Origin of the sequence: Actinacidiphila alni (assembly GCF_900112845.1) — a bacterium.
Lineage (GTDB): Bacteria > Actinomycetota > Actinomycetes > Streptomycetales > Streptomycetaceae > Actinacidiphila > Actinacidiphila alni.
The window spans coordinates 57,672-421,153 of the sequence record NZ_FONG01000004.1; the positions used below are offsets into that span (position 1 = coordinate 57,672).

Annotated in this window: 307 protein-coding genes, 8 tRNA genes, 4 pseudogenes and 2 riboswitches (1 of these 321 only partly in view); of the genes and pseudogenes, 113 read left to right on the forward strand and 206 right to left on the reverse strand. The window is 72.5% G+C overall.

Annotated elements, in window-relative coordinates; all coding sequences use genetic code 11:
- On the forward strand, window positions 1-305 hold the 3' portion of the coding sequence (locus tag BM076_RS08165) for an ATP-dependent DNA ligase (protein ID WP_093712754.1). 1,237 nt of this gene lie to the left of the window's left edge; 305 of the gene's 1,542 nt are visible here — the last part of the coding sequence; its start codon lies off the left edge, out of view; the stop codon is at window positions 303-305.
- A 13-nt stretch (window positions 306-318) separates the two neighbouring features.
- On the opposite strand, the gene BM076_RS08170 is transcribed toward BM076_RS08165, so the two are convergent.
- Window positions 319-696, reverse strand: a complete 378-nt coding sequence (locus BM076_RS08170; protein ID WP_093712755.1) for a hypothetical protein — start codon at window positions 694-696, stop codon at window positions 319-321.
- 123 nt (window positions 697-819) lie between these two features.
- Between BM076_RS08170 and BM076_RS08175 the strand changes: the two genes are divergently transcribed.
- The gene (locus tag BM076_RS08175) at window positions 820-1,197 is read left to right on the forward strand and encodes a YchJ family protein (protein WP_093712756.1); all 378 of its coding nucleotides are present in this window, start codon (window positions 820-822) and stop codon (window positions 1,195-1,197) included.
- A 394-nt stretch (window positions 1,198-1,591) separates the two neighbouring features.
- Here the strand turns inward: BM076_RS08175 and BM076_RS08180 are convergent, their stop codons facing one another.
- Window positions 1,592-2,818, reverse strand: a complete 1,227-nt coding sequence (locus tag BM076_RS08180) for an MFS transporter (protein WP_245795907.1) — start codon at window positions 2,816-2,818, stop codon at window positions 1,592-1,594.
- A gap of 517 nt (window positions 2,819-3,335) precedes the next feature.
- On the opposite strand from BM076_RS08180, the gene BM076_RS36515 reads away from it, so the two are divergent.
- From BM076_RS36515 to BM076_RS08190, 3 genes are all read left to right on the forward strand, one after another.
- The gene (locus BM076_RS36515; RefSeq protein WP_177246377.1) at window positions 3,336-3,509 is read left to right on the forward strand and encodes a hypothetical protein; all 174 of its coding nucleotides are present in this window, start codon (window positions 3,336-3,338) and stop codon (window positions 3,507-3,509) included.
- A gap of 296 nt (window positions 3,510-3,805) precedes the next feature.
- Window positions 3,806-4,030 carry a DUF5133 domain-containing protein gene (locus BM076_RS08185; protein WP_093712758.1) on the forward strand — a complete coding sequence of 75 codons (225 nt, stop codon included), beginning with the start codon at window positions 3,806-3,808 and terminating at the stop codon, window positions 4,028-4,030.
- Between the two features lie 302 nt (window positions 4,031-4,332).
- Entirely contained in the window at window positions 4,333-5,061 is a 729-nt protein-coding gene (locus tag BM076_RS08190) for a chaplin (protein ID WP_093712759.1), read from the forward strand.
- Here BM076_RS08190 and BM076_RS08195 read toward each other — a convergent pair.
- Window positions 5,031-6,035, reverse strand: a complete 1,005-nt coding sequence (locus BM076_RS08195) for a YihY/virulence factor BrkB family protein (protein WP_093712760.1) — start codon at window positions 6,033-6,035, stop codon at window positions 5,031-5,033. The genes BM076_RS08190 and BM076_RS08195 overlap by 31 nt on opposite strands.
- Before the next feature lie 184 nt (window positions 6,036-6,219).
- On the opposite strand from BM076_RS08195, the gene BM076_RS08200 reads away from it, so the two are divergent.
- Together BM076_RS08200 and BM076_RS08205 are read left to right on the forward strand one after the other, a co-directional pair.
- Window positions 6,220-7,305, forward strand: coding sequence for an S-(hydroxymethyl)mycothiol dehydrogenase (locus BM076_RS08200; protein WP_093712761.1), 1,086 nt, complete (start codon window positions 6,220-6,222; stop codon window positions 7,303-7,305).
- Between the two features lie 84 nt (window positions 7,306-7,389).
- Window positions 7,390-9,156: an ABC transporter ATP-binding protein gene (locus tag BM076_RS08205; protein WP_093712762.1), complete on the forward strand. Its 1,767-nt coding sequence runs from the start codon at window positions 7,390-7,392 to the stop codon at window positions 9,154-9,156.
- Window positions 9,157-9,210: 54 nt separating this feature from the next.
- Here the strand turns inward: BM076_RS08205 and pgm are convergent, their stop codons facing one another.
- Complete coding sequence (gene pgm, locus BM076_RS08210) at window positions 9,211-10,851, reverse strand: phosphoglucomutase (alpha-D-glucose-1,6-bisphosphate-dependent) (RefSeq protein ID WP_093712763.1); 1,641 nt, start codon at window positions 10,849-10,851, stop codon at window positions 9,211-9,213.
- A gap of 73 nt (window positions 10,852-10,924) precedes the next feature.
- Here pgm and BM076_RS08215 point away from each other — a divergent pair, with 73 nt between their 5' ends.
- Window positions 10,925-12,454, forward strand: a complete 1,530-nt coding sequence (locus BM076_RS08215) for an MFS transporter (protein WP_093712764.1) — start codon at window positions 10,925-10,927, stop codon at window positions 12,452-12,454.
- A 4-nt stretch (window positions 12,455-12,458) separates the two neighbouring features.
- Here BM076_RS08215 and BM076_RS08220 read toward each other — a convergent pair whose 3' ends face one another.
- The 6 genes from BM076_RS08220 to BM076_RS08245 form a co-directional block, all read right to left on the reverse strand.
- Window positions 12,459-12,917 carry a MarR family winged helix-turn-helix transcriptional regulator gene (locus tag BM076_RS08220; protein WP_093712765.1) on the reverse strand — a complete coding sequence of 153 codons (459 nt, stop codon included), beginning with the start codon at window positions 12,915-12,917 and terminating at the stop codon, window positions 12,459-12,461.
- A gap of 33 nt (window positions 12,918-12,950) precedes the next feature.
- On the reverse strand, window positions 12,951-14,561 hold the full coding sequence (locus BM076_RS08225) for an MFS transporter (protein WP_093713017.1): 1,611 nt from the start codon (window positions 14,559-14,561) through the stop codon (window positions 12,951-12,953).
- A 228-nt stretch (window positions 14,562-14,789) separates the two neighbouring features.
- The gene (locus BM076_RS08230; protein WP_093712766.1) at window positions 14,790-15,302 is read right to left on the reverse strand and encodes a mycothiol transferase; all 513 of its coding nucleotides are present in this window, start codon (window positions 15,300-15,302) and stop codon (window positions 14,790-14,792) included.
- Window positions 15,303-15,499: 197 nt separating this feature from the next.
- Complete coding sequence (locus BM076_RS08235; protein WP_093712767.1) at window positions 15,500-19,786, reverse strand: galactose-binding domain-containing protein; 4,287 nt, start codon at window positions 19,784-19,786, stop codon at window positions 15,500-15,502.
- Window positions 19,787-20,162: 376 nt separating this feature from the next.
- The gene (locus BM076_RS08240; RefSeq protein WP_093712768.1) at window positions 20,163-20,534 is read right to left on the reverse strand and encodes an STAS domain-containing protein; all 372 of its coding nucleotides are present in this window, start codon (window positions 20,532-20,534) and stop codon (window positions 20,163-20,165) included.
- Between the two features lie 406 nt (window positions 20,535-20,940).
- On the reverse strand, window positions 20,941-21,456 hold the full coding sequence (locus BM076_RS08245; RefSeq protein WP_093712769.1) for a MarR family transcriptional regulator: 516 nt from the start codon (window positions 21,454-21,456) through the stop codon (window positions 20,941-20,943).
- Between the two features lie 176 nt (window positions 21,457-21,632).
- On the opposite strand from BM076_RS08245, the gene BM076_RS08250 reads away from it, so the two are divergent.
- A complete protein-coding gene (locus BM076_RS08250) occupies window positions 21,633-22,811 on the forward strand; it encodes a PP2C family protein-serine/threonine phosphatase (protein ID WP_093712770.1) in 1,179 nt (392 codons plus the stop codon).
- Window positions 22,812-22,912: 101 nt separating this feature from the next.
- Here the strand turns inward: BM076_RS08250 and BM076_RS08255 are convergent, their stop codons facing one another.
- On the reverse strand, window positions 22,913-24,127 hold the full coding sequence (locus tag BM076_RS08255) for an FUSC family protein (RefSeq protein WP_093712771.1): 1,215 nt from the start codon (window positions 24,125-24,127) through the stop codon (window positions 22,913-22,915).
- 224 nt (window positions 24,128-24,351) lie between these two features.
- Here BM076_RS08255 and BM076_RS08260 point away from each other — a divergent pair, with 224 nt between their 5' ends.
- The 6 genes from BM076_RS08260 to BM076_RS08285 all read left to right on the forward strand — a co-directional run bounded on the left by BM076_RS08260 (window position 24,352) and on the right by BM076_RS08285 (window position 35,005).
- Window positions 24,352-26,517 (forward strand): NPCBM/NEW2 domain-containing protein, encoded by a 2,166-nt coding sequence (locus BM076_RS08260; protein ID WP_093712772.1) that lies wholly within the window; start codon window positions 24,352-24,354, stop codon window positions 26,515-26,517.
- Between the two features lie 334 nt (window positions 26,518-26,851).
- Complete coding sequence (locus BM076_RS08265; RefSeq protein ID WP_093712773.1) at window positions 26,852-28,978, forward strand: discoidin domain-containing protein; 2,127 nt, start codon at window positions 26,852-26,854, stop codon at window positions 28,976-28,978.
- A gap of 176 nt (window positions 28,979-29,154) precedes the next feature.
- Complete coding sequence (locus BM076_RS08270) at window positions 29,155-32,439, forward strand: glycoside hydrolase family 3 C-terminal domain-containing protein (protein ID WP_456151206.1); 3,285 nt, start codon at window positions 29,155-29,157, stop codon at window positions 32,437-32,439.
- Between the two features lie 204 nt (window positions 32,440-32,643).
- Complete coding sequence (locus tag BM076_RS08275; protein WP_218160058.1) at window positions 32,644-32,958, forward strand: hypothetical protein; 315 nt, start codon at window positions 32,644-32,646, stop codon at window positions 32,956-32,958.
- Window positions 32,959-33,014: 56 nt separating this feature from the next.
- Window positions 33,015-33,308, forward strand: a complete 294-nt coding sequence (locus BM076_RS08280) for a hypothetical protein (protein WP_093712775.1) — start codon at window positions 33,015-33,017, stop codon at window positions 33,306-33,308.
- A 209-nt stretch (window positions 33,309-33,517) separates the two neighbouring features.
- The gene (locus BM076_RS08285; RefSeq protein ID WP_093712776.1) at window positions 33,518-35,005 is read left to right on the forward strand and encodes a M6 family metallopeptidase; all 1,488 of its coding nucleotides are present in this window, start codon (window positions 33,518-33,520) and stop codon (window positions 35,003-35,005) included.
- Window positions 35,006-35,009: 4 nt separating this feature from the next.
- Here BM076_RS08285 and BM076_RS08290 read toward each other — a convergent pair whose 3' ends face one another.
- The 3 genes from BM076_RS08290 to BM076_RS08300 all read right to left on the reverse strand — a co-directional run bounded on the left by BM076_RS08290 (window position 35,010) and on the right by BM076_RS08300 (window position 38,533).
- Window positions 35,010-37,160: a SpoIIE family protein phosphatase gene (locus tag BM076_RS08290; RefSeq protein ID WP_093712777.1), complete on the reverse strand. Its 2,151-nt coding sequence runs from the start codon at window positions 37,158-37,160 to the stop codon at window positions 35,010-35,012.
- A gap of 209 nt (window positions 37,161-37,369) precedes the next feature.
- Window positions 37,370-37,969: a class F sortase gene (locus tag BM076_RS08295; RefSeq protein ID WP_245795912.1), complete on the reverse strand. Its 600-nt coding sequence runs from the start codon at window positions 37,967-37,969 to the stop codon at window positions 37,370-37,372.
- A 75-nt stretch (window positions 37,970-38,044) separates the two neighbouring features.
- Window positions 38,045-38,533, reverse strand: coding sequence for a COG1361 family protein (locus BM076_RS08300; RefSeq protein ID WP_093712779.1), 489 nt, complete (start codon window positions 38,531-38,533; stop codon window positions 38,045-38,047).
- Window positions 38,534-39,625: 1,092 nt separating this feature from the next.
- On the opposite strand from BM076_RS08300, the gene BM076_RS08310 reads away from it, so the two are divergent.
- From BM076_RS08310 to BM076_RS08355, 10 genes are all read left to right on the forward strand, one after another.
- On the forward strand, window positions 39,626-39,859 hold the full coding sequence (locus BM076_RS08310) for a hypothetical protein (protein ID WP_177246378.1): 234 nt from the start codon (window positions 39,626-39,628) through the stop codon (window positions 39,857-39,859).
- 183 nt (window positions 39,860-40,042) lie between these two features.
- A complete protein-coding gene (locus BM076_RS08315; RefSeq protein ID WP_143120541.1) occupies window positions 40,043-40,810 on the forward strand; it encodes a peptidoglycan-binding domain-containing protein in 768 nt (255 codons plus the stop codon).
- A 391-nt stretch (window positions 40,811-41,201) separates the two neighbouring features.
- Entirely contained in the window at window positions 41,202-43,382 is a 2,181-nt protein-coding gene (locus BM076_RS08320; protein WP_093712782.1) for a hypothetical protein, read from the forward strand.
- A gap of 105 nt (window positions 43,383-43,487) precedes the next feature.
- On the forward strand, window positions 43,488-45,122 hold the full coding sequence (gene pelF / locus BM076_RS08325) for a GT4 family glycosyltransferase PelF (protein WP_093712783.1): 1,635 nt from the start codon (window positions 43,488-43,490) through the stop codon (window positions 45,120-45,122).
- Between the two features lie 8 nt (window positions 45,123-45,130).
- The gene (locus BM076_RS08330; RefSeq protein ID WP_093712784.1) at window positions 45,131-46,708 is read left to right on the forward strand and encodes a hypothetical protein; all 1,578 of its coding nucleotides are present in this window, start codon (window positions 45,131-45,133) and stop codon (window positions 46,706-46,708) included.
- A 117-nt stretch (window positions 46,709-46,825) separates the two neighbouring features.
- A complete protein-coding gene (locus BM076_RS08335; protein ID WP_093712785.1) occupies window positions 46,826-47,827 on the forward strand; it encodes a GDP-mannose 4,6-dehydratase in 1,002 nt (333 codons plus the stop codon).
- Window positions 47,828-47,935: 108 nt separating this feature from the next.
- Window positions 47,936-48,649 (forward strand): sugar phosphate nucleotidyltransferase, encoded by a 714-nt coding sequence (locus tag BM076_RS08340; RefSeq protein ID WP_093712786.1) that lies wholly within the window; start codon window positions 47,936-47,938, stop codon window positions 48,647-48,649.
- Window positions 48,650-48,655: 6 nt separating this feature from the next.
- Complete coding sequence (locus BM076_RS08345; protein ID WP_093712787.1) at window positions 48,656-49,570, forward strand: NAD-dependent epimerase/dehydratase family protein; 915 nt, start codon at window positions 48,656-48,658, stop codon at window positions 49,568-49,570.
- Window positions 49,567-50,280 (forward strand): spherulation-specific family 4 protein, encoded by a 714-nt coding sequence (locus tag BM076_RS08350; RefSeq protein WP_093712788.1) that lies wholly within the window; start codon window positions 49,567-49,569, stop codon window positions 50,278-50,280. The genes BM076_RS08345 and BM076_RS08350 overlap by 4 nt, the downstream gene beginning before the upstream one ends.
- Complete coding sequence (locus BM076_RS08355) at window positions 50,277-51,218, forward strand: endo alpha-1,4 polygalactosaminidase (RefSeq protein WP_245795856.1); 942 nt, start codon at window positions 50,277-50,279, stop codon at window positions 51,216-51,218. The genes BM076_RS08350 and BM076_RS08355 overlap by 4 nt, the downstream gene beginning before the upstream one ends.
- 22 nt (window positions 51,219-51,240) lie before the next feature.
- On the opposite strand, the gene BM076_RS08360 is transcribed toward BM076_RS08355, so the two are convergent.
- Together BM076_RS08360 and BM076_RS08365 are read right to left on the reverse strand one after the other, a co-directional pair.
- Window positions 51,241-53,841 carry a glutaminase domain-containing protein gene (locus BM076_RS08360; protein WP_218160059.1) on the reverse strand — a complete coding sequence of 867 codons (2,601 nt, stop codon included), beginning with the start codon at window positions 53,839-53,841 and terminating at the stop codon, window positions 51,241-51,243.
- 74 nt (window positions 53,842-53,915) lie between these two features.
- The gene (locus tag BM076_RS08365; RefSeq protein WP_093712790.1) at window positions 53,916-56,360 is read right to left on the reverse strand and encodes an RICIN domain-containing protein; all 2,445 of its coding nucleotides are present in this window, start codon (window positions 56,358-56,360) and stop codon (window positions 53,916-53,918) included.
- 480 nt (window positions 56,361-56,840) lie between these two features.
- Between BM076_RS08365 and BM076_RS08370 the strand changes: the two genes are divergently transcribed.
- The 8 genes from BM076_RS08370 (at window position 56,841) to BM076_RS08405 (ending at window position 66,272) form a co-directional block, all read left to right on the forward strand.
- Window positions 56,841-57,941: an ABC transporter substrate-binding protein gene (locus tag BM076_RS08370; RefSeq protein WP_093712791.1), complete on the forward strand. Its 1,101-nt coding sequence runs from the start codon at window positions 56,841-56,843 to the stop codon at window positions 57,939-57,941.
- 131 nt (window positions 57,942-58,072) lie between these two features.
- Window positions 58,073-59,923, forward strand: coding sequence for a sugar ABC transporter ATP-binding protein (locus BM076_RS08375; protein ID WP_093712792.1), 1,851 nt, complete (start codon window positions 58,073-58,075; stop codon window positions 59,921-59,923).
- A complete protein-coding gene (locus tag BM076_RS08380) occupies window positions 59,920-60,888 on the forward strand; it encodes an ABC transporter permease (protein ID WP_093712793.1) in 969 nt (322 codons plus the stop codon). Before BM076_RS08375 ends, BM076_RS08380 begins: the two co-directional genes overlap by 4 nt.
- A complete protein-coding gene (locus tag BM076_RS08385) occupies window positions 60,885-61,931 on the forward strand; it encodes an ABC transporter permease (protein ID WP_093712794.1) in 1,047 nt (348 codons plus the stop codon). The genes BM076_RS08380 and BM076_RS08385 overlap by 4 nt, the downstream gene beginning before the upstream one ends.
- 103 nt (window positions 61,932-62,034) lie before the next feature.
- The gene (locus BM076_RS08390; RefSeq protein WP_093712795.1) at window positions 62,035-63,051 is read left to right on the forward strand and encodes a LacI family DNA-binding transcriptional regulator; all 1,017 of its coding nucleotides are present in this window, start codon (window positions 62,035-62,037) and stop codon (window positions 63,049-63,051) included.
- Window positions 63,052-63,200: 149 nt separating this feature from the next.
- Window positions 63,201-64,373, forward strand: coding sequence for an aldose epimerase family protein (locus BM076_RS08395; protein WP_093712796.1), 1,173 nt, complete (start codon window positions 63,201-63,203; stop codon window positions 64,371-64,373).
- A complete protein-coding gene (locus tag BM076_RS08400; protein WP_093712797.1) occupies window positions 64,370-64,795 on the forward strand; it encodes a PIN domain-containing protein in 426 nt (141 codons plus the stop codon). The genes BM076_RS08395 and BM076_RS08400 overlap by 4 nt, the downstream gene beginning before the upstream one ends.
- Window positions 64,796-64,874: 79 nt before the next feature.
- The gene (locus BM076_RS08405) at window positions 64,875-66,272 is read left to right on the forward strand and encodes a bifunctional transcriptional activator/DNA repair enzyme AdaA (protein ID WP_093712798.1); all 1,398 of its coding nucleotides are present in this window, start codon (window positions 64,875-64,877) and stop codon (window positions 66,270-66,272) included.
- Between the two features lie 12 nt (window positions 66,273-66,284).
- Here the strand turns inward: BM076_RS08405 and BM076_RS08410 are convergent, their stop codons facing one another.
- Both BM076_RS08410 and BM076_RS08415 read right to left on the reverse strand, forming a co-directional pair.
- Window positions 66,285-67,397, reverse strand: a complete 1,113-nt coding sequence (locus BM076_RS08410; RefSeq protein ID WP_093712799.1) for a DUF5954 family protein — start codon at window positions 67,395-67,397, stop codon at window positions 66,285-66,287.
- A gap of 115 nt (window positions 67,398-67,512) precedes the next feature.
- Complete coding sequence (locus BM076_RS08415) at window positions 67,513-68,694, reverse strand: ROK family protein (RefSeq protein ID WP_093712800.1); 1,182 nt, start codon at window positions 68,692-68,694, stop codon at window positions 67,513-67,515.
- Between the two features lie 136 nt (window positions 68,695-68,830).
- Here BM076_RS08415 and BM076_RS08420 point away from each other — a divergent pair, with 136 nt between their 5' ends.
- From BM076_RS08420 to BM076_RS08435, 4 genes are all read left to right on the forward strand, one after another.
- On the forward strand, window positions 68,831-69,970 hold the full coding sequence (locus BM076_RS08420) for a Gfo/Idh/MocA family protein (RefSeq protein WP_245795858.1): 1,140 nt from the start codon (window positions 68,831-68,833) through the stop codon (window positions 69,968-69,970).
- Window position 69,971: 1 nt separating this feature from the next.
- Window positions 69,972-70,892: a sugar phosphate isomerase/epimerase family protein gene (locus BM076_RS08425; RefSeq protein WP_093712802.1), complete on the forward strand. Its 921-nt coding sequence runs from the start codon at window positions 69,972-69,974 to the stop codon at window positions 70,890-70,892.
- Between the two features lie 78 nt (window positions 70,893-70,970).
- Complete coding sequence (locus BM076_RS08430; protein ID WP_093712803.1) at window positions 70,971-71,714, forward strand: sugar phosphate isomerase/epimerase family protein; 744 nt, start codon at window positions 70,971-70,973, stop codon at window positions 71,712-71,714.
- A complete protein-coding gene (locus tag BM076_RS08435) occupies window positions 71,711-72,814 on the forward strand; it encodes a Gfo/Idh/MocA family protein (protein ID WP_093712804.1) in 1,104 nt (367 codons plus the stop codon). Before BM076_RS08430 ends, BM076_RS08435 begins: the two co-directional genes overlap by 4 nt.
- A gap of 297 nt (window positions 72,815-73,111) precedes the next feature.
- On the opposite strand, the gene BM076_RS08440 is transcribed toward BM076_RS08435, so the two are convergent.
- The 8 genes from BM076_RS08440 to BM076_RS08475 form a co-directional block, all read right to left on the reverse strand.
- On the reverse strand, window positions 73,112-74,650 hold the full coding sequence (locus tag BM076_RS08440; protein ID WP_093712805.1) for an aldehyde dehydrogenase family protein: 1,539 nt from the start codon (window positions 74,648-74,650) through the stop codon (window positions 73,112-73,114).
- Window positions 74,651-74,923: 273 nt separating this feature from the next.
- Complete coding sequence (locus tag BM076_RS08445) at window positions 74,924-77,185, reverse strand: RICIN domain-containing protein (protein ID WP_456151207.1); 2,262 nt, start codon at window positions 77,183-77,185, stop codon at window positions 74,924-74,926.
- Between the two features lie 176 nt (window positions 77,186-77,361).
- A complete protein-coding gene (locus tag BM076_RS08450) occupies window positions 77,362-78,198 on the reverse strand; it encodes an undecaprenyl-diphosphate phosphatase (RefSeq protein ID WP_093712806.1) in 837 nt (278 codons plus the stop codon).
- Window positions 78,199-78,332: 134 nt separating this feature from the next.
- The gene (locus BM076_RS08455; protein WP_093712807.1) at window positions 78,333-79,886 is read right to left on the reverse strand and encodes a glycosyl hydrolase family 18 protein; all 1,554 of its coding nucleotides are present in this window, start codon (window positions 79,884-79,886) and stop codon (window positions 78,333-78,335) included.
- A gap of 168 nt (window positions 79,887-80,054) precedes the next feature.
- Entirely contained in the window at window positions 80,055-81,437 is a 1,383-nt protein-coding gene (locus BM076_RS08460; protein ID WP_093712808.1) for a S53 family peptidase, read from the reverse strand.
- 155 nt (window positions 81,438-81,592) lie between these two features.
- Complete coding sequence (locus BM076_RS08465; RefSeq protein ID WP_245795915.1) at window positions 81,593-82,402, reverse strand: ABC transporter permease; 810 nt, start codon at window positions 82,400-82,402, stop codon at window positions 81,593-81,595.
- Window positions 82,403-82,494: 92 nt separating this feature from the next.
- The gene (locus tag BM076_RS08470; protein WP_093712810.1) at window positions 82,495-85,206 is read right to left on the reverse strand and encodes an alpha/beta fold hydrolase; all 2,712 of its coding nucleotides are present in this window, start codon (window positions 85,204-85,206) and stop codon (window positions 82,495-82,497) included.
- Window positions 85,207-85,566: 360 nt separating this feature from the next.
- Entirely contained in the window at window positions 85,567-86,208 is a 642-nt protein-coding gene (locus tag BM076_RS08475) for an LAETG motif-containing sortase-dependent surface protein (protein WP_177246379.1), read from the reverse strand.
- 402 nt (window positions 86,209-86,610) lie between these two features.
- Between BM076_RS08475 and BM076_RS08480 the strand changes: the two genes are divergently transcribed.
- The 4 genes from BM076_RS08480 (at window position 86,611) to BM076_RS08495 (ending at window position 92,198) form a co-directional block, all read left to right on the forward strand.
- Window positions 86,611-87,291, forward strand: a complete 681-nt coding sequence (locus BM076_RS08480) for a hypothetical protein (RefSeq protein ID WP_093712811.1) — start codon at window positions 86,611-86,613, stop codon at window positions 87,289-87,291.
- 594 nt (window positions 87,292-87,885) lie between these two features.
- Entirely contained in the window at window positions 87,886-90,276 is a 2,391-nt protein-coding gene (locus tag BM076_RS08485; RefSeq protein WP_245795860.1) for a discoidin domain-containing protein, read from the forward strand.
- Window positions 90,277-90,357: 81 nt separating this feature from the next.
- The gene (locus BM076_RS08490; protein WP_093712813.1) at window positions 90,358-91,362 is read left to right on the forward strand and encodes an aldo/keto reductase family protein; all 1,005 of its coding nucleotides are present in this window, start codon (window positions 90,358-90,360) and stop codon (window positions 91,360-91,362) included.
- A gap of 83 nt (window positions 91,363-91,445) precedes the next feature.
- Window positions 91,446-92,198 carry a phosphatase PAP2 family protein gene (locus tag BM076_RS08495; RefSeq protein WP_245795861.1) on the forward strand — a complete coding sequence of 251 codons (753 nt, stop codon included), beginning with the start codon at window positions 91,446-91,448 and terminating at the stop codon, window positions 92,196-92,198.
- Here the strand turns inward: BM076_RS08495 and BM076_RS08500 are convergent.
- Entirely contained in the window at window positions 92,195-93,499 is a 1,305-nt protein-coding gene (locus BM076_RS08500; protein ID WP_093712814.1) for a transglycosylase family protein, read from the reverse strand. The genes BM076_RS08495 and BM076_RS08500 overlap by 4 nt on opposite strands.
- Before the next feature lie 186 nt (window positions 93,500-93,685).
- On the opposite strand from BM076_RS08500, the gene BM076_RS08505 reads away from it, so the two are divergent.
- From BM076_RS08505 to BM076_RS08535, 7 genes are all read left to right on the forward strand, one after another.
- Window positions 93,686-94,726, forward strand: coding sequence for an LLM class flavin-dependent oxidoreductase (locus BM076_RS08505; protein WP_093712815.1), 1,041 nt, complete (start codon window positions 93,686-93,688; stop codon window positions 94,724-94,726).
- 9 nt (window positions 94,727-94,735) lie between these two features.
- On the forward strand, window positions 94,736-95,614 hold the full coding sequence (locus BM076_RS08510) for an MBL fold metallo-hydrolase (RefSeq protein ID WP_093712816.1): 879 nt from the start codon (window positions 94,736-94,738) through the stop codon (window positions 95,612-95,614).
- 95 nt (window positions 95,615-95,709) lie between these two features.
- Complete coding sequence (locus BM076_RS08515; protein WP_245795863.1) at window positions 95,710-97,038, forward strand: D-alanyl-D-alanine carboxypeptidase family protein; 1,329 nt, start codon at window positions 95,710-95,712, stop codon at window positions 97,036-97,038.
- Window positions 97,039-97,245: 207 nt separating this feature from the next.
- Window positions 97,246-99,375 (forward strand): restriction endonuclease, encoded by a 2,130-nt coding sequence (locus BM076_RS08520; protein ID WP_093712818.1) that lies wholly within the window; start codon window positions 97,246-97,248, stop codon window positions 99,373-99,375.
- Window positions 99,376-99,762: 387 nt separating this feature from the next.
- Entirely contained in the window at window positions 99,763-100,917 is a 1,155-nt protein-coding gene (gene rho, locus BM076_RS08525) for a transcription termination factor Rho (RefSeq protein WP_218160060.1), read from the forward strand.
- A 215-nt stretch (window positions 100,918-101,132) separates the two neighbouring features.
- Entirely contained in the window at window positions 101,133-101,942 is an 810-nt protein-coding gene (locus tag BM076_RS08530; RefSeq protein ID WP_093712820.1) for a phytanoyl-CoA dioxygenase family protein, read from the forward strand.
- 10 nt (window positions 101,943-101,952) lie between these two features.
- On the forward strand, window positions 101,953-104,886 hold the full coding sequence (locus tag BM076_RS08535; RefSeq protein ID WP_177246380.1) for a helix-turn-helix transcriptional regulator: 2,934 nt from the start codon (window positions 101,953-101,955) through the stop codon (window positions 104,884-104,886).
- A gap of 74 nt (window positions 104,887-104,960) precedes the next feature.
- Here BM076_RS08535 and BM076_RS08540 read toward each other — a convergent pair whose 3' ends face one another.
- The 3 genes from BM076_RS08540 to BM076_RS08550 all read right to left on the reverse strand — a co-directional run bounded on the left by BM076_RS08540 (window position 104,961) and on the right by BM076_RS08550 (window position 108,193).
- Window positions 104,961-105,926 (reverse strand): M23 family metallopeptidase, encoded by a 966-nt coding sequence (locus BM076_RS08540; protein ID WP_093712822.1) that lies wholly within the window; start codon window positions 105,924-105,926, stop codon window positions 104,961-104,963.
- 3 nt (window positions 105,927-105,929) lie between these two features.
- Window positions 105,930-106,130, reverse strand: a riboswitch (cyclic di-AMP (ydaO/yuaA leader).
- Window positions 106,131-106,470: 340 nt separating this feature from the next.
- Window positions 106,471-107,487, reverse strand: coding sequence for a GNAT family N-acetyltransferase (locus BM076_RS08545; RefSeq protein WP_093712823.1), 1,017 nt, complete (start codon window positions 107,485-107,487; stop codon window positions 106,471-106,473).
- Window positions 107,488-107,572: 85 nt separating this feature from the next.
- The gene (locus tag BM076_RS08550; protein WP_093713022.1) at window positions 107,573-108,193 is read right to left on the reverse strand and encodes a nucleoside/nucleotide kinase family protein; all 621 of its coding nucleotides are present in this window, start codon (window positions 108,191-108,193) and stop codon (window positions 107,573-107,575) included.
- A 245-nt stretch (window positions 108,194-108,438) separates the two neighbouring features.
- Here BM076_RS08550 and BM076_RS08555 point away from each other — a divergent pair, with 245 nt between their 5' ends.
- Together BM076_RS08555 and BM076_RS08560 are read left to right on the forward strand one after the other, a co-directional pair.
- The gene (locus BM076_RS08555) at window positions 108,439-108,633 is read left to right on the forward strand and encodes a hypothetical protein (protein WP_093712824.1); all 195 of its coding nucleotides are present in this window, start codon (window positions 108,439-108,441) and stop codon (window positions 108,631-108,633) included.
- Window positions 108,634-108,814: 181 nt separating this feature from the next.
- Window positions 108,815-110,446, forward strand: coding sequence for a hypothetical protein (locus tag BM076_RS08560; protein ID WP_093712825.1), 1,632 nt, complete (start codon window positions 108,815-108,817; stop codon window positions 110,444-110,446).
- A gap of 306 nt (window positions 110,447-110,752) precedes the next feature.
- Here BM076_RS08560 and yczR read toward each other — a convergent pair whose 3' ends face one another.
- On the reverse strand, window positions 110,753-112,264 hold the full coding sequence (gene yczR / locus BM076_RS08565) for a MocR-like transcription factor YczR (protein WP_093712826.1): 1,512 nt from the start codon (window positions 112,262-112,264) through the stop codon (window positions 110,753-110,755).
- A gap of 99 nt (window positions 112,265-112,363) precedes the next feature.
- On the opposite strand from yczR, the gene yczE reads away from it, so the two are divergent.
- A complete protein-coding gene (yczE, locus tag BM076_RS08570; protein ID WP_245795865.1) occupies window positions 112,364-113,104 on the forward strand; it encodes a membrane protein YczE in 741 nt (246 codons plus the stop codon).
- Between the two features lie 256 nt (window positions 113,105-113,360).
- Window positions 113,361-113,735 (forward strand): RNA polymerase-binding protein RbpA, encoded by a 375-nt coding sequence (locus BM076_RS08575; RefSeq protein ID WP_093713023.1) that lies wholly within the window; start codon window positions 113,361-113,363, stop codon window positions 113,733-113,735.
- A gap of 197 nt (window positions 113,736-113,932) precedes the next feature.
- Here BM076_RS08575 and fxsA read toward each other — a convergent pair whose 3' ends face one another.
- On the reverse strand, window positions 113,933-114,526 hold the full coding sequence (fxsA, locus tag BM076_RS08580) for an FxsA family membrane protein (RefSeq protein WP_245795866.1): 594 nt from the start codon (window positions 114,524-114,526) through the stop codon (window positions 113,933-113,935).
- Window positions 114,527-114,618: 92 nt separating this feature from the next.
- Between fxsA and BM076_RS08585 the strand changes: the two genes are divergently transcribed.
- Window positions 114,619-115,491: a DUF1345 domain-containing protein gene (locus BM076_RS08585; protein ID WP_093713024.1), complete on the forward strand. Its 873-nt coding sequence runs from the start codon at window positions 114,619-114,621 to the stop codon at window positions 115,489-115,491.
- 46 nt (window positions 115,492-115,537) lie between these two features.
- On the opposite strand, the gene BM076_RS08590 is transcribed toward BM076_RS08585, so the two are convergent.
- The 5 genes from BM076_RS08590 to BM076_RS08610 all read right to left on the reverse strand — a co-directional run bounded on the left by BM076_RS08590 (window position 115,538) and on the right by BM076_RS08610 (window position 122,176).
- Entirely contained in the window at window positions 115,538-116,302 is a 765-nt protein-coding gene (locus BM076_RS08590) for a polyprenol monophosphomannose synthase (RefSeq protein WP_093712828.1), read from the reverse strand.
- Window positions 116,302-117,975 carry an apolipoprotein N-acyltransferase gene (gene lnt / locus BM076_RS08595; protein WP_093712829.1) on the reverse strand — a complete coding sequence of 558 codons (1,674 nt, stop codon included), beginning with the start codon at window positions 117,973-117,975 and terminating at the stop codon, window positions 116,302-116,304. Before lnt ends, BM076_RS08590 begins: the two co-directional genes overlap by 1 nt.
- A 668-nt stretch (window positions 117,976-118,643) precedes the next feature.
- Entirely contained in the window at window positions 118,644-120,308 is a 1,665-nt protein-coding gene (locus BM076_RS08600) for an amidohydrolase (protein WP_093712830.1), read from the reverse strand.
- A gap of 84 nt (window positions 120,309-120,392) precedes the next feature.
- Complete coding sequence (locus BM076_RS08605) at window positions 120,393-120,833, reverse strand: Lrp/AsnC family transcriptional regulator (RefSeq protein ID WP_093712831.1); 441 nt, start codon at window positions 120,831-120,833, stop codon at window positions 120,393-120,395.
- An 80-nt stretch (window positions 120,834-120,913) separates the two neighbouring features.
- Window positions 120,914-122,176 (reverse strand): D-arabinono-1,4-lactone oxidase, encoded by a 1,263-nt coding sequence (locus tag BM076_RS08610; RefSeq protein WP_093713025.1) that lies wholly within the window; start codon window positions 122,174-122,176, stop codon window positions 120,914-120,916.
- Window positions 122,177-122,499: 323 nt separating this feature from the next.
- Between BM076_RS08610 and BM076_RS08615 the strand changes: the two genes are divergently transcribed.
- Window positions 122,500-122,937 carry a hypothetical protein gene (locus BM076_RS08615; RefSeq protein WP_093712832.1) on the forward strand — a complete coding sequence of 146 codons (438 nt, stop codon included), beginning with the start codon at window positions 122,500-122,502 and terminating at the stop codon, window positions 122,935-122,937.
- A 127-nt stretch (window positions 122,938-123,064) separates the two neighbouring features.
- Here BM076_RS08615 and BM076_RS08620 read toward each other — a convergent pair whose 3' ends face one another.
- Window positions 123,065-124,240, reverse strand: a complete 1,176-nt coding sequence (locus BM076_RS08620) for an acyl-CoA dehydrogenase family protein (RefSeq protein WP_093712833.1) — start codon at window positions 124,238-124,240, stop codon at window positions 123,065-123,067.
- A 294-nt stretch (window positions 124,241-124,534) separates the two neighbouring features.
- Here BM076_RS08620 and BM076_RS08625 point away from each other — a divergent pair, with 294 nt between their 5' ends.
- The gene (locus BM076_RS08625) at window positions 124,535-126,187 is read left to right on the forward strand and encodes a serine/threonine-protein kinase (protein WP_093712834.1); all 1,653 of its coding nucleotides are present in this window, start codon (window positions 124,535-124,537) and stop codon (window positions 126,185-126,187) included.
- Between the two features lie 36 nt (window positions 126,188-126,223).
- On the opposite strand, the gene BM076_RS08630 is transcribed toward BM076_RS08625, so the two are convergent.
- From BM076_RS08630 to BM076_RS08655, 6 genes are all read right to left on the reverse strand, one after another.
- Window positions 126,224-127,480: an SLC13 family permease gene (locus BM076_RS08630; protein WP_093712835.1), complete on the reverse strand. Its 1,257-nt coding sequence runs from the start codon at window positions 127,478-127,480 to the stop codon at window positions 126,224-126,226.
- Between the two features lie 321 nt (window positions 127,481-127,801).
- Window positions 127,802-129,979, reverse strand: a complete 2,178-nt coding sequence (locus tag BM076_RS08635) for a putative bifunctional diguanylate cyclase/phosphodiesterase (RefSeq protein WP_407640636.1) — start codon at window positions 129,977-129,979, stop codon at window positions 127,802-127,804.
- Window positions 129,976-130,800, reverse strand: a complete 825-nt coding sequence (locus BM076_RS08640; RefSeq protein ID WP_093712836.1) for an SAM-dependent methyltransferase — start codon at window positions 130,798-130,800, stop codon at window positions 129,976-129,978. The genes BM076_RS08635 and BM076_RS08640 overlap by 4 nt, the downstream gene beginning before the upstream one ends.
- Window positions 130,801-131,122: 322 nt before the next feature.
- Window positions 131,123-132,367 (reverse strand): chitinase, encoded by a 1,245-nt coding sequence (locus BM076_RS08645; protein WP_093712837.1) that lies wholly within the window; start codon window positions 132,365-132,367, stop codon window positions 131,123-131,125.
- A gap of 184 nt (window positions 132,368-132,551) precedes the next feature.
- The gene (locus BM076_RS08650; RefSeq protein ID WP_093712838.1) at window positions 132,552-133,964 is read right to left on the reverse strand and encodes a C39 family peptidase; all 1,413 of its coding nucleotides are present in this window, start codon (window positions 133,962-133,964) and stop codon (window positions 132,552-132,554) included.
- Between the two features lie 148 nt (window positions 133,965-134,112).
- On the reverse strand, window positions 134,113-135,246 hold the full coding sequence (locus tag BM076_RS08655; protein WP_245795868.1) for a M24 family metallopeptidase: 1,134 nt from the start codon (window positions 135,244-135,246) through the stop codon (window positions 134,113-134,115).
- A 75-nt stretch (window positions 135,247-135,321) separates the two neighbouring features.
- Here BM076_RS08655 and BM076_RS08660 point away from each other — a divergent pair, with 75 nt between their 5' ends.
- Complete coding sequence (locus BM076_RS08660) at window positions 135,322-135,921, forward strand: uridine kinase family protein (protein WP_407640637.1); 600 nt, start codon at window positions 135,322-135,324, stop codon at window positions 135,919-135,921.
- Window positions 135,922-136,392: 471 nt separating this feature from the next.
- Window positions 136,393-138,285 (forward strand): AAA family ATPase, encoded by a 1,893-nt coding sequence (locus BM076_RS08665; protein WP_093712840.1) that lies wholly within the window; start codon window positions 136,393-136,395, stop codon window positions 138,283-138,285.
- Between the two features lie 36 nt (window positions 138,286-138,321).
- Here the strand turns inward: BM076_RS08665 and BM076_RS08670 are convergent, their stop codons facing one another.
- The 11 genes from BM076_RS08670 to BM076_RS08720 form a co-directional block, all read right to left on the reverse strand.
- The gene (locus BM076_RS08670) at window positions 138,322-139,458 is read right to left on the reverse strand and encodes a hemolysin family protein (protein ID WP_093712841.1); all 1,137 of its coding nucleotides are present in this window, start codon (window positions 139,456-139,458) and stop codon (window positions 138,322-138,324) included.
- Complete coding sequence (locus tag BM076_RS08675) at window positions 139,458-140,798, reverse strand: hemolysin family protein (RefSeq protein WP_093712842.1); 1,341 nt, start codon at window positions 140,796-140,798, stop codon at window positions 139,458-139,460. The genes BM076_RS08670 and BM076_RS08675 overlap by 1 nt, the downstream gene beginning before the upstream one ends.
- A 269-nt stretch (window positions 140,799-141,067) precedes the next feature.
- The gene (locus BM076_RS08680) at window positions 141,068-141,565 is read right to left on the reverse strand and encodes a PH domain-containing protein (protein ID WP_245795869.1); all 498 of its coding nucleotides are present in this window, start codon (window positions 141,563-141,565) and stop codon (window positions 141,068-141,070) included.
- Window positions 141,562-142,410, reverse strand: coding sequence for an ATP phosphoribosyltransferase (hisG, locus tag BM076_RS08685; RefSeq protein ID WP_093712843.1), 849 nt, complete (start codon window positions 142,408-142,410; stop codon window positions 141,562-141,564). The genes BM076_RS08680 and hisG overlap by 4 nt, the downstream gene beginning before the upstream one ends.
- Before the next feature lie 121 nt (window positions 142,411-142,531).
- Entirely contained in the window at window positions 142,532-142,804 is a 273-nt protein-coding gene (locus tag BM076_RS08690) for a phosphoribosyl-ATP diphosphatase (protein WP_093712844.1), read from the reverse strand.
- A 34-nt stretch (window positions 142,805-142,838) separates the two neighbouring features.
- A complete protein-coding gene (gene ribH, locus BM076_RS08695; RefSeq protein ID WP_093712845.1) occupies window positions 142,839-143,324 on the reverse strand; it encodes a 6,7-dimethyl-8-ribityllumazine synthase in 486 nt (161 codons plus the stop codon).
- A gap of 64 nt (window positions 143,325-143,388) precedes the next feature.
- Window positions 143,389-144,681: a bifunctional 3,4-dihydroxy-2-butanone-4-phosphate synthase/GTP cyclohydrolase II gene (locus tag BM076_RS08700; protein ID WP_093712846.1), complete on the reverse strand. Its 1,293-nt coding sequence runs from the start codon at window positions 144,679-144,681 to the stop codon at window positions 143,389-143,391.
- Window positions 144,678-145,361 carry a nicotinamide mononucleotide transporter family protein gene (locus tag BM076_RS08705; protein WP_093712847.1) on the reverse strand — a complete coding sequence of 228 codons (684 nt, stop codon included), beginning with the start codon at window positions 145,359-145,361 and terminating at the stop codon, window positions 144,678-144,680. The genes BM076_RS08700 and BM076_RS08705 overlap by 4 nt, the downstream gene beginning before the upstream one ends.
- A complete protein-coding gene (locus BM076_RS08710; RefSeq protein WP_093712848.1) occupies window positions 145,358-145,978 on the reverse strand; it encodes a riboflavin synthase in 621 nt (206 codons plus the stop codon). Before BM076_RS08710 ends, BM076_RS08705 begins: the two co-directional genes overlap by 4 nt.
- Window position 145,979: 1 nt before the next feature.
- Entirely contained in the window at window positions 145,980-147,110 is a 1,131-nt protein-coding gene (ribD, locus tag BM076_RS08715; protein ID WP_093712849.1) for a bifunctional diaminohydroxyphosphoribosylaminopyrimidine deaminase/5-amino-6-(5-phosphoribosylamino)uracil reductase RibD, read from the reverse strand.
- A 150-nt stretch (window positions 147,111-147,260) separates the two neighbouring features.
- Window positions 147,261-147,391: riboswitch (FMN riboswitch) on the reverse strand.
- A gap of 219 nt (window positions 147,392-147,610) precedes the next feature.
- Window positions 147,611-148,810 carry an ROK family transcriptional regulator gene (locus BM076_RS08720; protein ID WP_093712850.1) on the reverse strand — a complete coding sequence of 400 codons (1,200 nt, stop codon included), beginning with the start codon at window positions 148,808-148,810 and terminating at the stop codon, window positions 147,611-147,613.
- Between the two features lie 157 nt (window positions 148,811-148,967).
- Between BM076_RS08720 and BM076_RS08725 the strand changes: the two genes are divergently transcribed.
- Complete coding sequence (locus BM076_RS08725; protein ID WP_093712851.1) at window positions 148,968-150,233, forward strand: MFS transporter; 1,266 nt, start codon at window positions 148,968-148,970, stop codon at window positions 150,231-150,233.
- 309 nt (window positions 150,234-150,542) lie between these two features.
- On the opposite strand, the gene BM076_RS08730 is transcribed toward BM076_RS08725, so the two are convergent.
- Window positions 150,543-151,385: a helix-turn-helix transcriptional regulator gene (locus tag BM076_RS08730; protein WP_093712852.1), complete on the reverse strand. Its 843-nt coding sequence runs from the start codon at window positions 151,383-151,385 to the stop codon at window positions 150,543-150,545.
- Window positions 151,386-151,585: 200 nt separating this feature from the next.
- Between BM076_RS08730 and BM076_RS08735 the strand changes: the two are divergent.
- Window positions 151,586-152,269 (forward strand): annotated as a pseudogene (locus tag BM076_RS08735) (DUF5995 family protein); the annotation flags it as partial.
- A gap of 119 nt (window positions 152,270-152,388) precedes the next feature.
- Here BM076_RS08735 and BM076_RS08740 read toward each other — a convergent pair.
- The 10 genes from BM076_RS08740 to rpe all read right to left on the reverse strand — a co-directional run bounded on the left by BM076_RS08740 (window position 152,389) and on the right by rpe (window position 162,299).
- Entirely contained in the window at window positions 152,389-154,101 is a 1,713-nt protein-coding gene (locus tag BM076_RS08740; protein WP_093712853.1) for a flavin monoamine oxidase family protein, read from the reverse strand.
- Window positions 154,098-154,919 carry a carbon-nitrogen hydrolase family protein gene (locus tag BM076_RS08745; protein ID WP_093712854.1) on the reverse strand — a complete coding sequence of 274 codons (822 nt, stop codon included), beginning with the start codon at window positions 154,917-154,919 and terminating at the stop codon, window positions 154,098-154,100. The genes BM076_RS08740 and BM076_RS08745 overlap by 4 nt, the downstream gene beginning before the upstream one ends.
- Before the next feature lie 309 nt (window positions 154,920-155,228).
- Complete coding sequence (locus tag BM076_RS08750) at window positions 155,229-156,308, reverse strand: DUF2382 domain-containing protein (RefSeq protein WP_093712855.1); 1,080 nt, start codon at window positions 156,306-156,308, stop codon at window positions 155,229-155,231.
- Window positions 156,309-156,441: 133 nt separating this feature from the next.
- A complete protein-coding gene (locus BM076_RS08755; RefSeq protein ID WP_245795871.1) occupies window positions 156,442-156,900 on the reverse strand; it encodes an Lrp/AsnC family transcriptional regulator in 459 nt (152 codons plus the stop codon).
- A gap of 79 nt (window positions 156,901-156,979) precedes the next feature.
- A complete protein-coding gene (locus BM076_RS08760; RefSeq protein ID WP_093712856.1) occupies window positions 156,980-157,924 on the reverse strand; it encodes an SDR family NAD(P)-dependent oxidoreductase in 945 nt (314 codons plus the stop codon).
- Between the two features lie 120 nt (window positions 157,925-158,044).
- Complete coding sequence (locus BM076_RS08765; protein WP_093712857.1) at window positions 158,045-159,493, reverse strand: GuaB1 family IMP dehydrogenase-related protein; 1,449 nt, start codon at window positions 159,491-159,493, stop codon at window positions 158,045-158,047.
- 25 nt (window positions 159,494-159,518) lie between these two features.
- Window positions 159,519-159,920, reverse strand: a complete 402-nt coding sequence (locus tag BM076_RS08770; RefSeq protein WP_093712858.1) for a barstar family protein — start codon at window positions 159,918-159,920, stop codon at window positions 159,519-159,521.
- Window positions 159,917-160,381, reverse strand: a complete 465-nt coding sequence (locus tag BM076_RS08775) for a ribonuclease domain-containing protein (protein ID WP_093713030.1) — start codon at window positions 160,379-160,381, stop codon at window positions 159,917-159,919. Before BM076_RS08775 ends, BM076_RS08770 begins: the two co-directional genes overlap by 4 nt.
- 95 nt (window positions 160,382-160,476) lie before the next feature.
- The gene (locus BM076_RS08780; RefSeq protein ID WP_177246391.1) at window positions 160,477-161,460 is read right to left on the reverse strand and encodes a sugar-binding transcriptional regulator; all 984 of its coding nucleotides are present in this window, start codon (window positions 161,458-161,460) and stop codon (window positions 160,477-160,479) included.
- Between the two features lie 164 nt (window positions 161,461-161,624).
- The gene (rpe, locus tag BM076_RS08785) at window positions 161,625-162,299 is read right to left on the reverse strand and encodes a ribulose-phosphate 3-epimerase (protein WP_093712860.1); all 675 of its coding nucleotides are present in this window, start codon (window positions 162,297-162,299) and stop codon (window positions 161,625-161,627) included.
- Between the two features lie 163 nt (window positions 162,300-162,462).
- On the opposite strand from rpe, the gene BM076_RS08790 reads away from it, so the two are divergent.
- Window positions 162,463-164,613 carry an MMPL family transporter gene (locus tag BM076_RS08790; RefSeq protein ID WP_093712861.1) on the forward strand — a complete coding sequence of 717 codons (2,151 nt, stop codon included), beginning with the start codon at window positions 162,463-162,465 and terminating at the stop codon, window positions 164,611-164,613.
- Between the two features lie 27 nt (window positions 164,614-164,640).
- Here the strand turns inward: BM076_RS08790 and BM076_RS08795 are convergent, their stop codons facing one another.
- Window positions 164,641-166,140, reverse strand: a complete 1,500-nt coding sequence (locus BM076_RS08795) for an RsmB/NOP family class I SAM-dependent RNA methyltransferase (protein WP_093712862.1) — start codon at window positions 166,138-166,140, stop codon at window positions 164,641-164,643.
- A 109-nt stretch (window positions 166,141-166,249) separates the two neighbouring features.
- Between BM076_RS08795 and BM076_RS08800 the strand changes: the two genes are divergently transcribed.
- The 4 genes from BM076_RS08800 (at window position 166,250) to BM076_RS08815 (ending at window position 170,155) form a co-directional block, all read left to right on the forward strand.
- The gene (locus tag BM076_RS08800; protein ID WP_093712863.1) at window positions 166,250-167,965 is read left to right on the forward strand and encodes a cation:proton antiporter; all 1,716 of its coding nucleotides are present in this window, start codon (window positions 166,250-166,252) and stop codon (window positions 167,963-167,965) included.
- A 183-nt stretch (window positions 167,966-168,148) separates the two neighbouring features.
- Complete coding sequence (locus BM076_RS08805; RefSeq protein ID WP_093712864.1) at window positions 168,149-168,349, forward strand: CsbD family protein; 201 nt, start codon at window positions 168,149-168,151, stop codon at window positions 168,347-168,349.
- A 322-nt stretch (window positions 168,350-168,671) separates the two neighbouring features.
- The gene (locus BM076_RS08810; protein WP_093712865.1) at window positions 168,672-169,904 is read left to right on the forward strand and encodes a cytochrome P450; all 1,233 of its coding nucleotides are present in this window, start codon (window positions 168,672-168,674) and stop codon (window positions 169,902-169,904) included.
- Window positions 169,905-169,957: 53 nt separating this feature from the next.
- Complete coding sequence (locus BM076_RS08815) at window positions 169,958-170,155, forward strand: ferredoxin (protein WP_093713031.1); 198 nt, start codon at window positions 169,958-169,960, stop codon at window positions 170,153-170,155.
- Window positions 170,156-170,285: 130 nt separating this feature from the next.
- On the opposite strand, the gene fmt is transcribed toward BM076_RS08815, so the two are convergent.
- Window positions 170,286-171,218: a methionyl-tRNA formyltransferase gene (gene fmt / locus BM076_RS08820; RefSeq protein WP_093712866.1), complete on the reverse strand. Its 933-nt coding sequence runs from the start codon at window positions 171,216-171,218 to the stop codon at window positions 170,286-170,288.
- 113 nt (window positions 171,219-171,331) lie between these two features.
- On the reverse strand, window positions 171,332-171,904 hold the full coding sequence (gene def / locus BM076_RS08825) for a peptide deformylase (RefSeq protein ID WP_093712867.1): 573 nt from the start codon (window positions 171,902-171,904) through the stop codon (window positions 171,332-171,334).
- A 235-nt stretch (window positions 171,905-172,139) separates the two neighbouring features.
- Here def and BM076_RS08830 point away from each other — a divergent pair, with 235 nt between their 5' ends.
- Window positions 172,140-172,640 (forward strand): hypothetical protein, encoded by a 501-nt coding sequence (locus BM076_RS08830; RefSeq protein WP_093712868.1) that lies wholly within the window; start codon window positions 172,140-172,142, stop codon window positions 172,638-172,640.
- Between the two features lie 410 nt (window positions 172,641-173,050).
- Here BM076_RS08830 and BM076_RS08835 read toward each other — a convergent pair whose 3' ends face one another.
- From BM076_RS08835 to pyrR, 14 genes are all read right to left on the reverse strand, one after another.
- The gene (locus tag BM076_RS08835) at window positions 173,051-175,204 is read right to left on the reverse strand and encodes a primosomal protein N' (protein WP_245795872.1); all 2,154 of its coding nucleotides are present in this window, start codon (window positions 175,202-175,204) and stop codon (window positions 173,051-173,053) included.
- Between the two features lie 414 nt (window positions 175,205-175,618).
- Window positions 175,619-176,836, reverse strand: coding sequence for a methionine adenosyltransferase (gene metK, locus BM076_RS08840; RefSeq protein WP_093712870.1), 1,218 nt, complete (start codon window positions 176,834-176,836; stop codon window positions 175,619-175,621).
- A 142-nt stretch (window positions 176,837-176,978) separates the two neighbouring features.
- The gene (coaBC, locus tag BM076_RS08845) at window positions 176,979-178,208 is read right to left on the reverse strand and encodes a bifunctional phosphopantothenoylcysteine decarboxylase/phosphopantothenate--cysteine ligase CoaBC (protein WP_093712871.1); all 1,230 of its coding nucleotides are present in this window, start codon (window positions 178,206-178,208) and stop codon (window positions 176,979-176,981) included.
- A gap of 98 nt (window positions 178,209-178,306) precedes the next feature.
- Window positions 178,307-178,579, reverse strand: a complete 273-nt coding sequence (gene rpoZ / locus BM076_RS08850; protein WP_031515417.1) for a DNA-directed RNA polymerase subunit omega — start codon at window positions 178,577-178,579, stop codon at window positions 178,307-178,309.
- Window positions 178,580-178,648: 69 nt separating this feature from the next.
- Window positions 178,649-179,272: a guanylate kinase gene (gene gmk, locus BM076_RS08855; protein ID WP_093712872.1), complete on the reverse strand. Its 624-nt coding sequence runs from the start codon at window positions 179,270-179,272 to the stop codon at window positions 178,649-178,651.
- A gap of 38 nt (window positions 179,273-179,310) precedes the next feature.
- Window positions 179,311-179,634 carry an integration host factor gene (locus tag BM076_RS08860; protein WP_093712873.1) on the reverse strand — a complete coding sequence of 108 codons (324 nt, stop codon included), beginning with the start codon at window positions 179,632-179,634 and terminating at the stop codon, window positions 179,311-179,313.
- Window positions 179,635-180,007: 373 nt separating this feature from the next.
- Window positions 180,008-180,874 carry an orotidine-5'-phosphate decarboxylase gene (pyrF, locus tag BM076_RS08865; RefSeq protein ID WP_093712874.1) on the reverse strand — a complete coding sequence of 289 codons (867 nt, stop codon included), beginning with the start codon at window positions 180,872-180,874 and terminating at the stop codon, window positions 180,008-180,010.
- Window positions 180,871-181,980: a quinone-dependent dihydroorotate dehydrogenase gene (locus BM076_RS08870; protein ID WP_093712875.1), complete on the reverse strand. Its 1,110-nt coding sequence runs from the start codon at window positions 181,978-181,980 to the stop codon at window positions 180,871-180,873. The genes pyrF and BM076_RS08870 overlap by 4 nt, the downstream gene beginning before the upstream one ends.
- A 9-nt stretch (window positions 181,981-181,989) precedes the next feature.
- Entirely contained in the window at window positions 181,990-185,307 is a 3,318-nt protein-coding gene (gene carB, locus BM076_RS08875) for a carbamoyl-phosphate synthase large subunit (protein ID WP_093712876.1), read from the reverse strand.
- Window positions 185,300-186,433, reverse strand: coding sequence for a glutamine-hydrolyzing carbamoyl-phosphate synthase small subunit (carA, locus tag BM076_RS08880; RefSeq protein ID WP_093712877.1), 1,134 nt, complete (start codon window positions 186,431-186,433; stop codon window positions 185,300-185,302). Before carA ends, carB begins: the two co-directional genes overlap by 8 nt.
- Window positions 186,430-187,044: a PH-like domain-containing protein gene (locus BM076_RS08885; RefSeq protein ID WP_177246381.1), complete on the reverse strand. Its 615-nt coding sequence runs from the start codon at window positions 187,042-187,044 to the stop codon at window positions 186,430-186,432. The genes carA and BM076_RS08885 overlap by 4 nt, the downstream gene beginning before the upstream one ends.
- Window positions 187,041-188,360 carry a dihydroorotase gene (locus BM076_RS08890; protein WP_093712878.1) on the reverse strand — a complete coding sequence of 440 codons (1,320 nt, stop codon included), beginning with the start codon at window positions 188,358-188,360 and terminating at the stop codon, window positions 187,041-187,043. The genes BM076_RS08885 and BM076_RS08890 overlap by 4 nt, the downstream gene beginning before the upstream one ends.
- 2 nt (window positions 188,361-188,362) lie before the next feature.
- Complete coding sequence (locus BM076_RS08895) at window positions 188,363-189,388, reverse strand: aspartate carbamoyltransferase catalytic subunit (protein WP_093712879.1); 1,026 nt, start codon at window positions 189,386-189,388, stop codon at window positions 188,363-188,365.
- Between the two features lie 81 nt (window positions 189,389-189,469).
- Entirely contained in the window at window positions 189,470-190,159 is a 690-nt protein-coding gene (gene pyrR, locus BM076_RS08900; RefSeq protein WP_245795874.1) for a bifunctional pyr operon transcriptional regulator/uracil phosphoribosyltransferase PyrR, read from the reverse strand.
- 185 nt (window positions 190,160-190,344) lie between these two features.
- On the opposite strand from pyrR, the gene bldD reads away from it, so the two are divergent.
- Complete coding sequence (gene bldD, locus BM076_RS08905; protein ID WP_033174517.1) at window positions 190,345-190,845, forward strand: transcriptional regulator BldD; 501 nt, start codon at window positions 190,345-190,347, stop codon at window positions 190,843-190,845.
- A gap of 147 nt (window positions 190,846-190,992) precedes the next feature.
- Here the strand turns inward: bldD and fusA are convergent.
- The 16 genes and pseudogenes from fusA to BM076_RS08990 form a co-directional block, all read right to left on the reverse strand.
- Window positions 190,993-191,426: pseudogene (gene fusA / locus BM076_RS08910) on the reverse strand (elongation factor G); the annotation flags it as partial.
- Between the two features lie 109 nt (window positions 191,427-191,535).
- Window positions 191,536-193,029: a pyridoxal phosphate-dependent decarboxylase family protein gene (locus BM076_RS08915; protein WP_093712880.1), complete on the reverse strand. Its 1,494-nt coding sequence runs from the start codon at window positions 193,027-193,029 to the stop codon at window positions 191,536-191,538.
- Between the two features lie 125 nt (window positions 193,030-193,154).
- Window positions 193,155-193,580 carry a transcription antitermination factor NusB gene (gene nusB / locus BM076_RS08920; protein ID WP_093712881.1) on the reverse strand — a complete coding sequence of 142 codons (426 nt, stop codon included), beginning with the start codon at window positions 193,578-193,580 and terminating at the stop codon, window positions 193,155-193,157.
- A gap of 2 nt (window positions 193,581-193,582) precedes the next feature.
- Window positions 193,583-194,149, reverse strand: coding sequence for an elongation factor P (gene efp / locus BM076_RS08925; protein WP_093712882.1), 567 nt, complete (start codon window positions 194,147-194,149; stop codon window positions 193,583-193,585).
- Between the two features lie 56 nt (window positions 194,150-194,205).
- Window positions 194,206-195,324 (reverse strand): M24 family metallopeptidase, encoded by a 1,119-nt coding sequence (locus BM076_RS08930; RefSeq protein ID WP_093712883.1) that lies wholly within the window; start codon window positions 195,322-195,324, stop codon window positions 194,206-194,208.
- A gap of 85 nt (window positions 195,325-195,409) precedes the next feature.
- Complete coding sequence (locus BM076_RS08935) at window positions 195,410-196,117, reverse strand: AAA family ATPase (protein WP_093713033.1); 708 nt, start codon at window positions 196,115-196,117, stop codon at window positions 195,410-195,412.
- A 165-nt stretch (window positions 196,118-196,282) separates the two neighbouring features.
- A complete protein-coding gene (aroQ, locus tag BM076_RS08940; RefSeq protein ID WP_093712884.1) occupies window positions 196,283-196,723 on the reverse strand; it encodes a type II 3-dehydroquinate dehydratase in 441 nt (146 codons plus the stop codon).
- The gene (gene aroB, locus BM076_RS08945) at window positions 196,720-197,820 is read right to left on the reverse strand and encodes a 3-dehydroquinate synthase (RefSeq protein ID WP_093712885.1); all 1,101 of its coding nucleotides are present in this window, start codon (window positions 197,818-197,820) and stop codon (window positions 196,720-196,722) included. The genes aroQ and aroB overlap by 4 nt, the downstream gene beginning before the upstream one ends.
- The gene (locus BM076_RS08950; protein ID WP_093712886.1) at window positions 197,817-198,332 is read right to left on the reverse strand and encodes a shikimate kinase; all 516 of its coding nucleotides are present in this window, start codon (window positions 198,330-198,332) and stop codon (window positions 197,817-197,819) included. Before BM076_RS08950 ends, aroB begins: the two co-directional genes overlap by 4 nt.
- The gene (gene aroC, locus BM076_RS08955) at window positions 198,329-199,513 is read right to left on the reverse strand and encodes a chorismate synthase (RefSeq protein WP_093712887.1); all 1,185 of its coding nucleotides are present in this window, start codon (window positions 199,511-199,513) and stop codon (window positions 198,329-198,331) included. Before aroC ends, BM076_RS08950 begins: the two co-directional genes overlap by 4 nt.
- A 133-nt stretch (window positions 199,514-199,646) precedes the next feature.
- Window positions 199,647-200,492: a shikimate dehydrogenase gene (locus tag BM076_RS08960; RefSeq protein ID WP_245795876.1), complete on the reverse strand. Its 846-nt coding sequence runs from the start codon at window positions 200,490-200,492 to the stop codon at window positions 199,647-199,649.
- A 13-nt stretch (window positions 200,493-200,505) separates the two neighbouring features.
- On the reverse strand, window positions 200,506-202,386 hold the full coding sequence (gene mltG, locus BM076_RS08965; protein ID WP_093712889.1) for an endolytic transglycosylase MltG: 1,881 nt from the start codon (window positions 202,384-202,386) through the stop codon (window positions 200,506-200,508).
- Window positions 202,387-202,488: 102 nt separating this feature from the next.
- Window positions 202,489-202,935, reverse strand: coding sequence for a Holliday junction resolvase RuvX (ruvX, locus tag BM076_RS08975; RefSeq protein WP_245795878.1), 447 nt, complete (start codon window positions 202,933-202,935; stop codon window positions 202,489-202,491).
- A gap of 59 nt (window positions 202,936-202,994) precedes the next feature.
- On the reverse strand, window positions 202,995-205,664 hold the full coding sequence (gene alaS, locus BM076_RS08980) for an alanine--tRNA ligase (RefSeq protein ID WP_093712891.1): 2,670 nt from the start codon (window positions 205,662-205,664) through the stop codon (window positions 202,995-202,997).
- Complete coding sequence (locus BM076_RS08985) at window positions 205,664-205,969, reverse strand: DUF6167 family protein (RefSeq protein ID WP_093712892.1); 306 nt, start codon at window positions 205,967-205,969, stop codon at window positions 205,664-205,666. Before BM076_RS08985 ends, alaS begins: the two co-directional genes overlap by 1 nt.
- A gap of 7 nt (window positions 205,970-205,976) precedes the next feature.
- Window positions 205,977-206,432 carry a DUF948 domain-containing protein gene (locus BM076_RS08990; protein WP_177246382.1) on the reverse strand — a complete coding sequence of 152 codons (456 nt, stop codon included), beginning with the start codon at window positions 206,430-206,432 and terminating at the stop codon, window positions 205,977-205,979.
- Between the two features lie 218 nt (window positions 206,433-206,650).
- On the opposite strand from BM076_RS08990, the gene BM076_RS08995 reads away from it, so the two are divergent.
- The gene (locus tag BM076_RS08995; protein WP_143120542.1) at window positions 206,651-208,756 is read left to right on the forward strand and encodes an ATP-binding protein; all 2,106 of its coding nucleotides are present in this window, start codon (window positions 206,651-206,653) and stop codon (window positions 208,754-208,756) included.
- 64 nt (window positions 208,757-208,820) lie between these two features.
- Here the strand turns inward: BM076_RS08995 and rpsD are convergent, their stop codons facing one another.
- Window positions 208,821-209,435, reverse strand: a complete 615-nt coding sequence (gene rpsD / locus BM076_RS09000; RefSeq protein WP_093712895.1) for a 30S ribosomal protein S4 — start codon at window positions 209,433-209,435, stop codon at window positions 208,821-208,823.
- Between the two features lie 133 nt (window positions 209,436-209,568).
- Between rpsD and BM076_RS09005 the strand changes: the two genes are divergently transcribed.
- On the forward strand, window positions 209,569-210,279 hold the full coding sequence (locus BM076_RS09005) for a DUF2470 domain-containing protein (protein WP_093713034.1): 711 nt from the start codon (window positions 209,569-209,571) through the stop codon (window positions 210,277-210,279).
- A gap of 96 nt (window positions 210,280-210,375) precedes the next feature.
- On the opposite strand, the gene BM076_RS09010 is transcribed toward BM076_RS09005, so the two are convergent.
- From BM076_RS09010 to BM076_RS09020, 3 genes are all read right to left on the reverse strand, one after another.
- Entirely contained in the window at window positions 210,376-211,740 is a 1,365-nt protein-coding gene (locus tag BM076_RS09010; protein ID WP_093712896.1) for a replication-associated recombination protein A, read from the reverse strand.
- A 10-nt stretch (window positions 211,741-211,750) separates the two neighbouring features.
- Window positions 211,751-212,464 carry a gamma-glutamyl-gamma-aminobutyrate hydrolase family protein gene (locus BM076_RS09015; RefSeq protein ID WP_322934715.1) on the reverse strand — a complete coding sequence of 238 codons (714 nt, stop codon included), beginning with the start codon at window positions 212,462-212,464 and terminating at the stop codon, window positions 211,751-211,753.
- 302 nt (window positions 212,465-212,766) lie between these two features.
- Entirely contained in the window at window positions 212,767-213,498 is a 732-nt protein-coding gene (locus tag BM076_RS09020; RefSeq protein ID WP_093712898.1) for a FadR/GntR family transcriptional regulator, read from the reverse strand.
- Window positions 213,499-213,570: 72 nt separating this feature from the next.
- On the opposite strand from BM076_RS09020, the gene BM076_RS09025 reads away from it, so the two are divergent.
- From BM076_RS09025 to BM076_RS09035, 3 genes are read left to right on the forward strand one after another with little or no spacing between them, the layout of a single operon-like run.
- A complete protein-coding gene (locus BM076_RS09025) occupies window positions 213,571-214,962 on the forward strand; it encodes a glutamine synthetase family protein (RefSeq protein ID WP_093712899.1) in 1,392 nt (463 codons plus the stop codon).
- Window positions 214,963-214,975: 13 nt separating this feature from the next.
- On the forward strand, window positions 214,976-216,337 hold the full coding sequence (locus BM076_RS09030) for an aldehyde dehydrogenase family protein (RefSeq protein ID WP_093712900.1): 1,362 nt from the start codon (window positions 214,976-214,978) through the stop codon (window positions 216,335-216,337).
- A 6-nt stretch (window positions 216,338-216,343) separates the two neighbouring features.
- On the forward strand, window positions 216,344-217,171 hold the full coding sequence (locus BM076_RS09035; RefSeq protein ID WP_093712901.1) for a 3-oxoacyl-ACP reductase: 828 nt from the start codon (window positions 216,344-216,346) through the stop codon (window positions 217,169-217,171).
- Window positions 217,172-217,293: 122 nt separating this feature from the next.
- Here BM076_RS09035 and BM076_RS09040 read toward each other — a convergent pair whose 3' ends face one another.
- The 3 genes from BM076_RS09040 to BM076_RS09050 all read right to left on the reverse strand — a co-directional run bounded on the left by BM076_RS09040 (window position 217,294) and on the right by BM076_RS09050 (window position 220,049).
- Window positions 217,294-217,941 (reverse strand): vitamin K epoxide reductase family protein, encoded by a 648-nt coding sequence (locus BM076_RS09040; RefSeq protein WP_093712902.1) that lies wholly within the window; start codon window positions 217,939-217,941, stop codon window positions 217,294-217,296.
- 123 nt (window positions 217,942-218,064) lie between these two features.
- The gene (gene hisS, locus BM076_RS09045; RefSeq protein ID WP_093712903.1) at window positions 218,065-219,327 is read right to left on the reverse strand and encodes a histidine--tRNA ligase; all 1,263 of its coding nucleotides are present in this window, start codon (window positions 219,325-219,327) and stop codon (window positions 218,065-218,067) included.
- A gap of 11 nt (window positions 219,328-219,338) precedes the next feature.
- On the reverse strand, window positions 219,339-220,049 hold the full coding sequence (locus BM076_RS09050; RefSeq protein ID WP_093712904.1) for an MBL fold metallo-hydrolase: 711 nt from the start codon (window positions 220,047-220,049) through the stop codon (window positions 219,339-219,341).
- Window positions 220,050-220,320: 271 nt separating this feature from the next.
- On the opposite strand from BM076_RS09050, the gene BM076_RS09055 reads away from it, so the two are divergent.
- Window positions 220,321-221,178, forward strand: coding sequence for a peptidylprolyl isomerase (locus BM076_RS09055; protein WP_093712905.1), 858 nt, complete (start codon window positions 220,321-220,323; stop codon window positions 221,176-221,178).
- Between the two features lie 146 nt (window positions 221,179-221,324).
- Window positions 221,325-222,554 (forward strand): DUF349 domain-containing protein, encoded by a 1,230-nt coding sequence (locus BM076_RS09060; protein ID WP_093712906.1) that lies wholly within the window; start codon window positions 221,325-221,327, stop codon window positions 222,552-222,554.
- A 112-nt stretch (window positions 222,555-222,666) separates the two neighbouring features.
- Here the strand turns inward: BM076_RS09060 and BM076_RS09065 are convergent, their stop codons facing one another.
- From BM076_RS09065 to pgsA, 15 genes and pseudogenes are all read right to left on the reverse strand, one after another.
- On the reverse strand, window positions 222,667-225,006 hold the full coding sequence (locus BM076_RS09065; protein WP_245795920.1) for a RelA/SpoT family protein: 2,340 nt from the start codon (window positions 225,004-225,006) through the stop codon (window positions 222,667-222,669).
- Window positions 225,007-225,409: 403 nt separating this feature from the next.
- Complete coding sequence (locus BM076_RS09070; RefSeq protein ID WP_093712908.1) at window positions 225,410-225,970, reverse strand: adenine phosphoribosyltransferase; 561 nt, start codon at window positions 225,968-225,970, stop codon at window positions 225,410-225,412.
- Between the two features lie 103 nt (window positions 225,971-226,073).
- Window positions 226,074-227,276, reverse strand: coding sequence for a protein translocase subunit SecF (gene secF, locus BM076_RS09075; protein ID WP_093712909.1), 1,203 nt, complete (start codon window positions 227,274-227,276; stop codon window positions 226,074-226,076).
- A complete protein-coding gene (gene secD, locus BM076_RS09080) occupies window positions 227,276-229,072 on the reverse strand; it encodes a protein translocase subunit SecD (protein ID WP_093712910.1) in 1,797 nt (598 codons plus the stop codon). The genes secF and secD overlap by 1 nt, the downstream gene beginning before the upstream one ends.
- Window positions 229,073-229,153: 81 nt before the next feature.
- Window positions 229,154-229,621 carry a preprotein translocase subunit YajC gene (gene yajC / locus BM076_RS09085; RefSeq protein ID WP_093712911.1) on the reverse strand — a complete coding sequence of 156 codons (468 nt, stop codon included), beginning with the start codon at window positions 229,619-229,621 and terminating at the stop codon, window positions 229,154-229,156.
- A 161-nt stretch (window positions 229,622-229,782) separates the two neighbouring features.
- Window positions 229,783-230,847, reverse strand: coding sequence for a Holliday junction branch migration DNA helicase RuvB (gene ruvB, locus BM076_RS09090; RefSeq protein WP_093712912.1), 1,065 nt, complete (start codon window positions 230,845-230,847; stop codon window positions 229,783-229,785).
- Between the two features lie 106 nt (window positions 230,848-230,953).
- Entirely contained in the window at window positions 230,954-231,565 is a 612-nt protein-coding gene (ruvA, locus tag BM076_RS09095) for a Holliday junction branch migration protein RuvA (protein ID WP_093712913.1), read from the reverse strand.
- Complete coding sequence (gene ruvC, locus BM076_RS09100; protein WP_093712914.1) at window positions 231,562-232,134, reverse strand: crossover junction endodeoxyribonuclease RuvC; 573 nt, start codon at window positions 232,132-232,134, stop codon at window positions 231,562-231,564. The genes ruvA and ruvC overlap by 4 nt, the downstream gene beginning before the upstream one ends.
- Window positions 232,135-232,318: 184 nt before the next feature.
- Window positions 232,319-233,071 (reverse strand): YebC/PmpR family DNA-binding transcriptional regulator, encoded by a 753-nt coding sequence (locus BM076_RS09105; RefSeq protein ID WP_073499865.1) that lies wholly within the window; start codon window positions 233,069-233,071, stop codon window positions 232,319-232,321.
- A gap of 66 nt (window positions 233,072-233,137) precedes the next feature.
- Window positions 233,138-233,731 carry a pyridoxal 5'-phosphate synthase glutaminase subunit PdxT gene (gene pdxT / locus BM076_RS09110; protein WP_093712915.1) on the reverse strand — a complete coding sequence of 198 codons (594 nt, stop codon included), beginning with the start codon at window positions 233,729-233,731 and terminating at the stop codon, window positions 233,138-233,140.
- A gap of 7 nt (window positions 233,732-233,738) precedes the next feature.
- Complete coding sequence (pdxS, locus tag BM076_RS09115) at window positions 233,739-234,647, reverse strand: pyridoxal 5'-phosphate synthase lyase subunit PdxS (RefSeq protein WP_093712916.1); 909 nt, start codon at window positions 234,645-234,647, stop codon at window positions 233,739-233,741.
- Between the two features lie 147 nt (window positions 234,648-234,794).
- A complete protein-coding gene (locus tag BM076_RS09120; RefSeq protein WP_093712917.1) occupies window positions 234,795-235,352 on the reverse strand; it encodes a LemA family protein in 558 nt (185 codons plus the stop codon).
- A gap of 14 nt (window positions 235,353-235,366) precedes the next feature.
- Window positions 235,367-236,527 carry a glycosyltransferase family 4 protein gene (locus tag BM076_RS09125; protein WP_093712918.1) on the reverse strand — a complete coding sequence of 387 codons (1,161 nt, stop codon included), beginning with the start codon at window positions 236,525-236,527 and terminating at the stop codon, window positions 235,367-235,369.
- A gap of 263 nt (window positions 236,528-236,790) precedes the next feature.
- Window positions 236,791-237,693: pseudogene (locus BM076_RS09130) on the reverse strand (phosphatidylinositol mannoside acyltransferase); the annotation flags it as partial.
- On the reverse strand, window positions 237,690-238,367 hold the full coding sequence (gene pgsA / locus BM076_RS09135) for a phosphatidylinositol phosphate synthase (protein WP_093712919.1): 678 nt from the start codon (window positions 238,365-238,367) through the stop codon (window positions 237,690-237,692). The pseudogene BM076_RS09130 and the gene pgsA, both read right to left, overlap by 4 nt.
- 327 nt (window positions 238,368-238,694) lie before the next feature.
- On the opposite strand from pgsA, the gene BM076_RS09140 reads away from it, so the two are divergent.
- Together BM076_RS09140 and BM076_RS09145 are read left to right on the forward strand one after the other, a co-directional pair.
- Window positions 238,695-240,887, forward strand: a complete 2,193-nt coding sequence (locus BM076_RS09140; protein WP_245795880.1) for an elongation factor G-like protein EF-G2 — start codon at window positions 238,695-238,697, stop codon at window positions 240,885-240,887.
- 228 nt (window positions 240,888-241,115) lie between these two features.
- Window positions 241,116-242,771: a hypothetical protein gene (locus BM076_RS09145; protein WP_093713035.1), complete on the forward strand. Its 1,656-nt coding sequence runs from the start codon at window positions 241,116-241,118 to the stop codon at window positions 242,769-242,771.
- 39 nt (window positions 242,772-242,810) lie between these two features.
- On the opposite strand, the gene BM076_RS09150 is transcribed toward BM076_RS09145, so the two are convergent.
- From BM076_RS09150 to BM076_RS09175, 6 genes are all read right to left on the reverse strand, one after another.
- A complete protein-coding gene (locus BM076_RS09150; protein ID WP_177246383.1) occupies window positions 242,811-243,371 on the reverse strand; it encodes an HIT family protein in 561 nt (186 codons plus the stop codon).
- Between the two features lie 54 nt (window positions 243,372-243,425).
- On the reverse strand, window positions 243,426-245,408 hold the full coding sequence (gene thrS, locus BM076_RS09155; protein WP_093712921.1) for a threonine--tRNA ligase: 1,983 nt from the start codon (window positions 245,406-245,408) through the stop codon (window positions 243,426-243,428).
- 298 nt (window positions 245,409-245,706) lie between these two features.
- Window positions 245,707-245,778 (reverse strand) — tRNA-Val (locus BM076_RS09160).
- A gap of 37 nt (window positions 245,779-245,815) precedes the next feature.
- Window positions 245,816-246,283: an SRPBCC family protein gene (locus BM076_RS09165; protein ID WP_093712922.1), complete on the reverse strand. Its 468-nt coding sequence runs from the start codon at window positions 246,281-246,283 to the stop codon at window positions 245,816-245,818.
- Between the two features lie 103 nt (window positions 246,284-246,386).
- Window positions 246,387-246,458 (reverse strand) — tRNA-Val (locus BM076_RS09170).
- A 90-nt stretch (window positions 246,459-246,548) separates the two neighbouring features.
- A complete protein-coding gene (locus tag BM076_RS09175) occupies window positions 246,549-246,962 on the reverse strand; it encodes a TIGR02611 family protein (RefSeq protein ID WP_093712923.1) in 414 nt (137 codons plus the stop codon).
- A gap of 189 nt (window positions 246,963-247,151) precedes the next feature.
- On the opposite strand from BM076_RS09175, the gene BM076_RS09180 reads away from it, so the two are divergent.
- Together BM076_RS09180 and BM076_RS09185 are read left to right on the forward strand one after the other, a co-directional pair.
- Window positions 247,152-247,565: an SsgA family sporulation/cell division regulator gene (locus tag BM076_RS09180; protein ID WP_003959770.1), complete on the forward strand. Its 414-nt coding sequence runs from the start codon at window positions 247,152-247,154 to the stop codon at window positions 247,563-247,565.
- Between the two features lie 259 nt (window positions 247,566-247,824).
- Window positions 247,825-248,382, forward strand: a complete 558-nt coding sequence (locus BM076_RS09185) for a CGNR zinc finger domain-containing protein (RefSeq protein ID WP_093712924.1) — start codon at window positions 247,825-247,827, stop codon at window positions 248,380-248,382.
- Window positions 248,383-248,419: 37 nt separating this feature from the next.
- Here BM076_RS09185 and BM076_RS36520 read toward each other — a convergent pair whose 3' ends face one another.
- Both BM076_RS36520 and BM076_RS09195 read right to left on the reverse strand, forming a co-directional pair.
- The gene (locus BM076_RS36520) at window positions 248,420-248,578 is read right to left on the reverse strand and encodes a hypothetical protein (protein WP_177246373.1); all 159 of its coding nucleotides are present in this window, start codon (window positions 248,576-248,578) and stop codon (window positions 248,420-248,422) included.
- 327 nt (window positions 248,579-248,905) lie between these two features.
- A complete protein-coding gene (locus BM076_RS09195) occupies window positions 248,906-249,358 on the reverse strand; it encodes a hypothetical protein (RefSeq protein ID WP_093712926.1) in 453 nt (150 codons plus the stop codon).
- A 166-nt stretch (window positions 249,359-249,524) separates the two neighbouring features.
- Between BM076_RS09195 and BM076_RS09200 the strand changes: the two genes are divergently transcribed.
- Entirely contained in the window at window positions 249,525-250,109 is a 585-nt protein-coding gene (locus BM076_RS09200; RefSeq protein WP_093712927.1) for a DsbA family protein, read from the forward strand.
- Between the two features lie 53 nt (window positions 250,110-250,162).
- Here the strand turns inward: BM076_RS09200 and BM076_RS09205 are convergent, their stop codons facing one another.
- The 3 genes from BM076_RS09205 to BM076_RS09215 all read right to left on the reverse strand — a co-directional run bounded on the left by BM076_RS09205 (window position 250,163) and on the right by BM076_RS09215 (window position 253,140).
- The gene (locus BM076_RS09205; RefSeq protein ID WP_093712928.1) at window positions 250,163-251,017 is read right to left on the reverse strand and encodes a GNAT family N-acetyltransferase; all 855 of its coding nucleotides are present in this window, start codon (window positions 251,015-251,017) and stop codon (window positions 250,163-250,165) included.
- Window positions 251,018-251,147: 130 nt separating this feature from the next.
- Window positions 251,148-251,969 (reverse strand): aminotransferase class IV, encoded by an 822-nt coding sequence (locus tag BM076_RS09210; protein ID WP_093712929.1) that lies wholly within the window; start codon window positions 251,967-251,969, stop codon window positions 251,148-251,150.
- Window positions 251,970-251,985: 16 nt separating this feature from the next.
- Window positions 251,986-253,140 carry a chorismate-binding protein gene (locus BM076_RS09215; RefSeq protein WP_093712930.1) on the reverse strand — a complete coding sequence of 385 codons (1,155 nt, stop codon included), beginning with the start codon at window positions 253,138-253,140 and terminating at the stop codon, window positions 251,986-251,988.
- A gap of 187 nt (window positions 253,141-253,327) precedes the next feature.
- Here BM076_RS09215 and BM076_RS09220 point away from each other — a divergent pair.
- From BM076_RS09220 to BM076_RS09240, 5 genes are all read left to right on the forward strand, one after another.
- Window positions 253,328-253,400 (forward strand) — tRNA-Gly (locus tag BM076_RS09220).
- A gap of 35 nt (window positions 253,401-253,435) precedes the next feature.
- Window positions 253,436-253,509: transfer RNA gene (locus BM076_RS09225), tRNA-Cys, on the forward strand.
- 1 nt (window position 253,510) lies between these two features.
- A tRNA-Val gene (locus BM076_RS09230) sits at window positions 253,511-253,582 on the forward strand.
- Window positions 253,583-253,615: 33 nt separating this feature from the next.
- A tRNA-Val gene (locus BM076_RS09235) sits at window positions 253,616-253,687 on the forward strand.
- Window positions 253,688-253,707: 20 nt separating this feature from the next.
- A tRNA-Val gene (locus tag BM076_RS09240) sits at window positions 253,708-253,779 on the forward strand.
- An 83-nt stretch (window positions 253,780-253,862) separates the two neighbouring features.
- Here the strand turns inward: BM076_RS09240 and BM076_RS09245 are convergent.
- The 4 genes from BM076_RS09245 to BM076_RS09260 all read right to left on the reverse strand — a co-directional run bounded on the left by BM076_RS09245 (window position 253,863) and on the right by BM076_RS09260 (window position 256,156).
- Entirely contained in the window at window positions 253,863-254,165 is a 303-nt protein-coding gene (locus tag BM076_RS09245; RefSeq protein ID WP_093712931.1) for a TFIIB-type zinc ribbon-containing protein, read from the reverse strand.
- Window positions 254,166-254,198: 33 nt separating this feature from the next.
- Complete coding sequence (locus BM076_RS09250; protein ID WP_093712932.1) at window positions 254,199-255,197, reverse strand: phosphotransferase; 999 nt, start codon at window positions 255,195-255,197, stop codon at window positions 254,199-254,201.
- 207 nt (window positions 255,198-255,404) lie between these two features.
- Window positions 255,405-255,605, reverse strand: coding sequence for a hypothetical protein (locus BM076_RS09255; protein ID WP_093712933.1), 201 nt, complete (start codon window positions 255,603-255,605; stop codon window positions 255,405-255,407).
- Window positions 255,606-255,922: 317 nt separating this feature from the next.
- On the reverse strand, window positions 255,923-256,156 hold the full coding sequence (locus BM076_RS09260) for a hypothetical protein (RefSeq protein ID WP_093712934.1): 234 nt from the start codon (window positions 256,154-256,156) through the stop codon (window positions 255,923-255,925).
- Window positions 256,157-256,397: 241 nt separating this feature from the next.
- Here BM076_RS09260 and BM076_RS09265 point away from each other — a divergent pair, with 241 nt between their 5' ends.
- The 3 genes from BM076_RS09265 (at window position 256,398) to BM076_RS09275 (ending at window position 260,478) form a co-directional block, all read left to right on the forward strand.
- Complete coding sequence (locus BM076_RS09265; protein ID WP_093712935.1) at window positions 256,398-257,810, forward strand: serine/threonine-protein kinase; 1,413 nt, start codon at window positions 256,398-256,400, stop codon at window positions 257,808-257,810.
- Window positions 257,811-258,172: 362 nt separating this feature from the next.
- The gene (locus BM076_RS09270; protein ID WP_093712936.1) at window positions 258,173-259,357 is read left to right on the forward strand and encodes an acyl-CoA dehydrogenase family protein; all 1,185 of its coding nucleotides are present in this window, start codon (window positions 258,173-258,175) and stop codon (window positions 259,355-259,357) included.
- Window positions 259,354-260,478: an acyl-CoA dehydrogenase family protein gene (locus BM076_RS09275; RefSeq protein ID WP_093712937.1), complete on the forward strand. Its 1,125-nt coding sequence runs from the start codon at window positions 259,354-259,356 to the stop codon at window positions 260,476-260,478. The genes BM076_RS09270 and BM076_RS09275 overlap by 4 nt, the downstream gene beginning before the upstream one ends.
- A gap of 287 nt (window positions 260,479-260,765) precedes the next feature.
- On the opposite strand, the gene BM076_RS09280 is transcribed toward BM076_RS09275, so the two are convergent.
- From BM076_RS09280 to BM076_RS09300, 5 genes are all read right to left on the reverse strand, one after another.
- Window positions 260,766-261,587, reverse strand: coding sequence for a TrmH family RNA methyltransferase (locus BM076_RS09280; protein ID WP_093712938.1), 822 nt, complete (start codon window positions 261,585-261,587; stop codon window positions 260,766-260,768).
- Window positions 261,580-262,818, reverse strand: coding sequence for a uroporphyrinogen-III C-methyltransferase (cobA, locus tag BM076_RS09285; protein ID WP_093712939.1), 1,239 nt, complete (start codon window positions 262,816-262,818; stop codon window positions 261,580-261,582). Before cobA ends, BM076_RS09280 begins: the two co-directional genes overlap by 8 nt.
- 266 nt (window positions 262,819-263,084) lie before the next feature.
- The gene (cobT, locus tag BM076_RS09290; RefSeq protein WP_093712940.1) at window positions 263,085-266,456 is read right to left on the reverse strand and encodes a nicotinate-nucleotide--dimethylbenzimidazole phosphoribosyltransferase; all 3,372 of its coding nucleotides are present in this window, start codon (window positions 266,454-266,456) and stop codon (window positions 263,085-263,087) included.
- A 289-nt stretch (window positions 266,457-266,745) separates the two neighbouring features.
- Window positions 266,746-267,972, reverse strand: a complete 1,227-nt coding sequence (cbiE, locus tag BM076_RS09295; protein WP_093712941.1) for a precorrin-6y C5,15-methyltransferase (decarboxylating) subunit CbiE — start codon at window positions 267,970-267,972, stop codon at window positions 266,746-266,748.
- Between the two features lie 188 nt (window positions 267,973-268,160).
- On the reverse strand, window positions 268,161-268,817 hold the full coding sequence (locus BM076_RS09300) for a GNAT family N-acetyltransferase (protein WP_093712942.1): 657 nt from the start codon (window positions 268,815-268,817) through the stop codon (window positions 268,161-268,163).
- Between the two features lie 185 nt (window positions 268,818-269,002).
- Between BM076_RS09300 and BM076_RS09305 the strand changes: the two genes are divergently transcribed.
- The gene (locus BM076_RS09305) at window positions 269,003-269,794 is read left to right on the forward strand and encodes a class I SAM-dependent methyltransferase (RefSeq protein WP_177246385.1); all 792 of its coding nucleotides are present in this window, start codon (window positions 269,003-269,005) and stop codon (window positions 269,792-269,794) included.
- A gap of 92 nt (window positions 269,795-269,886) precedes the next feature.
- Here BM076_RS09305 and BM076_RS09310 read toward each other — a convergent pair whose 3' ends face one another.
- The 3 genes from BM076_RS09310 to BM076_RS09320 form a co-directional block, all read right to left on the reverse strand.
- Window positions 269,887-270,744 carry a MetQ/NlpA family ABC transporter substrate-binding protein gene (locus BM076_RS09310; RefSeq protein WP_093712944.1) on the reverse strand — a complete coding sequence of 286 codons (858 nt, stop codon included), beginning with the start codon at window positions 270,742-270,744 and terminating at the stop codon, window positions 269,887-269,889.
- A 94-nt stretch (window positions 270,745-270,838) separates the two neighbouring features.
- Entirely contained in the window at window positions 270,839-271,549 is a 711-nt protein-coding gene (locus BM076_RS09315; RefSeq protein ID WP_093712945.1) for a methionine ABC transporter permease, read from the reverse strand.
- Window positions 271,546-272,655: a methionine ABC transporter ATP-binding protein gene (locus tag BM076_RS09320; protein WP_177246386.1), complete on the reverse strand. Its 1,110-nt coding sequence runs from the start codon at window positions 272,653-272,655 to the stop codon at window positions 271,546-271,548. The genes BM076_RS09315 and BM076_RS09320 overlap by 4 nt, the downstream gene beginning before the upstream one ends.
- 402 nt (window positions 272,656-273,057) lie before the next feature.
- Here BM076_RS09320 and BM076_RS09325 point away from each other — a divergent pair, with 402 nt between their 5' ends.
- Window positions 273,058-273,426 (forward strand): hypothetical protein, encoded by a 369-nt coding sequence (locus BM076_RS09325; RefSeq protein WP_093712947.1) that lies wholly within the window; start codon window positions 273,058-273,060, stop codon window positions 273,424-273,426.
- 37 nt (window positions 273,427-273,463) lie between these two features.
- A complete protein-coding gene (locus BM076_RS09330) occupies window positions 273,464-273,949 on the forward strand; it encodes a hypothetical protein (protein ID WP_093712948.1) in 486 nt (161 codons plus the stop codon).
- A 33-nt stretch (window positions 273,950-273,982) separates the two neighbouring features.
- Here the strand turns inward: BM076_RS09330 and BM076_RS09335 are convergent, their stop codons facing one another.
- The 3 genes from BM076_RS09335 to BM076_RS09345 all read right to left on the reverse strand — a co-directional run bounded on the left by BM076_RS09335 (window position 273,983) and on the right by BM076_RS09345 (window position 276,539).
- Entirely contained in the window at window positions 273,983-274,489 is a 507-nt protein-coding gene (locus BM076_RS09335; protein WP_093712949.1) for a GNAT family N-acetyltransferase, read from the reverse strand.
- Window positions 274,490-274,695: 206 nt separating this feature from the next.
- A complete protein-coding gene (locus tag BM076_RS09340; protein WP_093713037.1) occupies window positions 274,696-275,238 on the reverse strand; it encodes an RNA polymerase sigma factor in 543 nt (180 codons plus the stop codon).
- A 122-nt stretch (window positions 275,239-275,360) separates the two neighbouring features.
- The gene (locus BM076_RS09345) at window positions 275,361-276,539 is read right to left on the reverse strand and encodes a glycerophosphodiester phosphodiesterase (RefSeq protein WP_093712950.1); all 1,179 of its coding nucleotides are present in this window, start codon (window positions 276,537-276,539) and stop codon (window positions 275,361-275,363) included.
- A gap of 232 nt (window positions 276,540-276,771) precedes the next feature.
- On the opposite strand from BM076_RS09345, the gene BM076_RS09350 reads away from it, so the two are divergent.
- Both BM076_RS09350 and BM076_RS09355 read left to right on the forward strand, forming a co-directional pair.
- Window positions 276,772-277,440, forward strand: a complete 669-nt coding sequence (locus BM076_RS09350; protein ID WP_093712951.1) for a lysophospholipid acyltransferase family protein — start codon at window positions 276,772-276,774, stop codon at window positions 277,438-277,440.
- 148 nt (window positions 277,441-277,588) lie between these two features.
- Window positions 277,589-278,578 carry a glutamate ABC transporter substrate-binding protein gene (locus tag BM076_RS09355; protein ID WP_245795881.1) on the forward strand — a complete coding sequence of 330 codons (990 nt, stop codon included), beginning with the start codon at window positions 277,589-277,591 and terminating at the stop codon, window positions 278,576-278,578.
- A 19-nt stretch (window positions 278,579-278,597) separates the two neighbouring features.
- Here BM076_RS09355 and argH read toward each other — a convergent pair whose 3' ends face one another.
- The 11 genes and pseudogenes from argH to BM076_RS09410 all read right to left on the reverse strand — a co-directional run bounded on the left by argH (window position 278,598) and on the right by BM076_RS09410 (window position 289,611).
- A complete protein-coding gene (argH, locus tag BM076_RS09360) occupies window positions 278,598-280,013 on the reverse strand; it encodes an argininosuccinate lyase (protein WP_093713039.1) in 1,416 nt (471 codons plus the stop codon).
- A gap of 68 nt (window positions 280,014-280,081) precedes the next feature.
- Window positions 280,082-281,278, reverse strand: coding sequence for an argininosuccinate synthase (locus BM076_RS09365; protein ID WP_093712952.1), 1,197 nt, complete (start codon window positions 281,276-281,278; stop codon window positions 280,082-280,084).
- Window positions 281,279-281,408: 130 nt separating this feature from the next.
- Window positions 281,409-281,939, reverse strand: a complete 531-nt coding sequence (locus BM076_RS09370) for an arginine repressor (protein ID WP_093712953.1) — start codon at window positions 281,937-281,939, stop codon at window positions 281,409-281,411.
- Window positions 281,940-281,955: 16 nt separating this feature from the next.
- Window positions 281,956-283,128, reverse strand: coding sequence for an acetylornithine transaminase (locus tag BM076_RS09375; RefSeq protein WP_245795922.1), 1,173 nt, complete (start codon window positions 283,126-283,128; stop codon window positions 281,956-281,958).
- A 41-nt stretch (window positions 283,129-283,169) separates the two neighbouring features.
- Window positions 283,170-284,153: an acetylglutamate kinase gene (gene argB, locus BM076_RS09380; protein WP_245795883.1), complete on the reverse strand. Its 984-nt coding sequence runs from the start codon at window positions 284,151-284,153 to the stop codon at window positions 283,170-283,172.
- Window positions 284,150-285,307, reverse strand: coding sequence for a bifunctional glutamate N-acetyltransferase/amino-acid acetyltransferase ArgJ (argJ, locus tag BM076_RS09385; protein WP_093712955.1), 1,158 nt, complete (start codon window positions 285,305-285,307; stop codon window positions 284,150-284,152). Before argJ ends, argB begins: the two co-directional genes overlap by 4 nt.
- Before the next feature lie 88 nt (window positions 285,308-285,395).
- Window positions 285,396-286,424, reverse strand: a complete 1,029-nt coding sequence (argC, locus tag BM076_RS09390; RefSeq protein ID WP_093712956.1) for an N-acetyl-gamma-glutamyl-phosphate reductase — start codon at window positions 286,422-286,424, stop codon at window positions 285,396-285,398.
- An 89-nt stretch (window positions 286,425-286,513) separates the two neighbouring features.
- Window positions 286,514-287,737, reverse strand: coding sequence for a methyltransferase (locus BM076_RS09395; protein ID WP_093712957.1), 1,224 nt, complete (start codon window positions 287,735-287,737; stop codon window positions 286,514-286,516).
- 50 nt (window positions 287,738-287,787) lie between these two features.
- A pseudogene (locus tag BM076_RS09400) lies at window positions 287,788-288,285 on the reverse strand (GlxA family transcriptional regulator); the annotation flags it as partial.
- 331 nt (window positions 288,286-288,616) lie between these two features.
- Window positions 288,617-288,752: transfer RNA gene (locus BM076_RS36525), tRNA-OTHER, on the reverse strand.
- 124 nt (window positions 288,753-288,876) lie between these two features.
- Window positions 288,877-289,611, reverse strand: a complete 735-nt coding sequence (locus BM076_RS09410; protein ID WP_093712958.1) for a DUF7873 family protein — start codon at window positions 289,609-289,611, stop codon at window positions 288,877-288,879.
- Window positions 289,612-289,858: 247 nt separating this feature from the next.
- On the opposite strand from BM076_RS09410, the gene BM076_RS09415 reads away from it, so the two are divergent.
- Complete coding sequence (locus BM076_RS09415) at window positions 289,859-290,113, forward strand: acyl-CoA carboxylase epsilon subunit (RefSeq protein WP_093712959.1); 255 nt, start codon at window positions 289,859-289,861, stop codon at window positions 290,111-290,113.
- Between the two features lie 69 nt (window positions 290,114-290,182).
- On the opposite strand, the gene BM076_RS09420 is transcribed toward BM076_RS09415, so the two are convergent.
- The 3 genes from BM076_RS09420 to BM076_RS09430 all read right to left on the reverse strand — a co-directional run bounded on the left by BM076_RS09420 (window position 290,183) and on the right by BM076_RS09430 (window position 293,371).
- Window positions 290,183-290,854 carry a hypothetical protein gene (locus tag BM076_RS09420; protein WP_093712960.1) on the reverse strand — a complete coding sequence of 224 codons (672 nt, stop codon included), beginning with the start codon at window positions 290,852-290,854 and terminating at the stop codon, window positions 290,183-290,185.
- 160 nt (window positions 290,855-291,014) lie between these two features.
- Window positions 291,015-291,872 (reverse strand): SDR family NAD(P)-dependent oxidoreductase, encoded by an 858-nt coding sequence (locus tag BM076_RS09425; RefSeq protein ID WP_093712961.1) that lies wholly within the window; start codon window positions 291,870-291,872, stop codon window positions 291,015-291,017.
- On the reverse strand, window positions 291,869-293,371 hold the full coding sequence (locus BM076_RS09430; protein WP_093712962.1) for an MDR family MFS transporter: 1,503 nt from the start codon (window positions 293,369-293,371) through the stop codon (window positions 291,869-291,871). The genes BM076_RS09425 and BM076_RS09430 overlap by 4 nt, the downstream gene beginning before the upstream one ends.
- A 235-nt stretch (window positions 293,372-293,606) precedes the next feature.
- Here BM076_RS09430 and BM076_RS09435 point away from each other — a divergent pair, with 235 nt between their 5' ends.
- Together BM076_RS09435 and BM076_RS09440 are read left to right on the forward strand one after the other, a co-directional pair.
- Window positions 293,607-294,335, forward strand: a complete 729-nt coding sequence (locus BM076_RS09435) for a TetR/AcrR family transcriptional regulator (RefSeq protein WP_265737087.1) — start codon at window positions 293,607-293,609, stop codon at window positions 294,333-294,335.
- A gap of 280 nt (window positions 294,336-294,615) precedes the next feature.
- Entirely contained in the window at window positions 294,616-295,299 is a 684-nt protein-coding gene (locus tag BM076_RS09440; protein WP_245795886.1) for a response regulator transcription factor, read from the forward strand.
- A gap of 78 nt (window positions 295,300-295,377) precedes the next feature.
- Here BM076_RS09440 and BM076_RS09445 read toward each other — a convergent pair whose 3' ends face one another.
- From BM076_RS09445 to BM076_RS09510, 15 genes are all read right to left on the reverse strand, one after another.
- A complete protein-coding gene (locus BM076_RS09445; protein WP_093712965.1) occupies window positions 295,378-296,586 on the reverse strand; it encodes an acyl-CoA dehydrogenase family protein in 1,209 nt (402 codons plus the stop codon).
- Between the two features lie 35 nt (window positions 296,587-296,621).
- Window positions 296,622-297,278 (reverse strand): antibiotic biosynthesis monooxygenase, encoded by a 657-nt coding sequence (locus tag BM076_RS09450; protein ID WP_093712966.1) that lies wholly within the window; start codon window positions 297,276-297,278, stop codon window positions 296,622-296,624.
- A gap of 47 nt (window positions 297,279-297,325) precedes the next feature.
- A complete protein-coding gene (locus BM076_RS09455) occupies window positions 297,326-297,919 on the reverse strand; it encodes an NADPH-dependent FMN reductase (RefSeq protein ID WP_093712967.1) in 594 nt (197 codons plus the stop codon).
- The gene (locus tag BM076_RS09460; RefSeq protein WP_093712968.1) at window positions 297,909-299,219 is read right to left on the reverse strand and encodes an MFS transporter; all 1,311 of its coding nucleotides are present in this window, start codon (window positions 299,217-299,219) and stop codon (window positions 297,909-297,911) included. Before BM076_RS09460 ends, BM076_RS09455 begins: the two co-directional genes overlap by 11 nt.
- Window positions 299,216-300,184 (reverse strand): LLM class flavin-dependent oxidoreductase, encoded by a 969-nt coding sequence (locus BM076_RS09465; RefSeq protein ID WP_093712969.1) that lies wholly within the window; start codon window positions 300,182-300,184, stop codon window positions 299,216-299,218. Before BM076_RS09465 ends, BM076_RS09460 begins: the two co-directional genes overlap by 4 nt.
- 73 nt (window positions 300,185-300,257) lie before the next feature.
- Window positions 300,258-301,826, reverse strand: a complete 1,569-nt coding sequence (locus BM076_RS09470; RefSeq protein ID WP_093712970.1) for an acyl-CoA carboxylase subunit beta — start codon at window positions 301,824-301,826, stop codon at window positions 300,258-300,260.
- 83 nt (window positions 301,827-301,909) lie between these two features.
- Entirely contained in the window at window positions 301,910-302,677 is a 768-nt protein-coding gene (locus BM076_RS36005) for an SDR family NAD(P)-dependent oxidoreductase (protein ID WP_143120543.1), read from the reverse strand.
- Window positions 302,674-303,972 carry an FAD-dependent monooxygenase gene (locus tag BM076_RS36010; protein ID WP_143120544.1) on the reverse strand — a complete coding sequence of 433 codons (1,299 nt, stop codon included), beginning with the start codon at window positions 303,970-303,972 and terminating at the stop codon, window positions 302,674-302,676. Before BM076_RS36010 ends, BM076_RS36005 begins: the two co-directional genes overlap by 4 nt.
- A 2-nt stretch (window positions 303,973-303,974) precedes the next feature.
- A complete protein-coding gene (locus BM076_RS09480) occupies window positions 303,975-304,913 on the reverse strand; it encodes an aromatase/cyclase (RefSeq protein WP_093712971.1) in 939 nt (312 codons plus the stop codon).
- Window positions 304,914-304,968: 55 nt separating this feature from the next.
- Window positions 304,969-305,763: a 3-oxoacyl-ACP reductase FabG gene (fabG, locus tag BM076_RS09485; RefSeq protein WP_093712972.1), complete on the reverse strand. Its 795-nt coding sequence runs from the start codon at window positions 305,761-305,763 to the stop codon at window positions 304,969-304,971.
- 11 nt (window positions 305,764-305,774) lie between these two features.
- Complete coding sequence (locus BM076_RS09490) at window positions 305,775-306,047, reverse strand: acyl carrier protein (RefSeq protein WP_093712973.1); 273 nt, start codon at window positions 306,045-306,047, stop codon at window positions 305,775-305,777.
- Window positions 306,048-306,126: 79 nt separating this feature from the next.
- Window positions 306,127-307,347, reverse strand: coding sequence for a ketosynthase chain-length factor (locus BM076_RS09495; RefSeq protein WP_093712974.1), 1,221 nt, complete (start codon window positions 307,345-307,347; stop codon window positions 306,127-306,129).
- Window positions 307,344-308,624 (reverse strand): beta-ketoacyl-[acyl-carrier-protein] synthase family protein, encoded by a 1,281-nt coding sequence (locus BM076_RS09500; protein ID WP_093712975.1) that lies wholly within the window; start codon window positions 308,622-308,624, stop codon window positions 307,344-307,346. Before BM076_RS09500 ends, BM076_RS09495 begins: the two co-directional genes overlap by 4 nt.
- Window positions 308,621-308,947: a TcmI family type II polyketide cyclase gene (locus tag BM076_RS09505; RefSeq protein WP_093712976.1), complete on the reverse strand. Its 327-nt coding sequence runs from the start codon at window positions 308,945-308,947 to the stop codon at window positions 308,621-308,623. The genes BM076_RS09500 and BM076_RS09505 overlap by 4 nt, the downstream gene beginning before the upstream one ends.
- A gap of 2 nt (window positions 308,948-308,949) precedes the next feature.
- Window positions 308,950-310,434 carry an FAD-dependent monooxygenase gene (locus BM076_RS09510; RefSeq protein ID WP_093712977.1) on the reverse strand — a complete coding sequence of 495 codons (1,485 nt, stop codon included), beginning with the start codon at window positions 310,432-310,434 and terminating at the stop codon, window positions 308,950-308,952.
- A 471-nt stretch (window positions 310,435-310,905) separates the two neighbouring features.
- On the opposite strand from BM076_RS09510, the gene BM076_RS09515 reads away from it, so the two are divergent.
- The 6 genes from BM076_RS09515 (at window position 310,906) to BM076_RS09540 (ending at window position 317,457) form a co-directional block, all read left to right on the forward strand.
- Entirely contained in the window at window positions 310,906-311,592 is a 687-nt protein-coding gene (locus tag BM076_RS09515) for a response regulator transcription factor (RefSeq protein WP_093712978.1), read from the forward strand.
- 173 nt (window positions 311,593-311,765) lie between these two features.
- Window positions 311,766-313,394 (forward strand): ABC transporter substrate-binding protein, encoded by a 1,629-nt coding sequence (locus BM076_RS09520; RefSeq protein ID WP_093712979.1) that lies wholly within the window; start codon window positions 311,766-311,768, stop codon window positions 313,392-313,394.
- A 39-nt stretch (window positions 313,395-313,433) separates the two neighbouring features.
- On the forward strand, window positions 313,434-314,390 hold the full coding sequence (locus BM076_RS09525) for an ABC transporter permease (RefSeq protein WP_093713040.1): 957 nt from the start codon (window positions 313,434-313,436) through the stop codon (window positions 314,388-314,390).
- Window positions 314,387-315,307, forward strand: a complete 921-nt coding sequence (locus tag BM076_RS09530; protein ID WP_093712980.1) for an ABC transporter permease — start codon at window positions 314,387-314,389, stop codon at window positions 315,305-315,307. The genes BM076_RS09525 and BM076_RS09530 overlap by 4 nt, the downstream gene beginning before the upstream one ends.
- Window positions 315,304-317,103 carry a dipeptide ABC transporter ATP-binding protein gene (locus tag BM076_RS09535; protein WP_093712981.1) on the forward strand — a complete coding sequence of 600 codons (1,800 nt, stop codon included), beginning with the start codon at window positions 315,304-315,306 and terminating at the stop codon, window positions 317,101-317,103. The genes BM076_RS09530 and BM076_RS09535 overlap by 4 nt, the downstream gene beginning before the upstream one ends.
- A gap of 165 nt (window positions 317,104-317,268) precedes the next feature.
- Window positions 317,269-317,457: a hypothetical protein gene (locus BM076_RS09540; RefSeq protein WP_093713041.1), complete on the forward strand. Its 189-nt coding sequence runs from the start codon at window positions 317,269-317,271 to the stop codon at window positions 317,455-317,457.
- A gap of 18 nt (window positions 317,458-317,475) precedes the next feature.
- On the opposite strand, the gene BM076_RS35605 is transcribed toward BM076_RS09540, so the two are convergent.
- The 5 genes from BM076_RS35605 to BM076_RS09565 form a co-directional block, all read right to left on the reverse strand.
- Window positions 317,476-317,877 carry a Fur family transcriptional regulator gene (locus tag BM076_RS35605; RefSeq protein ID WP_265737089.1) on the reverse strand — a complete coding sequence of 134 codons (402 nt, stop codon included), beginning with the start codon at window positions 317,875-317,877 and terminating at the stop codon, window positions 317,476-317,478.
- A gap of 195 nt (window positions 317,878-318,072) precedes the next feature.
- Window positions 318,073-318,936 (reverse strand): metal ABC transporter permease, encoded by an 864-nt coding sequence (locus BM076_RS09550; protein ID WP_093712983.1) that lies wholly within the window; start codon window positions 318,934-318,936, stop codon window positions 318,073-318,075.
- Window positions 318,933-319,853 carry a metal ABC transporter permease gene (locus tag BM076_RS09555; RefSeq protein ID WP_245795888.1) on the reverse strand — a complete coding sequence of 307 codons (921 nt, stop codon included), beginning with the start codon at window positions 319,851-319,853 and terminating at the stop codon, window positions 318,933-318,935. The genes BM076_RS09550 and BM076_RS09555 overlap by 4 nt, the downstream gene beginning before the upstream one ends.
- Window positions 319,840-320,679: a metal ABC transporter ATP-binding protein gene (locus BM076_RS09560; RefSeq protein WP_245795890.1), complete on the reverse strand. Its 840-nt coding sequence runs from the start codon at window positions 320,677-320,679 to the stop codon at window positions 319,840-319,842. Before BM076_RS09560 ends, BM076_RS09555 begins: the two co-directional genes overlap by 14 nt.
- Before the next feature lie 2 nt (window positions 320,680-320,681).
- A complete protein-coding gene (locus BM076_RS09565) occupies window positions 320,682-321,692 on the reverse strand; it encodes a metal ABC transporter solute-binding protein, Zn/Mn family (protein ID WP_093712984.1) in 1,011 nt (336 codons plus the stop codon).
- Window positions 321,693-321,918: 226 nt separating this feature from the next.
- Here BM076_RS09565 and rpsN point away from each other — a divergent pair, with 226 nt between their 5' ends.
- The 3 genes from rpsN (at window position 321,919) to BM076_RS09580 (ending at window position 323,719) form a co-directional block, all read left to right on the forward strand.
- Window positions 321,919-322,224, forward strand: a complete 306-nt coding sequence (rpsN, locus tag BM076_RS09570) for a 30S ribosomal protein S14 (protein WP_093712985.1) — start codon at window positions 321,919-321,921, stop codon at window positions 322,222-322,224.
- Between the two features lie 89 nt (window positions 322,225-322,313).
- Window positions 322,314-322,565: a type B 50S ribosomal protein L31 gene (locus BM076_RS09575; RefSeq protein ID WP_093712986.1), complete on the forward strand. Its 252-nt coding sequence runs from the start codon at window positions 322,314-322,316 to the stop codon at window positions 322,563-322,565.
- A complete protein-coding gene (locus BM076_RS09580; protein ID WP_093712987.1) occupies window positions 322,565-323,719 on the forward strand; it encodes a GTP-binding protein in 1,155 nt (384 codons plus the stop codon). The genes BM076_RS09575 and BM076_RS09580 overlap by 1 nt, the downstream gene beginning before the upstream one ends.
- Window positions 323,720-323,794: 75 nt before the next feature.
- Here the strand turns inward: BM076_RS09580 and BM076_RS09585 are convergent, their stop codons facing one another.
- Window positions 323,795-325,069 (reverse strand): glycoside hydrolase family 10 protein, encoded by a 1,275-nt coding sequence (locus BM076_RS09585; RefSeq protein ID WP_093712988.1) that lies wholly within the window; start codon window positions 325,067-325,069, stop codon window positions 323,795-323,797.
- Between the two features lie 336 nt (window positions 325,070-325,405).
- On the opposite strand from BM076_RS09585, the gene BM076_RS09590 reads away from it, so the two are divergent.
- Complete coding sequence (locus BM076_RS09590) at window positions 325,406-326,263, forward strand: 3-hydroxybutyryl-CoA dehydrogenase (RefSeq protein WP_093712989.1); 858 nt, start codon at window positions 325,406-325,408, stop codon at window positions 326,261-326,263.
- Window positions 326,264-326,274: 11 nt separating this feature from the next.
- Here the strand turns inward: BM076_RS09590 and BM076_RS09595 are convergent, their stop codons facing one another.
- Together BM076_RS09595 and BM076_RS09600 are read right to left on the reverse strand one after the other, a co-directional pair.
- On the reverse strand, window positions 326,275-327,072 hold the full coding sequence (locus BM076_RS09595) for an ABC transporter ATP-binding protein (RefSeq protein ID WP_245795924.1): 798 nt from the start codon (window positions 327,070-327,072) through the stop codon (window positions 326,275-326,277).
- An 88-nt stretch (window positions 327,073-327,160) separates the two neighbouring features.
- On the reverse strand, window positions 327,161-328,093 hold the full coding sequence (locus tag BM076_RS09600) for an ABC transporter permease (protein WP_093712990.1): 933 nt from the start codon (window positions 328,091-328,093) through the stop codon (window positions 327,161-327,163).
- Window positions 328,094-328,238: 145 nt separating this feature from the next.
- Here BM076_RS09600 and BM076_RS09605 point away from each other — a divergent pair, with 145 nt between their 5' ends.
- Window positions 328,239-328,868, forward strand: a complete 630-nt coding sequence (locus tag BM076_RS09605) for a TetR/AcrR family transcriptional regulator (RefSeq protein WP_245795892.1) — start codon at window positions 328,239-328,241, stop codon at window positions 328,866-328,868.
- Between the two features lie 12 nt (window positions 328,869-328,880).
- Here the strand turns inward: BM076_RS09605 and BM076_RS36015 are convergent, their stop codons facing one another.
- From BM076_RS36015 to infC, 10 genes are all read right to left on the reverse strand, one after another.
- The gene (locus BM076_RS36015; RefSeq protein ID WP_093712992.1) at window positions 328,881-329,078 is read right to left on the reverse strand and encodes a hypothetical protein; all 198 of its coding nucleotides are present in this window, start codon (window positions 329,076-329,078) and stop codon (window positions 328,881-328,883) included.
- Between the two features lie 65 nt (window positions 329,079-329,143).
- A complete protein-coding gene (locus BM076_RS36530) occupies window positions 329,144-329,800 on the reverse strand; it encodes a hypothetical protein (RefSeq protein ID WP_093712993.1) in 657 nt (218 codons plus the stop codon).
- Between the two features lie 124 nt (window positions 329,801-329,924).
- Entirely contained in the window at window positions 329,925-331,115 is a 1,191-nt protein-coding gene (locus BM076_RS09620; protein WP_093712994.1) for a PP2C family protein-serine/threonine phosphatase, read from the reverse strand.
- 656 nt (window positions 331,116-331,771) lie between these two features.
- Window positions 331,772-334,300, reverse strand: coding sequence for a phenylalanine--tRNA ligase subunit beta (gene pheT, locus BM076_RS09625; RefSeq protein WP_093712995.1), 2,529 nt, complete (start codon window positions 334,298-334,300; stop codon window positions 331,772-331,774).
- The gene (gene pheS / locus BM076_RS09630; RefSeq protein WP_093712996.1) at window positions 334,300-335,421 is read right to left on the reverse strand and encodes a phenylalanine--tRNA ligase subunit alpha; all 1,122 of its coding nucleotides are present in this window, start codon (window positions 335,419-335,421) and stop codon (window positions 334,300-334,302) included. Before pheS ends, pheT begins: the two co-directional genes overlap by 1 nt.
- A 249-nt stretch (window positions 335,422-335,670) precedes the next feature.
- On the reverse strand, window positions 335,671-336,897 hold the full coding sequence (locus tag BM076_RS09635) for a sensor histidine kinase (RefSeq protein WP_177246388.1): 1,227 nt from the start codon (window positions 336,895-336,897) through the stop codon (window positions 335,671-335,673).
- Window positions 336,898-336,938: 41 nt separating this feature from the next.
- Window positions 336,939-337,796, reverse strand: a complete 858-nt coding sequence (locus BM076_RS09640) for a TrmH family RNA methyltransferase (protein WP_093712997.1) — start codon at window positions 337,794-337,796, stop codon at window positions 336,939-336,941.
- 142 nt (window positions 337,797-337,938) lie between these two features.
- Complete coding sequence (gene rplT, locus BM076_RS09645) at window positions 337,939-338,322, reverse strand: 50S ribosomal protein L20 (RefSeq protein WP_018564305.1); 384 nt, start codon at window positions 338,320-338,322, stop codon at window positions 337,939-337,941.
- Window positions 338,323-338,420: 98 nt separating this feature from the next.
- Entirely contained in the window at window positions 338,421-338,615 is a 195-nt protein-coding gene (gene rpmI, locus BM076_RS09650; RefSeq protein ID WP_093712998.1) for a 50S ribosomal protein L35, read from the reverse strand.
- Window positions 338,616-338,723: 108 nt separating this feature from the next.
- Window positions 338,724-339,389: a translation initiation factor IF-3 gene (infC, locus tag BM076_RS09655; protein WP_093712999.1), complete on the reverse strand. Its 666-nt coding sequence runs from the start codon at window positions 339,387-339,389 to the stop codon at window positions 338,724-338,726.
- A 391-nt stretch (window positions 339,390-339,780) separates the two neighbouring features.
- On the opposite strand from infC, the gene BM076_RS09660 reads away from it, so the two are divergent.
- The gene (locus BM076_RS09660) at window positions 339,781-340,164 is read left to right on the forward strand and encodes a DUF1844 domain-containing protein (RefSeq protein ID WP_093713000.1); all 384 of its coding nucleotides are present in this window, start codon (window positions 339,781-339,783) and stop codon (window positions 340,162-340,164) included.
- 84 nt (window positions 340,165-340,248) lie between these two features.
- On the opposite strand, the gene BM076_RS09665 is transcribed toward BM076_RS09660, so the two are convergent.
- From BM076_RS09665 to BM076_RS09680, 4 genes are all read right to left on the reverse strand, one after another.
- The gene (locus BM076_RS09665) at window positions 340,249-341,004 is read right to left on the reverse strand and encodes an MIP family channel protein (RefSeq protein WP_093713001.1); all 756 of its coding nucleotides are present in this window, start codon (window positions 341,002-341,004) and stop codon (window positions 340,249-340,251) included.
- 142 nt (window positions 341,005-341,146) lie between these two features.
- Entirely contained in the window at window positions 341,147-341,881 is a 735-nt protein-coding gene (locus BM076_RS09670) for an SseB family protein (protein WP_093713002.1), read from the reverse strand.
- 9 nt (window positions 341,882-341,890) lie between these two features.
- On the reverse strand, window positions 341,891-343,084 hold the full coding sequence (gene mycP, locus BM076_RS09675) for a type VII secretion-associated serine protease mycosin (RefSeq protein ID WP_245795894.1): 1,194 nt from the start codon (window positions 343,082-343,084) through the stop codon (window positions 341,891-341,893).
- A gap of 179 nt (window positions 343,085-343,263) precedes the next feature.
- Window positions 343,264-344,196, reverse strand: coding sequence for a hypothetical protein (locus BM076_RS09680; RefSeq protein WP_245795896.1), 933 nt, complete (start codon window positions 344,194-344,196; stop codon window positions 343,264-343,266).
- Between the two features lie 379 nt (window positions 344,197-344,575).
- Here BM076_RS09680 and BM076_RS09685 point away from each other — a divergent pair, with 379 nt between their 5' ends.
- Window positions 344,576-345,778: an amino acid deaminase/aldolase gene (locus BM076_RS09685; RefSeq protein WP_093713005.1), complete on the forward strand. Its 1,203-nt coding sequence runs from the start codon at window positions 344,576-344,578 to the stop codon at window positions 345,776-345,778.
- A 75-nt stretch (window positions 345,779-345,853) separates the two neighbouring features.
- On the opposite strand, the gene BM076_RS09690 is transcribed toward BM076_RS09685, so the two are convergent.
- Complete coding sequence (locus BM076_RS09690; protein WP_093713046.1) at window positions 345,854-346,846, reverse strand: DUF2510 domain-containing protein; 993 nt, start codon at window positions 346,844-346,846, stop codon at window positions 345,854-345,856.
- A gap of 58 nt (window positions 346,847-346,904) precedes the next feature.
- The gene (locus BM076_RS09695; protein WP_245795926.1) at window positions 346,905-347,819 is read right to left on the reverse strand and encodes a LysR family transcriptional regulator; all 915 of its coding nucleotides are present in this window, start codon (window positions 347,817-347,819) and stop codon (window positions 346,905-346,907) included.
- 184 nt (window positions 347,820-348,003) lie between these two features.
- On the opposite strand from BM076_RS09695, the gene BM076_RS09700 reads away from it, so the two are divergent.
- Window positions 348,004-349,125, forward strand: a complete 1,122-nt coding sequence (locus BM076_RS09700) for a TDT family transporter (RefSeq protein ID WP_245795897.1) — start codon at window positions 348,004-348,006, stop codon at window positions 349,123-349,125.
- Between the two features lie 35 nt (window positions 349,126-349,160).
- Here BM076_RS09700 and BM076_RS09705 read toward each other — a convergent pair whose 3' ends face one another.
- Complete coding sequence (locus BM076_RS09705) at window positions 349,161-349,904, reverse strand: helical backbone metal receptor (protein ID WP_245795899.1); 744 nt, start codon at window positions 349,902-349,904, stop codon at window positions 349,161-349,163.
- Between the two features lie 71 nt (window positions 349,905-349,975).
- Here BM076_RS09705 and BM076_RS09710 point away from each other — a divergent pair, with 71 nt between their 5' ends.
- On the forward strand, window positions 349,976-350,914 hold the full coding sequence (locus BM076_RS09710; protein WP_093713007.1) for a 5'-3' exonuclease: 939 nt from the start codon (window positions 349,976-349,978) through the stop codon (window positions 350,912-350,914).
- A gap of 9 nt (window positions 350,915-350,923) precedes the next feature.
- On the opposite strand, the gene BM076_RS09715 is transcribed toward BM076_RS09710, so the two are convergent.
- Window positions 350,924-352,381 carry an MFS transporter gene (locus BM076_RS09715; RefSeq protein ID WP_093713008.1) on the reverse strand — a complete coding sequence of 486 codons (1,458 nt, stop codon included), beginning with the start codon at window positions 352,379-352,381 and terminating at the stop codon, window positions 350,924-350,926.
- Between the two features lie 123 nt (window positions 352,382-352,504).
- On the opposite strand from BM076_RS09715, the gene BM076_RS09720 reads away from it, so the two are divergent.
- From BM076_RS09720 to BM076_RS09735, 4 genes are all read left to right on the forward strand, one after another.
- Window positions 352,505-353,029: a winged helix-turn-helix transcriptional regulator gene (locus BM076_RS09720; RefSeq protein ID WP_245795901.1), complete on the forward strand. Its 525-nt coding sequence runs from the start codon at window positions 352,505-352,507 to the stop codon at window positions 353,027-353,029.
- 143 nt (window positions 353,030-353,172) lie between these two features.
- On the forward strand, window positions 353,173-353,967 hold the full coding sequence (locus BM076_RS09725; RefSeq protein WP_093713009.1) for a polysaccharide deacetylase family protein: 795 nt from the start codon (window positions 353,173-353,175) through the stop codon (window positions 353,965-353,967).
- Window positions 353,968-354,082: 115 nt separating this feature from the next.
- Window positions 354,083-354,847, forward strand: a complete 765-nt coding sequence (locus BM076_RS09730; RefSeq protein ID WP_093713010.1) for a FadR/GntR family transcriptional regulator — start codon at window positions 354,083-354,085, stop codon at window positions 354,845-354,847.
- Window positions 354,844-355,503 (forward strand): alpha-ketoglutarate-dependent dioxygenase AlkB family protein, encoded by a 660-nt coding sequence (locus BM076_RS09735; RefSeq protein ID WP_093713011.1) that lies wholly within the window; start codon window positions 354,844-354,846, stop codon window positions 355,501-355,503. The genes BM076_RS09730 and BM076_RS09735 overlap by 4 nt, the downstream gene beginning before the upstream one ends.
- Window positions 355,504-355,579: 76 nt before the next feature.
- On the opposite strand, the gene BM076_RS38160 is transcribed toward BM076_RS09735, so the two are convergent.
- The 4 genes from BM076_RS38160 to BM076_RS09755 all read right to left on the reverse strand — a co-directional run.
- Complete coding sequence (locus BM076_RS38160; protein ID WP_456151208.1) at window positions 355,580-359,680, reverse strand: carboxypeptidase regulatory-like domain-containing protein; 4,101 nt, start codon at window positions 359,678-359,680, stop codon at window positions 355,580-355,582.
- 240 nt (window positions 359,681-359,920) lie between these two features.
- Entirely contained in the window at window positions 359,921-360,988 is a 1,068-nt protein-coding gene (locus BM076_RS09745) for a helix-turn-helix transcriptional regulator (RefSeq protein ID WP_143120545.1), read from the reverse strand.
- 184 nt (window positions 360,989-361,172) lie between these two features.
- On the reverse strand, window positions 361,173-362,879 hold the full coding sequence (locus tag BM076_RS09750) for an MFS transporter (RefSeq protein ID WP_093713014.1): 1,707 nt from the start codon (window positions 362,877-362,879) through the stop codon (window positions 361,173-361,175).
- A gap of 273 nt (window positions 362,880-363,152) precedes the next feature.
- On the reverse strand, window positions 363,153-363,482 hold a 330-nt coding region (locus BM076_RS09755; RefSeq protein ID WP_177246390.1), incomplete at its 5' end, for a cellulose binding domain-containing protein.

Genomic DNA, 363,482 nt, shown 5'->3' on the forward strand with positions numbered 1-363,482 from the left:
TGGGCGCGCGCGACGGCGACGGCTTCGCCATGCTCGGCAAGACCTTCAAGGGCCTGACGGACGCGCTGCTCGACTGGCAGACCGAGCGGCTGCTCGCGCTGGCCACCGGCCCCACCGACGGGTACGTGGTCGCCGTGCGGCCCGAACTCGTCGTGGAGATCGCCTACGACGGCCTCCAGACCTCCACCCGCTACCCGGCGGGCGTCACCCTGCGCTTCGCCCGCGTCGTCCGCTACCGCGAGGACAAGACGGCGGCCGAGGCCGACACGCTGGAGACCGTACGGGCGGCGCACGGCGCCGGCTGACCGTCGGCCTTCGTCAGACCTGGCCCTGGTTCTCCAGCCGGAAGCGGGTCTCCTGCTCCTGGTCGCCCGCCGCGGAGCCGGTCACCCGTACGGTGAACGCCTCCGCCAGGCTCTCCCGCAGCCGGTCCACCGCGCGGTAGCCGCCCTGGGCGGTCAGCGTCACCGGCTCCCCCAGCCGGGTCGGCCCCGGCACCCCGAGGGTGCGGGACACGTCGAAGGTCGCGCTCCAGATCATCGGCCGCCCGTCCGGTGAATCCTGCGGGGTGTCGTCGGGTTCGCGGTCCGAGGCGAAGCTGGTGCTCAGCACGTCGAGGACGATCCTCGCGTCCTCCTTCGCGCTGCCGTCGAACGTGACCGCGACCTTGGCCGAGTCGTCTTGCGCCGTGCTCACGGGGGTATTCCTTTCGGAGGGGGTGGCGCGCGCTGCCGGGCGCCACGCCGATCCCTTTTCCGCTGCGCGGCGGGCAAAACCCTCGATTCACGCGACTCCCGCGAATGGCGCCACAATCGTGGCATGGCGAAAGGGTGCCCTTGCGGGCGGGACGCGACGTACGACGAGTGCTGTGGTGCGGTGCACCGGGGGGTGAAGGCGGCGGCGACCGCGGAGGCGCTCATGCGGTCGCGCTACAGCGCCTTCGCGGTGGGCGACACCGCTTATCTCCTTCGGAGCTGGCACTCGCGGACGCGGCCGGCCGAGGTGTCGCTCGACCGCGGGGTGCGCTGGACCCGACTCGATGTCCTCTCCACCACCGGTGGCAACGCTTTTCACTCCGAGGGGACCGTCGAATTCCGGGCTTTTTTCCGTGCCGGAGGGCACGTCGGTGAACAGTACGAGCTGAGCCGTTTCTGCCGTGAGGACGGCGCCTGGGTCTACCTCGACGGCACCGTCTAGTCCCCGGGGCGCCCCCGGCCCCCCACGGAGGAGGGTGCCCCTCCTGCGGAGTGCGGTGCCTGATGTCTTTTAGGGGCGCGGGGAACTGCGCGCTGGGGGCACCCCCGGCCGAAGGTTGGGGGACCGCGCGGGGCTGCGGGTGAAAGACCGCCCCCAGTGGGGCAGACGCTGTTGTTTTTGCGACCACCGGGCCGGTGGGGGCTGGTCGCGCAGTTCCCCGCGCCTCTTAAAAGACCTGACTCACCGCACTCCGCAGGAGACCTCAGGCACCCAAGGGGCAGGGGATCACACACCGCCCCCCCCCGCAGGGGAAGCGCACCGGGGCCGCGCCCCCGAAGACCTCGCTCGCCGTCAGGCGGAAAGGGCCCCGCAGGGGGCGCCGGCGCGCGGAGGGCTAGGCGATGGGGTGGCGGGAGTCGTAGCGGGGGAAGCTGCGTTGGAAGAGGCCGATCAGAGTGATGGCGGCGATACAGGCGAGCCCGCCACCGATCACCGCGGCCCTCGGAGAGAAGAGATCCGAGGCCGAGCCGGCGAGAAAGTCGCCGAGGCGGGGCCCGCCGACCACGACGACGAGAAAGACGCCTTGCAGGCGTCCCCGCATGTCGTCCGGCGCCGCCGACTGAAGCATGGTGTTGCGGAACACCATGGAAACGGTGTCGGCGCACCCCGCGAAAGCGAGGAAGAGCAGGCCGAGCCAGAGGTTGCGGGTGAGGCCGAAGACGGCGACGGCGGCGCCCCAGGAGCCGACGGCGAGCAGAACGGCGAACCCCTGCCGGTGGACGCGGCCGAGCCAGCCGGAGAAGACGCTGCCGAGCAGGGCGCCGACGGCGGGCGCGGCGGCGAGCAGCCCGACAGTGCGGGTGTCTCCGCCGTACCAGAGCCCGGCGACCGCCGGGAAGAGCACGCGCGGCTGCGCGAGCACCATGGCGGCGAGGTCGGAGACGAAGGTGGTGCGCAGATTGGGCCGGGAGGCCAGATAGCGCAGCCCCTCCATGACGGAGGGCCGGCGGCGCACCGCCCCGTCGCCCTCGCCGGGCAGCATCGCCGGCAGCCGCCACATCGCGTAGAGGGAGGCGGTGAAGGCGGCGACGTCCACGAGATACGCGGCCTGGTAGCCCCACGCGCCGACCAGCACGGCGCCGAGCATGGGCCCGGCCATCTGGCCGACGCCGCCGGCCAGCGAGGCGAGCGCGTTGGCGGCCGGCAGCCGCTCGGGCGGCAGCAGCCGCGGGATCATCGAGGAGCGGGCGGGCGAGTTCATCGCGAAGCAGACCGCCTGGAGCGCGACGACGGCGTAGAGCAGTCCGACGTACTTCAGGTGCCCGATGGCCGCCGCGGCGAGGACGGCGGAGCAGACGGTGGCGCCGGTGGCGGTGACCAGGCCGAGCCTGCGCCGATCGACCGCGTCGGCGACGGCACCGCCGTACAGGCCGAAGACGATCAGCGGGACGAGCGAGCAGAGGCCGACCAGGCCGACGTAGAAGCTGGAGCCGGTGATCGCGTAGACCTGGAGCGAGACGGCCATGGCGGTCATCTGCTGGCCGATGTACGAGATCGTGTTGCCGAACCAGAGCCGGCGGAAGTCGGGGTGCTCGCGCAGCGGGCTGATGTCGGCGAGCAGCCGGCGGCGGGGCTTGGCGAGCGGCGTCGCCGACCGGTCGCGCGCGGCGGCGGCCGCCGCCGACTTCCCGGACTTTTCGGTCCCTTCGGGCTTTTCGGGCTTTTCGGGCGCGAGTGCCCCGGATGGCGCAGCCCCCCGGTCCCGTTCGTCTTCGCTGTTGAGCACGAGGAACGGTAACAACCGTGCCGCCGGATACCGCGGCCAGGCCGGATTTCATACCGATGCCGAAGAATCGACACAGGGCGTAGCGTCCCGGAAACCGGCTGGTGACGGTTGGGTGGCAGGCTTACGCTGTGCGGGACGAACCGGTTCCCGGGGAAGTACCGAACCCCAGGAACCCGTCCCGGAACGAGTCGCCCACCTCGGCCGCGCTCCGGTCCTCCCCCTAGCCCCCGGGCGCCGGGGGCCCGAGGCGCCACCGCGTCCGCACCGCCCGAAGGACATCCCACCGGGCGCCAGGCGCAGTCGGACGGCCGCGTCGGGTGTCGCCGGTCCACGCGACGCAAAGGAGTGCGCGGTGTCACCTGAGAAGCTCAAGCTCAAGGAGTCGGCAGTCGAACGGGGCGGCGACGGCGCCTCACTGCTGGCCGAGGAACGCCCCCTGGACACCTGGTCGAGGTGCGCCCCGATCCGTCTCGCCGGTTACGAGGACGACCTGTCGGAGACCCACATCCTGCGCGGCATCGACTAGTCCGCCCGCGGCCGTACCCGACCGGCCCCGAACCGACGTGCCGTCGCCGTCTCCTGACGGCACGTCGGCCCGGACGAGTCGAACGTCACGTTCCCCGGCGCCCATTGGGGCCATGACTGTCATGTACGGTAAAAGCATTAACACTTCGCACCCCTCGACCCCTACCGGGGCCATGCGCAATGAAGCGATACGACGTGGGTGCGGCCCGGTCGTGAGATTTCCGTCGCTTCCGACACATGAAGCAGCGAGAACCGGGCAGGCGCGTCCCGACTTCGCCGACATCGAGGAGTACGACGATGCTGATGGCCCACCCGACTGTTCTGCGGAACCTGGTGGATCGCTACGAAACCCTGACCGCGGCGGCGGAGACGGCGGAGTCCGTCGACCCGCGTATCCGGCAGCAGCTCCAGGACACGGCGTACACCCTGTGCGTCTCGACCGGCACCCGTGAGATCGCGGCGGCGCTGACCGCCGCCCGCGTGCACATGGAACGCGACACCCTCAAGGCGTCGGCCGCCTGATCCGGTTGGCCACAGCACGGAACACGTCGGAAGAACGGCGGCGGCACCTCACGGTGCCGCCGCCGTCGGCGTTTCCGACGACCGCGCGGCTCATGGGAATTTCATAGGTATTGCGCATCCGATTGCCGCGATATCCGGCAAACCCCCTGGCCGGACGCCATATCCGCCCGTCAGGCGCGGGTACAGAGCACGGTCACTCGTTGGGGTGATTCATCGGCTGGCCATGACCTGATTGGCCCTGCACGCGTTGTCCCCGGTGCGGGCAGGACGCCCGCGAGGATTTCCGGAAGGCAGGAAAGCGTATGAACAGGGTTGCCCAGAAGGGACTTGTCACCGCCATGGTCGCCGGCGGTCTGCTGGCGGCGGGTGCCGGGTACGCCCAGGCCGATTCGGCGGCCGAGGGCGACACCGCCGGTTCACCCGGTGTCCTGTCGGGCAATTCGGTGCAGGTGCCGATCGACATTCCGGTGAATGTCTGCGGCAATACGATCAATGTGATCGGTCTGCTGAATCCCGCCCTGGGCAACTCCTGCAGCAACGCGTCGGCCCCCGCGGCCGGGCACTCCTCCCCCGGTGCCCGGCCGGGCCGGCACGCGGGCGCGCCGGCCGACGAGCGGGCGGCCGGCGCGACCACCAGGGCCGGCTCGGACTCCACCTCGGGCGGCGGCGCCCACGCGGCGGGCAGCAGCCGCAATTCGCCGGGGCTGCTGTCCGGCAACAGCATCCAACTGCCCATCGACGTGCCGGTCAACATCTCGGGCAACAGCGTGAACGTGGTCGGGATCGGCAACGCGGCGAGCGGCAACACCGCCACGAACGGCAGCACCCCACCGGCGCCGACGACCGATCCGACGCCCGCCCCGCCGGCCCACACCCCGGTCCCGGCCCCGCCGAACCCGGTCCGGGACACCTCCGCGCCGACGCTGGCGCACACCGGCGCCGACGGCCTGCCGTACGCGGCGGGCGGCAGCGCGGCCATGCTGCTGGGCGGCGCCCTGCTCTACCGCCGTTTCCGGCCCGGCCGCGGCTGAGCCCGCGACGGCCCGGGGACCAGTGCCTTCGCCGCCCCGGGCTCCGGCGCCGCCGGTGACGGCTCGTCGGTACGCTCCGCCGCCCGCCTGACGTCGATCGCCCGCTGCGCGTTGAAGTGGGCGCCGATGAGCAGGGCGAGGTTGGAGAACCACAGCCACACCAGGAAGACGACGGTGCCGGCCAACGGCCCGTACAGCCGGTTGTACGTGCCGGCCCGCGCGGTCCAGGCGGCGAATCCCGCCGAGCTGAGCAGCCACAGTACGACGGCGACGGCGCCGCCCGGGGCCATCGCCCGCAAGCCCCGGGTGCCGCGGGGCCCGGAGCGGAAGAGCACCAGCACCAGGACGGCGACCAGTATCAGCATCAGCGGCCAGCGCAGCACCCGCCAGGCCGCGACCACGGGCGTGCTCATGTGCAGCAGCGTGCCGACCCGGTGGGCGATCTCCCCGCTGACGACCAGGCTGGTGGCGCTGGCCACCAGCAGTGCCAGCAGGGTGACCGAGGTGAACACGATGCGCGGCGCGGTGCGCCAGGCGGGGCGGTGGTCGGTCGCCCGGTGCATCGCGTGCAGGGCGCGCCGGAAGACGCTGGAGTAGCTGCACGCCGACCAGACGGCGCCCGCGCTCCCGATCACCACCAGGGAGAGGGTCGCCGACTTGTCGTCGGCCATGTCCTGGAGGGCGGAGGCGACGACCGGGCGGGACGCGGTCGGCATGAGCGCGGTGATCTCCGCGGCGAGGTCGCCGTCGGACGCGCCGCCGGTGAGGCCGAGCACCGACACGGTGACCAGCAGGGCGGGGAAGAGCGCGAGGACGGCGTAGTAGGTGAGCGCCGCCGCGCGCTCGGTGGCGTCCTCTTCCCAGGCGGCGCCGATGGCGCGGCCGAGCGCGCGCAGCGCCCGGAATGTGGCGAGCGTCTTGGCGAACCGTCGTGGCCGCGCCGGTCCGGCGCCGCGGACCGCGGTCTCATCCATCGTCAATGCTGCCCCTCGAAGCGTCAGGCGGTAGGCGGCCGGTGGCCCGCAGTGACGTATGCCCGGGGCCGGTCCACCCATGTGCGCCGTGACGGGTACTTGCCCCGTACGGGGTGGCGGCACCTATCGTCGGCAGCGAACAGCGGCCGAACGCCGGGCAGCCGGCGAAGGGAAGGACCGGGACATGGCACAGGAAGTCCGCGCGGTGATCGCACCGGGCAAGGGCGCGCCGGTACGGGTGGACACGGTGGTGGTACCGGACCCGGGGCCGGGCGAGGCCGTGGTGCGGGTGCAGGCGTGCGGGGTCTGCCACACCGATCTGCACTACCGCGAGGGCGCCATCAACGACGACTTCCCCTTCCTCCTCGGGCACGAGGCGGCCGGCGTGGTGGAGGCCGTCGGCCCGGACGTCACCGAGGTCGCGCCGGGCGACTTCGTGATCCTCAACTGGCGTGCGGTGTGCGGCCGCTGCCGGGCGTGTCTGCGCGGGCGTCCCTGGTACTGCTTCGACACGCACAATGCGACGCAGAAGATGACGCTGAAGGACGGTACGGAGCTGTCGCCGGCGCTGGGCATCGGTGCCTTCGCCGAGAAGACGCTGGTGGCCGCCGGGCAGTGCACCAAGGTCGACCCGTCGGTGTCGGCGTCGGTGGCCGGGCTGCTCGGCTGCGGGGTGATGGCGGGCATCGGCGCGGCGATCAACACCGGCGGTGTGGGCCGCGGCGATTCGGTCGCGGTGATCGGCTGCGGCGGGGTCGGTGACGCGGCGGTCGTCGGGTCGCGTCTGGCCGGCGCGGCGCGGATCATCGCCGTCGACATCGACGACCGCAAGCTCGCCACCGCGTCGGCGATGGGCGCCACTCACACCGTCAACTCCCGGGACCGGGACCCGGTGGAGGCGATCCGCGAACTGACCGGCGGGCACGGCGCCGATGTGGTGATCGAGGCGGTCGGCCGCCCGGAGACGTACAAGCAGGCGTTCTACGCCCGCGATCTGGCCGGGACCGTGGTGCTGGTGGGGGTGCCGAGCCCGGAGATGACGCTGGAGCTGCCGCTGCTGGACGTGTTCGGCCGCGGCGGGTCCCTCAAGTCGTCCTGGTACGGGGACTGTCTGCCGTCCCGGGACTTCCCGATGCTGATCGACCTGCACCTGCAAGGACGGCTCGACCTGGGCGCCTTCGTCACCGAGACCATCGCGCTGGACGAGGTGGAGGCGGCGTTCGCGCGGATGAGCGAGGGCGACGTATTGCGTTCGGTCGTGGTCATGTAGCGGCCATAAGGTGTATGCGCACGCATGGGCGATGATGCGCATGCGTGCGCCTGTACCGCGAAGACGTGATTCGAGGAGCCTTCAATGGCGCTGCCGCAAGGCACGCTCAGCCACCGCTACCGCGGCGAGCACCCCGTCCGTACCCTCCTCTACCTCTTCGAACCCGACCGTCGCCGGGTCGGGTTCGCCGTGGCGGCCTTCTTCGGCAAGCACACCCCGGTCTGGCTGCTGCCGCTCATCACGGCCAATGTGGTCGACGTCGTCGTGCAGCACCGCCCGATATCCGTGCTGTGGTGGAATTCCGCGATCCTGCTGGTGATGCTCAGCCTCAATCTGCCGCTGCACCTGGCGTACGTCCGCAATATGCAGGGCTCGATCCGCAGGACCGGCACCCGGCTGCGCACCGCGCTGTGCCACCGGATGCAGCAGCTGTCCATCGGCTACCACTCCCGGGTCAGCGCCGGGGTGCTCCAGGCCAAGGTGATCAGGGACGTCGAGACGATCGAGACGGCGGCCCAGCAGACCGCCGACAACGGTCTGGCGGCCATCGCCACGCTGACCGGCGGCCTGGTCGTGATCGGGATCCAGGCGCCGGCCTTCCTGCCGGTGTTCCTGGTCATCGTGCCGGCGTCCGCGACCCTGGTGGTACGGCTGCGGCGCCGGCTGCGCGACCACAACGAGTCCTTCCGCCAGCAGGTCGAACAACTGTCCTCACGGGTCAGCGAGATGACGACGCTGATCCCGATCACCCGCGCGCACGGCCTGGAGGACACCGCGCTCAACCGGGTGGACCGCACGCTCGGCGAGGTGCTGCACGCGGGGCTGCGGCTCGACCGGCTCAACGGCTGGTTCGGCTCGCTGGCCTGGATCCTGCTCAACGCGATCGGGGTGGCGTGCCTGTCGGGTTCGGCGCTGATCGCGTACTACGGCTGGCTCAATGTGACGCCCGGCACCGTGGTGATGCTCAGCGCGTACTTCTCCAGCCTCACCACCTCCGTCACCACCCTGCTCACCCTCACCCCGCAGATCGGCAAGGGCCTGGAGTCGGTCCGCTCGATCGGCGAGGTGCTCCAGGCGCCGGACCTGGAACAGAACGACGGCAAGGCGCCGGTCGAGGGCGTGGTGGGCCGGTTCGAATTCCGCGGGGTGGGCCACACCTACCCCGAGACCGACCGGGCCTCGCTGGCCGACTTCGACCTGGACGTACGGCCCGGCGAGACGATCGCGCTCGTCGGCGGTTCGGGCGCGGGCAAGTCCACGGTGCTCAATCTGGTGATCGGCTTCCTGCGGCCGACGCGCGGGCGGATCCTGCTCGACGGGGTCGACATGGAGACCATGGACCTGCGCGACTACCGCAACTGGCTGTCGGTGGTGCCGCAGGACTCGATCCTGTTCGAGGGCAGTGTCCGTGACAATGTCACCTACGGCATGACCGATGTGCCGGAGGAGACGGTACGGGCGGCGCTGCGGGACGCCAACGCGCTGGAGTTCATCGACCGGATGCCGCAGGGCCTGGACACCGTCGTCGGTGAGCGGGGCGCCCGGCTGTCGGGCGGTCAGAAGCAGCGGCTGGCGATCGCCCGGGCGCTGATCCGCGACCCGCGGGTGCTGATCCTGGACGAGGCGACCTCGGCGCTCGACTCGCGCTCCGAGGCGCTGGTGCAGCAGGCGCTGACCCGGCTGGTGCGCGGCCGTACGGTCTTCGTGGTGGCGCACCGGCTGTCCACGATCCGGGGCGCGGACCGCATCGTCGTCATGGACGAGGGGCGGATCGTCGAGATCGGTTCGCACGCCGAACTGATCCGCAGCGGTGGCGCCTACTCCGGGCTGCAGGCCGCCCAACTGGCCTGAGCCGGTGCGGGAGGGCGCCCGCGAGACGCCCTCCCGCACCGGGTGTACGGAGTGTCAGTCCGACAGCGCCTGCGAGACGATGTCCCGGGCCTCCTCCTGGACCCGGGCCAGGTGGTCGTCGCCGAGGAAGGACTCGGCGTAGATCTTGTAGACGTCCTCGGTGCCGGACGGCCGCGCCGCGAACCAGGCGTTCTCGGTGCTGACCTTGATGCCGCCGAGCGCGGCCCCGTTGCCGGGCGCCTCGGTGAGCACGGAGGTGACCCGCTCCCCCGCCAGGTCGGCCGCGGGCACCTGCTTGGGCGACAGCTTGGCGAGGACGGCCTTCTCCTCGGGGGTCGCGGGCGCGTCGATCCGGGCGTAGGAGGGGGCGCCGAACTTCGCGGTGAGGTCCGCGTAGTGCTCGGAGGGGGTGCGGCCGGTGACTGCGGTGATCTCGGCGGCCAGCAGGGCCAGCAGGATGCCGTCCTTGTCGGTGGTCCACGCCGCGCCGTCGCGGCGCAGGAAGGACGCTCCCGCCGACTCCTCGCCGCCGAAGGCCAGGGTGCCGCCGAGCAGTCCGTCCACGAACCACTTGAAGCCGACCGGCACTTCGGTCAGCGGACGGCCGAGGTCCGCCACCACCTTGTCGATCATCGACGACGACACCAGGGTCTTGCCGATCGCCAGGTCCGGCGCCCACTGCTCGCGGTGCCGCGACAGGTAGGAGATGGCGACGGCCAGGTAGTGGTTGGGGTTCATCAGGCCGCCGTCGGGCGTGACGATGCCGTGCCGGTCGGCGTCCGCGTCATTGCCGGTGGCGATGCGGTACTCGTCCTTGCGGGCGATCAGCGACGCCATCGCGTACGGCGACGAGCAGTCCATCCGGATCTTCCCGTCCCAGTCCAGCGTCATGAAGCGCCAGGTGGGGTCGGCGACCGGATTGACCACCGTCAGGTCGAGGCCGTGCCATTCGGCGATCCGGCCCCAGTACGCGACGGACGCGCCGCCGAGCGGGTCCGCGCCGATCCGTACGCCCTCGCGCCGTACGGTCTCCAGGTCGAGCACTGCCGGCAGGTCGTCGACGTAACGGCCGAGGAAGTCGTAGCGGCCCGTGGTGTCGGCGGCGAGCGCGCGGGCGTACGGGATGCGGCGCACGCCCTTGAGGCCGTCGGCGATCAGCTCGTTGGCCCGGTCCTGGATCCAGCCGGTGGCGTCGGAGGCGGCCGGCCCGCCGCTGGGCGGGTTGTACTTGAAGCCGCCGTCGGCGGGCGGATTGTGCGAGGGGGTGACGACGACGCCGTCCGCGACATGGTCGGTACGGCCCCTGTTGTACGCGAGGATCGCGTGCGAGACGGCCGGCGTCGGGGTCCAGCCGTCGTGCTCGTCGATCAGCACCGTCACCTCGTTGGCGGCGAACACCTCGAGGGCGGTGACCCGGGCGGGTTCCGACAGGGCGTGGGTGTCGGCGCCGAGGAACAGCGGTCCTGTGGTGCCCTGCCGGGTCCTGTAGTCGCAGATCGCCTGGCTGGTGGCGGCGATGTGGTCCTCGTTGAAGGCGGTCCGCAGCGACGAGCCGCGGTGTCCCGAGGTGCCGAACGCCACCCGCTGGCCGGTCTCGCCGGGGTCCGGGTGCAGCGCGTAGTAGGCCGTGATCAGGCGGGGCACGTCCACCAGATCGTCCGGCCGTGCCGGTGTTCCGGCGCGCTCGTGCGGCATCCGCGTCTCCTTCGCTCTCGCTGCGTCATCGGGTCGGGCCTGCCTGACCATTCTTAGCAATACAGTGGCGCCCATGACAGCAGTGGAGTCCCCCGCCGACGGTGTGCCGCTCGCTTCGGCGACCGGCCGCTGGGTGCTTGCCTGTTCGGTGCTGGGGTCGGGCATGGCCATGCTGGACGGCACCATCGTCACCATCGCGCTGCCCAGGCTCGGCGAGGACCTCGGCGCGTCGCTGGCCGCACTCCAGTGGACGGTCAACGGCTATCTGCTGACGCTGGCCGGGCTGATCCTGCTCGGCGGCGGGCTCGGCGACCGGTACGGGCGCAGGAAGGTCTTCGTCGTCGGGGTGGTGTGGTTCGCGCTCGCCTCCGCGCTGTGCGGCGCGGCGCCGAACAGCGGGGTGCTGATCGCCGCGCGCGCCCTGCAGGGTGTGGGCGGCGCGCTGCTGACACCCGGTTCGCTCGCGCTGGTGCAGTCCACCTTCCGGCAGCAGGACCGGGCGAAGGCGGTCGGCGCCTGGTCGGGTCTCGGCGGTGTGGCGGGCGCGATCGGGCCGTTCCTCGGCGGCTATCTGGTGGACGGCCCCGGCTGGCGGTGGATCTTCCTGGTCAATCTGCCGCTGGCGGCGGTCGTGGTGGCGATCGCGGTGCGGCACGTGCCGGAGAGCCGGGACCGTACGGCGAGCGGCGGTTTCGACGTGCTCGGCGCGGTGCTGGCCGCGCTGGCGCTGGCGGGTATCACCTATGCGCTGATCAGCGCGTCGGGCGATCCGTCGGCGCTGGAGATCGCGCTGCCCGCGGTCGCGGGCGTGGTGTGCGGCTGGGCGTTCCTGCGCACCGAGCGGCGCCGGACGTCGCCGATGCTGCCGCTGTCGGTGTTCTCCTCGAAGCTGTTCACCTCGACGAATCTGGTGACGCTGTGTCTGTACGCGGCGATCGGCGGGGTGTTCTTCGTCGTGCCGGTACAGTTGCAGATCGCGGCCGGGTACAGCGCGCTGCGGGCCGGTCTTGCGACGCTGCCGGTGACCGTGCTGATGCTGCTGCTGTCCGCGCCGGCCGGCGCGCTGGCCCAGCGGATCGGCCCCCGGTGGCCGCTGACGGTGGGTCCGCTGGTCACCGCCTGCGGCATGCTGCTGCTGACCCGGATCTCGCCCGGCTCCTCGTCGTACGTCCTCGATGTGCTGCCCGCGGTGGTGGTGCAGGGCCTTGGCATGTGTCTTTTCGTGGCGCCGCTGACCGCGACGGTGCTCGCGTCGGTCGAGGTCGATCACGCCGGGGTGGCCAGCGGGGTCAACAACGCGGCGGCGCGGGTCGCCCAGTTGCTGGTGGTCGCCGCGCTGCCGCTGGCGATCGGCCTGTCCGACCAGGCGTACCGCTCCCCGCACGCGGTGGACACCGCCTTCGGCAAGGCGATGGTGATCTGCGCCTGCCTGTGCGTCGCCGCCTCGGTGCTGGCCTTCCTCCTCGTGCCGTCCGGCGCCCTGGACAAGGCCGCCGACGAGGGGGCCCCGGTCCGGCCGGAGTGCACCGCGCACTGCGGTGTGACCGCTCCCCCGCTGGAGCCGGGCAGCCCGAGCACACAGGGAACGCCGGGCACGGGCTGAGGGCTCAGGGGCCTTCCGGCTCCGGCGGTTCGGTCAGCAGCTGTTCGAGTACGGGCAGGGCCGCGTCCAGGGTGCGGCGCTGGTCCTGGGTGAGCCAGGCCATCCGGCGGGTGAGCAGTTCGGCGCGCTCGCGGCGGATACGGTCAAGCAGCGCGCTGCCCTCGGGCGTGATGCTGACCAGCCAGGAGCGGCCGTCGGAGGGGTCGGCCTCCTTGCCGATCAGGCCGGCCTCGGACAGCGGCCGGACCGTACGGGTCAGGGAGGGAGCGGCGACCTGTTCGCGGGCCGCGAGTTCACCGAGCCTGATCGGCCCGAACTGGCCGATGCGGGCGAGCGCGGACAACTGGGCGTAGGTGAGGTTGAGGTCGTCGGCCGATGCCTGGGCGAGCTGCCGGTAGAGCCGGGCCACGATCAGCGCGACCGCGGCCGGGGTGGCGCCCCCGCGCCCGTCGGTGTCGTTCATGGCGGGGGGCGCCTCCTGGTTCGTCAGCGGTGTCTACTCCTGGGGCGCACGCGCCGCGCGGCCGCGGATCAATGATGCGGCAGCCGCGACCAAGGACATCACGATGGCCAGTGCGAACACCACCACCAGGCCGTCGTGGAAGGGACCCGAGATCAGGTGCGGGAAGAACTCCCGGCCGGTGAGCGTGTGCTGGTTGGCCGCCGGCAGCTTGCCGAGCAGGTCGGGGCCGAGCAGTTGCTGGATCGGGTTGTAGCCGAGGAAGGCCGCGAAGAGCGTGCCGACCGGCGGCAGGTGGGCGATGTCGTGCGCGTTGGCGGCGGGCACGCCCTGGGCGACCAGGCCCGAGCTGAGGGTGTCGGGCAGCGACCGGGCGAGCCCGGCCACCATCAGCGAGAAGAACACGCCGATGGAGAGCACCATGCCGGCGTTCTGGAAGGTGGCCCGCATGCCGGAGGCGGCGCCGCGGGCCTCGGCGGGCACGCTCGCCATGATGATCGAGGTGTTGGGCGCCGCGAACAGTCCGCCGCCCACGCCGTTGAGGAAGATCAGGAAGGCGAAGCCGAGGTAGTTGAAGTCGGTGGGGAGCAGCAGCAGTCCCGCGAAGGACGCCGCCATCACCACGAAGCCCGCGGCGGCGAACAGCCGGGCGCCGTACCGGTCGGACAGCAGGCCCGCGATCGGCCCGGAGAGCAGAAAGCCGACGGTGAGCGGCAGCAGGAAGATACCGGCCCACAGCGGGGTGTCGGCGTAGTCGTAGCCGTGCAGCGGCAGCCAGATGCCCTGCAGCCAGATGATCAGCATGAACTGGAGGCCGCCGCGGGCGATGGAGCCGAGCAGGGTGGCCGCGTTGCCGCCCGCGAAGGCCATGTTGCGGAACAGGGCGAGCGGGAACATCGGTTCGCTGACCTTGGACTCCACCAGGCAGAAGAGCGCCAGGACCAGGGCGCCGCCGATCAGGCCCGCGAGCACCCACGGGTTGGTCCAGCCCATGGTGTGGCCGCCGTAGGGCTGGATGCCGTAGGTGATGCCGGCCAGCAGGGCGGTCAGGCCGACCGCGAAGGTGATGTTGCCCCACCAGTCGACCTTGGCCTTGCGGCGGGTGCCGGTCTCGTGCAGCGAGCGGTACGCCCAGACGGTGCCGATCAGGCCGATCGGCACGTTGACCCAGAAGATGGAGCGCCAGTTCCACTCGGAGAGCAGTCCGCCGAGGACCAGGCCGATGAAGGATCCGGCGATGCCGGCGACCATGTTGACGCCGAGCGCCATGCCGCGCTGCCGGGCCGGGAAGGCGTCGGTGATGATCGCCGCGGAGTTGGCCATCAGCATGGAGCCGCCGACGGCCTGGGCGACGCGCCAGCCGATCAGCCAGAGCGCGCCGCCGCCGCCGTGCATCGGGTCGACCGAGAGGATCACCGAGGTGACGGTGAAGATCAGGAAGCCCGAGTTGTAGATCTTGACCCGGCCGAGGATGTCCCCGAGCCGGCCGAGCGTCACCACCAGGACCGCGGTGACCAGCATGTAGCCCATCAGCATCCACAGCAGATAGCTGACGTTGCCGGGCTGGAGCGGGTCGAGGTGGATGCCGGTGAAGATCGCGGGCAACGAGATCAGCACGATCGAGGAGTTGATCGTGGCGATCAGCATCCCGAGCGTGGTGTTCGACAGCGCCACCCATTTGTAGTGCGGATGGTCGGCCGCGATACGCGGCGTCCTCCGCGGTATTCGACCTGTTGAATCGGTCGTCTCGTCGGCCGTCTTCTCGGTCGCCAACCTTCACACCCCACCGGTCGCACGGGTACTTAACTTAGGTTAAGTAACTCTAACACCGACGGGTGAACGGCCGACACCGCCTCCGTTACCGACACCGCCCCCTCACCGCCGGCGCAACAGCACCCCGCGCAGGAAGGCGGCCTGACCCGCGTGCTGGAGGTCGTCGGAGACCACGCTGACCAGCCGTACGCCGAGCGTGACCGGCGGGTCCCAGCGCTTGTCGACGACCCGGTCCAGGTCGGCGTCGGTCAGGCCGCGCACATAGCGCAGCGTGCTCTCGTGCACGGCGTCGTAGTAGCCGGTGAGCAGGTCGGCGGAGGCCACGCGGACCGCGGCCACGTCCTGCGGGCTGTCGCCGTAGCCGGTGGCTCCGGCCGGGAAGGGCAGGTCGAAGCGGGTGTCCCAGCCCTGGGCGGTCCAGGTCTGCTCGGTTCCCGCGACCTCGGCGACGTGGTCGTCCTGGACGCGGGTGAGGTGCCAGACCAGCCAGGCGACGGTGTTCGCGCCGTCGTCCAGCTGCTGGGACAGCTCCTCCGGCCGCAGGCCGTCGACCGCCTCGTGGACGACTTCCTTGATCCGGCCGAAGGCGTCGGCCAGCAGTTCCGTGCTGTTCATCGGGGCTCCTCGCAAAGAGATCGCAAAGTCGTGCTTCGGGCCACCGGTGACAACCGGCGGCCCCCGTCCGCTCCTTCCCACTCTCCGCTCGAAGCCGCCGCATGCGCACGCGGAGGTGCCCGCGTCCGGGATCCGGACGCGGGCACCTCCCCCGGAGGGACTCCGGGCTTTCTCACCTGCCGGAGCAGGGGCAGGGGTCAGTTGTTGACGTTGATGGTGAAGCTCGTGGTGGTGTTCTGGATGTCCACCGCGTTGTCGCTCTCGTGCAGGCCGTTGATGGTCACCGAACCCACCGCGGGACCCTGTCCGGGTTCCGGCTGCGGGTTGGCCCACAGACCGAAGCCGGACTTGGCGTCGAAGGCGTCACCGCTCTTGTGGGCACCGGTCACCGACAGGTTGGTGAAGACGGTGTCGGCGATCGGGTTGAGCGAGGTGCTGCCGTTCCACTTGGTCTGGAACATCACGCCCTGGTAGGTCGGGTCGCTGATGTCGATGTCGCTCAGCCGCAGGCCCTGGAGCTTGAACTCCGCGGAGAAGATCCACAGTGCCGGGAAGGCCTGCTGTCCCCAGAAGTGACCGCCGTCCCGCACCAGCGAGATGTTGGAGAAGGTGGTCTGCGGAGAGGACTCGAAGCCGAGCGCCTGGATGCCGCCGAACTGCAGCGAGCCGATGGTGATGCCCGGGTAGGTGAGCGAGTCGGCGATGTAGAGGTTGCTGAAGGTGTTGCCGCCACCGCCGTAGACCGCCAGACCCGCCGCGCGCCACACCGTCTGCACGCTGAGGTTCTGGAACTTGTTGCCGGTCTCCTGCTCGTTGTGGTTGTCGATGGCCGGGAACAGCGCGAAGCTGTCGTCGCCGGTCGACCGGGCCTCGGTGTTGGTGACCGTGTTGCCGGTCGAGCCGTTGGTGAGGTTCACACCGTCGGCGAAGGTGTCGCGGATCCGCAGGTTGCTGATGGTGGAGTCGTCGACGTTGGTCGCCCACACACCGCAGATCGTGTGCTCGATCCACAGGTTGTCGATCGTCAGGTTCGCGACGCCGGTGAGGTCGAAGACCTTGCCGGGACCGTCGATACGGCTGGTGTAGTTGCCGAAGAAGCCGAATCCGGTGAAGGACGAACCGCCGGAGCCGGACTGCAGCGAGAAGCCGCCGTCGGTGTTCTCCTGGGTCTGCGGCGTGAAGAACCTGGTGAACCAGGGGCCCGCGCCGACGACCTTGATCGCGCGGCCGTAGACGGTGAACTTGTTCGCCGTCTGGTAGTCACCGGCGGGCAGGTAGACACCGAGCTTGCTGGTGTCCTGCCGCGCGGTGTCCAGCGCGTTCTGCACGTCCTGCTGGGTGAAGCCGGCCGGCACGACGTACTTCGTCGGGTCCGGGTTCGGCGTCGCCGTGACCTGCTCGGTGTTGATGTAGTCGATGTTGTAGTAGGAGGCGGTGTTGGCCGCGTCCTTCTCCAGCCGGATCTTGTGGCCGGCCGGCACCGTGGTGCCGAGCAGCACATTGGCCTCGTCGTAGATGTGCCGCGGGGCGCCGGAGCCGGGCGAGTTGTTGGGGCTCGCCTCGTCGCCGTACAGCCACTCGAACTTCGAGGTCAGCGAGATCGTCTTGAGGAAGGTGCCGTCCACGTACACGTTGAGCGTCGTGGAGTCGGTGCCGTCGGGGATGTTGAAGCGGGTGACCAGGGTGTTGGTCGAGGTCCGGGTGGTCCACTCGACGTACTGGCCGTTGCCCGCCAGGTGCACCGCCTTGCGGCCGGACGCCTCACCGGCCGGGTCGCCGATGGTGCGGTTGGGGCCGAGTACGGTCGCGCCGCCGCCGGTGACACCGTCCTCCGCCTCGTAGACGTCGTACGGCATGTTGGCGCCGCGGCCGACGAACAGCGACTGGGTGCTGGTGTTGTTGGCCTGCTTGGTCGCCACCTCGTTGGAGTCGACCGCGATGACCGTCTTGACGTTGTACTTGCCGTTGGCCGCCGTCCAACTGCCCAGGTTGACCGGGGCGGTGGTGGCCCCCGGTGCGATGGCGCCGCTGTAGGAGCCGGTGAGCGTCTTGACCACGTTGCCGGAGGCGGCGTCCGCGATCGTCAGGGTGACGTTGTGGGCGCCGGACGCGGCGGCCACGGTGCCCTGGTTCTTGATGGCGACCGAGAAGTTGACGTTATTGCCCGCCGACGGGTTGTTCGGCGACCAGGCGACCGGCGAGGCCACCAGGTCGGAGGTGTCGACCGGCTTGACGACCAGTGCGCTCGGGCTGGTGTAGCTGTTGTTGGTCTCGTTCTGCTCGACGACGGTGTTGGCCTCGTCGACCTTGGCGGTGAGCTGGTAACTGCCCGCGTCCTTGGCGCCGACATTGGCGGACACGGTGCTGCTCGCGCCCGCGGCCAGGGCGCCGACGTTGGCGGTGCCGACCTTGGTGGTGCCGAGGTAGAAGTTGACGTTGGTGGCCGCCGACGCGTTGGTGCCGATGTTCTTCACCGTCGCGTTGAGCGTGATCGGGTCGGTCTCGACCGGCGCGGCGGGCGAGGCCGTCAAGGCGTTCACCGTCAGGTCCGGGTTGGGTCCTGGCACGCCGATGACCTGGAATTCGGCCGCCTGGCCGCCGCCGGCACCGGTGTTGCCGCTGAAGGTGAGGCGGACGTCCGCGACCCGGCCGGTGACCGGGATCGTCACCGAATTGCCGGTGGACGGGCTGAAGTTGTACGCCGTCGCGGGCGAGAGCTGGGTGAAGGCGGTCGCGTTCTGCTCACGGCCGGAGACCGCGATGGTCTGGGTGCGCGGACCCCACGAGGAGTCGGGGTTGAGCTTGACCACCACGGAGCTGGTGTCCACGTTGGCGCCGAGCGACACGGTCAGCGTGCTGGTGCCGGTGCCCTCCCAGTACGTGGTCAGGCTGTCGTCGTTGGCGTTGGCCGCCACGAAGTTCTGGACGGTGGAGGAGGCGACGATCGGCTTGCCGACCGCCTGGTTGGTGCCCCCGGTGGGCGGCGTGGTGCCGTTGCGGGTCACCGTGTTGCTGTTCGCCGACTCGTTGCCCGCCGCGTCCTTGGCCTTGACGAAGTACGAGACGGTGGCGCTGTCCGGCTGGCTGTCGGTGTAGGTCAGCACATTGGCGGCGGTGGTGCCGATCTGGGCGCCGTTGCGGAAGACCTCGTAGCCGGTGACCGCGACATTGTCGCTGGCCGCGTTCCAGGTGAGCTTGATCTGGCCGGACGCGGGCTGGGTGTAGGCAAGACCGCTCGGCGCGGACGGCGCCGTGGTGTCACCGGAGGAACCGGTGCGCGTCACGGTGTTGCTGTGCGCGGACTGGTTGCCCGCGGCGTCCTTGGCGACCACGTAGTAGGCCACGGTCGCGGAGTCGGGCTGGCTGTCGGTGTAGGTCAGCACATTGCCCGCCACCGAGGTGCGCAGCACACCGTTGGCGTAGACGTCGTAGCCGGTGACGCCGACATTGTCGCTGGCCGCGTTCCAGGTGAGCTTGATCTGGCCGGACGCGGGCTGGGTGTAGGCAAGACCGCTCGGCGCGGACGGCGCCGTGGTGTCACCGGTGGTCGGCCCGTACACCTCGAACTCGGATATCTGGCCGGCCGGCCAGCCGGTGTTGCCGGTGACGTTCAGCCGGACGTAGCGCGTCGTGGCCGAGTTGAAGTTGATGGTCACGCTGTTGCCGGTCGCCGGGTTGAAGGTGTAGCCCGCCGACGCGACGATGTCGCTGAAGGTGCTGCCGTCCGTGCTGCCCTGGACGGACAGCGTCTCGGTGCGCGTGGCCCACGCGGTGGCCGGCGGCAGCTTCAGCACGACCTGGTTGACCGCGACCGCGGAGCCGAGGTCGACCCGCAGCCACTGCGGGAAGGCGTTGTTGGTGCTCTCCCAGTACGAATTGGCGTTGCCGTCGACGGCGTTGCCCGATCCGTAGACGTCCGCGTGCCCGGACTCCGCCGTTGGCTTGCCCGCGGCCAGGTTGACGGTGGACGCGGCGGCGGCCAGCGGGGTGATCTCGGACAACTGCGCCGCGGAACCCGCGGTGTTGCCGGTCACCTCGGCGCGGACGTAGCGCGCCATGGAGGCCGGGAAGGAGACCGTGACGGTGTTGTCGGCGGACGGCTTGAAGGTGTACTTCGCCGAACCGACCAGGGTGCTGAAGAGCTTGCCGTCCTCGCTCGACTGGAGCGCGAGCGTCTCGGTCCTGGTCTTCCAGGAGGCCGGCACCTTCAGCCGCACCTTTCCGATGCGCTGCGAGCTGCCGAGGTCGATCTGCGCCCACTGCGGGCCCGCGCCGTCCTTGCTCTGCCAATAGGTGTTCTGGTCGCCGTCGTTGAGGTGCGCGGCGGAGTGGCCGCCGCTGGTGCTGCTCGCCGCGACCGCCTTGCCGGTCACCGGACTTGGCCCGCCCGAGGCCACGGCGGGAAGTGCCGACCCGCCCAGCACCAGCAGGCTCGTCGCGGTCACCCCCGCCAGCAGCCGCGGGATGGAGCGCTTCGTTCTCATAGCGTCCCTCTATGTCGTGCCCGGCGCTGCGTCGTCGCGGCCCGGGGCGGTGGGAGGTTCAGGAGACGGAGTATCCGAAACGTGCGGGTTGAGCCAGTGAAGTTGCGCTCTTCCCATGCAGATTCATCGTTGTTCTGCTCATATTTTGCGTACGTGTTGGCAGAGTGTTACAGACGCGCTACGGCGGCGTCTACGCCTCGGAAGGCACCGATTCACAGGGCGGTACGGGGAACGGGCGGACCTGCGCGTTTCCGGCCACGGGCCGGCGGCAGTCGGCCGCGGTTGGCGGCGGCGCTTGGCCGCGGTTGGCGACAGCGCTACGGGGAAGGCGCGAAAAAGGCGCGGGCCGTGGCCCGCGCCTTCGGCAACGGTGGAGCTACGCGAGGTCCTCGGAGCCCGCGAGCGCTTCCTCGACGGTGTCCCGCAGGGGCAGCACCATCTGCAGGCCGACCAGGCCGAAGAGCCGGGCGACAAAGGGAGAGGGCGCGGCGATCCGGAGCCGGCCCGGGCCGAGGTCCGCATCGGCCCGCAACAGCACGTTCATCGTGGAGGAATCACAGAAGGTCACCTGCGACATGTCGACCACCACCAGGGACGCGTCCTGCCGCACGGCCTCGCTCAGGGCCGCGCGCAGCGGCTCGAAGCTGTCCAGGTCCAGCTCGCCGCGCACCGCGAGCACCATCGCACCACCGGACCGGCGGACGGCAACCTCCACCGGCCGCGCGGAGTCGTCCCCGCCGCGTCCCATGCCGCCACCGCTCACAGTGCAACCTTCGCTCTCCGCCGCGCTGTGCGGCCGTACGCGACGACCCGCTGCAAAACGCGGTGTCACCCGTGCCACCCTAGTAAGATCGTTGCCACTTGACAACATTATCCATCGGGCAAGAGTCTGTGCCGACAGACGCGAGGGTGGGGAATACGTGCGCGGGCGAGGCGGGGAGCGGAACGGGATGCCAGGGCCTGTGCTGTGCTGCGGGCCGGGGCCGGGAGAGCTAGGGCGTGTCTTGTGGATCGGGCCGGATCAGGGAGCGGGGTCTGGTGCGTGTGATCGCAAGGCGGAGGAGGGAGGCGACGCGGAGCGTCGTCGACCGACGACAACGCGGCGAGCGCGCGTGCCAGGGCTCGCGAGCCCGGCAAGATCCACAAGACACGCCCTAGGCGGAGTCCGCCGCGCGGCCGGATTCGGCGGTCGTCGGCACGGCGCCGGGGACGCCGGCCACGGCCGCGGCCGCGGCGCGCCGGAAGGCCGTCAGCCCTTCGGCCAGTGCCGCCAGTTCCGCGGGTGCCATCCGGCCCAGCACGGCCTTCACCTCGCGGGCCCGGAAGTCCCGGAATTCGGCCAGTGCCGCATGGCCCCGGCGGGTCAGCCGCAGCTCCACCTCGCGGCGGCTCACCGGGCTCGGCTGCCGGTCCACCAGCCCGACCGCTTCCAGCCGGTCGCACAGCCTGCTCACGGACGAGGGCAGCGACCCCAGCGCGTCACCGAGCGTGCGCAGATTGGCACCCTCGTACTGTTCGATCGCGAACAGCGCCCGCACCTGCGACGGTGAGAGGGGACCGGTGGGCGCGGCCTCCTGGCCCCGCCCCCACAGCACCTCCAGCAGTTCCGACACAGCACTCGCGTCGTGAGCGACCTGCTCACGGCGGTGGGGCGGAACGATGTGGGGCACCCGGCCACTGTGCCACTCGTGACAGCCTTTTGTCAGCCCGCGCCGCGGCGCACCCGGTCCGGCACCACCACCGGCCACCCCGTATCCGCCGATGTATCCGCCGTCCTCACCGACGGGTCCACCGACCGGCCCGACCACTCCTACCGACCCGACCGACCGAAGAGGCAGCACCGACCGTGACGAATTTCCTGGCCGTCGAACGCGCCCTGCGCGCCGCGGCTCCCTACGCCCTGCTCGACACCGCGCGCGTCGTGCTGGCCGAGCACTACGGCACCGTCTCGGTGGACCTGCTGATGGCCGATTACAGCACCACGGTGCTCAGGTCGGTGGACACCCCGGCGTCGTCCGCGCCGACGCTCCCCGTGCACAGCACCCCGCAGGGCCGGGCCTTCGGCAGCCAGCAGCCGGTGGAGCAGCGCGCGCCGCACGGCGGCGAGGTGACGGTGCACCTGCCGGTGACCGTACGCGGCGACCGGCTGGGCATCCTCACCGTCGTCCTGCCCGCCGACCGGCACGCGGCCCAGGGCATCGGCGAGCTGGCGGACGTCGCGGGACTGCTCGGCCATGAACTGGTGGTCGCCGAGCGGGACACCGACCACTATCTGGTGGCCCGCAGGGCCGCCCGGCTCACCCTGGCCGCCGAGATGCAGTGGGAGCTGCTGCCCGGCCGCGCCTTCGCCCGCCCGGAATACGCGCTCGGCGCCCAGTTGGAGCCCGCCTACGCCATACACGGCGACAATTTCGACTGGTCGGCGACCGCCGACACCCTCTCGCTGGCCATCACCAACGGCATGGGCGAGGGCATCGAGGCGTCCTTGCTGACCAGCCTCGCGGTCAACGCGCTGCGCAACGCGCGGCGGGCGGGCATCGGCATCGCCGACCAGGCGGCGCTCGCCGACCAGGCGCTGTGGGCGCGCTACCGCGGCGCGGCGCATGTCGCCACCCTGCTGCTCTCCTTCGATCTGGCGCGCGGTGTCGTGCAGGTGGTGGACGCGGGCTCGCCGCGGCTGTGGCGGCAGCGCGGCAAGAGTGTGGAGCGGGTGGAATTCGACGAGCAGCTGCCGCTCGGCATGTTCGAGGAGACCCCGTACATGGCCGAGGAGTTCGAGGTGCTGCCCGGCGACCGGCTGCTGTTCGCCAGCGACGGGGTCTACGCCACGCACTCCCCCGAGGGCGACGCCTACGGCGACCGGGCGCTGGCCCGCGCGCTGGCCGCCACCGCGCTGCTGCCCGCCGCGGACGTGCCGGGCGCGGTGCTGCGGGAGCTGCCCGACTACCGCGGGCACGACGCGGACGACGACGCGCTGGTGGTGTGCCTCGACTGGTTCGGCCGGGGGGACGGTCCGGCGGCCTGAACCGTACGCCCGTCGCGTCCCGGCACCCGGCGTCGCACCTCAGCGCGTCCCGTCCCGTCGCGTCCCGGCACCGCGCGCAACGGAGCGGGCCCCGGCGCTCCTCAGCGCAGGGCGTCGCGGGCCGCGCCCAGCCGGTTCTTGATCATGTGCAGCCGTGGGTGCCGGTCGCTCTGCTCGCGCGAGTAGCGGTCCAGCTCCTCCACCAGGCGTTCCGAGCGCTTCTCCACGGCCAGCTCGTCCAGGATCCGGTCGACCTCGGCGAGCAGCGCGCCGTGCAGCTGCCACTGCCGCGGGTGCTCGCGGACCGTGGTCAGCAGCAGGTCCGCGGTCCGGTCCCGGCTGGCGCGGCTGTCGACGAGGGCCTGCCCGAGCTGTTCCTCCGCCGACTGCGCGTTGGCCGCGACCTGTGTGGTGATCAGTACGGCGAAGCTCTCGATCGCGTGCGCGACGTGGTCGAGCAGATCCTCCAGTTCGGCCGCGACCTCGTCGTCGAAGAGCGACTCCTCGGTGCGGTGCTTGGCCAGGTCGGTGAGGGTCCTGGACAGCACGCGCATGACGACCGCGCAGATCTCCAGGGTGTCGAGGCCGGTGCGCAGCACGATCCGGGAGAGCGCTCCCTCGCGCACCCGCGGATTCCACCGCAGGCTGTCCTCGGCCTGCCGCAGCCAGGCGTCCACCTCCACGATGTCGTGGTCCACCCGGCGCGCCTCGTGCAGCCGACCGGCGGCGCGCTCGACCGTGAGATGGCCGGCCACCTCGCCGCCCATGTCGCGGAAGAGCGCTCCTATCCGGCGGGCCAGCGAATCGATGGAGTCGCCCGCGGACTGCACCCACACCGGCGGTGCGAACAGCAGGTTGAACAGCAGGCCGACGCCGGCGCCGATGAGCGTCTCCAGCACCCGGTCCCAGGCGGTGTCCGCGACCCGGGTGACGCCGAGCACGAGCATCGCGCTGATCGCGACCTCGGGCACGAACTCGCCGACCCGCACCACCCGTCCGATCAGCAGTGAGCTGAAGATCGTCAGGCCCAGGCTCCACCAGCTCAGGCCCACCAGGGCGCTGAAGCCGATCGCGATCAGCACGCCGACCACGACCGAGTTCACCCGGCGGATTCCGGTGGTGAGGGTGGAGTAGAGGGTGACCTGGACGACGAGGAGCGCGGTGAGCGGCGCGGTCAGCGGCGCCGGCTGCGGCAGCAGCCAGACGGCGGCGACATAGGCGATGACGGCGGCTGCGGTGGACCTGAGGGTCTGGGTCGCGGCCGGTTCCGTGGTCCACCGGACCAGCTTGACCATGGGTTCTGGTACGTCGGGCATCCCGTGCACTTTCCCGCTCGCGGTGATCTCAGTGGTCCGGATCGAGGATCCGGGGCCAAAGCCTAGAGTCGATCTCCGCCGGAACGGCCGGTGGCGCGCCTCGGAGGGTCATCCGGGTTCAGCTCTCCGTAGTCATTGACATGCTCACGTTCCACCGCTGAAATGTGGTTGTTTTCGTTCGACCCCGTTGGATTGTGCGCCATTTACCTGACTCGGAGCCGCACATGCCCCACGAACGATCGCTCACGCCGCACCGCTTCCGGCAGCGCCTCGCGGCCTCGGCGGCATCGCTCACCCTGGTCGCCGGCGCGGGCGCGGGACTCGCCGCGCTCGCCGCGACCGCCGCCGTCTCCGTCCAGCTCGCCACCGCCCCGCCGGCCGCGGCACTGGACAACGGCCTGGCCCTCACCCCGCAGATGGGCTTCAACAACTGGAATTCCACCGGCTGCGGCACGCAGTTCAACGAGGCGATGGTCAAGGGCATCGCCGACCTGTTCGTCTCGGAGGGCCTCAAGGCGGCGGGCTACACCTACGTCAATCTGGACGACTGCTGGGCACTGCCCAACCGGGACGCGTCCGGCAATCTCGTCGCCGACCCCGTCCGCTTCCCCGACGGCATCAAGGCGGTCGCCGACTACGTGCACTCCAAGGGGCTGAAATTCGGCCTCTACTCCTCGGCCGGCACCAAGACCTGCAACAGCGCGGGTTTCCCCGGCGGCCTCGGCCACGAGCAGCAGGACGCGAATCTGTGGGCGTCGTGGGGCGTGGACTACCTCAAGTACGACAACTGCAACAACAACGGTGTCGACGCGCAGCAGCGCTACAAGGCGATGGGCGACGCGCTGAAGGCCACCGGCCGGCCGATCCTCTACAGCATCTGCGAGTGGGGCTCGAACCAGCCGTGGAACTGGGCCCCGGCGATCGGCAACTCCTGGCGCACCACCGGTGACATCAGCGACTCCTGGTCCAGCATGATCGGCATCGCGCACCAGAACCAGCAGCTCGCGCCGTACGCGAAGCCGGGCGCCTGGAACGACCCGGACATGCTGGAGGTCGGCAACGGCGGCATGACCGACACCGAGTACCGCACGCACTTCAGCCTCTGGTCGGAGATGGCCGCGCCGCTGCTGATCGGCAGCGACATCCGCAGCGCGTCCGCCGCGACCCTCACGATCCTGAAGAACACCGATGTGATCGCGGTCGACCAGGACCCGCTCGGCAAGCAGGGCACCGTGGTCTCCTCCTCCGGCGGCAAGGTCGTGATGTCCAAGCCGCTGGCCGACGGCGGCCGGGCGGTCACCCTCACCAACGAGAACGCGTCCGCCCAGACCGTCTCCACCACCGCGCAGGACATCGGCGTCGGCGGCACGACCTCGTACGCCCTCAAGGACCTGTGGTCCAAGGCCACGTCCAGCACCAGCGGCACGATCAGCGCCTCGGTGCCCGCGCACGGCACCGTGATGTTCCGGGTCACCCCGGGCAGCCCGGTGCCGCCGCCGACCGGACTGAACCAGCTGAGCGACCTGCCGTGGACCTCGGCGGTCAGCGCCTGGGGCCCGGTCGAGCGCGACCACAGCAATGGCGAGCAGGCCGCGGGCGACGGCAAGACCCTCACGATCGGCGGCACCACCTACGCCAAGGGCCTTGGCGCGCACGCGCCGAGCGACATCTCCTACTACCTCGGCAAGCTCTGCAAGAAGCTGACCGTGGACGTCGGGGTGGACGACGAGGTGGGCGGCAACGGTTCGGTGGACTTCCAGGTCTACAAGGACGGCGCGCTGGCGGCCGACAGCGGCACACGGACCGGCAATGACGCGGCCGCGCATCTGACCGCCGACCTCACCGGGGCGACGACGCTGCGGCTGGTGGCGACCGACGCGGGCGACGGCATGAATTACGACCACGCCGACTGGGCGGACGCCAAGGTCTCCTGCGGCAACGGCCCCTCGGCCGGGACACACGCCCTCAGCGACCTGAACTGGACCTCGGCGGTGAGCGGTTGGGGCCCGGTGGAGAAGGACCGCAGCAATGGCGAGCAGGCCGCGGGCGACGGCCGGACGCTGACCATCGGCGGCGCCACGTACAGCAAGGGCCTGGGGGTGCACGCGGCCAGCACCGTCACCTACTACCTGGGCGGCGGGTGTTCGTCGATCGCGACCGATGTGGGGGTGGACGACGAGGTGAGCAGCAACGGCTCGGTGGACTTCCGGATCTACCGCGACGACACCCTGGTCGCGGACAGCGGTGTGGTGACCACCAGTGACACCGCGCGGCATCTGACGGCCGCTCTGAACGGCGGTACGGAGCTGCGGTTGGTCGTCACCGACGGCGGCAACGGCAACAACTCCGACCATGCCGACTGGGCGGGGCCGGTACTGACCTGCGGCTGAGTCCTCCGAGCTCTGCTCGGGGGCCCTTATCGGGTGGACCAATGATGGCGGCGGAGAGCCCTCTCCGCCGCCATCGCCATGTCGCGCGCGGTGGCCCCGCGTCAAGCTCTTGCACACAGCGAGAAGCCGCACAACTCCCTTATCGGGACAAGGGGTTCACAGATCCTTCGGATGTCGACACCAAGGTGTGCGCGGGTGAATTGCCGGGGCCAATCTCGTTCACTTTCTTGACGTGTCAGCAACAGCGCCGTAATCATCACTGCAATCAGAGAGCGCTCTCTCGTTCGGCGACCAATCAGGAGACGCCGTGACCGGCACCCCCACATCCCCCACCATGAGCCCACCCCCCACCTCTCGATTCCCCCGATCATTGATCTTCGCGTTCGTCGCGGCCCTCATCGCCGGACTGGCGCTGACGGTCGCGCAGACCCCGGCCAAGGCCGCGGGCACCCTGCTCTCCCAGGCGAAGCCGGTCACGGCCTCGTCCACGGAGAACGCGGGCACCCCGGCCACCGCGGCCGTGGACGGCGACCTCGGCACCCGATGGTCGAGCGCCGCCGCCGATCCCCAGTGGCTCCAGGTCGACCTCGGCACCAGTTCGGCGGTCACCCAGGTCGCGCTCAACTGGGAGACCGCGTACGCCAAGGCGTTCCAGATCCAGACCTCGGCGAACGGCACCACCTGGACGAACATCTACAGCACCACCACCGGAACCGGCGGCAACCAGACCCTCGACGTCACCGGCACCGGCCGCTACGTCCGCCTCTACACCACCGCGCGCGCCACCCAATACGGCGTCTCCCTCTGGGAGTTCAAGGTCTACGGCTCCACCGGCACCGGCCCCGCCGCGTGCGGTACGGCCAACGCCGCGCTGAACCGGCCCGCCACGGCCTCCTCGACCGAGAACGCGGGCACGCCGGCCTCGGCCGCGGTCGACGGCAACACCGGCACCCGCTGGTCGAGCGCCGCCGCCGACCCGCAGTGGCTCCAGGTCGACCTCGGCAGCTCGCAGGCGGTCTGCGGGGTGCAACTCGCGTGGGAGACCGCGTACGCGAAGGCGTACCAGATCCAGGTCTCGGACAACGGCACCAACTGGACCACCGCGTACAGCACCACGACCGGACCGGGCGCGACCGAACTGATCACGCTGTCCGGCACCGGCCGCTACGTCCGCGTCTACACCACCGCGCGCGCCACCCAATACGGCGTCTCGCTCTGGGAGTTCCAGGTCTTCACCGGCGGCGACGGCACGACACCGCCCACCAGCCCGCCGCCGAGCGGCGGCGCGAAGCTGCTGTCGTACAACAAGCCGGCGACCGCCTCGACATACCAGGACGCCAACAGCTGCGTCGGCTGCACCGCGTCCAAGGCGTTCGACGAGGACCCGGCGACCCGCTGGGCGACCAGTGACTCCAACGGCTGGGTCGACCCGGGCTGGATCAGCGTCGACCTCGGCGCGACCGCGCACATCACCCAGGTCGTCCTCCAGTGGGACCCGGCCTACGCGGTCTCGTACCAGATCCAGGTCTCGCCCGACAACACCAACTGGACGAGCATCTACTCCACCACGACCGGCAAGGGCTTCAAGGAGACCCTGAACGTCGACGGCACGGGCCGCTACGTGCGGATGTACGGCACGCAGCGCAGCAACGGATACGGCTACTCGCTGTGGACCTTCGATGTCTACGGCACCGGCGGCAACCCCACCGCGCCGCCGGCCACCCCGCCGAACCCGGGCAACCCCGAACACCTCGTGTGGAGCGACGAGTTCAACGGCGCCGCGGGCACCAAGCCGGACACGAGCAAGTGGACGCAGGACACCGGCGGCGGCCAGAACGGCGAGCTGGAGTACTACACCAACGGCAACAACACGGCCATGGACGGCAACGGCAACCTCGTCATCGAGGCGCGGAAGGAGAACGTCGAGGGCCATCAGTACACCTCCGGCCGGATCAACACCTCGGACCACTTCAACTTCACCTACGGCCACGTCGAGGCGCGGATCAAGGTGAGCGGTACACAGGGTCTGTGGCCCGCCTTCTGGATGCTCGGGTCGAACTTCAAGACCGGTACGCCATGGCCGAATTCCGGCGAGATCGACATCATGGAGCACGTCGGCAAGGTCGCGGACTCGGTCTACTCCACGCTGCACGCCCCGGCCTACAACGGCGGAAACGGTTACGGGCAGCCGTACACCGTGGCGGGCAGCGACTTCGCCTCGGACTTCCACACCTACGCCGTGGACTGGGACTCCAGCCACATGACGTTCTCGGTGGACGGGCACGCCTTCTTCACCGCCGACAAGGCGACGATCGAGTCGACCCGCGGTCCCTGGGTGTACGACCACCCGTTCTACATCATCCTCAACAACGCGGTGGGCGGTGACTGGCCGGGAGCGCCCGACGCCAGCACCGTCTTCCCGCAGCGCATGCTGATCGACTACGTGCGCGTCTCGCAGTAGGACGTGCGCGTCCCGCAGTAACCCCGGCAGCGAGAACGCCGGACAGGACCACCACCGGCTGCCGCCCCACCGGCAGCAATCGCCGGATGCCCGGGCCCTCACCGCGAGGGCCCGGGCATCCGCCCCCCACCACCACCTCTGTCGGCAGAACCGCCGTACGAGAGAGGCGATGTCCCGTGCCCCACGCATGGCTCAGCACTCCCCCACGCCCCCTTCCCCCGCCACGGCGGCGCGCCGCCGCCCGCTCCCGGCTGGCCGCGCTGATCGGCTTCGTGCTGATCGCCGCGCTCGCCCTGGTGGCCACACCGCGGCTCGCGGGCGCCGCCGATCCGGTGCTGCTCTCGCAGGGCCGGCCCGCGACCGCGTCCTCGGCCGAGAACGCCGGCACCCCGGCGTCCGCCGCGGTCGACGGCGACACCGGCACCCGCTGGTCCAGTGCCTTCTCCGACCCGCAGTGGCTCCAGGTCGACCTCGGCTCCAGCCGGCCGGTCAGCCGTGTCGTCCTCAACTGGGAGACGGCCGCCGCCAAGGCCTTCAAGCTCCAGGTCTCCGACAACGGCACCACCTGGACGGACATCTACTCCACCGGCACGGCGACCGGCGGCGTCCAGACGCTCGACGTGAGCGGCACCGGCCGTTATGTGCGGATGTACGGCACCGCCCGCACCACCGCCTACGGCTACTCGCTGTGGGAGTTCCAGGTGTACGGCGGCGGCACCGCACCGGCGGTCTGCGGCAATACGACGGCGGCGCTCGGCAGGCCCGCGACCGCGTCGTCCACCGAGAACGACGGCACCCCGGCCTCGGCGGCCTTCGACGGCAACGCGGGCACCCGCTGGTCCAGCGCCGCAGCCGACCCGCAGTGGATCCAGGTCGACCTCGGTTCCTCGCAGGACATCTGCGGCGCCCAGCTGACGTGGGAGACCGCGTACGGCACGGCCTACCAGATCCAGGTCTCCGCCAACGGCTCGACCTGGACCACCGCCTACTCCACGACGACCGGCCACGGCGGCACCGAGAATCTCTCGTTCACCGCGACCGGCCGCTACGTGCGGCTGTACGGCACCGCCCGCGCCACCCAATGGGGCTACTCCCTCTGGGAGTTCACCGTCCTGACCCCCGGCGGCAGCACGACGCCGCCCGGCGGCGGCAACGGCGACTGCCCGTGGGTCGGTTCGACCGCACCGGTCGCCGACCGGGTCGCACAGGTGCTGGCGCAGATGACGCAGGCGCAGAAGATCCAGATGCTGCACGGCAACGGCGGAACCCAGCCGTACATCGGCGACATGTCCGCGATTCCGTCGCTGTGCATTCCGGCGATGGGCTTCCAGGACGGCCCCAGCGGGGTCGGCGACGGACTCGGCGGCGTCACCCAGCTGCCGTCCGCGGTCTCCTCGGCGGCGACCTGGGACACCGCGCTGCAGAAGCAGTACGGCACGGTGGCCGGCAATGAATTCGCGGGCAAGGGCGCGGACGTGGCGCTCGGCCCGACGATGAACATCGTGCGCGACCCGCGCTGGGGCCGGGCCTTCGAGACCTACAGCGAGGACCCGTACCTGAGCGCGCAGATGGCCACCGCGAGCATCCAGGGCATCCAGAGCCAGGGCGTGATGGCGCAGGCCAAGCACGTCGCGGTCTACAACCAGGAGACCAACCGCAACGGGCCCGCGGACAACGCGATCGTCGACAACCGCACGCTCCAGGAGATCTATCTGCCCGCCTTCCAGGCGGCGGTGAGCAAGGGCGCCTCGGCGTCGGTGATGTGCGCGTACAGCACGGTCAACGGCGTCTACGCCTGCCAGAACGCGTATCTGCTGAACAACGCGCTCTACCAGCAGGCCGGTTTCGGCGGCTTCGTCACCAGCGACTGGGGCGGGGCGCACTCCACTGTGGACTCGGCGAACAACGGCATGACGATCGAGATGCCGGGCGGTTACTTCTACGCCGACTTCCTCGCGCAGGCGCTCGCCAACGGCCAGGTCAGCCAGGCGACGCTGAACACGATGGTGAGCCGGGTGCTGACGCAGATGTTCGCCTTCGGGCTCTTCGACAAGACCAGGACCGGCTCCACCTCGGCGGTGGTGACCACGCCCGAGCACAAGGCGACGGCCCGTCAGGTCGCCGAGCAGGGAAGTGTGTTGCTCAAGAACAGCGGGATCCTGCCGCTGTCGACGGCCACCACGCACTCCATCGCGGTGATCGGCCCGGACGGCGGTGCCGGGGTGCGCAGCGTCGGCGGCGGCAGCGCCACGGCGACCAGTTCCGGTACGGTCGCGCCGCTGAACGCCCTCCAGACCCGGATGGGCAGCACCAGCGCGGTGACGTACAACGACGGCACCGATGTGGGCGCGGCGGTCAACGCGGCGCGCGCCGCCGATGTGGCCGTGGTGTGCGTCGGCTACGGCGAGAACGAGGGCACCGACCTCACCGGCATCGACCTGCCGAACAACCAGAACCAGCTGATCCAGCAGGTCGCGGCGGCCAACCCGAACACGATCGTGGTGCTCAACACCGGTTCCGCGGTGGCCATGCCGTGGCTCGGCCAGGTCAAGGGCGTGCTGGAGGAGTGGTACGCGGGCCAGGAGGTCGGCAATTCGGTGGCGGCGCTGCTGTTCGGCGACGTCAACCCATCCGGCAAGCTGCCGGTGACCTTCCCGCAGAGTCTCGCGGACGTGCCCGCGCACACCGCGGCGCAGTGGCCGGGCGACAGTTCGGGCGTGCAGTACAGCGAGGGGCTGAAGGTCGGCTACCGGTGGTACGACGCGCAGAACATCACGCCGCTGTTCCCGTTCGGCTTCGGCCTGTCCTACACCACCTTCTCCTTCTCCGGTCTCCAGGTGGGCGCGCTCGACGGGTCGGGCAACGCCACGGTGTCCGCGACGGTCACCAACACCGGCACCCGTGCGGGCGCCGAGATCGCCCAGCTCTACATCGGCGATCCGGCGAGCACCGGCGAGCCCGCCAAGCAGCTCAAGGGCTTCCAGCGGGTGGACCTCCAGCCGGGCGCCAGCGCCAAGGTCACCTTCCCGGTGACCGCGCACGATCTGGCGTACTGGAACACCGCCGGTGGCAACTGGACGACGGCCGCGGGGAGTTACCAGATCATGGTCGGTGACTCCTCGCGGAATCTGCCGCTGACCGGGACGCTGAACGTGCCGACGGCGATGACCGCGAAGACGGTCGGGGCGGCGGCCACCCAGGCGTCCGCCGTCACCGTGGACAATCCGCACGGCATGAGCAGCCCGGCGCACCGCGCGGTGTCGCTGCCGGTGACGGCGAAGGCGTCGGCGGGCCGCTCGCTCACCTTCACCGCGACCGGGCTGCCCGCGGGGCTGTCGATCAGCCCGTCCGGGGTGATCTCGGGCACCGCCTCGCGAGCCGGCTCCAGCACGGTCAGCGTGACCGCGTCCGACGGGCACGGCGCGTCCGACACGGTGAGTTTCGTGTGGACGGTGACGTGACCCGATGAGCGGGGCGCGCGGGCCGAACCGCCCGCGCGCCGCCCGTGCGACCGCCTCCCCGTATGTGATGACGGCTCATGACGGGGAGGCGGTCGTGCGTCCGGGGCACAGCCGCCTTGACCCGCGCATTGTTGTCAGGGCCGCGTCAGTCGCCCTAGAGTGACGCGCGTAGCATTCCGGCACCCCCACACTCCGGGACGTGACATGAGACGCCGACGTACCCTCCTTGCCGTCTGCGCGCTGACCCTCCCCGCCCTCACCGCGCTGGTCCCCTCCGCCGGGGCGGCCGTGCCGCCCGAGCACGCGATCGTGGTCTGTCAGAGCGCCAGTTTCTACGCCAACTACGACAGTGCGAACGGCCCCAGCGGCCTCAAGCGCACCCTCGGCTACGGCGACAAGATCGGCCACACCCCGGGCTCGCACCCGGTCTACAACGGCTGGGCCGCGTCCTTCGACTACGGGCCCAACGACTGGGGCTATCTGCGGATCGAGTGCATCGGCGGCTACGACTCCTGGTGAGCCGCTCCCCGCACCGCCCCGAACCCTCAACCCCCCACCCCCGAACGGGAGTCCGCATGCCGCGCACCACCCGTACCGCACTGACCGCCGCCGCGACCGCGGTCCTCGCCGCCGGCGCGCTCGTCGCCGTCTCCTCCCCCGCGCAGGCCGCGGACGGCAGAGTCGGCGTCCGCGAGACCGTCTGCGCCCAGGACCTCTACGTCCGCACCGCGCCGCTCGGCGCCTGGACCGGCACCCTCTTCCAGGGCCAGACCTTCCTCGTCGAGCAGCTGGACGGCGACTGGGTCTACGGCTTCGCCTACGGGGACATCAACCGGCACGGCTGGGTCCAGGACGGCTGGTTCTGCTGACCGTCCGGTTCCGCGATCGTCCGGCTCCGCCGGCCGTCCGGTTCCGCCGACCCACCGTCAACTCCCCGCCCGGCGCACCCCCGGCCGGGCGGCGGAGCCGTCCCGCAGCATTCACCCGCCCGTAACGCCCGGCACACCAGCCCCAGGTTCTACGCGCGCAGAATCGTCTCCCGCCCCTCACTGACCACCCCCCACCCGGAGGTTGACGGATGCCCGTATCCCGAGTGCCCCGCCGCGCCCTGACCGGCGCGGCCGCCGCGTTGGGCGTGCTCGCGCTCGCCGCGGCCGGTATCGGCGGCGGCGCCGCGCTGGCCGCGTCCAGCTCGCAGGCCGCTCCCGCCGCCGCGGCCACCCACCGCGTGCTCTTCGACAACACCAAGGCCGAGACCGCGGGCAACGCCGACTGGATCATCAGCACCAGCCAGCCCGACCCGCTCGGCCAGGACTCCACGCCCAACGCGGAGACCGACTGGACCGGGGCGCTGTCCTCCTGGGGCGTCGCGCTCCAGAAGGCCGGCGGCTACTCGCTCAACACCCTGCCGTCCGGCCGGACCATCACCTACGGCAACTCCTCCAACGCGCAGGACCTGAGCAACTTCGACACCTTCGTGCTGCCCGAGCCCAATGTGAAGCTCAGCGCGGCGGAGAAGACCGCCGTCATGAAATTCGTGCAGAACGGCGGCGGTCTGTTCCTGATCTCCGACCACAACAACAGCGACCGCAACAACGACGGCTGCGACTCGCCCTGCGTGATCAACGACCTGCTGACCAACAACGGCGTGGACAACACCGACCCGTTCGGCTTCTCCGTCGACCTCCTCGACATCAGCACCGACAATCCGCGGGCCATCAGCGACTCGTCCAACCCCGTGCTGCACGGCCCGTTCGGCAATGTCACCGGCAGCATCCTGCGCGACGGCACCACCTTCACCCTCAAGCCGGGCGACAACGCGAACGTCAAGGGCCTGCTCTACAAGGCCGGCGCGTCCGGCAACACCGGCGCCTTCTTCGCCACCAGCACCTTCGGCAGCGGCCGCGTCGCCATCTGGGGCGACTCCTCGCCGGTCGACGACGGCACCGGCCAGTCGGGCAACACCCTCTACGACGGCTGGAACGACCCGGCGGGCACCGACGCGGCGCTCGCGCTGAACGCCACCGCCTGGCTGGCGGGCAACGGCACCACGACGCCGCCCACCACCCCGCCGACCACCCCGCCCGGCGGCGGCACCTGCACCGCCGCGCAGTTGCTGGCCAACCCGGGCTTCGAGTCGGGCGCCTCGTCCTGGTCCGCGAGCAGCGGCGTCATCACCACCAGCTCGTCCGAGGCCGCGCACAGCGGCTCGTACAAGGCGTGGCTCGACGGCTACGGCACCGCCACCACCGACACCCTCTCCCAGTCGGTGGCGATCCCGGCGGGCTGCGCGGCGCGGCTGACCTTCTGGCTGCACATCGACACCGCGGAGACCGGCTCCACCGCCTACGACACCCTCAAGGCGCAGGTGCTCAACTCCTCGGGGAGCGTGCTGTCCACCCTGGCCACGTACTCCAACGTCAACGCGGCCTCCGGCTACCAGCAGCGCGGCTTCGACCTGAGCGCGTACGCGGGGCAGACGGTGACGGTGAAGTTCACCGGGACCGAGGGGTCCAAGCTCCAGACGTCCTTCGTCATCGACGACACGGCGCTGTCCGTGAGCTGACGTCTCAGGAGGACGTTCCGGCCGGTGCGCCGCCGCCGGCCGGGAGGTCCTCGTCGCCGACGGCGAATTCGCACCACACGGCCTTGCCGTCGCCGCGCGGTTCCACGCCCCAGCGGGCGGCGAGCGCGTCGATCATCAGCAGACCGCGCCCCGAGGTGGCGGCCTCGCCCGGCGACCTGCGGCGCGGCCAGACACTGGAGCGGTCCTGGACCGACAGCCGCACCCTGCGCACCGGATCTGGCAGCACTTCGAGGGTGAGGACGGCGCCGCCGTCGGTGTGCAGCAGCACATTGACCAGCAGTTCACCGGCGGCCAGCTCCACGTCGTCGGCCAGGCGCGCCAGTCCCCAGCCGCCGAGCGCCTGCCGCAGCGCGCAGCGCGCCTCGGCCAGGCCCTCCGGGTCGGCCTGGTGCACATAGCTGTGCATGCGCGGGGCGCGCGAAGTGCCGGTGTCGGGGGCGCGGCGCAGGATCAGCAGCGCCACGTCGTCGCCCGAGCCCCAGCGCTCCCAGAGATTCTCCGCGAGGTGGTCGGCGAGCGCCTCGGCGGCCTGCGGGCCGACGTGCACCGCTTCGGCGAGCGCCTCCATGCCGATCGTGATGTCCTGGCCGCGCTCCTCGACCAGGCCGTCGGTGCAGAACACCAGGGTCTCGCCGGGCACCAGATCGAGCCGGGTCTCGGGGAATTCGTGCAGGTCGAGCGCGGTGGCCAGGCCCAACGGCAGGCCGCCGCGCACATTCGGCCAGCCCGTCCTGCCGTCGGTGTGCCGGACCAGCGGGCCGAGGTGGCCGGCGCGGGCCGCCGAGACCGATCCGGTGGTCAGGTCGACCTGGGCGTAACCGCAGGTCGCGAAGCGCTCGGTGTCCAGCTCCGCCAGGAAGCGGGAGGCCCGGGCCAGCACCGTGGACGGCGGGTGGCCCTCGGCCGCGTACGCCCGCAGCGCGATCCTGAGCTGGCCCATCACGGCGGCGGCGTGCGTGTCATGGCCCTGGACGTCGCCGACGACCAGGCCGACGCGATTCTGCGGCAGCGCGATCACGTCGTACCAGTCGCCGCCGACCTCCCGGCCGCTGCGGGCGGCGTGGTAGCGGACGGCGACCTCGGCGCCCTCGAAGCGCGGGATGTGCCGGGGCAGCATCGACGCCTGGAGACCGGTGGCGAACTCCCGCTCCTGGTCGAAGAGGATCGCACGCTGCAACGACTGCGCCAGGATGCCCGCGAGCGCCCCGCACAGCTCCCGGTCCTCCCGGCTGAATTCACGGCGGTGGCGGTAGAACAGCGCGAGGCCGCCGATCGAGCGGGCCTGCGCGACCAGCGGCAGGAAGGCCGCCGCGAAACCGCTGCCGGTATCTATGTGCGGGCGCAGCAGCGGGAAGCGCTCGGCCAGCTCCACGAAGGAGGTCGCGAACCGCGGCTGCTGGGTCACCACGGCCTGGGTGAGCGGCAGGCTCTCGTCAAGACGCCGCAGCCGCAGCCCCTCGTAGAAGGACATCTCCTGGCCGCTGAAGGCGATCACCTTGAGATTGCCCGCCTCCGAGAGCCCGAGGGTCAGGCCGTCGGCGCCGAAGCGCTCCAGGCCGCCCGCGCCGGTGAGCACCGCGATGACGTCGTCCACGGTGACCGCGGTGGACAGCGCCTCGGTCGTCCGGCGGACGATCGAGGACGGGCTGCGGCGCTCGTACCGCGGCGGCGGGGCGCTCGCCACGGGGAGCTCCGTCAGCTCCGCGGTGGCGTCCCTGACGATGCCCAGTACGCGGTAGGCGTTGCCGCGCTCGTCGCGCAGGATCGTGCCCTGGGTGTGCGTCCACTGCTTGACGCCGTCGCGGCGGGTGACCTGGAAGTAGCCGCCGTAGCTGCGGCGGCCCGCCTGGAGGGCGCGGCGCAGCGCGATGTCGAGCCGCGCGCTCTCCTCGGGGGACACCCGCAGCACCAGCGAGTCGGGGCGGCCGTCGAATTCCTCCGGCCGCAGGTCGAAGATGTCGAGTCCCGCCTCGTCCAGGTCGAAGGTGCCCTGGTCGAGGTCCCAGTCGAAGCTGCCCATGCCGTTCATGGCGAGCCGCTCCCCCGGGCCGATCTCCGGATCGGCCCGGCCCGCCGGGAACGGGCCCACGCGGGGGTCGTAACCGCCGCCTGCGGGTCGCTTGCGTGCCGTCATGCGCCTGCTCCGGGGTCGGGCGGCGGTCATCGGACCACATCCGCGGGACGGGCCGTACGGCCCGCCGTTGTCGGTTTGGCAGGATTTATCGCCATGAGGGACATTATCCACCGTATCGGGCGCTTCTCCTGAGCCGATTTTCCGTGCCGGTCGCGGGGGCCTCGCGGGGGCCGGTCCCGCGGGCGGGCGCGGTGGCCGCCGGGCCGCTGTCAGGCGGGGCGCGGGCGGGTCAGGTGGGCGTAGACCACGACATTGCCGGAGTAGCCGGTGGCCGCGTGATACGTGCCGCCGCAGGTGATCAGGCGCAGCTCGGGGCGGTCCGCGGGGCCGTAGACCCGGCGGTCGGGAAAGGCCGAGCGGTCGTAGACCTCGACCGCGTCCACGGTGAAGACCGCGGTCGAGTGGTCGGCCCGGTCCACGTCCACGTGCTCACCACGGCGCAGGGCGCCGAGCGCGTAGAAGACGGCGGGCCCGTCGGCGTTGTCCACGTGACCCGCCACGATCGCGGTGCCGCGCTCCCCCGGGGTGATCCCGCCCGCGTACCAGCCGGCGATCCGCGGCCGGTCGGCGGGCGGCGGTACGAGGTGGCCGTCGGCGCCGAGCGCGAGCGGGACCAGTGGCGCGGTCACCGACAGCTCCGGTATCCGCACCAGTACGGGCAGCGCCCGCGGCATCGGTTCCGCGGGCACCTCGGCCGGTTCCACGGCGCCGCCCGCCGCCGCTGCCTGGGCCGCGGACGGCTGCGGCGGCGAGCTGGTGCGGTTGCCGTCCTGGATCAGCCAGGCACCGATCAGCAGGGTGGCCACCAGGAGGAGCGTGCCCTTCTGGCGCCGCCCCGCGGCGTCCTCCTCTGCCTCCCGCGCCTCCCGCGCCATCGCCGGCCGTCAGCCGCGCGAGGCGCGCCTGCGGCGGACCACCATCACGCCCGCGGCGCCGACCAGGACCGCGCCCGCGAGGATCTCGGCCGCGTTGGGGCCGGAGACACCGCCGCCGACGCCGGTCTTGACGGTGCCGATCGGCGTGGTGCGGCCGGTGCTGATGGTCAGCGGGGTGGTGCCGCGCTCGCTGCCGCAGGTGAAGGTGACGTCGTACTGGGCGCCCGGCTTGGCGTCGGAGTCGACGGTGACCGTCGCGGTCTGGCCGGGTCCGTCGCCCTTGCCGAGCGTGACGTCGTCGAAGAGGGCGGGCGCCGAGGCCGTCGCCTGGCTCGCGCAGTCGGTGGCGGTCAGCGTCACCTTCGCACCGGGCGCCACCGTCGTCGGCGAGACGCTGAAGCCGAAGGAAGTGATGTTGGAGTCGGCGAGCGCCGCGGGCGCCGTGACGGCGAGGATCGCTGCCGCGAGGAGAAGGGGGGTCGTGCGTCCAGCGCGCATGGGTCTCTCCGGGGGCCGGGGCGGCCCGGGGGGCCGCGCTCCTTGCATCCCACCGGCTGCCGCCGCTCCGCGCTTGCGCGCGGTTGTTGCCCGGCCTCTCCCCCGGGCGCCCGATTCCCGGCTCTGCCCTGGCCGTTGGCCCCCCGGCCCGGCCCGCCCCCAGCACCCCCATCCGGGTGAACCTCCCTCCCGCGGAGTGCGGCGCCCCTCCGGGGGGAGTGGGGTGCCTGAGGTCTTCCGCGGAGGACGGTGCCCCTCCGGGGGTGGGGTGCCTGAGGTCTCCCGCGGAGGGCGGTGCGCTTCTCCTGCGGAGGGACGGCAACCATCAGGGGCGCGGGGAACTGCGCGGCCCACCCCCACCGGCCCGGTGGTCGCAAAAACAACAGCGTCTGCCCCGCTGGGGGCGGTTTTTGTCCGAAGGCGCGCTGCGGCTGGGCGCGCAGTTCCCCGCGCCCCTGATGGGGCACCCTCCTCCGCAAGCGCCGCGTCCCCGCGCCCCTATCGGGCACCCACTTCCGCCGGCGCAGCGCCGCGTCCCCGCGCCCCTGAAAGGGGCACCCCCTTCCGCAGAGGTGCGGGGACCGGGGCCCGCGGCCCCTATCGGGCGCCCTCGCCCGGAGGGGAGCCGCGCCCCGGAGGGGGGTCGGTGGGGGTGCGGACGGTGAGGACGACAAGACCGGAGAGGGGATCCGGGGCACCCCCGGGCGGCCCGGTGCGAGGAAACCGGTCGACCAACGCGTCAAAGACGCGATAAGCACTGGACTCGTCCCACGACGTGATCACCACCTGCACCAGCCCCGGCTCCCGCAGCTCTTCCCAGTCCTCCGCCATCACCGGCTCCTTCCGCCACGGTCGCTTCGACCGGACAGACACGCGCCGCTGGCGCGCAGTTCCGGGCGCCGGCGCGGTTCACTCCCACGGGAGCGCGCGCGGGGGTGTGCGACCGGGGCGCGCAGGATGACCGCGCAGAACGAGCCCACAGGGCAACCGCACAGGATGGGCACCGGCATGCCTCGGCCCGGACCGGGTACGTGTGGTGTCCAGCCGCGGGACTCGACCGAAGGGCCCCGCACCGATGGCAGGGAGCCCGAGATGACCAGCCCAGTCCCCGACCCGTTCCCCGCGCCTCCGCCGCCCGGCCGGCCCGATCCGGCGCCGGGTCCCGATCCGTTCCCGTCGCCGGTGCCGGGGCCGACTCCGGGTCCCGCGCCCGATCCGGTGCCGACGCCGCCGGGGCCCGAGCCGGTGCCGCCCGGTCCCGCGCCCGACCCGGTGCCGCCGACACCGGAGCCGAATCCGGTGCCGCCACCGCCGCCGACGTACTGACCGCCGGGCGGTTTGCCGCACCCCGCCGCGCCGGGCCCTCAGCAGAAACGGTTATTCTGCCGCCTCGGGCCCGGCCGCGGGCGACAACCGCGGATCACGCACGGTGCCACTGCGACTGCTGATACCACATAGGTGACGCGGTAGGACGGCTCGGCAGCGGCGTGAGTGGAACCGGTGATGACCATGGACGATCACACAACGGGTCGGCGGCGAGCGGGTGATGACCGCCCGCAGCGGCCGGACGGTGCGGGAACGGCGGTCGCCGCGCCCGTGTCGCGGGACGCGGGCGAGCAGCCGCCGGACGTGATCGATGTGGTGTTCCCCGCCGCCGCGGACACCGGCGGGACGGCGGCCGGCCCGGACCGGCGCGAACGGCTGCGCGACCGCCCGCTGTTGCTGGGTTCGCTGGCCATCGCGGCGGTGGGCCTGGCCGCGGTGATCGCCTGGCAGGTGTGGCCGCAGCCGCCGGGGCCGACGGCGCCCGAACAGCCCGAGCCGCGGCCGACAAGCAGTCGGCCGGTGGGCGACGACGGCATATCCGGCCGCGCCGCCCCGCCCCTGCCGTCCTCGGAGCGGCCGCGCACCAGCAGGTCGCCCGCGGCCGACGAGCGCCCGAGCCGTACGCCGTCGGCCTCCGTCAGCCCGACGGCCGGCGCCGGGACGCCCTCCCCCGCGCTCCCCGCCGGGCCCCCGACCGCCACCGCCGGCACCACCACCGCGCCGACGTCCGCACCGCCAACTCCCCGCACCCTGCGATCGGGTGACTCCGGATCGGATGTGACCGACCTTCAGCGGCTGTTGTTCGCGCAGGGGTTCACCTATGTAGCACTCACGGGGTTGTACGACGACGCTACTGTGCGTGGTGTGACGCAGGTGCAGAAGGACCGCGGCCTCACCTGCGATCCGTACGGCGTCTACGGACCCTGTACGCGCGCAGCGCTGACCTCGTAATTCACGGCCGCGATACGCCCCGCATACCCGTGGCGTATTCCTGGCGTTTCCCGGGAATTCCATTCGATCAGCATCCGCTCATTTTCCATCATCCGGCCGGACTTTTGCGACCGTAGTCGAGAAGTTCGAAAATCCGAGCGATGATTCACCAATCAGGTCGATGATATCGGCGCATCGTGCTCATGACATGAATGGAATGCGCAGGTCAGCGCCGTGCGCGTACCGGATCACGGCGTTCCGTGTGCCATGCGTTCCAGCCACCTCCGCAGAATGGTCACAAGACCTCCGCACCGTGCCGCACGATGGTCCCCGTAATTGCGGCCGGGGTTCGGCCGCTGCCAGTGGGAAGGCGCAACGCCGACGTGCGGCCGCCTTCCGGGGGAGGAAAACTATGGGCAGAGCATTGCGTGCTGCCGCTTTGGGTTCTGCGGCGGTACTGGTGGCCCTGGGGGTGGCGCCGTCCGGGGCGCACGCCGCGGTGACACCCCGTGTCGATCTGCGGGTGCTGGTCGTCGACGACGGAGGTCCGGCGACGGAGGCCATCACCGCGGAACTGGACGGGGCGGGGACCCCGTACACCACGATCGACCTCTATCAGGCGGGCCGGCCGACCATCGACGCCGGGTATCTCAGTGACACCGTGAACGGACGGCCGCGCGCCAAGTTCCAGGCGGTGGTGCTGCCCAACGACAACCCGTTCGGAGCGGGTTCGTCGGAGATGGCCGCGCTGGTGGCGTACGAGACGACCTTCGGCATCCGACAGGTCGACGCGTACACCTACGCACAGCCCACCGTGGGTCTGAACTACGCGACGAGTCCCGGCTACATCGGCCAGCTCGACGGCGTACAGGGCCACGTGACCGCGCAGGGCACCGCCGGTGACTTCGGCTATCTCAAGGGCGCGGTGCCCTTCGAGGACAACGACCCGTACCAGTCGGAGAGTTACGGCTATCTCGCGACACCGCTGGCCACCCAGGCGCCGGGTGCCGCCTTCACCACGCTGGTGGACGCGCCGATCCCGGACAGCTCCGCGCGCGGCGTCCTGGTCGGGCAGTACAGCCACGACGGCCGCGACGAACTGGTCATCCCGTTCGTCTACAACCAGTACCAGCAGCAGTTCCGGCTGCTGGCCCGCGGCATCGTGGAGTGGATGACCCGGGGCATCCACCTCGGCGCCGACCGCAACTACTTCGAGGTCCAGGTCGACGACGTCTTCCTCGCCGACGACCGCTGGAATTCGACCCTCAACTGCACGCCGGGCGACGTCGACTGCCCGATCGGGACCGGCGAGGACACCAATCCGATCCGGATGACCGCCGCGGACGCGCAGTACGCCAAGCAGTGGTCGCAGGACCACGGTTTCACCCTCGACTTCGTCTTCAACGGCGGCGGCAGCGAGGACTGGAAGTCCGACCACGACACCACCGTCGACCCGCTCGCCGATCAGCTCGTCGCCGACAAGAACACCTACCGCTGGGTCAACCACACCTATCTGCACCCCTTCCTGGGCTGCGTCCAGGACGTCAGCGTGGTGCCGTGGGTGTGCGAGACCGACGCATCGGGCAACACCACCTGGGTCAGCAAGTCCGAGATCACCTCGCAGGTGCAGGACAACCGCACCTGGGCGAGCCAGCACGGACTGTCGCTGAACAACCAGGAGTTGGTGACCGGTGAGCACTCCGGTCTGAAGGTGCTCCCGCAGCAGCCGGTGGACAATCCCAACCTCGCGCCCGCGCTGAGCCAGTTGGGCGTGAAGTACCTGGCGAGCGACAACTCCCGCGACCCGGGCCAGCGCCAGGTCGGACCCGCGGTCACCGTGCCGCGCTTCCCGATGAACGTCTTCTACAACGCCGGTACGGCGCAGGAGGAGACCGACGAGTACAACTGGATCTACACCAACCTCGCCCAGGGCGGCAGCGGCGCCTGCGCGACCTCCGGCAACTCCACCTGCCTGCTCGCGCCGCTGGACACCAGCACCGGCTACGCGTCGTACATCGTGCCGCTCGAGGCCAAGATCGACCTCGGGCACGTCCTGGCCAACAATCCGCGGCCGCACTTCATGCACCAGTCCAACCTCGCCGAGGACCGGATCGCCTATCCGGTGCTGGAGCGCATCCTCGGCGACTACGCCAACCTCTTCGCCGCGAACACGCCCACCGTCAATCTGCGGACGTCGGACATCGCCGTCGAACTGCAGCGCAGGGCGGCGTGGGACACGGCGTGGAAGGGCGGTCATGTCACCGGCTACCGGATCGGCGACACGGTCACCGTGAGCGCGCCGAGCGGGGTCCAGATCAGCGCCACGATGCCGGCCGGCACCCGGCAGGCCCAACTGCTCGGCACCACCGCCTTCGGCGGGGCGTACGCGGGCAAGGTGTCCGGCTGGACGCTGCCCGGAGCGTTGCAGAGCAATGTGTCGCTCACGCTGCCGTCCGGCACCGCGCCGGCGCCGCTGCGGCTGAACGTCTCGCTCGGCACGGTCAGGATCAAGGCGTCGGTGGGCCACCTGCCGGTGCCCAAGGGCGTGAAGGACGCGGTGCCCCCGGGGCCCGGGGCCACGGCGGCCAGGTGAACGACCCGCGGGCGGGGCGGCCTTCGCCCCGCCCGCGGCACCGGGGCGCCGCCCGGTCAACGGCGCACCCGCGGTACGCACACGTCCAGGGGGGACACCATTTCCATGCACGCAATCCTCGGCGGGCGGCCGGCGCGCACCACGCGCGTGACGCTGCTGACCGAGGGAACGTATCCGCACAGCCCGGGTGGGGTGAGCGTGTGGTGCGACCAGTTGGTCCAGGGGATGCCGGACATCGAATTCTCGGTCGTCGCGGTCACCGGCACCGGCCGTGAGCCGCTCGCCTGGTCACTGCCGGCCCAGGTCACGGCGGTCGAGACGGTGCCGCTGTGGGGGCCCGCGCCGGACGGCAGGGCGCCGCGCGGCCGGGACCGCAGGGCCTTCCTCGCCTCGTGGGAACGCTTCCTGCGCGCGCTGCTGCACGAAGACGGCACCGACGGAGGCGACGGCGCCCGCCACGGTTCCGACGCCGCCTTCGGGCCCGAGCTGTACGCGCTCGCCGGATGGGCGGCGCACGGCGCGCTGTCCGCGGGGCTGCGGTCGGAGGACGCGGTCCGTACGCTGATCCGGCTGTGGGGCAGGCCCGGTACGACGGTGGCGGCGGCCGTACCCACCCAGGCCGACGCGCTGGCCGCCGTCGATCTGCTGGAGCACGCGCTGCGCCCGCTGGCCGCCGTACCGCCGCCGGGTCCTGTCGCCCACGCCGTCAGCGGCGGGCTGGCCACGCTGCCCGGGCTGGTCGCGCACGAACGCCACGACACACCGCTGCTGCTCACCGAGCACGGCGTCTACCAGCGCGAGCGCTATCTCGGCTACCGCACGGGACCGTACCGGTGGCCGGTGAAGGCGCTGCTGCTCAACTTCTTCCGGCTGCTGGCCCGCGAGACCTACCGCAGCAGCGCCCTGATCACCCCGGGCAACCGCTACAACCGGCGGTGGGAGGAGCACGGCGGCGCCGCGCCCGACCGGATCAGGACCGTCTACAACGGGGTCGATCCGGGCGCCTTCCCGATGGCCGGGCCCGAGCCCGAGGTGCCGACGCTCAGCTGGGCCGGGCGGATCGACCCGATCAAGGACCTGGAGACGCTGATCCGCGCCTTCGTGCTGGTCCGCGGCGAGATACCCGCGGCCCGGCTGCGGATCTTCGGCGGCACTCCGCGCGGCGGCGAGGCGTACCGCGAGCGCTGCGAGGCGCTGGCCGCGGAACTGGGCGCGGCCGGGGCGGTGACCTTCGAGGGCCGGGTGGACGACATCAGGACCGCGTACGCCGCCGGGCAGGTCGTGATGCTCTCCAGCATCAGCGAGGGCTTTCCCTTCACTCTGATCGAGGCCATGTCCTGCGGGCGCTGCACGGTGTCCACCGATGTCGGCGGGGTGCGGGAGGCGGTCGGCGACACCGGTCTGGTGGTGCCGCCGCGCGATCCGCGGGCGATGGCCGACGCGGCCCTGGAGCTGCTGCGCGATCCGGCGCGGCGCGCCTCGATGGGCTGGGAGGCCCGGCTGCGGGTGATCGACCAGTTCACGCTGCGGCAGACGATCGACGCCTTCCGCGGCATCTACACCGGTCTGAGCAGTACCGAGCACCGCACCGCGCGGATCTACGGCGGCGTCACCTGGATGTCGCGGATCTGGCGCCAGGAAGCGGGATTTGACGATACGTCAGCCATGGCAGGGGCGGGGAGCGCGGCGGACGACGGCGGGCTCGCGCTCGGCGTACGGGCCGCGGGCGGCGCCCGGTGAGCGGGCCGATGTCCCTGATCAGCCGGCTGGGCGGCGGGGGCGAGGCGGGCGCGCTGCCCGAACCGCCCCGGCCGCGCCGGGTGCCGTCCTGGGCGGTCGGCGATCCGGTCGCGGAGCTGGCGGAGCGGCTGTCGGCGGCGTGTTCCGCGGCCGTGCACCCCGACGAGATCGCGGCGGTACTGGAGTCCGAGGGGCTCACCGACGAGCAGATCACCGGCCGTTACGGGCACCCCGATCTGTTCTCGCTGGCGCGCGAGCTGTTCGAGACGGTGCCGCGCCGCTTCCCGGAGCCGGAGCCCGGCGCCGACCCGTGGCAGGTGGACGTGTGGCGGTGCGTCCTGCGCGGCCTCACCTTCACACTGCCGGGCGTCGCCTACGTCCTCGGCGGGCGCTGGGCCGGTGACGACGACGGCCCGTTCGGGGTGTCGCGTGCGGTCGCCGCGTGGGGTGCGGCGGCGCTGTGCGGCTGGGGCTGGAACCAGGCGCTCGCCCACCGGGCGCACCTGTACCTGATGACGGGCCGGTCGCGGGCCGCCGCGCGGTGCGTGGTCACCGGCGCGGCGGCCGGCGCCACGCTCGCCACGCTGGCCGCGGCGGCCGTCGCGGGCCCGGGCCGGCTGCCCGCGCTGGCCTTCGCCGCCGGTCAGTCGGTGTATGTCGCGGCCGCGACCGCCCTGCTGGTGCTGGGCCGCGAACGCTCACTGCTGTACGTACTGACGCCGCTGGCCGTCGCGGTGGCGTGCGGTGCGAGCGGCCTGTCGTCGGCCGCGGTCGCCGCCGTACTGATCGCCACCGCGACGGGCGCCGCCGCCGCTGCCCTCGGCACGGCGCTGCGCACCGCCCTGACCGGCCGGGCTCCGCAACCGGCGACCGGCCCCCGCGTCCCCTTGCGGGCGAGGCTGCGGGCCCGGGCCGCCGAGGGGAAGGCCGCACCCGGTAGCGGCGCCGGTGCGGGTCCGGCGTTCGGCTGGCGTCAACTGCCGCGGGCAGCACGGCACTTGTGGCGCGCCGACGACGGCGAGACGGAGGCGAAGCCGCTGTCGCCGTATCTGTCCCTGCCGCACGGTGTGGCCGGGCTCGCGGGCGGGACGCTGGTGGTCACGGCCGCCCTGACCGGTGAGTTCGTGGCCGCGCTGACGGTGAGCATGGGCGTGGCGGAATGGCTGCTGTTCCGCTTCCGCGGCCGGTGCCTGGCGGCGCTGCGCGCGACGACCGTGCACCAGCGGCTGCTCGCCACCTGCTGGCGGGTGCTGGCCGGCTGTCTCGCGCTGTACGTCGTCGCGCTCGTGGCGCTGGCCGCCGCCGAGGCCGCGGCGGTGCCGGGCGGGGCCGCGTGGAATCCGGCGCGTCTGTCGGTGCTGCTGGCCCTCGGCGGCACCCTCTGGCTGTCGCTGCTGCTCCAGTCCTGCGGCCGTGAATGGACCGGGAGTTATGTGCTCGCCGGCGCCGCGCTGACCGCGCTCGTCCTGCTGGCGGCGCGGGTCGCGGGCACCGGCGCCGTCCTCGGCCTGGTGTGCGCGGGCGCCGCCGCCGTGCTGCTCGCCGTGGCCGTCACCATGACCGGCCGTGTCACGACCCACCGCTGACCGGCGCCGCCGGCCGCCCGACCGATCGACCCGGAACACCCACCGACCGGAACACCCGGCGGCCGGAACACAACCGACCGAACCACCAACCGACCTTCCGCAGAAGGAGATCCATCCGTGTCCACTGAGACACCCGTCGCCGTCACCGGCGCCGAGGGCTTCATCGGCTCGCACCTGGTGGAGGCGCTGGTCGCCTCGGGCCGTCGCGTCCGCGCGATGGTGCAGTACAACTCGTTCGCCTCGCACGGCTGGCTGGAACTGCTCGCGCCCGACGTGCTGGACCGCGTCGAGGTGGTGCTCGGCGACGTCCGCGACTCCGGTTCCGTCCGTGACCTGGTGGCGGGCAGTGACACCGTCTACCACCTGGCCGCGCTGATCGCGATCCCGTACTCGTACCGCGCGCCGCGCAGCTACGTCGACACCAATGTGTCCGGCACCCTCAACGTGCTGGAGGCCGTACGGGAGTTGGGCATCCCGCGGCTGGTGCACACCTCGACCAGCGAGACCTACGGCACGGCGCAGACCGTACCGATCACCGAGGACCACCCGATCGTCACGCAGTCGCCGTACGCGGCGTCCAAGGCGGGCGGCGACCGGCTTGCGGACAGCTACCACGCCAGCTTCGGCACACCCGTGGTGACGCTGCGGCCGTTCAACACCTTCGGACCGCGCCAGTCGATGCGCGCCGTCATCCCGACGGTGATCGGCCAAGTGGCGGCGGGCGAGCGCGAGGTGACGCTCGGCGACCTCCGCCCGACCCGGGACTTCATGTACGTCGGCGACACCGCCTCGGCCTTCGTCGCGGTCGGCACCGCGCCCGCCGAGAAGGTCGTCGGCCGGACCTTCAACGCCGGTACCGGCGGCGAGATCTCGATCGGCGACCTGGTCCGGCTGATCGGCAAGCTCATGGACACCGAACTGCTGGTCCGGGAGGACGCCCAGCGGCTGCGGCCGGCCGCCTCCGAGGTGATGCGGCTGGTCTGCGACGCGACCCGGCTGCGCGAGGCCACCGGCTGGCGCCCCGCGCACAGCCTGGAGGACGGCCTGAGCCACACCATCGACTTCTTCCGCGACCCGGCGCACCTGGCCCGGTACAAGACCGGCACCTACAACGTCTGACGGTCCATCAGCACGCCGCGCACAGCACGTCACCCGCATCACCCGCGTCACCCGCACACCACCACGTCACCCGTACACCCGCTACACCCGACCGCAGGGGGGACCACCATGCACGCTGTCATTCTCGCCGGGGGCAAGGGCGTCCGGCTCCGGCCGTACACCACCGCGCTGCCCAAACCACTGGTGCCGATCGGCGACAGCCACGCGATCCTGGAGATCGTGCTGCGGCAGCTCGCCGGGTCCGGCTTCCGGCGCTGCACCATCGCCATCGGCCATCTCGGCAACATCATCCGCGCGTACGTCGGCGACGGCTCCCAGTGGGGCCTGGAGGTCGACTACGTCACCGAGGACAGCCCGCTGGGCACGATGGGGCCGCTGCTCACCATGCTCGACCAACTCCCCGAGCACTTCCTGGTGATGAACGGCGATGTGCTCACCGACCTGGACTTCGGGGCGGTGCTCGGACAGCACCGCGAATCCGGCGCGCCGCTGACCATCGCCACCTACGCCCGTACCGTCAGCATCGACTTCGGGGTGCTCAGCACCGACGACGGGCGGGTGGTGGCCTTCACCGAGAAGCCGAGCATGGACTACCGGGTGTCGATGGGCGTGTACGGGGTGTCCCGCTCCACGCTGCACCGCTTCACCCCGGGACTGCCGCTGGGCTTCGACGAGGTGGTGCTCGCGCTGCTGGCGGCCGGTGAGGAGCCGCGCGCCTTCGACTTCGACGGCTACTGGCTCGATATCGGACGCCCCGACGACTACGACCGGGCCAACGCCGAATTCAGCAGCCGTCGCGGCCTGTTGCTCAAGGGGGCGTGAGCGGCCATGACACGGACGAGGATCCTCGTACTGGGTGCGGGCGGCTTCCTGGGCTCCCGGGTCGTCGCACGGCTCGGACGGATCTCCGGTGCGCGGATCCTGCGCGGCGGGCGCGGGGCAGGACTCGATCTCACCGCCGATCTGGCGACGGTGCCGGTCGATGTCCTGGCCCGGCGGCTCGCCGCGCTGGCCCCCGACGCGGTGGTGTGCTGCGCGGGGGTGGCGGCGGGCTCCGCCGCCGCGCTGTGCGCGACCAACGCGCGGGGGGCCGCCGTCCTGTGCGAGGCGATGGCGCTGGGGGCGCCGTCGGCGCGGCTGGTGCATCTGGGCTCGGCGGCGGAGTACGGGCCCGCCGCGCCCGGCAGCGCGCTCGCCGAGTCGGCGCCCGCCCGGCCGGAGGGCGTGTACGGCGCGGCCAAGCTCGCGGGCACCCTCGCCGTGACGGGCTCCGGGCTCGACGCGGTGGTGCTGCGGGTGTTCAACCCGGTCGGCGCGGGCTCGCCGGTCTCCGGTCTGCCCGGCCGGCTGGCCGCCGCCTTCCGGGAGGCGCCGCGCGGCGGTGTGGTGCGCACCGGCAGCCTGGCCGCATACCGCGATTTCGTGGCCGCCGACGATGTGGCGGACGCGGTGGCGCTCGCGGTGGCCGCGCCCGGCAGCCTGCCGCCGGTGGTCAACATCGGCTCCGGCCGGGCCACTCAAGTACGTTCACTGGCGGAGGAGTTGGCGGCGGTCAGCGGCTTCGCGGGGAGGCTGGAGGAGTCGGGCCGGGGCTCGGAGCGGTCGGCGGGGGTGTCCTGGCACCAGGCGGACATCACGCTGGCGGCGTACGCGCTGGGCTGGCAGCCGGCCCGCACGCTGCGGGACGCGCTGACCGCCCTGTGGGAAGCCGTACCGGGAGAACTGGCAGGATCGTCGCCGTGAGCAGTGCGTTCCATGGTTTTCCCGCCGGTCCCCCGGCGCCGCCGTCCGGCCGGGGCTCGCTGCTCGTGCCGTTGTACGTCCACCCGGTGGTGGACCCGTCGGCGTGGCGGGCCCTGGAGGACGCCGCGCCCGGGCTGTACGGGGCGGTGCTCAATGCCGCCGACGGGCCGGGCGAGCGGCCGGACCCGGTGTACGCGGCGGCCGCGGCGCGGCTGCGGCGGGCCGGGGTGCGGCTGCTCGGCTATGTCGACACCGACTACGCCGACCGCCCGACGCACGCCGTCTACCGGGATCTGCGCAGGCACCGGGCCTGGTACGCCACCGACGGGGTGTTCTTCGACCGGGTCGCGTCGGGCGCGCGGCAGGTGGCGTACTACCGGTGGCTCGCCAGGACGGCGCGGCTCTGCGGGGCGCGCACCGTGGTGTTCAATCCAGGGGTGCACCCCGATCCCGGATACGCCCGCATCGCCGATCTGCTCGTCACCTTCGAGGGGAGCTGGGACGACTACCAGCACCTGACGGTCCCGCACTGGACGGCCGGCCACCCGGCGGCCCGCTTCTGCCACCTCGTGCACGGGGTGCCGGACGGTCTCGCCGTACGGGCGGGCCGGATGGCGGCCGTACGCGGTGCGGGCGTGCACTGCGCGGTGCCCGGTGTGCCGCCGAATCCGTGGCAGAGCGTGCCCGTGCCGGCCGGGGGCGCCGTATGAGCCGCGCACGCCGTACGACAGGCCGCCACGCCGTCATGGTGGCGGTGGCCCTGCTGCTGGTGCTCGCGGGCTGCTCCTCGTCCGGCGGCGACAGCGGTGGCGGCGACCGGACCGACGACGGGGGTACGCCGTCGAGCGGGCCATCGGCGACGCGGACGACCGGGCCAGCGACGAGCGCGCCCGGCCGTGCGCCCGGCGGCACTCCGGCCTCCCCGTCGGGCGGCGCGAAGTCGGCGCCCGCCTACTGGCACCCGAAGGCCGGGACACCCTGGCAGTGGCAGCTCAGCGGAACCGTGGACACCTCGGTGGACGTGCCGGTCTACGACATCGACGGCTTCGAGAACGGCGCGGACGTGGTGCGGCGGCTGCACGCGGCCGGGCGCAAGGTGATCTGCTACATCAATGTCGGCGCGTGGGAGTCCTTCAGGCCCGACGCCAAGGACTTCCCGGCCTCGGTGCGCGGCGACGGCGACGGCTGGGACGGCGAGCGCTGGCTCGACATCCGCCGGATCGACGTGCTGCGCCCGCTGATGGCCGCCCGCTTCGACATGTGCGTGAAGAAGGGCTTCGACGCGGTGGAGCCCGATCTGCTGGACGGCTACGCCAACACCACCGGCTTTCCGCTGACGGGCGGTCAGCAGCTCGCGTACAACCGGATGATCGCCTCCCTCGCGCACGAGCGCGGGCTCGCGGTGGGGCTGAAGAACGACGTCGACCAGGTGACCACGCTGGTGAAGGACTTCGACTTCGCGGTCAACGAGGAGTGCGCGCAGTACGACGAGTGCGCGCGGATGACGCCGTTCATCGCGGCGGGCAAACCGGTCTTCCATGTGGAGTACAAACTGAAGACCGGTCAGTTCTGCCCGCAGGCACGGCGGTTGGGGCTCAGCTCGATGGTGAAGCACCTGTCGCTGGACGCGTGGCGCGACCCCTGCTGAGCCCCTGCGAATCGCCCCTCGCTCAGATCATCCGCCACAGATGGTCGGCGCTGCCGTTGTCGGACCACTGCGTGACCTGCGCGCTGTCGGCCTGCGACATGCCGTCGACCGCGAGCACCTTGCCGGAGCGGACGTTGACGATCTTCGACCAGCCGTCGCCGTTGTCCACGATCCGCCACAGGTGGTCGGGCGTGCCGTTGTCCTGGTACTGCTGGACGTGGGCGCCGTCGTCGGTGCTCTGGTCGTGGACGGCGAGCGCCTTGCCGCTGTTGCGGTTGATGATCCGCACCGTGCCGTCGCCGTTGTCGACGACGGTCCACACATGGTCAGGGGTGCCGTTGTCGGTGTACTGCGTGACCTCGGCGGTGTCGGCGCGGGACATGTTGGAGACGGCCAGCACCTTGCCGGAGTTGCGGTTCTGGATCCGGCACCACACGACGGTGGACACGGCCGGTTCCAGCAGCAGCGCCAGCGCGCCGCCCACCACCGGGCGGGACTGGAAGCCGCGCTGCGCGGCGCTGGCGACCACGTACCAGTCGCTGAACGGCACACGCTGGCCTGTGGTGTTGGCGTAGTTGTAGACGCCGTTGATCAGCAGGTCGCGGGCGTTCGGGCGGTCGGCGAGCCAGGCCGCGGTCCACAGCTCCCAGTCGGCCTTGGTGTAGTCGTTGCGCGGGTCCAGTTCGATGCCGTACGTCCCGGCGTGCGAGGCGTACCAGTTGGCCTCCTGTTCGGCGAAGCCGACCGGGACTAGGTCGAGGCCGAGCAGGCGGTCGGGGAAGCCGTTGTACTTCAGGCTCCAGGTGCCGTCCTGGTCGTAGGCGAGCTTGAGGTGGGTGCCGGAAGGATCCTGGGCGAGCGTCGTCCACTGGCTCAGATAGCCGCGGGAGACCGAGCGGTAGCGGGCGGCGTCGGCGGTGTTGCCGGTGGCGGCGGCGATGACGCCCATCGCGCCGATGCCGACCATGCCCTTGAGCGCGAGGTTGGCGCTGTGCGCGATGAAGCCGGTGAAGTCGTCGGTCTGGTTCTGGTAGCCGGGGTCGAGGGTGTTGGCGACCAGATACTCCGCCCAGCGGCGCAGCACCGCGTAGTGGGCGCCCGCGTAGGCCGCGCCGTCGGCGGCGGGCAGCCGCTGGACGACGGCCGCGACCATGATGAGCATGTTGGCCGACTCCTCGACCGGCATGCTCTCCTCGTTGCCGTCGGCGCGGCCGAAGGCGTTGGGGTAGGTGCCGAGGTCGTGCGGCGCGAAGTCCTGGGTCCAGCCGCCGTGTTCGACGTAGTCGAAGAGCGGTTCGAGGATCAGCCGCAGATAGGCCGGGGAGAGGTAGAGATAGGCGGGGAAGGCGGGGTAGATCACATCCACCGTGGACATGTCGCCGTTGGAGGAGATCTCCTTCAGATACGCCCAGGGGCTGCCGTTCCGGTCGACCAGTTCGGTGCCGGCGACGGCCTGGCGGAGCGCGAGGGCGCACACGGCCGCGTAGTGGTCGCCGGTGGTGCCGCCGACGACGGCCGCCACGGCCTCGTCGTGGATCTTCTGGTCGAGCGCGGTCGCGGCGGTCTGCGCGGCGGCGCGGTCGGCGTCGAACCAGTCGACCATCGCGGTCCAGGAGCTCCACTGCCGGGTCCACCAGGGCTGGAGCTGTGTGCCCAGGTGGGTGACGGCCGGGGTGCGGACATGACCGAGGACGACGGTGAATTCGGGTGACGGCGTCCCGGAGGCGACGGTGCCGAAGTCCCGGTTGAGGCCGAGCACCGGCCAGCGGTCGTTGATGGCGCGCGGTTCGGCGGTGTCCACCGAGCCGTCCAGCCGCCCCGTGCCGGCCGAGGCGGCGCGCACCACCGTGTCCTGCCCGATCTGGCTGGTGACCGCGCTGTTGGTGGCGGTGGCCAGTACCAGCCGGCCCCAGGACGCCTGGTCGCCGGTCTCGGCGAGCACGCCGGGCGAGGCGGGCTCGGCGCTGAGTACGGTCATCCGGCCGGTGGTCGTCCGGTCCCAGGTGATGGGCGTCGCGGTGTCGCCGTGCACCCATTCGCCGGAGGCGTCGAGGTGGACGTCCACGGTGTGCGAGCGGCCGTCGTTGCTCGCGGCCTGCACGGTGACGTAGCTGAGCGGTACGCACTGCCGCTGGAGGTTGCCGGGGTCGACCGGTGAGAAGAAGGTGACGGTCAGTGTCACCCCGCCGCCGCTGAGCCGGTAGACCGAGCGGGTGGCGGTCAGTTGGAGGGAGTCCTGCTGCATCGTGGTCAGGGACGGCCCGCCGGGCAGCGCGGGCGCGCCGAGGAAGACGTACGCGGCGCCGTCGATCCGGGCGAGGCCGCAGAGCGCGGTGATGTGGCCGGTCCAGAAAGTCGGCCAGGTCCCGGCGAGGCTGTCGGCGGGCAGCCAGGTCGACAGGTACGGCGAACGGACGGCCAGCGGGACGGCGGGCGGGCGCAGCGGGCTGAAGGTCGAGGCCGACGGTGCGGCCGGGGGCGCCGCGGCCCGCGCGGGAGCGGTGGTGAGCCAGCCGCCGCCGGCCGCGGCGGCGGTCAGTACGGCGCTCCAGCGCAGGACGTCACGCCGGCCGGGGCCGGCGCCGGCTGCGGGGCGCGCGGTTCTGGGGTCGTCGGGGGTCACTCGGAGTCCGTCCTTGTGAAGTGGGGGGATGGAGACGGCGTTTCGGAGCGGGAGGCGGTGAACCGGCCAGCAGCTCAGAGCAGTTGCCACAGGTGGTCGGCGGTGCCGTTGTCGTCGTACTGCACGACGGGCGCGCTGTTGGCGGTGGACATCAGGTCGACGCCCAGCACCTTCCCCGAGTTCAGGTTCCGGATGCGGTACCAGCCGTCGCCGTTGTCGATCAGCTGCCACAGGTGGTCGGCGGTCCCGTTGTCGTCGAACTGCACCACATGGGCGCTGTTGGCGGTGGACATCAGGTCGACGCCCAGCACCTTCTGCGAGTTGAGGTTGCGGATGCGGTACCAGCCGTCGCCGTTGTCGATCAGCTGCCACAGGTGGTCGGCGGTCCCGTTGTCGTCGAACTGCACCACATGGGCGCTGTTGGCGGTGGACATCAGGTCGACGCCCATGAGCTTGCCGGAGTTCTTGTTGCGGATCCTGCGGTAGTCGCCGGTCGGCGACCACTGGTGGCCGTCGGGGGTGGCGGTGGGGAAGGCGGAGATCCGCAGCCGGGCGGCGCCCATCGGGATCAGCGTGACGGTCTCGACGGCGTTGGTGCTGCGGGCCGGGCTGGTCTGGAGCGGGTTGACGACCTGTTGCCCGTCGGCCTTCCACTCGTCGATCTTCCTGGCGGGCACGGTGATCCGTACCGGGGTGCCGTCGTGCGTGAAGGGGTCGGCGGGCAGCGAGCCGCCGGACCGGCTGAAGGCGGGCGCGCCGGAGTCCAGGGCGAGACCGTAGTTCCACGGCGTGGTGGCGTGCACCTCGTACTCGGGGAATTCGGCGTTGCCGCCGTACTGCACGTAGTTCTCGCCGATGCTCAGCGCGTAGGTGAGCGGGCCGTGGTCGACGGAGACGGCGCCGCCGTTGGCGGACCAGGTGCGGACGGTGGTGGACTGCGGGAGCTGGACGGTGACGGTGTCGCCGTTCTTCCAGGTGCGGCTGATCTTCGTGAAGGCCGGTCCCGAAGGGGCGCTCACCGCCTGGCCGTTGACGGTGATCCGCGGGGCGGAGCACCAGCCGGGGACCCGCAGATAGAGCGGGAATTGCAGCGCCTTCGGCGCGCCGATCTTCAGGGTGATCGTGTCGGCGAAGGGGTAGTCGGTGGTCTCGGTGACGGTGACGGCGGTGCCGTCGGCGACCTTCGCGGTGACGCTGCTGGGCGCGTACATCGCGGCGGCCAGGCCCTTGTCGGGGGTGGCGAGCCACAGCTCCTCGGTGAAGTACGGCCAGCCCATGCCGTAGTTGTGCGGGCAGCAGCGGTACTGGTCCACGCCGGGCTGGAAGGACTGCATGGCGAAGCCGTTCTGGAACTGCCCCTGGGTCTTGGGCGTGTTGTTCAGATCGACGCTGTTGGCGCTGGTGATGTAGTGCACGCCCTTGCCCGACGGGTCCAGGGCGGCGGGCAGCGAGTTGAAGGCCAGGTCCTCGCAGCGGTCGGCCCACACCGGATCGCCGGTGATCCGGGCGAGCAGCTGGTGGCTGGCCATGAATTCGACGATGCCGCAGGTCTCGAAGCCCTGCCGGGGGTCGCCGAACCCGGGCCGCGCGTTCTCGTCGCCGGCGAACCCGCCGCCGGGGAACTGGCCGTAGGCGGACATCACGGCGGTGTAGTTCTGGTACGCGGCCTGGGTGAGCGCGGTGGACGGCGAGCGGAGCGCGTACTGCGCCGGCTCCCGGAAGCCCTGGGCGATGTTGACGTTGTGCAGCGTCGGCAGGTTGTTGACCCAGTTGGCGCCGCCGGCGTGGATCTTGTCGGCGAGGTCGAGCAGGAAGCTGTCGCCGGTGCGGTTGTAGAGCCAGAAGACGCTGTCCAGGCCGTCGCCCCAGCGCACCGACACCCAGCTCTGGTTGAAGGCGCCGGGGCCCTGGGCGTTCATGTAGCGGAAGAAGGCGGACAGCAGCGGGATGATCCGGGTGTCGCCGCTGTACTCCTGCCAGTTGCGCAGCGCCCAGGTCAGCGGCAGGAACGGCCAGAAGTCGGGGCCGCCGCCGAGCGAGGTGCGCAGCGCGGTCGGCCCGAAGAAGCCGTCGGACTGCCGGGTCGCCACGATCGCGTCGATCCAGCGGCGTACGGCGGCCAGCGCGGTGGCGTCCTGGGTGAGCACAGCGAGGTCGACGTAGCCGCGCAGCCAGTACGGCACTTCCTCCCAGCCGACCCGGTCCGGGTGCGCCCAGCCGCTGGTGTCCATGGCGAGGAAGTGCGAGATGTCGGCGTACCGGCCGCACAGGCCCGCCAGTTGCTGGCGGAGCCGGCCGTCCAGCCAGCCGCGCGCGGTGACGGCGCCGGGCGGCAGCCGCAGAAAGGCGGTGGGGGCCAGCGGCGCGGCATTGGGCGAGTAGAGCCCGCCGCGGGCGGGGGCGACCTTGGCGGTGGCCGGTGTGGGGGCGGCCTGTGCGCCGCCGGCCAGCCGCAGTTGGAGACCTGCGGTGCCGGCGGCGAGTGCGGTGAGCGCGAACTGACGGCGGTTCAGGGGCATGGGGGGCGGCTCCTGCTGACGGCGGCCGGGGCGCGGCGGGGGCGTGCCTGCGGACCTCGGCCGTGACTGGCCCTGACGGGGTGATCACCTTCCAACGTTAGAAATTTCCCACGTTGGAAAGGGCGGTGCCATCCGGAATGACAGCACGCGTGGTTGGTCATGTCCAGACCATCGACAGAAGTTGTGCCGCGCAGTCGCACCCGTGGTCCGGGGAGGGCATGCGACCGCCGGAAGCATTTTGGAAACATCGCGGACGACGGGTTGTCGACCTGCCGCCGCGCGTATATAACGTTGTAAAGCCGAGCGAGGGAACGGGCGTTCCCGCCTCGGAGTGCCGCCATCTCCGCACGTCATACCGCCTCGTCGGGGAGCCCTACCGGGCCCCGGAAGCGCACCCGCCCGTAGCCTCCCGGCCCCGCGGCGCCGGATCCACGTACGACCCGACGGCCGCTGCCGTCGCGACCAAGGAGTGTCGTGAGCATGACGAACCACAGAACCCGCGTACTGGCCGCCACCTGCATGCTGCTGGCCACCGTCGGCGTTGCCGCCACCGGCTGCTCCAAGTCGGAGTCCAGCGACAACAAGGCCGACGCCTCCTCCAGCGCGTCGGACCAGGCGGCCCAGCAGCAGGTCACCACGGACCCGACGGCGTCCTCCGGCGCGGGCTGCACCCTGACGGCGTACGGCGCGCCCAAGCTCGACCTGAAGAACGCGGTGGTGGGCTTCTCCCAGTCGGAGAAGGAGGACAACCCCTTCCGTATCGCCGAGACCAAGTCCATCAAGGACGAGGCCGCCAAGCTCGGCGTGAAGAAGCTGCTCACCACCGACGCGCAGTCCCAACTGCCCAAGCAGATCAGCGACATCCAGGACATGCTGGCGCAGGGCGCGCAGCTGCTGATCGTCGCGCCGCTGAACTCCGACGGCCTGGACCCGGCGCTGAAGGCCGCCGCCGCCAAGCACGTGCCGGTGATCACCATCGACCGGAAGATCAACGCCACGTCCTGCAAGGACTATGTGACCTTCCTCGGCTCGGACTTCGTCAAGCAGGGCCAGCGCGCCGCGGACGCCATGATCAAGGCGACCGGCGGCAAGGGCCAGGTCGCGATCCTGCTCGGCTCGTCCGGCAACAACGTGACCACCGACCGCACCAAGGGCTTCCTCGACGAGATCGCCGCGAAGGCGCCCGGACTGAAGGTCGTAGCCCAGCAGACCGGCGACTTCACCCGGGACAAGGGCCAGCAGGTGATGGAGCAGCTCATCCAGTCCAAGCCCGGCATCACCGCGGTCTACGCGGAGAACGACGAGATGGGCCTCGGCGCCGTCACCGCGCTCAAGAGCGCCGGCAAGAACCCGGGCAAGGACGTCAAGATCGTCTCGGTGGACGGCACCCGCAACGCCGTCCAGGCGATCGTCAACGGCACGTACAACGCGGTCATCGAGTCCAACCCGCGCTTCGGCCCGCTGGCCTTCGCCACCGCGCAGAAGTTCTACGGCGGCGAGGCGATCCCGGAGGACGTGATCATCTCCGACCGCGCCTACGACGAGGCCAACGCCAAGTCCTCGGTCGGCGGCGCGTTCTGACCCTCCCTCAGGAGGGCGCGGCGGCGCGGCCGGTCCGCGCCGCCCCCTGAAAGCAGGCGTACGGCGGGGTGCCTCCCCGCCGTACGCCGCACCACTCGCCCGATCCACCGCGACCCCGGAAGGCCACGACCATGGCACCACCCGAAGCCGCAGCGGCCCAGTCCGCGCCACCCGGCCCGCCGAGCCCGCCGCCGGCGCCCGGGGCCGTCCTGGAGGCCGTCGGCGTCAGCAAACGCTTCCCGGGCGTGGTGGCGCTCGACGATGTCTCCTTCACCCTGCGCCAGGGCGAGATCCACGCGCTGGTCGGGGAGAACGGGGCGGGCAAGTCGACCCTGATCAAGCTGCTCACCGGGGTCTACCGGCCGGACGACGGCGAACTGCGGCTGGCCGGCGAGCCGGGCGCCTTCCACCACCCGCACGAGGCCCAGCGGGCCGGTATCTCCACCATCTACCAGGAGGTGAACCTGGTCCCGCTGATGAGCGTCGCCCGCAACATCTTCCTGGGCCGGGAGCCGAAGAACCGTTTCGGCCTGATCGACTTCCCCCGGATGCACCGGGAGACCGCCGAACTCCTCGGCGGCTTCGGCATCACCGCCGACCCGCGCCGCCCGCTGCACACCCTGGGCATCGGCACCCAGCAGATGGTCGCGCTGGCCCGCGCGGTCTCCGTACAGGCCCGGGTGGTCGTGATGGACGAGCCCACCTCGTCGCTGGAGCCGCGCGAGGTCGAAACGCTGTTCCGGGTGATCGGCGAACTGCACGAGCGCGGTATCTCGATCCTGTACGTCAGCCACCGGATGGACGAGCTGTACCGGATCTGCGACCGCGTCACCGTGCTGCGCGACGGGCGCCTGGTGCACAGCGGCGACCTGGCCGACACCGACCGGGTGCGGCTGGTCTCGCTGATGCTCGGCCGGGAGATCGCCGAGGTGCGCAGGCACGGCGCCACGAGTTTCGGGGAGGGGCACACGGCCGACCGCCAACCGGTGCTCACCGCAAGCGGCCTGACCCGCCGTCACCAGCTCCAGGACATCGCACTGGAGCTGCACCCCGGTGAAGTGCTGGGCCTGGGCGGCCTGTTGGGCTCGGGCCGCAGCGAGACCGCCAAGGCGCTGTCCGGGGCGCTGCCGCTGGACGGCGGCGAGATCAGCGTCGGCGGACGCGCCCTGCGCCGGCTCACCCCGTCCGCCGCGATCAGGGCCGGCATCAGCATGCTGCCCGAGGACCGCAAGGCCGAGGGCATCGTGCCGGGCCTGTCGGTGCGGGAGAACATCGTGCTGGCCGCGATGCCGCGGCTGTCCCGCGCCGGGATCGTCTCCCGGCAGAAGCAGGACAGGATCGTCGAGATCTTCATGAAGCGGCTGCGGATCAAGGCCGCGGGCCCCGAGCAGAAGGTCGGCGAACTCTCCGGCGGCAACCAGCAGAAGGTGCTGCTGGCGCGCTGGCTGTGCCTGGAGCCCAAGGTGCTGCTGCTGGACGAGCCGACCCGCGGCATCGACGTCGGCGCCAAGGCGGAGGTGCAGTCGCTGATCGACGACCTCGCGGGCGAGGGCCTCGCCGTCCTGCTGATCTCCTCCGACATCGAGGAACTGGTCGAGGGCGCGGACCGGATCGTGGTGCTGCGCGCCGGAGCGGTCGCCGGTGAACTGACCGGCGACGACGTGGAGGAGAACGCGCTGCTCGCCGTCCTGGCCGAGACCGGGGACAGCGACGACGGGGACAGCCACAGCGACTTCGGCGACAGTACCGACGACGCCGGCGAAGCGCCGGAAGCCGAGGCCGAGGCCGCGGCCGGGCCGCAGGACGCCGCGCCCGGCCCGCTGACGAAGACCACGGCGCCCGACGCGCCGCCGGAATCCGCCGCCGGCACCGGAACCGGAACCGCCGCCGCGCCGGCGCCGCCTGCCGACGGCGAGCCGCAGTCCACGCCCGACACCCCCGGCGGAGCCGGAAGCGCCACCGCGAAGGAGGATCCGCGATGACCGCGGCCCCGTACTCACTGCCCCGCGGCATCGACCGGCCGCGCGTGGCGGACTGGCTGCAGCGCTACGGCGTGTACGCCGCGGTCGCCGCGCTGCTGATCTTCAACTGGATCTTCACCGACCACTTCATGACCACCGACAATCTGCGCACGCAGCTCGTCCAGGTCTCCCCCGTCGTCATCGTCGCGCTCGGCATGGCGCTGGTGATCGGCACCGAGGGCGTCGACCTGTCGGTCGGCTCCACGATGGCGCTGGCCAGCTCGGTGCTGCCGCTCTACCTCGGGTACGGGCTGCTGCCCTCGCTGCTGGTGGCGCTGCTCGCGGGCATCCTGGTCGGCCTGGTCAACGGCTCGCTGGTGGCCCTGGTCGGACTGCAACCGATCGTCGCCACCCTCGCCCTGTTCGTCGGCGGCCGCGGCCTGGCCCTGGTGATCGCCGACGGACAGCTCAAGCAGATCGAGAACCAGAATCTGCTGGACCTCGGCACCAACAGCGTCATCGGCATCCCCATCGTCGTACTGATCGCGGGCGTGCTCGCACTGCTGGTCGCCTTCCTCGTCCAACGCACCACCTTCGGACGCCAGTTGGTCGCCATCGGCGGCAATCGCGCCGCCGCCACACTGGCCGGTCTCCCCGTCAAACGGGTGCTGATCGGGGTGTACGTGCTGTGCGGCGTGCTGGCCTCGCTCGCCGGCGTGCTCGCCACCGCGCGGCTGACCGCGAGCGACCCGTCGTCGCTGGGCAATCTGATGGAGCTGTCGGCGATCACCGCCGTCGTGGTCGGCGGCACCCCGCTGACCGGCGGCTCGGTCCGGGTCCTCGGCACGGTCTTCGGCGCGCTGCTGATGCAACTGCTGCACGCCACCCTGGTCACCCACAATCTGCACGACTCCACCGCCCAGATGGTCCAGGCGGGCATCATCCTCGTCGCCGTCTACGTCGCCCGGGAGCGTCGATCCCGATGAAAGCCCTCGTGAAAGCAACCGCCCCCGCGCCCGCGCCCGCCGTGGCCGGCGACGCGCCGCTGCCGGTGACCGCCGACCCGCGCCCGTCCGGCCGCCAGCGCGCCGCCGAACTCCTCCAGCGCCAGGGCGTACTGGCCGTGCTGGTCCTGCTCTGCGTGATCTCGTCCTTCGTCTTCGACTCCTTCGCCACCCTCGACAACACCCGCGGCATCACGATCCAGGCGTCGTTCCTGTCGATCGTGGCGCTGGGCATGACGATGGTGATCGTCACCGGCGGCATCGACCTGTCGGTCGGCTCGGTGTTCGCGCTCGGCGGTGTGCTCGCCGCCTGGGCCTCGCAGTACGGCTTCCTGCCGGCGCTGCTGGTACCGCTCGCGGTGTGCGGGGCGATCGGCGCCTTCAACGGGTTCCTGGTCGCCAAGGCCGGGATGGCGCCCTTCATCGTGACGCTCGCGTCACTGCTCGGCGCGCGCGGCCTGCTGCTCGCGCTCACCCACGAGGGCGCCACCACGTATCTGGTGCCGCGCGGCTCGGCCTTCAAGGAACTGGGCAGCGGCGCGGTGTGGGGCTTCGGCTACCCGGTGCTGATCGCGCTGGCGCTGTTCGCGGTCGGCGGCCTGGTGCTGCAACGCACTTCGTTCGGCCAGGCGCTGTTCGCGGTCGGCGGCAGCGGCGACGCGGCCCTGCTGATGGGGCTGCCGGTGGCCCGTACGAAGGTGCTGGTCTACACGCTCAGCGGGCTGCTGGCGGGGCTGGCCGGCGCGCTCAACGCGGCCCGGCTGTCGTCCGGTGTGACCATCATCGGTGTGGGCATGGAGCTGGACGCGATCTCCGCAGTGGTGATCGGCGGCACGCTGCTGGTCGGCGGCGCCGGCTCGGTGTCGGGCACGCTGTGGGGCGTGCTGCTGCTCGGCGTGATCCAGAATCTGATCAATCAGATCGGCTCGCTCAACTCCTCGTACCAGTCGGTGGTCAGCGGCGGCTTCCTCATCGTGGTGGTCGTCGCCCAGCGGTATCTGTCGGCCGCACGGCGCGGCACCTGACGGGGCGGGAGGGGCCCGTCGTGATGTCGGCGGACGGGCTCCAGCACACTGAGGCCGGAACCGCCGCGCCTTGGGTACGAGGTCGGCAGAGGGAAGGAACTCCGTGGGCGCCAGCCTGAAGGACGTCGCACGACTGGCGGGCGTGTCCGTCAAGACCGTGTCGAATGTGGTGAACAACTATCCGCATGTCACGCCCGGCATGCGCGAGCGCGTGCAGCGGGCGATCGACGAGCTGGGCTACCGCCCGAATCTCACCGCCCGGCACCTGCGCAAGGGCCGTACCGGCATCATCGCGCTCGCCGTACCGGAACTGGGCAACCCGTACTTCGCGGAGCTGGCAGGCGCCGTCATCGACGCCGCCGCCCGGCACGACTACACGGTGCTGCTCGACCACACCGCGGGCCAGCGCGAGAAGGAGGTGCTGGTCTCGCAGGGCTTCCGGGCCCATGTCATCGACGGCCTGATCCTCAGCCCGATCGAGCTGGAGGCCGCGGATCTGCTCGGCCGGATCGACGACGCGCCGCTGGTGCTGCTCGGCGAGCGCGAGTACGACGCGCCGTACGACCAGATCGCCATCGACAACGTGGCCGCCGCCCGCAGCGCGGTACGCCATCTGACCGGGCTCGGCCACCGCCGGATCGCCTTTCTCGGCGCCCGCAGGGAGAGCGCGCGGCAACCCGCCCACCTGCGGCTGCGCGGCTGGCGCGAGGAGCTGGCGGCGGCCGGCCTGCCCGGCGACGACTCGCTGGTGGCCGCCACCGACGGCTACGGCCGCTGGGACGGCGCCGCCGCGATGAACGCGCTGCTGGACCGCGGCACCCGGCCCGACGCGGTGTTCGCGTACAACGACCTGATGGCGCTCGGCGCGATGCGGGCCCTGGTGGAGCGCGGACTGCGGGTGCCGCAGGACGTGTCGGTGGTCGGCTTCGACGACGTCGAGGAGGGCCGTTTCTCGACCATCGCGCTCACCACGGTGTCGCCGGACAAGCAGGCCATCGCGCGGCTCGCCGTCGAGCGGGTGGTGGCGCGGCTGACCGGCACGCCGCAGATCAACGCGGAGCGGATCACGCCCGGGTACACACTCGTGGCCAGGGAGTCGACCGCGCCCCGGTCGGGGTGAGGCCGCCGCCGGCGCCGGACCCTTCCCGCGAGGACCCGCCCGGCCGCGGCCGTACGCCGCCCAGCAGTGCCCGCCCCGCCCATGTGCCGGAGTTCCGGAGCCCCGGAGCTTCGGACGTCCCGGAATCCCGGAGTCCCGGAGGACAGCCGATGCCCCGTCCCGCCCCGCTCAGCGAACCCTTCGGCACCACTCCCGACGGGTGGCAGGTGGAGCGCTGGCGGCTCACCTCGGCCGCCGGGGTCAGTGCCGAGATCCTCACCTACGGCGGCATCCTGCACACGCTGGACGTGCCCGACCGTGCCGGTCGGCGCGGCAATGTGGTGCTGTCGCTGCCCGACGCCGCCTCGTACGCCACCGACAGCCCGTACTTCGGCGCGCTCGTCGGGCGCTACGCCAACCGGATCGGCGAGGGGCGCTTCACCCTCGACGGGCGGGTGCACCGGCTGCCCGCCAACGACCGCGGCCACACCTTGCACGGCGGGCCCGACGGTTTCCACCGCAGGCTGTGGCGCGCCGAGCCGCTGCCCGGCGCGCTGCGGCTGACCCTGCACAGCCCGGACGGCGACATGGGCTTTCCCGGCGCGCTGGACGTCACGGCCACGTACACGCTGGACGACGCGGGGACGCTGGCGCTGGACTTCGAGGCGCGCGGCGACCGGCCGACGGTCGTCAACCTCACCAATCACGCGTACTTCAATCTCGCCGGGAGCGGCCAGGGGTCCGCGGCGGACGGTGAGCCGGGCGGCATCGAGCGGCACACGCTGTACGTCGCCGCCGACGGTTTCCTGCCGGTCACGCCCGAGGCCATTCCGTGGGGTCCCGAGCAGGCGGTCGCGGGCACGCCCTTCGATTTCACCGTCCCGCGCGCCATCGGCGACGGCATCGACGATCCGGACCCGCAGCTGAAGGCCGCCGAGGGGTACGACCACTGCTGGGTACTGAGGCCGGCGGACCCGGACGGCGCGCCGCGGGTCGCGGCGGTGCTCACCGATCCGGACAGCGGCCGGGTGATGGAGGTACGGACCACCGAGCCGGGCATCCAGGTCTATACCGCCAATCAGCTCGACGGCTCCCTGACCGGCCCCGACGGGCGCCCGCACCGGGCCCGCGCCGCGGTGTGCCTGGAGACCCAGCACCTGCCGGACTCGCCGAACCGGCCCGAGTACCCGTCCACGGTGCTGCGGCCCGGCGCCGTGTTCCGCAGCCGCACCGAATTCCGCTTTCCGCATCTCGCGGAGGACGAGGACCGGGCCGCGGGCGGGCAGGGGGGCGTCGTCGACCCGCCCGCGCCCATCGGTTCGGACCCGGCGGACGGCCGGTGACGGGCGCGGCGGCGGACGCGCCGCTGCTCGTCGTGGACGGTGCGAATGTCGTCGGCTCGGTGCCTGACGGCTGGTGGCGCGACCGGCGCGGGGCCGCCGAGCGGCTGCGCGACGCCCTGGCTCCCCTGGCCGCCACCGGTCTTGCCGCCGACAGCGGCGCACCGCCGTGGGCCTGCGGGCAGCCGCTCGACATCGTCCTCGTCGTGGAGGGCGCCGCCCGCGGCGTCGACCCGGTCCCCGGCGTCCGCGTCGAATCCGCCCCCGGCAGCGGCGACGACACCATTACCGAGGTCGCCGCCCACTCCCGCATCACCCACCCCGACCGCCCCTGCCTGGTCATCACCGCCGACCGCGAACTCCGCACCCGCGTCACCGAGGTCGGCGCGGCGGTCATCGGCCCCCGCGCCGTCCGCCCCCGGTGACGAACGGACCCGGGGCGGTCCCAGCGTCGGGTCCGAAATCCGCCAGCCCGGGTGGCGGGCGGCTCGCATACTGGGGGGCATGACGGTCGAGGACAGCAGGTACGAGGCGGTGAGCAGCCGGGACGCCCGGTTCGACGGGGTGTTCTTCTTCGCGGTGGCCACCACCGGGATCTACTGCCGGCCGAGCTGCCCGGCGATCACACCGAAGCGCGGGAATGTCTCCTTCTACGCCACGGCCGCCGCCGCGCAGGCGGCCGGCTTCCGGGCGTGCCGGCGGTGCCGGCCGGACGCGGTGCCCGGGTCGGCGGACTGGAACGCGCGGGCCGATGTCGTCGGGCGGGCGATGCGGCTGATCGGTGACGGGGTCGTGGACCGCGAGGGCGTGGCGGGCCTGGCGACCCGGCTGGGCTACAGCGCCCGCCAGGTGCAGCGGCAGCTCAACGCGGAGGTGGGCGCCGGACCCATCGCACTGGCCAGGGCGCAGCGCGGCCACACCGCCCGGGTGCTGCTCCAGACCACGTCGATGCAGGCCGCCGACATCGCCTTCGCGTCGGGCTTCGCGAGCGTGCGGCAGTTCAACGAGACGATCCGCGAGATCTACGCGGCCACCCCGACCCAGCTGCGGGCCGCCCGGCCCGCGAGGGACGCGCGGTCCGGACCGGTCGGCGGCGCGGCGGGCGTACCGCTGCGGCTCGCCTACCGCGGGGCGTACGCCGCCGGACAGGTCTTCGACTTCCTGGCCGCGCGGGCGGTGCGCGGTGTGGAGGAGGTCGTCGGCGCGCCGGGCGCCCGCACCTACCGCCGTACGCTGCGGCTCCCGCACGGCTCGGGCATCGCCGAGGTGTCCGAGCGGACCGGCGGCGGCAGCAGAAGCGGCGGCCAGTGGCTCGACTGCAGGCTGCACCTCGGCGACCTGCGCGACCTCACCACCGCGACGCAGCGCGTCCGCCGCCTCTTCGACCTCGACGCCGATCCGTACGCCGTCGCCGAACGCCTGGGCGCCGACACCGAGTTGGCCCCGCTGGTCGCCCGCGTCCCCGGCCTGCGCTCCCCCGGCACACCGGACCCCGACGAATTCGCCGTCCGGGCGCTGCTCGGCGAGGCCGCCGCGCCCCGGCCGCCGTCCGGCGCCGACGCGCTCGTCACGCGGTACGGCACCCCACTCGCCGCCCCGGACGGCGCCCTCACCCATCTCTTCCCGCGGCCCGCGGACCTGATCGCGGCGGACGTCCCCGGTCTCGACGGCCTGTGCCGCGCCCTCACCGACGGCGCCCTGCACCTCGACCCCGGCGCCGACCGCGACGCGACCGAACGCGCGCTGGCCGCGCTGCCGGGGGTCGGCGCCATGACCGCGTCCTTCATCCGGATGCGGGGCCTGGGCGACCCGGACGTCCTGCCGGGCGGCGCGGCCGGCGAGGACGCCTGGCGGCCGTGGCGCTCGTACGCGGCGCACTACAGGTGGTGGGCGCAGGCGTGACGCGCGCCGGCGTCAGGGCTTGTCGCGGAGATTGTCCCGGCGGAGCCGCTCCTCCTCGAAGAGGGCGATGAATTTACGGGTGCGCTCATCGGGTTCGGGATCGGGCTCGTCCTCGTCGTCGTGGAGCAGGCCCTGTTCGCGCAGTTGCTGGTCCTGGACCATGACCGGCGGGATCGGGTCGGGGTCGGAGGGGCGCGGTCCTTCGGGGCCGTCGGGGCCGATCCTGACCAGGCGTTCGACCCGGACGATACGGAAGTGCCGGTCGCCGACGTCGAGTTCGTCGCCGCGCCGGGCGTCGAGGTCGTCGGCGGCGCGTGAGTAGATCTCGCGCTCGGCAGGGCCGAGGTCCTTCTGCCAGGGGAGCATGACGCGCAGTTGCATGGCGAGGCCGTCGCGCGCGGCCTGCGGGGTGGTGGCGGTGCCGGCGGAATCCGGGCGCCAGCGGGAGCCGTCGCGCTCGGCGGTCATGAAGGTGGCGGGCAGCAGCACACCGCCGGGGTGGGTGACGGCGGCGGCGCGAGAGTCGTCGCGCACATCGGCGGGCACGGTGCCCTTCTTCCGCAGCGCGGCCAGCAGTTCGACCTTGAGGATGCCCTCGGACAGTCCGGTGGCGTTGACCGGGTCGATGACCAGGCCGTCGGCGGGGTCGTAGTCGCCGCCGGTGGCGCCGGGCGGGCTCGGGTCCGGGTCGGTGTCGCGCGGCGGTTCCGGTCCGTCGGGCCCCATCCGGATGAAGCGTTCGGCGCGGACGATGCGGTAGCGGCTGCCGCGTACCGTCATCTCGTCCAGGGCCTCCCATTCGAGGCGTTCGCCCGCGGCGAGGTACTCCGCCTCGGCCTCCGCGTCGCCCTCCTGCCCGGCGGCCTGCGAGAGCCGGCGGAAGTGCGAGCCGAGGGTGTCGCGGGCGTCCTGCGGCGCGCGACCGCTGAAGTAGGGCTGCAACTTCCAGCCGCCCGACTCCAGTTCGCGGGCGATGCCGAAGACCGGGCCGCCCGCGAAGAGCATGGACGGATAGGTCTTTCTCGCCTTCCACGCCTCGATGTCGGCGAGCGCGGCGACCGGGGACTCAGGCGTGGTCACCCGGATCGTCTGGTAGGCAGGAACATCGTCGCCGTGCGCATCCATGGATCCAGCATGCCCATACGGCGGGCCCGTACGCGACCGATACGCGAAAGCCCGTCACTCTCGGATGAGTTGACGTGACGCGCGTCCACCGGGGGAAATGCGGGGCAAGGGTGTTTCAGGCGACGGGTGCGGCGAGCACGTGACCGATCCCTTCGGGTGACAGCAGGTGCTCGACGGCGAGCCTGCGGGCGCCTTCGATACCGGCCCGGCGGCCGAGCACGGTGGTCTCGATGGCGACGGTTCTGGTGGCCAGCGGGAGGGCGCGGCGGTAGACGGCGGCGCGGATGTCAGCGAGCAGATCGTCGTGCAGGCTGGCGATGCTGCCGCCGAGGACGATGGTGTCCGGGTTGTAGAAGCTGACCAGGGACGCGAGGACGTCGCCGAGCCGCTGGGCGGCGAGCCGCACCTGGCGGCGGGCCACCGGGTCGCCGGCCGCGACCAACCGGACGACGTCGGCGGCGTGTTCGGCCGCGAGCCCGGCCTCGCGGAGCTTGGCGGCGATCGCGGCGCCGGAGGCGACGGCCTCGACGCAGCCGGTGTTGCCGCAGTGGCAGAGCACGTCGTCGTGGCCGGGGACCCGGATGTGGCCGATGTCGCCGGCCGCTCCGGTGGCGCCGCGGTGCACGACGCCGCCGGAGACGATGCCGCAGCCGATGCCGGTGCCGACCTTGACGTACAGCAGGTGGTCGGCGGCGGGCCGGTGGCCGTACTCGCCGAGCGCCATCATGTTGACGTCGTTGTCGACGAGGACGGGGGCGTCGTAGCGGCCGGCGAAGAAGCCGGGGACGCGGTAGCCGTCCCAGCCGCGCATGATGGGCGGCCGGATCACGGTGCCGGTACGGGCCTCGACGGGTCCGGGGACGCCGATGCTGATGGCGCGTACGTGGGCGGCGGGGTGGCCGGCGTCGGCGAGCAGCCGGCCGATCTGCTCGTGCACGCCGGTGAGTACGGGTTCGGGTCCTGCGTTGATGTCGAGGTCCTCGGTGGCCTCGGCGAGGACCCGGCCGCCGAGTTCGGCGACGGCGACCGTGCGGTGGGTGGCGCCGAGGTCGACGGCGACCACGACGGCGCTGTCCGAGGCGAGTTGCAGGGTGAGCGGCGGGCGGCCGCGCTCGGTGGCCTCGGTGCCGGTCTCGACCAGCAGCCCCTTGGTGATCAGCAGGTCGACGCGCTGGGCGACGGCGGCCCTGGACAGGCCGGTGGCGGTGGCGAGTTGGCTGCGCCGGGTGGCGCCGCCGGCGACGAGCCCGGCCAGTTCGCTGAGCGCGGTCAACTGCCGGTCGGTCGGTACGGTCATCGGTCCCCTACCCTCCCTCCGCCGGTCGTTGCTGATCTCCGGCGCTGATTTATGACAGAAGTTAGCCTAAATATTGCCATTGTCAACCGAAACAGCGGTGGCTAGCGTTCTCGGCGAGCGGAAAGGGAGGGCATTCGTGGGCCGGACAACCTCGGTTGCAGCAGGTTCCTCACTGCGTACGGCCATCGCCGGCGTGGGCATGATCGGGCAGGTGCATCTGGACGCGGTGCGCAGGAACGGCGCCCCTGTGGTCGGGGTCAGCGCGTCGACTCCCGCGCGGGCCAAGGAGGCCGCCGCGGCGCTCGGGGTGGAGCGGGCCTTCGACTCCTCGCAGGCGCTGGTCACCAGCGACGACGTCGATGTGGTGCACATCTGCACGCCCAACGGCGCGCACGCGGAGCTGGCGGAGCTGGCGCTGCGAGCGGGCAAGCACGTGGTGTGCGAGAAGCCGCTGACGACCTCGGGGGCGACGGCGGACGCGCTCGCGGCGCTCGCCGCTGAGACCGGTCTGGTCGCGGCGGTGCCGTTCGTCTACCGCTACCACCCCATGGCCGCCGAGGCGCGGGCCCGGGTGCGGGACGGCCGGGCCGGCGACGTACGCCTGGTGCACGGCCACTACCTCCAGGACTGGCTCTCTGAGCCGGACGACACCAACTGGCGGGTGGACACGGTTGCGGGCGGCCCGTCCCGGGCGTTCGCCGACATCGGCTCGCACTGGTGCGACCTGGTCGAGTGGGTGACCGGGCACCGGATCGCGGAGCTGACGGCGGTCAGCCAGACCGTGGACCGTACGGCGGAGGGCGCTGCGGTCCGGCCGGACACCGAGGACGTGGTGCAGCTGCTGTTCCGCACCGACCGCGGCGCGACCGGCACGGTGACGGTCTCGCAGATCTCGCCCGGCCGGAAGAACCGGCTGTGGTTCGAGGTCGACGGCACACGTACGTCGCTCGCCTTCGACCAGGAGAACCCCGAGTCGCTCTTCGTCGGCAGCCGCGGCGAGAACGCGGCGGTGCTGCGCGACCCCGCGGTGCTCTCGCCCGTCGCGGCCCGGCTGTCCGTGGTGCCCGGCGGGCACCCGATGGGCTATCTCGACTGCTTCGCCGCCTTCGTCCGCGAGGTGCACGCCGCGATCCGCGCCCCGCGCGCGGCGGACGGGCCCGCGGCCGACACCACCTGGGGCACGTACCCCACCTTCGACGACGCCGCCCGCATGGTGCGCCTGACCGAGGCCGTACTGGGCTCGGCGGCGGACCGGTCCTGGAAAGAGGTCTCCTGAGATGAAGCTGGGCTTCCTGACCGCCTGCCTTCCGCAGCTCCCGCTGGGCGACATCGCCGCCTGGGCGGCGGCGCACGACTACCAGGCGCTGGAGGTGGCCACCTGGCCGTCCACCGGCTCCCGGGAGTTCGAGGCCAGCCACATCGATGTGACCGGCTTCGACAAGCGACGGGCCGACGAGGTGAGCGCCCTGTTCGACCGGCACGGGCTCACGCTGTCGGCACTGGCGTACTACGAGAACAATCTGCACCCGGACGAGAGCCGCAGGGCGGAGATCGCCGCCCATGTCCGCGCCAATGTGGACGCCGCCCGGCTGCTGGGCGTGGACCACGTGGGCACCTTCGTCGGCCGCCACCCGGGGCTGACCGTCAAGGAGAACATCGCGCTGGCCGAACGGGAGCTGCCGCCCCTGGTGGAGTACGCGGGCGAGCGCGGCGTGAAGATCATCATCGAGAACTGTGTGATGGAGGGCTGGCACCCGGACGGCTACCCGGGGAATCTGGCCTACTCCCCCGAGCTGTGGGAGTGGATGTTCGACCTCGGCCTCTACCTCAACTACGACCCCTCGCACCTGATGTGGCTCGGCATCGACCCGGTCGAGGCGCTCAAGCCGTACATCGACCGGATCCCGCACGCCCAGGCCAAGGACGCGCAGCTCGACCCGCGCGCCAGGAACCGCTACGGCTTCTTCGGCCGGACCGTGGAGCGCGCCGACGGCTGGGACAGCGGCTGGTGGCGCTACCGGGTGCCGGGCCTCGGCGACGTGGACTGGCGCCGGATCGTCGACACCCTCTACGAGGGCGGCTTCACCGGCACCCTGTCCGTCGAGCACGAGGATCCCGTCTGGAGCGGCGACGTCCGACGGATCACCCAGGGCCTGGAGATCGCCCACCGCACGCTGCGCCCGCTCATCGTCGGCTGACCCGCGGCACCACGCGACGCCAACCGTCCCCCGCACCCGCCGTACCACCCCGCCGTACTTCCAGGAGGCATCGTCACGATGGCCACACCCCTGAGCATCCAGCTCTACACCCTCCGGGACCAGATCGCCGCCGACCGCGACGGCACGCTGTCCCGGCTCGCCGGCATCGGATACACCGCCGTCGAGGCGTACGACCCGACCGCCGACCCGACCGGTTTCCGCAAGGTCGTGGACGACCTGGGGATCAGCGTCAACAGCACGCACGCCTACGCCCTGTTCGACAAGGAGGCGGCGGAGGTCTTCGACGCGATCGCCACCGTCGGCACCGACCTGGTGATCATCCCCGGCGGGATCGCGCACGAGGAGTTCACCACCGCCGAGGGCCTGGACCGCACCGCGGCCACCCTCAACGGTTTCGCGGAGAAGGCCGCGGAGCGCGGTATGCGGATCGGCTACCACAACCACTGGTGGGAGATCGAGCCGCGCTTCGACGGCAGGACCGCGCTGGAGGAGCTGGCGGACCGGCTGGCCCCCGAAGTGTTCCTGGAGGTCGACACGTACTGGGCCGCGGTCGGCGGCGCCGATGTGCCGGCGCTGCTGCGCACCCTGGGCGACCGGGTGCTGGCGCTCCACGTCAAGGACGGGCCCGGGGTGAAGGACCAGCCGCACACCGCCGTCGGCAAGGGCACCATCGACGTGCCGTCGATCCTGGCCGCCGCGCCGCACGCGCAGCGGATCGTCGAACTGGACACCTGCGCGGGCGACATCTTCGAGGCGGTCGCGGACAGCCTCGCCTACCTCACAGAGCTGGAGCGTTCATGAGCGGCGGTCCGGTCGGCGTCGCCGTCGTCGGCGCCGGGGTGATCAGCACCCAGTACCTCGACCATCTGACCGTCTTCCCCGACCTGAAGGTGCTCGCGGTCGCCGACCTCGACACCGAGCGGGCCCGCGCGGCGGCCGGCGCCTACGGGGTGCCGGTGGCGGGCGACCTCGCGTCGGTGCTCGCGATCCCCGAGGTGGAGATCGTCGTCAATCTGACGATCCCGGCGGCGCACGCCGAGGTCGCCACCGCCGCGCTCCGCGCGGGCAAGCACGTCTACGGCGAGAAGCCGCTGGCGCTCGCGCCGTCCGACGGGGCGAAGATCCTGGCGGAGGCGCAGTCGCGGGACCTGCGGGTCGGGAGCGCTCCCGACACCTTCCTCGGCGCGGGCCTGCAGTCCGCGGCGCGGGCGCTCGCCGCGGGCGCCATCGGCGAGCCGGTCAGCGCCACCGCCGTCACGCAGGGTCCGGGGCCGGAGAAGTGGCACCCCAACCCGGAATTCCTCTACCAGTACGGCGCCGGGCCGCTGTTCGACATCGGCCCGTACTATCTGACGGCCCTGGTCGCGCTGTTCGGCCCCGTCGCCCGGGTCGCCGCCTCCGCGCGGCAGGCGCACGGGCACCGGGTGATCGGCTCCGGACCCAAGGAGGGCACCTCCTTCGCCGTCGAAGTGCCCACCCACGTCCACGCGTTGCTGGACTTCGCCGGCGGCCCCAGCGCCTCGGCGACCTTCAGCTTCGACTCCTCGGTGCCGCGCCGCATGATCGAGGTCACCGGTACCGAGGGGACGCTCTCGCTGCCCGACCCCAACACCTTCGAAGGGCCCCTTCAGGTCCGGGGGTTCGACGACGAGGACTGGCGCGACCTGCCCGTCACGGGCACCGTCGCCGGGCGCGGCCTCGGCGTGCTCGACATGGCCCGCGCCATCCGGGGCGGCGCCGAGCACCGCGCCTCCGGCGAACTCGCCCAGCACGTCCTGGACTTGATGGCCACCATCACGGACGCCGCGGAACACCGCACCGTCCGCACCCTGGAGACCAGCGCTCCGGCGGTCGCACCACTGCCGGACGCCTGGGATCCGGCGGCTTCGACGCTGACCTGACCAGCACCGAAGCCGCCGGCCCGCCGGCCGGCCCACCCGTGGGGGGATGGGCCGACCGGCTCCTCTTTTTGCCGCCCTCTCGCCTCCGGCGGCTTAGATCCGGTGTCGACGGTCTCCCCCAGACTTCGTCCGGGAGGTGCCCCCACTTCGACGGTCGCTCGTTCCTCGCTCCCTGCTCATCGTCTCTTTCGACACCGGCGCCGCCTTTGGCTCGCTGGCTACACCGGCTCACCGCACTCCGTAGAGGTGCCGTTCCTGGGGCGCCCAGGGGACGTGTGCGGCTGATTGGTGCGGGTATTACGCCGCAGGCAGCTGGTAATCCGGGAAGTTGCCCGGGAGGCGGTCAGGGGTCGGGCCCTCGGTGACGGCGTGGACGAGGAGTTCGCCGCCGACGAAGGCGCCGCGCCAGGAGGCGCCGAGGCCGCCGAAGAGTTCGTCGCGGTCGCCGCGCGAGCGGGGCGCGCCGTGGCCGACCTTGAAGGCCCGGACCTGGGCGGCGAGCCGCTGGGTGGTGCGCGGGTCGTCGCAGGACAGGGCGGCGACCAGGGCGCCGTTGGAGGCGTTCATGGCCGCGAGCAGTTCCGCCTCGGTGTCGACGAGGACGATGGTGTCGACCGGGCCGAACGGCTCGGTGTGGTGCAGCGGCGAGGAAGGCGGCGGCCCGAGCAGGGTGACCGGGGCGAGGTAGGCCGAGGTGTCCTGGCCGGGCAGGAAGAGCCCGGGGTCGAGGGCGCCGTGGTGCAGCGGCACCGCGCCGCGGTCGACGGCCTCGGCGACCAGGTCGGCCAGTTCCTTGGCCTTGGCCGCGTTGATCAGCGGCCCGAAGTCGAGGGCGGGCAGCGGGTCGTCGGGCGCGGCGACGGCCAGCGGGTGGCCGGTGCGTACGGACTTCACGGCCGGCAGGTAGGCGGCCAGGAAGTCGGCGAAGCGGGACCGCTGCACGACGAACCGCGGGTAGGCGGTGCACCGCTGCTTGGCGTAGTCGAAGAGCTTGGGGATCTGCGCGCCGAAGGCGTCCCAGTCGCTGTACTCCCACAGGCCCCAGCAGTTGAGGCCCTCCTGTTCGAGGATGTGCCGCTTGCCGACGTCGGCGACGGCGGTCGCGATCCGGGCGCCGGTGTCCCGGCCGCCGACGAAGGAGACGCAGCCGATCTCGGCGGACTGCACCAGCGCCTCGGACAGTTCACCGCCGCTGCCGCTGACCAGGGTGAGGGGGATGCCCTCGCGCCGGGCGAGCGCGGCGGCCAGGGTGAGGCAGGCGAGCCCGCCGTCGGTGGGCGTCTTGGCGATCACCGCGTTGCCGGCCAGCGCCTGGACGAGCACGGCGTGCACCAGCACGCTCATCGGGTAGTTCCAGCTGGCGATGTTGGAGACGGGGCCGCCGAGCGCGGTGCGGCCGGCGAGCATCGGCTCGATGCCGTCGACGTACCAGCGCACCCCGTCGATCGCCCGGTCGACGTCGGCGCACGCGAGCCGCCACGGTTTGCCGATCTCCCAGACCAGCAGCAGGGCCAGCAGGTCGCGGTGTTCGGTGAGGGCGTCCAGGGTCGCGGTGACCCGGGCCCTGCGCTCGGGCAGCGGCACGTGCCGCCATGCGCGGTGTTCGTCGAGCGCGGCGCGTACGGCCTGCCGCGCGGTGGCCGCGTCGAGCCGCGGCGGTCCGGCGATCGGGCTGCCGTCGACCGGTGAGACGGCGGGCAGCACCCGCCCGTCGGCCTGCCATTGACCGGCCCACAGGTTCAGGACGCGGTCGTCGCGGAACGCCTCGGGCGCCGCCTGGAGGGCGCGCCGCCACGCGTCGTTCCAGGCCGCTGCGGGCTTGAGGATGAGGGTCATGAGAACTCCGCTCTCGTATGGGGGGCGGATCTCGCGCGGCGCACCACCGCGCGTGCGTGCGGGTCGCGGCCCACGTCGTCGTGGTGCGGCCCGTCATGACCATAGCGACCGGCCCCGTCACGGTGCCGTCACCGGCCTCAAATGTGGTGAAGAGTACGGGTGTTGGGGCGTCACGACGGGTACGGGTGAGGGGCCGGCCGGCGGGATGCGCCCCCTTGGGCCGGCCGGCCCCTCGGCTTCTCGGTCGTCGCGCGGGTGCGGACCCGCGCTCGGTTACGGGTAGGTGGTCCAGGTGTCGTGCGAGTGGCTCGCCGTCACCGCGGGTCCCGTCTGGTCGATGACGTGGTTGATGTTGCCCGCGCCGCCGAGGACGGTGGTGACCATGTCGTGGAATTTCACGCCCGCCGAGGTGGGCGTCTCGATGGCGTGCCCGAGCACCAGGTTGGGGTGGTCGCGCAGATAGGCGTAGATGCCGAGTCCCCATGCCTCGTGCGAGGTGACGGAGTTGGCGACCTTGTACGAGGCGTAGCCGAGGTCACCGCCGCTGGTGGTCCAGCTGCCCTGGTCGGGTACGTCGTAGGGGGTCTCGCTCTGGTAGAAGTACGTGCGCCCGCCGTTGCCGTTCCAGGTGGTCTGGTACTTCTCGTAGTGCTCAACGAACAGGCCGTACATGGTGACGTCGGCGCCGTTGACGATCAGGCCCTGGGCGGCCGGATTGGTGTTCCAGCCGACGCCGTTGGAGTGGTCGCCGCGCCACAGCCACAGGTGGTCGCCGATGACATTGGCGCTGTTGACCACCAGGCTGGTGGTGGCCTTGCCCGCGATGTCGCCGCCGACGCGGAAGAACACGTCCTGCAGCGTGGTCGGGTTGGCGGCGTGGCTCGCGGTGGAGCCGGCCGGGCCGACCTGCATCAAGGTCGCCGAGTTGGTGGTGTTGGCGCTGATCAGCAGTCCGGCGATGTCGATGCCGTCGACGTCGGCGGTGGTGATCGCGGTGACGCCGTTGTCCGGCACCAGGGTGGCCATGCCGAGGCCGAGCACGACGGTGTTGGCCCGGGTGATGTTCAGCGGTGCGGACAGGTGGTAGACGCCGGGGGTGACGATCAGGTTCTTGCCGGAGCTGAGCGCGGCGTTGATCGTGGTGGCGGTGTCACCGGGCTTGACGATGTAGAACTGGTCGATCGGGATGGACGTGCCGGGCGAGGTGCCGTTGACCCAGTCCGGGCCCTGGACGTTGGTGCGCAGCGCCGGGTTGAACACCTGCCAGTTGCCGGAGCCGTCGACGTAGATGAACGGCTTCTCCTTGGAGACCGGGCTCTGGCCGACCGTGGTGTAGGGCGGGCTGGGGAAGGTGTTGCCGGGGGCGCCCTGGTCGCCGACGAAGACCATGTTCCAGTTGGAGCCGTTCCAGCTGCCCATCGAGCTGTTCTTGGTGAGGAACTGCTGCTGGGTGCCGGAGGTGATCTGGCCGGTGATCCGGGAGTTGCCGATGTAGCCGCCGCTGGACCAGTTGCCGGAGCTGCCGTGCGTGTTGTCGTACAGCAGCATGCCGCCGTGCACGTCCATCCGGCGGAAGGGGTCGGCCTGCGAGATCGCCCACATGGTGCTGCCGGAGCTGGGGCTCAGCGACATGTTCTCCACGTCGCGCCAGAAGTTCTGGGTCGCGTTGCCGTCGCTGGTGTGGCCCGCCACATGGATGCCGCCGCCGGTGATGTTGACCTGGTCGGGCGACAGGCCGAGGCCGGAGACCTGGGTGTAGTAGCCGACGGGGATGTCGACGTTGTACGTGCCGGGGGTGAACAGCAGTGCCTGGCGCTGGGTGCCGAATTCGTTGTTGACCTGCTGGTTGTAGACCGAGGTGACCTTGGACTGGATGCTGGACGCCGACATCGACGGGTCGAACACCGTGACGTTGGGACCGAAATCGGGGGTCCCGGCGGGCGGGTCGGTGGGGCCGCCGCCGTCGCTGCCGCTGACGTTGAAGGACTGCGCCGCGGTGCCGTTGCAGGTGTACTGCTGGAGCTGGACGCTGTCGGCCACCGAGGCGCCGGGGACGTCCAGGCACTTGCCGCTGTTGCGGTTGACGAAGTGGAAGGCGCCGCTCGCCTCCTGGACCGGCAGCCACTGCTGGTTGGCGCCGCCGCCGTACAGCCAGAGCTGGGTGAGCGCGCTGTCGGCGGTGGAGACGTTGGTGACGTCCCAGACCTGGGCGGGGGCGGAGCCGGCGCCGATCCGGTAGTAGCCGCTGTCGGTGGCGGTGAACTGCCACTGCTGGGCGCTGCTTCCGTTGCAGGTGTACTGCTGCACGGCGGTGCCGTTGCCGGTGGCGGCGGCCCGGGCGTCCACGCACTTGCCGCTGCCCACGCCGGTGACCGTGGCCGGGGCGGTGGGCAGGGTCGCGGCGCCGGCGCCGGGTGCGGTGACCAGGGCGAGGCCGGCCGAGGCCGGCAGCACAAGTGCCGCCACCAGGGCGGATGTTCGTCTGCGGGTGCGGGAGGTGCGGGTGCGCGTGCCGGGCACGGCGGGGACCTGGATCACACGTGTCTCCTCGGTCGCGTTGTGGGGTCGCGATGCGGTGTGGACGCTAAGCGCCGCCCGACTGCGAGTCAATACACATCAAAAAATAAGTCGTGAACTATCCGGTCGGAAAAAGGCCCGGCCGTCCGGCCGGGCCCTTCACGAGCGTGCCGCGGGCTGGGCCGCGCCGCGGGTCAGGAGTCGATGGTGTTCGTCATGAGCAGGCCGATCAGCACGAAACCGATCACGATCCGGTAGATCACGAAGGAGTTGAAGGAGTGCTTGGCGACGAACTTCAGCAGCCAGGCGATGGAGGCGTAGGCGATCACGAAGGACACCAGGGTGCCGACCGCGAGCGCGGGCACGCCGACTCCCCCGCTGGTGGCGTCCTTGAGTTCGTACAGTCCGGCGCCGGTGAGGGCGGGCAGGCCGAGGAAGAACGACAGGCGGGTGGCGGCGACCCGGTCCAGATCGCGGATGAGCGCGGTGGAGATGGTGGCGCCGGACCGGGAGAAGCCGGGGAAGAGCAGCGCGAGGATCTGCGAGCAGCCGACGATCATCGCGTCCTTGAAGGTGACCTGGTCCTCGCCGCGCTTGAATCGCGCCATCTGCTCGGCGCACCACATGACGACGCTGCCGCCGATCAGCGACAGGGCGACGACCCACAGCGAGCCGAGCGGCCCGTCGATCAGCGGCTTGGCGGCCAGGCCGACCACGACGATCGGGATGGTCGCGTAGATCACCCACCAGGTGAACTTGTAGTCGTGGTTGTCCCGCTCCCTCTTGTCCGTCACGCCCCTGAACCAGGCGCTGACGAACCGCTTGATGTCCGTGAAGAAGTAGACGAAGACGGCGGCGATGGCGCCGGTCTGGATCACCGCGGTGAATCCGACGACCGCGTTGTCGTCCACCGGGATGTTCATCAGGCCCTCGGCCATCTTCAGGTGTCCGGTGGAGGAGACCGGCAGGAATTCGGTCACTCCTTCCACGACGCCGAGAATGACGGCCTGGCCGACGCCGATGACGCTCATTTTGGGTGGTCCCGTCCCTGGTCTGCGGGCGGTGCGCACCCCGGCCCGTTCCGACTACATGTTCGTAGACAACGGGTCAGACTGTAGAGGATCGGCGGCCGGACCCCGAATCCGGGGCCCGGCCGCCGAAGGGGTCAGCAGGCGCCGAGATCCTGCCAGACGCCCCACTCACCGGTGGTGCCGGGCGTCTCGCCCGTCGTCCACCACTTGGCCTTCCAGGTGTGGCCGTTGTAGGAGACGGTGTTGCCGCCGACGTAGACCGCGCTGCTGCTCCACGGGGTGGCGGTGCAGCCGCTGCTGGTGCCGGTGACGGTCAGCGTGTAGGCGGCGGTGTGGGTCGTGGTGCCCGCCTTGCCGGTGACGGTCAGGGTGTACGTGCCGGGGGCCGCGGACGCCGTGGTGGCGACCGACAAGGTGGCGTTGCCGCCGGCCGTGACCGAGCCGGGGCTGACGGTCGCGGTGACGCCGGACGGGGCGCCGGAGACGGTCAGGGCGACCGACTGGGCGGTGCCGGAGGCGACGGCGGTGTGCACGCTGGAGGTGGTGGAGCTGCCGTGCACGACCGAGCCGGACGACGGGGTCAGCGAGACGCTGAAGTCGTTGGCCGGGGGCGGGGTGGTGGTGCCGCCGCCGGTGAACGGCTCGAAGATGTGGCTGAACTGCCAGGTGCTCTGCGTGGTGCCGGAGCAGGAGTCGGAGCCGCCCTGGCCGGGGCAGCCGCCGTTGTCGCGCTGCAGCGCCCAGAAGGACAGCGTGTTGATGCCCTTGCTCACCGCCCAGTTGTAGACGGTGGTGGCGTTGTCGGTGGTGAAGGTCTCCGCCGGGCCGAAGTCGTCGATGCCGGGCATCTCGGTGACGCCGACCATGCCCCAGATCTGCGCGTCGGTCTTCGACGGGTACAGGCCCTTGAGCTGGTCGTGCAGACCGGTGGCGGCGGTCTGGGTGTCGGTGGCCATGTTGTGCGTGGCGTTGTCGTAGTAGTCGAACGTCATCAGATTCACGACGTCGACCTTGACCCCGTTGGAGATCGCGTTCTGGATCACCGACAGACCCGAGCCGTCGCCGGCGGTGCCGGTGGTCAGGCCGTGGGTGGTGGTCGGCAGGGTGTACGAGAACTGCACGGTGCGGCCGTTGCTCGCGGCCCAGTCCTGGACCATCTTGACGGCCTTGTTGCGGCGGTCGATGCCGCCGGCGTTGGTCAGCGAGTTGTCCTCGATGTCGAGGTCGATGCGGCTGATGTCGTAGGTCGTGATGACCTTCTCGTAGGCCGCGGCTATGGAGCTGACGTTGGTGCAGCTGTCGGCGATCTCGGTGCCGCTGTTGTCGGCCGCGTAGCCGCCGAAGGACGGGATGACGTCGCCGCCGGCGGCCTGGAGCGAGTCGATGTCGGCGCCGAAGTTGGCCTGGCTGATGGGCATCCCGCTGTCGCCGTTCCAGTACGGGGTGCAGGAGCCGACGGACGGCGTCTGGATGAACGCCATGGTGAGGTACTTGTTCCCGGAGGCGTTGGCGAGTCCGGAGAGGCTGTCGCCGTTGTACGCCTCGAAGTACGGGGCGAAGACGTGGGCGGGCAGCGGGGTGGCGGCGTGCGCGGTGCCGCCGCCGGTCAGGGCGAGGCCGGCCGCGGCGGTTGCGGTGACGAGTCCGGTGAGCAGCGCGCGGAGGGGTCTGCGAACGGGTCCGGTCATGGACCGCGCTCCCTTCAGGGGGGATTGTGGGGGCCGACAGCACAACGAGCGTGCTGGTCTGGACCAATAATGCTGGTCCAGACCAGCTGACTGTCAAGAGTCCTAACAAACACTGTCAGGACTCCTAACAGATCATCGCGTCGGGCTCCGCCCCCGCCCGGTCCGCCCTCAGGGCCGCCAACTGGCCACGGCCAGCGCGGGAACGAACCGCGCGGCGTCCAGCGTGCCGACTCCGGTCGCCATGTCGTACCCCTTCACGGCGGTGTAACCGGTGACCCCGTCATAGGAGTTGTTCGTGCCGTCCTTGACGTCCACGATCCCGGTGAACCGGCTGTTGCCGCGGTAGAGCGCGTACAGCGCGCGGTGGATGTCGCCCACCCGGTGGCCCGCGAACTGGTCGGCCAGCGCGACGATCCCGGAGAACAGCGGGCTGGCCTCGCTGGTGCCGCCGTAGACGTCCCAGCCGACCGCCGTCGGGTCGTAGGAGGAGTACACCCACGCGCCGCCGTCGACGGCCGCGGTCATCGAGATGTCCGGGGTGCCGCGCCGGGAGCCGACGACATTCTTGACCGCGTTCTGGTACGAGGGCCGGGCGAAGACGTGCGACTGGCCGCCGCCGCCCGCGCCGTAGTCGTTGTACACACTGTCGGGCGCCGTGCGGTTGCCCGCGTCGTCCAGGTGCAGTTGGGTACCGCCGATCGAGGTGACCAGCGGGTCGGCCGACGGCCAGGAGTTCACCGGGTACGGGTAGTCGGTGCTGCCGTCCGCCATGGCGTCGGTGGCGCCGCCGTCGCCGGACGAGGCGAGCACCGTCACACCGCGCCGGGCCGCGGCCTCGAACGCGTACCGCAGCTTCTTGATGCTGGAGAAGTCGCCCTTGTCGAAGCCCGGGAAGGTGTTCTCGGTGGCGCCGAAGCTCTGGGTGATGACGTCGCCGACGCCGTGGTCGATCATCGACTTCTCGGCGTCCATCATCTCCGGCAGGCCGGTGACGCCCTCGGTCTCGGCGACGCCGGTTTCGACCAGCACGATGTGCGCGTCGGGGGCGACGGCGTGCGCCATCTCCACGTCCAGCGTGCTCTCCCCCGCCCAGCCGGTATGGTCCGGGTTGGTCGGGTCGAACGGCGGCACGTCGCCCCACTTGACGACCTGGACGTGCGAGCTGGGAATGCCGAACTGCTTGCTGTACACGTCGAGGTCGTGCTGGATCGTCGGCGAGCCGAACGAGTCCACGATCACGATCGTCCGGCCCCGGCCGGTGATGCCGGCCCGGTAGAGCGGCTTGAGGTCGTACGCCTGGCGGTACTGCTGCGGGGTGTAGCAGTTGATGCCCCACTTCGCCTGGCACTGCGCGTTGCTGAGCGGGCTGCTCACCCCGCTGATCAGGTGGTGTCCGGTGACCGCGGGCACGGGCTTCACCGACGGCGCGGTACGGGCCGGGGCGGCGAGCGCCGAACCGGCGGCGGGGGCGGCGGTCAGAGCGGCGGCGACCAGGGCGGTGACCCCGGCCGCCGCGACCGCGGCACGGGGCCGCGGGCGGAATCTGCGCATGGACTCTCCTTGTGTGGAGTGCGACCGCACGAGACGGATGCCGCGATCACACCCACAGATCATGCCCAGGACAAGTCGTTCCGCCGTTTGCTGCCGACCGCTTTACCCCGGATGGCCGTCGCTTTGCCCTTTCATGGGCATGCCATGACGGCAGGTCAGGACACGATGTCCTTGGTGCGGAAGCCGCGGAAGGCCAGCGCGGTCAGCACGATGGCGTACGACAGCGACACCGAGGTGCCCTGCACCATGCCGGACCACTCCATCGTCGGCTGGAGCGCGTCCGCCCACGAGAACTGCCAGTGCGCGGGCAGCACGTCCCGCCACGAGCCGAGCGCGGTCACCGCGTCCAGCACATTGCCGACGATCGTCAGGCCGACCGCGCCGCCGACCGCGCCCAGCGGCGCGTCGGTGACGGTGGACAGCCAGAAGGCCAGCGCGGCCGTGACCAGTTGGCTGATGAAGATGTAGACCACCGCGACCGCCAGCCGCGGCAGCGCGTCGCCGGAGGCCAGCGCCCCGCCGGTCGGCAGCTCCAGGTCGCCCCAGCCGTACGCGACGGTGCCCGCGAGCAGCGCGACCGCGGGCAGCAGCACGAGCGCGACCGCGCTGAAGCCGAGCGCCACGGTGAGCTTGACCGTCAGCAGCCGGGCCCGGGGCACGGGCGCGGCCAGCAGATAGCGCAGCGAGGACCAGCCCGCCTCCGACGCCACGGTGTCGCCGCAGAACAGCGCGACCGGCACCACCAGGACGAAGCCCGCCGAGACGAACAGGCACGTCGCGCAGAAGTTGGCGCCCGAGACGGTGGCGACGTCGATCAGCGTGGGGCCGTTGCTGCCCTCGCCGCTCGGGGTGCCGCCGATCGCGAAGGCCGCGATCAGGATGAAGGGCAGCGCCACCAGCAGGGCCGCCACGATCATCGTGCGGCGCCTGCGCACCTGCCGCCGGGCCTCGACGCGCAGCCGCAGCGTACGGCCCGGCCGGTAGCCGGGTGCGGTGGCTCGGCCGGGGGCGTCGCCCGGCGCTCCCGGGGCGGGTACGGGCGTGGCGGGTGCGGCGCTCACGAGGAGCCTCCGATCAGGGTCAGGAAGGCGTCCTCCAGGCGGCGGTGCGGGCCCACCCGGTCCACCGGCACGTCGAGACGGACGAGTTCGGCCACGAATTGCGCGGCGGTCAGGCCGTCGAGCACGGCCAGCAGACCGTCCTCCTCGCGGACCGCGGTGGCGACACCGGGCAGCGCGGCGACCTTCTCCACCACGCTCTGCGGCACCTCGCCCCCGACGCCGACCAGCACGGTGTCCGCCGAGCCGACGATGTCGGCGACGGGGCCCGCGGTGACCAGCCGTCCGCGGTCCATGACCACCAGATGCGAACAGCTCTGCTCGACCTCGGCGAGCAGATGGCTGGAGACGATGACGGTACGGCCGCCCTCGGCGTACCGGATCAGCACCTCGCGCATCTCGCGGATCTGCGGCGGGTCGAGGCCGTTGGTCGGTTCGTCGAGGATCAGCAGATCGGGCAGGCCGAGCATGGCCTGCGCGATGGCCAGCCGCTGCCGCATGCCCTGGGAGTAGGTGCGCACCGCGCGTTGCAGCGCGTCGCCGAGCCCGGCGATCTCCAGCGCCTCCTCCAGATGGGCGTCCTCGGCGGGGCGCCCGGTGGCCTGCCAGTACAGGTCGAGGTTGGCGCGGCCGGACAGATGCGGTAGGAAGCCGGCGCCCTCCACGAAGGCGCCGACCCTGGACAGCACCGGCGCCCCGGGCCGCACCGCCTCGCCGAACACCCGGATCTCGCCCTCGTCGGGGCGGATCAGGCCCATCAGCATCCGCAAGGTGGTGGTCTTGCCGGCGCCGTTCGGCCCGAGCAGACCGAGCACCTGGCCCCGCTCAACACGGAAGGACAGGTCCCGCACCGCGTACTGGTCGGCGGATTTCGCGTACCGCTTGCTGAGGCCGGTGATCTGCAACGGGACGGCGGCGAGCGCCGGGTCGGCGGGACGCGGGCGGACCCGGCGGCGGCCGGTGAGCAGCAGGGCGGCGGCCACCGCGAGCGCCAGCAGCGGCAGCAGCCACGCCCAGCGGGCGATCGCGGCGGCGTCGGCGCTCAGCCCCGCGTCGGTGGGCAGGGTGAGCGTCGGCGACGCCAGCGAGACGGTCAGGGCCGCGGGCGCGGCCGGTGAGGCGTAGCCGAGGTCCGTGGTGGACAGCACCACCCGCAGCCGGTGCCCGGAGGCGAATTCGTGGTCGACGGCGGGCAGTTGGACCCGGACGGTGGTGCCCCGCGGTGAACCGGCGATCCGCACGGGCGCGGCCAGCGAGGCGGGCAGCGTCTGTTTGCCGCCGGGCGTCACGTCGTAGAGCTTCGCGAAGAGCACCGCGTCGGGCGCGTCGGTGGCGACCTTCACCTCGACCGACGGGGCGCCGGTGAGCTGGGTGCCGCCCTTCAGCGGCGCGGACTGGAAGACGGCGATCTGGCCGGGGAAGTCCAGCGCCAGGCTCGCGCCGACCGACGAGAGCTGGGTGAGCGAGCCGAGTCCCGGCACCGCGGAGATCGCCGGCGGGGCGCCGCCGGCCGGATTGCTGATCCGCTGCGGCGGCCCGGCCAGCGCGACCTTGCGGCTGCCGGAACCGTCGAGTCCCGGATAGGCCGGGCCGCTCGCGCCGCGCAGGGTGACGCTGCCGTCGGTGGAGTTGAGGCCGCCGGTACGGGTGACCCGGAAGGCGGGTCCGGTGCTCTTGGACGTCTGCTTCTTCAGATAGTGGTCGAACCAGGCCGTCACGCGCTTGTCGATCCGGCCGTCCTCGGTCGGGCCGCCGTCGTGGCCGCCGGCGATCCAGTCGACGGCGACGGGCGCGCCGTTGGCCTTGATGGCCTTGGCCATGGCGTCGGACTGGGCGAGCGTGAACAGCGAGTCGGTCTGGCCCTGCACGATCAGCGCGGGGACCTTGATCCGGGACGCCACCGCGGACGGGCTGAGCGCGGTGAGCGTCGCGCGGGCCGCCGCGTCCGGCTTCCCGGCCTGCGCCACGCGCTGGTAGAGGGCGCAGACGGACGGTTCGAAACGCCCGCACAGCGGGTCGCCCGCCGACTTCCCCGCGCCCGGCGGCAGTTCACCGGCCGACGTGCCGCCATCGCCCGTCTCGGCGCCCAGCGGGGCCGAGCCGCTGGAGAAGAAGATCCCGGACCACAGCTTCTTGTACACATCGCTCGGGAAGAGCGCGTCGCTCAGATTCCAGTACGTCATCCGCGGTGCGATCGCGTCGATCCGCGGGTCGTATCCGGCGGCGAGCAGTGAGATCGCGCCGCCGTACGAAACGCCGCTGATGCCGACCCGCGGGTCGCCGGGCGCGTCCAGCAGCACTTCGGGCCGCCGCGCCAGCCAGTCGACGAGCCCGCGCACGTCGGCGACCTCGCCGTCCGGCGCGTTCAGCCCAATGCGGCCGGTGGAGTGGCCGAAGCCGCGCGCGGACCAGGTCAGGACGGCATAGCCGCGCCGGGCCAGCGCCTCGGCCTGGCCGCGCACATCGTCCTTGCTGCCGCCGAAGCCGTGGCCGAGCAGCACCGCGGGCCGACGTCCCGGTCCCCCGGCGGTGAAGTACGAGGTGTCCAGGCGTACGCCGCCGGCTCCGTCGAGCATCGCGTCACTGCGGCGCACCGTGCCGCCGCCACCGGCCGCCGTCGCCGTACCGACCGCGACACCGCCCGCCACCAGCACCGCGAGCGCGCCCGCTGCGGCGAACCACCGTCTGCGCCGCGGCCATCGAAGATCCATCCTTCGATCCTAGGCGGGCCGGCGGCCGGGCCGGGGCAGGGGCGGCGCTTTCTCCGGGATTTCCCATAATCCGGGCCTGTCACGCGTCTTGACTTCCGCGATTGTGCGTGCGTCGCATTCGGCGCTCGTGCGGCTGCGCGGGTGCGGGCCGGAGAATTTCCCGCGGGCTTCATGCCGCGTTCTCCCGGATATCGGCATTTGCTCGGCAATAGCGTGGTCCGGCGGGGCGGGGACTGTGCGAGAGCCCGTACGGGGTGCCTCGATCCGCCGGCGGCCGGCGGCGGCAGGAGATGCCGTGGAAATACCGCGCCCGGGTCCGCGCGGACGTGATCCGCGCGGACCCGGGCGGGTGAGCCGGGCTCAGCGGTGCGTGCCGCGCCTGCGGTTGAGGAGGAGCAGGCCGGCGCCCGCCGCGACGACGGCCGCGGCGATGCCCGCGATCATCGGCGTGGCGCTGGAGCTGCCGGTCTCGGCCAGGTCGCCGGAGGCCGGTGACGTACTGGCCTGCACCACCGGGGCGTTGGTGGTGGGCGTCGTCGCCGGGGTGGTGGGCGGCGTGGTGGTGGGGGCCGAGGTGGTCGGCGTGGCCGGGGTGGTCGGCGGCGGCGTGGAAGGCGTCGTCGGCGGCGTGGTCGGCGGCTTCTCGCACGGCTCGGACGTCTTGTACTCGTCCCGGCTGTACTGCTTGCCGTCGCCCGCGGTCACGACCAGGTGCACCTTGATCGCCGCGGTGTGCTCGGGCAGCGCGCCCGTGAAGTCGAAGTGGTCGCCGAACGAGTTCTGCTGGGTCAGCACCGCTCCGCCGTCGACCGAGAGGGTCACCGAGTTGGTGACGCGGCCGTTGTACGCGGTGAGGTGCACGGAGACCGAGGAGCAGGTCACCGACCAGTCGCTGTTGTGCGCCGACGCGGGAGCGGCCAGTACGGCCGACCCGATGAGGGCCGCCATTCCGGCCCCCGCTATGACACCCGAGCGCCTGCGGCCCTGGCGCGTCATCTGCATGAATCCTCCTTGAATTTCCCCGTGTTCGTGAGTCCGTGGCAACGCCCCCCGACCGCCAATAGCGCGGGACCGGGACCTTACACCCCACCGAATTCCGGCCCGGCACCGGCCCCCGCCATTACGGCGGCCGTATCAATTCACCTGCAATTCCCGGGAGTCGATCACCGGAATCGATCTTCCGGGCTCTGGCGGACCGGGATGCGGGTGCCGTCCGGTGGCACGGCGCGGCGCCGGACGGCGGTGTCGCGGCCCCCAGCGGGTCCTCGTGCCGTACGGCGGCTCGGGCGCCCGGGCCGCGCCGGGCGCGCGGGTGTGTCGGTGGCGGGCGGTACGGTGCGGGAAGCACGAGGTGAACGGTCCGGAGGACCGGCGACGGGCGGACCGCGGAAGGAGGCCGGGCGCATGACGAGGACGTTGACCGCCGCTCAGCGCAAGGCCGTCACCGGTTCCGATCCGGCGACCGGGCGGCTGTCGGCCCGCGCGGACGTCTGCGCCGCGCTGGCCACGGCCGGGCTCGCGGTGCGGCACGGCCGCAGTGGCCATCACGGCTACTACCTGTCCGAGGAAGGGCTGCGGCAGCGGGCCGCGCTCGCGGCGGCCGGGGCGGCCCGGCAGGCGGCGGACGAAGCGTCACCGCCCGCCGCTCCCGCCGCCCCTGGCGGGGCCTTCACCGCCGACGACGGTACGGGTACGGCGGCGGCCGACCGCGGACCCGGGCGTACGGCCGAGGTGGCCGCCGCGTGGGAGGGGCTGATCGGGATCCGGGCGGTGCTGCTCGACGGGGTGACGGACGTGCCCGCGCCGTGGGAGCGGGAACGGCTGGTGCACGCGGTGGCGCTGGCCCTGGAGGCGGCGGGCTGTCCGCCGGGCGGCGGCCCGGACGCGAGCGGATACGCCGTCGCCCTGTCCGGTCAGCAGGGCGCCGCCGAAGTGTCCTGGCGCGGCGCGGAATCGGCCGGGGCCGCGGCCGGGTCGCTCGCGCGGTGCGCAGTCCTGCTGGAGGCGCGCGGCTGGCAGTGCACCAGGCACCGCGACCGCGCCGGCCGCCCTTTCCTCCTGGTCTCGCCGCGCAGAAAAGCCTGACCGGCCACCGGCCGGGTCAGGATCAGCCGACTTACCCTCCACCTCCGCCCCGGCGCACCGTGCGCCCAACGGCGCCCCATAGGGGCGCGGGGAACTGCGCGCTCAGCCCACGCACGCGTTCAGACAAAGAACCGCCCCCAGCGGGGCAGACGCTGTTGTTTTGCGACCACCGGCCGGTGGGGGCGGGCCGCGCAGTTCCCCGCGCCCCTGAGGGTTACCGCACTCCGCAGGAGACATCAGGCACCCCCGACAGGGGATCACGTACCGCACTCCGCAGGAGAAGGGCACCGCACTCCGCGGGAGAGGGGCCGTACTCCGGGAGGGCACCCGGGGGAAGCTGAGCGCAGCGGGAATTGCGGGGATCGGGTGCCCCGATGACGAGGAGGTGTCGTGAATATTGCGAACCCCCATCGTTTTTTTGCACCGACTCATGGACTTACTGCAACCCTCCTCGTAGTCTCTCCACGCCTGGCCAGGCGTCCCCCTCCCCCCGACCCGCAAGGACGAGTGCCTGTGTCACCCTCACCCGCATCGCAGAGTCATCAGCCAAGACCCCTACGAAGCCCCGGATTCGGCCGGCGCGGAGCCGCCGCGGTGCTGTCGTTCGCCGTGGCCGCGGCGGCCGCGCTGACCGCCGTGACCCTGGCGGGCGCACCCGCCGCGCACGCGGCGGGCGTGCCCGCGCCGTCGCCGGTCGGCATAGCGGGCCGCGGCGCGAACGTGCCGTTCAAGGAGCTGGAGGCCGAGTACGCGAACACCAACGGCTCGCTGATCGGCCCCGACCGCTACTACGGCCACCTGCCGTCCGAGGCGTCCGGCCGCCAGGCCGTCACGCTCAACTCGGTCGGCCAGTACGTGGAGTTCACGCTGACCGCGCCCGCGAACGCGATGTCGCTGCGGTACAGCCTGCCGGACACCTCCGACGGCAAGGGCCGGGACGCGTCGCTTGACGTCCAGGTCAACGGCTCGTCGGTGAAGACGCTGCCGGTGACGTCGAAGTACAGCTGGTACTACGGCGGTTACCCGTTCAACAACAACCCGGGCGACAGCAACCCGCACCACTTCTACGACGAGGCCCGGACGATGTTCCCGGCCACGTACCCGATCGGCACCAAGATCCGGGTGCAGGTCACCTCGACCGCGCAGTCCCCGTCGTTCACCATCGACCTGGCGGACTTCGAGCAGGTGGCGGGGGCGATCGGTCAGCCCTCGGGCTCGATCAACGCGGTGACCGACTACGGCGTGGACCCGACCGGCGCGACCGACTCCACGGCCAAGATGCAGGCGGCCGTCAACGCCGGTCAGGCGCAGCACAAGGTCGTATACGTTCCGCAGGGCACGTACACGCTCTACGACCATGTGATCGTGGACGGCGTGACCGTCCAGGGCGCGGGCCCCTGGTACACCGTCTTCGGCGGGCGCGACCCCGTGCAGCGCAACCGGGCGGCCGGCTTCTACGGCAAGTACGTGGCGGGCGGCGGCTACGGCGGCGCGATCCGGCCGCAGGAGGCCGGCGGGCCGAGCCAGAATGTCACGCTCAAGGACTTCGCGATCATCGGCGACATCCAGGAGCGGGTGGACGACGACCAGGTCAACGGCATCGGCGGCGCCATGTCGAACTCGACCATCGACGACCTGTGGATCCAGCACGTCAAGGTCGGCGCCTGGATGGACGGTCCGATGGACCACTTCACCATCAAGAACAGCCGCATCCTGGACACCACCGCAGACGGCGTGAACTTCCACTCCGGTGTCACCAACTCCACGGTCACCAACACCTTTGTGCGCAATGTCGGTGACGACGGTCTGGCGTCCTGGCCGGAGAAGGCGCCGAACGTGAGCGACAGCTTCGACCACAACACGGTGGTGCTGCCGATCCTGGCGAACAACATCGTCACGTACGGCGGCAAGGACTTCAATCTGTCCGACAACGTCATGGCGGACACCATCACCAACGGCGGCGGTCTGCACATCGCCAACCGGTACCCGGGCGTCAACGGCGGTGGCCCCAACGGGGTTTCCGGCACGATCACGGCGGCCCGCAACACCCTGATCAGAACCGGGAACAGCGACTACAACTGGCAGTTCGGCGTCGGCGCGATCTGGTTCGACGGGCTCCAGGGCAAGGTCGACGCCAACATCCAGATCAGTGACACCGACATCCTGGACAGCTCCTACGAGGCGATCCAGTCCATCGAGTCCGGTGTCACCGGCGCCACCTTCAAGAACATCAACATCGACGGCGCGGGCACGTACGCCATCCAGGCGCAGGCTGCGGCCGATCTGACCTTCATCAATGTGAAGGCGAAGAACATCGCGCAGTCCGCGACGCCGATCCACAACTGCGTCGGCACCGCGCTGAACATCATCGACGGCGGCGGCAACTCCGGCCTCACCGGCCAGACCTGCACCGGCACCTGGCCGACTCCGGTGTGGACCAACGGCGGTGTGCCCACCGGCGGTGGCGGCAGCACCACGACCCCGCCGACCACGCCTCCCACCACGCCGCCGACGACTCCGCCCACCACTCCCCCGACGACCCCGCCGACCACACCTCCCACGACGCCGCCGGCCAACCCGAACCTCGCCCAGGGACACGCGGCCTCGGACACCGGTCACGCCGATGTCTACGTCGCGGGCAACACCGTGGACGGCAATGTCAACACCTACTGGGAGAGCACCAACAGCGCCTTCCCGCAGTCCCTGACCGTCGACCTCGGCGCGGCCAAGACCGTCGGCCGGCTGGTGCTGAAGCTGCCGACGAACTGGGGCACCCGTACCGAGACGCTGAGTGTCCTCGGCTCCACCGACAACAGCTCGTACAGCACACTCAAGGCGTCCGCGGGGTACACCTTCACCCTCGGCACCGACACCGCGACCGTCACCTTCACCCCGACCACCGCCCGCTATCTGCGGCTCACCTTCACCGGCAACACCGGCTGGCCGGCCGGCCAGCTCTCGGAGCTGGAGGCATACGCCTCCTGAGCGCCTCCTGAGCGCCGACCGATTACCCCGTTGCCCCGGGCCCGGACACCGGACCCGGGGCAACGGATCTACAGTCGTCCCATGGAATACCGTCATCTCGGCCGCAGCGGCCTGGTCATCAGCGAAATCGCTTACGGAAACTGGCTCACCCACGGTTCCCAGGTGGAGGAGGACGCGGCCACCGCCTGTGTGCGGGCCGCCCTGGACGCCGGGATCACCACCTTCGACACCGCCGACGTGTACGCGGGCACGCGTGCCGAGTCGGTGCTCGGCCGGGCGCTGAAGGGCGAGCGCCGCGAGGGCCTGGAGATCCTGACGAAGGTGTACTGGCCGACCGGCCCCGGCCGCAACGACCGCGGACTGTCGCGCAAGCACATCATGGAGTCGATCGACGGCTCGCTGCGGCGGCTGCAGACCGACTACGTCGACCTCTACCAGGCTCACCGCTACGACACGCAGACGCCGCTGGAGGAGACGATGGAGGCGTTCGCCGATGTCGTGCACTCGGGCAAGGCGCACTACATCGGCGTCTCGGAGTGGACCGCGGACCAGATCCGGCGCGGTCACGCGCTGGCCCGCGAGCTGCGGGTGCCGCTGGTCTCCAGCCAGCCGCAGTATTCGGCGCTCTACCGTGTCATCGAGGCCCAAGTGGTGCCCGCGTGCGAGGAGTTGGGCATCGGGCAGATCGTCTTCTCGCCGATCGCGCAGGGTGTGCTGACCGGCAAGTACGTACCGGGGCAGCAACCGCCCGCCGGTTCGCGCGCCACCGACGACAAGGGCGGTGCGGACATGATCGGCCGCTGGATGAGCGACGAGGTGCTGGAGCGCGTCCAGCAGCTCCACCCGCTGGCCGCCGACGCCGGTCTGACGCTGGCTCAGCTCGCCGTCGCCTGGGTGCTGCAGAATCCGAACGTGTCCGCGGCGATCGTCGGCGCGTCCCGCCCCGAGCAGGTCGCGGAGAACGTCCGGGCGGCGGGTGTGACGCTCGACGCCGGCCTGCTGGCGAAGATGAACGCGATCCTGGAGCCGGTCGCCGTGACCGACCCGCTGAAGACCGCGCAGAACGCGCCCGCCAAGCGGCCGTAACGCGCGCCTCGGGTCCGCCTCCCCGGTCGCGGACACCGCGGCGTCACCCGGGCCCGCCCGGCCACCGCGTACAGTATGTCTACGTGCCTGTAGACGAATCCGACGCGACCGGCCCGGCGGGCCCTTCGCGCGGCCCCGCGCCGAGCCCGGCACGGTGGCTCGCGCTCCCCGCCGGATGCGCCGTCGCCTTCGCGCTGCTCGCCTGGCTGGTGCTGGCCCGGCACGGCACACCGTACGGACCGGACACCGGGCCGCACCGCTGGTCGGTCGCGCACCGCCCGCACACCATGGCAACCGCGGCCCGTACCGTCACCGCGCTCGGCACCGGGCCCTTCCCGTATCTCGCCGCCGTACTGGGCGGCTGGCTCGCGGGCGGCGGCAGCACGGCACGCGGCGCGCTGCGCACCGGGCGCGGCCTGCCCACCGCGCTGCTCGCACTCGTGGTCCTGCTGGCCGGCCAGGCGGTACGCACCGGGCTGATGGCGGCCTTCCGCCGCGCCAGGCCGCCCGCCGCGGACTGGGCGACCCATGTCTCGGGGCATTCCTTCCCGTCCGGGCACACCGCGTCCAGCGCCATGGCCGCCGGGCTGCTGGCCTGGGGTCTGCTGCGGTGGCGGCCGGGCCGCACCGGGCGACTGCTCGCCGCCGGGTGCGCGCTCGTCGCCCTCGCGGTCGGCTGTACCCGGGTCTATCTGGGCGTGCACTGGCCGACCGACGTGCTCGGCGGCTGGCTGCTCGCCGCCTGCTGGCTCGGAGCGGCACTGCCGCCGCTCACGGCGTTCGCGGCCGGCCGGGGCCCCGCCGCATCCGGCCCGCCGGATGATTCCGCCGGCTAGACGGACACGCCGTGCGCCCGCAGGTAGTGCAGCGGGTCGATGTCGTCGCCGTAGTCGGGGCCGGTCCTGATCTCGAAGTGCAGATGCGGCCCGGTGGCGTTCCCGGTCGAGCCCGAACGGCCGATCCGCTGGCCGGAGTTGACCTTCTGCCCGGCCTTGACGGAGATCTGCGACAGATGGCCGTACTGGCTGTAGTCGCCGTCGGCGTGCCGGATCACGACCTGGTAGCCGTACGAGCCGCCCCAGCCGGCCGTCACCACAGTGCCGTCCGCGACCGACTTCACGCTCGTACCGGTGCCGACCAGGAAGTCCACACCCGTGTGGTAACCGCTGGCCCAGCTGGAGCCCGAGGCGTGGTACGGCGTACCGATCGGCGCGTGCACCGGCAGCGTGTACGAGGAGCTGTGGTGCACCGGGGCCGTGGTGTGGTGCGGCGTCGAGGTGTGCTTGACCGTACGGTCCAGCGTCTTGGTGCCCGCGGGCGCCGCCGACTTCTTCGGCGCGGCCTTGGGCGCCGCCTTCGGCTGCGCCTTGGGGTGCGTGGTCGCGCGGGCCCCGGGCCCGGTCTTGTGCTGCGGCTCCGCGACCGGGGTGTGCAGGTCGAGCCGCTGGCCGGGGAAGATCAAGTCCGGGTCGTCGCCGACGACCGAGCGGTTGTCGGCGTACAGCCGGGGCCAGCCGCCGCCGACGTGGTGCTCGTCGGCGATACCGGAGAGCGTGTCGCCCGACACCACCGTGTAACGGTCCTTGCCCGGGGCCTGCTTGGGGTGCGACTGCGCCGGCCGCACCGTCTTCCGCGCGGTCTGCGACGCGGCCTTCGCCTGCGTCTTCGCGGGGGCCTTCGCCGGGGTCTTCTTCGCGTGGTCGGAGACGGTCCGCACCTTGGCAGGCGGCACCTCCACCTTGTGCGACGCGGACGCCGCCGTACGCGTCAGCCCGGCGCGTACCGAGCAGACCGGCCAGGCGCCGGGGCCCTGGCTGCGCAGCACCTTCTCGGCCACGGCGATCTGCTGGTTCTTCGTCGCCAGGTCGGCGCGCGAGGCGTACGCGGTACCGCCGAAGGACTTCCAGGTGCTGGAGGTGAACTGCAGCCCGCCGTAGTACCCGTTGCCCGTGTTGATCTGCCAGTTGCCGGAGGACTCGCAGTTGGCGACCTTGTCCCAGGTGCTCTCGGAGGCCGCGTGCGCGCTGCTCAGCCCGATCAACGGCAGGGCGAGACCGGCGCCGCCCGCGGTGACGGTGAGGGATGCCTGCGACACCCGGCTGGGGCGGTAACGGCGGTGACGTCCGCGTAAGGGCATAGCGCGAGTCCTCTCCAGGACCGGCCCGTGGGGCCTGGGCTGCCGTACGCCCGAATTGCCGGGCGGGCCAAACATAGGGCCCGCACATACTCGGCCACAAGGGGTGACGACAAGTGTTCGGTTCGTCGCCGTCGCGGGCGTACGTCGTACCGGGAATGACCACGCGCGGTGAGCGTTGGAACGGGTGTGAGTTCCGTACTGCGCGACACGCCCTTCTCGGTCCTGGACCGCTCCCGCACCCGGGCCGGCGAGGACCGTCCGCGGGCGCTGCGGGACACGGTCGCCTTCGCGCGGCGGGCCGAGGAGCTGGGCTACCACCGTTTCTGGGTCTCGGAGCACCACAGCGTGCCCGGTGTCGCCGGGTCCGCGCCGACCGTGCTCGCCGCCGCCGTCGCCTCGGCCACCTCCCGGATCCGCGTCGGCACCGGCGGCGTGATGCTGCCCAACCACCAACCCCTGGTCGTCGCCGAGCAGTTCGGCGTCCTCGAAGCGCTCTTCCCCGGGCGGATCGACATGGGTCTGGGCCGGTCCGTCGGCTTCACCGACGGCATCCGCAAGGCGCTGGGCCGCGGCAAGGACGCCGCCGGGGAGTTCGGCACGCAGCTCGACGAACTCCTCGGCTGGTTCACCGGCACCCAGCGCGTCCATCCCCAGGTGCACGCCTGGCCCGCCGAGGGTCTGCGCCCGGCGCCCTTCCTGCTGGCCGTCGGCAGCGGCGCCGATCTCGCCGCCGCGCACGGCCTGCCCCTGGTCATCGGCGGGGTGCGCGGCGAGGACACGATGCTGCGCGCCGTCGACCGCTACCGCGCCGCCTTCCGTCCCTCCCCCTGGGCGGCCGAGCCGTACGTGGTGCTGTCCGGCACCGTCGCCGTCGCCGACAGCGGCGAGCACGCCCGCCGGCTGCTGATCCCCGAGGCGTGGTCCACCGCCTGGTCGCGCACCCACGGCGTCTTCCCCGCTCTGGAACCGTACGGGCAGACGCTCGCCCGCACGATGACGGGGCCCGAGCGCGACCGCTTCGACGAGGCGATGAGCGGGCAGCTGCACGGCACTCCCGAGGATGTCGCCACGTCCCTGGAGTCGCTGCTCCGGCGCAGCACCGCCGATGAATTCCTGGTCACCACCAGCACCTACGACCGCGCCGAGCTGCTGGAGTCCTACCGGCTGCTCGCCGAGGTGACCGGCATCGCCCGGGGGCCGGAGACCTCCGGAGAACGGCCCGGATAGGGTCGCCGGATGAGCGACCCGATCCCCGCGCCCCTCCCCGGCGGCCTCGATGTGCGCTGGCACGCGGGGTGGCCGTCCGCCAAGCACGACCCCGCACCGGAGATCCAGGTGCACACGTACGACGAGAGCACCCTGATCCTGCGGCAGAACATGTCCGTGCACTTCGAGGCGCCCTTCGTCTTCCTGCTGCTCGGCGCCGAGCGCGCCCTCCTGCTCGACACCGGCGCCACCGCCGATCCCCGGCACTTCCCGCTGCGCCGCACCGTGGACGCCGCGATCGACGCCTGGCTCGCCCGGCACCCCCGCGAGGGCTACGGCCTGGTCGTCGCCCACACCCACGGGCACGGCGACCACATCGCGGGCGACCCGCAGTTCGCCGACCGGCCGCACACCACCGTCGTCGGTCCCGACCTCGCGTCCGTCACCGCCTTCTACGGCCTGCCCGACTGGCCGGACGGCGCCGCCACCCTCGACCTCGGCGACCGCGTCCTCGATGTGCTGCCGGGCCCGGGCCACGAACCGGCCGCCGTCCTCCTGCACGACCGCCGCACCGGTCTGCTGTTCACCGGCGACACCCTCTATCCGGGCCATCTCTACGTCCGCGACCTCGCCGCCTTCACCGCCACCGTCGACCGGCTCCTCGCCTTCTGCGAACGGCACCCGGTCACCCATGTGCTGGGCTGCCACATCGAGATGACGACCACCGCGGGCGAGTCCTATCCGCGGGGCACCACCCATCAGCCCGACGAACCGCCGCTCCAGATGTCGGTCGCGCAGGTCCGCGCGCTGCGGGCGGCGCTGCGCGAGATCGGCGGCCGGCCGGGCGCGCATCCATACGGGGAGTTCGTGGTGCATGTCGAGGACGTGGCGGGCCCGGTCCCTGACTGATCGTCACCCCCGCGTCACGCCCATGGCGGTGCGCCCTCATCCTTATGGGTCAGGTTGCCGGGCGCGGCGCCGCCGGGCGTTCCTACGGTGACGGCATGAACGTCTCCCGTGCCTCGTCGTCCTGCCACGACCACCCGCGCCCGACCGCCGCCGGCGCCGCCGCCAGAGGGCTGGCGGCCGGCTGCTGCCTGGCCGCCGCGGCGGCGCTGACCGTCACCCCCGCCCTGGCCGCCGCGCCGCCCGGGGACAGTGGCCACAGCTCGGCCGCCCCGGGGCCCGAGGCCGCGGGCGGCTCGATGATGGCCGGGCACGGGGTGCTGGTGCGGCCCAAGGACGGGGTGCCGCGGCTGCCGTCGGGCCTGTCGGCGCTGTCCTGGACGGTGTCGGACGCGCGCACCGGGCAGGTGCTGGCGGCGAAGGACCCGCACCGGAAGCTGCCGCCGGCCAGCACCCTGAAGACGCTGTTCGCGGTGACGGTGCTGCCGCGCTTCCCGTCGACCGAGAAGCACCGGGTGACGGACGCGGACCTCGCGGGGATCGGCGCGGGCAGCAGCCTGGTCGGGGTGCAGGCGCGGCAGACGTACACGGTGGCGGATCTGTGGCGGGGCGTCTTCCTGAGTTCGGGCAACGACGCGGTGCACGTACTGGCGCACATGAACGGCTCGGTGCCGCTGACGGTCAGTCAGATGCAGGCCAAGGCACGGATGCTGGGCGCGAACGACACCCATGTGGTGTCGCCGGACGGCTACGACATGCCGGGCCAGGTGTCGTCGGCGTACGACCTGGCGGTCTTCGCGCGGGCGGGGTTGGCGATGCCGGACTTCGCGGGGTACGTCTCGACCGCGCAGGCGCAGTTCCCCGGCGGTTACGACGCGCACGGCAAATTCGTGAAGTCGTTCGGCATCCAGAACACCAACCGGCTGCTGACCGGGGCGGACGGGGTGACCCGCTACCCCGGGGTGATCGGGGTGAAGAACGGCTACACGACGAACGCCGGCAATACGCTGATCGCCGCGGCCAGGCGCGGTGACCGGACGCTGATCGCGACCGTGATGAATCCGCAGTCGGGGCTGCCGCAGGCGGTCTACCGGGAGGCGGGCGAGCTGCTGGACTGGGGTTTCGCGGCGGCGGGGCGCACCTCGTCGGTGGGGACGCTGAACGCGGCGACGACGGCGTACCGCGCCACCTCCGCGCACGCCCCGGCCCGTACCCAGCAGCAGGCACAGGGCGGTCAGCAGGCGCGGGCACAGTCCGGGGAGCACGCGCAGCAGGACCCGAAGCCGGCGGCGGGGCCGCGCGAATCGAGCACGGCGGAGGCGGGTTCGTCCTCGACGCTGGCCTGGTCCGTGGGCGGCGCGCTGGCGCTGGGCGCGGCGGGCTCGGTGGTGCTGCTGCGCCGCCGGGCGGCGGCCAAGTCCCGCTGAGCGCGCGGCGGTTCGAGCCGGCCGCGCCCCGGGCCCGCTGAGGCGGTCCGGGGCGTGGCCGGATCGCGTCGGGGGCGGTTCGGTCCCCGTCCTCCTGTGGGCGGGAAGCGCTGACGATGTGCTGGCCAGGGGCGTACTCTCGGTGGCCGGGGCAGGGGGGGCACGCACGGTGTCCGCAGCGCCGCGCCGAGAGGGAGCCGTACCCGCATGAGCCGCCGTACTTCCGGTCCTGTGTCCACCTGGGCCGAAGTCCAGCGGCAACGGCAGCGGCAGCAAGAGGCCCAGCAGCGCGCGTGGTTGCAGGCGCAGCGCGAGACCGAGCGGCAGCAGCGCGCGGCGGAACGGGCGGCGGCCCGCAGGAGCCGCGAGCAGCAGGCGGCGTACCGCGCGCAGCGGGAGGCCGACGCGCGGCAGCGGACCGAGGAACTGGAGCGGCGGTTCGCCGAACTGCGGGACCTGTTGGCCGCCGGATGCGCGGCGCCGCTGTTCACGCCGGCCTCGCTCCGGACACCGGAGACGATCGAGCCCTTCGCGCCGGGGCGGCTCGTCGATCCGGTACCGATGCCTGAGCCGAACGCGTACGCGCCCGCGCAGGGCGGCGGTTGGGGCTTCGGCCCCGGCCGCCAGGAGCGCGAGCAGGCGCGGGCGCGGTACGAGGCGGACCTGCGGGCGGCGCGGGCCGCCGAGGACCTGAGGCAGCGTCAACTCGCCGATTACCAGCGGCGGTACCAGGAGTGGGCGGACGACCGCCGGGCGGAGATCCGGCGGCACAACGCCGGGGTCGAGACGCTGGTGACCGCGCTGCGCGATCGGGAGCCGGCCGCGGTCGTCGACTATCTGACGGCGGCGCTCTACGCGTCCACCGCCTGGCCGCAGGGGCTGCCGCGCCAGGTCGCCGCCTCCTACGACCGGGACGACCGCCGACTGGTGCTCGACTGGGAGCTGCCCGCCTTCGCCGTGGTGCCGGAGACGTCCCTGGTGCGGTACATGCCGGGCGCCGACCGGGACAAGGAGGTGGCGCGGCCGGCCGCCGAGCGGCGGACGGCCTACCGCGACCTGCTGGCGCAGTGCCTGCTGCTGGTGCTGCGGGAGCTGTTCGGCGCCGACACGTTCGGGGCGCTGGACTCGGTGGTGCTCAACGGCTTCGTGGACGACACCGACCCGGCGACCGGGCACCGTACGCAAACGGTCGTGGCCACGGCACTGGTGGCGGCAGGTGTCTTCGCCGGGGTGAATCCGGCCCGGGTCAACGCGGTGGATTGCTTCACCGACGCGCTCGGCGGGCAGCTGTCGGCGCGGCCGGACCGCAGGACCGCCGTGGAACCGCTGCGGCGGCCGGGCGAGGCGGGCCGCCCCGTGGTGTCGCACGGCGGCGAGGAGGAGCCGGATCTGCTGGCGATGGACCCGCTGGAGTTCGAGGAGCTGGTCGCCGAGCTGTTCCGGGCGATGGGGATGCGGGCGGTGACCACGGTGCGCTCGGGCGACGGCGGTGTGGACGTGGACGCCCTGGACCCGGACCCGATACGCGGCGGCAAGATCGTGGTGCAGGTCAAGCGCTACCGCAACACCGTCTCGCCGAGCGCCGTACGCGACCTGTACGGCACGGTGCAGAGCGTCGGCGCGAACAAGGGCGTGCTGATCACCACGTCCGGCTTCGGCCCGACCTCGCACACCTTCGCCAACGGCAAACCTTTGACGCTGGTGTCGGGCACCGATCTGGTGGCGCTGCTGCACGACAACGGGCTCGGCGGCCGGCTCGGCCCCGCCCCTGAAGCCGCACAGCGCACCCCGACCCTGGTGGGGACCACGCTGCCGGGCCTCGACGCGGACGCCGAGGCCGATTCCGAGGCCAGTGTGCTCGGGATGTGGTGGGAGGGCGCGGTGCGCCTGGACGTGTGCGCGCTGGTGTGCCGCGGCGGCCGGGTGCTGGACGACGACCACTTCGTCTTCTTCAACAATCCGCGGACGCCCGACGGCAGTGTGCGGATGATGCCCGCGCTCGGCGGGGACAAGGCCGCGATCTGGGTGAGCTTCGACCGGCTGCCGGCCCGCGCGGACCGGGTGGTGCTGGTCGCGGCCGTCGACCCGGAGGCCGATCCGGACGGTGACCTGGCCGGTTTCACCCAGGCCAGGATCCGGCTCACCGACCCCAGCGGCGCCGAGGCGGACCGGCTGGAGGTCTCCGACGGCAGGCCGGGCGAGACGGCGCTGGTGCTCGGCTCCTTCCGCAGGACCGGTACGGGCGCGGACTGGCGCTTCGTCGCGGGCGGCAAGGGCTACCCGGGCGCGGGCGGTCTTGTGGCGCTGGTCGGCGAGCACGGCATCGAGGTGGACTGAGGGCGGACGGCCGTACGAGGGCCGCGGCCCCGCGTCGACGTGGCGCCTTCGTGGATGTTCCCGGTCCGGGAACATCCACCGGACCACCCGTGTTACAGTCTGCGTAGCACATGTCCGCGCCCCTTCTGACGGCGCCGGTGCTCATTGCGATCCACCGCCCCTTCGCGGCGACACACTCCGAAGCGCTACGGCGCCGGTGATCATCCCGCCGAGGCTCTCGCACCATCCGGATCATCCGCATCACCCACCAGGTCCCGTACGACGCGTACGCCGACCGGTGGTGATCTTCGCGGTATGCGGAGCGTGTTGTGTCCGCTCCTGCCGAATCCCCCTTTCCCGCATGCCCTTTTGGCGCATCCGAAGCTCGTCCGAGAAAGGACGAATCCCATGACTGACATCCTTGAACGCCCTCCCGTCCGGCAGGAATCGCCGGTACGGGTGGCGGGCGTACTCGACATCCACGGCGGCACCGGCCGCCTCCGTAATCCCGGGCTGCTCACCGCGCCCGACGACGTCCAGGTCTCGCAGGCGCAGATCCGCCAGGCCGGACTCAGAAAGGGCGACCTCGTCGAGGGCGTCCTCGGCACCAGGCCCGGCGCGCTCGCCCGGGTCGACCTCGTCAACGGCGTCCCCGTCCAAGAACTGCGCGGGCGACCGCGGTTCGGCGATCTGACGCCCCTTCACCCGCGCGAGCGGCTGCGCCTGGAGAGCCCCGCCGCGGCCGGGACCGGCGCGCTCGCCGGGCGCGTGATGGACCTGGTGTCCCCGGTCGGCAAGGGCCAGCGCGGCCTGATCGTGGCACCGCCCAAGGCCGGCAAGACCATGCTGCTGCAGAGCATCGCGGCGGCGGTCGCCGGGAACCACCCGGAGTGCCATCTGATGGTGGTGCTGCTCGACGAGCGGCCCGAGGAGGTCACTGAGATGCGCCGCGGTGTGCGCGGCGAGGTGATCGCCTCGACCTTCGACCGGCCCGCCAAGCAGCACATCGCGGTCGCGGAACTCGCGATCGAGCGGGCGAAGCGGCTGGTGGAGCAGGGGCAGGACGTGGTCGTCCTGCTCGACTCGCTGACCCGGCTCTGCCGGGCGCACAACACCGCCGTGTCGGCCGGCGGCCGTACCCTCACCGGCGGTGTGGACGCCGCCGCGCTGATCGGGCCGAAGCAGTTCTTCGGCGCGGCCCGGCTGGCCGAGGAGGGCGGTTCGCTGACCATCCTGGCCACCGCGCTGGTCGACACCGGCTCGCGCGCCGACGACTTCTACTACGAGGAGCTGAAGAGCACCGGCAACATGGAGCTGCACCTGGACCGTTCCCTCGCCGAGCGGCGGATCTTCCCCGCCGTGGACGTCGGCATCTCGGGCACCCGCCGCGAGGAACTGCTGCTGCCCGGCCCCGAACTGTCGGTCGTACGCGGCCTGCGCCGGGTGCTGCACGGCCGCGGCTCCCAGTCCGGCCTCGAAGTGCTGCTGGACAAGATCCGGCAGACCCCGGACAACGCCGCCTTCCTGCGGCAGATCAGCGGCACCGTGCCCGGCGAGGCGTGAGCCCCCGCCGGCCCGCGCGCCCCGTCCGCGTACCCGCGGAAATCCGGTGGCCACCACGCGCCGCCCGGCGTGATGATCGGGGGATGAGCGAGGACGCGCAGGACGCCGCCGACACCATGGCAGCTCCTTGTCGGGCGGACGCCACTGATCCGGCTGACGCTCCCGGCCCGGCGGACGCCACTGATCCGGCGGACACTCCCGGTTTTCCGGACGCGATGGAGCGGGACTTCCTGCGGGACGGCTTCGTGAAGATCGAGGGCGCCTTCCCGGCCGGCACGGCCCGCGCCTGCGCCGAACTGCTGTGGCGGCAGACCGGCTGCGGCCCGGACGACCCGGCCACCTGGACCCAACCGGTCCACTGGGTGGGCGGCATGGCCCAGCCGCCCTTCGCCGAGGCCGCCAACACCCCTGTGCTGCATGCCGCGTTCGACCGGCTGGTCGGCGCCGGACGCTGGGTGCCCCGCGATTCCCTCGGCTCCTTCCCGCTGCGCTTCCCGCACCCGGACGAGCCCGACGACGCGGGCTGGCACATCGAGGGCAGCTACGACGTACCCGGCGAGAATTGGCACTTCGCCAATGTCCGCTCGCGCGACCGCGCGCTGCTCATGCTGTTCCTCTTCACCGACGTGGACGAGGAGAACGCGCCGACCCGGATCCGCGTCGGCTCCCACCTGGACGTGCCCGCGGTCCTCGCCCCGTACGGCGAGGCCGGCGCCTCGATCCTGACCGTGGCCGCGCCGGTCGAGCGGGCCACCGCCCACCGGCCGCTCGCACTGGCCACCGGTGCGCCGGGCGATGTGTATCTGTGCCACCCGTTCCTGGTGCACGCGGCCCAGCCGCGCCACGGCAGCCGGCCCCGGTTCATGGCCCAGCCGCCCCTGCACCCGGCGGTGCCGTACGAACTGGAGCGCGCCGACGGCGACTACTCGCCGGTGGAGATCGCGATCCGGCACGGCCTCGGCAAGGACACCGCGGCAGCCGGTACCGGGGCGGCGGGCGCGGGACCCGGGTCCGTGATCGGTTAGCGTGCCGGGCATGTTGCACGGACGGGACACGGAGACGGCCGCGCTCGACGAGCTGCTGGCCGGGGCGCGGGCGGGCCGCAGCGGGGTGCTGGTGCTGCGCGGCGAGGCCGGGATCGGCAAGACCGCGCTGCTGGAGCACGCCGTGGCGGCCGCGGGCGGCCTGCCGGTCCTGCGCGGCACGGGTGTCGAATTCGAGGCCGAATTGCCGTACGCCGGGCTGCAGTTGCTGCTGCGCAGGGCGATGGGCTCGCTGGCCGCGCTGCCGGTGCCGCAACGCCGGGCGCTGCGTGCCGCGTTCGGCCTCGACGCGGAGGCGGCGAGCGAGCCGATGTTCGTGGGACTCGCCGTACTGTCGCTGCTGTCGGACCACGCGGGCGACGGCGGGCTGCTGTGCGTCGTGGACGACGCGCAATGGCTGGACCGGGCGTCGACCGACGCGCTGGTCTTCGCGGCGCGGCGGCTCGACGCGGAGGGCGTGGCGCTGGTGTTCGCCGCGCGCGACGGCGAGGGGTCGTTCGCCGCGCCGGGCCTGCCCGAACTGCGGCTCGGGCCGCTCGCCGAGGACGCGGCGCTGGCCCTGCTCGCGGAGCGCGGCGGCGCGCGGGCGGACGCCGTACGCGCCCAGGTGCTGGCACAGGCGCGCGGCAATCCGCTGGCGCTGCTGGAACTCCCGCTGGCCCAGGCCGCCGGGGCGTACGGCGCCGCGGCGGCCGCGGGCGCGCTGCCGCTCACGACACGGCTCCAGATGGCCTTCCACGGCCAGGTCAGCCACCTTCCGCCCGGGACGCAGACGCTGCTGCTGGTGGCCGCGGCCGACCACACCGGCGACCCGGACATCCTGGTACGGGCCGCCGGTGTGCTGGGGGTCGGCGTCGAGGATCTGCCGCCCGCGCAGGAGGCGGGCCTGGTGTACGTGGACGACGAGGACCGGCTGCGGTTCCGGCATCCGCTGATGCGGGCCGCGATCCACCAGCGGGCCGCGCTCCCGGACCGGCTCGCCGCGCATCGGGCGCTCGCCGAGGCCGCCGACCCGGTACGCGACCCCGACCACCGCGCCTGGCACCTCGCCGCCGCGGCGACCGGCCCGGACGAGGCGGTGGCGGCGGCACTCCAGCGCACCGCGGGCCGGGCCCGCGAACGCAGCGGCCACGCCGCCGCCTCGGCCGCCTACGAACGCGCCGCGCGGCTGAGCACCGATCCCGCCGCCCGCGTCGAACGCCTGCTGTTGGCCGCCGAGTCCGCCTCGGAAGCGGGCGGGATCGCCCGCGCCCGCGCCTTCGCGGCCGAGGCCGCCAAGGCGGCGGCCCTGGCCGCGGACGGCGGCCCGGCCTCGGGGACGTCCGGCACCGGGCACGCGGAGCCCGAACCCACGGAGTCCGTCGCGGACGCCCTCGGGGGCGCGAGCACCGGACCGACCGCACACACCGGCGGCACGAAGGGCGCGGGGCCCGGCCGTACGGTGCCGGCGGGCGGCTCGGCCCGTGCCGCTCTGGACCGGGTCCGCGGCCGCACCGCGTACGTCCGGGGGCTGGCGGACTTCTGGGAGGGGGACTTCGCGGCGGCGCATCAACTGCTGCTGCGGGGAGCGGCGTCGGCGGCGCGGGAGGACCCGGTCGCGGCGGCCCGGATGCTGGTGCAGGCGACGCATACGGCCTGGTATCTGGGCGACGCCGAAGTGTCGGGGACGATGGAGCGGCTGGCGGCGCTGGAGCTGCCGCGGGACGCGCCCGTTCGGGCGGTGACGGACTTCCTGGTGCGGGCGCTCGGTCCGGGCAGCGCGGCCGGTGATCCGCCGGACGTGGGCGAGGCCGCCGCGGCGGCGCGGGCCGCGCGCGGCGGCCGGGTCGATCCGCGCGACCTCGTGATGCTGTGCGGGGTCGGCCTGGCGCTCGGCCAGGACGCGGCGGCGCACGATCTGGCCGTCGCGCTGGCCGAGGAGAGCCGGGAGAACGGCGGTGTCGGCCGGCTGACCACGATCCTGTTCTTCCGGGCGGAGGCGGAGCTCTTCGACGGCCGCTGCGACGAGGCGTTCGCGACCGCGTCGGAGGGCCTGCGGATCTCCCGGGACAGCGGCCAGCGGCAGTGGGTGAGCCAGCTCAGCAGCGCGCTGGCCCATGTCGCGGCGGTCCGCGGGGACGAGGACGCCTGCCGTGAACTCGCCGACGAGGCACTGGCGTCAGGGACGGGTACGTCGATGGCACCGGGCGCGCCGTGGGCGTACTGGTCGCAGGGACTGCTCGAACTGGGCCTGGGGCGGACGCAGTTCGCCCTCGACCGGCTGTCGCTGCTGACCGGCCCCTCCGTACGGCACCACATCAGCGCGATGCGCAGCGTCCCCGATCTGGTGGAGGCGGCGGTGCGGCTCGGTGTGCCGGAGCGGGCGGACGAGCCGCTGGCGCGGTTCGAGGCGTGGGCGGCGCGGTCGGGTCAGGGCTGGGCGCGGGCGCTGGTGGCGCGCTGCCGTGCACTGCGGGCGCGGGACGCGGAGGCGGAGGCGTACTTCACGCAGGCGCTCGACGAACACGAGCCGCACCGGCGGGCGTTGGAGTCTGCCCGCACCGAGCTGCTGTACGGCGAATGGCTGCGCCGGGCGCGGCGCAAGAGCGAGGCGCGCGGGCACCTCAAGGCCGCGCTCGACACCTTCGAACGGCTGGGCGCGCGGCCGTGGGCCGACCGGGCCCGTACCGAACTGGGCGCGTCGGGCGCCTCGGTGACGACGGGTCAGGAAGCGGCGGGCGGCGGCAGGTCGGTCGCCGAGGAGGCCGGACTGACCCCGCAGGAGTCGCAGATCGTCCGGCTGGCGGCGCGCGGCCTGTCCAACCGGGACATCGCCGCGCAGCTCTTTCTCAGTCCGCGCACGGTCGGCCACCACCTCTACAAGGCGTATCCGAAACTCGGTGTGGTCTCGCGCGGCGAGCTGGCACCGCTGTTCCCCGCGGACTGACGCGGCCGTGCCCGCCCGGTCGCGGGGACCGGGCGGACACGGCAGGCGGGGGTGCGCCGGGGTGTTCCCGCGGCTCAGACGTTGACGCCGTGCGAGGCCAGGTAGGCGACCGGGTCGATGTCGGAGCCGTAGTTCGGGGTCGTGCGGACCTCGAAGTGCAGGTGCGGTCCGGTCACATTGCCGGTCGCGCCCGAGATGCCGATCTGCTGGCCCTCGCTGACGCTCTGACCAGCGGAGACCAGCGCCTGCGTCAGGTGGCCGTACAGCGTGTACTTGCCGTCGGCGTGCTTGATGATCACGTCGTTGCCGTACGCGCCGTCCCAGCCGGCCGAGACGACGGTGCCGGCGGCCACGGCGTGCACGTCGGTGCCGGAGCCGACCAGGAAGTCGACGCCGGTGTGGTAACCGCTGGACCAGTTGGCGCCGGACGCGTGGTACTGCGTACCGATCGCCGCGTTGCCGACCGGCTTGGTGTAGCCGGAGGCGCTGGAGGACGAGGACGACGAAGACGAGGAGGCCGACGAAGACGACGAAGACGACGACTTCTTGGTGCTGGTCGTGTGCTCGGAGGACTGCGAGGTCGACGGCTGCGAGGACCGGGTCGAGGCGGACGGCGCCGACTTCTTCTGCGGGGCCGGGGCGGCGGGCTTCTCGGTGGAGTGGCCGCCCAGCGTGAGGTGCTGGCCGGGGTAGATCAGGTCAGGGTTGCCGCCGATGACCGACTTGTTGTCGGAGTAGAGGCGCTGCCAGCCGCCGTTCACATGGTGGCTGTCTGCGATCTTCGACAGCGAGTCGCCGCTGACGACGTCGTACTTCGTGGTGGCGGCGGCCTTGGCGGCGCTGCTGTGTGCGGCGACGGTCGCGGCCTTGACGGCGGCGGTGTGCGGGGCGGCGGCGGGAGCCTTGGCGGGCTCGGCGGCCGAAGCGATGCCAGCGCCGACCAGCGGCAGGGCGAGGGCGACACCGCCGGTGCCCGCGGCGACGCAGATGCGGGTGAGGCGGCTCATACGGGTCTTGCGGTGCTGTCCCTTTGCGGGCATGGGGGATTTCCTCTCCTACGCCTGCGAGGTGAGCTGTCGGGTTCGGGCAGGAGATGCCCGGTCACGTGGTCGTGCCGATGCGTGTGCGCACGGCGCCGCGACTTCACCCCGAGCCGTCCCTGACTGCGAGACGGCGACTTACCTGGGTCCCCCGCTCCTGCCGTGTGTGATCAAAAGGTCCAGGAGATCGGGCGGCGGCAGGATTCGGCGTTCCGCCCGACGGACATTCGCTTTCGCGGGCATCCGGCCCGCAGGAGGCGAAGCTAAGCGGTTGCCCGATCCGCGGGCAACCAACCGTGATCCACTCCGTCCGTCGGCGGCGTGCACCGGTCACTGCGGGTCGCCCGTCGTCACCGCAGCGCGTACGGACCGGTCACGGTGCGCGCTCCCCCGCCGTACGGTCGGTGACATGCCGCCTTGATCCGGAACAGCGGGTGAAACCCGGACATCGGACCGTATTCGCGGCGTGATGCCGCTCACGGCGGGGCCGCCGAGTGACCCCGGTCACGCCCAAATGTCCGGTTGGATACGCTACTTGGCGATTTCAGTAGGTACCGGGCGGGCCGCCGATCCGGCCGTCCAGCGTGCGGCTGAGCCGGTACGCCACCGGCCGGAAGCCGACCGCCGGCCAGTGCCCGGCCGACAGCGGCGAGGCGGAGTACCACCGGGCGGACATGTAGCGGTGGCCGTTGTCGTACGCCCAGGCCAGCGCGGTGGCGAGCAGGATGCGGCTGATGCCCTCGCCGCGCGCGGAAGGCTCGACGTACGCCTCGGCCAGCTCGACGCAGAACTCCGGGATCACCGGGTCGGGCGTGGCCGGGACCAGCAGCACCATGCCGATCTCCTCGCCCCGGCGGGAGGCGATCCACGCGGCGCTTCGCGGGTCGCCGAGCGCGTCGGCGTAGTACATCCGCAGCGCGGCGAGCGCGCGTTCCGGCTGCGGCTGGAAGACGGCGGATTCGCGCTGCCTGCGCGAGGACTCGGCGGCCATCCGGCCGATCTGCGGCAGGTCACCGACGCCCGCGCGCCGGATGGCGAGCCCCTCGACGCCGCGCGGCTGGCGTCCGCGGGCCTTGACCGCCATCAGGCCGTGCACCAGTTCGCGGCCGAAGCCGAGGTCGGCCCACGGCAGTCCGGCCGATTCGCCGGCCGGTACGTCCACGTAGTGCACCAGCCGCCGCTCCGCGACCAGCCGGGCCGAGACCCGGGCGTACAGCGCGCGCAGCACCTCGGACTCGCGGCCGCCCGGCAGCGCGTGGCCGCCGTGCGGGATCAGCGCGGAGTGCGGGTGATTGCGCAGCCCCGCCGGGTCGTCGGGGAGCAGGTCGACCGGCACCGCGGCGAGGTGTCCGGTGAGGCCGCCGTCGCCGTCGAGCGCGCGGCACGCCTCGAGTCCGGGGACGCCGATCAGCTTGCCGAGCAGCTCCTCACCGCGTACGGGGCCGTCGGCGAGCCAGGAGCGTTGCGACGGAGGACGGCGGGCCCGCGCGAACCAGCGGTCGTACCGCTGCGCGGCCAGGGGTATGTGCTCGGCGGTCAGCGGCGCGATGGCGACAGTCATGGTGGTCGGTGACGCTAGCGGGGCGCGCCACCCCACGGCAAGGCGGGGCGGGACCGGTCCCGACGGGCGTGCCGCGGGCCGGAGTTCAGCCGGTCCAGGCGGGCCGCCGGGGGTCGTCGGCACGTACCAGGACATCGGCGGTCTGTTCCGGCAGCGCCTCCCGGTCGTACCGGTCGAATGCGGGCAGCGTCCACCGGTCGGCCTCCGGCGTACGCCGTTCCAGCGCGGCCGGGGACAGCCGCAGATGGACCGTCAGATCGAACGGCAGGCCCTGGCCGAGCAGCAGCGGGCCGTCGAGCACCAGCACGCCGCCGGGTGGCAGTCGGACGTACGCGGCGCGGGTGGCGCGGTCGGCCTCGGCGTCCCACAACGACGGCAGGACCCGGCCGGAGCCGTCGGGCGCGAGCGGGTCGAGGACTTCGCGGCGCAGCGCCCCGGTGTCGAGCCAGAGCTGGTAGTACGCGTCGGCGTCCTCGTGGCCGTACTCGTAGCGCAACGACGCGGGCCGCAGGAAGTCAGCGGCGCGCACCCGCAGCGCCCGGTGGCCGAGGGCGGGCAGCGCGGCGGCGACGGCGTCGGCGAGGTCGCCGGGCCGGGCGGCGTCGGCGCCGTCCACGGCCACCCGCCACCAGGGCCCCGGAGTCCGCGCGATCCGCTCCGCGAGGCCGTCGGCCAGCCGCGTCCAGGTGATCGGGGTGAGCTGCACACCGGCCATCCTGCACCGCCGTCACCCGTTCGGGCGACTTCACCGTGCCGAAAGCGGGACAGCGGCGCGATGGCCGGATGGACCGGCCCGTACGGGCAATGCTCGCGCCGGGCACCGCTCCACCCGTCCCCCACCTGGTGGAAATCCCCTACAAATCACCCATTTGCCACCGAGCGCGATCTATTACTTGTTGTGAGCCTGGAAGAACTCATGGTGACCGTCCCCATCACCCAGGAGAAAGCCCAATGATCCTGTCCATCTCCGGCGTCGTCCTGCTCGGCGTCATCTGCTTCCTGTTCTTCCGCAAGGACGGGCTGAAGGTGTCCCACGGCATCGTCTGCGCCCTGTTCGGCTTCTACCTCGCGGGCACCGCCATCGCCCCGAGCATCAAGGCGGGCGGCGCGAGCCTGGCCAGCCTGCTGGGCGGGATCAAGGTCTAGGCCCAGGCCCGGGCCCGGGCCGCCCCGACGGGCGGCCACTCCCCACGGGCCCGGCGCGGCCAGCCGCTCCGGGCCCGTACCCCGATCCCTCCGCGCGCGCCTCCCCCACGGCGCGCACCGGCATAAGCACGGCACTCGACGCCCGAAGCACGACACGCACCGAAACACCCATGGAGTACCCGTGGCCAGGCGACCCCTTCCCAGCATCCTCACCAGCCGGCCCGCGCTCGTCCGCGGCCGGGACCTGGCGCGCAGCGCCGCCGACAGCGCCACCGACGTGCTCCATCCGGTGATCACCATCGCCCGCGGCATGCGCAAGCAGGTCGCGTGGGCGGGCAGCTGGTGGGGCCGCACTCCCAAGGACCGCCGCGGCCCCGCGCTGCTGCTGGCCGCCGCCGGTGTGGTCGTCGTCGTGATGATGCCGTACGGCCCGCTGCTGGCGATCGCCGCCGTCATGGCGTCCGCGGCCTGGATGGGCCGCGACCGCACCCCGCCGACGCCGACCGGGCCGAGCGAGGCCGAGACCGGGCGGCTCCAGTCGCTGTACGAGGCCCTCGTGCCGTATCTGTCGGACGCCGGCGACCCGGCGCCGCTGTACGCGCACGACGGCAGCTGGGACAAGGCGTTCAGCGAGTACGAGTTCCAGGACGGCAGGCTGGCGCGGCTGCATCTGCGCTACCCCGCGTACTTCACCGACGGCGAGGCCGAGTCGCGCACCCGGGTGGAGCAGCTGCTGCACGCGAAGGCGGGCCGCGGCCGGGAGTACCGCTTCGACTGGAACGAGGAGGAGAACCACCTCACCCTCACCGCGCTGGCGCCGCTGCCCACCGACATCGTCGCGCAGCGGTTCATCACCGCCCCCGGTGAGACGGTGCTCGGCTTCACCGACGACGCCGCCGTCCAGCGGACCGTGCCGGTCACCGACGGTGACGGCACCCGGGACGCGCCGCCGGTCGTGTGGCGCACCGGCACCCGCTCCACCGAGCCGCATCTGCTGGCCCTCGGGCAGCCCGGCACCGGCACCACGAGCCTATTGCGGTCGATCGCGCTCCAGGCGCTGGTCTACGGTGACGTGGTCGTCGTGGACGGCAGCGGCACCGGCGAATACGCGTGCCTGATCGGGCGGCCCGGCGTCCTCGCCGTCGAGGGCGGGCTGTCCGGCGCGTCCGCCACGCTGGAATGGGCCGCGCACGAGACCGAGCGGCGGCTGATCGCGGTCAACAGGGCGCGGCAGTCCGGTGATCCGGTCGCCGACGACGTACGCCGTCCGCTGTGGATCCTGGTCGACCGGCCGACCGCGCTCTCGCAGCTCGCGCTGGCCGAGGGGCGGCCCGACCCGCAGACCCTGCTGGACGTGCCGCTGCGGCACGGGCGCGCGGCCAATGTCGCGGTGGCCGTCGCCGACCAACTCGACGCCACGGAGGGGCTGGCGCCCGTCGTCATCGCGCAGACCCGCGCCCGCGTGGTGCTCGGGCCGCTCGCGCCCGAACACGTCGAGGCCGTCCTCGGGGCGCCGCAGCGGACGACTCCGGCGGCGGAGGTGCCGCCCGGGCGCGGGTACGCCCGGCTCGGCACCGGGCCCGTGCTGCGGCTCCAGGTGCCGTCGACGCCGGACCCCTACGACGAGGAGTGTGCTCAGGCGCACCGCGACGCCGTTCTCTCGCTTCTGCCGGGGGCGGCCCCCGCTGACCTCCCCCTCCACGAGGAGGCCCCGGCCTCCGCCTCTTCGGCTCCCGCCGAGCCCGAGCCCGTGCCCGTCGCCCTCCGCAAGGACGCGGTCGTCCGGGCCGTCGCCGACCTCGAGCTGAGCTAGCCCTCCCACGGAGTGGGGCGCCTCTTCGGCAGGCGGTGCCTGAGGTCTCCTGCGGAGTGCGGTGCCCCTTCGGGGGGCGGGATGCGTGAGGTCTCCTGCGGAGTGCGGGAGTCATGCTTTTAGGGGCGCGGGGAACTGCGCGGCCCGCCCCCACCGGCCCGGTGGTCGCAAAACAAACAGCGTCTGCCCCGCTGGGGCGGTCTTTCACCCGCAGCCCCGCGCGGCCTGAGCGCGCAGTTCCTCCCCCAGCTACCGCTGGGAGGTGCCCCCAGCGCCCCTGACGAACCGCACTCCGCAGGAGACGGGTCAGGCGACGAAGAGGCTGGTGGGGTCGCCGTCGGCGGCGCCGCCGGAACGGACGACGTGGGCCGCCTGCGCGAGGCGAGCGGCCGCCTCGGAGGCGGCGGGACCACTGACGGTGAACGGCAACCGGATGTAGGGCTCAAAAGCACCGTCGACCCCGAAGCGCGGCCCGGAGGGAACGCGGACGCCGAGGCGTTCCCCGGCGACGGCCAGGCGCGAGCCGGACACGTCCCCCGTACGCACCCACATGGTCATGCCGCCGCGCGGCACCGCGAATTCCCAGCCTGTGGTGTGCTCGCGCAACCCGGCGACGATGTCGTCGCGGCACTCGCGCGCCCGGGCGCGCCGCGCGGCCAGCGCCAGGTCCCAGCCACCGTCGCGCAGCAGCCAGGCGACGGCGAGCTGGTCCACGACGGGCGAGCCGAGGTCGAGGTAGGCCCGGGCGGAGACCAGCCGGCGTACGACGTCGGGGGTGGTGCGGACCCAGCCGATCCGCAGCCCCGCCCAGACCGCCTTGCTGGCCGAGCCGACCGTCATCACGGTGCCGCCGCGGTCGAAGGCGGCCATCGGCCGCGCGCCCGACTCCTCGCCGTCCAGGACGAGTTCGGCCATGGTCTCGTCGGCCACCACGACGGTCCCGGCCGCCCGCGCGGCCTCCACGAGGTCGCGCCGCTGCTCGTCGGCGATGAGCGTGCCCGTCGGATTGTGGAAGTCCGGCATCACGTACGCCATGCGCGGCGAGGCGTCCCGCAGGACGCGCCGCCAGGCGTCCATGTCCCAGCCGGCGAGTCCCTCTCGCAGCGTCACCGGCACCAGCCGGGAGCCGGTCTCGCGGAACAGCTCCAGCACATTGGCGTAACTGGGCGACTCCACGGCGACCCGCTCGCCGAAGGCGACCAGCCGCCGGGCCGCGGCGGCGATCGCGCCCATCGCCCCGGTGGTGACCATGATCTGCTCGGGCATGGTGGGCACACCGCGCAGCGTGTAGCGGTCGGCGATGGCCTCCCGCAGCACCGGCAGCCCGGCCGGGAAGTCGCCGTGGGTGGCGGCGTACGCGGGCAGTTCGGCGAGCGCGCCCTGCATGGCGCGGCTGAGCCACGGCTCGGTTGCGGGCAGCGAGGCGGTGCCGAGGTCGATGACGGTGCCCGCGGCCTCCGGCGGCAGCGGCTCCAGGCTGCGCGAGGGCAGCACATGCCCCTCGGGGATCGCGGTCCAGCTGCCGGCGCCGCGCCGGGACCGCGCGAAGCCCTCGGCACGCAGCGCCTCGTAGGCGGCGGCGACGGTGGTGCGGCTGACACCGAGGGCCACCGCGAGTTCGCGCTCGGCGGGCAGCCGCGCGGCCACCTGGACGCGGCCTTCGAGGACCAGCAGCCGGATGCCGTCGGCCAGGCCCCGGTACGCGGGCAGCTTGCGGCCGTGCCCGTTGCCGTGTGCGGCGGCCCGGCCACCGCGCGGGCGGGGTTCGAGCAGCCGGGCGAGGTGGGACGCACTGACCGCCGCAGTCCACTGGGGCACCGAAATCAGTCCACCTCTCGTCGATTGGCCGTGGAACGAAAGCACTTCCAGGCCACAGAGTGGCACGTGCGTCAGCACGTCCGCCAATGGGGGGTTCCATTGATCTCGCCGTTCCCGTACCGCCGCCTCGTCCGTCTCTATGTCGGCCTCGCGCTGTACGGCGCGTCCTCGGCGCTGATGATCCGCGCCGCGCTGGGCCTTGACCCGTGGGACGTCTTCCACCAGGGGCTGTCCCGGCTGACCGGAATGAGCATCGGCGTCGTCTCCATTGTCGTCGGCGCGGCCGTGCTGCTGCTGTGGTGGCCGATCCGGCAGCGGCCGGGGCTCGGTACGGTCTCCAATGTGTTCGTCGTCGGGCTGGCGATCGACGCCACCTGCCGCCTGGTGCCGTACCACGCGGCACTGGCCGTACGGATACCGCTGCTGGTCGCGGGGGTGCTGCTGAACGGCGTGGCGACCGGTCTCTACATCACCGCGCGTTTCGGTCCCGGTCCGCGCGACGGGCTGATGACGGGCCTGCACCGCAGGACCGGCCGCTCGGTGCGGCTGGTGCGCACCGGCATCGAGGTGACCGTCCTGGCGGCCGGCTTCGCGCTGGGCGGCGGCGTGGGCGCGGGCACCGTGCTGTACGCGCTGGCGATCGGGCCACTCGCGCAGTTCTTCCTGCGGGTCTTCGCCGATCCGGCGGAAAACGCGCCGGGCGATGGCGCGAAAAGCCCGCAGGCCCAGGTCACGGCGGGTACGCCGGGCACGGTGCGGGACATCGCCGTGGACGTGATGCCCGCATCTGCGGTGATTCGCCGGGACGCGCCCGAACGCGCTGCGGTCGATCCGATTTAGCCGGAGGGCGTGCGGACCGGTAGTGTACGCGGTTGGCCCAGCAGCTTGACCGTTACTGCACGCAAAAGATATGACGACACCGGGTGACATCTCCGCTCAGATGTGACAAACCGGGCACCGGTGGGTACAAACAGGGGCGGCACGACGGGCGACGCATCTCCCTAAACGGGAATCTTCACCGCCGACCGGACGTTGACCGGATGACGACGACAGCGACACCTGTCCTGTGGGCGACCAAGCCCGGGAGGCACGATTCATGAGTGAGCGAGCTCTCCGCGGCACGCGACTCGGGGCCACCAGCTACGAGACCGACCGCGGTATCGATCTGGCCCCGCGCCAGACCGTTGAGTACGCATGCCGGAACGGACATCGATTCGAGATGCCGTTCTCGGTTGAGGCCGAGATTCCGCCGGAGTGGGAGTGCCGCGCCTGCGGCCAGACCGCCCTGCTGGTGGACGGAGAGGGCCCGGAGGAGAAGACGACCAAGCCCGCGCGCACGCACTGGGACATGCTCATGGAGCGGCGCACGCTGGAGGAGCTGGAGGAGGTGCTGGCCGAACGGCTGGCGGTCCTCCGTTCCGGAGCGATGAATATCGCGGTGCACCCGCGGGACAATCGCAAGAGCGCGTAGCGCGTCCCAGGGACGCGGGCTCGACCAGGTTCGACCTAGGGGGGCACCCCGGGGATCATCCCGGGGACCCATGCCCCCGGACACTTCCCGCTGGCGGCGGAGCGCAGCTCCCCCGCCGGCGGTTTTTTTTGCGTCCGGGCCGGGGCTCCGCCCCGGCGCCGACGGGGAAGCCTCAGTGAGTGCCGGCGGGTCCCGCGTCAGTCGCGGTCGACGACCTCGCCCTGGATGACCTTGCCGTCCGGGCGGTGGATGCGGAACTGTTCGTTGGCGTCGCGCGCCTGCTGGAAGAGGTCGCCGACCGAGCCGGGGTCGGCCGGTGCGGCGGGCCGGGCCGCCAGCGCCCGCGAGGTGAGACGGTCGAGCGCCTTGCCGATGAGCTTGCGGGTCGGCGGCAGGAGCAGCAGCAGACCGACGGCGTCGGAGATGAAGCCCGGGATGATCAGCAGCAGGCCGCCGAGCATCGCCAGCCCGTTGCGCCCGGTGCCCGCCGCGGGCGGCGTGGTGTCCTCCGGGCGCTGACCGGCCTGGGCCTGCGCGGCCTGCACCTGGGCGGTCAGATTGCGCCACGCGCTGCGCCCGGCACGCTTGACCGCGCTGGCGCCCAGCACCATCCCGCCGATGATCAGCAGGAACACCGTCAGGCCGCTGGTCGCGCCGGCCACCACGATCAGCAGCCAGATCTCCAGCACCGCCCACGCCGCGATCGCCAGCGGCACGATGGTGCGGGCACGCGACCGCCGCCGCTGCGGGGCGCGCTGCGGACGGACACGGGGCGGAGGGGTCATCGTCATAGCTCAAGTGTGCCAAAGACCGGGTAAAGACCGGATGTGAGCGGCCGGTCGCCGGTGGACCGGGGCGGCACCGGGACGCGACGATGATCCGCGTGACACAGACCCCGGGCCAGGACGCCCACGACGGCCCGTCCGGCCCCGCCGGCTCCGCGGACCCGGACGGCGGCGCCCCCGGCCACGACGACGACGCTCTGGCGGACCGCCTCGCCCGCGTCGAGGCGCTGCTGACCGCCCACCATGCCGCGACCAGTACCGCACCCCATGCCGCGCCCCACAGCGGTGGCGGCCTGGCCGAGGCCGAGCGGCTGCTGACGCCCGCCTGGCGGCGGGTGACCCGCGGCGAGCCGCGCTGGGCGTCGGCGGCGGCCGTGCTCGCGGTGGTGGCGATCCAGTTCACCCTGCCGCAGCGGCTCGCGGTGCACCCCCGGTGGCTGATGCCGGTGGTGGAACTGGCCCTGCTGGTGGCCCTCACGGTCAGCGACCCGGTCAGGATCGAGAGCCGCTCACGCGGCTACCGGGCGCTCGGCTTCGCCCTCATGGCGGCGATCGGCTCCGCCAATGTGTACGCGATGCTGCGGCTGCTGCGCGGGCTGATCCGCGGCACCGAGGGCGCGTCCGCCGGGACGCTGCTGTTGACCGGCGGCGCGATCTGGCTCACCAATGTGATCGTGTTCGGGCTGCTGTACTGGGAGCTGGACCGCGGCGGGCCGGGGGCGCGCGCCCAGGGCGTCCGCCAGGTGCCCGACTTCCTCTTCGTACAGATGCAGTCCCCCGACCTGGCACCGCCGCACTGGGAGCCGACGTTCCTGGACTACTTCTACCTGTCCTTCACCAACTCCACGGCCTTCAGCCCCACCGATGTCATGCCGGTGACGCGGTGGGCGAAGATGCTGATGCTGACGCAGTCCGCGGTGTCGCTGCTCACCGTGGTCCTGGTGGTGGCCAGGGCTGTGAACATCCTCTAGGACGGCCCGCCCCGCGGGAGCGGACGGGCCCGTCCTCGGACGGCGCTCAGGGCTTGCGGCCGACGGCCTTGCCCGCGCGGGAGCCGACGCCCCACACCGTGACCCGCCACAGCGCCTCGACCACGATGTTGCGGCTCATCTTGCTGTCGCCGCGCTCGCGTTCGACGAAGGTGATCGGCACCTCCACGACGTGGAAGCCGTTCCTGACCGCCCGCCAGGCGAGGTCCACCTGGAAGCAGTAGCCGGCCGAGGCGACCTCGGCCATGCCCAGGCCCTCCAGGGTCTCGCGGCGGAAGGCGCGGTAGCCGCCGGTCACGTCGCGGATCGGCACGTCGAGCAGCAGCCGGGAGTACGTGCTGCCGCCGCGGGAGAGGAATTCGCGGGACTTCGGCCAGTTCACCACCCGGCCGCCGGGGATCCAGCGCGAGCCGAGCACCAGGTCGGCGCCCTTGAGCGCGGTGAGCAGCCGGGGCAGTTCCTCGGGCTGGTGGGAGCCGTCGGCGTCCATCTCGACCAGGACGCCGAAGTCGTGGTCCATGCCCCACTGGAAACCGGCCAGGTAGGCCGCGCCCAGGCCCTCCTTGCCGTGCCGGTGCAGGACGTGCACCTGCTCGTCGGCGCCGGCCAGTTCGTCGGCCAGCTTGCCGGTGCCGTCGGGGCTGTTGTCGTCGGCGACCAGGATGTGGGCTTCGGGGACCGAGGCGCGGACCCGCCGCACGATCGGCTTGATGTTCTCGGCCTCGTTGTAGGTCGGGATGATGACCAGGACCTTGCCGAGCGGCCCGAAGCTCCGCTGCTCGCCGTCGTTCACTACTGCCCCTTCGCCATGCCTGTGCGGTCGCGCCTGCCGAGCGCGTAGGCGGCCGCACAGGACAGGAGGCCAACAATAGCGAGTGACCACTCCGGAAATGTGCCGACGCGGTCCGCGACGGTGATCTCGTCGCGCAGCGGGATGTCGGCACTCAGCACTTGCTGGGTGAATTCCGCGCTGCGCTGTTCGATCTTGCCATCAGGAGCGACGATCGCACTGATTCCGCTGGTCGCGGCGGTGACGATGGCGCGGCCGTGCTCGATGGCGCGCAGCCGGGACATGGCGAGCTGCTGCTCGGGCTGTCCGGTGCGGCCGTAGGTCGCGTTGTTGGTCTGGACGACCAGGGCGCGGGCGCCGGCGTTGACCGTGTCGCGGACGATGCCGTCGTAGGCGACCTCGAAGCAGATCACGTCGCCGAGGCGGGCCGGACCGATCCGCAGGACGCCGGTGTCCTTGCCCGGGTAGAAGTCCCGGGGGATCTCGTTGAGCATCGGGACGACCTTGGTCAGTGCCTTGCGGAAGGGCACGTATTCGCCGAAGGGCACCGGGTGCTGCTTGGTGTAGTGGGCGCCGGGTCCGGTGACCGGGTCCCACACGATGCCCTCGTTCTGCACGTGGTCCTTGTCCGGGCCGTCGACCAGGGCGCCGACCAGCACCGGGACACCGACGGCCTGGACGGCCTGGCTGATCTTGTCGTACGCCGCGGGGTTGCTGAACGGGTCGAGGTCGGAGGAATTCTCCGGCCACAGCACGATGTCGGGCTTGGGCACCGTGCCCGCCTCGATGTCGGCGGCGAGCTTGAGGGTGGCCTTGACGTGATTGTCGAGGATCTGCATCGGGCGGCCGAGGAAGTGCATGCCGGGCTGCTGGACATTGCCCTGCACGACGGCGACGCGGACGTGTCCGACGGCGTTGGTGTGCACCGGCACGAGCAGTCCCGACAGCAGGACGGCCGCGGACAGCACGAGGGCGGTGGCGCCGGGCAGCGCGGCGGCCAGTGCCCGCGGGGCGGCGGCGCGGCGGGCCGCGTAGGCCCGGTGGCCGGCCAGCGCGGCGGCGGCCAGCAGGGTGCCGCTCAGGGCCACCGCGAAGGTCACCAGCGGGGCGCCGCCGAGCGCCGCGAGCGGGGTGTACGGGGAGCCGGTGTTGGCGAAGGCGAGGCGGCCCCAGGGGAAGCCGCCGAACGGCAGCCGGTCCCTGACCAGTTCCTGGGCGACCCATAGGCAGGCGGTCCACAGCGGCCACCACGGCAGCCGCCGGGCCAGCACGATCAGGGCGGCCATCAGCACGAAATACGCGGCTTCGACGGCGGACAGCAGCGGGACCGCGAGCCAGATCACCGAGCGGAGCCACACCAGGAGCCACAGGAAGAAGGGGAACGCGAAGGCGAAGCCGAGCCAGGCGGCCTGGCGGACCGTACGGCCCTCGAGCACCAGGGCCAGGCCCGCCACCGCCACCACGGACAGCGGCCACACGCCGTACGGCGGGAAGGCCAGTGCCAGCGCGCACCCGCTGACCGCCGCGACCGCCGAACTCGGAGCGGCCCGCCGCGCCGTCGCCGCCCACCGCTCGCGCCGCGGCGCCTTCCCCGGCTTCGCGGTGACCCCGACGGAAGGCTCCGTCGACGGCTCGACCGCGGTCGCCGCGGATACGGTGTCGGGTCGCGGGCGCACGTCGCGGCCTTCCTGCAGGTGACGGGGTGATGAAGCTGACGGTACCCCGAGCCGCCCACCATGTGGATCCCAGGTCGGCAAACATTCCCCTGCGGGGCGCTCACGAGGAAGAGAGCGCGCGATTCATGGCCGCTCACGGCCGCACAAACTCCTGGAGGAGGGACCGGACGCCCTTCGGGCCGACCTGGGACTCTCCCCCAGACTCCGTCCGGGGGTGCCCCCAGGCTGCGAGTCAAAGCGACGGACACCAGCGTGAGCGGAAACTCCTGGAGGAGGGACCGGACGCCCTTCGGGCCGACCTGGGACTCGCTGGCTGCGAGTCAGTACCGAGGCCGTTGTCTACTGGGCGTCCGGGCCCTTCCCGGGTCACACCTGCCGACCGGGGGGTGGTCCCGTTCCGGCGCCGCTGACGCTGGACCTGGCTGCCAGTGGCGGCGTGCCCGTACGGCGCGGCGCCCCATGGCCCAGCGGCGGTCGACAGAACCGCGGCGGGCCCCCGGTCCGACGTCCTGTGGTGGACCTGGCCGAACCTACTCGCCTTCGACCGTCGCCTGTCAACACCCCTTTGACCTGCGGGGTTTCGCCAAATCAGCAGGTCAGTGCGGGGCCGTGCGACACGCCGCGACAGGCCGAGGGCACACCGTTCGGCCGCATGTGCGCGGCGATGCTCACCCGTTCGGCCGCGCGAAGACCGTACGGCCGCCGACGACGGTGCGCACAGCGGTCGGAAGCGGGCGTCCGGGCGTGAGATCGGGCAGGCCGGGGGTGCCGGAGCGGGGGTCGGTGGACCAGTTGGCGACGCGTTCGTCGGGGGCCTGGACGACGAGGTCGCCGCTGTCCCAGACGGCGTAGTCGGCGGGCGCGCCGGGGACGAGGACGCCGGCGTCGTCGCGGCCGATGGCCCGCCAGCCGCCGCGGGTGTGGGCGTTGAAGGCGGCGCGGGCCGAGATGCGGTGCTCGGGGGTGCGGTGGAAGGCGGCGGCGCGGACGGCGCCCCAGGGGTCGAGCGGGGTGACGGGGCTGTCGGAGCCGAGGACCAGCGGCACCCCGGCGCGGGTGAGCGCGGCGAAGGGGTTGAGGTCGCGGGCCCGCTGGGCGCCGAGCCGTTCGGCGTACATGCCGTCGGCGCCGCCCCACGCGGCGTCGAAGGCGGGCTGTACGGACGCGACGAGGCCGAATTCGGCGAAGGCCGCGATGGTGGCGGGCGTCATGAATTCGGCGTGCTCGACGCGGTGCCGCAGCGCCCGGACCCGCTCCAGGCCGACGGCCGCGGCGGCGGCCCGTACGCCGTCCACGACCGCGCTGATCGCCGCGTCGCCGATGGCGTGGAAGCCGGCCTGTACGCCCGCCTCGGTGCACAGCGTGAGGTGGCGGGCGATGGTGTCGGCGTCGAGATAGGCGGTGCCGGTGTGCGGCGCGTCGGCGTACGGCGTGTGCAGGCAGGCGGTGTGCGAGCCGAGGGAGCCGTCCACGAAGAGGTCGCCGCCCGCGCCGACGGCGCCGAGGTCGCGGATCCGGTCGAGGTCGGCGGGGGTGGCGGCGGCCTCGGCCCAGTAGCCGAAGACCTGCGGGCCCGTCTCGGCGGCGGCGAGCGCGAGCAGCCCGGTGAGGTCGTCCTCGGCGGAGATGTCGGGGCCCGCGCACTCGTGGAGCGCGCCGATGCCCCGGGAAGCGGCGTGCCGCAGCGCGGCCCGCTGGGCGGCGGTCCGCTGCGCGGGGGTGACGGCGGCGTACGCGGCGCGGCGTACGGCGTGGTGGGCGTCGCGGGTGACGGGCGCCTGCGGGTCGAAACCGGGCAGGCCCGCGACGCCGGGCACGAGGTCGAGCAGGGCGGAGCTGACGGCGGCGGAGTGCACATCGGTACGGGTCAGGTAGAGCGGCCGACCGCCGGCCGCCTCGTCCAGTTCCGCGCGGGTCGGCGGGCGCCGCTCGGGCCAGCGGATCTCGTCCCAGCCGTGGCCGAGCAGGACCCGGTCGGCGGGGTGCCCGGCGGCGTGCGCGGCCGTACGGGCCAGGGCGTCGGCGAGGGTGGCGGCGGCGCTCAGGTCGAGGCCGGTGAGGGCGATCCCGGTCGCGGTGGTGTGCACATGGGCGTCGGTGAAGGCGGGGGTGACCAGCGCCCCGTCGAGCCGCACCACGGCGTCCACCCCGTCGGCGAAGGAGTCCGCGGCCCCTTCCGAGCCGACCCAGGCGACGGTGCCGCCGTCGACGACCATCGCGGTGGCGAAGGGGTCGGCCGGGCTGTAGACGGCGCCGCCGCGCAGCAGGACGGTACCGGTGGGTGCGGGTTCTTCGGGGGACGCGGCCTGCCGCGCGGTGGAGGTGTGGTGCATGCGCCCAGTGTCCTCCGGGCGGGGCACCCGTCCGACCTCGGGGTCCGTGCCCGCGGCGGTCCCGGCCGGGCCGGGGTCACCGGGTCAGATGCGCGGCGGTCGGGACTCGTACGCCGTGGACAGCACCACGGTGGTGCGGGTGGAGACGCCCGCGAGGGTGCGGATGCGGGTCAGCAGGTGTTCCAGCTCGATCGGGGTCGCGACCCGGACCTTGAGGATGTAGTTCTCGTCGCCCGCGACGCTGTGGCACGCCTCGATCTCGGGGACCTCGGCGAGCCGGTCGGCGATGTCGTCCGGCGCGCTGGGGTCGAAGGGCTTGACGGAGATGAAGGCCGTCAGCGACAGGCCGACCGATTCGGGGTCGACGATGGCCGCGTACCCCCGGATCACACCGCGCTGCTCCAGCCTGCGCACGCGCTGGTGCACCGCCGAGGTGGACAGGCCCGTGGCCTTGCCCAGGTCGGTGTAGCTCATGCGCCCGTCGGCGACGAGAAGTTCCACGATGTGCCGGTCAAGCTCCTCCACAGCCGATGACCTTACCCGCAGCGACCACGCCGTGTTGCGTACGGATGTGCACGGTTCGATCACGGTGGCGGGCGCCGCCGTCAGGACGGATCGCGGGCGGGCAGCAGCCGGTCGAGGTAGGCGTTGCGGAAGGTGCGGGCGGGGTCCAGCTCGGCGGCGAGCGCGTCGAAGTCGGCCATCCGGGGGTAGCGGGCCCGCAGGCCGGCGGCGTCCTCGGTGAAGACCTTGCCCCAGTGCGGGCGCGGCTCGTACGGCGCGAGCCGCTGTTCCATCAGGGTGAGGACACGCAGTACGGCCGGGGTGTCCGGCACCCAGGTGAAGTGCAGGGCGACGGTGTCGCGGCCGTAGGCGGGGCTGAGCCACTGCCGGTCGGCGGCGACCGTGCGCACCTCGCAGATCTGCAGCAGCGGCGCGATCTCGGCGGCGATCGCCGCGAGCGCGTGCAGGGCGGGCAGCGCGTGCTCGCGCGGCAGCAGGTACTCCGACTGGAGTTCGGCGCCGCTGCTGGGGGTGAAGCCGGGCCTGAAGTGCGGCAGCCGTTCGTGCCAGGGTCCCGGCACGCCCTGCTGGACGGTGCAGTGCACGGGGTCGGCGCCGGGGACGGGGTGCGCGGGCCCGGTGGCGGGCGCCGCCCACGGGACGTCGGGCGGCGGCTGGTCGGCGAGCTGCTTGAGCCAGACCTGCCGGAAGCGGGGCGCGCGCCAGTCGGTGAAGAGGCTGACGCTGTACGCGGCGCCGGTGATCGCGTCGAACCGGCCGTCGAGGTCGGCCAGTTCGAGGCCGGTGAAGACGTACTGGCGGACGGCGAAGTCGGGCACCACGTCGAGGGTGAGGGCGGTGACGACGCCGAGCGCGCCCAGGGCGACGACGGCGCCGTCGAAGCGGTCGCCGTCCTTGTCGCGGCTGAGTTCGGCGGTGCCGCCGTCGCCCGTGACGAGTTCCACGGCGCTGACGCAGGTGCCGAGGCCGCCGTTGCGGTCGCCCGAGCCGTGGGTGCCGGTGGCGACGGAGCCGGCCACCGAAATGTGCGGCAGGGAGGCCATGTTGGGCAGGGCGAGGCCGTTGTCGTGCAGGCGCTGGGCGAGTTCGGCGTAGCGCACCCCGCCGCCGACGCGGACGGTGCGGGCGGCGGTGTCGATGTCGATCTCGGGCGGCAGGCCGGTGAGTTCGACGAGGGTGCCGTCGGTGTCGGCGATGTCGTTGAAGGAGTGGCCGCTGCCGAGTACCCGTACGCGGCGGCTCGCGGCGATCAGTGACCGCAGTTCGGCGACGGTCGCGGGCCGGTGCACCCGTTGCGCCGAGAAGGTGATGTTCCCCGCCCAGTTGGTCCGCGTGGTCCGCATGGTCCGCATCTCGCCGATCCGCTTGCCCGTCGGCGCCGCACCGGCCGGCCGCGCCCGTCCGCACCTTATCCGCAGCCGTGACAGGGCGCGGCACCGGCCGCAAGGCGCCGCGCGGGGGCACGAGGGGAGCGCGGGGGCACGGCGAGGGCGCACGGACCACCTCCCGGCCGAGTGTGACGAAGGCCACACTCACGATGCATCCTTATGACATCCATGGCGTGATTACCCGCGTAGCGCGGCGGGAAGTGCTCGCTATGGCCGCGGGATTGATGCCGGGCCCGGCCCGATCGAGGGCACTGTCGTCCGATGGGGGAGACGCGATTATGCGTAACCATGTGCGCCACAACCGCAATGAGCGGAATCAGCCGGCGCCCGAGGAGGGGCACGAACGCGACGTCGCGCTCGCGCTGCTGCCGGGGCTGCCGGACACCGATGAGGCGGAGGACACGTTCGAGGACGAGCTGGACATGGTGCGGGTGGACTGCCCCGCCTGCGCCCGGCCCATCGCCGTCTTCAGCGACGAGGACCGGCTGCCGGTGCACGCCCTGTGCCCCACGCCGTGGAATCCGTTCGGCCTGACCGTCTGTGCCGGCTCCGGCCGTCCGATGACCGAGGCACGTCCGGCCGGCGTGGACGGCCTCGCCGTCCCGCAGGAGCTGGGCCTGCTCGCCCTCCCCGACACCCTGGACTGGCGCACCCAGCCGTTCTCGCACGTCGGCGGACCGGGCTCGCGCCCCTTCCCCACGCCGCGCGCGGCCTGACGCCGCCCGCTGCCGCGGACTTTCGCGGGGCGCGTGCGCCGCGCCCCCCGAACAGCACTCCCCCGTCGTCCTCCGGCCGCCCCGCCCTGCCCGGCGCCCGGCCGGCGCCCGCGGACCCGGATACGGGTCAGCCCCGGGACTCCGGACCCGCCACATGGCGCGCGATCACCATGCGCTGGATCTGGTTGGTGCCCTCCACAATCTGCAGCACCTTCGCCTCGCGCATGTACCGCTCGACGGGGAAGTCCGCCGTGTAGCCGTATCCGCCCAGGAGTTGGACCGCGTCCGTGGTGACCTGCATCGCGGCGTCGGTGCAGAACAGCTTGGCCATCGCCGCCTGCCGGGAGAAGTCCTCGCCCGCGTCCCGGGTCCTGGCCGCGGCCAGGTACAGGGCGCGGCCGGCCTCGATCCTGGTCGCCATGTCGGCGATCATGAAGCGCAGGCCCTGGAAGTCCGCCAGCGGCCGGCCGAACTGCCGCCGCTCCCGCACGTACGCGACCCCGGCGTCCAGCGCGGCCTGGGCCACGCCGATCGCGCACGCGGCGATGCCGAGCCGCCCGGCGTCCAGCGCGGCGAGCGCGATGGTGAAGCCCTGGCCCTCGTCCCCGATCCGCCGGGCGTCCGGGACGGTGACGCCGTCGAAGTGCAGCTGTGCGGTCGGCGAGCCCTTCATGCCCATCTTCCGCTCGGGCGCGGCGGCGCTCAGCCCCGGCGCGTCGCCCGGCACCAGATACGCGGAGATGCCGCGCGCCCCCTCGCCGCCGCTGCGGGCCAGCACGGTGTAGAAGTCGGCGTGGCCGCCGTGCGTGATCCACGCCTTGGTGCCGTCGATCGTCCAGGTGTCGCCGTCGCGCACGGCGCGGGTGCGCAGATTCGCGGCGTCGGAGCCCGAGGCGGGTTCCGACAGGCAGTAGGCGCCGAGCATGCCGCCGCCGAGCATGGCGGGCAGGTGTTCGGCGCGCTGTTCCTTGGTGCCGAAGTGCGCGAGCGCGTGGCTGGCGAGGGTGTGGACACTGACGCCGAGGCCGATGGTCAGGCGGGCGGCGGCCAGTTCCTCCAGCACCTGGAGATACACCTCGTACGGCTGTCCCCCGCCGCCGTACTCCTCCGCGTACGGCAGGCCGAGCAGGCCGGCCTCACCGATCAGGGCGAAGGTCTCGCGCGGGAAGGTCCCCGCGTCCTCCTCCGCGCCGGCCGCGGGCGCGATCTCGCGCTGGGCAAGGTCGCGGGTGAGCGCGAGCAAGTCCCTGGCCTCTTGCGTGGGCAGGTGGCGGACAACCGGCTGTGGGCCGTGCTGCGGCATCGCGGCACACTCCTCCCTGTCGGGGGCGTCGGCGGCACGCCGTGGGTGTGGCGGCGCCGTCGGTGGGCAGTGCCCATGAACCGATGGTCCCCTGCCGGGTCTCGGCGCGGTGTGATCAGCGGTTCTGGCGCGTTGGAGTATGCCTGATCGGACGCGTCACGTCACGGGTGCGCAGCGACGTACGCGGTGCGTGGGGCGTGTGCGGTGCGTGCGGCGCGGCTGAGTACGGCGGCGGTCGGCGTATGAGTACGATCACGCACCCGCGCGCCCGCGGCCGGCCCTACGCTGCTGCCCATGGAGAGCTTGGACGCCACGGATCCGCGGACGGTCGGCGGGTATCCGCTGTTCGCGCGGCTCGGCGCGGGGGGAATGGGACAGGTCTACCTGGCGCGTACGCCGGCCGGACGGGCGCTCGCGCTGAAGACCGTACGGTCGGAGTTCGGACTCGACCCGGGCTTCGGCGAACGGTTCGCGCGGGAGATCCGGCACGCGGACCGGGTGCGCTCGCCGTGGACGGTCGCGGTGGTGGACTTCAGCCCGCCGGGCACCCGGCCGCCGTGGCTGGCCACCGAGTACGTGGCCGCGCCGTCGCTGGCCGACTGGGTCGCCGCGCACGGGCCGCTGCCGGAGGCGGCGCTGATGTCGCTGGCCGCAGAACTGTGCGAGGCGCTGCGCGCGGTGCACACCGCGGGGCTCGCGCACCGTGACGTGAAGCCGTCGAACGTCCTGCTCGGCCCGGACCGGCCGCTGCTGATCGACTTCGGCATCGCGCGGGCCGCGGAGGACTCCCGGCACACCAGGACCGGCGGGGTGATCGGCTCCCCCGGCTACATGGCGCCCGAGCAGGCCACCGCGGGCGCCTCCGCCGAGCCCGGCGACCTGTTCGCGCTGGCCGCGGTGCTGGTCTACGCGGCGACCGGGCACGGCCCGTTCAGCAAGCCGGGCGAGGAACCGTCCACGCCCGCGCTGATGTACCGGATCGTGCACGAGGACGCGGATCTGAGCGGGCTGCCGGAAGCGGTCGGGCCGCTGGTGCGGGCCTGCCTGGTCAAGGAGCCGGAGGAGCGCCCCACCGCCGACGGTGCTCTGGCGCTGCTGGCCGCCGACGGCCACCGGGCGGGCGGCTGGCGCGACGCCCTGCCGCCCGGTCTCGCCGACGAGCTGAGTGCCCGGCAGGCCCGGGTCCGTACGCTGCTCGCGGACCCGACGGCCGTCGCCGGGCCTTCGCCGTACGCGCCCACCGCGCCGCTGACCGCGGCGGGGACCGGGTCGCTGCCGGGCGGCACCACCGCTCCCCCGCATGCCGCCTATCTGCAACGGCCGGTGCCGGGACCGGTCTCGGGCCCCTCGGCGCCGGTGCCGCCGTCCGCGCCCTGGAATCCGCCGCGCACGCCCGGTAGGCGTCCGGGCGGCCGGGTGGCCCTGGCCGTCGCCGCCGTGGTGGCGCTGCTGGTGGTGATCGGGATCATCGTCGACCAGCAGCGCGGCTCCGACGACAACGCCAAGAATCCCGACCCCAGCGGCAGTACGGGGACGAGTACGAGCGCCACCGCGCCGTCGGACGCGCTGCCTGCCGCGTGGGTCGGCACCTGGGCCGGTACGGGGCCCGGCGATCCGAACGGCGAGCTGCCGTCGGACGATTTCAAGGTCACCCTCACCCTGCACGCGGGTGTGCGCGGCGACACCATCGGTCAGGACGTCAGCAACATCCGCGGTACGGCGAGCGGCAGCGAACTGGGCTGCACGGAGGCGCTGCAGCTGTCGCAGGTGCAGGGCAACACCGTGCTGCTGCGGGTCACCTCGGCGCGGCCCACCGACCGGAGTTCCCCGCTGACCTGCCGTACGGGGCACGCGTACACCGTGTCGATGACGGACACGCGCACCCTGCACCTGGACCCGGGCCCGCAGGCCGTGGGCGCCCCGAGCACGCTCACCAAGCAGGGCTGAGGCGCCGGGCGTACGGCCTGGACGGGATGGGCGGGGTCAGCCGCCGGTGACGCGCAGGCCCGCCCACAGGGCGACGGTGGAGGCGATGAGCGTCGGCGGCACGGTGAGCAGGCCGAGCCGGGTGAAGGTGCGCAGCGAGGCGTCGGTGCCGTGGTCGTGCAGCACCCGCCGCCACAGCAGGGTCGCGAGCGAACCGGCGTAGGTGAGGTTGGGGCCGAGGTTGACGCCGATCAGTACGGCGAGGACAGGACCCGCGCCGCCCGTCTCGGCCAGTGGGAGCAGCGCGAGGACGGCGGGCAGATTGTTGATCAGATTGGCCAGTACGGCGGAGAGGGCGGCCACGCCGAGCAGCGCAATCAGGCCGTCGCCATCCGGCAGCACATGGTCGGCGGCGTCCGACAGGCCGTTGTCGACGACGGCCTTGACCACGACGCCGAGGGCGAGCACGAACAGGCAGAACAGCGGTCCGGCCGCCGCGACCAGCCCGCGGACCGTCGCCCGCCGGCGGCGCAGCGCCCGTACGCCCAGCACCAGCGCCCCGGCGAGCGCCGCCCACGCCGGATTGACGCCGCCGAGCGAGGTGACGGCGAAGCCGATCAGGGTCAGGCCGAGCACGACGAGCGTGAACACCGGTACGGACGGCGGTTCGTTCGCCTCCGGCGGGTGCTCGCGGACGGCGAGGTCGGCGGCGAAGTAGCGGCGGAAGACGGCGTATTCGATGCCGACGGACAGCAGCCACGGCAGCGCCATCAGCGCGGCGAAGCGGGTGAAGGACACTCCGGCGGCGGTGAACGCCAGCAGATTGGTGAGGTTGGACACCGGCAGCAGCAGGGAGCCCGAATTCGCCAGGTGCGCGGTGGCGTACAGATGCGGGCGGGCCTTCGCGCCCGCGCGGGCGGCGGTCGCGATGATCACCGGGGTGAGCAGGACGACGGTGGCGTCCAGGCTCAGCACCGCGGTGACCAGCGCGGCGACCGCGAACACCCCGGCGAGCAGCCGCTGCGGCTCGCCCCGGCAGGCTCGCGCGACCGCGTCGCCCGCGGCGGTGAACAGACCGTCGTCCGCGCACAGCTCCGCCAGGACCAGCACGGCGGCCAGGAAGCCGACGACCGGGAGCAGCTCCCGGACCTCGTGCCAGGCCGGCGCCGGGTCGACGGCGCCCACCGCGATCAGCAGTCCTGCCGCGGGTACGGCGGCCGCGGCTTCCGGCCAGCCGCGGGGCCGCAGCACGGCGAAGCCGAGGGTTGCGAGGAGGGCGGCGACCGAGAGTGTCTCCGCGACGGCGCTGTTCAGTGCGGCTCCACTCGTGTGACGTTGCTTTTTACGATTTGACCACGCCTGACGCCACCTTTCCCCACCGGGGCACCGCCCCGGACCCGCAAGTGGACGACGTCCACCCTCAGGGGCGCGGGGAACTGCGCGCTCAGCCCGCGCGGGGCTGCTGCTGACAAACCGCCCCCAGCGGGGCAGACGCTGTTGTTTTCGCGACCACCGGGCCGGTGGGGGCTGGGCGCGCAGTTCCCCGCGCCCCTAAAGGGGCACGTCTTCCGCACGCGCGGGTACAGGGGCCGCGCCCCTGACGGGGCATCCCTCCTCCGCAGAGGTGCAGACCAATTAGCCGGCGTCGGCGAGACGCAAGGTGTGGAGGCGGTCCGGGGGGCCGGGGCGGGCGTAGTACCAGCCTTGGCCGGTGTCGCAGCCGAGGGCGCGGAGGTGGTCGGCCTGGGTGCGGGTCTCGACGCCCTCGACGGTGACCGTGAGACCGAGGGCGTGGGCGAGGGAGACGATGCCGCCGACGATCTTGAGGTCGACGGGATCGGCGGCGTGCCCGCGCATCCCGTGGGTGAAGGACCGGTCGAGCTTGAGCACGCTCACCGGCAGCCAGCGCAGTGAGGAGAGGTTGGAGTAGCCGGTACCGAAGTCGTCCAGGGCGATGCTCACCCCGAGGTCCGCGATCTGCCGCAGCGGCTTGAGCGTGTCCTCGTCGGCGCCGATGAGCGCGCTCTCGGTGACTTCGAGGCAGAGCGAGGCCGGGCTGAGCCCGGTGTCCTCCAGGACCCGGGCGACCTCGTGGACGAGTTCGGGGTGCTGCAGCTGGATCGGCGAGAGATTGACGTTCACACGCGGCGGCGGCCCACTGCCGAGGTGCTCGGTCTGCCACACGTACGCCTGCCGGGCGGCCCGTTCCAGGACCCAGCGGCCGAGTCCGACGATGTGGCCGGTGCTCTCGGCGAGCGGGATGAACTGGTCGGGCCCGAGTATGCCGTGCGTGGGGTGGCACCAGCGGACCAACGCCTCCGCGCCGTGCACGGTGCCGTCGTCCAGTCCGACCAGCGGCTGGTACTCGATGAAGAACTCGTCGTGCTCCAGCGCGCTCGGCAGCTGATTGGTGAGCCCGTGCCGGGTGATGGCGCGGGCGTCGGCGACCGGGTCGGCGACCTCGTACCGGTTGCCGCCCTGTTCCTTGGCCCGGTACATGGTGATGTCGGCGCTGCGCAGGACGTCGGCGGCGATCCGCGACTCGACGGGGCCGTGCACGATGCCGATGCTGCCGTGCACGGTCAGTTCGCGTCCGACCAGCGGGAAGGGGGCGGACAGCGCGTCCAGGATGCGTTCGGCGAGCGCGGTGACGTCGGCCGGGGCCTTCGGGTCGGTGTGCAGCGCGACGAATTCGTCGCCGCCGATCCTGGCCACGAGCTGGTCGGGCGAGGTGACGCAGGTCTGGAGGCGCTCGGCGACGGCCACCAGCAGTTGGTCGCCCACCGCGTGGCCGAGGCTGTCGTTGACGGCCTTGAAGCCGTCGAGGTCCAGGTAGCACACGCCGATCCGGCGGGTCGGGGTGTCGTCGGCGAGGGCCGCGTCGAGGCGTTCGAAGAACAGGGCGCGGTTGGGCAGCCCGGTGAGCGCGTCATGGGTGGCCTGGTGGCGGAGCCTGCGCAGCAGTCCGCGCCGCTCGGTGACGTCCTCGATCAGCGCGAGCTGGTACTGCGGGCGGCCGGCGGCGTCGCGCAGCAGGGAGGCCCGTACGTTGGCCCACAGCATGCTGCCGTCGACCCGCTGGTAGGCGCGCTCGACGTCGTAGCGGTCGCGTTCGCCGCGCACCAGTTCGCCGTTGAGGCCGCGGGCGCAGTTGGTGTCGGCGCTCTTGACCCATTCGGTGACATTGCGCCGCATGGCCAGCGACTCGCTGCCGAACATCCGGGTCATCGCCTCGTTGACCTCCAGGACCTGGCCGTCGAGGTCGGCGATGCCGATGCCGACGGCCGCGCCCTCGAAGACCGCGCGGAAGCGGGCCTCGCTGGCGGCGAGCGCGCCTTCGGCGTCGTTCTGCGCCTCCAGCGCGGCCCGGATGATCGACTCCTGTTCGCGCAGGGTGCGTTCGCGCAGCGCGCGGGAGAAGCCGACGGCCACGGCGTGCTGGAGGCGCGAGCAGCGGACCCGGCACTCGTCGTTGTCCAGGCCGGGCCCCGGCGGGCAGTACAGCACGAGGTAGGCGTCGATGACGCCGAGGATGCTGGGCAGCGCCTCGGGGTCGGTGCAGTGCGCGGCGACCAGCGCGGTGCCGACCTCGGAGGCCGGGCGCGGGTCGAAGGGCCGGGCCTTGAGGGTGTCGCCGAGGACCCGGGTCAGCGGCAGCAGATAGTCCTCGAATTCGGCGCGGCTCATCGAGGTGGCGGTGAGCGGGTAGATCGCGCGCGCCCAGATCGCGGCGAACCTGCGCAGCTTGTCGCCGGGGCGCCCCCGGGGCACCTCGTCTCCCCCGCTGACGGCCGCGGCAGGCCCGGCGGTCACGCCTTCAGCCCCACACCGGCGAGGCCGTGCAGCACCGCGGGGTCGTCGTCGTCGCTGAGCGGGACCTCGGGGCGCCAGTGCGGCAGCGGCACGACGCCGGGTTCGACCAGCTCGAAGCCGTCGAAGAAGAGTTCCACCTCTTCTTTGGTGCGCATGATCAGCGGCGTGGTGGTGCGCTGGTAGACCTCCTGCACACCGCGCTGCGCGGACGGGGTGGGTCCGAACTGCAAGGTGGCGTGCGTGACGACCAGGACGCTGCCGGGGGCGAGCACGTCGCGCAGGGCGGCGACGACCTCGCGCGGCTTGTCGGCGTCGGACAGCAGGTGGAGGACCGCGACCAGCAGCAGCGCGACGGGGCGGTCGAAGTCGAGCAGCCGCTTGACCTCGGGGTTGTCCAGTACGGTCCGCGGGTCGCGGAGGTCGGCGGCGGCGATGGCCGCCTTGTCGGTGTTCCCGGCCTCGTTGAGGACGGCGCGGCTGTGGGCGACGGCGACCGGGTCGTTGTCGACGTAGACGACGTGGGCGCCGGGATTGGTGCGGTGCACGACCTCGTGCACGTTTCCGAAGGTGGGGATGCCGGAGCCGATGTCGAGGAACTGGTCGATGCCGCGGTCCATCGCGAAGCGCACGGCGCGGTGCATGACCGCGCGGTTGGCCTGGCTGATCTTGGTCACCCCCGGCATGGCCCGGATGACCAGCCGTGCCGCTTCCCGGTCCACCTCGAAGTTGTGCGAGCCGCCGAGGAAGTAGTCGTAGATCCGGGACACGCTGGGCACCGTCAGGTCGATTCCCTGCGGGGCCCAGGAAGGACGGTCGGTCACGGTTGCTGTCTCCAGGTCTTCGGGCTCAACGGGCGCGTCGCACGCGGGGGTTCAGCCGGCTCGGCACACGCCTGTCTACCCTGTGAGGCTACTGATCACGTGTTCGGAGTGAAACACGCGACCGGGGATCGAGGGTCCGTTTTCGGTCAACAAACACCGGCATGTGCATATGCGAGTACGCGCAGATGCGGACTCGCGCACACACCAGCGCGGGTCCGCTGCCGGGGAAGGCAGCGGACCCGCGATAGTTTTCGGACAGCCTGGACGGACCGGAAGCGGGCCGTCCGACGGCGGGGGCCGTCGGATCACCAGGCGCCGTCGGTCAGCAGGCGCCCTCGTCCTGCCACACGCCCCACTCACCGGTGGTGCCGGGCTCCTCGTTCTGCGTCCACCACTTGGCCTTCCACTTGTGGCTCTTGTGGGCGACCTCGTTGCCGCCGACGTAGACCGCGGAGGCGCTCCATTCGGCGACCGTGCAGGTGCCGCCGGGCGGGGTCGTCGGCGGGGTGGTCGGCGGCGTGGTGGGCGGGTTGGTGGGCGGCGTGGCACCGGCGAACTTCACCGAGTACTTGGCGAAGTCCCAGGCGTTCTGCGTCACGCTGCTGCACACGCCCGAGGTGGTGCCGTTGTCGGGCGGGCTGCACTGGCGGTCGCGGTTGAGCGACCAGAAGGTGAAGCGGCCCATGCCGTGGCTGGTGGCGTAGTCCAGGACGGTCTGGAAGTCGGCCTGGTAGAAGTACTCGCCGCTGTCGCTGCGGCCGTTCATGCCGGAGAAGCCCTCGTGGGCGTACGCGGTGGCGGTGTCCCAGCCGAAGGTGGTCTTCAGCAGGCCGTTGAAGGCGGTGAGCGCGGAGGTCTGGGAGGCCGCACCGTTGAAGCCGCCGTCGAACGGCATGATGGAGAAGTTGTTGGGCGTGAAGCCCTGCGACTTGGCCTCGTTGAGCATCTGCTGGCCGAACCAGCCGGTGCCGGCCGCGGTGCCCGCGGTGGTCACGGAGATGAACAGGCCGGGGTTGTTCTGCTGGAGGATCTTGGCCGCGCCGATCTCGTGCGCGACGGCCGCGGTGTTCTCGTACTCCGGCTCCTCCAGGTCGAAGTCCATCGCCTTGAGCTGGTACTTGTTGATGACCTGCTGGTAGGCGGCGGCGGTGGACGCCGCGTCGGAACACGCCTGGCCGAGCTTGGTGCCGCCGTAGCCGCCGATGGAGACCGAGACGTCGCCGCCCTTGGCCCTGATCGCGGAGATCACGCTCGCCACCGCGGTGTCGGAGGAAACCGCCTTGGTGCCGTCCCAGGTCGGGCTGCAGCCGCCGCCGTTGGGGGCGAGGATGAAGGCGAGCTGGAACGCCTTCAGACCGGTCGCGTCCATGATGGCGGTCGCGTCCGGCGGGTTGTTGTCGTTGGGCATGAGGTACGGCGCGGCGGCGTACCAGTTGTTGGACAGGGCGTTGGCCGAGACCGTGGCCCCGTTGGCCTGTCCGGTGCCGAGGACGGCGGCGGTGCCGAGTCCGGCCACGGCAAGGGCGGCGGCCGCGACACCGGAGCCGATTGCTTTGAGACGGTTCACGTCGTACCTCCTGTGGGGGAACGTGGCAGTCAGAATCCTGCCGTGACGGGAACCCGTCAATGGTTGGTCCAGACCTTTGGACTAAACCACGAATTGGTCTCTACCACTCAACACCACGCAGGCCGGGCCCCGTCCCCCACGAAAGCGGCGAACGGGGCCCGGACGAGGGCCGGTCCGACCGGACTCAGACGATCCCGACGGCCGCCAGCGCGCGCCGCTGACCCGGGCTCGGGTGCGCCGGGAAGTAGACGTACGCGACACCGCCGGTGCCGCTGCTCACCCCGCCGCTGGCGTTGATCCGCTTGGTGCGCAGCCAAATGGTTTCGAACTGGGCCCGCTTGTAGATGTTGCGGACCGCGTCGTCGCTGGAGCTGGCCGGGTCGTTGGCGACGATGTCGCCGTCCGGTGTGAAGCCCGCGATGCACATCAGGTGGCCCGAGGTGCCGTAACCGGCGCCGTCCAGCTCGCTCGCCAGGAAGGACTGCGAGGTGATCACCGGGATGCCGGCCTTGATCAGCCGCTCCACGTCGTCGAGCGAGTGCAGCCGGGTGATCACGCCCTGCAGGTCGGTGTACGTGGCCGCGTACGCCGCGTTGAACGGCCAGTTGCCGCAGCCCTCGTACTGGTAGTCGTAGGTGTACCGGGCGCCCTGGTCGACCTGCGGGTCGGCGTAGGAGGGGTCCACCCAGGACATCTGCTCGGCGGTCGGACCGCGGCCCCAGTACTCGATGACCATCGTCGAGGAGGTCGGGCTGCACCACGCCTCGCCGCCGTTGTCGTACTCCGGGTACTGGCCCTTGTGGATGTTCTGCGAGTAGCGCGGCACCGGCAGTTCGACGCCCTTGGCGACGCCGGGCACCGAGGCCGGGACGGTGTAGCGGTCCGGGATGTTGGACGCCATCGCGCCGAGCCGCCACACGGTCGGGGTGGCGTGGCTGCCGGGCTTGCGGAAGAGCGTCAGCCGCAGCCGGTACGAGGCCAGCAGCGGGCCGGCCGTGGTGTCGTCGATGGAGAAGGTGTCGGTCCAGATGCTGCTCTTGCCGTCGGTCTGGTCGTCCACCGAGGTGCGGCGGATGTCCTCGGGCCCGTCGCCCGCGGTCCACCGGCCCATGATGTACGCCGGGGTCGCGGTGCCGTCGGTGTACGTGCCGAGGAGTTCGACCTGGATCCAGGTGCCGGCCGGGGTGTGCGCGTTCCAGGACGCGATCAGCTCGCTGGCCGGGTGCGGCACCCGGCGGACCGGCGAGGTCCAGGAGGCCGACTCCCAGGTGGCGGTGGTGCCGGTGTGCGGGTCGGTGTAGTCCAGCGTGCCGGTGGCCCGGCCGATCACCACGCCCGGCCGCCGGCCGGGCAGCGGCAGGGTGCCGTGATGGGTGCCGAACAGCCAGTCCGGCAGCGTGGTCCAGCCGTGGTAGTCGACGGGGGCCTCGTCGGACGCGCCGCCGCCTGCGTGGTGCCGCGCGGCGGCATCGGGACCGGCCGCACCGGAGGGGGCGGCCGGTGCGGCGGAGGCGGACTGCGCGGTCGCGGTCGCGGTGGCCGCGGCCGCCGCGAGTGCGGCGGCCAGTACGGCACGCCGGGGCGCGGGTCTTGTCATGGCGGTGTTCCCCTCGATGTGATCGGGAATTCCTGCCCGCTCCTTGCCAGGGCATGACAGGTGGCCCCAACTATCGTCGTTCACCGCCCGTTTCCACCAGGGTTTTCGGCCGCGCACCGGGATGAATATTGGACTGGACCACTGGCGGTCAACCGGGCAGAACCACCAGGTCACGCCCTGTCAGATTGAGCCGCTCACCGCCGCTTTCCGTGCACACGGCGATATCCTCGATCCGCGCGCCGAAAGTGTCCGGCAGGTAAATGCCCGGCTCGACGGAGAAGGCCATTCCCGGCTCCAGCGGCCGTTTGCTGCCCGCCACGATGTACGGCTCCTCATGGGTGTCGAGCCCGATGCCGTGTCCGGTGCGGTGGATGAAGTGGTCGCCGTATCCGGCGTCGGTGATGATGTCGCGGCCGACCGCGTCCAGTTCCTCCGCGGTGATGCCGGGGCGCACCGCCTCGGTCTGCGCGGTCTGGGCGCGCAGCAGCACGTCGTACAGCTCGCGGAAGGCGGCGGGCGGCTCGCCGACGGCGTAGGTGCGGGTGGAGTCCGAGCAGTAGCCCTCGGCGGTGGTGCCGCCGATGTCGATCACCACCGGGTCGCCGGTCCTGATCACCCGGTCGGACACCTCGTGGTGCGGGCTCGCGCCGTTCGGCCCGGAGCCGACGATCACGAAGTCCATGCGGGCGTGCCCCGCCTCGACGATGGCGTCCGCGATGTCCTTGGCGACCTCCCGCTCGGTACGGCCGGGCCGCAGCCACTCGCCGATCCTGCGGTGCACCCGGTCGATGGCGCCGCCCGCGCGGCGCAGCGCGTCGACCTCGGCCGGCGTCTTGCGCATCCGCAGTTCCGCGAGCACGTCGCCGGCCAGCACCGCCTCGGCGCGCGGCAGCGCGGCCTGGAAGGCGAGCAGCTTCTGCGCCCACATGTGGTCGTCGACGGCGAAGCGCGCGGTGCCCGCGGGCAGCCGCCGGGCGATCAGCCCGTACGCGTCGTCGGTCTCGTCGAAGCCGACGATCTCGATGCCGAGGCCGCCCGCCGGGGACGCCTGCGCCGAGGGCTGTTCGAGGCGCGGCACCACGAGGAAGGGGTCGCCCTCCACCGGCACCACGAGACAGGTCAGCCGCTCCAGCGGCAGCGCCTGGTACCCGGTCAGATACCGCAGATCCGGGCCGGGGCTCACCAGCAGCGCCTGGACGCCTGCCGCCGCGGCTTCGGTACGCGCCTTGGTCAGGCGCTCGGACGTGTACAGCGTCGCCGCGCTGCTCTCGGAGTGGGTCACGCTTGCCACGGTAACCCGCGGGCCGGGGCGGCTGCCTGTTCATTTGCGCGCCGCCGACCGCCCTACAGTGCAGGCATGGACGCGATGACGTTGCGGCAGGTCGGGGCGATCGTCCGGGAGGCCGTGCCCGCCCGCGGGCGGACCCGGCTGATCGCCGTGGACGGCCACGCGGGGGCCGGCAAGAGCACCGTTGCCGCGCGGCTGGCGGCGGAGCTGGGCGGGGCGCCCGTCGTGCACACCGACGACCTGGCGACGCACGAGGAGCCGTTCGGGTGGACCGAACGGCTCGCGGAGCAGGTGCTGGCACCGCTCGCGGAGGGGAAGGCCGCGCGGCACCAGGTGTACGACTGGACGGCGCGGCGCTTCGCGGGCGAGCGCGAGGTCCCGCCGGCGCCGGTGGTACTGATCGAGGGCGTCGGCAGCGGCCGCCGCGCGCTGCGCCCGTATCTGGCGTTGCTGCTGTGGCTGGAGGTGTCGCCGGAGGTCGCGCGGCGGCGCGGACTGCTGCGCGACGGACCGGAGCTGGCGCATTTCTGGACCGGCTGGACCGCGGCGGAGGACGCCCATTTCGCGGACGACCCGTCGCGCCCCTTCGCCGACCTTCTGCTGCGTCAGACCGAGGACGAGCGGGGCTGTCTCGCGGTCCCGGGCCCTGGCCGCGATCACCGGGAGTGACGGCTCGGCGGCAGCGTGCCGCCACCGCTCCGGGGCGCCGGCGCGGGGTCGTCAACTCCGCTTGACCGGCCGGGTATCCAGCAATTACGTTTTCAACAAGCGGTCGGAGACGGCCGTTCAGTAGACGCGGAGCCCCCGGTTGTTCCCCCGTGACCGGGGGCTCCGTCCTGTCCCCGGCCCGGAATCCGCCGCTCCGAACGGCGTTTCCCTCACGCACGGTCACCGCGTGACGGCCGTACGTCGGGGGCGTGTCGTGCCGCCGCCCGCGCCGCGCGCCGCACGCTCCGCCCGATTCCCGCACCCCCCGCAGGTCACGGCACCCTACGGCCCGCACGACATCGCGGGTACGATGCGAAAAGGGCGGACCGGCGGCCGGGGGTGGGCTGTCGCCTGCCTCAACTCCCGCCCGGCACCTGTGGGTTGGGACAGCGGGCGACAGTGCGGCGCGGGGGAACGATTGGTGGGGACTTGATGGACTTCGGCACCGAGCGGCCGGGCGCCCCGGCCGATCTCGCCTGGCTGCGCGGCGTCGACGCCTACACGATGGGCGCCTACGTCCAGGCCGAGGAGGAGTTCAGGACCGCGGTCCGGATCGACCCCGGCATGGCCGACGCCTGGCTCGGCCTGCACGCGCTGCGCGCCGACACCGCCACCGCACTGCTCCAGATGTACCGGCACCGCGACCGCTTCGGCGAGCAGCGCGCCGCCCACCGCAGGACCCTCAACTCCTGGTACTGGCTGGGCTGGTGGGTGCAACCGGTGCTGGAGACCAGCCGCGACCTGCTGCTCGCGCACGCCTCGCACTGGCTGGACGGCCGCCATGTCGCCGAGCTGGACCGGGCGTTGGCCGACTGTCCACCGGTCGACACCGATCCGCAGGTCCGCTTCCTGCACGCCTGCCGGGCGTATCTGGTCAAGGACTGGGAGCGGCTGGTCCGGCACACGGAACCGCTGCTCGGCGATCCCGTACTCGGCATCGAGGCCGGGCTGTTCGGCGGTATGGCCCGGGTCCGTCTGGAGATGTGCGGCCAGGCGGAACCGCTGCTGTCCGCGGCCCTGATGCGCTGCCGCAGCGAGCAGCCGCAGCGCAAGGAGCTGCGCTACTGGCTGGCCCGCGCCTACGAGGGCACCGGGCGCACCGCGGCGGCCGTGCCCCTCTACCGCGCCGTGCACCGGGTCGACCCCGCCTTCATGGACACCTCCGCCCGGCTGGCCGCGATACACGAGACCGACGACGGCCTCGACGAGGGCGCGGGCCTGGCCGCCGTATCGCTGGCCGGGACCGGGCAGGTGATGCCCGAGGGCGGCGCCGACCTGGAGTCCGCGCTGCTGTCCGACCCCGGTCAGGGCGGCGTCCCCGGCCCGGAGCCGGAGGACCCGCTGCTGTCCGGCGGGGCACTGGAGGACGACGTACGCGACCGCTCCGCGTCCCCGCTCGGCGGCCCGCTGCCGGTGCAGCTCCCGATGGGCGGCTCCGACCCCGTACTGCTCACCCAGGCGCTGGCCGAGCTGGACCGGATGGTCGGCCTCGAGCCGGTCAAGCGCCAGGTGAAGGCGCTGTCCGCGCAGTTGCGGATGGCGCGGCTGCGGGCCGGACAGGGGCTGCCGGTGCAGCCCCCGAAGCGGCACTTCGTCTTCTCCGGCCCCTCCGGCACCGGCAAGACCACCGTCGCCCGGATCCTCGGCCGGGTCTTCTACGCGCTCGGGCTGCTCGGCGGCGATCACCTGGTGGAGGCCCAACGCTCCGATCTGGTCGGCGAATTCCTCGGCCAGACCGCGGTCAAGGCCAATGAGCTGATCGATTCGGCGCTCGGCGGTGTGCTGTTCGTGGACGAGGCGTACGCGCTGTCCAACTCCGGCTACAGCAAGGGCGACGCGTACGGCGACGAGGCGCTCCAGGTGCTGCTCAAGCGCGCCGAGGACAACCGCGACCGGCTGGTGGTGATCCTCGCGGGCTACCCGGAGGGCATGGACCGGCTGCTGGCCGCCAACCCCGGTCTCAGTTCCCGCTTCACCACCCGCGTGGACTTCCCCAGCTACCGGCCGCTCGAACTCACCCGGATCGGCGAGGTCCTGGCGGCGGAGAACGGCGACCGCTGGGACGAGGAATCCATCGAGGAACTCAAGGCGATCGCCGGACACGTCGTCGACCAGGGCTGGATCGACGAGCTGGGCAACGGCCGGCTGCTGCGCACCCTGTACGAGAAGAGCTGCGCCTACCGGGACTTGCGTCTTTCGGAGTATCCGGCGACACCGAACCGCGACGAATTGGCGACGCTGCGGCTGCCGGACCTGATGCAGGCGTACGGGGAAGTGCTGTCCGGGCGCGGCCCGGGGGCGACGCCGTCCGACCCGGTCGAGTAGCACCGACCGGGCCGGACGTCCGCTCAAGCGCGGGCGCTACCGGACGAGTTCACCGGAGCCCTCGGCCGACCGCGGATGCGACCGCGGGTGCGCGTGCGGGTGCGGGACCTCCGGGCCCGGTCCCGCGGCACCCGCGGGCTCCTGCGGGGAGCGGTGCGCCGGGTCCCGCACCTCACCGACCAGCATCTCCAGCACGTCCTCCAGCGCGACGAGCCCCAGCGGCCGCCCCGCGGCGTCCGCCACCGCCGCCAGATGCGACGCGGCACGCCGCATCGCGGTGAGGGCGTCGTCCAGCGGCAGGTCGGCCCGCAGCGTGGTGATCGGCCGCCACAGCCGCGGCGGCACCGGCCGGTCCATGTCGTCGACGTCGAGGACGTCCTTGACGTGGAGATAGCCGAGGAAGGCGCCGTCCGCGTCCGCGACCGGGAACCGCGAATACCCGGTGCGCACCGTCAGCTCCTCGACCTGCCGCGGGGTCGCGGCCGGGTCCAGGGTGATCAGTTCGGCCGGGGTGAGCAGCACCTCGGTGACCGGGCGGGTGCCCAACTCCAGCGCGTCCTCAAGGCGTTCCTGCTCGTCGTGGTCGAGCAGCCCGGCCTGCCGGGCGTCCTCGACGAGCACGGTCAGCTCGGCACTGGTGAACACCGCGTCCACCTCGTCCTTCGGCTCCACGCCGAAGGCCCGCAGGATCAGCCGGGCGCAGGTGCCGAGCACCGAGATGACCGGGCGGAAGACCCGGGCGAAGCCGACGAGTCCGGGGCTGAGCCACAGCGCGGTCTTCTCCGGGGCCGCCATCGCCAGGTTCTTCGGCACCATCTCGCCGATCACCAGGTGCAGGAAGACCACGACGGCCAGCGCGAGCGCGTAGCCGATCGGGTGCACGAAGTCCTCGGGGATGTGCACCGCCTCGAAGACCGGCTCCAGCAGGTGGGCGACGGTGGGTTCGGCGACCGCGCCCAGGGTCAGCGAGCAGACGGTGATGCCGAATTGGGCGGCGGCCATCATCTGCGGCAGGTGCTCCAGGCCGTACAGCACCGTACGGGCCCTGCGCTGCTCGGCGGCGAGCGGTTCGATCTGGCTGCGGCGGACCGAGACCAGGGCGAATTCGGCGCCGACGAAGAAGCCGTTGCCGAGCACCAGCAGGACGGCGAAGAGGAGTTGGAGAGCGCTCATCACCGGCTCGCCTCCCCCGCGACGGCCCCGGCATCGGCGGCGGGCACGATCCGTACCCGCTCGGCCCGGTGGTGGGTCACGTCGCAGACCAGCAGCCGCCAGCCGGGCAGTTCGGCCTCGTCCCCCGGTTCCGGGATCCGGGCCAGCAGGTCCGCGACGAGTCCGGCGACGGTCTCGTACGGGCCCTCGGGGGCGTGCAGGCCGATCCTGGCCAGGGTGTCGATCCGGCAGCTGCCGTCGGCGTCCCAGGCGGGTCCGCCCGCCTCCGCGGTCTGCACCTGCACCAGTTCCGGCAGGTCGGCGGCGTCGTGCTCGTCCCGCACCTCGCCGACCAGTTCCTCGACCAGGTCCTCCAGGGTCACGACCCCCGCGGTGCCGCCGTACTCGTCCACGACGACCGCGATCGGCTGCTGGCTGCGCAGCATCTCCAGCAGTTGCTGGCCCGGCAGCGTCTCGGGGACGAGCAGCGGGGCGACCGCGATCGACCCTGCGGGGGTGCGGTTGCGCTGGTCGGCCGGGACGGCGAGGGCGTCCTTGAGATGGACCATGCCGGTGATGTCGTCGAGCCGCTCACGGTAGACCGGGAAGCGGGACAGGCCGGTGGCCCGGGTCAGATTGAGCACGTCGGCGGCGGTCGCGGTGTCCTCCAGCGCGCTGACCCGGACCCGGGGCGTCATCACGTTCTCCGCGATGAGGTCGCCGAGCGACAGGGTGCGCACGAAGAGGTCGGCGGTGTCCTGCTCCAGGGCGCCGGCCTGGGCCGAGTGCCGGGCGAGCGAGACCAGTTCCGTGGGGGTACGGGCCGAGGCGAGTTCGTCGGCGGGCTCCACGCCCAGCATCCGCACCAGCCGGTTGGCCGCCGCGTTGAGCACCTCGATGACGGGCCGGAAGACCCGGGAGAAGGCGCGCTGCGGTCCGGCCACCACACGGGCGACGGCCAGCGGGCGGGAGACCGCCCAGTTCTTGGGGACGAGTTCGCCGATCACCATCTGGACGGCGGAGGCGACCATCATGCCGACGACGACGGCGATGCCGGGTGCCGCGCCGTCCGGGACGCCGACCGAGGCGAGCGGGTCGGTGAGCAGGTCGGCGAGCGCCGGCTCGGCGAGCATGCCGACCACCAGGGAGGTGATGGTGATGCCGAGCTGGGTGCCGGAGAGCTGGAAGGAGAGTTTGCGCAGGGCCGCGACGACGCTGCGGGCCCGCCGGTCGCCGGCTTGCGCGGCGCGTTCGGCCGCGGGCCGTTCCACGGTCACCAGGCCGAATTCGGCGGCGACGAAGAAGCCGTTGGCGAGGATCAGGACGAGGGCTGCCGCGAGCAGCAGCAGTGAGGTGCTCATGAGGCCGCCGCTCCGGATTCCCGGGTGGGAGGGGCGGCGCAGGTACTACCGGACGGTTCGTCCATCGGGGTGTGAGTGTCACTCCTTGGTTGGTCGGGGCCCCGCGGGCGGTGCACCAGCGGTGCGGGGCGAGCGCGGTGGGCGCCGTTCGTCCCCAGAGTAGCCATTGGCGCGGCGCGGGCGAAGGACGGCGGCCGCCGGTTCCGGTCCCGCGGCCGGTCCTTACGGCCGGCGCGGGGCCCGGAAGGGGCCGTACGGGGACGGCGGGGTCAGTGGTCGGCCGCCGCGGCGCCGTGGGCCTCGCCGAGCGTCTCCACCAGCGAGCGCAGCAGCCGGGCGTCACCGAGCGCCTGCTGCTTGGCGATTCCGGGCTGGATGCCCATCGCGGCGAGCGTCGTGCCGTCGGCGAGGTCCAGGTGGACCCAGGCGTCGCCGGGCCGCAGATTGACCCGCAGCACCTCGGCCCAGGCCAGCTGCCGCTTCACCGTGAGATTCACCACGGTGATCCCCTCGGCGGCCACCACCACCTTGGGGCGGCTGAGCAGCGCGAGCGTCGCGGCGATCAGCACGCCGAGCACGATCACCGTGGCCCGGTCGCCGGTGCTCCACGGGCTCGCGCCGTCGTGCGGCATCAGCAGCGCGACGATCGTGAGCGCCACCATCAGCGCGACGCCCAGCGTCAGCAGCACCACCCGGGTGAGCACCGGCCGGAACGTACGCGGCAGTCCGGCCAGTGCGTCCCGGACCCCTTCCCCGGTGCCGGTCACAGGCGTGCGGCGTGGATGCCGGTGGTCAGGATCGCGCGGGCGCCGAGGTCGTACAGCTCGTCCATGATCCGCTGCGCGTCGCTGGTCGGGACCATGGCGCGGACCGCGACCCAGCCCTCGTGGTGCAGCGGCGAGACGGTGGGCGACTCCAGGCCGGGGGTGAGGGCGACGGCCTTCTCGACCTGCTCGACGCGGATGTCGTAGTCCATCATCACGTAGCGCCGGGCGACCAGGACGCCCTGCAGGCGGCGCAGGAACTGCTGCACCTTGGGGTCGTCGGCAGGAGCCCCGGTCCGCCGGACCACCACCGCCTCGGACTCCATGATCGGCTCGCCGAAGGTCTCGAGACCGGCGTTGCGCAGCGAAGTGCCGGTCTCCACCACATCGGCGATGGCGTGCGCGACACCGAGCTGGATGGCGGTCTCGACGGCTCCGTCGAGGTGGACGACGGCGGCCTCGATGCCGTTGTCCGCCAGGTGCTTCTCGACGACGCCCTCGTACGAGGTCGCCACCGTCTTCCCGTTCAGGTCCTGGACGCTCTCGGCGGTGCCGGGCTCGGCGGCGTAGCGGAAGGTGGAGCGGGCGAAGCCGAGCTGCAGGATCTCCTCGGCGCTGGCGCCGGAGTCCAGCAGCAGGTCACGGCCGGTGATGCCGATGTCGAGGCGGCCCGAGCTGACGTAGATCGCGATGTCGCGCGGGCGCAGGTAGAAGAACTCCACGTCATTGGCGCTGTCGACGAGGACGAGTTCCTTGGACTCCTTGCGCTGGCGGTAGCCGGCCTCATGGAGCATGGCCGCCGCGGGTCCGGACAGTGAGCCCTTGTTGGGGACGGCGATGCGCAGCATGAGGACGGCTTCCTTGTCTGGGGAGTCTGGAGTCTGACGTTTCGGGTGTCTGCGTGGTCGTACAGGTGGCGGGGAAACGCCCGGGGCTCCGGCCTCGCGGAGCCCCGAGGGGCCGTACGGCTCAGAGATGGGCGTAGACGTCGTCCAGGGAGATCCCCCGGGCGACCATCATCACCTGAACGTGGTACAGCAGTTGGGAGATCTCCTCGGCGGTGGCGTCGGCGCCCTCGTACTCGGCGGCCATCCACACCTCGGCCGCCTCCTCGACGACCTTCTTGCCGATCGCGTGAACACCCTTGCCGACCAGCTCGGCGGTGCGGGACGTGCTGGGGTCGCCGGTGGCGGCCTTGTGCCGGAGCTCGGTGAAGAGTTCCTCGAATGTCTTGTTGGCCATGGTGATGCCTAGCCTACGGGGAACCGCCGCCTGCTCAGCGCCAGGGTTCGGAGACCGAGCGCAGGATGGTGGCGGTGGCGACGGCCGCGGTGACCGCTTCGTGCCCCTTGTCCTCGTTCGAGCCGGGCAGTCCCGCCCGGTCCAGCGCCTGCTCCTCGGTGTCGCAGGTGAGGATGCCGAAGCCGACGGGCACGCCGCTCTCCACCGCGACCTGGGTCAGGCCGGCGGTGACGCCCTGCGAGACGTACTCGAAGTGCGGGGTGCCGCCGCGGATGATCACGCCGAGCGCGACGATCGCGTCGTAGCCGCGGCCCGCCAGCACCTTGGCGACCACCGGCAGTTCGAAGCTGCCGGGCACGCGCAGCAGCGTCGGCTCCTCGATGCCGAGGTCGTGCAGGGCACGTACGGCCCCGTCGACGAGGCCGTCCATCACCTGGGTGTGCCACTGCGCCGCGATCACGGCGACACGCAGGTCGCCGCAGTTCTTCACGGTCAGCTCGGGGGCGCCCTTACCGCTCACTTCTCTCCTCGGTGCTTGGTGCTTGCTCGGTGCTCAGTGCTAGGTGCTTGGTGCTTGGTCGGTGCTACTGGTTGGCGCAGGTGGTGCTCTGGCCCGCGTCGAGCCAGGGCAGGTCGTGGCCCATCCGGTCCCGCTTGGTGCGCAGATACCGCAGATTGTGCTCCCCCGCGGCGACCGGCATCGGTTCCCGGCCCAGCACGTCGAGTCCGTGCCGCACCAGCGCGCCGGTCTTGGCGGGGTTGTTGGTCATCAGCCGCAGGGAACGGACCCCGAGGTCGGCCAGGATCTGCGCGGCGGCGCCGTAGTCGCGGGCGTCGGCGGGCAGCCCGAGTTCGAGGTTGGCGTCCAGGGTGTCCCGGCCGCGCTCCTGGAGTTCGTAGGCGCGCAGCTTGGACAGCAGGCCGATGCCGCGGCCCTCGTGGCCGCGCAGGTACAGCACCACGCCGCGGCCCTCCTCGGCGACCCTGCGCAGCGCGGTCTGCAACTGCGGGCCGCAGTCGCAGCGCTGCGAGCCGAAGACGTCACCGGTCAGGCACTCGGAGTGCACCCGGACCAGGACGTCCGTCCCGTCGCCGATGTCGCCCGCGACCAGCGCGATGTGCTCCACGCCGTCGGTGGTGGAGCGGTAGCCGAAGGCCCGGAAGTCGCCGAAGGCGGTCGGCAGGGTCGTCTCGGCCTCGCGGCGGACGGTGGGCTCGGAGGAGCGGCGGTAGGCGATCAGGTCCTCGATGGAGATGATCGTCAGGCCGTGCTTGCGGGCGAAGGGCACCAGCTGCGGCAGCCGGGCCATGGTGCCGTCCTCCAGGGCGATCTCGACGATCGCGGCGGCGGGCCGCAGTCCGGCGAGCCGGGCCAGGTCGATGCCGGCCTCGGTGTGACCGTTGCGGACGAGGACGCCGCCGACCCTGGCGCGCAGCGGGAAGACATGGCCGGGCCGGACGAAGTCGGTGGCCGCCGCGGTGGGTTCGGCGAGCAGCCGGATGGTGGTGGCCCGGTCGGCGGCGGAGATGCCGGTGCTGACGCCGTGCTCGGCGCCGGCGTCCACCGAGACGGTGAAGGCGGTGCGCATGGACTCGGTGTTGGCGTCGACCATCTGCGGCAGGTCGAGCCGGTCGAGCGCGGAGCCCTCCATGGGCACGCAGATCAGGCCGCGGCACTCGCTCATCATGAAGGCGACGATCTCGGGGGTGATCTTCTCGGCGGCGACGATCAGGTCGCCCTCGTTCTCCCGGTTCTCGTCGTCGACCACCACGACCGGGCGTCCGGCGGCGATGTCGGCGATGGCGCGTTCGACCGGGTCGAGGACCAGATCGCCGTCGTCGTACCAGTCGTTGTGCAGTGCGGTCACGGCGTTCATGCCGTCACTCCCTCCGGGGCGGTGGTGCTCGGCGAGGTGGTCTGCGGCGTGTCCGAGGTGCTCGGGGCGGTCCTGGTCTGCTGCCACCAGGCGTACATCCCGACGATCACGAGGAAGAAGTAGATGATGTAGACGAGGCCGGAGAACGGCAGCCCGCTGTGGAAGTTCAGCGGCACGCCGACGGCGTCCACGGCCAGCCAGGCGAACCAGAACTCGACCCAGCCGCGGGCCTGCGCGACCATCGCCGCCAGCGTGCCGACGAAGATGTACGCGTCCGGCCAGGGGTTCCAGGACAGCGACGGGTAGGCCAGGAAGAGCGAGGCCACGGCGACGGTGCCGAGGCCCGTGGCGACGACGAGAAGCGCGCGTTCCTTCCAGGTGGCGAAGCGGATCGCGAGCCGTCCGGTGCCGTCCCGGCCGCGCCGCCACTGGTACCAGCCCCAGACGGCGACGGTGATCACCACGAACTGCTTGCCGACGCCGCCGCCGAGGTGCGCCGCCCAGAAGGCGGCCACCAGGACGGCGCCGGACAGCAGTTGGACCGGCCAGGTGAGCATCGCGCGCCGCCAGCCGAGGGCGAGCGCGCCGAGGCCCAGCAGATTGCCGATCATGTCCGACCACATGACGTGCTGGTCGAAGGCGGTGAACGCCTCACTGTTCAGCCAGTGCAGGGCGCTCATGCGGTGGCCCCCGGATCCGGCGCGGCGGCCCGCTCGCCGAGCATCCGCTCGACGTACTTGGCGATCACGTCGACTTCGAGGTTGACCGGGTCGCCGGGCTGCTTGATGCCCAGGGTGGTCAGCGCGAGGGTGGTCGGGATGAGGCTGACGGTGAAGTAGTCGGCGCCGGCGTCCACCACGGTCAGGCTGATGCCGTCGACGGTGATGGAGCCCTTCTCGACCACGTAGCGGGTCAGGTCGGCGGGCAGCGAGATCTTGACGATCTCCCAGTGCTCGGCGGGCTTGCGCTCGACGACCACTCCGGTGCCGTCCACGTGGCCCTGCACGAGGTGGCCGCCGAGCCGTCCGCCGAGCGCCATCGGGCGCTCCAGGTTGACCCGCGAGCCGGGACCGAGGGCGCCGAGGCTGGAGCGGTTGAGCGTCTCGGCCATCACATCGGCGGTGAACTCGCCGTCGCCGAATTCCACCACCGTCAGGCAGACACCGTTGACGGCGATCGAGTCGCCGTGCTTGGCGCCCTCGGTCACCACGGGCCCGCGGACCCGGAAGCGGCTGGCGTCGCCCTGGTCCTCGACGCCGGTGATCTCACCCAGTTCTTCGACGATTCCGGTGAACACTTCAGCTCTCCTGCGTGGGGTGGGGGACGGCGGGTACGGCGGTGACGCGCAGGTCGGGCCCGAGGCGGGCGACGTCGGTCACGTCGAGCCGCAACGCCTGCGCGAGGGTGCTGATTCCGGCGTCGGCCAGTGCGTGGGGGCCGGCGCCGAGAAGGACGGGGGCGAGGTAGGCGGTGACGGTGTCGACGGCTCCGGCGGCGACGAAGGCCCCGGCCAGCGTCGGCCCGCCCTCCAGCAGGACCGAGCGCACCCCGCGGCCGTGCAGTTCGGCGAGCAGCGCGGTCACGTCGAGTCCGGCGCGCTCGCGCCGGCCGTCGGTGTCCGGACCGCCCGTCGCGTACGGCAGCCGTACGACATCGACGTCCGGCAGGTGCGCGGTGTCGGCGTCCTTGCCGACGGCGATCAGGGTCGGCGCCGCGTCGTCCAGGACGCGGGCGTCCACGGTGGTGCGGGCATGGGTGTCGACCACGACGCGCAGCGGCTGGGTGACCCCGTCGATGCCGCGGACCGCCAGGTGCGGGTCGTCGGCCCGCAGGGTGCCGGAGCCGACCACGACCGCGTCGGACTCCGCGCGCAGCCGGTGCACATCGGCGCGGGAGTCGGCGGAGCTGATCCAGCGGCTGGTGCCGTCGGCGGCGGCGATCCGGCCGTCCAGGGTGGCGGCGTACTTCCAGCGCACATACGGGCGGCCGAGGCGTACGGAGGTGAGCCAGGCGATGTTCACGGCCTCGGCCTCGGCCCGCAGCAGGCCGCCCTCGACGTCGACGCCCGCGGCGCGCAGCGTGGCGGCGCCGCCGGAGGCGGACGGGTTGGGGTCGGCGACGGCGTAGACGACGCGGGCGATTCCGGCCTCGATCAGTGCCTGGGCGCAGGGGCCGGTCCTGCCGGTGTGGTTGCAGGGCTCCAGCGTCACCAGGGCGGTGCCGCCCCTGGCCCGCTCCCCGGCGGCGAAGAGCGCGTGCACCTCGGCGTGCGGGCCGCCGGCCCGCTGGTGCCAGCCCTCGCCGACGCGGACGCCTTCGGCATCGAGGATCACACAGCCGACGACCGGATTGGGGGCGGTGTCGCCGAGGGCACGGCCGGACAGCGCGACAGCGCGTCGCATCGCGTCGGTTTCCGTGGCGGTGGCCACCGGGTCCTCCTGCCTCTTCGGGCACGGACTCCGGGGCGTGGGATGCAGAGCGGGAAAGCCGCACAGTCGTGTACGCCGGTGACCGGTTCGCGGACCTCGCGCGCGGAGTGCGCACGGCCGCTGACGGCGGCGTACCCGAGTGAACGCCCGCCGCGCACTGCCTCCCATCCGGACTTTCACCGTCGGTCCAGGAATTTCACCTGGTCAACCGGCCGCTGGCTGCGGACGGGTCGCGGACTGTAACCGCCGGTTCGGAATTACACCGACCCCGGAGTGCGCAAACGTCACTGGTACGAGGTCAAGTGTGCCACGCCCGCACCCGGCGGTTCCAGGCCACTTCTGTGCGCTGCCTCACACCGGAGCGCGGTTTGCCCCGCCGGTGTCGGAGGGACGGCCGCCGACGGCGCGGCACACCCACGAGGAGGCCCGCACCCGGAATCAAACTCGCACGGGTGGTGCGGGTGGAAAAAAACCCGCGCCGCAGGCGCGGGGCGCCGGGGTCACCCCGCGGGAGCGAACACCGCGTCCTGGGCGGCGTCCGTCGCCGTGAGGACGGCGCCGCGCAGGACCGCGCCGCCGGGGACGGCGCTGGCCCGTACCAGGGTCGGCAGCGGCGAGATCCGCCCGAGCCGCTCGGCGACGAGCTCGGCGAGGGCCGCGCCCCCGGCCCGCCCGACCTCCCCGGCGAGCACGATCTGCCCGGGATCGAGCACGGCGCAGATCGCGGCGGCCCCGGCCGCGATCCGGGTGGCCAGTTCGGCGAGAAAACCGTCCGCCCCGGCGGCGAGCGCGGCCCGCACCGCGGCGGCGGCGCCGTCGGCGTCGTCACCCCCGTCGAAAGCGACCCCGTGCTCGCGCGCGAGCACGCACAGCGCGCGGCTGCCGACCAGCCCGTGGTATCCGTTGTCGCAGTCGGTGGCGGTCGGCAGCTCAGGCGTGCCGAGCCGCGGCAGGAAGCCGACCTCGCCCGCACCGCCGGAGGCCCCGCGCCGCAGGCGGCCGTCGAGCACCACGGCGGCGCCGACCCCGCCCCCGATCCAGAGCAGCACGAAGGTGTCGTCGTGCCGTGCGGCCCCGACCCGCTGCTCGGCGACCGCGGCGAGATTGACCTCGTTCTCCAGCAGGACGGGCACCGCGAGCCGGGAGCGCACCTCGTCGACGAGGTGGCCGTGCCAGGCGGGCAGCGCGTCGGAGGCGCGCAGCCGCCCGGTGCCGGGATCGACGAGTCCGGGCGCGCCGACGGCCACGGTGTGCAGCGCCGTGGCGCCCGCGCCGCGGACGGCGCCGCGCAGCAGTTCCAGGCCGTCCTCGACGATCCGCGCCGGGTCGGCGCCGTCCGGCACCGGCAGTTCGGCACGGGCGACGGTACGGCCGAGCAGGTCGGCGATCTCCACCGCGATGCGCTCGATGCGGATATCGAGCCCGGCGACGTACGCGCGGTCGGCGACGATGCCGTACACCCGGGCGTTGGGCCCGCGTCTGGCCTCGCCCGCCTCGCCGACCACCTCGATCAGCCCGGAGTCCTGGAGCCGTTCGACGAGATCGGCGACGCTCGGCCGGGACATCCCGGTGAGTTCCTTCAACTGCCCTGCGGTGAGCGGCCCTTCCTGCTGGAGCAGGCGCAGGGCGAGCCGGTCGTTGATGGCGCGTGCGGTGCGCGGTGACGCGTTGCGGCCCGGGAGCGCGCGGGTGACGGTCATGCGGTGGATCCTTCCAGACCGGGCCGGCGGGCCCGTACGCCGTACGGCCTCGGCGTGGTCGGGCGCGTCCGGGGCGGCGCCCGCTCCGGGCGGGCCGGGGGCGGGCCGCCGGATAACCCCTTAACTTTCAGGGAGCCTTACTGATAGTTTACGCGCCATGAAGAGCGCTGCCGCCGGGGAGGCGGCTTCCTCGGGGGGCGACCGGGCGCGGCGGGTCCGCAGGGCCCATCTGGCGATCGCCGTCGCCTTCGCCGTGCACGGCGCGGCCAGCGGCACCTTCGCCACCCGTATCCCCTGGATCAAGGACCATCTGGATCTCGGCCCCGGCGCGCTCGGCCTGGCGCTGGCCTGCCCGGCCATCGGCTCGTCGCTGATGATGCCGCTCGCGGGCCGGCTGATGCACCGGCTCGGCTCGCGCACCGCGCTGCGCGTGCTGCTCGGTCTGTGGACGGCGGTGCTGGCGCTGCCCGCGCTGGCCCCCGGACTGCCGTGGCTGTGCCTGACGCTGCTCGCCTTCGGCGCCAGTGCCGGCATGGCGGACGTGGTGATGAACGCCCTCGGCATCGAGGTGGAGCAGCGCAAGGGCAAGTCGATCATGTCGGGGCTGCACGGCATGTGGAGCGTCGGCACCCTGATCGGCGCGGCGATCGGTGTGCCGGCGGCGCACGCGGGCCTCGACGGCCGGATCCACCTGGGTGCGATGGCGGCGCTGCTGCTGGTGGCGAGTTATGTGGTCTGCGCCTGGGTGCCGGACGTCCACCCCGAGGCGGGTGAGGACGCGCCGCCGCGGTTCGCGCTGCCGCCGCGCGCCGCGCTGGTGATCGGGGCGATCGGGTTCTGCGGGGTGTTCGCCGAGGGCGGCAGTTCCGACTGGTGCGCGGTCTATCTGCGGGATGTGGCCGGAGCCTCGCCGGGCGTGGCGGCGGTGGCGTACACCGCGTTCTCCTGCACGATGGCGACCGCCCGGCTGCTCGGCGACCTCGCGGTGCGGCGGCTCGGCGCGGTGACCACGCTGCGCTCCGGCGGGGTGCTGGCCACCTGCGGCGGGCTGCTGGTGGTGCTCTCGCACGCGCCCGCCCCGGCCATCGCGGGGTTCGCGCTGCTGGGCATCGGGATATCCGTGGTGGTGCCGCTGTGCTTCGCCGCGGCCGGGCGGAGCGGCCCCAATCCGAGCCAGGCGATCGCGGGCGTCGCCACCGTCACGTACACCTCGGGGCTGGTGGCACCGGCGGCGATCGGCGGTATCGCGGGCGCCAGTTCGCTGACCGTGTCCTTCGCCCTGGTCACCGTGCTCACCCTGGGGCTGGTGCTCGGCGCCGGTGTCGTACGCCCGCGGCCGGTCGCGGGCGGCGGCGAAGTGGCCGGTGCGCAGGGCGCCGCGCGGGGTGTCCCTGCCGCGACCGCGGATGTCACCGCCGACTGACACGCGAACCGGGAGGCGCGGAACGGGAGCGGCGGAACGGTCCGGGCGGACCGTCGGGCTCCTCGGCGCACGATGATCCGGCGGGCACGCACGGGGGATTCGTGCCCGCCGGACCGTGTCTTCACGTTAGCGGGCCTTGACCATCGGTTGGGCCGGCTGAGAGGCAAATGATGCCGCGGGAATACGCCATGGCACAGGCGCGCCGCCATGCCCTTGCGTAGCCGCCATCGCCCGTATGTACGACGGGAGTTGACGCGTGACGGTCACGTTTTCCGGGGCGCCCAACGCGGCCCCGCTCCGGGGCCGCCGTCAGGCCGTGGTGAGGTCCTGGAGGCCCACCACGCGCAGCAGCCGCAGTCGTTCGTACGCGTCGCCGCCCGGCGGCGCGCTGTACACGATCAGCCGCTGGTCGTGCCCGGCGCCGGAGAGTTCCTCGCGGTCCAGGGCCAGTTCGCCGACCACCGGGTGCAGGACGCGTACGGCGTCGGGTCCTTGCTCGGCGCTGCCGGCCTCGTCCCACAGCCGGGTGAACAGCGCGTCCGCCGCCCGCATTTCGGCGGCGAGCGCGGCGGGGCGCGGGTCGTCGGGCCGGTCCGCGAGCGCGGCGCGCAGCCGGGCGACATGGCCGCGCGCCAGCCGCTCCCGGTCCCGCGCGGGGAACAGCGCGCGCGTCGCGTCGTCGGTGAACAGCAGCCGCAGTACGTTGCGCCGCGCGGGCGGCAGTCCGGACAGGTCGCCGAGCAGCGCGTCGGCCATCGTGTTGCGGGCGAGGACGCCGCCGAGGTCGTCGACCACTTGGGCGGGTGTGTCGTGCAGCCGGTCCAGGACCAGCAGCAGCCCAGGCCGGATGTGACCGGAGTCCCGGTGCTCGCGCGGTGGCTCCTCGCCGGACAGCAGGAACAGCCGGTCCCGGTCCGCGGCGGGCAGCCGCAGCGCGCGGGCCAGCGCGGCGAGCATGTGCCGCGACGGCCGCGGCGCACGGCCCTGTTCGAGACGCGCGTAGTAGTCCGCCGACATCCCGGCGAGCCGGGCGACCTCCTCGCGGCGCAGGCCCGGGGTGCGGCGCCTGGCGCCCTCGGCGAGGCCCACGTCGGCGGGGGTGAGGCGGGCACGGCCGCGGCGCAGGAAGGCGGCCAGTTCGGGTCGGTTCACCTCTCCAGCATGCGTCGGCGGGGCGCCGCTATCCAGGCGGTGCCGCTCCCCGTATCGACCAACTCGTATCGCCCGTCCCGCACCGGCCGCTCCCCCACCGATCCGTACCGGCCGCTCCCCTGCCGCCCGCCGGCCTCGTACGGGTGGCCGTGCCCGCGCGCCGCGGGCCGGCCGCCGGAGCACGGGAGGACGCTGGGCGGATGGACTCAGCAGGAGCGGGCACAGCGGCCGTGGGCGCCGTCGCGGACCGCATGCGGCGCCTGACCGCCGGGCTGCCGCCCGGTGACGGGGTGGCGGTGTTCACCTCGGTGTACGTGGAGGTCACCGGCGAGGTGGCGGGCCGGCTGGCGGCCGGGGGCTTCGCGGACAGTGCGATGGCGGCGGAGCTGGCGGTGCGGTTCGCGGGCCGCTATCTGGCCGCCGTGGAGGACGACGCGCGGGGCCGCGAGGTCCCGGCCTGCTGGCGTCCGCTGCTGCGGATGCGCGCCCATCGCGACATCCATCCGGTGCAGTTCGCGCTCGCCGGGATCAACGCCCATGTCGGCCACGACCTGGCGCTTGCCGTGGTCGACACCGCCCGGGCCACGGGCGCGGAACCGGCCGCGCTCGCGGCCGACTTCGACCGTGTCGGGGAGATCCTGACCGATATCGAGATGCGGGTGCGCGAGGCCCTGATGCCGGGCCCCGACCTGCTGGACCTCGCCGATCCGCTGACGCACATCGTCGGCTCGTGGAGTCTGGACCGGGCGCGGGACGCGGCCTGGGCGGCGGCCCGTCTGCTGTGGGCGCTGCGCGGCGCGGACGACGCCTACGCCGAGTGCGTGGTCCGGCTGGACGCGGGCGTCGGCCTGATCGGCCGCTTCCTGCTCACTCCGGTGCGCCGCCGCCGGCCGGCACTGGGAAGGCCGGTGCCGGAAAGCCCGGTGCCGGAAAGGCCGGTGCCGGAAAGGCCGGTGCCGGAAAGGCCGACACCGAAAAGGCGGGTGACGGAAAGGCCGGGGTGTCAGTCCTCCGGCAGCAATACGGGCGCGATCTCGTCGTAGCGGTCGCCGGGGCCTGGATTGAGCGGGTCGGTGGCGCCGCCGAAGTGCCGCATGACGCCCCACACCGCGTTCAGCGCGGTCTGCACGGCGCCCTCGGCCCAGCCCGCGGTCCAGGAGATGTCGTCGCCCGCCAGGAACAGGCCGCGCTTGTCGGCGGGCAGCCGGTCCTGCATGAAGTGGGTGAACAGCCGCCGCTGGTAGCGGTAGTGGCCGGGCAGATTGGCCTTGAAGGCGCCCATGAACCAGGGCTCGTTCTCCCAGGACACCGTCACCGGATTGCCGATGATGTGCTTCCTGATGTCGACACCCGGATAGATCTCGCCGAGCGACTTCAGCATGACCTCCATCCGCTCGTGGGCGCTCAGCGGCAGCCATTTGAGGCTGTCGTCGCACCAGGTGTACGACAGGCAGATCGCGGCGGGCCGGTCGGGGCCGTCGTCCAGCAGGTAGGTGCCGCGGGTCATCCGGTCGGTGAGCGTCATCGACATCGTGTCGCGGCCGGTGCGCGGGTCCTTGTCCAGCCAGAAGGGCCGGTCCACGGGCACGAAGAGCTTGCTGGACTCCATGTAGTGGGTCCGCTCCATCGCCGTCCAGTGGTCGATCGGGAAGAGCGCGTCGTCGCAGGCGATCTTCGACAGCAGCAGCCAGCTCTGGGCGGTGAAGACGGCGGCGCGGTACGTACGGATGTCGCCGGAGACGTCGGTGACGGTGATCCGGTTGCCGGCGGTGCGGTGCAGCCCGGTGACGGCCGGGCGCGGCTCGCCGCCGCGCGCTTCGTGCAGCGAGCGCAGAGAGGTGCCGCGCGGCCAGTGCACGGTCTTGTCCGGCTCGCGTTCCCACAGCCGCAGCGGCAGTTGCTGCGAGCCGCCGACGATGCCGCGGTGGTCGTCGTCCGCGCCGGTGTAGACGACCCGCAGGATCTCCAGGATGGAGTTGGGGAAGTCGGTGTCCCAGCCGCCGGTGCCGAAGCCGACCTGGCCGAAGATCTCCCGGTGCCGGAAGGACCGGAAGGCCGGGGAGTCGCACAGGAAGCCATAGAAGGTCTGGTTGTCGAGCTTCTCGACCAGCGCGGACCAGATGGCCCGGATGGCGGGGATGTCGCGCTCGCGCAGCGCCCGCTGCATCGCGGAGAAGTCGGCGCCGTCCTCCAGGCAGGCGTTCCAGGCGTGCATCACCTGGTGGTAGATCTCCGGCAGGTCGTCCACCGAAGTGGCGTAGTGCGTCTCGCCCTTGAGGTCGACGACGGTCGACGGGGTGCCGGGCGCCAGCGGGTTGGGGAACGGCCGGGTCTCCAGGCCGACGAGGTCCACGTAGTGCTGGAAGGCGGTGGAGGACGGCGGGAAGCGCATCGCGCCCAGTTCGGCGGTGAGTGCGGGGTCGCAGCCGTCGAAGCCGACCGTACGCAGCCGGCCGCCGATCCGGTCGGCCTCGTACACCACGGGCTTCAGGCCCATCTTCATCAGCTCGTACGCGGTGACGATGCCGGACAGGCCACCGCCGATGACCGCGACCTCGGTGCCGTGCTCGGTCGCCGGTATCGCGCCGAGGCCGGCGGGGTGGGCCAGGAAGTCGTCGTAGGCGTAGGGGAAGTCCGGCCCGAACATGGTGATGGGCGGCTGCGCCTGGGCCTGCGCGTGCTGCTCGTCGTGGACGGCGGTGGGCACGGACGTCATGGGGTGGCTCTCCAGTACGGGGTTACGGTTCGGACGAGCGAGCGGTACAGCTCCGGGCGCCGGTCGGTCAGATACGGCGTCTCCGCCCGGGCCGCGGCGATCAGCGCCGGTTCCACGTCGGCGAACAGCAGCTCCTCACCGGTCCCGGCCCGCGCCCGTACGGCCCCGTCGGGCCCGGCCAGACAGCTGAGCCCCGCGAAGTGGTACTCGCCCTCGGCGCCGTGACGGTTGACGTAGGCCAGATGCACCTGGCTCTCGTACGCACGGGCCGGGACGAGGGTCTGGGCGACGAATTCGTACGGCCGCATCAGCGCGGTGGGCACGGCAAGCAGCTGGGTGCCGGCCAGCGCGTGCGCCCGTACCGCTTCCGGGAATTCGACGTCGTAGCAGATCAGCAGGCCGATCCGGAGGCCGTCGAGGTCGGCCTGCACGACGGGGATGTCGCCGGGGGCGAAGGCGGCGCGTTCGAAGTCGCCGAAGAGGTGGGTCTTGCGGTAGTCGGCGAGCGCGGCGCCGTCCGGGCCGGTCAGCCGGACCGCGTTGTGGACGGTGTCGCCGGCCCGCTCGGGGTAGCCGTGGACGACGGCGATGCCGTACCGGGCGGCGATCCCGGCGACACGGCGGGCGGCGGGGCCGTCGGCGGGTTCGGCGAGTGCGGCCGTCCGGTCGCCGACGGCGTAGCCGGTCAGCGAGAGTTCGGGGGTGATCAGCAGGCGGGCGCCCTGCCGGGAGGCGTCGGCGGCGGCCCGCTCCAGGGCGTCGAGGCCGGCTTCCGCGCTTGCGGGCACGCCGCCCATCTGCGCGAGCGCGATCCGCATGGGGCCTCTTTCACCTGGTGGGAGGGGTGTCACCGGTTCAGTCGCCGGTTCGGTCGTCGGCACAGCGGCCGGCCTCCTCGACGGTAGATCGGCCGGTCCTCCGGCGACAAGACGTGATCATTGCGGCGTCCGGTGCGATTCGTTGCGTCTTATGCGGCTGTCCCGGCGATTCGTTGCGCGTCGGCGCTGCGGGACGGCGACGGGCGACGGGCACGGCAGGAATGAGGGGCGGCCCGCGGACAGGCCGCCGCCCGGTCCCCTTGGCGGGGGCCGGGCGGTCGGTCCGGGTTCATGCCACGACGGCCGCGGTCACCGCCGGCGGTCCCCCTCGCGGCCGGTCATCCCGTCCGTGTCCTTGGCCTGCTCCATCTCGGTCTCGATGCGCTCCTTGCGGACCCGGCCGTGCACCTTCTTCTGCTCGGTGTGCTCCTCGACGCGCAGCCGCACCCGCTCCTTGGCGACGACCTCGGTCTCCACCACGGGGCTCTCCTCGTGCAGCGTCACGTACTGGTCGGCCTCGGAGATCTCGGCTCCCGTACGCATCGCCGCGCGGTCGGCGTCGGTGATCGGCACGCGTTCGACGCGGACCTCCTCGTGGCGGATCGGCACGGTCTGCTCGACCTCTTCGACCTCGACGACCTTGTGCAGCCGGGCCTTGCCGGTGGCGTGCCGCTCGACCTTGACGTGCATCTCCTCCTCGGAGCGGGTCATGGCCTCGGCCGTGTCCTCGACGCCGCCGCCGCGCGCCTCGGCCGGTCCGGTGCGTCCGGCCGCGAAGGCCGCGCCCTCGGCCTTGCCCCCGCCGGCCCCGATCTCGGTCTGGGTGCCCCGCGTGGCCTTGTCGTCGCTTCCGGCCATGGCTGCCGCTCCCGTCGTGCCCGCGGCGCCCGCTCCGGCGCCCCTGCCGATGTCGATGCCGATGTCACCGCTGGACTGGGTGGCGGCGGCGTGCCTGCCCCTGCGCCCGCCGTCGGCCCCCGCCGCGCCGGCCGCGCCCGCGGCCCCGGCCGCTCCGGCCGCCGCCGCCTTGTCCTGTGTCTGTGTCTGCGTCCCCGCTGCCGCGCCACCGCGGCGCTCGATGCCGTAGTAGCGGTAGAGGTGCTCCTCCTCCGCGGCCGACAGATGCCCACCCGAGTCGACGTCCACATTCGGGGCGCCCTTGATCTTCTCCTTGGGGTACGGGACCTCCAGGTGATCCTCGACCAGCCGCGCCGAACCGATCGGCACGAACGTCTCGTTGCTCCCGAAGAATCCGGTCTTCACCGTGACCCACTCCGGGGCTCCCGTACCGTCGTCCAGGTACATGTGCTTGGCGTCGCCGACCTTCTTGCCCTCGGCATCGAGGACCGGATGTCCCATCACTTGGGGTATCTGTTCGCGCGTGATCATGCTCGCCTCCTCGGGGCCGCCGTGATCTACGAACGGTCACCTGACCCCTTGCCCGAGAGGACTCCGCAAAACCTCACATGGCGCACTTATTACCTTAAATCTCGAATTTCCCCATGAATCGGACATGCTTCAACTACTCGGGGCTGCCCGCCCCGTACCGCCTGACCAGCGGCGACAGCACCAGGACCGACTTCGTCCGGGTCACGAACGGCTCCCCCGCGATCCGCTCCAGAACCCGTTCGAAATGCCGTACGTCCGCGGCGAAGACCTGGACCACCGCGTCCGCGTCCCCGGTCACCGTGGAGGCGGACGCCACCTCCGGATAGTGCGCCAGACCCCGCCTGATGTCGGCGGGCGAGGTGTTGTGACGGCAGTACAGCTCGACGAACGCCTCGGTCTGCCAGCCGAGCGCCGCCGGGTCCACCCGTACGGTGAAACCGGTGATCGCGCCCTCGGCGAGCAGCCGGTCCACCCGGCGCTTCACCGCGGGCGCCGACAGCCCGACCTGGGCGCCGATGTCCGCGTAGGACCGGCGGGCGTCCTCGGCGAGGGCGTGCACGATGCGTTCGTCGAGATCGCTGAGCAGCTTCACAACTCGCAGGATAGAGACATCTCCGGCACGCGGCGCCGCGGGGCCGGTCCGCCCGCGGGGCACCGCCCGCGGCGCCGGCTCACTCTTCGGCGGCCAGCATCCGCAGCGACGCCTCCCAGAGCCGGTCGGCGCCGTCCGGGTCGAGCGCGTAGGCCGCGACACCGGTGAAGTCGCCGGGCGCGCGCCGTACGACCACCGGCGCCTGCGCGCAGTCCTCGAAGTACCGGCCGCCGACGCCGTCGAGCAGTGGTGAGGCGGCGAGCAGGACGGAGGTGGCCGCGCCCTGTTCGGCGGTCTTGCGCCGCTCCGGCGGGGTGAGCAGCCTGCCGCCGACGTGCCGCTGGAGGTTGGTCGCGATGGCGCCCGGATTGAGGGCGTTGGCAGTGATGTCGTCGGCCGCCCAGCGGGCCGTGGCACCCACCGCGAACAGCACATTGGCGGTCTTGGACTGCCCGTAGGCGAGCGCCGGGTCGTAGGGGCGGATGTGGAAGTGCGGGTCGTCCAGGACGACGGGCGACAGCAGATTGGCGCTGGAGCTGACGGCGACGATCCGGGCGCCGCGCGCGGCGGCCAGGGCGCCGTGCAGCGCCGTCGTCAGCGCGAAGTGGCCGAGGTGGTTGGTGGCGAACTGCCACTCCCAGCCCTCGGGGGTGTGCTGCTCGGGCGTGGCCATCACCCCGGCGTTGTTGACCAGGATGTGCAGCGGACCGTCCCAGCGCGCGGCGAAATCCGCGACCGACGCGCGGTCGGTCAGGTCGAGGCGGGCGACGCGTACGGAGGCGGCGCCGGCGCCGGCGGTGATGTCGGCGGCGGCCTTCTCGCCGGCGGCGGTGTCACGTACGGCGAGCGTGACCTCGGCCCCGGCGCCGGCCAGGGCCCGCGCGGTCTCGACCCCGATCCCCGAGGCGCCGCCGGTGACGACGGCCCGCCGCCCGGTGAGGTCGACGCCGCGGACGACCTCGGCGGCGGTCGAGGCGAAGCCGAAGGGAGTGCTGACAGGTGTGTTCGTGGCGGTGCGTGTCATGGCTCCACCGTCGCGCGCGCCCCCGGGCCGGACCAGACCCCGCTGTTCCGGGTACTCCCGGGGACACCCTCAGGCGGCGGCGACGGCACCGCCCCCCTCACGCACCGGCACCGGCACCGATCATCCCCAGCTGGAGTGGACCGGCTTGCCCTCGGCGTAGCCCGCCGCGCTCTGGATGCCGACGATCGCCTTCTCGGCGAATTCGGCGAGCGAGCCCGCGCCGGCGTAGGTGCAGGAGCTGCGGACACCGGCGATGACGGAGTCGATCAGGTCCTCCACACCGGGCCGCGCCGGGTCGAGGAACATCCGGGAGGTCGAGATGCCCTCCTCGAACAGCGCCTTGCGGGCCCTGTCGTACGCCGATTCCTCGCTGGTGCGGTTGCGGACCGCGCGCGCGGACGCCATGCCGAAGGACTCCTTGTACAGCCGCCCGTCGGCGGCCTGCTGGAGGTCGCCGGGCGACTCGTACGTACCGGCGAACCAGGAGCCGATCATGACGTTGGACGCCCCGGCGGCCAGCGCCATGGCGACGTCGCGCGGGTGCCGGACACCGCCGTCGGCCCAGACGTGCTTGCCGTGCTTGCGGGCCTCGGCGGCGCATTCCAGGACGGCGGAGAACTGCGGCCGGCCGACGCCGGTCATCATCCGCGTGGTGCACATGGCGCCGGGTCCGACACCGACCTTGATGATGTCGGCGCCCGCCTCGATGAGGTCGCGGACGCCCTCGGCGGCCACGATGTTGCCCGCCACGATCGGCACCCGCGGGTCGAGGGCGCGCACGGCGCGCACCGCGGCGAGCATCGACTCCTGGTGGCCGTGCGCGGTGTCCACCACCAGGGTGTCCACACCGGCGTCGAGCAGCTGCTTGGCCTTGCCCGCGACGTCGCCGTTGATGCCCACGGCCGCGGCGATCCGCAGCCGCCCGTCGGCGTCCACGGCGGGCTCGTACAGCGTGGCGCGCAGCGCGGCCTTGCGGGTGAGGATGCCGACCAGCCGTCCGTCGGCGTCCACGGCCGGCGCGAGCTTGCGGTGCGCGTCCTCGAGACGGTTGAACGCCTCGCGCGGGTCGATGTCCTCGGCGAGCAGCAGCAGGTCCCTGGACATGACCTCGGACAGCTGCGTGAAGCGGTCCACCCCGGTCAGGTCGGACTCGGTGACCACGCCGACCGGCCGCCCGTCGGCGACCACGACACCCGCGCCGTGCGCCCGCTTGGGCAGCAGCGACAGCGCGTCGGCGACGGTCTGCGAGGGCGCGAGCGTGATGGGGGTGTCCAGCACCAGATGGCGCTGCTTGACGTAGCGGACCACATCGGTGACCACGTCGATCGGGATGTCCTGCGGGATGACGACCAGGCCGCCGCGGCGGGCCACGGTCTCGGCCATCCGGCGGCCCGCGATGGCCGTCATGTTCGCCACGACGAGCGGGATGGTGGTGCCCGTACCGTCCGGGGACCTGAGGTCCACACCCTGGCGGGAACCGACCGCGCTGCGGCTCGGCACCATGAAGACGTCGTCGTACGTCAGGTCGTACGGGGGCTGAATATCGTTGAGGAAACGCACGTACTTCATATTTGCATGCGGACGCCCGCCGCGCCTACGGACGAACGTCCCGGTCTTCCGGGCCGTCGTTCGTGTCTTCCTCCAAGCCCGCTTCCTCCAAGCCCGGCTCCGCCGGGCCGGCGTCCACCACCAGCACCCGCAGCTCGGTGTCCGTGTCCCGCCAGAAGGTCTCGGCGTCGCGCAGTACGTCCTTCACGATCCGCCACTCGCGCGGCTTGGCCGCCGCGTACTCCTGCCACCCCGTCACCCGCAGCTCGCGTCCCGCGGGCCCGGTCGGCCACCAGGACAGGTCGGTGAGGCAGTCGGCGAGCGCGTCCCAGTTGCGGCCGAACCAGTCCGGCAGGTGCAGCCGCTCGGTGCAACGGTCCATGAAGGTCTGGCGGTCGCCGACACCGGTCAGGTCGAGGACGAGCGTGCCGTCCGGGGCCGTCGTCATCGGAGCACCGCCTCGAAGCTCTGGTAGTGGTCGTCGGTGTAGAAGAGTTCGTCATTGCGGCCGGTGACGATCCGCCGCGCGCCGCGGTCCCGGGAGCCCGGGGTGGGCACGGTGTACTCGTGGTAGTAGCCGCGCGGATGGGAGGGCAGTTCCTTCTCCAGATTGCCGAAGACGATGCCGTCCCTGCGGTACGGGTAAGGACCGCCGCGGTCGATCAGCGCGAGGGTGTCGCGGGCCTGCGCGGGCAGGTCGGCGGCGCGCACCGTGCGATGGCCGTCCGCCCACGCCGGGGCGCTCGCGGTGGCCGAAGAACCGGACGAGTGCCCGGAAGAGTGCCCGGTCGAGTGCGCGGCGGCCGGGCTCGCCGAGGAGTCCGCGCAGCCGCCGAGGAGCGCGCAGAACAGGGCGAGCAGGCAGGTGGCGAGCACGGCGGCGGCCGCGCGCGGAAGGGTCCGCAGCATGCCGCCGATGCTGCCACACATGATCATCGGCGACGTGGAACGGCACTCCGTGCCGTGTACGGCACCGGCGCTACTTCTCCCGGTCCGCCCAGCGGCTACTCGTCCGGGTCCGCCCGGTCCAGCGCGGGCCGCGGCGCGGGGGCGGTCGAGGAGAGCAGTTGCTCGGCCGCCGCGGTGTCCGTCACCAGGCTGGTGACCAGCCCCGAGCGGAGCACCGCGTCGATGGCGCCCGCCTTGCGCCGGCCGCCGGCGATGGCCAGTACCTCGGGGATGCGCCGCAGCCGGTCCGCCTCGATGGTGATGCAGCGCTCGCCGAGGTCGCGGCCGACCCGGCGGCCCTGCGCGTCGAACAGGTGCGAGGACATCTCGGCCGCGACACCGAGGCCCACGTAATGCTCGCGCTCCTTGTCGGTGAGCGCGTCGTGCACGGTCGAGATGCCCGCTTCCCAGGAGCCGATGGAGACCACGGCGACGGTGACCTTCTCGAAGTAGCCCATGGCGGCGGCGATCCCGCTCTGCGCGCGCAGCGCTGCGGCCGTCGCGGGGTCGGCGAGCACCATCGGCGCGTACAGCGGGTGCGCCTCGCCGCCGGAGACGGCGGCCGCGGTGCGGACCGCCTCGACCGAGCCGCGTTCCGTGGTGCCCACGTCGTACACGCCGGTGAGCTGGACGACCGTGCAGGGCGCCAGGCGTTCCAGCGCGTTGGCCATGGTGATGATGGAGCGGCCCCAGGCCAGGCCCAGGACGTCGCCGTCGTCCACCAGTTCGCCGAGCAGTCCGGCGGCGACCGCGCCGAGATTCTCCGGGTCGGGCGCGTCCGCCTGGTCGGGCGGGGTCTCGACGACGACCGCGTGCCGCAGTCCGTAGTGCGCGCGCAGGGCGTCGGAGCGTTCGGCGTCCAGTTCGGCGGGGACGCGGATCTCGATTCTCACCAGGTCGCGTTCGAGGGCGGTCTCCAGGACTCTGGCCACCTTGAAGCGGCTGACTCCGAATTCCTCGGCGATCTGGATTTTGGACTTGCCCTCCAGGTAGAAGCGACGTGCCATCGCCGCTGCCTGGACCATCTCGCCGGGGCCCATGCGCACCTGTGTGCGGCCTGTGCTCACGTCGGTTCTCCCCAGTTGCCCATCTGATCCGCGTTGCCCGTCTGATCCGCTCCGCGCTCATCCTCGCAGATCGCGCTGTGTTACGGGCGCGTAGCGACCATGCTTCCGCCCGTGGTAACCCCTGGTAGGCGCCACCGTCACCGGGGGCGGTCCACGCCCTTCGCAGCGGCCTGCTCGCGCAGCGCCCGCACCGCCATCGCGGGGTCGTCCGCGCCGTAGACCGCGGAGCCCGCGACGAAGACGTCAGCGCCCGCCTCCGCGCACCGCTCGATCGTCTCGGCCGAGACGCCGCCGTCGACCTGGAGCCACAGGTCGAGGCCGTGCCGGTCGATCAGCTGCCGGGTGCGGCGGATCTTCGGCAGCATGATGTCGAGGAACGCCTGGCCGCCGAAGCCCGGCTCCACCGTCATGATCAGCAGCATGTCGAGTTCCGGCAGCAGGTCCTCGTAGGGCTCGATCGCGGTGGCCGGCTTGAGCGCCATCGACGCCCGCGCGCCCTTGGCCCGGATCTCCCTGGCCAGCCGGACCGGGGCCGCCGCGGCCTCCACATGGAAGGTCACCGAGCCCGCGCCGGCCTCCACGTACGCAGGCGCCCAGCGGTCGGGGGCCTCGATCATCAGGTGGCAGTCGAGCGGGGTGTCGGTCGCCCTGCTGAGCGACTCGACGACCGGAACGCCCAGCGTGAGGTTGGGGACGAAGTGGTTGTCCATGACGTCGACATGGAGCCAGTCGGCACCCTGGACCGCCTTCGCCTCCTCGGCGAGCCGCGCGAAGTCCGCGGAAAGAATGCTGGGGTTGATCTGGACGCTCATGGGTCCAGCAAACCAGATCCCGGGGCCCGGTGTTTCCCCCGTGCCACTACGGCGATCCGGCGGGCGTACGGCGAACGTCAGTGCCATGCTGGTGCCGATCACTCCCCGGACCGGCGCGGCGGGGAGCAGGGGGACACCACGAGCGAGGCTGGGGGCGGCTCTCATGGCGGACGGACCCGGACGGACGGCGCAGGTGGTCTGCGGGCGGCGCAGCAAATGGGTCGTGCTCGCCCTGTGGGTCGTCGTGCTGGTGGTGGTCTCGCCGCTGGCCCAGAAGCTCACCGACGCGCAGAAGAACGACTCGGCGAGCTGGCTGCCGAGCAACGCCGAGTCCACCCAAGTGCTGGACCTCCAGAAGGAGTTCGTACCGGAGAGCGCGCCCGCGGTCGTCGTGTACACCCGGCCGGGCGGGCTGACCGACGCCGATGTGACGAAGATCGGCAAGGACGCGGCGTCGATCAGGACGCTCACCGCGCACGGCATCGTCGGCACCCGCTCGGTCGGCCCGCAGCTGGACCGGAAGTCCGCGCCGCGCGCCGCACAGCTCATCGTGCCGATCACCATCGACCCGAGCGGCTGGACCGCGATCTCGGACGCGGTCAAGGAGATCCGGCACACCGCGGAGCGGAACGCCGACGGCCTCCAGGTGCACATCACAGGACCCGGCGGTTTCTCCGCCGACTCCGCCGACGCCTTCGCCGGGATCGACGGCACCCTGCTGTACGCGGCGCTGGCCGTCGTCATCGTGATCCTGCTGATCACCTACCGGAGCCTGAGCCTGCTGTTCCTGCCGGTGGTCTCGGTGGTCGGCGCGCTGTTCAGCGCCGAGGCGGTGATCTATCTGCTCGCGAAGCACGCCGGTCTGGTGGTGAACGCGCAGAGCGCGGGCATCCTGACCGTGCTGGTCTTCGGCGCCGGTACGGACTACGCGCTGCTGCTGGTCGCCCGCTACCGCGAGGAGCTGCGCAATCACGAGGACCGGCACGAGGCGATGGCGCTCGCGCTGCACCGCGCGGGCCCGGCGATCATCGCCAGCGCCGCCACGGTGGCGCTGAGCATGCTGTGCCTGCTGGCCGCCGACATGAACTCGACCTCGGGTCTCGGCCCGGTCGCCGCGATCGGTGTGGCGGTGGCGCTGCTGGCGATGCTGACGCTGTTCCCCGCGCTGCTGGTGATCTTCGGCCGCTGGGTGTTCTGGCCCGCGATCCCGCACGTGGGCACCGCGGAGCCGACCAAGAGCGGGGTGTGGGCGCGGATCGGCACCGCCGTCGGCCGCCGGCCGCGGTCGGTGTGGATCACCACGGTGCTGGTGCTCGGCGCGCTCGCCCTCGGTCTGACCTCGCTGAAGGCGACCGGCCTGTCGAGCGCGGACAGCTTCACCAACACCCCGGATTCGGTGACCGGTCAGAAGGTGCAGGCCCGCTACTTCCCGGCCGGCGGCGGCCAGCCGCTGGTGGTGATCGCCCGCGCGGACGCCGCCGGTCCGGTGCGTACGGCGCTGGTGGGGGTCGAGGGTGTCGTGCCGGCATCGGTGGGCACCCCGCCGGGGGTGGCCGCGCAGAAGAACGGGCGGGTCTATCTGGAGGCGACGCTCACCGATCCCGCCGACAGCAAGGCCGCCCAGCGGACCGTCGAGCGGGCCCGTACGGCGCTGCACCAAGTCCCCGACGCGGATGCCCTGGTGGGCGGCGGCACCGCCGTGCAGAAGGACACCAACAAAGCGGCCACGCACGACAACAAGCTGCTGATCCCGCTCATCCTGCTGGTCGTGCTGCTGATCCTGGCGCTGTTGCTGCGCGCCCTGGTGGCGCCGCTGATCCTGATGGCGACGGTGGTGCTGTCCTTCGCCGCCGCGCTCGGCGTCAGTTCGATGGTCTTCCGGCACGTCTTCGACTACGCGGGCGAGGACACGGCCTTCCCGCTGTTCGTCTTCGTGTTCCTGGTCGCGCTGGGCATCGACTACAACATCTTCCTGATGACCCGGATCCGCGAGGAGACCGTACGCCTCGGCACCCGCGACGGCGTCCGTACCGGCCTCGCGGCGACCGGCGGCGTCATCACCTCGGCGGGTCTGGTGCTCGCGGGCACCTTCGCGGTGCTGGGCACGCTGCCGGTGGTCGGTTTCGCCGAGATCGGCTTCGCGGTGGCCTTCGGTGTCCTGCTGGACACCTTCGTCGTCCGCTCGGTGCTGGTCTCCGCGATCACCCTGGACCTCGGCCACCGGGTCTGGTGGCCGAGCAGGCTGGACGCGCCGGGCCACCGGCCGCCCGCCGCCGCGACGGAGTCCCGGGAGGAACCGGCCGAGCGACGGTAGCCGGGCGGTGGTCCCCGGTCCGGTGCCTCAGGCCGTACGGCGCAGCAGCGCGAGGTACATCGCGTCGGTGCCGTGCAGATGCGGCCAGAGCTGGATGTCCGGGCCGTCGCCGAGCGCCGGGACACCGGGCAGCAGCGGGCGTACGTCGAGCCGCTCGGCGGCCGGGGCGCGGTCGTCGCGCAGCACGTCGTCGACGACCGCGCGGGTCTCGGCCAGGTGCGGCGAGCAGGTGGCGTAGCCGACGACACCGCCGACCCGTACGGCGCGCAGCGCCTCGGTGAGCAGTCCGCGCTGCAGCGGCCCGAAGCCCGGCACGTCCTCGGCGCGGCGCCTCCAGCGGGCCTCGGGGCGGCGGCGCAGCGCGCCCAGTCCGGTGCAGGGCACGTCGACCAGTACCCGGTCGAAGGCGCCCTCGGGCCAGGCCGGGCGGGTGCCGTCGGCGACGACGACCTGGTACGGGCCGGGGTTGCCGGCCAGCGAGCGGGACACCAGCCGGGCCCGGTGCGGCTGCTTCTCGGCGGCGACCAGTTCGGCGCCGCGCCCGGCCGCCAGCGCCGCGAGCAGCGCGGCCTTGCCGCCGGGGCCGGCGCAGGCGTCGAGCCAGCGCTCGTCGCGGCCGTCGAGCGGCGCGGCGGCGAGCGCCGCGGCCACCAACTGGCTGCCCTCGTCCTGCACACCGGCGCGGCCCTCGCGCACGGCGTCCACCGCCGACGGGTCGCCGCCCTCGGCGAGCCGTACGGCGTACGGCGACCAGCGGCCCGGCTCCGTGCTCTCCGGAGGCAGCGAGTCCCGCAACTCCTGTGCCGAGGACCGGCCGGGGCGGGCGACCAGCGTCACCTCGGGCCGTTCGTTGTCGGCGGTCAGCAGGTCCTCGATCCCGGCCCGGCCGCCGCCGAGCGCGTCCCACAGCGCGGAGACGATCCAGCGCGGGTGCGAGTGCACCACCGCCAGATGATCCTCGGGGTCCTCGTCGTAGGGCGGGGCGACCTGATCGAGCCAGGTGTCGAGGTCGTGCGCGGAGATCTTGCGCAGCACCGCGTTGACGAATTTGGCGCGGCCGTCGCCGAGCACCACCCGGGCCAGCTCCACGCTGGACGACACCGCCGCGTGCGTCGGGATGCGCGTACCGAGCAACTGGTGGGCTCCGAGCGCCAGTACGTCGAGCACCGGCGGGTCGACCTCGCGCAGCGGCCGGTCCACGCACGCGGCGATCACCGCGTCGTACGTGCCCTGTCCGCGCAGCGTCCCGTACACCAGCTCGGTGGCGAGCGCCGCGTCCCTGCGGTCGAACTGCCGGCCCTTCTTCGCCGCCTCCGCCTCGGCCGCCCGCAGCAGGCCGGGCAGCACCAGATTCGCGTACGCGTCCCGCTCCCCCACCGCCCGCAGCGCCTCGAAGGCCAGGATCCTGACGGGGTCGCGCTGCGGCCGCCGGTACGGCTTGCCCGGCTTGCCCGAGGCTCCCTGCTTGCCCGTGGTGCCCTGCTTGCCGGGCGGGCCCTGCGGACGGCGGCGCTGCTGGTCGTTCACGTAAAGGTGCTCCGATTTTTACGAAGGTCGGTCCGCGCTCCAGCGTACGGCCTTGCGCGGGGCGCCCGTTCCCGGCCGCCGGGACCGGGTGCGGATAGGCTCTGCGCGCGTGGACCACCAATTCCTCCTCGTCGCGGCGGCAGCCCTCGCGATCATGATCTGCGCGTCGGTCTTCGCCCGCCGCACGGGCGTCGCGACCCCGCTGCTGCTGGTGATACTGGGCATCGGCGCGAGCGCGCTGCCCGGCACCCCGACCGTGCACATCGAGCCCGAACTCGTCCTGGCGGGGGTGCTGCCGACGCTGCTGTACGCGTCGGCGGTGCAGTTGCCGGTGCTCGACGTGAAGCGCAATCTCTCGCTGATCACCTGGCTGTCGGTGGTGCTGGTGATCGTCTCCGCACTGGCGATCGGCGCGGTCGTGCACGCCGTCTTCCCCGGGATCTCCTTCGCGCTGGCCACGGCGCTCGGCGCGGTGGTCAGTCCCACCGACGCGGTCGCCGCGACCGCGATCGGGCACCGGGTCGGGCTGCCGCCCCGGCTGATGTCGGTGCTGGAGGGCGAGAGTCTGGTCAACGACGCGGCGGCGCTGGTGCTGCTGCGGACCGCGGTGGCGGCACTCGCCACCACCTCGCACTTCAGCGCGGTCCACACCGTGCTGGACTTCGGCTGGGCCGTGCTGGGCGCGCTGCTGACCGGCCTGGTGGTGGGCTTCGGCACGGTGCTGCTGCGGCAGCGGCTGGACGATCCGGTGCTCAACACGACGATCTCCTTCGCCGTGCCGTTCCTCGCCTACTTCCCGGCCGAGGAGATCGACGCCTCCGGTGTGCTCGCGGTGGTCGTCGCGGGCCTGGTGACCGGCACCATGGGAAGCAAACGCTTCAGCGCCCGGGACCGCCAGACGCAGGTGACGACGTGGGCCACGGCCAGCTTCGTGCTGGAGAGCGGTGTCTTCCTCGCGATGGGCTACCAGCTCCCGGAACTGGTCGACGCGGCGCGCTCGGAGACCTCGCTCGGCGAGATGACCGGTCTCGTGCTGATCGTCGTGGGCCTGCTGATCGCGCTGCGCTTCCTCGGCCTGGCGTGGCCGGCCCGGCAGCGGCGCGTACGGCACGGCGAGCGCACCGAGGAGTTCAGCGCCAAACTCGACCGTTTCGAGCAGCACCTGGAGACGGTGGAGCCGACCGGCGAGCGGGAGGAGAACCGCCTGGCGTGGGCGCGGCGCCGGCTGGCCCGCGGCCGGGCCGAGGTGGAGTTCGAGAAGCGGGAGCCGCTGACCCGGCGCGGGCTGCTGGTGATCGCCTGGGCCGGGATGCGCGGCGTCGTGACGGTCGCCGCCGCGCAGACCATCCCGGTGGACACCCCGCACCGCTCGACGGTGATCCTGGCGGCCTTCTTCGTCGCGCTGATCACGCTGGCGCTCTTCGGCCTCACCCTGCCGGGGCTGATCGCCGCGATGCGCTTTCCGGGCGAGAGCCGCGAGGACCAGCGGGACGCCACGGGCGCGCTGATGCGCAGGATCGGCGGCGCCGCGATCGACGCGGTCGGCCCGGTGGAGGAGCAGAAGATCGACGGAAAGCCGATCGATCCCGAGGTGGCGACGCTGATGAAGGAGCGCGTGGTGCCCGGCCTGATCGCCGCCACCCGGACCGGCGACCGGCCCCCGGCCGACCACCTGGACCAGATGACCGCGGTGCAGAACCGCTACCTCGACGCCATGCGCGACGCCCTGGTCTCCGAGCGCAGCATCGGCGTCTACAGCTCGGACACCTACCGCCAGGTCGAGGCGCTGCTGGACAGCATCGAGCACCGCGTCCGCCGGGACTGACGCCCCGGGCGCACCGCGCGACCGGGCGCCTCTTCCGATTCGGCGGGCACGGGGACGAATCGGCCGCGCGAAGCCGGGCAGGCGAAGACCGAGCGGGCGCCGGCCGGTACCGGCGCGGGAGCGCGGGACGGTCCGCCTGCTCGTACGTCACCGAAAGCCGGTGGCACTGTGAGGAGGCCAGCGATGAGCGGCAGCGACAAGGCCGAAGCCAAGACGGACGTGGCGGCGGGCAAGATCAAGGAGAAGGTCGGCGACACCGTGGGCAACGAGCGCCTCCAGGCCGAAGGGCGCGGGGACCAGGCCGAGGGCCATATGCGCGAGGCCAAGGAGAAGGCCAAGGACGCGGTGAAGGACGTCTTCCACCGCGACGGCGACGACGACTGACCGCGCGGCGCACGGGAGACACCGGGCGCACGAGGGAGCGCGGGGAGCACAAGAAGCACCGCCGGGGGCGGGCCGACAGGGGACAGTCGGCCCGCCCCCGGCGTGCGTCGTACGGCACACGCCGTCACGTCGGCACCGTGTCGGCGGGTGGCCGGACCTGTGCGGGCCATTCGGCGCGAATCGGTCTGTCGGAGAGTGCGGAGCGCGAACTAGCGTCGACGAAGAGTTAGTTGCCTACGGCATTTAGTGCACGAGGCAATCACCTCTCCCGTCCCAGGCGTCCCCGGTGCCTCGGACATGCCGACCCGACAGGAGCCCTGCCATGACCACTGCCGCCCGCCCACCGGTCTCCCTCGATGTCCCCGCGCCGCGCGGGGCGTGCCCCTTCGCGCCGCCTCCCGCGTACGAGCAGGCCCGCGCGGACGAAGCCCCGGCCCGTGTCCGGTTATGGGACGGATCGGCGTGCTGGATGGTGACCCGGCACGCGGACATCAGGACCGTGCTGCGGGACCGCCGCTTCAGCGCCGACGCCACCCGGCCCGGATTCCCCTTCCTCTCGGCGGGTCTGCGGGCGCTGGGCACGGAACGGCCCACCTTCATCAGGATGGACGATCCGGACCACGCCCGGCTGCGCCGCATGCTCACCGCCGACTTCATGATCCGCAAGGTCGCCGAACTCCGCCCGGCGGTGCGCGAGGTCACCGAGGACCTGCTCGCCCGGCTGACCGCCCGCCCCGGCCGCACCGCGGACCTCGTCGCCGACTTCGCGTTGCCGCTGCCCTCCGTCGTGATCTGCCTGATCCTGGGCGTCCCCTACGACGACCACGCCTTCTTCCAGCGGTGCAGCAGCGTCATGCTGCGGACCGACGCTCCGCCCGGGGAGGTCGCGGCGGCCCAGAACGAGCTGCGCGCGTATCTGGTCGGGCTCGCGCGGGCCAAACGGTCCGTCCCGGACGACAGCATCATCGGCCGCCTCGCCGCCCACAGCGGCCTGGACGACGACGAGATCGCGTCGATGGGCCGGCTCCTGCTGGTCGCGGGACACGAGACCACCGCCAACATGACCTCGCTGTCGGTACTCGCCCTGCTGCGCGAGCCCGAGCAGGCCGCGCTGATGCGGCGGGCGATGCGGAGCGACGAGGCGGGTGACAGCGGTCCGCTCGACACCGCCGTCGAGGAACTGCTGCGCCATCTGACCGTCGTGCACAACGGTCTCGGCCGCATCGCCGTCGAGGACGTCGAGATCGGCGGCACCACGATCCGGGCGGGCGACGGGGTGCTGTGCATGCTGGGCGCCGGCAATCGGGACGAGGACGCCTTCCCGGACGGCGACCGGCTCGACCTCGCGCGACCGGGCGCGCGGCGCCATGTCGCCTTCGGCTTCGGTGTCCACCAATGCCTGGGCCAGCCCCTGGCCCGGCTGGAGCTGAGGATCGCGCTGCCCGCCGTCCTTGACCGGCTGCCCGGCCTGCGGCTGGCCGTCCCCTTCGAGCAGCTCCGCTTCCGTTCCGAGATGGCCGTCTACGGCCTGCACGAACTGCCGGTGGCGTGGTGACGCCCCCGGCGGCGACGGACCGCGACGGCGCCCCCGAGGGAGAGGAAGGCGCCATGCGCGTACGGGTCGACACCGACAAGTGCTGCGGCTCCGGCATGTGCGTCCTCACCGCGCCGGACGTCTTCGACCAGCGCGACGAGGACGGCATCGTCCGACTGCTGGACGAGCGGCCGCCCGAGCATGCCTGGCCCGACGTCCGCGAGGCGGCCGTCGGATGCCCGGCGCAGGCGATCGAGGCGGACGAGGACTAGCCGGGGCGGGGGGCCGGGCGCTCCCGTTCGGGCCGTCCCGCGCATCGGACGGCCCGAACGGGCGGGCGTACGGGATTCAGCCGTCCGGCCGGTCGCGGCCCCAGATGTGACCGAGGCGGGCGGTACGGGCTCAGGCGCCGAGTCGGCTGCCCGAGGCGATGCGGACGCCGCGCGCCCAGTCGGCGGCGGCCATCCGCTTCTTGCCCTGCGGCTGCACCTCGCCGAGCAGTACGGCGTGGCTGCCGGTGCCGACGTGGACGGCGTTCTTGGCGACGCCCAACTCGCCGGGCGCGAGGTCGGTCCGGTCCGGCGCGAGGGTGACCGGGCCGAGCTTGAGGCGCTCGCCGCCGGTCAGCGTCCAGGCGCCGGGCGCCGGGGTGCAGCCCCGGATCAGCCGGTCCACCCGGAGCGCGGGCGCGTTCCAGTCGACGGCCGCGTCCTCGACGGTGATCTTGGGCGCGAGTGTGATGCCGTCGGCGGGCTGCTCGCGCGCGACGAGCCGGCCGTCCTCGATCCCGTCCATGGTGGCCACCAGCAGCCCGGCGCCGCCGACCGCGAGCCGGGTCAGCAGGTCACCGCTGGTGTCGGTGGGGCGGATCTCCTCGGTGAGCACCCCGTAGACCGGCCCGGAGTCGAGCCCCTGCTCGATCAGGAAGGTGGACGCCCCGGTGACCTCGTCGCCGGCCATCACGGCGTGCTGCACCGGTGCGGCACCGCGCCAGGCCGGCAGCAGCGAGAAGTGCAGATTGATCCAGCCGTGCGCCGGCACGTCGAGCGCGACCTTCGGCAGCAGCGCGCCGTACGCGACGACCGGGCAGGCATCCGGGGCGATCTCGCGCAGCCGGGCGAGGAAGTCCTCGTCGCGCGGGCGCGTCGGCTTGAGCACCTCGATCCCGGCCTCGGCGGCCCGCTCGGCGACCGGGCTGGCCAGCATTTTGCGCCCGCGCCCGGCCGTCGCGTCGGGCCGGGTCACGACGGCGACGACCTCGTGCCGGTCGGAGGCCAGCAGGGCGTCGAGTGCGGGTACGGCGACCTCGGGGGTGCCGGCGAAGACGAGCCTCATCGTGCGGGGTGTGCCTCTCGATGGTGGTTCCTGGTCCGAATCCTGAGTCCTGGTCCGTGACGGCGGCCGGACCCGTGGGCGTCGCCGGGGGCGGGCGCGTACGGCGCCTGCCGTCACATGCCCCGGCCGAAGGTGTCGTGCGGCGAGATCTTCACCTTCGGCGGTGCGCTCTCCCCCGGCACCCGCCAGATGCCGTCCGGGCCCTCGGTGGCCTCGCGGATCGCCTTCATCGCGGCCTTGCGCCGCTCCGGGTCGAGCCGGTCGATGAAGATGACGCCGTCGAGGTGGTCGGTCTCGTGCTGGATGCAGCGGGCCAGCCGCCGCGTGCCCTCGATGGTGACCGGCTCGCCGTACATGTCGAAGCCCTTGGCGACGACGCCGTACGCGCGCCGGCAGTCGTACGTCAGGCCCGGCAGCGACAGGCAGCCCTCGGGGCCGTCCTGCTCGTCCTCGCTCAGGCTCAGCTCGGGATTGACCAGGTGGCCCAGTTCGCCGTCCACGAAATAGGTGAACACCCGTAGCGAGAAACCGAGTTGGGGCGCGGCGAGGCCGGCGCCCGGGGCGTCCTTCATGGTGTCGGTCAAGTCCTGCACGAGGGTGCGCAGTTCTTTGTCGAAGGTGGTGACCGGCTGCGCCGTCATGCGCAGCACCGGGTCGCCGAACAGGCGGATGGGCTTGACGGACACGGGGGCGGTCTCCTGGAGCGGGCGGGCGTCGGCGGAACAGGGACTGATTCTAGAGGGGGTTCGGGGCCGGTGGGGCGGGGGTGCGCGGGTGGCCGCGCGCCCCCCACGGGTGGGCTGCGCCCCTTGCTGCGTGACTCCATGGGCGGCTGGCGCGTTGGGCAAGAGAGTTTGCCCGAATTCGGGTCAATGCACACGGCCCATTCCTTACGTAATCGCCGGTTGGAGAGGCTTGTTGATGCCCGACCACGCAACCCCTGACGCCCAGGCACGGGCCAGCCTGCACCTGCTGGTGCGGGACATCGAAAGGGTCCGCCGCCAGGTGGACGCGCTGCGGACCCTGACCGCCCAACTGGGCAACGTCTACCGGCCGCGCCGCAGCGGCCCCACCGCCGGATTCGTCGTGTACGGGCGCGCGCCCGCTCCCACGGTCCGGCTCGCGCAGGAACTGCGCGACAGTGTGGAGACCCTGGTCACGGCGGCGGTCGAGTTCGACCGCTCCCTCGGCTTCTCCTGGGACGCGGTCGGCTCCGCCCTCGGCGTCACCAAGCAGGCCGTCCACCGCCGCTACGGTGGCCGCCGCCCGGCGCCGACCACCGAGGGTACGGGGACCCCCGCGCCTCTCGCCTCCGTGCCGGCGGCCCGTTCCATGCCCGGGGCGCTGCCGCTGGGCTCGCACGACGCTCGTGACGACCGCGAGGAGGCGGTCACCTCGCTTCCGGGGCCCCGGAACGGTTGAGCCGTCCCCATCCGGGGAGGGGGTGCCGTCGCTCGCCACGCCGACCGGTCGAGCGGCGGCCCCTCCGGGGCGGGGGGGGCGGCTACGGTCCGTCGCCACCTGCCGCCCGGTGGGGGGCTTTGCCCTTCGGGTGAGTGCCTCTTCCGGCCGGCGTCATAGTGCGGCTGCGGTGGGGGCTGAGCGCGCAGTTCCCCGCGCCCCTGAAAAGACCTGGCGTACCCTTCGCCGACAACGGCGGATGCGCCCCGCAAGGGGCGCGGGGAACTGCGCGACAAGCCCCCACCGCAGCCGCACTGCGAGGACGACGCACGGTGGCACCCACCCAGGGGCGCGGGGAACTGCGCGGCGAGCCATGACGCGGCCGAGAGGGGCACCCGCAGGGAGATGCCGCACCCCTCCGGCGGAGCCGGCTAGCCGATGTCGGTGGGGTCCATCCGGATATGGACCGGCTCGTTTCCTCCACGCGTCGCGCGAGCGATCTGAGCGGCCTTGAGGGAAGCGGCAAGAGCGGAGCCGGTGCCAGGGGGAACGCGGAGCAGAAGCCGTTCCCACTGTTCGCCGGGCGGCGGCTCACCGTGGCGGCGGGTCCGCCCGGGTCCCGAGGCCGGGACGGGCAGGGGCACCGGCCCGAGCAGATCGGTACCCGGGGGAAGGCGCACCGTCTCGGCGAGGTCGGCGACGGCGGCGGGCGGCCCGGTGACGGAGGCCATCCGGGAGACCGGCGGAAACCGCAGCTCGGCCCGCTCGGCCAGCTCGCGCAGGGCGTGCCCGGCGGGGTCCCAGCGGACCAGGGCCTGGACGGGCCGAAGCGTCGGCTCGCCGAGGACGACGACAGTGCCGCCCTCCCCCGCGGGCCTGACCAGAGCCGCGGCGTGCGCCCAGCGGCGCAGCGCCTCCTCGCCGGCCCGCAGGTCGGGCCGGTTCAGCAGCGCCCAGCCGTCGAGCAGCAGGGCCGCCGCGTATCCGGAGTCGGCGACGGGCTCGGCGCCGGGAGTGGCGATCACCAGCGCGGGCGCGGCGCCGACCGACCCGAGGACGGTGTCCCGGCCCGAGGTACGGACGGGAACCTTCGGGAAGGCCCGCCCCAGTTCCTCCGCGGTGCGCCGGGCCCCGACGATCTGCGCGCGCAGCCGGAAGCCGCCGCATTCGGGGCAGTGCCAGTCGGCGGCGGGCCGCCCGCACCAGCCGCAGTGCGGGGTGCCGCCCTGGTCGCGGAGTTCGAGCGGCCCGGCGCAGGTGGTGCAACGGGCCGGTTCACGGCAGTTGTCGCAGGCCATCCTGGGGACGTAGCCGCGGCGCGGCACCTGTACCAGGACCGGGCCGCGGGTCAGCGCATCGCGGGTGACCTGCCAGGCGATCGACGGCAGCCGGGCGGCCCGCGCGGCCTCGTCCCTGGCCTGGTCGCCGTCGCCGACGGTACGGATCAGCGGTGCGGCGGCCCGTACGGCGTCGCGGCTCGCGGCCAAGGGCAGCGCCCAGCCGCTCTCCACCAGCTGCGCCGCCTCCACGGTGCTGGTCAGGCCGCCGAGCAGGAAGGCCGTACGTTCCTCGGCCGCGCGCAGCAGCAGCACATCGCGGGCGTGCGGCTGCGGCGCGTGGAGTTCGAGGTGGCTGGAGTCGCCGTCGTCCCAGATCGCCACGAGGCCGAGGTCGGCGACGGGCGCGAACATCGCGGCGCGCGTCCCGATGACGGCCCGCACCGCGCCGCGGCTGACCGCCAGCCAGCGGCGGTAGCGCTCCTCGGGGCCCGCGTCGGCGGTGAGCAGGACGTGGCGGCCCTCGCCGAGGATCTCGGTGAGCGCGGCGTCCACCCGTGCGGCGGCCCGGCCGTCGGGCAGGACGGCGAGCGCGCCGCGCCCGGACGCCAGGGTGGTGGCGACGGCCAGTGCCAGTTCCTGCGGCCAGTGCGGGCCGGGCAGGGCCAGCCACACCGCGCGCGGGGTGTCGCCGCGGGCCAGCGCCTGGAGGTACGCGGGGCCGGTCGCGTACCGCTGCCAGCTTCCCGGGTCCGGCACCGCCGGGTGCGGCCGCGGGTCCGGCGACGTGTCGCGCTCGGCGCGGGCCATCCGCGGCGGCACCGCGAGCTGGACGACGTCCGCGAGGGCGCCCGCGTAGCGGTCGGCGACCTGGCGGCACAGCTTCAGCAGGGGCGGGGTCAGGACCTGTTCGGTGGACAGCACCTGGGCGAGGGGGGCCAGCGGGCCCCGGAAGTCGCTTTCGGCGCGGCGCTCCACGATGAAGCCGTCGTGCAGTGAGCCGCCTTCTCTGCGGCCCTTCACGACCCGTGCGCCGAAGCGGACTCTTACGCGGACGCCGGGTTGTGCTTTCTCGTCCATCGCGGCCGGCACCGCGTAGTCGAAGAACTGGTCGAGGTGCAGCAGGCCCTTGTCCACCAGGACCCGGGCCACGGGCAGGCCCTCCGCCAGTGGCGCTCCGCGCCACGTCCGGGGTTTGGCCTTGGGCTCCTTGGACTTCCGCACCGTTTCCCGGATGAGCGCGAGTTGCTCGCCTCCCGCGGGGTTCTCCTCTCGGGGCGGCCCCTTCTCCCCATCCTCGCTGCTCACCCTGGAATTCTCCCAGACCCCTCGGACAATCCCGCTCCACGGAGCAGGGCGCCCCATCCGGGGCGCGGGGACGCGGCGCTGCACCGGCGGAAGTGGGTGCCCCATAGGGGCGCTGGGGGCACCTCCCAGCGGTAGCTGGGGGAGGAACTGCGCGCTCAGCCCGCGCGCGCCTTCAGACAAAAAACCGCCCCCAGCGGGGCAGACGCTGTTTGTTCTGCGACCACCGGCCCGGTGGGGGCGGGCCGCGCAGTTCCCCGCGCCCCTAAAAGACCTGACTCACCGCACTCCGCAGGAGACCTCACGCACCCCACCCCGAAGGGGCGCCCCACCCCCGGAGGGGGCCGTACTCCGGGGAAAAGACGGCGCCCCCGGGCACCCGGGGGGAACCCGGGGCGCGGGGGCGCCGTAGGGGGGCTAGAGGCCCGCGGCCGAGCGAAGAGCGTCGACGCGGTCCGTCCGCTCCCAGGTGAAATCGGGCAGCTCACGCCCGAAGTGACCATAGGCCGCGGTCTGAGCGTAGATCGGCCGGAGCAGATCGAGGTCACGGATGATCGCGGCGGGCCGCAGGTCGAAGACCTGGCTGATGGCCTGCTCGATCTTCTCGACGTCCACATTCTGCGTGCCGAAGGTCTCGACGAAGAGCCCGACGGGCTCCGCCTTGCCAATGGCGTACGCGACCTGGACCTCGCAGCGGGCGGCGAGCCCGGCCGCGACCACGTTCTTGGCGACCCACCGCATCGCGTAGGCGGCGGAACGGTCGACCTTGGACGGGTCCTTGCCGGAGAAGGCGCCACCACCGTGGCGGGCCATGCCACCGTACGTGTCGATGATGATCTTGCGGCCGGTGAGGCCCGCGTCACCCATCGGGCCGCCGATCTCGAACCGGCCGGTGGGGTTGACCAGCAGCTTGTAGCCGTCGGTGTCGAGCTTGATGCCCTCGTCGAGCAGTGCCTTCAGCTCGACGTCGACCACGAATTCGCGGATGTCGGGGGCGAGCAGCGACTCCAGGTCGATGTCGGAGGCGTGCTGCGAGGAGACCACGACGGTGTCGAGCCGGACGGCCTTGTCGCCGTCGTACTCGATGGTGACCTGGGTCTTGCCGTCCGGGCGCAGGTACGGGATCTGGCCGTTCTTGCGGACCTCGGTGAGTCGGCGGGAGAGCCGGTGGGCCAGCGTGATCGGCAGCGGCATCAGCTCGGGCGTCTCGTCGGAGGCGTAGCCGAACATCAGGCCCTGGTCGCCGGCGCCCTGCTTGTTGAGGTCGTCGTCGGTGGCGTCCGCACCCGCGACGCGCTTCTCGTAGGCGGTGTCGACGCCCTGCGCGATGTCGGGGGACTGCGCGCCGATGGACACCGAGACGCCGCAGGAGGCGCCGTCGAAGCCCTTCTTGGACGAGTCGTAGCCGATGTCGAGGATCTTGTTGCGCACCAGGGTCGCGATGTCGGCGTACGCGGTGGTCGTGACCTCACCCGCGATGTGCACCTGACCGGTGGTGATCAGCGTCTCGACGGCGACCCGGGAGTGCGGGTCGGCCCCGAGCAGGGCGTCGAGAATGGTGTCGCTGATCTGGTCAGCGATCTTGTCCGGGTGTCCCTCGGTCACGGACTCCGAGGTGAAAAGGCGGCGGGACACATTGCTCCCTGGGGTTGCAGCGGCTGCTGGCTGAATCTTGGCGGAATGCGCAGGGCTGCGCCCGGCACTCCACCGCTAGCTTATAGTCCGCGCCACCGGACGTGACACGGCATCTCGACCTTTGGATGCGTCGGCCGACCTGTCACTTCGCTTCCACCGGGGCGTCACTTTCCGGCAATCTTTCGCCGACGAGGTCCCAGATCCGGTCGGCGAGATCCTCCTTGGGCCCGTACGGAACGGGCGTCTCGCTGCCGTCCGCGCCCAGTACCACGGCTTCGTTCTCCTCGGTGCCGAATGCCTTGCCGTCACCCACTTCATTCACGACGAGGAGATCGCAACCCTTTCGTGCGAGCTTGGCGCGTCCATTGACGAGGACGTCGTCGGTCTCGGCGGCGAAGCCCACGACGAGCTGTCCCGGCCGTCCCCGGTGGGCGGACAGTTCGGCGAGGATGTCGGGGTTGCGGACCAGTTCGAGCGGCGCGGGCTCCTCGCCGTCCTTCTTCTTGATCTTGCCGGCCGCGTAGTGCGCGGGCCGGAAGTCGGCGACGGCGGCGGCCATCACCACGGCGTCGGCGTCGGCCGCCGCCTTGAGCACCGCCTCCCGCAACTGTTCCGCGGTGCCGACCGTCAGGACATCGGCACCGGCCGGGTCGCTGAGGCCGGTGTTGGCGGCGACGAGGGTGACCCGGGCGCCGCGCGCGACGGCGGTACGGGCCAGCGCGTAGCCCTGCTTCCCGGAGGAGCGGTTGCCGAGGTAGCGGACCGGGTCGAGGGGTTCGCGGGTGCCGCCGGCGCTGATCACCACATGGCGTCCCGCGAGGTCGCGTTCTGCGGGGCCGCGGGACAGCACGCGGCGGCAGACCTCGTAGATCTCCGCGGGGTCGGGCAGCCGGCCCTTGCCGGTGTCGACGCCGGTGAGGCGGCCCACGGCGGGTTCGATGACGACGCTGCCCCGGCGGCGCAGGGTGGCGACGTTCTCCTGGGTGGCGGGGTGCTCCCACATCTCGGTGTGCATGGCGGGCGCGAAGACGACCGGGCAGCGGGCGGTGAGCAGGGTGTTGGTGAGCAGGTCGTCGGCGAGGCCGTGGGCGGCCTTGGCGAGCAGGTCGGCGGTGGCGGGGGCGACCACGACGAGGTCGGCGTGCTGCCCGATCCGTACGTGCGGGACCTCGTGCACGTCGTCCCAGACCCGGGTGGAGACGGGGTTGCCGGACAGCGCCGACCAGGTGGCCTCGCCGACGAAGTGCAGCGCGGACTCGGTGGGCACCACCCGGACGGAGTGTCCCGACTCGGTGAGCCGCCGCAGCAGCTCGCACGCCTTGTAGGCGGCGATGCCGCCGGCGACACCCAGCACGACCTGTGGTTTGCCCATCGTGTCTCCCGACCCGAGATCCGTTGTGCTCACGTCCCATGACACACCACGGGCCCGGCGGTCGCGCCGCCGGGCCCGTGCTGGAATGCGTGCCGCCCTCAGGTGGCGGGCGCCTCGACCGCCTCGGAGGTCAGCAGGCCGGCGTTGATCTCCCGCAGGGCGATGGAGAGCGGCTTCTCGTGCACATGGGTGTCCACGAGCGGGCCGACGTACTCCAGCAGGCCCTCGCCGAGCTGCGAGTAGTACGCGTTGATCTGGCGCGCGCGCTTGGCGGCGTAGATCACCAGGCTGTACTTCGAGTCGGTGGCTTCGAGCAGCTCGTCAATCGGAGGATTGATGATGCCCTCGGGCGTGGTGATGGAAGAGGACACGCTCTACCTACCCCTACTGGTGGAAACGGAGACCGCGCGTCACTCCGCGCGGCAGCAAACACTGCTCATTCAGTCAACTTCCATCAAGGCTAGCAGCTCACGCGCTACAGCCTCGACCGAGGTGTTGACAAGGGTCATGTCGAACTCGGCCTCGGCGGCCAGTTCGACCCGGGCCGCCGCGAGCCGTTCCTCGATCACCTCGGGCGATTCGGTGCCGCGCCCGGTGAGCCGGCGGACCAGCTCCTCCCAGCTCGGCGGGGCCAGGAAGACCAGCCGCGCCTCGGGCATCGACTCGCGGACCAGCCGCGCGCCCTGGAGGTCGATCTCCAGCAGTACGGGCTCGCCCGCGCCCAGCTTGTCGAGCACGGCGGCGCGCGGTGTCCCGTACCGGTTCCCGGCGAATTCGGCCCATTCCAGCAGTTCGCCGTTGGCGACGAGCTTGTCGAACTCGTCGTCGTCCACGAAGTAGTACTGGACGCCGTGCTGCTCGCCCGGCCGCGGCTTGCGCGTGGTGGCCGAGACCGAGAGCCAGACATCGGGGTGCACCGTGCGCAAGTGGGCGACGACCGTGCTCTTGCCGACCCCTGAGGGGCCGGAGAGCACGGTCAGCCGCGGGCGTCTGTCCGGGAGGGCCGGATCGGCCCCCTGCGAGGCGAGGGGGCGGGCCGCCCCCCGGGAGACTGGAGAACTCATGGAGCAATTATCCCTGGTTCCCGAAGGTGCTGGGACCGTCAGGCGGACGCGCCGCCGAACTCGCGCTCCAGGGACGCGATCTGGTTCGACCCCAGACCGCGGACGCGACGGCTCTCGGAGATGCCGAGCCGCTCCATGATCTGCTTGGCGCGGACCTTGCCGACGCCGGGGAGCGACTCGAGAAGGGCGGAGACCTTCATCTTGCCGATGACATCATTCTCCTGGCCCTGCTTGATGACCTCGTGCAGAGAGGCGCCGGAGTGCTTGAGCCGGTTCTTGACCTCGGCGCGCTCCCGGCGAGCCGCGGCGGCCTTTTCGAGCGCGGCAGCGCGCTGTTCAGGGGTAAGGGGCGGAAGAGCCACGCCTACGTCACCTCGGATGTAGAGCAATCGGATATGGACCGTGTGGTGGAGCACACTCCCCCCGCGTTTACGGGGCGAGAAGCGACGCGAGTGAACGGCGTCGCTCCTGTCGGAGACTAGCGGTCCGAACGGCTCAAGTCAGCGAGAACAGACGAAAAGTCCTGGTCAGACTCGATCCAGCGGGATAATTGGGGCAAAGCGGAACAGGTTTTACGGTCAAGAGGCCAGGTGGTTGAATCCGAACCTTCTTTTTGACGTTTAAACGGCGTGCGACCGGCCCCATCAGGGACGCTGCGGGGGCAAGATTTCGTCGCGGCGTGCGCGGGTCCCGGGCCGGACGGCGCACCCGCCGCGGCCCGGACTCCCGTACGTCTCAGCCGAGTTGGACCGCCGCGCGCACCTCGTCGGTGAAGCGCGCCGCCGCCGAGCGCAGCCCGGCGACGTCCGGGCCGTGCCGGAGCACGTCGCGGCTGACGCTCGGCACCACATTGGCCATCACGGAACCGAACAGCGCCGGCAGCCCCGCGGGCATCGCGCCCTGCGCGCCGATGCCGGGGGCCAGCAGCGGCCCGTTGATGTCCAGGTCCGCGTCCGCCTCGGTGAGGGTCGCGCCGACCACCGCGCCGACCGAGCCCAGCGGTGTGACGCCCGCGTTCTCCGCCGCCATGTGGTCGAGCATCACCTGCGCGACCGAGGCCCCGCCGGGCGAGGTCGCCCGCTGCACCTGCGCGCCCTCCGGATTGGAGGTCAGCGCGAGCACGAAGACCCCGGAGCCGGAGACCCGCGCCGCGTCCAGGGCCGGCCGCAGCGACTCGAAGCCCAGGTACGGGCTGACGGTGACCGCGTCGCAGAACAGCGGCGAGTCCTTGTCCAGATAGGTCGCGGCGTACGCGGCCATCGTCGAGCCGATGTCACCGCGCTTGGCGTCCATCAGCACCAGTACGCCCGCCGCCCGCGCCTCCTCGACCGCCCGCTCCAGGACGGCGATGCCGCGCGAGCCGAAGCGCTCGAAGAACGCCGACTGCGGCTTGAAGACCGCGGTGCGGTCCGCGAGCGCCGCGACCACGGTCATCGTGAAGCGTTCGAGACCGGCGACGTCGTCGTTCAGACCCCAGTCGGTGAGCAGCGAGGCGTGCGGGTCGATGCCGACGCAGAGCTGTCCGCGGGTGTCCATGGCCCGCCGCAGCCGGGCGCCGAAGGGTTCGAGGGTGTCCACGGGTTCGGTCGCGGGGTCGGTCATACGGTCACCTTCCGGGTGTCTGCGCCGACGGCCTCGGCGAGGGTGGCGTACGGGCTGGTGGCCAGCCGGGCGGCCAGGCCCTTGTGGACCGACCGCATCCAGAACGGGCCCTGGTAGACGAAGGCGCTGTAGCCCTGGACGAGGGTGGCGCCCGCCAGGATCCGCTGCCAGGCGTCCTCGGCGTCCCGGATGCCGCCGACACCGACCAGTGTGATCCGGTCGCCGACCCGGGTGTAGAGCCTGCGCAGCACTTCCATGGAGCGGTCCCGCAGCGGCGCCCCCGACAGGCCGCCGGTCTCGGCGGTCAGCCGCGGGTCGGACGCCAGGCCCAGGCCGTCGCGGGCGATGGTGGTGTTGGTGGCGATGATGCCGTCCAGGCCCAGTTCCACCGCGAGGTCGGCGACGGCGTCGACGTCCTCGTCCGCCAGATCGGGCGCGATCTTGACCAGGAGCGGTACGCGGCGGCCGGTCACCGTACGGGCGGCGGCCTCGCGGACCGCCGTCAGCAGCGGGCGCAGCGCCTCGGTGGCCTGGAGATTGCGCAGGCCCGGGGTGTTCGGCGAGGACACATTGACCACGAGGTAGTCGGCGTGCGCGGCGAGCCGCTCGGTCGACGTCACGTAGTCGGCGACGGCCTCCGCCTCGGGGACGGTCTTGGTCTTGCCGATGTTGACGCCGACGGTGGTACGGAACACCGGCCGGCGGGCGGCGAGCCGGTCGGCGACGGCGGCCGACCCGTCGTTGTTGAAGCCCATCCGGTTGATCAGCGCGCGGTCGTCGACCAGCCGGAACAGCCGCGGCTGCGGATTGCCCGGCTGGCCCTGCGCGGTGACCGTGCCGATCTCGACATGGTCGAAGCCGAGCATGGCCATGCCGTCGATGGCGACCGCGTTCTTGTCGAAGCCGGCCGCCAGGCCGAACGGGCCGTGCATCCGCAGCCCCAGCGCCTCGGTCCGCAGCGACTCGTAACGCGGTGCCAGCGCGGCGGCCACGAAGGTCCGCAGGACGGGCACCCGCGCGGCCAGCCGGATCCACCGGAAGGCCAGGTGGTGGGCCCGCTCGGCGTCCATGCGGCGGAAGAAGAGCCGGAAGAAGAGCGCGTACATCGGCCGCCCTCAGCTCTCGCGCGCCGCGGTCAGGTGCTCCGCGTGCTCCTGGAGGGAGCGCACCGTGATGGTGCCGCCGTTGAGGGCGTCGATGCCCTGGACGGCCGCGGCGAGCGCCTGGACGGTGGTCAGGCACGGGACGCCGCGGGCGACGGCGGCGGTGCGGATGTCGTAGCCGTCGAGCCGGCCGCCGGTGCCGAACGGGGTGTTGACGATGAGGTCGACCTCGCCCTCGTGGATGAGGGTGACGACGGTGGGTTCGCCGTCAGGGCCGACGCCCTCGCTCTGCTTGCGGACGATCCGCGCCTCGATGCCGTTGCGCCGCAGCACCTCGGCGGTGCCGGAGGTGGCGAGCAGTTCGAAGCCGTGCTCGATGAGCGCGCGGGCCGGGAAGATCAGCGCCCGCTTGTCGCGGTTGGCGACCGACACGAAGGCCCGGCCCTTGGTGGGCAGCGCGCCGTACGCGCCGGCCTGCGACTTGGCGTAGGCGGTGCCGAAGACCGCGTCGATGCCCATGACCTCGCCGGTGGAGCGCATCTCCGGGCCGAGGATGGTGTCGACGCCGCGGCCCTGCACGTCCCGGAAGCGGGACCAGGGCAGCACGGCCTCCTTGACGGAGATCGGCGCGTCCAGCGGCAGGGTGCCGCCGTCGCCGGTGGCCGGCAGCAGGCCCTCGGCGCGCAGCTCGGCGACGGTGGCGCCGAGCGAGATCCGCGCGGCGGCCTTGGCCAGTGGCACCGCGGTCGCCTTGGAGGTGAAGGGGACGGTACGGGAGGCGCGCGGGTTGGCCTCCAGCACGTAGAGGATGTCCCCGGCCAGCGCGAACTGGATGTTGATCAGTCCTTGGACGCCGACGCCGGCCGCGATCGCCTCGGTGGAGGCGCGCAGCCGCTTGATGTCGTGGCCGCCGAGGGTGATCGGCGGCAGCGCGCACGCCGAGTCGCCGGAGTGGATGCCGGCCTCCTCGATGTGCTCCATGACGCCGCCGAGATACAGCTCGTGCCCGTCGTAGAGGGCGTCCACGTCGATCTCGATGGCGTCGTCGAGGAAGCGGTCGACGAGCACCGGGCGGTCGGCGCTGATCTCGGTGGACTCGGCGATGTACGCGGCGAGCCGGGTCTCGTCGTAGACGATCTCCATGCCGCGCCCGCCGAGTACGTAGGAGGGGCGGACCAGTACCGGGTAGCCGATCTCGTCGGCGATGGCCTTGGCGCCGTCGAAGGTGACGGCGGTGCCGTGCTTGGGCGCGGGCAGTCCGGCCTCGGCGAGCACCCGGCCGAAGGCGCCGCGGTCCTCGGCGAGGTGGATGGCCTCGGGCGAGGTGCCGACGACCGGTACCCCGTTGTCCTTGAGCGCCTGGGCCAGGCCCAGCGGGGTCTGGCCGCCGAGCTGGACGACGACGCCCGCGACCGGTCCCGCGGCCTGCTCGGCGTGCACGATCTCCAGGACGTCCTCCAGGGTGAGCGGCTCGAAGTAGAGCCGGTCGGAGGTGTCGTAGTCGGTGGAGACGGTCTCCGGGTTGCAGTTGACCATCACGGTCTCGTACCCGGCGTCGTGCAGCGCGAAGGAGGCGTGCACGCAGGAGTAGTCGAACTCGATGCCCTGGCCGATCCGGTTGGGCCCGGAGCCGAGGATGATCACGGCGGGCTTCTCGCGCGGCGCGACCTCGCTCTCCTCGTCGTAGGAGGAGTAGAAGTACGGCGTGGACGCGGCGAATTCGGCGGCGCAGGTGTCGACGGTCTTGTAGACCGGGCGGATGCCGAGGGTGTGCCGGACCTCGCGGACGACGTCCTCGCGCAAGCCGCGGATGCCGGCGATCTGGGCGTCGGAGAAGCCGTGCCGCTTGGCCTCGGCGAGCAGTTCGGGGTCGAGCCGGTCGGCGGCGGCCAGCTCGACCGCGTATTCGTGGATCAGGAAGAGCTGGTCCACGAACCAGGGGTCGATCCGGGTGGCGTCGAAGACTTCCTGCCGGTTGGCCCCGGCGCGGATCGCGGTCATCACCGTGTTGATCCGGCCGTCGGTGGGGATGCCGGCCTTCGCCAGCAGCGCGGCCTTGTCACCGGCGGAGACGGGCGTGGTGAAGTCGAACTGCGAGCCCTTCTTCTCCAGCGAGCGCAGCGCCTTGTTGAGGGCCTCGGTGAAATTGCGGCCGATGGCCATGGCCTCGCCGACCGACTTCATGGTGGTGGTGAGGGTGGCGTCGGCGGCCGGGAACTTCTCGAAGGCGAAGCGCGGCACCTTCACCACGACGTAGTCCAGCGTCGGCTCGAAGGACGCGGGGGTCTTCTCGGTGATGTCGTTGGGGATCTCGTCCAGCGTGTAGCCGACGGCGAGCCGGGCGGCGATCTTGGCGATCGGGAAGCCGGTGGCCTTGGAGGCGAGCGCGGAGGAGCGGGAGACCCGCGGGTTCATCTCGATGACGATGACCCGGCCGTCCTCGGGGTTGACGGCGAACTGGATGTTGCAGCCGCCGGTGTCGACGCCGACCTCACGGATCACGGCGATGCCGATGTCCCGCAGGATCTGGTACTCGCGGTCGGTGAGCGTCATCGCCGGCGCGACGGTGATGGAGTCGCCCGTGTGCACGCCCATCGGGTCGAAGTTCTCGATGGAGCAGACCACCACGACGTTGTCGTGCTTGTCGCGCATCAGCTCCAGCTCGTACTCCTTCCAGCCGAGGATGGACTCCTCCAGGAGCACCTCGGTGGTCGGCGAGAGCGTCAGGCCCTGGCCGGCGATGCGGCGCAGTTCCTCCTCGTCGTGCGCGAAGCCGGAACCGGCGCCGCCCATGGTGAAGGAGGGGCGGACGACGACGGGGTAGCCGCCGAGGGTGTCGACGCCGGCCAGCACGTCGTCCATGGAGTGGCAGATCACCGAGCGTGCGGACTCGCCGTGGCCGATCTTGGCGTGCACCGCCTCGACGACGCCCTTGAACAGCTCGCGGTCCTCGCCCTTGTTGATGGCCTCGACATTGGCGCCGATCAGTTCGACGCCGTACTTGGCCAGGACGCCGTTCTCGTGCAGGGAGATCGCGGTGTTGAGCGCGGTCTGGCCGCCGAGGGTGGGCAGCAGCGCGTCGGGCCGCTCCTTGGCGATGATCTTCTCGACGAATTCCGGGGTGATCGGCTCGACGTAGGTGGCGTCGGCGATCTCCGGGTCGGTCATGATCGTGGCCGGGTTGGAGTTGACCAGGATCACCCGCAGGCCCTCGGCCTTGAGCACCCGGCACGCCTGGGTGCCGGAGTAGTCGAACTCGGCCGCCTGGCCGATGACGATCGGGCCGGAGCCGATGACCAGGACGGACTGGATATCGGTGCGCTTAGGCACGCTGGCCCTCCATCAGGGAGACGAAACGGTCGAACAGGTAGGCGGCGTCGTGCGGTCCCGCCGCCGCCTCCGGGTGGTACTGGACGCTGAAGGCGGGCCGGTCGAGCAGCCGCAGCCCCTCCACGACGTCGTCGTTGAGGCAGACGTGGCTGACCTCGGCGCGGCCGTACGGGGTGTCGCTGACCCGGTCCAGCGGGGCGTCCACGGCGAAGCCGTGGTTGTGCGCGGTGACCTCGACCTTGCCGGTGGCGCGGTCCTGCACCGGCTGGTTGATGCCGCGGTGGCCGTACTTCAGCTTGTACGTGCCGAAGCCGAGGGCCCGGCCGAGGAGCTGGTTGCCGAAGCAGATGCCGAACAGCGGGGTCCCGCGCTCCAGTACGGCCCGGATGACGGTGAGGTCGGCGGTGGCGGGGTCGCCGGGGCCGTTGGAGAGGAAGACGCCGTCGGGCGCGACGGCGTAGACGTCCTCGACGGTGGCGTTCGCGGGCAGCACGTGCACCTCGATGCCGCGCTCGGCCATCCGGTGCGGGGTCATGCCCTTGATGCCGAGGTCGAGGGCGGCGACGGTGAAGCGCTTGTCGCCGATCGCGGGGACGACGTACGTCTCCTGGGTGGCGACCTCGGCGGACAGGTCGGCGCCGGTCATCTCGGGGGCCTGCCGGACCCGGGCGAGCAGGGTGCCGTCGTCGGCCAGTGCGTTGCCGGAGAAGATGCCGACGCGCATGGCGCCGCGCTCGCGCAGGTGGCGGGTGAGGGCGCGGGTGTCGATGCCGCTGATGCCGACGACGCCCTGGGCGGTCAGCTCCTCGTCGAGCGAGCGCCGGGAGCGCCAGTTGGAGGGGGTGCGGGCGGGGTCGCGCACGACGTAACCGGACACCCAGATGCGGGAGGACTCGGGGTCCTCGTCGTTGACGCCGGTGTTGCCGACGTGCGGGGCGGTCATCACGACGACCTGGCGGTGGTACGACGGGTCGGTGAGGGTTTCCTGGTAGCCGGTCATCCCGGTGGAGAAGACGGCCTCCCCGAAGGTCTCCCCCACCGCCCCGTAGGCACGGCCGCGGAAGGTGCGGCCGTCCTCCAGGACGAGTACGGCGGGTGCGGTGGCCGCCCGGACGGAGGTCGTCATTGTGCGCCTTCCTTTGTCTGTTCCTTGGTGGTGCCGAAGACGACTGCGCTGTCGCCGCTGAGGCGGTTGACTTCCGCGACCCAGGCCGGGTGGTCTGCCGCCCGGTCGGCGCGGAAGCCGGAGTCGATGAGGGTGCCGCCGTGCTCCCAGGTGACGATCAGCAGACCGCCCTCGGTGAGGACCTTGCCCGCGATGCCCTTGTCCAGTCGCGCGCCGCGCAGCGCGGCGGCGGGTACGAAGAAGCCGGGGGCACCGGTCCGGTCGGCGTCCAGGCCCTCCTCGGTGAGGGTGAGCCGGACCTTGCTGCGGACGCCCAGGCCGTGGGCGACGATCCGGTCCAGCCACTGCCCGGCGGTGGTACTGCCGTGGTAGCGGCCCTCGCTCTCCAGCAGCGGCCCGCTCGTCTCCTCGGGCGGCTGCGGCAGGGCGGGCAGGCCGCCCTGGAGGGTACGGCGCCACTGCCAGCCCTGCCGCATCAGCCAGTAGACCAGGCCGACGAACAGGGCCAGGCCGACGATCCAGCCGATCCGGTCGGTCCAGTCGGTGACCTTCGCCGAGTGCTTCTCCGCGGCCTGTGCCGTACCGGCCGCCAGCAGTGTCAGAGGTGTCACGTGAGCTTCCCGTCCATGACCGTCGCCTGGCCCCGCAGGAAGGTGGCGAAGACCCGGCCCGGCAGCTCGCGTCCCTCGTACGGGGTGTTGCGGCTGCGGGAGGCGAAGCCCGCGGGATTGACGACTCCACGGTATGCGGGATCGAGCAGCACGAGGTTGGCGGGCTCGCCCGCGGCGAGCGGGCGGCCGTGTCCGGCGAGGCGGCCGATGACCGCGGGGCGGGCCGACATCCGGTCGGCGACGCCCGCCCAGTCGAGCAGCCCGGTGTCGACCATGGTGTGCTGCACGACGGACAGCGCGGTCTCCAGGCCCACCATGCCCATGGCGGCGGCGGCCCACTCGCAGTCCTTGTCCTCGTGCGGGTGCGGGGCATGGTCGGTGGCCACACAGTCGATGGTGCCGTCGGCGAGCGCCTCGCGCAGCGCGAGCACGTCGGCCTCGGTGCGCAGCGGCGGGTTGACCTTGTAGACCGGGTTGTACGTCCTGACCAGCTCGTCGGTGAGCAGCAGGTGGTGCGGGGTGACCTCGGCGGTGACGTCCCAGCCCTTGGACTTGGCCCAGCGGACCAGTTCGACCGAGCCGGCGGTGGACAGGTGGCAGATGTGGACGCGGGAGCCGACGTGCGCGGCGAGCAGGATGTCGCGGGCGATGATCGACTCCTCGGCGACCGCCGGCCAGCCGGTCAGGCCCAGTTCGCCGGAGACGGTGCCCTCGTTCATCTGGGCGCCCTCGGTGAGCCGCGGCTCCTGGGCGTGCTGGGCGACGACGCCGTCGAACGCCTTCACGTACTCCAGCGCGCGGCGCATGATCACCGCGTCGTCCACGCACTTGCCGTCGTCGGAGAAGACCCGGACCTGGGCGGCGGAATCGGCCATGGCGCCGAGTTCGGCGAGCTGCTTGCCCTCCAGGCCGACGGTGACGGCGCCGACCGGCTGCACGTCGCAGTAGCCGGATTCCTTGCCGAGCCGCCAGACCTGCTCGACGACGCCCGCGGTGTCGGCGACGGGGAAGGTGTTGGCCATGGCGTGCACGGCGGTGTAGCCGCCGACAGCGGCGGCCCGGGTGCCGGTGAGGACGGTCTCGGAGTCCTCGCGGCCGGGCTCGCGCAGGTGGGTGTGGAGGTCGACGAGGCCGGGCAGCAGGACCATCCGGCCCTCGGCGTCGATCACGGTGGCGGGGGCGTCGCCGTCGGCGCCGGGGCCGCCCTCCCCGCCGGACAGGCCGGTGCCGATCGCCGCGATGGTCTCGCCGTCGATGAGGACGTCCTGCGGCTCGCCGCCCAGCACCTTCGCGCCGCGGATCAGGATCTTGCTCATGGTTACTTGCTCTCCTCGGTGCGGGCGGCGGTGGTCGCGCCGTTGGCGGGGGCGGTGGCGACCGGTACGGCCGTGGCCGACGTGGTGGCGATCGCCGGTTCCGAGCCGCCGAGCAGCAGATACAGCACCGCCATCCGGGTGCTGACGCCGTTGGCGACCTGCTCCACGACGGTGCAGCGCGGTGAGTCGGCGACCTCGGCGGTGATCTCCATGCCGCGGTTCATCGGGCCGGGGTGCATGACGATGGCGTGCTCGGGCAGCACCGCCATCCGCAGCCCGTCCAGGCCGTAGCGGCGGGTGTACTCGCGTTCGGTCGGGAAGAAGGCGGCGTTCATCCGCTCGCTCTGCACGCGCAGCATCATCAGCGCGTCGGTGCGGGCGAGCACCGCGTCCAGGTCGTAGCTGACCTCGCAGGGCCACTGCTCGACGCCGATCGGCAGCAGGGTGGGCGGCGCGACGAGGGTGACGTGCGCGCCGAGCGTGTTGAGCAGCAGCACATTGGAGCGGGCGACCCGGCTGTGCAGGATGTCGCCGACGATGGTGATCCGGCGGCCTTCCAGGTCGCGGCCGACGCCGGACAGGTGGCGGCGCATGGTGAAGGCGTCGAGCAGCGCCTGGGTGGGGTGTTCGTGGGTGCCGTCGCCCGCGTTGACCACCGAGCCGTTGATCCAGCCGGAGGTGGCCAGCCGGTGCGGGGCGCCGGAGGAGCCGTGCCGGATGACGACGGCGTCGGCGCCCATCGCCTCCAGGGTCAGCGCGGTGTCCTTGAGCGATTCGCCCTTGGAGACCGAGGACCCCTTGGCGGAGAAGTTGATGACGTCGGCGGACAGCCGCTTGGCGGCGGCCTCGAAGGAGATGCGGGTGCGGGTCGAGTCCTCGAAGAAGAGGTTGACGACGGTCCGGCCGCGCAGGGTGGGCAGCTTCTTGATGGGCCGGTCGGCGACGCGGGCCATTTCCTCGGCGGTGTCGAGGACGAGCAGGGCGTCGTCGCGGCTGAGGTCGGCGGCCGAGATCAGGTGGCGCTTCATGCGGGTCACTCCGGGGGTGCTGGGGCGGGTTCAGGGCGCGCGGCAGCGCAGGACCCCGGTGGGGGCCCTGTCGCGGGTGCGCTAGTCGTCCGCCGGGAGGTCCTCGCGCGGCGCGGTGTGCCGGTCCTGGCCGGCCGGGGTCCGCTCGTCGCCCTGACCGGGCTTCTGGCCGAGCAGTACGGTGTCGCGGCCGTCCTCCTCGGTGAGCTGGACCTTGACGGTCTCGCGCAGCGAGGTGGGCAGGTTCTTGCCCACGTAGTCGGCCCTGATGGGCAGTTCGCGGTGGCCGCGGTCGACCAGCACCGCGAGCTGCACGGCGCGCGGGCGGCCGATGTCGTTGAGCGCGTCGAGCGCGGCACGGATGGTGCGGCCGGAGAAGAGCACGTCGTCGACGAGGATCACCAGCCGGCCGTCGATGCCGGCGCCGGGGATCTCGGTACGGGCCAGCGCGCGGGCCGGGTGCAGCCGCAGGTCGTCGCGGTACATCGTGATGTCGAGCGAGCCGACCGCCGCGGCGCGGCCGGTGATCTCGGCGAGCTTGGCCGCCAGCCGCTGGGCGAGATACACGCCGCGGGTGGGGATGCCGAGCAGGACCACGTCGTCGGCGCCCTTGGCGCGTTCCACGATCTCGTGGGCGATGCGGGTCAGCACCCGCGCGATGTCGGGGGCTTCGAGGACGGCACGGGCGGGCGCCGCGTGCTCGGCGCGCTGTCCGCCGCTCGGGGTGCCGTCGCCGCTGCCGGGCTCAGGGTTACTGCGGTCTTCGACCATGGGTCGGGGACCTCCTTCCCCGCCTCACGGGACGGGCATTAAAGGACGTCAGGGGTACGGATCCACGGTATCAGGTGGTGCAGACCTCCCAGGTCAGCGACCGATCGGCCCTTTCCGGCTTGACGAGCACGGATTACGCTGCGTAACCTCACAGTGAGTCACCGAGTTTCCGTCCGGGGAGCCATATGTCCAGCGATTACGCCAAGCAGCTCGGAGCAAAGCTCCGGGCCATCCGCACGCAGCAGGGCCTGTCCCTGCACGGCGTCGAGGAGAAGTCCCAGGGCCGCTGGAAGGCAGTGGTCGTGGGCTCGTACGAGCGCGGCGACCGTGCCGTGACCGTGCAGCGACTCGCCGAGCTTGCGGACTTCTACGGAGTTCCGGTCCAGGAGCTGCTGCCGGGCACGACGCCCGGCGGAGCGGCCGAGCCGCCGCCGAAGCTCGTGCTCGACCTGGAGCGCCTGTCCCAGGTCCCGCCGGAGAAGGCCGGGCCGCTCCAGCGGTACGCCGCGACGATCCAGAGCCAGCGCGGCGACTACAACGGCAAGGTGCTGTCGATCCGCCAGGACGACCTGCGCACCCTCGCGGTGATCTACGACCAGTCGCCTTCGGTGCTCACCGAGCAGCTCATCGGCTGGGGCGTGCTGGACGCGGACGCGCGGCGCGCGGTGCAGCACGAAGAGGGCTAGCCTCCGGCTCGGTTGCCCGAAAAGCGCAGAAACGTCCCGCCGCCCGGGGCGGCCCTTTTGTGGGCCGCCCCGGGCGGCTTGCGTTCCAGGGCGGTGCGGTCCGCCCCCGGCCGACAGCGCATCGTGGCGTGTCACGCGGTTACTGCCTCACCGGCGCCGGGCGTATCCGGCCGGGCGGGTGGTGACGGCGCCGCGGCCCTGGGTGCGGCTGCGCAGCCGGGTCGCGTAGCCGCACAGCTCCGCCGGGCGGCACCGTCGCCGTGGCGACGGTGCCGCCCGGCTCCGCCACCGAACCGGCCACCCGGCCGCGGCGGGCCGCCAGATCGCCGAGGACGCCGCCCAGGGCGCTGTCCGGCACGGTGGCTGTCACCTCGGTCACCGGTTCCGGCAGCGCCATCGCGGACGCCCGCAGCGCCTCGCACAGCGCGAAGCGACCGGCGGCGCGGAAGGCGAGTTCCGAGGAGAGTCCTTCGGATGGGTCGCCCGTCCGTCGGCGTGACCCGCAGCCCCGTCACCGGGTGCCCGCCCAGCGGGCCCTCCAGCAGCGCGTCGCGGCAGCCGTCCTCGACCGCTTTAGGGAAGCCGCAGCCGGACCCGCACCGGGTTTTCCGCGCGCCACCGGACACGGACCCGCGCCGGGCCCCGCGGCCGCCGGCCCGGGACACACCGCCGGGCCCGCACGCGTACGGCTCAGGCCGGACCGGTCGCGTACAGCCGGGAGACGACCTCGGGCAGCAGGCGTTCGGTCAGGCGGGGCGGGAGGGCCTGGAGGACGGCGAGGACGGGTGCCATGCGGTCGGGCAGGGCGCCGCCGGGGCCGACTCCGGCGAGCTGGAGGGCGAGCGCCACCTCGTCGGGGCCGAGGGTGTCGGGGTCGAGGGCGGCGGCCAGCTCCACCAGGCCGGGGTCGACGGCGGTCGGGCCGTACGCGCGGGCCTTGGCGACCGCGTCGGCCAGGCCCGCGAGCAGTTCGTCGATCCGGGCGGGCTCCGCGACGGCGGCGGTGACCGTGAGGTGCACATTGGCCGGGGAGCCGGCGAAGGCGGGCTGCGGCTGGAGGTACCAGCCGAGCAGCCGCATCTCGTCGGCGACCACGAACGGGTCGAGCGCCGGGTCGGCGGAGGCGACCGCCACCAGCGACGCCTCGGGGCTGCCCAGCACCCGCAGACCGTCGATCCGGCCGATGCCCGCGACCAGCCGCGCGGTCGCCTCGTGCACGCGCCGGGACAGCTCCGTGTAGCCGTCGGTGCCGACCTTGCGCAGCACCGCCCAGGCAGCGGCGAGCGGCGCGGCCGACTTGGTGCCCTGCAAGGTCGCGTTGACCACCGGGTAGCCGGGCCAGGAGGCGTGCGCGAACCAGCCGTGCCTGCGCAGTTCGGCGTCCCGGAAGAGCAGTACGGACGCGCCCTTGGGCGTGTAGCCGTACTTGTGCAGGTCCACCGAGAGCGAGGTGACGCCGGGCACCGCGAGGTCGAAGGCGGGCGGCGGCGCGATGCCGTCGGCCAGCCGCCGGTGCGCGAGGTACCAGCCGCCGATGCAGGCGTCCACATGGCACAGCACACCGCGCTCCGCGGCGGCCCGCGCCACCTCCGCGACCGGGTCGAGCACGCCGTGCGCGTACGAGGGCGCGGAGACCACCACGAGCGCGGTGCGGCCGCCGATCGCCGCCGCCATGTCGGCGGCGCGCACCCGGAAGGTGCCGGGGTCGACGGGAACGCTCACCACGGTGAGGCCGAAGAGCGCCGCCGCCTTGTGGAAGGCGGCGTGCGCGGTCACCGGCAGCACGATCTCGGGCGCGGTGACGCCGCGGACCCGGCGGGCGTGCTCACGGGCGGTGAGGACGGCCAGCAGGCAGCTCTCGGTGCCGCCGCTGGTGAAGGTGCCCGCGGTGTCCTGCCCGCCGCCGAGCAGCGTGGCGGCCTGCCGCACGATGTCGTTCTCCAGCGCGACCACACTGGGGAAGGCGGTCATGTCCAGGCCGTTGACGCCCGCGAAGGCGGCCTGGGCGCGCGCCGCCAGCTCGTCGAGGCCGTCGAGCCCGGCGTCGTAGACGTACGCCATGGTCCGCCCGCCGTGCACGGGCAGGTCGGCGGCGCGCAGGCCGCGCAGGTGGTCGAGGATCGCGCTGTCGTCGTCCCTGAGCGGAATGTCCAGGCGCGGATTGTCCCGGCGCGGAGTGTCCATGCGCGGAATCTAGGTCAGCGGCCCGGACACGCACCAGGCCCGAAGCAGAAGATTGTTCAACTTCTGTTTCGGGCCCGGTGGATTCGCGCCTGGCGATACCGGCGGCGGCTGAATCCCTGACGGCGTCAGCGCTTGAGCGTCGGCTTGAGTTCCATCAGCCGGGCCAGCAGCCCGTTGACGAAGGACGGCGACTCGTCGGTGGAGAACTCCTTCGCGAGCTGCACCGCCTCGTCCAGCACCACCGCGTCCGGGATGTCGTCCTCCCAGAGCAGCTCGTAGGTGCCGAGCCGCAGCACATTGCGGTCCACGACCGGCATCCGGTCGAGCGGCCAGCCGACCGAGTAGCTGGACAGCAGTTCGTCGATCCGCGCCGCGTTGGCCGCGCAGCCCTCGACGAGCTGCATCGTGTACTCGGTGACCGGCGGCTGCCGGTCGTCGGTCCGGGCGAGCCGGATCCAGTCCGCCATGACGGTCTTGGGGTCGGCGCCCCGCTGCTCCGCCTCGAAGAGGATCTGGAAGGCCCGCTTGCGGGCCTTGTTCCGGGCGGCCACGGTTAGCTGTTCACCCGGCCGAGGTAGTCGCCGGTACGGGTGTCGACCTTGACCTTCTCGCCCGTGGTGATGAAGAGCGGGACGCCGATCTCGTAGCCGGTCTCCAGGCGGGCGGGCTTGGAGCCGCCGGTGGAGCGGTCGCCCTGGACGCCGGGCTCGGTGTACTCGATGACCAGCTCGACGGAGGCGGGCAGCTCGACGTAGAGCGCGGAGCCCTCGTACATCGCGACGACGGCCTCGAAGCCCTCGAGCAGGTAGTTGGCGGCGTCGCCGACCGTCTCGGGCGAGATGATGATCTGGTCGTACGTCTCGGTGTCCATGAAGACGAAGTCGGTGCCGTCCTTGTAGGAGAACTGCATGCCGCGCTTGTCGACGTTGGCGGTCTCCACCTTCACACCCGCGTTGAAGGTCTTGTCGACGACCTTCCCCGAGAGCACGTGCTTCAGCTTGGTGCGCACGAAGGCGGGGCCCTTGCCGGGCTTGACGTGCTGGAACTCGACTACGGTCCAGAGCTGGCCGCCGTCGAGCTTGAGCACGAGGCCGTTCTTGAGGTCGTTCGTGGTGGCCACGGTTGCGGAATCTCCTGAAAGTGCTGCTTCGGGACCACGGAGACCCGCGCCCGTACCTACAGGGCGAGGAGTTCCTTGGTCGTGATGGTGAGTAGCTCGGGCCCGCCGTCCGCCACTGGACGTACGACGAGTGTGTCGTCGATGCGGACACCGCCGCGGCCCGGAAGGTGGACCCCCGGTTCGACGGTGACCGGCACGCAAGCGTCCAGTTTACCCATGGCCGCAGGTGACAGCCGAGGGTCCTCGTCGATTTCCAGGCCCACGCCGTGTCCCGACCACTGTGCCAGGCCCTCCTCGTGGCCCGCGGCGGTGAGCGGCTGACGGGTGGCCCGGTCGACGTCCCGGCAGGCCACACCGGGTGCGAGCGCTTCCCGGCCGGCCCGCTGGGCGGCGAAGACCAGGTCGTACAGATCGATCTGCCAGGCGGCCGGAGCGGTCCCGATGACGAACGTACGGCCGACCTCGCAGCGGTAGCCGCGGTAGCGGGCGCCGAGCCGGACGGTGAGGAAGTCGCCCTCCTCGACCCGGCGGTCGGTGGGGACGTGCCGGGGCGCGCCGGAGTGCGGTCCGGTGCCGACGGAGGTGCGGAAGGCGGGGCCCTCGGCGCCGTGGTCGACCAGCCGGCGCTCCAGTTCCAGGGCGAGGTGCCGTTCGGTGCGGCCGACCAGGATCGACTCCAGCAGTTCGCCGAGCGCCTGGTCGGCGATCTCCGCGGCGATCCGCAGATTGGCGATCTCGTGCTCGTCCTTGATCAGCCGGAGCTGTTCGACGGCGCCGCCGAGGTCGACCAGCGGCAGGGTGTCCACGACGGAGGCGATGGCGCGGTGCCGGGTCACCGTCAGGTGGTGCTCCTCGACGGCGAGCGCGTCGGCGTGCCGTTCCCGTGCCAGGTCCGCGGCGGCCACGGCCGCGTCGCCGTCGGGCGCGGGCAGCACCGTCGAGCGCAGGTCGTCGGGTGCCTCGTCGGGGCCGCCGTCCTCGGGCGGCGGGCGCAGCCTGACCAGGGTGGCGTCGGTGTCGTCGTGTCCCGGGCCGATCAGCAGTGCCGCGCCGGCCGGCGCGGTGCCGGTCAGATAGCGGATGTTCGCCGGACGGGTCACCAGCGCGGCGGCCGCGCCGTTCGCCGCGCACCGGTCGCGCAGCCGTGCTCTGCGAGCAGCGTGCACCTCGGACATGTGGCGAGCGTATGCGGGGGCCCGCCGCCCGGCTCCTCGGGCGCGTCCACCCGTGGCACCCGGCCGTCCCGGCGCACCGCGGCGGCTACCAGACGGGCGGCCCCTGCGCGCTGCGGGCCACCACGCGGTCCAGGGCGGCGGCAGCGGCGGGCACGTCGAGCTGGGAATTGTCGATGATCGGCAGTCCCGAGCCGTACCAGCCGGCCATCCGGCCGTGGATACGGGCGACTTCCTCGTCGGACAGCCGCCGGTTGCCGCTCCGCTCGGCGTTGCGGGTCAGCACGATGTCCAGTCCCGGCAGCAGTACGACGGGCAGCAGACCGGGGCCGACGTGCCGTTTCCAGCCGCCGAGGCCGACCGCGGGGCGGTCGGGGAAGACCGCGTCGTCGATGATGCAGGACACTCCGTTGGCCAGGAAATTGCGGGCGGCGAAGCCGCAGGTGCGACGGGCGAGGCGGTACTGCGCCTCGGAGTGCTCGTTCCAGCCGGCCTGGGGGTCGGCGAAGCCGGACCGTACCCATTCGCGGACGTCGTCCAGGCTGATATGCGCGGTCGGCGCGCCGCGGTGGTCGGCCCAGTGCCGGGCGATGGTGGTCTTGCCCGCGCCCGCCGCGCCGATCAGCAGCACGGCTATCGGGCCGTGCGAGGCGCCGGACAGCGAGCCGCCCGCCTGCTGCGCCGGGACCTGGACGGGCGCGGGCGCCGGCAGCGGGAAATGCCCGGTGCTGCCGGTGACCGTCCCGCGCGGCGGGGTGGGGCCACCGGGCTGCGGCGCCCCCACGGCGTGCTGCATCTCGCCCCACTCCATCCCGTACGGAGGATCACTGGTTGACCGGCGGGTAACGGACCCGTTCGACGGAACGGTACAGCCCCCAGGGGCTGTTGTGTGAACGACCCGCACCCGGGTGTGGTGCCCGGTCCGGCCGGGTCCAATCGCGGGGCGGGCACCGGACAGGCGTCAGCTTTCGGCGGCGTCCGCGAGGGCGCGCAGCGCCAGCCGGTAGGAGCCGATGCCGAAGCCCGCCACCGTGCCGCTGGCGACCGCCGCGACGACCGAATTGTGGCGGAATTCCTCACGGGCGTACGGGTTGGAGATGTGCACCTCGATCAGCGGGGCGGTGCGCTGGGCGGCGGCGTCCCGCATCGCGTACGAGTAGTGCGTGAAGGCGCCGGGGTTGAGGACGACCGGGATGCGGCCGTCGGCGGCCTCGTGCAGCCAGCCGATCAGCTCCGCCTCGTCGTTGGTCTCCCGGACCTCGACGTCGAAGCCCAGCTCCGCGCCCGTCTTGGTGCACTCCTCGACCAGTCCGGCGTAGGAGGTGGCGCCGTACACATCGGGTTCGCGGGAGCCGAGGCGGCCGAGGTTGGGGCCGTTGAGGACCAGGACGCGGGTGGTCACGCGGACACCTCCCCGTAGGCGGCGAGCAGGACGGCCGGGTCCGGGCCCTCCATCACGGTGGGCTTGCCGAGGCCGTCCAGGACGATGAAGCGCAGCAGGTCGCCGCGGGACTTCTTGTCGACCTTCATGGTCTCCACCAGCCGCGGCCACTGGTCGCCGCGGTAGGTCAGCGGCAGTCCGACCGATTCCAGGACGGCGCGGTGCCGGTCGGCGGTGGCGTCGTCCAGCCGTCCGGCGAGCCGGCCGAGTTCGGCGGCGAAGACCATGCCGACCGAGACGGCCGCGCCGTGCCGCCAGTTGTAGCGCTCGTTCTTCTCGATCGCGTGGCCCAGGGTGTGGCCGTAGTTGAGGATCTCGCGCAGCCCGGATTCCTTGAGGTCGGCGGAGACGACCTCGGCCTTGACCCGGATGGCGCGCTCGATCAGCTCGCTGGTGTGCGGCCCCTCGGGCGTACGGGCGGCGGCCGGGTCGGCCTCGATCAGGTCGAGGATGCCGGGGTCGGCGATGAAACCGGCCTTGATGATCTCGGCGAGACCGCTGACGTAGTCGTTGACCGGCAGTGACTCCAGCGCGGCGAGGTCGCACAGCACACCGGCCGGCGGGTGGAAGGCGCCGACCAGGTTCTTGCCCTCGGCGGTGTTGATGCCGGTCTTGCCGCCCACGGCCGCGTCGACCATGCCGAGCACCGTGGTGGGCACCGCGATCCAGCGCACACCGCGCAGCCAGGTCGCGGCGACGAAACCGGCCAGGTCGGTGGTGGCGCCGCCGCCGACGCCGACGATCACATCGGTGCGGGTGAAACCGGTCTGGCCGAGCGCCTTCCAGCAGTAGGCGGCGACCTCGGCGGTCTTGGCCTCCTCCGCGTTGGGCAGCTGGATCGCGACGGCCTCCAGTCCCTGCTCGGCGAGGTCCTCGCGGATCGCCTCGCCGGTGCCGGCCAGCGCCTCGGGGTGCAGCACGGCCACCCGGCGGGCCTTGGGCCCGATGAGTCCGGGCAGTTCACCGAGGAGCTGGTGTCCGACGAGCACCTCGTACGGCTCGGTGCCCGCCGTGCCGCCGACCTGGATACGAGTGGGGGGCGGGGCGTTGTCGCTCATGCGTCCTTCAGTTGGAGTGCGTCGAGGACGGCCTCGGCCACGTCCTCGGGGGTGCGGTCGTCGGTGCTGACCACGGCGCGGGCGATCTCCGTGTACAGCGGGCGGCGGGCTTCCATCAGTTCGCGCCACTGCTGGCGCGGGTTGACCGCGAGCAGCGGGCGCGGCGCGTCCAGGCCGACGCGGCGGACGGCCTGGTGCAGGCCGACGTCGAGGAAGACCACCGGCAGTCCGGCGAGCAGCGCGCGGGTGCCGTCGTCCATGACGGCGCCGCCGCCCAGCGACAGCACGCCGTCGTGCCCGGCGACGGCGGCGCGCACCGCGGCCCGTTCCAGCTCGCGGAAGTGCGGCTCGCCCTCGTCGATGAAGATCTCCGGGATGGGCTTGCCCGCGCCGGTCTCGATGTCGGCGTCGGTGTCGCGGTAGGTGGTGCCGAGCCGGGCGGCCAGCGCGCGGCCTACGGTGGTCTTGCCCGCTCCGGGCGGGCCGACGAGGACGATCGCCGGGCCGGTCACTTGATCGCCAGGTTGTCGAGGAAGCCGCGGACGCCGCGCCGGGTCTGCGCGACCGAGTCGCCGCCGAACTTCTCGGCGACCGCGTCGGCCAGCACCAGTGCCACCATCGCCTCGGCGACGATGCCGGCGGCCGGCACCGCGCACACGTCGGAGCGCTGGTGGTGGGCCTGGGCGACCTCGCCGGTCGTGACGTCGATGGTGGCGAGGGCGCGCGGCACGGTCGCGATCGGCTTCATCGCGGCCCGCACCCGCAGCACCTCGCCGGTGCTCATGCCGCCCTCGGTGCCGCCGGAGCGGCCGGACGAGCGCCGGATGCCGTCGGGACCCGGCACGATCTCGTCGTGCGCCTGCGAACCGGGCACCCGCGCCAGGTCGAAGCCGTCGCCGACCTCGACGCCCTTGATCGCCTGGATGCCCATCAGGGCGCCGGCCAGCCGCGCGTCAAGACGCCGGTCCCAGTGCACGTGCGAGCCGAGGCCGACGGGGACGCCGTACGCCAGCACCTCGACGACGCCGCCGAGGGTGTCACCGTCCTTGTGGGCCTGGTCGATCTCGGCGACCATCGCCTTGCTCGCGTCCGCGTCGAGGCAGCGCACGGGGTCGGCGTCGAGCCGCGCCTCGTCGCCGGGCACGGGCACGACGCCGTACGGCGCCTTCGCCTTCGCCAGCTCCACCACGTGCGAGACGATCTCGATGCCCGCGGTCTCCTTGAGGTAGGAGCGGGCGACGGCGCCGAGCGCGACGCGGGCGGCGGTCTCGCGGGCGCTGGCCCGCTCCAGCACCGGCCGGGCCTCGTCCAGGTCGTACTTCTGCATGCCCGCGAGGTCGGCGTGGCCCGGCCGGGGGCGGGTCAGCGGGGCGTTGCGGGCCAGGCCCGCCAGGATCTCCGGGTCCACCGGGTCGGCCGCCATCACCTGTTCCCACTTGGGCCACTCGGTGTTGCCGACCATGATCGCCACCGGGCTGCCCATGGTGAGTCCGTGCCGGACGCCGCCGAGGAAGGTCACCTCGTCGCGCTCGAACTTCATCCGCGCGCCGCGTCCGTAGCCGAGCCGCCGCCGCGCCAGCGCGTCGGCCACCAGGTCCGTGGTGACGGGCACCCCGGACGGCAGCCCCTCCAACGTCGCGACGAGTGCGGGACCGTGCGACTCCCCCGCGGTCAGCCAGCGCAACCTGCTCAACGGTGCTCCCTTGGTATCGCGCCCGTGCCTGTTCGCCCCGATCCTCCCACGATTCGCGGGGGCGTCCTGAACGGCGTCCAGCGTACGGACGCCGGCATCCGGGCTGCGCGCGGCAGGCGCTGGGCGGCGGCCGTCAGTGACCGGCGAGCGCCGCCTCGCCCGCCGCGCGCATCGCGGACAGCGGTACGGGGGTGCGGCCGGTGTACTGCTCGATCTGCAGGACCGCCTGATGAACGAGGAGGTCGAGGCCGCCGATGACGGGGCCGCCGCGGGCGGACCAGGCGGCGGCGAGCGGGGTCGGCCAGGGGTCGTAGAGCACGTCGAAGAGGGCGCCGGGCCGGTCGGGTACGGCGTCGGCGAGGTGGTCGGCGGCGCCGGCCGGGGTGGTGGCGATCACCAGCGGCTCGCCGAGTGCCTTGGCCGCGTCCGCCCACTCCGCGGTCCGTACGGGGACGCCGAGCCGCTCGCCCCACTGCCGCATCTCGGTGGCCCGGGCGGGGCCGCGCACATAGGCGGTGACCTCGCCCGCGCCGAGCCGCGCGAGCGCCGCGAGCGCGGAGGAGGCGGTGGCACCGGCACCGAGGACCGCGGCGGACGGCACCGGGCCGACGCCGCGCTCGCGCAGCGCGGCGAGCATGCCGGGGATGTCGGTGTTGTCGCCCCTGCGGCGGCCGTCCGCGCCGAACACCACGGTGTTGACGGCCTCCACGGAGGCCGCGGCGTCGCTGACCTCGTCCAGCAGCGGAATGACCGCCCGCTTCAGCGGCATCGTCAGCGACAGGCCGCGCCACTGCGCGGTGTCGAGGCCGCCGATGAAGCCGGGCAGCGCGGCCTCGTCCACCTCGAAGCGGTCGTAGCGCCAGGCGTCGAGCCCCATAGCGGCGTACGCGGCCCGGTGCAGCACCGGGGAGAGCGAGTGCGCGATGGGCGACCCGAGCACCGCCGCGCGGCGGATGCCCGGTGATCCGGTGGTGGTCACGGCGGTCGCGGTCCTACTGGTTGTTGTACTGGTCGTAGAGCTTCTGGAACTCGGCATGCGTCTCGGTGAACTTGGTGGTCTTGCCGTCCAGCGAGATGAAGTAGTACCAGTTGCCGCCGTCGGGGTTCATGGCCGCCTTGAGGGCGTCCACCCCCGGGTTGCCGATCGGCCCGGGCGGCAGGCCCTTGTACTTGTACGTGTTGTACGGGTCGTCCAGCGACTTGATCTTGGCGAGGCTGATGTTCGTGGCGCTGGTGTTCTTGATGTAGTTGTAGGTCGAGTCGAACTGGAGCAGCCCGTAGGTCTCCTTGTTCGTGGGGACCATCCGGTTGTAGACGACCTTCGCCATCTTCTTGAAGTCGTCGTCCGTCTTGCCCTCGGCCTGGACGAGGCTGGCGACCGTCAGCAGCTGGTAGGGGCCGCTGAGGCCCTGCTTCTTGGCCTCGCCCGCCAGGTCGAACTGGGCGAACTGCTCCTTGGCCTGGCCGACCATCTGCTTGAGCAGGTCCTGCGGCTTCATGCCCTTGGCGACGCTGTAGCGCGACGGGAAGAGGAAGCCCTCCAGCGGGTCCTTGACCTTGGAGCCGGTGTCCGCCCAGTCCGGCAGGCCGAGGTTCTTGACCTGCTCGCGCGCGACCTTCTTCGTGGTGCCGGCGGACAGCCCGAGCCGCTTGTCGATCGTTTCGTAGATCTGCGCGTCGCGCATGCCCTCGGCGATGATCATCGCGTTCTGCGACTTCGGGTCCAGCATCATCGTGACGGCCGAGGCCGCGGACATCTGCTTGTTCAGGACGTAGACGCCGGCCTGGATGAACTGGCCCTTGGGGTTCTTGCGGGCCGCGGCCGTGAAGGCGTCGACGCTCTTGACCACGCCGTCGGACTTGAGGATGTTGCCCATCGTGGTGATCGTCGAGCCCTTGGGGATCTCGACCTGCACCTGTCCGGAACCGTCGCCCGAGTAGTCCGGCGCCGGGCCGAAACGGTCCTGGTAGAAGTTGTAGCCGAAGTAGCCGACGCCGCCGAGGACACCGCCGAGCACGACCACCACGACGAGGCAGGCGCAGCCGCTGCGGCGCTTCTTGCCGCCCTTGGCCTGGCCCGACTTGCCCGCGCGGCGTCCGCCGGCGGAGGCGGGGAGGTCGTCATCGTCGTCGTCATCGTCGCGGCCCGAGAAGAAGGCGTGCTCGCGCGGATCGGCGTCCGCGTCGTCGTCCGCCGCCCAGTCGCCGGTGTTCGCGGGGGCGGAGCGCAACGGTGTGCTGCCGGGCTCCTGCGGGCGGCCGCCGGGGCCGGGGTTCTGGCCCTGACCCGGCTGACCCTGACCCTGGACCGGCCGGCCCGGACCCTGGCCCTGGACCGGCTGCCCCTGCCCGGGCATCGGCTGCTGCGGGCCGCCCTGCACGGGTTGTTGCGGTTGCTGCCGGTACTGCGGCTGCTGGGGCGGCGGGTAGCCGTTCTGCCCGTAGAAGTCGGGCTGCTGACCGCCGGCCGCGTACGGGTCCTGCGGCTGGTGGCCGCCGTACGGGTCCTGGTGGCCGTAACCGCCGACCTGGTGCGCGCCGGTGTCGTAGCCGTCGTACTGGCCCTGCCCGTACTGCTGCTGCGGGTGCTGGGGCTGCGCCTGGGGCTGGTACTGCTGCTGTTGCGGGTAACCCTGCTGAGGGTGCTGCTGGTACTGCTGCTGCGTCTGCTGGGGGTACTGCTGACCGCCGTCCTGCGGGTACTGCTGCTGGTGCTGGCCGGTCGCATAGGGGTCGGCCCAGCCGCCCTGCTGCTGAGGCTGCGGCGGGTACGGCTGCTGCGCCTGCTCGTAGCCGTCGCCGTAGGCGTCACCGAAGAGCGGGTCCTCGGGATGCCACGGTTCGGAGCCGGAGCCCCGGCCATAGTCAGTCATCGGTCCCCTTGGTACGCGGTCGGCAACCGGCTTGCCGACCCTGCGAAACGGGCGGCGCCCGAGGGGCGCCGCCGTGTCGCGCGAGACGTTACCGTATCGCGATCAGATGACCACTTCGACGCTCTCGCCCGGAGCTTTACCCGACACCCGTTCGGTCTCCAGCGCACTTTGCAGAATAATGACCGCGGCAGCCTGGTCGACTACGGAGCGTCCTTTTTTCGCCTTCACGCCGGAGGCGCGGAGCCCCTGCGCCGCCGTCACCGTACTCATGCGTTCGTCCACCAGGCGCACCGGGACAGGCGAAATGACTTTCGCCACATGCTGGGCGAAGCCCCGGACCTTGGCCGCGGCGGGGCCCTCTCCCCCGTTGAGCGAGCGCGGCAGGCCGATGACGACCTCGACCGGTTCGTACTCGGTGACGATCGCGGCCAGCCGCCGTACCGCGGCGGGCACGTCCCGTCCCGGCACGGTCTCGACGGGGGTGGCGAGGATCCCGTCGGGGTCGCAGGAGGCGACCCCGATCCGGGCGTCCCCGACGTCGATCGCCACCCGGACCCCGCGCCGGAAGGGCGCCGCGGGGTCCTGGCCCTGCCGCGGACCGGTCGCCGTCACGCCTTCTCGCCGACCAGGCGCTGGACGGCCTCGACGGCGTCCGGGACCGCGGCCGGGTTCTGGCCGCCGCCCTGGGCGACGTCGTCCTTGCCGCCGCCTCCGCCGCCGAGGGTCTTGGCGGCGGTGCGGACCAGCTCACCGGCCTTGATGCCGCGCTCGCGCGCGGCCTCATTGGTGGCGACGACGGTCAGCGGGCGGCCGTTGGCCACCGTGAACAGCGCGACGACGGCGGGCCGGCCGCCGCCGATCCGCTGCCGCACGTCGAGGACGAGCTTGCGCAGGTCGTCGGCGCCGGTGCCGTCGGGCACCGAGCCGGTCACCAGGGCGACGCCCTTGATGTCGGCGGCGCTGTCGGCGAGCCCGGCGGCGGCCTGGAGGACCTTCTCCGCGCGGAACCGCTCGATCTCCTTCTCGGCGTCCTTGAGCTTGGCGAGCATCCCGGCGACCTTGTCGGGCAGCTCCTCGGGGCGGCCCTTGACCAGGTCGGTGAGCTGGGCGACGAGAGTGTGCTCGCGGGCCAGGAAGTTGTAGGCGTCCACGCCGACCAGGGCCTCGACGCGGCGCACACCGGAGCCGATGGAGGATTCGCCGAGCAGCTTGACCAGGCCGAGCTGGGCGGTGTTGTGCACATGGGTGCCGCCGCACAGCTCCTTGGAGAAGTCGCCGATGGTGACGACCCGGACCCGCTCGCCGTACTTCTCGCCGAACTCGGCGATGGCGCCCTGGGCCTTGGCCTCGGCGATCGGCAGGATCTCGGCGGTGACGTCCAGTTCGCGGGCGAGCACCTCGTTGATCTTCTGCTCGACGTCGGTGAGGACGGTGCCGGGGACGGCGGCCGGGGAGCCGAAGTCGAAGCGGAAGCGGCCGGGGGCGTTCTCCGAACCGGCCTGGGCGGCGGTCGGGCCGAGGGCGTCGCGCAGCGCCTGGTGGGTGAGGTGGGTGGCGCTGTGGGCGCGGGCGATGGCACGCCGGCGCACCAGGTCGATCTGGGCCAGCACCTGGGCGCCGACGGTGACTTCGCCGACCTGGACGACGCCCTTGTGCACGCTGACGCCGGGCACCGGCTGCTGCACGTCGCGGATCTCGATCACGGCGCCGTTGTCGACCCGGATCCGGCCGGTGTCGGCGAGCTGGCCGCCGCCCTCGGCGTAGAACGGCGTACGGTCGAGCACCACTTCGACCTCGTCGCCCTCGGTGGCGGCGGGCGACGGGAGGCCGTCGACGAGCAGGCCGACGACGGTGGCCTCGTTGTGGTTCTCGGTGTAGCCGGTGAATTCGGTGCTGCCGGAGCGGTCGGCGACCTCGCGGTAGGCGGACAGGTCGGCGTGCCCGGTCTTCTTCGCGCGGGCGTCGGCCTTGGCCTTGTCGCGCTGCTCCTGCATCAGCCGGCGGAAGCCCGCCTCGTCCACCGACAGGCCCTGCTCCGAGGCCATTTCGAGGGTGAGGTCGATCGGGAAGCCCCAGGTGTCGTGGAGCAGGAATGCCTTGTCACCGGCGAGCACGGAGCCGCCGGACTGCTTGGTCTCGGTGATGGCGGTGTCGAGGATGTTGGTGCCGGCCTTCAGCGTCTTGAGGAAGGCGGCCTCCTCGGCGAGGGCGACGGTCTCGATCCGCTTGCGGTCCGAGATCAGCTCCGGATACTGCTCGCCCATCGTCTTGATGACGACGTCGGCCAGTTCGGCGACGACCGGCTCGGTGGCGCCCAGCAGCCGCATATTGCGGATGGCGCGGCGCATGATGCGGCGCAGCACATAGCCGCGGCCCTCGTTGCCGGGGGTGACGCCGTCGCCGATGAGCATCACGGACGTCCGCAGGTGGTCGGCGACGACGCGCAGGGCGACGTCCGTATCGTGCGACCGGCCGTAGGGCACCCCGGTCAGTTCGGTGGCCTTGTCCATGACCACGCGCAGGGTGTCGGTCTCGTACATGTTCTGCACGCCCTGCAGGATCATCGCCAGGCGTTCGAGACCGAGGCCGGTGTCGATGTTCTTGCTGGGCAGGTCGCCGAGGATCGGGAAGCTGTCCTTGCCCTCGCCGGCGCCGCGCACGTACTGCATGAAGACCAGGTTCCAGATCTCCACGTACCGCTCGTCGTTGACGGCCGGGCCGCCCTCGACGCCGAATTCGGGGCCGCGGTCGTAGTTGATCTCCGAGCACGGGCCGCAGGGGCCGGGGACGCCCATGGACCAGAAGTTGGGGCCCATGCCGAGCCGCTGGATGCGCTCGGCGGGCACGCCGATGACGTCGCGCCAGATCTGCTCGGCCTCGTCGTCCTCCTCGTACACGGTGATCCAGAGCCGGTCGGGCTCCAGGCCGTAGCCACCGTCCTCCAGGGAGCCGGTGAGCAGCTCCCAGGCGTACTTGATGGCGCCTTCCTTGAAGTAGTCGCCGAAGGAGAAGTTGCCGCACATCTGGAAGAACGTGCCGTGCCTGGTGGTCTTGCCGACCTCTTCGATGTCCGGGGTGCGCACGCACTTCTGGACGCTGGTGGCGCGGTCGAAGGGCGGTTTGACCTCGCCGAGGAAGTACGGCTTGAACGGAACCATGCCCGCCGGGACCAGCAGCAGTGTGGGGTCGTCGGCGATGAGGGACGCCGACGGCACGACGGTGTGCCCGCGCTCCTCGAAGAAGCGCAGCCAGCGGCGGCGGATTTCTGCCGACTCCATCAGTGTTCGTCCTTCCGGTTGTACGCAATGCTCCGGCGCGGTGCCGGGAGTTCAGAGGGTGCTTCGGTGGTGGCGGCGCTGCCGGTGAGGCCGAGCGCGTCCTGGAGTTCGATCTCGCGCTGCGTCATGCCGGCCCGGACGTCCTGGGCGAACACCCGCAGCCGCGCCCCGGTCTCCAGCGCCCGGTCGGCCGCGCTCGCCGCGAGGCTCTCCGGGGTGAGGCGGCGCAGCACCCGGTTGACCTTGGTGGTGGCCCACACGCCGGTGGCGGCACCGGTGAGGAACCAGAACATACGGCGGAACATACGGGCCTCAGTCCTTCGAGCGGTTGCGACGGCCACCGCGCCGGGCGGCGGGGAGCACCTTGCCGGACGCGGCGGTCCCGCCGCGCCTGCGGGCGCCGCGGGTGTCCGCCGCGTCCGCGGTCCGCAGGCCGACCGCGCGCCGTACGCCGTAGCTGAACGCGGCGACCTTGACCAGCGGGCCGCCGAAGGCGGACGCGACGGTCGAGGAGAGCGCGGACGCGTTGGCCGTCACCTCGGCCACCTCGGCGGTGATGGTGTCGACCCGGTCGAGCTGGCTGTGCGCGGAGCGCAGCGCGTCGGAGGCGTCGCCGAGCAGCGGTACGGCCTGCTCGGTGATCCCGGCCACGAGTTCGCTGGTCCGCCTGAGCGTCTGGGCGAGCCTGACCAGCGCGACGGCCAGGAACGACACCAGGATCGCCCAGAAGACCGCCACGATCAGGCCAGCCACCTCTGCACCGGACACGTTGCTGCGCTCCCTCACGGTCGGCTCTGCACGACGGTTTTCGCGCCACGACATCGGCTTCCGACCTTATCGCGCCGGGCCTGCGCGTCCGTACCGCATTAGGCGCGCGCCGGACCGCGACTCGCGGGCGCCCTGGTCGGTGCCCGCGGGCGCCCTTATACCACCACGCGGCGGCGGGATTGTACGGTCCGCACACCCTCAAGTACGCTCCGTGCACCATGGAGACTGTGGGTAATCTCCCGATCGAGCTGACCAGCTTCGTCGGCCGGACGTCCGAACTCGCCGAGTTGGACGTGCTGTTGGCGCAGTCCAGGCTGAGCACCCTGACCGGCGCGGGCGGGGTCGGCAAGACCCGGCTGGCGCTGCGCGCGGCGCGCCGGGCGCAGGACCGTTTCCCCGACGGGGCCTGGCTGGTCGAGCTGTCCGGGCTCGGCGACGCCTCGCTGCTGGACCACGCGGTCGCCGAGGCGCTGCGGCTGGCCGACCACACCACCCGGTCGCCGCGTGCGGTGCTGACCGAGCGGCTGGCCGACCGCGAGCTGCTGCTGGTGCTGGACGGCTACGACCGGCTGCCGGCCGAAGTGGCCGGTCTCGCCGCGGAGTTGCTGCGCCGGGCGCCGGGCCTGCGGGTGCTGGCGGCAGGGCGCAGGCCGCTGGGGGTCACCGGGGAACGGCTGCTGCCGCTGGAGCCGCTGCCGGCGGCGGACGCGGACAGCGACGCGGTGCGGCTGTTCGCCGAGCGGGCGGCGGCGGTGCTGCCGGGTTTCACGGTGACGGCCGCGAACAGCGGCCCGGTGGTGGAGCTGTGCGCGCGGCTCGACGGTCTGCCGCTGGCACTCGAACTGGCGGCGGTACGGCTGCGGGCGCTGTCGGTGGAGCAGGTGCTCGACCGGCTCGACGACCCTTTCCGGCTGCTGACCGGCGGTGATCCGACGGCGCCCGCGCGGCACCGGGCGCTGCGGACGGCGATCGGCTGGAGCCACGAGCTGTGCACACCGGGCCAGCGGCTGCTGTGGGCGCGCCTGTCGGTCTTCGCCGGGCGCTTCGACCTGGACGCGGCGGAGTACGTGTGCGCGGGTCCCGATCTGGCGGCCGAGGACATCGTGGAGACGGTGTCGGCGCTGGTCGACCAGTCGGTGCTCGGCCGCGAGGAGGGCGCCGACGGTCTGGTGCGCTACCGGATGCTGGACACCGTCCGGGAGTACGGCGCCGGGTGGCTGGCCGCGCTCGGCGACGACGAGCGGATGCGGCGCCGGCACCGCGACTGGTACCTGGGCCTGGCGACCTGGTGCGAGCTGGACTGGTTCAGCCCGCGGCAGTCGGAGGTGGCCGCGCGGGTGGAGGCCGACCTGCCGAATCTGCGGCTCGCGCTGGAGTTCAGTCTCGACGGGACTCCCGACCGGCCGCCGGAGGACCCGGCCGTCGGCCAGTACCTGGCGGCGACCATGTGGTTCTGCTGGGTGGGCTGCGGCCGGCTCGCCGAGGGCAGGCACTGGCTGGAGCGGGCGCTCGACATCGCCGACGGGCGCTCGGAGGCGCGCGCCAAGGTGATGTGGGTGTACGGCTATGTGACGCTGCTCCAGGGCGACTCGGTCGCGGCCCTCGAAGTGCTCCAGCGGTGCCGGGCCGAGGCGGAGGCCGCGGACAACGGGACGGCGCTGGCGTACGCGGTGCACCGGCTCGGCTGCCTCGCGCTGGTCTCCGACGACATGCCGCGGGCCGAGCGGTACATCGGCGACGCGCTGCTGCGCTACCGGCGGATCGGCGAGCTGAACAGCAATGTGCTGATGGCGCAGGTCGAGCTGGCGATGGCGGTGGCCTTCCAGGGCGATCTGGAGCAGGCGGTGGCGCTGGCGACCGAGGCGCGGAACATCTGCCACGACCACGGCGAGCGGTGGACGCTGGCGTACGCGCTCTATGTGCTGGGTTACGCGGCCTGGCTCGGCGGCGACCGGGCGCAGGCGCGGGCGCTGGCCGAGGAGTCACTGGCGATCGACCACGCCTTCCACGACCTGGTCGGCGCCGTGCTCGCGCTGGAGCTGCTGGCCCTGATCACCGAGGACGAGGGCGCGCCGCACGACGCGGCGGTGCTCCAGGGCGCGGCCGGCCGGCTGTGGGCGTCGGTGGGGCTGCGCCTGTTCGGCTCGCGTTATTTCAACGCCCCGCACACCCTGTGCGAGGCCCGGGTCCGGGCGGCGCTGGGCGACGACGCCTACGCCGCCGCGCTGCGCGAGGGCGAACGGCTCGGCCTGGACGAGGCGGTGCGCCGCGCGACCGGGCAGCGGCCGGTCAGGGTACGGGCGCCCGAGGTGCGGGCCCCGTGACGCGCTCAGGGGCGCGGGGAGGTGTCCCCGCGCCCCTGGTCGGCACGCTGCCGCGCTGAAGGGATCAGCGGGCGTAGTACTCGACGACGAGCTGCTCGTCGCAGATGACCGGGATCTCGTTGCGGTTGGGGTCGCGGTCGAGACGGAAGGCCAGCGCCTGGAGATTGGTCTGGAGGTAGCGGGGCGTCTCGCCCTCGCCCGCCCAGCCGCCCTCGCGGGCGACGATGAAGGGCGTCTTCTCGCGGGACCGCTCGCGGACCGTCACGACGTCGTCCGGACGGACCCGGTAGGACGGCTTGTCGACCTTGCGGCCGTTGACCTCGATGTGGCCGTGCACGACCATCTGGCGCGACTGGTAGATCGTACGGGCCAGGCCGGCGCGGAGCACGAGCGCGTCGAGGCGCCGCTCCAGCTCGATGATCAGCGCGTCGCCGGTCCGCAGGCCGGAGACCTTCTTGGCCCGGTCGTACGCGCGCTGCATCTGCCGCTCGCTGATGTCGTACTGCGCGCGCAGCCGCTGCTTCTCCAGCAGCCGGGTCTTGTAGTCGCTGTTCTGCTTGCGACCACGGCCGTGCTCACCGGGCGGGTAGGGGCGGGCCTCGAAGTACTTGACCGCCTTCGGGGTGAGCGCGATGCCCAGCGCCCGGGACTTCTTGACCTTGGGACGCGACTGATTCACGTGCGTCGAACCTCCGTGTAAATTAGGTAAGGCTTACCTTAGCTGAGGAGATCGCATGATTCGACCCGGGAACCCCATGTCTGGCGTACCAGCGCACGGTCAGCCGCGTCCCGAAGCGGAAGAAGCGCCCCGGCTGCCTTCGGCAGCCGAACGCGCGCGAACTCTCGTCGAGAATAACGCGTCCGCGGTGATGACGGTCCCCGGCCTGGTCACGGGCCCGGCCGACGACATGACGCCGCTGCGGCGGTCGGTCTGCCCGACGGGAGACGTGTTCCTGCTGTTCCCGGACGAATCGCCCGTGGTGCGCGTGGTCCTGGCCGCGGACGGCGAGGAGATCGAGGCTGTGCTGGAAATCACGGATGTGGCGCCGGTCGCAGTGCCGCACCGGATCCGCGGCCGGGCCTGGGTCGCCGGCTGGCTGACGGCGGTGCCCGGCGGCACCCCGCAGGCCGGTACGACGCTGGTGCGGCTGGAGACCGGCGAGATCTCGCTCGACGACCTGTGGGGCGCGGCCCTGGTGGAGCCGGACGAGTTCGCGGACGCCGCCGCCGATCCGCTGGCCTGCTGCGAGACGGAGCTGCTCCAGCACCTGGCCGCGGCGCACGGCCCGGACGTCGGGCTGCTGTGCGGCCTGGTCGGCCGCTCCGGGCTGCCGTGCGGCGACGCGGACCCGTCCGCCGTGGCCGCGGTGCCGCTGGCGCTCGACCGCTTCGGGCTGCGGGTCCGCTTCACCGGCGACGACGGCGTCTTCGACGCCCGTTTCGACTTCCCCGAGCCGGTCGAGGACCGGGACGGCCTGCGCCGTTCCATGCTCGTCCTCTTCGAGGCGGCGCGGGACTCGTAGCGGCCCGGGACTCATGACGGTGCGGGGCTCGTAACGGCGCGCGAGTCGTAACGGCACGGAAGTCGTAACGGCGCGGGCGCTGAATTCCGGCGGGTGTCAGTCCTCGGTGGCGCCCGCCGAACCGGACAGCCGCTCCCTGACCCGGTCCAGGACGTCCGCGTAACGGGCCTCGGTGCCGTGCCGGGTGGGTTCGTAGTAGCGGCGGTCGCGCAATTCGTCCGGCGCGTACTGCTGGGCCGCGATACCGCCGGGCACGTCGTGCGGGTACACATAGCCCTGCGCGTGCCCGAGCTTGGCGGCGCCCTTGTAATGGCCGTCGCGCAGATGCGCCGGTACGGGGCCGGCCTTGCCCGCCCGTACGTCCGCGAGCGCCGCGCCGATCGCGGTGGTGGCCGCGTTGGACTTCGGGGCGAGCGCCAGCGCGATGGTCGCGTGGCTCAGCGTCAGGGCGGCCTCGGGAAAGCCGATCATCGCCACGGCCTGCGCGGCGGCGACGGCGGTCGGCAGCGCCGTCGGGTCGGCGAGGCCGATGTCCTCGCTCGCGGAGATCATCAGGCGGCGCGCGATGAAGCGCGGGTCCTCGCCCGCGTCGATCATCCGGGCCAGATAGTGCAGCGCCGCGTCCACGTCGGAGCCGCGGATCGACTTGATCAGGGCGCTGGCGACGTCGTAATGCTGGTCACCGTCCCGGTCGTAGCGGACCGCGGCGCGGTCGACGGACTCCTCCAGGGTGGCCAGCGTCAGGGTGTCCTCGCCCTTGTCGAGCGCCGAGCCGACACCCGCCTCCAGGGCGGTCAGGGCGCGGCGGGCGTCGCCGCCGGCGATCCGCAGCAGGTGTTCCTCGGCGTCCTCGGGCAGCGTCACGGCGCCGCCGAGACCGCGCTCGTCGCTCACCGCGCGGCGCAGCACCCCGCGCAGGTCGTCGTCGGTGAGCGGCTCCAGCGTCAGCAGCAGCGAGCGGGACAGCAGCGGCGAGATCACCGAGAAGTACGGATTCTCGGTGGTGGCCGCGATGAGCGTGACCCAGCGGTTCTCCACGGCGGGCAGCAGGGAGTCCTGCTGGGCCTTGCTGAAGCGGTGGATCTCGTCGAGGAACAGCACCGTCTCGCGCTGGTAGGCGCCGGACTGGCGCTTGGCGCTCTCGATGACCGCGCGGACCTCCTTGACGCCCGCGGTGATCGCCGACAGTTCCACGAAGCGCTTGTCGGTGGCCTTGCTGACCACGTACGCGAGGGTCGTCTTGCCCGTGCCGGGCGGGCCCCACAGGATCACCGAGGAGGCGCCCGCCGGGCCGCCGCCGTCGGCCACCAGGCGGCGCAGCGGTGAGCCGGGGCGCAGCAGGTGCTGCTGCCCGACGACCTCGTCGAGGGTACGGGGCCGCATCCGTACGGCGAGCGGGCTGCTGCCCGGCTCCCGTTCCTGACGGTCCTCTGCGGCTGCGGTGAACAGATCTGGCTCCACGTCCAGCAGCCTAATTCGTGGGTCGGACACTCCGGTCCGCGGCGGCCGCGAGCAGCGCTTCGACCAGGCGCGGGTCGGTGGCGTTCTCCGGGTGCCACTGGACGCCGAGGGCGAAGCGGGCGCCCGGCACCTCGACGGCTTCCACGGTGCCGTCGTCCGCGTGCGCGGCGGCTTCCAGACCGGCGCCGAGGCGGTCCACCGCCTGGTGGTGGTACGTCGGTACGGTCTGCGGTCCCGGCAGGACGCGGGCCAGCAGGGTGCCGGGGACGGGGGTGACGCGGTGCTCGCCGAAGACGCCGGGCGTCGGGGCGTGGGCGTCGTGGCCGACGCGGTCGGGCAGGTGCTGGAGCAGGGTGCCGCCGTGCAGCACGTTCAGCAGTTGCATGCCGCGGCAGATGCCGAGCACAGGGGTGCCGCTGTCCAGCGCGGCGCGCAGCACGGCGGTCTCCCACGTGTCGCGCTCCGGCGCGGGCGGGCCGGTCCGCGGGTGCCGCGGCTGCCCGTAGTGTTCGGGCCCCACATCGGGGCCGCCCGCCACGATGACCGCGTCCATCCGGCCCACGGCCTCACCGGCCGCCTCCGCCACGTCGGGCGGCAGCAGCACCGCGACCCCGCCCGCCTCCCGCACCAGCCGCGGATACCCTGCGGGCAGCAGCACCGCCTCGGTGTCCCACACCCCCCAGCGCGCCCGCTCCAGATACGTGGTGATCCCGACCAAAGCCATGTGCCCTCCGGGCATTGGTTGCTGCGAGGACCTTAGCTCTCCCCTGCCGGGCGCCGCACCCAAAACTCCCGGCACCGCCGGACAACGTCTCGCATCCCGCCGCGGCGGCGGAACCAAGCGCGCCCCCGGGGTACAGACATCACCCGCCGGGCGGAGCCCGTCATGCGGTAGCCGCAGCCCGGCAGCATGCCGATCTTCTGTCCGCCGCGACGGCGGGGTCCGAGACGGCGCAGTCCGGCGGTGCCGTGCCGGGCCCGGCACGCGGTGAGCGCCGAGTCGGCGCGGGCCGGACAAAGCCGGAGTCAGGACAGGAAACCTCGCAGGAGCGAGGCCGTGGCGGAGGTGTGGGCGCGGGCGAGGGCTTCGGCGCGGGGGGCGTCGGGGGTGAGGACGGCGGCGGTCAGGGCGGCGTGCTGGGCCTGGGAGTGCTCGATGTTGCGGATCAGCATGGGGATGCCGTCGAGGAGTTCGTTGAGGCGGGCCCGGACGGCCGCGTACTGGCGGGCCAGGGACGGGGAGCCGGACAGCTCGGCCAGCGCGAGGTGGAAGAGGGTGTCGGCGCGCCGGTAGCCGTCGATGGCGGCGTCCCCGGTGTCCCGTAGCCGCGCCCGCAGCAACGCCGCGTCCGCGCCGGTGAGTCCGGCGCGGGCGCAGAGCCCGGCGGCGCCCACTTCCAGCACCTCGCGGAAGCGCAGCAGGTCCTCAAGACCGGCCGCGTCGACGGGCAGCCCCGCCCCGGGCGGCGGCGCGGCCCGTACGAAGGTGCCGCCCTGCCGCCCCCTGCGGCTCTCGATCAGGCCCTGTTCGTGCAGCACGCGCAGCGCCTCCCGCAGGGTGACCCGGCTGATCGCGAGCCGCCCGGCCAGATCCCGCTCGGCGGGCAGCCGGCCGCCGACCGGCACCAGCCCGAGCCGTACCACTTGGAGCAGCCGCTCCACCGCCTCCTCGAAGCCGTTGCCGCCGCGTACGGGCCGCAGCACCGTGCCGAGCGGATCGGCGGCGACCGCCGGTTCCGCGACCGCGCGCTCCGCCATGGGCGGGCCCCCTTCCCTTCAATGGTCCGTACCCATACCTTAAGTCTTCCGACCGATTCGAGAGGTCCCGCTGTGGCAGAACGCACTCCCCCGCTCACCGTCGACGCCCTGCGGTCGCTGGTGGCGGCGGGCGAGATCCACACCGTCGTGCTGGCCTTCACCGATATGCAGGGGCGCCTCCAGGGCAAGCGCTTCGCCGCCCCGTTCTTCCTCGACGAGGTGCTGGCGCACGGCTCCGAGGGCTGCAACTACCTGCTCGCCGTCGACATCGACCTCAACACCGTGGACGGCTACGCGATGTCGTCCTGGGAGCGGGGCTACGGCGACTTCGCGATGCGCCCCGACCCGTCCACGCTGCGCCGCGTCCCCTGGCAGGACGGCACCGCGCTGCTGCTGGCCGATCTGGCGTGGGAGGACGGCGGTCCGGTGGCCGCGTCGCCGCGGCAGATCCTGCGGCAGCAGCTCGACCGGCTGGCCGAGCGCGGGCTGACCGCCCATGTCGGCACCGAGCTGGAATTCCTGGTCTTCCGTGACACCTACGAGCGGGCCTGGGACAGCGGCTACCGCGGTCTGACCCCGGCCAATCAGTACAACGCCGACTACTCGGTACTGGCCACCGCCCGCGTCGAGCCGCTGCTGCGCCGGCTGCGTACGGAGATGGCGGGCGCCGGGCTGACCCCGGAGTCCGCCAAGGGCGAGTGCAACCTCGGCCAGCACGAGGTGGTGTTCCGCTACGACGAGGCGCTGACCACCTGCGACCAGCACAGCGTCTACAAGACCGGGGCCAAGGAGATCGCCGCCCAGGAGGGCATGGCGGTCACCTTCATGGCGAAGTTCGACGAGCGCGAGGGCAATTCCTGCCATGTCCATCTCTCGCTCCGCGACCGGGACGGCGTCCCGGCGATGGCCGACCCCGCGACCCACGGCTCCGCCCACACCTCCGATCCCGCCGCGATGTCCCCGCTGATGCGGCACTTCCTGGCGGGCCAGCTCGCCGCCCTGCGCGACTTCGCGCTGCTCTACGCGCCCAACATCAACTCCTACAAGCGCTTCCGCCCCGGCTCCTTCGCACCCACCGCCGTCGCCTGGGGCCGCGACAACCGCACCTGCGCGTTGCGCGTGGTCGGGCACGGCGCCTCGCTGCGGCTGGAGAACCGGGTGCCGGGCGGCGACGTCAATCCGTACCTGGCGGTCGCCGCGATGGTCGCGGCCGGACTGCACGGCATCGAGCGGGAGTTGGAGCTGCCCGAGCCCTGCACGGGCAACGCCTACACCGAGGCGTACGCACAAGTGCCCGGCTCGCTGCGGGAGGCCGCCGCGCTGTGGTCGGACAGCGCCTTGGCCGAGGCGGCGTTCGGCGCCGAGGTGGTGGCGCACTACGCGAACATGGCCCGGGTCGAGCAGCAGCAGTTCGACACCGCGGTCACCGACTGGGAGCGGTTCCGCTCCTTCGAGCGGATGTAGGGGGCGACGGCGGATGCGGGAGAGCCACGACGTACTGAATCCGGCGACCGAGGAGGTCATCGCGACGGTCCCGGCGACCTCGCCGGAGGGCGTGGACGCGGCGGTGGCCGCCGCGGTGCGGGCGCAGCACGCCTGGGCGGAACTGGCACCGGGCGAACGCGCCCGGCTGCTGCGGCGGTTCGCCGCCGAGGTCGACGCGCACCTGGAGGAGCTGGCACTGCTGGAGGTGCGGGAGGCCGGCCATACGGTGGGCAACGCCCGCTGGGAGGCGGGCAATGTCCGGGACCTGCTGGAGTACGCGGCCGGCGGCGTCGAACGTTTGACGGGTCGTCAGATCCCGGTCGCGGGCGGTATCGATCTGACCTTCCACGAACCGCTGGGCGTGGTCGGCGTCATCGTGCCGTGGAATTTCCCGATGCCGATCGCCGCCTGGGGCCTCGCCCCGGCCCTGGCCGCGGGCAACGCGGTGCTGCTCAAGCCGGCCGAGACCACCCCGCTGACCGCCCTGCGGCTGGCCGAACTCGCCCTGGCCGCCGGGCTGCCCGAGCATCTGTTCCAGGTGCTGCCGGGCGCGGGCCCGGTCGCCGGGGCGCGGCTGGTCGAGCACCCGGACGTACGGAAGATCGTCTTCACCGGTTCCACGGCGGTCGGCCGGCGGATCATGGAGCAGTGCGCCGCGCGGGTCAAACGGCTCACTCTCGAACTCGGCGGCAAGAGCCCGTCCGTCGTCTTCGCCGACGCCGACCTGGAGCGCGCCGCCGACCCGATGGCCTTCCTGGACAACGCGGGACAGGACTGCTGCGCCCGGACCAGGATCCTGGTGCAGCGGGACGTCCTCGACGAATTCACCGACCGGCTGGCGTCCGCCGTGCGCGCGGTCAAGGTCGGCGACCCGGCCGATCCGCAGACCGCGATGGGGCCGCTGATCTCGGCGGCGCAATTGGAGCGGGTCCGCGGCTACGTACCGGACGACCTGGGCCTGATCGCCCGCGGATCGGTGCCGGAGGGGCCCGGCTTCTGGTACCCGCCGACCGTCCTGCACCCGGCCGCCGCGCCGCTGCCGGCCGCGACCGAGGAGATCTTCGGCCCGGTGGCGATCGTGCTGCCCTTCGACGACGAGGCGGACGCGCTGCGGCTGGCGAACGCCACACCCTACGGCCTGTCCGGTTCGCTGTGGACCCGCGACCTGGGCCGCGCGCTGCGGCTGGCGCGCGGTGTCGCGGCGGGCAATCTGTCGGTCAACTCGCACAGCAGCGTGCGCTACTGGACGCCCTTCGGCGGCTTCAAGCAGTCCGGCCTCGGCCGGGAACTGGGCCCCGACGCGCTTGTCGCCTTCACCGAGACCAAGAACGTCTTCATCAGCACCGAGGAGTAGCAGCGCATGCCGGACACCACGCAGCAATCCGTGCCCGCCGCGGCGGACACCACCACCGGGCAGGCGGTCTGCCGGCGCCTGGTCGGGCGTACCGCCGTCGTGACCGGCGGCGGCAGCGGCATCGGCCTGGCGACCGCCCTGCGGTTCGCCTCCGAGGGTGCCCGGGTCGTCGTCGCCGACATCGACGCCGACAGCGGGCGGGCCGCAGCCGAGCGGACCGGCGGGATCTTCGTCGCCACCGACGTGACGGATCCGGACCAGGTCGAGGCGCTCTTCCGGGCCGCGCACGACACCTACGGCTCGGTCGACATCGCCTTCAACAACGCCGGGATCTCACCGCCCGACGACGACTCGATCCTGACCACCGGGCTGGACGCCTGGCGCAGGGTGCAGGAGGTCAATCTGACCTCGGTCTACCTGTGCTGCAAGGCCGCGCTGCCGTACATGCGCGCGCAGGGCAAGGGGTCGATCATCAACACCGCGTCCTTCGTGGCGGTGATGGGCGCGGCGACGTCGCAGATCTCCTACACCGCGTCCAAGGGCGGGGTGCTGGCGATGACCCGGGAGCTGGGTGTGCAGTTCGCGCGCGAGGGGATCCGGGTGAACGCGCTGTGCCCCGGGCCGGTCGACACCCCACTGCTGCGGGAGCTGTTCGCGAAGGACCCGGAGCGGGCGGCGCGGCGCCTGGTGCACATTCCGCTGGGGCGGTTCGCGGCGGCCGAGGAGATCGCCGCCGCCGTGGCCTTCCTCGCCAGCGACGACGCCGGTTTCGTCACGGCCGCCGAATTCCTGGTGGACGGCGGCATCTCCGGCGCCTACGTCACCCCGCTGTAGCCGCCCGGAACCGCGAACGCCGCCGCCCGGCATCGGGCGGCGGCGTTCCGCGTTCTGCGTTCGGTCTCGGACCGGCGTCCTCGGACCGGCGTCGTCGGACCGGCGTCGTCAGACCAGCGTCGTCAGACCAGCGTCTTCCAGTACGACCACCAGCGGGTCAGGATCAGCAGGATGATCACGCCGTACCAGAGCACGGGGACCACCCAGTGGAACTCCAGCACCGCGCTGCGCGCACCGTCCGGCACTTTGATGATCCGGTGCTTGATGTTGTGCACCAGCGTGTACCAGAAGGCGGCGATGGTCACCGTCCAGGCCAGGCAGCACCACAGGCAGAGCGAGCCGATGCTGTACAGCGACTGGTACTGGAGCCAGGTGACGAATCCGACGCCGAACAGGGTGCCGGCCTGGAGGCCGAGCCAGAACCAGGGGCGGTACCGGGCACCGGCGAAGATGCCCATGGCCACGCACAGCATGATCGGGTAGGCGATCAGACCGATCATCGGGTTCGGGAAGCCGAACGCGTGGGCCTGGTCGCTCTTCATGATGTTGCCGCAGGAGATGATCGGGTTCAGGCTGCACGCGGGCGTGTAATTGGGGTCTTCCAGCAGCTTGAACTTGTCATCGGTGATGACGAACGACGCGACGGTGCCGAGCAGCCCGCAGATCGCCAGCAGCCAGGTGAAGCCGCGGCCCGCTCCGATTTCCTGCACGGCCGGGCGTTCGTCGCCGCCGCCGTCCGTACGCGTCTCGTCCAACGCGGAAGTCGTCATGATCGCCGATCTCTTAGTCGTGGGGAGCGGGCACCCAACATTGTGCACCAGGGCGGTCAGGACTGGATAAGCCCTGCACGCCCCGGTACACGGAAGTGGACCCGACAGCACACGGACGAGGGATCAGGCGAGCCGCTCCTTGACGGTCGTCACGATCTCCTCCAGCCGGACCGGCGCCTGCTCGCCGCTGTCCAGGTCCTTGAGCTGGACGACGCCCTCGGCCAGGTCCCGCTCCCCCGCGACCAGCGCGAACCGCGCGCCGGAGCGGTTGGCGGCCTTCATGGCGGCCTTGAGCCCCTTGCCGCCGTACGCCAGGTCCGCCGCGACCCCGGCCTTGCGCAGCTCGGTGACCGTGCCGAACAGCACCCGCCGGGCCTCGTCGCCGAGCGGCACCCCGAAGACCGCGGTGGTCGCCGGGACGGCGGCCGTGACGCCCTCCGCCTCCAGCGCCAGCACCGTACGGTCCACGCCGAGCGCCCAGCCGACGGACGGCAGCGACGGGCCGCCGATCATCTCGGACAGGCCGTCGTAGCGCCCGCCGCCGCCGACCGCGGACTGCGAGCCGAGGCCGTCGTGGACGAATTCGAAGGTGGTGCGGGTGTAGTAGTCCAAGCCGCGCACCAGCTTCGGGTCGTCCTCGAAGGCCACGCCCTGTGCCCCGAGCAGCTCGCGCACCTCTTCGTGATACGCCTTGCACGCGTCGCACAGGTAGTCGCGCAGCATCGGCGCCCCGACCAGCTGCTTCTGTACGGCGTCGCGCTTGTCGTCCAGCACTCGCAGCGGATTGATCTCGATCCTGCGGCGGGTCTCCTCGTCCAGGTCGAGGCCGCGCAGGAAGCCCTGGAGCGCCTCCCGGTAGACCGGCCGGCACTCCTTGTCGCCCAGGCTGTTGAGCAGGATGCGGAAATTCCGCAGGCCCAGCGAGCGGTACGCCTGGTCGGCCAGCACGATCAGCTCGGCGTCGAGCACCGGGTCCTCGGCGCCGATCGCCTCGGCGCCGACCTGCGAGAAGTGGCGGTAGCGGCCCTTCTGCGGCCGCTCGTAGCGGTAGTACGAGCCGGAGTACCAGAGCTTGACCGGCAGATTGCCCAGCTTGTGGAGGTTGGCCTCCAGGGCCGCGCGCAGCACGGACGCGGTGCCCTCCGGGCGCAACGCCAGCTTGTCGCCGCCCTTGGTCTCGAAGGCGTACATCTCCTTGGAGACGATGTCGGTGGACTCACCGACACCGCGCGAGAACAGCTCCACATTCTCGAAGCCGGGGGTCTCGACGTAGCCGTATCCGGCGTTCCGCAGCGGCGCCGCGATGGCCTCGCGCACCGCGAGGAAGACCGCGGAGTCGGGCGGCAGCAGATCGTAGGTGCCCTTGGGGGCCTGGAACGTGCTCACAGCAGAAGTCGTCACAATCCTCGTCGCGGAGCCGGGTCTTCGGCTCCTTGGCCGCGGGCCGCCTCTCCCAGGAAGGGGTTGGTGGCACGCTCGCGGCCGATGGTCGTCTGGGGGCCGTGGCCGGAGAGCACCACGGTCGAGTCGTCGAGCGGCAGGCACACGCGGGCCAGCGACTCGTACAGCTCGGCCGTGGAGCCGCCGGGCAGGTCGGTGCGTCCGACGGAGCCGGCGAAGAGCAGGTCGCCGGAGAACAGCACCGACGGGATGTCGGCGGTCTCGGGCAGCCTGAACGTCACCGACCCCCTGGTATGGCCGGGCGCGTGCGCGACGGAGAACTCCAGACCTGCCACCGTCAGCGCGGCGCCGTCGGCCAGCTCCTTGACGTCGTCCGGCTCGCCGATGGTCAGCTCGCCCATCAGCGGCTGCCCGATGGCGCGGCCGAGCGCCTTCTCGGGGTCGCTGAGCATGTACCGGTCCTCCGGGTGGATCCAGGCGGGCACGTCGTGCGCGCCGCAGACCGGGACGACGGAGGCGACATGGTCGATGTGGCCGTGGCTCAGGACGACGGCGACGGGCTTGAGTCGGTGCTTGGCGAGTGTCTCCTCGACGCCCTGGACCGCGAGGTGGCCCGGGTCGATGATCACGCACTCCTCACCGGCGGCGGGGGCGACCACATAACAATTGGTGCCCCAGGCCCCGGCGGGGAACCCGGCAATGAGCACGTTCGTCCTTACGTCGTCCGCGGACCGTGGCGGTGTTCGTCGGTGATACGGCGGTGATGGCTCGGTGGTCATCGAGCCTACCGGCCGCGGCACCGCCGCCGCGAACTCGTATTGTGCCCTCATCGGACCGCGTGCGGACTGGACGGGGGACGCGCATACCGCGAAGATCTGCGGCACGCGCATTCACGTTCGAGGTGCCGGAACACAGTCCGCACACAGCATTGCACGGCACCACCCAGACACGACACAGACACGACCGGGAGACGGCGAAGTGGTCACCAAGGATCAGCGGCGGCGGCAGCTCGCCCGTGAGAAGTTCGAGCGGCAGCAGCAGCGACGGGTGCAGATGCGCCGCAAGTCGCGTACGCGCAATTCGGTGATCGCCGCCGTGCTCGCCGTGGTCGTCATCGGCGGCGGTACGGCCTGGGCAGCGGGCGCTTTCGACAGCAGCGACAGCAAGAAGAAGGACGACGCCGCGAATGCGGCGACCCCGTCCGCCTCGGCCTCCGCGTCCACCTCGCCGACGGCGAAGGCGCCGGACCCGTGCAACAAGGCGGCGGCAGGCAAGCCCAGCACCGCGCAGTGGAAGACCGAGCCGAAAATGGCGATCGACAAGAGCGCGAAATACACCTTCACGCTCCAGACCACGTGCGGTTCGATCCCGATCGCGCTGGACGCGGCGAAGGCCCCGGACACCGTGAATTCCTTCAAATTCCTCGCGGACAAGGGCTTCTTCGACCACTCCAAGTGCCACCGGCTGGTCACCAACGGCATTTACGTCCTTCAGTGCGGCGACCCCACGGGACAGGGCAACGGCGGACCCGGCTACACCATCCCGGACGAGAATCTGACCTCGCTGGGCAAGGCGGACGCGCAGGGCACCGTGACGTACCCGGCGGGCACCGTGGCGATGGCCAACACCGGCCAGCCGCACACCGGCGGCAGCCAGTTCTTCCTGGTCTACAAGGACAGTCCGCTGGCCCCGAGCTACACCCCGTTCGGCACGATCGACGCGGCCGGCCTGAAGGTGCTCACCAAGATCGCGGGCGCCGGTGAGTCCACCGGCCAGGGCGACGGAGCGCCGAACGCCACCGTGGTGATCGACAAGGCGACCGTCAGCAAATCCTGATTGGGCCCGCACCGGATGCGGACAGCCGGGGCGCTGGTCGCCTATGTTGGCGTTGGACCGGTCGGGGCGTGCGGCCCGGTCGGTGAAATTCTGTGGACGATGCCCGTGTGCCGCGAGCCGGCCGGGCATCACGTGGAGGAGGCGCTGTGAGCAGCGACCCGTGGGGCCGCGTCGATGAGACGGGGACCGTGTACGTGCGTACGGCCGACGGGGAGAAGGAGGTCGGTTCGTGGCAGGCGGGATCGCCCGATGAGGCGCTCGCGTACTTCGAGCGCAAGTACGAGGGGCTCGTCGTGGAGATCGGCCTCCTCGAACGGCGCGTCCGGACCACCGATCTCGCCCCGAAGGACGCGTTGACCGCGATCGAGCACCTGCGGGTCTCGGTCACCGAGGCGCACGCGGTGGGCGATCTGGCGGCGCTGGGCGAACGGCTGGACGCACTGGTGGCCCTGGTGGACTCCCGGCGCGAGGAGCGCAAGGCGGCCAGGGCCAAGCAGAGCGAAGAGGCCAAGGTCGCCAAGGAGCAGCTGGTCGCCGAGGCCGAGCAGCTCGCCGAGAGCGAGCAGTGGCGGACCGCCGGCGAGCGGCTGCGCGCGCTGGTGGACACCTGGAAGGGTCTGCCGCGTCTTGACCGCAAGGCCGACGACGAGCTGTGGCACCGCTTCAGCCACGCCCGTTCGGTGTTCTCCAAGCGCCGCAAGGCGCACTTCGCGTCGCTGGACGCGCAGCGCGAGGAGGCCAGGCGGACGAAGGAGAAGCTGGTCACCGAGGCGCAGTCGCTGTCGGGTTCCACGGACTGGGGGCCGACCGCAGCCCGCTACCGCGAGCTGATGTCGGACTGGAAGGCGGCCGGGCGCGCGCAGCGCGAGGCCGAGGACGACCTGTGGAACCGCTTCCGCGGCGCCCAGGACGTGTTCTTCGCCGCCCGGGCCGAGGTGTTCGCCGAGCGGGACTCCGAGCAGCGGGACAATCTCGCGCTCAAGGAGGAGCTGGTCGTCGAGGCGGAGAAGCTGCTGCCGGTGACGGACCTGAAGGCGGCGCGCGCGGCCTTCCGCTCGCTCAACGAGCGGTGGGAGGCGATCGGGCACGTGCCGCGGGACGCGCGGCCGCGGATCGAGGCGCGGATGCACGCCGTGGAGCGGGCACTGGCCGACTCCGAGGAAGCCGAGTGGCGGCGCACCAACCCGGAGGTCCGGGCCCGGGCGGCCGGTCTCACCGGTCAGCTCCAGGCGGCGGTCGACAAGCTCCAGTCGCAGATCGACGCGGCGCGTGCGGCCGGGAACACCGCGAAGGCCGACAAGCTCCAGTCCGAGCTGGCGGGCCGCCAGGCCCTGCTGGACGCGGCACTCAAGGGCATGGGCGAGTTCGGCGGCTGAGCCGGACGGACCGCATACGGCGGCCCCGGCGCGGACTTCGCGCCGGGGCCGCCGTATGCCTGCCCGTATATGTGCCCGTGTGCGCCCCCGTGTGTCCGCCTGTGCGCCGCCGTCAGCGCTGGCGGCCCGAGGTGACGCGGTACACGTCGTAGACGCCCTCGACGCCGCGGACGGCCTTCAGGACGTGACCCAGGTGCTTGGGGTCGCCCATCTCGAAGGTGAAGCGGGAGGTGGCGACCCGGTCGCGGGAGGTCTGGACGGCCGCGGACAGGATGTTGACGTGCTGGTCGGACAGCACCCGTGTGACGTCCGAGAGCAGCCGGGACCGGTCGAGCGCCTCGACCTGGATGGCGACCAGGAAGACCGAGGACTGGGTGGGCGCCCATTCGACCTCGATCATCCGCTCGGGCTGCTGCGAGAGGGAGTCCACGTTGACGCAGTCCGCGCGGTGCACCGAGACGCCGTTGCCGCGGGTCACGAAGCCGATGATCGGGTCGCCGGGCACGGGGGTGCAGCAGCGCGAGAGCTTGACCCACACATCGGTGGTGCCCTTGACGATGACGCCAGGATCGGCGTTGGCCCGCCGCTTGGTGCGGCCTTGCGTCGGGGTGGTGATCTCCGCGATGTCCTCGGTGGCGCCCTCCTCGCCGCCGAGCGCGTCGACCAGCTTCTGCACCACGGACTGCGCGGTGATGTGCCCCTCGCCGATCGCCGCGTACAGCGCGGAGATGTCGGGGTAGCGCATCTCGTGCGCGAGGGTGACCAGCGAGTCGCCGGTGAGCACCCGCTGGATCGGCAGATTCTGCTTGCGCATCGCGCGGGCGATGGCTTCCTTGCCCTGTTCGACGGCTTCCTCGCGGCGCTCCTTGGAGAACCAGGCGCGGATCTTGTTGCGGGCGCGCGGCGACTTGACGAAGCCGAGCCAGTCGCGGGACGGTCCTGCGCCCGCCGCCTTGGAGGTGAAGACCTCGACGGTGTCGCCGTTGTCCAGGGTGGACTCCAGCGGTACGAGGCGGCCGTTGACGCGTGCTCCTATCGTCCGGTGGCCGACCTCGGTGTGCACCGCGTAGGCGAAGTCCACCGGGGTGGCGCCGGCCGGCAGCGCTATCACGTCGCCCTTGGGCGTGAAGACGAAGACCTCGTTCTGCGAGAGGTCGAAGCGCAGCGACTCCAGGAATTCGCCGGGGTCCTCGGTCTCCTTCTGCCAGTCCAGCAGCTGGCGCAGCCACGCCATGTCGTTGACCGCGTCGTCCTTCTTGTCCGAACGCGGGCTGTCGGTACGGACCTTGGAGGCGCCGGCCACCGCTTCCTGCTTGTACTTCCAGTGCGCGGCGATGCCGTACTCGGCGCGGCGGTGCATGTCGAAGGTGCGGATCTGGAGTTCGACCGGCTTGCCGCTGGGCCCGATGACCGTCGTGTGCAGCGACTGGTACATGTTGAACTTGGGCATCGCGATGTAGTCCTTGAACCGGCCGGGGACCGGATTCCACCGCGCGTGGATGGTGCCGAGCGCCGCGTAGCAGTCGCGGACGGTGTCGACCAGGACGCGGATGCCCACCAGGTCGTAGATCTCCGCGAAGTCCCGGCCGCGGACGATCATCTTCTGGTAGACGCTGTAGTAGTGCTTGGGCCGGCCGGTGACGGTGGCCTTGATCCGGGCGGCGCGCAGGTCCTGCTGCACCTGGTCGGTGACGACGGCCAGGTACTCGTCGCGCTTGGGGGCGCGCTCGGCGACCAGCCGGACAATCTCGTCGTACATCTTGGGGTAGAGGATCGCGAAGGCGAGATCCTCCAGCTCCCACTTGATGGTGTTCATGCCCAGCCGGTGCGCCAGCGGGGCGTAGATCTCCAGCGTCTCGCGGGCCTTCTTCTCCTGCTTCTCCCGCTTGAGGTAGCGCATCGTGCGCATGTTGTGCAGCCGGTCGGCGAGCTTGATCACCAGGACACGGGGGTCCTTGGCCATCGCGACGACCATCTTGCGCACCGTCTCGGCCTGCGCGGCCTCGCCGAATTTGACCTTGTCCAGCTTGGTGACGCCGTCGACCAGCAGCGCCACCTGGTCGCCGAAGTCGCGGCGCAGCGCGTCCAGGCCGTACTCGGTGTCCTCGACGGTGTCGTGCAGCAGCCCGGCCATCAGCGTGGCCGGGTCCATGCCCAGCTCGGCGAGGATCGTGGTGACGGCCAGCGGATGCGTGATGTACGGGTCGCCGCTCTTGCGCTTCTGCCCGCGGTGCCAGCGCTCGGCGACCTGGTAGGCCCGCTCGATCTGCCGCAGCTGCGCGCTGTCGCCCTTCGGGTCGTTGCCGCGGACGACCCGCAGCAGCGGTTCGAGTACCGGGTTGTACGGGCTGGAGCGCTGGACGCCGAGCCGCGCGAGGCGGGCGCGGACGCGGCTGGAGGAGGCTCCCGGGCGGGTCGGCGCGACGCTGCCGGGCGTGCGGACCGGGCGCACGGCGGGCGCGACGGGCTGCGGCGGGGCGGGCTTCGGGGGCGCCTTCGCGGGGACGGGAGCGGTGTTCCGGCTGTCGGCGGACGTCCCGCTGCCGCCGGCGGACGGTTCGTTGCCGCCCGCGGCGTCGAGTGGCTGGGCCTGGTCTGGCAAGAGCACTCCTCACGCGGGGTAGAGGACCCATGGTATCGACCTGCGGCGAAAGGCGGGCGCCCGGACGTTCCGGGCGCCCGCCTCAGGACGCTGCGAGGGGCCGTACGCGGCCGTGGAAGGGCCCGCCGCGCCCGTACGGCGCACGGGTGTCCAACGGGCGTCCGACCGGCGCCGAGGGGCCGCGAACGGGCCCAGGAGGGCCCAGGAGGGCTCGGACGGGCCTTGGCGGCCCCGGTGAGGGGCTCCGGCGGGGTCAGACGGCGACGAGCGTGTCCAGCGGCGCGCCGTCCAGCGCAGGGGCCAGCCGCTCCCGGCCACCGAGGAAGCCCAGCTCCAGCAGCACGGCGACACCCGCGACGGTCGCGCCGGCCCGCCGGATCAGCTCCAGCGACGCCTCCGCGGTGCCGCCGGTGGCCAGTACGTCGTCGATCACCAGCACCCGGTCGCCCGCGGCGAAGGCGTCGGTCTGCACCTCGATCTCGGCGGTGCCGTACTCCAGCTCGTACGACTGCGCCAGGGTCTTTCCGGGCAGCTTGCCCGCCTTGCGGACGGGGACGAAGCCGATGCCGGCGCGGGCGGCGGCCGGGGCGGCCAGGATGAAGCCGCGGGCTTCGAGGCCGACGACCTTGGTGGCGCCGTGCCGGTCCGCGAGGGCGGCGAGCGCGTCCACCAGCGCGCCGAAGGCGGCCGGGTCGGCCAGCAGCGGGGTGATGTCCTTGAAGACCACCCCGGGCTGCGGGTAGTCGGGGACGTCGCGGATGCGGCCGAGCAGCAGTTCCCGGAGTTCGGCGGAGGCTGCTTCCGTGGTGGTCATCGCACTGCTTTCGTTTTCCGTCGGTGGTCGCTGCACATCATGCCCGACACAAGCCAAGCGCCGCCGCCCCGGTCCGTGGGACCGGGGCGGCGGCGCGGTGCGGTCAGCGGCGCTTGCCCGAGGGGCGGCCGCGCCCGCCGCGGTTGTTGCGGTTCGCGGCCGAGCCGCGGGTGCCGGTGGAGCGGCTGCCGGACGGGGCGCCCTGGGCCCGCTGGCCCACCACGCCCGCACCGGCGGCCGCTGCCTCGGCCTCGTCGTCGGGGTCGGCGCCCTCGCCGTCCTCCGGCGCGTCCGGGTCCTCGCCGCGCTCGGCCGCCTCGGCGGCCTTCGCCGCGTCGGCGGCGCGCCTGGCCAGCACCCGCTTGCGCACCTGCTTCATGGCCGGCTCGCGCTCCTTGAGGTCCGCGACGATCGGGGTCGCGATGAAGATCGAGGAGTACGCACCGGCGCTGAGGCCGACGAACAGCGCGAGCGCGATGTCGTTGAGCATGCCGGCGCCGAGGATGCCGCCACCGATGAAGAGCAGCGCGGCGACCGGCAGCAGCGCGACGACCGTGGTGTTGATGGACCGCACCAGGGTGCCGTTGAGGCTGCGGTTGGCCAGCTCGCTGTAGGTGGACTTGTTCTGCTTGGTGATGTCCTTGGTGGCTTCCTTGAGACCGTCGAAGACGACGACGGTGTCGTAGAGGGAGTAACCGAGGATGGTGAGCAGACCGATCACGGTGCCCGGAGTGACCTCGAAGCCCACGATCGCGTAGACGCCGGTGGTGATCGTGAGGTCGTGGAGCAGGGCGATCAGCGCAGCGATGGCCTTGCGCCACTCGAAGGCGATGGCGAGGTAGGCGACCACCAGGACCAGGAAGATGATCAGACCTTCCAGGGCCTTCTGGGAGATCTCCTTGCCCCAGCTCGGGCCGACGATCTCCGCGTCGATCTTCGCCTTGGGGATCTTCAGCTCGTCGGAGATGTTCTGCTGGACTTCCTTGGACGCGTCCGTGGAGATGTCGCTGACCTGGATCCGCAGGCTGCCGTTGCCGAGCTTCTGGATCGTGGCGTCGTGGCCGCCGGTGTGGCCGTCGATCTTGCTCTGCGCGTCCGAGACCGAGATTCCGACGTTCTTGGGCGTGGTGAAGACCGCGCCGCCGGAGAACTCGATGCCGAGCTTGAGGCCGTTCACCGCGAGACCGACGATCGCGACGACCGTGATCAGGATCGACACGCCGTACCAGATCCTGCGGTGGCCGACGAAGTCGTACGCGATCTCGCCCCGGTGCAGCCGGTGACCGAGATTGCCGAGCTTGGACATCAGGCTTCCTTCGTCTCGGTGGCGGGCCGGTTGTGGCGCACGCTGCGGCGCAGCGGTGCCTTGACGCCGAGCGCCTTGGGGTCGAGACCGGACCACTTGTGGCCTCGGGCGAAGAACGGGCGGCGGGCGAGGATCGTCATCAGCGGCTTGGTGAACAGGAACACCACGACGACGTCGAGCACGGTGGTCAGGCCGAGCGTGAACGCGAAGCCCTGGACCTTGCCGACGGTCACGACGAACAGCACGGCGGCGGCGAGGAAGGACACGAAGTCCGACACCAGGATGGTGCGCCGGGCGCGCGGCCAGCCGCGGGCGACGGCGGGCTGCAGCGAGCGGCCCTCCCGCAGCTCGTCCCTGATCCGTTCGAAGAAGACGATGAAGGAGTCGGCGGTGATACCGATGGCCACGATGGCACCGCAGACCGCCGGCAGGTTCAGCGCGAATCCGATCGCCTCACCGAGCAGACACATGATCGTGTAGGTGAGCGCGGCCGAGACCAGGAGGCTGGCCACCGCGACCATGCTCAGGCCCCGGTAGTAGGCCAGCATGTAGAGCACGACCAGCGCGAGGCCGACGGCGCCGGCGATCAGACCGCCGCGCAGCTGCTCGCCGCCGAGCGCGGCCGAGACCGTGGTCTTGTCGGAGATGTTGAACGCCAGCGGCAGCGAGCCGTACTTCAGCACGTTCGCCAGGTCCTCGGCGGACTTCTGGGTGAAGCTGCCGGAGATCTGGGCGCTGCCGCCGGTCAGGGCGTAGGAGACCGACGGGGCCGAGACGACGTTGCCGTCCAGGTCGATCGCGAACTGGTTGTTCGGCGCGGACTGCGAGGCGAGGTCACCGGTGACCTTGGTGAACTGGCTGGCGCCCTTGGAGTCGAAGTTCAGGTTGACGACCCAGCCGTTGCCCTGCTGCGAGTCGAAGTTGGCGCTGGCGCCGGAGACCCGCTTGCCGTCGATCAGCGTCGGGCCGAGCGCGTACTTGATCCACGTCTTGTCCTGCTGACCGCAGGCGACGACCTTGTCGGTGGCCTTGACGCCCTCGCTGGCGGCGGTGCGCTGCTTGGGGTCGGTGCAGTCCAGCTTGTCGAGCTTCGCCTGGAGGTCGGCGGGGATCGACACGTCGGAGGTGCCGGTGCTCGGCGTGGTGGCCGGGGCGCTGGGCGTCGCGGTGGGCGTCGGCGTCGGCGCCTTGTTCACGTTCGACTTCAGCGCGTCGGTGACGGCGCGGCCCTGCGGGGTGCCCGTTCCGGTCGCCGTGGTGGTCGGCGTGGAGCTGGCCTTGCCTGTGGGCGTGGAACTGGCCTTGCCGCTCGGCGTGGAGCTGGGGCTGCCGGTGGGAGTGCCGGTCGGGCTGGCCGACGGGGTGGGCGTGCCCGCCGCCTTGGGGTCGCCGTTCGCCGCGGTCAGCACCTGGCGGAAGGCGAGCTGGGCGGTGGTGCCGACCTGCTGCTCCGCCTGGTCGGCGTTGGTGCCCTTGGGGATGTTGACGATGATGTTCTTCGATCCCTGGGTCTGCACCTCCGCCTCGGAGACACCGAGTCCGTTGACCCGGCGGTTGATGATGTCCACCGCCGTGTTCATGTTGGACTTGGTGACCGCGCCGCCCTGGTTGTTCTTGGCGGTCAGCGTGATGCTGACACCACCTGCCAGGTCGATGCCCAGCCGGGGAGTGGTGTTGCCGGAGAGGAACATCCCTCCGGTCAGCGCCACCAGGGCGATCAGGATCACGGCCAGAGCGCGCCCCGGGTATCCCTGACTCCCCGGGGACGGCCTGCGGCCCTTCTTGGGTGCTGCCACCTTCTTGTTTCTCCCTGTCCTACCGCCCCCGAGCCTGCGCGCTCCTGGGGTGGCGCCGAAGTTGTGAGAGCCGGACCCTGCCTACTTGGACGTGGAGTCGGAGTCGTCCTGCCCCGGCGCGTCCTCGGTCTTGCTCAGATCGATGCGCTGTTCACCCGAGTCGTCGGCGTCGTCCTTCGGCGCGGCATCCCCGGTAGCCGCGTCCGCCGTGACGTCGCCGTCCTCGCCCTCGATGCCGTCGGACTCGGTCTCGATCTCCTCCGGCTCGATCCCGTGCACGATCCGGTTGAACTCCTCTTCGGCCAGCACCGCGCCGATGGCGTTCTTCGCGAAGTGTGCGTGCACCCCGTCCGTCAGCTCCAGGAGCACCGTCTCGTCGTTCACTTCCTTCACCACGGCGTACATCCCGCCGATGGTGCGGACGCCCGTGCCGGGCTCCATCTGGCTGCGCATCTCGCTGGCCTGGCGCTGCTTGTTCTTGGCCGACCGCGTCATCATGAACATGACGCCGACAATCAGGACCAAGGGGAGGAGAGTGACGATACTCACGGTCTGGACGTTCCTTCGCACGGCCAACGGTGCTGGCCTGGGTTTCGGGATGTGGGTGCCGATCCGGAGGAAGGGCGTCGGCGGAGTCTAAGCGCTGGCTCGCCGCCTGAACAACGCCAAGCATGGCACTGGGGTTCCTGAAGGGGCGAGTCTATCGGCGGTCACGGTCCGAACAACCCGGTCTGTCCCGGTCCCGACCCCTGCTGCGGGGGGACCAGACCGAGGTGCGCCCAGGCCGCCGGGGTGGCCACCCGGCCGCGCGGGGTGCGGGCCAGCAGCCCTTCCCGTACGAGGAACGGCTCGGCGACCTCCTCGACCGTCTCGCGCTCCTCCCCCACCGCGACGGCCAGTGTGGACAGGCCGACGGGTCCGCCGTTGAACAGCTTCAGCAGCGCCTGGAGCACGGCCCGGTCCAGTCGGTCGAGACCGCGCCGGTCCACCTCGTAGACCTCAAGCGCCTGGGCGGCGATCTCCCGGGTGACCACCCCGTCCGCCTTGACCTGGGCGTAGTCGCGGACCCGGCGCAGCAGCCGGTTGGCGATCCGGGGGGTGCCGCGGGAGCGGCCGGCGATCTCGGCGGCGCCGTCGTCGGCGACCTCGACGTCCAGCAGCCCGGCCGAGCGGCGGATCACCTTCTCCAGTTCGGCGGGGGCGTAGAACTCCATGTGGCCCGTGAAGCCGAAGCGGTCGCGCAGCGGCGGGGGCAGCAGTCCGGCCCGGGTGGTGGCGCCGACCAGGGTGAAGGGCGGCAGCTCCAGCGGGATCGCGGTGGCGCCGGGTCCCTTGCCGACGACCACGTCGACCCGGTAGTCCTCCATCGCCATGTAGAGCATCTCCTCGGCGGGCCGCGACATGCGGTGGATCTCGTCGAGGAAGAGCACCTCGCCCTCCTGGAGCGAGGACAGGATGGCGGCGAGGTCGCCCGCGTGCTGGATGGCCGGGCCCGAGGTGATCCGGATGGGCACGCCCATCTCGGCGGCGATGATCATCGAAAGGGTGGTCTTGCCCAGGCCCGGGGCGCCCGAGAGCAGGACGTGGTCGGCGGTGCCCTGCCGCTGCCGGGCGGCCCTGAGTACCAGGTCGAGCTGCTGCCTGACCCGTTCCTGGCCGATGAACTCCCCCAGGTCCCGGGGGCGCAGTGCCGCCTCCACGGCCTGGTCCTCGTGGTCGGCGGCGGCGCCGACCAGTCGCTCCGGCCGCTCGTCGGTGGCGTCGTCCCAGTTCATCGTCGGTCTCTCGGGTCGGGTGCGGTGTCGGGTCGGTGGCTGCGGCCGGTCGGCCGGTCGGCGGGCTTACGGGGCGCGCGGGGGTCGGATACGGGCCGGGGCCGGGTCAGCGGGTGCGGTTCAGGGTCTGCAGGGCCGCGCGCAGCAGCGCGCCCACATTCGGCTCGTCCGCGGCCTCGGCCTGCGGGGTGACGGCGGCGACCGCCTCGTCGGCCTCGCGGGTGGCGTATCCGAGGCCGAGCAGCGCCGCGTGCAACTGCTCGCGCCAGGACGTGCCGACCGGGCTGCCGATCCCCCGGTCCGCGCCGGTCCCGACCGGTTCGCCGAGCCGGTCCTTCAGCTCCAGCAGCAGCCGCTGCGCGCCCTTCTTGCCGATGCCGGGCACGGCCGTCAGCGCCTTCTCGTCCCCGGCCGCCACCGCGCCGCGCAGCGCGTCCGGGCTGTGCACGGCCAGCATGGTCTGGGCGAGCCGCGGGCCGACGCCGCTGACGGTCTGGAGCAGCTCGAACACCTGCCGCTCGTCCTCGTCCGCGAAGCCGTAGAGGGTGAGCGAGTCCTCCCTGACCACCAGCGAGGTGGCGAGCTTGGCGGGCTGCCCGATCCGGAGCGCGGCCAGGGTGCCGGGCGCGCACTGCACGGCCATGCCCACACCGCCGACCTCGATCACCGCGGTGTCGGGGGCGAGCGCGGCGACCTGGCCGCTGACGAAGGCGATCACGTGGCGGACTCCTGGGTGCGTGCGGTTCTCGCGGCGGCGGTGCGTGCCGCCGGTCCGGGGCTGTGGGCGGCGATCGCCTGCTGGAGGCGGTTGGTGGCGGCGCCGCGCCAGATGTGGCAGATGGCCAGGGCCAGGGCGTCGGCGGCGTCGGCCGGTTTCGGCGGCGCGTCCAGCCGCAGCAGCCGGGTCACCATCGCGCCGACCTGTGCCTTGTCGGCGCGTCCGCTGCCGGTGACGGCGGCCTTGACCTCGCTGGGGGTGTGCAGATGGACGGGCAGGCCGCGCCGGGCGGCGCACAGTATGGCGACGGCGCTGGCCTGGGCGGTGCCCATCACCGTACGGACATTGTGCTGGCTGAAAACCCGCTCCACGGCGACCGCCTCGGGGCGGTGCTCGTCGAGCCACTCCTCGATGCCCTGCTCGATCAGCACCAGCCGGCGGCCGGTCTCGGCGTCGGCGGGGGTTCGGACGACACCGACGCCGACCATCGTCAGCGGGCGGCCGGGGACGCCGTCCACCACCCCGACACCGCACCGGGTCAGTCCCGGGTCGACACCCAGTACGCGCACCGCGCTCCCCTCCCTCCCACGATCCCTGCCACGGTCCCTGCGACGGTCCCTCGGGCGATCCCTGTGAACCGTTCGGCCATACGTTCCCGCAGGCTATCGGTTCGGACCGACAACACCGACGACAAAGGCGGGCGCGACGGGTGTGTCCCGTCGGCCCGCCCTCGTACGGCAGGTTGATGGCCCGTCAGGCGTCGACCTTCTCCATGACCTCGTCGGAGACGTCGAAGTTGGCGAAGACGTTCTGCACGTCGTCGCTGTCCTCCAGCGCGTCGATCAGCTTGAAGATCTTGCGCGCGCCGTCCTCGTCCAGCTCGACCTGCATGGTCGGCAGGAAGTTGGCGTCGGCCGAGTCGTAGTCGATCCCGGCCTCCTGGAGGGCCTTGCGGACCGGCACCAGGTCGGTGGCCTCGCTGATCACCTCGTAGGACTCGCCGAGGTCGTTGACCTCCTCGGCGCCCGCGTCGAGCACCGCGCCCAGCACGTCGTCCTCGCCCAGCTCACCCTTGGGGACGATCACCACGCCCTTGCGGTTGAACAGGTACGACACCGAGCCGGGGTCGGCCATCGAGCCGCCGTTGCGGGTCATGGCGACCCGGACGTCGGACGCGGCACGGTTACGGTTGTCGGTGAGGCACTCGATCAGCACCGCGACGCCGTTGGGGCCGTAGCCCTCGTACATGATCGTCTGGTAGTCCGCGCCACCGGCTTCGAGGCCGGCGCCGCGCTTGACGGCGCTGTCGATGTTCTTGTTCGGGACCGAGCTCTTCTTCGCCTTCTGGATGGCGTCGAACAGCGTCGGGTTGCCGTCCGGATCGGCGCCGCCGGTCCGCGCCGCGACCTCGATGTTCTTGATCAGCTTCGCGAAGAGCTTGCCGCGCTTGGCATCGATCACGGCCTTCTTGTGCTTGGTCGTGGCCCATTTAGAGTGGCCGGACATCCGCCTGTCTCCTTCGCGTCACCAAATGCTGTCTTTCGTCGCGCCGCCGATCCTACCGGGATCCGCTCAGCCCGCCGCGCGCACGCCGTCCACGAAGAGTTCATGGACCCGGTGGTCGCCGGTCAGTTCGGGGTGGAACGAGGTCGCGAGCACACGGTGCTGCCGGACCGCGACGACGTGGCCACCGTACTCGGCGAGCACCTCGACGTCCGCACCCACCGACTCGACCCACGGGGCACGGATGAAGACGCCCTCGACGGGACCGCCGTCGATGCCCGTGACGTCGACGACCGCCTCGAAGGACTCGTTCTGCCGGCCGAAGGCGTTGCGGCGCACGATCATGTCGATGCCGCCGAAGGTCTCCTGACCGGAGCGGGGGTCGAGGATCTTGTCGGCGACCATGATCAGGCCGGCGCAGGTGCCGTAGACGGGCAGGCCGTCCGCGATGGCCGCGCGCAGCGGCTCCATCAGGCCGAACAGCGCGGCGAGCTTGGAGATCGTGGTGGACTCGCCGCCGGGTATCACCAGGCCGTCGATCCCGGCCAGTTCCTCCGGGCGCCGGACGGGCCTGGCCGCGGCGTCCGCCGCGGCCAGTGCCGTCAGGTGCTCCCGGACGTCGCCCTGGAGTGCCAGGACGCCGATGGTGGGAGTGCTGGTCATCGTCGCCTTACCAGCCGCGGTTGGCGTAGTGCTCGGACTCCGGGAGGGTGTCGATGTTGATGCCGACCATGGCCTCGCCGAGGTTGCGGGAGGCGTCCGCGATGACCTTCGGGTCGTCGAAGAAGGTGGTGGCGCGGACGATGGCGGCGGCGCGCTTGGCCGGGTCGCCGGACTTGAAGATGCCGGAGCCGACGAAGACGCCCTCGGCGCCGAGCTGGCGCATCAGCGCGGCGTCCGCGGGGGTGGCCACACCGCCGGCGGAGAACAGCACGACGGGCAGCTTGCCCAGCTCGAACACCTCCTTGACCAGCTCGTACGGGGCACGCAGGTCCTTGGCGGCGGCGTACAGCTCGTTGTTGTCCAGGCCCTTGAGGCGGGAGATCTCGCCCTTGATCTGGCGCAGGTGGCGGACCGCCTCGACGACGTTGCCGGTGCCGGCCTCGCCCTTGGAGCGGATCATGGCCGCGCCCTCGGCGATCCGGCGCAGGGCCTCGCCGAGGTTGGTGGCGCCGCACACGAAGGGGGTGGTGAAGGCGAACTTGTCGGAGTGGTTGACCTCGTCGGCCGGGGTGAGGACCTCGGACTCGTCGATGTAGTCGACGCCGAGCGCCTGGAGCACCTGGGCCTCGACGAAGTGGCCGATCCGGGACTTGGCCATCACCGGGATGGACACCGCGTTGATGATGCCCTCGATCATGTCCGGGTCGGACATCCGGGCCACGCCGCCCTGCGCGCGGATGTCGGCGGGCACGCGCTCCAGCGCCATGACGGCGACGGCGCCGGCGTCCTCGGCGATCTTCGCCTGCTCCGGGGTGACGACATCCATGATCACGCCGCCCTTGAGCTGCTCGGCCATGCCGCGCTTGACGCGTGCGGTGCCGGTCTCGGGGGTCGTGGCGGAGGGGCTGGTGGACACGGGGTGACCTCGCTTTGGACGGAAGGGGGCCAAGAGTGGCTTTTCTTCATGGTCCGGCCGGTGTGGGGCCTGGAAAAAGGGCCAATTCCGCGTCGGTGGCTCCCCGCGCGAGGGTGATTTCCGGCCACCGTGTGCGGTGGCCCTCGGCTACCCGGCCGGGTGGCTCCCCGCGCCGTCCGCCGTCAGCGGCACCGGCGGCTCGTCGTCCATCTCGAAGGCCAGCGGGAAGGGCGCGTGGCCGGCGAGCCGGAACCAGCGCACCACCCGGTGCCTGCGGACCGCCCGCGCCGCGCGCACCGCGTCGTTGTGGAAGCGGCGGGCCATCGGGACCCGGCGCACCGACTGGGTCAGCTCGGTGATCGCCGCGCTGCCGCCCGGTGCCTGGGCGACCTCGGCGACCGCGCCCGGTTCGGCGAACACCACCCGCAGCGCCTGGCTCAGCTCGCTCTCGGCGACCTCCCGCTGCTCCGGCTCGGCCTGCCGGGCCGCGTGCGCGGACTCGTACAGCACGATCGACGCCGCCGGGTCCAGCACCCCGGCCGTGGCCAGTTCCTGGGCCACCGAGGCGCGGCGCAGCAGTTGCGCGTCCAGGGCGGCGCGCGCCGCGTCGATCCTGGCGTGCAGCCGGTCGAGCCGGCCGGCCGTCCAGCTCAGGTAGAGGCCGATCGCGACGATCGCGACCGCGACCCAGATGATGGTGGTCACCTTTTCCGTCCCCGTCAGTCTCTGGCCAGGCCGAAGCGGGCGCGCAGGCCGGTGCGTTCGTCGGCGGCGACATGCGCGGCGCCGTCGGCGACGGTCTCGTAGACGGCCAGGATGTCGCCGCCGACCACCGACCAGTCGAAGCGCCGTACGTGGGCGCTGCCGCGGGTGCGCAGTTCGGTGCGGCGGTCCGGGTCGGCGAGCAGCCGCACCGCGGCGGCGGCCAGCGCGTCGGCGTCCTCATTGGCGAACAGTTCGCCCGCGGCGCCCTGGTCGAGGACCTGCGCGAAGGCGTCGAGGTCGCTGGCGAGCACCGCGGCGCCCGCGGACATCGCCTCGACCAGGATGATCCCGAAGGATTCGCCGCCGGTGTTCGGCGCCACGTACAGGTCGACGCTGCGCAGCAGCCGCGCCTTGTCCTCGTCGCTGACCATGCCGAGGAATTCGACCCGCTCGCGCATGGCGGGCGGCAGCGACTCGACGGCCTCCTCCTCGTCGCCGCGGCCGGCCACCAGCAGCCGGGTGCCGGGGCGCTCGGCGAGGATCTTCGGCAGCGCGCGCATCAGCACCGGCAGGCCCTTGCGCGGCTCGTCGATCCGGCCGATGAAGCCGATCGTCCCGCCCTGCCACTCCTTCTTGGGCTCGGCGCGGGCGAAGAAGTCCACGTCGACGCCGTTGGGGATGACCACCGCGTCGCCGCCGAGGTGTTCCACCAGGGTGCGGCGGGCGTACTCGCTGACCGCGATCCGGGCCCTGATCTTCTCCAGCGCGGGCTGCAGGATCGGGTACGCGGCGATCATCGCGCGCGAGCGCGGGTTGGAGGTGTGGAAGGTCGCCACGATCGGGCCCTGCGCCGCCCAGCAGGCGAGCAGGCCGAGCGACGGCGAGCTGGGTTCGTGGATGTGGACGACGTCGAAGGCGCCGTCGTGCAGCCAGCGGCGGACCCGGGCGGCGGACAGGAAGCCGAAGTTGAGCCGGGCCACCGAGCCGTTGTACGGCACCGGCACCGCGCGCCCGGCCGACACCACGTACGGCGGCAGCGGTGTCTCGTCGTCGGCCGGCGCGAGGACGGAGACCTCGTGGCCGAGGCCGATCAGGTGCTCGGCGAGGTCGCGGATGTGGAACTGGACGCCGCCGGGGACGTCCCAGGAGTACGGGCAGACGATCCCGATCCTCACGTTTTCTCCGATCCGGAGGGGTCCGGTGGGCCGCCCGCCGGACCGGCGGCGCCGTCCGTGGAGACGCCGGGGACCGGGTCCCGCGTTGCCTCGGGGAGAGGAGTCGCCGCCGCGCCGGGAGCCGTCTCCGGGCCTGGAGCCGCCTCGGGGCCGGGGCCTGCCTCCGGGCCGGGGGCCGCCTCGGCGATGGGGCCTGCCTCCGGGCGGGCGGCCGTTCCCTGGCCGGGCGTCGCCGCCGGGCCGGGATCTGCCGTGTCACCGCCCGCCGGCGGCTCGGGGCGCGGTTCGAGGTCGGACAGCCACAGCCGTTGCAGCATGTGCCAGTCCTCGGGGTGGTCCGCGATGCCGGAGGCGTACGCGTCGGCCAGCTCCTGCGTCATCGCGGACGTCTTCGCCGCGCGGTCGCCGCTGTCGGGGACCTTGACCGGCGGGTGCACCCGGCCCTGCATGACGGGCGACCCGTCGTACCAGAGGGTCACCGGCAGCAGCAGCGCGCCGGTCTGCTGGGCCAGCATCGCGGGACCTGCGGGCATCCGGGTGCGTTCGCCGAAGAAGTCCACCTCGACGCCGCTCGCCGACAGGTCGCGGTCGGCGACCAGGCAGACCAGGCCGCCGGCCCGCAGCCGCCGGGCGAGGGTGCCGAAGGCGGCGCCGCCGGTGTGCGGCAGCACCTCCATGCCCAGGCTCTCGCGGTAGGCGACGAAGCGGTCGTAGAGCGTCTCGGGCTTGAGGCGTTCGGCGACGGTGGTGAAGGGCGTCTCCAGCTTGGTGGTCACCCAGGCGCCGGCCAGGTCGTAGTTGCCCATATGCGGCAGCGCGAGGATGACGCCGCGGCCGGCGGCCATGCCGTCGGTCAGGTAGTGCACGTCCTTGGGGTCGAAGCCGCCGCGGATGCGGTCCTTGCTCCAGGCCGGCAGCCGGAAGGACTCCATCCAGTAGCGCAGGTAGGAGCGCATCACCGCCCGCGACAGCTCGCGCAGCCGCGCCTGGTCGGCGTCCGGCACCACCCGGACCAGATTGGCCTCCAGGCGCCGCACGCCCTTGCCGCGCTGCCGCCAGGCCACGTCGGCGATGGTGCGCCCGAGAGCGCGGGCGGCGGGTTCCGGCAGCGTTTTGACGGCGCTCCAGCCGAGCCCGTAGAGCCCGTCGACCAGCCGTTCCCTCACGCGCCGCTCCCCTGGCCCGCGGTGGCCGCAGCGGCCGCCGCGGCCGCGTCCGCCTCGGCCGACTCGCGGCGGACGGTGACGACCCGCTGGATCAGGGTGACCAGGCTGCCCGCCGCGACCACCCACAGGGCGACCGGCAGCAGGTACTGGATGCCGGGCACGCCGAATTTGTGGAGTCCGGCGAAGCCGCACAGCGTCAGTGTGATGACCAGCCGCTCGGCGCGCTCGACCAGGCCGTTGACGTTGACGGGCAGGCCGATCGCCTCGCCGCGCGCCTTGGTGTACGACACGACCTGGCCGCTGGCCAGGCAGAAGATCGTCACCGCGCAGAGCACGAGGTCGTCGCCGCGGCCCGCGTACCACATGGCAAGACCGCCGAAGATGCCCGCGTCGGCGACCCGGTCCAGGGTCGAGTCGAGGAACGCGCCCCAGCGGCTGGAGACCCCGGCCTGGCGGGCCATGTTGCCGTCGACCAGGTCGGAGAAGACGAACAGGGTGATGACCACGGTGCCCCAGAAGAACTCGCCCCTGGGGTAGAAGGCCAGTGCGCCCGCCATGACACCCGCGGTGCCGAGCAGGGTCACCGCGTCGGGGCTGACCCCCTTGCGGAGCAGAAATGCGGCGAACGGCGTGAGAACACGCGTGAAGAACGCACGCGCGTACTTGTTCAGCATGGCCTTCCCGACAGGTCGGAGGGTGGTGTCACGGCGGCCGGAGCGGCAACCGGATGGCCCATCGTAGCCAGACCCCGCATGCCCGATGTCCCAGGCACTGCCGTAGCGCCGCCACGGGTCGTGGAGCGACGGCCCGGCGTACGACGTATGGACGCACCGTGACCGTCGTGGGAAGGTCGAAGGACCGCGGGCGTCGTCGAGGCCGCCTGTGCGTGGAGCGGTCTCCCGTGGCGCCCCTCGGGCGCGCCCCCTTCGAGGGCGCGGTCCCCCAGGAAGTTGCGGACCGGGAGGCGAGACCACGTGGGTGGTGCAGCGGACAAACGAGACGTGCAGCCAGGAGCCGCCGGAAGGGCACCGGCGGCCGACCGCCCCGAGAACGTGCGCAATGTGGTGCTGGTCGGCCACAGCGGAGCAGGCAAGACGACGCTGGTGGAGGCGCTGGCGCTGACCACCGGTGCGGTGAACCGGGCGGGCCGGGTGGAGGACGGCGGCTCGGTCTCCGACCACGACGAGATCGAGCAGCGGCAGCAGCGCTCGGTGCAGCTGTCCCTCGTCCCCGTGGAGTGGGGCGGGATCAAGGTCAATGTGCTGGACACCCCCGGATACGCGGATTTCGTCGGGGAGTTGAGGGCCGGTCTGCGCGCCGCGGACGCGGCCCTCTTCGTCGTCTCGGCCGCGCAGGACGGCGAGGGCATCGGCGGCGCGACACGGATGGTGTGGGACGAGTGCGCGGCCGTCGGGATGCCGCGGGCGGTCGTGGTGACGCATCTGGAGTCGGCGCGGGCCGGTTTCGAGGAGATGGCCGCGCAGTGCGCCGCGGAGCTGGGCGGCGACTCCCCCGACTCCGTGCTGCCGCTGTACCTGCCGGTGCACGGCCCGGCGGGCCCGGACGGCCACGCGCCGGTGACGGGCCTGGCGGGGCTGCTGTCCCAGCGGGTGTACGACTACTCCTCCGGCGAGCGGACCGATGCCGCCCCGGACGCGGAGCTGCTCCCGCTGATGGCGGGCGCCCGGGACCGGCTGATCGAGGGGATCATCGCCGAGAGCGAGGACGAGACCTTGATGGACCGCTACCTCGGCGGCGAGGAGCTGGACATCAAGACGCTGATCGAGGACCTGGAACGGGCGGTGGCGCGCGGCACCTTCCACCCGGTGCTGGCGGCGGCGCCCGCCGCGGACGGCGCTCGGCAGGGCCTGGGCACGGTGGAGCTGCTGGAGCTGGTCACCGGCGGCTTCCCGACCCCGCTGGAGCGTACGGTGCCGCCGGTGACCGCCCCGGAGGGCGGCGGCCGCACCGAGCTGGCCTGCGACCCGGACGGGCCGCTGGCCGCCGAGGTGGTCAAGACGTCCTCGGACCCGTACGTCGGGCGGATCAGCATGGTGCGGGTCTTCTCCGGCACGCTGCGCCCGGACGAGACGGTGCATGTGTCGGGGCACGGCATGGAGGACCGCGGGCACGAGGACCACGACGTGGACGAGCGGGTCGGCGCGCTGTCCTCGCCCTTCGGCAAGCACCAGCGGCCGGTGCCGTCCGCGCGCGCCGGTGATCTGGTGTGCGTGGCCAAGCTGACCCGCGCCGAGACCGGCGACACCCTCTCGTCGAAGGAGCGCCCACTGCTGATGGAGCCGTGGGTGATGCCGGACCCGCTGCTGCCGGTCGCCATCGAGGCGCACAGCAAGGCGGACGAGGACAAGCTGTCGCAGGGGCTGGCGCGGCTGGTCGCCGAGGACCCGACGATGCGCCTCGAACACAATCCGGACACCCGGCAGGTGGTGCTGTGGTGCATGGGCGAGGCGCACGCCGATGTCGCGCTGGAGCGGCTGCGCAGCCGGTACGGGGTGCAGGTGGACGCGGTGCCGCACCGGGTGCCGCTGCGCGAGACCTTCGGCGCTCCGGTGGCGGCCCGCGGCCGGCACGTCAAACAGTCCGGCGGGCACGGGCAGTTCGCGATCTGCGAGATCCAGGTGGAGCCGCTGCCGGTCGGCTCCGGCATCGAATTCGTCGACAAGGTGATCGGCGGCGCGGTGCCGCGGCAGTTCATCCCGTCGGTGGAGAAGGGGGTGCGCGCGCAGGCCGAGCGCGGGGTCGCGCTCGGTTTCTCCGTGGTGGACATCCGGGTCACGCTCACCGACGGCAAGGCCCATTCGGTGGACTCCTCGGACGCCGCCTTCCAGACCGCGGGCGCGCTGGCGCTGCGCGAGGCCGCGGCGGGCGCGCCGATCCATCTGCTGGAGCCGGTCGCGGAGGTCGGTGTCATGGTGCCGGACGCGTACGTGGGTCCGGTGATGAGCGATCTGTCCGGGCGGCGCGGGCGGGTGCTGGGCACGGAACCCGCGGGCGCCGGGCGCTCGGTGGTGCGCGCGGAGGTCCCCGAGATCGAGATCGGACGGTACGCGGTGGACCTGCGGTCGCTGTCGCACGGCATGGGCAGATTCAGCAGGCAGTACGCGCGGCACGAACCGATGCCCGCCCAACTCGCCGCGAAACTGCGGCAGGAGGCGGCCGAGCACGCCAGGTAGCGCACCAGGTGGCGCGCACGGCGGCGTACGTCGGCACAGTCGGCAAGTCGCCAAGTGGACATGTCCGCAGGCCAATCGGCGGCTCGCGGCCACGCCGCGGGCCGTCGCGCCGCTAATCTGGAGACTGCTCCGAACGTGTGACGGTCACCCGTGCGGGGAATGGGCCGGTCGGAGCCGTGTGGACCGGTGAACCGGTGGGACGAACTGACTGGCGACTGGGGGCCTGTGGTGACCGACGGTACGGGGTTCGACTTCAGCCCTGGCGCGCAGATCCCGCTGACCGGCAGCGACGGCGAGACGGGCGCGACGCAGGCACTGGCGTCCGCGGCGTACCGCGACACCCCGGTCACCACCCTGGTCGAGGCGAACGAGGCGGCGAGCGTCAAGGCGCCGCGGCTGTCGCTGTTCGCGCCGAATCTGGGTGAGGCGTTCGCCCGCGCGATCCAGGTGCGGATGCTGGGCGCGGCCCGTAACGAACTCGTGCAGTCCTTCGGCGTGGTGCCGCAGACCGTGGTCGAGCACGCCCTCGCGGCCAACCGGATCCGGCAGGAGCGCGACACCCGGCTGACCGTGGTGATGGGCGTGTGCGGGGTGCTCTTCCTGCCGGGTGTGCTGGTCTGGCTCGGTGCCTTCCAGTTGCGCCGGACGCTCGCGCAGCTCAAGGCGAGCGGCAGCCGGGCGGGGGCGTTCGGCGCGGTCGTGCTCGCGGTCACCGTCGCCTTCACCGTGCTGCTGGCCGTGAAGCCGCCGTTCAGCGGCTTCTGGGCGATGTACTTCCGGGTCCTGATGATCGCGCCGATCATCGGCTGGTTCTGGGCGAAGCGGATCTGCGAGGCGACCGCGAAGGACCTGCGCGACCGCTGGGCGGGCCTGGTGGCGGGCAGCGGGGTGGGGGCGAAGATCCCCGAGGCGGTCCCCCGCAACCCCAACCAGACCCGGGCCGAACTGCTGCGGCAGAGCCTGGCCAAGCTCTCCGCCGAGCAGAACAGCAATGTCGTCTTCTACGCCGGGCCCAAGGGAATACTGGGCATGGGCAGCCGGTGGGCGAACTGGCAGATGGCCGAGGAGCTGATCCCGCGCGAGGGGCTGGCCGAGATCCATCCCTTCCGCAGCTGGGACGTGATCCGCGCCATCCACGACCAGCTGCGGATGATCGAGCGCGGTCCGCTGCACACCGGCGGTTTCCCCAAGCCGTCGATAAAGCACTGGGTCGTGGTGCCGGTCGGCGAGGGCGCGGGCAAGATCGCCCGGCCGACCGGTCCCGAGGTCGACTCCTTCTCGGTGAAGGACTTCGAGATCCAGCGGATCTGCAACACCCAGCAGTTCGGCAAGGGCAACCGGCACTATCTGGGCATCCAGTTCACCCTCTGGGACGGCAATCTGGTCATCACGCTGATGATCACGGTGACCGTGCTGGCGCACACGCTGCGCGTGGAGGTCACCGGGCACGCGCTCGGCCCGATCCACCCCATCTTCACCTCGGGCCCGCCGGCCAAGGAGAAGACGATCAGCAAGCCGGTGAAGTTCTGGGAGACCAAGACCGTGCAGCTGCCGTTGATCGGGTCGGACGAGGTGGTACGGCTGGCCGCCCGCGCGCCGCTGACCTGGTTCCCGAGCGTGCTCGACCACCTCGGCGGCACCCTGAAGCTGCCCGAGCCCTTCGGGCTGCGGCACACCTGGGCGGACAAGCCGTGGAAGCACCGCTTCATGGCCGACGACGCGCTGCGCGCCGCGACTCCCGTGCTGCGGGCGGTGCACTCCGCCGCGATCCAGGTGATGACCGAGAACGGCGTGGACACCTCGCACTTCGCCAGCCGCTCGTCGGTCCTCAGCGGCATGGTGCAGAGCGTGGAGCCCGGTCAGGCCGACGTGTACAACGCCTGATCCCGGCCGCGGGCCCGCGCGGGGCCCGCGGCGTCCGGCTCAGGCGGCGGGCCAGGCGTCGGCGAGCATCTTGCGGGTGTCCGCGAGCAGTTGCGGCAGCACCTTCGTGTGGCCGACCACCGGCATGAAATTGACGTCGCCGCCCCAGCGCGGCACCACGTGCTGGTGCAGGTGCGCCGCGATCCCGGCGCCCGCGACATCGCCCTGGTTCATGCCGATGTTGAAGCCCTGCGCGCCGGACGCGGCCCGCAGCGCGGTCATCGCCTGCTTGGTGAGCGCCGCCAGCTCCGCGGTCTCGTCGCCGTCCAGCTCGGTGTAGTCCGCGACGTGCCGGTAGGGCACCACCATGAGGTGCCCGCTGTTGTACGGGTAGAGATTGAGCACCGCGTAGACGTGCTCGCCCCGGGCGATGATCAGCCCGTCCTCGTCGGACTCGGCCGGGACCACGCAGAACGGACATCCGTCACCGGCACCGGGGCCGGTGGGCTTGTTCTCGCCCTGGATGTACGCCATCCGGTGCGGGGTCCACAGGCGCTGGAACGCGTCCGGCACCCCCGCTCCGATCTGCTGTTCCGGCTCACTCGTCATGCCGCTCAGCATAGGACTTCCCCCGGAGCACGCGTGCTTCGGGGGAAGTCCTCGGTCCTGCGGGCGTCAGACCTGGATCCGGCGCTCCACGGCGTCCAGCATCTCGGCGATCGCCTCGTCGCGCGGCACGCCGTTCTTCTGCGCGCCGTCGCGGTAGCGGAAGGAGACCGTGCCGGCCGCCATGTCATCGTCACCGACGATGATCATGTACGGGACCTTCAGCTTCTGCTGATTGCGGATCTTCTTCTGCATCCGGTCCGAGGACGCGTCCACGTCGACCCGCAGCCCCTTGGCGCGGGCCTGCGCCGCGAACTCCTGGAGATACGGCACGTGCGCGTCGCCGATCGGGATGCCGACCGCCTGCACCGGCGCCAGCCACGCGGGGAAGGCGCCCGCGTAGTGCTCAAGCAGCACCGCGAAGAACCGCTCGATGGAGCCGAACAGCGCGCGGTGGATCATCACCGGGCGGTGCTTGGTGCCGTCGGGGCCGGTGTATTCGAGGTCGAAGCGCTCCGGCAGGTTGAAGTCGAGCTGCACGGTCGACATCTGCCACGTACGGCCGATGGCGTCCTTGCACTGCACGGAGATCTTCGGCCCGTAGAAGGCGGCGCCGCCCGGGTCGGGGACCAGCGGCAGGCCCTGCTTCTCGGCCACTTTGCGCAGCGTCTCGGTGGCCTCCTCCCACACCTCGTCGGAGCCGACGAACTTCTCCGGGTCCTTGGTGGACAGCTCCAGGTAGAAGTCGGTGAGGCCGTAGTCGCGCAGCAGGTTCAGGACGAAGGTGAGCGTGGTGTCCAGCTCGTCCGCCATCTGCTCCTTGGTGCAGTAGATGTGCGCGTCGTCCTGGGTGAAGCCGCGGGCCCGGGTCAGGCCGTGCACGACACCGGACTTCTCGTACCGGTACACGGTGCCGAACTCGAAGAGCCGCAGCGGAAGTTCGCGGTAGGACCGGCCGCGGGCGTCGAAGATCAGATTGTGCATCGGGCAGTTCATGGGCTTGAGGTAGTAGTCCGTGCCCTCGTCCAGCTGCATGGGCGGGTACATGCCGTCGGCGTACCAGTCCAGGTGGCCCGAGGTCTCGAACAGGGTGCCCTTGGTGGCGTGCGGGGTGTAGACGAACTCGTACCCCTCCTCCTCGTGCCGCCGGCGCGAGTAGTCCTCCATCGTCCGGCGGATGATGCCGCCGCGGGGGTGGAAGACCGCGAGGCCCGAGCCGATCTGCTCGGGGATGGAGAACAGGTCCAGCTCGCTGCCCAGCTTGCGGTGGTCGCGCTTGGCGGCCTCCTCCAGGAACTCCAGGTGGGCCTTCAGCTCTTCCTTGGTCGGCCAGGCGGTGCCGTAGATCCGCTGGAGCATCGGGTTCTTCTCGCTGCCGCGCCAGTACGCCGCCGCGTTGCGCATCAGCTTGAACGCCGGGATGTTGCGGGTGCTGGGCAGGTGCGGGCCCCGGCAGAGGTCCTTCCAGCACAGCTCGCCGGTCTTCGCGTCCAGATTGTCGTAGATGGTCAGCTCGCCGGCGCCCACCTCGACGTCCGCGCCCTCCTCGGAGGCGGCCGAGGAGCCCTTGAGACCGATCAGCTCCAGCTTGTACGGCTCGTCCGCCAGCTCCTCGCGGGCGGCGTCGTCGGTGACGACGCGGCGCGAGAAGCGCTGGCCGCGCTTCTGGATCTCCTGCATCTTCTTCTCGATGGCCTTGAGGTCATCGGGGGTGAAGGGCCGCTCGACGTCGAAGTCGTAGTAGAAGCCGTCCTTGACCGGCGGGCCGATGCCGAGTTTGGCCTCGGGGTGCAGCTCCTGCACGGCCTGCGCCATCACGTGCGCGGTGGAGTGCCGCAGGATGTTGAGGCCGTCCTCGCTGGTGATGTCCACCGGCTCGACCTCGTCGCCGTCGGCGAGCGCGTACGCGAGGTCCTTCAGCTCGCCGCCGACCCGGGCGGCGATCACCGAGCGCTCGCCCGGGAACAGCTCGGCCGCCGTCGTGCCCGTCGTGACCAGCCGCTCTTCCTGCTCAACGGAATCGCGTTTGATGATCACACGGACATCTGACACCGGTCTGCTCCTGACTGAGGTCCTGCGGGAGTCCTGCTGACGTAGGGCGGCGCACGGCGCCGCACGGCTGAATCGTACCGAGCCGCGGGGGCTGCCCGCGAAGCGATAACGCGATCCGGGCGCGGCGGTCGGTCCTGGTCGCCGCCGCATGCGCCCTCAATGCCGCCGTGCGGCGGACGTCATACGGCGGTTGGAGGAACGCGCCGTTCGATCTCACGGCGCTCGACCGGGAGTTGACGCGGCACCCCGGGAACGGCGAAGGCCGGACGATCGGATGATCGTCCGGCCTTCTTCCCGGTGGGCGATACTGGGATCGAACCAGTGACCCCTTCGGTGTGAACGAAGTGCTCTCCCGCTGAGCTAATCGCCCGGGACGTTGGAACCATACAGGGGGACGGGCCCGGCGTTCAAACCACTTGGGATCCGGCGGGTCCGGCGGCGAGGCGGGCGAGCAGGCCGCGCCGTCCGCCGCGCATCATCAGGGCGTGGTTGGCGAGGAAGAACGGCCGGCAGGGCACGGCCAGCAGCCGCATCAGCGGTTTGCGGACCACGACTTCCTGTTCGTACAGCAGATGCGTGCCGTTGCCGCTGGGGCGGACGGTCCAGCGGAACCAGCCCTCCAGGTCGCCGGTCATCGCGGCCTCCAGCACCCGGCTCCGCGGGTCGTGGCGGACGGATTCGGCGCGGACGACGAGGTCGTACGGCAGGACGGAACGGAAGCGCAGCGTCCCGGTGGTGTCACCGGTCTGCCGCACCTCGCGGACCTGGGGCCACCACGCCGGATAGTGGTCCGGCCGTTCCAGTACGCGGTAGACGGCGTCGGGTTCGGCGTCGAGCCGCCACGCGCTGCGGAAGCGGTACTGACTCCAGTCCATACCGCAAGTGTGCGCGATCGCCCGCGCGTACGGCAGGGATACCGGCCGAACGCGAAGGATCCCGGAGACCGTACGAGGACGGTCTCCGGGATCCTTGATCCGGTGGGCGATACTGGGATCGAACCAGTGACCCCTTCGGTGTGAACGAAGTGCTCTCCCGCTGAGCTAATCGCCCGGACGCGTGGACAACTTTACCGCACGTCGGAGGGTGTTCCGACCGCCCTCCGGGATCGTCGGGAGAGCACGGCCGGCGCGACGGGCACGGTCAGCTGTCGGCCCACGGGGTGTCCAGGCCGTACTGCCACAGGTAGCAGCCGGCGAGGCCGGCGAGCGCGATCACGCCCGCGGCGGTGAGCAGCAGATTCCGCCGCCGCACCCGCGGGTCGAGCGCCGCCCTGGCGGCGTCGGCGACCTTGCGCCGGGTCCAGCGCAGCACGCGCTGCGCCCAGACGAATTCGGTGGCCCAGATCGCCATGCCGCCGAAGATCACCACCCAGCCGGGCCCGGGCAGCGGGAGCAGCAGCACACCGCCCGCGACGACCGCGAGGCCGACGACGAAGACCCCCACCCGCCAGACCTGGTGCAGCGGCGCCGATTTCCTGACGAAGGCCGGGGCGCGCGACCCCAGCCGTGATTCCGTGGCCACGGCCCCGCCCGGCTCGTCACTCTCCGCAGTCATGCGGGCAATTTACCCGACCGTCGGGCGTCACCGAAATGGCCGTTCCGCCGGTCTCGGGACTAGGCCGGACGAGGTACCAGAAGCCTCACAAACCCCTCAGAGGGGTTTACAACGTCCCCGCAGGTGGCATGTCGATTTCGCCGACGTGCGAATCCCCGAGCGCACACTGAGCGAAAGGCCCTGGCGCTTATGAACACCACGGTCAGCTGCGAGCTGCACCTGCGCCTCGTTGTGTCGAGCGAATCCTCACTGCCTGTACCCGCGGGCTTGCGGTACGACACGGCCGATCCGTATGCCGTGCACGCCACCTTCCACACCGGAGCCGAAGAGACGGTCGAATGGGTGTTCGCCCGCGACCTGCTCGCCGAAGGGCTGCACCGCCCGACCGGCACCGGCGACGTCAGAGTCTGGCCGTCCCGCAGCCACGGTCAGGGCGTCGTGTGCATCGCCCTCAGCTCTCCCGAGGGTGAAGCCCTGCTCGAAGCCCCGGCACGGGCCCTGGAGTCCTTCCTGAAGCGGACGGACGCCGCGGTACCGCCGGGCACCGAGCATCGTCACTTCGACCTCGACACCGAGCTCTCCCACATCCTCGCGGAGAGCTGACTCCGAGCCCTCACCCCGCAGTCCGCGGTCGTCCTACTCGGGGGGACGCCCGGACCCGACCCGGCCGAACCGGACTCGTCCGTCCGGACCGGCCGCCGCACGATCACGCGCGCACACGGCGTGTCCCGGTTCCGTCCGGGTCATGTACGCGTCGTGCACGGAAGCCGTCGCCATGGGACCTGCACCCCCACGGCGGCGGCTTTCGGCGCTAGAGTCACCGGAACGCAGCCGACCGATCACGCCGGCAGGGAGCGATTCCGTGCTGATCAACCATGACACCAGGTGCGCCCTCGACAGCGTCGTGGACCTGGTCAACACCGCGCCGCAGATCGAGGGGCGCGAATCGCTCGCCGACGTCGCGGATCTGCGCGGCTTCGTGGAACGCAATCAGGTCAGCGAGGTCGGCAGGCTCGACGCGCACGACATCGCCGCCGTGCACGCGGTCCGCGACCGCTTCACCGCCGTCTTCGGCGCCCGCGACGACGCCACGGCCGCCAGGATGCTCAACGCGATGGTCGCCGAGGCCGGCACCACACCGCGGCTGACCGACCACGACGGCTACGACTGGCACGTGCACTACTTCGCGCCCGGCGCGTCACTGGCCGACCACCTCGCCGCGGACTGCGGCATGGCGCTGGCCTTCCTGATCGTCGCGGGCGAGCGGGACCGGCTGCGGCGCTGCGACGCGCCCGACTGCCGCCGGGCCTTCGTCGACCTGTCCCGCAACCGGTCCCGCCGCTACTGCGACAGCCGCACCTGCGGCAACCGGCTCCATGTGGCCGCCTACCGGGCGCGCCGGCGCGAGGCGAGCGCCTGACCCCGTACGGCGAACCGCCGCCGGGGCCCCGGCGGCCTCACAGCATCAGCAGGTCGTAGATCGCACCCGCGCCGATCAGCCCGCTGATCACGCACAGGAAGAGCATCAGCGGCGGCTGCGAGAGCGCGTAGAGGCAGCCCCGCGGCTCGTCCTCGTCCGCGCCCGCCCGTACGGGTACGGCTGCGGGCACGGACACGGGGACGCGTACGGGGAGCGGCTCGGAGACGGGGACAGGTACGGGGGCCGGCTCGGAGACGGCAACGGTTCTCGGTTCGGGTACGCGTTCGCGTCCGCTGTCGCGATCACGGTCGTGGCTTTCGGTACGGGGGGCGGGGACGCCGTTCGCGACGCCGGTTCCGGTGCGGGATCCGGCACGGTCCGGCCGCGGAGGGGAGAGACGGTCCCCGGAGGTGGGCAGCACAGCCCGATGATCGCGCAGCCGACGATCACTCGTGGCCCAACACGCGAACTCCCAGGGGTGGTTCGCGCCCCCACGCGTGTTCGAACCGGTCGCCGGTCCCGGTCAGATGCCGCGGCGCTTGAGGATCTCCTCGACATCGGCGAAGTCCGACAGGCCGCTGTCGCCGGACCCGGCGGCGCGGCGCTTGGGAGCCGGGCGGGAGGAGACGGGCAGCGCGGGGCTCGACGCGCCGGGCACGGCCGCCGGGGGCTGCTCGCCGTCCGTGCCGCCGCGTGCCGCGATCAGCCGCGTCGCGCCGTACAGCAGCGCGGAGACGCCGATGACGCCGAAGCCGAGCCAGACGGTGGGCTTGAAGATCAGGTCGGCCGCCCAGTCCGCGGACGCCGTGCCGATCTTGCGGCCGAGCGTGACGAGACCCGCCATGGCGAGGCCGACCGGCAGCAGCGCCACGGCGGCGATCCGGGTGGCCCGCAGATAGCGGCGGCGGTAGGCGGTCTGTACGGCGATGGCCAGGCCCGCGGCGGACAGGACGGCGCATAGGGCGGTGGTCAGCATCCCGAGGCTCCTGCGGCAGTTCCGGATGGCCCCGTAAGGTCCGGCCAAGGGCCCCGCGAGGTCGCGTCCTCCCATCGTGCCTCGCCGAGGGCCCGCGAGGCCACGGTGGAGAGCCGGGTTCAGGGGGATCTCAGGGTGCCTCCTCCCCGAGTGGGAGACTTGACCCATGGATCAACCCTCCTCCGCCGCCTCGCGTCCGCCCGTCCTCGAAGTCTGGTGCGAGCTGCAGTGTCCCGACTGCCGCAGCGCCCTGGACGACGTCCGCGCGCTGCGCGAGAAGTACGGCGACGCCCTCGACATCCAGCTCCGGCACTTCCCGCTGCCCAAGCACGCGCACGCGCTGGCCGCGGCGCAGGCGTACGAGGAGGCGTACGCCCAGGGCAGCGGCTGGCCGTACGCGGAGGCCGTGCTGGCGCGGGTCGAGGAGCTGGACCGGCGCGGCGAGGCGGTGCTGGTCGAGGTGGCCCGGGAGCTGGGCCTGGACGCGGACGAGGTGGACACCGCGCTGATCGACGGCCGCCATCTGCTGGTCGTCGACTCCGACGAGGCGGAGGGCAAGGCGATCGGTGTGACGGGCACGCCCACGTATGTGATCGGCGGGGAGCGGCTGGACGGCGGCAAGAGCCAGGAAGGGCTGCGCGAGCGGATCGTCGCGATCGCCGACCGGCTGCTGAGCGGCTCCGGTGCCGCCGCGCCCGCCCCTGTCGGTGACGCCTCCCAGGTCTGCGAGGTCCCGCGCCGCAAGCCCTGAGCCGCGCCACGGCAGGGGGCGTGGTGGGGTCCGGGGATCAGGCGGTCCGGGGGTCAGGTCAGCGTCTTGGTCAGGTGCCGCAGCGTCGTGCGGTAGCCCAGCGACTCGTAGAGCCGCACCGCCGGGGTGTTGTCGGCGAAGACGGTGAGCGCGAGGGCGGTGGACCCGACCTCGCGGCAGGCGTTCTCGGCGGCCAGCATGAGCGTACGGCCGTGCCCGCGGCCGCGGTGCGCCGCGTCGACCTCGACGGACAGCACGTAGGCGGGGACCGCCGGGTCGGCCGGGTCGTACAGCCGCAGCGCGGCCCGGCCGACCGTGCCGCCGTCGTGCACGAGGGCGTACAGCGCGGCGCCCGGGGTGTCGCGGCCCTGTGGCAGGACACGGTCGAAGCCGGTGGCCTCGCGCTGCTCCGCCTGCTCGCGCGGCACGCCGTGGGCGAGCAGCGCGGCGACGTACCGCTCCGCGTCCAGTTGCCGCCAGGGCCCGTACTCCCCCGCGGTGAACGGGCGGACGAGGCTGCCGGCCGGCAGGGCGTGCGGCGGGGCGTCGGGCAGCGGCTTGAGCATGCCGCGGGCGCTCTCGACATAGCCGAGTGCGGCGGCCAGCCGCAGCGCGTACGCGGCGTCGGCCGGGACGGTGACCTCGATCCGGGCGCAGCCCCACAGCCGCAGCACCTCTTCGGCGGCGAGCGCGGCCACGGTGCCGCGCCCGCGCCGCCGGTCGGGCTCGTCGATGGACAGTGCGGCGATCCGGCCGGTCCCGGTCCCGCCGCGGGCGCTCGCGCGCGGGCCGGCGCTCAGTTCGAGGCCGCCGACCGGGCGGCCGTTGACGCAGACGGTGAAGTCGCGGGCGCGGCCCCCGTCGGGCGCGGGCCGTTCCGGGCCCGCGGGCCGCAAGGTGGTCGTCATGGTCGCGCTCCCGGGTGTCGCCGCGCTGGTGGGGTGGCGTCGCGGCGGGGACGGCAGCGCCCGGTGCTGTTCCACCCCGCCGACACCCGCCCCTGCCGCCGAGGGGCACGCCGCCGGTCGGCCGGGTCGCTCATGGATTCACGTCGGCCGCGGCGCGTTCGGCGAAGATCCGCATCGCCTTCGCCGTGACGGGTCCCGGCGCCGCGGCGGGCTCGTGGTCGTCGACACGGTGCACGGCCTGCACATCGCGCAGGGTCGAGGTCAGGAAGATCTCCTCGGCCGCGGAGAGCGCGTCCAGCGGCAGATCGGCCTCGCGCGCGCCGGTCCAGTCGATCACCAGCTCGCGGGTGATCCCGGCGAGGCAGCCGGAGGCCAGCGGCGGGGTGAGCAGCTGCCCGTCGAGGACGACGAAGACGTTGGAGCCGGTGCCCTCGCAGAGCCTGCCCTGCGTGTTGCCGAACAGGGCCTCGCTCGCGCCCTGTTCGTGCGCCCGGGCGAGCGCGACGACGTTCTCGCCGTACGAGGTGGTCTTGAGCCCGGCGAGCGCGCCCTTCTCGTTACGGGTCCACGGCACGGTGACGACGGCGGTGCTGTCCGGGCGGACGGCTGCCTCGCCGAGCGCGACGACCAGGGTCGGGCCCGCGTCGCCGCGGTCGGAGCCCAGCGGCGAGAGGCCGCCGGTGTACGTGATCCGCAGTCGGCCGAGCGGCACCGGATTGGCGGCGAGTACAGCCTCGCAGGCGCGGGTCACCTCGTCCCGGTCGGGTTCCGGCAGGCCGAGGCCGCGGGCGGACCTGGCGAGCCGGTCCAGGTGCCGGGTGACCGCGAAGGCGCGGCCCTCGACGGCCTTGAGGGTCTCGAACACCCCGTCGCCGACGGTCAGTCCGTGGTCGAGCACCGACACGGTGGCGTCCCCGGTGTCCCGCAGTCCGCCGTCCACCCAGATCTTCACCGCTGCATCCCTCCGGTCACCGCTGTGTCCTTCCGCCGGCCCCGCGCGTGTCCGACCGCGCTGCCGGCACGACCTGTTCCGTTCGCGACACGGCCTGTTCCGCACCTGACGCGTCCTGCTGCGTTCCCGACGCTACCGCCAGCAGCCGGGCCGCCTTCAACTCGGTCTCGGCCCACTCCCCCTCCGGGTCCGAGCCCCAGGTGATCCCTGCCCCGGTGCCGAACCGCAGCACAGGGCGGCCGGAATCGGTGCGGTCGATCCAGAACGTCCGGATGCCGACGGCCAGTTCGCCGGTCCGCCGGTCCGCGTCGACCCAGCCGATGCCGCCGCAGTACGGGCCGCGCGGGGCGGTCTCCAGTTCGCCGATGACCCGCAGCGCGCTGGACTTGGGCGCGCCGGTGACCGAGCCGGGCGGGAAGGCGGCGGCGAAGAGCTCGGGCCAGCCGGCGCCGGGGCGCAGTTCGCCGCGGACGGTGGAGACCAGGTGCACCAGGCCCGGGTGCGGTTCGAGGGCGCACAGCGCGGGCACGGTCACCGAGCCGGTGGCGCAGACCCGGCCGAGGTCGTTGCGCACCAGGTCGACGATCATCACGTTCTCGGCGTGGTCCTTGGGCAGCATCTCCTCGGCCGTACGGGCGGTGCCCTTGATCGGCCCGGATTCGACGGTGCTCCCGTCCCGGCGCAGGAACAGCTCGGGCGAGGCGGTGGCGATCTCGACGCCGTGCGCGGGCAGCCGGATCGTTCCCGCGTACGGGGCGGGGTTGCCGCGGGCCAGGACGGCGGCGAGGGCATCGATGTCGGGGCCGCCGTGTCCGTCGTCGGCCGGGAGCGGCGCGGTCAGGACGCGGCAGAGGTTCACCTGGTAGACCTCGCCGGTCGCGATGCGCTCGCGGACGGCGCGCACCCCGGCGACATAGGCGGCGCGGTCCAGGGACGAGGTCCAGGCGGCCGGGTCGGGGCCGCGCCAGGCGCGGGCCGCGGCGGCCGCGCCCGGGCCGGTGCGGCGGTCGGGGCGGACGTCGCCGAAGCGGGCGCAGACCGTACGGCCCTCGAAGTCGGCGGCGACCGCCCAGAAGCCCGAGGAGTCGAGCGCGCTCAGGTCCGCGGTGACATCCCGCAGGTCGGAGGCGACAAGGCCGCCGAAACGGGCCATGGGGGCGAGGTCACGCACGGGGCTTCCCTGGTGGACGGCGAGAGGTGCGGTCGAGTCTAGGCGCGGGGGCGCGTCGGCGCCGTGCCGGTCATCCGCCGGTCATTGGCCCGGCACGCTGCGGAAACCGGTTTTTGAGCTTGACCGGGAATCCGCTAGAGTTCAACACGTCGCCGGGACACGTCAGTGCCCCGGAGCTACGGCGCCTGCGGACGTGGCTCAGTTGGTAGAGCATCACCTTGCCAAGGTGAGGGTCGCGAGTTCGAATCTCGTCGTCCGCTCGACGTGGGGGATCTTCCCGAACCCCCGCTGTGTTGGTGGAGTGGCCGAGAGGCGAGGCAACGGCCTGCAAAGCCGTCTACACGGGTTCAAATCCCGTCTCCACCTCCAAGGACGATTAGCTCAGCGGGAGAGCGCTTCCCTGACACGGAAGAGGTCACTGGTTCAATCCCAGTATCGTCCACTGGACCCGACAGGGTTCTGGAGTAGGAATCCCGCGCGATTAGCTCAGCGGGAGAGCGCTTCCCTGACACGGAAGAGGTCACTGGTTCAATCCCAGTATCGCGCACGCGTCACCCGCACGACCGAGGACGATTAGCTCAGCGGGAGAGCACTTCCCTGACACGGAAGGGGTCACTGGTTCAATCCCAGTATCGTCCACGCGCAGCACACCGAGGGCCGGAAGCCGATGGGCTTCCGGCCCTCGGCCGTTGTGGGCGCCCGCTGTCCGCGGGCGCCTGCCGTCAGGACGAGAAGAGCATGTGCGCGAAACCGCGGTGACCGTGCCCGCCGTAGTGGCCGCCGTGCTGCGGGGCGCCCCAGGCCGGGCCGGGCGGCTGCGGGTACGCCTGCTGCTGCGGATAGGCGGGCGGCGCCGGGTACGCCTGCGGGGGCGGGGCCTGCTGGCTCCACGTGCCCTCCAGTCGCGTCAGCGTCTCCAGTTCGCCGTAGTCGAGGAAGATGCCGCGGCAGTTGCCGCACTGCTCGATCTGGACGCCGTTGCGGTTGTACGTCTGCATGTGGCCATGACACTTGGGGCAGACCATGGTCGATTCAACTCCTCGCGGTGTTCGGTCCGGTCACCCTAGTGCGGCGATCCGGCCGCAGGCGGTGACGAGTTCGGATTCGGCCTCGTCCAACTCCCGGCCGGTCAGGGCGGCTTTGGCGACGGCGAGCGCGGCGGTCTGCACGGCGAGCGCCCTGGCGGGGACGTCCAGCCGCGGCCACGGATCGCCGTCCGCCGGTACGGCGCTGCCGCCCGCGGACCGGTAGGCGGTCAGGAAGCGGTCCCACGCGTCCGGGTCGAGCAGCCCCGCCGCGAACCACATCGCGGGGCGGGCCAGGTCCCAGGCGGGGTCGCCGGTGCCGAGGTCGTCGATGTCGATCAGCAGCCAGCGGCCGTCGGCGGCGGTGTGCCGGACGAGCTGTCCCAGGTGCAGGTCGCCGTGGCAGAGCGCGGCAGGTCCCTCGTGGGGCGCCTCGTCCCGCGCCGGGGCGGGCAGCCGCTCCCACGCGGCCCGTACGGTCCGGCTCGCGGCACTCTCACCGCCCGTCGCCGCCACGGCCTTGTCGAGCCGCGCCATCGCGCGGGCGGCCTTCGCGGGGCCGGCCATCGCCGGCAGCGGCCCGGGCAGCAGCCGCGGGTCCACCGTGTGCAGCCGTGCCAGCAGTACGCCCGCCGCCGCCCAGGGCGCCGCGGCCGGGTCGTCGCGGTCGACGGCCGTACCGTACGGCCAGACCGTGACGGGGCGGCCGGCCAGGGTGCCGAACGGCGCTTCCTGGTCCGAGGAGGTCGCGGTCGGCGGGAGGTACGGCGGCAGGAGGATGCCGCGCAGGAGGGGGTGGGCGGCGACGGCGAGCCGCCGGGCCAGTACGGCCGGGTCGGTGCCGGGCGGGTGCGCCTTGGCGACGGTGTCGGCGACCCGGACGACGGTGCCGTCGGCGCGGTCGGCCACCACGACGACCGTGTCGTCGTCGCTGCCGTCGCTCGCGCCGCGTTCTCCGCCCCGGGCGGCGCGTGCGTGCTCCGCGAGGGCGGCGATCAGCGCGTCGTCGGCGCCGGTGAACGCCTCGGTCATCGTGTGTCCACCCCTGTCACTCCCCCGTGTCCTGCTCCCCGTCCGGCGGGCACCCGCGGGGTGCGGGGCCCGCCGCCGGAAAAGCGCAATGCCCGAGTATCTTGCGATACCCGGGCAAACGCAGTCGTCCGCCGTACCCCCGTCCCCACGGGGTGTTCACCGGTATGTCCCCGGCCCGGACCGCTCTTCCGGGCCTGGAGCGTTGTGTCAGCGCCCCATCAGGCCGGCTACGGACGACGCCTGTGTGACCACCGCGTCCACTCCGCCGAAGAAGTAGGCGAGCAGGGCGGCCAGCGGCAGCACCATCGCCGCCGCCACCAGCGGATGCCGGGGCCCGGTCGGACGGCCGCCGACGCTCTCCCTGCCACCGCGCACGGCACGCGCGGTGCGGATCACCGTGTTCGCCATGGCCCTCTCCGGGGTGTGCTGTGGTCGGATCTTGTGTTGTCGGTTCACTGTTCGGATCTGGGGGCGGCGGACGTTTGACCTCGGGGGACGAGTGCTGCGCCCGCCGCTTGACCTCAACATTAGGGGCGCTGCACGGGCCGGTCGTCACCCCCTCGTACCGCTTTCCTGGCCTCCCGGAGGATGACGGATACCGTCACGGATACTCCCCTGGGTGGAGGAGAGGGCCTACGTCTCCAGGGGGATCCCGGAGGGGTCGGGGCGGCGTCGCCGGTGCGGCGGGCGGCGCGGCCGTAGTGGTCCGTACCGGCCCCGGGCGCTCAGACCGCCTGCTCGTCCTCGCGCGGCACCGGCTGCTCGACCAGCGCCAGGACGCGGGTGGCCATGAAGCGCGCGGTACGTACCACCGCGCCGTTGCGGGTGACTTCACTCACTTCCACGACACCTCTGCGTACCGCCGTTTCCACCCTGCGGCCCGCTCTGGTGGCGATGACCTCATAGGTGCGGGTGGTGTCCCCCGCGTCGACGACTATCTCCACACGATCACCTTTCACGGCGTCATTCCCCCTTGGCAGACGGACCGTTGGCGAGGTGGGAGCGGTACTGACGGCCCGTCGGACGGGCTCCGCTCCCACCTCTCAAGGATCCCACCGGGCACTGACAATTAGCGGCCCCGCGCCTGCGGGGCATCAGCGCACGGGGGGACTTGAGTCCGTAAGCTGTGGGCGGCCGACCAGCGGCCGGTCAGTTCAGCGGAGTGGGGCCTCCCCCACCGGAGGCAGGGGACGGACGGACATGGCGATGATGCGGCTCCGGCGCGAGGATCCGCGGGTCGTCGGCGCGTTCCGGCTGCACCGGCGGCTGGGTGCGGGCGGCATGGGCGTGGTGTATCTGGGCGCGGACAAGCGCGGGCAGCGCGTCGCGCTCAAGGTGATCAGGCCCGAGCTGGCCGAGGACCAGGAATTCCGCTCGCGGTTCGCACGCGAGGTGTCCGCCGCGCGGCGGATCCGCGGCGGCTGCACGGCGCGGCTGGTCGCGGCCGATCTGGAGGCCGAACGCCCCTGGTTCGCCACCCAGTACGTGCCCGGACCCTCGCTGCACGACAAGGTCGCCGAGGGCGGCACGCTGCCCGCCGCCGAGGTCGCCTCGATCGGCGCGGCACTCGCCGAGGGCCTGGTGGCGGTGCACGAGGCCGGGGTGGTACACCGCGACCTCAAGCCGTCCAACATCCTGCTGTCGCCCAAGGGGCCGCGGATCATCGACTTCGGTATCGCGTGGGCGACCGGGGCGAGCACGCTGACGCACGTCGGTACGGCGGTCGGCTCGCCCGGCTTCCTCGCGCCCGAGCAGGTGCGCGGCGCGGCCGTCACGCCGGCCACCGACGTCTTCGCCTTCGGCGCCACTCTCGCGTACGCGGCGACCGCGGACTCGCCCTTCGGGCAGGGCAGTTCCGAGGTGATGCTCTACCGGGTGGTGCACGAGGAGCCCGATCTCGCCGGGGTGCCCGACGCGCTCGCGCCGCTGGTCTACGCGTGTCTGGCCAAGGATCCGGAGGAGCGGCCGAGCACCGTGCAGCTCTCGGAGCGGCTCGCCGAGATCGCCGCGCGCGAGGCGCGAGGGATCGGCGCGCCGCGCCGGGAGGGGCTGCCCAAGGCGGCCGGGCCGCGGCCCGAGCGGCCGACCGGGCGGCGGGCCGAGGAGTACGCGGAGCAGCACACCGAGCGGCGCGTCGGCCCTGCGGGCGGCTCGACCAATGGGCGTTCCGGGCCGGCGGGTGCCGGGCCGGGGCGCGGGGCGGCGCCCTCCGTCGGGGGCCCGAACGGTACGAACGGGGCCGGTGGGGGGCGCGCGACGTCCCGTACGCCGGTGCCGCGTCCGCCGGCGCCCCGGTCCGGGGCGGGGCGGACGCCGACGCGGACGCCTGCCGGGCGGCGGACCGCGGCGGGGGCCGCTGCCACGAAGCAGCGGCTGCGGCGGCAGCGGCTTTTCGTGTTCGTCATCGTGACGCTGCTCGCGGCGGTCGTCATCGCCGCGGCGCAGGGGTGCCATCGGTTGTCCCGCGGGCTCGGGGGGGCGTGGCCTGCGGCCGGCTCTGTGGTGTCGGCCTTCTCCTGGGAGGAGGGGGCTTTCCCGGCTGCGCCGGGGGCTTCTGCTTCTGGGGGTACGGCGGCTCCGTCCGCGGAGGTGGGTGCGCCGGGGGCGCTCTGAGGGTGCCGCCTTTTTTGGGGGGTGCCACTTGCTCTCGGCCTGATGCGTGCGGGCCGTCGTGGTTGCGCGCGCAGTTCCTCGCGCCCCTGGGTGGGTGCCTCTTGCGGATGGCCTGCGCAGTGCCGGTGCGTTGAGGCTGGGCGCGCAGTTCCCCGCGCCCCTGGGTGGGTGCCTCTTGCTCGCGGCCCGATACGTGCAGGCCCGTCGTGGTTCCGCGCGCAGTTCCCCGCGCCCCTGAGGGGTGCCACTTGCGGGTGGCCCGCACGGTGGCGGCTCGGGGGGTGGCGCGGGTGGGGGGTGGTCGGTTAGGTTTCTAAGCGCTTGCTTAGGGGTCTGGTCGGGCGATCGGGAGGATGCGGCGGATGGCGGCGGAGAAGGGGTTGCGGGAACGGGTGCGGGAGTTGCTCGCGGAGCATGGTCCGGGGGCGATGGAGCCGTTGGACTTCCTGCGGGCGCGGTTCGACGCCGGGCTGGCGTGGGTGCACTTCCCCGAGGGCCTCGGTGGGCTCGGCCTGCCGCGGACGGAGCAGGCCGTGGTCGACGCCGAGCTGGCGGCGGCCGGGGCACCGGACAACGACCCGCGCCGGATCGGCATCGGCCTGGGCATGGCCGCCCCGACCATCCTGCGCTACGGCACCGAGGAGCAGAAGAGCCGCTTCCTGCGTCCGCTGTGGACCGGCGAGGAAGTGTGGTGCCAGCTCTTCAGCGAGCCGGGCGCCGGCTCGGACCTGGCGGGGCTGCGCACCCGGGCGGTGCGCGACGGCGACGACTGGGTCGTGGACGGCCAGAAGGTGTGGACCTCCAGCGCCCACAACGCCCGCTGGGCCATCCTCATCGCCCGTACCGACCCGGACGTGCCCAAGCACCGCGGCATCACGTACTTCGTGTGCGACATGACCGACCCCGGCGTCGAGGTGCGGCCGCTGCGGCAGATCACCGGCGAGGCCGAGTTCAACGAGGTGTTCCTCAGCGGCGTGCGGATTCCCGACGCGCACCGCCTCGGCGACGTCGGCGACGGCTGGCGGGTCGCGCAGACCACGCTGATGAACGAGCGGGTCGCGATCGGCAGCGGCCAGGCCGTACCGCGCGAGGGCGGCATGATCGGCACCGTCGCCGCGACCTGGCGCGAACGCCCCGAGCTGCGCACGCCGGAGCTGCACGACCGGCTGATGCGGCTGTGGGTGGAGGCGGAGGTCGCCCGGCTGACCGGCGAGCGGGTACGGCAGCAGCTCGCGCACGGCGCCCCGGGCCCGGAGGGCTCGGGCCTCAAACTGGCCTTCGCGCGGCTCAATCAGCAGATCAGCGGCCTGGAGGTGGAGCTGCTCGGCGAGGACGGGCTGCGCTACGGCGACTGGACGATGGTCCGGCCACAGATCGTCGACTTCTACGGCCGCGACGCGGGCTACCGCTATCTGCGCGCCAAGGGCAATTCGATCGAGGGCGGCACGTCCGAGATCCTGCGCAACATCGTCGCCGAGCGCGTACTCGGCCTGCCCTCGGAGCCCCGTACCGACAAGGACGCCGCCTGGAAGGACCTCCCCCGATGACCACCGCTCCCGATCTGCTCTACTCCGACGTCGAGGACGACCTGCGGGCCGCCGTGCGCGACGTGCTCGCCGACCGCTGCCCGCCGTCCGCCGTCCTGGCCGCCGTCGAGACGGCGACGCCGTACGACCCGGAGCTGTGGCGGGTGCTCGCCGTCGAACTCGGGCTCGCCGGGCTGCTGGTGCCCGAGAAGCTCGGCGGCCAGGGCGCGTCGGCGCGCGAGGCCGCCGTCGTCCTCGAAGTGCTCGGCGGCGGCGCCGTGCCGGTGCCCTTCCTCGGCAGCGCCGTCCTCGCCACGACCGCGCTGCTCGGCTGCGACACCGAGGACGCGGGGGTGGCCGCGCTGCTCGGCCGGCTCGCCGCCGGTACGGCGACGGCCGCCCTCGCCGTCCCGCTGTCCGCGGCCACCGGCGGCGCCTTCCCCACCGCCGTACGGGCGGACGCCGGCGGAGTGCTGACCGGCCGCGTCACCAGCGTCGCGGACGCGCTCGCCGCCGACACGTACGTCGTCCCCGCTGTCGGCCCCGACGGGCCCGGCCTGTACGAGGTCGCCGCGGCCGACGTGCCGGCCGTACGGCCGGTGCCGCTCGACCTCACCCGGCCGCTGTCCGACCTCGATCTGTCCGGTGTCACCGGGCGGCCGCTGCCCTCCGCCGACGCCGCAGCCGCGCTGGACCGCGCCCTCCTCACCGGGGCCGGGCTGCTGGCCTCCGAGCAGTTGGGCGTCGCCCAGTGGTGCCTGGACGAGACCGTTCGCTATCTCGGTGAGCGGCACCAGTTCGGGCGGGTCGTCGGCTCCTTCCAGTCGCTCAAGCACCGGCTCGCCGATCTCTGGCTGGAGGTCGTCTCCGCGCGGTCCGCCGCGCGGGGCGCCGCCGATTCCCTGGCCTCGGGTGCGTCCGACGTGGACGTCGCCGTCTGTGTCGCGCAGGCGTACGTGGCGGCCGTCGCCGTGCGTGCCGCCGAGGAGGCTTTGCAGTTGCACGGTGGCATCGGGATGACCTGGGAGCATCCGCTCCACCTTTTCCTCAAGCGGGCCAAGGCGGACGAAATCGCTTTCGGCACGCCGGGGTTGCACCGCGCCCGCCTGGCCGACCTCGTCGGCCTGCCCCGCCCGACCTAGCCACCCGGCGGTGGGCGCCTGATCGCTCCCGCTGGGGTATCTGAGGTCTCCTGCGGAGGACGGTGCCTCTCCGGGGGTGGGGTGCCTGATGTCTCCTGCGGAGTGCGGTGAGTCAGGTCTTTTAGGGGCGCGGGGAACTGCGCGAGCAACCCACCACCGGCCCGGTGGTCGCAAAACAAACAGCATCTGCCCCGCTGGGGGCGGTTTTTGACCCGCGCCACGGATGTGGCTGAGCGCGCAGTTCCCCGCGCCCCTAAAGGGGCACCCTCCTCCGCCGGGGGGGCGGGTCAGAGGCGGGTGGCGTAGAAGGCTACGGCGGAGGCGGCGGCGACGTTGAGGGAGTCGACGCCGGCGGACATCGGGATGCTGACCCACTCGTCGGCAGCCCGAAGAGCGTCGACGGAGAGCCCGTCCCCCTCGGTGCCGAGCATGAGAGCGAGCCTGCCGTAGCGCCGAGCGGCCAGCTCGGGGAGGGTGATCGCCTTGTCGGCGAGACAGAGAGCGGCGGTGACGAAGCCCTGCCGCCGAAAGCGTTCGATGTCCTTGGGCCAGGATTCGAGGCGGGTCCAGGGCACTTGGAGTACGGCGCCCATGGAGACCTTGACCGCGCGCCGGTAGAGCGGGTCGGCGCAGCGCGGCGAGAGGAAGACGGCGTCCACGCCGAGGGCCGCGGCACTGCGGAAGGCGGCGCCGAGATTGGCGTGGTCGACGATGTCCTCGAAGATCGCCACGCGCCGCCCCTCGTCCCGCGCGGGGGCCGCGTCGAGGAGTTCATCGACGGCGGGGAGCGGTTTGCGCTGCATGGAGGCGAGGGCGCCGCGGTGCACGTGGTAGCCGGTGACCTGCTCGGCGAGGGCCGGCGTGACGGCGTACACGGGCGCGGGCACCTCCTCGATCACGTCGCGCATGACGTCCACCCACTTGGCGGACAGCAGCATCGACCGCATCCGGTAGCCGGCGTCCCGGGCCCGCCTGATCACCTTCTCGCCCTCGGCGATGAACAGGCCCTCTGCGGGCTCGCGGCGGCGCCGCAGCTCCACATCGGTGAGCGAGGTGTAGTCGTGCAGCCGCGGATCGTCCGGGTCGTCGATCGTGATCAGCTCAGCCACGGTCCGTACCCACGTGCTCGCCGCCGACGGTGACCACGTCGCCGATCACGATGACGGCCGGGGGACGTACGCCCTCGGCGGTGACCGTCTCCGCGACGGTCGCGAGTGTGGCGTCCACCCGGCGCTGGGCCGCGGTCGTCCCCTCCTGGACCACGGCGACCGGCGTCCGCTCCGGCCTGCCGCCCGCGACGAGGGCGGCGGCGATCGGGCCGATCCGTTCGACGGCCATCAGCAGTACGAGGGTGCCGCGCAGCCGTGCCAGGGCGGGCCAGTCGACCAGTGAGCGCGGGTCGTCGGGCGCGACATGGCCGCTGACCACGGTGAACTCATGGGCCACGCCGCGGTGCGTGACGGGGATGCCGGCCGCGCCCGGCACGCTGATGGAGCTGGAGATGCCGGGGACGACGGTGACCGCGATACCCGCGGCGGCCAGCGCCTCGGCCTCCTCCATGCCGCGGCCGAAAACGTACGGGTCGCCGCCCTTGAGCCGGACGACGGCCCTGCCCGCCTTCGCGTGCTCGATCAGCGCCGCGTTGATGGCCTCCTGGGCCATCGCCCGGCCGTACGGGATCTTCGCCGCGTCGATCACCTCGACGTGCGGCGGCAGTTCGTCCAGCAGGTCGCGCGGGCCGAGGCGGTCGGCGATCACGACGTCCGCCTCGGCGAGGAGGCGGCGGCCCCTGACCGTGATCAGGTCCGGGTCGCCCGGGCCGCCGCCGACGAGGGCGACGCCCGCCGTACGGGCCCGGTGGCGGGGCGCCACCAAGGTGCCGTCCCGCAGCCCTTCGACGACGGCGTCACGTACCGCCGCCGAGCGGCGTGGGTCGCGGCCGGTCAGCACCGCCACCGTCACGCCGTCGGTGCGGCCGGTCGCCGGGGTCCACGCGGTGGCGGCGTCGGCGTCGTCGCTGCGCACGCACCACACCCGGCGGGACTCCGCCTCGGCGGAGGCGGCGGCGTTCGCCTCGGTGTCCGTGCTCGCGATCAGGGCGTACCAGGCGCCCTCCAGGTCGCCGTCCCGGTAAGCCCGGCGCTCCCAGCGCAGCTCGCCCGTGTCCGCCATCGCCTCCACCGAAGGTGTCGCCGTCGGCGACACCAGGACGATGTCCGCACCCGCCGACACCAGCGCCGGGAGCCGCCGCTGGGCCACCTGGCCGCCGCCGATCACCACGACCCGCCGTCCGGCGAGGCGGAGACCCACGGGGTACGCGGGTGCGTCCTTGCGATCCATTCCGGTACGGCTCCTTCTGCTCGGCGCGCTTCGCGCTGATCCTATGATCCGGGCCGGACCCGCGCCGTTCCTGTCCACCGCGCCATCGTGGCCGGGCGCGCAGTTCCTCCCCCAGCGCCCAAGGGGGTGCCACACGCGGTGGCTCCCTCGGCCGGCGCGCCGTCGTGATCGCGCGCGCAGTTCCTCCCCCAGCTACCGCTGGGGGTGCCCCCAGCGCCCCTTGAGGGCGTGCCCTCTGCCCAGGGGCGCGGGTGCGGCCCGGAGGGCTACTTCTCGGTGACGCCCGCCGCGTCGAAGGTGGCGACCTCGTGCATGACGCGGGCCGCGCTCTGGACCAAGGGCAGCGCCAACAAAGCTCCGGTGCCCTCGCCGAGGCGGAGGTCGAGGTCGACCAGGGGGCGCAGGCCCAGGGTGGTGAGGGCGGCGACGTGGCCGGGTTCGGCGCTGCGGTGGCCCGCGATGCAGGCGGCGAGGACCTCGGGGGCGATGGCGCGGGCCACCAGAGCGGCGGCGCCGGCGCTGACCCCGTCGAGGATGACGGGGGTGCGCAGGGCGGCGGCGCCGAGCAGGAGGCCGACCATGGCAGCGTGTTCGAGCCCGCCGATCGCGGAGAGCACCCCGATGGGGTCACCGGGATCGGGCCGGTGCAGGTCCAGGGCGCGCCGGACCACCTCCACCTTGCGGGAGTGCATCTCGTCGTTGATGCCGGTGCCGCGCCCGGTCACCTCGGCCGGGTCGGCGCCGGTGTAGACGGCGATGAGCGCTGCCGAGGTCGTGGTGTTGGCGATGCCCATCTCCCCGGTGAGCAGCGCCTTGTTGCCGGCCGCGACGAGATCGCGCGCGGTCTCGATGCCGACCTCGATGGCGCGCAGCGCCTCTTCCCTGCTCATCGCGGGGCCCGCGGTGAAGTCCGCGGTGCCGGCCCGGACCTTGCGGGGCAGCAGCCCCGGGGTGCTGGGCAGTTCGGAGGCGACGCCGACGTCCACGACGCACACCTCGGCGCCGACCTGATTGGCGAAGGCGTTGCAGACGGCGCCGCCGCCGAGGAAGTTGGCGACCATCTGGCCGGTGACCTCCTGCGGCCAGGCCGTGACGCCCTGGGCGTGCACACCGTGGTCGCCGGCGAAGATCGCGACCGCCGCGGGCTCCGGGATCGGCGGCGGGCACTGCCGCGAAAGCCCGCTGAGCTGCGCGGAGATGATCTCCAGCATGCCGAGCGCGCCCGCGGGCTTGGTCATCCGCTTCTGCCGCTCCCACGCCTCGCCGAGCGCCTTGGCGTCCAGCGGGCGGATGCCGCGCAGCGTCTCCTCCAGCAGGTCGTGCGGCTGCTCGCCGGGCAGTGCCCGGTTGCCGTACTCCTCCTCGTGCACGACCCAGGACAGCGGGCGCCGCTGCGACCAGCCGGCCTGCATCAGCTCGGGCTCTTCGGGGAATTCGTCGACGTAGCCGACGCAGAGGTAGGCGACGACCTCCAGATGCTCGGGCAGGCCGAGTTCCGCGACCATCTGGCGCTCGTCGAAGAAGGAGACCCAGCCGACGCCGAGCCCCTCGGCCCGGGCGGCGAGCCAGAGATTCTCCACGGCGAGCGCGGAGGAGTACGGCGCCATCTGCGGCTGGGTGTGCCGGCCGAGGGTGTGCCGGCCGCCGCGCGTGGGGTCGGCGGTCACCACGATGTTCACCGGGGTGTCGAGGATCGCCTCGATCTTCAGCTCGCGGAACTGCCGGGCCCGGCCCTTGGGCAGCGACTTGGCGTACGCCTCCCGCTGGTGCATGGCCAGTTCGTGCATCTTCTCGCGGGTCTTCTCGGACCGGATGACGACGAAGTCCCACGGCTGGGAGTGCCCGACGCTGGGCGCGGTGTGCGCCGCCTCCAGGACGCGCAGCAGGACGTCGTGCGGGATCGGGTCGGAGCGGAAGCCGTTGCGGATGTCGCGCCGCTCGCGGATCACGCGGTGCACGGCGTCGCGGACGGCGGGCTCGTACGCCTCCGCGGCGGCCGACTGCCGTGCCGCCGCGGGCTCGGCCGCCGGCGACTCCGCGACGGGCTCGGCGACGGGCTCCGTGACGGCTTCGGCGACGCTTTCGGCGGCGGGCGGCGCCGACTGCCCGGCGGCCGGGGCCGGTTCGGGTCCGGCGACGGCTTCCGGCGCGGCGGGCGCGGGGGTGCCCTGCGGCGGCGTCTGCTGCGGGGCGACGGCCACCGGCACGGCCTCGGGCAGCGGCGCGGCGGCCGTTACGACCTCCACGGGCTCCAACGGCCCCTCCTCAGGGGCGTCTTGGGCCTCGGCTCGGACCTCCACGGGGGCCCCGGCCTGCTCGGCCGGCTCCACGGGCGCCTGCCCCTGGGCCACGTCCTGGAACTGCTCCGACCCCTGCGCCTGGGCGCTCTGGGCGTCCCGCGCCTCCTGGACCGGTACGAAGCCGGGTTCCGCGGCCGGCATGGGAGCCGGTACGGGGGCTGACGCGGCGGCCGGCGCGGGAGTCTGCTCGGGTGCGGCGGTCCCGGCGACCGGCGCGGCCACCGGAGCGGGCGCCTGCGCGGGAATGGCCGCCGCGGGCGCCGCGGGCACGGGCGCCCCGGGTACGGCCTCGGCAGCGGGCGCCGCGGGCGCGGCCGGCTGCTCCGGCAGGTCGTCCGCGAGGAAGGACCGCAGCGGGTCGGCCGACTGCGCCGGGATCGCGCTGTCCGCGTGCGGGATCAGCGACTGCTGCGACGCCTCGGGGGCGGCGGGCGCCGCCGGCCAGGCACCGGCCGGTTCGCCCTCGGCGGCGGCCTGCACCGGGCTCGCGGCGGGCACCCCGGAGGCGGGGGTCCGGTCGGGCTCGCCCGTCTGCTGCGCGGGAATCCCGGAGGTGTCGTCCTGCGGCACGTCCAGGTATTCGGGTCCCGATGTCGGCGGCCCCGAGACCCGTACCGGGGTCGGCACCGGCGGCTGGGCGTGCGCGGGGCCGCGGTCGGCGAGGGAGCGTACGGACACACCGCCGCCGAGGCTGTCCGGCATCGGCGGGCCCATGTGCAGCGGGCGGCGCGGTGCGGCGTTCTGCGCGCCGAGCGGCTGGCCCCCGACCGGCTGCGGCGCGGCCTCCGGTTCGTCCGCGGCGGCGAGCGGGGCGCCGGCGGCGGGCAGGTCGGCGATCGGCACATCGGCGACCTGCGCGGGTGCCGCGGCCGGCTCCGTACCGGTGTCGAGGCCGTAACCGCCCACCGGGGCGTCGGCGGGAGCGGGGGCCGCGCCCTCGAAGTGCGCGCCGGGCACCGGCTGCTGCTCCAGGGCCTGCGGCGGGAGCACCGCGGCGTAGTCGATGGAGCCGGAGTCGCGTCCGCCGACCTCGTGGGCGTCGGCCTGCACCGGTACGGGCGGCTGCGGCGGCACGGGCTGCGGGTCGCTCCACGAGCCCTGCGGCCCGGGCATCAGCAGCACGTCCTCCTCGTCGTCGATGCCCGCGCCGGGGGCGGCGGGCTGGTCGAGGAAGGTGTAGGTCGGCGCGCCCTGGTCGGGAAGCGGTTCCGTCCCCCAGCCCGGCGCGGACGGCTGCGGTACGGCGGTGCCGGGAAGGTCGGGGTGCGGCAGGCGAGCCGCCTCCCCGACTGCGTTCTCCGGCAGCCCCTCGCCGGGGATCCGACCGGTGTCCGTCATGCGTGCCCCTCGCCCATCGGTTTCGCTTCCAGCGCCGCGCCGCGCGGCCCGTGCCCCGCGCGCGGCAGTGACGATCGCGCGGAGCGGCGGGCACGTCGCCGCCGGGCGCCGCAATCCTCGACGACCCGTCAACGCACGACGACGGCACAACGATCCGCCAGCCTACCCCGCTCGGCGCGTCCGGCCGCCCGGTGGTCCGCACCTCGGGACCCACCGCGTACCATGCCCGAACACACCGCTCCGACCGGCGGAAACACCGTCCGCACGGCCCTTTGTGATCATGAACAGGTCAGCGGCGCGTACCGCAAAGAGCGAAGGTCACCGAGCGTTCCCGCTCGACCCACTCGGAATCCAGTTCGACGGATTGCACGAGCGCGCGTTCGACGTCGTAACCGCCCTCCTCCAGCGCCCTGCTGACGGCTTCCGCCTCGTCCCTGGTGTCGGCGTCGGTCACGATCCGTTCCGGCCTGCGGGCCGCACACGCGGCGGTCACCTCGGCGTCGGCGTGGCCGATCCGTACCGCGTCGGGCTCCGGCAGATCGTCCAGCACGGCGGGTGCGGTGCCGTGCACGACCTGGAGTTGGACGCCGCTGCGGCGGCCGGTGGCGGTGATCCAGTCGCAGGCGTCGGCGTCCTTGTCGACGGCGATGACGGCGGCGCCGAAGCGGGCCGCCTCGACGGCGACCGCGCCGTCCGCGGAGCCGATGTCCCACACGAGGTCGCCGGTGCGCGGGCCGAGCCGGGCGAGCTGGAAGGCGCGCAGCTGCGCCGAGGTGTGGCCGCCGTATTCGGTGGAGGGAAGCGCCCAGCCGCGTACGGGACCGGGGAAGTTGGGGTCGCGGCCGGCGATCCAGCCGCCGCCGCGCTCGGAGGACTGGCCGCCGAGGCCGGTGACGCCGGGCGCGGTGGAGGTGGTGCCGCCGACGACGAGCACCACATTGGGGTCGCGCCAGATGTGGTCGGCGACATTGTCGGAGGTGAGAACCGTCACCTCCTCCTGGTCGGTGCCCAGCGCCTCGCAGATGACGAAGGTGCGGTGGACTCCGGTGAGCAGCAGGGAGAGTTCGACCGGGCCCGCGCCGGGCGCGGTGAGGACGGCGACCTTGGGGTAGGCGCGGCAGACGTTGACCGCGCGGCGCAGGGTGCGGCTGTGCGCGACGACCACACGGGCGTCGTCCCACGGCATGCCGGCCCGGGCGAAGGCGGTGGCGACGGCGGAGACGCCGGGGATGACCTCGATCTCCAGACCGTGTTCCGGGGCCCGCAGGGCGCGCACCACACCGAAGAAGCCGGGGTCGCCGTCGGCCAGGACGACGGCGCTGCCGCGGTGCTTGACGATCCGGCGGGCGGCGATCTCGATACTGCCCAGCACGATCCGCTCGGCGTGCTCGGGAACGTCGGGCAGCGCGAGATGGTGCTTGGCGCCCGCCACGAGGGTGGCGGCGTTCAGTGCGGCGCGGGCGGCGTCGGACGGGGGTGAGCCGTCCCATCCGATCACGGTGACCCGGTCGGCCATCGTCGTCTGCCTCCATGGCGTGTGCGGAGCACTGCGGATCACAACGGAACCCGCGACGGCACGGCGGCACGGTCCCGGGGTGAGAGAACACTATCCGGGCGGCGCTCCCCGCGGACGGGGGGTGGGGCGTACGACGAGGGGCGGGGCGTACGCGGACGCCGCCGGCCGGCGGACCCGCCGGGGTGCGGTCAGCGCCAGTCGGCGTACGCGCCGAAGTCCGCCTGGGCGTCGTAGCCGCCGTCGCCCGCGCCGCTGCCCGGCAGGTCCTCCAGGTCCTCCGGGAGCACGCTCCACACCAGCAGGTCGGTGCGGATCTCCGCCCACCGGCCGTCCTCGGTCTGGCTGCGGACGATGCCGGCGTTGCGCAGCACGCCCTCGCTCACGCAGCCGATCTTCTGCGCGACCTGCTGGGAGGCGGTGTTGTCCGCGGCGGTGCGCAGTTCGAGCCGCTCGAAGCGCTGGTCGTCGAAGAGCCAGTGGCAGACCGCCTGCACCGATTCACTCGCGTAGCCCTCGCCGCGGGCCCAGGCGGCGGTGAGATAGCCCACCTCGGTGCCGCGGATCCGCCAGTCGGTGTTCTGCAGGTGGACGGTGCCGACCAGCCGCTGGGTGAGGAATTCGGTGACGGCCAGCACGATGCCGCGCCCGGACGCGCGCTCGGCGGGCGCGGCCCTGGTGATGAAGTCGCGGGCGTCGTCGAGCGAGTACGGCTGCGGCACGCCCGTCCACGCGGTGACCAGCTCGTCGTTCATCATCTCCGCCAGCGCGGGGATGTCCGCCTCCTCGTACGCGCGCAGCACCAGCCGCTCCGTACTGATGGAGATGTCCGGAAAGGTGGGCGTCATTCGCTGCTCCGTAACCAGGGCATGTGTGGATTGCACAGCATGCAGCATCCTGCGCGGCTTCGTCCGAGCAGGGTCGCCGGGGCGGGAGTGGGGTGCGCGGCGGCGAACGCCCTTCCAGAGTAGGGCGAATGCCGGTCAGGGCGGGTATCCGTGAACGTCATCCGATCCTGCTACCGTCAGCCCGCGTGACAGTGCACCACGCAGCAGGAGTCGGCTATCAGCGGGCGGCGGAGGTCTACGAGAGCTCCCGGCCCTCCTATCCGCTCGCCGCGCTCGCCGCGCTCGCGGACGCGTTGCCCCTGGAGGCGGGCCGCACCGTGGTCGATCTCGGCGCGGGCACCGGAAAGTTCACCCGTCTGCTGGCACTGACCGGCGCCGAGGTGCTCGCGGTGGAGCCGGTCAAGGAGATGCGGGAGCGGCTGGCGGAGCTGCTGCCCGCGGTCGCGGTGAACGGCGGTACGGCGGAGGCCACGGGGCTGCCCGACGGCTGCGCGGACGCGGTGGTGGCGGCGCAGTCCTGGCACTGGTTCGAGGAGCCGGCCGCGCTCGCGGAGGTGGAGCGGCTGCTGCGGCCGGGCGGCGCGCTGGCCCTGGTGTGGAACACCTTCGACACCGCGGAGCCCTGGATGCGGGACTTTCAGGACATCTACTTCCGGCTCGCGCCGCGCGATCTGCCGCGCCCGCCGCTGTCGTCGGGGCCGGGCGACCCGAACGCCGGATGGCGGGCGCCCTTCGCGGCGCGGCCCGGCTGGGGCCGGATCGAGGAGCGGCACTGGCCCAATCCGCACTCCACGACGGTCGCGGACATCGTGGACCGGATGATGTCCTCCAGCCACATCGCGGTGCTGGACGGTACGGCGCAGGCCCGGGTGCGCGCCGAACTGGAGGCGGTGCTCGGCGCGCACGACGCGACCCGCAGCAGCGGCGCGATCGAGATGCCGTACGTGACGGACGTGTACTGGGTGCGGCACGGCTGATCCGTCCGGCACCCGCCGGAAGCGACGAAGGGTCCCGCACGGCGTGCGGGGCCCTTCGTGTCGGCCCTTTGCGTCGGCCCTTCGTGCGTGCGTCAGGACGCCGGGGCACCGAAGGCGGGGATCACCGAGCCCTTGAAGGTGTTCTGGATGTACGTCTTCACCTCGGGCGAGTTGAGCAGCTCGGCGAGCTTCTCGACGCGGGGGTCCTTCTCGTTGCCCTTCTTGACGGCCAGGAAGTTGGCGTACGGATTGCCGTCCGCCTTCTCCAGTACGAGCGCGTCCTTGGCGGGGTCGAGGTGGCCCTGGATCGCGAAGTTGCCGTTGATGACACCGGCGTCCACGTCGTCCAGCGAGCGCGGCAGCTGAGCGGCCTCCAGCTCCTTGAACTTCAGGTGCTTGGGGTTGCCGGTGACGTCGGCGGGAGTCGCGGTCTGGTCGGTGCCCGCCTTGAGGGTGATCAGGCCGTTGTCGGCGAGCAGCTTCAGGGCGCGCGCCTCGTTGGTGGTGTCGTTGGGCACCGCGACGCTCGCGCCGTCCTTGAGGTCGCCGATCGCCTTGATCCTGTGCGAGTAGACGCCGAGCGGCTCCAGCTCCACATTGACGACGGGCACGATGTGGGTGCCGTTCTTCTTGTTGAAGTCGTCGAGGTAGGGCTTGTGCTGGAAGAAGTTCGCGCCGACCTCGCCCTGTTCGGTGGCGGTGTTGGGCAGCACGTAGTCGGAGAATTCCTTGACCTGGAGGTCGAGACCGGCCTTCTTGGCCAGGTGGTCGCGGACGTAGTCCAGGATCTGGGCGTGCGGGGTGGGGCTGGCGGCGACGACCAGCGGGCCGCTCGCGTTCTTGCCGCCGGAGCCCGAGCCGGAGCCGGAGTCCGAGCCGCAGGCGGTCAGGCCGACGGTGAGGGCGGTGGCCGCGAGGACGGTGGCGGTGATGGCGGTGTTCCTGCGCACGAAAAGTGCCTCTTTCTCTGGTGTCCCGGGTGTCCCGGGTTCTTCTCCGGGTGGTACGGCCCCGCCACGTCGCGGGGTCAGCGGGAAGGAAGGGTCAGGAGGTCGCGGCGGGGCGCAGCAGCCGCAGCCGGGGCGCGGCGCCGGAGCGGCCCCGGCGGGCGACGGCTCGGGCCGCGAAGTCGCCGGCGAGCTGGACGAGCGTGACGGCCACGGCCAGCACGGCGACGATCACCCACATGAAGCCGGTCTCGAAGCGCTGGTAGCCGTAGCGCAGCGCGAGGTCGCCGAGTCCGCCGCCGCCGACCACGCCCGCCATCGCGGAGTAGCCGATGAGCGCGATGACGGTGGTGGTGACGCCCGCGATCAGTGACGCCAGTGACTCGGGCAGCAGCACCTTGCGGACCACCGTCGACGTACTGCCGCCCATCGCCTGGACGGCTTCGACCAGGCCGTGGTCGACCTCGCGGACGGCGGTCTCGACCAGCCGCGCGAAGAACGGGATGGCGCCGACGGCCAGCGGCACGACGGCGGCCTGCCAGCCGATGGTGGTGCCGACGATCATGCGGGTGAAGGACATCAGCGCGATCATCAGGATGACGAACGGCAGCGACCTGCCGACGTTCACGATGACGCCGAGGATCCGGTTGACCGGCAGACAGCGCAGCAGTCCGCCGCGGTCGGTGAGGACCAGCAGCACGCCGATCGGCAGACCGGCGGCCACGGATATCACCGCGGACCAGGCGACCATGCGCAGCGTCTCGCCGCCGGCCTGGGTGAGCAGCGGGTGCATCTCGGACCAGGTCACTTGGCCGTCTCCTTCACCGTGGAGACCGGTGCCGGCGCCGGTACGGGCGCGGCCACGGGGTCGGTCACGGACACGGGGCCGGTCACGGGCACGGCTTCGGGCGCGTCCGGGACCACCGCGACGTCCAGTCCCTGCTCGCGCAGGTAGCCGATCGGCACCACGTTGTCCTCGAAGCGGCCCGGCAGCTCGATCCGCATCCGGCCGATCTGCCGTCCGTCGTAGGTCTCCATGGCGGCGCCGAGGATGGAGATGTCGACGTTGTACGTCCTGGCCAGTTGCGAGATCACCGGCCGGGTGGCGCTGTCGCCGTGGAAGGTGAGGTCGACCACCGTACGGTCCGGGCCGGATGCCTGACCGCCGACCGGGAAGAGTTCACCGGCCAGCTCCGAGCCGGGGGTGGCCAGCAATTCCGCCACGGTGCCGGATTCCACCACGCGTCCGCCCTTCATCAGTGCCGCCGAGTCGCAGACCTGCTTGACGACGTCCATCTCGTGGGTGATCAGCAGCACGGTCAGGCCGAGCTGCCGGTTGAGGTCGCGCAGCAGCCGCAGCACCGAGCGGGTGGTCTCCGGGTCGAGCGCGGAGGTGGCCTCGTCGGAGAGCAGCACCTTGGGGTCGCCGGCCAGCGCGCGGGCGATGCCGACGCGCTGCTTCTGGCCGCCGGAGAGCTGCGCGGGATAGGCGCGGGCCTTGTCGGACAGCCCCACCAGGTCGAGGAGTTCGCCGGCCTTGCGGGCCCGGGCGCGGCCGGAGACGCCGAGGATCTCCAGCGGGAGTTCCACGTTGTCCTGCACGGTGCGCGAGGAGAGCAGGTTGAAGTGCTGGAAGACCATGCCGATGCCGGCGCGGGCCGCGCGCAGCGCGGCGGGGGCGCGGTCGGAGCGGCCGGCCAGCGCGGTCAGGTCGCGGCCCGCCACCTCGACAGTGCCGGAGGTGGGGCGTTCCAGCAGGTTCACGCAGCGGATCAGGGTGCTCTTGCCGGCGCCGCTGCGGCCGACGACGCCGTAGACCTCGCCTTCGCGCACCCCCAGGTCCACCCCGTCCAGGGCGGTGACCTCACGGTCGCGCGAGCGGTAGACCTTTCTCAGGTCGGTGGTGGTGATCACAGAAGCGTCCATCACTGTCGAGCGCGCGGCGGACGTACCGCCGCACGCGGGGCATTTCGGCTGGGGGGACGCGGCACGCGGCAGCACGCCGGATGACGGCGGCGCTACGGGGTCCGGCGGCGCTCGGGGCGCTGCGCGGTGGCGTGACGCGGGGCACTCGCTTCGGGGCGCGAGGCGCGGGAACGGGCCCTCAGTCAGTCACACATTCGACACGCACGACGAACACCGGGCGTGATCGCCTCGGTCGCGCGGCTGCGGCTGTTCGTCGTGGTCATGCGGTCCAGTAAAGCAGAAGGACGGTCGAGTCCCGAAATCCGGTCCGATTGTTCATTATGCGGACACACACGCGGCCCGCCAGGGGTGGGGAGAAGCGGGGGAAACGCTCCGTAATAGAGTCACCGCATGCTCGACGCGGTCCTCATCACGGTCTCGGTCACGGCGCTGCTGCTCGCGGCGTGGTGCGGCGTCGCGGCGCTGCGTGACCAGCCGACCAATGACTGGCACTTCGTCGCGATGGGCGTGGTGACGGTGGCCGCGCTGGTCCAGCTGGTGATCTCGATCGTGCAGCTCGCGCACGGCGACCGGCCGCAGCACGGGATGGCGGTCTTCCTTCCCTATCTGGTCGGCGCGGCGCTGGTGATTCCCGCGGCGGCCTTCATGTCCCTTGCCGAGCGCACCCGTTGGGGCTCGGCGATCGTCGCGGCGGGCGGGCTGATCCTGGCCGTGCTCGAACTGCGGCTCAACGAGATCTGGGGAGCCGGCCATGGCTGACGGCACGCGCGTATCGACCACGAAGGGCGGGGACGGGATGACGGACGACGCGGGCAGCGGGCACACTCCGGACGACGCCGAGGCGCAGGCGCCGAAGGTGCGGATCGGGCAGGGCCCGGGCAGGCTGCTGCTCTCGCTCTACGCGGTCTTCACCGTCGCGGCGCTGTCCCGGTCGATCGTGCAGATCGCCACCAAGTACCACGACGCGCCGCTGGCCTATGTGCTGTCGGGGGTCGCGGGCGTGGTCTACGCGGTGATCACCGTCGCGCTGTGGAAGGGCGGCGAGCAGGCCCGCCGGGTGGCGCTGGTGTGCTGCTCCGCGGAGCTGGCCGGGGTGATCGCGGTCGGCACCCTGACGCTGGTGGATTCCTCCGCCTTCCCCGACGCGACCGTCTGGTCGGACTTCGGGGTCGGCTATGTCTTCCTGCCGCTGGCCCTCCCGGTGGCCGGTCTGCTGTGGCTGCGGCGTGCCGCGCGCGGGGCGGGGCAGCGGCGGGAACAGCAGACCGGTTCCGAGGCGTAAGGCGTCATACGTCAGGCGCAGGAGGGGACGGGGTCAGGCGGTGGCCGCGTAGCCGGCGGTGACGGCGGCCTTCTCCATGGTCACCAGGCTCAGCCGGCGGCTGACCGGCTCCGCGACGCCCACCTGCTCGTAGCCGAGCTTGCGGTACATCCGCAGATTGACCTGGCTGCGGTGGCCGGTGAAGAGCCGGTAGCGCTTGGCCTCCTCCTCCGCCGCGAGCCGCTCCTCGACGGCGCTGAGCAGCCGTCCGCCGAGCCCGTGCCGCTGGAGCCGCGGGTGGACGATCAGTTTGCCGATCCGGGCGGTGCCGTCCTCGTCGACGGTGCCGCGTACCGAGCCCACGACCTCCTCGCCCAGGCGCGCCACCAGGACGCACCCTTCGGCGAGTTCGGCGCGCAGCCCGTCCAGGGTCTGGGTGAGCGGTTCGATGCTGTAGTCGCCGTACAGCTCCGCCTCGCTCTGGTAGCAGAGGTACTGGAGTTTGAGGATCTTCTCGGCGTCCGAGTGCTCCGCCGTAGAGATGGTCACGCTCATGCCCATGCGCGCAGGCCTCCCCTTCGAATCCGTCCGGGCAGTTTGAGGGTGAGGTGTGCGCCCGGGACGAGTGCCTGAACGGAGGTTGGTGCGGATATGCGCCGCCTCCGTGGCGCCGATGATCGCACAAACCCACCGGTGGGGTACCGCCTGCGCGTCACCCGCTTCAGTCTCGTACGGGCGTGCCAAGGGTGCCCACTGCCGCCGACTGTTTACCGTGCATTACCCCGTCCCACCGGGGATCCAACCCTCGAATTCAGGATCGTCCGAAGACAGCCGAGGCACCGGGAGCGCAGCGGCCCGATGCTGCCCTGTGAGATTCCCAACTCGCGGGAGATTTCCCGGTAAGTGGGGTCGGAGCGGGACATCAGGGCCGTGACGACCTGGGGGCAGCGGCCGGGCAGCCGGCCGACCGCGGCGCGCACGGCGCGGTGCCGCTCGGCGGCCAGCACCAGCTCCTCCACCTCGCTCCCCGCGGTCGGCGGACCTGCGCCCTCCGGGTCGCCGCACTCCTCGTACGGCCGCTCGCTGCGGATCCGCCGGACGTGGCCGCGGACCTCGGCGCGGACGGCGCGGCGCACCCATCGGTCCGGCTCGGGCGGCGGACCGCCCAGCTCCAGCAGCCGCAGCCACACCGCCTGCTCCAGATCGGCGGCCTCGATCCCGCCGGGCAGCGCCTCGGCGGCGGCCTCCGCCGCCAGCAGCGGCCTGATCAGGGTGTACGCGGGGAAGTCGGCGGACTCTGCGGGCGTCATGGGGATCTGCATATCCGTCCGCACGCGACGGCCGCGCCCGGCGGTTGCCGGGCGCGGCCGTTTTCATTCCATGGAGTGGCCGGGCCGTTCCGGTGGACGGCGCGCCCCCAGGGGCTCATGGCTCAGGAGTTCCAGAAGTCCTCGCGGGCCAGGACGGCGGTGTCGGCGTTGTCGGTGAACAGGCCGTCGATGCCGGTCGCGAACCACGTCCTGAAGGCGGCCAGCGCGTCGCCGTAGGCGTTGGGGTCGGTGCCGACCTGGAAGTCCGCGGGCAGGAACTGGTTCTCGTTGCGCGCGGTGAAGGGGTGCAGCACCAGACCGGCCTTGTGCGCGTCCCTGACCACGGCGGTCGGCTTCAGCAGCCTGCCCGAGGCGTCGCGCGGGATGATCACGTCGGTGGTCGGGCCGATGCCCTGCGCGAAGCCGGCGATCCAGCGCAGCCCGGCCGGGGTGACCAGATCGGCCACGGTCCGCTTGTCGCCGGCGACGACGAAGTCCCAGGGCTGCGAGGTGAGGCCGTTGAGCAGGAAGATCTTGGGCGCGGCGCCGCCGAGCCGCCCGAGCCGCTGGAGGCTGTCCGCCTCGAAGGACTGGAGGAACTGCGGGGCGTCCGAGCGGTGCCTGCCGTACCGCTTGAGCAGCGTGATCAGCCGCTCCTCCAGCGGCAGTCCGATGCCGCGGAAGTAGGTGGGGTGCTTGGTCTCGGTGTGCAGCCACACCGCCTTGCCGCGCTTGCGGCCCTCGCGGTCGGCCCAGGCCAGCACCTCTTCGAAGGTGGGGACGGCCCAGCGGCCGTTGTAGATGGTGTTGCGCTGGCGGACCGCGGGCAGCCGCTCGACCGCGCGCAGCCGCTTGAGTTCGGCGAGGGTGAAGTCCTCGGTGAACCAGCCGGTGGTGGGGACGCCGTCGATCGTCTTGGTGGTCCTGCGGCCGGCGAATTCCGGGTGGTCCGCGACGTCGGTGGTGCCGCCGATCTCGGGCTCGTGGCGACAGACGAGGTGGCCGTCCTTGGTGGGCACGACGTCCTGTTCGACGACGTCCGCGCCGATCTCCAGCGCGTACTCGTAGGAGCCGAAGGTGTGCTCGGGCCGGTATCCGGCGGTACCGCGGTGGCCGACGATGGTGGGCCTGGGCAGCGCCGGGGCCCCGCCGTGGCCGGGGCGGCCGTGCTGCGGGGCGGCGGTCCGGTCCTGGGCCTGCGCCGTACCGGCCGTGCCGAGTACCGCGCCGCCCGCGCCGAGTGCCGCCGCGGACAGGACAGCGCGCCTGCCGAGGCCGGTCTTGTGCTGGTCATCCGTCATGCGCGCATCGTGCCGTGAAAAACTGTCGTCCGGTCGACCTCAGCCGTAACACGCACCCAACGGGTGTCAACACTGCGTAGCGGACGTGTGAACCCCGTGTGCGTCCGGTACGGCTGCGGAAGTATCGTCGTAGGGAGCGTCCGTGACGCTCCCGGAAGGTTCGTCAGCCGTCTCGCCGTGCCGGAAACCGTCTCAGGAATCGTGTCAGGAACCGGAGGGTCCGTTGTCCCGCATGTCCCGCAGTCTGCTCAAGGCGATTCTCGGAGTGCTGATGCGCGTCCTGTACCGCCCCCGGGTCGAGGGCGTGGACGGCATCCCCGGTGAGGGCCCGGTGATCCTCGCGGGCAATCACGTCACCTTCGTCGACTCGATGTTCCTGTCGCTGGTGGTGGACCGGCAGGTGTACTTCATCGGCAAGGACGAGTACGTCACGGGCAAGGGGATCAAGGGCCGGCTGATGGCCTGGTTCTTCACCACCTGCGGCATGATCCCGGTGGACCGCGACGGCGGACACGGCGGTGTCGCGGCGCTGATGACCGGCCGCCGGGTGCTGGACGAGGGCAAGATCTTCGGCATCTACCCGGAGGGCACCCGCTCCCCCGACGGCCGCCTCTACCGCGGGCGTACGGGCATCGCCCGGCTGGCGCTGATGACCGGCGCGCCGGTGGTGCCCTTCGCGATGATCGGCACCGACAAGGTGCAGCCCGGCGGCAAGGGCATGCCCAGGATCGCCCCGGTCACCATCCGCTTCGGCGCCCCGCTGACCTTCGCCCGGTACGAGGGCATGGACCGCGACCGCTATGTGCTGCGCGCGCTCACCGACGAGGTGATGAGCGAGGTCATGCGGCTGGGCGGCCAGGAGTACGTCGACATCTACGCCACGAAGGCCAAGGCCGCCTGATATCACGGGTGCCGGGGGCGGTTGGCGCCGCCCCGGCGCGGGAAGTCCCCCCGGGAACCGGTGGCGGGCCGGCTGCGTCACTGGCGGCAGGACACTACGTGAGGGGGCGCGCGTGCGGCGTGCGACAGGACGTGGGCTCGGGGCCGCGGTGACCGGTGGTGTCCTGGCGGCCGCGCTGGCGCTGGGCGGGTGCGCCGCGCCGGACCGGCCCACCGCGGACTCCGCGGGCCGCTTACCGGCGGCGGACGACGCCGGGCGGTTACCGGCCGCCGCTCCCCGGATCGCGCCCGGGCCCCGGGCCGCCCCGGGCAGGGCTCCCGCCGAGAAGTCCTGCAAGAACGACAGCTACCGGCCGAGCGGGCCGCCCCCGGCCGTCGGGCACATGCCGGCCGGTTCGACAATGGCGGCGATCGTCCGGCGCGGGCGGCTGATCGCCGGCGTCGACCAGAATTCGTACCTCTTCGGCTACCGCGACCCGCTGACCGGTCAACTCGACGGCTATGAGATCGAGTTGCTGCGGCGGATCGCCACCGCGCTGTTCGGCAGCCCGGACCGGATCCAGTTCCGCACCATCACCTCGGCGGCCCGTATCCCGGTGCTCACCACCGATCCGAACAAGGTGGACATCGTCGTCGACTCGATGACGATCAACTGCGAGCGCTGGCAGAGCGTCGCCTTCTCCAGCGACTACATGGACGCGGGCCAGCGGGTGCTGGTGCCCAGGCAGTCCACGGCGAGGTCCATCAAGGACCTGGGCGGCAAGAAGATCTGCGCCGCCAGGAAGACCACGTCCATCGACACGCTCGCCTCGCTGCGGAACCCCAGCGTGGTCCCGGTCGGTGTCGACGACTGGACGGACTGCCTGATGCTGATGCAGCTCGGCGAGGTGGACGCGGCCTCGACCGACGACACCATCCTGATCGGGCTGGCGGCGCAGGACCCCAACACCAAGCTGATCGGGCCGCGTTTCACCGACGAGCCGCACGGCATCGCGATGCAGCCGAAGCAGACCGACTTCGTGCGCTTCGTCAATGCCGTGCTCGAACAGATGCGGCAGGACGGCTCGTTGAAGGCGCTGGCCAGGAAGTGGCTCGGCACCGACAATTTCGCGCCGCCCGCCGTCACTTACCGCGACTGACGACCGGTGTGCGTACCGGTCAGGCCAGGCCGTGCCACGCCTGCGCCCAGGTGTGCTGCCGCGTCAGATCGGCCTTCACCTCGGCGAGTTGGACGGCGACGGCCTCGGGGGCCGTACCGCCGCGCCCGTTGCGCGAGGCCAGCGCGCCCGCGACGTCGAGGACTCCACGGACCTCGGGCGTCAGGTGCGCGGAGATCTTCGCGAACTGCTCGTCGGTGAGCTGGTCGAGTTCGATGCCCTCGGCCTCGCAGACCTTGACGCACTCCCCCGCCACCTCGTGCGCGATCCGGAAGGGCACGCCCTGCTTGACCAGCCACTCGGCGATGTCGGTGGCGAGCGAGAAACCGGCCGGGGCGAGCGCTTCCATCCGCTCCCGGTGCACGGTCAGTGTCGCCATCATCCCGGTGAACGCCGGGAGCAGCAGCTCCAGTTGCTCGCAGGAGTCGAAGAGCGGCTCCTTGTCCTCCTGGAGGTCCCGGTTGTACGCAAGCGGCAGCGCCTTGAGCGTGGCCATCAGCCCGGTGAGGTTGCCGATCAGCCGTCCGGACTTGCCGCGCGCCAGCTCCGCGATGTCCGGGTTCTTCTTCTGCGGCATGATCGAGGAGCCGGTGGAGAAGGCGTCGTGCAGGGTCACGAAGGAGAATTCCTTCGTGTTCCACAGGATGACCTCTTCGGCGATCCGGGAGAGGTTGACGCCGATCATCGCGGTGATGAAGGTGAACTCGGCCGCGTAGTCGCGGGACGCGGTGCCGTCGATGGAGTTGCCCACCGAGCCGTGCTGGAAGCCGAGTTCCTTGGCGACGGCCTCCGGGTCCAGGCCCAGCGAGGAGCCGGCGAGCGCGCCGGACCCGTACGGCGAGACGGCCGTACGCTCGTCCCACTGCCGCAGCCGCTCCGCGTCCCGGGACAGCGCCTGGGCGTGCGCCAGCACGTGGTGCGCGAAGAGCACCGGCTGGGCGTGCTGGAGGTGGGTGCGGCCGGGCATCGCGGTGTCCGGGTGGGCCTCGGCGAGGCCGACCAGCGCGCCCTGGAGGTCCACCAGCAGTCCGCCGATGATCCGGGCGTGGTCCCGCAGATACATCCGGAAGAGCGTGGTGACCTGGTCGTTGCGGGAGCGGCCGGCCCGCAGCTTGCCGCCGAGGTCGGGGCCGACCCGCTCCAGCAGGCCGCGTTCCAGTGCGGTGTGCACGTCCTCGTCGGCGATGGTGCCGGTGAAGTCGCCCGCGGCCACGTCCGCTTCGAGGGTGTCGAGACCGGCGATCATCCGGTCCAGTTCGTCGGCGGTCAGCAGCCCGGCCTTGTGCAGCACCCGGGCGTGCGCCCGGGAGCCGGCGATGTCGTACGGAGCGAGCCGGAAGTCGAAGTGCACGGAGGCGGAGAGCTTGGCGAGCGCCTCGGCGGGGCCGTCGGCGAACCGGCCGCCCCACAGCCGCAGGCTGTCGCCGTTCCCCGCGCCGTTGCCGTTGTCGTCGCCCGTGCCGTTGTCCGTGGCGTTGGTGTCCGTCACTGCGCCAGGTCCCGCTTCGCGGCGATCTTGCTGGACATGCCGAAGATCTCGATGAAGCCCTTGGACAGCGACTGGTCGAAGGTGTCGCCGGTGTCGTACGTGGCCAGGTTGAAGTCGTACAGCGACTCCTCGGAGCGCCGGCCGTTGACGACGGCCCGGCCGCCGTGCAGGGTCATCCGGATGTCGCCGGAGACGTGCTCGTTGGCCTCGCTCACGAAGCCGTCGAGCGCCCGCTTGAGCGGCGAGAACCACAGGCCGTCGTAGACCAGTTCGGCCCAGCGCTGCTCGACCTGCCGCTTGTAGCGGGCCAGTTCGCGCTCGACGGTGACGTTCTCCAGCTCCTGGTGCGCGGTGATCAGCGCGATGGCGCCGGGGGCCTCGTAGATCTCCCGGGACTTGATGCCGACCAGCCGGTCCTCGACGATGTCGATCCGGCCGATGCCCTGGGCGCCGGCCCGGACGTTGAGCTGCTGGATGGCCTCCAGCACGCTGACCGGCTTGCCGTCGATGGCCACCGGCACGCCCTGCTTGAAGGTGATGACCACCTCGTCGGCCTCGCGCGGCGTGGCCGGGTTCTGCGTGTACTCGTACACGTCCTCGATCGGCGCGTTCCAGATGTCCTCGAGGAAGCCGGTCTCGACGGCCCGCCCGAAGACGTTCTGGTCGATGGAGTACGGCGACTTCTTGGTGGTCGCGATCGGGAGGTTCTTCTCCTCGCAGAAGGCGATGGCCTTGTCGCGGGTCATCGCGTAGTCCCGGACCGGGGCGATGCACTTCAGGCCGGGGGCCAGCGAGGAGATGCCCGCCTCGAACCGCACCTGGTCGTTGCCCTTGCCGGTGCAGCCGTGCGCGACGGTGGTGGCGCCGTGCTTCTTCGCGGCGGCCACCAGGTGCTTGACGATGGTCGGCCGGGACAGCGCGGAGACCAGCGGATACCGGTCCATGTACAGCGCGTTGGCCTTGATGGCCGGCAGGCAGTACTCGTCGGCGAATTCGTCCTTGGCGTCCGCGACCTCGGCCTCGACCGCACCGCAGGCGAGCGCGCGCTTGCGGATGACGTCCAGGTCCTCGCCGCCCTGGCCGACGTCCACCGCGACGGCGATGACTTCGGCGCCGGTCTCCTCGGCGATCCAGCCGATGGCGACGGAGGTGTCAAGGCCGCCGGAGTAGGCGAGTACGACGCGCTCGGTCACGGGTCTCTCCTTACGATGCATACGCTGACTGGTATAAGTATGCACTCACCCGTATGGTTCGTCAACGCGGCAGGTCAGAGCCGCGTTGACGTCGGTATCGGTGGGAAGTGCGGGGTGCCCGGGGGCGTGCTTATGCCTCGCCCTGGGCGAGGCGGAGGAGGTGGTCGGCGAGCTTCTGGCCGCCGGCCGGGTCGCGGCTGATCAGGACGACGGTGTCGTCGCCCGCGATCGTGCCGAGGATGTCGTGCACCTCGGCCTGGTCCATGGCGGAGGCGAGGAACTGGGCGGCCCCGGGCGGGGTGCGGACCACCACGAGGTTGGCGGAGGCTTCCGCGGAGATCAGGAGCTCGGCGGCCAGCCGCCGCATCCGCTCCTCCTTGACGGACTCGCCGAGCGGCGCCTGCGGGGTGCGGAAGCCGCCCTCGGACGGCACCGCGTAGATCAGCTCCCCGTCGTTGGTGCGGATCTTGACCGCGCCCAGTTCGTCGAGGTCCCGGCTGAGCGTCGCCTGGGTGACGCTCAGCCCGTCGTCGGCGAGCAGCTTGGCGAGCTGGCTCTGCGACCTGACCGGCTGGCGGCCGAGGATGTCCACGATCCTGCGGTGCCGCGCGGTACGGGTCTGCGGTACGGCCTGGCTGCCATTCTGCTGCGCCTCGGTCATCGTCGTGTCAACTCCGTCATTCTCGGGCTCCGTTCGCGGCGCCGTTCGCCCCGGAGGCCCGGTGCACCCGGTCGAGGACGCCGGGCAGTGCCCGGAGGAACGCGTCCGTCTCGTCGTCGCCGACGATCAGCGGGGGCGCGAGCCGTACCGTGCCGGGCACGGCGGCGTTCACCAGGAAACCGGCGTCCTGAGCCGCCTTCTGGATCTGCGCTGAGAGCGGCTCGGTGAGCACGATACCCAGCAGCAGGCCCGTACCGCGCACATGATCGACCAACGGGTGTCGCAGTACCTCCACGCCCTGCCGCAGCTTCTCGCCCTGCCGCTTGACGTGGTCGAGCAGGCCGTCGGCCGCGATGGTGTCGAGCACGGCGAGCGCGGCGGCGCAGGCGACCGGATTGCCGCCGAAGGTGGTGCCGTGCGCGCCGGGCGTCATCAGGTCGGCGGCCGGGCCGAAGGCGAGCGCGGCGCCGATCGGCAGCCCGCCGCCGAGGCCCTTGGCCAGCGTGATCACATCGGGCTCGACGCCCTGTGCCTGGCACTCGAACCAGCTTCCCGTACGGCCGATGCCGGTCTGCACCTCGTCGAGCACCAGCAGGGTGCCGGTGGCCGCGGTGATCTCCCGGGCCGCGGCGAGATAGCCGGGCGGCGGGACGACCACGCCGTTCTCGCCCTGGATCGGCTCGATGATCACCAGCGCGGTGTCGGTGTCCACGGCCGCCCGCAGCGCGTCCGCGTCGCCGTACGGCACGAAGGTGACGTCGCCCGGCAGCGGCACGAACGGCTCGCGCTTCTTCGGCTGCCCGGTGAGGGCGAGCGCGCCCATCGTCCGGCCGTGGAAGCCGCCCTCGGTGGCGACCATCCGGCGCCGGCCGGTCAGCCGGCCGAGCTTGAAGGCCGCCTCATTGGCCTCGGCGCCGGAATTGCCGAAGAAGACCCGCCCGGGGCGACCGGCGAGCTGGAGCAGCCGTTCGGCCAGGGCGACCGGCGGCGGCGCGACGAAGAGGTTGGAGACATGGCCGAGCGCGCCGATCTGCCGCGTCACGGCCTCGACGACCGCGGGGTGCGCGGTGCCCAGCGAGTTGACGGCGATGCCGCCGAGGAAGTCGGTGTACTCCTTGCCGTCGGCGTCCCAGAACTTCGCGCCCGCGCCGCGGGTCAGCGGGACCCGCGGCGTCCCGTAGTTGTCCATCAGCGAGCCCTGCCACCGCCGGGTCAGTTCCTCGTTGCCGCTCACCGGGTCTCCCCCTCCTGCGTCGTGCCGGATACGTCCGTGCCTGCGGTGCTGCCGGGGCCGGCCGGGGCGTCGGGGACGACCATGGTGCCGATGCCCTCGTCGGTGAAGATCTCCAGCAGGATCGAGTGCTGCACCCGGCCGTCGATCACGCGGGCGGTGTGCACACCGTTGCGCACCGCGAACAGGCAGCCCTGCATCTTGGGGACCATGCCGCTGGACAGGTCCGGCAGCAGCTTCTCCAGTTCGGTCGCGGTCAGCTTGCTGATCACGTCGTCGCTGTTCGGCCAGTCCTCGTACAGGCCCTCCACATCGGTGAGGACCATCAGCGTCTCGGCGCCGAGCGCGGCGGCCAGCGCCGCGGCGGCGGTGTCGGCGTTGACGTTGTAGACGTGGTGGTCGTCGGCGGCGCGGGCGATCGAGGAGACCACCGGGATCCGGCCGTCGGCGAGCAGCGCCTCGATCGCGCCGGTGTCGATGGCGGTGATCTCGCCGACCCGGCCGATGTCGACGGACTCGCCCTCGATCCGCGGGAAGTGCTTGACCGCGGTGATGGTGTGCGCGTCCTCGCCGGTCATGCCGACGGCCAGCGGGCCGTGCTGATTGAGCAGTCCGACCAGCTCGCGCTGCACCTGTCCGGCCAGCACCATCCGGACCACGTCCATCGCCTCGGGCGTGGTCACCCGAAGGCCGGCCTTGAACTCGCTGACCAGGCCGTGCCGGTCGAGTTGCGCGCTGATCTGCGGGCCGCCGCCGTGCACGACGACCGGCTTGAGTCCGGCCTGCCGCAGGAAGACCACGTCCTGCGCGAAGGCGGCCTTCAGCTCCTCGTCGACCATGGCGTTGCCGCCGAATTTGATGACGACGACCTTGCCGTTGTGCCGGGTCAGCCAGGGCAGCGCCTCGACGAGGGTCTGTGCCTTGGGCAGCGCGGTGTGCCGGCGCGCGCCCTGCTGCCGCTCGGGGTTCTTCGGGTCGGTCATGAGCTGTACGCGCTGTTCTCGTGGACGTAGTCGGCGGTCAGGTCGTTGGCCCAGATCACCGCCGACTCCGTACCGGCGGCCAGGTCCGCGGTGATCGCGACCTCGCGGAACCGCATGTCGACCAGGTCGCGGTCCTCGCCGACCGAGCCGTTCCTGCACACCCACACGCCGTTGATGGCGACATTGAGCCGGTCGGGCTCGAAGGCGGCGGAGGTGGTGCCGATCGCGGACAGCACCCGGCCCCAGTTGGGGTCCTCGCCGTGGATGGCGCACTTGAGGAGGTTGTTGCGGGCGATGGAGCGGCCCACCTCGACGGCGTCGTCCTCGCTGGCCGCGTTGACGACCTCGATCCTGATGTCCTTGGAGGCGCCCTCGGCGTCGCCGATCAGCTGCCGGGCCAGGTCGCCGCAGACCGCGCGGACCGCGTCGGCGAACTCGCCGTGTTCCGGGGCGATTCCGGACGCGCCCGAGGCCAGCAGCAGCACGGTGTCGTTGGTCGACATGCAGCCGTCGGAGTCGATCCGGTCGAAGGTCAGCCGGGTGGCCTCGCGCAACGCCTTGTCCAGGGCGGGCGCTTCGACGTCGGCGTCGGTGGTCAGCACGACCAGCATCGTGGCCAGGCCCGGGGCGAGCATGCCCGCGCCCTTGGCCATGCCGCCGACGGTCCAGCCCGGCCCTTGCGCGACGGCCGTCTTGTGCACGGTGTCGGTGGTCTTGATCGCGATGGCGGCCTTCTCGCCGCCGTGCTCGGACAGTTCGGCTGCCGCCTTCTCGACTCCCGGCAGCAGCTTGTCCATCGGGAGCAGCAGGCCGATCAGGCCGGTCGAGGCGACCGCGATCTCGCCGGCGCTGTGCTCGGCGCCGAGCACCTGCGCGGCCTTCTCCGCGGTGGCGTGCGTGTCCTGGAAACCCCGCGGGCCCGTACAGGCGTTGGCGCCGCCGGAGTTGAGCACCACCGCGGTGACCGCGCCGCCCCTGACGACCTGTTCCGACCAGAGCACGGGCGCGGCCTTCACGCGGTTGGAGGTGAAGACGCCCGCGGCGGCGCGGCGCGGCCCGGTGTTGACCACGAGGGCCAGATCCGGATTGCCGTTCTCCTTGATCCCGGCGGCGATCCCCGCCGCCGTGAATCCCCTGGCTGCCGTGACGCTCACTGCTTCTCCCCGTTCCCTTCTCCGCCCGCTCGGCACAATGCCGCGGCCATCGTCGTCGTCCGCCTCCCGGCGGCCTCGCGTGCGTCGGTCACGGTGCGACTCCGATCGTGGAAAGTCCCGTGCTCTCAGGGAGTCCGAGAGCGATGTTCATGCTCTGCACCGCGCCGCCCGCGGTGCCCTTCGTGAGGTTGTCGATGGCGCTGATCGCGATCAGGCGGTGGGTGCTCTCGTCGTACGCGATCTGGATCTGTACGGCGTTGGAGCCGTGGACGGCGGCTGTCGCGGGCCACTGCCCCTCGGGCAGCAGGTGGACGAACGGCTCGTCGGCGTACGCCTTTTCGTACGCGGCGCGCAGCTCGGCGGCGGTGACACCGGGTCCTGCCTTGGCGCTGCACGTGGCGAGGATGCCGCGCGGCATCGGCGCGAGGGTGGGCGTGAAGGAGACGCTCACCCGCCGGCCGGCCGCCGCGCTCAGGTTCTGGATCATCTCCGGGGTGTGCCGGTGTCCGCCGCCGACGCCGTACGGGCTCATCGAACCCATCACCTCGGAGCCCAGCAGATGCGGCTTGGCCGCCTTGCCGGCGCCCGAGGTACCGGACGCCGCGGTGATCACGGCCTCCGGCTCGACCAGGCCCGCCGCGTACGCCGGGAACAGCGCGAGCGAGACGGCCGTCGGGTAGCAGCCGGGCACCGCGATCCGCTTGGCCCCGGCCAACGCGGCACGCGCGCCCGGGAGTTCGGGCAGCCCGTACGGCCAGGTGCCGGCGTGCGGCGAACCGTAGAACTTCTCCCAGTCCGCGGCGTCCGCCAGCCGGAAGTCGGCCCCCATGTCCACGATCAGCGCCTCGTCGCCGAGCTGTGCCGCGACCGCGGCGGACTGCCCGTGCGGCAGCGCGAGGAACACCACGTCGTGTCCGGCGAGCACCTCCGCCGTGGTGGGTTCGAGCACCCGCCCGGCCAGCGGCAGCAGATGCGGTTGCAGCGCGCCGAGCAGCTGCCCGGCGTTGGAGTTCCCGGTCACCGCGCCGATCTCCACCTCGGGGTGCCCCACCAGCAGCCGCAGCACCTCCCCGCCCGCGTATCCACTCGCCCCGGCCACCGCTGCGCGCACCACCATCGAACCCTCCTCGTCGATGGCATGACTATACGGTTCTTTGTAGAGTTATGCAACGCAGTTCCGCCGGGACGGGCCCCGGACCTGCGGATTCAGCGCTTGATCGCGCGGAGGATGACGAATTTGGGGTCGGAGGCGACCGTTTCGCAGGAGCCGAAGAGGCGGCGGAGGCGGACGTGGTAGCCGAGGTGGCGGTTGCCGACGACCCAGAGTTCGCCGCCGGGGCGCAGGGCGGCGCGGGCGGCGGCGAACATGCGGCGGGCGGTGGCGTCGGTGGTCGCCTGGTGGGAGTGGAAGGGCGGGTTGTTCAGGACGAGGTCGGCGCTGTCCGGGGGGACGCCGGTCAGGCCGTCGGCGACCAGGAAGTCGGCCTTGGTGGCGGGGTCGGCGTTGGCCCGGAAGGTCGCCTCGGCGGAGGCGACGGCCTGGTGGGACTCGTCGGTGAAGAGCACCGAGGACTCCGGGTTGGCCAGCGCCGCCGCCGTACCGACGACGCCGTTGCCGCAGCCGAGGTCGATCACCCGGTCCGGGCCGTGCCGGGCCGGGAGGTGCTGGAGCAGGAAGCGGGTGCCGATGTCCAGCCGCTCGGCGCAGAAGACGCCGGCGTGATTGGTGACGGTACGGCCGGAGGCGGCGCCGATGCCGTCCGGCAGCGCGTAGCGGATCGGCCAGGGGCTGGGGGTGCGGGTCCGGCCGGGGGCCGGGGTGCAGAAGATCAGCCGGGCCTTCTTCTCCGCCAGTGACGTACGGGTCGGGCCGAGGATCCGCTCGAAGAGGTGGAGGGTGGAGGTGTGGATCTCGGTGGTCATGCCGGTGCCGACCACCACGGTGCCCTCGTGGACGGCGGGCGCGAGCCGGTGCAGCTGGTCCTCCAGCAGCGCGAGGCTCTTGGGGACCCGCACCAGCAGGACGTCGATCCGGTCGGGCGGGGTGTCACGGGTCGACAGCAGCCGGACCCCGTCGGCGGCCTCCGGAGCGTTGCGGCGCAGATTGGCCCGGGTCGCCTGCTGTGCGAGGAAGGAGTCCGAGATCTGCGTCGGGGCGTACGCGGCCAGCGCCGTGCTCAGCGCGCCCCAGCGGTCGCCGACGATCACGACCGTGCCCGACAGGTCCACGGCGCCGCCCGCCGCCGTACCTGATTCGGCCGCGGTACGTGTCACCGCGGCGCGCGCCTCCGGCCGGGTGTCGGCGCGGGTGTCCACGAGGTGCCGCAGCAGGTAGGTGTCGGCGGCGTCCCACGCCCGCAGCTGCTCGCGCGGGTCGTGCGGGAAGCGCGTGAGTTCGAGGTCACCCCAGGGCGTCGTGCATCGGATCATGGTGCTGACAGGCTAACCTCTGCGCGCCCCGTGAGGATGTGCGCGCCTGCTCAGGATGTGCCCGCCTGCCGTGCGCGGCCGTGGAAGGCGGCGCGGTACGACTGCGGTGTGGTGCCGACGATCCGCCGGAAGCGCTCGCGGAAGGCGGTCGGTGACCCGAAGCCGGACTGTTCGGCGATCCGCTCGACGGTGTGCTCGGTGGTCTCCAGCAGATACTGCGCCCGCCGGATCCGGGCCCGAAGCAGCCATTGCAGGGGTGTGGTGCCGGTCTGCTCGCGGAAGCGGCGGCTGAAGGTGCGCTGGCTCATCCCGCAGCGGGCGGCCATCGCGTCAAGCGTGACGTCCTTGTCGGCGTTGTCCGCCAGCCACGCCAGCACCTCTTCCAGGGCCGAGCCGCGCGGCGCCGGCGGCTGGTCGTGCACGACGAACTGGGCCTGGCCGCCCTCCCGTTCGAGCGGCATGACCGAAAGCCGGGCCGTGTCGGCGGCCACCGCGGAGCCGAGGTCGCGGCGGATCATGTGCAGGCACAGGTCGAGTCCGGCCGCCGCAGACCGAGGCGATCCGGGTGCCGCGCGCCGCGGCGGCGCGCAGCGCGTCCAGCACGTCGTCGCCGGGCGGTCCCGCGCGAGGTGACCGTACGGCTGGCGATGTACACCGGCCTGTTCAATCTGCTGTGGGCGACGGTGACGGTGCTGATGATCAGCCGGCCCGGCTCGACGACCGGCGTCTGAGCCGCCACCGCGGACAAGGAGCGGGACCCGGAGGCATGTCCAGCCTCCGGGCCCCTCGGTCGCCGCCCTGTGCACACACCGGCACGCTTGAGGCCGCGGGTCAGTCTGATGTCGTCACGTTCTACCGTTGAACTACCGGCCCCCGAAGAGGGCCGGGCAGGATTTGAACCTGCACCTGACGACCGGGCCCGCGGCCGGTCGATCCGGCGATCGGCGGCAGCTGCTGAGTCTGGAGCGAGAGTCTGAGATTGATCGCGGTCTGCCTCTGCCGGTTGGGCCACCCCCGCACGTGGTGCGGGGGGAGGGATTCGAACCCCCACTGGAACCGCGTCTTTCACGACGAACTTCAGCGTCAGCTTTGCGCTCCTCGCGCACCCTCCGCGCTCCCGCGGAGGGGATCTTGGGGGGTCACTGCGCGAACAGGTACCCGAATACGGCGTCGCCGACCCGCTGGTCGGTGACCTCCGCGCCGTTCGCCTCCTCGCGGGCGAACTTCACCGCCTGCTGCAACGTCTCGACCCGGTCCAGCAGTTCGTTGACCCGGCGGGCGGGCAGCGCGCCGGAGAACTTCACCGTGGTCCAGTAACCGACCGCCACGTCCTCGTAGTAGACCTCGACCTGTGCCGGGTGCTTCTCGGTCGCCTCGGCCTTCACGTGATTGCGCGGGACCTTGCGGGTGCGGATCGTACGGACCGGCTCGGTCTTCCAGGCGTCGGTGGACGCGTCGAGATTCCAGCCCTCGGCCGCGTCCAGCACCGGCAGCTTGCGGACGAAGGTGTTGAGGTCGGTGAGCTGCTTCTCCAGGAAGAGCAGATAGGACACGGGCACGTCGGCGACCAGCGTCCGGCCGTCGACCTTCACGTCGGCGCGCGCCTCGCAGTTGGCCCAGTCCTTGGTGGCGGTCACGTCGAAGAGCCGGGTGAGCGCCGCCGCGGTGTCGCGCAGCACGGTCTCGGCCTTGATCTGCACCCGGGTCGACTCGGGCGGCAGCTGCTCGCCCTCCTCATCCTTCGGCTGATAGGTCCGCGAGATACCGGACAGCAACGCGGGCTTCTGCAGGTCGTGATGAGCGGTCGTCAGTTCCTGCTGCGCCTTGGACTTGACGCCCTTCTCCACTGCGATGATCTGATTGAGTTTCGCCACCCGCAGACGGTAACAGCGGCCCGGCCGCGCGTTCGACCGGTTTTCCGGGGCGGCTCACACCCCCGCTCCGCTCCCCCGGCGGCCGCCGACGCCCGCCGGGACGAGCCGCGTTGACGTTTTCCTGAGAGTGGTCACCAAAGGTTGACCGAGCCTGACGGACTTCTGATCCGTACCGCCTTGAAGGCGGGCCGGAATCCCTGGAACCCTGAATTGCGGACCCGATTCCCAGGCGCAAAGGACTATTGCGATGACCGACCCGACCGATTCCCGCCCGACCGATTCCCGTACCGCCGAATTCGGCGCGGTGCGCGTGGAGCGGGGCCGTGCGACGCCGGAGGAACTGGCGGCGCTGCTGGCCGTTCTGTACGCCCGCGCGGGCGCCGCGGCCGAACCGTCGCCCGCGGCCGGGGTCGTGAGCATGGCGCGGTGGCGGCGCCCGGAGCGGGCGTCCCTCTTCCACGCGCCGCGCGTCTGGCACCCGTACGGGCGCGCCGCCGCCTGAGTCCCGCGCGCCGTCGCGGTCCCGGCCGGCCCCCTGTCCACCGCGGACGGGGGCCGGCCGGACCCGTACTCAGGCCACCGGGTACAGGCTGCCGAAGTGCCGGTAGAGCAGGCCGGTGCCGCCGAGGTGCTTCAGCAGCGGCTCCCAGACGGCCTCGATGTGGGCGACGGCGTTGGCCTCGGTCACCCACTCCGAGAAGCTGAGCACACTCGTGCCGTCCACGCTGATGTGCATGTTCGCCGAGATCCCGCCCGGGTAGTCGCGGTCGTCGCCCTCGGTGGCCTCCTCGGCGGCGAAGAGCCCGTCCACGAATTCACGGGCGGCCCGGTCGTTCTCCGCGCCGAAGAAGGCGACGGGGAAGGACTCGGCGACGGGCGCGGGGTCGGGGATGCCGTTGCCGCGGACGGCGCGGTAGAGCCGGTAGGGCACGGGGGCGGGGGCGGGCCCGGCGGTTTCCGGGACGGCCGGGCCCGCGTACGCGATGCCGCCCTCCTCCTTCAGCGCCCGCAACAGCGCCTCTTCAGACGCCCATTGGCCGTACGTCAGCACCGATTCGCCGTCGCTGCTGGTGTACGCCGTCAGCGACAGCAGCTCCGGCGGCCACTGCGCGGCCTGCCAGTGCGCGACGACGGCTTCCGCGGTCGCGGTCTGCCGTTCACTGGTGGTGGGCACGGTCGTGACGAGCACGATGTCGCTTCGCGGATTCTCGATGACGGGCCGCACGGTGGACGCGTGGGACATTCTCCGGCTCCTCGGGAAGGGGGGGCGGCCCCGCCGGAAAAGGCGCGGGCCACGGCGTGGTACGGAACATTCTCCGACCGGCCGTGACCCGCGCCCAGGAATCCCGGCTCAGGGTTGTGAAAAGAACATCAATTCCTGCTGGGCAAAACTGTGCGCCGCGTCAATTCGCCTCCGCGGCGGCGGACTTGCCGCGCCGGCCGAGCAGGATGCGCGCGGTGTCCGCGTCCAGCCGCCGGGCGGCGGCGGGGTCGAAGGACCGGTCGGTGACCCCGATCCGTACGCCTTCCACGAAGGCGCTCAGCGGCTCTGCCGGCGGGGCGTCCACGGCCGCGAGGATCGGCGGCAGTGCCGCCTCGACCGGCTTGGCGAAGGACTGCATCGAGCGGATCTGCTGGAGCGTCGGCTCGTCGTAGGAGCCGGAGAAGCTCGTGGCGGTGACGCCGGGGTGGATGAGGACGTAGCGGATGCCCAGTTCGCCGTACCGCTCGGCGAAGGCCACGCCCAGCAGGTCGTTGAGCTTGCCGCCCTGGCCGAGGGCGGCGCCGCCGTGGTAGCCGTGGCGCAGCTCCAGGTCGTCCCAGCGCACCACGTTCAGACTGGCGCCGGGCCCCGCCACGTTCACCACCACCGGGTGCTCCGCCGCGGACAGCGCGTCCACGAGCGCGTGCCCGAGCAGATAGCGGCTGAGGTAGAAGAGCGCGAAATTCTCCTCGATGCCGTCGGCCGTCTCGGCGCGCCGGGTCCGGTAGTGCCGGGCGCAGAAGATCAGCGCGTCCAGCGTCGGGAAGCGGGCGCGCAGTTCGTCGGCGATCCGCTCGTTCTCCTCGATCAGGCTGAGGTCGGCGGGCAGGAAGACGGCACGGTCGGCGGCGCCGAGCGCGGCGGCGGTGTCAAGGAACGCCTTGCCCTTGGTCTCGCTGCGGCCGACGACCACGACGGTGTCGCCGGCGCCGAGCCGTACCTCGGCCAGCGCCTTGCCGATGCCGTCGGTGCCACCGGCGATCACGATCGTTTTCACAGCACGTCCCCTTGGGCGGCCAGGGAGGCCGGGGCCTCCGCGGATTTGTCGGGTGCTCGGACGTCCTCGGGCACCGCGCCCTCGTCGGGCGCGGCGGGCTCCTGCGGGCGGGCGCGGCCCGGCAGTTGGGTCGCGGCGACCGCGGCGAGCGCGAGCGCCGCGGTCACGCCCCAGTAGGCGTGCCGGAAGCCGCCGAGCGCGTCACCGTCGCCCGCGCTCTGCACCAGCAGCGCGACGAGCGCGATGCCGATCGCGGCGCCGAGCTGATTGAGCATGTACAGCACCGTGCTGCCCTGCGGCACCTTCTGCGGGGGCAGCGTCCGGTAGAGCGAGGCGATGGTGGGCGCGCCGACGCTGCCGAGGCCGATACCGATGGTGAACGCCACCACCGCCGTCCAGACCTGCGAGGTGCCCGCGTCGAGCTGGGTGAAGGCCAGGGCGCTGAGCCCGGCGAGCACACTGCCGCCGAGCACCAGATTGCGCGAGCCCAGCTTGTCCGACAGCCGCCCGGTCAGCGGCATGGACAGGGCGGAGCCGACGCCGAGCGGGGCGAGCAGCAGCGCGGACTCGAAGGTGTCGTGGCCGCGGACCTGCTGGTAGTAGAGCGGGAGCGCGAACAGGCTGGCGAAGGTCGCCAGTCCCACGAGGGCGCTCAGGACGACGCTGGCGGAGAAGCTGCGCGAGGTGAACAGCCGCAGGTCGATCAGCGGGGGTGTGCCGCGCTCGCGCAGCGCGTGGACGGCGTAGGCGGCGAGCAGGACGACGGCGGCGGCCAGCGGCACCAGGACCTGCCAGGTGGCGAATTCGGTCCGCTCGGCGTACTGCGACAGAGTCAGTACGGCGGCGGCGACGCCGGGGCCGATCAGCGCGACGCCGACGGTGTCGAGCCGGCCCGCGGTGTGCTCGCCGGGGGCCGGCCGGTCGTCGGGGATCACCCGCAGCGCGAGCACCAGGGCGAGCAGGCCGATCGGCACGTTCACCAGGAACATCCAGCGCCAGCTGACCCCTTGCAGGATGAAGCCGCCGACGATCGGTCCGAACACCGGGCCGCTGGAGCCGACGACGCCCATCAGACCCATGACCTGGCCGATCCTGGCGGGTCCCGCCGAGCGGGCCAGCAGGGTCAGCATCAGCGGGTCGAGCAGCCCCGCGCCGAGTCCCTGGAGGACCCGGAAGACGATCAGGCTGCCGATGTTCCACGCGAGCCCGGAGCTGATGGAGCCCGCCAGGAAGACCACGAGGCCGAGCAGCCAGAGCCGCCGGCCGCCGAACCTGTCGACGGCCCAGGTGGTGACCGGGATGCTCACCGTCAGCGCGAGCAGATAGGCGGTGGACACCCAACTCACCGCGCTGAGCGAGGTGTCGAAGTCCTTGACCAGGGTGTCCGCGGCGACGGCGATCATCGAGCCGTCGAGGATGCCCATGATCCCGCCTAACAGGATCACTCCGATCAGTCGTCGCAGCGCGGGATCCAGGCCCTCGTTCGACGGGTGCGCCATGAGTCTCTCCGATGGCATGAGGTGGCGTCACATCACGTGCCGCCAGGCGAATTTGCACTCGTCAGTGCAGATTAGAGCACCGTACAGACTCTTGACAACGCGGTCGGGCAACCGAATGCACTCATGGGTGCAACTCAACGCCCGTACCGGGTACACTCGTTGCGTGGGCGGATCTGCGACTTCGACGACTGCGACGACAGCGACGGCTTCTGCGACGGCAGCCGCGGCGACTTCCGTGACGGCGGCGGCACCGGCCCCCCGTGGCCGGGCGGCCTCGCGGGGCCGTATCGACAAGCGGCAGGCGATTCTCGACGCCGCTTTCACCGTGTTCGCGAACCGGGGGTACGCCGGTGCGTGCATGGAGGAGATCGCCGAGGTCGCGGGCGTCGCCAAGCACACTGTGTACAACCATCTCGGCGACAAGGAAAGCCTGTTCCACGCCGCGATGGAGGCGGCGGGGAGCGCGGTGATGGCCGAGAATCTGGCGCTCGCGGAGCAGCTCACGGTCGATCAGTCCGCCGTGGCGTCGACCGCCGGGGGGCAGGCCGATCCGGTGCGCACCCGGCTGGAGGACGTCGGCCGCCTCCTGCTGCACCAGTGTTGCGACCCCCGCTCCTGGGCGCTGCGCCGGCTGCTGCACGCGGAGATCACTCGCTTCCCCGATCTCCTGGAGGCCGTCTGGGGCCGCGGCGCCGACCGGTTGCGGCAGACCCTCGCCGACCGGATGGCGCGGCTGTCGCTGGCCGGTCTGCTGCGCCCCTGCGATCCCGTCGAGGCCGCCGAGCAGTTCCTCGCGCTGCTCACCGGCCCCATGGAGGCCCGGTCCCAGCTCGGTACGCGTCCAGTGCCGGACGCCGAGCGGGAGCTGGTCGCGCACGCCGCGGTGAGCACGTTCCTGCGCGCCTACCGCGACGCCGCGCCCGGCGCTTCCCCGAGCCCGTCCTCGCTCCCCGCCACCGCCTGAACCGCGCGCCTCCCCCGCAGGACCGCTTCCCTCCGCTTCTTTCCTCCTCCTTCTTGCTCCTTCCTCACCCCTGGTGTCTTCGCGCACGCCGGCATGTATGCGTCCGCCGCGCCAAGGCCGTGTGAACGCGTATGAATGCCCTGGCTCGAATCGACGACACCGGTTTGGGAATCCGCCGAGCGGATCAGATCTGGATAGGTGCTCACCCGACAGCGAAGCAGGCAATGGAGCTTGCGGCCGTGAATCCGCCTTCGGTCCACGCAACTCCAAGGGAGATACCGTGCGCATACTCGTCGTGGCGGCGCAGGAAGTCGAAGCGAAAGAGCTGGCCCGCAATCTGGAACGGTACGGTCACGAGGTCACGATCGTGGATTCCGGGGCCGCCGCACTCGAGCAGTACGAACGGGCGAATTTCGTGCTGCTCGATCTCGACCTGCCGGACATGGACGGCCTGGACGTCTGCCGTGCGCTGCGGGAGACCGGCGGACTTCCCGTTATCGCGTTCGCCGGCGGTGGGACAGAACTAGACCGGGTGCTCGGCCTGCGGGCGGGCGCCGACGACTGCCTCGACAAGCCCTTCGAAATACGGGAGTTGGCGGCCCGTATGGAGGCGGTCATGCGCCGCCGAAAACCCCGGCGTCCGGTGCTCGACCCGAAAACCGCGGTCTCGATCGGTGAACTGCACATCGACGCGGTCTCACGGAAAGTCCGGGTGCGCGAACGGTCGGTGCGGCTGACCCGCAAGGAGTTCGACCTGCTGTACTACCTGGCCCGGCATTCGGAGATGGTCGTCACACGGCAGCGACTGCTGGCCGAGATCTGGGAGATTCCGCTGGCCCTGGCCGCCGGATATCAAGCGAGCCGCACCGTGGACACCCATGTCAACTCGTTGCGCAACAAATTGGGCCGCAGCAGCTGGATCGTCACCGTACGCGGTGTGGGCTTCCGGGTCGGCGTCGGCTGACGCCGCGGCGCCGGTGCTCCCGGGGCGGGGGCGCCGGCGCCGCATCGTCTCCGCGCGACGGGACCGTACGGAACGGACCTACAGATAGACCGAGTTGGGTTCGAGCCCGGCCAGCGACCTGCCGTACAGCTCGATGTTGGTGCCGGGGGTGATCAGCGCGTGCAGCGACGTCGCGTGCACATCGCGCTGGATGCGGGTGATCGGCACGTCACGGAAGATCGAGGAGCCGCCGCTCGCCCCGGCCAGGATCTCCACCGCCTGCTTGGCCTGCCGGGCGATCCAGCCGATCTGCACCCGGGAGTGGACGCGTTCCTCCTGGGTCCACGGCTCGTCCCGCTCGATCTTGTCCGCCAGCAGATCGGCGAAGCGGTGCGCCCGCGCCTCGGCGTCCTGGATCAGCAGGGCGGCCTCGCCGATCTGGAGGTGGGTGATCGGCGCCTCCGCCTGGCTCGGGTAGTTCGTGTACGTCAGCGGCCGTCCGGGCAGCCGCTCCAGGAAGCTGGACAGGGCGTACTTCGCGGCGCCGACGAGCTGGCCGGTCTGCATCGCGGTCGCGGTGACCAGCATCGGCACCCGGTAGGCGCCCTTGGCCGCCTGGACCGGCGAGTTGGCGACGTTCTGGTAGAAGTCGGCGCCGGAAATCACCCGGTGGTCGGGCACGAAGACGTCCTTGGCCACGGTGGTCACGCTGCCGGAGCCGGCGAGGCCGATGGTGTTCCAGTCGTCCACGATCTCCAGTTCGGGGATCGGGATCAGCGCGAAGACCGGGAGGACGGGACCGTCCGGCGCCGCGGCGCCCTCGGGCTGCTCGGGGATCGCGGCGGTGATCTTGTAATGGGCGTGCAGGACGCCGCTGTTGAAGCCCCAGCTCCCGTTGATCAGATAGCCGCCGTCGACCCGCTTCGCCGTGCCGGAGGCGGCTGTCGTGCCGGTCACCCGGACGTGCGGCTGCGCGAACACCTCTTCCAGCGCCTGGTCGGGCCACAGGCCGACCATCCAGGTCAGCGACGCGTAGATGGACAGCACGAAGGCGGCCGAGCTGTTGCCCTTGGCGATCTCGGCCAGGACGTCGACGAAGGCGCGGGTGTCGGACTCGTATCCGCCGTACTCCACGGGCACCTGCATCTTGAGCAGGCCGGACGCCTCGATCGCCTCGATGACGTCCTGCGGGAGCCGCCGGTTCTCGTCGATCCACAGCGCGCGGGACCGCAGCAGCGGCACCAACTTCTCGGCGGCTGCGACGAGTTCTTCCCGCCTGGGGGCGCTGCTTGGCGCGGAGCTGGTCACGATGGATTCCTCCTGGGTAGGGATATGACGCGGCGTCAGACCGCGCGGCTGTGGAGCAGGTGGTAGCGCTTGAATCCGATCGGCCGCACGCCCGGGGTGTCGTGGGTGGCGCGCAGGGTCGCGGCCCGCGTGGCGCCTTCCAGGAACGAGATGTGCGCCTCGTCGCTGGTCCACTCGGCGTAGTTCAGTACGCGCGTGCCGTCGGCGCTGAGGTGGAAGTTGGCCGACAGCAGGCCGGGGTGCCGGTCGCCCGGGGCCTGTTCGAGGGCGCCGGCCACCGAGTCGACGATGCCGCGCTGTGCGTGCGGCCCGTCCACGTCGAAGGTCGCGACGACGAAGCTGGCCGGCACCAGCGGCCCGTGGTGCAGCACGATCGCGCGGTGCAGCGTGTACGCGACGGTCGCCGCGCCCGCCAGGTCCGTCAGCCCGGCGGTGAACGCGGCGTGGGCGGCGGGGTCGGAGGTCTGGACGTAGGTCAGCACGGTGTCGTGCTCGGTACTGAGGTAGGCGTTGACGGAGCGGATGCCGGACGGCCAGCGGGCGGCGTCCCACTGCGCCACGGCGCGGTCGAGGGTGGCGACACCGGTCTCCCGGTCGGGCACGTACCACTGCGCGACGTGCACCGCCGTACTGTCGGCGCGCCGGATGTCCGGCGGCGCCGCCTTGGTCTGCTGGTTGGTCTCCTGGGCCATGGCGTCGTCCTTCCAGGGTCGGTCGGGGGGGTTCCGCGGGCGGGTGTTCAGCGCGGATAGCGGTGCTCGGCGCGGGCGGCGCGCAGCGCGCGGCCCCACCACTGGAGCTGGTCGAGCAGGAGTCCGGCCGACTGGACGAACGGCCCGGGGTCGGTCAGCCGGCCCGCCTCGTCGAAGCGGTTCCCCGCCATGGAGAAGGCGACGTTCTCGCGGACGGTGAGGGTGTGCACCTCGGCGAAGACCTGCCGCAGCTGCTCGACGGCGCGGATTCCGCCGCTCAGCCCGCCGTAGGAGACGAAGCCGACGGGCTTGGCGGTCCACTCCTCGTAGAACCAGTCGACGGTGTTCTTCAGCACCGCGGGGAAGCTGTGGTTGTACTCGGGTGTGACGATGACGACGGCGTCGGCGGCGACGAGGACCGAGCGCAGGGTCTCCCGGGTCCTGGCGGTCTCCAGCGGTACGTCCTTGCCGGGCCCCGGCAGCACCAGCGGGAGTTGATGGTCGATCAGATCGACGGTCTGCGCGGCGAATTCGGCGCGCTCCTTGACCTGGGTGAGGAACCAGTCGGCGACGGCGGGACCGAGCCGGCCGTCCCGGACGCTGGCGGTGATGATGGCGAGGGAGAGCTGGTCATCCGTCATGGTGCGACCCGTTCTGTAGGGCGGGAGGGGAGGCCGTGGGAGAAGGCGTGGAGCCGGCCGAGGGGGATGCGGCGGGCGTCCGCAGTCCCGGCAGCGCGGCCAGCAGGCCGACGACGGCGACCGCGGTGATCAGCGCCAGCGCGGGGCGGCTGCCGTGGTGCGCGCCGAGCAGCGCGGCGGTGGCCGGGAGCATCACCACCGCGCCGAGCTGTACGGCCGTCTGGAACAGCGGGACGGCCGCGGCGCGTTCGGCGGGCGGCAGTGCGCCGGTCGCCTGGATGTTGAGGGCGGCGAAGGACAGGACGAAGCCCGCGCCGACCAGCAGCAGCGTCGGCAGTGTCCCGGTGGCGTACGCTCCCGCGCCGGCCCGCCACAGGAAGTACGCGTAGCCCAGCAGTGGCGCGGTCGCGCCGAGCGCGATCAACCGGCCGGTCCCCCAGCGCGCCACCAGCGCCCCGGCGAAGGGGACGGTCACCGCCAGCGGCACGCAGGCCGGCAGCAGCGCGACCGCCGACTGCCAGGGCGACCAGCCGAGTTGGCGCTGCGTCCGGAAGACCAGCAGCAGGAGCAGGCTCTGGTAGGTGCCGTTGAGGGTGGTCGCGCCGATCGCGGAGCGCAGCAGGGCGCGGTCGCGCAGCAGCGTGGGCGTGATGCGCGGCGCCGGGGTCCTGCCGCGGTCGGGCGGGATGACCCGCAGCCCGAAGACGAGCAGGATCAGCGCCACCGGTGCCGGGAAGAGGAAGGTCCACCGCCAGCTGCCGTTCAGCAGCGCCCCGGACAGCAGCAGTCCGGCCGTGAAGCCGGCCGCGCCGAACAGGGCGTAGACCGAGACCGCGCGGCGCTGCCGCGGTCCCGCGGGGAAGGCGGTGCCGATGATGGCGAGCCCGGTCGGCGCGGTGAGCGCCGCGCTCAGGCCCTTCACGACGCGGGTGGCGATCAGCAGCGCGGCGCTGTCGGTGAGGCCGCCGACCACCGAGGCGGCGGCGAACAGCAGCATCGCGCCGAGGTAGACGCGTCTGCGGCCCAGCCGGGCGTTGAGCCGCGGCCCGATCAGCAGCAGCGCGGCGAAGCCGAGCGCAAAGCCGCTCATCAGCCACTGCACCGTCCACAGGCCGAGGTCCAGCGCGTCGCCGATGGAGGGCAGGGCGACCAGGACGAGGGAGACCTCGATCGCGTCGAGGATCATGTTGCCGGACAGGATCAGCAGCACCGTCGTGAGCCGGGCGTCCCAGCGCGCGGGGTCGGCCGCACCGCCCGCGGGCGGTGCGTCGGGGGCGCCGGTACGGGGGGCGGCCGTCATTGCGGGTCCAGCAGCGGGGGCAGCTTCTCGGTGACGAGCCGGATGTTCTCGGTCACCAGCTCGTCCGGCATCCCGGCGATGCTCGCCCAGAAGATCAGGTGCTTGACCGGCAGATCGCCGACCAGCTCCTTGATCCGTACGGCGGCGTCCTCGGGCGTGAGGATGTCCAGCAGGCCGCGGGTGTCCTCGGCGTTGGGGTCGCGCAGGTCGTCGGCGGTCAGCAGCGGCTCGCTCCTGTCCCGGCCCTCGACCGACAACTGCCGGTAGGAGTTGACCTGGTGGGCGAGGTGCGGCGCCACCTGGTGCCACGCCTTCTCCGGGTCCTCGGCGAGGATGATCGGCATCAGGTCGCTGACCCGGGCGGTCTGCGGGTCGTGTCCCGCCTCGACCAGGCCCTTGCGGTAGTGCTTGAACATCGGCCGCGAGATGTGCAGCAGCCCGATGCCCAGCTCGCCGGCGATCCGGGCGCCGCGCGGCCCGTAGAAGCCGCCCCACACCGGCGGCGGGTCCTGGATCGGCAGCGGGGAGACGCCGCCCTCGCGCCACAGCCGCAGGATCTCCCGGATGCCCTTCTGCGTGGCCGCGAAGCGGCGGCTGAAGTCCGCGCCGAACAGCTCGTACTCGGGCACCCGGTAGCCGGCGCCCAGGCCGAGTTCGAGCCGGCCGCCGCTGATCAGGTCGACGAGCGCGGCCTGTTCCGCGAGGTCGACGGGGCTGTGCAGCGCGGGCAGCACCACGGAGGTGCCGATCCGGGCCCTGCGGGTGCGGGCGGCGACGGCCGCGGCGAAGGTCAGCGGCTGCGGCAGGTAGCCGTCCTCGAAAAGATGGTGCTCGGTGAACCACAGGCCGCCGGCTCCTCGCTGGTCGGCCTCTTCGCACAGGTCCAGGGTCCGGCCGTAGTGGGCCGCCCACGGCCGGTGCCACTGCTGGGGGTTGCGCAGGTCGAAGAGGAGTCCGACGTCCATGGCACGCTCCTTTTCACTGGGGGTTCGCGGGGGTCTGCGGAGGTCTGCGGGGGTTCGGCGGCGGATCCCGGGGTCACTGCGGCGGGTTGCCGTGCTTGCGGTGCGGCAGGTCGGCGCCCTTGGCGGCGAGCATGCTCAGCGCCCGGCAGAGCACCGGCCGGGTCAGCCGCGGGTCGATGACGTCGTCCACGAGGCCGCGTTCGGCCGCGTAGTACGGGTGGACCAACTGCTCGCGGTATTCGGCGATCTTCCGCTCGCGCATCGCGGCCGGGTCGTCGGCGGCGGCGATCTCGCGCCGGAAGACGACGTTCGCCGCGCCCTCCGCGCCCATCACCGCGATCTCGTTGGTCGGCCAGGCGAAGGCCAGGTCCGCGCCGATCGAGCGGGAGTCCATGACGATGTACGCGCCGCCGTACGCCTTGCGCAGGATGATCGAGATCCGCGGCACGGTGGCGTTGCAGTAGGCGTACAGCAGTTTGGCGCCGCGCCGGATGATGCCGGTGTGCTCCTGGTCGACGCCGGGCAGGAAGCCGGGGACGTCGACGAGGGTGATCAGCGGGATGTTGAAGGCGTCGCAGAACTGCACGAAGCGCGCGCCCTTCTCGCTGGAGTCGATGTCGAGGACGCCGGCGAGGGCCGCGGGCTGGTTGGCGAGGACGCCGACGGTCTGTCCGTCGAGCCGGGCCAGCGCGCAGACCAGGTTGGGCGCGAACGCGGCGTGCACCTCCAGGAATTCGCCGTCGTCGACGATCTCCTCGATCACCCGCCGTACGTCGTAGGAGCGGTTGCCGTCCGCGGGCACCAGGTCGAGCAGCGCCTCGGACTCGCGGTCCGGCGGGTCGGCGCAGACGGCGCGCGGCGGCAGTTCGCGGTTGTTGGCGGGCAACAGCGAGAGCAGATAGCGGACTTCGGCCAGGCACGTCTCCTCGTCGTCGTAGACGAAGTGCGCCACTCCGGAGGCGGCGGCGTGCACATCGGCGCCGCCGAGCCCGTTCTGCGTGATCTTCTCGCCGGTCACGGCCTGGACGACATCGGGTCCTGTGATGAACATCTGCGAGGTCTCACGGACCATGAACACCGCGTCGGTCAGCGCCGGGGAGTAGGCGGCGCCGCCCGCGCACGGGCCGAGCATCACCGAGATCTGCGGGATCACCCCGGACGCCGCGGTGTTGCGGCGGAAGATCCCGCCGTAACCGGCCAGCGCCTGCACGCCTTCCTGGATACGGGCGCCCGCGCCGTCGTTGAGCGACACCAGGGGCGCGCCGGCCGCGATCGCCAGGTCCATCAGCTTGTGGATCTTCTCGGCGTGCGCCTCGCCGAGCGCGCCGCCGAAGATCCGGAAGTCGTGGGCGTACACGAAGACCGTGCGGCCCTCGACGGTGCCCCAGCCGGTGACCACACCGTCGGTGTGCGGCTTCTTCGCCTCCAGGCCGAAGCCGGTGGCGCGGTGCCGGCGCAGCCCTTCGACCTCGGTGAAGCTGCCCTTGTCCAGCAGCAGGTCGATCCGCTCGCGGGCGGTGAGCTTGCCGCGCGCGTGCTGGCGTTCGGTGGCCCGCGGGTCGGGCCCCTGCCTGACCTGTTCCTTGAGGGCGTCGAGTTCGGCCGTGCGGGCGGCGATGCTGCCGGGGATGTCGGTCGGCATGGCCGTGTCACCTCCTGTCCGAGTCGGGTGTGCTGAACCGCCGTTGCCGGTGGCGGCGTTGGTACGGGCGCGGGTCCGGCCGGTCAGCCGAGCAGGGTGCCGCCGGTCGCGTCGATGAAGGCGCCGGTGATCCAGCGGGCCTCGTCGGTGGCGAGGAAGGTGACGACGTCGGCGACGTCGCCCGCCTGGCCGACCCGCTTGAAGGCGGAGAGCTGGGCCATCTGCTCGACGGCCTCGGGGATGCCGAAGACGGCGCTGCCGTTGTCGGTGATGCCGGGCGCGACGCTGTTGATGGTGATGCCGCGCGGCGCCAGGTGCCGGGCGAGGTGCAGCGTGAGCTGCTCGATGGCGCCCTTGGTCATCGCGTACGCGACCTGGTCGGGGTTGGCGACCCGGGTCAGGCCCGAGGAGATGTTGATGATCCGGCCGCCCTCGGGGATCTGCGCGAGAGCGCGCTGCACGATGAGATACGGGGCCTTGGCGTTGACCGCGAAGAAGCGGTCGAGCTGTTCCGGGGTGACGTCCTCGGGGGCGATGCCGGTCGCGGTGGCCTCGCCCGCGTTGTTGACCAGGATGTCCAGGGTGGTGTCGTCCGACCGCTCCTTGAGCCCCTGTTCCAGGCCGAGGAAGAGTTCGTGCACGTCACCGGGTTTGCCCAGCTCCGCGCGGACGGTGAAGGCCCGGCCGCCGTCCTTCTCGATCAGCTCCACGGTCTCGCGCGCCGCCGCCTCGTTGGCCGCGTAGTGGACGGCGACCAGTGCGCCCTCCCTGGCCAGCCGTACGGCGGTGGCGCGGCCGATGCCGCGGCTGGAGCCGGTGACGAGCGCCGTCTTGCCGATGAGCCTGCTCATGCTGCTGCCTCTCGTGGGGTGGGTTCTTCGGTCGTGGTGTCCGCGTGGCCGAGGCCGCTGATGGCGCGGGCGAGGTGGCGGCGGGCCGGGCCGATCGTCAGCAGGTCGCCGAAGACCGCCCGGAGCCCGTCCACCTCGGGGCCGCCGAGCAGCAGCCGGGCCTGGGCCTGGATGTTGGTGAGGGTCGCGGCGCCGATCCGGTGCCGGGTGGCGTGGTAGCTCTCCAGCAGCGCGGAGCCGGCGCCGTCCGGCGCCGCCGGGTCCTGGCCGGTGATCCGGGCGGCGAGCTTCGGGCCGAGGTCGGCGGCGTCCTGGAGGCCGAGGTTGAGGGCCTGGCCGCCGACCGGCATCTGCGCGTGGGCCGCGTCCCCCGCCAGCAGCACCCGGCCCTTGACGTAACGGGCGGCCTGAAGGCTGGTGTTGTCGAAGGCGTTGAGCCAGACGGGGGTGCCGGCGCCGATGTCCTCGCCGGTGACCAGCTTCCAGGCCGCCGCCACCTCGGCCAGGCTCGGCGGCCCGGTCCGCCGCGCGGCGCCGCTGCCGTACACATGGACCATGACGCGGGTGCTGCCGTCGGGCCAACGGTGGGCGGTGGCAAGGCCGTTCGGGAGCCGCTCGAAGCGCCGGTCGGGGATGTCGATGCCGGCGACGTCGGCCCGCAGCATTTCCAGGGCGCCGTCCTGGCCGGCCACCTCGAACCCGGCCAGCTGCCGTACGGTGCTCCGCTCACCGTCGCAGCCGACCAGGTACGAGGCGCTCAGGAGGCCGGTGCCTGTGCCTCTGGCCGTGGTGCCGAGCGTGGCGAATCCGGCCTCGATCCGGTCCGTGCGCGGCCGCAGACCGGTGACCACGTGCCCGCGCAGCACCCGCGCGCCCAACTCCGTCGCCCAGTCGTGCAGCAGGGATTCGAGCCGGGCCTGGGCGCACTTCCACTGGCCGGCCCACCGGTGGCCGGGGTCGGCCGCGGTCAGGTCGAGCCGCATGCCGCCGAAGTGCCCGGGGCCGCCGCTGGGCAGGGTGCCGAGCCGGGCCAGCAGACCGCGTTCCTCCAGGATCTCCATCGTGCGGGTGTGCAGGGTGGAGGCCCGGGATTCGGTGGTCGGCTCGGTGAGCTGCTCCAGTACGGTCACCCGGGCGCCGCCCAGCCGCAGTTCACCGGCGAGCAGCAGCCCGACCGGGCCCGCCCCGACCACGACGACGTCGGTGTCCACGGCGGTGTCCGCCGAGGGGTCGAGGGCAGGGTCCGCCGCGGGGCCGGGAGCGGGGTCCGCCTCGGTGTTCGGTGCGCCGGCCATGGTCAACGCCGCGCTTCCGCGTGCTCCTTGGCGTGGTTCAAGGTGGCGCGGCTGTTGTTGCCGAGCGCCTCGCGGATGAAGGTGCGCGCCTCGGCCACTCCCGCCTCCGGCCCGAGCACCGCGCCGATGTTGTCGGCGTTGAGCACGACGGTGTGCTGCGAGGTGGCCGTGGTGACGCCGTCGGGACCTTCCTCGAAGGTCCAGTAGCCGGTGTGCAGATCGAGCAGCGCGGGCAGGGTGGTCTGCTTGTAGGCGATCTTGCGGTGCGGGAAGCAGACCCGGACGGATTCGGTGGTGTGGGTCGAGCCGTCCTTGGTGAGGGTGTCCATCCGCAGCGTCTGCAACCCCGGGGTGTCCTCGGTGAGTTCGACCTTCGCCACGTGCGGCAGCCGCTCGGTCCACAGCTGGGCCTCGTTGACGAAGTCGTAGGCGTCCTTGGCGGCGCCCTCGATCCGGACGCTGTCCTCGAAGGACAGGCTGAGTCCCGCGTCCTGCGCGGACAGCTCCAAGTTGGTCTTCAGGCCCGGCAGTTCGGCCCGGCTGTTGCGGTCCACCGCCTCGTCGATCCAGGTCAGACCCTCGGGATCGTCGTCGATCGCCCGGTAGGAGTGCAGCAGCCGCACCCGGGTCTCGGTCTCGGCCAGCGGTTCGATGACCCAGGTGCCGGTCATCTCGGCGACCGGCGGCGCGGAGACCTCCTGCCAGAAGCGGATGCGCAGCGCGTCGGGGTCCAGGACCCGCCGCGAACTCCAGTTCTTGGCCTCGCCGTTGGCGGTGGCCCAGATCCGGATCCGTTCCTCGTTCCCGTCGCGCTCCAGGTAGTCGACGTAGACGGACGGCGGGAAGAGACGGGGCCAGTTCTCGACGTCGGCGAGCAGCCGGTAGACGTCGGCGGCGGCGGCCCGCACGGTGATCTCGTGTTCGACCTCACGGGTCGTCATGTCACAGCTCCGATCGGTGGGTTGGGGCGGCAGAGGGGCGCGGCGGATCGACGGATCAGAAGTTGCCGAGACCGCCGCAGACGTTGAGCGCCTGGGAGGTGATGGAGGCGGCGGTGTCCGAGGCGAGGTAGCCGACCAGGCCGGCCACTTCCTCGGGCGAGGAGTAGCGGCCGAGCGGGATCTTGGCCTCGAACTTCTCCCGGATGGCGTCCTCGCTGGTGGAGTAGGCCGCCGCGTAGCCCTGCCGGACCCGCGCCGCCATCGGCGTCTCGACGTAGCCGGGGCAGACCGCGTTGACGGTGATGCCGGTCGGCGCCAGCTCGTTGCCCAGCGCCTTGGTGAAACCGACCACGCCGTGCTTGGACGCGGAGTACGGGGCGCCGAGCACGACGCCCTGTTTGCCCGCGGTGGACGCGATGTTGATGATCCGGCCGCGGCTCTTGGCGCGCAGTCCGCCCGCGTTCAGCACTTCGCGGGTGACCCGGAAGACGCTGTTGAGGTTGGTCTCGATCACGTCGTACCAGAGTTCGTCGGCGATGTCGGCGGTCACTCCCCCGCCGCTGCGGCCCGCGTTGTTGACCAGGACGTCGACCGGCCCGTACCGCTCGACGGCGGCGAGCACGAACGACCTGACCTGCTCGTCGCTGCGGACGTCGACGACAGCGCCGTCCACGTCGAGGCCCTCGGCGCGCAGTTCCTTGACGGTCGCCGCGACATTGCCGGCGTCGCGGGCGCCGATGAAGACGCGGTGGCCCTGTCCGGCCAGCAGCCGGGCGACGGCCAGGCCGATGCCGCTGGTCGCGCCGGTGACCAGTGCGACCTTTCCGGTGGTTTCCGTGGTCTGCGACATGGCGGCCTCCCTCAGACGCTCTGGGCAGCGGCGAGCTGCGCGTTGACGATGTCGATGAGGCCGCGCGGGGTGACCACGTCGGTCAGCGCGGAGTCGTCGAGCGAGATGTCGTACTCGCGCTCGATCCGGCCGCCGGTCTCCAGCAGGGCGAGCGATTCGTAGCCGAGGGCGGTGAAGTCGGTGTCGATGATGTCGCCGGTCAGGTCGACGCCTTCCTCTTCTCCGGCCGCCTCGCGCAGGATGCGGCGCAGGTCGTCGAGGGTGAACGGGCTGGTGGTGGGCATGTGCGGGCCTTTCGTGGCGGGGTCGGTGTCCGAAGGTCCTGGGAGGTGCGGCCGTGGCCGCGGTGCGCGGCCGTGGGTCTCAGCTGTCGGCGGCGCGTACGACGAGCGCCGAGTTGAAGCCGCCCTGGCCGCGGGCGAGCACCAGGGCGGTGCGTACGGGAGCGGGGCGCGGGGCGCCGATCACGAGGTCGATGTCGTAGCGGTCGTTGGGCGAACTGCCGACGGTCGGCGGGATGATGCCGTCGCGGATGCTCAGCAGGGCAGCGGCCACGTCCAGCGGGGCGGCGCCGGAGTAGAGCCGGCCGGTCATGGTCTTGGGTGCGGTGACCGGGACGCCGTGCGGCCCGAAGGTCTTGGTGATGGCCTCGGCCTCGGCGCGGTCGAGTTCGGGGATCGCGGCGGCGTCCGCGAAGACGACGTCCACCTCGTCCGGGCCGATGCCGGCGTCGCGCAGCGCCTCCTCGACGGCCCGTTCGATGCCGGGCGCGCGCCCGCTGCCCGGGCGCGGGTCCATCGTGGCGGCGTGCCCGGCGAGCACCCCGTAGACGTTCTGCGCGCCGCGGGCCCTGGCGTGCTCGGCGTCCTCCACGACCAGCAACGCGCCGCCCTCGCCCGGCACATGGCCGCGCGCGTCCTCGTCGAAGGGCAGATAGGCGCGGGCCGCGTCGTCGCCGGTGGCGAGCCGGCCGCCGGCCAGTTGCGCCACCCATCCCCAGGAGCAGATCGAGGCGTCGACGGCGCCTGCCACCACGACCGAGGTGCCCTTGCGGATCTGCCGCCGGGCCTGGGCGAGCGCGTCGAGGCCGCCCGCCTGGTCGGAGACGACGACGCTGCTGGGGCCGCGCAGCCCGTGCCGGATGGAGATCTGGCCGCTGTTGACGGCGTAGAACCAGGCGAAGGACTGGTAGGCGGAGACGTATCTGCCGCCCTTGCTCCACAGCGCCTTGAGTTCGTTCTGGCCGAATTCGAAGCCGCCGGAGTGGCTGGCGGTGATGACGCCCGCCGCGTAGTCGGGGAGTTCGGCCGCGTCGATCCCGGCGTCGGTGAGCGACCAGTCGGCGCCGACCAGCGCGAGCTGCGTCATCCGGTCGGTCTGCGGCAGCAGCCTGCTCGGCAGGTGCTCGCGGGCGTCGAAGCCGCTGATCTCTCCGGCCAGCCGCGACGGGTAGTCGGTGGGGTCGAAGCGGGTGATGCGCCCGATGGCGCTGCGCCCGGCGAGCGTGGCGGCCCAATACTCCTCCAGGCCGAGGCCGTTGGGTGCGACGACACCGAGTCCGGTGACCAGGGGGCGGGCGTTCATCGGGCGCTCCGATCGGGCCGGGCGAGCACGACCGCGCTCTGGAAGCCGCCGAAGCCGCTGCCGACCGACAGCACCGTGTCCGTACGCCAGTCGCGCGCGGTCAGCGGTACGTAGTCGAGGTCGCACTCGGGGTCGGGGGTGTGCAGATTGGCGGTCGGCGGGACGACGCTGTGCTCCATCGCCAGCACGGAGGCGGCGATCTCGATGGAGCCGATGGCGCCGAGGGAGTGGCCGACCATCGATTTGATGGAGCTGACCGGGGTCCGGTAGGCGTGCTCGCCGAGGCTGCGCTTGAAGGCGGCGGTCTCGTGCCGGTCGTTCTGCTTGGTGCCTGAGCCGTGCGCGTTGATGTAGTCGATGTCCTCCGGGCCGAGCCTGGCCTCGTCGAGCGCCACCCGGATCGCCTCGGCCATCTCGGCGCCGTCCGGGCGCAGTCCGGTCATGTGGAAGGCGTTGGAGCGGGTCGCGTATCCGGCGACCTCGGCGTAGATGTGGGCGCCCCTGCGGCGCGCGCTCTCCAGTTCCTCCAGCACGAAGACGGCCGCGCCCTCGCCGAGGACGAAGCCCGTACGGCTGGCGTCGAAGGGCCGGGAGGCGTGCTCGGGGTCGTCGTTGCGGGCGGTGGTGGCCTTGATCGCGTCGAAGCAGGCGACGGTGATCGGTGAGATCGGGGCGTCGCTGGCGCCCGCCACGACGACGTCGGCGGCGCCGTCGCGGATCAGGTCGGTGGCGTACCCGACCGAGTCCAGGCCCGAGGTGCAGCCGGTGGAGACGACGGTGCCGGGCCCTTCGGCGCCGACCGCCCAGGCGACCTCCGTCGCGAAGGAGCTGGGCACCAGGTAGTTGTAGAGGTGCGGCACCGCGTACTCGTGGTCGACCAGGTCGAGCCGGCCGCCGTCGCTGACCGCGCGGTACTCCTGGTCGAGGCCGGTGGTCGCGCCCACCGCGCTGCCGATCGTCACGCCGACGCGGTGCGGGTCGACGGCGGCGAAGTCCAGGCCGCTGTCGGCGACGGCCTCGCGGGCGGTGACCACCGCGAACTGCGCCGCGCGGTCCATCCGGCGGATCTCCTGCGGGGTGAGACCCGACAGTTCGGCGTCGAAGTCGGCCTCCGCGGCGATCTGGGAGCGGAAGGAGGACGGGTCGAAGAAGGAGATGCGCCGGGTGGCGGTGCGGCCGTCGGCCAGCAGCTGCCAGAAGTCCTTGACGCCGATGCCGCCGGGCGCGGTGACCCCGACACCGGTGATCACGACGCGGCGGCCGCCCGCGGCGCTCATTCGGCACTCCAGTGGTAGAAGCGCCGTGCCATCGCGTCGGCGGGCGAGCGCCAGGTGGCCGGGTCGTACGCCTCGATGTGCGGCTTGAGGTCGTCGCTGATCCGGACGAAGCGCGGGTCGGTCTTCGCGGTCTCGATCCGCTCGCCGCCGTTCTCGCCGTCGAAGTCCTGGAGGTGGAAGTACAGGCCGCGGTAGGAGAACAGTTCGCGGCGGCGCGTGCCCATCAGGTGGGGCATGTCGGTGTCGTCGAAGGCGCCGAAGATCCCGGCGACGTCGTCGGCCGAGCCCAGCTGCATACGGGCGACGATCAGGGTGCTGTACATCTCTACCTCTCTCGCGATTCGGGTCGGGCGGGACCGAACCAGCGGTCCAGTGCCGCCGGAAGGTCGTGGTGGCTGCCGGGTCCCGCCCAGGCGACATAGCCGTCGGGGCGGATCAGGACCGCGGTGGTGCCGTCGAGCGGGTCGGGCCGTTCGCCGCGCGGCCGGGCGGTGACGATGTCGACGCGCTCGCGCCAGCCGGCCGCGCGGCGCCGCAGGTGCGGGTTGTCGGCCAGGTCGAGCAGCACACCGCGGCCGGCGTGCAGCAGGGCGGTACTGCTGGTGGGTCGGCCCCGGACGGTGAGCTCCAGGTGCGGCATCCGTGCCCCGAGCAGCGGGTTGGGGCCCGCGCCGACGTCGTATCGGATCGCCAACCCGCTGACCTGGGCGGCCAGATGGCGGGTGACGTCCTCGTACGCGGTCAGGTCGGCGAGTACGGAACGCAGCGGCTGGGCCTCCTTGCCGCCGAGGATCAGCTGGCTCTGCGCGCCGGTGTTGGCGAGCAACTGCGCGCCGACCTCGTGCCGTTCGGTGTGGTAGGTGTCGAGCAGCGATACGGGGGCGGTGCCGCGCAGCACCGCGGCGAGTTTCCAGCCGAGGTTCACCGAGTCCTGGATGCTGACGTTCATGCCCTGGCCGCCGGCCGGGAAGTGGATGTGCGCGGCGTCCCCGGTGAGCAGCACCCGGCCCTTGCGGTAGTCGGAGACCTGGCGCGCGGCGTCGGTGAATGCGCTGATCCACACCGGTTCCGCGGCCGAGATGTCGTCGCCGGTCAGCCGTTTCCAGGTGTCGGCGACCTCGTGGAAAAGCGGCGGGCCGCCGCGCCTGCGCGGGGGTGTGCCGCGTTCGCCGACGATGACCCGGTGCACACCGCCGGCCAGCGGCGCGGACATCACCATGCCGCCGGCCGACAGTTCGCCGGTCATCCGGGGGGCGACGTCGACGCCGCGGATGTCGGCGAGCAGCAGTTCCGTGCCGCCTGCGGTGCCGGGGAAGTCGAAGCCGCCGGCCTTGCGCACGGTGCTGCGTCCGCCGTCGGCGCCGACCAAGTAGTCCGCGCGCAGCGTCCGTTCGCCGTCCGGGGTGCTGACGCGTACGGCGACGGCCGTCTCCTCCTCCCGGTAGGACAGCACCTCGTGGCCGCGGCGGATCTCGGCGCCCAGTTCGAGCGCCCAGCTCTGCAGGACGGCCTCGGTGACGGACTGCGGCACGGTCTTGGCGCTGCGGAAGGGCCCGTCGAGCACGCCGAGGTCGAGCGGCACGCCGCCGAAGTGCCCCTGTTCGCTGGTCGTGAGATCGCCGAAGCGGCGCAGCAGCCCGCGCTGGGCGAAGGTCTCGACCGTACGAATGGCCAGGCCGATTCCACGCGATTCGGCGGTGGGTCCCGACAGGCGTTCCAGAATGACGACGTCTATGCCCGCCAGCCGCAGTTCTCCGGCGAGTACGAGCCCGGCAGGTCCGGCTCCCGCAATGATGACCGATGCGCTCATACACCTCTCCCGTACGTATAGGAAATCGCGTGCGGACTCTCCCGGAATTCACGGCGGCGGCGCGTACGCAATCGCCCCCGAGTAGTACCGGTAATGATTCGTCCGAGTTTTCGCCGGACACAAATATCGTCTGTCACGGCCTGTTCAGAATTCAAGCAGGGATCTCAAGGGTCTCTGAAAACTAATGTCAGCGGACTGTCAAGTCGCACCGGCCAAGGCTTGACGTTCCGTCCATGCGGCCGACGTCAGGCGGGTCGTGGTGCGGCGCCGATTCATAAGAAAGCGTCAAGGGAAGTACAGGTTTCTTGACGCTCCCGCGGCGCCGCGAGTGGGCCGGCCGGTTTTATGCGTGCGATGGTTTCAGAAACCTTGCAGGAGTGTGAAATGTCCCGGCGGAGCTTCAAACGGTGCCCGGCGGGCGGCTAATCTGCCGGAAGAATTCGGAGCGAACCCCACGAAGGCATGGGAGTCATGCGGGTACTGGTAGCGGATTCCGACACGATTGGGGTCGGCAGCCTGAGTGCCGAGTTGCAGCGCCATGGTTTTGACATCGAGCAGTGCGGCACCGGGGCGGAGGCGCTGGAAAGGTATACGACGTTCGACTTCTTCCTGCTCGACCTCGCGCTGCCGGACATGGACGGCCTCGAGGTCTGCCGATTGCTGCGGTCGGCGAGCGACATACCGATCATCGCTTTCACCGATCCCGGTACCGACCTCGACCGGATCCTGTGTCTCCAGGCCGGCTGCGACGACTGCATGGCCAAGCCATTCGGTTTCCGTGAACTCCTCGCGCGCATCGAGGCCGTCCTGCGGCGGTCGGGTGCGCACACCTCGGCGGCGGCCCGGTCGCAGCCGATCATGATCGGCTCGCTGTGCATCGACCCCGACACCCGGGAAGTGCGGCTGAACGGCCGGCTGATCAATCTCACCCGGATCGAATTCTGTCTGCTGCTCAAGCTGGCCTCGCAGCCGCAGACCGTCTTCACCCGCACCCAGTTGATGGGTGACGTGTGGGGCTACCAGCACGACGGCCGGCCGCTGAGCGCCAGGGCGAGCCGGACCATCGACACCCATGTCAGCGCCCTGCGCAAGAAGCTGGGCGATCCGAGCTGGATCGTCACGCTGCGCGGGATCGGCTTCCGGATGGGACACGCCTGAGCGCAGTCCCCAACGAGCCCGGTCCCCCGCGACCGCACACCTCACTCCCCCGAGCCGGCGGCCCGGGGTCTCCCTCTCATCACGGTGCCGCATGCCAAGGCGCCGCTCGTCACCTCGCCCCACCTCACCCTCGCCCCTCATCGCGGCACCACTCGCCCGGAAGGTCTCACCTCATGCCCGGCTCACGTCCTCGCGCCACGCTGCTCGCAGCGGGCGCCGCCGCCCTGTCGCTGTCGCTGACACTGGCGGCCTGCTCGTCCGACTCCGCCGACCCGTCGGACAGCTCGGCGGGCAAGGCCGCCGCCCCGCACGCGGGCGGCCGGCTGACCTTCGCGCTCGGCTCGGACCCCATCTGCGTCGACCCGCACCAGGCGGCCACCAACGACGCGGTGTACGCCGCCCGCGGCCTGGTGGACTCGCTCACCGACCAGGACGCGGCGACCGGGCGGATCGCGCCCTGGCTCGCCACGTCGTGGGACATCGCCAAGGACGCCTCGCAGTTCACCTTCCATCTGCGCGCCGGCGCGACCTTCAGCGACGGCACCCCGGTCGACGCCGCCGCCGTCAAGGCGAATTTCGACGCGGTCGTGAAGCTCGGCGCCAAGTCGATCTTCGGCTCCGGCTACCTCAGCGGCTACCGCGGCACCGAGGTCGTCGACGCCCACACCGCCAGGGTCACCTTCGACCACCCCAACGCCCAGTTCCTCCAGGCGACGTCGACCACCACACTCGGCCTGCTGTCGACCGGCACCCTCAAGCGCAGCGCCCAGAGCCTGTGCGCCGGGCCGCTGATCGGGTCGGGGCCCTTCAAGCTGGCGAGCTACACGCCCGGCAAGTCCGTGGAGCTGGTCAAGCGCGCCGACTACACCGGCGGCTCGACGCTCTGGAAGCACAGCGGCCCCGCCTACCTGGACCGGATCACCTTCAAGGTGGTCCCGGAGTCGGGCATCCGCACCGGCAGCCTGGAGTCGGGCCAGCTCGACGCCGTCTCCGGTGTCGCGCCGCAGGACGAGGCGGGTCTGAAGAGCCAGGGCGCGAAGCTGCTGTCCCGGTCGAACCCGGGCGTGCCGGTCGCGCTCAGCGTCAACACCTCGCGGCCGCAGGCCGGTGACATCGCCGTACGCCGCGCGCTGGAGGTCGCCATCGACCGCCAGGAGGTCGTCGACACCGTCCTGAGCCCCAGCTACCACCCGGCCACCAGCTCGCTGTCCAGCACCACCGACGGCTACCAGGACAATTCCAAGCTGCTCGCCCACGACACGGCCGCCGCGGGGAAGATCCTCGACGCGGCGGGCTGGCAGCCGGGCCCCGGCGGCATCCGTACGAAGAACGGCGTGAAGCTCGACCTCAAGGTCATCCTCGCGCCGAACTTCGGCCCCAACCAGTCGGTGCTGGAGCTGGTGCAGCAGCAGGTGAAGAAGGCGGGGATCGGCCTCACGCTCAAGGTGCTGAGCATCGCCGACTACCAAGTGGCCCAGAAGAGCGGCGACTACGACCTGTCGTGGGGCAACGGCACCCGGGCCGACCCGGACATCCTGCGCACCGCCTTCTCCAGCAAGCTGCTCAACCTCTCGCACATCGACGACCCGCGGCTGCAATCGCTGCTCGACGCGCAGGCCGCCACCGCCGATCCCGCCAAGCGGGCCGCGATCGTCGCGCAGGCACAGCGCCGGGTGCTCGAACAGGGCTACCAGATCCCGGTGTTCGAGATGACCAGCGTCTACGCGCTCGGCTCGAAGGTGCACGACATCACGCTCGGCTCGTCGTCCCAGGCCCAGTTCCACGACGCCTGGCTGTCCTGACCACGGCTGTCCCGACCACAGGCGATCCCTAAGGCGATGATGAGGACTTATCTGCTACGGCGGCTGCTCCAGGCCGTGTTCGTCCTGTGGGCCGCGTACACGGTCTCCTTCGGCGTGCTGTACATGCTGCCGAGCGACCCCGCGACGATCATGGCGGCGGGCGGCGGCGACGCCAGTACGGTCACACCGGAACAGACCGCGGCGCTGCGCCATCAGTACGGTCTGGACCGCCCATTGGCCGAGCAGTACGGCACGCGCCTGCTGCACGCCGTCCACGGTGACCTGGGGCGCTCGGTGCAAAGCGGCGTCCCGGTCACCCGGATGATCTCCCAGGCGCTGCCGACGACGCTCCAACTGGCCGCCGCCGCACTGCTGTTGTCCGTACTCCTCGGCGGCGCGGTGGCACTGCTGGCCAGTTGGACGCGGTACGGCCCGTTGCGTCAACTGCTGCTGTCGCTGCCGTCGTTGGGCGTGTCGGCGCCGACCTTCTGGGTGGGGCTTGTGCTGGTGCAGCTCTTCTCCTTCCGCTGGCACGTCTTCCCGGCCTTCGGCGACCAGGGCTTCGACGCCCTGGTGCTGCCGTCGGTGACGCTGGCGCTGCCCGGTGCCGCGCTGATCGCGCAGGTCTTCGCCAAGGGGCTGCGCACCGCGCTGGCGGAGCCGTACGTCCAGACCGCGCTCGCCAAGGGCGCGGGCCGGGGGCGGGTGCTGTTCGGGCACGCGGTGCGCAACGCGTCGGCCGCGCCGCTGACCCTGGTCGGCATCATGGTCGGCAATCTGCTGGCCGGCGCGGTGGTCGTGGAGACCGTCTTCGCCCGCGCCGGGATCGGCCGCGAGACGGCCGCCGCCGTGACGGCCCAGGACATCCCGGTCGTCCAGGGCGTCGTGGTGCTCGGCGCGGTCGCCTTCGTCCTCACCACGCTCGCCGTCGATCTGCTGCTGCCCCTGATCGACCCACGGATCACCACGACGGCCCGGCGGGCGGTGCCGGCATGACCGACCTCGGCATCCCCGACACCGGGACCCCGGAATCCGGGGCGGACCTGCCGGACCCCGCAGCCGCGGACCGGCCGAAGGGGTCAGGCCGGCCGCGCCGCCCGGCCCGCTTCCGGCCGGTCAGGCCCGGTCTGCTGCTCTCGGTGCTGCTGATCGCGGTACTGCTGCCCGCCGCCTTCTTCCCGCACCTGCTGACCTCGCGCGACCCGCTGGCCGCCGTCCCGCACGACAAATTGCTGCCGCCGGGCTCCGGACACCCCTTCGGCACCGACCAGTTGGGCCGCGACCTCTTCGCCCGTGTCGTGCACGGCTCCCTGCTCACCCTCCAGGCGAGCGGCCTCGCGGTGCTCGTCGGGCTCGTCGTGGGATCGCTCGCCGGTCTGCTGGCCGGCTACCTCGGCGGGATCGTGGACGACGCGCTGATGCGGCTCACCGATGTGCTGCTGTCGATCCCCGGCCTGCTTCTGTCGCTCGCACTGGTCACCGCGCTCGGCTTCGGCACCGTCAAGGTCGCCCTCGCGGTGGGGGTGACGAGCGTGTCGACCTTCACCAGGATCATGCGCGCCGAGGTGCTGCGGATCGCCGGGTCGGGCTATGTGGAGGCGGCGCGCGCCTCCGGGACCCGGGCGCCCGCGGTCCTGCTCCGGCATGTGCTGCCGAACGCGGCGGGGCCCGTACTGGTCTACGCCGCCATCGACTTCGGCGCCGTCGTGCTCCAGGTCTCCTCGCTGTCCTTCCTGGGATACGGCGCGCAGCCGCCCGCACCGGAGTGGGGCTCGCTCGTCTCGGACGGGCGCAATTACCTCGCCACGGCCTGGTGGCTCAGCACACTGCCCGGCCTGGTCATCGCGGCCACCGTGCTGGCCGCCAACCGGATCGCCCGCGCCCTGGACGGCGCAGACACGGAGGAACGATGAGTGCCGGAACGACGGGTGCCGGCGCCGCGCCGTCCGAACCCCTGCTGGACATCCGGGACTTGCGGATCTCCTACCGCGGCAGGACCGGTCCTGTGCCCGCCGTGCGGGGCATCGACCTGACCGTACGGCCGGGCGAAGTCGTCGCCCTGGTCGGCGAGTCGGGCTCGGGGAAGAGCACGGCGGCGCACGCGGTGCTGGGGCTGCTGCCGCGCGGCGGCTCGCTCGACGGGGGCGCGATCCGTTTCGGCGGCACCGATCTGGCCCGCCTGGGCGAGGACGCGCTGCGCGGCTTCCGGGGCAAGGAGATCGGCCTGATACCGCAGGACCCGATGATCTCGCTCAACCCCGTCCGGCGGATCGGGCCGCAGGTCGCCGAGGCGCTGCTGGTGCACCGGCTGGCCGACCGGGAGGCGGCGGCCCGGCGCACGCTGGAACTCCTCGACGAGGCGGGCCTGCCCGATCCGGCCGTCACCGCCCGCCGCTATCCGCACGAGCTGTCCGGCGGGATGTGCCAACGCGTGCTGATCGCCGTCGCGTTGGCGGCGCGCCCCCGGCTGGTGATCGCCGACGAGCCGACGAGCGCGCTCGACGTCACCGTGCAGCGCCGGATCCTCGACCACATCGGCACGCTCACCCGGGAACGGGGCATCGCGGTGCTGCTGATCACGCACGACCTCGCGGTCGCCGCCGACCGGGCGGACCGGGTGAGCGTAATGGCGCGCGGCGAGATCGTGGAGACCGGCTCCGTACGGCAGGTGCTGCGGCGGCCCGCGCACCCCTACACCCGCGGCCTGCTGGCGGCGGCGCCGGGGCTGGACGGCGCCTGGGCGCGGGTCGCTGTGACAGTGAAGGAGCCCGCTCCGGAAGGCCCCGCCTCAGAGGGGTCCGCCGCGAAGGGGCCCGCCCCCGAGGGTTCCGCCCGTGACGGGTCCGCCGTGGCGGAGCCGACCCCGGAAGCCCCGGTACGGTCGGCCGGGCAGGAGTCCGCCCTGAAGAAATCCGCCCCGGACGATGGGGACCTCGTCGTCGCGGAGGACCTGGTCAAGGAATTCCCCGGGCGGCGCGGGGCCCGGCGGCCCGGGCCGCGGGCGGTGGACGGGGTGAGCCTGCGGATCGGCCGCGGCGAAACGCTGGCGCTGGTCGGCGAATCCGGCTCGGGCAAGTCGACCACCGCGCGGATGCTCGTCCGCCTCACCGGCACGACGTCGGGCCGGATCACCTTCACCGGCCAGGACATCACCCGGCTCGGCGGCGGCGACCTGCGCCGGCTGCGGCGCCGGATGCAGATCGTCCAGCAGAGCCCGTACGCCTCGCTGTCCCCCCGGCTGTCCGTCGCGGAGATCGTCACCGAGCCGCTGCGTGCCTTCCGGGTCGGCAGCCGCGCCGAACGCGCCTGCCGGGCGGCCGAGTTGATCGACCGGGTACGGCTGCCCGCCGCCGTCCTGGGCCGCCGCGCCGCCGAACTCTCCGGCGGCCAGCGCCAGCGCGTCGCGATCGCCCGGGCGCTCGCCCTGGAACCCGATCTCGTGGTCTGCGACGAGCCGGTCTCGGCGCTCGACGTGTCCTCACAGGCGCAGGTCCTCGACCTGCTCGCCGCTCTCCAGGCCGACCTCGGAATCAGCTGTCTCTTCATCTCGCACGACCTGGCGGTGGTCCGCCGGATCGCCCACCGGGTGGCCGTGATGCGCGCGGGCCGCATCGTCGAGACCGGCCCCGTCGGGCAGGTCTTCACCCGCCCCGCGCACCCGTACACCCACGACCTGCTGGCCGCCGTCCCCGGCGCCCTGGCCCGCTGACGGGCGGCCCGCCACCGATTCGCCGCCACGAGGCAACCCGCACACGTGTTTCGGTGTCCTCAGACGTGAGGCCACCGGCCGTACGGTGGCGGCCCGTACGGTGGCGGCCGTCGGAACCGAACGGTCCAGGACTACGAGCGGCCAGGGAAGTGGGGATACGTGATCATGACTGTCCTGCTCGGCGTCCTGGTGGTCGCGGCCGCCGGCGGCTGCGTCTGCGTGGTGTGGGCCGTACGCGGCGGCCCGCGCCCGGTCCGCGCCGTCGCCGCGGCGACGCTCGCCGCGAGCGGCCTGCTGCGCCGCTCCACCAGGCGCCGCCGCCGCGGCCTGGGCGGCACCTCGGGCGGCGGCTAGCGGACCGTCCCGGCATCGTCACGGGTTGCGCCCCTGGGCGCCGCAGGGGGCGCAGATGCCGGTGAGTTCCACGGTGTGCTCGACCTCGGTGTAGCCGGAGGCCGCCGTGACGGTCCGCACCCAGGACTCGACGTCGGCGGCGTCCACGGGACTGCTGGTGCCGCAGCACCGGCACAGCAGGTAGTGCTGGTGGTGACGGCTGGGGCAGTAGCGGAACAGCCGCTCGCCGTTCGGCTCGCGCACGGTGTCGGCGAGACCGGCCTCGGTCAGCGCGGCGAGCGTGCGGTAGACCGTGCTCAGCCCGACCGCGGGCCCGGCGCGTACGACATCGGCGTGCAAACTCTGCGCGCTGACGAAGCCGTCGGCGTCCATCAGCGCCCGCAACAGCGTGCGGCGCTGAGGCGTACGCCGACCGGGCAACGGGGCGTCGGGTGACTCTGACGTGCCGGGCAGCGCGATCTCGTCGGGGGACTCGCGCCCTGACGTGCCAGGCAGCGCGGTGCCGCCAGGAAACTCGGGCGCTGCCGCGCCGGTTAGCGGGGCGTCGGGAGACCCTGACGTGCCGGGCAGCGCGATCTCGCCCGGAGACCCGGGCCCCGGTGTGCCGGGCATCGGTCACCCCGCCCGGCTCGCGGCGGTTCGCCGTCGGTACGGTCCGACGGCGAAGGCCGCGGCGTAGAGCGCGGTGGCCAGCGCGACGACGGCGAAGCTGGGCGGCATGCTCGGCAGCGCGTAACTGGCGGCCAGTCCGCCCCACATGTCGGCTACGGCCAGCACCGCGGAGAGGACGAAGGCCCGCGCGGGGTTGTCGGTGAGCCGCTGGGCGGTCCCCGCCGGGGCGGCGAGCAGACCGAGCAGCAGCAGCGATCCGACGGCCTGGGTCGCCTCGCCCGCGGTGACGCCGACCAGGGCGAGGAAGACGAAGCCGAGCACCCGTACCGGGACCCCGCGGGCCGCCGCGACCGCCGGATCGACGGAGGCGAAAAGCAGCGGCCGGAACACCGCGAGCACAGCGCCGCAGACCGCGGCCGCCACGACGGCCGCGGTCACCGCCTGTTTCGCGGACAGCCCGAAGATCGAGCCGAACAGCACGCGTACGCCCGCGCCCGCGTTGTCGGCACCACCGGAGGTGGCGTACATCGTCAGGAAGAACGCGCCGAGCCCGGTGATCCAGGCGAAGACGCTGCCGATAGCGATGTCGTCGGCGCGGCCCGAGCGCCCAAGGGCGCCGAGCAGCAGGGCGATGACGACAGTGGCGGCGAACAGGCCGAGCCGCAGATCGACGCCGTCGGCCAGCGCGGCCAGCGCCCCGGTGAAGGCCGCGTGGCCGAGCGCGTCCCCGGTGAAGACCTGGGCACGCAGCACGAGGAAGTAGCCGATCATGCCGGAGGCCGCCGCGATGGCGGCACCGGCCAGCACCGCGTGCAGGAAGAAGGGATGGCCCAGCGCGCCGGGCAGGGCGAGGCCGACGCCGGTCATGACACCTCCAGCGGGACCCGGGCGCCCGCGCCGTACCACCGGGCGCGGCCCAGCGATCCGCGCGCCAGCCGTACCGCCCAACTGGCCAGGTAGCAGGCGAAGGCGCAGGTCGTCACCCAGAAGCCGATGGGATAGGGCGAGTAGTAGGCGATGGTCAGGCTCGTCCAGGTCACCAGGACCGCGAGGGTCACGGACAGGGCGATGCTCAGGGCGGGCCTGGCGGTGAGATTCTGCGCGGTGGCCGCCGGCATGACCATGAGCGCGAACACCAGCAGGGAGCCGGTGATCTGGCTGGTGGCGGCGGTGGCCGCGCCGAGCAGCACCAGGAAGACCACCGACAGTGGCCGTACCGGTACGCCCCGGGCGGCGGCCACCGCGGGGTCCAGGGAGGCGAACAGCAGCGGCCGGCCGATCGCCGCGACGATCAGCAGGACGGGCACCGCCACCGCGGCCAGGACGTCGACCTGGGTGGTGGTGATGCCCAGAAAGCTGCCGAACAGAAGGGAGTTGACGCCGCCGAGGAAGCCCTTGTAGAGCGCGACGAAGAGGAATCCGCAGGCCAGCAGGAACGCCTGGACCGTACCGGTGACCGCCGTCTCCTCGCCGCCGGCCTCGTGGCCGATCCTGGGCACCGCGGCGACCACGAGCGCGGCGCCGACGCAGAAGGCGAAGTAGCCGTAGACCGCGCCGACCCCGATCAGCGTGGCGCCCGCGGCGCCGGGGAAGGCCACCGTCGACAGGGTGTGGCCGGCGAAGCTCTGCCGGCGCAGCACCATGTACCAGCCGATCACCCCGGCCAGTACGGCGACGATCGTGCCGGCCCGGAAGGCGTTGACCATGAAGGGGAACGCCCACATCTGCCGGATGTCGGCGAGCGGATTCCACGACCAGGCGGTCACGGCGTCAGCGAACTGCACGGCGGTTCCCTTCCGTTCGGGACGACGCGTGGCGGTCGGTGTGCGCGGCGGGCGGTTCCGGCTGCCCGACGACCACCAGCCGGCCGTCGCCCGCGCGCAGCACCTCGATCGGCGTGCCGTACAGCCGGGTGAGCGTTTCCGAGGTGATCACCTCGCGCGGCGGCCCGGCGACGGCGCCGCCCTCGGCGAGGTAGATCACTTTGTCCAGGTGGGCCAGGATCGGGTTGGCGTCGTGCGCGACCATCACGACGGCCACGCCCTGCGTACGGCAGATCCGGCCGACCAGTGCGGCGACCGCCGCCTGATTGGGCAGGTCGAGGCTGTCGAGCGGCTCGTCGAGCAGCAGCAACTCCGGCCGTCTGACCAGGGCTTGGGCGATGAGCAGCCGCTGCTGCTCGCCGCCGGAGCACTGGCCGACCGGGCGGTGCGCGTAGGCCGAGGCGCCGACGAGGTCGACGACCTCGGCGATCCGCTCGCGGGCCGCGCGTCCGGCGCCGGGCCTCGGCAGTCCCCAGCGGTCGCCGTCCCAGCCCATCCGGACGATGTCCAGGCCCCTGATCCGCAGGTCCGCGTCGAAGCTGCGCCGCTGCGGCAGATAGCCCACCCGGTCCGCGAGCCGCCCCGGCCGCTCCCCGAGCACCCGGATGCTGCCCGCCGTCGTGGGGACGAGGCCGAGGATCGCCTTGATCAGCGTGGACTTGCCCGCACCGTTGGGGCCGAGCACGGCCGCGAACTCCCCGGCGGCGATGTCGAGTCGGACGTGCGACCACAGCGGACGGCCGCCCACGCGGACGGCGGCGTCGTCCACGCACACCACGGATCGCACGGCTACTTGCCCGTCGCTTTCGCCAGGGCCTGTTCGATGCCCTTGAGCTGGGCCACCTGCCACTGCTGGAAGGAGGCACCGGCCGGGGTCAGGGTCTCGGTGACCGTCGCCACCGGGATGCCGTGCGCCTTGGCCGCCTTGACCTGCGCCTGCACGTCCGGCGTGGCGTTCTGGCTGTTGTAGACGTAGACCTTGATCTGCCCTGCGGCGATCTGGTGGTCGATCGTCGTCTTGTCCTTCGCCGTGGGGTCCGAGCCCTCGCTGATCGCGCTCAGGAAGGAGTAGGGCGTGAGCATCTTCAGGCCGAGGCCATCCGCCAGCGGGCTGACGATCGATTCCGAGGCGCCGATCGGTGTGCCGGCGTACTTCGTCCTGATGCCGGAGATCAGGCTGTTGTACTCGCCGAGCGTCCGGTTCTCGAAGTCAGTCTTGCGGGAGTCGAAGTACGCCGCGTCCGCCGGGTCCGCCTTCTTGTAGTCGGCGGTGATCCGCTCGATGACGCGGTGGACGTCGTCGGGCGAGTACCAGCGGTGCGGGTTGCCGCCGTCCTTGATCCCGACCAGGTCGCCGACGGTGAGCACGGAGCGCTGCGCCGACGGGTTGGCGTCGACCAGTTTGGTGGCCCACGCGTCGTAGCCGATGCCGTTGACGATCGCGTACCGGGCAGTGGCCATGGTGCGGGCGTCGGCGGCGGTGGGTTCGTAGTCGTGCGGATCGGCGTCGGGGTTGGTGATGATGCTGGTGACCTTGACGTGGTCGCCGCCGAGCTGCTCGGCGATGCTGCCCCAGAAGTTCTCGGCGGCGACGACCTGGAGGACGGTGCCGGAAGCGGCCGGCGTGCCGGACGACTTGGCGTCGGCCGCGTTCTTGGCGGTGTCCTTGGCCGAGTCGTCGGACGAGTCCGAGGCGGTCGAGCAGGCGGTGGCCGCCGTGAGCGCGCCGATCAGCAGCGCGCCGGCCGCGAGTACGGAGCGGCGTCGCCGGGTCGGCCGGGGCGGTATGGGGCTGGTCATGGTCGTTCTCCTCAGAACTGCTGGTCTTCGGGGCGGGCGCCGTCGGCCGCACCCGGACAGTAGTTGAAAACGACTTCCAATCTCACCCGCGAGAAGCATGAAGATGAAAACCATTACCGAACCTTGACCTCGCGGCGGGTCGCGGGGCGGGCGCTCACGGGGGCGCCGCCCGCCACCGATCGACGTCACATTGAACATGAAAACGGTTTTCGATAGAGTCCACGGCATGGCCAAGAAGAGCAAGATCGCCAAGAACGAGCGGCGGCGTACCGTCGTCGCCCGCTACGCCGAGCGCCGCGCCGAACTCAAGCGGCTCATCGCCTCCCCCGCCACCACCGAGGAGGAACGGGCCGCCGCCCAGCGCGAGTTGCGCCGTCAGCCGCGCGACGCCAGCGCCACACGGGTCCGCAACCGTGACGCCGTGGACGGCCGGCCGCGCGGATATCTGCGCGCCTTCGGACTGTCCAGGGTCGGTCTGCGGGCACAGGCCCACGCGGGCCATCTGCCGGGCGTCCGCAAGTCCAGTTGGTGACGCGGCGCCCGGCCGCGCGCCGGGCCCCCGCTCCCCCCGTCCCGTATCCCCGCGTCCCCGCCGTCCTTGTGAAAAGTGAGGCATCCGCCGTGAAACCCGACATCCACCCCGCCTACGGCCCCGTCGTCTTCCGCGACAAGAGCGCCGACTTCGCCTTCCTCACCCGGTCGACCATGACCAGCACCGAGACCATCGAATGGGAGGACGGGCGGACGTACCCCGTCGTCGACGTCGAGATCTCCTCCCGCAGCCACCCCTTCTACACCGGCACCGCCAAGGTGCTGGACACCGCGGGACGGGTCGAGCGCTTCGAGCGCCGCTACGCCCGCAAGGAGCGCTGATGGACCGCCGCGACACGCTGCCCGTCGTGGTGGTCGCGGGTCTGCACGCGGAGGCCCGCAGGACCGTCGTCGGGCAGTTGCTCACGATGGTGCCGCGCAGCGTCGCGCTCCATCACGACCTGTCCGCCGCGGCGTCCGGCGGCGTCGAACGCACCGTCCGGGACGCCGGCGGGACGCTCTCGTACGACACGATCCCGCTGGTCGACGACTGCGCGTGCTGCGCGCTGCGCGAGGATCTCGTCCCCGAGCTGGAACGGCAGGCGGCGAGCGGTCTCGTGCAGCTCGCCGTGGTCGAACTGTGGGACTCCGTCGAGCCGCAGGGCATGGCCGAGATCATCGCCGACCGGGGCCGAGGAATCCTCGAACTCACCAATGTGATCACGGCCGTCGACCCCACGCTCGTCCTGCCGTATCTGGCCGACGGCGACGATCTCCAGGACGCCGGGCTCGCCTCCGCCCGCGCCGACCGGCGCACCGTCGGCGACACCTGGGCGCGGCAGGTGGAGTACGCGCCGGTCCTCGCCCTCGTGCACGACGAGGACGCGACCGACGAGGATCTGGCGCTGCTGGCGCAGCTGCATCCGACGGCGCGTCAGGTCTCCTGCCGTTCCGCCGGGCTCGCCCGTGAGGCGTTCGCGGGCTTCGACGTGGAGGCCGCCGCGGCGGCCCAGCACCCCGCCTGCTGCCGGCTGCCGCAGCAGGCGGACGCCGCCGGGGTCGCCACCCTGGTGTGGCAGCGCCGCCGCCCCTTCCACCCGGAACGCCTCTATCTGGCCCTGGAGGACCTGGTCTGCGCCGCCGCCCGCAGCCGGGGCCGCTTCTGGCTCGCCGACCGGCCCGACACCCTGCTGGCCTGGGACGCAGCAGGCGGCGCGCTCAGCGTGGAGAACGCCGGGCCGTGGCTGGCCGCGCTGCCCGACGGTGCCTGGGACATGGTGCCGGCCGTACGGCGGGCCGCCGCCGCGCTCGACTGGCACGGCGAGCACGGCGACCGCTGCCAGCACCTGGTCTTCACCTCGCCGGGCCTCGACCAGGACGGCCTCGAAGAACTGCTGGAGTCCTGCCTGCTCACCGACGCCGAATACGCCGTCGGCCCGGCCGGCTGGCAGCGCTTCCCCGCCGCCTTCGCCGACCTCCTCGACCCCGTCCCCTGACCTGTCGTCCGCACCCGCACCCGAGGTGAACGCCCGTGCCGCGCGCGGGCGTTCACCTGTCCCGCAGGGCCGCCGTCACCGCCGTCCGTGGTGCCGGTACCGCTCGGCGACCAGACTCATCGCACCCAAGGGGTCGGCCACGACCTGCGTGGCGGAGAAGTAGACGTTCCCCTTCACCTCCGGGAAATCGGCGCAGAAGTCGAGGTGCCGGGTGAGTTCGGCCGGGTCCTGCCAGGCGTCGGGCTGGCCCGCCACACCGACCTTGTACAGCGCCTCGCCGATGTAGAGGTCCACATCGGTGCCGCGCACGACGTCCGACCACCAGGGCACGAGGGTGGCGTAGTCGGCGGCGGCGAAGCCGATGTTCCAGTACACCTGCGGGCAGATGTAGTCGATCCACTCCTCCTTGACCCACTTGCGGGTGTCGGCGTGGAGGTCGTCGTAGGTCTGGACGCCTGCGGTGGTGGCCGAGCCCGTGGGGTCGGTTGCGGCGTTGCGCCAGACGCCGAAGGGGCTGATGCCGAAGCGGGTACGCGGCCGGATCCGCTTGATCCTGGCGGCGGTCTCGCGGACGAGGCGGTCGGTGTTGTCGCGCCGCCAGGCGTCACGGTCCGGGAAGCCGGCGCCGTATCGGGCGTAGGCGTCGTCGTCCTGGAAGACCTGTCCCGCGACCGGGTACGGGTAGAAGTAGTCGTCCCAGTGCACGGCGTCGATCGGGTAGCGGCGCACCGCGTCGAGCATGGCGTCCTGGACGAAGCGGCGGACCTCGGGCAGGCCCGGGTTGTAGTAGAGCTTGCCGCCGAAGGGCACGATCCACTCCGGGTGCAGCCGCGCCGGGTGGTCCGCGGCGAGCTTGCTGACGTCGGTGTCCATCGAGACGCGGTACGGGTTGAACCAGGCGTGCAGTTCGAGGCCGCGGCGGTGCGCCTCGCGGACGGCGGTGCCCAGCGGGTCCCAGCCGGGTTCCTGGCCCTGCGTGCCGGTCAGATAGCGGGCCCAGGGCTCGTACGGCGAGGGCCAGAAGGCGTCGGCGGTCGGCCGTACCTGGAACATCACGGCGTTCAGCCCGCGCCGGACGGCGGTGTCGAGCAGGTCGAGGAGTTCCTGGCGCTGCTGGTCCACGGGCAGGCCGGGCGCGGAGGGCCAGTCGGTGTTGGCGACGGAGGCGATCCACATGCCGCGCAGGTCGCGGCCCCGGCCGGGCCGTCCGTGGCCAGCGGGCGCCGGGGCGGGGCGGCCGGCGGGGCCGTCCTGGGCCGGTTCGGCCGCGCGGGCCGCCGAACCGGGGATGACGGCGGCGAGGGCGCCGGCCGCCGCCACGGTGAAGGTCCTGCGGGTGAGCCGGTCCATCCGTGCCTCCTGATCATCCGTCATGACCCGCCGATGATGGGGGGACTCGTGGTGCGGGGGCAACCCGCCGTTCGGTCCATTCGCGCGGGCGGGTCCGGCCGCGCCGGAGCGTTGACGGCCGCCGCGCCCGGCGGGGCGGGCACCCGGCCGGTCCCGCGCATTCCGGACACAGGTACCGTCTGTTCGGTAGTCGGTGGACGGCATCGGACAGCCACTCGACGGCAGACGGCAACAGACGGCAACAGACGGCAACAGACGGCAACAGACGGCAACAGACCGTATCGGACGGAATCGGATGGACCGGTCGACGGGACCGGCGGGACGAGGGGCTGACGAGTGAGCGACATCGAGCGCGTCGGAGTGGTCGGCGCGGGCCAGATGGGGTCGGGCATCGCCGAGGTGTGCGCCAGGGCGGGGCTCGACGTCAGGGTCGCGGAGACCACCGGTGAGGCCCTGGAGCTGGGCCGTACGCGACTGACGAACTCGCTCGGCAAGGCCGCGGAGCGCGGCAAGATCACCGAGGCGGAGCGCGACGAGACGCTGGGCTGTCTCACCTTCACCACCGACCTGGGCGAATTCGCCGACCGCGATCTGGTGATCGAGGCCGTGGTGGAGAACGAGCAGGTCAAGACCGACATCTTCCGGGTGCTCGACCAGGTGGTGACCCGGCCGGACGCCATCCTGGCCTCGAACACCTCCTCCATCCCGCTGGTCAAGCTGGCGGTGGCCACCTCCCGCCCCGACCAGGTGCTCGGCATCCACTTCTTCAACCCGGCGCCCGTGCAGCGCCTGGTCGAGCTGATCCCGGCGCTGACCACCGGCAGCGAGACCCTCAAGCGCACCGAGGCGCTGGTCTCCGACGTCCTCGGCAAGCACGCCATCCGCGCGCAGGACCGCTCGGGCTTCGTCGTCAACGCGCTGCTCGTGCCGTATCTGCTCTCGGCGATCCGGATGTACGAGTCGGGCATCGCGACCCGCGAGGACATCGACAACGGCATGGAGATGGGCTGCGCGCACCCGATGGGGCCGCTCAAGCTCTCCGACCTCATCGGCCTCGACACCATCGCGGCCATCGCCGAGTCGATGTACTCCGAGTACAAGGAGCCGCTCTACGCGGCGCCGCCGATCCTGCAGCGGATGGTGGCCGCGGGCCGCCTCGGGCGGAAGACGGGCGCGGGCTTCTACGCGTACTGAGCCGGCGGCCGTCAGCCGGAGGACTCCTCGTAGGCGGCGACGACCTCCTCGGTCGGGCCGTCCATGAGCAGCTCGCCCTTCTCCAGCCACAGCACCCGGTCGCAGGTGTCCCGGATCGACTTGTTGTTGTGGCTGACCAGGAAGACGGTCCCTGCCTCCTTGCGCAGCTCGCGGATCCGGTCCTCCGACCGCTTCTGGAAGGCGCGGTCGCCGGTGGCCAGCGCCTCGTCGATCATCAGCACGTCGTGGTTCTTGGCCGCCGCGATCGAGAACCGCAGCCGGGCCGCCATACCCGAGGAGTACGTCCGCATCGGCAACGAGATGAAGTCGCCCTTCTCGTTGATGCCGGAGAAGTCGACGATCCCCTGATACCGGCTGCGCACCTCCTCCTGGGACATGCCCATGGCCAGACCGCCGAGGATCACATTGCGCTCGCCGGTCAGGTCGTTCATCAGCGCCGCGTTCACGCCGAGCAGCGACGGCTGGCCGTCGGTGTAGACCCGGCCGCGGTCGGCGGGGAGCAGGCCCGCGATGGCCTTGAGCAGGGTGGACTTGCCGGAGCCGTTGGAACCGATGATGCCGATCGCCTGGCCGCGGTAGGCGGTGAAGGTGACGCCCTTGACGGCGTGCACGGTGTGCACGTTCGGCGACGCCTTGCGGGAGACCAGCCGGTGCAGGGCCGCGGTCGCGTTGCCCCGGCCGGTGCCCGCGCCGTAGATCTTGTAGACGACGTGCAGGCCGTCGACGATCACGGTGGGCACCAGGGGTCCCTCGATCCGCGGGATCCCGTCCGGCCGGGCGGCGTCCAGCGGGCTCTCCAGCGAGGTGCCGTCCGGCACCCGCGGCGCCTCGTCCGCCGCCCCGGCGGACGGTCCTGCCGATGTTCGTGCGGATTCCTCAGCCACGGCCGTACTCCTCCTCCGACGACCAGAAGAACGCGTACCCGGCGCAGCCCGCGACAGCCGCCCAGCCGGCCGCCAGCGGCCAGATGTGCGGCGGAAGCTGCTCGCGGGTGACGCTGTCGATCAGTGCGAACCGCATCAGACCGACATATACCAGGGCCGGGTTGACGTCGAGCAGCAGGACGACGGCGTGCGGCGCCCCCGACGAGATCCGGGAGAGGTCGTAGAAGATCCCGGACACGTACATCCAGGTGCGGGTGACGAAGGGCAGCACCTGGGCGAAGTCGGTGGTGCGCGCGCCGATCCGGGCCATCGCCAGCGCCAGCCCGGTGTTGAACACGGTCAGCAGGAACAGCGCGGGCACGGCCAGCAGCCAGCGGGTGGTGAACGGGATGCCCTCGGCCACCAGGATGACCGTGAGGACGCCGAGCGAGAGCAGCAGCTGCCGCAACTGGAGCAGGGTGGCGGCGATCGGGAGGCAGGCGCGCGGGAAGTGCAGGGCGCGGACCAGGCCGACATTGTCGGTCAGCGAGCGGGCGCCGGTCTGGACGGCCGTCTGGGTGAAGGTGAAGACGAAGATGCCGGTGCACAGGAACGGGATGTAGTCGGGGACCCCGCGTCCGGCGCCGAGGAGCATGCCGAAGATCAGGAAGTAGACGGCCGCGTTCAGCAGCGGGGTGAGCACCTGCCACAGCTGGCCGAGGCGGGCCTCGGTGTAGAGGGCCTCCTGGCGGGCGGCGGCGAAGGCGGTGACGAAGTGGCGGCGCGCCCACAGGCGGCGGGTGTACTCCACGATCCCGGGGCGGGCGCCGCAGACGGTCAGACCGTGGGCTGCGGCGAGCACGGCGGGCGGCACCGGGCGGTCCATGGCGGGCGCGGGAGAGCGGGCCGGTGGCCGGACCGGTGGGGCGGCGGATGCGACGGACATGGGCGGCTGCCTTCGGACGGCGGATCGTGATCGAGGGTGCACTTTGACGACGGAACGGGACCGTCTCGTCGTCCTGCTCGACGGTAGAGCAGCCGAAGGATGGAACGCAACCGTTCCGTCGCCTCGTCGGGTTAGGATCACCCCCATGACCGACCCCGAGCCGCGCCCGTCCACGCCCCGCCGCGCCCCCGCGGGCGCCGCCGTGCTGCGCGAGGACGTCACCGAGTCGATCAGGGCGGCCGTCTTCGCCGAACTGGCCGCGGTCGGCTACGGCCGGATGTCCATGGAGGGCATCGCGCGGCGCGCGGGCGTCGGCAAGGCCGCGGTCTACCGCCGCTGGCGCTCCAAGCTGCCGCTGGTCCTGGACACCGTGTCCGACATCGCGGCGGCCGGACTGCCGGTGCCGGACACCGGCACCCTGCACGGCGACGTACGCGCCATGCTCGAGGTGAGCGCGCGGGCGCTGCGGCACCCGGTGGCGGCGCAGATCATCCCCGACCTGCTCGCCGAGGCGGCGCGCAGCCCCGAACTCGCCGCCGCCCTGCGCACCGCGCTGCGCGACGCACAGGGCGGTGTCGCCGCCGCCGTCATACGCCAGGCCGCCGCCCGCGGCGAGATCCCCGCCGCCACCGACCCCGGCCTCGCCCTCGATCTGCTGGCGGGCCCCCTCTACTGGCACCTGGCCGTCATGCGCGACGACCTCCCCCGGCACCGCCTCGACGCCCTCACCACAGCGGTGGTCGCGGCCCTGTCGGCCACACCGGCGGCGGGGTGACGGCGGGGCGGCTCAGGTGCCGTGGCCCGCGGGCCACGGGCGTTCGCCCACCGCGCAGTGGTAGCAGCGGGCGACGGCGCGGTCGTGGCGGTACCACTCGTGGGATCCGCAGTCGCGGCCGCCCTTGCACGCCACTCCCAGGGCGAGCAGGAACCACGGGAGGTGTCCGCGCACCCGGGTGCGCCATCGGTACGCGCCGGCGCCGGCCATAACGGTCACCGTAATCCGATCGGCGCGGCGCCGGGGAAGGATTCTCCGCGCCGGACGACGGCGCGTCAGGGCCCGGTGTGCGGCAGGAGCACCACGCGGTCGGCGTGGTCGCCTGCAAGGGTCGCGTCCGTCGCCGTGGCGATGACGGGGATGCCGGTGGCGGCGATACGGCGCAGGCCGCGCCAGACGCGCGGGTCCGCCGCGGCGGCGGTGTCCGCACCGGTGTCCCCGTCTGTGTCGGTGTCGGTGTCGGTGTCGGTGTCGGTGTCGGTGTCGGTGTCGACCAGCAGGAGGCCGGGGCCGGGGATCAGGGCGAGGGCGGTCGCGAGGAGCAACTGGTCGGCGGCGGGCAGGCGTTCGTAGCGGGCGCCGCGCGGGAGGGTGCCGGGGCGGGCGGGGTCGGGATGGTCGGCGAGGGTGAGACCGGCCGCTGTCAGCGCCTCGCCGACCCGTACGGCGCCGACCCGCAGGCCCGCCTGGACGGCTGTCAGGTCGAGGAGTTCGCCGACCCGGTCGTACGGATCGGGGGCCGAGGCGCCGTGCGCCCGCACCAGCGCCGCCCGCCGCCGGGCAGTGCCCCGCCGCAGCCGGTCGCCGAGGCCCAGCAGCAGCGCGGTGCGGTCGGGGCCCGCGGCGCCGACGACGGCCAGCAGTCCGCCTGTCCCGGTGAAGGGCGCGGCCGTGCCGTACGCGGCACTCCTGTGTCCGGTCGCTGTCGCCATTCCGCCGCCCTCTCGGTCCGCCGGGAGCGCAGCCGTACGGCTCGCTCGCGCTCCCCTGCGCCAGCCTGCATTTCCCCTATGAGAAATATGGGGAGTTCATCCTTTTTAGCAGGGTCGGACCGCTTCAGTGGCGCGGCACTCCGGAGAGCGCGACCGCGCGGGGCGGGACGGCGGCGCGGACGCCGTCACGCACCAGGACCAGCAGGGCCATGTCGTCGGTGGGCCGGCCGTCGGCGTGCCGCAGCACGGCGTCGCGCAGTCCGGCCGCGACGGCCCGCCCGCACAGCGGCGCCTCCGCACGGTCGCCGGCCACCGCGGTGAGCGCCTCCGCCAGCGGGAAGAAGGTGCCGTCGGCGTCACGGGCGTCCTGCATCCCGTCGGTGTAAAGCACCAGTCCCTCGCCCGGCGCCACCTGGCCGGCGGCGGCCGGCACCGGGGTGCGGGACGGGTCGAACAGGCCGAGCGGTGGCAGCGGTTCACCGATCGGCAGCGGGCCGGCCGCCGCGCCGAGCAGATACGGCTGCGGGTGGCCGCAGGTGACCACCTGGACGGCGCCGTCATCGGCGAGCTGCACGATCTGTACGGTGGCGAACTCCTCGGCGACCGGGTCGTGCGGGGCCGCGCCCGCCGTCGCCGGGTGCTCGTCCTGGGTCCGCTCCCGCAGATGGCGGCGCAGCGCCCCGTCCAACCGCCGCAGGACGTCCGCAGGTTCCGCTTCCTGGTGGGCGGCCTCGCGGAAGCTGCCGAGCAGGGCCGCGACCATGCCGATGGCGGGCAGGCCGTGGCCGCGGGCGTCCCCGATGACCGCGCGCACCCCGTACGGCGTCGCCAGCACCTCGTAGAAGTCGCCGCCGACCCGGGCGCCCCGGCTGGCCGACACGTACTCCCCCGCGACCGTCCAGCCGCCCGCCCGGCGCGGCAACGGCCGGAGCAGCACTTGCTGGGCGGCGGTCGCGATCTCCTTCGTACGGTCCAGCTCGGCGGTGAGCACCGTACGGCGGCCCGCCGTGCACAGCGCCGCGGCCACCACGGCGAGCACCGTCGCGGCGGCGCCCAGCACCGGGCCGGCGCCGTCGATCGAGTCGTCCGCGAGATCGGCGGCCAGCACCGCGAGCGCCACCACCCCGCTGCCCACCACCCAGCGCCGCCGCGCGCCCGCCGCGCAGGTCAGCGCCGGAGTCACCGCCAGTGCGGGCAGCACATCGGCGCCCTCGGACAACTGCCAGGTCAGCGTGCCCGTCACCGCCACCCACACGGCGGGCAGCAGCACCCACGGCACCCGGCGCAGCACCTGAACTGCCCGCTTGAGGATCATCCGCCCGGCTCCCCCGGAAAGCCGCGGTCGCGGCAGCGTCGGAACCGCGCCCCGCATGCCCGGCTCCCGCATCGCGACCGATTCTGGCCACTCCCCGCGCACAAATGGCCTATCGCCCGGGGTAATCACTCGAAAGAGCGACGAAACCCCCAACTTCCGCACGTCTCCGACCCGCAGCAAGAAGCGGCGGGGCTGCGCCCCCGCCCGGCCGCGCAACAAGACGGCCACGCGCCGCACATCCGACAACGCGGACCGCCCCCACGCGCCCGGCAGGCGTCGGCGCGGCCCGCCCGGCAGGCAGGCAGGCAGGCAGGCAGGCAACGCGATACGGATCGCCTCCGCGCAACACCCCCGGGCGTGCGCACCGCAGGACGCGCACGGCCGCGAGGTCACGTATTCCCGCACCCGCCGGCGCCGCGCGAGCCGCCCTGGACGCGGCACTCCCCCGCACCCGCCGATGCCGCGCGGGCCCCACCCGCAGGCCGTAGGCGGTCGGCCGCGCGCACCGACACCACCCGGGTCACCCACGCCATCCGCCAACAGGCCGCGCGCCGACGCCGGTTCGGCGCTGTCCGCCGTGGACGGAAGCACAGCGCGCCATGCGCGCGAGGGGCCGCCCCGGCATCACCGGGGCGGCCCCTCGTCGTGACGTCCCGTCAGGCGCCGCGGAGCACCGCGCCGGTGGAGGCGTGGGCGGCGGCTACCGCCGCTTCGCGGGCCGCGGTGGTCTCGTCCGCGGTGAGGGTGCGGTCGGGGGCGCGGAAGCGGAGCGCGTAGGCGAGGGACTTGCGGCCCTCGCCGATCTGCTCGCCGGTGAAGATGTCGAACAGCCGCAGCGATTCGAGGAGTTCACCCGCGCCCTCGCGCAGCGCGCGTTCGACGTCGGCGGCCGGGACCGCCGTGTCGACGACGAGCGCCACGTCCTGCGTCGCCACCGGGAAGGTGGACACCCGCGGCCCGGTCGGCCGGGCGCCGCCGGCCCGCTCGACCTGGTCAAGGTCCAGCTCCATCGCACAGGTCCGCTCGGGCAGCCCGAGCGCCTTGGTGACCCGCGGGTGCAGCTCGCCCGCGTTGCCGACCAGGGTCTCGGCGCCGTCCACCACCGCGTACAGCGCGGCGCAGCGGCCCGGGTGGTACGGCGCGTGCTGGTCCTGGCGGACGATCAGCTCGACACCGGCCTCACGCGCCACCGTACGGCCCGCCTCGACCGCGTCGGCCCAGGTCGCCGGGGCGCCCGCGCCCCACCAGCCGGCCCGCTCGCGCGCGCCGGAGAGCACCACGCCGACCCGCCGGGGCTGGCCGGGCAGCGCCTCCTGGAGCCGGGCGATCTCCTCGTCGGTCGGCCGGCGGTCGACGGGCAGCCGCGGCGGCACCGTCTCGTCGCCGGTCGGCCGGAAGACCAGGCCGGTCTCGAAAAGCGCCAGGTCGTGTGCGCCGCGCCCGAGGTTGCGGCGCAGCGTGGCAAGCAGTCCGGGCAGCAGCGTGGTGCGCAGCCCCGGCTCGGTGTCGGACAGCGGATTGGCGACGATCACCGTACGGCGCCGCGGGTCGTCCGCGTCGAGGCCGAAGTGGTCGAAGACCTCGGCGCCGACGAAGGGGTAGCTCGGCGCCTCCACATATCCGGCGCCCGCCAGCGCCCGGCCGACCCGGCGGCGCAGCCGCTGCGAGGCGGTCAGGCCGCGGCCGGCCGGCGGCCGGGGCAGCGTGGACGGCAGAGTCTCGTAGCCCTCCAGGCGGATGACCTCTTCCGCGAGGTCGTTGGGGAAGGCCAGGTCGGGGCGCCAGCTCGGCACGGTGACGATCAGCTCGTCGCTGCCGTAGACGTCGCAGCCGATCTCCTGGAGGCGGCGCACCACGGTCTCGCGGCCGTACTCGGTGCCCGCGACGCGGTCCGGGTGGTCGGCGGCCATCGACACCGTGCGCGGCGCGGACGGCGAGACCACCTCGGTGACCCCGGCGTCGGCGGTGCCGCCGGCGAGCCCGGTCAGCAGATCCACCGCGCGCTGGGCCGCGGCCGAGGTGGCCAGCGGGTCGCTGCCGCGCTCGAACCGCTTGGACGCCTCGGAGGCGAGCTTGTGGCGGCGCGCGGCGCGGGCGATCGCGACCGGCGCGAAGTGCGCGGCCTCGATGACGATCTCGGTGGTGCCGCTGACGGCACCGGTCTCCGGGTCGGTGGCGGGCGCGGCGATCTCGGTGTTCGCGCCGCCCATCACACCGGCCAGGCCGATCGCCCCGGAGTTGTCGGTGATCACCAGGTCCTCGGGGTCGAGCGTGCGCTCCACGTCGTCCAGTGTGGTGAGCTTCTCGCCGGGCAGCGCGCGGCGCACCCCGATCGGTCCGTCGAGCCGCGAGCGGTCGTAGGCGTGCAGCGGCTGGCCCAGCTCGAACATCACGTAGTTGGTGATGTCCACGGCCAGCGAGATCGGCCGCATGCCGACCTTCTGCAGCCGGCGCTGCAGCCAGATCGGCGAGCGCGCCTCCGGGTCGAGCCCGGTGACCGTACGGGCGGTGAAGCGGTCGCAGCCGACCGGGTCGGCGACCTTGACCGGGTAGCCGAAGGCGTTGGGCGCGGGTACGTCGATCAGTGCCGGGTCGCGCAGCGAGACGCCGTAGGCGATGGCCGCCTCGCGGGCGACACCGCGCAGCGACAGCGCGTAGCCGCGGTCCGGGGTGACGGCGATGTCCAGCACCTCGTCGACCAGTTCCAGCAGCTCGATCGCGTCGGTGCCCGCCTCGTGCTCGGGCGGCAGCACGATGATGCCGTGGCTGCCGTCGTCGCCCATGCCCAGCTCCTCGCCGGAGCAGATCATGCCGTGCGAGGTCTTGCCGTACGTCTTGCGGGCGGCGATCTGGAAGTCACCGGGCAGCACCGCGCCGGGCAGCACGACGACGACCTTGTCGCCGACCGCGAAATTGCGGGCGCCGCAGACGATCTCCTGCGGCTCGCCGGTGCCGTTGGCGTCGCCGACGTCGACGGTGCAGAAGCGGATCGGCTTCTTGAAGCCCTCCAGCTCCTCGATGGTCAGCACCTTGCCGACGACGAGCGGGCCCTTGAGCCCGGCGCCGAGCTGCTCGACGGTCTCGACCTCGAGTCCTGCGGAAATGAGCTTGGCCTGGACGTCGCGGCCGGTCTCACCGGCGGGCAGTTCGACGTACTCCCGCAGCCAAGAAAGCGGGGCCCGCATCAGATCTCCATCCCGAACGGAAGGGTGAAGCGCACATCACCCTCGACGATGTCTCGCATGTCCTCGACGCTGTGGCGGAACATCAGCATCCGCTCGATGCCGAAGCCGAAGGCGAAACCGCTGTACTTGCGCGGGTCGACACCGCAGGCCACCAGCACCTTGGGGTTGACCATGCCGCAGCCGCCCAGCTCGATCCAGCCCTCGGAAGAGCAGGTGCGGCAGGGGCGGTCCGGATTGCCCACCGAGTCGCCGCGGCAGACGTAGCAGACCATGTCCATCTCGGCGGACGGCTCGGTGAACGGGAAGTGGTTGGGCCGCAGCCGGGTCTTCATGCCCTCGCCGAACAGCGACACGACCATGTGGTCGAGGGTGCCCTTGAGATCGGCCATCGTCAGGCCCTCGTCCACGGCCAGCAGCTCGACCTGCATGAAGACCGGGGTGTGGGTGGCGTCCAGCTCGTCGGAGCGGTAGACGCGGCCGGGCGCGATCACGTAGACCGGCGGCTCGCGGTCCAGCAGGGAGCGGATCTGCACCCCGGAGGTGTGGGTGCGCAGCACCACCCCGCTGTCCTCGGTGCCGTCGGCGCCCTGGACGAAGAAGGTGTCCTGCTCGCTGCGGACCGGGTTGTCGACGGAGATGTTGAGCGCGTCGAAGTTGAACCACTCGCTCTCCACCTCGGGGCCCTCGGCCACCTCGTAGCCCATGGCCACGAAGATGTCCTCGATGCGCTCGGAGAGCGTGGTCAGCGGGTGCCGGGCGCCGGCCGGGCGGCGGTCGTGGGGCAGCGTGACGTCCACCGCCTCCTCAACCAGCACGCGCGCGTCGCGCTCGGCCTCCAGCTCGGCCTGCCGGCCGGCCAGCGCCTTGTTGACCGCGCCGCGGGCCTGGCCGACCCGCTTGCCCGCCTCGGCCTTGGCCTGCGGCGGCAGCGCGCCGATCTCGCGGTTGGCGAGCGCGAGCGGCGAGGCGCCGCCGGTGTGCGCGGTCTTGACGTGGGCGAGCGCGTCGAGGTCGCCGGCCGCGGCGATGGCGGCCAGCGCCGCGTCCCGCATCCGCTCGATCTCCTCCGGCTTCAACGCCTCGACCTCCACAGGGTCGTACGACTTGTTCGGTGCCGACATCTCTTCCCGTTCCGCAGTGGATGGTGGTGGGGCGCCTACCCGGGGCGGGTTCTCCTTCGGTGCGCTCGGGGCGGGACACCACCTGTGGGGTGGCGACATCGCCCGGAGCCGGAAAGCCCTGCCCGACCGGACACATACCGGGGTCCGATTCTACCGGCGCCGCGTGGACGGCCTGATCACGCCCGTCGGGGGGTGCTTCCGGCCCGCCGGGGACGGTGCCTCCGGCGCTGCCGCTGCCCGCGTGGCCGGTCAGGCCATGAAAGCGGGTGCCCCGACGGGCAGGATAAATCGGAACTGGGCGCCGCCGCCGGGGGCGCGGCCGACCGCGATGGTGCCGCCGTGCGCCTCGACGATGCCCTTGACGATGTACAGGCCGAGCCCGGTGCCGCCGCGCTTGCTGCCCCGCCAGAAGCGGGTGAATACGCGGCCCATCGACTCCTCCGGAATGCCGGGGCCCTCGTCGCTCACGGTCACAGCCGTGCCGGTGCAGCTCCGCTCCTGCGGAGTGTACGAGGGCGCTACGTCGATGGTGACAGTCCCCTCGCCGTGCCGCACCGCGTTTTCCAGCAGATTGCCGAGCACCTGGTCGACCTTGTCGGGGTCGGCCCACAGCGCGGGCAGCGGCTGGACGACCTGCACGCTGAACCGGTCGGGCCGCTGTCCGGCCGCGACCTGGCCGTCCACGTGCCGCTGCACGGCGGCGGCGATGTCCACCGGCTGGCGGCGCACCTCCAGGCGGCCGGAGTCGATCCGGGAGATGTCGAGCAGTTCGGCGATCAGCCGGGTGACCCGGTTGGCGTCGGCGTCGACGGTCTCCAGCATCAGTTTCTTCTGGTCGTCGGTGAAGCGTTCCCATTTGGCGAGCAGCGTGGCGGTGAAGCCCTTGACCGAGGTGAGCGGCGAGCGCAGTTCGTGGGCGACGGTGGCGATCAGCTCGGCGTGGCTGCGTTCGGTACGGCGGCGGGCCTCGGTGCCGCGCAGCGAGACCACCAGCCGGCGCACGGGACCGGTGGGGTGGTCGCGTACGTAGCGGGCGGAGACCAGCACCTCACGGCCGCCGGGCAGCAGCAGATTGCGTTCCGGCTGGCCGACCCGGATGGCGAGGCCGCCGTAGGGGTCGGTGACCGTCCACCAGCGGCGGCCTTCGAGGTCCTCAAGTGGCAGGGCGCGTTCGACGGGGGCGCCGAGCACGTCGCCGGGGCGCAGCGCGGTGATCCGGGCGGCGGCGGAGTTGAAGCAGATGACCCGGCCGCGTTCGTCGGCGATCACCAGGCCGTCGGGGAGGTCGTCGGGGTCGAGGCCGATCAGGTCGTGGGCGCCGGTGACCGGCGGTTCCGCGGCGGGCCGAAGCGCCGCGGGCGGGTGACCGCCGCGCCCGGCGGGGCCGGGTCCGGTGGCCGCGGGCTGCCGCGCACCGGCCGCGGTCCGGCCCAGAACGGCGCTGCGCGCCTCGTCCTCCGGCACCGTCACATCCATCCCCGCCACTCCCCTTTCAGGGCCCCCGGGCCGCCACCCTACTAGGTGGATGTGACGCTGCGGCACCCTCCGGGCGCGCGCTGCGCGCGGGCGGAGGCGTAGAGGCAGACGGCGGCGGCCGTGGCGAGGTTGAGGCTCTCGGCGCGGCCGTGGATCGGAACGCGCACCACTTCGTCGGCCAGTGCGCGGGTCTCCGCCGGCAGTCCCCATGCCTCGTTGCCGAAGATCCAGGCGGTGGGGCCGTTCATGGTGCCCTCGTCCAGTTCGGCGTCCAGGTCCCGCTCCCCCGCGCCGTCCGCGGCGACGACCCGCACCCCCGCGGCCCGCAGCCCGCTGACGGCGGCGGTGACGGGCACGCCGACGGCGACCGGCAGATGGAACAGGCTGCCGGCGGAGGCGCGGACGGCCTTGGGGTTGTACGGGTCGACGGACGCGTCGGTGAGCACCACCGCGTCGGCGCCTGCCGCGTCGGCGCAGCGCAGCACCGTACCGGCGTTGCCGGGGTCGCGGACGTGGGCGAGGACGGCGACCAGCCGGGGCCGGGCGCGCAGGATCTCCTCGAACGGCGAGTCGAGGAAGCGGCAGACCCCGACCAGGCCCTGCGGGGTGACGGTGTCGGAGATCTCCGCCATCACCTCGGGGGTCGCGGTCAGCACGGGCGCGCCGGCGCCGCGGGCGGCGGCCACGATGTCGGCGTGCCGTTCGGCGGCCTCGGGGGTGGCGTACAGCTCGACCAAGGTGCGGCCGGTGTCGCCGCCGGGGTGCGCGATGGCCTCCCGTACGGCCTGCGGCCCCTCGGCGAGGAAGCGGCGTTCCTTGCCGCGGAAGCTGCGCTTGGCCAGCCGGTGCGCGGCGGTGACACGCGTCGACCGCAACGAGGTCAGCTCGGGGGCTGGCATGGGTGTTCCGCCTTCCGGGGTACGGGGTGGGGCCGGCGGCCGCGGGGGTCGTGACGTCGGGCGCCGGGCATGGAACAGGCCCGCAGGGGAGGAAACCACCCGCGGGCCCGGATCCGTACCGTGTCGGCGCGGCGTGCCTGGATCAGGCCGCCTTGGGCGCGTTCACGTCGGAGGGCAGCGCCTTCTGCGCGACCTCGACCAGCGCCGCGAACGCGTTCGCGTCGTTGACCGCCAGTTCGGCGAGGATCTTGCGGTCGACCTCGACGTTGGCGGCCTTCAGGCCCTGGATGAAGCGGTTGTAGGTGATGCCGTTGGCGCGGGCAGCGGCGTTGATCCGCTGGATCCACAGCTGACGGAAGTCGCCCTTGCGCTTCTTGCGGTCGTTGTAGTTGTAGACCAGGGAGTGGGTGACCTGCTCCTTGGCCTTGCGGTACAGGCGCGAACGCTGGCCGCGGTAGCCGCTGGCCTGCTCGAGGATTGCCCGGCGCTTCTTCTGGGCGTTGACTGCCCGCTTGACGCGTGCCACTTGATGACTCCTTCTAGGGGACCGCGGGGGAACTCACGCGATCCGGAAACGATGGGGGTCCCGGTCCGGGACGATGCGCCCCCGAGGGGGCGCGGCCGTCACTTGCCGAGAAGCTTCTTGATCTTCTTGGCGTCGGACTTGGCGACCTCAACGGTGCCGCTCAGGGAGCGCGTCTTCGAGCTCGGCTTGTGCTCCAGGTAGTGGCGGATACCGGCGCGCTCACGCAGCACCTTGCCGGAGCCGCTGATCTTGAAGCGCTTGCTCGCACCGCTGTGCGTCTTGTTCTTCGGCATGGCGCCGTAGTCTCCTCGTCGCTGGCCCTCCCGTCCGCCGCTGGGCGCACGGAGAGCGTCAGTCCTGCATTACCACCCGGAGCCGGAGGCTCCGGGGTCGTTCTCGTCTCAGGCGTCGGCCTGGGCCTGGGCCTCGCTCTGAACGGCGGCGGCGTCATCGATGGCGCTGTCCGCGCTGTCGGCGTCGTCCGCCGGTGCCTCACCGGAGCGGCCGGCCTTGCGGGCGGCCTGCGCCTCGCGGGCCTCGGCCATCGCCTCGGTCTTCTTCTTGTGCGGACCGAGGACCATGATCATGTTGCGGCCGTCCTGCTTCGGGTTCGACTCGATGAACCCCAGCTCCTGGACGTCCTCCGCGAGCCGCTGGAGCAGCCGGTAGCCCAGCTCGGGCCGGGACTGCTCGCGACCACGGAACATGATCGTGATCTTGACCTTGTCACCCTGCTTGAGGAACCGGACGACGTGACCCTTTTTGGTGTCGTAGTCGTGCGGGTCGATCTTCGGCCGGAGCTTCATCTCCTTGATGACCGTGTGCGCCTGGTTCTTGCGCGCCTCACGGGCCTTCATGGCCGACTCGTACTTGAACTTCCCGTAGTCCATGAGCTTGCACACGGGCGGACGGGCGGTCGCCGCGACCTCGACCAGGTCGAGGTCGTACTCCTGCGCAAGCTCCAGGGCCTTCGCAAGCGGCACGATGCCGACCTGCTCGCCGCTGGGACCGACAAGTCGAACCTCGGGAACGCGAATCCGGTCGTTGATGCGGGGCTCGGCGCTGATGGGGCCTCCTCGGTTGCACCACGCGACTGACTGGCCGACAGCCGCGCTTGAGTCTTCTTCTGGTCACCCGACCCCGTACCAGGAGCGCAAAAAACGCCCCGTACGGCACACAGGCGGGGCTCCTCACAACCGGGGAGCACCGCCGCGTTATTCCGCGGGGCGCATCGGACGGTGTCCGGGGCACTGCTGACCCGATACCGTCTGACCGGTGACCCGTCGGCCGGAGGGCCGACCAGGTGGGAGATCGGAGCCTCCACTTGATGGCCGGGTCACTCACATGTCCTGTACGTGAACGCACATGAGCACACGCGTGTCCGGCCGGTCGTGCTTCCAGCATACCAAAGCCCGACCGAAGCCCGTAATCGGCCGGACGGGGCATATCGTGTGCGGCATGAGTGACAGCACCGCATCCGCCCCGGGCACCGGTCGCAGCGAGCAGACCCCCGACTTCGACAGTCTCACCCGTGACATCGCGGACGTGCCGGCGGTCGAGGTGATCACCACGGTCGCCGTTCATCTGATGAGCGCCGCCGCGGTGAATCTGGGGCTCGCCGAGGAGGGGCCGCAGCACAAGGACCTCGACGAGGCCCGCAAGCTGATCCAGGCGCTGGCCGGTCTGGTGACCGCGAGCGCCACCGAGATCAGCTCCTTCCACGCCGCGCCGCTGCGGGACGGGCTCAAGTCGCTCCAGCTCGCCTTCCGCGAGGCGTCGATCGTGCCGGACGAGCCCGGCCAGGGGCCCGGCGAGAAGTTCACCGGTCCCGTCTACGTCTGACGGTCCGGGCCGTACGGACGCCTCGGACCGTACTGACGCTTCGGGCCGTACCGACGCTTAGGACGCCTCGGACCGGCCGGCGGCTCAGGCCGTCCCGTCCTCCGTGGCCTCCTCGGCCAGGGCCGCGTCCACCGCCGCGGCCCTGGCGGCCTTGACCGCGGCCAGCGCCGGGTGGGTCACCTGGTGCACCAGTGCCGCGAGCGCGCCGCCGATCAGCGGCGCAACGATGAACAGCCAGAGCTGCGAGAGCGCCGGGCTGCCCGCGAAGAGCGCCGGGCCCAGGCTGCGGGCCGGGTTCACCGAGGTGCCGGTCAGCGGGATGCCGACCAGGTGGATGACGGCCAGCGCCAGACCGATGGGCAGGCCGTCGAAGCCGACCACCGCGATCCTGTGCGTGACCGCGAGCACCACGAAGACCAGCAGGAAGGTCAGGATCACCTCGGCGATGAACGCGCCGGCGATGTTGATGCCGACCGCGGACCGGTAGCCGTAGCCGTTGGTGCCGAAGGCGCCGTGCGTCTTGAGTCCGGGCACCTGCTTGGCGACCAGCAGCAGCAGCGCGGCACCGACGATGGCGCCGACGAACTGCGCGATCCAGTACTCCACCGCGGTCCGCACATTGATCCGGCGGGCGACCAGCATGCCCAGCGTGACCGCCGGGTTCACATGGCAGCCGGAGATCGGGCCGAAGGTGTACGCGAGCGCGAGCAGCACGAAACCGAAGGCCAGCGCGATGCCCAGGGTGCCGATGTACTCGCCGGACAGCACGGCGGCTCCCACGGCGAAGAAGACCAGCAGCAGCGTGCCGAGGAATTCACAGGTGACTGTTCGCTTGTCCATCGGGCCTCCCTTGTGACGAGCACAGCCTGCACTCGCCATTGTGGGCTCATGGAACAGAAGTCACATCTTGGGGCATATAGCACGACTTCTTGTCATATGCGCTCTATGCGTCCGATGACGTTCCCGGGACCGGCCGACGCCGTCAGCGGGCGAAGAGCGGCTCGCCCGGCAGCCGGGCGTCCGGCGGCAGCAGCGCCAGGTCGAGGCCGCGCACGAGGCCGACTCGCAGTACCTCGTCGGCGGCCAGCGCCGCGGCGATCCGCCGGCCGGTCTCGCGGACGTCGGCGTCCGGCGCCAGTACCAGGCCGAGCGTGCCGTCGCCGCCGGTGCCCGCGGTGAGGTGGGCGCGTACGACGCCCGGCTCCGCGGCCACCGCGGCCCGCAGCGCCTCGCGCACCGCCGGGTCCGCGACCGGGTCGGCGCGGCCGGGACCGAGCGCGGCGGCGCGCAGCGCCGGGCCGGTCAGCTCGTACGTGACGGGCCCCGCGAGGTCGATCAGCAGGGTGTCGGCCCGCTCGTGCGCGAGCGCCTGCAATGCCTGCGGCAGCGGTACGGCGACCGGCCGGGCGTCCGGCCGCCAGCGGGCCAGTGCCGCCACCGAGGTGAAGGCGGGCAGCGCGCGGCGGCCGTCCGGTGCCTGGATCGTGGGCACCGCCATGTCGCTGGACTTCTCGCGGCGCAGCCCGTCCTCGCCGGTCTCGGCCTCGCCGAGCACCGCGACCACCGGTACCAGCAGCCGGGCGCCGTGCAGCGCCTCGATGACGGCCGGTTCCGTGCCCGCGTCCTTGGCGTAGTCGGCGAGCGCGGCGGTCAGGGCCGCGTCGGCCGAGCCGTCGTCGTCGGAGAAACCGGGGTCCGGGATGTTCTTCAGCGCCACCCCGGAACCCTATCCGCCGTCCGCCGCGGGGCCGCGTGCGGGCCGCGGGCCGCGGCCGGGCCGGAACCACAGCAGCGCGGCGGCCAGCACCAGGGCCGCGCCGATGACGGCGAAGGTGGTGGCGACACCGTCGCCCAGGACGCGCGAGGGCGCGGGCGGGTCGGCCGGCGGGACGGGTCCCGGGCCGAAGTAGCGGTGCGGGTAGCCGGCCGCGGCGGGCACCGCGGGCTGCGCCTTCAGCTTCGCCGCGGCCTTCAGGGCCGCGACCGGGTCGATCAGGCCGGTGCCCATCTCGTCGCTGCGCCCGCCGGCCGGCCGGTCCCTGGTGGTCCGCTCCAGCACCTGCTTGACCTGGGCCGGGCTCAGCTTCGGGTCGGCGGAGCGGATCAGCGCGGCGGCGCCCGAGACGTACGCGGACGCGGCGCTGGTGCCCCAGCCTTCGTAGTACGTACGGTCCGGGTCGGCGATCACCACGTCGACGCCGGGGGCGGAGACCGAGGCGTACCAGCGGCGGGTGGAGAAGCCCGCGTGCTGCCCGTCGCGGTCCACGGCGGCGACCGCGATCACCCCGGGGTACGCGGCCGGGTAGGACGAACGGTCGGCCTCCTCGCCGCCGTTGCCCGCGGAGGCGACCACGACGACGCCCTTGCCGAGCGCGTACCGGATCGCCTCGTCCTCGGCGGCGACCGGCGCGGCGGTGGCGCTGTCGTCGCCGAGCGAGAGGTTGATGACGTCGGCGCCGTGGTCGACGGCCCAGCGGATGCCGTCGGGCAGCGCGTTGCCTCGGTCGCTGCGGGCCTTGGCCCGCTTGGGGTCCTTGTCCTCCAGGATCACCCGGACCGGCAGGATCTTCGCCTTGGGCGCGAGGCCCATGACGCCGGAGCCGTCGGCGTAGCCGTGGCCGTGCCCGGCGATGATCGCGGCCATTCCCGTGCCGTGCTTGGCCCAGTAGCGGTCGCCCGGCCCGGCGCCGAAGCCGATCATGTCCTTGCCCTTGAGCACCTGCCCGGTCAGGTCGGGGTGCGTCGCGTCCACCCCGGTGTCGAGCACCGCGACCGTCACCCCGGCGCCCTGGCTGGTGCGCCACGCGCTCTCGGCGTGCAGCGCGGTCAGCGCCCAGTCGGCGTTGCGCACCGCGTCGGCCGCGGCGGGCTGCGCGCCGACCGCGAGCAGCGCGGCGCCGGCGGCGAGGGCGCAGAACACCCGGCGGAGGAGGCGGTGTTCGGGCCTGTGGCCGGGACGGCTTGCGGAACTGCCGTCGGGACGGCGGACCGGGCGGCAGTCGCAACGGTGTGCGGGACCGCCGTCGGACTGGCGTGCCGGGCCGCCGCCGGAGCAGTGCTCGGGGCGGTGTTCGGAACGGTCTGCGGGACGGCGGCGGCTCATCGGGGCGCTCCCGTGCGGGCGGGGGTCGTGCCGCCCGAGGGGCGGAGCAGGGTGGTGACCGCGGCGTGCAGCCGGTCGTCGACGGCGGAGGCGAGACCGGTCGCGTCGTAACCGAGGCCGGCCTGGGCGGGGACGCTGGTGGCGCCGGGCTTGGTGGCCTTGTCGGCGGCCTGCGGGTCGACGGCGCGGCCGTCGGCGAATCCCGTCACGGCGTAGACGACGAAGGGCAGGTCGGCCGCGACCTGCACGTCCCAACTGCCGCGCTGCCGGGCGCCGAAGGAGGCGGCGACCGTGCCGGGGAAGGCCACCGGGCGGGGCAGCAGGTCCGTGCGGTCGCCGAGGTGCTGGGAACTCCACCGGCTGCTGAGCCCGCGCATCGTGGGCGACTCGGCCGCGGTGACCAGCAGGCCGACGGTGGTGACCGTGGTCGAGGTGCTGTCCACGTACGTGGCGCGCAGCAGCTTGCCGCAGCCGACGGGGGCGAGCACCTGCTGGAGCAGCGGGTCGAACGCGGCGGTGCAGCCGGCGGGCGCGGCGACACCGATCCGGCTCCACGTACGGTCGGCCCCGCCGGGGCCCGCGCCCTTCGCGGACACTGTCGGCGGGAACAGTGCGTCGACGGGCGTGTTGCGCCACACCTGACGGACGGCGGCGAACGCCTCGACGCTGCCGTTCACCGGCGGCGGCACCGTACGCGGCTTGTGGTTGATCGCGCTGCCGGCGACGGCTCCGCCGATCAGTCCGACGCCGAGGACGAGGCAGACCGCGGCCCAGGCCCGGGCCCTGCGGCCGCGCGGCGCCCCCTGCGGCGCGGCCCGTCCGTCGCCGTACGGTCCCGGCTGTCCGGGCGGTCCCCCGGGCCATCCCGGTTGCGGCGCCTCCGTTGGCGGCGGGGGGACGATCGGGAAGGCGGTGGGCGCCAGGCTCACCGGGGGCGCCGGCGGCGCGGAGGACTGTGCCTGATCCGGTGCCGGGCGCTGCGCCTGGTCCGGTGCCGGCTGCTGTGCCTGATGCGGCGTCCGGAGCGGCGCGGCGGCCGGTACGGGTCCTCCGGGGTCGGGGTGGTGCGACGCGGGGCCCGAAGAGGACGACGGGGACGTGGAGCCTCCTCCGTTGTCCACTCCAGTGCTCACCGGCGCCCCCTTGTGACATGTCCTCACGGCGTGCGCGTCACTCTACGGGGTTGCCGGGCCCTCCCGCGCCCGTGGGCGCCGCGGCCGTCCGCCGGGCGGGTACATCCGGCCGTACCGGTGTCCGGGAGCCCGCGCCCCTACCGCGCGGTAGCCCCGGTCTGGCAAGCTGCCCGACATGTCAGATCGCGCTGCCGACCGGGCCCGTTACGACCGGGCCACCGCTCATCTGGACGCCCCCGTGGCGATCGTGGACCTGGACGCCTTCGACGCCAACGCGGCGGATCTGGTGCGCCGCGCGGGCGGCAAACCGATCCGCGTCGCGTCCAAGTCGGTGCGCTGCCGGGCGCTGCTGGAACGGGTGCTGGCCCGCGACGGCTTCGAGGGCGTGATGTCCTTCACGCTCGCCGAGTCGCTGTGGCTGGCCCGCGCGGGCTTCACCGACGTGCTGCTGGCGTACCCGTCGGCGGACCGCGACGGCTTCGCGGAACTGGCCGCCGATCCCAAGCTGGCCGCGGCCGTCACGGTGATGGTGGACGACGTCGCGCAGCTCGACCTCATCGACGCGTCCCGCGGCGGTGGCGCTGAGACCGTCCGGGTCTGTCTCGAACTGGACACCAGTCTGCGGAAGTTGGGCGGCCGGCTGCGGATCGGCGCCCTGCGGTCACCGTTGCACGACCCGGGGCGGATGGCGGCGCTGGCCCGGACGATCAGCGCCCGGCCGGGTTTCCGGCTGGCCGGGATCATGGCGTACGAGGGGCATGTGGCCGGGGTCGGCGACGCGGTCGCGGGCCGGCCGCTGCGGTCCCGCGCCATACGGCTGATGCAGGCGGCGGCCCGCAAGGAGCTGGCGGCGCGGCGGGCGGAGGCGGTCCGCGCGGTGCGGGCGGTCGCGCCCGAGCTGGAATTCGTCAACGGCGGTGGCACCGGCAGTGTGCAGAGCACGGCCGCCGAGGACGCGGTCACCGAGATCGCGGCGGGCTCCGGGCTCTATGTGCCGCGGCTGTTCGACAACTACACGTCCTTCCACGGGCGTCCGGCCGCGCTCTTCGCGCAGCCGGTGGTGCGCAGGCCGGGGGTCGGCGTGGTGACGGTGCTCGGCGGCGGCTACCCCGCGTCGGGCGCCGCAGGTCCCGACCGGCTGCCGGTGCCGTATCTGCCCGAGGGCCTGCGCTACGACCCGCAGGAGGGTCCTGGCGAGGTGCAGACGCCGCTGCTGGGGTCGGCCGCGGACGATCTGCTGATCGGCGACAAGGTGTGGTTCCGGCACGCGAAGGCCGGTGAACTGTGCGAGCGCTTCGCCGAGTTGCAGCTGGTCGAGGGCGACCGGGTGACGGCGACGGTGCCGACGTACCGGGGCGAGGGCAAGACGTTCCTGTAGCCGCCGTCTTCCGTGCGGGAGGGCGACACCCCGTGGGGTGTCGCCCTCCCGCACACAGACGTACCGGCGAAGCTGTCAGACTCCGGTGCCGCCGGTGCTGCTGCCGCCGCTGCTGTCCGCCTTGATGCCCTGCGTGATCTGGTCCATGACGTTGAGACCGGGCGCGTTGCCGCCGACGTCGAAGCCGAAGCGGACCACCGCGATGTTCTTGGGGTCGCGCGGCGAGGGGAAGGCGAGCGACTCCACATAGCCGCTGGTGCCGGATTTCGTGACGACCTTCCACCGCACCATGTAGCCCTGCTTGCCCGCGACCGTGACCGGCTTCGACTCCAACTGCTGGTGCGACGTCGTGGCGCCGTAGATGTCGGTGCTGTACGAGTCGGCCGCGTTCGGCGCGATGTCCTGCTTGGCGGCGGCCTCCGCGCTGGTGGCGGTGAGCTTGAGCGCCTCGGCGGGCTGGGCGAAGACGCCGCCGCGCACGCAGTCCTTGCTGGCGTCGCCGGGGCAGGGGTAGCCGCCGGTGACGACGCTGGCGCCGATGCCGTTGTCGCCCGAGTTGCCGGTCCAGCCGCTGAGCACCGGGAGGCTGATGCCGTCGTAGCCGTCGACGGCCTTGCCGCCGCTGCCGCCGTCGGGGCCCTGCGAGCCGTCGGGCGAGTCGGGGTCGGGCGACTGCTGCCCGGGGTCGGAGGGCTGCGGCGCCGGTGCCTGGCGGCGTCCGGGGCTGGTCGCGCTGGGCGTCGGCGACGCGGACTTGTCCTTGTTGTCGTCCTTGCCCAGGACGAGGATGCCGGCGACCACGCCGCCGATCAGGACGAGCGCGGCCACGATCGCGATGACCACCGCGCCGGTCCGCCGGCCGCCACCGCCCGGTCCGCCCGCGAGCACGTCACCGGGATACGCCGGCTGCTGCGGATAGCCCGGGTAGGGCGGCGGGGCGTCCGCGGCGACAGGCGCCGTCCTGGTGTACTCCGTCCACGTACTCCCGTCCCACCAGCGTTCCATGGCCGGGCCGTTGCCTGTGTGCCCGGGTTCTGGATACCAGCCGGGCGGGGTCGTCGTCGTCACGGCGGTCACCCTATGGCCCTCGCATGAGAATCCCGTAAGGGCGTCGGTCACAGCCCGGTCACACCCGTGCCGTCCCGCCTTTCACGGTCCGGGAGGTGCCGGGGCGCGGTGCCCGGCGGGTGAGGGTCAGCAGGTCGCGGGCCGGGCCCGCCGGGCGGTGGCCGGCCGCCCACACCGCGCGCAGCGACCGGCCGAGGTCGAGGCCGGTGACGGGCACCCGGACCAGGCGGCGGGCGGCCAGCTCCTCCACGACGGCCAGTTCGCTGAGCACCGCGGGGCCGGCGCCGCTGACGGTGGCGGCCTTCACCGCGGTGGTCGAGGCCAGTTCCAGCAGCGGTACGGCGGGGCCGCCGTGGCCGGCGAGCGCCGCGTCGAGCACCTGCCGGGTGCCGGAGCCCGGTTCGCGCAGGACGAGCGGGGTGGCGGCGAGTTCGTCCGCGGTCAGCGCTTTGCGGCGGCGGGCCCACGGGTGGCCGGGGGCGACCACGACCAGCAGCAGGTCGTGCGCGATGACCGCGGCGTCGAGCCCCGCCGGTACGTCCACGCCCTCGACGAAGCCCAGGTCGGCGCCGCCCGCGACGACCTGCCGGGCGACGGTGACCGAGTTGCCCGCGGCCAGCGACACCGCGGTGCCCGGGAGGCTGCCGTGCAGTGCGATCAGCCAGCCGGGCAGCAGATATTCGGCCACGGTCATGCTGGCCGCGACGCGCAGCCGCGAGTCCCGCCGGCCGCGCAGTGCCCGCGCGCCCGCGTCGAACGCCTCGGCCGCCTCCAGCACCTTCCGCGCCCACTCGCTGACCAGCGCCCCCTCGTCGGTGAGCCGCGAGCCGCCCGGTGACCTGCGCACCAGTGCCACGCCGAGCTGCCGCTCCAGCGCCCGCATCCGCCCGCTCGCCGCGGGCTGGCTGATCCCCAACTCCCGCGCGGCCCGCCCCAGGCTGCCCAGCCGCGCCACGGCGAGCAGCAGTTCCATCGCGGCGAGGTCCGGCACCCGCCGCGCCAACGGCGACGCGACGGCGGCTCGCGGCGTCGGCTCGGCGGGGTCCGCGGGGTCCGCGGGGTGGGTCTCGGGTGCGCTGGGGGTCATAAGTCCACGTTATGCCCTCATAGCCGGCCGGGCTCTACCGGGGCGGGGCCGGGAGGCGGATCGTCGGGGTATGGCCACTCTTCCTGTCGCACAGCCGTTTTCGCAGGTACGCCCCCGGATGCCGAGGGCGCGGCACGTCGGGCCGAACTGGTACGCCACGGTGATGGGGACCGCGATCGTGGCGAACGCCGGGGTGGCGCTGCCGGGCGACCGGCGGTGGCTGCGGGACGCGTGCACAGTGGTGTGGGCGCTGTCGGCGGCGCTGCTGGTCGCGGTGCTGACCGTACGGGCCGCGCACTGGGCGTTCCACACCGACCAGGCGCGGCGCCATCTGCGCGACCCGGCGGTGGCCTCCTTCTACGGCTGCCTGCCGATGGCGCTGCTCGCCGTCGGCGCGGGCACGCTGCTGGTGGGGCCGCCGGTGCTCGGGGAGCGCGCGGCCGTCACGGTGGACGCCGCGCTGTGGACGGCGGGCACGGTGACAGCGCTGCTGGTCGCGGCGGCGGTGCCGTATCTGATGGTGGCCGAGCACCGGATCGGGCTGGACGACGCGTCGCCGGTGTGGCTGCTGCCGGTCGTGGCGCCGATGGTCGCCGCGGCGACAGGACCCGCCCTGATCCCGCATCTGCCGGAGGGCGCCGGGCAGGCCAGGGAAGCTCTGCTGCTCGGCTGCTACGCGATGTTCGGGCTGAGCCTGCTGGCGACGCTGATCATGCTGCCGCTGGTGTGGTCGCGGCTGATGCGCCGCGGTCCGCTGCCGCTCGCGCTGACGCCGACGCTGTTCCTGGTACTGGGCCCGCTCGGGCAGTCCACGACGGCGGTCGGCCAGACCGCGGACGCCGCGCCCGGCACGGTGCCCGCACCGTACGACGCGGCGCTGCGCGGCTTCGCGGTGCTCTACGGGGTGCCGGTGACCGGTTTCGCGCTGCTGTGGCTGGCGGTGGCGCTCGCCCTGGTGGTGCGGGCGGCCCGGCGCGGGATGCCCTTCGCGATGACCTGGTGGGCCTTCACCTTCCCCGTCGGCACCTGTGTGACCGGCGCGGCGAGCCTGGCCCGGCACACCGGTCTTGACGCGCTCGGCTGGCTGGCGGTCGGACTCTACGCGCTGCTGGTCGCGGCCTGGCTGGCCGCGGGCGCGGGCACCCTGCGCGGCACGGTGAGCGGCCGGCTGCTTGCGGCACCGACCGGCTGAGCCGGCGCCGGGCCCGTACGGTTCGGCCCGCGCCCTCAGTACGTACGCGCCGCCCGCAGCGCCGCGCCCAGCACGGCGGGCGCCTCCACCAACGACGGCCCGTACCACGTGAGATGGCGTCCGCTGAGCAGCGCGGCGGGCAGCCCGGGGAAGGACTCGGGGCCGTCCTCGGCGGTGAAGACGTACGGCTCGTCGGGCAGTACCACAAGGCCGGCGCCGGCCGCGCGCAGCTCCTCGACCGGGATCCGCGGGTAGCGCTCGGCGTGCCCGGCGTACGCGTTGCGGACGCCGAGCCGGGCCAGCAGGTCGCCGGCGAAGGTGTCGCGGCCGAGCACCATCCAGGGCCGCCGCCAGATCGGTACGACGGCGGTCACGTCGAGACCGGCGGCGAGGCCGTGCCAGGCCGCACCGGCGGCGTCCAGCCAGCCGGGGCGGGCCAGCCCGCAGCCGTCGACCAGGACCCGCTCCAGTTCGGTGAGCGCCTGCGGCAGGGTGCGGATGTCGGTGACCAGGACGCGCACGCCCGCCGCCCGCAGCGCGGCCAGGTCCTGCGGGCGGTTCTCCTCCTCGTTGGCGATCACCAGATCGGGGGCGAGCGCCACGATCGCGGGGACGTCGGGATTCTTGGTGCCGCCGATCCGTACGACGTCGAGGTCCGCCGGGTGGGTGCACCAGTCGGTGGCGCCGGCCAGCAGCTCCGGGGCGGTGACCGCGACCGCCTCGGTCAGCGACGGCACCAGCGAGACCACCCTGCGCACGACGTCACGTCCCTGTTCCACCGGCCCACCGTACGACGAATCACCGCGCCGCCGTACGACGCGCTGTCGGACCCCCGTGCCATGCTGACGCCGTGACTGACCAGACGCCCGGCGGCAAACTGCTCCTGCTCGACACCGCGAGCCTGTACTTCCGCGCCTACTTCGGCGTGCCCGAATCGGTGAAGGCACCGGACGGCACACCGGTGAACGCGGTGCGCGGGCTGCTGGACTTCATCTCCCGGCTGGTCGCCGACCACTCCCCCACCGCGCTGGTGGCGTGCATGGACGCGGACTGGCGCCCGCAGTGGCGGGTCGATCTGATCCCGTCGTACAAAGCGCACCGCGTGGTCGAGGACACCGAGGGCGTCGAGGAGGTGCCCGACACCCTCTCCCCGCAGGTGCCGGTGATCGAGGCCGTGCTCGACGCGATCGGCATCACCCGGGTCGGCGTGGCCGGTTACGAGGCGGACGACGTCATCGGCACCCTGGCCACCGCGTCCCGCGTCCCGGTCACGATCGTCACCGGCGACCGCGACCTGTTCCAACTGGTCGACGACGCGCGGGAGGTGCGGGTGCTCTACCCGCGCAAGGGCGTCGGCGACTGCGACGTCGTCGACGGCGCGGCGATCCAGGACCGCTACGGCGTGCGCGCCGATCAGTACGCGGACTTCGCGGCGCTGCGCGGCGACCCGAGCGACGGGCTGCCGGGGGTCAAGGGCATCGGCGAGAAGACCGCCGCGCAGCTGATCGGCGAGTACGGCGACCTGGCCGGGGTGCGGGCCGCCGCGGCGGACCCGATGTCCAAGCTCACCCCGGCCCGGCGGCGCGGCATCGTCGAGTCCGCCGACTATCTGAACGTGGCGCCCAAGGTCGTCGCGGTCGCCGCCGATGTCCCGCTGCCCGCCTTCGACCCGGCGCTGCCGGCCGAGCCCGCCGACCCCGAGGTGCTGGAGGCCCTGGCGGAGCGCTGGGGGCTCGGCGGCTCGCTGACCCGGCTGCTTGACACCCTCGCCGCCAAGGGCGCGCGCTGACCGGTCGCCTCAGACGGCGGTCCCGTCCGGCGCCTCGGTCGTACGCCCCAGTCGCGGCGCGTACAGCAAGGTGGCGCTGACCAGGCCGAGGACGGCGAAGACCCACCAGGTGCGGTGGAAGCCGTCGAGCACGCCGCCGGGTCCCGGTGTGCCGAGGACGGCGACGAAGAGGCTGATGCCGAGGACCGCGCCGAGCTGCCGGAAGCTGGCGTTGACGGCGGAGCCGACCGCGAAACGGGCGGGCGGCAGCGCCTCGACGGCGGCGCCGGACTGGACGGGCAGCGTCAGCCCGATACCGAGGCCGATCAGCAGGCTGGCGGGCAACCAGTGCGCGAGCCAGTGCGGCGACGCGGTGGTGCTCAGCGCGTACGTGGTCGCGCCGGCCGCCCACAGCACGGCGCCGGCCAGCAGGACGGGCCGGGCGCCGATCGCGGCGGCGAGCCGGCTCGACCTGCGGGCCACCAGCGTCACCACGACCGGGCTGGGGACGGTGGCGAGCGCGGCCCGCAGCACCGAGTAACCCCACACCGTCTGCAGGAAGATGATGTTGCTGAGCAGCATGCCGTAGAAGGCCGCGGAGAACAGCAGCGAAGCGGCGTTGACCAGCCGGAACTGCCGGACCTTGAACAGTGCCAGGTCCATCACCGGCCGGGCGGCGGCGGCCGACCGCCACAGGAAGACCGGCAGCAGGGCCGCCGACAGCACGAAGGCGCCGATCACCCGCGGGTCGGACCAGCCCCAGTCCGGGCCCTCGATGATGGCCAGGCTCAGCAGCGCGGGCATGGCGGCGATCAGCACGATGCCCGCGGGGTCGGGCAGGCCGTCGGCGTTCGGGTCGCGGGACTCGCGCAGCAGCGGCAGTCCGAGCGCGATGATCGCGGCGCAGATCGGCACGTTGACCAGGAAGATCCAGCGCCAGGACGCGTATTGGGTGAGCAGTGCGCCCAGCGTGGGGCCGAGCGCGGCCGCGGCGGCGCCCATCGCGCCCCAGGTGCCGACCGCGACGTGCCGCTTGGCGGGCGGGAATTCCGGCAGGATCAGCGCGAGCGAGGTCGGTACGGTCAGTGCCGCGAAGACCGCTTGCAGCGCGCGGCCGGCGATCAGGACGCCCGCGTGCGGCGCGGCGCCGCACAGCGCGCTCATCACCGCGAAGCCGCCGAGCCCGGTCAGGAAGATCCGCTTGCGGCCGTAGCGGTCGGCCAGCCGTCCGGCGGGGATGAGCATCGCGGCGAAGACCAGGCTGTAGGCGTTGAGCACCCAGGACAGGTCGCCGGTCGTGGTGTGGAAGCTGTGGCTGATCGTCTCGAAGGCGACATTGACGATCGTGGTGTCCAGGAAGACCACGAAGACACCGAAGCTGCCGAGCGCCAGCACCCGCAGTGCGCGCCGCCGGGCGGCGGGGTCCTGTTCCGGTGGCGGCGCGGCCTGCGGTGCCGCGTCCTCGGTGGCCGGCTCGGGGATGGTCATGTCGTCCCTCGGGGTGTGGTGGTGAAGCGGACCGCCGGTGAGTGTGTTGTGATTTCCTACCGACTCCACGGACGCTAGCAGCAGTGAGTAGGAGAAGACAACAGACCGGTCTACGCTGTGGCCATGGACACGAACGTGACAGCGGGAGCGGGCGCGGGGACCCGGACGGCGGCGGACACGGGAGCCGGCGGCGGCGTCCCGCTGCGCGCGATGGCCGACCAGCCGGTCGGCGTACGGCCCTGCTCGCTCGCCGCGGCGCTGGAGGTCGTCGGCGAGCGCTGGTCGCTGCTCGCGGTCCGCGAGATGGCCTACGGGGTGCACCGCTTCGCGCGGATCGCGGGCTACACCGGGGCGTCCCGCGACATCCTGGCCGACCGGCTGCGCAAGCTGGAGGCGGCGGGCGTCGTGGAGCGCCGCCAGTACAGCGAGCACCCGCCGCGCTTCGAGTACCACCTCACACAGGCGGGCCACGAGCTGTTCCCGGCGATGCTCGCGCTGCTCCAGTGGGGCGACAAGTGGGCCGTGGAGCGGCCCGCGGTGGAATTCCGGCACACCTGCGGCGAGCGGGTCGCCGTGGAACCGGTGTGCGCGCACTGCGGCGACGGCGTGACCCGGGCGAGCCTCACCCCGGTCCGGCCCTCCGCGTGAATCCGATCGACGGGTGAATCCGAACAGCGGAGGACCCCCCGGTATACAAGGCGTGTATAGCAGGTGTGTACGGTGATCACCTGTTCGCTCAGGCACCGCAGAGCGGACGCACAGCTCCCGTACGGACCTCCGGAGGACCCGCCATGCCCGCACAGCCATCGGCGATACGACGCGGGTGCGCCGGGGCGGCGGTGGCCGCCGTGACGCTGGCGCTCGCGCTGAGCGGCTGCACCACCTACGACACGCAGTCCCCGCGCAGCGCGCGGAACGCCGCGGTGAAGGCGGCGGACAAGAAGGGTGCCGCGTCCGCCGCGCTGCCCGCCGGGGCCGTGGACTGCCGCAAGGCCAAGTGCATCGCGCTGACCTTCGACGCCGGGCCCAGCGAGCACACGCCCGCGCTGCTGAAGGTCCTCGACGAGAAGAAGGTGCGGGTCACCTTCTTCCTGCTGGGCCACAACCACGTGGACAAGTACCCGCAGCTGGTCAAGGAGATGGGCGAGCGCGGTGTGCTGGGCAACCACACCTGGACGCACCGCCGGCTGACCGACCTCAAGCCGGCCGAGATCCGTACCGAGCTGGAGCGGGTGGACACTTCCGTCGAGAAGCTGGCCGGCACCCGGCCGACGCTGATGCGCCCGCCGCAGGGCAGGACCAACAAGACGGTGGCCAAGGTCTGCAAGGAGCTGGGCCTGTCGCTGGTGCTGTGGAACGACACCGCGAGCGACTACGCCACCACCGACTCGGCGCTGATCCACAAGCGGATCATGAAGGACGCGCACCGGGACGGGATCATCCTGCTGCACGACCTCTACAAGGGGACGGTGCCCGCGGTGCCGGGGATCATCGACTCGCTGCGGGCGCAGGGGTACACGCTGGTGACCGTGCCCGAGCTGCTGGCGCCCGCCAAGCCCGAGCCGGGCAAGATCTACAAGCCCTGACGGCCGGACCGGCGGGTCCGCCCGGAACCGCGGGTCCGCCCGGGTCGCCCGCCGGGGCGTGCCGCGTAAACTGATCATGGGACGACTCCTCAGAGGATCTGAGAGGTGAGACGCCGTGACGGTCGGTACGCCGCGCCCCAGTCCACTGGTCGAACAGGCCGCGCAGCACCTGCGCGAGCGGATCGCGGCCGGCCGCTGGCCGGTGGGCGCCCGGCTGCCCGGCGAGACGGCGCTCGCCGCGTCGCTCGGGGTCGGCCGGTCCACGGTCCGGGAGGCGGTCCGCGCGCTGGCGGGTGCCGGGATGCTGCGGACCCGGCAGGGCGCCGGGGTGTTCGTCATCGCGGCCGAGCCCGTCGAGGAGTGGTCGGTCCGGCTGGGCAGGGCCGCCACCGCCGATGTGCACGAGGTCCGCGCCCTGCTGGAGGCGCGGGCCGTACGGATGGCTGCCCGGCGCCGCACCGAGCAGGACATCACCGCGCTCAGGGCCGCGCTCGCCCGGCAGATCCCGGCGGCGGCCGTACCGGGGACCGCCGTCCTGGAAACCCCGATCCTGGAAGCCGCCGTCCTGGAGACCCCCGTACCGCGGCCCGCGCAGTCGGCGGCGGGTCCCGGCCCCGAGACCTCTCCCGGCGGACCCGTCTGCGTCGATGCCCATCTCGCCCTGCACAGCGCGCTGGTGGCCGCCGCCGGCAATCCCGTGCTCACCGGTCTCTTCGCCGAGTTCGCGCCCGCGCTGCGCGCCGCCGAGCTGCGCGGGCGCCCGCATCCGGCGGACCCGCGGGGCCACGAGGCGCTGGTCGGCGCGGTGGTCGCCGGTGACGCGGACACCGCGGAACGCCTGCTGACGGCCGAACTCGACGGTCTCGGCAGGGCCGCGTGAACGCCCTGATCCCCCGGCCGCGTTCGCACCCCGCGCCCGGCGCGGTGCATGTCCCGGGCTGGCTCTCCCTCGACGAGCAGCGGGAGTTGGTGACGGCGTGCCGCGCGTGGGCGCGCGGCCCGGTGCCGATGCGGCACACCCGGCTGCCGCGCGGCGGTGTGATGTCGGTGCAGACGATGTGCCTGGGCTGGCACTGGCGGCCGTACGCGTACTCCCGGATCGCGCACGACGTGAACGGCGCCCGGGTCGCCGAATTCCCCGACGTGCTGAGCGAGTTGGGCCGCCGCGCGCTGGCCGACGCGTACGAGGACGAGGCGGCGGGCGCGGCCTACGCGCCGGACACGGTGCTGATCAATCACTACGGCGAGGGCGCCACGATGGGCATGCACCAGGACAAGGACGAGAAGTCCTCGGCGCCCGTGGTGTCGTTGAGCATCGGCGACACCTGCGTCTTCCGCTTCGGCAACACCGAGACGCGCGGAAAGCCGTACACGGACGTGGAGTTGGCCTCCGGCGACCTCTTCGTCTTCGGCGGCCCGTCGCGCTTCGCGTACCACGGTGTGCCCAAGGTGCGGCCCGGCACCGGTGATCCGGCGACGGGGCTGGCCGCCGGCCGGCTCAATCTGACGCTGCGCGTCACCGGCCTGACCGGCTGAGCACCCCCGCCAACGGGGCGCCCCCGCCGCCGGTGGTGCACCGGCGACGGGGGCGCGTGGCGCGCGGGAGGCCCGATCAGTCCTTCAGCAGCGTGAAGTTACTGGTCGTGGTCCCTCCCTTGGTGATCTTCACGGTGGTCACGGTCGGCTGCCAGCCGTCCTTGGCCACGATGAGCTGGAGCGGATTGTTGCGGACGTCCAGCCACAGGGCGTACGTACCGTCCTGGCCGGTCTTGAGCGTGTAGTGCGTCGCCCAGGTGTTGATCTGGACGGTGGCCCCGGCCAGCGGCGCGCCGCCACCGCTGACCGTGCCGGTGATCTTGCCCCAGGTGGCCGGGGGCTTGACCGTCAGCGCGACCGCGATCGGGCTGATGCCGTACGGGGTGTCGCTGGTGAAGCCGATCGAGGCCGAGTACGTCCCGGGCTGGGTGATCTCGGGAACGTTCGCGTCCAGGGTGACGGTCACCGTGGCGCTGGCGCCGGGCTGCAGGGTGAGCGTGTCGGTGCTCTCCGACAGCCAGGTGACGTCGGTGACGTCGGGCTGGTCGTAGCCGGGCAGCACTTCCGCGTTCTTGGCCGGCGTCTGGCCGGCCAGACCGCCGACCGAGTAGAAGCCGGTGCCGCCGCTGCCCCGGTAGAGCGAGGCGTTGGCGTTGGGCAGCGCGGTCCAGGTGTTGTCGGTGGGCTGGTAGGCCCAGGTCTGGTTGGTCAGCGCGGCACCGGCGTTGATGGCACCGCCCTTGACCAGCAGCAGGCCGTTGGCGGAGGTGTACGCCGCGCCCCAGGCGTCGGTCGGCTGGTCCGCGATCGGGGACCAGGCGTCGGCGGCGGGGTCGTAGACGTACGCGTGCTTCAGGCTGCCCGCGTCGGTGGTGCCGCCGGAGCAGTAGAGCTTGCCCGCGATGGCGCCGCAGGACTCCCAGGCCACGTCCTCCGGGTAGGCGGCGGCGTTGGCCCAGCTGTCGGAGGCGGGGTCGTAGTAGGTGACGTCGGTGGTGCCGCACGCGGTGGCGGTGCAGCCGCCGACCGAGTACAGCTTGCCGTTGAGCACCGCACTGCCCGCGCCGGCGTACGGCTTGGGCGAGTTGGCGCCGGTGCTCCAGGTGTTGGACGCGATGTCGTAGATCTCCAGCTTGGCGTCCGGGCTGCCGCTGGCGCCCCAGCCGCCGGCCGCGTAGATCTTGCCGTTGATCACACCGTGGGCCGGGGCCTCGCGGGTGTCGGCCGCGGAGGCGAGCTTGGTCCAGGCACCGCTGTCCGCGCTGTACGCGTACAGGTCGCTGGTGTCGTTGACGCCGGTGAAGCCGAACGCCGAGTAGACCGTCCCGTTGTACACGCTCACCGCGTTGTCACCGGTGGCCACGGGCAGGTCGGGGATGGTCTGCCAGGCGTCGCCCGCCGCGCCCTGGGCGTTGGCGGCGGCGTCGGTGGTGGCCTTGCCGGCCGCCGAGGCGGTGCCCTTCTTCGCGCCGTGCGCGGTCAGCGACAGCGGCGAGTAGTGGCCCTTGACGAGGTTGAGCGGGGCGCCGCCGGACTTCTGCAGGACGGCTCCGCCCGGGGTCTCGCCGAGGTTGACGGTGGCCACCGCCTTGCCGGTGTTCTTCACCGTGACGACCTGGCTGGCGCTCTTGCCCCATCCGACGGTCTTGCTGATGGTCGCCGGGGTGACCTTGATCTGGCCCGCCTTGAGCACGAAGTCGTGCGAGGCGACGCCGTCGCGCGGGATGTTGACCGTCGCGGAGGCGGCGGTGTACTTGGACGCGGCGGCCGACACCGGGTGCTTGCCGGTCAGGTGCGAGAACTCCCAGTAGAAGCCGTCGCCCAGGTTCGGGTCGTCCGGGGTGGCCTTGGTGGTGGTGTGGTCGTCGGGCGCGTCGGTGCTGGTGACGGTGGCGCCGTTGACGCCCGCCTTGGTGTTGCCGTCCGTCACGTTGCCGACGATCAGACCGCCGCTGACCGGGTCGTAGGTGCGGGTGCCGACGAAGACGTTGTCCAGCTGCCACCAGTAGGCCCAGGTGCCCGAGTAGTGGAAGCGCAGCCGGACGTCGCTCTTGCCCGCGTAGTCGCTCAGCGGGAGTTCGACGTGCGCGGGACCGGCCACCGAGGTGGTGGTCTTGTGCCAGATGGTGGTCCAGGTCGTGCCGCCGTCGGCGGAGACGTCCACGTCGGCGGTGGAGTTGGAGAACTCCTTGTAGTCGGTGTCGAAGCCGAGCACCGGGGCGGCGACGTCGGTCAGGTCGTAGGACGGGGACAGCAGCGAGCTGTCCTGGCTCTTGCCGGAACCGATGTTGTCGCTGTCGATGTTGGCGAAGCCGCCGCTGCCGCCGGTCCGGTTGCCGCGCGCGCCCGGGTCGTTGAAGACCCAGCCGCCGGTGGTGCCGTCGGCGTTGGTCACCGACCAGCCGGTCGGCGGTCCCGTGGTGGAGGTGAACGCCTCGCTGCTGCCGGTCAGGTGGACGGCGTAGCCGGGCGCCTGGTCGGAGGACGGGTCGACGGGCACCGAGACATTGGCGGTCTGGTCGGCGGTGCCGACCGTGACGTTCTTGTCGACGGTCTTGTAGCCGGGGTAGTTGGCGCTGACGTGCAGGGCGTAGGTGCTGCCCTGCGGGAGGGTCAGGGAGAAGTCACCGGTGGCCGGGTCGGAGAAGACCGGTCCGCCGGGGACGCCGTCCGCGGTGATCTTGGCGTACAGCGGCCAGCCGTGGCCCGAGCCGTCGGTGACCTTGCCGCTGACGGTGTGGGTGGGTACGGCGTCCAGCGCGAAGGAGGTGGTGACGGTCGCGCCGTCGGCCAGGTCCGCGGTCGCGGTCTTGCTGGAGTAGCCGTAGGCCGAGGCCGTCAGGTCGTAACTGCCGGGCGGCACGTCCAGCTTGTAGCCGCCGCTGGCGTCGGCGGTGGCGCTGTAGTCGCCCGCGGTCACCTTGGCGCCGGCGATCGGCGATCCGGTGGCGCTGTCGGTGACCTTGCCGGTGAGCACGCCGTGCGGTCCGCTGCGGAAGGCGGCCAGGCCGTTGGGGGTGCCCAGGCCCGTCGGGCCGTCGAAGCCGGGGCCCGCGGTGCACAGCGGGTCGGGCGAGCAGGTGCCGTTGTCGCCCTCGGTGACGTCGTTGAACGCACCGGGCTGCGCGTACGGGTAGGCGTTGGGGTACGTGCCGGCCTCGGGGGTGCCGGCCGCCGCGTAGGTGCCCGCGATCAGCGGGGACGAGGCGCTGGTGCCGCCGTAGACCGCCCAGCCGCTGCCGCCGTAGGTCTGGTAGACCGAGACGCCGGTCACCGGGTCGGCGACCGCCGAGACGTCGGCGACGGCCCGCTTGTCGCAGAAGGTGTTGGTCTGGAAGGCCGGCTTCGGCTCGTAGACCGAGCAGCCCGAACCCGGGCCGCCGTAGGCGTTGTTCCATACGGACTCGGTCCAACCGCGGCTGGTGCCGGTGTCCTTGACCAGCGCGGTGCCGCCGACGGAGGTCACGTACTGCGACGCCGCCGGGTAGCTGACGCCGTAGCCGTCGTCGCCGGAGGAGGCGACCACCGCGACGCCCGGGTGGTTGTAGTACGGGTCCATGCTGGTGGTCTCGGACGGGTCCTCACCGCTGCCCGGCGTGCTGCTGTAGCCGGTGCCGTAGGAGTTGGACACATACTTCGCACCGAGCGCGACCGCCTGGTCCACCGCGGCGCCCAGGTCCTCGAAGTTCGCCGAGTCGGCCTCGACGAGCAGGATGTGGGCGTTGGGGGCCGCGGCCGACACCATGTCGACGTCGAGGGATATCTCGCCCGCCCAGTCGGGGTCGGGCGTCGGGTAGTCGGTGCCGCCGCGCTGGTCGACCTTGCTGAAGCAGCCGTTGGCGGTGGTGCACTCGGGCAGGCCGTACTGCGCCCGGTACACGGCCAGGTCGGCCTCGGCGTTGGGGTCGTCGTAGGCGTCGACGATGGCGACGGTCTGACCCGCGCCGCCGTCGGCCGGCAGGTTGTACGCGCTCTGCAGGTCGCTCGCGCCGAAGCCGTCCGGGGTGGTGGCGAGCGGCTGGATGCCCTTGCGCGCGGTGACATCGGTACGGCGCAGCGCGAAGCACCGGAACTGGCCGGGCTTGGCGTCCGAGCACTGCCGTACGACGTCGGTCCGGGACGAGGGAGCGGCTGACGACGTTGTCGCGGTGGGGATCTGGAGGCCGAGGAGTGCGATGGTGGCCGACGCGAGAGCGGCTACCGCGGTGGCGGCGCGCCGTCCTCCTCTTCGTCTGGGAAGTATGTGCAAGGCGTGACTCCGTGATGCCGGAGGGGACCGGGCCATGACCTGGTCGTGGCCGGTTGCGGACCGATCGGACCGCTGGCGTATACCTGTGCCACACACGCACCACTGGAACCCGAAGTCATTGTCGGATACCTGACACCACGCACACCAATACTCCACGTCGCGTTCACGTCAATCGGACGGTACAACCTCACGGGCTTCATAGCCGTCGTCCAGCCAGCCGTGCCGGGCGGCGTGCCACACCAGCCTGATCCGGTTGTCCACGCCCGCGTCGCGCTGCATCGCGGCGATGTGCCGCTGCACCGTCCGCACCGCGACACCCAGGGCGCGGGCCATCGCCGCGTCCGTACTGCCGCTCACCAGCATCGCCAGGATCCGCGACTGCAACACGCTGCGCGGGCCACCGGCATCGGTGCGGACCGGCGGCGACGAAGCGTCGAGCCGGCCGACCGGCACCCCGCCCGCCCACACCGACTCGAAGAGCGCGACCAGCGCGTCCAGCAGTCCGCTCGGCCGGATCACCAGCATCACCGGGTCCGGCGGCCGCCCGTCGGCGGGCAGCGGCAGCAGCGCCAGCGAACGGTCGGCGACGCACAGGCGGACCGGCAGCCGGTCGGTGACCCGGACGTACGCCTGCTGCCGCGCGCCGGGCGGATCGAGCGCGGCCAGCGCGGCGGGCGACTCCAGATTCATCGACTCGAACCCCGCCCGCTCGAAGACCACCCGGCGCCGCACCCCGGGCGCGGTCGCGCGGCCGCACGCCAGCGGATCGGCGAGCGCGTCCCCGCCGGCACCACCGGCACCGTCTTTGTCGGTACGGACGAAGGCCATCAGGTCCGAGGCGGCCGAGGCGTGCAACTGCTCGGCCCAGCGGGCGATCGCGGCCTGCCCCTCGACCACCCGGACGATCTCCTCGGCGCGGTGCCCCTCGTGCACGCGCTGATACTCCACCCCCAGCCGGTCGAGCAACTCCCGGCCGCGGCGCAGCTGTTCCTGGGCGCGCGCCACCAGCGGCAGCAGTGTGCTCTGCGGTGGCACCGGATACCACCGGCCGTCCCGCCCCTGCCTGGCAAGACCGCGTCCGGCCAGCTCCCCGCAGGCATCCTCCGCCTGCTCCCTCGACACCCCCATCTGCCGGGCCAACTCCCCATTGGCCACTCCTCGCGTGGCCACCAGCAATGGATAGGCCCGGTCCGCGTCGGCACTCAACCCCAGAGCCTCAAACGGACGTTCGCTCATGATCGGACTGTAGCCCTCACGGGCGGCCGGGTCCGCCGAATCGCACAGCCGCACCACAGCCGCACCGTTCACACGAGGTCACGGGCGTGACGGCGGCGGGGACCGCCGCGGCGCCGTGGCACCGCGGCGGGCCCCAGGACCCAGCCCCCGTCGGAATCGGGCGGGTTCGCACACGCCGTACGGCTCAGGCCCGTTCCGCGCCGAGCGCCGCCAACTCGCGGTCCACCGCGGCCTGGTGCTGTTCGGCGTCCTCCTTGGCCCGCTTGGGACTCCAACGGCCGGCCATCACGAAGACGAACGGCAGGAAGAGCACCTGCCCGCCGACACAGATCCACCACCAGTCGCGCCACTGGCCGGGCCCGTCGTGCGCGGCCTTCTGCACCTTGCTGCCGTACTTGGTGAGCACCGCGAGCTGCGGCTGCGCCTTCTGCACCACGGCGAGATCGGCGGGACCGACCTCCTGCACGGCTTTCGCGGTGACATCGGCGGGCGCCTTGCCGGGCGGGTACTTGCCCAGCTCCGCGAAGACCTGCGGATGCGCGTTGACGATGGCCAGCGCCGGCGCGGCCTGCCGCTGGGCGGCGGTGACCTCGGTGCCGTGGTCGACCAGCGGGGTCACGGAGGTGACGAGCACCGGGATGAAGGCCGCGGACACCGCGACCACGATCCGGATCGTCCAGCCCCATACGGCCAGGCCCGTCGCGGTGGCCGCAGGATTGTGCTTCTCGACGGTCTCGGTGAAGCTCGCCATCCACGGTCCGTAGGCGACACCGCTGAAGACGCCGATGCCGATGAAGAGCCAGGCGAAGGTGTAGTAGTCGGTGGTCGGGTGGGTGGCGCGGGAGGCGAAGATCGCGGTCATCACGATGGAGCCGACGGCGCCCACGATCATGAACGGTTTGCGCACCTTCAGCCGGTCGGAGACCAGGCCGATCACCACCAGGGCGATGGCGTTGGCCGCCCAGTACCAGTTCGCGACCGCGTTGGCGCGCTGCTCGGAGTAGCCGAAGGTGGTGGCGAAGTAGACCACGAAGTTGCCGACCGCCGCGAAGTACAGCAGCAGGAAGAGCGAGATCGCCAGCGCCGAACCGACGACGTCCAGCCGCAGCATCTGCCGCCACTCGCCGCGCCGGGCGGCCTGCGGGTCGATGCCCTTGGCGCGCGCCTCGACCAGCGCGCGGTCCCGCAGGGTCACCATGATCTGGTCCCGCAACGCCGGGGACAGTTCGCGCAGTGCGACGATCGCGATCACGAAGACGACCAGGCCGGCGATCCCGCTGTAGCGCAGCTCGTCCTGCCAACTGGCGGTGTCGAGGGTGTTGCTGGTGACGGTGGTGACCACGAGGCTGCCGATCACCGGCCCCATCGTCCAGGCGCCCATCGCGGTGGCCCGGCCGACCTGCGGGGAGAAGTCCCTGATCAGTGCGGGTGTGGCCACGAGCACGATGCCCTCGATAAAGCTGACCAGGGCGAAGAGCACCAGATACATGGTCTTGCCGCCGGCGTTCGGCAGGCCGAGGAAGACCAGCAGCGAGGCGATCAGCAGCCCGTAGACCACCAGATTGGCGCGGCCCCAGCGGTCGGCGAGCCCGGCGACGAGCGAGGCGAAGGCGCCGACCGCGTTGCCGATCACCGAGACCCAGACGAAGTAGCGGTAGGTCATGCCGAAGTGCGTGATGATCGACGTCGCGACCGCGTACTGGATGTAGAGCATGTAGTAGAGCACGATCGTGGTGATCACCACGATCGCCAGATACCCCATACGCCGGCCGGTGGCCGGGTACTCGGCCAGGTCGCGGCGGTACAGCCGGCGGAGCGCGGTGGGCGCGCCCGCGGCCGGTGCGTCGGGCCCGGGTCTGTCGGCGTGGAACGGCGTCGGGGTCGCGGACATACGGCTCCTCCTGGAGGTGCTCGGAAACCGGGTGGAGTGGCAGGTGGAGTGACACGGCAAGGCGCACCGCGGCGTCCGTCGGGGGCACGATGCGGCTCGGCCCCGAAGGTGTGGCCAGAGGCTAGTACCGACCAGTCGGTATGCATAGAGGTCTGCACGGCACCAATTCGAACGGCCGGCGGCGCCCCGGTGAACGCCGACCGGCGGACCCCGTGGTGGGGCCCGCCGGTCGGGTGTGCGCCGGGTCGGTCCGTACCTCCCGCGGCGTACCGGTCAGGAAGCGGTGCAGGTCAATGCGGGCGGGGTCAGAGTGCCGCTGGAGGTTCCCTGGAAGCCGAAGGAGGTCGAGGCGGCCGGGGCGAGCGCCCCGTTGTAGGAGAGGCTGCTCGCGGTGACGGCGGACCCGGTCTGGTGGATGTCCGCGTTCCAGCCGCTGGTCTCCTGCTGGCCGTTCGGCCAGGTCCAGGTCACCTTCCAGCTCTTGGTCGCGTCCGTACCGGAGTTGGCGACGGTCACGGAGGCGGTGAAGCCGGTGTCCCACTGGTTGTCGGTGTGCCAGGTGGCGGTGCAGCCCGAACTGCCGCCGGTGGAACCGCCGGTGCT

Excerpts from the sequence above, each read along its gene's own strand:
- BM076_RS08175 (WP_093712756.1), top strand. The coding sequence starts at position 820 with ATGGCGAAAGGGTGCCCTTGCGGGCGGGACGCGACGTACGACGAGTGC.
- BM076_RS08185 (WP_093712758.1), top strand. The coding sequence starts at position 3,806 with ATGCTGATGGCCCACCCGACTGTTCTGCGGAACCTGGTGGATCGCTAC.
- BM076_RS08190 (WP_093712759.1), top strand. The coding sequence starts at position 4,333 with ATGAACAGGGTTGCCCAGAAGGGACTTGTCACCGCCATGGTCGCCGGC.
- BM076_RS08195 (WP_093712760.1), bottom strand. The coding sequence starts at position 6,035 with ATGGATGAGACCGCGGTCCGCGGCGCCGGACCGGCGCGGCCACGACGG.
- BM076_RS08200 (WP_093712761.1), top strand. The coding sequence starts at position 6,220 with ATGGCACAGGAAGTCCGCGCGGTGATCGCACCGGGCAAGGGCGCGCCG.
- BM076_RS08205 (WP_093712762.1), top strand. The coding sequence starts at position 7,390 with ATGGCGCTGCCGCAAGGCACGCTCAGCCACCGCTACCGCGGCGAGCAC.
- pgm (WP_093712763.1), bottom strand. The coding sequence starts at position 10,851 with ATGCCGCACGAGCGCGCCGGAACACCGGCACGGCCGGACGATCTGGTG.
- BM076_RS08215 (WP_093712764.1), top strand. The coding sequence starts at position 10,925 with ATGACAGCAGTGGAGTCCCCCGCCGACGGTGTGCCGCTCGCTTCGGCG.
- BM076_RS08220 (WP_093712765.1), bottom strand. The coding sequence starts at position 12,917 with ATGAACGACACCGACGGGCGCGGGGGCGCCACCCCGGCCGCGGTCGCG.
- BM076_RS08225 (WP_093713017.1), bottom strand. The coding sequence starts at position 14,561 with ATGCTGATCGCCACGATCAACTCCTCGATCGTGCTGATCTCGTTGCCC.
- BM076_RS08230 (WP_093712766.1), bottom strand. The coding sequence starts at position 15,302 with ATGAACAGCACGGAACTGCTGGCCGACGCCTTCGGCCGGATCAAGGAA.
- BM076_RS08235 (WP_093712767.1), bottom strand. The coding sequence starts at position 19,786 with ATGAGAACGAAGCGCTCCATCCCGCGGCTGCTGGCGGGGGTGACCGCG.
- BM076_RS08240 (WP_093712768.1), bottom strand. The coding sequence starts at position 20,534 with ATGGGACGCGGCGGGGACGACTCCGCGCGGCCGGTGGAGGTTGCCGTC.
- BM076_RS08255 (WP_093712771.1), bottom strand. The coding sequence starts at position 24,127 with ATGCCCGACGTACCAGAACCCATGGTCAAGCTGGTCCGGTGGACCACG.
- BM076_RS08260 (WP_093712772.1), top strand. The coding sequence starts at position 24,352 with ATGCCCCACGAACGATCGCTCACGCCGCACCGCTTCCGGCAGCGCCTC.
- BM076_RS08265 (WP_093712773.1), top strand. The coding sequence starts at position 26,852 with ATGAGCCCACCCCCCACCTCTCGATTCCCCCGATCATTGATCTTCGCG.
- BM076_RS08275 (WP_218160058.1), top strand. The coding sequence starts at position 32,644 with ATGAGACGCCGACGTACCCTCCTTGCCGTCTGCGCGCTGACCCTCCCC.
- BM076_RS08280 (WP_093712775.1), top strand. The coding sequence starts at position 33,015 with ATGCCGCGCACCACCCGTACCGCACTGACCGCCGCCGCGACCGCGGTC.
- BM076_RS08285 (WP_093712776.1), top strand. The coding sequence starts at position 33,518 with ATGCCCGTATCCCGAGTGCCCCGCCGCGCCCTGACCGGCGCGGCCGCC.
- BM076_RS08290 (WP_093712777.1), bottom strand. The coding sequence starts at position 37,160 with ATGACGGCACGCAAGCGACCCGCAGGCGGCGGTTACGACCCCCGCGTG.
- BM076_RS08300 (WP_093712779.1), bottom strand. The coding sequence starts at position 38,533 with ATGCGCGCTGGACGCACGACCCCCCTTCTCCTCGCGGCAGCGATCCTC.
- BM076_RS08310 (WP_177246378.1), top strand. The coding sequence starts at position 39,626 with ATGACCAGCCCAGTCCCCGACCCGTTCCCCGCGCCTCCGCCGCCCGGC.
- BM076_RS08315 (WP_143120541.1), top strand. The coding sequence starts at position 40,043 with ATGGACGATCACACAACGGGTCGGCGGCGAGCGGGTGATGACCGCCCG.
- BM076_RS08320 (WP_093712782.1), top strand. The coding sequence starts at position 41,202 with ATGGGCAGAGCATTGCGTGCTGCCGCTTTGGGTTCTGCGGCGGTACTG.
- pelF (WP_093712783.1), top strand. The coding sequence starts at position 43,488 with ATGCACGCAATCCTCGGCGGGCGGCCGGCGCGCACCACGCGCGTGACG.
- BM076_RS08330 (WP_093712784.1), top strand. The coding sequence starts at position 45,131 with ATGTCCCTGATCAGCCGGCTGGGCGGCGGGGGCGAGGCGGGCGCGCTG.
- BM076_RS08340 (WP_093712786.1), top strand. The coding sequence starts at position 47,936 with ATGCACGCTGTCATTCTCGCCGGGGGCAAGGGCGTCCGGCTCCGGCCG.
- BM076_RS08345 (WP_093712787.1), top strand. The coding sequence starts at position 48,656 with ATGACACGGACGAGGATCCTCGTACTGGGTGCGGGCGGCTTCCTGGGC.
- BM076_RS08355 (WP_245795856.1), top strand. The coding sequence starts at position 50,277 with ATGAGCCGCGCACGCCGTACGACAGGCCGCCACGCCGTCATGGTGGCG.
- BM076_RS08365 (WP_093712790.1), bottom strand. The coding sequence starts at position 56,360 with ATGCCCCTGAACCGCCGTCAGTTCGCGCTCACCGCACTCGCCGCCGGC.
- BM076_RS08370 (WP_093712791.1), top strand. The coding sequence starts at position 56,841 with ATGACGAACCACAGAACCCGCGTACTGGCCGCCACCTGCATGCTGCTG.
- BM076_RS08375 (WP_093712792.1), top strand. The coding sequence starts at position 58,073 with ATGGCACCACCCGAAGCCGCAGCGGCCCAGTCCGCGCCACCCGGCCCG.
- BM076_RS08380 (WP_093712793.1), top strand. The coding sequence starts at position 59,920 with ATGACCGCGGCCCCGTACTCACTGCCCCGCGGCATCGACCGGCCGCGC.
- BM076_RS08385 (WP_093712794.1), top strand. The coding sequence starts at position 60,885 with ATGAAAGCCCTCGTGAAAGCAACCGCCCCCGCGCCCGCGCCCGCCGTG.
- BM076_RS08395 (WP_093712796.1), top strand. The coding sequence starts at position 63,201 with ATGCCCCGTCCCGCCCCGCTCAGCGAACCCTTCGGCACCACTCCCGAC.
- BM076_RS08405 (WP_093712798.1), top strand. The coding sequence starts at position 64,875 with ATGACGGTCGAGGACAGCAGGTACGAGGCGGTGAGCAGCCGGGACGCC.
- BM076_RS08410 (WP_093712799.1), bottom strand. The coding sequence starts at position 67,397 with ATGGATGCGCACGGCGACGATGTTCCTGCCTACCAGACGATCCGGGTG.
- BM076_RS08415 (WP_093712800.1), bottom strand. The coding sequence starts at position 68,694 with ATGACCGTACCGACCGACCGGCAGTTGACCGCGCTCAGCGAACTGGCC.
- BM076_RS08425 (WP_093712802.1), top strand. The coding sequence starts at position 69,972 with ATGAAGCTGGGCTTCCTGACCGCCTGCCTTCCGCAGCTCCCGCTGGGC.
- BM076_RS08430 (WP_093712803.1), top strand. The coding sequence starts at position 70,971 with ATGGCCACACCCCTGAGCATCCAGCTCTACACCCTCCGGGACCAGATC.
- BM076_RS08435 (WP_093712804.1), top strand. The coding sequence starts at position 71,711 with ATGAGCGGCGGTCCGGTCGGCGTCGCCGTCGTCGGCGCCGGGGTGATC.
- BM076_RS08440 (WP_093712805.1), bottom strand. The coding sequence starts at position 74,650 with ATGACCCTCATCCTCAAGCCCGCAGCGGCCTGGAACGACGCGTGGCGG.
- BM076_RS08450 (WP_093712806.1), bottom strand. The coding sequence starts at position 78,198 with ATGAGCGTCATCGGCGTCGGCCAGGCCGTCATTCTCGGCGTCGTGGAA.
- BM076_RS08455 (WP_093712807.1), bottom strand. The coding sequence starts at position 79,886 with ATGACCGGACCCGTTCGCAGACCCCTCCGCGCGCTGCTCACCGGACTC.
- BM076_RS08460 (WP_093712808.1), bottom strand. The coding sequence starts at position 81,437 with ATGCGCAGATTCCGCCCGCGGCCCCGTGCCGCGGTCGCGGCGGCCGGG.
- BM076_RS08470 (WP_093712810.1), bottom strand. The coding sequence starts at position 85,206 with ATGGATCTTCGATGGCCGCGGCGCAGACGGTGGTTCGCCGCAGCGGGC.
- BM076_RS08475 (WP_177246379.1), bottom strand. The coding sequence starts at position 86,208 with ATGCAGATGACGCGCCAGGGCCGCAGGCGCTCGGGTGTCATAGCGGGG.
- BM076_RS08480 (WP_093712811.1), top strand. The coding sequence starts at position 86,611 with ATGACGAGGACGTTGACCGCCGCTCAGCGCAAGGCCGTCACCGGTTCC.
- BM076_RS08490 (WP_093712813.1), top strand. The coding sequence starts at position 90,358 with ATGGAATACCGTCATCTCGGCCGCAGCGGCCTGGTCATCAGCGAAATC.
- BM076_RS08500 (WP_093712814.1), bottom strand. The coding sequence starts at position 93,499 with ATGCCCTTACGCGGACGTCACCGCCGTTACCGCCCCAGCCGGGTGTCG.
- BM076_RS08510 (WP_093712816.1), top strand. The coding sequence starts at position 94,736 with ATGAGCGACCCGATCCCCGCGCCCCTCCCCGGCGGCCTCGATGTGCGC.
- BM076_RS08515 (WP_245795863.1), top strand. The coding sequence starts at position 95,710 with ATGAACGTCTCCCGTGCCTCGTCGTCCTGCCACGACCACCCGCGCCCG.
- BM076_RS08520 (WP_093712818.1), top strand. The coding sequence starts at position 97,246 with ATGAGCCGCCGTACTTCCGGTCCTGTGTCCACCTGGGCCGAAGTCCAG.
- rho (WP_218160060.1), top strand. The coding sequence starts at position 99,763 with ATGACTGACATCCTTGAACGCCCTCCCGTCCGGCAGGAATCGCCGGTA.
- BM076_RS08530 (WP_093712820.1), top strand. The coding sequence starts at position 101,133 with ATGGAGCGGGACTTCCTGCGGGACGGCTTCGTGAAGATCGAGGGCGCC.
- BM076_RS08535 (WP_177246380.1), top strand. The coding sequence starts at position 101,953 with ATGTTGCACGGACGGGACACGGAGACGGCCGCGCTCGACGAGCTGCTG.
- BM076_RS08540 (WP_093712822.1), bottom strand. The coding sequence starts at position 105,926 with ATGCCCGCAAAGGGACAGCACCGCAAGACCCGTATGAGCCGCCTCACC.
- BM076_RS08545 (WP_093712823.1), bottom strand. The coding sequence starts at position 107,487 with ATGACTGTCGCCATCGCGCCGCTGACCGCCGAGCACATACCCCTGGCC.
- BM076_RS08555 (WP_093712824.1), top strand. The coding sequence starts at position 108,439 with ATGATCCTGTCCATCTCCGGCGTCGTCCTGCTCGGCGTCATCTGCTTC.
- BM076_RS08575 (WP_093713023.1), top strand. The coding sequence starts at position 113,361 with ATGAGTGAGCGAGCTCTCCGCGGCACGCGACTCGGGGCCACCAGCTAC.
- fxsA (WP_245795866.1), bottom strand. The coding sequence starts at position 114,526 with ATGACGATGACCCCTCCGCCCCGTGTCCGTCCGCAGCGCGCCCCGCAG.
- BM076_RS08600 (WP_093712830.1), bottom strand. The coding sequence starts at position 120,308 with ATGCACCACACCTCCACCGCGCGGCAGGCCGCGTCCCCCGAAGAACCC.
- BM076_RS08610 (WP_093713025.1), bottom strand. The coding sequence starts at position 122,176 with ATGCGGACCACGCGGACCAACTGGGCGGGGAACATCACCTTCTCGGCG.
- BM076_RS08615 (WP_093712832.1), top strand. The coding sequence starts at position 122,500 with ATGCGTAACCATGTGCGCCACAACCGCAATGAGCGGAATCAGCCGGCG.
- BM076_RS08620 (WP_093712833.1), bottom strand. The coding sequence starts at position 124,240 with ATGCCGCAGCACGGCCCACAGCCGGTTGTCCGCCACCTGCCCACGCAA.
- BM076_RS08625 (WP_093712834.1), top strand. The coding sequence starts at position 124,535 with ATGGAGAGCTTGGACGCCACGGATCCGCGGACGGTCGGCGGGTATCCG.
- BM076_RS08650 (WP_093712838.1), bottom strand. The coding sequence starts at position 133,964 with ATGACAAGACCCGCGCCCCGGCGTGCCGTACTGGCCGCCGCACTCGCG.
- BM076_RS08660 (WP_407640637.1), top strand. The coding sequence starts at position 135,322 with ATGGACGCGATGACGTTGCGGCAGGTCGGGGCGATCGTCCGGGAGGCC.
- BM076_RS08665 (WP_093712840.1), top strand. The coding sequence starts at position 136,393 with ATGGACTTCGGCACCGAGCGGCCGGGCGCCCCGGCCGATCTCGCCTGG.
- BM076_RS08670 (WP_093712841.1), bottom strand. The coding sequence starts at position 139,458 with ATGAGCGCTCTCCAACTCCTCTTCGCCGTCCTGCTGGTGCTCGGCAAC.
- BM076_RS08675 (WP_093712842.1), bottom strand. The coding sequence starts at position 140,798 with ATGAGCACCTCACTGCTGCTGCTCGCGGCAGCCCTCGTCCTGATCCTC.
- hisG (WP_093712843.1), bottom strand. The coding sequence starts at position 142,410 with ATGCTGCGCATCGCCGTCCCCAACAAGGGCTCACTGTCCGGACCCGCG.
- BM076_RS08690 (WP_093712844.1), bottom strand. The coding sequence starts at position 142,804 with ATGGCCAACAAGACATTCGAGGAACTCTTCACCGAGCTCCGGCACAAG.
- BM076_RS08700 (WP_093712846.1), bottom strand. The coding sequence starts at position 144,681 with ATGAACGCCGTGACCGCACTGCACAACGACTGGTACGACGACGGCGAT.
- BM076_RS08705 (WP_093712847.1), bottom strand. The coding sequence starts at position 145,361 with ATGAGCGCCCTGCACTGGCTGAACAGTGAGGCGTTCACCGCCTTCGAC.
- BM076_RS08720 (WP_093712850.1), bottom strand. The coding sequence starts at position 148,810 with ATGACCGTCACCCGCGCGCTCCCGGGCCGCAACGCGTCACCGCGCACC.
- BM076_RS08725 (WP_093712851.1), top strand. The coding sequence starts at position 148,968 with ATGAAGAGCGCTGCCGCCGGGGAGGCGGCTTCCTCGGGGGGCGACCGG.
- BM076_RS08740 (WP_093712853.1), bottom strand. The coding sequence starts at position 154,101 with ATGACGTCCGTGCCCACCGCCGTCCACGACGAGCAGCACGCGCAGGCC.
- BM076_RS08745 (WP_093712854.1), bottom strand. The coding sequence starts at position 154,919 with ATGCGGATCGCGCTCGCGCAGATGGGCGGCGTGCCCGCAAGCGCGGAA.
- BM076_RS08750 (WP_093712855.1), bottom strand. The coding sequence starts at position 156,308 with ATGATCACGCGCGAACAGATACCCCAAGTGATGGGACATCCGGTCCTC.
- BM076_RS08760 (WP_093712856.1), bottom strand. The coding sequence starts at position 157,924 with ATGACACGCACCGCCACGAACACACCTGTCAGCACTCCCTTCGGCTTC.
- BM076_RS08765 (WP_093712857.1), bottom strand. The coding sequence starts at position 159,493 with ATGAAGTACGTGCGTTTCCTCAACGATATTCAGCCCCCGTACGACCTG.
- BM076_RS08770 (WP_093712858.1), bottom strand. The coding sequence starts at position 159,920 with ATGACGACGGCCCCGGACGGCACGCTCGTCCTCGACCTGACCGGTGTC.
- BM076_RS08775 (WP_093713030.1), bottom strand. The coding sequence starts at position 160,381 with ATGCTGCGGACCCTTCCGCGCGCGGCCGCCGCCGTGCTCGCCACCTGC.
- BM076_RS08780 (WP_177246391.1), bottom strand. The coding sequence starts at position 161,460 with ATGGGCCCCGGCGAGATGGTCCAGGCAGCGGCGATGGCACGTCGCTTC.
- rpe (WP_093712860.1), bottom strand. The coding sequence starts at position 162,299 with ATGAGCGTCCAGATCAACCCCAGCATTCTTTCCGCGGACTTCGCGCGG.
- BM076_RS08790 (WP_093712861.1), top strand. The coding sequence starts at position 162,463 with ATGGCGGACGGACCCGGACGGACGGCGCAGGTGGTCTGCGGGCGGCGC.
- BM076_RS08805 (WP_093712864.1), top strand. The coding sequence starts at position 168,149 with ATGAGCGGCAGCGACAAGGCCGAAGCCAAGACGGACGTGGCGGCGGGC.
- BM076_RS08810 (WP_093712865.1), top strand. The coding sequence starts at position 168,672 with ATGACCACTGCCGCCCGCCCACCGGTCTCCCTCGATGTCCCCGCGCCG.
- BM076_RS08815 (WP_093713031.1), top strand. The coding sequence starts at position 169,958 with ATGCGCGTACGGGTCGACACCGACAAGTGCTGCGGCTCCGGCATGTGC.
- fmt (WP_093712866.1), bottom strand. The coding sequence starts at position 171,218 with ATGAGGCTCGTCTTCGCCGGCACCCCCGAGGTCGCCGTACCCGCACTC.
- BM076_RS08830 (WP_093712868.1), top strand. The coding sequence starts at position 172,140 with ATGCCCGACCACGCAACCCCTGACGCCCAGGCACGGGCCAGCCTGCAC.
- coaBC (WP_093712871.1), bottom strand. The coding sequence starts at position 178,208 with ATGGGCAAACCACAGGTCGTGCTGGGTGTCGCCGGCGGCATCGCCGCC.
- gmk (WP_093712872.1), bottom strand. The coding sequence starts at position 179,272 with ATGAGTTCTCCAGTCTCCCGGGGGGCGGCCCGCCCCCTCGCCTCGCAG.
- pyrF (WP_093712874.1), bottom strand. The coding sequence starts at position 180,874 with ATGACCGACCCCGCGACCGAACCCGTGGACACCCTCGAACCCTTCGGC.
- BM076_RS08870 (WP_093712875.1), bottom strand. The coding sequence starts at position 181,980 with ATGTACGCGCTCTTCTTCCGGCTCTTCTTCCGCCGCATGGACGCCGAG.
- carA (WP_093712877.1), bottom strand. The coding sequence starts at position 186,433 with ATGACGACCTCCGTCCGGGCGGCCACCGCACCCGCCGTACTCGTCCTG.
- BM076_RS08890 (WP_093712878.1), bottom strand. The coding sequence starts at position 188,360 with ATGAGCAAGATCCTGATCCGCGGCGCGAAGGTGCTGGGCGGCGAGCCG.
- BM076_RS08895 (WP_093712879.1), bottom strand. The coding sequence starts at position 189,388 with ATGAAGCGCCACCTGATCTCGGCCGCCGACCTCAGCCGCGACGACGCC.
- pyrR (WP_245795874.1), bottom strand. The coding sequence starts at position 190,159 with ATGGTCGAAGACCGCAGTAACCCTGAGCCCGGCAGCGGCGACGGCACC.
- bldD (WP_033174517.1), top strand. The coding sequence starts at position 190,345 with ATGTCCAGCGATTACGCCAAGCAGCTCGGAGCAAAGCTCCGGGCCATC.
- BM076_RS08915 (WP_093712880.1), bottom strand. The coding sequence starts at position 193,029 with ATGGACACTCCGCGCCGGGACAATCCGCGCCTGGACATTCCGCTCAGG.
- BM076_RS08930 (WP_093712883.1), bottom strand. The coding sequence starts at position 195,324 with ATGTCCGAGGTGCACGCTGCTCGCAGAGCACGGCTGCGCGACCGGTGC.
- BM076_RS08935 (WP_093713033.1), bottom strand. The coding sequence starts at position 196,117 with ATGCAGCACGCCGTGGGGGCGCCGCAGCCCGGTGGCCCCACCCCGCCG.
- aroB (WP_093712885.1), bottom strand. The coding sequence starts at position 197,820 with ATGAGCGACAACGCCCCGCCCCCCACTCGTATCCAGGTCGGCGGCACG.
- mltG (WP_093712889.1), bottom strand. The coding sequence starts at position 202,386 with ATGACTGACTATGGCCGGGGCTCCGGCTCCGAACCGTGGCATCCCGAG.
- alaS (WP_093712891.1), bottom strand. The coding sequence starts at position 205,664 with ATGGAGTCGGCAGAAATCCGCCGCCGCTGGCTGCGCTTCTTCGAGGAG.
- BM076_RS08985 (WP_093712892.1), bottom strand. The coding sequence starts at position 205,969 with ATGTTCCGCCGTATGTTCTGGTTCCTCACCGGTGCCGCCACCGGCGTG.
- BM076_RS08995 (WP_143120542.1), top strand. The coding sequence starts at position 206,651 with ATGGAGACTGTGGGTAATCTCCCGATCGAGCTGACCAGCTTCGTCGGC.
- BM076_RS09015 (WP_322934715.1), bottom strand. The coding sequence starts at position 212,464 with ATGGCTTTGGTCGGGATCACCACGTATCTGGAGCGGGCGCGCTGGGGG.
- BM076_RS09020 (WP_093712898.1), bottom strand. The coding sequence starts at position 213,498 with ATGGCGGAGCGCGCGGTCGCGGAACCGGCGGTCGCCGCCGATCCGCTC.
- BM076_RS09030 (WP_093712900.1), top strand. The coding sequence starts at position 214,976 with ATGCGGGAGAGCCACGACGTACTGAATCCGGCGACCGAGGAGGTCATC.
- BM076_RS09035 (WP_093712901.1), top strand. The coding sequence starts at position 216,344 with ATGCCGGACACCACGCAGCAATCCGTGCCCGCCGCGGCGGACACCACC.
- BM076_RS09040 (WP_093712902.1), bottom strand. The coding sequence starts at position 217,941 with ATGACGACTTCCGCGTTGGACGAGACGCGTACGGACGGCGGCGGCGAC.
- BM076_RS09070 (WP_093712908.1), bottom strand. The coding sequence starts at position 225,970 with ATGACCACCACGGAAGCAGCCTCCGCCGAACTCCGGGAACTGCTGCTC.
- secF (WP_093712909.1), bottom strand. The coding sequence starts at position 227,276 with ATGTCCAAGCTCGGCAATCTCGGTCACCGGCTGCACCGGGGCGAGATC.
- ruvB (WP_093712912.1), bottom strand. The coding sequence starts at position 230,847 with ATGAACTGGGACGACGCCACCGACGAGCGGCCGGAGCGACTGGTCGGC.
- BM076_RS09105 (WP_073499865.1), bottom strand. The coding sequence starts at position 233,071 with ATGTCCGGCCACTCTAAATGGGCCACGACCAAGCACAAGAAGGCCGTG.
- pdxT (WP_093712915.1), bottom strand. The coding sequence starts at position 233,731 with ATGACCAGCACTCCCACCATCGGCGTCCTGGCACTCCAGGGCGACGTC.
- pgsA (WP_093712919.1), bottom strand. The coding sequence starts at position 238,367 with ATGCTGAACAAGTACGCGCGTGCGTTCTTCACGCGTGTTCTCACGCCG.
- BM076_RS09150 (WP_177246383.1), bottom strand. The coding sequence starts at position 243,371 with ATGCTGAGCGGCATGACGAGTGAGCCGGAACAGCAGATCGGAGCGGGG.
- BM076_RS09165 (WP_093712922.1), bottom strand. The coding sequence starts at position 246,283 with ATGGACTGGAGTCAGTACCGCTTCCGCAGCGCGTGGCGGCTCGACGCC.
- BM076_RS09175 (WP_093712923.1), bottom strand. The coding sequence starts at position 246,962 with ATGACTGCGGAGAGTGACGAGCCGGGCGGGGCCGTGGCCACGGAATCA.
- BM076_RS09180 (WP_003959770.1), top strand. The coding sequence starts at position 247,152 with ATGAACACCACGGTCAGCTGCGAGCTGCACCTGCGCCTCGTTGTGTCG.
- BM076_RS09195 (WP_093712926.1), bottom strand. The coding sequence starts at position 249,358 with ATGCTGACCACCGCCCTATGCGCCGTCCTGTCCGCCGCGGGCCTGGCC.
- BM076_RS09200 (WP_093712927.1), top strand. The coding sequence starts at position 249,525 with ATGGATCAACCCTCCTCCGCCGCCTCGCGTCCGCCCGTCCTCGAAGTC.
- BM076_RS09205 (WP_093712928.1), bottom strand. The coding sequence starts at position 251,017 with ATGACGACCACCTTGCGGCCCGCGGGCCCGGAACGGCCCGCGCCCGAC.
- BM076_RS09245 (WP_093712931.1), bottom strand. The coding sequence starts at position 254,165 with ATGGTCTGCCCCAAGTGTCATGGCCACATGCAGACGTACAACCGCAAC.
- BM076_RS09250 (WP_093712932.1), bottom strand. The coding sequence starts at position 255,197 with ATGACCGAGGCGTTCACCGGCGCCGACGACGCGCTGATCGCCGCCCTC.
- BM076_RS09255 (WP_093712933.1), bottom strand. The coding sequence starts at position 255,605 with ATGGCGAACACGGTGATCCGCACCGCGCGTGCCGTGCGCGGTGGCAGG.
- BM076_RS09265 (WP_093712935.1), top strand. The coding sequence starts at position 256,398 with ATGGCGATGATGCGGCTCCGGCGCGAGGATCCGCGGGTCGTCGGCGCG.
- BM076_RS09270 (WP_093712936.1), top strand. The coding sequence starts at position 258,173 with ATGGCGGCGGAGAAGGGGTTGCGGGAACGGGTGCGGGAGTTGCTCGCG.
- BM076_RS09275 (WP_093712937.1), top strand. The coding sequence starts at position 259,354 with ATGACCACCGCTCCCGATCTGCTCTACTCCGACGTCGAGGACGACCTG.
- cobA (WP_093712939.1), bottom strand. The coding sequence starts at position 262,818 with ATGGATCGCAAGGACGCACCCGCGTACCCCGTGGGTCTCCGCCTCGCC.
- cobT (WP_093712940.1), bottom strand. The coding sequence starts at position 266,456 with ATGACGGACACCGGTCGGATCCCCGGCGAGGGGCTGCCGGAGAACGCA.
- cbiE (WP_093712941.1), bottom strand. The coding sequence starts at position 267,972 with ATGGCCGACCGGGTCACCGTGATCGGATGGGACGGCTCACCCCCGTCC.
- BM076_RS09300 (WP_093712942.1), bottom strand. The coding sequence starts at position 268,817 with ATGACGCCCACCTTTCCGGACATCTCCATCAGTACGGAGCGGCTGGTG.
- BM076_RS09325 (WP_093712947.1), top strand. The coding sequence starts at position 273,058 with ATGCTCGACGCGGTCCTCATCACGGTCTCGGTCACGGCGCTGCTGCTC.
- BM076_RS09330 (WP_093712948.1), top strand. The coding sequence starts at position 273,464 with ATGACGGACGACGCGGGCAGCGGGCACACTCCGGACGACGCCGAGGCG.
- BM076_RS09335 (WP_093712949.1), bottom strand. The coding sequence starts at position 274,489 with ATGGGCATGAGCGTGACCATCTCTACGGCGGAGCACTCGGACGCCGAG.
- BM076_RS09340 (WP_093713037.1), bottom strand. The coding sequence starts at position 275,238 with ATGACGCCCGCAGAGTCCGCCGACTTCCCCGCGTACACCCTGATCAGG.
- BM076_RS09345 (WP_093712950.1), bottom strand. The coding sequence starts at position 276,539 with ATGACGGATGACCAGCACAAGACCGGCCTCGGCAGGCGCGCTGTCCTG.
- BM076_RS09350 (WP_093712951.1), top strand. The coding sequence starts at position 276,772 with ATGTCCCGCAGTCTGCTCAAGGCGATTCTCGGAGTGCTGATGCGCGTC.
- BM076_RS09370 (WP_093712953.1), bottom strand. The coding sequence starts at position 281,939 with ATGACCGAGGCGCAGCAGAATGGCAGCCAGGCCGTACCGCAGACCCGT.
- BM076_RS09375 (WP_245795922.1), bottom strand. The coding sequence starts at position 283,128 with ATGGACAACTACGGGACGCCGCGGGTCCCGCTGACCCGCGGCGCGGGC.
- argB (WP_245795883.1), bottom strand. The coding sequence starts at position 284,153 with ATGACCGACCCGAAGAACCCCGAGCGGCAGCAGGGCGCGCGCCGGCAC.
- argC (WP_093712956.1), bottom strand. The coding sequence starts at position 286,424 with ATGGTGGTGCGCGCAGCGGTGGCCGGGGCGAGTGGATACGCGGGCGGG.
- BM076_RS09395 (WP_093712957.1), bottom strand. The coding sequence starts at position 287,737 with ATGATCCGATGCACGACGCCCTGGGGTGACCTCGAACTCACGCGCTTC.
- BM076_RS09415 (WP_093712959.1), top strand. The coding sequence starts at position 289,859 with ATGACCGACCCGACCGATTCCCGCCCGACCGATTCCCGTACCGCCGAA.
- BM076_RS09420 (WP_093712960.1), bottom strand. The coding sequence starts at position 290,854 with ATGTCCCACGCGTCCACCGTGCGGCCCGTCATCGAGAATCCGCGAAGC.
- BM076_RS09430 (WP_093712962.1), bottom strand. The coding sequence starts at position 293,371 with ATGGCGCACCCGTCGAACGAGGGCCTGGATCCCGCGCTGCGACGACTG.
- BM076_RS09450 (WP_093712966.1), bottom strand. The coding sequence starts at position 297,278 with ATGGCCCAGGAGACCAACCAGCAGACCAAGGCGGCGCCGCCGGACATC.
- BM076_RS09455 (WP_093712967.1), bottom strand. The coding sequence starts at position 297,919 with ATGACGGATGACCAGCTCTCCCTCGCCATCATCACCGCCAGCGTCCGG.
- BM076_RS09460 (WP_093712968.1), bottom strand. The coding sequence starts at position 299,219 with ATGACGGCCGCCCCCCGTACCGGCGCCCCCGACGCACCGCCCGCGGGC.
- BM076_RS09465 (WP_093712969.1), bottom strand. The coding sequence starts at position 300,184 with ATGGACGTCGGACTCCTCTTCGACCTGCGCAACCCCCAGCAGTGGCAC.
- BM076_RS09470 (WP_093712970.1), bottom strand. The coding sequence starts at position 301,826 with ATGCCGACCGACATCCCCGGCAGCATCGCCGCCCGCACGGCCGAACTC.
- BM076_RS36005 (WP_143120543.1), bottom strand. The coding sequence starts at position 302,677 with ATGAGCAGGCTCATCGGCAAGACGGCGCTCGTCACCGGCTCCAGCCGC.
- BM076_RS36010 (WP_143120544.1), bottom strand. The coding sequence starts at position 303,972 with ATGGCCGGCGCACCGAACACCGAGGCGGACCCCGCTCCCGGCCCCGCG.
- BM076_RS09480 (WP_093712971.1), bottom strand. The coding sequence starts at position 304,913 with ATGACGACCCGTGAGGTCGAACACGAGATCACCGTGCGGGCCGCCGCC.
- fabG (WP_093712972.1), bottom strand. The coding sequence starts at position 305,763 with ATGTCGCAGACCACGGAAACCACCGGAAAGGTCGCACTGGTCACCGGC.
- BM076_RS09490 (WP_093712973.1), bottom strand. The coding sequence starts at position 306,047 with ATGCCCACCACCAGCCCGTTCACCCTCGACGACCTGCGCCGCATCCTG.
- BM076_RS09495 (WP_093712974.1), bottom strand. The coding sequence starts at position 307,347 with ATGAACGCCCGCCCCCTGGTCACCGGACTCGGTGTCGTCGCACCCAAC.
- BM076_RS09500 (WP_093712975.1), bottom strand. The coding sequence starts at position 308,624 with ATGAGCGCCGCGGGCGGCCGCCGCGTCGTGATCACCGGTGTCGGGGTC.
- BM076_RS09505 (WP_093712976.1), bottom strand. The coding sequence starts at position 308,947 with ATGTACAGCACCCTGATCGTCGCCCGTATGCAGCTGGGCTCGGCCGAC.
- BM076_RS09510 (WP_093712977.1), bottom strand. The coding sequence starts at position 310,434 with ATGAGCGCATCGGTCATCATTGCGGGAGCCGGACCTGCCGGGCTCGTA.
- BM076_RS09515 (WP_093712978.1), top strand. The coding sequence starts at position 310,906 with ATGCGGGTACTGGTAGCGGATTCCGACACGATTGGGGTCGGCAGCCTG.
- BM076_RS09520 (WP_093712979.1), top strand. The coding sequence starts at position 311,766 with ATGCCCGGCTCACGTCCTCGCGCCACGCTGCTCGCAGCGGGCGCCGCC.
- BM076_RS09525 (WP_093713040.1), top strand. The coding sequence starts at position 313,434 with ATGAGGACTTATCTGCTACGGCGGCTGCTCCAGGCCGTGTTCGTCCTG.
- BM076_RS09530 (WP_093712980.1), top strand. The coding sequence starts at position 314,387 with ATGACCGACCTCGGCATCCCCGACACCGGGACCCCGGAATCCGGGGCG.
- BM076_RS09535 (WP_093712981.1), top strand. The coding sequence starts at position 315,304 with ATGAGTGCCGGAACGACGGGTGCCGGCGCCGCGCCGTCCGAACCCCTG.
- BM076_RS09540 (WP_093713041.1), top strand. The coding sequence starts at position 317,269 with ATGACTGTCCTGCTCGGCGTCCTGGTGGTCGCGGCCGCCGGCGGCTGC.
- BM076_RS09550 (WP_093712983.1), bottom strand. The coding sequence starts at position 318,936 with ATGACCGGCGTCGGCCTCGCCCTGCCCGGCGCGCTGGGCCATCCCTTC.
- BM076_RS09565 (WP_093712984.1), bottom strand. The coding sequence starts at position 321,692 with ATGACCAGCCCCATACCGCCCCGGCCGACCCGGCGACGCCGCTCCGTA.
- rpsN (WP_093712985.1), top strand. The coding sequence starts at position 321,919 with ATGGCCAAGAAGAGCAAGATCGCCAAGAACGAGCGGCGGCGTACCGTC.
- BM076_RS09580 (WP_093712987.1), top strand. The coding sequence starts at position 322,565 with ATGGACCGCCGCGACACGCTGCCCGTCGTGGTGGTCGCGGGTCTGCAC.
- BM076_RS09585 (WP_093712988.1), bottom strand. The coding sequence starts at position 325,069 with ATGGACCGGCTCACCCGCAGGACCTTCACCGTGGCGGCGGCCGGCGCC.
- BM076_RS09600 (WP_093712990.1), bottom strand. The coding sequence starts at position 328,093 with ATGTCCGTCGCATCCGCCGCCCCACCGGTCCGGCCACCGGCCCGCTCT.
- BM076_RS09605 (WP_245795892.1), top strand. The coding sequence starts at position 328,239 with ATGACCGACCCCGAGCCGCGCCCGTCCACGCCCCGCCGCGCCCCCGCG.
- BM076_RS36015 (WP_093712992.1), bottom strand. The coding sequence starts at position 329,078 with ATGGCCGGCGCCGGCGCGTACCGATGGCGCACCCGGGTGCGCGGACAC.
- BM076_RS36530 (WP_093712993.1), bottom strand. The coding sequence starts at position 329,800 with ATGGCGACAGCGACCGGACACAGGAGTGCCGCGTACGGCACGGCCGCG.
- BM076_RS09620 (WP_093712994.1), bottom strand. The coding sequence starts at position 331,115 with ATGATCCTCAAGCGGGCAGTTCAGGTGCTGCGCCGGGTGCCGTGGGTG.
- pheT (WP_093712995.1), bottom strand. The coding sequence starts at position 334,300 with ATGCGGGCCCCGCTTTCTTGGCTGCGGGAGTACGTCGAACTGCCCGCC.
- pheS (WP_093712996.1), bottom strand. The coding sequence starts at position 335,421 with ATGTCGGCACCGAACAAGTCGTACGACCCTGTGGAGGTCGAGGCGTTG.
- BM076_RS09635 (WP_177246388.1), bottom strand. The coding sequence starts at position 336,897 with ATGGATGTGACGGTGCCGGAGGACGAGGCGCGCAGCGCCGTTCTGGGC.
- BM076_RS09640 (WP_093712997.1), bottom strand. The coding sequence starts at position 337,796 with ATGCCAGCCCCCGAGCTGACCTCGTTGCGGTCGACGCGTGTCACCGCC.
- rpmI (WP_093712998.1), bottom strand. The coding sequence starts at position 338,615 with ATGCCGAAGAACAAGACGCACAGCGGTGCGAGCAAGCGCTTCAAGATC.
- BM076_RS09660 (WP_093713000.1), top strand. The coding sequence starts at position 339,781 with ATGAGTGACAGCACCGCATCCGCCCCGGGCACCGGTCGCAGCGAGCAG.
- BM076_RS09665 (WP_093713001.1), bottom strand. The coding sequence starts at position 341,004 with ATGGACAAGCGAACAGTCACCTGTGAATTCCTCGGCACGCTGCTGCTG.
- BM076_RS09685 (WP_093713005.1), top strand. The coding sequence starts at position 344,576 with ATGTCAGATCGCGCTGCCGACCGGGCCCGTTACGACCGGGCCACCGCT.
- BM076_RS09695 (WP_245795926.1), bottom strand. The coding sequence starts at position 347,819 with ATGGAACTGCTGCTCGCCGTGGCGCGGCTGGGCAGCCTGGGGCGGGCC.
- BM076_RS09700 (WP_245795897.1), top strand. The coding sequence starts at position 348,004 with ATGGCCACTCTTCCTGTCGCACAGCCGTTTTCGCAGGTACGCCCCCGG.
- BM076_RS09715 (WP_093713008.1), bottom strand. The coding sequence starts at position 352,381 with ATGACCATCCCCGAGCCGGCCACCGAGGACGCGGCACCGCAGGCCGCG.
- BM076_RS09720 (WP_245795901.1), top strand. The coding sequence starts at position 352,505 with ATGGACACGAACGTGACAGCGGGAGCGGGCGCGGGGACCCGGACGGCG.
- BM076_RS09725 (WP_093713009.1), top strand. The coding sequence starts at position 353,173 with ATGCCCGCACAGCCATCGGCGATACGACGCGGGTGCGCCGGGGCGGCG.
- BM076_RS09745 (WP_143120545.1), bottom strand. The coding sequence starts at position 360,988 with ATGAGCGAACGTCCGTTTGAGGCTCTGGGGTTGAGTGCCGACGCGGAC.
- BM076_RS09750 (WP_093713014.1), bottom strand. The coding sequence starts at position 362,879 with ATGTCCGCGACCCCGACGCCGTTCCACGCCGACAGACCCGGGCCCGAC.